Source organism: Pseudoalteromonas sp. SaAl2 (genome assembly GCF_052947895.1).
The window spans coordinates 519042-980414 of record NZ_CM129605.1 but is presented as its reverse complement, the minus strand read 5'-3'; the positions used below and the strand labels follow the sequence as shown (position 1 = coordinate 980414).

Genomic DNA, 461373 nt, shown 5'->3' with positions numbered 1-461373 from the left:
ATCAAGCATTTCATCAAGCGACAGCGCTTGAAGATCTGCAAGGTCACGTTTAAGCTGATTTTTCAGGTTTCTAGCCATTGCATCGTAGTTACGATGTGCACCACCTAAAGGCTCTTCGACTAGATTGTTGATCAAATCAAGCTCTTTAACGCGCGCAGCGGTAACACCCATAGCTTCTGCAGCTAGCGGGGCTTTATCAGCGCTTTTCCAAAGGATTGATGCGCACCCTTCTGGCGAAATTACTGAGTAAGTGCTGTATTGCAACATGTTAACACGATCGCCAACACCAATTGCCAGTGCACCACCTGAACCACCTTCACCAATAACTGTACAAATAGTTGGCACTTTGAGTGCTGCCATTACTTTTAAGTTACGTGCGATAGCTTCAGATTGGCCACGCTCTTCTGCGCCAACACCTGGGTATGCACCCGGTGTATCGATGAAGGTCATAATTGGCATTTTAAAACGTTCAGCCATTTCCATTAGGCGTAATGCTTTACGGTAACCTTCAGGCTTTGGCATACCAAAGTTGCGTTTAATTTTTTCAGCTGTATCACGTCCTTTTTGTTGACCGATCACCATTACTGGTTGACCTTCAAAACGTGCTACGCCACCTAAAATAGCCGGATCATTTGCAAAAGTACGATCACCAGCTAACTCGTCAAACTCCGTAAAAATGCGCTCGATATAATCTCGAGTATAAGGACGCAACGGATGACGGGCTAACTGAGAAACCTGCCAAGCGCCTAATTTCGAGAATATTTCCTCTTTTTGTTGGGCACTTTTTTCTTTTAATCGGCTGACTTCCTCTTCTAACTCAAGGTCTAATTCGCCAGCGCGGCTTATATTTTGTAACTCTTCAATTTTTGCTTCTAATTCTGCGATTGGAAGCTCAAAATCAAGATAATTGAGGCTCATGCTCTAAACTACCTAATTAGTTAAATTCTAGTTCTACATCTTGTGCAGCCATCAGTGAAAGCTTATGAATTAAGTCATCACTAGGCGTAACACACCATTCTGTACCTAAGGTTAACTCAGCCAACGCATCTGGACGTTGATAGAAAACCCTAATCGGACATGTACCGAACTTATAAGGTTCGAGTACTTTTTGTAAATTATCGAAGAAGTTCGCCTCGATTTGCACCATATTTAGCGTCATTTTAATCGCTTTTATGCGTTTTTCTCGCGCTTGCGCTATGGTGCATATGTCTCTGGCGGTCATTGTAATGCCACCGGAGAAGTTATCAAAGCTGACCTGTCCAGATATTACCAAGATATTGTTGATTTGCAGCATATCTTGGTACATTTCAAACTGTTCTGGGAATAAGCGTACATCAATACGGGCACTCTTGTCATCTAAAGTTATAAGCCCCCAACGATTTCCCTTCTTATTTATTAGTGTACGAGCTGCAATGACAAGCCCTGCAGCGGTAGATTGCACATCACGATTAGTTGGCTGTAAATCGACTAAACGTCCTGTAGTGTAATGCTTAAGCTCTCTACGGTATTGATTTATCGGGTGACCGGTTAAATAAAGACCTAGTGTTTCTTTTTCACCGTCTAACCACTGGTTATCTGTCAATGGTGTAGCTTTTATAAAGGCTTGCTCAACCTCATCAGGCTCTGTGGCAAGTAAACCAAATAAATCAGTCTGTCCTAATGACTCGGCTTTATTGTGTTGATCAGCGGCGCGCATCGCATCTTTCAGGCTCGCTAATAACGTGGCACGTCCTGGTTGAGTTTTATCAGGGCCAAGTTGGTCAAGTGCACCGGCGTAAATGAGTTTTTCTGTAACTCGCTTATTTAAACGCTTTAAATCCACCCGGGCGCAAAAATCAAATAAGTCTTTAAACGGGCCACCTTCATTGCGCGCTTCCAAAATTGCATCAACAGGCGCTTCACCCACTCCTTTGATAGCCCCAATACCATAAACAATCTCACCTTTGAGGTTTACTGTAAATTTATAGGCACCGGCGTTAACATCTGGCGGCAACAAGGTCAGTTTCATGTTTTCACATTCATCAACCAAGGTAACGATTTTATCGGTGTTATCCATATCGGCCGACATTACCGCAGCCATAAACTCGGCCGGAAAGTGCGTTTTCATCCACAAGGTTTGATACGAGACTAATGCGTAAGCTGCGGAGTGAGATTTGTTAAAACCGTAACCAGCGAATTTCTCTACCAAGTCGAAGATTTTAATTGCAAGTTCGCCGTCAATGCCGTTGTTTCTGGCACCATCTTCAAAGGTTGAACGCTGCTTTGCCATTTCTTCTGGCTTTTTCTTACCCATTGCACGACGCAGCATATCTGCACCACCTAGCGTGTAGCCCGCTAAAACCTGCGCGATTTGCATTACCTGCTCTTGATACAAGATGATGCCGTAAGTAGGCTCAAGAATAGGCTGTAAGCTTTCGTGCTGATATTGAGCGTCGGGGTAAGAGATTTCTTCTCGGCCCAATTTACGGTCGATAAAGTTATCTACCATGCCCGATTGCAGTGGGCCGGGTCTAAACAAGGCCACCAAGGCTATCATATCTTCAAAGCAGTCAGGTTTAAGACGCCTGATCAGATCTTTCATACCTCGTGACTCGAGCTGGAATACCGCGGTTGTTTCAGCGCGTAATAATAGCTCTATACTCTTTTTATCATCCAGTGGAATTGCGTTGATATCAACAGGCTTTTTGCCTTCACGCTCTAGGCGCTCGTTGGTCATATCAATTGCCCACTGCAAGATTGTCAGCGTGCGAAGACCCAAGAAGTCGAATTTAACCAGACCTGCTGTTTCAACGTCATTTTTGTCAAACTGAGTAACCGGGAATTTACCTTCATCATCACAATAAAGGGCTGCAAAGTCAGTGATAGTGGTGGGTGATATAACAACACCACCCGCGTGCTTACCGGCATTACGTGTACACCCCTCAAGGATGCGGCACATATCAATTAAGTCTTTAACTTCAGAGTCGCCATCGTAAGCTTCTTGCAAGCGCGGTTCAACGTCAAAAGCTTTTGCTAAAGTCATCCCCGGATCGCCAGGTATCAATTTTGAAATACGGTCAACAAAACCATAAGGGTGCCCAAGCACACGACCAACGTCACGAATAACTGCTTTAGCCGCCATGGTACCGAAGGTGATGATTTGCGATACCGCGTCACGCCCATACAGCGCTGATACATGGTCGATTACTTCATCACGCCTATCCATGCAGAAGTCGACGTCGAAATCCGGCATTGAGATACGTTCAGGGTTCAAGAAACGTTCGAAAAGTAAGTCAAACTCAAGCGGATCAAGATCGGTAATTTTAAGAGCATAAGCCACCAATGAGCCCGCACCAGAACCACGCCCAGGCCCCACTGGAATATTGTTATCTTTACTCCATTGGATGAATTCCATTACGATCAAGAAGTAACCAGGGAAACCCATTTGGTTGATTACACCAAGTTCTATTTTTAGTCGCTCGTCATATTCACCGCGTTTTTCTTTGCGCTCTTGTTCATCAGGGAATAAAAACTGCAACCGCTCTTCAAGGCCATCTTCTGAGACTTTAACTAGGAAGTCTTCAATTTTTAGCGAGCCAGTTGGGTAATCAGGCAAAAAGTAAGTGCCAAGCTGTACCGTTACATTACAACGCTTGGCTATTTCGACGCTGTTTTGTAGTGCTTCGGGAATATCGCTAAACAACTCAGCCATTTGCTCTGGCGTTTTTAAGTACTGCTCTTGTGAAAAACGTTTTGGACGGCGTTTGTCATCAAGCGTGTAACCATCAAAAATGGCAACGCGAATTTCATGCGCTTCAAAGTTCTCGGGTTTTAAAAACACCACTTCGTTGGTGGCAACCACGGGCAACTGCTCAACGCTTGCCAATTCAACCGCTAAATGTAGATACTCTTCTTCTTGGGCACGTGAACTGCGAATAAGCTCAATATAGTAATGGTCGCTAAAATGCTGTTTATAAAAGCTAACTACAGATTCAATAATACCCGCGTTACCTTTTAACAGTGCCTTACCTAAATCACCATCTTTTGCGCCAGAGAGTAAAATTAAGCCTTCTTTATGCTCCACCAGCCACTGTCGGTCAATCACCGGACGATGAAATAAATGCCCGCGTTGATATGCTTTTGAAATCAATAAGGTGAGGTTTTTATAGCCAGTATTGTCTTTGGCTAAAATAACCAGCCGACACGGCCCTTCAGGGAACTCTGGACTGTGTAGCCAAAAATCTGCGCCAACAATAGGCTTAATACCAGCATTATGGGCTGTATCGTAAAAGCGTACTAAACCACATAAGTTCATTTGATCGGTAATTGCTAAGGCAGGTAATTGTAGTTCTTGTGCTTTGGCAACTATCGGTTTGGTTTTAGCCAAACCATCAACCATCGAAAAGTCAGAGTGAACCCGTAAATGTACAAAATCAGGAGCTGCCATTATTGCTCCTGTATCGCCAGTACACGTTGTACTGGTTTAAAACTTTTACGGTGTTCAGCAATTGCGCCGTATTGCTCAAGGGCTGCAAAATGCGCTTTCGTCGGGTAACCTTTATGACCAGCAAAACCGTATTGCGGATAACGTTTATCTAGTTCAATCATTTCATCGTCACGAGCAACTTTCGCTAAAATAGAGGCTGCTGAAATTTCTGCCACTAAGCTATCACCTTTAACAACGGCTTGTGCTGGCATTGTTAAAGAAGGCACTCGATTACCGTCAACAAATACAAACTCTGGAGTCGTAGATAAGCCTTCTACAGCACGTGTCATTGCCAACATAGTGGCGTGTAAAATATTTAGCTTATCAATTTCTGTTGGACTACACCGGCCAATTGACCAACACAGTGCTTTTTCTTTAATCTCAATTGCCAATGCTTGACGTTTTTTATCAGTCAATTTTTTTGAATCTGCAAGACCTATAATCGGGTTTGTAGGGTCAAGTATGACCGCAGCAGTAACCACGTCACCAACAAGCGGCCCACGGCCGACTTCATCAACACCAGCAATAAAGGTTAGGTTTGGTCGTTCAATTTGCATTTAATAACTCCGCTACTGCTGCCGCTGCTTGCTCACTGGCATTTAAACGTATTTGCTGATGAATTGCTAAAAATCGGGCTTTTAATTCGCGGTTATCGCTATTAAGCATAGGCTCAAGGGCATTCGTAAGGTTGTCCACGTTACAGTCTTTTTGCATAAACTCAGGAACTAACTCTTCATCGGCTAATAAGTTAGGTAATGAAAAATACTTAATATTAAAAGTAAATAAGCTTTTGAAAATCCAGTAGCTCATTGCTTTTATTTTATAGCCCACAACCATTGGTTTTTTATACAGCATACCCTCTAAGGTGGCAGTACCTGATGCGATTAAAATAGCATCTGCTGCTTGCATGGCAATGTCAGATTGTCCATCCAACAGTTGTATTTTTAAATTGGGTGCTGTGGCTGCTAAAATTTCACTAAATTGTGCTTTACGCTTGTCATTAACGAGGGGCACCACTATTTTTAAATTCGGGTTTTTCGCCTGTAAGCCAGCGGCTGTTTTTATGTAAGTCTCACTTAATAACCCAACCTCCGAGCCACGACTGCCAGGTAACAGCGCTAATACTTTATCATCTTGGTTTAGGCCAAGCTGCGACCGCGCCGCACTATCATCATGTTCAAGGGCAATGTCATCCGCCAATGTATGCCCGACAAATGTACAAGGTACATTATGTTTATCGTAAAAGGCTTTTTCAAAGGGTAGTAAAGCAAGTACCAAGTTAGTAGCGGCACTTATTTTATAAATACGTTTTTCACGCCACGCCCAAACCGAGGGACTCACATATTGAATTGTTTTAATACCCGCATCTTTTAATGGCTTTTCGATACGTAAGTTAAAGTCAGGCGCATCTATGCCAATGTAAACATCGGGTGGGTTATCAATAAAGTGCTGCACTAGCTGCTTACGAATTTTTAATAATCGAGGTAAACGACCTAACACTTCAACCAGCCCCATCACAGCCAGCTCTTCCATATCAAAAGGCTACTACAGCCCTGGGCTTGCATTTTAGGCCCAGCTATGCCTTCAAATAAGGCATTAGGATAACGTTTTTTCAGCGCTTTTATTAAGCCCTCACCTAATATATCACCTGATAACTCACCCACCACTATGGCGATACGTAACGGTTTAGTTTGATTGTTCATTGATTATTTTATTCGCAATTAGCGTTGCATTTATTTCTGTCAGTTTAACGTGTTTTGCCAATAGGATAAATGTCATAGAGTTAATAAATACTTTAATTATAAAAATACCATCCACGTCGGTTCTGCTCAGCCTTCGACAAATATTAGGTACAAAAGTGGAGAAAACAATAAAAAAAATTAAACAATTGAATACTTTTGCTTTTATTACTAGTATTACATTAGAATTATCTAATATAAATAAAAAGGAACTACTCTTAGTGTTCTTTATACTATTTTTTAGTTGACTAAACTTAATATAAGATTAACATTAACGAACTTTCAGTAATTTCTGAAACATGCTGAAGCTAACCGTCAAACTTAAGGAGCTTAATAATGATAGATGAAGCCTTTGTGGATCTATCGCGATTGCAATTTGCAATCACCGCCCTGTTTCACTTTCTTTTCGTACCGTTAACCCTCGGCATGACTTGGATTTTGGTGATCATGGAATCTGTCTATGTAATGACAGGTCGCGAGATATACCGCGATATGACTAAGTTCTGGGGTAAGCTTTTCGGCATTAATTTTGCCGTAGGTGTTGCCACAGGTTTAACTATGGAATTTGAATTTGGTACCAACTGGTCTTATTACTCTCACTATGTCGGTGATGTGTTTGGTGCTCCTTTGGCGATTGAAGGCTTAATGGCTTTCTTTTTAGAATCAACCTTTGTTGGTATGTTCTTTTTAGGTTGGCAGCGCTTAAGCAAACGCCAGCATTTAGGTGCAACATTCCTGATGGCCATTGGTACTAACTTATCTGCACTGTGGATACTGATAGCAAATGGTTGGATGCAAAACCCTGTGGGCGCTGAATTTAACTATCAAACTATGCGCATGGAAATGACTAGTTTTGCTGAACTCGTTTTCAACCCTGTGGCACAAGTTAAGTTTATTCATACCGTATCTGCAGGTTATGTAGCTGCATCCATGTTTGTGTTGGGTATTAGTAGCTGGTACATCTTAAAAGGCCGTGATTTAGCCTTTGCAAAACGCTCATTTTCTGTTGCATCAGGCTTTGGCTTAGCCTCCATATTATGTGTTATTTTACTCGGCGATGAATCAGGCTACGAAGTAGGCGAAGTACAAAAAGTTAAACTCGCTACTATTGAAGCTGAGTGGCACACCGAAGAAGCTCCGGCTGCATTTACCGCTATCGGTATTCCTGACTCAGATGAGCAAGTTACTCATGCTGCGGTTAAAATTCCTTACGCATTAGGCTTAATAGCAACGCGCTCGCTTGATGAGGAAGTTACAGGGATTAGTGACTTAGAGAAAAAGCATGAAGTACGAATTCGTAACGGTATGATTGCATATGAATACCTCGAAAAGCTGAGAAACGGCGATAATACCCCAGCCAATATTGCAAAGTTTGATACTCTAAAAGATGACCTTGGTTATGGCTTATTATTAAAGCGTTATACCCCTAATGTAGTTGATGCAACCGAAGAACAAATTCAAAAAGCGGTTAAAGATTCTTTCCCACGGGTTGGGCCTATGTTTTGGTCGTTCAGGATCATGGTTGGTTGCGGCGTGATAATGCTGGTTGTATTCGCCCTATCATTTTACTACAACGCTCATCGTGTTATTGAACAAAAACGTTGGCTACTCAAAGCTGCATTATGGAGTATTCCACTGCCATGGGTAGCCATTGAGTTTGGTTGGATTGTTGCCGAATATGGCCGTCAGCCTTGGGCAATATCAGAGGTACTGCCAACATTCTTAGCGACCTCGTCACTGACCGTCAATGACTTATTATTGAGCATTACTGGCTTTGTTATTTTCTACATTATTCTAGCAGTTATAGAAGGCTGGTTGATGCTAAAATTTGTTAAGCAAGGTCCAAGCTCTCTGCATACAGGTAAATACCACTTTGAACTTGAAAAAGCCGATAAACAATTAAACCAAGGAGCACAATCATGATTTTTGATTACGAAACCTTAAAGTTCATTTGGTGGCTGTTAATTGGTGTGTTACTCATTGGCTTTGCTATCACTGATGGTATGGACATGGGGGTAGCAATTTTATTACGCTTGGTTGGTAAAACAGATATAGAACGTCGTACTGTGATCAATACCATTGGTGCTCACTGGGATGGTAATCAAGTGTGGTTTATTACCGCCGGCGGTGCTTTGTTTGCTGCTTGGCCGATGGTATACGCTGCGGCATTCTCTGGCTTTTACTTTGCGATGATGCTCGTACTCTTTGCACTGTTTTTACGCCCGCTCGCATTTGATTATCGCTCTAAACTTGAATCTGCAAAGTGGCGTAATAATTGGGATTGGGCACTCCTAGTTGGCAGCATTGTTCCGGCATTAGTATTTGGTGTTGCCTTTGGTAATGTACTACAAGGTGTACCTTTTAATATTGATAACTTTATGCGTATAACATACCAAGGCTCGTTCTTTGGCTTACTTAATCCCTTTGCTCTTGTTGCAGGTGTAATAAGTGTCGCCATGCTTGTGGGACATGCTGGTATGTGGCTACAACTTAGAACAGATGCTGAAGTTGCTCAGCGCTCTGCTCAGTTTGGCCGTTACGCACTAATATTATTTATTATATTATTTGCCGCTGCTGGCTTCTGGGTTGCAAATATGGATGGTTATCAAGTTGTATCAATGAGTGATACTCAAAGTTATGCCAACCCATTAGCTAAAGTTGTCACGACAAGTTCAGGTGCTTGGCTTGATAATTACTCGAAAGTGCCATTAACCATGATATTCCCAGCACTGGCATTTGTTATGGCAACTATGGCAGTTATTTTCTCAGTAATAAATAAACCTGCTTTAGGCTTAGCCTCAACTAGCTTGATGTTAGTTGGCGTTATTATGACTGCGGGGACTGCTATGTTCCCATTCGTAATGCCATCAAGTAATAACCCCAATATTAGTTTGACCATGTGGGATGCGGTATCAAGTCATATGACGCTTAATGTCATGTTCATTGCGGCAATAATTTTTGTGCCAATTATATTAATTTACACAACTTGGTGTTATGTGAAAATGTGGCGGAAAGTCACTAAAGATGAAATTGAAAATAACACTCATGGTAGCTACTAAGGAGATAAATTATGTGGTATTTCGCATGGATACTAGGCGTTCTACTTGCTTGCACTTTAGGCGTTATTAATGTTATGTGGTATGAGTTTCAGCAACACAAAGACAGTATTGCTGATGATGAACTTGAGTTGCATGAAAGACTAAAACGCCAAAATGACAACTAAATCCCGTCCTGATCGCGCGCAGCAAATTAAGCTGCGCGCTTTTTTTAAAGCAATATAGTCACAGCGGCTCACGCCTTTTAAAAATCAGTATTTTACTTGGAACATTAAACGCGTTGCTAATGATAGCCTCATGCTACTTAATCGCTAATGCTGTCCATTTAGTCATGTTTGCAGATAAACAACTAGATGATATCACCTACCTACTATGGCCTCTGGCCGGATTAATTTTACTACGTGCTCTCTTTTTAGCGCTCAGCGAGCGAATTAGTCATTATGCGGCACAGAAAATAAAAACCGCCATGCGTAAAACCTTACTGGCAAAGCTAAATCGTCTTGGGCCGATTTATAGTGAGCAGAAAGGGCACGGCGCTACGTTGAATACCTTACACAATGGTGTTGAGGCTCTACATCAATATTATGCTAATTACTTACCCAGCGTCGCTTACAGTGCATTAATACCCTTAGCTATTTTAGTTATTATATTTCCTACTGATTACAAAGCCGGGCTTATCTTTTTTATTTACAGCTCCACTGATCCCTTTTTTCATGATTTTAGTTGGCCATAAAGCTGAAGAGATCAATCAACAACGTTGGCAACAACTTTCTGTATTGGGCAATTACTTTTTCGATAGATTAAATGGCTTAACCCAATTAAAGCTCTTTAATGCCACCCAGCGTGAGCTATCCAATATAGCCAAAATTTCTGATGATTTTCGTACTTCAACCATGAGTGTGTTAAAAGTCGCGTTTTTATCAGCATTCGCCTTAGAATTTTTTGCCACCATAAGTGTCGCATTAGTCGCGGTGATCATCGGCTTTAGATTGTTTTTTGGCACCCTAGACTTTGCCACAGGCTTTGTTGTGTTACTACTAGCCCCTGAATTTTATTTACCTCTTCGCCAGATGGGCACTCATTATCATGCTCGCTTAGAGGGCATTAGCGCTGCCGCTGATATGATTGATATTATTAATGCAGATGAAGAATTACCGCCAGCGCAACAAACAAAGCTATCATTACCTATACAAAGTATAAGTACAAAACAGCTCAGCTTTTATTACCCGCAAAGCAAAGAAGGCTTAAGTAATATAAACCTAGCTTTTCCTGTCAAAGGCTTAGTGGCTTTTATAGGCGACAGCGGCGCGGGTAAAAGTACATTATTTGACTGTCTATTGGGTTTTCATCAGCAAGCTAATAGCCAAATAATCATTAATGATACTCCCTTATGTAAACTGGACAGCCAAAGCTGGCAACAACATATAGCTTGGATCCCCCAACAGCCTACCCTGTTTTATATGAGTGTTGCAGAAAACTTACGCCTTGGTAAAGCCGATGCTACCCAAGCACAATTAGAGCAAGCGGCTATAAAAGCCGGTGCGCTTGAGTTTATACAAACGCTACCTCAAGGGTTTGATACACTTCTGGGTGAACACGGTGAAGGATTATCGGGTGGGCAAAAGCAACGCATTGCGCTAGCACGCGCCTTTTTAAAAAACGCGCCTATCCTCATGCTAGACGAACCCAGTGCCCACCTCGATAGCCAAACTGAAAAACTGATCAACTCGGCAATTGTTGACTACGCTAAAGAGCATTTGGTGTTGGTTATTGCGCACCGCTTAAATACAATTACAAATGCAGATAACATTTATGTTTTAGAGCAAGGTAAAATAATTGAACAAGGTAATTACCAGCAACTTTATCAGCAACATGGAAAGCTGTGGCAGCTAGCCCGTGCAGGTGCGCAACATGACTAATTTTATTCGCTTACTAAAGTTATGTAAGCCTCACCTTGGAATGCTTCTACTCGGTGCGTTTCTATCTACTCTTACGGTACTTGCAAATGTGGGCTTACTGGCAATATCCGGCTGGTTTTTTAGCCGCTATGGCCGCAGCAGGCATTGCATCTGTGCATATGAATTACTTTACTCCAGCAGGCGTAATTCGGTTTTTAGCTATTGTTAGAACCGCATCGCGTTATGGCGAGCGATTAATTACTCATAATGCGACATTTTTGTTATTGAGTGAAATACGAGTGAGTGTATTTGCAACGTTAAGTAAACTCAGTAATGTAGACTTAGCCATGAGCCGCAGTGCTGATTTAGTAAGTCGAATGCAAGATGATGTAGATGCGTTGGATACATTTTACTTAAATGTGTTATTGCCAATCATCGTTGCCTTGATCAGTATTCCTGTGATCATGCTGTTTATGAGTGCCTATAATCCTAATGTGGCACTCTTATGCTTTACATCTTTAATGATTGTCGGCGTTGTTGTTCCTGCCTTTTTAGGGCATGAATTTAATAAAACAGCAGCACAAGAACGCGTGCAATCAGCATTATTGCGCGCACAATTATCTGACTCTTTAAAAGGCGCACGTGAACTTGCACTATATCAAGCATCAGCTCAACAACGCAATCAATGTGATAAAGCCAGTGAGCTCTATAATCGACATATTCAAAAGCGCCACGGCGCACTGGCCAATAGCGATGGTTTTACATTATTAATCACCCAACTGACTATGCTGGGCAGTATTATTATATTAGTGCCGCTAGTAAGCAGCAATGAGATAGCGAACGTAGAGTTAGCAATGATGAGCTTATTTGTATTAGCTAGCTTCGAAACTGTACTGAACCTGCCTAATGCCTTTATCCAATTACCCAACGCCCTCAGTGCTGCCGCACGTATTTTTGAGCTTGAAGATAAACTTAGTAATGACTCCGATAAACCGACTGTAAATGTAAAAAAACAGCCTCTTGGTATTAATTTTACTAACATTGATTATAGCTATAACACAACTAGGGTAGCGTTAAGTAAAGTAAATATAACCATTAAAGCAAAACAAAAGATTGCATTAGTTGGCCCAAGTGGCAGCGGTAAAAGTACGTTAATAAACCTACTAAGTGGTTTGTGGCCGATACAACGTGGTCAAATAGAACTACTTAGTGAACAAGGCCCAATCAATATTAACCAGCTATCAACTGACAATCGGTTCGAACTACTTACTATCGTTGCACAACAGCACCATATATTTGATGGAACATTAGCACAGAATCTAAGGTATGCAATGCCAACAGCGAGCGATGAAGCATTAATACGAGTCTGTGAACAAGCTCAACTGGGTTCATGGCTAGCACAATTACCTGATGGTTTGAAAACACGTTTAGGCACAGCTGGGCGTACAGTTTCGCAAGGCCAAGCACGACGAATAGCTATTGCACAAGCATTACTTCGAAACAGCGCAATTGTTGTTCTTGATGAACCAACCGAAAGCTTAGATAACCAAACTAAACATGCCGTGATAGATACTGTTATGAATGTTATGGCGGAAAAAACCATTATTACTATTACCCATGATCCGCAACTTTTGAGCACCATGGACCAAGTAATATGGCTTGAAAATGGCGAAGTCAGAGCCGTGAATTCTCACCAGTTATTACTAGAAACTGAACCAGATTATATATCCTTAGTAACCCGTTTTTAGTTTACTGGACGGGGGTTATTTTATTACCTCTAATCAGTCCATCGTTTAGGTTTGCTATTTGACTAAGTACGCCGAATAATTGTGGCTAAACTACCGCTAAAAAATAAATACAAAAAAGCCACCGATTATTGCTAAGCGGTGGCTTTTAAAAAACACTAAGATTATCGAATAATCCCGCGCTCTGAATTCTTTACAAAATCAACCATAAGCTGTACCGCAGGATATTTAGCAGCATCTTCACTCAGTGCTGCAATCGCGTCCTCAACACCTAGGCTCTTACGATAAAGTGTTTTATAAGCACGACGTGTCGCCATGACTTCATCACTTTCAAAACCACGGCGTTTCATGCCTTCGGTATTAATCGCAACAGGACCCGCCGGCGTGCCAATCGTTGTAACAAACGGCGGTACATCTTTGTTTACGCCTGAGTACATACCGACAAATGCATGTGCGCCTATTTTGCAAAACTGATGGATGCCTGAGTTACCTGCAAGGATAACCCAGTCACCAATATGTACATGGCCAGCAACAGAGGCATTATTAGCAAAAATAACGTTATCGCCTATCACAGCATCATGGGCAACATGAGTGTACGCCATAAACAAATTGTTGCTACCAATCTTAGTAACACCTTGGTCTTGTATCGTACCGCGATGAATGGTCGCGCACTCACGGATGACATTATTATCGCCAATAATCAGTGTGGTAGGTTCATCATTGTATTTTTTGTCTTGGCAGGCTTCGCCTACAGACGCAAATTGAAAAATATGATTGCCAGAGCCAATAGTAGATGGCCCTTTAACAACAACATGAGATTCAATAATACAGTTATCACCAATAACCACATCGTTACCAATATAGCTGTAAGGGCCAACGGAGACGTTATCGCCTAGTTTTGCACCTGATTCGATTATCGCTGTAGGATGGATCACAATTAAAGCTCTCTTCTCGCACACATGATTTCAGCAGTACATACTACCTTACCATCAACTTTCGCTTCTGCTGCAAATTTCCATATATTGCGGCGCTCTTTTAAAAACTGTACATGTAAATGCATAGTATCTCCAGGGACAACAGGCTGTTTAAAGCGTGCATTATCAATGGCTGCAAATAAGTATAGTTCATTCTCGCTGCGGTTTTCGACTGTTTTGAAACCAAGTAAGCCTGTAGCTTGTGCCATCGCCTCTAAAATAAGTACGCCCGGAAAAATAGGTTGATTAGGGAAATGACCAGTAAAAATCGGTTCATTAAAAGTCACATTTTTAATAGCATGAAGTGACTCGCCCGGCGTGTAATCTAATACACGATCAACCAACAGCATTGGGTAACGATGCGGAAGTAAGCTTAAAATTTCTTGTATATCTAGGCTATTTAATTCGTTTGCCAAAATAGCATCCTTATAAATTATCAACGTTTAATGACTTAGTCAGAGTCTCTAGCGCTTTAAGGCGGCCTTTCATCTCTGGCAAATTACGTAAATGAGCAATATTACGGCGCCACTCTTTATTGGTAGAGTGCGGCATACCTGATGAATAAATACCAGGCTCTGTAATTGCTTTGGTGATCATGCTCATACCCGTAAGTATAACACCATCACATATATCAATGTGACCATTTATGCCAACAAGTCCCGCAATCTGACAATTTTTACCGATTGTAGTACTACCTGCGATCACTGTACACCCAGCAATGGCTGTACCTGAACCTATTTCCACGTTGTGGGCAATGTGGACTTGATCATCTATAATAACGTTACTGTTAATAATTGTATCGTCTATTGCACCTCGGTCGATTGTAACACCCGCACCGATTTCTACTTTATCACCGATGATTACAGCGCCTAATTGCGGTATTTTAATCCATTGACCTTTATCATTCGCGTAACCAAAACCGTCACTACCAATGATTGCACTTGATTGAAATAAACAATTTTCACCTATTTCAACATTATGATACACAGACACATTTGACCAAAACTTAGTATTGCGCCCTACTTTCGCATTTTGGCCAATAAAACAATTGGCACCCACTTGCACTTTATCTGCAATGACCGCGCCCGCTTCAATCACAGCATTAGCCCCAATAGAGGCTGTTTTAGCGATATCCGCATCTGGGTGAACAACTGCACTGGGGTGGATCCCTGGCGCGGCAGAGGCTGGGGTAGTATCCATTATTTGCGCAAGCCGTGCATAGCTATTGTAAGGATTCGCAGCAATGAGCTTATTACCTTGATAATACTTAGCATCGGCGGCAGATAAAATAACAGCACTGGCGTTTGTTTCACCTAGTTGCGAGCGATATTTCTTATTCGCTAAAAATGCAATATGCCCTGAGCGGGCATTTGCGAGAGTAGCAATTTTTGATATTTCTAAAGCGCCGTCACCATCAAGTTCGGCGCCTAAAAGTTCCGCAATCTGCGAAAGCGTATAATTTTGCATCTTTGTATTCTATTGCTTACTTACTTTTTCAACAACTTTATCTGATAAATCAGAAACCGTTTTTGGGTTAAAGTAAATAGTGGTGTCTTTTACTTTAACTTCATCGTATTTACCAGCTTTAGCAACATCTTGAATTGCATCAATAATTAGCTTTTGTACTTTTGCTAGCTCTTGGTTTTGGCGTGCTTTTATTTCTTGCTCTAAAGGACGGCCTTTTTCTGCAAGACTTTTTTGCATGCCTTCAACTTTTTCACGTAGCGCATCTTTTTGTGCTTGGCTCATCGTGGTAGCTTCACGCTTAAACTTTTCAGCTTCAAAACGAATGTCGCCTTGTAGCTTTTCTAACTCTTGACGGCGCTCAGCAAATTCAGTCTGAAGCGTTTGTTCTACTTTCGCCATTTGAGGGATTTGTTTGTAGATTTCTTGCATGTCTACAATACCGACTTTGTGAGCAAATGCGCTCGCAGACGTACCCATCATAAGTGTTGCTAAAATAGCGATAGCTGATGATTTAAATGATTTTTTCACAAAAAACTCCTTTAGAAAGTGTTACTAATATTAAAGCTGATGGTCTTCGTATCGTCATCTTCTTCTTGTTGCAATGGATACGCAAAACTAATCAACATTGGACCCATCGGAGAGATCCACTGTAATGATAAACCGGTCGAAACCCTAAAACGTAGCGGATCAGAATAATCCTCTAGTTTTGCGCGTTCATCCGGTCCTAAACTTTGATAACGGTCAACGTTAAATTCTGTATCCCATACGTTAGCAGCATCAACAAAGAAGCTGGTACGCACAGAGCTTGTATTCTCTTCATCTAAGAATGGGGTAGGAACAATCAGTTCCATACCCGCAACGGCTTTAGCATTACCACCAATACGCCCCTGTGGTGTAAGTACATCAAACTCTGATGCGCCGCCTATACTGCCAGTCAAGGTACCATCTGGCAATGGTGTGCCAGGAATAAGTTGCGGCGTACGTGAAATGGCACGAGGTAATATGGTATTTCTATCAAAACCGCGTAGTTCCATTTCGGTGATACGGAAATATTCTTGGAACGGCAATGTTTGGTCATAGCCATTGGTGTTGCCATAACCATTACCGTAACCTAATGCGGCACGGGTTGAGAATACCCAACGATGATTATCACTGATTGGCCAATAAAAACGCGAATCATAGTTTAACTTAAAGTAGGTTAAGTCTGAGTTTGGTGTCGTTCCAGTCAAATTAAGCGTTTGACGTGAACCAGCCGTTGGGAATAAACCACGGTTTACTGTGACACGTGACCAACCGACACTGAGCTCGTACTTAGTAAAGTCAAAACCGGCATCTGGGTTTTCAGGATCTAAGAAGGTTTCACGCATAACACGTGTTTGTTCGTATTCAGCAATCTCTGAAAGCTCTTCTTGGATCCAACGAACACCAAAATTAACTCGGTTTACCGCATCAATAGGAAAACCAATATTTGTCCCGATGCCATAACTTTTTGATTTATAGTCAATCAAGCTAAATTTACTGGCGTCATAGTTGCTATAAAATATGCTACTACCTTGCGATACACCATCTGGCGTAAAGTACGGATCAGTATATGATAGACTTACACGCTCTGAACCACGCGAAGTATTGATATTAAAACCAATTTGATTACCCGTGCCTAAGAAGTTTGACTCAGTAACCCCAATATTAAATTGCAGACCCAGATAAGAACCATACGCAAGACCTGCATTGAAGCTACCCGCTGATTGCTCTTTTACCGTAAAATCAACATCAACCTGATCATCAACTCCTGGTACAGGCACAACATTAAAATCAACACTTTCCATGTAAGGCAAACGCTGAATTTGTAATTTTGAGCGCTCTAGGTTTTGGTTTGAAAGCCAAGCACCTTCTAGCTGCGTCATTTCACGGCGCAGTACTTCATCAGCCGTATTTTGGTTACCACCAACAATGATGCGACGAACGTAAACTCGCTTACCTGGATTAACTGATAAGGTTAGTTGTACTTCTTTATTTTCATCATCAATTTCAGGGATGGTGCGTACTTCAGCATTTGCATAGCCAAAACGGGCTAAATAACTTTTAATAAACTCTTCAGATGAAGTAACCACTGAGCCATTATAAAGCTCACCTGCTCGAAGTGGGATAACACTTTTTATGAGTTCTTCACGGCCAAGTAAGTCACCTATAAAGTCAAAACCTTTAACCTTATACTTAACACCTTCACTGATATTAGCCGTCACATACACTGACTCTCGCTCAGGGCTAACTGAAACCTGAGTTGAGTCAATATTAAAGCGTAAATAACCACGATCTAAATAATAACTACGAATATTTTCCAGATCCCCTTCGATGGTTTGCTTTTGGTAACGATCGCTACCCATAAACTGCCACCAAGGTAAATCTTGTTGTGATTCGGCCAGTGCTAATAACTCTTCATCCGAGAACAACTCATTACCGACTAGGTTAATTTGACGAATTGAAGCTGCGTCGCCTTCGTCAAATTCAAGTTTAAGTTTTACTCGGTTACGCGGTAATTTAATAATACTGATATCTATTTTAGCGTTGTACTTACCAATACTATGAAAGAACTCAATTAAGCCTTTTTCAATATTATCAACCACGGTTTTATCAAGTGGCTCACCTTGGCGAATATCTTGTTGCTCTAAAGACTGATTTAATTGCTCGTCTTTAATATCTTTATTGCCATCAAATTCTATTGCGCTGATAGTCGGGCGTTCTGTTACTCTAAAAATAACATTATTGCCATCACGTAATGCTTTTATATTGTCGAAGTGACCAGAGCTATACAATGACTTAATAGTTTTTGAAATTGTATAGTCATCTACACTATCACCGACATTGATAGGGATATGCGTCAACGCAGCACCAAGTGCTACACGCTGTAAACCTTCAACTTTTAAATCGTCAACAATAAAGGAGTCTTGGCCTAGGGCTACAAAGCTTGCCCCTAATAAACTTGTTACTGCCAAATGTTTTTTTATAGCCATTTTATTATCTTTATCCTTTACAACTGTATTACCGCTCAACACCATTAATACGGTGTTTTACAATCGTGTTTTAATTCGAAACCGTCGCTATTTTCTATAAACGGGATACATCATTGAACAAAGCGAAACATGTTAGAAAAATGAGTAGCAAGGCTCCCACTTTAAAACCAAATTCTTGTGTCTTTTCAGAGACCGGCTTTTTACGGAAAAGTTCAACTATGTAATACATTAAGTGACCACCATCAAGCACTGGTAAGGGTAATAAGTTAAATACACCCAAGTTAACACTAATTAATGCTAAAAAAGCTTAAAAAGGCAACAAAACCATAGCTTACGCTAGTTCCAGCCCCAACGGCAATACCAACTGGACCACTTAAATTTTTCACTGACACTTGACCTGTAATTAAGTTACCGATCATGTCAAAACTCACACTTATTAAGCGCCATGTCTCTGTTATGCCCAGCACAATACTATCGAGTGGGCCATAATGTCTACTCTCTATGTATCCCGGTGGCCACTGCTCAACAACAGGAGCGACACCTAAAAAGCCTTGTTGCTGTCCGTCTGTGTCATTACGCGCTTTAGGCGTAACGACCAACTGCTTTATACTATCTTGTCTTTTTACACTAAATTGTAATGATTTGTTAGCTGATTGCTGAATAAGATTAACTAATTGCTGCCAACTGCTTATTGTTTCATCACCTACCATAATAATTGTATCGCCAACTCTTAAATCTGCTTCAGCAGCTGCCGAGTTTGCAGTAATTGCGGCTACCTCTAAAGTTGCATTTGGTCTAAACGGCACAATACCCAATGACGCTAAAGGTGGCACGTCTTGTTGGTCTAACTTCCAGCCATCAATATTTATGGTTTTTACTTGTTCTTGATATTGTTCATCACGCACAGTTACAGCAACACGACTGTCCCCTAAACTTGCCATTAATGAAAATGTCGCATCTTGCCAAGTTGCAATTTCGTCATCACCAATTTTGATTATTTGCTGCTTTGCGGTAATACCCGCCAGTTCTGCTCGACTGCCTTCATTAACAGTACCAACCACCGGCTTGATTGATTGCACACCGACCATATACATGACGGCTAAAGCAAAAATAGCGAAAATAAAGTTTGCCACAGGCCCGGCTGCAACGATAGCAATACGTGCCTGAACAGACTTGGCATTAAATGAAAGGTGTCGCTCAGATTCAGCTACCTCATCAACACGCTCATCAAGCATTTTAACATAGCCGCCAAGTGGGATTGCTGCTATTACATACTCAGTCCCTTGTTTGTCGTGCCACTTTAACAATGGTTTACCAAAGCCAATGGAAAAACGCAGTACTTTTACGCCCGCTTTTCTCGCCACCCAAAAGTGACCATATTCATGCACGGTAACTAAAATACCGAGTGCTAGAATGAACGAACCTAGATTCCAGAAAAAATCGAACATATTAGCGTTGTACCTTACGTATTTGTTGTGCAGCTTGTTCGCGTGCTAGTTGATCACACGCTAAGATTTCATCGAGCGTATGCACATTTACATCGGTTGTTGCCTCAAGTGTTTGTGCATTAATGCGGTATATATCTGTAAAAGCGATATCACCATTTAGAAAAGCAGCAACTGCAATTTCGTTAGCCGCATTGACTGTAGTGGTTGCCCCTTGCCCTGCTTCGCACGCTGCAATTGCCAAGGCTAAATTAGGGTAACGGGTAAAATCAGGTTTGGTAAACGTAAAATCTGCAATTTGCGAGAAGTCTAATGGCTTAACACCAGCCTCAATACGCTGCGGATATGCCAGTGCGTGCGCAATTGGGGTGCGCATATCAGGATTACCCATTTGCGCCAGTACAGAGCCATCTTGGTACTGTACCATTGAGTGTATGATGCTTTGTGGGTGAATCACTACGTCAATATCTTGTGCCGAACAATTAAATAGCCATTTGGCTTCTATAAACTCAAGGCCTTTATTCATCATGGTGGCTGAATCAACAGAAATTTTTTGCCCCATAGACCAGTTTGGATGAGCAACAGCCTCTGCCACCGTCACAGAAGCCAAGCTGTCTATATCACGGGTGAGAAATGGACCACCAGAACCGGTGAGTAAAATTTTACTCACGCCATGCTGTGCTATTTTAGCGTTACTTTGTGAGCCTTGTAATGCACTAGGTAGGCATTGAAAAATTGCGTTATGCTCACTGTCTATTGGCAGTAAAGTAGCTTTATGCTGTTTTACTTGATCAATAAATAACTGCCCTGACATCACTAAAGATTCTTTGTTTGCAAGGAGTACTTTTTTACCTGCGGTCACCGCACTCAACGTGGGTATTAACCCAGCGGCACCAACGATGGCAGACATCACTGCATCAACATCTGGGTGAGCACTCATCTCACTCATTGCATCAAAGCCACTGCGGATAATCGTTTTGCAATTTGTGCTGACTAAGTGTTGAGTTAATTCTTCTGCGGCTTCATTTGTTGCCATCACAGCAAATTTAGGCTGATGTGTAACACATAACTGCGCCATTAATTTAGCATTAGCACCTGCGGTGAGGGCAAATACTTCAAACTTATCTTGATTGCGCTCAACAACATCTAATGTGCTAATACCAATAGAACCTGTTGCACCAAGTATAACTAGTTGCTGCTTACAACTCATAAACTAAGTGTCCACGCATAACACAAAACAAAAATAGGTGCGGCGGCGGTTAAGCTGTCGAGCCTATCTAAAATCCCACCGTGACCTGGCAAGCATGAACCACTGTCTTTTAAGCCAGCTTCGCGTTTAAACATGCTTTCTAATAAGTCACCAATCGCCGAAAATAATGCTATAAAAATAGTCATCACAGCGTAAATTGGCCATACAGCCATATCTACGTCAGTAAAATGGCAAAACGCCAAAACAAAGATGACCGCTGCGACAACACCACCTGCGAGCCCTTCGATTGTTTTATTGGGGCTGACCTTGGGCATTAATTTATGTTTACCAAAATTCTTTCCGGTAAAGTAAGCGCCAATGTCAGCACTCCATACAATTCCCAGTACTACAAGAATTAACATTGAGCCAAAGTGCGTGGACTCTAAGTAGTTAGCGCTTCGTAGTGTATTCAATGCAAGCCACAATGGTACTAAAGTTAATATACCGGCAATTGCACGCATCACTAAACCATCATTCCATGCTTTAGCCATAGCGGGATAACGCCATACTAAGTAGGTTGCGACAATCCACCATGAGAAAGACAAAGTAAATATATAATTTGCATCCCCCACTAACTGACCATCGACCCAGAGCGACTCTATTGGCCAATGCCAATTCAGCAGGGCTAAAAATACACCTATAAATACGACAAATGTCACTCGTTTGACTTTATTGCACAATCCCATAAATGAGGACCATTCCCACGCGCCTAATAAAACAATGGCACCGGCGATGTAACTAAATAAAGTTAATGGCGTATAAAAAACTAATAACAGCGCCAAAGGCGCTAGCACTAAAGAAGTTAAAATTCGTTGTTTTAGCAAAGTGTTACCCTTTTAATTAGGTTTCGGCGAGTAATTGTTTTATTTGTTCGCCGGTACAACCGAATCGTCGCTCTCTGGCAACGTAGCAGGCGATAGCGTCAGCAAAAGCAGCTTCATTGAAGTCTGGCCAAAGCGTATCTGTAAAATAAAGCTCAGCATAAGCTGCTTGCCATAATAAAAAGTTACTTATGCGCAAATCACCACCAGTGCGGATCAGCAAATCAGGTTCAGCCTGATCATGCATACTCATTTGCGAAGCCATAAGTTTCTCAGTAATGTCGTTAGGGTCTAATTGTCCAGCAGCAACCTGCTTTCCTAACTTTTTTGCTGCATTAGCAACATCCCAGCGGCCGCCGTAATTTGCAGCCACGTTTAATTTAAGCCCTGTGTTATCTGCAGTCAGTACATGCGCTGCATCAACTTTACTGCGTAGAGTGTCAGAAAAACGAGATAAGTCGCCAATAATCGTTAATTTTACATTATTTTTATGAAGCTTTTTCACTTCCTTGCTTAGGACAAATAAAAATAATTCCATTAATGTACTAACTTCGTCTTCAGGACGCTGCCAATTTTCACTACTAAAAGCGAATAACGTCAGCGACTCTACACCCAATTTAGTACAAAATTGAACAGACTGACGCACAGCATCTACACCTTTTTTGTGCCCGTAAACACGCGGTCTGTTTTTAGCCTGTGCCCAGCGCCCATTGCCGTCCATGATTATAGCGACATGCTTGGGTAAACATTGCTGTGAAATTTTGTCAGCGTTAAGAACCATAAATATCGAGTATTCCATAAAAAAACGCCGCCTAGTATACCCTAGACGACGTTTCAAAACTAATAAATTTCATAACCGAGGTTCAGGTTATTTAGCTACTTAGATTTCCATCAACTCAGCTTCTTTCGCTGTTAATTGAGTATCCATCTCTTTGATGAATTTATCTGTTAGCTTTTGAATAGCATCTTCAGCTTGGTGCGCTTCATCTTCTGAAATGTCTTTATCTTTCAATAAGCTTTTCACATCACCATTGGCGTCACGACGGATATTACGAATAGCCACACGGCCACTTTCTACTTCACCACGTACGATTTTAATTAAATCTTTACGACGTTCTTCTGTTAATGGTGGAAGTGGTACACGAATAACCGCGCCCGCTGACATTGGGTTTAAACCCAAATCAGAAGCCATAATTGCTTTTTCTACAGCTTGTGCTAGTGACTTATCAAATACACTTAGTGCAAGTGTACGTGAATCCTCAATCGTAACATTAGCTACTTGATTTAACGGTGTTGGTGCACCGTAATATGACACCATAATGCCATCTAAAAGTGCCGGATGAGCACGGCCAGTACGAATTTTAGATAATTGACTGCCAAGTGCCGTTACACTTTTCTGCATACGTTCTGCAGCATCTTTTTGAATATCGTTTATCACGGTTCAATCCTAATCTAGTTAGTTACTTCATCTGAGGCTTGTGAAGAGATAAGAGTGCCTTCTTCTTCGCCCATAATAACACGCTTTAACGCGCCTGATTTGTTCATATTAAATACGCTCAGTGGCATATTATGATCACGCGCCAGTGTGAATGCAGCGAGATCCATTACTTTTAGTTCTTTATCAATGATTTCATTGTAGCTTAAGTGGCGATAAAGTGTTGCGTCTGGATTTTTCACCGGATCATCACTAAATACACCATCAACTTTGGTTGCTTTTATCACTGTATCTGCTTCGATTTCGATACCGCGCAAGCACGCTGCTGAATCAGTAGTGAAGAATGGATTACCTGTGCCCGCAGCGAAAATTACAACACGTCCCGTTTTTAATAAACTAATTGCTTCAGCCCAGTTGTAAGCGTCACATACACCGTTTAATGGGATTGCTGACATCAAACGACAATTAACAAAAGCACGGTGCAGCGCGTCACGCATTGCCAAGCCATTCATTACAGTTGCTAGCATACCCATGTGGTCGCCTACTACGCGATTCATACCTGCTTCGGCAAGAGAACCACCACGTAAGAAGTTACCACCACCGATAACTAAACCCACTTCTACGTCGAGTTCTACTAGCTCTTTGATTTCTTGCGCCATACGATCAAGTACTTTGGGATCGATGCCAAAGCCTTCGTCTCCCATTAAGGCTTCACCACTTAATTTGAGAAGAACACGTCTAAAAATAGGTTTACGATTGATAGTCATAGTATTGGGGCCAACTTTTATTAAATTATGGATAAAAAATAACCGCGCTTATGATAAACATAAAAGCGCGGTTATTTTAAAGAATTTCTAAGCATGACGCAAAAGCAAATAGTACTTTAATTGCATGTATTTTCCTTTTGCATCACAAATAGTTAATCTTACTGACCTTTAGCTGCAGCAATTTGCGCAGCTACTTCAGCAGCAAAATCTTCTTCTTTCTTCTCGATACCTGCACCAACTTCCATACGTACGAAGCTAGTAACTGTTGCGTTTTTCTCTTTAAGAATTTCGCCAACAGACTTTTTCGGTTCCATGATGAAAGCTTGACCAGTAAGAGAAACCTCACCAGTGAACTTCTTCATACGACCAACAACCATTTTCTCAGCGATTTCAGCAGGCTTACCTTCGTTCATCGCGATGTCGATTTGTACTTGCTTTTCTTTTTCAACAACATCAGCAGGTACATCATCAGGTGTTAGGTAGTCTGGGTTTGAAGCAGCTACGTGCATAGCAACGTGCTTAAGTGTTTCTTCATCAGCAACACCCGCTACAACAACACCAATACGCTCACCGTGACGGTACTCAACTAGTTGCTCACCTGTGATGTACTGAAGGCGACGTACATTGATGTTTTCACCAATTTTAGTCACAAGTTCAACGCGATCTTCTTCGAACTTAGCTTGTAAGTCTTCGATAGCGATAGTGTCAGCAATAGCAGCGTCAGCAACTTTGTTAGCAAATGCTAGGAAGCTTTCGTCTTTAGCTACGAAGTCAGTTTGACAGTTAACTTCTACAAGTACTGCAACACCCGCGTTTTGCTTGATGATGATAGTACCTTCAGCAGCGATGTTACCTGCTTTTTTAGCAGCCTTTGCAGCACCGCTCTTACGCATGTTTTCAATCGCTAACTCGATGTCGCCATCAGTTTCAGTTAACGCTTTTTTACAATCCATCATGCCAGCGCCAGTACGCTCGCGTAATTCTTTAACTAGGGCAGTAGTTACAGCCATTAGTAAATCCTCAAATCTGAATTCAGGTTAGATAAGCGGGTTACCCGCTCTACAAGAATAGCAAGTCTTCATCTAAATTTAGATGAAGACTTGATGACAGCTAATTACTCAGCTTCAACGAAATCGTCTTTCTCAGCTTGAGCAACGATGTTGTTTTCACGACCTTCAGTGATTGCAGCAGCAACAGAGGTAGTGTAAAGGTTGATTGCACGGATAGCATCATCGTTACCAGGTACGATGTAATCAACACCGTCTGGGTTAGAGTTAGTATCAACGATTGCAACAACTGGAATACCTAGATTGTTAGCTTCACGGATTGCAATGTGCTCGTGGTCAGCATCGATAACGAAAAGCGCGTCTGGAAGACCGCCCATGTTTTTGATACCACCAAGGCTCTTTTCAAGCTTTTCCATTTCACGGTTAAGCATTAACGTTTCTTTCTTAGTTAACTTCTCGAAAGTACCGTCTTGGCTTTGGATTTCAAGGTCTTTAAGACGCTTGATTGATTGACGAACTGTTTTCCAGTTAGTCAACATACCACCTAACCAACGGTGGTTAACGTAAAACTGATCGCTTGCGATAGCTGCGTCTTTAACTGCTTCGCTTGCTGCGCGTTTTGTACCAACGAAAAGTACTTTACCTTTGTTTGCTGCAGCACCAGTTAAAAACTTAAGTGCGTCGTTGAACATTGGTACAGTTTGCTCAAGGTTGATGATATGAACACGGTTACGAGCACCGAAGATGAAAGGCTTCATCTTAGGATTCCAGTAACGTGCTTGGTGACCGAAGTGAACACCAGCTTGAAGCATATCGCGCATTGAAACGTTTGCCATTTTGTAAATCCTCTATGTAGTTTAGGGTTAGGCCTCCACATATCCCATAGCACCAACACCGAAGTTTTATTAACTTCAAATGCACCCAAGTGTATGTGACGATACGTGTGTGTGTTAAAATAAAATTGTGTTTGCCTTAAATACAAAAAATCATTTAAGAATTTATTTGTAAAAAGACGGCGCGCTTTATACCATATTAAAAACAAATATTCAACGTCGCGTGCAAAAATTGTGCGACGATAAATGTGTTAAAACTCGACTATGGAGCCTCTATGAGTGCTGTAATCAAGACCCCTGAAGAAATAGAGAAAATGCGTGTTGCTGGGCGCTTAGCGGCTGAAGTGCTAGAAATGATAGAGCCACACGTAGTGCCAGGTGTGACCACTGATGAACTAAATACAATTTGTCATAATTATATTGTCGATGTGCAAAAAGCGATTCCTGCGCCACTTAATTACCATGGCTTCCCTAAGTCAATTTGTACCTCTGTAAACCATGTTATTTGCCATGGCATTCCAAATGATAAACCATTAAAAGACGGCGACAGTGTTAATATTGATGTCACTGTCATTAAAGATGGTTACCATGGCGATACCTCAAAAATGTACCATGTTGGCACACCTAATATCCAAGGCAAGCGTCTTGCGCAAATTACACAAGAAAGCCTATATCTTGCGATAAAAATGGTAAAACCAGGCGTCCGTCTGGGAGATATCGGTGAAGCGATTCAAAAATATGCTGAAGGATTCAATTATTCTATTGTTCGTGAATATTGTGGCCACGGTATTGGTGCTGAGTTTCACGAAGAACCTCAAGTCATGCACTATGGCCGTGCGGGCACTGGAGAAGCTTTAAAAGCGGGCATGTGCCTAACTATTGAACCTATGGTCAATGCCGGTAAACGCCAATGTAAATTGCTAAAAGATGACTGGACAGTGGTCACAAAAGACCGTTCTTTGTCTGCGCAGTGGGAACACACGCTACTAGTAACTGAAAATGGTGTTGAAATTTTAACGCTCCGATCAGATGATACGATAGACAGGATCATCGAACATTAGGAGCCAGCCCACGTGGCATTACCCAATAAAGTAAAAAAGTTGCTTAGCGATGCTGAGCAACTAACCGATTACCGCGACTGTTCAGCTTACTTTTACAAATGGTTGCAAAACGAGTTTTCAAAACAACCCGTTGGTAATTTGATTAATGCCCGCGCTGAATTTATAGACCGCTTACTGATCAAACTTTTTCATGTTTATGATTTAGCTCATGAGCCTGATTTAGCACTCATTGCAGTAGGCGGCTATGGCCGTGGTGAATTACACCCTTACTCAGACATCGATTTTTTGTTACTGGTTACAGAGCAGCCTAGTGACGCTATTTGTGAAAAAATAGGCCAGTTTGTCACCATGCTATGGGACTTAGGTTTAGAGATAGGCCACAGCGTTCGTACCATAGACCAAGCGATTGAGCAAAAACGTGAAGACGTTACATTTGCCACCAGCTTACTAGAAAGCCGTTTATTATTTGGCAATCATATCGAATATGAAAAACTAAAAAATCATATTCTCGACACCCCAATTTGGCGCTCAGACGACTTCTTTTTGGCAAAAGTACAAGAACAAAATTTACGCCATAAGAAATGTCATGGTACTGCCTACAACTTAGAGCCAAATATTAAAGAAAACCCGGGGGGACTGCGTGATTTACAAACCATTATATGGGTTGCTAAAAAGCACTTTAGGGCTGAAACCTTACAAGAGCTAATCAGCCATGGTTACTTAACCCATGAAGAATACCAAGAGCTTTCTGAGTGTTTAGAGAACTTATGGAATATTCGCTTTGCCCTGCATCTCGCGGCAGGACGCTCAGAAAACCGCTTACTGTTTGATCATCAACCACTCGCAGCAGAAATCCTCGGTTTTGGTAGTGATGGTAAGGCCTCTGTTGAGCGAATGATGAAACGTTTGTTCAGAATAATGAGCCGCGTACGTGAGCTGAACCAAATGTTATTATCATACTTCGAGCAAAGCATTTTGCCCGAAACCAGCGAACAACCGGTTATCGAGCTCGATCGTAATTTTGAACGCGTTGGCCATCAAATTAGGGTAAAAAACCCATCCGTGTTTTTCCGTCGCGATCAACTGTTTGTGCTGTTTGAGCATATTGCTGATAACCCTGCAATCACGCATATATACCCAAGTACAATTCGCACTATTCGCCAAGTACGCCGTCGTTTACTGGGTGATTTGCAAGATTACGCCGCGTGTCGCGAAGCGTTTTTACGAATAATAAAACATCCCAACGGCATGGGCCGCGCATTTACTCTAATGCATAAGCACGGCATGCTTGCTGCTTACTTACCACAATGGCGGAATATTTTTGGTCAAATGCAGTTTGATTTATTCCATGCCTATACCGTAGATGAGCACACCCATAAGTTAATTAATAATATTTATCAGTACTTTGATAAATCTAACGCTAATGAGTTTCGATTATGTTGTGAAATAGTTACTCGCATGGACAAACCTGAGTTACTCTACTTAGCGGGTATATTTCATGATATTGCCAAGGGTCGTGGTGGCGATCACTCCGAGCTAGGCTCCGTCGATGCAATAGCCTTTGCTAAGTTGCACCGCTTTGCAAACTCAGATGGTAAGCTCATTTCGTGGTTAGTAGCTAATCACTTACTTATGTCGGTAACGGCACAACGTAAGGACATCAATGACCCTGACGTTATTAAAGAGTTTGCTTCAAAGGTCAAAACTGAGCGCCAACTTGATTACTTATACTGTTTAACCGTTGCCGATATACGCGCCACCAATGATAACTTATGGAATGACTGGAAAAATACCCTACTGCGCGAGTTATATTTACACACTCAACGGGCTCTTCGCTTAGGCCTTGAAAACCCGATGGATCAACGCGACCAAATCCGTGACAAGAAGCGCCAAGCGAAACAACGCTTACTTAATCACGGTTTTAGTGAAGAAAAAATAGACTTGATCTGGAGTCGCTTTAAAGCCAACTATTTCACAGCATTTAGTGAACAGCAGATATCTTGGCACAGCGAGCATTTGATTAATTCAGACCTCACACAACCAAGTGTGATAGTGTCTAATAAAGCTATGCACGGTGGAACCCAAGTCTTTGTTTACAGCCCCTATTCAGGTGCTATTTTTGCGCGTTTAGTAAATGTAATAGGCTCGAAAAAAGCACAAGTACAACATGCACAGGTTCTCACAACCCGTGATGGTTATGTGCTATTCAGCTTTGTAGTGTTAGAAGTTAATGGCGATCCAATTGCAAGTGGTCGCGCACAATCGATAAAACGCGGACTTGATCAAGCATTAGCAGATCCACGTAAAAAAATACGCTTTAAAAAGAATCGCTCACAACGCTTTAAAGACTTTAATATTAAACCTAAAATCATTTTACGCCCTCACCCACGTAAAGACCGCAGTTTAATAGAAATTCAAGCGGTGGATATTCCTGGCTTATTGACCAAAATAGCCGAGGTTTTTCAAGCTCATTTATTACATATACATGCAGCACGTATCACTACCGTAGGCGAACGTGCAGAAGATTTTTCGTGGTATCAAATAACGAATACCAAGCCCTTACAGACGAAGAACAAGCAAAAATTCATCAAGCATTGCGTAAAAAACTCAACGCAGAAACAGAATAAGAGGACCTTATGTCAGATTTAAAAACCATGATTGAAAACGCCTGGGATAACCGCGACAGCATCAGCCCAAGCACTGTATCAAGCGATGTAAAACAAGCGATTATTGACGCGCTTGAATTACTTGATAGCGGTGCTGCACGAGTTGCTGAGAAAATCAGTGGTGAGTGGGTCGTTCATCAATGGTTGAAAAAAGCGGTATTACTGTCATTTCGGATCCGTGATAACGAACCGATGAACGATGGTGTGAACCAGTTCTACGATAAAGTACCGCTTAAATTCAGTGATTACACGCCTGAACAATTTCAGCAAGGTGGTATGCGCGTAGTACCAAACGCTGTCGCTCGTAAAGGCAGCTTTGTCGGTAAAAACGTGGTACTAATGCCATCATACGTAAACATTGGTGCTTATGTTGATGACGGTACCATGGTTGATACATGGGCCACTGTAGGCTCATGCGCACAAATAGGCAAGAACGTTCACCTATCGGGTGGCGTGGGCATAGGTGGAGTTTTAGAGCCATTACAAGCTAATCCAACTATTATCGAAGATAACTGTTTTATTGGCGCTCGTTCTGAAATTGTAGAAGGTGTGGTTGTTGAAGAAGGTGCAGTGATCTCAATGGGCGTTTACATCAGCCAAAGCACGCGTATCTACGACCGTGAAACCGGCGAAATTCACTATGGCCGTGTTCCAGCAGGTGCTGTTGTTGTACCTGGTGCATTACCATCAAAAGATGGCACTCACAGCTTATACGCTGCAATCATCGTTAAGAAAGTAGACCAACAAACCCGAGAAAAAGTGGGTATTAACGCCCTACTTCGTTCAATAGACGAATAAGAGCCGTTAACTTTCAGCGATCAGCTGATTTGCTATATATAGCTGGGTTTGAGGATATCATTCCCAGTTATTTTATTTTCACTCAATACAAATGAATGAATTAAAGCCAAGTGCTTACTTTTTCCCAGTCATGTCAAAAATGACTAAACTGACGGCTAACGGCTAACGGCTAACGGCTAACGGCTAACGGCTAAAAATACTCTCCTTACCATTTCGCATAATGATCTTCGGTAAAGCCCCACTCTCCATTGAGTGTAATCACTTCATTTTCGAGGGTGATTTGGCCATAAAAACGACCGAAGTGTTGGGTAAAGTTACTGGCGATGATGAGTAAATTAGTTTTATCTTGTCGTTTACCTACAGGCTCAAAGGTTAGGTTTATGATGCCGTCGTTTGAGCGCAACTGCCATTGTCTGCAATCGTTTTTATCGCCATAACGCTGAAACCTAAAATCGACCATATCTATTTTTATTAAAGAGTCATCAAGCCACAGTGCGTTTTCTGTAAAACCAGTTTCAACAACACCAGCAGCAAGGTTTAAACCTAAACGTCTGCCATCGGCTAAGGTACAAGCTAAGCTCCCCCAGTTCCAAAATGTTTCTCGCCGCATAAAGCCTGCGCTCCAATCAACACTTGCCAGCGCTTTTACTTGCTCAAGGTTGATATGTTTGCCTCGCCATTCGATAGAGCCTGAGCAAGGTAGTGCTGCAACTTTTTGGGTAAAGTGAAAACCGGTAAAACCCGCTCTTGCACACACCGTAAGCGGGTTATAATTTACTGACTCATCAATGGCAGCCTTTATTTTTAGGCCTGCTTTTAAGCATACTGTGACTTTACGCTGACCTGAACCAGCACTGATCGTGACACTATTCGCGCCTTTATGAAAATGCGCCTTGCCTGAGTTTGGCTTAGGGTCAATGTAAGTGCCTATAGCAAATAAATTGGTAAAGCTACATTCCTCAAATTCACCAGTGCTTGGGTGATATACATAGACAAAGCAGTTACTGGCAATTTTTAAATCAACAATCGCCAAGCCAACAATAAGAGTTTCACAAGTAAAACTTATAAATTGAAACTGGTTAAACTTTAGTTTTTTCGCAAGCAGGCTTTTGCGCTTGCCCATGTTACCGCGCAAATCAAAATCCAGATAATTAATTTGCTCAATCCCTTGTTCAAACACCCCAAATTTAGCTTCACCATATTGATTAATTAATTTTTTCATTGCTATTAAATCCAGTTAACGTTGAGCATTTAGGCATCAATACTTATATAGAGTACTGTTATTTGAGGGTTGTTAAAAGACTAAGCCTTATCGTTTTATCTATTTTGGGTAAAGAAAACAAGCGACAAAATTAGCCAGTACTTAGCAGATGTAATAAGGTAAATAGGCATGCTTTAAAGTTAGCTCTCAATATTAAGGATTAATATATGACGAAAAAGACCTTACGCTCAACTATTTTGCTGCCTGTATTTTTACCTGCAGTGTTAATCATTTTGTGCTTAGTACTCGGTACTATTAGTAACCCTGAACTGGCTGGAGAAGCATTCAGCGTTACTTTATCTTGGATAACTGAAACCTTTGGTTGGTTTTATATGTTATCTGTCGCTATATTTTTAGTATTTATTGTCTCTGTTGCCGCATCAAGTTGGGGCAACATAAAACTCGGCCCCGATCATGCTCAGCCCCAGTACAGTTTTACCGAGTGGTTTGCCATGCTGTTTTCTGCAGGCTATGGTGTAGCATTACTTTATTTTGGTGTTGCTGAACCCGTTTTACATTATGCATCCCCACCAAGTGGCGCCGCAGAAACCGTGGATGCAGCTAAACAAGCAATGCAAATTGCCTTTTTTCATTGGGGCTTCCATATCTGGGCTATTTACGGCATTGTCGGTTTAGTACTTGCTTACTTTGCTTTTCGTCATGGCCTGCCACTATCGATTCGCTCTGCATTATACCCACTTATTGGTGACAAAATTCATGGCCCAATTGGCCATACGGTGGATGTATTTGCAATCTTAGGCACCCTATTTGGCATAGCAACCACATTAGGTTTGTCAGTTACACAAATCAATGCTGGGTTACATTACTTATGGCCAAGTATTCCTGTTAATACTACGGTACAAATTATTGCCATTGCCTTGATAACTACCGCGGCGACGATCTCTGTTGTCGCAGGTATGGATAAAGGCGTAAAGCGCCTCTCTATTTTAAACATGGTGTTAGCAATCACGTTAATGACTTTTGTCTTTTTTGTCGGTTCAAGCATCCATATTTTAGAATCATTTTTGCAAAATACCGGGAGTTACTTAAGCGGTATTGTTGAACGTACATTTAACTTACAAGCCTATAGTCGCAGTGACTGGATAGGCAATTGGACATTATTTATATTTGGCTGGACAATTGCTTGGGCACCTTTTGTAGGCATGTTCATTGCTAAAATTAGCCGCGGCCGCACTATTAGGCAATTTGTCGTGGGTGTTATGTTAGTACCAACTATTTTTACCTTTTTATGGTTCTCTGTGTTTGGCGATACAGCATTAAATCTTATAATGAATGAAGGATTTGACACCTTAATTGCTGATGTTCAAGCGAATCACGCTGTCGCGTTATTTCAATTATTTGAAGCCCTACCTTGGTCATTCTTTATCTCGTTGCTGACCGTAATTCTCATTATTACATTTTTCGTCACCTCATCTGATTCAGGATCATTAGTTATTGATTCACTTGCTTCTGGTGGCAGCCTCGATACGCCAGCTTGGCAGCGCGTTTTTTGGGCTGTATTAGAGGGCACCGTCGCATCTGTGCTATTGCTTGCCGGTGGTTTGAGTGCGCTACAAACAATGACGATAGCCAGTGCATTGCCCTTTGCTGTGATCATGTTACTTGCAACCCTTGGTCTATGGCGGGCCCTACGCATTGAAGGACACAGAGATTCCAGCTTACAAGCACATACGTTAACCAATAAAAATCCAGACCTCTCACACTGGAAGCGCCGGTTAGCTGCAATGGTAAGTTACCCTAACAAGAACGACGTGCATGTTTTTATCAGTCAAGTTGTTATTAGCGCAATGAAATCAGTACAAGCCGAGTTAAAAACGCGTCAATGGCAAGCTGTTGTCGAATTTGACGATGTCATGAGCCGTGCTTTTCTAACAGTGTTAAGGCATGAGCATGTAGACTTTGTGTATGATATTAGGCTGACAGAGCATGCAACACCAAGCTTCGCTTACGCTGAGTTAAAACACATTGAGGATGACCCTGAGCTTTATTATCGTGCCGAGGTATTTTTACGCCGTGGAGGTTTATCTTATGATATTTATGGCTTTAATGAAGATGATATTGTTAAGGATATACTTGATCAGTTTGAAAACTACCTGCACTTTTTAGATAACAGCCCTGGTGAACTGCCATGGGATATGACTAAGCATGATGACATGCTAGATACAGATAAGCACTGATCTACAAAACGCTACCTTATCATAATCACAGCAACTCGTTGATATACAAACCACGCTTTAAGTTAAGGCAGCTGCCTTAGCTCAAAGCGTGGCTTACCTCCTATTGATTAAAACTACTCAATCTTCACAACGGTAGTGGCTCAAATCAATCCGCTTAGTTTGCTCGCCTTGAGCGCTGTAGTCATTGTGCTCAATGACTAACGTACGCTCTTGTACACTAAAGCTAAAATGTCCAAGCCAATCTAGTGTTGCGATAGGTGTTAAGGTATAGAAACCGTTTTGATCAGTACACTGATATGAAAAGTAATGAGTCGCTTCGCCGAGCTTACCAACATCAGCGGTATAAACACTGATATTGCCCTGTTGCTGATAATCATCTGCTTGGCTCCCAACAATAATGTACATGGTACAAATAATTAGGAATAGTGCACACTGTATGATTGCAAGGCCAAATAAAACGAGCGTATACAATTTGCTATACCAATTACTTGATTTATCACTCTCTGCTTGGGCTTTAGCAAAACGTGCCAATAGTATACCTCCGGCAATAACTAGAATTAACTTTACCGGTATAAAATAGGCGCTTAATAAGTACATCGCCTTTTCACTATGGTATTGCAAGCCAAAGGCCGTTGGTACAAATAGGCTATCTATTAGCGGCAACAATATAAGTAAGCTAGCGAGCATCAGTTTTTTATTAATTATCATAGTTAATAGCGTTGTATTATTCAGTACGGATATTTAGCTATAGTAAGCAAAAAACCCGCTCAGATAAACTCAGCGGGTTTCGTAAAACAAAATGAATATAATCACTTAATCATCTTCAACGTTATCAAGTCCTTTAGTACCCTGTTTGGCTTTTAACTTATGATGTATCGCTGATTTTATTAACATATAACCACTGATTGGAGCAGTAATTAATAAAAAGATGGTGATCAATAGCTCTTTAACACTTATCCCATCTTGCGTATTGCTGAAAAAGACCATAGCTGCAATTAATACCCCTGCCATGCCTAGAGTCGTTGCTTTAGTTGGGCCGTGCAAGCGCATAAAAAAGTCTGGCATTTTAATTAAACCAATAGAGCCAATTAAGATAAATGCGCCACCGATCAGCAATAAAATAGACACTATCCATTCACTGTACATACAATTACCTTATTCAATTATATCGCCGCGTAGCAAATATTTACATACTGCGACTGTGCTGACAAAACCTAACATAGCAATGAGTAAAGCTGCTTCAAAATACAGCCCAGTTCCCATATTCATACCATACAGTATGATCAAAGCAATAGTATTTATATACATGGTGTCAAGCGCCAAAATTCTATCAGGGACTGAAGGACCAACAACAAGCCGCCATAAATTAAGTAATAGCGATAAACCAATCATTGCAAAGACGATTAAAAATACCGTTTCTAACATTGAAAAATCTCCTTAAGCGGTGCTTCATAACGCTTTTTGATTGTGTCAATCAACTCTTGCTCATCGGCTAAATCTAAAACATGGATCAATAAATAACGTTGTGTAGGCTCTTCCCCCTCAGGAAGTGACTCAGGGATAGGGTAAACCTCTGCACTTACAGTACCTGGGGTGAGCGAAACCGTACTTGCCAGTATAGTAATTGGCATTTCATGACTTAAGTCCAGTGGCACTTTGACAAAGGCTGGACGTAGGTTTTTAACTGGCCCGAGAATCAACAGTGCCACTTGCACGTTAGCAGTCACAATATCGTAAAGCACGAGTAATAACTGTTTAATCGCAAGTCCTGGTTTAATGATAAGCGGTTGCGGCTCGCGAAACGGAAACGTAATAATAGGAATAAAAAAAAGCAAATAATGTTGCCAGCACTAAGTGTCCAGGCGATACACTGTTGTTAAGCAACAACCAAACAACAAACAATAGGAGGCTGCGAAATGGTGTTGGCAACCAGCGAAAACGGGATTCTAAACGCATTATAAACCTCCCTTAAGCACGGTATTTATACTTGTACTAATATCATGTAATTGAGTAGCAGCAGCAATCATATATTCGCTGATTGGGCCGCCAAAAATAACCATTAATGGCGAACCTGCCAATAAGCCTATTACTGCAATTACTTGCACTGGTTTAGCATTACCATCGTTTGGGTGTTCACGGTCTTGGTGCTTACGTTCCCAAAATAAACTGGTTCCTGCTCGTGTTAATGCAACTAGCAAAGCAAAACTAGCAATCAAATACACCGGCCAAAATACTAAAGCTCGTTCGCTGTCTAAGGTTGTTTTCAAAATCCAAATTTTACCGACAAAACCAGATAAAGGCGGCATGCCCACTACCGCAAGTGCAGCAATAATAAAGCATGTTCCTAATAATACTGGTTGTGCTACACCTCGCCCTGGAGCCAATCTGTCAGCCACTTTTCCACGCTGATGGGATATTAAGTCAGCTAATAAAAACAGTGCCGCACATACCAATGTAGAGTGAACTAGGTAATAAAGGAGTGCAGCTGTTGCGCTAACATGCTGTATAGCCACTAAAGCAACCAAGGTGCCTACAGATACAATGACAAGGTTGGCTGTGAGCTTACGTAAGTCTTGTGCAGCAAGCACACCAATAGCACCAATAACAATGGTTGCTATTGCTAACCCCCAAAGCCAAGGCTGCGCCATATGATTTAAGAGTCCAGCGTTTTCACCAAATATAACTGTGTAAACACGTAACATAGCGTACACGCCTACCTTAGTCATAATCGCAAATAAAGCAGCAACTACCGGCATTGCGCTAGCATAGGTATTAGGTAACCACAAATGAAGAGGTAATAACGCCCCTTTTAAGGCAAACACGACCAGTAATAACAAACCACCAATCTTAGCAAGATATACGTCATCCCCTTGTAGTTGCGCAACTTTAAGTGACATATCGGCAATATTTAACGTACCCAATACACCATATAAAATCCCCAAAGCGATTAAAAAGACACTTGAACCGATTAAATTTAAAATAACGTATTGCAAAGCAGCACGGGTTTTATGTTTATCGCCCGCATGCATCAGTAAGGCATATGATGCAATTAGCAAAACTTCAAAGAAAACAAATAGATTAAATAGATCGCCTGTTAAGAACGCACCATTCACACCTAACACGAGAAAGTGTACTAGTGGATGAAAAAAGCTGCCTTTTTCATCATCACCTACACTGCTATATAGGGCCACTGCTAAAGCTAAAAATGAGGTTAAAGCTACCATTAACACTGATAATAAATCCGCTACCAGCACAATACCAAACGGGGCTTGCCAATCACCAATGGCATATACTATGGGGCCATTTTTATAAACACTAATTAATAGCGCGACACTTACACAGGCAGTGATGATTGACATGACAATCGAGACCACCCGACGAATTGGAATACTTTTACCACACGGAGGCATTAACAAAAGTATTGCTGCCAGCATAGGGAGCAATACAGGCCATGAAGCTATATGCTGAATCATCTGTGCTCCTTGTTATTACTTTTAACAAGGTGGCCATCGACATGGTCGTTACCTAAATCAGCACGGCCACGTATAGCTAAAATAACCACGAATGCGGTCATAGCAAACCCGATAACTATGGCGGTCAAAACCAAAGCTTGCGGTAAAGGATCTGCATAATCAGCACCAGTACCCAATACCACTGCTTTATTAATTGTTAAGCGTCCAGCTGAAAATAAAAACAAGTTTACAGCATAGGAAATCATGGTCAGCCCCAGTACAACAGGAAAAGTACGAGCTCGTAGGAGCAAGTAAATACCACAAGTCACTAATACACCTACACACGATGCGTATAACAGTTCCATTAAATATTTACCTCTTCTTTTGGTGCATCTGCTGTCAGCTTGCCAAGGCTAGCTAAAATCATCAGCGTAGCGCCAACAACCGTTAAATACACACCTAAATCAAATATAATGGCACTTGCCAGCTCAGTTTTACCAACAAATGGGATATCAAAGTAGTCGAACCATGTGGTTAAAAACGGTCGACCAAACGCCCAACTACCTAGCCCTGTAAACATAGCAATAGCAATACCTGATGCAATAATTTTGCGGTAATTTACATCAAAGCGCGAGGTGATCCACACCGAGCCGCGAGCCATATACTGCAAAATAAATGCAATAGACGTCACTAGCCCTGCAATAAAGCCTCCACCTGGTAAATTGTGACCTCGTAAAAAGATATAGGCCGATACTAATAAAGCCAAAGGTAATAAACTCTGCGAAATGCTCGATAATAGTATCGGGTAGCGCTCACGAGCCCACGGACGCCCTTCACTATCACTGGCAGGCATAAACAGCGGTAAATTAGCAAGTAACTTATAAATACCCAGAGCAGCAATACCCAATACCGTGATTTCACCTAGCGTATCAAAGCCCCTAAAATCGACTAAAATAACGTTTACAACGTTAGTCCCCCACCGCCTGTTTTAGCATTGGCAACAAAGAAATCCGAAATTGATTCAAGCGGACGAGTAAGTAACGCATAACAAATACTCGCGACCACGACCCCCACAGCCGAGGCAATACCTAAGTCACGTAAAATACGTAAAGAGCTTGACTCTTTTGGCGTACGTTGAGGTAAGAAAAACAATGCCAACATAAGCAGTATGACCGTCACTACTTCTACCGTTAATTGCGTTAATGCTAAGTCAGGCGCAGAGAAACGAGTGAAGGCAACAGATACCATTAAGCCCACTATTGATATCATTAATAATGATACCATGCGTGAGCGATGCCAAAGTACAGTGCTGATAGCACCTATAATTAATAAACCAGCACCTATTGCATTATGAAAATCAATTGGCGTACTTGGTGCTGTGCCTGCTAATGCACCCATTTCAAATAACGGCCAACCTGCACACAGCAATACAACTCCCAGCATTATTACTATATAGCGCTGTAATGAGCCATTTTCTGTGCTTTGGATTTTATCTTGACTCCACTTAATAACACTATAAAGAACTCTTTCAAATGTCTTTTTAGCATTAAATGCCGGTAGAGATGCCTGAAATTGAAATAAGTGTTTGCGTTGAATATAAATAAACACACCACATGCAGAAGCAATAAAACTCATTAATAAAGGCAAGTTAAAACCATGCCAAATAGACAATTTAAACTCAGGGGTTGCATCACCGAGCACAGCAAGTGACGCTGCTGATAGAATACCATCCACTACAAAGTTCGGAAACATACCCACTAATAAGCACAGCACTACTAATATTTCGATAGGTACTCGCATATAGCGTGGCGGCTCATGTGGTGTTTTTGGTAAATCAATTGGGTCGCCGTTAAAGAAAACGTCATGAATGAAACGAGCTGAATAGGCAACAGAAAACGCAGCGGCCAACGTAGCCAGCACTGGAATTAACCAAGACATAGAACCCAGCACCTGCTGGTGTAAAGTTTCAGCAAAAAACATTTCTTTTGACAAGAAACCGTTTAACAGTGGCACACCCGCCATCGCTGCAGCAGCAACCATCGCCAAAGTCGCAGTATATGGCATAAACCGCCACATACCATTGAGTTTACGCATATCACGAGTACCGGTTTCATGATCAATAATACCCGTTGCCATAAACAGTGATGCTTTAAACGTGGCGTGATTGATTATATGAAAGATAGCAGCAACTGTAGCAAGCTCTGTATCTAGGCCTAATAATAAAGTGATTAAGCCAAGGTGGCTAATTGTCGAGTACGCTAAGAGCCCCTTTAGATCATGTTTAAATAAAGCAATGTAAGCACCCACTAACAATGTTGCCAAACCGGTCATCGCTACTAGAATAAACCAGGTGTCGTTACCCGCAAGCGCTGGATGAAAACGCGCCATTAAGAAAATACCCGCTTTCACCATGGTTGCCGAGTGCAAATAAGCACTTACCGGTGTTGGTGCAGCCATGGCATGAGGTAACCAAAAATGGAATGGGAATTGAGCAGATTTAGTAAACGCACCTAATAATACTAATACTAAAGCAAGTTCATACAAATCATGTGATTGAATTAATACACGACTAGCTAAAATGGTATCAAGGTTATAACTACCAACGATATCACCCAGTAACAATAAACCACCCAGTAGCGCTAAGCCGCCAGCACCGGTAACCGCAAGCGCCATACGTGCACCTTTACGCGCTTCGGATTTATGCCACCAATAGCTGATCAATAAGAAAGAGCTTATACTGGTTAGCTCCCAAAACAGCCATAATTGAATAACATTATTAGACATAACAATACCGAGCATTGCAGTCATAAACAGCATTAAATAACTATACAGTTTTGGCATAGAGTCGTTACTACTTAAATAATAACGCGTATAGAAAATAACGAGTGAGCCTATGCCTAAAATCATAAAAATGAATAGCAGGCTTAAACCATCTAAACGAAATGCGATCTCCATGCCCAATGCCGGGATCCAATTAAGGGTATAACGGATTGTTTCTCCACTTAATACGGCTGGGGTATGGTAAATTGCAATCGCTAACGCACACAAAGGTGCCATTAAGGTCAGGCTCGTGGTTTGATTACGAGATAATTTGCCGGTGCATGAAGAAATAACACTGCCAATTAAGGATAACAAGGGTATCCAGAGCAAAGTCATAATGAGGAACCTTTTAAAGTCATAAGAATATCAATACGCTAATAGTTAATTTTAGTTGTGTACTGGTCATTGAAATGGTTTTTAATTCAGCTTAAATGAATATTATATATAGGTATAGTTATACTGACTGAGGGACATTTTGTCTATAGCAAGCCTCCCTACCTGCTGATATTTTAGACTAATTTAACGTCAATTTAATAATATAAACAACTTTACTCACTGATATGATTATTCGTCATTTTGTCAATAAAACTCACCGTTTCCGACAGTTTGCTAAAATAATCGACAAAACGTAATGGTTGATTGTCTTTACTCTTTATTTGCTTCGACCAGAGTGCTTTGTATTGCGCTGATAAAGTAACCTGCTGATATTGCATAATTGACCAATTTTTACTGGGTTTATACGCTTTTATTTTACCTTGGCAACTTTGGCTTAAATGCCAACCCTGCGGAGGTGAAATACCATTAGCAATAAATAAGTTTGGTGCTACATAGCCTGTTTGTTTGCATAACCATGCTTGTTTCGCTATTGGCAGAGCATATTCATCTTCAAAGCCATCAAAGTGCATTAGTTCATGCAAAAAAAGCCCATAGTGGCTTTGCGAACCCAATTGCATTATACCCGAGCGCACATTGCCTTTACCATTTCGCGGCATCATTACAATAAAATCAAAATCACGGGGCCACTCTACCTTGTTTATAAACTGTTCCCAGTTACAAGCGGCTGCTTTTATCGGGTTGGTTTGGCACTCTATTGAATCACCTAAGTACACTGGCGTAGAAAAACAAAAACTATTGCTAGCTGGTTGTGGTGAAAGCAGATGTTTTTGTTTAAAAGCGTTTAACTTAGTTAACCCTTCAAGATGATTGCTCAACATAAGTACATTGTAGCTACACCGCTGTTCTGCAACTTGGCTGTGTGTAAATAAAGCAATCCCCGTGCGTTTAGCAAACTCGCTAGAAATAGATTCCTTGGGGTAGCTTAGGTGTAACTTTAAAGTTTCAAGCGCATCAGAGATAGGTATTAAACCTTGCTTTGCAAGCAGTTCTAGCTCCGCCCAGCGCTTTTGTTTTACAAGTAATTGAGCTAGTTGTTCACGTTTATTAGCTGGTTGCTGAGTAACACTTAACTGCCAAAATAACTTGGCTTTATCCGCGTGCGATTGCCTTAATAATACAAGCGCCCAGTTAAATTGCGCATTAGCAAAACCATTCAGTGCAAGCGCTTTGACAATTGGCTGCGGAAAACTTGAAAGGGAATTATTAAAAACACGAGGGAATTGATTATAGCCCGCAATAGCAGATTTGGCATCCGAGAGGCCTAGCCACAGAGCTAACTTAGCGTTGTGGTTCACTGAGCCTGTTAGTAAGTAAAGGCTCAGTAATAAACCACAAAGAAGCCGAGTGTTAACTCTGGTTATCACCAGCCATTAACTCAAGCTCAAGGCGAGCATATTTATACTCTACAAATTCATGAACATTAGTCGCTAAAGCGAGGCGAAAAAAATCTGCTGCTTCATAATCCAAGCCACGCGCTTGATACATCTTCGCCAAATAAAAATAGGCTTCACATAATCGCTGGGCGTATTCTTCATTTGAGCTGACCCCTTCTCCAATACTCGATAAAAAGCTTTGCTCACTCATATCACCTAAATATAAAGATATAAGGCCATACGCCCATTGTGTCTCATCAAGCCCTTGCGCTTTGGCTTTTAAGTCAATCAGTGCCTGCTCAGAATTATCGTGAGATTGCGCTAAATAAAGCCATAACACGCGATATGGATCGCTAGGTGCTCGCTGTAAAAACTCAGTTAAATCAGCGGTTGCTAAAGTAGGTCTATCGCCGTAGTACAAAGCAATACCACGGTTTAAATACGCATATTCATGCTGTTCATTAAGTTCAAGCGCTGAGTCAAAAAATTCATACGCTTTTTTCATACTGCTGCATCAGTGTGTGGTGAATACCTAAAAAGTTATATACTTCAGCTAAATCAGGTTTCATTTGTACGGCACGGTTAAAATCGATACGCGCTAAGGTAGCCATACCTAAGCTATCAAATAACACGCCGCGGTCATAATAAAGCTTCGCTTGCTGCTCTTTAGATAAATCTGTGCGGTTTAATAATTCAGAATAACGCGCAATGGCAATTTCACTTCTAAAATCAGAAGCTAAAGGCGCAGTGAAAGGCACATTGATAATAGGAGTCGGCTTCGCTGGCGTGGTAGATTGACATGCACTTAAAGACAATAAAGCCACTGTTGCAAACGCTACATGTTTAAAAATCATTAAAATCCTTAATACCTCAAAAGTAAGCAATATAGACAAGCTGTAAATAAAGAGGTTTCATTAAAGCATAAAAAAAGGGGCTAAACAGCCCCTTTTTATGCAATCCAGTAATTAACTGGACTAAATATCAACAATTAAGCGTCAGATGGCGCATCAGCTGCAGGTGCTGCTGATTCCATAGCTTCTTTAATGCTTAAACGTACGCGACCTTGACGATCTACTTCTAGTACTTTTACTTTCACTTCTTGGCCTTCGCTAAGGTGATCAGATACATTGTTAACGCGCTCAGTGCTGATTTGAGAAATATGCACTAGACCATCTTTACCAGGTAAAATGTTAACGAACGCACCAAAATCAACGATACGTACAACTTTACCTTGGTAGATAGTACCCACTTCTAGTTCAGCTGTTAATTGCTCAATACGTGTGATTGCATCTTGTGCGCTCATGCCATCTGTTGCAGCAATTTTAATTGTACCGTCATCTTCGATTTCAATCGTTGTACCAGTCTCTTCAGTAAGTTGACGAATTGTAGCACCACCTTTACCGATAACTTCAGCGATTTTCTTCGCAGGAATTTTCATTGTATAGATACGCGGAGCAAACTGAGAAAGCTCTTCAGACGGTGCTGCAATCGCTTCGTCCATTACACCTAGAATGTGTAAACGTGCCGCTTTTGCTTGCTTAAGCGCAATCTGCATGATCTCTTGCGTGATACCTTCGATCTTGATATCCATTTGCAATGCAGTGATACCGTTTGATGTACCCGCAACTTTAAAGTCCATGTCACCTAAGTGATCTTCATCGCCTAAGATGTCAGAAAGAACAACAAACTTCTCGTCTTCTTTAACTAGGCCCATCGCGATACCCGCAACAGACGCTTTAATTGGTACACCTGCATTCATAAGTGCTAGTGACGTACCACATACAGATGCCATTGAAGATGAACCATTTGATTCTGTGATTTCAGATACAACACGGATTGAGTAAGGGAACTCAGTAAGTGTTGGCATTACAGCTGAAATACCACGCTTAGCAAGGTTACCATGGCCGATTTCACGACGCTTAGGAGAACCAACAAAACCAGTTTCACCTACGCAGAACGGAGGGAAGTTGTAGTTAAGCATGAAGTGGTTTTTATGCGTGCCAGTTAAATCGTCGATTAACTGTGAATCACGTTCTGTACCAAGTGTAGCAGTAACAAGTGCTTGAGTTTCACCACGGGTAAAGATAGCAGAACCGTGAGTACGCGGTAATACGCCAGTCATTACGTCAAGAGCACGGATCATATCTGGTTCACGACCATCGATACGTTTTTCACCAGCAGTGATGCGGCCACGTACGATTTTCTTCTCTAATGAACCGAATACTTTACCTACTTCTTGCTTATCAAGTGTTTCGTCTTCAGCAAGCTCGCTCGTAAGTGCTTCAATAACAGCGTCTTTTGCTGCAGTTAATGCTTCTTTACGTGCTACTTTATCAGTGATGCGGTAAGCTTCGCCTACTTTATCTGCCGCTAAAGAGGCTACTTTCTCTTCAAGAGATACGTTTTTCTCAGGTGCAGTCCAATCCCATGTAGGCTTGCCTGCTTCTGCTTTGAATTCGTTGATAGCGTTGATGATAGCTTGAGATTGCTCATGACCATAAACAACCGCACCTAGCATAACATCTTCAGCAAGAACGTCTGCTTCTGATTCAACCATAAGAACTGCGTTATCAGTACCTGCAACAACTAAGTCTAATTGGCTTTCTTCAAGCTCTTTTAGTGTTGGGTTAAGTACGTACTCATTGTTGATATAACCAACACGCGCTGCACCAATTGGGCCGCTGAATGGAATACCAGAGATAGCAAGTGCTGCTGAAGTACCAATCATCGCAACCATGTCTGGTTGGATTTCAGGATTAACAGAAACAACCGTTGCAATAACTTGTACTTCGTTTACGAAACCATTTGGGAAAAGAGGACGAATTGGACGGTCAATAAGACGTGCAATAAGTGTTTCGCCATCGTTAGGACGACCTTCACGCTTTAAGAAACCACCAGGGATACGACCCGCAGCGTACATACGCTCTTGGTAGTTAACTGTTAGTGGGAAAAAATCTTGACCTGGTTGTGCTTCACGCTTACCAACAACAGTCACTAATACTGACGTGTCGCCGATGCTTGCTAATACTGCGCCGTCAGCTTGACGAGCGATTGCACCTGTTTCTAGGGTAACTGTGTGTTGACCTAGTTGAAATTCTTTAATAATTGCTTGCACTTAAAATATCCTTTAAATCTAAATAAGTGTTCCATCAAAGTACCAATTACAGTACATAATTGTATTCAGTTGGAAATCAATTAAGTACTACAATTGGCAATGATGTTTAGTAACGACATTAAACCTTTTTAATGTCGTGCATAGTATATACCAAAGCAAGATAAAAATGCGAGTCCAGCAACCAGATAATAGTGCTCTAATTACTTGGGTACATTGCCATAAGTAACAATTGGGATTTAAGCTTGTTTTTCAAGGGTTTTAGGATAAAAGCAGCAAAATCTTTGACAAATTTCAGACACAAAAAAAGGAGCCAAAAGCTCCTTTTTAGGTAATCTAGTTCTTAGCGACGTAGGCCAAGCTCTTGGATTAACGCAGTATAACGTGCAATGTCTTTACCTTTAAGGTAATCAAGCAGTTTACGACGAGTGCTTACTTTGCGAAGCAGACCACGACGTGAGTGGAAGTCATGCTTGTGATCAGCGAAGTGACCTTGAAGCTTGTTGATATCAAAAGTTAAAAGTGCAACTTGTACTTCAGGTGAACCAGTGTCGCCTTCTGCACGTGCGAATTTTGCGATGATATCGATTTTTTCTTGATTGCTTAGTGACATAGTAACTCCAAAAATAAATGTAAAAGGTGTCTTAGCCGATCACTAATTCAGCCAAAACGATTAAGCGGGCGTATTCTACCAGCTTTAGTAATAACTACAAGATAAACTTAGTCTGTGTTCTGTTGCTGATTCGATAAACCGCGTTTAGACTTTAAGTGCCCATCTGGGTTTCGCTCACCTGTGCCAATAAACACGCCATCAGCCAGCACTTTTATAGGTCCTTCTGGTAACACTTTGCCCAGCACAACAGCTTGGCCATGACTAAACGACATGCCCTGCTCTTGAGTTATCTCAACAACCGGTAAATCAACCAGTGCTGTATCCATAGGCAATAGCAGCTCATCAAGATAACTCGAAGGCGCAAGCTCTTCAGTCTTCGCTTTTGCTAACAATGTTTCAAGCTGCTCAAGCGAGACCATTTTATCCGCAGGATAATGACCAACAGCAGAGCGGTGCAGCATAATAACATGCGCGCCACAGCCTAGGTTTTCACCTAAATCATCCACAATAGTACGTATATAAGTACCCTTGGATACATGAGCAGTCATTTGTACTTCGTTGTTCGCTTCATCAAACTCATCAAGTGTTAAACTAAACACATTGATTTTTCGACACTTGCGCGGGACTTCAATACCTTCACGTGCATATTTATATAAAGGTTTACCTTCATATTTAAGTGCTGAATACATTGACGGATATTGATCTGATTCGCCTAAAAATTTGGCAACTTCTTGCTCTAGCAATTCTTTTGTCACGTTAACATCACGTGTTTCTACCACTTCACCATCAGAATCTGACGTTGTAGTGCGCTCACCTAATTTTGCTCGTACCACATAGGTTTTATCTGTATCGAGTAGAAACTGGGTAAACTTGGTCGCTTCACCAAAGCAAATCGGCAACATTCCTGTAGCTAAAGGGTCAAGTGCCCCGGTATGCCCAGCTTTTTGCGCAAAATAAATACCTTTTGCCTGCTGTAAGGCTCTGTTCGATGAAATACCTTGTGGTTTGTTTAACAACAAAATGCCATCAATCGGACGGCCCTTACTGCGTCTTGCCATTAGTCTTTAGTGCCTTCTTCGCTGTCGTTTTCGTCATCTACGTGTTTAGCATTATCTTCACGAATAACGGAATCTACTAAGTTAGAGATACGCATCCCTTCCATTAGTGAGTTATCAACCACGAATTTAAGCTCAGGCATAATACGCGCACGAATACGCTTGCCCAATAAGGAACGAATATACCCTGTTGCTTCGTTTAGTACTTTTGCACTTTGCTTAGCGGCGTTTTCATCTTCAGTATTAAATACCGTGATAAATACTTTAGCGTAAGACAAGTCACGTGATACTTCAACGGCTGATACAGTCACCATGCCTAAACGTGGATCTTTAATTTCGCGTTGTAATATAACAGCAATTTCTTTTTGAATTTGCTGAGCAACACGATCTGTGCGAGAAAATTCTCTCATTGCTCTTCACTCTAATTTTATAACTTATTGAGAAATATAAATAAGTTAATTTAATAATGGATACACAAATGGGGGCTGAGCCCCCATTTATCATCTTAATATGCTAACAATTAAAGTGAACGTTGTACTTCAACTGTTTCGAATACTTCGATTTGGTCACCAACGCGAACGTCATTGTAGTTCTTAACGCCGATACCACATTCCATGCCATTACGAACATCTTGAACGTCATCTTTAAAGCGACGAAGTGACTCAAGTTCACCTTCGTAAATAACCACGTTTTCACGTAATACACGAATTGGTGCGCTACGCTTAATAGTACCTTCAGTAACCATGCAACCAGCGATAGCGCCAATTTTTGGAGACTTAAATACGTCACGTACTTCAGCAAGACCAATGATCTCCTGCTTAAACTCAGGAGCAAGCATACCAGACATGGCTTGCTTAACTTCTTCGATTAAGGCATAGATTACGCTGTAGTAACGAAGGTCTAAGTTTTCAGACTCAATTACTTTACGCGCTGATGCATCAGCACGAACGTTGAAACCAACTACGATTGCGTTTGATGCTGCAGCAAGTGTCGCATCAGTTTCTGTGATACCACCTACGCCAGAGCCTACAATCTTCACTTTTACTTCATCTGTAGAAAGCTTAGTTAGTGAATCTGAAATTGCTTCAATTGAACCTTGAACGTCAGCTTTAAGTACCACGTTAACTTCTGATACATCGCCTTCAGCCATGTTAGTAAACATGTTTTCAAGCTTCGCTTTTTGCTGACGAGCCAATTTAACATCACGGAATTTACCTTGACGATAAAGAGCAACTTCACGCGCTTTACGCTCATCTTTAACAACAGTCGCTTCATCACCTGCCGCAGGGATGCCAGAAAGACCTAAAATCTCTACTGGGATAGATGGACCCGCAGACTTAATGTCTTTACCGTTTTCATCTTTCATTGCACGTACACGGCCGTATTCTAGACCACATAGTACGATATCACCTTGGTTAAGCGTACCTGACTGAACAAGAATAGATGCAACTGGACCACGACCTTTATCAAGACGTGATTCGATTACAACACCTGCTGCCATACCTTCACTTGGTGCAGATAGTTCTAGCAGCTCTGATTGCATAAGCACAGCTTCTAACAAGTCATCAATACCTAAGCCAGTTTTAGCTGAGATATGAACGTACTGTGTATCGCCGCCCCAGTCTTCTGGGATAACGTCTAGCTGCGCTAGCTCGTTCTTAACGCGATCTGGATCTGCGCCTTCTTTATCCATTTTGTTTACAGCGATAATTAAAGGAACGCCAGCTGCACGAGCATGCTGTACCGCTTCTTTAGTTTGTGGCATCACACCATCATCTGCTGCAACCACTAGGATTACGATATCAGTCGCTTTAGCACCACGTGCACGCATTGATGTAAACGCGGCATGTCCCGGTGTATCTAAGAAGGTGATCATATTGCCGTTAGTTTCAACGTGGTAAGCACCAATGTGCTGCGTGATACCACCGGCTTCGCCTGATGCAACTTTCGCTGAACGAATGTAATCAAGTGTTGATGTTTTACCATGGTCAACATGACCCATTACAGTAACAACTGGTGCACGAGGCTCTGACTTACCATCTTCATGGCGATCATTTAGCACTGTTTGCTCTAATTCGTTTTCTTTAACGATGATAACTTTGTGACCCATTTCTTCAGCAACAAGTTGTGCTGTTTCTTGGTCAATCACTTGGTTAATGGTAACCATGTCACCCATTTTCATCATTGTTTTAACAACTTCAGCGCCTTTAACAGCCATGCGTGATGCAAGCTCAGCTACTGTAATTGTTTCGCTAATACGCACTTCATTTTTAACGTCAACAGTTGGTTTTTGGAAACCATGCTGTAGCGACGTTGGTGCTTTTAGCTTGCCTTTACGGCCTTTAGCTGCAGCAAACTTATCTTTTGCTGGCGCCTTTTTCTTTTTCTTCGCACGGCGTGAACCCTGCTCATCACGCGCATCAGCAACATCTTCTGCTTCACGTGCGTAGGTAGAAGTCGTAAGGTGGTGATCCGCGGTTTCTTCGCGTTTCTTACGTTCTTCTTCTTCTTTCTTCCAGCGTGCTGAATTCTCTTCAGCTAGCTTTCTTGCCTCTTCTGCTTGACGTTTCGCTTCTTCTTCAGCTTTCTTCAATGCGGCCTCTTCTGCTTCTTTTTGCAGACGCTCAGCTTCGATGCGATCTTTCTCAGACTTAGCACTTTGCTCAGGGGTCATCTGCTTCTGTTTTGCTACACGTTCAGCATCTGCTTTACGTTTAGCTTCCTCTTTTGCTTTACGATCAGCTTCTTCTTTAGCTTTACGTTCTGCATCTTGTTTCGCTTTAAGTTCAGCGGCTTCTTGAGCAGCTTTTTGCTCAGCTTCACGACGTGCAGCTTCTTCAGCGGCGATACGTGCTTGCTCTTGCTCCTGCTCAATTGCGCTCTTCTTAACATAAGTACGTGTTTTACGTACTTCTACTTGCACTGACTTTGCTTGACCTGTAGAGCCTGTCACACTTAATGTGCTTTTGCTCTTACGTTGCAACGTCATGCGAGCTGGGCCTTCAGAGCCCGTGCCACCATGTGACTTGCTTAAATGATCCAGTAACGTTGCTTTTTCTGCTTCAGTTACATTATCACCTGCTTTTTTGGTAATACCGGCTTGCGATAATTGTTGAAGTAATTTATCAACAGTTGTACCAATATCCCCGGCTAGTTTTTCAACATTTACTTCTGCCATAGTTTCTAATACCTCCGTTAATAAATTACTCGTCTGCGAACCAACAAATGTTACGCGCAGCCATAATCAGTTCACCTGCTTGTTCAGGTGACAGCTCAGTGATATCAACTAATTCGTCAATTCCCTGCTCTGCTAAATCTTCAAGCGTTACTACACCTTTACTTGCCATTACAAATGCAAGGTGACGCTCTAATCCTTCAAGTGCTAATAAGTCTTCAGCAGGCTCAGCACCTTCTAGGCTTTCTTCAGTTTTCAATGCTTTAGTTGTTAACGCATCTTTTGCACGAGAGCGTAACACATCAACAGTTTCTTCATCTAGACCGTCTATTTCTAAAAACTCTGACGCTGGTACGTAGGCTACTTCTTCAAGAGTTGAGAAGCCTTCGTTAATCAGTAGCGTTGCAAAGTCATCATCAATGTCTAGGCTTTCTGTGAATAAGTTAATTAACTTATCAGATTCAGCTTCATTCTTCTGACGCATGTCTTCCACGGTCATTACGTTCAATTCCCAACCAGTTAACTGGCTAGCAAGACGTACGTTTTGACCATTACGACCGATTGCTTGCGCTAGGTTATCTGCTTCAACAGCGATATCCATTGAATGCGTGTCTTCGTCCATTACAATAGACGCCACTTCTGCAGGTGACATTGCATTAATAACAAACTGTGCTGGGTTGTCATCGTAAAGTACGATATCAACACGCTCACCGCCAAGCTCTGTTGAAACAGCTTGCACACGTGCGCCACGCATACCAACACACGCACCAACAGGGTCAATACGTTTGTCGTTAGATTTAACAGCGATTTTAGCACGAGAACCTGGATCACGCGCCGCTGCACGTAATTCAATCATCTCTTCGCCAATTTCTGGCACCTCAATGCGGAACAATTCCATTAGCATTTCTGGCTTCGAGCGCGTTACAAATAACTGCGCACCACGTGCTTCTGGTTTTACTTCGTAAAGTAGACCACGGATACGGTCGCCTGGGCGGAAGTTTTCGCGTGGCAACATGTCGTCACGATAAATAACCGCTTCTGCGTTGTTCCCTAAATCAAGCACGATTGCATCACGTGTTGCTTTTTTAACAACACCTGTTACTAACTCACCTTGCTGATCTTTGTATGCATCAACAACTAAAGCACGCTCAGCTTCACGTACTTTTTGTACGATTACTTGCTTAGCCATTTGTGTTGTAATACGGTCAAACTTGATTGACTCGATTTGCTCTTCAACAAAATCACCAAGCTGCAAGCTTTCATCTTCAACTTGCGCAGCTTCTAATGTAATTTCGCTGTATGGATTTTCTAGTGAACCATCTTCAAGTACTTCTGCAATTTGCCAACGACGGAATGTGTCGTAGTCACCGGTTTTACGGTCAATTGCTACACGAACTTCGATTTCACCTGTGTGTTTTTTCTTGGTCGCAGTCGCTAATGCGAACTCTAACGCTTCGAAAATCTTTTCTTTTGGAACCGCTTTCTCATTGGAAACGGCTTCAGCAACCAATAATATCTCTTTTGCCATGGGTAATGCCTCGCTTGCCCTATTCCTTCGCACTCGAACTAAAACTTTGCGATGATGTTCGCACGTTCGATGTTACTAAGCATGATCATATGCTCAGCACCATCACTTGATAGTGTGATCATATCACTGCTAACTGATACTAAGTCGCCTTTAAAGTTACGACGACCATCTTGTGGAAGCTTAGTACGTACACGTACTTCCTCTCCTTGCGCCTTCTCGTAGTGATCTTGTTTGAATAATGGACGATCAACACCAGGAGACGATACTTCCAAATCATATTCATTTGTAATCGGATCTTCGACATCTAAGATTGCACTTATTTGACGACTTGCGTCAGCACAGTTATCAACCGAAATCCCCGCTTCATGGTCAATATAAACCCTAAGCGTAGAATGGCGACCTGCTTGTACAAACTCAAGACCATGTAGTTCAAAGCCTAACATTTCAACAGACGGTGAAAGCATGGTTAGTAAATCTTGCTCAAGTTTTGTCACGAAAATCCTCCATACAAACAAAAAAAGGGCTTATAGCCCTAAAATACTTAGCTTATTTCTTGGTGAAAAACCAAGTGGTGCAGATACAACAACGCCCCGAACCAAGCGGGGCGTCACACCTAAAGCATAAAACTGTGTGGCCATGGGCCAAGCTTGGTTGCGGGCAGCTAACGCCACCTAAATAAACCTAATAGCTTAAACGCAAAACGCGCATTACTTAGAATGCGCGACTTCAATTCAGTAACAATAAAATCGCTACTCAAAAGTTTGGTTTTAGAATATGACCTTATGCAGTAAAGCAACATAACAATCTTAAAACATTCTAATGCTAACCAAATGAAAATTGGTTGCGGGAGCCGGATTTGAACCGACGACCTTCGGGTTATGAGCCCGACGAGCTACCAGGCTGCTCCATCCCGCGCCAACTGATATCAACATTGCTTTAAAAAAGCTGTTTGATATCTGTTTAGCAATTACAAAGTAAGCTAAACAATGGCGGCTATTATAAAGACTATTGACATAATTAGCAACCAAAAACCTGTAAAGAATTAGCCTCTTTTAAGGCCCTCTCAATAGTACAAAATAACGTCAACCTAGTTCATAGTCACCCTATTTAACCCCCAACAGATAAAGATATTGAAAGACGAAACGAATGAAGTATTAACTAAAATGTAAAACTTTGTGAATATAAAATTAGTTTTTAAACAAGGCTATATTCCCCAATACCCTCTCTAAGGTGCGCTATTGCTGAAAAAAACCTCAGCACTTTAAGAGTTACAAGCTATAATTAGCGAGGTTGAGACAGCCTAACTGACGGGGGATTATGAAATTTAATACAGAAAATAAAAAACAGTTACTGAAAAGTATTAATATAATCAAACCAAACTTTCATTGTTTTACATTTACTTTTCAGATGCAGCTAAAACGACAACCGCTATTAATGCAATGTCCATCTAGTGAGGCATTGAATGAAAATAGTTATTTACTGTACTGTGCATTAGAGCGAACAATTATGCATATAGATAATTTGCGTTCAGTAACACCATTTATACACCACCATGCAAATAACTTAAGCAAACTCGGGCTGGGCTATCAAGATATTGCTCTATTATGTAATGCGTTCTTAGCAAGCTTGAAGATTCATTTAAAAGATTATATGTCGCCGTCACTAGAGCAAAGCTGGCGCCAAGCAATACGCATTTTTACTAATATTGTAACGAGTTACTTATTTAAAACCAGTAACGTAGTGTCTTTAACAGAATATTGTGAAAAGCAACTGAGTTCATAGTATCCTTATTGCAGCTGCACCATTTCGTCATGAAGTCTGTCGATTTGGCGCAACTCAATCTCGAGCAATGTATTATACTTCGACGTTAACGCCGTCATTTTTCTCGATAATGAATTATCATAGGTGGCATCAGTCAGGTTATCAGGTTGCTCATTTGCTTGCGCTTCTAAAGCTGCTATTTGCTTATTCATCTGAGCTTGATAAGTATCAATTTTTGACTCTCTTTCTGCTATTTCACGCTTAATCGCTTGTAAGCGAATAAACGAATCTATTTTTTTACTCTCGTTGCTTTGCTCAATATATGAGCCACCTTGAGCTTGGTCTTGTTGCAATCGTAACTTTTCTTTTTGCAGCCTATCAATATCGCGTTGCTCCCGTTCAATCTGTAAATCATACCTTTGTGTCACATTCACCATCTGGTTGGCGATAGCCGTTTCTTTTGCGCGCCTGTTAGGTTATTCAACTGAGCATCAGATTGATTTTTTAACCTACCTATTTCCTTATTCATTTTAGTCGTTAAAGTATCTATCTTGTTTTGGTGCCGGTTAATATCTACATCAATCTGCTTAATACGAATATAGCTATCAATCTGCGTGGTATCCATTTTGCCATTAGTAACAATTTCACTTGGCACGCCAGGGTTTTGTTCTTTCACGGTGATTTTTTTAGCGTCTTTACCGCACGGAAATTGACTGAACTCAACCACCCCTTCTTTTTCGCATTTATACACATTAGCATTGGCACCAGTAGCCCCCAAAAGTGTGAATGTAATGAGTGAATAAACAGTTAAATGGCGATCACAACGTAATAATTTTTTCACTGAAGCGCAGTCCTTTGTTTGTTACTTTTCTAGATATAGCACGATTAAAAATAATAACAAATCAGATCTAATCAACTAAGTAAGACGTATAACTTAAATTTGGTCAGTTTATATGGCGTACAAAACCTTACGATTTATTTTTGGCGATCAGCTAAATCCCAGCCATAGTTGGTACAAAGAGCCGAATCAAGAACACGTTTTATACGTTATTGCTGAGCTAAAACAAGAAACAGACTATGTAAAACATCATATCCAAAAAATTACAGCTTTTTTTGCGCCATGAAAAACTTTGCTGCGGCGTTACAGCAAGCTAATTTAAATGTACTGTATTTGACCTTAGATGACACACACAAATACGCATCTTTGTGTGATTTACTCACACGCTTAGCAACTCAATATCAATGCACACAAATTCATTACCAGTTCCCTGATGAATACCGCTTAAAACAGCAAATGAATCAACTCCAAGTCACCAGCAAGATAAAAATCATAGGGTTCGACAGTGAACATTTTTTACTGCCCTTTGATGAAATTAAAACGCACTTTAAAAAAGATAAGCATGTAAAAATGGAGTTTTTTTATCGCATGATGCGCAAGCGCTTTGATATATTAATGAATGGCGCCTTTCCCTTGGGTGAGCAATGGAATTTTGATCACGCTAATCGTAACAAACTCAAAAAAGCAGATTTAGCTCAAATACCAACAGCGAAAACATTCCGCAATCCAGTTGGTAAAACTATCAAACGAATTAAGACCCATAACATTAATACTTTTGGCCAATGCCCAAAAAACTTACTTTGGCCGACAAGCCGCAGCCAGGCCAAGCAATTATTGGCATATTTTTGCGAGCATTTGTTACCTTATTTTGGTCAGTTCCAAGACTCAATGACCTGCCAAAGTGAAGAACAATGGAGTTTGTATCATAGCCGAATATCATTTGCTCTTAACACAAAAATGCTGCACCCAAAGTACGTTATTCAGCAAGTTCTCACAGAATATAGTAATCGACCTGAGGCCATTAATTTAGCTCAAATAGAAGGGTTTATTAGACAAATACTCGGGTGGCGTGAATACGTACGTGGCATCTATTGGCAAAATATGCCCGAATACGCGACTAAAAATGAGTTGACAGCAAGTCGCTCACTGCCAGGCTACTTTTGGCATGGTAAGACTAAAATGAACTGTATGAAACATGCAATACAACAAAGTTTAAATACCGCATACGCCCATCATATTCAGCGCTTAATGATTACCGGCAACTTTTGCTTATTAACTGGCATTGCTCCGGACCAAGTTGATCAATGGTATTTAGGAATATATATCGATGCGATTGAATGGGTGGAAATGCCTAATGCTCGTGGTATGAGCCAGTTCGCGGATGGCGGTATTATAGCCACAAAGCCTTACTCAGCCAGTGGTAATTATATAAATAAAATGAGCGACTATTGCAAGGACTGTCATTACAACGTAAAGCAGAAAACTCAGGAAACAGCATGTCCATTCAATAGCCTATATTGGCACTTTATGAATAAGCATGAAGAACGATTATCTCGAAACCCTCGTATTGGTATGGTATATAAAAACTGGCAAAAACAAGACGAACAACAACGTCAAGCAATTTTAGATAGAGCACACTGGTGTTTAAATAACATTGAGAGCTTATAGCCAATATTTATTACTGAAACTGCAATAAAAAACCGCCTCAAATGAGGCGGTTACTAAAAATAACAAGTCAATTAGGGGAAATAATGTTTAAGGGTTGGTTATTTCCCTTCTAGCAAGTTACCACTGCCAATTTCAATTTTACGTGGTTTTAATGCTTCTGGTATTTCACGTTCAAGGTCAATACTCAGCAAGCCATTAGCTAAATCTGCGCCAAGTACTTTTACATGGTCGCCTAGCTGAAATTTCCGCTCAAAGTTACGCTCGGCAATACCTTGATGAATAAATTTACGCTCTTGCGTTTCACCTTTCTCAGCTTTTTTCGCCGATTACTTTTAAAGTGTTGTTTTCTGACTCAATGGTCAGCTCATTGTCACTAAAACCAGCTACAGCCATAGTGATACGGTATTTGTCTTTATCGAGCGCTTCGATATTGTATGGAGGAAAACTCGGCTGCTTGTCTGTGCGCGCTGCGGCATCCATCAAAGATGCTAAATGATCGAAACCAATGAATGAACGATAAAGTGGTGATAAGTCTACTGTACGCATAATAATATCCTCATATTTAAGCGATATATTGCATGTGCTTTTCTGTCGAACAAGCGCAGGCAATGTTAAATTAATAATATAAATTTCAATTACTTCAGTTTAATTTGGGACCCATCAGGCGTCCTCACTAAACTATATATGGACGGTAAAAATGTTTTCAAGTAAATAAATAAAAAAACTTTAAAATAATCATAAGGCATGCCTAAACATGCCTCATGCGCTAGTTATGACGCAAATGTGCCACGTATTGGATAATCGTTTTCGCGAATGAATTTAATACCAGAAAGCAGCGCACTCAAATCAGGACGTGAGAATGGCGCATTCGACTTATCAATGATCTGAATTTGATTGTCTTCATTCAGTACAAATATCGCAGGCTCTGAAAATGGGTGATTGGTTTCATTTTCATTACGCGGCTCACTAATATAAACACCTAAATCGGTCATTTGCTCAAGTGTTAAGCCAGAATAAAGCGGGAAATTAACCTCTAAGTCCTTCAAATGCTCATTCAGCTGCTCTTGGCTATCAGCACTGACAGCGGCAATCTCAATACCAGCCTGAGTGTAGTCATTTTTTATCTTTGCCAAAGCATTTAATTGCTTAGTGCATAACGGGCAATGCTTACCGCGGTAAATAACTATCATTTTCCAGGGTAGCTCAGTTTGTCGCTCGGTTAAATCAAATGAATTGCCATCAATATCATTTGCCGTCAATGTAGGCATTATGTTTGCTGGTGCTGTAGTCTTGTTCATAATCATGATCTCCTTTGTAAAGTATATATCTAAACATCTTCATGGTTTCCATTGAAATAACTTAGGGTTAAACTTCATAATTCAACCACGAAAATGTAACTCAGTTTGGAGATATGCTTGAAAGTCATTCGCAGTACACTGATAAACATAGTTTTAGCAGCAGTTATCTTTTTTCTGGTTAGCGCGTTTCAAGAGCGTAATTTACTAAAAACGGATAATAGCCCAGCCCCTTACTTTAGCTTGGCATTGCTTAATAATATCGATAAACGTTTGAGTATCGCTGAGCTTAAAGGAAAAACGACTGTTATTTACTTTTTCGCTCCTTGGTGCACAGTTTGCAAATACAGTATGCCAAATTTAGAAGCTGCCATTAGAGGACGTGATATTAATGCAATTGGTATTGCACTGGATTATAAAAGTACAATGCAAGTAGAAGAGTTTGTCAGTGATTTAGCGCTGACAATGCCAATACTGCTTGGCAATGAACAGACTCAAGCTAACTATAAAGTATCCGCTTTTCCTACCTATTATATTATCAATGAACAACTTCAGATTAGCGCCCGCTCTATGGGTTACTCAAGTCAATTAGGGATTACACTAAGGGCTTTGTAACAGTGTAATAATTTGCAACATTTGACCTACAAACACTTACAGTTTACTAAGTATTTTTACGTTGTTTCTCTTTATGATACGTGGCAATCACATTCGTTCACAACCATGGAAGAAACATGTTAGCTAATTCACTACACTGTATTTATCGTTTAACACCATTGGCGTTATGCATGCCATTTTTAACATACGCTGATACCCCCTCTAATAATGAAAACATTGAACATGTAGAAGTAATTTATAAACGCAGTAGTATTACAAGTGAAATTACTGAAAATACCGAAAAACTTATAACAATGCCAGGGGCTATGGGCGACCCATTACGAGCCGTATACGCATTACCAGGAGTGGTAGCGGCAGGAGGTTCAATGAGCGAACCTGCCGTAAGAGGCTCATCTCCTGATGACAACCTTTTTGAAGTAGACTTTATGCCTGCAGGGTATATTTTCCATGATTTCGGCAGTTCAATTTTCAATAAATACATCATTCAAGATTTTCAACTGTACTCGGCAGGTTATGGAACAAGCTACAGTGACGCAACTGGCGCTGTATTTGATGTAACTTTACGCAATCCAAAATATCAGCCTATCACCACTACATTAGACTTTACTATGTTCAATGCAGGAGTATTTGTTGAGGGCCAGTTAACGCAAAACACCGCGTTTTATTTATCAGCTAGAAAAAGTACCCTACCCTTGTTTTTCTCCAGTGGCGAAGAACTCAAAAATGATGATGGTGAACCCAGTGGAGTGACTGTAAATGATGCGCCAGATGATCACGACTATCAGGGAAAGTGGATTTGGGATATCAACAATAATAATGCGCTTACAGTGTCATTTACCGGCGCGAAAGACTCTGTAGCGGCTGGCTTTAATCAACGAGCGGAATTATCTCTTAAAAACCCTGAGTATCAAGGCGATGCTGACTTTATACGTGAGTTTTCAAGTCAAAGTATTTTATGGGATCATTTTAATAAAGACTTTAACTTACGTTTAGGTATTGGTTCACTCAATCATTCTGGCCGTCTAGAGTACGGTAAACAAGCAACATTAACACAAGGTTATTTTGATGAAGAACAGCAGAAACAAATCAGCTATAAAGCGCGTTTAAACTGGCGCCTTAATAAAGCACATCAACTCGTTTTTGACGCAGCCTATTACGATAACGACACCACTCTTAGCTATGATGGTTTTCTATATACATGCACTGAACTTGACCCTGATTGTGATTTAAATAAAGGCGAACGAATATCAGGTAGTGATTCACTCGCACTTGATAATTATTTTGCTGGCATGAGTCATATATGGGACATCAACGAGTCTTGGCAAACAGAAGTGGGAGTTCAATATCAAAGTAATGCATATACCGACGAGAACTTCGTCATGCCACGCTTAGCAGTGAGCTACTATATAAATGATCGTAATACAATAAACGCCAAATATGGCCATTACAATCGCATGCAAGACGTGCATTATATAATGCCCGGTCAAGGCAATCCCAATTTACTTTCACAAACCTCAAAACATAGTAGCTTAGGGTTTGCGCAACAATTAGCTGACGAATGGTCTTGGTCTGTAGAAGGTTACTACAAATCTATGAACGATCTGCCACTGGCATTAAATGATAGTTATACCGACGCAGCCCAACTATACAGTAATGATGTAACTGGGCGCGCATACGGTGTTGATTTATTGATAAATAAAAACAAAACAGACAAATGGTATGGCTGGTTGGCTCTAAGTTATGCCAAAAGCGAACGTACCGATGAGCGTCAAAACATCACGCGTGACTATTACGCAGATACACCTTTAGTATTCAATATGGTCTTCAACTATCAAATAAGCGAAAAGTGGCAAGGTGGTTTTAATTTTACAGCCCGAAGTGGACAAACATACACGCCTATCATCGGTGTTAAAGAAAACCCTGAATTTGAGGGACGGTTTCTACCTGAATACGGCGACCCGTTCTCCGAGCGCTTTGATATATACCATCGTCTTGATATTCGTTTCGAACGTGAAACAGATTTTTGGGGATTAGATGGCGTTTTAATATTAGAACTAATGAACGCATACGGCCAAGGTAATAGTAATACAAGCAGTATAGATTTAGACTATCAAAAAGTGTCCTCAACGAATGATTTAATTATCAAAGAAAGTGATGACGATTTTGAGATGCGCCCTTCAATTGGCTTCAGCCTCACCTTCTAAGGATGAAGTGAGTTCGCTATACATAAAAAGGGCGAGCTCATCATTTAAATAGAATCAACTAATCGTTTTTTTACACTGTATATTTTGCTCCAGTTAGATAAGATGGGTAAAACCAAATCGAGGAGAGCGATATGTTAACTGTAATTTTTGGCCGTGAAGGCTGTCCATTTTGTGTTCGTGCAAAAGATGTTGCACAGAAACTAGCTGATGAACGCGATGATTTTAAATTTCGCTACATTGATATCATCAAAGAAGGCATCAGCAAAGCGGATCTAGAACAGTCAGCTGGAAAGCCATGCCCGACTGTTCCGCAAATTTTTGTTGACCAAGCACACATCGGCGGATTCACAGAATTTGAAGCTTACGCAAAAGAAAATCTTGGCTTATACAAATAAGTATTGCGCTATCATTATTAACCAGCTTGATTTGAGCAAATATTGAGCTGGTTAAATTTCAATCAACATCAAGCACATACAAATTAGTTGTAATTTATACAAGCAATTGCCTCGTATTTCCTATACAATGCGCGCCTCTTTAAATTCGTTGAGGCGTATTAATGTCAGAACCAGTCACGTTTGAATCTCTAAATCTTTCTCCTGCAATTTTAAAAGCAGTTGAAGAGTTGGGTTACAAGACACCATCTGAAATCCAAGCTCAATGTATACCGTTATTGCTAGAAAGAAAGGACGTACTGGGACTAGCACAAACGGGTACAGGTAAAACAGCAGCATTTGCACTGCCATTACTAAATAATATTGACCCGTCTGTGAAACAGCCACAGATCCTTGTACTCACACCAACCCGTGAGCTTGCGATCCAAGTTGCTGAGGCATTTGAACAATATGCAAAACACACTCGTGGTGTAGAAGTATTGGCACTTTATGGTGGCCAAAGCTACAGCATCCAATTAAGTGCACTTCGTCGTGGCGCGCAAATTATTGTCGCAACCCCTGGTCGCTTAATCGATCACATTAACCGTGGCACAATCAAGTTTGATGCTTTACAAGCACTAGTACTTGATGAAGCCGATGAAATGTTACGCATGGGCTTTATCGATGATGTTGAAAACATCATGGAAAAAACGCCGCGTGAAAAGCAAACATGTCTTTTCTCTGCGACTATGCCTAAGCAAATTCAAAATATCAGCAGTAAATATATGAATAACCCTGAACAGGTTCATATTTCTGCGCGTAACTCGACTGTATCATCAGTTGAGCAAGTGTTTTGGAATGCTCACGTACATAAAAACAAAGCCATCGTTCGTTTCTTAGAAGCTGAACAATACGAAGGTGCTATTGTTTTCGTACGTACACGTAACGATACAGTTCAACTTGCTGAGTTATTAGAGCGCGAAGGTTTCTCTGCTGCTCCTCTTAACGGTGATATGAACCAGCAAGCTCGTGAACGTACTGTTGATCGCTTAAAAAGCGGCATGCTAAACGTTGTTATTGCAACAGACGTAGCAGCCCGTGGTCTAGATGTTGACCGCTTAAGCTTAGTTATCAACTACGATATTCCACAAGACTCTGAAGCCTACGTTCACCGTATCGGCCGTACAGGTCGTGCTGGTCGTACTGGTAAAGCAATTTTATTCGTTAAGCATAACGAGCGTTATTTACTTAAAAATATCATTCGTCATACTAAATCTGAAATTGCCCAAGTTGAACTACCAACAGCTAAAGTTGTTGAAGAAAAACGTATTAATGCATTACAAGAGAAGCTTACCCTTGCTCTTGAAAATAAAGATATCACTTTTTTCAATGAAGTTGCTGCTAACATGGCACAAAAACTTGACCTTGCTCCTGAAGACTTAGCCGGCGCATTACTGTGTTTAGCACAGCAACAATCGCCAATCAAAGTTGAAGAAGTTAAGATTCAACCACGTGAGCGCAATGAGCGTAATCCACGTAATGAACGTGGTGACCGTGGTCGTCGTAACGAACGTGGCGGTGAGCGCGCTGAGCGTAAACCTCGCGAGCGTAATAGCCGTGATGCAGGTCCTATGGATACTTACCGTATCGAAGTAGGTCGTGAACATGGTGTTCAAGTTAAGAACATTGTGGGTGCAATCGCTAACGAAGCTGATATCTCAAGCAAGTTTATTGGTGACATTCGTCTTCACGACAGTCACAGTACGGTACAATTACCGCAAAACATGCCTAAAGATGTACTTGATCACTTCCAAAAGGTGTTTATTTGTAAACGCCCAATGGGTATGACATTGACTCAAGATCAAGGTCCAGCTGAGCCACGTGGCGAACGTGCTGAACGCCCTAGTGGTGACAGAAAGCGTAACTTTAATAAAGACAACCAACGCGGTGATAAGCGTGGCGGTCCTCGTAAAGAACGTCGTCCAGTGAGCTTTACTTCTAACTAAACACTGCGTTTAGATAGAAAGTTAAAAACCTCGTCATGTAAATGCCGAGGTTTTTTTGTGTTTGGAGTAAAGAGCGAGTTGGCGAGAGTAAAGCCACTAGAGGCCAAGTTTGCAAGTATTACTTCGAGTCTAAGGGTTATAAATATAAAAAAGCCCGCAATTGCGGGCTCAGTTGTAACAACTTACGATTATAACTATTTAACCTGAGTTCAGGTTATTTACCAAACTCTGAAGGTGCAGCAGGCACTGTTAACGGCTTTTTCGGATTCGCTTTAAGCTCTTTTAGCAGCTCTTTCACGGCACGCTCTATCGATGGGTCTTGCCCTGCTTGAATAAGCTCAGGGCGGTCAATCACTTCGATATCAGGGCTTACGCCTTCATCTTCAATTATCCAGTTACCATCGTTATCAAGTATTCTGAAGGTCGCTGCAATCACAGAGCCACCATCAACAAGACCTGGGTTACCTGAAATACCGATTAACCCACCCCATGTGCGAGTGCCAATTAACTTACCTAAACCCGCTTGACGAAAGTAATACGGTAGCGCATCGCCACCAGAACTTGAGTAGCCATTAATTAACATGGCTTTAGGTCCATCATGGGCAAACTGGGGGTTTTGGTAGGTTCAACACCACGACGTTTCCAATAATTAAGTGGCTTACGCGCAAGCCAAGTGATCATATGCTCAGGAATAAAGCCACCGCCGTTATAACGGTCGTCGATTATCATGGCTTCTTTAGTGGTTTGCGGTAAGAAGTTTTGAATAACGAACGATTTCCCTCGTAATGAGTATTTGGTAAGTGTACGTAACCAATACGACCATTTGACAGTTTATCTACGTAATCAGCACGCGATTGCGCCCATTGTAAGTAACGCAAACCGGTTTCACTAGCGGTTGGTTTAACGGTTACTTTCCAGCTTTTTTTCAAACTAGGTGATTTACTCAGTAATAGTTCTACAGGCTTTCCTTGGGTGTTCTCAAGTAGCTCATAAAAGTTAACCACGTCTTTTACCGAGCGGCCATTCACTGCAATAATATAATCACCCACACTTGCATTAATACCGGTTTCGTTAAGTGGAGAGCGGAAGTTCTCATGCCAGTTCTCACCTTTAAAGATGTTCTCAATTTTCACGTAACCTGATTTATGAGCGCTAATTTCTGCACCAAGTAAGCCATGCTGTAAGCGTTCAGAGCGGGGCATATCACCTGAATTTACATAAATGTGGCCGGAGTTTATCTCCCCTGCTATTTCACTTAGTACATAATCAAGATCTGCTCGGTGTGCGACTGCATCAGCCATAGGTTGATAGCGTTTTAAAATAGCGTCCCAATCTTGTCCATGGTGGTTTTCATCATAAAACCAATCACGCAAAGTACGCCAGCCTTCGCGGTACATTTGTGCCCACTCAGTTTGTGGATCTATTTTTAATACCATGTCTTCGAGGTTTAGCTCTGAAGCTTTTAAATCTTGTTTAGCTGCGGGCTTAATAACACTAAACTTATTCCCTGCACGGGCAATAATATGCTCACCATTTGCTGACACTTTATAACTATTAACGCCAGCGGCCACCGTTGTAATCTCGCCATCAACTGCCTGCGGGATTAATTTAAGCTCCCCCCAGAGAGTGTTAATACGCCGTCTTTTACGCCTACTAAAGCGTTATAGTTTCCAGCTGGTGCATTAAGTGCTACAACGCGCTCCATAAAGCCTTTACTTTCAAACTGTGTATTGGCTTTTTTTGCTGACTCTTTGTCGTCTTTTTTCGCTTTAGCATCAACAATACTGGTTTCATCAGTCTGTGGCGTATTTAGTGGTTTAATTTTATTATTTACTGCAACCGAATATAAACGGGTTGCATTATTAAACATATAATCAAACTCATAGCTGCTAAAGGTTAAATTAAAATCACGCTCTGAGGTAAAATACAGGTGCTGACCATCCGGCGAAAACGCTGGATTTCTTTCGCTGCTCATATCATCGGTTAAACGTGTCACGTCTTTGTCGTTAATATTGTAATGCCACAATGATGCATAACGGTTTTCGTTATTCTTAACAAATACGATATCTTCACTATTTGGTGACCAGATATACGAAGTTAAACTGTCTTCATTAAATTTTGCAGTATCAATTTTACGCTGCTTGCCAGTTTTTATATCAAGCCACCAAAGCGTGTGATTTTGATCAGCAAACAATAGCTTCTTACTGTCTGGCGACCAGAGAGGATCAAAGCGCCAGATACTGCCATTACTGGTCAACTGTTTTATTTTATTGTTGTTTGCTCTATCTTGCAGATAAATCTCATATTCGCCGCTCTTATCACTCATATAAGCAATATAACGGCCATTAGGCGACCACGACGCAGCAATTTCCCGCCCTTTTGGTGTATGCGTTAAGTTACGAGTTGGTCCATGTTTAACGGGCACTGAAAAAACTTCACCTCGGGCACTAAATACCACGCGTTTACCGTCGTGTGATACGTCCATCGAATCAATAAAGTTACTCACGTTTTTAGTATAAGGCATGGTGTATTCTCGGTTGCCTTGCACATTGATTGTCAGCTTTTCATTGCGCCCTGTTGCATCATCAAAGCGATACAAATAGCCGCCATTTTCATACACGATAGCTTGTGGCCCTGCTGATGGCCAAAGTACGTCAAAGTCTTTATGGTTGGTGACTTTTTGTGGCGCTTTGCCTTCTTGATGCTTATAGAGGTTTAAGGTGTAATCTCTATCTGAGACATAATAAATATTATTATTCACCCAGGTTGGTTGCTGATCAGTCGCTCTATTGGTGGTTAGCCGCTGAGATTTATTGTTCTCTAAATCATACACCCAAACATCTTGAGCACGGCCACCACGGGTGCGCTTCCATGTACGAAACTCACGGTCTATTGGTGTATAAACGTATTTTTTACCATCTGGCGATAACATACCGCCGCCCGTTTCTGGAATTGCTAACGGTTGTTCTAGCCCACCATCAGCAGGCACCATATAAGGCCTACCAACACGCTTACCAAACGGTGTGCGGTTAGCTCTGAACACGATATGCTTACCGTCTGGCGTCCAATCAAGCACTCTGTAGTCAAACCCACCACGCGGTGGCATAACGCCTACATCATTATAATAAGTTAATTGTTTTAGCTGTGAACCGTCACGGTTCATCACATACACTTGGCGACTGCCGTTGTATTGCGCTGAAAACGCGATACGCTTACCGTCAGGCGAAAACTTCGGAAACGTTTCAAAGCCAACATGATCCGTTAAGCGTGTGCTTTTGCCCGTCTTTGTATTCGCGATGTAGATATCGCCCGCATAGACAAAAGTGACCGATTCTTTATGAATGTCGGGAAAGCGTAATAAACGCGTATCTTGCGTTTCATAAGCTTGCGCGACAGATGAGATTGCAGGCGTAACTGCAACAGCGATTGCCGTTAATAAAGTACGTAGTTTCAACGTGACCATCCTTCTATGCTCAACTAATGAGCTGTTGTTATTTTATATCATAATAACAACTTAAAGATGGATTGCAGCTTTGTTCGACGAATTACTGTAACAGAGTGTAAATATCGTTATGCTCGGTTTAAAAATTATACTCTTCGTTATCTCGCTGTTTCAGCTCAGTGATTATCATATCGATCATTTGTTGCTTTACTTGTGCTTGTTTAGATTGCAGTTCATTGAGCTGTTGCTGCAAAATATCTATTTGCTCTTGTTGTTGAGAATCACGATACCGTTTAACGCCTGCGTGCTCAGGCTGCATTGTTAGGCTTTGGCTTTTATTACTGCTTTGCGATACTTGGTTGTGACTTTTAAGCTGTAACTGGCGTTGGATAGGGTCTTGATTGAGTTTACTAATTTGCTCTTGCAGCACATTAATTTTATGTTCTAAATCATCGTAGACTTTTTCTAAGTTCTCATAGTGCCCTGAAAAGCTGGCATCTTCGTCGCTAAATTGTTGCGCTTTGGCATCTAAAAACTCAGATAAAACATACTCAGGCTGATCATCCTTGGATTGCTTTTGATCCAACCGCTTGTCGCTATTAGTTTGAAAGCCCTCGGCTTTAGGTAAGTTTATTACGGGTGATATCTTCATTATTTCATCCTGAAATGGTCCTAATAAAGGTATCGGCATGAAATAACAAAACTTTAAGATAACTACTTTGTCACTAAGCAATAAAATTAAAGGCAATGATTTAAATCATCGCCTTTAAAAATCCTGTTAAGATTCTATTTTCAGCAACTCTACCTCAAATATCAATAATGATGCAGGAGGAATAGTCCCTACTCGCTTTTCGCCATAGGCTAGCTGATGCGGGATATAAAAGGTGTATTTATCGCCTTCGCTCATCAATTGTAAGCCTTCGGTCCAGCCTTTAATAACTTGATTTAAGCCAAAACTAATGGGGCTGTTTCGCTCAACAGAGCTGTCAAAAACACTGCCATCAAGCAAAGTACCGTGATAGTGAACGTTCACCATGCTTGTAGGGCTTGGTTTTACATCAGAGTCACTGCTGTGCTCAATTTTATATTGTAGCCCTGAAGCTGTCTCTGTTATGCCTTCAACTTTACTGTTGGTAGCTAAAAAATCACTACTAAGCTGCGCATTGGCTAAGGCTTGCTGCTTAGCTTTTTTACTATTTTGAAAAATTAAATAGCAAAATATAGCGATAATTATCACTAAAATAATATTAATCATGATTCTTCACTTTCTTTTTCGTCTTCGTCATTATCGCCATTTACGATATCGGCGATATTATTTAATCGTGCTAAGGCAATGCCATTTACTGAATCTTCAGGGTAATGACCATCAACCAGCTCACCGGCGTCTATATCCATTAACGCGTTAAGAGCTTGATCGACCGTTTCAACGGCATAAATGTGGAACTTACCCAGCTCGACCGCTGCAAGTATTTCGTCATCGAGTACCAAGTTTACTTGGTTAGATTTCGGCACAATTACGCCTTGCTGACCCGTTAAGCCGCGCATTTTACACAGTTTAAAAAAGCCTTCTATTTTCTCATTTACGCCACCAATGGCTTGTACATCGCCATGTTGGTTTATTGAGCCTGTCAGCGCAATTGACTGGCTAATTGGTAAATTAGTAATAGCCGAAATCAGCGCACATAACTCAGCCAGTGACGCGCTATCACCATCTATGTAGCCATAACTTTGCTCGATAGCGATATTCGCACTGAGGGTTAAACTAAATTGCTGGGCGTATTTATTACCCAAATAACCCGTAAGTAACATTACACCTTTAGAGTGAATTGCTTTACCGAGCTCGGCTTCACGCTCTACGTCAATCACGCCATCAGCACCTGCGTACACTGTGGCAGTAATACGGGCAGGCGTACCAAATGATGTATCACCAATGTGTAACACGGTTAAGCCATTCACTTTACCAACGGCTTGACCGTCAGTGGCGATTAAGGTGTGCCCTTCTTTAATATCGCTGAGCATGTTTTCGCTAATTTGCCCGGTGCGGTACTGTTTGCCTTCAATCGCTTCATCAATATGGTGAGCGTCAATTAAGCTTAAATTATCTTGTTTGGTGTAAAAGCTGGCCTCTGCCACTAGCTCTAATACGTCAGCAAAGCGTGCTGATAACTTATTGTGGTGCTCTGCTTGACGATAACTAAACTTAAGTAGCCGTGCCATAGCTGATTCAGTCAAGCTGCATTTAAGCGTATTTTGGCAGTATTCAGTCACTTTAGTAATAAACTGATATTGCAGTTTGTCGCTACTAGGTAAGTAGTAATCAAAGTCCGCCAGTACTCTAAATAATTCAGCAAACTCTTCATCATACTCACCAATGGTGTAGTACAAATCACGTGAACCTAACAAAATAATTTTCACATCAAGGGGTATCAACTGCGGACGAAGTGTAAAACTACTGCCCACAGCACTGTCTTGATATGGTAAATCATTTTTAATTTGATGAGTTTTTAGTGACAGCTTTAAACCATCCCACACTTGTGGATTTGCCATCACTTTTTCGGCATCCATGATTAAATAACCGCCATTAGCACGGTGAAGTGCCCCGGGCTGGATAGACCGATAGCTAGTGATCAATGAGCCTTGCGACGCGGCATACTCTATTTTGCCAAAAATATTGCCAAACGTTGGGTTAGGTTCATAAACGACAGGCGCTGCATCGCCTTCTTTAAATTCAACTAAGATATTGGGCGCAAAAAAGTCGGTCAACATGCCTTTGCTATCAAAATCTTCTTTGTTTTCGTCGCTTACATCTTCGTCGTCAAGCCATTCAAGGACCGCATCAATAATTTCAACTCGAATGTCTTTTAAGTAACGTAGCACGCCAATATGGGCGGCGTACTTATGTTCTAAATCTTTTAACAGCGGTTTAGTCGCAAGCTCTGCGGTGGATTTTTTTAAATTACGTAGTTTTTCTGAGGACTCACGCTTCCAACGCGGTAATTCAATTAACGCTTCAATCAAAGCATCTTCGAGTTTTTCGATAACCTCATAAAATTGCTCGCGTAAGTCATCATCAAGGGCTGCAAATTCAGCATCACTTAATTGTTTACCATCCACTAATGGCGCAAAGCCAACAACGCTTTTTTCTTCAATTAGAGCAACACTTTGCTCAAGTGCAGCAATTTCAACTTCGGTGATTGCAGCGTCATAGGCGTCATTAAATTCTCGGTCTATTTTTTTCTTTTTGCGCTGATAAGCAGGGTTATCAAATGCTGCCGGAAAGGTGTCGAGTACTTCGTCGATAAACGAGTCGATATCATCGGCCAATTGCTTACTTTGTCCTGCTTGTAAAAACATCGCGATTGGCTCACGGTGATCGTCGTAATTATTAACATACAACCACTCGTTTGGCGTCGGCCGGCCTTTACTGTGTGCCTCTAATTTGTCTTTTACTAAAGTAAAACGACCATGCGCAGCTTCACCCATAACGTAAACATTATAACCAGGAAGTTCCATGCCTAAGGAAAAATCTAGCGCGCTTTGTGCGCGCTGCTGGCCAATAAAAGTCAGTGTTTCAGGGTAAGGATTACTCATGCAAGTTTGCACATGATTGAGTGAGATCGTCGGCGCAAGGGCAGACACAGGTAATGGCAGCAATTTTTTCGTCATTCTAACTTCTTTTTGTATCAGCTAATTGGCTGATTTATTTAAATGTGCTCAACATATCTGTTGCGCACTATTTTACGGTTGTAATGCCCTGCGAGTAAAATAGATGCCGTTACATTCTGAACAAGCTCTAATTTGCGCGGCATGATAAATATCATAACTATGGCTACAATTCTTACACACTAATGTGCCCATGGCTATCCATTCACCTTGGTGATAAACACCATTGTGTTTAAAATCTTGATTTAATGCGTGCCATTCTAACTGGGTTTTATCCTCTATATGTGACAATTCAAACCACAAAGACTCTTTAAGCTCTTGCCATGCAAGAGAATCGTAATGTTTATCGTGCTCTTGAATATGCTCAATATCACGTTTTAAATAGTTGCGATATAATTCCAGTTTTTCTTGGCCAAGGTTTTTCAGTGCTTGCTCAGATTCAACAAATTTGTCCATTGCATCTTTAAGCTCGTGATCTTTTACATCTTTAAGCCAATCAGTTAAATCGGTTAACCAAGTTTTATAATCAGCCATTTTATACTCCTTCAAAACTGCGTTAAATCAGTAATCAACATACTTGAGTATAGGTTAACCTGCCCTGAAAACTAATTTAGCAACGAATTTATAAAATCCGCTTATTTGCTGCTGTGATTAGCGTTTATTTTGGGTTATCCTATTGGACAATTTTTTATTAGTTTGCAAGAAGTCTGGAATCGTTGATGCAAGAGCAATATAACCCGCAAGACATAGAGTCAAAAGTCCAAGCCTACTGGGAAGAAAACCAAGTATTTAAAGCCACCGAAGACGAGAGCAAAGAAAAGTATTATTGCCTTTCTATGTTCCCATACCCAAGCGGCCGACTGCATATGGGTCATGTGCGTAATTACACTATTGGTGATGTTGTTTCTCGTTTCCAACGCTTGCAAGGCAAAAATGTAATGCAGCCTATGGGTTGGGATGCGTTTGGTTTACCTGCTGAAAATGCGGCCATTAAAAATAAAACAGCCCCTGCAAAATGGACCTACGAAAACATCGATTACATGCGTACCCAGCTTAAGCAATTAGGTTTTGGTTATGATTGGGATCGTGAAATCGCAACGTGCCACCCTGACTACTACAAGTGGGAACAATGGTTTTTCACCAAGCTTTACGAAAAAGGCTTAGTGTATAAAAAAATGTCGACGGTAAACTGGGATCCAGTTGACCAAACTGTACTTGCAAACGAACAAGTTATTGATGGTCGCGGTTGGCGTTCTGGTGCTGTAGTTGAACAAAAAGAAATCCCACAGTGGTTTATTAAAATTACCGACTACGCACAAGAGCTACTTGACGACTTAGACAAACTCGAAGATTGGCCTGAGCAAGTAAAAACCATGCAGCGCAATTGGATTGGCCGCTCTGAAGGTTTAGATATAGAGTTCACGCGCACTGATAACAACGAAAAATTTAGCGTATACACGACTCGCCCTGATACGTTTATGGGTGTCACTTATCTTGCAGTTGCAGGTGCGCACCCTATTGCTCAAGAAGCAGCTAAAAATAGCGACGCTGTGGCAATGTTTGTCGAAGAATGTAAAAACACCAAAGTTGCTGAAGCAGACATGGCAACCATGGAAAAGAAAGGCATCGCAACAGGCTTTTACGCAACACACCCACTAACGGGTGAGCAAGTACCTATTTGGGTTGCCAACTTTGTACTTATGCATTACGGCTCCGGTGCAGTGATGGCCGTGCCAGCACACGATCAACGTGATTATGAATTCGCGACAGCGTATGGCCTAGACATTAAACAAGTTATCGCACCTGTTGCAGGCTCTGAACTTGAAGTAAACCTTGAGCAAGAAGCGTACACTGAAAAAGGCATATTAGTGAACTCGGGTGAGTTTGATGGCCTTGACTTTGACGGTGCATTTAACGCTGTTGCAGATAAGCTTGAAGCACTGGGTGTAGGCGAGCGTAAAGTAAACTTCCGTTTACGTGACTGGGGTGTAAGCCGCCAGCGTTATTGGGGTTCGCCAATTCCAATGCTTAGCGACGAAGACGGTAAAGAACTTGCCGCTACTGAAGACATGCTACCAGTTCGTTTACCAGAAGACGTGGTAATGAACGGTGTAACATCGCCAATCAAAGCTGATCCACAGTGGGCTAAAACCACGGTTAATGGACAACCTGCGTTTCACGAAACAGATACCTTTGACACCTTTATGGAATCGTCTTGGTATTATGCGCGCTACTGTAGCCCGCGTCATGATGAAGGCATGTTAGACCCAGCGGCGGCTAATTACTGGCTACCAGTAAACCAATACATTGGTGGTATTGAACACGCCATTTTACATTTATTGTACTCGCGATTTTTCCATAAATTATTGCGTGACTTTGGCTTAGTAAACTCAGATGAACCGTTTGACCGCCTACTTTGCCAAGGCATGGTACTGGCTGAAACTTTCTACCGTAAAGATGAGAAAGGCGGTGATGTGTGGATTTCGCCAAGCGATGTTGAAACCGAAACAGACGACAAAGGCCGTGTAACAAAAGCATGGCATAAAGACGATGGCGAGCCGGTGTTCTCATCAGGCATGAGCAAAATGTCAAAGTCGAAAAACAACGGTATCGACCCACAACAAGTTATCGCTCAATATGGTGCTGATACTGTACGTTTATTTATGATGTTTACTGCACCACCAGAGCAAACCCTTGAATGGTCTGATTCGGGTGTTGAAGGCGCACATCGTTTCATTAAACGTGTGTGGAAGTACGCGGTTGATGTAAACACAGTTGGTTACCAAGCACTTGATAAATCTGCGCTAACAAACCCACAAAAAGTACTTCGTCGTGAGCTACACAAAGCGATTGCAAAAGTGACTGATGATGTTGAACGTCGTCAAACATTTAATACTGCGATTGCCGCTATCATGGAAATCTCAAATAAATTGTTAAAAGCCCCACTGGCTGATAAACAAGATGTGGCGATTGCTAACGAAGCACTTGAAGCGCTATTAATAATGCTTGCACCAATCACACCGCATTTGTCACATCAATTATGGCAAGAGCTTGGCAAAGAAGGTGACATTCTTGACGCCGCTTGGCCAACCGTTGACGAGTCTGCTTTGGTTGAAGATGAGAAGCTTATTATCGTGCAAGTAAACGGTAAGTTACGTGCAAAATTAACCGTACCGGCTGACGCAACCAAAGAGCAGGTTGAAGCCCTTGCTTTTGCTGAATCAAACGTAACTAAATTTACTGACGGTGTTACTATCCGCAAAGTTATTTACGTACCGGGTAAACTACTTAATGTGGTTGCTAACTAATATGGCATCATTCAATGCCTTTAAAAACGGACTAGCCTTGGTGCTAGTCTGTTTTTTACTTACCAGCTGTGGCTTTCACTTAAAAAAAGCATCGAGCTTGCCGGATGATCTAAAAATTATTACCCTCAGCGGTGATGATGAAAAATCCGCACTATTCGCTATGCTTGAAAAAGAACTTACCCTCAGTAAAGTCGAGTTACTCTCAGCGCCGGAAAAAAATGTCGCACAACTGTATTTATCAAAAGACCGTTTAGAGCGCCAAATTTTATCGCTATTTAAAAACGGACAAGTGGCCGAATACGAACTTGCATATAGTGTAGCTTATACATTAAAACGCCCAGGCCTTGATCCTATCAATCAAAGCTTTGAGCTGTACAGGAACTATCAAGACGATCCTGATAACGCTTTGGCAAAAGCAAAAGAGCTTGATTTGCTGCTAAATGAAATTCGTATGCAGGCAAGTCGTCGTATAGTACGAGAGCTTTCGCAACTATAATGCGCTGTTACGCTAATCAATTACCTAATGAGTTAAAAAAAGCGCTACAGCCTTTTTATCTAGTGTTTGGTGAAGAACCTTTTCAAATAGCACAATGTGCCCAGCAAATTCGCACATGTGCAAAACAGCACGGTTTTGACGAAGTAATAAAGTTTACTTTAATGCCCGGCTTCGATTGGCAAGAGCTGATAGCGCAATACCAAAGCATGTCACTGTTTAGTGCCCGTACTTTAATTGAGCTTGATCTCAATGGTCAAAAGCCAGGCACTGTTGGCAGCCAAACATTTAAAAAACTCGTCGAACTAACAAATCCAGATACCCTGTTAATTGTCACAGGCGCTAAAGCAAGCCAAGATATTCAACGCAGTGCATGGTTTAAAGCGCTAGATAAACACGGTGTATTTGTACCTTGCTACCCGCTTAGCGGTAATCATTTGCAGCGTTGGTTAGATGAACAATGTGCGCGACTCGCTATTAATATGCAACCTGATGCAAAGCGAACCTTAATTGAGGCCACTGAAGGTAACTTACTCGCATGTTTTCAAGAGCTCGAAAAACTGTCTTTACTGCATGGTAATGCGTTAATTGACCAACAACGAGTACTGCAAGGCTTACTTAATCAAGCTAAGTTCGATATTTTTGATTTAAGTGATGCCTTGCTTCAGGGTAATAGCCGCCAAGCGATTAAAGTTTTGACTAAATTAGCTGGTGATAACACCGAGGCGGTCAGCATTTTATGGACTATCAACAAAGAAGTTAACACCCTATTGAGTCTTCAATTAGGGTTGCAACAAGGCGAGAACCTAACGGCCTTGTTTAAACAAAAAGCAATTTGGAAAAACCAACAAGGGCCAATTAGCCAAGCGCTTAATCGTTTAACAGTACACACCCTTGAACATATTATGAGTTTATTAGCACAATTTGATGCAAGCTATAAGCAAGGTAATTTAATTAAACCCTATCAAGCCTTGGCTCATATATGTTTGGTTTTTTGCCAACCCGTTGCTGTTGCACTTCCTGCTCACCCGTTAGATTCATAACCAGGAGCTGAAGATGATTGCACTATTTGGTGGCACTTTTGATCCAGTGCATTTAGGCCACCTTAATATGGCGCAGCAATGTGTGGAGCATCTAAAGCTTTCACAATTGCGCTTTATGCCCTGCGCTATTCCCGCTCATAAAGCTCAACCGGGCATTAGCAATGCACATCGTATTGCCATGTTAGAAGCCGCCATAGCCCCTTTTCCTAGTTTCTCATTGGATTTACGCGAACTAAAGCGCAAAGGGCCTTCTTATTCATTGTTAAGTTTACAAGAGCTGCGCAGTGAATATCCTAACGAACCTATTCTATTTTTAATTGGTCTTGATTCATTTAACACCCTAGATAAGTGGTTTGAATGGCAAGCCATTACACAACTATGCCACATTGTGGTGTATCAACGGCCAAATCAAACAACCAATTTAAGTGCACAACTGCAACAGTACCAAACTAACGCACAAACCACCTCGTTAGATACCTTGCACACTGAACTGGCTGGCAGACTGTATTTTTTACCTGGTCAAGTTATGGATGTGGCATCGAGTGATATTCGTCAAAAAATAAAAAAAAGGCCAACTTTGCCGGGAACTTCTGCCAAGTACTGTGAGTCACTATATACTTAGCCATGAACTTTATCTAAGTGATGAATAAAACTCATCAGCGTGATAAAATAATAACTATTCCCTTTATTAATGAGATAACACTTTGGATTCGAAACAACTACTCGCCTTTGCCTTAGACAAAATTGACGATATGAAAGCCCGTGATGTGGTTCAGCTTGATGTACGAGGCAACTCTGACATTACTGACTATATGCTTGTGTGTTCTGGTAACTCTAAACGCCATGTGCAATCGATTGCTGACCATGTTGCTAAGGAAGCTCGCCACTCAGGTGAAGAGCCTCTGGGCTATGAAGGTCAAAACGAAGGCGAATGGGTACTGGTTGATTTAGGTGATGTAGTCGTGCATGTTATGCAAGATCAAGCACGTAGCTATTACGATCTAGAAAAGCTTTGGAGCTAACGGCAGCTATTTTAATCTGAGTTTGGAAGTACACGCGTGAAAATACAAATGATTGCCGTTGGTACCAAAATGCCAGCATGGGTTGAAACAGGTTTTGCTGAATATCAGCGCCGTTTTCCAAAAGATATGGCGTTGGAGTTAATTGAAATCCCAGCAGGTAAGCGTGGTAAAAATGCCGATATAAAGCGGATTCTACATATCGAAGGTGAAAAAACCCTTGCTGCGATACCGAAAGGCAATCGGATTGTTACTTTAGAGGTAACAGGTAAAGCACTTGATACCCATCAATTAGCAAAAAACATGGAAAAGTGGCAGTTAGATGGCCGCGATGTCAGTTTGCTTATTGGTGGCCCAGAAGGACTGGCACCAGAATGTATTGCTGCTTCTGAACAAAAGTGGTCGTTATCAAACTTAACCCTACCACACCCTTTAGTACGCATTATAGTGGCTGAAAGCTTGTATAGAGGATGGAGTGTAAACAACAACCATCCTTATCATCGCGAGTAATCATCTATGCTCAAAAGAAGACCCACAATTCGAGACCACTCAGCAGAAGCTAATCTGTTTGCTCGTCGCGCGTTTGTGGGTTTTGTTTTTGTTACTATTCTAGTCGCCGTATTGCTGTCTAATTTATACACTATACAGGTTGACGATCATCAAGATTATCAAACTCGTTCCAACGACAACCGTATAAAGGTCATTCCTATCGCCCCAAATCGTGGGCTTATTTATGACCGTAATGGTGTATTACTGGCAGAGAACAAACCGGTTTATAACCTTGAAGTAATACCTGAAGACGTTGATGATCTTGACACTTCTCTTAACGAAATTAGTAAGCTAATTGATATTTCTGAGCAACAACGTAATGACTTTATAAAAGATATAAAGCACAACCGTCGCTTTAAAAGCCAAGTATTAAAAGCTCGTTTAGATGAGCAAGAAGTTGCCAAATTTTCTGTGAATCAACATAAGTTTCCTGGTTTTAGTATTGAGGCACGGTTAGCTCGCTATTACCCTTATGCCGATACCCTCACCCATGCTTTAGGTTATGTGGCTAAACTAAATCGTAAAGAACTCACTAAGCTTGAATCGCAAGACCAAGCAACTAATTACCGTGCTACCCACGATATTGGTAAGCTAGGCATTGAAAAATACTATGAGCAATTGCTGCATGGACAAGTGGGTTCACAACGTGTTGAAGTAAATAACCGTGGTCGCGTAATTCGCACCTTAAGTATGACCCCGCCTGAGCCAGGCCATGATCTCGTGCTTACCCTAGATATTGGCTTACAGCAAATAGCCCAACACGCACTAAAAGATATGCGTGGTGCAATTGTGGTTATGGATGCAAAAGATGGCGGAGTACTCGCTTTGTACTCAAACCCAAGCTATGACCCAAATTTATTTGTGCACGGTATCAGTAGTAAAAATTATAAAGCCTTACTCAATCCAGATCGCCCATTAATAAACCGTACTACACAGGGGCGCTATGCACCCGCATCAACAGTTAAACCCCATATGGCCATTCTTGCTTTAGAAGAAGGCTTAGTCACTGAGCATACCAAAATGTGGGATCCTGGCTTTTTCCAAATCCCTAATGTTGAACATAAGTGGCGTGATTGGAAGCGATGGGGGCATGGCCATGTGGATGTTTACAAAGCGATTGAAGAGTCCTGCGATACTTACTTTTATGATGTCTCTTATCGATTGGGGATTACTAAAATCAGTGATTTTATGGCGCAATTTGGTTTTGGTGATTTAACTGGTATTGACATACACGAAGAAACAACAGCAATCTTACCCTCTAAAGAGTGGAAAGAAGGCCGCTTTCGCGAGTCTTGGTGGCGTGGCGATACAATATCTGTAGGTATAGGGCAAGGTTATTGGACAGCCACACCAATGCAAATAGCCAATGCAACCAACATTTTAGTAAATAAAGGACTCAATCATCCTCCTCATTTAGTCCAGGTTGCGAAAAAAGAAAACGAAGTAACGCAAATTAACAATGACGAAAAGCCCCCTGTTGTTTTAAAGAACCCAGATCACTGGCGTATTTCGCTAGACGCTATGCATAACACGGTAAAAAAAGTAACCGGTACTGCCCATAGAGCTTTTAAGGGCGCAAACTACGACCCTGCAGGAAAAACCGGCACAGCTCAAGTGGTGAGTATTGCCCAAGGTGAACGCTATGATGCTAAATCTCTCAAGGAACGCCAACGCGACAACGCCATTTATATTGGTTTTGCGCCATTTGACGACCCACAAATTGTGGTATCTGTGGTGGTAGAAAACACCGGTGGCGGTAGTTCTGTCGGTGCACCAATTGCACGCCAATTAATGGATTACTATTTTTCAGCGAACCCTGTAACCCTTGCTGGGAGTGCAAAACAATAATGCAATTAAACGATAAGCGCTCAATTTGGGACAAACTGCATTTAGATTTGCCATTGCTCATCGCCCTGCTTGCCATGATGGGGGCAAGCCTTGCCATTGTTTATAGCGCTAGTGGGCAAAACTCCGCGATGATGGTACGTCACGCAACACGAATGGCCGGCGCAATTATTGGCATGTTTATTTTAGCTCAATTTAGCCCCGCAACTCTTAAACGACTCGTCATTCCAATGTACTGTGCAGGCTTATTGATGCTCGTTGGCGTATTGTTATTTGGTGTTAGCTCAAAAGGAGCACAACGCTGGTTAGATTTGGGGGTGACGCGTTTTCAGCCATCTGAACTGATGAAAATCGCCGTACCAATGATGGTAGCTTGGTACATAGGGCGTAATCATTTGCCTCCAAGGGCGCTGCATTTAGTGGTTGGCTTTACCATAGTAATGTTGCCAACCTTACTCATTAAAGAACAACCTGACTTGGGCACATCGATATTAATTGCCAGCTCTGGCATATTTGTCCTGTTTTTATCTGGCTTGAGTTGGCGGCTAATCGGATTTTTAACTGGCTTAGTCGCTCTTGCAGCTTGGCCATTTTGGCACTACGGTATGCATGCCTATCAAAAACAACGTGTTCTCACTTTGTTCAACCCTGAAAGCGATCCACTAGGTTCTGGTTATCATATTATTCAATCTAAGATAGCCATAGGCTCTGGTGGTATTGAAGGTAAGGGCTGGTTGCAAGGTACGCAATCTCAATTAGAGTTTTTACCAGAGCGCCACACTGATTTTATTTTCTCCGTACTCAGTGAAGAGTTTGGATTATTTGGCGTATGCCTATTGCTGTGCATGTATTTATTTATTATTGGTCGTGGTTTATATATTGCTGTGAATGCCCAAGATGCATTTGGAAAATTACTCGCAGGTGCACTCACGCTGACATTTTTCGTTTACGTATTCGTAAATATTGGCATGGTATCAGGGCTTTTACCAGTTGTAGGTGTCCCTTTGCCGTTAATCAGTTATGGTGGTACGTCAATGGTTACGCTCATGGCTGGGTTTGGCATAATCATGTCAATTGCAACCGATAAAAGGATGCTTTTAAAATAATGAAGTGGATACTGAAACACATAAGTTTAGCGCTCTTTACCATTGTATTAAGTGGCTGTAGTAGTTCAGGCAATAAAACGGATCACAGTAGCCGCTACAGCATGAAGCATGACGCTGCACCTTTGCGTGCACCAACCGTCCTAGAGATGCAGGATGCTGTTGTAACTAAAGTGGTAAAAAGTGCCAGTGCTGGACGACCTTATACTGTACTTGGTAAAAACTATACGCCCATGCTGGATGAGACTGGCTACAAGGAAGAAGGCGTAGCCTCGTGGTATGGTCGCAAATTTCATGGTTACCACACATCAAATGGTGAGACCTATGATATGTTTGCTATGACTGCCGCACATAAGACACTGCCCCTACCGAGTTTTGTTCGGGTAACTAACACGGCCAATGGTAAATCTGCCATTGTACGAGTGAACGATCGTGGTCCATTTCATGATGACAGAATCATAGATTTATCATACGCAGCAGCTTATAAGCTTGGTTATTATAACCATGGTACAGCCAAGGTTAAGCTTGAAGCAATTACACTAGCTGATTCGCCCACACGTCCAAGTTATATCCAAGTTGCAGCGGGCAGTACATTAGCAAATATTGAAGCCCTCGCCTCAACCTTGCGTCAGCAGTACCATTTACCTACAAGTATTGTAGAAAAAGATGCCATTTATAGGTTGCGACTTGGACCAATTAAAGACGCTGAACAAGCTCAGCAAGTGCTCGAAAAATTAAAACAAAATCAATTTCAAAACGCGTTCTTGCTTTACGGTCATTAACACCTTTAGAATAGCTTAACGCGAATCTTTAACTTTAACCATTAATGAGTATGATGAAATCATTTAAATACAAAATTCTCAACGGTGTGTGCGGCTTAGTATGTTCTGCTGCCATTTTCTCCGCAACTGCACAAATCATCCCTGCGCCTCCACAAATTAATGCAAAAGGTTATTTCCTTGTTGATTTTACCACTGGTAAAATCATTGCTGAAGGTGAGCCAGATACTCGTCTAGCACCAGCTAGCTTAACAAAAATGATGACCAGCTACGTAATCGGTACCGAAATTGAAGCCGGCAACATTGCCCCTACTGACATGGTCACCGTGAGTGAAAAAGCATGGGCTAAAAACTTCCCTGATTCTTCGAAAATGTTTATCGAAGTAGGTAAACAAATTAGTGTTGAAGATTTAAACCGTGGCATTATCATTCAATCAGGTAATGATGCCTGTGTTGCTATGGCCGAGCACATTGCTGGTAGCGAAAGTGCTTTTTCTGATTTAATGAATGCCCACGCTGAAAAGTTAGGCATGAGTAACTCTCATTTTATTAATAGCCACGGCCTAGATACTAACGAGCACTTTACTACACCACGTGATATGGCGACCTTAGGTGCTGCACTAATTCGTGATGTGCCTGAAGAGTATGCACTTTACGCTGAAAAATCATTTACCTTCAATGGCATTAAGCAATACAACCGTAATTCACTGTTATGGGATGAAAGCTTAAATGTTGATGGTATTAAAACCGGCCATACATCAGAAGCAGGCTACAGTTTAGTTACCTCAGCAACCAAAGACGATATGCGTTTAATCGCCGTTGTTATGGGCACATCAAGTGAACGCGCACGTAAAGTTGAAAGTAAAAAATTACTAAATTATGGTTTCCGCTTTTTTGAGACAACCACTCCTTATAAAGCGGGTGATAGTTTTGCCGAGCAACGTATTTGGATGGGTAACAAAGAAAACGTGTCACTGGGTATTTTAGAAGATACACCCATTACCATCCCTCGTGGTCAACGTAAAAACCTAAAAGCGAATTTCGAATTAGACAAAACGCTAGAGGCACCACTGGCTAAAGGCACGAAAGTAGGTACTTTGTTCTTACAGCTAGAAGGCGAAGAAATTGCACAGTATCCGCTTGTAACGCTTGAAGAAGTTGAAGAAGGTAGTTTCTTTAGCAAAATTTATGATTACTTACGTTTACAAATAATGTAATACCCAAACAATCTAAGCGCCTTGCACTGCAAGGCGTTTTTTTTTGCCTGAAAAATGCTAGAATGCGCACCATATCTAACCTACAAGGTCGAGTGTAGGTTTATTAGTCAGTTATTAGAGCATTAAGTGAGGAGTCATCGTCGTGGCTACACCTGTAGAAAATACTAAATTTGATGAGTACTTAGAGTACCCTTGCCCATTTACATTTAAAATCATGGGCTTAGCAAACGTAAATTTAACTGACCAAATTCTTGAAAAGTTACAGCCGCTTGCGCCAGGTGATTATGCACCTAAAGTAAAGCCAAGCAGCAAAGGCAACTACGAATCAGTGACAGTTGTTGCAACCGTTACCAGTGGCAAACACATCGAAGAAATCTACAACGTGATCAGCAATATCGATGACGTCCGTCACATGCTTTAAGCCATAATTGGAGTTTGCAGTGAGCGAAAACACGCTAATCGTACGCCAATTAGGCCGCCAGCGTTACATGCCGATATGGCAAAAAATGCAAGAGTTTACCGACACTCGCGATGATGCCGTTGCCGATGAAATTTGGCTAGTTGAGCACGACCCAGTATTTACTCAAGGTCAAGCGGGTAAAGAAGAGCATTTGCTTGCCCCTGGTGATATTGAAGTTATTAAGGTTGACCGTGGTGGTCAAGTCACTTATCACGGTCCTGGCCAACAAATGATGTACGTATTATTTAATTTACGCCGCTTAAAAATTGGTGTGCGCGAATTAGTAACTTGGCTAGAAGAATGTATCATTGATACATTAAAAGAATATGACATCGATGCTTACGCAAAAGCTGACGCACCTGGGGTTTATGTTAACGATAGTAAAATAGCATCTCTGGGGCTTCGCGTTCGTCGCGGTTGCTCATTCCATGGCTTAGCTTTGAACGTTAACATGGATTTAAGCCCATTCTTACGTATTAACCCGTGCGGTTATGCAGGTATGAACATGGTGCAAACAACTGATTTAAACGGTCCACAAAGCCTAGAACAAGCAGGTAATGGATTAGTTAAACACATGATAAAAAAGCTTAACGCAACACAAGTTAAGCATACTGAAGGGTTTGAAAACGAATGAATAAACCAGTCAAGATGGAACCAGGGGTAAAACTACGCGACGCAGAAAAAATGGCGTTGATCCCAGTAAAAGTATTACCGACTGAAAAAACTGAAATGTTGCGCAAGCCAGAGTGGCTAAAAATACGTTTACCAAAATCAACTGAACGTATCGACGGCATTAAGCAGGCAATGCGTAAGCACGGCTTACACTCGGTCTGTGAAGAGGCGTCATGCCCCAACCTGTCTGAGTGTTTTAACCACGGCACCGCAACATTTATGATCTTAGGGGCAATATGTACCCGTCGTTGTCCGTTTTGTGATGTAGCTCATGGTCGCCCATTAAAACCGGATGCCGCAGAACCTGAAAAGCTCGCACTGACAATTAAAGACATGAAGCTTAGCTACGTGGTTATTACCTCGGTCGACCGTGATGATTTACGTGACGGTGGCGCACAACATTTTGCCGATTGTATTCGCGAAATTCGCAAGCACAACCCAACTATTACCATTGAGATTTTAGTACCTGATTTCCGTGGTCGTATGGACCGTGCGCTAGAGATATTAATCGAGACGCCACCTGATGTGTTTAATCACAACCTCGAAACTGCCCCGCGTTTATATAAACTTGCGCGCCCAGGTGCGGATTATAAATGGTCATTAGAATTACTGCGTCGCTTTAAAGAAGCACACCCAGAAGTGAAAACTAAATCAGGCTTAATGGTCGGCCTAGGTGAAGAAATTAGCGAAATCGAAGAAGTATTGCGTGATTTACGTGAACACAACGTCGACATGCTAACTGTAGGTCAATATCTACAGCCATCAAAACATCACTTACCAGTCAAACGTTACGTGCCACCTGCAGAGTTTGACGCGCTTAAAGAATACGCTGATGAGATTGGCTTTACCCATGCAGCCTCTGGCCCGTTTGTTCGTTCAAGCTATCACGCTGATCAACAAGCCGCTGGTAAAGAAGTAAAATAATTACTTTTTAAAACGCATTAAAAAAGCCCTTAGCAATTAAATTACTAAGGGCTTTTTTGTTTCGAACTAATTTCCAATGGCCACTAGAAAGCCCTTATTAGGATTTGTATTACCCAAGTTCTAAAACTTTGTAGCATTCCTTCTCAATTGTGCAGAAATACTATCGTTTAACTCAAGCCAACTAAAGTCCTTATTCCAAGCCTGTTTAAAGCTTTCTGTGCCTTGAGAATTATCCAATATTTCTTTTAAATCAAATGTTTTTGAGAAATTATCTTCGTTTACGTCGTAACTTGACCACCCCCTAACTCCCAAGCCAATGTGCTCTAGAAAGCTCGATTTAAACTCATTAGCGGCGGCCACAAAATCCCCGTTGTCATTTAATTTCTCAGATATAAGACTTTTCTCTTTATCACTAATGGCACCTGTAACTTCTAGCTCACCTGATTGACTGATTGATAACCCCCAATCTTTATTCGCTAATGATGGTTGTTCGGCCACTATTTCAGCCATAATATCGTCATACTGGGTAAACATCTTTTCCACAGACTGAGATACTTCACCGCCAGGCAGGTAGAGATTCACAGTAGCGATGCGAATATTATTTAACGCTTTTTCTTCTGCTTCTCTTGTTGATACAACATTATTTGTTGTTATATTCATTGGCTTATCATAGGTCGCTTCAGGCTCTTTAGGCTGATCTTTATGATATGCATCCTTCGCTAGGCGCTCCATTTCACTATTTAACTGCTCTTTACTATTGACAGGTTTATTGATTTTCACTTCTGAACTAGTCAATATAAACTGCGATGCTAAATTGGTATTATTTGAATTAACTTCCATATTATTTTCCTTGCTAATATCGCTATTAGTTTATATCGGCTGTCAGCACATTTTATTTAGCAAGCTATTACTACTGTGCCAAGGTACCTTTTTTAATAACGAAATCAGCAAATCGTACTTGCTCTTCTTCAGCGCGAAGGCTATCGGTTTCTACTATTGAACGATAGATGCCCCATTTAGGACGTGCAAAATCATCATCGTCAAAGCCTCGCCACATGTCGATGTGTTGCTCATTAATATTAAATATTTCTTCATTATCACTTAACCGAGTTAACGTCATTTCAAACTTGCCATCTTCATTAAAAGTTGCTTGTACAAACACTTTCACCCATTCGTCGGTGATCAGAGACCAGTCGGTTTCGATAAGGTTTTTATCAAGCCCTGTGCTGTTACCATTTTCATCAAATCCAGCACTGTAACGCACTTGTAGTTGATTACCGGTACTGTTTTTTTGCGCGCCAGAGAGAGTGGTTATCGGCTGGTCGTCATTGCCATTACTATTATCATTACTTGTATTACGGGCTTTTATTTGAAAAAAATGACTAAATTTACTGGTTAGTTCAAGCTCACTACTGACTTTAAACTTCCAACTATACTGAAAAGTATCCCTTTTATAAGCGAGGGTCTCTTGAGGTGATTTATCATACGCCTTTATTTCATTGCGTTGCCTGTCACTGGGGCCTTTGTCTTTATCTTGGTCTTCATCGCGATGAGCTAAAAATACAAAGTGATCACCTACGATTGAATCTGTATCTTCTATTATATGCTGAACACCTTGATGATTGCCTGCGTATATATCAGGGGCTTCTATCGCCCCTTGTGCAAACACATTCTCAATTAACGTATATGCATCAAGCCCTATATTAACACCGTCAGACTCTAAGCTGACTTCTGAAGAAGCGACAAAGTCACTACTGGCTACTTGTTGACTGCCATTGATTGTAATTTCAACCATCGCTACTGTGCCATCAAGTGAACTCACAGCAATACTGTCTTGTAATTGTTGCTGCTCAAGCAATTGCTTAACAGCAGTATTTTTTATATCTAAGCTATATGACCAATTTCCTATACTATTTAAGGTAAAAGCACCATACTCAGTGCTAAAATTAGCTAGCTCTATAAATGCGGCTTCGTCACTTTGTTCATCCGTAACATTTAATTTCCCACTAACAGACACCGTTAATGGCGAAGTAATGCTCGAGCTTAAATCTCCCGTAATAGTCGCTGGAGTTTGGGCCGACACTTCGGCTTCTGCGTTGGTTTTAGTCGATGAACCCGAACTACCACATGCCATTAAAGTACTTGCTATAAGCAATGTAACTGACGCAGTTTGTAATTTAGATTTATAGTTGTTCATAGATAACCTGCAACATTTTGGTAAGGACAAAACCGAAAATACAAATTACCAATTAGCACTTTAAATAACCACAAAAAATTAACCAATTTACAAAAAGTTTTTACAAAACCATATTCTCAGTAAAGTATTTTCTTGTATTTTAATTAATCACTAGGTCAATTGAGGTTTCCTTGAGACAATTAGGGCAATTATTTTAAAACATGGTTTATTATGAAACTATTAGTAAGAAATCTTGCCCGCACGACGACAGAGCAAGATATACGTACTTTATTCACCGCACATGGCAAAGTAGCAGAGTGTACGCTAGTGCTAGATAAAGAAACAGGTAAGTCAAAAGGCTTTGCTTTTGTTGAAATGCCCATTGAAGCAGATGCAGCTAGTGCCATTAAAGCACTTAACCAAAGTAATGTAGATAAAAATAAAATCCGCGTAAAGTTAGCAGACGCTTAGACACGATTCTGAGATTGATACAAAACCAGATTTTGTATCAATCACTACACCCCTATCTTCCCCCTATGACTCGGTTTTTTTAGCCCGCTGAGAGTTAAGCAGTAATGTTTCGGCCTTAGCACCAAGGTACACGTATACAGCTAATGCCACGAGTAAACCAACTACCGCAAGCATCATATAAATTGCCGGTAGTAAGTACTGCGATTGACCTAAAGCAGCTTTAAACATAGTTAATAACGCTTCTATTGAAACCGCGATTAAAATCGTTGATATAAACCGCGTGATCGTTCGCCGTGTAGAGCTATGCCTAAAAATATCTTTATGCATGAGTATTTCTTCTTCAAGTATGGTTTTACCTAAATCAAAAATAGCCAAAGCAAGTGTTATAAAAATAATGATACTAAATGGCTCTAATGGATCATCTGCTTGGGAGCTGGTAAATAGTAAATTGTATATATCACCAAAGACTTTATAGAGTAAGAACAGCACCAAACAAAACAGACAACTAACAATAACGCCGTAACCCGCTTTAAAAAATGGTGTCATATTTGCGCGTGTACGATCACCCATTATAAACTCAATCAATTGAGTCAAACATACATCAACAACTAAGTAACTTTCCTGTGTTTTAGCTGAGCGAAGTGGCTTTATAGCTGAAATACATAAGTGTTGCGTGGCAATCGAGATATAAGGCGCAGTAAAGCAGGTTTGCTGATGTGCGAGAATTTCTTGAAAGTAAGGACGATCACTTAAATCTTGCGCGTTCCCTTTGTTATTAAGCACTTTCATATACTCACGTTTAAAACAAACGTTATCACCTTGTTGTAAACCATCTTTATCTAAGCAATATTGTAATTCTAAAAACGGATATTGAGCTACCAGCAAACGGTTATCTTGCTGCTTTTTAATGCCATCTTCCAAGGTTGCGAGAATCGAGTTTAGTAAATCATGGATCACTGTTTGATATTCTTGATAACGCTCAACACTAGTTATGTAACTCATTCTTGCCATAGTTGCTTCTCCAAACCGCTGTATATGGGATCCAGCAATAACAGAACCAACTTTATCAAGTTCAAATAAATCAGGTGGTTAACTTTAAAAAAGTGAAAACAATGAGCCATGTTGCACCGTATCTGTGCGGCTATGACTCATTATCGCAGATAAGTTAAGGCCTAATACTGATATTTTTAACTGCAACTACCGCTTTGCCACCCACTGCATCCTTTAAATCTGGCACTAAATAAATTGCGCCAACATGCTCTTTTATTATACCTTTATCTACTGAGCTGGCAGGCGTCCAGCTCGGACGAGAAAAGTCGCTCAGATTAATACATTTAGTTTGCCAATGAGTTTGTGCCGGCAATGTATATTGATAATGAGCGTAACTTTTATCACCCTCACCACCATAATCTTGTTGCGATAGTTTAACGACGAGATCGGTACTACTTTTGTATTCAAGCATAATGCCTGATTGACCTGCGAGGGTTTTATTCGGTAAGTCGTAAATCAATTCAACCCAGGAGTTATTTTTAGCGTCGACTCGTCGCACCCTATTAAAAGCTACCCATACTTGCTCTTCGTGTAGTAATGCTTTTTTAATGGATGCTGTACTACCGTGAGGATCTGTCGCATAGCGCCAGTCACTCTCATTGAGGGGGTGGCTATTGTTTTTAGTAAAGCCACAGCTTTGTTTGGCCATTACTGAGAATGGAAGCAGCGAGCTCAAAACTAACACCGGTAAAATTCTAATGAGCATATCAATTCCTTTTTAATTTTTCACACGCTTACCCTAAACTCGGTTTTATTTCAGGCACAAAAAATGGGCACTCAAGCCCATTTATCTAGCAGTGAAAGCAAGTTATTGCTTAATCATCTGCTTCGTCATCAAAATCATGTGACTGGCGCTGTGCTGGCCTTGCAATGATTTCAACATAAAAAGACGATAAACCCTGCTTTTCAATTTCGCTGATACAATTATTAATCTCAGCAACATGCACAACCTGTGCATCTTCGGCTGTGTTGCCAAATTTACAATCAAATGCCCAATAATCAGCATCGAACGGTAACGTTTTGTTACGCTCTCTTTTCAAATATTTTTTCACTTCATGCTTTGCAGCGTCGACCATGCGAGGGTATTTGATTTTCTCGTGATTCAGCGTGAATGTTTTCTTCATTACTTTCCTAAATTACCTTGGTTTAATGATAATGGCATTTTTGAATCCCATTTAAGGGCATTATAGCAACTGCATATAAATTTGGGTGCTTTTTTTACACTTAACGAAATAAATTACTTTAACGACTAATTATTACAATACAGTGTCATGCTTGCGCTAAGTGAAGGGGCTGATGTAGGGCATCATTATTGAGGCTATCATAAAAGGCTGCTGCGTCCATCTGGGGGTTATCTAGTTGGGTTTCTTTATCAAAGTGGCGCTTACGAACGACTGGCTCACAGTTATCAATAATATGAAGTGGGATGTGATTTTTATCATCACGAATAGCAAGTGGCTCTGGTGATAAACAACTACGTAAGCGTATGTCACTCATGCCTGCTTGTTGCAAACGTTGCGCGTTATGTTCACCAATGAGCATATCAAACTCATCTGGGGCAAGTGGTTGTTTAGGTCCGGCCCCTAATTCAGCGCGTAGCTGGGATTCATCACATTCTTTTGCATCAGCACCAAATGGGGTTTTTGGTAAATGAAACTGACTAAAATCTAGGGCATCATGCGATAGCATTGCTAAAAGTAACGCAAACTCGCCACGACGCGATTCACTCACGCTTTTCGCGAGGCGATTGTCGAGCTGACTCTCTGTGATTAACAATCCATCGATTTGCATAGACTTTAGCCGATTATGTTCATGAATAGATATTTATCGGCATTATTTGATATTTCTTTAGCTTTTTTCTTTACTTAAATAATAAGTTTGCTATTATCGGCGCCGTTGCATTGGAGGGGTTCCCGAGCGGCCAAAGGGATCAGACTGTAAATCTGACGGCTCAGCCTTCGCTGGTTCGAATCCAGCTCCCTCCACCACTTTTCTTACCGCTAAGTTAAGTGGGGCCAAATGTAACAAAATAGTGTGGAGGGGTTCCCGAGCGGCCAAAGGGATCAGACTGTAAATCTGACGGCTCAGCCTTCGCTGGTTCGAATCCAGCTCCCTCCACCACTTTTCTACTCAGTACTACCAACTTTAATCTTCATCTTATATTTTACATCTCAAAATTAATTAACTATTTAGTACATCTCTCGCTCTATTTTTAGACTAATTACTTATTGATCCGCACTGCGATTAAATAATTAAAACACGTTTATTTTAGCGCCATCAAAACCACCCTAAGCCTTTCTATGCCTAGTTTGCTATATTCTATCTTACGATTATTTTAATCTGTAAATCTGCCTCACACGGCCTCTGAGGCTGAGTTTACATTTGAGACACTGGTTGGTTCTAATTTAAAAATGGACGGGGATAAAATACGACTTAAAAGCGTATTACATATTGAGTGGATATTAATTGACGGAATAGATGTGGTTTACTTGACTACTTTACTCTTGCTAACTCTCCCTTAAGCACCCCAAAAACCAAAACAGGTTGTAACCCGAGGGCTACAACCTGTTTTATCTGCGTTGATAAACAGCGCGTATTAGTTAAGTTTTTCTCTAATACGTGCAGATTTACCAGAACGCTCACGTAGATAGTAAAGCTTAGCACGGCGAACTGCACCGCGACGCTTAACTGCTACGCTATCGATAAGAGGGCTGTGCGTTTGGAATACACGCTCAACACCTTCACCGCTCGAGATTTTACGAACTGTGAATGCTGAGTGAAGACCACGATTACGCTTAGCGATTACAACACCTTCAAAGGCCTGTAGACGCTCTTTAGCACCTTCTTTTACACGTACCTGTACAACTACTGTATCACCAGGGCCGAATGCTGGTACGTCTGTTTTAAGCTGCTCATTTTCAAGCGCTTTAATAATATTTTGGTTTACTTTTGCCATTATGTTTCTCACTTTCCTAGGTGTAACTGTCTTCTAGCCACAAGCTTTTTGGTACTCTTGCTGAAATTTTGCGAGTAATACCGCTTGCTCCTCAGTCAGAGCTAGGTTATGCAACAAGTCAGGACGTCGTAACCAAGTTCTGCCTAGTGACTGCATTTGCCGCCATTTAGCTATCTCTTGGTGGTTTCCACTGAGTAATACAGCAGGAACCTGTTTGTCGTCCAATGTTTCTGGCCGTGTATAGTGAGGACAATCTAGCAAGCCATCCGAAAATGAATCTTGCTCTGCTGATTGGTTATGCCCCAACACACCTGGCACTAATCGCGCTACTGCGTCAATTAATGTCATGGCTGGTAGTTCACCACCACTCAAAATAAAATCACCAATTGACCATTCTTCGTCAACATATGACTCTATTATTCTCTCGTCTATACCTTCATAGCGACCGGCAATCAAAATCAGCTTTTCAGAGTTTGCGAGTTCGCTCGCCCCTTGCTGATCTAATTTGCGCCCTTGCGGGGACATATAAATTACTTTTGCACCATCACCTGCCGCTTTTTTTGCGTCAAGAATGGCTTGTTTCAATGGTTCAACCATCATTAACATACCTGGTCCGCCCCCGTAAGGACGGTCATCAACGGTTCTATGCTTATCAGTTGCATAGTCTCGCGGATTCCAGCAGTTAAAGTCGATTAAACCACTTTTTACTGCGCGACCTGTTACACCTTGCTGTGTAATGGCATCAAACATGTCCGGGAAAAGGCTGATAACCCCTACCCACAACGAACTTGTTTGACTCATTAAAAGCCAGGATCCCAGTCTACGGTAATTTCTCTCGCTTCGTGTTTAACTTCTTTAATAACTGAATCAGTTAAAAACGGAATTAAACGCTCAGCTTGGCCAAATGCATCTTTATTATTTGCTTTCACAACTAATACGTCATTTGAGCCTGTCTCCATCAGGTCATCAACAGTGCCTAAGTTATAACCTTTATCAGTTACAACCGACATGCCAATGAGATCTCGCCAATAGAACTCACCTTGCGGTAGTTCTGGTAGCTGCGCTGAATCCACAGAAATTTCAACATTGGTATAAGCCATTGCTTGGTCTCTGTCGTTTACTTGCGCAAACTTAGCGATAAAGCCTTTGTTGTGGCGACGCCAGTCGACCACTTCTAAGGTCTGCCATTTACCTTGCTGCCCTATCAACCACGGGCTGAAATCGAAGATCCCTTGGGGATCATCAGTAAATGAATGTACCTTAAGCCAGCCCTTTATACCATACGGGGCACCGAGCTTTCCTACGACAATTATTGATGAGGTGTTCTCTTGACTCATGGTTACACTTACGCCTATTAAGCCGCTTTACGAGCGTCTTTAACTAACTTAGCTACACGATCTGAAAGACCTGCGCCTTGACCTACCCAGTGATCAACACGAGATAAATCTAAACGAACTTTTTCTTCCTGACCTGAAGCTATTGGGTTAAAGAAACCTACTTTCTCGATGAAGCGACCGTCACGCGAGAAACGGCTATCCGCAACCACAATTTGATAGAAAGGGCGTTTTTTAGCGCCACCACGTTGCAAACGAATAGTTACCATACCGTCCTCTAAATAGATTGACTGTTTTCATTAATAAGATTTACTCCCCAGTATGGGGAGCTGGGGAATTGTACGAGTTTTTAGCAACAATGCAAGTAAGAAGTGATCTAAAATTCCAGTTTAGTAGATTAAACACTGATCTGTGCGTGAAATAAGGCGTTGTAAGCAATTGAATGCATAAATTATCCACAAAAAAAGAGGCGTTTCGCCTCTTTTTAAAATTAATTAGCCTGTTTATTATGCAAAATTAACTACTGTATTAAAATTTAGGTCCGCCGCCGCCCATCATACCCGGCGGCATCATGCCTTTCATACCGCGCATCATTTTTTGCATACCGCCTTTACCTTTCATCTTTTTCATCATTTTTTGCATTTGAGTAAACTGTTTAAGCAATTTATTGATTTCTTGTACTTGCGTACCTGAACCTGCTGCAATACGCTTTTTACGCGACCCTTTGATGATTTCTGGACGCGCACGCTCTTGTTTTGTCATTGAGCTGATGATTGCTTCCATTTGAATAAAGGTTTTATCACCCATTTGGCCTTTAACTGCATCAGGTAAATTAGCCATTCCTGGTAATTTATCAAGCATTGACATCATGCCACCCATATTTTTCATCTGCTTTAATTGCTCTGCAAAATCATCCAAAGTGAAACCGTTGCCTTTGAATACTTTTTCAGCAACCTTGGCTGCTTTTTCCTTATCGACTTTCATTTCGACTTCTTCGATTAATGAAAGTACGTCACCCATACCTAATATACGCGACGCGATACGGTCGGGATGGAAAGGTTCAAGTGCATCGGTGCGCTCACCTACACCCATAAACTTAATTGGCTTACCGGTAATGTGGCGAATAGATAAAGCAGCACCACCACGTGCATCACCGTCTGTTTTGGTTAGGATCACACCCGTCAGCGGGAGTGCTTCATCAAATGCTTTAGCTGTATTTGCCGCATCTTGACCTGTCATCGCATCGACAACGAACAAAGTCTCAATTGGGTTAATCGCACTGTGTAACGCTTTAATTTCATCCATCATGTCGCTATCAACATGTAAACGGCCTGCGGTATCAACTAAAACAACATCAATGAATTTCTTTTTCGCATGAGAAATTGCCGCATTGGCAATATCGACCGGTTTTTGTGAAATATCACTGGGGAAAAAATCAACATCAACTTCAGTCGCTAACGTTTCAAGCTGTTTAATCGCCGCAGGACGATATACATCGGCACTTACTACCAGCACTGACTTTTTCTTGCGTTCTTTTAAAAACTTCGCCAGTTTACCAACACTGGTTGTTTTACCCGCACCTTGAAGACCTGCCATCATTACGACTGCTGGAGGTTGGGCATTTAAGCTTAACTCTTCGTTTGCCTCACCCATGGCTTTTTCAAGTTCTTCGCGTACTATTTTTACGAAAACTTGGCCTGGGCTTAAACTTTTGGTGACTTCAACACCAACAGCACGTTCTTTTACTTGTTTTACAAACTCACGAACAACAGGTAACGCAACGTCAGCTTCTAAAAAAGCCATGCGTACTTCACGCAATGTATCTTTGATATTGTCTTCTGTTAGGCGTCCGCGGCCGCTAATATTTTTTAAGGTTTTACCTAATCGTTCTTGGAGATTCTCAAACATATAAAGGGTCCGATAAAACGTGATACTGATAACATACATACTCACCAGTTCTAAATAATGAGTCTAAAGTACGCTTATCAGTATTAATTTAAATTTTAATTAAAAACAGTATACCGTAAATCTAGGCGCACAATACAGTATTCAAGTACTCTGTTTGAGTTTCTTTTTACAAAGTCTAGGCTTTTGCCTTGCTATAAAATACAATGGGCTAACTTTAACAAGGATTATTTGACTCAAATTGAGTGGCCAAAGCACTATGCTGATTATTAGTTTAACTATTATTGCCAGTTTATTTTACGTATTAGCGACATCTCATGTGTTGTCTCGGCTGTTTCATCAACAAGGGCCGAGCCAAAAGCTCACTGTCATACTCAGTACAGTAGCAATCTTAGCGCATATGCTGTTGTTAGTTAATTCTGTGTTTCGTACTGATGGGCAAGATTTAAGTATTGTTAATGTTGCTCTACTTACCTGTTGGGTCATCGTGGTTTCAGTCACGACTGTTTCACTCAAATTTCCTGCAACACTTTTACTCCCTGTCGTTTATGGCTTCGCGGCAATACTGACCTTTGCCAGCTTATTTATTCCCCACCACATTTTACTGCAAAGCATTGAAGTAGAAGTCGCACTAGTCACCCATATATCACTGTCTTTATTAGCTTATTGTGTCCTGATTATCGCGACTTTATACGGTGTGCAATTTTATTTTATTGATAAACGTTTAAAACGCAAAGACCTAGCGATTGTTCACAGCCACTTACCGCCTTTAATGGTGGTTGAACGCCAGCTCTATCATTTGCTAACATTGGGCACTGTTTTATTAAGCGCAGCACTGCTTTCAGGCTTTTTATTTTTAGACGGCATGTTCGCAAGTCAGTTTATCCATAAGACTATTTTGTCATTAATTGCATGGGCAATATTTGCTATTGTAACGCTAGGGCATATAGTTAAAGGCTGGCGTGGAAAACCAGTTGTACTGGCTATTATGGTCGCGGCATTTGTCCTGACCCTCGCTTATTTTGGCAGCCGTTTTATACAAGAAGTTATTCTGAATAAGTTTTAACTTGACTCAGGCTGCTCACTACCGCTTAATACGCATTGATTTATAATAAAAGGATCCTTCTTTGGACAGCATATCTACGAGTGTTTTATTTATAATACTCGGTATTCTAATTTTATGTTCTGCATACTTTTCTGGCTCTGAAACGGGCATAATGTCAATCAACAGAATTCGTCTGCGCCACCTCGCTAAAGAAAACCATCGCGCTGCCAAACGCGTTAATAAGCTGCTGAGCCGTCCTGACCGACTCATCGGTTTGATCCTAATTGGTAATAACCTCGTTAATATCGCTGCCGCTCAGGTAGCTACTATCATTGGTATTCGCTTATACGGTGATTTAGGTATCGCTATTGCAACTGGTGTTCTGACACTTGTTGTACTTATTTTTGCTGAAGTTACGCCAAAAACCCTTGCTGCTCTCTACCCAGAAAAAGTCGCTTTCCCAAGCTCGGTAGTACTAAAAGGGTTACTTAAAATTTTGTTCCCGTTTGTTGTCGTAGTCAATTGGATGACCAACGGAATGTTGCGTTTATTTGGTATTAGCGCTGAACAAATAGACGAACACAGCATGAGTAAAGAAGAGTTAAAATCTGTATTAAATGAATCTGGTGCATTAATCCCCGCTCGCCATCAGAGCATGTTGACCTCTATTTTAGATTTAGAACAAGTTACTGTTGAAGATATCATGATCCCGCGCAATGAAATTATTGCTATCGATATCAATGACGACTGGAAACTAATTAGTAAACAGCTAACACACGCACAGCATACCCGCGTGCTTTTATACCGTGACCAAATTGATGATGCTGTTGGCTTTATTCACTCACGTGACGCCCTACGTCTATTAACAAAAGAACAGTTCGATAAACCCTCTTTACTACGGGCTGTTCGTGAAATTTACTTTATTCCAGAAGGTACATCGCTCAATACACAGCTGTTTAAGTTCCAACAATCAAAAGAACGCATTGGCTTAGTGGTTGATGAATATGGTGATATTCAAGGCCTCGTTACGCTTGAGGACATATTAGAAGAAGTGGTTGGTGATTTTACTACAACACAAACGCGAACCCCTAGCGAAGAAGTTGTGCCGCAAGAAGACGGTTCATTCTTAGTGGATGGCAGTGCCAATGTACGTGATCTGAATAAAGAAATGGATTGGGAATTCCCGCTTGATGGGCCTAAAACTCTCAGTGGTTTAATTATTGAATACTTAGAGGACATTCCAGATACTAACTTAAGTTTACGTATTTCAGGCTACCCTATTGAAGTCGTTGAAGTTAAAGAAAACATGATCAAGTTAGTACGTATTCAAGCCAATAAACGTAACGTATAAGTCTCTAAAGTAGAGTAGTGAAATACTACTCTACTCCTCTTCACTTTAAAATTTCTGAATTTTCCGACCCAATTACTCATTTAAGTCATAAATATTAGACTATTATAGACTCTGCTAATTTTATACTTAACGGAGAATCCTTAATGGACGAAATTTCTATCGAAGTCATTTACACCCAAGCTATCGAAATGCTGATGTTGTATGGCCCTAAATTTTTACTCGCAATATTTGTTTTAATTATTGGTTGGTGGTTTATTGGCCGCATTTCTAATATGGCTGAAAAATCAATGGCGCGAGTTAAATTTGAAGCAGGACTGACACACTTTTTAGTGTCGTTTATCTCTGTTATCTTAAAAGTATTATTGCTGATCTCAGTTGCCTCTATGATTGGCATAGAAACCACCTCATTTATAGCCATGCTCGGTGCTGCTGGGCTTGCGGTCGGTATGGCGTTACAAGGTAGCTTGGCTAACTTTGCCGGTGGTGTTCTTATATTGTTCTTTAAACCATTTAAAGTCGGCGATGTTATTGAAGCGCAAGGTCATATGGGTAAAGTGGTTGAAATACAAATATTTGTTACTGTGTTACTAACTTATGATAACGAAAAAATCATCATTCCAAATGGCGCATTATCAAATGGCTGTGTTAAAAACAAGTTTGCAGAGCCTACCCGCCGCGTTGATATTGAGTTCGGCATCAGTTATGGCGACGATATTATAAGAGCTCGTGAAGTGCTTATGAGCGTGTTAAACGATTATGATTTAGTACTAAAAGAAGAGAATAAACAACCTGTGGTACACGTCAGCCAACATGGCGACAGTCATATAGGTATGTTGGTGTGGGCTTGGGTTGATTCTGATAACTTTTGGCCAGTCTATTTTGGTTTATACGAGCGTGTTAAAATGGCCTTCGATAAAGAAAATATCACCATCCCATTCCCACAACGAGATGTCCATATTCACCAGTTTCCTGGTAAATAATTACATAATAGTAATCGCAAAAAAGCCCGCAACTGCGGGCTTATCGTTAACTTAAACTTGATAAATCAGCTAAATAAACGCTCTAACCAGCTTTTATCTAAATCATCTTCACATTTTTGTAATTGTGCACCATATCGGCTTGCACGGTTTTTGACTTTATTAGCGACGCTCATCAGCCACTTTTTCTTTTTATAAGTGCCACGCTTATAACCCCCCCAGCCTTCATGGTAGTTAAGGTATTGGGCGTAGGCGTCCCATTTTGATACCCCATTTACCTTATTGGTTTTATAAACAAACCATGCCATAAAGTCGATAGCGTCATCAAAGTCATCACGATCAGCCCCACTATTCCCCGTCTCACGAATATAATCAGACCACGTCGGTGTTTTTGCCTGTGAATAACCATAGGCAGAGCTCGCACGGCCAGTTGGAATTATCCACAAAAAGTATTCCATTGGTGGCGCAGCATTATGACGAAACGAACTTTCTTGGTACATCATGCTCATGAGTACATGTTTTGGCGATCCCCATTTATCTTGAGCATCGCGTGCATCATAATACCAATCGTTTTTTTCTTCAAAAATTTTACAGATATCATTAGGTTGCTTGGGGGAGCTGTGGCGCAACCAGTTAAAATAGCTCCCAGCGATAAAATAATTAATTTTTTTTTTCATTTTTTTGAGTACTCGCCGAACTTTTTATAAAAGTATGAGTCTTACTTTTTGAATGCGCAGTTTAGCATTGTTTCATCCCTGAATAATTTTTACGCAGCCAACTTAGGCTGCGTTTTTTTTCTGTTAATTAGCTTTAAAATAATCCGCTAAAAATGACTTAAACGACACACTATCAGCCGCGCTAATCGCTTTCTCATCGGCCATTGATTGTATAGCTTGTTGCTGTAAATAAGCATCGGAATAAACATGATAAGGCGTTACTTGATGGCTTAGTTTATACTTTTTGGCAAGCGCTAAAGCAAAGTGCCCATTATCAATGTTCGCGCCTTTTAGTTGCTCCACATACTGACCAGAGTAAGTCAGTGATGAATCATGCAACCATGTCTTCAAACGGTTTACTGTTGTTACATAATGTTCGGTGCCATATGCATTATCCATATATGCAGCAACGTCAGCTAACTGACTAAATATTTCTTCACCCCACTGCACTAAGCTAGTTGCCACACCTGATTTATTTAACTCTAATGAGCTATCGCGCCCATTGTTTACAACGGAATCAAGGTTTTCAGTACTTCTAGTTTGCGAATCCCAATCCATATCTGGGGAATCTTTTAATAAGCAGTAGGTTAAAAATACATCTAAAAAGTGAATTTGCTCTAATGAAATACCCGTTTCACTAAATGGGTTAACATCCAACGCTCGGATTTCAATATACTCTATACCTGCGCGCAGTAATGCATCAGTTGGGGTTTCACCACTTTTTGCATTTCGCTTAGGACGAATTGGCGAGTAAAATTCGTTTTCTATTTGCAGAATATTTTTATTTAATTGCTTTGGTAGCTCGCTTTTATAGTCATCAATATTATCGTAGATATCTGACGGTGTATTGATTGCACTTTTGAGCCCTGCGACATACTCATCTAAAGAGTTATACATAACCTTTAACGACGATTGGGCGCTATTGGTATAACCTAAGTCCCCCAGACGCAAAGCGGTGCCTGTTTCTAAGTATAAAGTACCTTTACCTAATTTCTTAAAAGGCAAATTGGTTTTACGCCCTTGTAAAAAGGAATTACATAGCGCTGGTGATGCGCCAAATAAATAACTTATCAGCCAAAGCTCTCGTTTGAAATTACGAATAAGGCCTAAGTAACCCGCTGATATAAAATCATCTAAAGAGCCTGAATCAGCTTTAATTGTTTGTAAACTTTGCCAGAAAGTAGTCGGAAATGAGATATTAAAATGCACTCCAGCAATCGCTTGCATCATACTGCCATAACGATTTTTTAAACCTTCACGATACAAGGTTTTCATTCGACCTATATTTGATTCACCAAATTGCGCCAGAACTATATCGTCTTGATGTTCAATAAAACATGGCATACTAATCGGCCAAAGTAATTCGTCACCCATTTGCGATAAGGTGAATTTTTGCAAGTCTTGCAACTGCGCTAATGTTTCTTGGGCAGACTCACTAACAGGGGTAATAAACTCTAATAACGCTTCTGAAAAATCTGTGGTTATATGGCCATTTGTTAATGCACACCCTACACCTTTGGGATGACCTTGTTGCGAAATAACTCCATTAGGCTTAATCCTTAGAGCTTCTCTTTCAATGCCACGTTGAATACCTTTAATTGCGTATTTATGTTGTTCTGGAGATAACGCTGTTAACGTTGAAGTTAGATCATGTGTTGTCAAAAAATATTTCCTCGAGCCACGTGGCTTAATCCTAAGTCTATGGGGGCAAAATGATAATACTCAAGGCTTAATAGTTAAGATCACACTCATTCCCACTATTTAGCATAATAACTATTATGCGCATTACAGCAAAAATACTGACATTGCCAACACAATACCCAAAACCATTCATAGCAGTTTGCTTTATTGTAGTAATCTTGCCATTGAAAAGGTGATTATACAATTGCTTTAATTGCACCACTGCTGTGCGTTAAAATAATGTAGATAAGACAGACCGGGTAATAACCTATTACTGTTCAAAGTATTACTACAAGAGCTAAATAAATTTAACTATTTATTGTTTCAGATCAGTAAAACTACAATTAGTTACTTGAAAGTATTATATTTAAGTATTTTTACTTTATAAACTAAGTATTAACTTTATAATTGGCGTTAATAAAAAAGTATGTTTAAGGAAAGCCCATGCGTCGGGGTCACGAATTAATAAATGAAGAAGTTTCTTTTTCACAACAGCAAGAGCTAGTTTCCACAACGGATTTGCGTGGTGTAATCACCTACGCTAATGAGGCTTTTTGTGACATTGCAGGTTACACATTAGAAGAGTTAGTAGGTAAAAACCATAACATTGTCCGTCACCCTGATATGCCCAAAGATGCATTTAAAGAAATGTGGGAAAAACTAAAAGCAGGTCATTCATGGCGTGGCATGGTGAAAAACCGCTGCAAAGATGGCCGTTATTATTGGGTTGATGCTTTTGTAACGCCTATTTTCGAAAACGGCCAACTTGTTGGCTACCAATCAGTACGAACAAAACCTTCAGAGCAACTAAAACAGCGAGCCATTGCGCTATACAAAAAAATAAATGAAGGTAAATCCGTCAGCTCATTCAGAGAGCAAGTTGGAGTCAGACAGCTACTTTGCGTTATTTTAGCCATCGTAGGTTTGCTAGCACTCGCTGTTTACACATCTATGGCTGTAGCACTTTTTGCGACAGTTTTTTTAGGTTTAATTATATTACTCAATTACGACGAGCTCATTGTGACGCCGTTGGCTTTAAAGCAACAAAAAGCAGAGTTTGACTCGGTCTCTCGCTATATTTACATTGGTGCTCACCCTTTTAGTATTAGTGAGTACAACCGTGAAATGCTCAACGCCAAATTACGTACCGTACTTGGTCGTGTCAAAGACGCTACGGTAACCTTTAATACGATAGCCCAAAATTTAGATAATCAATCATCGCTTACAGAGCAAGGTATCTCAGCACAAGGTCAACGTTTAAGCCAAATAGCTACCGCGATGTCACAGATGAGTGCCACCATTGGTGAAATATCTAATAGTACTCAAGACACCGCTGAGAAAGTAAATGTAACTTATCAAAGTTGCTCTGATATAAAAGCCCACATAGCTGATAATAGTTCAATGGTCTCAGATCTGGCTTCTCAAGTGGAGCAAGCAGCGAGTACTGCAAATGCGCTGGCCACGGAAGCGGATAAAATTGGTCAAGTAATGACTGAAATTGAAGGTATCGCTGAACAAACGAATTTATTAGCTCTCAATGCAGCCATTGAAGCCGCAAGAGCAGGTGAACATGGCCGAGGTTTTGCTGTTGTTGCTGATGAAGTTCGTGCATTATCGTCTCGTACCCAACGCGCTACTTCACAAATCCACAGTTCAATTAAAGAAATTCAAGATACCTTATTTAATTGGTCTACGGTGATGAAAAACACCAAGGCACAAGCTGATGAATGTGTTAATACCACTGGACACACTCAAGTTGAGTTAGATAGTATTTTTTGCGCAAATCAGTGAGATTTCACAACTAGCAACACAAATATCCACTGCCGCAGAGCAGCAACAAACAGTGAGTAGTGATATTGGTATTAATGTAGAGCAAATTAAAGGCTTTAGTGATGAAAACTTAAACTTGAGTTTTAATGTCGCTAAAGATGCAGCTCATTTGGTGGAAGGTTCACGTAAGGTGAAAGACATTTTACTTACTTTTAAAGTATAAAGTGTATTACTAATCAATTAGCTCAGTTGTAGTAGGCTGATAAAAAATCAGCCTACTCATCCTTTATATTAATCGAGTACTTTTGCGTCATTTGCTTTATTAAGTAAGCTGCGGCTTTGAGTTAAAAAGTGCGCCGTTGAATCTGAGAAATACGCTTTTGCTTGTGCAAATGCATTCATCAATGCTTCTTTATCTCCTGCTTTTAACTTCTCTAAAGTTTGTGCGAAGGTATCTTGGTATTGAGCTAATAACTCCTCCACATTATCAAACTGCGCCAGCATAATATCTGAATACAACTCTGGTGATTGAGCAAATAAACGCCCGACCATCATTAATTCCAATTGGTAAATAGGCGAAGAACAACTGCGAAGCTCCTCAAGTGTATGACCTTGTTTTGCTAAAAACTGTCCATAAACAAATGTAGTTAAGTGACGCATAACTTGAATTATCTGCATCGCTTCATCATGCTTCTTTGCGTTAAGTTCTACTAATTGACAGCCCCACACTTGTAACTGCTCGAGTAAGCCTTTCGCTATGTGATGCTCTCGCCCTTCACACACCACGACTGTTTGCTTCACCCAATGTGATATATCAGGACCAAACATTGGGTGTAATCCAACCACTGGACCATTATGGGCGGCTTTTAAAACAGCTAGCGGTGCCTGTTTCACTGACGTGATATCAACTAACAGACAATCTTCATCGAGCTTAGGTAATGCCTTTACTACGGTCTCTAATGCATTGATTGGCACACTGACCATAACCAATTTAGCACCACGCAAGAGCTCAGTAGCATTATGTTGCTGTGACTTATCCAGTATTTTCACTTCATAGCCAGAACGCTGAAATTGCTTAGCAAATAATTGCCCCATAGCGCCTTCGCCACCCACAATTACGATCGGTGATAAATTAGGTGCGGCGCAAGCAAGTTTAGCCTGTTGATTTTGATAAGCTTCGCGCATCATGCGCCTTAATATATCTTCGACCAATTCAGGGTTCACGCCTTGATTGATTGCTTCTTCGCGGCGTGCAGCAAGGAGTGCAGCTTCACGATCAGGCGCGTGTAAAGGCGCACCAGTTTGTTGCTTAATCGCGCCGATCTGCCCAGTTATACTGTTACGTTTCGCCAGTAATGCCACTAACTGCGCATCGCATTCATCAATCCCTGCTCTTAATTGATCTAAATCTCTTATATCTGCCACGAACTCTACCACCTATAAAACACTAAAACGCAAACTTAAGTTTACATAAAAGTAAACTAATCAATACGATAAATACTAACAGGATCGCTTACTTGATAAAAGTGAAAGAAGTAAAAATAACAACGGGTATGAAGAAGAGGTTTATAACTGCAAGGTTAACCAAATAAAGAGGAAGAAGTTAACCTCGGGCATGTTTACTCACGCAACAAGTGTCTGGGCTCAGTAAATGCCCAGATAAATCAATCTTGGAGTGCGATTGATGCCATAACCATAACACTGGCAAACGACTCGGCACCCGCAATAAATAAACCATTGTGACAAAAAGTTGCATCATCTAAGCCCGTCACAGCTTGCAATTCATCACCAGATAAACCAGCCCACTGCTGAGGTAACGGTTTTCTATCTTCGAAAGAACCAGGCTCCACAGGCACGGTTTGAATAATCCACTTACCCGAATGAGATGGATAAACCATATACAGGGCTTCATTTGATAAACTGTGAACTGTTTTTTTCCAAGGCGTATATTGTTCAAGCACAATGACACGAGGATCATCCGCATCAGCAATAGCCTTAGCAACTATTTTTTTAGCGTCCGCACTACCATTTGCAGAAGCGATAAACCGTTTAAGTAAACGCACTGCAAATTCTACAGCTTCATTAAAGCAACTATCAAAATCACTACTTTCTTGCCAAGTAGGATTAAACATTGAAATAGTTTGGCTTAAGCTGATCCCTTGCTCTACACCTTGAACATACCCACAATCTATAGCATCAATTGTAGACACCAACCCAGCATCAACTGAATCGGCGACTGCTTGATTTCCTTGGCATAGCTCTAAACCATACTTTTGCCAGATTAAGCCAAACGATGAAAAAGGAATACCATTTTCACGTGCCCCAGCTCCACCCCGTTGATGATGATCAAAACGCCCTTTATCCGGGTCATATTCATTACCCACATCAATGACAATATCAGCTTGGCTAATTACTTTGGCATCTCGAGTACGAGTTAAGTTAAAAGAAGGGAAAATAATTTTAAGTGCTGCAATGCTAAATACGTCATCAGCATGAAAATTACCATCGTGCGTAACTATTGTAATATCAGTCATTAATTCATCATTTTAGAAGAGGAAAGAGTTTTACTTGTTTAAGCAAGCGGACGCATACAGTATACCCAAGCTAAAAGATAAAAACAGCTTTGTGTATAGTTACTCAAACACCCACTGCAAACTAGCACCATGTCGCTTTAACCATTGGGTTGCATGTTTATAATCGGGATAAAACTCACTAACACGGTGCCAAAATTGCTCACTGTGATTCAAATACTTTAAATGTGCAAGTTCATGCACAACGACATAATCAATTACCCACTTTGGCGCACCTACCAGTAATAAATTAAAGGTTAATTCACGACGTTGGTTACAACTGCCCCATCGTCGCTTGTAAGTGGTTATTTTTAAATTACTCGGTAACACTTCGCCCATCTTCGAACAATAAAACTGTAAACGCATTTCAATATAGTTTTCTAACTGCTCGCGCATAAAGTCTTCAAACTGTGTTTGATACATTGCGGTATTATTTTTAACTCGTCCAGAGCAACTAACCTGCAACTGTGGTGGATTCATATTAGCAAAAAACTGCCAGCAGCTTGTTTTGTTTATTTCAAAGTGCAGCGTCAATGGCTCATCAAACAAACGAATTTGTAAACTTTCAAGTGGAAACTGACGGGTATCCTGGTGCTGACTTTGCTTATGTACTTGCTGATTAATCCACGCTTGTTTAGTCGCCAACCACTGCTCAATATATGCTATAGCAACGCCGTATGGTGCATAAACGGTTAATGATTGTTGGTGAACCTTGATAGCCACGGTTTTACGACGGCGACTGCGCTTTAATGTGTATTCGATCAATGCCAACTCTTAAACTGATTAATATAAGAAATTTACTACTTGTTATATTACCTTGCTCAATAACTGCTAATCTATAAATAAGTACAATTAAATAAAGCTGTATCAATTATGCCTGATAAGCCTTGTTGTCGTTATACCTCCCCCGATGGCCATCAGTGCCAAGAACCAGACATGGGCACTGGTTTTTGTTTTTGGCATGATAAAAAATTTGATAAGTCAGGCCTCGAACTCACACAAAAACTTGAGCGTTACGCTAAAAAAGGCGGGTTACTACAAGGGTTAGAATTAAAAAGAGCCAACTTAGCCGGGCTAAACTTAATAAAGCATGATGATGAAGAAGGCTTTAATCTTTCATACAGTAACTTTTACCGCACAAACTTAACTGGCGCACATTTATTTAATAATAAAATAGCGCATGCATCACTTATGAAGGCAAACCTCTATGAGGCTAGTCTTCACTGCTGCAATTTACAACATACCAACTTATTGGGTGTAAAGCTCAGTAACACCCGCATTGACAATATTGACTTAGGCGATCAGTTACTGCAAGAGCAGCAAGCAACTGCAGCCGAAAACCAACAAAACAATAAAGATGCACAGGATCTTTTCCAGCAGTGCGAAGAAATTTATCGTAATCTGCGTAAAGCCTCAGAACAGCAAGGTTTGTTTGAACTGGCTGGTAACTTTACCTTTAAAGAGTTACGAATGCGCCACCAGCAATACCCTAAACATTCACTAAAACGCTTAACGTCTAGCTTTATTAATATGCTTTGTGGTTATGGTGAAAAGCCACAAAACGTGATCCGTTTTAGCCTATCATTAATTGTTAGTTGCGCTCTGTGTTATTTTATTTTTGGTGTGAACCATAACGACACGCTGATGCGTTTTGATTTATCGGCAGCATTTGATGCCAATTTATCGGCCTTTTTAAATAGTTTTTATTTTAGTGTCGTGACTTTCACAACTCTTGGGTACGGTGATATCACTCCTACCGGATTTTCCCGAGTAGTTGCAGCGATTGAAGCTTTTTGTGGGAGCTTTTCACTGGCGCTGTTTGTGGTAGTTTTTGTTAAGCGGATGACACGATAATTATAAAAAAACAAACTGTAATTTTAGTTATTAATAGTGCTACAATTATAACCAATAATACTTAGTAACCTGATTCTATTGGTGTTTTACTTTTGTTAATTTAGGGTTATTTTAAAGATAACAAAAGCCCACATAAATATGTAATTAATTATTCCTATGAATACACTTCACAGTCATTACTTTCACTGATTGTAAAGTTTTGAGATTGAGCCACTATGCTGTCAGCTTTTTTTATCACCGACCACGATCCTAGCCTTATTATTAATGGCGTTTATGACCCATTACTGGTTATTTTATCACTATTCACGGCTATTTTTTCAGCTTATTTTGCAGCGTTATTAATAGACCTTGCAAAAGCGACTCGATTTCATAATTACCAAAAACTTGCTAATTCAACGGCAGCTTTAGTTCTTTCTGGCGGTATTTGGAGCATGCACTTTATTGGCATGCTAGCGTTCTCATTATGCACAAATATAAGCTATGATCCTGCATTGACTTTTTTATCTTTTATTCCTGCATTTTTAGCGTGTTGGACTGCAATATCAATGTTGGTCAGAAGTGATAAAGCAATGTTGCAACTTATTGTTCCATCTATTTTACTTGGAGCAGGAATTGGAACGATGCACTACAGTGGCATGGCAGCCATGGAGTTAAGTCCATTACTACGTTATGACCCTTTAACTTTTGCTCTATCGATCATTGTAGCTGTCGCTTTAGCTTATATATCCTTGTATATACGCTTTAATGTTAATAAGTTTTTCTCAGGGCTAAGTGAAGTACAAACTCGACTAATTAGTGCAATAATATTGGGTTTTGCAGTTGCTGGTATGCATTACATGGGCATGCTTGCGACGCGTTTTGTTGCCGTAACTCCGATTCTCAATGACAATCAAGAGTCTGAACTAACCTTGATTGCTATTAGCGTTGTATTTTCTACAATCATCCTCACCGCAATTGTGGCTATTATAAATGGCATAGTTCGTTATCGTATGTTACTTGAGGATAAAACAAGTAACGAGTCTCGCTTGCAGGCCATTCTTTCAACAGCCATCGACGGTATTATCACTATTGATCACAAAGGTCATATTTTAAGTTTCAACAACGCAGCCGAACTCATTTTTGGCTGGAATAAGCAAGATGTTATAGGTAACAATGTCAAAATGCTAATGGCCGATGATATTGCTGAACAACATGATGGTTATCTATCAAAAGCAGGACATATTGATTTTGGTACTGTCATTGGTGTTAACCGTGATGTATTGGCAAAGCACAAAGATGGCCACTTATTCCCTATCCGCCTTGGTGTTGGTGAAGTGGAACAACCTGGCCAAGAACCACTCTATGTTGGGTTTATCACCGACTTAACCGAGCAACGTAAACTACAACAAAACTTGATAAATAAAGAGCAACAATACCGTTCTTTAATGGACAACATGCCCGGGGTTGTTTTTCGTTGCCAAATAAACGAAAAATGGAGCATGATGTTTATCAGCCCTAATATCAATGAAATGACGGGTTATATGCCTAATGAGTTTATAAATAAAAATATCGAATACGGCGATTTACTATTCAAAGATGATATACCGCATATAAACAAAGCTGTTGAGCAAGCGATTGCTAAAAAGAGCACTACTCTATTGAATACAGAGTGCGTCACCGTAACGGCAAACTTGTGTGGATACTTGAAAAGGGCAGTTTTGAATTTAATAAACAAGGCCAAGCAATTTGGATTGATGGCTTTTTAGTTGATATAAGTGAACGACGCGAGTACGAAGACAAGCTAAAACTGGCCAAAGTTGCAGCAGAGGAAGCTGCACAAGCTAAACAATCATTTATGGCCAACATGAGTCATGAGATTCGCACTCCTATGAACTCAATTATTGGTTTTAGTGATCTGCTGATGGATACGCCTCTCGATCAAGAGCAACAAAAGCACTTAGTAACTGTTAATAATGCCGCGCGGTCACTGCTGAGGTTATTAAACGAGATACTTGACTCTGCCAAACTTGAAAAAGGAAAGTTAACCATAGAGCCTGTGCATTTTAACTTGCAACCTGTGCTCGACAGTATCATTTCAACCTTTTGGTTAGAGGCCAAGAAAAAAGACCTTGAAGTAACGTTAACAATTAAAGAGTCTGTCCATAAAGCTTATTATGGCGACCCCGATAGAATTCGCCAAGTACTAACAAACTTAATTGGCAATGCGATTAAATTTACCGAGCAAGGTTCTATCCACGTCACAATCAGCACAACACAAAATAATCATCTGTTTTTTGAAGTGCAGGACACGGGAATTGGTATTGCACCAGAGCGCACCAAAGCTATTTTTCAGCCATTTGAGCAAGCGGATGGCACCACAACACGTCGTTTTGGCGGTACCGGGCTTGGTACTACGATTAGTAAACAGCTAGTTGAACTTATGGGTGGTACTATCAGCCTAGTAAGTGAAGAAAACAAAGGTAGCTGTTTCTTTTTCTCGCTTCCTTTAGAGCCAGGTGATGAAAACCTAATTAACTACTTTGACGGTTTACATACGCAATTACCAGCGCTGCGTATATTAGTTGTTGATGATATTGAACAAAATGTAGAGCTGCTTCGTTTATTACTTTCTCGTGATGAGCATAAAGTCAGCACGGCGAGTAATGGTTTTGAAGCTTTAGAAATTTTTGAGCAGCAAGACTTTGATGTCATTTTGATGGACATTCATATGCCACAGTGCGATGGCATAACTGCAACCCAAAAAATACGTGAAATTGAACAACATAGACAGCTAAAGAACACCCCAATTATCGCCCTGACAGCGAGCGTTTTACAGCAAGATAAATTAACCGCTAAAAAAGCCGGCATGAATGGCTTTACTAACAAGCCCGTTGATATTAATCAGCTCAATCAAGAAATTGCTCAAGTGCTTGGCTATGGCCTAAAAAAAGAAGTACTTATAGAACAAAAAGACCCAAAAGCAAAACACATTGATTTTGAAAGAGGGCGTCAACTGTGGGGCACTAAGTGCAAGCAAATCACAGAAATTCAGCGCTTTCTTGACCAGCAAAAAACGCTTTGTGATGCCCTTTTTACAGGCGGGCTTAAGGCCTTAGATGATGCTCAAAGTAACCTGCACACATTAAAAGGGCTAGCAGGTAACTTAGGCTTACCAACTATGATGGCACTATTTTCAGAGCTTGAAAATGCACAATCATCACAATTACAAACTAAGCTAATCTCGCAACTCGAAGTTGAACTAACAGCGGTAAGCTTATTACTCGCCGAGAAAACCTTAGCCTGTAAACCAGCTATAATAGAAGGCAATTCTGAGCAAACAAGTGCACTTTCTATCAATGAATTCAAACTACTTTGCGAGCAACTGTATAAAGACGCTGAGAATGCAGAGCTCAATGATGAACTTTTAGATAAGATAAAAAGTCATACACCTGAAACTTACCAAACCGATATCGAAAATTTAGTTGAATACTTCGACCAATTTGATTTTGATGCGGCACAAGATAGCTTAGTATCTTTAATTGAGCTGTTGAATAAAACAGAGCAAATGGAGGGCCAATGATGGATATCAACGCCGAACGACCACGCATATTAATAGTTGATGATGAGCCTGCTAACCTTAAAGTAATGCGTGAGGTATTAAGTAACCAATACCGCTTATCGTTTGCAAAATCAGGGGAAGCCGCCCTTGCGCTTATCAATAAAGAGCCCCCAAAACTCATTTTGCTCGATATTATGATGCCCGATATGAATGGCTTTGAAGTATGTAAACGGTTAAAAGAAAACCCAACAACACAGCATATTCCGATTATTTTTGTTACAGCCCTTGCCGATGAAAGCGATGAATTTAAAGGCTTTGAAATAGGAGCTGTTGACTACATCACAAAACCAATTAGCCCCGCAATTGTTCGCTCTAGGGTTAAAACACACCTATCACTAGTACAAGCTGAGCAACTCAAGCTCGCTCATGTTGATTTGGTACATCGCCTTGGGCAGGCTGCTGAATATAAAGACACTGATACCGGTGAACATATTGTTCGAATGAGTAAGTACAGCAAAATTTTGGCGTTAGCCTATGGAATGAATGAGCACAATGCAGAGCTTCTCAAACAAGCCGCCCCAATGCATGATATAGGTAAGATTGGTATTCCGGATGCAATTTTATTAAAGCCAGGCAAGCTCACACCGGATGAATTCGATTACATGAAACAGCATGCTGAAATAGGTGCTAAGATCTTAGCAAACTCCTCGTCACCGTTATTGCAACTCGCTTATATTCTAGCCATGGAACATCATGAGAAATGGGACGGCACGGGTTACCCGAAAGGCTTACAAGCAGAAGAAATATCAATAGAAGGCCGGATTGTTGCTATAGCTGATGTATTTGATGCACTTACCTCTAAACGCCCTTACAAAAAAGCATGGAGTGTTGATGCAGCACTCTCGCACATGCGTGAACAAGCAGGTAAACACTTTGATCCACAGCTTATCGCTCTTTTTGAAGGCCAGTTTGATGCCATTATGAAAGTCTACTCAGCCTATCAAGATTGATTTATCGATAGATTGGCTAATATGGCTGTAATCATGAGAGGTTATCTCATGATTATTGCCGCTGTTATCTTTAAAATACATAGAAAACGTCACACCGTGATCAGCAACAATAGTTTTGATTTTATGTGATTCAAAATGACTCAGCCAAGTAATAAATTGCTCACCTGTTGCACCAAACGCAACCCCTTTACTGACACCTGCGCGTTCAAACAATGCTAACCGTGTTGTTGCAGCGTCGTCTTCGAGCGTGAGCGGGCCTTTGCCCTCATTCCAAAAGGCAAGCTCAGGCACAATATTAAAACCGAGCACCTCTTTGTACCATATAACAGCTTCGGCCAAGCTTTCTACATTAAGATGGCAATGATCTATACCCGATAATAAAGGCATGGCCATATTACTCACCTACTTCTGACTTTAATTGCTCGATAAATGCGAGCATATATTCAGTGCGACGCTGAGCTTCAGCTTTAGCTGACGGTGTATTCATACTTTTGGCGACATGAAGTAGCTTGATAAAAAAATGATCAAGCGTATAGAGTTTGTCGTCTGCATCGCGGCCTTGGCAAAAAGGGTCTTTTGGGTGATATAAATGGCGACTTATTGAGCCTCCTACCTTCATACAGCGGCTAATACCAATTGCGCCTAATGCATCCATTCTGTCTGCATCTTGAACAATTTGTGCTTCAACTGTTTGCACTTTTATATTGGCACTGAAGCTATGAGCTGCAATAGCATGATGAATTGCATCGAAGTAACTCTCGTCATAGCCAATAGAAGTTAAAAAAGGTAATCGCTTTATCTGCGGCCATGGTTGAAGCTTTTGCACGATCAGGATGATTTTTTGCCACTGCAACACAATCGTGTAACCATGCTGCAGGGAGTACCACGGCCATCTCGGCCTGCTCTGCAATACATAATTGTTTGGCTACTCTCACAACTCGTTCAATATGCGTTATATCATGCGCTACATCGGCACAAATAAGTGACGAAATAAAACCCCGACATTCATTTTCAAGTTCTTGTAGTGACGCTGATAACGCTATTTGCTGTTCCATAAATTTCGCTGTTTCAATGTAAAACAATATATTACGGCTACTTTACCGCGGTTATAGGTCGTTGTGCAAAACATTCATTGTATGTTCGACCCTGCTTTACTAAAATAGCCGCTAATTAATCTGTCATGAGTATGCCAATGTCATCTGCTATTTACCTGCAAGCTGGTCGCGAAAAGTCGTTAAAAAGAAAACATCCATGGTTATTTTCTAAAGCCATAAAAAAATGAAGGGTAAACCGGGTCTAGGTGACACTGTTACTATTCACGATAACGAAGGTAAGTTTTTAGCAACTGCGGCATATAGTCCACATTCACAAATTCGTGCACGTGTTTGGAGTTTTGATGAAAAAGAGGTTATCGACCAAAACTTTTTCGAACGTCGTTTACGTCGCGCTTTGCAAGCCCGAGCCCAAGTTATTGAAGAAGGTGGTTTAACAGGGTTTCGTTTATGTGCCGCTGAGTCTGACTTTTTTACCAGGCGTAACCATTGATAAGTTTGACAATGTACTAGTCTGTCAGCTATTAAGTGCCGGTGCCGAGCGCCACAAAGGTGAAATTGTTGCTGCACTTATTAGTATTTTCCCGGGTTGTGATGTATACGAACCGCTCTGACGTTGATGTACGAAACAAAGAAGGGCTAGAGCCAACAACTGGTGTGCTGTGGGGCAATAAACCTCAGCAGCCAGTATTAATAGAAGAAAACGGCTTAAAACTTGAGGTTGATATCATCGAAGGCCATAAGACAGGATTTTACCTTGATCAGCGTGATAGCCGCGCTGCGCTAGAGCGCTTTTCTAAAGATAAAAAAGTACTTAACTGCTTTAGTTATACCGGTACTTTTTCACTTTACGCATTACGTGGAGGCTGTGAGCATGTTACTAATGTTGATGTATCTCAGCCTGCTCTAGATACAGCTAAACGCAATGTTGAACATAACAACCTTGATTTAAATAAAGTCGACTTTGTAAAACAAGATGTTTTTAAATTATTACGTCAATACCGTGAAGAGGGTGTTTTATTCGACACTATCGTGATGGATCCACCAAAGTTTGCAGATAACAAAGCACAACTTACTGGCGCGTGCCGTGGTTACAAAGATATCAACATGATTGCCATGCAAATACTTAAACCCGGTGGCACATTACTTACATTCTCGTGCTCAGGCTTAATGGAACAAAACCTATTTCAGAAAGTGGTTGCCGATGCTGCCCTTGATGCAGGTAAAGATCTATTGATTATGGAACGTTTAAATCAAGCAGCAGATCACCCTATTGCAGGTAGTTATCCAGAAGGTTTTTACCTTAAAGGGTTAATTTGTAAAGTGTACTAAGGTTTAAAACCTAATTAAACTGCATAATCTCAAGCCCTGCGGTGATCGTGCCATCCTCTTCTTTAGAAGCACGTATCACCTTCGCTGTTGCATCTAACGGTGCAATCGCAGGGCTTGTTGAATCAATATTTACTTTTACTATTGTACCAACTTCTAATAAATCATCTAAATGCAAGGATAAACCTGTAGCACTTAAATCAACACACAGTGCTTCATATTGCTGGTTTGCTATTGGCTCGAGCGTAATTAACGTCGCCTTAGCATTAATTTGCATCCGTCTAAAATTGCGCTGGTCTTCATTAAACATAGTTGCTCCTAGACAACGGTATTTATTTTATCAAGTAACCCAACCACTGAAAACGGCTTGATAACATAGGCATCGCACCCTGCTTCAAATCCAGCTTGTTGTTCTTGTTCTGATTCTAAGCCTGACACCATAACAACAGGAATGTTATTCGTCTCTGGGGTGTTTTTTAGCATTCTACATGTATCGTAACCATCTAGCCCTGGCATACACACATCCAACAGAATAACATCCGGTGGGTTAGCAATGGCTGATGCTAAACAACTTTGCCCTGAATCGGCATAGCTTAACTCAAAGCTATTTGTTAGAGCTGCTTTGAGCATTTCAAAGTTAAAGTACTCATCATCGACAATAAGTAGACTTAACTGTTTATTTGCGGTTGTACGCATAGTAAGTGTCAGTTCCTTCTTTATTATTCCAATTTAGTCACATTCTTTTAATGCATTTAAAACCCGTTTAGCTGAAATAGGATAAGGCGTGCCTAGGGTTTGCGCAAAAAGCGATACGCGAAGCTCCTGTTGCATCCAAAAAATATCAATCAACGCCTGCGGTACTGGTAATCCCGGCGCTACTTTTTTAAGCTGTTTTTGATATTCTTGTGCGACCTTGTCTAATTCTAGTACACATAATCTGTCACGATTTGGGTCTACTGGCAACTTTTCTAAGCGTTTTTCTATGGCTTTTAGATAACGAATTAAGTCTCCTAGTTTTTCTGCGCCATGAGAAGAGACAAAACCTTTAAACACCAGCGACTCTAGTTGGCTTTTTATATCGCCATGTGCGGTGATCATGGTTAAGTCCACTCGCCCTTTCATTTTTTATGTAAAGCGTGCGCAATACTTAGCACTTGCTCAACTTGCGTTGCTATAACAACAACGGTATCACCTAGTTCACCACGTACTTGTTCTTTTACTTGCTCAAATGCTTGCTCGGTTCTCACATCACCTAAGCTTTTAAGTAAGCTGTCTACGCCTGCGGCAATACAATCATCGATTAAATCAGCCACTTTACCAAATGGGTTAAAGTAAAGGCCGAGCTTGGCTTTATTAGGCAAATTTTGTTGTAAATATTTTATTGGCGAAGGTACATTTAATAACACCAAACGGCGTAGCCCTTGCTGGTGTGCTGCGTGTGCTTTGATTTCATTGTCAAATAACTCAACTGCGGTAGATGATTTTTTATCCACCAGCGCGGGATACGCTTTAATTTCGTACTGGCCTTGTTTTTTCACATATGAAGCGGGAAGCTTACCAAAATCCCACTGCGTTAAATCTGCTTTTTCAATTCCTTTATCAGCTACTTTAGACAGTGTTTGCGTTACTTTACCTTGTAGCTGCGCTTTTAGCTTAGCTAAGTCCATACCACGCGCAAGCAGAGTATTTTTATCATCACGCACTTCAAACTGAAAGCGTAAATGAGTCGCGAGGGTTGATAAATCCCATGCATCAGGCTCAACGCGCACCCCCGTCATACGTAACAACTGATGACTGAGTGCCTCAATAAAGTTACCTTGCATTGGCGTAATGGCTGCAAGCACAGCGTCGGCGTAATTTGGAGCTGGAACAAAGTTACGACGTAACGACTTAGGCAATGACTTAATTAAACCCGTAATGAGTTCATGACGAAATGCCGGAATGTGCCAATCAAAACCTGTTTCTTCAACCTGATTTAGTAAAGCGACGGGTATTTGCACCGCAACACCATCGACGGCTTGGCCTGGATCAAAATGATAACTCAACGGCAGCATTAAATTGTTTTGCTGCCAAACATCTGGATAATCAAACTCGGTGACACTGTCAGCACCGTGTTGCATTAAATCATCACGGGTCATATGTAAAAAGCGCTTATCTTGCTGCTTTTTGGTTTTGTACCACTTAGTGAATGCCGCACGGTTATTTATATCTTGCGGGATTTTTTTATCGTAAAATTCATAAAGCGTTTGCTCATCAACGAGTATGTCGCGGCGGCGGCTTTTGTTCTCAAGCGTTTGAATATCTTCTATCAGCTCACGGTTAAACTGTAAAAACCCTTCATTTTGACCCAACTCTTGTTCGACCAAGGCACTGCGAATAAATAGCTCACGGCTCACTTTTGGGTCAATATTGCTATACACACAACGGCGTTTAGAGACAATAATCAGTCCATAAAGCACTTGTTGCTCAAACGCGATAACAGCGCCCGGCTTTTTCTCCCAATGGGGTTCACTGTAGCTACGTTTAACTAAATGTTGCGCAAACGGTTCAACCCAATCAAGATTAATTTTAGCGTTGATGCGCGCATAAAGCTTACTGGTTTCAACCAGCTCCGCCGACATAATCCATTTAGGGCTCTTTTTTAAATAACCCTGAACCTGGAAAAATATGAAACTGACTATTGCGTGCACCTTTATACAACTGCTTTTCGTCTTTAAAACCAATATGGCTTAGCATACCGCTCAATAACGCTTGGTGAATTTTATCGCCGTCAGCTACATTTGTAGTGGCTTTCATTCCCATTTCGTTACAAACCGTGCTTAATTGATAAACAATGTCTTGCCACTCACGGATGCGCATATACGCCAGCATGTCTTTTTGGCAAAGCTTTCTAAACTGACTGTTACTGAGCTCACTTTGCTGCTCTTCTAAATAATTCCACAAGTTTAAAAACGCAATAAAATCGGAATCTGGGTCGTCAAAACGCCCATGCTTTTCATTCGCTGCAGCGCGTTTTTCTTGCGGGCGCTCACGAGGGTCTTGAATAGACAGCGCTGCAACAATAATAATCACTTCGCGCAGTGCACCAAGCTTTTGCGCAGTCAGTACCATTTTTGCTAAACGCGGGTCTACTGGGAGTCTGCTTAAATCCATTCCCGATTTAGTTAATCGTGTTTCTTGATGGCGATTGCTAGGTTTAACCGCTTCGAGCTCTTCGAGTAGAGTTAAACCATCATTAATATTGCGACTATCCGGTGCTTGTACAAATGGGAAGTTAGCCATATCGCCCAAGCCTAAGCCAAGCATTTTTAAAATAACCGAGGCTAAGTTAGTACGCAGTATTTCAGGGTCAGTGAACTCAGGGCGCGAATTAAAATCGTCTTCGCTATATAAACGGATACAAATACCGGCTTCAACACGGCCACAACGCCCTTTACGCTGGTTCGCGCTAGCCTGTGAAATCGGTTCAATAGGCAAGCGCTGTACTTTGGTGCGGTAACTGTAGCGACTGATGCGCGCAGTACCCGGGTCAATAACATAGCGAATGCCCGGTACCGTTAAAGAGGTTTCAGCTACGTTGGTCGATAAAATAATATGGCGACGGCTGTGCGGGGCAAAAATACGGTTTTGCTCAGCATTTGATAGTCGAGAATACAGCGGCAGTACATCGGCTCCCTTAAGGTTACGTTTACTAAGTGCGTCGGCGGTATCACGAATTTCCCGTTCGCCATTTAAAAAGATCAAAATATCGCCTGGGCCCTCTTGGCATAACTCATCAACTGCATCAAAAATGCCTTGTAGTTGATCGCCCTCTGCTTCCATATCGTCTTTATCAATTTCAACTAACGGTCTGTAACGGACATCAACGGGGAAAGTGCGCCCTGATACTTCAATAATGGGTGCATCATTAAAATGTTTTGAAAAACGCTCAGGATCAATCGTCGCAGAGGTAATAATAACTTTTAAATCGGGTCGTTTTGGTAATAGGTTTTTTAAATAACCTAAAATAAAATCGATATTAAGGCTACGCTCGTGAGCTTCATCAATAATGATAGTGTCGTATTGATTTAAGAAACGGTCTTGTTGAATTTCGGCCAATAAAATACCGTCAGTCATCAGCTTGATATAACTGTTATTTGATACTTGGTCGCTAAAGCGAATTTTAAAACCCACCTGTTGACCAAGTTCGCATTGCATTTCACTGGCAATACGATCAGCAACGCTGCGCGCTGCTAAACGCCTAGGTTGGGTGTGACCAATATAGCCATCAACGCCACGACCAAGCTCTAAACACATTTTAGGTATTTGAGTTGTTTTACCTGAGCCTGTTTCGCCAGCGATGATAACCACTTGGTTGTTCGCAATAGCTTCTTTAATGTCGCCTTTTTTCTGACTAACCGGAAGTTGCTCTGGGTATGTTACCTTTGGTAACTGAGCTAAACGAACCTCACGCAACTGTTGGCTACGTGTTATATCTGCGGTTATTTTTTCAATAACAGCCGCTTGTTTTGATTCATCAGATATTTTTTTTATGCCATGAAGGCGCTTTTTAAAGATGAATTGATCTTTTCTTAAACACGTTTTGAGTTCACCAAACAATTGACCTAGGTTTACCACCCGCGACTTCCTTAATAATTTTGAATAAAGACACCCAATTGTATCAAACTTTGCAGCAATATAAATTTTATCTGTGAGTGCCTATTTTGGCTAAGACTGTGAACAAGCAATGCTATGTTTGACGCTTATTAGAGAGATATAGTTATTGATGAACAGATTGATTCAAACACTGTGCTTGGTGCATTGTGTGTTATAGGCGGTACTATGTTGGTTATAGGTGTTCTACCAAGGAAGTTAGCGCTATATTGGCCTAAGAAAACCCAATAACAAAAAGGCGCATTGAATAATGCGCCTTTGATGTTCATTGGGCAGAACAGTGTTATTTAAAGTGCAGTAAAGACTTCGTCAGTTTTGGCAGCACAAATAAAATCGTTTTTATGAAGGCCTTTAATAGAATGACTCCACCAAGTAACCGTCACTTTGCCCCATTCAGTTAATAGACCTGGGTGATGACCTTCGTCTTCAGCCATATCACCAACTTTATTGGTAAAGGCAATAGCTTGTTTAAAGTTTTTAAATTTATAAACACGCTCTAACTGCATAATGCCATCGCGTACTTCTGGCACCCAATCCGGGATCATTTTAATTAGTTCTGCTAGCTCTTCATCTGACACTTTTGGAGCATCTACATGACAGGCTTCACACTTTTGTGCGCTTAGTGATGACATTTTGAATCCTTAACTTGCTATTTTTTCTTTAGGAGGAAATTTTGGGTCATGTAACCCTAATTCTTTTGCTTGCTCAACTATCGCCATAATATCCAACTGTGAAATATCAAATAAATCATGGATAGAATTTATGGTGTAGTACAAAGGCTGCATTATATCAATGCGGTACGGTGTGCGTAATACATCAAGCACATTCATTGGGTTAATTTCTGGCGTGTCAGAGTAAACGTATTGTGTCTCGCCAGGGCTTGATAAAATCCCACCGCCGTAAATACGTAAGCCATCTTCAGTTTGCATTAACCCAAACTCAACAGTAAACCAATACATACGCGCCAGATAAACTCTGTCTTTCTTTTGCGCCGCATAACCTAATTGGCCATATTTATGAGTGAATTCAGCGAAGTCAGGGTTAGTGAGCATGGCACAATGGCCAAATATTTCATGGAAAATATCAGGCTCTTGTAAATAGTCAAACTCTTCGCGGGTACGAATAAAAGTAGCAACGGGAAATTGCTTATTCGCTAATAAACGGAAAAACTCATCAAAGTCAATCAAGGCAGGTACTGGGGCTACTTGCCAACCAGTGGTTGCTAACAACACTTCGTTTAACTCGCTTAACTGCGGGATGCGATCATGGGGAAGGTTTATTTTTTTTAGTCCTTCCATGTATTCATTACACGCTTTTCCTTCGATGCATTTTAATTGACGGGCAACGAGTTCTGACCATATTTTGTTTTCTTCATCGCTCCAATGAATCACCCCACTTTCATCAGGTGTTCTAGAGGTGTACTTACTTGCTTTAGCCATAATTACCTTCTTGGTGTTAAACCGAATATCGGTATCAACGTGTTACCCAGATACTAAGCAAATGTAAGGCAAAGTTTAATAGCTGGGTTCATATCAGCTAATGCCGCCAACACCAATATCGTAAAGATAAAATTACACACATAAACAATAATATTTACACCCTCGCAATTAAAGGCTTTAAAGCCAATAATTTCGTAAAAATATAATTACACCCTATGCGATTTGAGTGAATGCATGGTTAAGATCGTTAATTATATCGTTAACATCTTCAAGCCCAACAGATAACCTAATTAAACCATCGCTAATACCCGCAGCCGCTCTTTCCTCTGGCGTATAGGGCGAATGAGTCATTGACGCGGGGTGCTGTATCAATGTTTCAGCATCACCTAAGCTCACCGCCAATGTACAAAGCTTGGTACTATTAATAAATTGCTCACCATCTTTTAGGCTGCCTTTGACCTCAAATGCGATAACCCCACCAGCAGCTTTCATTTGCGTGCCAATAAACTTATTACCCGGGTGAGACTGCAAACCTGGGTAATAAACAGTATTAACATGAGGATGTTGCTCTAAAAATTCAGCTATAGTTTGCGCGCTTTCACAATGGCGCTGCATTCTTATTGCTAATGTTTTTAGACCACGGTTTATTAGCCAAGCATCATGGGGGCTAATCGTTGCACCAATGTCTTTAAGTACCGTCATTTTGATTAAGTTGATATGCTCATCGGAGCCACACACTAAACCTGCCACAACATCACCATGGCCGTTTAAGTATTTTGTTGCGCTGTGGACAATTAAATCAATGCCATAATCGGTTGGTTTTTGCAGCAGCGGGGTTAAAAAAGTATTGTCGATAACGCTAATAAGCTGGTGCTGTTTGGCAACATCACTGATCAAATCTAAATCCATCACTGCCATTGTTGGGTTAATCGGGGTTTCTGCAAAAATCATTTTTGAATTTGGTTTTATTGCCTCACGTAATGCTTGCTCATTGGTCATATCAACAAAGCTTACCTCAATTCCCCAGCGCGGTAGCATGTGAGCAAAAAAAGCAAATGTGCAGCCATACAAAGCACTCGATGCAACAAGGTGATCGCCTTGTGATAAAAAGCTCAACACCGATGCTGACACGGCCCCCATTCCGGTGGCTGTGGCCGCAGCGGCTTCACAGTTTTCAAGTTGAGCAACCTTTTGCTCAAGCTCAGTGGTCGTTGGGTTACCTAAACGGGTATAAATATAACCAGGCTCTTCCCCTGCAAATCGAGCTGCACCTTGGGCTGCATCGGTAAAGTGGAAAGTAGAGGTTTGGTATAAAGGCGATGTTAAAGCGCCATGTGGGTCGTTCGCTTTTTTTGGCCCATGAATACATTGACTGTCGATGTGGAGTTTGTTCATTGTTTGATCTTTTTTGATTATTATTAATATGATAATCAAAGCGTATCAGCTAGTAGATAACAAGCATGCCGGATGCACAGATGGCTATTCAGTGTTAAGCACCTAATAGCCACTGTACAGATATGTTGTCAGTCTGTTTTATCGTTTTGCTCTGGGCTGGCTTTTCTTCGTGACACTATTTTGCTGGCAATAAGCTGGGCGGTGCCTTTAAGCAAGCTGCGTTTATGCTCTAGGCGAGGTAGCGGACGGCTCAATTCCATGGCTTTATAACCAATACGTGCGGTAAATATGCCAGCACTTAAACCTTGCGCCGCACGACCAGACAGCTTACCCAGTAACTCAGCGCTAAGTGCGGTGGCCGCTAAATCAGAGACCAGCTCTGCACTACCGACAAACATCACCTGCTTTATCAACATTCTATAAAGCTTAATACGGCTTGCATATCCAAAGCCAATGCCATAAATGCGCCCTATTTGCTCTATTAATTTAGTGCCGCGCCAAAGCACGGCCATCATATCAACTAATGCAAGCGGGCTAAGTGCCACCAGCAAGCCTGACTCTGTCGCAAAACGGTTAATTAATTTTTTTTGCTTGAGTATCTTGTGCGACTAATAAGCTATCAGCGTACAAGGTCATGATTTCTTTATCGGTATGGTGCGTTGCAACACTTGCTTTAAATTCAGCAAACCCTGTTAACTGCTGATGCTTATTGAGTCTTTCAAGCCAAGGTAATGCACCACCCACTTGTTCTGAATTAAGTAACCTATCGGCTTCGTGACGGTGTAATTGATTGCGCTTTAAACTGCGCAACATACGGTATTCACGCCATAGCAAGCGGCCAATTAGCAAAAAGCCAGTAACAACGGCAATCGAATAAACAGTGCCTAAAATAATGGACTGTTGAAATGCAACCACTAATGAAAATGCAAATTCCATCAGCACTAACGTTAAAAAAGCTGACAACGAATAAGCCCTTTAGGGTTTGCCATTTAGATTTTTTATAAACCGGTGCTAAGTCAATATCGTCTTCTAACTCAGGCTCTTGCTCTGCTTGGTGATCAAATTCACCGTGCTCTACAACCTTTGCAGTAACCAAGTTTAATTCAGGATCGGCCATCGGCTGCTCTGACTCAATACGCCTTCCCGCTTGAAATGAAGTTGATTCACTCATGTAAGTTTATCTCCTAATAGGTACTGCATAACATGATCTAACCGAATATGCTTTAACTGTTTATCAGGGCAAGGCATAGGTGAGAATGACAAAAACTCAAACCCATTTGCAGGCCACTCTGCTTTAGTCAACATGCGTGATGGTGGCTGTGGTGGTAAGTAGGTCAACCATTGCTGCTCATTTAATGGTTTGCCATAAATACAATTTAGGGGTTTGCCTTGCTCAGTAATTTTTCGAGGTTGCGTCGCCGCGATAGAAGACATCGCGATGGTCTCTACTTTCACCCCATCAAACTTTAGATGATTTGCTTGCTCATGCACCAATGAATCAAGTAGTAAGGCTAAGTCTTTATGGTGTTCACCACTGATATGATCTGATTTATTAGCCGCAAACAATAATTTATCTATATTGGGTTTGAACAAACGCTTGATGAAGCTATTTTCACCATAATTAAAATGCGCTAGTAGTTGCCCAATAACAGCGCTTTGCTCATGCAGCGTCTCAGGCCCTTCATTTAATGCGCTCAGTACATCCACCAGCACAATCTGACGGTCAAAATGACGAAAATGCTGGGTATAAAATGGTTTTACCACTTCTTTTACATAGGCATTAAAACGCTTTTGTAGATGTGCCAAGTTTGAACCAGGTATTACTTCAGAGTCATATTCGGCCACAGGAAAAAACAACAAAAGTGGCGCCCCTTGCAATTCACCGGGCATCAACATGCGTCCAGGCTGGAGCATCGCAAGCTTAGTGTCTTTTTTTTAATCCCACTAGCAAGCTTTGATAGAGTTTGGCAAGTTCACTCAATGCGTGCTCATCGACAGGTGCATTCAAATCAAGGCTATTAAGTGCGGATAAAAAATCTTGTGCCTTATCAATACGAGGCGACTGCACTAGTAACGCGTATTGTTGCTCACACCACTGCTGGTAGCTTTGCTCAAGCATCGGTAAATCGAGCAACCATTCACCCGGGTAGTCAATAATATCAAGGTATAATGTTGATTGTGGTGCAATGTGCGAGCGTAAACCCGAGCCACTTTGGTATTTAATAGCCAAGCGTAAGGTATTTATGCGTTCAGTTGAGGCAGGCCACATAGGTTCGCCATCATGAGGCAGTAATGCCCCTAACGCATTTTGATAAGCAAACGTTGGAATAGTAAGCGCTTGCTGCGGCACTACCTTAGTGGCTATATGGCGTTTTTGCTGCATTACATCAAAAAAAGGTAAGTTTTTATCGTCGGCTTGGCTGGTCAAATGTTTAACAAGCGCAGTAATAAATGCTGTTTTACCGCTACCACTTAAGCCTGTTACGGCAAGCTTTACATGTTGATCTAAACTGCGGTGGACCGCTTTTTCAGCTTTCCCTTTGAGTTTATTTAACGCTTTTTTAGCAGATGAAGTGTTTATCATAATGAGTGAGCACTTTATCTACTTACTTTACGAGTCTGATAAAGTGCTATTAAATCCTTTACAGCTTATTGATTTCACGGCTAACCGTAAACTCTGTTGAAGTAACGTAACGTTCCATCTCTTGTAAGCGAGAATCTACACGGCCTAAACGATCTTTGAGATCTTGCAACGCGCGACGTGGTGGCTCACCTTTTTGCCATACTTTAAATTTTACTTCAAGTGGGTCTTCATGCTGTGTTGCATAAGAGCTTGCCGGTGAGTTTGCAGGCTTTTTATCTAAAATAAACCATGCTGCAATATAGGCAACTACAAATAAAGGACCGCCGGCTAATAAAACTGCGGTGACAAAAATAATTCTGACTAACCACAATTCCATATTAAAATAATCACTGAGTCCTGCACATACACCGGCAATTTTGCCTCGTACTGGGTCTCTTAACAGTTCGCGTTTAGTATTCATACCTTACGTCTCCACTGTGGGGCCTCTTGATCAAGTAGTGCTTCTAGTGTTTCTACTCGGTCTGCCATTTTATCTGCTTTTTGCGCAAGCTCTAATAACTGGCGGTGTTCATGTTCACTCAAGCCTTGGCTTACCTGCTTTTTGCTACGATAATGTAAAATTAACCAAAGTGGCGCCACCACAATCATGAAAATGATAATTGGGGCAACCAACACATCTGCGTCAATCATAACCTTCTCCTGCACAATCCGTTTATTTGTTTAAGCATAGGGGGAATGCTCCCCCTTAATTATTATGTTTTATTTATCTGCAAGCTTCTTTTTAAGCGCTGCTAATTCGTCATCAATCTTTTCATTTTGCTGTAAATCAGCAATTTCGTCAGATAATGACTTTTTACCTAAGTCGTACGATTCTACTTGAGATTCTAGACCATCAATTTTAGTTTCGTAACGCTCAAAGCGATTTAATGCATCTTCAACTTTAGAGCTATCTAATGCCTTTTTCACTTCAAGGCGCGACTCAGCCGAGCGTTGACGTAAGATAATTGCTTTTTGACGTGCTTTAGCGTCAGCTAGTTTATCTTGTAATGTGCTCACTTCTTGTTGCAGTTTCTCGATGTGAGACTCAACATGAGTCAGTTCATCTTCAACGGCGGCGACAGCGTCTGCTGATTTTTGCTTTTCAAGCAATGCGGCACGTGCTAGGTCGTCACGATCTTTACTCAGTGCCAACTCTGCTTTTTCTTGCCACTCTGAAACTTGTGCTTTTAATGTATCAACGCGACGTACTAACTCTTTTTTCTCAGCGAGTGTTTTAGCTGATGTTGAACGAACTTCAACTAACGTGTCTTCCATTTCTTGAATGATAAGACGAACCATTTTTTCAGGATCTTCTGCTTTATCCAAAATGGCATTGATATTAGAATTAACAATGTCTGCAAAACGTGAAAAAATTCCCATAACATTTACCTCTGTGATGTTTAACTTAATTGGTCTGCACTCACTGTTACAATATGCTTGCCAACTTTATAAAACATAAAATACAGTAATATTTTCATAAAGTTAAACTAAAAATACAAATTCCTTTAGTTCTCCCGAATTATGAAATACACTAACTGTTAGTAAAAATGACTAAGAGTTAGGGAATATGAGCCAATTTCGTCAACAGGATAACTTACTCGGCCAATCAGACAGCTTTTTAGCTGTACTGGATCAAGTATCACAGCTGGCAAGTTTAGATAAACCGGTACTAATTATTGGTGAGCGCGGTACGGGTAAAGAGTTAATTGCTGCTCGTTTACACTTTTTGTCAAAACGCTGGGAGCAAAACTATGTAAAGCTCAACTGCGCGGCATTAAACGAGAACCTCCTCGAAAGCGAATTATTTGGCCATGAAAGCGGCGCATTTACCGGTGCCAGTAAGCGCCATGAAGGCCGCTTTGAACGTGCAAATTCAGGTACTCTATTCTTAGATGAATTAGCAAATACCTCAGCTATGGTGCAAGAGAAACTGTTACGAGTTATTGAGTACGGCGAGTTTGAGCGTGTCGGGGGCAAACAAACGGTAAAAGTTGATACCCGCTTAGTCTGTGCTACCAATGAAGATCTGCCCTATTTGGCCGAGCAAGGCGAGTTTCGCAGTGATTTACTCGATCGCCTGGCGTTTGATGTGATCACCCTGCCACCGCTACGTGAACGCCAAGACGACATAATGCTATTGGCCGAACAGTTTGCCATTAATATGGCTCGCGATTTAGAATGGGAGCTGTTTAGCGGCTTTACCCGAAGCGCCGTTGAAATACTACAAAGCTATGATTGGCCAGGTAACATCCGAGAACTAAAAAATGTCGTAGAGCGTAGTTTGTATCGCCACGGCAATGAACATATCCCCGTTCACCAGATTATTTTAGACCCATTTGAGAGCAAGTTTAGACCCAAGCAGCGAATTAAAGCACCATTAAAATCAGAGCAAACGGTGATAGAGGCCCCAAGCACAGGCGAAGTTGCCCCTGTGAATGAGCCTGCGCAACACAGCTTTCCATGCAGTTTAAAAGATCTCTCTAACGAGTTTGAAATTGATTTAATAAAAAAAGCACTCGAATTCAGCCAATTTAATCAAAAGAAGACTGCAGAAGTACTTGGTTTGACGTATCATCAACTTAGAGGCTATTTGAAAAAATATAATTTACTAGATCAACAACAATAGTCAGAGGTTGAACCGGTGTATAAATTATTACTTGGGCTATTTTCGCTGAGCTTAACAGGCTGCTTAGATACGAAAGAACCAACACTAGAAGAAAAAAACCAAGGCTTAGTTTATTGTGCTGAGGCGAACCCTGTATCGTTTAATCCACAAGTAACGACCACAGGTTCAACAATCGATATCATTGCTAATCAGCTTTATGACCGTTTGATCAGTATTGACCCTATAACGGCAGAGTTTCAAAGCGAGCTGGCAACCGACTGGAAAATCAGCCCTGACGGAAAAGCCGTCACCTTTACTCTACGTAAAGGGGTTAAATTTCATAGCACCAACTACTTTACACCTACTCGCGATTTTAATGCCGACGACGTTATTTTTACCTTCAGTCGTTTATTTGATGTATACAACCCTTATCATTTTGTTGGTGATGCAAATTATCCTTATTTTCAAAGTGTGGGGATTGACCAACTTATTCGCCGCATAGTGCGTGTATCGGACTACCAAGTTCGGTTTGAGTTATTTAATGCTGAGAGCAGTTTTTTAGCCAATATGGCAACAGATTTTGCCGTGGTTTTGTCTCAAGAATATGCGATGAAATTAAAAGCCCAACAACAACTCGATTTATTTGATCAATACCCAATTGGCACTGGCCCTTATATTTATAAAGAATACCGTCGTGATCATTTAGTTCGTTATTATCGCAATAACGCCTACTGGAAACACAAAGTCGACCTTGAGCAATTGGTTTACGATATCACCCCTAATGGCACCACACGTATAGCGAAAATGCTAACCAAAGAATGTGATGTTACTGCACACCCAAGTAGTGCACAGTTGAGTATTTTAGCGAACCGAGCTGACATAAATGTACAAAAAGAGACTAATCTTAATGTAGGTTATTGGGCGTTTAATACTGAGCGCCCCCCATTTAACGACATCAAAGTCCGCCAAGCACTCGCTCACGCCATCGATATTGACAAAATAATGCAAGCTGTGTTTTACGGTAATGGTATCCGTGCACAATCAATTTTACCGCCTACCTCTTGGGCTTATCAATCTCAAGGTAACATGCCTGCGTTTGACCCCGAACTTGCCAAAAAACTGCTTAACGAAGCTGGTTTAGAAAATGGCTTTGATATGACAATCTGGGCTATGCCGGTCAGTCGTATCTATAACCCCAACGCCCGAAAAATGGCTGAGTTGATGCAAAGTGACTTACGTAAAATCGGGGTCAATGTCAGTATTGTTGAATATGAGTGGAATACCTTTATTCAACGTATTGGGGAGCACCGCCACGATAGTGTACTACTAGGATGGGCGGCCGATACACCTGATCCTGATAACTTTTTTAGCCCATTGTTAAGTTGCTCAGCCACGTTTAGCGGTAAAAACCCAGCTAACTGGTGCGACCCAGCATTTGACTTATTACTTACTCAAGCACTTGATACCACAGATTTAGAAATGAGGAAACGCTATTATCAACAAGCACAAGCTATGTTGATAAAAGAGCTCCCCTTATTACCATTGGCACATGGCATGCGCTTTCAAGCCAGTAGCAGTGATGTAGAAGGTATCCCGCTTGGCCCATTTGGCGCAATATCACTGGCTAATGCGAGGAAAAAATAATGGTATTAGATTATTTTTTACGCCGCCTAGGCTTGTTACTATTTATGATGCTCACCTTGAGTATTTTTACGTTTTCATTAAGTTATTTGTTCCCCGGTGATGCGCTCAGTAACTTAAGCGGCATTACTAATACCAGCTTTTCGCAAACCAGTGAACTACAAGAAAAATATCACTTTAATGATAATTACATTACCCAATATTTTGCATTTTTAGAACGCATTGTTTTGGGTGATTGGGGCCTATCTTTTGCCTCAGGTGATAACGTATTTAACCATATTATTGATTTATTCCCTGCAACACTCGAATTAAGCTTATACGCGCTCATTATTTCAGTGGTCATTGGTGTGCCCGCAGGTATTTTAGCCGCGGCTTACCATAAAAAATTGCCTGATAAACTCATCAACTCAATCACATTAGCAGGCTACTCAATACCTGTTTTTTGGTTGGCGTTATTATTAATCATGGTGTTCTCACTGCAATTAGGTTGGTTTCCTATGTCGGGCCGTATGGGGTTACTTTATGAAATCCCCCGCAAACGGGATTTATTTTAATTGATATTGCACTCGCTGGGTTTCCTTATTCGGGTATGGCAATGCTCGATGCCCTGCATCATCTGACTCTGCCAACCATCGTACTGGCAATGTACCCTACCACGGTATTAATTCGATTTACCCGTGAATCCATGCTACATGTACTTGACCAGAACTTTATTAAAACAGCCCGAGCCAAAGGTCTTAACCGCGCACAATTAATTGTGCACCATGCACTGCGCAATGCTTTATTACCAGTGATCAAACAAATCGGCTTACAGTTTAGTACTTTGATCACTCTTGCTATGATCACCGAAGTTATTTTTTCATGGCCGGGCATAGGTCGCTGGCTCATTGATAGTATTTATCAACGTGATTATCCTGCTATACAAGGTGGTTTATTAGCGGTCTCTATGTTTGTTATTTTAGCCACTATTATTGCTGAACTGACCTACACCCTGTTCGATCCGCTTTCTCGGAACCAAGCACATGGCAAAGTTTAATTTATTTTCTGAAGAATCAAATAAAGCGCCTCTGGCGCGGTTTTGGCGCAAGTTTAAATCAAATCATCCAGCTTTAGTCGGGCTGTGGGTGTTTATTGCATTTGCGATATTAGCTGCGGCTGCGCCTTTTATTGCCCCCTATGGTGTGAATCAGCAGCACAGCGATGCTCTTCTTATTCCCCCCTCATGGCATGAAATGGGCGATGTGCGATTTTTACTCGGAACAGATGATCTTGGACGTGATGTGTTATCACGGTTAATGAATGGTGCAACCTACACATTTGGTTTATCTGTTATAGCGGCCCTGATAACCACAATCATCGGTGTATTGGTTGGTACTTTTGCCGGTATTAGCCGCGGCTTACGTTCAAGCTTTTTGAATCACTTACTCGATATCACTTTATCCATCCCCTCTTTGCTGCTAGCAATAATAATAATCGCAATTTTAGGCCCCGGCCTAATGAATACAGTGTGGGCAATTATTTTAGCGCTACTGCCGCAATTTATTCATTCGGTACGTAATTTAATCGTAACTGAGCTGGGTAAGGATTATATAACTGCTTTTAAGCTGGATGGTGCCTCTAATTGGCATATCCTCTCACGGGGTATTTTTCCTAATATCTATGAACATATTGTGGTTATTTTTACCATGGCGCTTTCAACCGCTATATTAGACATATCAGCCCTTGGCTTTTTAAAACTCGGTGCGCAGCCTCCAACCACAGAATGGGGCGCTATTTTGGCAGAGAACTTAGAGCTTGATATACTTAGCACCGTGGACAGTAGGATTACCTGGGGTACTACTCTTTTTAGCCGTGTTATCAACTAATTTAGTTGGCGATGGTCTTCGCCAAGTGTTAAAAGCACGTAAGGCAGATTAAATGCAATTACTCGACATACGAAATTTAACTATAGAGCTGCAAACACCCGATACAGTGATACGTGCAGTAGATAGAGTAAGCTTGAGTTTAAAAGAAGGTGAAGTTCATGCGCTGGTGGGTGAATCAGGATCAGGCAAAAGCCTTATCGCTAAAGCCATTGTTGGGGTATTAAATAAACGCTGGCATATCACAGCCGACCGCATGCACTGGCGCGGTGTTGACCTTATGCGTTTATCAAACGAGCAACGCCGTAAGATTGTAGGCCAAGACATTGCCATGATTTATCAAGATCCTAGTCGCTGCTTAGACCCCACTGCGAAAATTTTTGATCAAATAGCCGAGACTCTTCCCGAAATTCAAGAAAAAGGGTTTTTCTTAAAACGTAACCGCCAACGCAAAGACCGGGTAAAAGCACTGATCCATAAGGTGGGAATTAAAGATCATGAAAAGGTCTTAACCAGCTACCCTCATGAACTTTCAGAAGGGGTGTGTCAAAAAGTAATGATTGCCATGGCCATTGCCCGTACACCAAAGCTATTAATTGCTGATGAGCCCACCACAGCTCTAGAAAGCACTACCCGCGCCCAGGTATTCAGGTTACTTAAAAGCTTAAACCAGCTAAAAAACATGTCGATATTAATGATCTCTCACGAACTAGAAGAAATTATTAATTGGTCCCATGGCATGCACGTATTATATTGCGGGCAAATGGTAGAAGCAGGCCCTACAGCTAAAATATTTAGCCAGCCACGTCACCCGTACACTCAAGCACTATTAAAAAGCTTACCCGATTATGAGCAAGGGCTTGCTCATAAAGAACCTTTTTACGCTCTCAAAGGGACGATCCCAACGTTGCAGCATTTACCAATAGGGTGTCGTCTTGGCCCTCGCTGCCCACAAGCACAAAGAGCTTGCGTGGTCACCCCAAAGTTAACTAAACAGCATGGTCACAGTTATGCGTGTCATTTCCCTTTAATTAAGGCGATGAAATAATGCAACCTCTATTGAAAGTACAAGCCTTATCAAAAAGCTTTAACCTTCGTGCAGGGATCTTTTCACGTAAACGCTTTGCAGTATTAAAAAATATTTCGTTTTGCTTAGAACAAGGAGAAACCCTGGCTATTATCGGCGAAACGGGCTCTGGAAAAAGTACCCTAGCAAAACTGCTTGCCGGTGCCGATCATGCAGATAGCGGGCAAATTCTACTCGATGGCAACATTATCGAAAACAATGGCATTCGCAATCAGCAATGCCGCCATATTCGAATGATTTTTCAAGACTCAGAAGCCTCGCTAAACCCAGGCTTGACTATTGGCGACATGCTCGACGACTGCCTGCAATATAATACCTCATTAGATAAACAAACCCGCGGCGAAAAAATAACCACAACTTTATCTAAGGTTGGTTTGCTCAACGACCATCAACATTATTACCCACACATGTTCAGCGGCGGTCAATTACAACGTATTGCCCTAGCCCGTGCATTAATTCTTGATCCAAAAGTAGTGGTACTCGACGAAGCGCTATCATCACTAGACCCATCAGTACGGGCGCAAACAGTCAACCTATTGCTAAAGCTGCAACAAGACACCGGTTTAAGTTATATCTTGATCACCCATCACCTAAGCCTAGTACGCCACATCAGCGACCAGTTAGTGGTACTCGATCACGGTGAAATAGTCGAGTACGGCAAAACCGAAGATATTTTCCAAGATCCACAATCTAACGTAACCCAGAAATTGTTGAGTTGTTGAATATAGTTACGAGGTGCTAGGTGAAAGGTTCTAGGAAAAGCCAGAGCAGCCCGGCGTTAGATTTATCACCGTAGGTTGTGGTTGAGAGCAACGAAACTCAACATTTAGTGTGAGCTCTGAGCGATGCTCTAGAACGAAAAACTGGCGGTCGGGTAAACTCGTTTTTGGACAAAAACGTTTTAGGTCGTCGGCTATATTAGGTGAATTTCGTATAAAAATTTTATGGGCTAACTCCTGATTAATCGGTAAAACAGTTTAGCTGTTTTATTGCTCCGTTTGCAATTAAAAATGACGAGCTAGTTTGAATAAGTAACTTGATCTGCCAGATTTGATTTCTAGAGTTGAATCAAATCTGGCAATGAATAGCCGATTTAAAACATATTTATCTGTTTCGTCCTAAAAGCTTTTCTAACTTTTTCTCCGCTACTTTATCATTTAATGATAGAGCCTTATATTCATCAATAAGCTTTGTTAAACCTGAATTTTTTTCACCACGAAAATATTCAATATTACGTTCGATTTTCTTCAAGATCTTAATTAGGCTAACATCATTGACTAGAGAAACATCTTCTTTGTCAGCAAATAGGTTTTTCTCTTGCGGGAAGTTCACAAAGTAACGTAAACCACGTTTACCTTCACCTGACGGGTAAAGTAAGCCATTATCAACTAATGACTTTAAATCCCTCGTTGCGGTTGCTGGTGGCGCCCCGGTAATAGCTCGATACTTTTCATTAGTTAAACCATCACGCACAAAGCCGTCAGAGCCTACTGTGAAGATTTTTTTCATCACCTTCTCTTGGCGTTGGTTGAGTTTGACCTCATCATATTCAGCCCAAAATTTTGATTTTTGCAAAACAAATTCAACAGACTCAAGCGACTTATCTTGCGAGGTTCTAACTAGCTCAACAAACCACGCTATCCACTCATTAATTTGTAAACCATAATTAGTATTTCTAAGCTTTTGATAATAATCCATTCGATTAGTATTAATCATGCTCGACATACTAAAAAGCGGAGGTCTCGAAAAGTCTTGAAATAACGCATGCTCGGCTATGGCTCTACCAACACGGCCATTACCATCTTGAAACGGATGAATAGCGACAAACCATAAATGAGCAACTGCTGCTTTTATAGGGCCTGAACAATTGGTGCTGTTATACCACTGTATAAAAGCATCCATTTCATGTTCAACCTCAGTGCGGTTATTACCTGGTGCTTTGTAGATGGTTTCACTTTCGCCGTATAAGTCTTCTCTTATTACATCAATAGGCGAGTCTCGATAATCGCCTTTAGTAATAGGGTTTACATAATAATCTTCACTACCGTGTAATAGCAGCGTGTGCCAATGACAAAGTAAGGTTTTAGACATAGCGCTTTTAATGCTTTTACGCACATCAACAAGCATCGCCGCAATGCCTTTTTCTTTAGGGAAGTAACCACCACGCTCTGGCTCTTTTAACCCAAGGAAACGAGCAACCGATGAGCGCACCTCTTCACGGTTAAGTTTTTCACCTTCAATGGCACTGGTGCTTAATGCTTCTTCCACCAGTAAGTGGACAAATGCATCGTTATGGTCATTCGACGGTATTTGCGATAATGCCCCTTCAATGCTGTAGGCTTTTTTTTGAATACTCGCTGACACTTGCTTCAAAGCGTGTCACATCATATTCAAATTTAGGCCAATTTTTCTGTTGCCAATGATACATGTGATTTAAACCTTTGATAGTTATAAATCATTTTATACCAAATTTTGATTTAAAAATCCATGCTTTATGAATCACATGGAGAGTAGTTTTGATTTATAAAGTGAAGATGTATGAATCAACTCAATCCTTTAGGCAGGATTGAGTTATTTAAACGTCCGCTTTGCTCAACACAGATCTTTAGAGTATTTGCGTTAACACATTTGGGGACGGAAAAAGGTTATCTCTAAATGATTAAAATCAGCACTATACGGTCTAATTTGCACCTCAATTATTGATGTTTTTTATGTTTCCTCTTAAGCGCAGCGTCTCTTAATCTCTTTGTGAATAAATCTATTAAAGGGCTTTGCCAACATTCAGAATACATCGAAGAAATAAAAACACTCGATAATGCAGTGCATTGGTGCAGACTAACTGGGTGTTTTTTTCGTTGGGTTTCGTTTCACTCTACCCAACCTACGCGTGTTACATAAAAGTACTTCAAAGTAAACTCAAACCTACAAGCCACACTCCCCCTGAAACCTAGTTACCTAGCACCTTTAACTTTTAACCTTTATCTCCCACCCACAAAAAAAGCGCCAATTGGCGCTTTTTAGTTTTGCTTAATTAAGCTTACTCAGCAGGTGTTGCTTGTGCTGGTAAGTTTAACTCTGCTTTGGCTTTTAATGCATCGATGAACACCATGTAGTTTTTATTTACTTGGGCCATAGTGATGTTTTGCTTTTGCTGTGCTTCAAGCTCACCTTCAACTGATGCGTTTGTAACAGACTTAAGTGCGACGATTGCTGCGTCACCATTGCTCAGCTCTACTTTATCAACCACAGGGGTGTCAGTAGGGTGAGCCATTTTAAACACTTGCTGTACGATTGCAGGTGATACTGCATACGCTTGACGTGTTAAAGCAGCTTCTTGACGTAGCTCTAAGCCTTGCTCAGTTGCAAGTTCAGTTAAGCTTTTACCTGCTGAGATTTCAGCAAATAATGTTGTTGCTTTTTCTTTTGCAAGTTCAGATGCTTTTTGGCTCACTAAACGTGTTTTAATTTGCTCAGATACATCCGCAAGTGGTTTCGTGCTCGCAGGCTTATGCTCGCTTACACGTACAATCACAACGTGCTCATCACCTACTTCAACAACTTCGGAGTTCATGCCATCTTCAAGTACATCTGGTGAGAAGATTGCGCTGATAACAGCTGGTGTATTTAAAGGTGCTGGTAATTCATTACGGGCAACAAGTGGCGTGGTCGTTACTTCAACGCCTACGGTTTCTGCTGCATCCACTAAGTTGTCAGACATTTCAAATGCGACTTCACTCATTTGTGTTTGCTTTTCATAGAAGGCATTCACTTTTTCAGTGCGCTCAAGCTCTGCACGTAAGTCAGCTTTAACATCATCGTATGGTTTTGTTTGCTGGCTTTGAATATCGGTTAGTTGAATGATGTGATAACCAAACTCAGATTCAACAACATCAGAAAAGTCACCTTTTGCATTAAGTGCGAATGCAGCTTCTTCAAAAGCTGGATCCATCATGTCGCGTTCAATCCAGTCTAGATCACCGCCCATTTCAGCACTGACGATATCATCTGATGATGATTCAGCTAATGCTGCAAAGTCACTACCTTGTTGCAATTGCGCTAACAAGTCTTCTGCTTTGCTTTTCGCTGCATCGTCGTCTTCACTATTATCTATTAAGATATGTGATACACGGCGTTTCTCAGGCTCTACGTATTGTGCACTGTTTTGCTCGTAGTAAGCTTTTACTTCTTCTTCGCTTACATTGCTCTGTAAGTCTAGGTCAACTGCATTTAAATCAATGTAGCTTACCGATACTTGTTCAGGCGCTAAAAACTGTGACGTGTTTAGGTCGTAATAATCTGCAATTTCTTGCTCGGTTACTTCAATCCCCTCTTGTAACGACTCTTTATTTACTACCACGTAATCAATGCTACGCGTTTGTTGTTGTAACGCCACTGCACTTGCTAATTCGTTATCAAGGGCAAAGTCAGTGCCTGCAACTGCTGAGATTAGCTGACTACGAGTCATTTCTTCACGTAAGTATTCACGAAATGCATCCGGTTGGAAGTTCATTTGACGAATAACTTGTAAGTAGCGGTCGTTATTAAATTGGCCACCGATTTGGAAGTATGGCAATTCTAAAATTGCTTTTTTAACACTTTCATCACTTACGCGTAAACCAAGTTCGTGTGCTAGTTGAGTTTGCAGTTCTTGTTGTACTAGACGGTCAACGACACCTTGGCGAATTTGTGCCATGTAATTTGGATCTGCAGTAATTTGTGCAAAGTATTCACCAAATTGTTGTTCTAAGCGGTTACGCTCATTTTGGTACGCGCGGTTAAATTCGGTTTGACTAATTTTAACTCCATTTACTTCAGCAACAGGCTGCTCTGTGGTTTGACCTAAGTAACCACCGATCCCTGCTAAAGCAAAAGATAAAATCACCGCGCCTAAAATAACTTTGGCTACCGGTCCTTGCGAACCTTCTCTGATTTTCTCAAGCATTTATATATCTCTATTCTATTCTGAGGCAGAAATCGCCTTGCTAATGTAAAAAAAGCGTATCTTACCAGATACGCTTTTTTTGTTGAAGCAATTGGCGATAAAGATAGCTATTTGTGCTAAAAAGCAACGAGCTTCTTACACTGCCAAAACTAATTCACATAAAACAGTGATTAGCTATTACATGCATCTTTAAGCGCTTTACCAGCTTTGAAAGCAGGGATGGTCGCTGCAGCGATTTGAATTGTTTCGCCAGTTTGTGGGTTACGGCCTGAACGTGCTGCACGCTCACGTACTGAGAAAGTACCGAAACCTACTAGTGCAACTGAATCGCCGTCTTTAAGAGCGCCCGATACAGACTCGATGAATGAATCTAGTGCACGACCTGCAGCCGCTTTAGAAATGTCAGCGTCAGCTGCGATTTGATCGATTAATTGAGATTTATTCACAATATCATCCTCTTTCATTGTTATTATCAAGAGCGATTGTTTTTTAAACTAACATCACTATTTTGAAAATTTTAGAGCAAACTATTTCATGCTCGTACGATTGTAATTTTTCTTCAGCCTAGGCCACATAAGGCCTAGGCTTGAAAAACCAGTGCTTAACTTATCATACCATCTAGATTTGAAAAGCCCTTTAAAGCACTTTTTTTCGGTTTTTTAGTGCTTTTTAGCCGTTTCGACTGAAAAACTCTCAACTGGGTGTACTAACGCCAGTTCTAAAACCTCATCAATCCAAGTAACTGGGTGAATATCAAGGCCTGCTAATACATTGTCAGGGATCTCTTTTAAGTCACGTTCGTTAATTTTTGGAATAATAACTGTTTTAATGCCACCACGATGCGCAGCTAATAGCTTTTCTTTTAAACCACCAATTGGCAGTACTTCTCCACGTAACGTAATTTCACCTGTCATGGCAACATCTGCGCGTACAGGGTTACCCGTTAAGCTAGAGACTAAACCTGTGACCATCGCCGCACCTGCACTTGGGCCATCTTTCGGCGTAGCACCTTCTGGTACGTGCACGTGAATATCACGTTTTTCGTAAAAATCGTTATTAATACGGAACGTGTCTGCACGGTTGCGTACTACCGTCATCGCCGCTTGAATCGACTCTTGCATTACATCACCTAGAGAACCTGTATAGCTTAACTTGCCTTTGCCTGGCACAGCTGCGCATTCGATTGTTAATAAATCGCCGCCCACTTCTGTCCACGCTAAACCGGTCACTTGACCAATGCGGTCACCATCTTCGGCTTTGCCGTAATCAAAACGTTGCACACCTAAGAACTCTTCTAGGTTTTGCTCATTAATAGTGACTACTTTTGTTTCTTTCTCAAGCAAGATGTTTTTCACCGCTTTACGGCATAACTTAGACACTTCACGCTCTAAGTTACGTACACCGGCTTCACGGGTGTAGTAACGAATAATACCGACAATGGCGCTGTCTTCGATAACCACTTCACCATCTTTTAAGCCATTACGCTTAACTTGCTTCGGAATTAAATGCTGTTTAGCAATATTGAGTTTTTCATCTTCGGTGTAACCCGATAAACGAATCACTTCCATCCGGTCTAATAATGGTCCTGGAATATTAAAGCTGTTTGATGTTGCAACAAACATAACATCAGATAAGTCATAATCAACTTCTAAGTAATGATCCGCAAAGTGGCTATTTTGCTCAGGATCGAGTACTTCAAGTAATGCTGATGCTGGATCGCCACGCATATCTGATGACATTTTGTCTATTTCATCTAACAAGAATAATGGGTTTTTAACGCCCACTTTACTCATGTTTTGAATCAGTTTACCTGGCATAGAGCCAATATATGTACGACGGTGACCACGAATTTCTGCTTCATCACGTACGCCACCCAGCGCCATACGAATATACTTACGACCCGTTGAGCGAGCAATCGATTGCCCTAATGAGGTTTTACCAACGCCAGGAGGACCGACTAAACATAAGATTGGGCCTTTTAGCTTATTAGTACGTTGTTGCACCGCGAGGTATTCAATAATGCGTTCTTTCACTTTATCTAAGCCGTGGTGATCGCTATCTAAAATCTTTTGCGCACCGGCTAGGTCTTTTTTCACTTTCGAGCGCTTTTTCCATGGTACATTGATCAGCGTATCTATGTATGAGCGTACAACGGTGGCTTCAGCCGACATGGGCGACATCATTTTTAATTTAGCTAATTCTGAATTGGCTTTTTTCTTGTGCATCGCTGCTCATGCCTGATTCTTCAATACGCTTTTTCAACGCTTCGAATTCGTCAGGTACGTCGTCAAGCTCGCCTAATTCTTTTTGAATGGCTTTCATTTGCTCGTTGAGATAATACTCACGCTGCGATTTTTCCATCTGCTTTTTAACGCGAGTACGAATCTTTTTCTCAACTTGCAGTAAATCGATTTCGCCTTCCATTAACGCCATTAAGTATTCAAGACGTTCGGTTACGTTTGCGATCTCAAGTACTTTTTGTTTTTCTGGCACTTTAAGCGGCATGTGAGCTGCCATAGTATCAGCAAGGCGCGGTGCTTCATCAATACCACTGACCGAGGTGAGTACCTCAGGTGGAATTTTTTATTAAGTTTTACATAGCCTTCAAACTGGCTAACAGCGCTGCGGATAAAGATATCTTGCTCTTGCTCATCAATTTCTTCAGAACTAATAAACTCGGCATTCGCAACAAAAAAGTCATCGTTATCAACAAAGCTTTCAAGTTTTGCGCGTTGAATACCTTCGACTAGCACTTTTACAGTGCCATCAGGAAGTTTTAATAGTTGCAGCACAGTTGCGATAGTACCTACGCGGTAAATATCGTCTTGCTCTGGCTCATCGACTGTCGCGTCTTTTTGCGCAACAAGAAAAATTTGTTTGTCTTTATCCATTGCCGCTTCGAGGCATTTAATAGATTTTTCGCGGCCTACAAAAAGCGGGATCACCATGTGCGGGTACACCACCACATCGCGCAATGCCAGCACGGGGATTTCGACTCGATCTGTTCTCTCAAGCGTCATTATATTTCTCTTCGCTCTTCATTTATTTTAAAGATTACTCAAGTATATGGGGATAACCTAAGTAAAGTTCAACAATTTATGTCATTTGTAAGAAATAAATTATAAAAAAAAGGAGCCATTGGCTCCTCTTTGTAATATCAGTGATTAAAATTTATTCTGATGCTGCTTTATCTTGGCTAGCACTTTGATAAATCAAAATTGGGTCTGATTCACCTTTGATCACGGTTTCATCGATAACCACTTTGCTGACTTCTTCCATTGAAGGAAGTTCATACATGGTATCAAGTAATACAGCTTCAACAATTGAGCGAAGACCACGTGCACCTGTTTTACGCTCCATTGCTTTATGGGCAATTGCACGTAATGCATCTTCACGGAATTCAAGCTCAACGTCTTCCATACCAAATAATGCGCTGTACTGCTTAGTCAGTGCGTTTTTAGGCTCATCTAAGATTTGCACTAGCGCAGCTTCGTCTAGCTCAGTTAACGTAGCAACAACGGGTAAACGACCAATAAACTCTGGGATCAGGCCGTATTTTACTAAATCTTCTGGCTCTACATCTTTAAATGTTTCACTTAAAGAGCGGCTCGATGCAGATTCTTTAACGCTAACACCAAAACCAATACCGGTATTTTTATGGCTGCGTTGCTCAATCACTTTATCTAGCCCTGCGAATGCACCACCACAGATAAATAAGATCTTAGAGGTATCAACTTGCAAAAACTCTTGTTGTGGGTGTTTACGACCACCTTGTGGTGGTACTGATGCAACAGTGCCTTCAATCAGTTTCAGTAAGGCTTGTTGTACGCCTTCGCCTGATACGTCACGGGTAATTGATGGATTGTCTGATTTACGTGAGATTTTGTCGATTTCATCAATATAAACAATACCACGTTGTGCTTTTTCTACGTCGTAGTCACACTTTTGCAGCAGCTTTTGAATGATGTTTTCAACATCTTCACCCACATAACCGGCTTCGGTTAGTGTGGTTGCATCGGCCATTGTAAATGGCACATCAAGTAAACGTGCAAGTGTCTCTGCAAGTAATGTTTTACCACTACCTGTTGGACCTATTAGCAAGATATTACTTTTACCGAGTTCAATATCAACTTTAGTACTTTGATTACGTAGGCGCTTATAGTGGTTATAAACCGCTACCGACAATACTTTTTTGGCGTGATCTTGGCCGATAACATAATCATCTAAATGGTTACGAATTTCTTTCGGTGCAGGCAGTTTATCAGACGTATTGTGCTTTGGCGCAATATCTTTGATCTCTTCCCTGATAATGTCGTTACACAGCTCAACACATTCATCACAAATGTATACTGAAGGCCCTGCAATGAGTTTACGAACTTCATGCTGGCTTTTGCCACAAAAAGAGCAGTATAACAATTTATTACTTTTGTCGCCGTCTGTAGGAGTGTCAGACATTCAGCTACCTCATCTTATACGTTGGCTGCCAAGCTTCTTAGCAGCTATTTCAATACGCTTAACTATACCAAAAATTATTGGCTTTCACAGTGTAAACAATTCAAGTGAGTACCGTTAGCACTCACTTTGCCTATTTACTTACTGTCGCGATTAGTAAATACCGAGTCAACTAAACCGTAATCAACGGCTTGACTTGCGCTCATAAAGTTGTCGCGGTCAGTATCGCGTGAAATCACATCTAACGGCTGGCCAGTGTGCTCTGCCATTAAACGGTTAAGCTTGTCTTTAATAGACAGGATTTCTTTAGCATGAATTTCAAAGTCAGATGCTTGACCTTGGAAACCACCTAAAGGTTGGTGAATCATCACGCGTGAATTAGGTAAACAATAACGCTTACCTTTTGCACCAGCTGTTAGTAAGAATGCACCCATGCTCGCTGCTTGGCCAACACAAATAGTACTTACATCTGGTTTAATAAAATTCATGGTATCGTAAATTGCCATACCCGCTGTCACAGAACCACCTGGTGAATTGATATATAAAAAGATATCTTTTTCTGGGTTCTCTGATTCTAAAAATAGCATTTGCGCTAAAATTAGATTCGCCATGTTGTCTTCAACTTGACCAGTTAAAAAAATGATTCTCTCTTTTAATAGTCTCGAATATATATCATACGAGCGCTCGCCTTTCGCTGTTTGTTCAACAACCATTGGGACTAATGCATTTAGAGGATCTGTCATACCAGTGTTGTTCATACTTATTTTATTCCTTATGCGCTTATACTTATCCTGAATATAAGAAAAGCATAGTTATCTTTTTGGCAAAATTGAAGGCCACAAACTAAAATGGCTCGGGCACACTGCAAAATACAGAGTAACACGAGCCATTTAATCGTTAGCGAGGGCTTAAGTCAATGACTTATTAAGCACCTTGCTGTGGATTCATGATGTCATCAAATGCTTTTTCAACATCAGAAACGTCTGCTTTAGCTAAAATAGCTTCTACAGCTTGCTCTTCCATTGCAACATTACGCATTTGCTGCATAAGTTGATCATTTGCTTTGTAGTATTCTACTACTTCAGTTGGATCTTCGTATGCAGAAGCAACTGTAGCAATTAATGCTTCAACTTTAGCATCATCAACTTTGATCTCGTTCGCTTTAATTACTTCACCTAGTAATAGGCCAGTTTTAACGCGAGTTACTGCTTGCTCGTGGAACAACTCAGCTGGAAGCTCAGGCATGTTTTTAGCGTCGCCACCAAAACGTTGTGCAGCTTGCTGACGTAGTGCATCAATTTCTTGATCTACTAGCGCTTTAGGCACTTCGATTTCGTTGTTAGCTAAAAGACCTTTGATTGCTTGGTCTTTCACGTTAGCTTTAACCGCTTGGTCAAGCTCGCGTGTCATGTTCTTTTTCACTTCTTCTTTAAGTGCGTCAACGCCGCCTTCAGTTACACCGAACTTAGTTGCGAACTCTTCGCTTAGTTCAGGTAGCTCTTGTGCTTCAACTTTCTTCACAGAGATAGTGAATTGAGCAGCTTTACCTTTAAGGTTTTCAGCGTGGTAATCGTCAGGGAAAGTTACATCAGCAACTACTTCTTCGCCTGCTTTTTTACCTACGATGTTATCTTCAAAACCTGGGATCATACGACCTTGGCCAAGTTCTAATGGGAAGTCTTCAGCTTTACCGCCTTCAAATACTTCGCCGTCGATAGTGCCTTCGAAGTCAACTGTTACGCGATCGTTCTCGCCAGCAGCTGCATCTACTTCAGCCCATGATGCATGTTGCTTACGTAGCGTTTCTAGCATGTTTGCTAAATCTTCGTCAGTAACTGTTACAGCAGGCTTTTCTACAGTGATTTTATCTAAACCTTGAACTTCAACTTCAGGGTAAACTTCAAACGTTGCAGAGAATTCTAAATCTTTACCAGCTTCAAGCGCTTTAGGTGCGAAAGTGGGTGTACCCGCTGGGTTGATTTTTTCAGCTACGATTGCTTCGTAGAAGTTACGTTGCATTAATTCGCCAGCAACTTCTTGACGAACTGCGCCACCGTAACGCTTGTTGATTACAGACGTTGGTACTTTACCAGGACGGAAACCATCAATACGCTGGGTTTTTGACAGTTGTTGTAAGCGTTTTTTTACTTCGGTCTCAACGTTCTCTGCAGGAACGGTGATAGTCAGACGGCGCTCAAGGCCTTGAGTCGTCTCAACAGAAACTTGCATGATATACCTCAATCTTCAATTTTGGCGACTGTTCGCCTTCCTTACAAACACGGTGATCACTATGCGCTTGATACGTTAAAAGCCATTTATAAGACTTTCAATCTCCATCTTCACTATAAGATACCAATGCTGCTCTGCCCTTCGGGCACTATGTTAAACAATAGACGCGGCATTATAACCTAATATTTATGATAGTCGAGTCTAGGGGGAAATTATTTGGTTAGATCACGGATTATAGCGGGTAAATGTGTGAAAAGTAGGCGGTTCAACTGCAAGTTAGCAAGTTAGCAAGTTAGCAAGTTAGCAAGTTAGCAAGTTAGCAAGTTAGCAAGTTAGCAAGTTAGCAAGTTAGCAAGTTAGCAAGTTAGCAAGTTAGCAAGTTAGCAAGTTAGCAAGTTAGCAAGTTAGCAAGTTAGCAATATTTTAGCTTTAGGATTTAGTTGTGCAATATGAATTTTGAATTGTTTTTATTGAGAAAGTGGTCGGCGATGCAGGATTTGAACCTGCGACCCCTTGGACCCAAACCAAGTGCGCTACCAAACTGCGCTAATCGCCGATATTGAAGTATGAAACTTCGAATTTATTTTGAATACTTAAACGGTGAGTTTAAGACCACTTTAAAGAAAGTGGTCGGCGATGCAGGATTTGAACCTGCGACCCCTTGGACCCAAACCAAGTGCGCTACCAAACTGCGCTAATCGCCGATATTCTTTTTTGTAAATTGGGGTGACTGATGGGGCTCGAACCCACGACAACCGGAATCACAATCCGGGGCTCTACCAACTGAGCTACAATCACCACGGCATTTACTTGTTTTCAAAATGGCGCACCCAGAAGGATTCGAACCTTCGACCGACGCCTTAGAAGGGCGTTGCTCTATCCAGCTGAGCTATGGGCGCATCGAAAACTTCATAGTTTACCAATAAGCCAATCTATTATAACAAAATTATAAATGAAAGTGGTCGGCGATGCAGGATTTGAACCTGCGACCCCTTGGACCCAAACCAAGTGCGCTACCAAACTGCGCTAATCGCCGATGCTTACTATTGTCTGCGAGTGACCTCGTTGACAACGGGGTGCATAATAGTGATTTGACTGGATTAGGTCAAACCTTTTTTAAGAAAATAAATCAATCGGTCATTTTTAGTTCACAATGACTAAATATTGTAAATATAAGCTAAAATTCGACCGTTTTTTATAATAGTGCGGTTTATATAAAAAAAGCAACTTGGCGCTTTAGCGCTTTTCTGCGAAAATAGTCTAACTACATTAGCAAGGAATAAAAAGACTGCGTAAAATCAGTCACGTTTACCCCTTTTAAAACGATAATCTCTTGCTAAGTATCAGTTTCAAGTTAACTAACCCCAATTAAAGGTCACCCATGACGGCAAACATCATCGATGGTAAGGCAATAGCTAAACAAGTACGAAGTGCAGTAGCAGAAAAAGTAAGTGAACGCGTAGCTAAAGGCTTACGTGCGCCAGGACTTGCAGTTGTGCTTGTAGGACAAGACCCTGCAAGCCAAGTTTATGTTGGTTCAAAACGTAAGGCTTGCGAGGAAGTTGGTTTTGTATCAAAGTCATTTGATTTACCAGCAGATACCTCAGAGCAGGCACTATTGGATTTAGTCGATGAACTGAATAACGACCAAACAGTCGATGGTATTTTAGTTCAATTACCATTACCTGAAGGCCTTGACGCAGAAAAAATTCTTGAGCGTATTACACCATTAAAAGATGTCGATGGTTTCCACCCTTATAATATCGGCCGTTTGGCACAACGCATGCCAGCTCTTCGCCCTTGCACACCAAAAGGTATTATCACACTACTGAACTCAACCGGCGTTAAATATAAAGGTATGCACGCGGTTGTGGTCGGTGCATCTAATATCGTTGGTCGCCCAATGGCACTCGAGTTACTCCTTGCAGGCTGTACTACAACTGTGTGCCACAAGTTTACCCAAGATTTAGAAACTCATGTACGCCGTGCTGACTTACTCGTTGTTGCAGTGGGTAAACCTGAATTTATTCCGGGTGACTGGGTAAAAGAAGGCGCGATGGTTATCGATGTGGGCATTAACCGTTTAGATACGGGGAAATTAGTGGGCGATGTACAGTATGACATTGCTGAACAAAAAGCACATTTCATTACACCAGTACCGGGCGGTGTTGGCCCAATGACGGTAGCAAGCTTAATTGAAAACACCCTAGAAGCCTGTGAGAAATACCACAGTTAATCACTGTATTCTCAAAAAGTATTTAAGTTACAAAAAAACCGCACAACTTACGTTAGTGCGGTTTTTTATTGTTTGCTTTTAACTGCCTAATTACTTACAAACGTCTGCAACAGCGTTTGAGAAGTATTCGATATTTGCTTGACTAATACCCGCTACGTTCACACGGCTAGAACCAACAATATAAATACCATACTCTTTTTGTAAGCGCGCTATTTGCTCTTTATTAATGCCAAGGAATGAGAACATGCCATTTTGGCGGTCAATAAATGAGAAGTCTTGTGCAATGTCTTTCGCTGCTAAGCTGTCTTTGATTAACGTACGAAGACCATTAATACGATTACGCATTTCATCAAGTTCACTGTGCCACTCTTGCGTAAGCTCTGCGCTGCCTAAAATAGTGTTTACAATATCGGCACCATGTGCTGGCGGCATAGAGTAAATACTACGTACTACACTTAACATTACTGAGTTAGAGATATCAGCAGTCGCGCTATCTTTGGCAATAATTGAACATGCACCAATACGCTCACGGTATAAACCAAAGTTTTTAGAACAAGAAGAACAGATGATTAGCTCTTCAACTGCGTTAGCTAAAATACGCAAGCCGTTAGCATCTTGCTCAAGGCTTGAACCAAAACCTTGGTAAGCAATATCAACAAGTGGTGTAAAACCAACTTCTTTTGCAAGCTCTGCTACTGTATTCCACTGTGTTTCGTTTAAGTCCATACCACTTGGGTTATGGCAACACGCATGAACAAGAACAACGTCACCTTTTGGTACTTGCTTAAGTGTATTGATCATGTCATCAAATAGCAGATCTTTGTTTTCATAATCGTAATACGGGTATTCTTTAACGGTAAGGCCTGCCGCCTCAAATAAGCTAATGTGATTTGCCCATGTTGGGTTTGTTACCCAAATAGTGGCGCTTGGGTTACAACGAGCAATAAACTCAGCCGCAACACGAAGTGCGCCTGTACCACCAGGTGCTTGCGCAGTACGAACACGGTTTGCAAGAAGTGCTTGGTGCTCACCTAATAACAGGTTTTCCATTTTTTGACAAAAATCTAAGTTACCTGCCAAACCAATGTATGATTTGCTGGTTTCATTTTCTAGGCGGAATGCTTCTGCCTTTTTAACGGCGCTTAATACCGGTGTATTACCTTGTTCGTCTTTATAAACACCAACCCCTAAGTCAATCTTATTTGGGTTGGTGTCTTGCTTATAGGCCGCCATAAGGCCAAGAATAGGATCTGTTGGTAATGGTTTTAATACTGAGAACATTGACTATCTCTTATCATTATTTAGGGGTTAGCTGTTACACTTAGCTTAACATAAAAGGTGACTAGCATGGCTAGTGTTATTTACACTAAAAAGTGAGGAATTTTAATACAGCATGCAATTAAGAGTGCTAATGTGTGTTGATCAAAAAAGTCGTTGTTAAACGCCTCTCCATCAACAATACCAATGCAATTATTTTGCTGATCGAACAACGGTAAACATGCCTCAGATTTTACTTTTGGATCGCAAGTGTAATATTCTCCACCAGCAGCAAGATACTGCTCAACATTATTAATCACTCGACCTTTAGCACTCAGTGCCACTTGTACATTATTACTTCCCGCGGCAAACTCTTGAGTTAATGGAAATAATGGTCTGCTAGGTGCGCCAAAATAAACCAATTTTAGTAGCTGCTCACCTTCATTGGTTGCCGTATTTTGATAGATGCCGTACCAATCCACTTCCGTCTTCTCAACCACATAGTCAACAATGCGCTGTAACTGTGCCAGCTTTTCTGTGGTGTGTGAGTCTTGCTTTAAATAATCAGTTAACTTAAATGGTGTTTCTTGAAGATAACCAAATAAACTGCAGGCGCCGCCTTCACCTAGTTCAGGTATCTGATATTCCCAATTTACTGCAGGGCGATCATTGTTTGATAAATAACTTTCAAGCTTGGTAAGCTCTGAAGACACTAATTGCTGCGGCACATCAAGTTGTGCAAGTGATAAATAAGAAGAAACCATCTAGCCGTCCAAACATCCAAATAAAGTAAGATAATAGCATGTCATTAATCTCTCTACTAGTGTTGAATCTAAGTTAGCTTATAACGCATTTCGATTTGATTACCTGAAGCGTTATAGCTTACATAATCGGCTATTTCCTCCAGTAACGAAAGCCCTCTTCCATGTTCACGCGCTAAACTTTGGTCGCGATTATTTGATGTAAAACCATTGCCTGAATCGCAAATAGTAAAGTATAAGCATAAAGTTTCTGGACAATAGCGAATATCAATAATGATCATCGCACCTTGTAATCTCACCAAGGCCGCCTCTCTTTGCTGATAAAACTCAAAAAAACCATCATCATGATTTTTTATTTCAGAATCAAGCCCGAGTAAGCCATGATCAACCGCATTATTGTATGCTTCTGATAAAAGTAAAAAGATATCCGAGCGATGCGCTTTTAAACCACTGACCCGCGTAATAACATCAACAACTTCGAGTACGGGATCTGTTTGTTTAATTTGCGGGGAGTTTAAGCTCAGTGAAAAATTAAAAGGTAACGGCGAATAAGCTTCAGCCTCAGCTTTACTTGATGGGACGGGTAAACAATTAAAAAGTACCAGACTTAAGTCATCTTGTTGTTTAGAGCCTTTAGCAAATTTAGTGACTTGTTCAATCACATCATTACACCCGACTAGTGCTTTGCTGCCTAATACATCAATAAATCGGTGCTCGCCAAAGAATTCATCTTCATCATTGGTGGTTTCAATTATGCCGTCTGTCGCTAAAACAATACGCGTCGAATTATCCACTTCAAAGTGAATTAACTCTCGCTCGAATTCATCAGCATCCAAAATTCCGAGCGCCATATGCTGTGATTCTAATGTTTTTAGTACCTTTCCTTGTTGATCAATGACATAAGCATCAGGTAGGCCACCGAGCCAAGCCGAAATACTTTTACCTGAGCTACTTAATTCTATAATAGTTGCCGCACAAAACATATGACCAGGCAAGAGTTGAGCTAATACCGTATTAACTTCATGAGCAATATCATTCACCGCCATGCCTTTATTAACCATGGTATAAAACACTTTAGAGGCAGGTAAGGCACCTACTGCTGCAGCCAAACCATGGCCGGTAAAATCACCAAGCATACAATACAAACTACCAATAGGACTTTGTGCAACAAGCAACATATCGCCATTAAACATAGAAGCAGGTGAGAGATGAAAGTCGATGTTGTTACTAAATTCATTTTGGTTTTCTAATGCATTATTAAAAATGTGCTCTACAATTTCGTGTTCACGCTCGGTTTGATTGTAATGGTATTCTAGCTGTGCATTTTGTTCGTGGGCTTTTAAGCTAAGTTGGCGGGTTCTGGCGTGTGCATTGATTTTGGCAGTAAGAATAACTTTATCGAAGGGTTTATGAATAAAATCATCGCCGCCAACGGCTAAGCAATGCTCTAAACTATCTTTGTCTTCTAACGAGGTGATAAAAATAATCGGTAAGTAAACACCTTCACTACGCTGTTTTATTTTTGGCGCCGTTTCATAGCCATCCATTTCTGGCATTAATACATCAAGTAGCACGATATCAATCGACTGGTTATCAATTACGGCTAATGCCTCAATACCATTGTTTGCTGTCGTTACTTGATATCCTTGTTGCTTTAGCATCACGCTAAGCAATGAGCGGTTTAGAGCCTGATCATCAACAACGAGTACATGCATCAGTCGATATCAAACTTTTTGTCAAACCGAGAGATTTGTAATATCTTTTTTAATTGCGGCTGGCAATTACTAATATGAATTGCATCCACTGAGGTACCTAATGTTTTTTTTCATATTTAGCAACATGCCCAAAGCAGAGCTATCCATGTAATCTGTTTCGCGAAGGTCGATAACAACTTTTGCCGTTTTATCGCCGATTTCAGCATAAGCTTGTCGAAATGACTGCACCAAATTAAAATCAAACTTGCCTTTAATTTGGATAGTTAATGTTGTGCCATCTGCTGAGGCTGTCTTACTTAAACTCATACTTAATTCCTGATTAGATTATCCATTCTACAGAGTTAATATAACCTTTTAAGACTAAATTCGCCAAAAATAAAAGCGTCTTGTTGTAAATTTGTTATTATAGAAGTCATTGTTTATATAACTTTTTCATTGCAGGTTTAGTATGAGTGACAATAATCTCGTTTATTCAACAGAAACTGGTCGTATTAGCCAACCAAAAGCAACAAAGGAAGTTGCTGGCAAAGTATTTAAAGATGGCGCTTTGCGAATTGAACGCCAAACTAAAGGCCGTAAAGGTAAAGGCGTGATGTTAGTAACCGGTATTGATAGCGAACAGCATGACCTAAAAAAACTCGCCAAAACCATAAAAAGTAAAATGGGCCAAGGCGGCGCAGTAAAAGACGGCATCATAGAAGTACAAGGCGACGACCGCGATAAACTCAAAGCCATACTTGAAGCACTTAAATTCAAAGTTAAAATTGCCGGGGGCTAAGCCCCTATTTTATGGCGTTTAATAGTATTTAATGAGTGACTCATAACAATCTGAGAGACGGGATTGAGCGAAAATCGGACATTGAAAAGTTAAATTAATTCCAGCTTTGTTGAGTTGGGGGCTAATTTTGTCCGATAACATTATTACACGCCGTTTTGGGGAAAAATAACACGCTTAATTCCTAGCTGTTTTAATTACTTGTTTACAAGGGTAATTATTGGTGAAATTATCAGGGTATGTAATATACGCCGTTTTGGTGTGTTATAAACCACCAAATTGGTGTTCAATAAACTGCTAGAAAGTCTATGAAGAATTTAAGTTACCTAGCTGTGTTGTTTTTATTTGGTTGTGGAAAGAAAGAGTCTGACCCTGTTTGGGATTGGGGGTATTTACCTTCGTCAGAAGTATCGAACTATCAAAGGGAACAATGTGCTCACGAGTATTACCAGTCTTTTCCAGTTTCGACAGACAGTGGAGAAAGCCTTAGGATTGGACAAAGTGCTATTTCCGGCCGTTCTCATAAACACTATATTGGTTCTGGCTGTATGGTTGCTACTGTAAGTACAAAGGTCTATTTGGATGCTGACAAGCAAGTTAATAATTTTTATTCGGTTTCTGTCTTAATGCCAACTTTAGATGCTAGGTGCAGGAGCAAATATGACATACCAGCATGTAAGGAAAGCTCAGTTAGTCACACTGTCTTATTTTCTAGAGATATTTCAGCTAATGAGATTGGTGACTATTTTAAAAGCAAGACTATGAATCAGATCGTAAGTTATGACGAATATAGTCGTGTTGTATCTTTTCAACTCAGAAATAAAAGCCTTGAGTATAGGTTGCAGGCTTTCTAACAAAACAAATTAAGAACGCGGACAACCATAATCCGCACAATCCGGGGAATTTATGCTAGAAGATGGAATTTTGAAATAAGGTTAGATTATAAACCTGCAACGGGAAGTGCTGATCGTGTCTTTTTGGTTATGGCGGAATACGTTAGTGCTTTTGAAGAATTAGTACACGTTGTTGGGCACAGCATTGACCCAGAGGCTGACTTTTCTTATCAATTATCGTCTGTTGAACAAGGCTCTATAAAAGGTGTTTTAAATTGTGCCTCAGCTATAAAATCCTTCAGTAAGGCATTATCTAAAATACCAGAACACATAGCTGGCTCAATGGTTGAATGTGATGAAATAAATTCTGAAGAAGACATTGAAGCATTAGCAATACAAGTCGAAGATAAAGTAAAAGATTCTATAGACGTAAAATTCCCGAACGAGTTAAATATTAACAGGTTACGTTTAGCTGAAGGCATTAAAAAGTTGGTGGATGCTTCAGAACGATTAATTGATGGAGAAACAATTGATCTAAAATCGGGTGGAAATAACGTTGTATTTTTAAACACCAAAGTTCGATTTGATAAAGAGCCGAGCTCATTATTCATTGAAATTCTTCGAGAAGTAAAAACAACTGAAACTTTATTAATCAAAAAGCCTGTTTTCTTCGGTGATGCAATGTGGGATTTCAAGAGTATAGAGAGACGTAAATCCTTTTCAGCTCCAATAATGGATGAGTTATGGCTAAAACGATTTCAAAATCGTGAATTAGCCCATATAGATCCGGGCGATGCAATTATAGCTCTAGTATCTTATGAAGCTCATAAAGCAAAAGGAGCAAAGCATTTCTCTTTTTCCAATCACAAAATATTACATGTAGAGCGTCCAATTAAAAGCGATGAATTACAAGCTATTTTAGATTTAGAGTGCAACAGTGAAGAAGCATAAACCTCAAGGTGCGGCTATGTCGTTAATGGCTTCATATTTATTTGTGTTGTTGCCATTTGTCATTCTTGTGATTGTTAAATTTGCACAAGATCAATCCAATGAACTGTTGTTACTTTCTGATTGGTCAATAGCTTCAAGTATTATTTATGGTCAACTTATCGTTAAATTAACGACTGCACTAGCGGCAACTAGTAAATCTAAAAAGATGCCAGGCATAACTTTTAATATCACTTTACTAGTATGTCTTGGACTGGCGATAAACATTGTTGTTTATGTTTTAATGCTAGTAATGCCAAGCCAAAATATTGGTATTATTCAATTAATACTTTTTGCAATCGCATCAGGATTTCATTTTATTTACGGAGCTGCTGTTTATCATATTAATAAAGAGCAACCAACGCGGTAAGTCGGGCTATTTCTGATAAATTCATCATTATTGACGGATGGCGTGGCTTCGCCACTTATCCGACCTACGTAAAAAGGTAGGTTGGTTTAGCCGAAGGCGCCACCCAACAGAGTTTCAGAGACACACCTTTAATGTCCGCAATTAGCACTTTGAAGACAATCGATAACTCTAATTCCTAGGTTACGCCAGGCATTGTTACTAGTTATTAGCTGTCAACAATTAGCATATATTTTTATATATGCCCAAAGCGCAAGATAAACTCGCGCTTACAAGATACTCCCCCTAGCCCCTAGTTACCTAGTGACCTAGCACCTAAAATCTAGTTACCTATCCCCTAAAACCTTTTGTAACTGGGCTTTGCTATGCTCAACCCAACTACAATCGCTTAATTGAACACCGCGCAAGCTTACAGCTAGAATCAAAACACCATGGCTTTGCCGCGGCCCGAGGCTTCTGATCCTGCATCAAGTTTACCATCACGCTCAATGATCACATGCATATCACCAAATCGGCGTTCATCTAATGTGTAACCCATTTTTTCAAGTGCGCTAATAACATCAGCAGCTAAACCGCTGTGATGGCGAATCACATTTTTAGGCCATAGTTGATGATGAAAACGCGGGCTATTCACCACTTCTTCGGCGCTCATATTAAATTCAACCGCGTTTAAAATCGATTCATACACGGAGCTGATAATCGTCGTGCCGCCCGGTGAGCCGGTGACCATTTTTACTTTATTATTTTTAAGTAAGATAGTTGGTGTCATTGAGCTCAGCATACGTTTATGTGGCTGTATTTCATTAGCTTTGCCACCAAGCGCGCCAAAAACGTTCATCACGCCTGGTTTTGCACTAAAGTCATCCATCTCGTCATTAAGTAAAAAACCTGCGCCTGCGACCACAACGCCACTGCCGTACCCTAAGTTAATCGTTGTGGTGTTCGAAACTGCGTTCCCCCACTTATCTACAATTGAAAAGTGAGTCGTTTGTTCGCTTTCATACAAACCTGGTTTAATGTCCTCAGTGGTTGATATTTTATCAAGGGTAATGGTGCTACTGCGCTTTTTAAGGTATTCACTGGCAATCAGCTCTGTTTGTGGCACGTCAAAAAAGTCAGGGTCGCCTAAGTACTCTGCTCTATCGGCAAAAACGCGCTTACCTATTTCAGATAGTAAATGAATATAAGCCGTTGAATTATGCTCAAAACCATCGCTAGGCTTAGTTAACTCATACATTCTTAGCCACTGTAAAATAGCAATGCCGCCTGAGCTTGGGGGAGGTGAGGTTAAAACTTCATAACCGTTCCAGCTGGCTTTAATAGGAGTGCGTGATTTTGCTTGATAGCCTTTTAAATCGGCTTGAGTGATTATGCCGCCATGTTGCGCCATAAAATCAGCGATGATTTTGGCAGTTTCCCCTTCATAGAACCCTGCTTTACCCTTATCACGAATGCGCTTAAGTGTCGCGGCAAGCTCTGGCTGCTTAAAGTTTTGTTTTGCTTTAGCGCTGGCAAAATACTCAGCAAAATTAATCGAAACGTCTTTTTTAGCCATACGAGCTATGTAACGCTCGATACTGCTGGCAAGCTTTGGATGCACAATAAAGCCATGTTCGGCAAGTTTTACTGCGGGTTCAACTAAGGTTTTCCAATCAAGTGTGCCGTGTTTTTTATGAGCAAGCCACATACCTGCAACACTGCCAGGTACACCGCTGGCATGAATACCATACACAGAGCGATGCTTAATAACATTGCCCTGCTGATCTAAATACATATCGCGATGTGCCGCACTCGGTGCTGTTTCACGATAATCAATAAAGTCACTTTCGCCGTCTTTTTGGATCAGCATAAAACCACCGCCACCAATATTCCCAGCTTCAGGCAGAGTTACAGCCAATACAAATTGTGCCGCGATAGCCGCATCAACGGCATTACCGCCTTGCTCTAGAATAGCCCTTGCGGTATCACTACTATAGCTGTCAGGCATGGCAACCGCAGCTTGACTCGTTTTTTCTGCAGCACTCAGCATTAGATTTAACTGAATTACCATTAAGCACAATAAAAGCAAAATTTTGCCACGAGAAAACATAGTTCATTCCTTTTTAATTTTATTTTTTAACTAAATTATTTCACCATTAATGCATATTGTACCGCGCTAGGTCAAACGACAATTAAACTAACTTTCGATATAGCACAGCAGGTAGCTCACCTTCGTCATCTATATGAGTGTAATTTTTAATAAATTTCATGGCTAATTTTTCCATGACTTTAATAGAAGCTAGATTGTCTTGTAATGCTGTCGCACTAATAGCATGCACTTGAGGCTGCTGGGCAATACAATCAGCTATTGCTGTAGCCGCTTCACTAGCAAACCCTTTGCCCCAGCTTGAGCGTTTAAAACGCCAACCAATTTCAATATCATTGTAGTTAGGCGATTTAGTAAAAAAGTCCATCGGCCTGATAAGCACCCAGCCTATAAACTCATTTGTTTGCGTAATATTCACCTGCCATAATCCCCAGCCCTTTTCAGTATTGCGATACGCTTGCATACGTGGGATAAACACCTCTTGAATTGTCTGCATGCTACTAACTTTGCCTCGTGTTAGGTACTGCATAACCTGCGGATCATTATCTAATTCATACAATAGCGGTGCATCTTGTTCATCCATTAACCGAAAACTAAGTCGAGCTGTTCTAGGTACGTTCATATTTTTACCTGTATATTGCATGTTTTTAAATTATTACTAAAATTACTTTACCTAAGAATGACGGTCTTAGGAACACTCCCCTTTTAATAGAGAACAAATATGAAAAAAATCGCGAGTTTAGTTTTGTTAGGTTGCGTTATTCTCAGCGGATGTGAAGACGCTAATGAAGTAAAAGAAGATGCCGCAGAAGCCAAAGCCGAAATGCAAAAAGCATTAGGTGATGCGTGGGATGAGGTAAAAGATACCACGAATGAATTCAAGGATGAATCACTTGACGAGCTATTAGATGAGAGTAAAAAGCTTGGCTTAGACATGTACGATGATGGTAAAGAAGTTGCCCTTGACGCATGGCTCGAAAGTAAAGAAGCTGCAGGTGAGTTAACTGAAAAAACCAAGCAAAAAGCGCAAGAACTCGCCCAAGAATTACGTGAAGCCCGCGAACAACGCGAGCAAGATAAAGACAATTAAAACCCAACTAAGGTAACCAGCCTGCTTTACAACCGCGCCTGTAAAGCTAACAAGTAAGCTTTGCGGGCGATCAATTCTTCCAGTGTGCCTTGGTATGAATACACTTTACTAATATCAGCAAATGATAGACGCCCTTTTATTATAGACATTGAACAGCTTATATTTACCCAGTTAAAATATAAAAGTAACGTCTGTAAGCCATCGGTTTGTATCTGGTTAAAGCCCACTTTTTGTGCTGTTTTAGGATTAATAATATAACTGGTCGCCTTAATGGTTATATTTTTATTTTGTTGCTGCTCATAGTGTTCAATTAGCTTAATTAACCCCGCAACATAGCCGCTTAAGACCTGTTTTTTTCGTTGCTGGGCGGTTTGGCTTGAATCTAGAACAAAGTAGTAATCGAATAAACTCCCACCATGTAAAGCCAAACTGTTATTTTTTACTTTTTCAGCAATTAGTAACGGTGAGTAATAAATTAAGTTCCCTGCTTTTATGCCACTTGGTACATCAATAAAAGGGGCTAATACAGACAAACTGACTGACAGTACAAATAAAGCAACAAAAGGGACTCCAAGAAAAGTAAACACACTTCCTAGCAGAATATTTAAAAGAAGATAGAAGCCTATTAACTTTAGTTGAAAGTGCCGTTGCTGCTTATCACTAAGCACATAAAACCTATTTTCCACTGTGGCTACCCTCAATTGTTATTTTTATACGGTATGGTACTGTTAAAACACCAATAAGTAACAACTGTATTACTGGCACTAGAACTGTGCAAGCTCTTATCTTTAACATACTACACCTTTAAAGTGTTTTTTGCGCAGTCACATAACCTAAAAGGAATTACAATGAAAAAAAACTCATAGTTTTATTCTTATTGATTCATTCACTCTCATCACACGCGGTGAATTTAATAGACAACGAGCACGTTAACGCTCAAAAAGATTGTTTCAGCTGGATTTTTACAAGCTATGACTCATGGCGTAGTGCAATGGAGAAAAAATATAAAAAGAACGTTAAGTCCGATCAGCTTCTGGCAAAAAGAATGTCTTGGTTTGATTCTAATTTTGGTGAAGAAAAGTTTAACAAGTATAAAGCAAACCTTTCATGCCAAACATTTAACTACGATGTAGATGGAATATTAGTTAAAGGTTATGTGATTAAACCCAAACACGCGGATAAAAAACTGCCAGTATTAGTTTATAACCGTGGCGGAAATGGCAATTTTGGAGGGGTTGTTTTTGGCGCAATGATGCACAATTTGTTTCCAATCGCCAATGAAGGCTTTGTGATCATTGGTAGCCAGTACCGAGGTACATTTACTAAAGACGATTCACTTGATGAATTTGGTGGTAAAGATATTGATGATGTATTGGCGCTGTTAACATTTGTACCAGATATAACTGGAGCAGATAACAAGCGTATCGGGATGTATGGCGCAAGCAGAGGTGGCATGCAAACACACCTAGCGTTAAAGCAAACCAAGCAAGTAAAAGCGATTGCAACAATTGCAGGCGCCACAGATTTACTTAAGGAACTTGAATTTCGCCCAGCAATGGAAAAAGTATACAAGCATAGGATCCCAAATTACAAAGTAAATAAAGTTGATGAATTATCAAAGCGCTCAGTATTAAATTGGGTAAATGGACTCTCACCTGAAGTACCTATTTTACTTATACATGGAGGAAATGATAAACGGGTTTCTGTGAATAACTCAATTGAGTTTGCAAAAGCGCTTGATAGCACCAAGATCCCTCATAAACTCGTTATATACCCTGATGATAATCACGGATTACAGAAAAACCAATCAGCCGCAAACCAAGAAATAATCAACTGGTTTAATAAATTCTTATAAATTGAAGCTACAGCATTGTTATGCAATGGGCCAGTCATGAAGCTGGCCTAACCTTACATAGCTAAAAATTAGAGTAAGATCCCATTTGACGATCAAACAGAAACCCTCTAAGTAAACACCCACAACAGAGTCTGTGTAATAACATGATATTGTAAGCGAAAAGTACAAATAAATACTGATGTATATGCAGCATTACCAGATCCATATAGAGGAATATTTAAGTTAGGAACATATTTACCACTATCTTCAAGGTTATCCATATTGGCTTTATCAATTAGATTTTCGCCATTAGATGCCAGTACTGTGAGTGACTCTAAAATACTTTCAGCACGTATACGCGCTTGTTACCTCTGCTTTTCATATGTCCTCTAGTTAGCAGTGATCTTTTCTTCTCGGCCAAGCTTGGTATTGCAAAGGCAGCAAGGGTTGCGGTGCTCAATATGAGAAGCCACCTCAGGAAGAAGGTTATAGTCATTTGGTTTAATTAGGTATAATTAAGCTGGATAAAATCAAAAATCTAATAAAATTATTATAAATAAGTCTAACATATGAAATAATCCACCTTATCTATTCTGAATTTTCACTTCTTAAAATTGGCCTTAACTACTTTATTTACCGATAGCGTCGCTAAGTCGCTCTTTTACTACTAGAATATCTTTGAAATCAACATTTCTTTAAATATTAGGATACACAATGAAAAAAACTTCCTATCGCAATTGCTCTTTGCGCTGTATGTGCGTCTGCAAGCTCATATGCAGAAGTGCGTATCAATGGTTTTGCCTCTATTGTTGGCGGTAAAACATTAGACGATGATACAACTTTATATGGGTATGATAACGATATCTCTTTTAAAAATGAAAGCGTGTTTGCGCTGCAATTATCTGCTGATTTGCAAGATAAATTAAGCGCAACAGCACAAATCGTAGCGCGTGGCGAAAATGACTTTGACGCTGAGTTTGAATGGGCGTACTTAACATACGAGTTTACCGATGAGCTGCAACTCAGTGCAGGTAAAATGCGCGTACCTTTTTATCGTTATTCAGACTTTTTAGATGTTGGCTATGCATACCGCTGGGTAAGGCCACCTCAATCAGTTTATAACCTTCCTTTTTCTACCTATGAAGGTTTAAGTTTATTATATTCATCACAAATTGGTGATTGGGACTCGACACTTCAAGGTATTTATGGAAGCTACGACGGTACAATTGCCGTTGTATCAGTTAATGGTGACACTGAGCTTAATGATATAGCAGGCGTTAACTGGACACTAAGCTACGACTGGTTTAGTGCTCGCGCAGCCTACTTTATAGCTGATACATCTATAGCAATTGAAAATGATAACGCAACAGCTGTCGCACTCAATGAGTTAGAAGCCACATTACGAAACGCAGGGTTTGTTGATCAGGCTGATAACATCGCTGTCGATGAAGATGACGGATCATTCTTAGCACTTGGCTTCTCTATTGATTATAACAACGTGTTATTCGATGCTGAATACACGGAGTTTGAAGTAGATAACAGTGCGTTAGCTAAGCAAACTCAATACTATACATCTGTAGGCTATCGTATAGATGAGTGGACTGTTCATTTGACTTATGAGAATAACGACGATAAGCATGAAAAAAGCCGTTATAATGCACTACCAGCCGTTCCTGATTTAAATCAAGGTATCAACTTGGTATTAGAGGGATCAAAAGCGAAAAGTAATGTATACACTATTGGCACTCGTTACGACTTCCACCCTTCTGCAGCTTTAAAGGTAGACTTTAGCCGCTTTAAAAACGATATCACAGATACAGAGACTGATGTTGTTGCTGTCGCTGTAGATTTAGTATTTTAATTGGAGTTTGTGATGAAAAAATTATTTTTAGCCACTGCACTGACTGTTTGCTCATTGAACACATTTGCAGAAGTTGCTGTAATCGTAAACCCTGCAAATGCGAATCAAATTGACGCTAATACCATTAAAAAAATCTACTTAGGAAAAAGTAAATCTTTTGCTGATGGTATGAAGGTGAACCCGGTTAACCAAGATAGTAATAGTGTAGCAGATGAGTTCAACGACAAAGTGGTTGGTAAGTCTGGCAGTCAACTCAATGCTTATTGGTCAAAATTGATATTTACAGGTAAAGGAACCCACCTGAAAAACTTAGTAATGATCAAGCTGTGATTGATTTCGTTAGTAGCAACAAGGATGGAATTGGCTACATTGATAGCGCAAAGGTGACTGATAGCGTAAAAGTTATTGGCAAATTTTAAAAATTATTCATTTCTCAATTAAATAACCACCTCAAACGAGGTGGTTTTTTATTATCTACTTAAATATTTTAACGTTTAGATTCGCCTTTATTCAACTTTAAACTTGGCAGTCGCATCTAATAAGTTATCTGATAAATAATGTAGATTTTTAGCAACATCCCTTACAGCCGCAAGTGATTGCATTGTATCTTCGAATGACGTATGCATGTTAGAGACATTCTCGACAACCATCGCAGCAACGGAAGTTTGCTCTTCAGTGGCCGCTGCTATTTGCGAGTTCATTCCATTAATCTCAAGCATTTGTTCGGCAATTTTTTCAATTGAAACACCGGTATTTTCTGCTGCAATGGCATTATTAGTCGCCATATCCCGTGCCGAAGTCATTGCATTTACCGACTCATTTGCAGCTGTTGTCAGTATATTTAATAGTTCTCGGATTTCATTTGTTGATTTAGCTGTACGTGATGCAAGCTCTCTAACTTCATCGGCTACTACCGCAAAGCCTCGGCCCTGCTCACCAGCTCGGGCTGCTTCAATAGCGGCATTGAGTGCTAACAAATTTGTTTGTTCAGCAATCGACGTTATAACATTTAAAATCTGTGTTACATTTTTAGTGTCATCAGCTAACTTATTGATTGTAGTTGCCGCATGATTTATTTCATTGCTCAGCGTTTTAGATTCTGAAACCGATGTTTGAATCTGGCTACGACTTTGTTCTACTTCTTGCTCCGCCGTTTGTGCAGCACGAGATGCGTTAGCAGCCGATTGAGAGATATCACCCACACTCTGCTTCATCTCTTCCATCGACTGTTTAACAATCTCTGCATCTGAAGTTTGTTTACTCGTTGCCCGCTCAGCTTGCTCCATACCTTGAACTAAGCGTGTTGAATTTTCCATTAATGGCTCACATACAGCCATTACATCTAAAACTGAACCTCGTAATAAAGCTATAAACGTATTGAAATTGATTGCTACTTGACCAATTTCATCTTCAGATCGTACTGTTAGCTGCGTACTTAGTGAGCCTTTACCTTCACCTAGTAAACGTAAATTTCCTGCCGCCTCACTCGCTGCAGAGCCAATACCTCTTGCAATCCAGACAGCCATAAATAAAAGTAAAACCAAGGACACTAAAGACACGACGAACATCAAAGTTAAAGCATTATCAGAACGAGATTTAGTATCTTTAACTAATTCAAAAAAACGGTCATCAGCACGTTGCTGCGCATTTTTAAAACTCTCTAAAACAGAGTTATACATCTGTGTTTTAGACTGAGCTTGCTGTTGGATCTTACTAAAATCAGCAGTACCTTTTATCATTCCAACCGCTATTTCAGAAGAAACCTTAGAATAACTATTGAGTTGGCTGCGTGTTTGAGAGTCGATGTAACTACTGTTAATCGCTGTGATTTTTTCAAGGTTAACGGTTAATTTTGTATATGTGTCACCGGCTTTGTCTACCAGTTCTTGTTCGCCAAACGTTACAGCTTGCGTATAGAGTTCGTCTAGTTTTTCTAATAGAACAACATTTGAAGATGTTAACTTAACCACCTGGTAAGAGGTTTTCTCTAGCTCATCCAATGAACCTCGGTTGTCATCCATAGCAATATAATTTATCAGCACTATCACTATAAAAGCGACCACTGCAATACTAGTAATTGCATGGATTTTTTAGTGATACTGATATTTTGAAAAGACATACTTGACGCCATTCGATGTACCTTAATTTTTATAACTATGTGTGTTATCGGCTAGATGGCCTAATATTTTAACTATATTTATAATTTATATAGCTTTTTCTATATATAATCATCTCATCAATACGTAATCAATCAGAGTTTTAACACTATTTGTTAGGATTTACTTACATCCTCTATTTATAGGCTATTATTAGTTAATTGCAATTCTCTTTTGTTGTAATTAATTGTTTTAGCATTAAATATAAAGAAAATTTTATTAAACTCACCAATTTAACTCAAACCTCACCTAAGTTTATTAAAAAAAGTGACATCTTTGCTATAAGATAACCTATTTGATACTAAATATTGTTTAATACAATGATGGTAAGTTTAGCAGCTTGCATTTGATTCAAACTGACTTACCCAAGAGCAGTTGCACAAAAGAATAGACCGCATTGATTGACACGGTCAAAAAACACCAGTTCTAGCTAAATATCAAGCCTTTTAAAATGCAGTATTTGTTCTGAAATTTCAATTAATCAACGACGATCATACATTTGCAATTAATAAAGAGTAAACAATCGAAGACTTTACTCAGCTAGATAACAACAAAAACAACAGCCAGGGGCTAGCTTTAGCCTCTATTAATTAATAACGGAGATAATTTCATTGAGCAAGCACGACAACCTAGTAGTGATGTGTTAGCTAATACCCGGTACTGACATTGATAATATCTGTAAATCACAGCTGACTAACTGAATGTATGAGTATAAAAAAACCGGTAACATCGCTGTTACCGGTTTCTTTGATATGGTGCGGTTGGGGGGACTTGAACCCCCACGCCCTAAAGCACTACCCCCCTCAAGGTAGCGTGTCTACCAATTCCACCACAACCGCATTTTTAAAGCTTTCACTTTTACCTGTTAAGCTTGTTAGTTTACTTGAGGAATGTAAACCGCTTAACAATATTCTATAAATTAATTTGGTACGTCAGATTTCTCTTTCGTAGATGTTACTGGAACATCGCTATCAGCCGGTGTTACAGTTTCAACTGCAGGAGCTGCTTCTAAGTTTTCCCACTCATCACTTTGCTTAATTTGATTCGCGGTTAAATTACCTAGCACAATACTTAGCACAAAAAAGATTGTCGCTAAAATTGTGGTTGTTTTTGTCATGAAGTTACCCGCACCTGATGAACCGAACACAGTCCCTGATGCGCCAGCGCCAAATGACGACCCCATGTCTGCGCCTTTACCTTGTTGGATTAAAACCATACCAACAAGTGCAAGCGCAACAACTAAATAAACTACTAATAAAATTTCGTACATCTTATACGGTCCTTTTTGCACTATTACAGATTGCAGTAAACGAATCTGCTTTTAGACTAGCGCCACCAATCAGGCCACCATCTATATCTGGCTGTGCAAATAATAATTCGCTATTTTTTTCATTAACGCTGCCACCATAAAGAATGGTCAGCCCTTGTGCTAAATCGCTGCTTAAAGTAGCAATTTTATCACGGATAAATTTGTGCACGCTTTGTGCTTGTTCAGGCGATGCAGTCTTACCTGTGCCAATGGCCCAAACGGGCTCGTATGCTATCACAGAATCTTTCAGTGCTGCTAGACCTAATTTATCAATTACTGCATCAATTTGTGCAGCAACCACTAATTCAGTTTGTTCTTGTTCACGTTGTTGCTCACTTTCACCTACACATAATATAGGGGTTAAGCCTACTTGCTGTGCACGTGCAAATTTATTAGCAACTGTGTCATTACTTTCACCATAAATACTACGGCGTTCTGAGTGACCAACCAATGTATACTTAGCACCTAAGTCTTTAATTAGTTGTGCGTCCACTTCACCGGTGAAAGCGCCTGGCTCATTTTCCGATACAGTTTGCGCACCTGTTGTTACACCTTGTTCAATTAACGAAGATAACAACGGGTAAGGAGGAAATACTACAACATCTAAATCAACTGATTTGACGTTATTTATTGCAACAGATAACTGATTAACAAGCTCTAAAGAGCCATTCATTTTCCAGTTCCCAGCTACCATTGGCTTGCGTGTTGCCATTTTTCCACTCCAGATTAGAAAGCGGGCGAGATAGTAACTCGACTCGCCCAAAGTTACAAGAGGTTATTGTTATCAATCAGTTTGTTTGCTCATAGATTCGACAACTGCAGCAATTTTTCTTGCGCTATCAAGTACTACTTTTTCTTCTTCAGCCTCAACCATTACTCGCACTACCGGCTCAGTGCCTGACTTACGTAGTAAAACTCGACCTTTGTCGGCCAGTTTAGTTTCAACTTCCGCAACTGCAGCAAGTACTTCTGGTGCTTGGGTTGGATCCGTGCCCGCTTTGTAACGCACGTTAATCATTTTCATTGGGTATTTAGTAAAACCGGCACCTAAATCTTTCAACGTGCGGTTTTGTGCAACCATTGCGGCTAATACTTGTAAGCTTGAGATAATACCATCGCCGGTGCTAATAAGGTCTAAATTCAATACATGCCCAGAGCTTTCGCCACCTATTTTCCAGCCTTTTTCTTGCAATAGTTCCATTACATAACGGTCGCCAACTTTACTACGTTCAAATGCGATACCTTTGGCTTTTAATGCGTTTTCAAGACCCATATTAGACATAACCGTACCGACAACACCACCACCTAAAATATCATCTTGGGCAGCCTGACAAGCTATAATGTAAACAATATCATCGCCATCAAATACACGGCCATTATGATCAACCATCATGACACGGTCACCATCACCATCATAGGCAATACCCACGTCAGCGTTATGCTCAAGTACTTTACGTTTGAGTGCATCTACATGAGTTGCACCACACTCTAAATTGATATTGACACCATTTGGTTCACATGCATGACAAATAATTTCAGCACCTAGCTCACGCATTACTGATGGTGCTATATGGTAAGTGGCTCCATTAGCGCAATCTAATACAATTTTTAGCCCTTCAAGTGATAAACCTTGCGGGAATTGGCTCTTACAAAACTCAATATAACGCCCATCAGCACTTTCTAGACGGCGTGCTTTACCTAGCTTATCAGAGGCTACACACGTCATAGGCTCGTCAAGCATAGCTTCGATTTGCAGCTCAACATCATCACCGAGTTTTAATCCTCGGCCACAGAAAAACTTAATACCATTATCGTGATAAGGATTATGTGAAGCGCTGATCACAATACCCGCTTCAGCACGAAATGTTTGAGCAAGGTAGGCAACAGCCGGTGTTGGCATTGGCCCTAGTAAAACCACATCAATACCAGCGGCAATTAAGCCAGCTTCGAGTGATGTTTCAAGCATATAGCCCGATATCCGCGTATCTTTACCAATAATAACTTTTTTAGTGCCATTTTGTGACAGTACACGACCAGCTGCCCAGCCAAGTTTAAGTGCAAATTCAGGGGTGATTGGAAACTCCCCAACCATGCCACGTACACCATCGGTGCCAAAATATTTTCTATTGCTCATTTGATATTCCTTGTTCGCAAGCTTGCCAAACAGCAAGCACATCTGCGGTTTCTTTTACATCATGTACTCGAATAATTTTTGCGCCACGTTGCGCTGCTATGAGTGCCCCAGCTAAACTGCCGGCAAGGCGCTCATCCGTTGTTCTATTTAGTAAATTACCAATCATTGATTTACGTGAAAGCCCTGCCAACACTGGTAAATTAAATCGATTAAATTCATCAAATCGTGCTAACAATTGATAATTGTGAGTCAAGCTTTTTCCAAAGCCAAAGCCTGGATCTAGAATAAGTTGCTCTGGCTTAATGCCCGCTGTTTTACAAGCATCAATACGTTGCTGAAAAAAATGATTGATATCTGCAAATAAATTATCGTACTGCGGATTGCTTTGCATGGTACGAGGCTGCCCCTGCATATGCATCAAGCAAATTGCAATATCTGTAAATTGGGCTGCTACGTTGAGCGCATCAGGCTCTTGAAGAGCACGCACATCATTTATAATATCAGCACCAGCGAGCACTGCTTGGCGCATAACCTCGCTTTTGCTGGTATCTATTGAAATGATACATTCACTTACAGTTATATCTGAATGAGCCCTTATTGCTTTTATTGTGGGTATTACACGACTTAACTCTTCTTCAAGCGTGACATCAGGGGCGCCTGGACGCGTCGACTCACCACCAATATCTATTATGGTGGCGCCATCGTTAAGAAGTTCTTGAGCCTGAATGACAGCGCTGTCCGTCTGATAGTATGAACCACCATCTGAAAAGGAATCAGGAGTAACATTTAAGATCCCCATAATAATTGGGGAGTTGAGGTGTAACTTACGACCTCGAGGTAAATTAACTGTGGTCATTTTTCACCTTCAATACATCCATTGCATTGATTATTCTTTTTGATACAAAAAACCCCGGTGGCCCGGGGTTTTTAGATAAGCTATTTTAACTATTATTCAGCTTTGTCATCAAGGTTTGTTTCATCTTTTTGCGATGATTCTTGATCTTTACTCTCAGGTTCAGCTTTAACCTGGGCTGGTTCCGATTTTTTATCGCCTGTGTCACGTCGGTCATGGGCATCGCGAGGCTCGCGTACAGGTTGACGTGCCATTAAGTCATCGATTTGTTTTGCATCAATGGTTTCATACTTCATTAATGCGTCTTTCATCGAATGCAAAATATCAATATTCTCTTTAAGAATATCCTCAGCACGTTGGTAGTTTCTATCAGAAAACAAGCGTACTTCAGTATCAATTACTTTTGCAGTTTCATCCGACATGCTCATAGCACGGCCTCCGCCGCCGCCCATGTACATTTCATTCTGATCTTCTGCATAAAGTAATGGCCCAAGCTTTTCACTCAAACCCCACTGAGTAACCATTTTACGCGCAATATCAGTTGCCCTTTCAATATCGTTACTCGCACCTGTGGTTACTTTATCTTCACCGTAGATAAGTGCTTCTGCAATACGTCCACCATAAAGGCTTGAAATCATTGACTCAAGCAACTCTTTTGAATGACTAACACGATCTTGCTCAGGTAAGTACATAGTTACACCAAGGGCACGGCCACGAGGAATAATAGATACTTTATAAACAGGGTCATGCTCAGGCACTAACCGACCAACAATTGCGTGGCCCGCTTCGTGGTAGGCTGTCATTTCTTTTTCTTGCTCGCTCATCACCATGGTTTTGCGCTCAGCACCCATCATGATTTTGTCTTTAGCAGCATCAAACTCAGCCATGCTAACTACACGCTTATTACCACGGGCAGCGTATAAAGCCGCTTCGTTTACAAGGTTTGCTAAATCAGCACCTGAGAAACCTGGCGTCCCACGGGCAATAACAGACGCTTCTACATTATCGCCTAGAGGCACTTTACGCATATGAACTTTTAATATTTGCTCACGGCCACGAATATCAGGTAAACCAACAACAACTTGACGGTCAAAACGACCTGGGCGAAGTAACGCTGGATCTAATACATCAGGACGGTTAGTTGCGGCGATAACGATAATACCTTCGTTGCCTTCAAAACCATCCATTTCCACTAGCATTTGGTTTAGGGTTTGCTCACGCTCATCGTGACCACCGCCCATTCCTGCACCACGCTTACGACCAACAGCATCAATTTCATCGATGAAGATGATACATGGCGCTGCTTTTTTGGCTTGTTCAAACATGTCGCGCACACGTGACGCACCAACACCCACAAACATTTCTACAAAATCAGAACCTGAAATAGTAAAAAACGGTACTTTTGCTTCACCGGCAACGGCTTTAGCAAGTAATGTTTTACCTGTTCCAGGAGGACCGACCATCAGTACCCCTTTAGGAATACTACCGCCTAACTTTTGGAACTTAGACGGATCCCGTAAGAAATCCACTAATTCAGTCACATCATCTTTCGCTTCGTCACACCCGGCAACATCCGCGAAAGTTGTTTTAACTTGGTCTTCGCTCATCAAGCGTGCTTTACTCTTACCGAATGACATAGCGCCTTTACCGCCACCGCCTTGCATTTGACGCATGAAGAAAATCCATACACCAATGAGGAGCAACATCGGGAACCATGAAATGAGTATGCTTGCTAAGAACGACTGTTCTTCAGGTTTAACACCTTTAACATTCACATCACTTTTTAATAAGTCATTTAAAATGTCTTTGTCATAAATAGGCATAATGGTTTGAAAGCGCTCACCATTACTTTTAGTCCCAGTGATTGTGCCACTGGTACTCTCAATTGCCACTTCTTGTATAGCGCCATTTCGGGCGTCTTTAACAAATTGACTGTAACTAGTTTGACGATCGACTTGATCGCCACCATTAAAGCTCTGAAAGACTGACATTAGCACAACTGCAATTACCAGCCAGAGTATTAGATTTTTCGCCATATCGCTCAAGGGGTTAACCTCTTGTATCCAATTAATTTAAATTCAACTACACGCCTGACAACTGTACTACAGTTTGTAGCCTGTCGCTACTATATATACTTCACGAGAACGAGCACGCGAGGCGTCGGGTTTGCGTATCTTCACTGTTTTAAAGCTATTACGTACATCTTGTAAATATTGATCAAAACCTTCACCTTGAAAAACTTTAACAATAAATGCACCATTTTTCTTCAACACTTGGTGACACATGTCCAGCGCTAGTTCCACCAGATACATACTGCCTGCTTGGTCAACAGAGCTATTGCCACTCATATTCGGTGCCATGTCGGAAAGCACCACATCTACGTTCTTACCCCCGATACGATTTAATAGCGCATCGAGTACAGCCTCTTCTCGAAAATCTCCTTGCAAAAAATCAACACCTGCCAGTGAATCCATAGGTAATATATCACATGCAACAACTTGGCCTTTAGCGCCAACTTTTTCTGCTAAATACTGGGACCAACTACCGGGTGCTGCACCTAAATCTACCACGGTCATTGCTGGGCGTAGTAATTTATCTTTATTTTGAATTTCATCAAGTTTAAAAATCGCACGAGAGCGCCAACCTTTCTTTTGGGCTTCGTGAACGTAAGGATCATCAAAATGTTCCTTCAACCAACGCTGTGAACTGGCTGAATGTTTTTTATTTGTCATAAATTAACACGCAACTAATTAGTAATATTCTTTAGATGGCGTTAGAATACCCTTAATTCAAGCCATATTCAGCAAAATTTGTAACAACATGAAATTATCGAACAAACAAAAGCAGTTTTTAAAAGGTCAAGCACACTCCTTAAAACCAGTTGTATTACTTGGTTCAAACGGTTTAACCGAAGGTGTTGTGGTTGAAATACAAAGTGCATTAGAAATTCACGAACTTATTAAAGTTAAAGTACCAACTGACGATCGTGAAACTAAAGCCTTGATATTTGAGGCAATTGTACGTGAAACTGGCGCAGAAAAACTGCAAACAATCGGTCACACGATTGTGCTTTATCGCCAAAGTGAAGAGAAAAAAATTCAGTTGCCGCGCAATTAATTTTTTTAGCTTCCTAAAAAAACCAGCGGAAGCTGGTTTTTTTATAATTAAATTTTACGGCGAAGAAAAATGTAAAAGAATGTGCAATCGACTAAAAATTCATTCGTAAATCACTTAGATGATAATTTTTCCCTCTGCGCTGTAGTAAGAAATAACGTGAAAATTCTGATTCAAGCATTTTACTAACCGTTAATTCAGAAATTAAAGCCGCTAGTTCAACACTCGTATTGCTATGACCAATGACTATCACTGTGCCCTGTTGTTGCAAAATATGCTCTTTAAACGCCACTAAATCTCGCGGATCATAAATATTAATCTCAACAGCAAAGTGCTTAGCTAACTCACTTGCACTCTCAACGGTACGATTATAATTAGTGCTGTATAACGTAACCGTTTCAGTTTGGTGAATTAAAGTAGGTAATTGCAGCGCCCTTTGCTTTCCAGCGGTTGTTAAATGCGGGTTTTGCCTTCGCTTTTTTCACTATGACGAAATAAGAAAATATTTTCAGGTGTCGCATAAACCGCGCCAGTATAAAAAATAATTAAAAAACTCAGTAAGTACTTCATTAATGATCCTAGCGTTATTTCTGCTGACGTTTATAAGCAAGGACTTGGTCAATAAACTCTGTGGTAAGTTCATTGATCAAACCTGTTTCCGCATTTAAAATCAAACTAAAACCAATGTTTAAATGCGGCATAATAACGATATCACTACGATAGCCTTGCACCCAGCCACTGTGGTAATAAAGGGTTTCATTATCATAATTATAAACCCGCCAACCTAAACCATAATAAGCCTCTTTGAGGTGTTTTTTCCACACCCTACGACGTAACTCTTTTTTAGTATGCGTATAAGGACGAGTTTGATCTGCAAGTACTTCAGGCGACAACACACTTGGGTAGTAACCCAATTGTGCTTTAAGCCATATAGCCATATCACTGGCACTGGCGTTAACACCCGCAGCGGGAAGCACTTTATAGTAGTTTTGTTTTAATCTTGCTGTATGCCAACGCTTACGCCCCCTAACATGTGGGTGGGCGTAGTTGTTATCAATTATCATTTGCTCATACCCTAAACTAGCATCGTTCATTTGCAAAGGTGCAAAAACGAATTCATTTAACCAGCGAGCATAGCCCATTTTAGTGCTTGCTTTAATTACTTCATCAACCAAACTAAACATCACGTTTTGATAGCCATAACACTGTCCGGGCTTACAAATGGGCTCTACACTTAAAAGCTTAGATACAATATCAGGGTAACTCATTCTCGACTCAATCAAGTTATCATATGCATTGGGCACTAAACCTCCTGAATGGCTCAATAAGTGATAAACCTTCAAGTTGTTTTTTATAACTCGTATTACTGAATTCAGGAATAAATTTGCTAACAGGATCTTCGAGAGAAAAGCGCCCTTCATTGGCGAGTTTTGCCGTCAGGGAGCCTGCAAATGTTTTCGATACTGAGGCTAAGCGAAAGCGAGTATGGGCATCGACCTTGCGCCCCTTAGAAAGCTTTGTAACACCAATCCCTTTTACAAAAAGATTATCAGGGCCGTTTACTATAGACAGCGCACCACCAGGGATCCCTTTACTTTTTAATTTTGCAGCTAGATGCTTTTCATAATCACTGACAAGTGATTGCCACTGTTTATCAGTTGCATGACTAAGCCCAGAAAAAAACAACAGAGTAAGGAGAAAAAACGGTATAAACCCAGGGCAAAAAATACTTCATTTTTTATTATTTTTATCTACATTGAGAATATTCTGAGTCCATAATACCATGAACTTTTATTAAGACTAACGTACAATGTCTAGATTCATGAATTTTTAAAGGGTTTATTGTGATTATTCGTATTCTTATTATTGCTGTTTTTATCTTAACAACCACAGCGTGTGTTACCGCCCCCACCGCCAATAGCAGCACCATTAGCAATGCCAGCAAAGCCATCTTTGAAAAGCCAAAGCTACCAAGTTGAATACGCAACTAAACATGCTTCCCCTAAAGTGAAGTCGGTGCAGCTACCAGCCCATAAAGTAAGCCGTAATCAAACTGTTAGAATCGTCGCAGATAAAGCCAGTGTCACAGACACATTATTCAAGCAAATAAGTGATGCAATAACTGCAATTAATTTGCGTGTTGTTGAACAAGGTGTTACTGATTACACTCTATCAATTCATCAACTGGAACTTAACTTTATTGACGACACCAAATATCAAATACAAGTTCCTAGCGAAACAACAACTACATTTGAAAAAGTCGCTATGCTTTACCCGACACAACAATGTGCGACCATCAACGCACAAGTAAGCATGCGCTTAACCCACAGAGCCTCAGGTGATGTTGTGTGGTTTGGAAAGTCATCTATTGATAGTGCCAGTTTTCACAGAGAGCCGTTGGTATTTAGCTTTGTACAAGAACAATTAATCAGTAATGAATTAGAAATTGCATCTTTTATTCACGACCAAAATACAGAGCAAGCGCGTATGGCACGTGCAAATCAGGACGTGAGTATTCCAGAGTATAAAACCATCAGCAAAATGAGTAACTTAACTAAGTTACAAGGGCCATGTAATCGCACTGAAATAAGCGCTTTGACTCCAATGATGCAGTATTATTTAACCAGTATTTTGATTGATAAAATTAAAGTGTTATAAAATTAAACACCATTTCGTACATTTTTTTACAGATAAAAGGTACTCTTTAACAATATAATACACATACTTACTCTATTTACGCTGCTGGAAAACAGATGCTGCACAATCAATTAACACCATATTTGAAACTTATCCTTCTCAGTATGTGTTTGTGGATCAACACCAGTGCAGCAAGCAATCGCTACTATGCAGATAACACTCTTGAACCCACCAGCGGGTTTGCGTGGGATTGGAGTGCAGGAGCGGGTTATTATATTGAAGACTCCTTTTTGGTTGGAATGGACTCATACAATGATGGCTTAGAGCTTGACCTAAATCTTGCGCTATCTTACGACCGTTTTTACCTCGATATAGATCACAGTCAGCTCAGTGGTGGCGTAATCGTTGGCTATAGTATAATTGAACAGTTTAATTGGGAGCTGGATCTAATTGGTACTAATGTTCAAGCTGGCTTTGATGATACTGGCCTCGATTTTTATAACACCGGCACCATAGAAGAACTTGCCGGTATTAATGCTCGAAAATATGACTTTAATACTGGGCTACGCTTAGCGCGTCGTTTTGAAAACTCACAAATATCATTTGAATATCTCCACGATATATCAAACGCCCATAATGGCTGGGTGATGAATTCGTTTTTTAGTCACATTTTACCTTGGCGAAATTGGGAATTTCGCACCGGTGTAGGTATCAGTGCATATTCGAGTAATTTTACAAATTATTATTTTGGTATCACTGCAGATGAAGCCACGTCAAACCGACCTATATATAAAACGAGTACATCTGGTAGCTTAATATTTGAATTTCACGCCGAGTACCCGCTTAACCAGCACTGGGTATTTTTAACTGGTTGGCTATCAACTTGGTTCTCTGATGGAATCACCAATAGTCCCATTGTCTCGCAAGGCTATCAGCATAAAGCCATGGTAGGCGTGCGATATGTATTCTAAAGCTTTCACTGTCATTTTTTGTTTGTTAGGAACCAAGTCTCTGCTCGTTCACGGCGAGCAAATAAAACAAACTGAATTTATAGCGGTACCAGATACTTGTGTCGCTCTTCGTGAAGGGCGTAATTGCTATGCCGAGATTGCATTGAACTGGCAGCAGCCTGAAGTTGGCAATTACTGTTTACGCGACGCGACTTCAAAGCACATAATGCAATGTTGGTTAAGACAACAATCGGGTCAATTCAATTACGCTTTTGATTCTGTTGAAACAATTGCTTTTGAGCTAATCAATAGTGATACCGGTAAAATAATCGCAACGACTCAAGTACAACTACAATGGGTTTATCAAAACCGCCAAAAGAAACGTCGCTGGCGACTTTTTTAAAGAGAATTTTATGGATAATTACGGCACCATTTTACTAGTAGAAGATGACAGTTCCCTTGCACAATGGGTAGCTGAGTATTTAACTGAGCAAGGTTATACCGCACAGATATGCGCTCGTGGCGATCAAGTTGTTACGCAAGTAAAACAATTAAACCCAGATTTAATTTTACTTGATGTAATGTTGCCTGGCCAAGATGGCATCAGTGTATGTAGAGAACTTCGCCAATTCTATCAACGCCCTATAATTATGCTTACCGCACGCGATGATGAAATGGATGAAGTGATCGGCTTAGAAGTAGGCGCAAGTGACTACATAATGAAACCAGTCAGACCCAGAGCATTACTTGCACGTATAAAAGCTGCGCTGCGTTTAAATAATGATACTTCAGATAACAGACAAGACGACACTATTATCGAAGTTGGCTCATTAAAAATTGATACTCAAGCTCGAAATGTGTTTATTAATAATGTAGAGCAACCCATTTCGAGTGCGGAATACTTGTTGCTTCAATATTTGGCAGCTAATGCAGGGCAAGTTGTTTCGCGCGATGCGGTATTTAAAGCAACCAAAGGACGCGAATATGATGGCCTAGACCGCAGCGTAGATGTGCTTATTTCTGCACTGCGTAAAAAGTTTAATGATGACTCACAACACCCAGAAAAAATAAAAACGATTTGGGGCCGAGGCTACCTACTTGTTGCCAGTGCATGGTAAATGTAAAAAACGAGCCGAGGTTATAGCAAGCAATGAAAAAGTTTTATATTTCATTACTAGGCAGCGCCCTACTTTCAATCGTGGTACTGGGTTGGCTTATCGATGCATTTAGCCAGCAAACTTACAGTAGTAAAGATGAGTTTGAATTACAAAGTAAGTTACTTATGGGGTTTAGCCAACAAGTAAGTGCAGTTGCGATGGAGCAAAGAGCCTCTTTTACCCAGCAACTGGCAACCCAGTTTTCTTTACCTTTAACATACAGAGCTACTCAAGCACTCGCTTTACCGACTTCATTAGTCAATGAAATGAATAAACAAGGTGGCCTTATCCTCGAAGATCAACAGGGGTTTTTACTTGCTCTACAGTAACAGTCAGCTTGCACCTTTTCATTTAAAGCTACGATTAGAAAAGCGCCAAGAACTTACCCAGCAAAATGATATGTTGCTCACTTTGCTCTTTTTATGCGGGTTTATGTGTCTTTATGGGCTTTATTATTGCGCCGCTTGCTAAACGCTTGAGTGTAGTGAATGAAGCTGCTAAACAGTTCGCCAGTGGTAATTTACAAGCACGGATAACGGTCTCCCATTTTACTTATATTAAAGACGTCGAGATGACATTTAATCGCATGGCTAGCCAGATTGAAAAGCTGCTTGATGAAAACAAACTCATGGCGTCTAGTTTATCACATGATATTCGTACACCAATTGCATGCTTACGCTTTGGCTTAGATGCAGCACTCGATTGTACTGACGAACAAAAAAAACAAAATTACTTATCAAGAATGGAGTCAGATTTAGATCAAATGGAGTCAATGCTTAAAAAGCTACTTAGCATTTGCCACTTTAGAGCAAAAAGCGACACAACTGACTTATACACGAACCCAGTTAAATGCATATTTAACCACTGTAGTACAACAGCTTGAGCCTAAGATTATTAAGCAGCAGCTCGACTTGGAACTAAATTGTAGCGATATTAGTATTTGTGCCGACTTACATTGGCTTGCGAGGGCAATCAGTAACTTACTCAGTAATGCATGTGATTTTGCTAACGAAAAATTATTCTATCTGCTTACAAGCAAAGCCAAATGGTTGTTTTCACCGTCGAGGATGATGGCCCGGGTATTGATGAAACTAATTGGCATAAGGTATTTAGCCCCTTTTTCCAAGAACAGAGTCACCGTAACCGTGGTGATCAGAGCTATGGTTTAGGTTTAGCAATTGTTGCCAAAGTTGCTGATTGGCATCATGGTTCAGTTATTGTAGGGCGAAGTAAACGACTACCTGGCGCCTGTTTTACCTTAAAAATACACGACACCACTTAAATGTAACCATTATGTTACAGTTTACATCAAGTGTTTCATTGAAATGTTAAACTATACAATCACTTAGCAACCACCGAAATGTAAACGTACGCTAGCAATGATTCAAAATCAAGCAAACACGCTTATATGAAAAAATAAGTGCTTTTTATTTTTTAGCATTTACAGTAGATTGTCACCGCCGTCACACAATAGAGAAGTAATAATAATGAGCGCAATTAGAGGGGAGTTCAGCTCCCGATTTGGATTCATCATGGCCGCAGCTGGCTCAGCGGTGGGTCTGGGAAATATTTGGGGATTCCCCACCCAAACAGCTAGTAATGGCGGTGCAGCATTTTTGGTTGCCTATCTTATCCTCGCTTTTTGTTTAGCTTATCCTGCATTAATGGCTGAGCTGACAATTGGCCGTCATGGGCAAGCAAATGCAGTTTCCTCTTTACGTAAAATCTCGAATTCTGACGCACAAAAGCGTTTTGCCTTTGTTGTTGGCTTTGGTGGGATAATTTGTGCAGGACTGATTTTAAGTTTTTATGCCATAGTGGCTGGTTGGATGATAAGTGCAACTTTTGCTCCAATAGCAACACTTAGTGGTAGCGACAGTACCGCCAGTTGGTTAAGTGAACAATCACTATCAAGAAACCTACTATTTACTGCAGGCTTCATAGTTTTAACCGTTGCAATCATTAGTCGTGGCGTTGAGAATGGCATTGAAAAATGGTCAAAACGCTTAATGCCTGCACTACTATCTATTTTATTTGCGCTGATTATTTATGTAATGATGCAAGAAGGTGCAATGACAGGGCTTAAAGCATACTTAGTGCCTGATTTTAGCTCAATTCTAAACCCAGAATTATTAGTTAATGCTTTGGGCCAAGCATTCTTTTCATTGTCACTTGGCACCAGTGTGATGATCATTTATGGCTCTTATATCAGTAAAAAAGAAAATCTTGTGTCACTGGGTGCTTATGTAACCCTTATTGATGTATTCATCGCCTTTGTTGCGGGATTACTGATTATCCCGGCCATGTATGTAGCGCAAGCACAAGGCGTTGAGATTTTCAGTGACACTGGTAAATTGCTATCAGAGGACACTCTAGTGTTTCAGGTATTACCGGCGCTATTTGATGGTATGGGCACAATAGGTCTATTTGTAGGTTTTGCTTTTTTTGCTTTAATGAGTATAGCTGCACTCACCTCTTCAATTTCTATGCTTGAAGCTCCTGTATCATATGCTGTTGAGCGCTTTGCACTAGAAAGGGTAAAAGCAACCTGGCTAATCGGTGCAATAATTACCTTGGTAAGTTCAATCATTGTAATTAACTTTGGCGCTTTATTTGGTTTAGTAATCACCATAACCACCAAATTTGGCCAGCCGCTACTGGGCTTGATGTGTTGCCTGTTTGTTGGTTGGATTTGGTATAGAAACTCACTACTGAACGAAATAAAACAAGGCTGCCCAGATGTAGCTAACAGTTTATTTTGGAAAGTATGGCCTTGGTACATAAAGTTTATTTGCCCAATTGCAATCGGACTTGTATTCATTAACTCTATATTTGGTTAATAATTAAATCCATCAGCTAAGCTGATGGATTTTTTAAAATCATATCTTGATGTTCAATACCGTCTTCTAAATAGGGTTGTGCAATGGCTGTAAATCCAAAACCCCGGTAAAAATCGAGTAAGTAGGTTTGCGCACCTATATACACATCTTTGCTAGGCCATTGCTCAACACATACAGCGATAGCCTGCTTCACTAGCTTTTTTGCAAACCCACTACCACGCTGTGATTCATTGATAAGTACCCGTCCAATAGCACTGTACTGTTCATTTTTAACATAGCAACGGGCATAAGCACCCAGTCGCTCTACATCAAACCAATACAGGTGCCGTGTTGCACTGTGACAATCTACTTCATCTAACTCTGGGTATGCACATGCTTGTTCAACTACGAATACATCAACTCGACCTTTTGCAATAATAAATAACTCATTGGTTGTAAGAGCTGAAAATGGCTTCACCGTTAAATTCATAAAAAACCCTGATAAAAAAGCCCAGACGATACTGGGCTGTAATTAATGTGTTCATTTTAACGTTAAGCAAATAAGCGCTCAAGTTGGTCGCACAATTGCGAAAGGTTGACATGATCATGCTCTATAGTAAGGTCAACATAACCGTCACCACGAAATGCCCTGTCTAACTCAATTAAAACATGAGTTTTATGCGCTTCAGGCACAAAAGATAGCTCTACTTCTTGCAGACCAAACAAGCTACGACTATTAGGCTTATATTCTAGCTCTTGATAACAACCTGACACTGAGCTAAATGTTGAAGCACGTAAGAAACCTTTTTCAACATCCGCTTTAACCAAACTAAAACCCAGTTTATCCATTGCTTGCATAAATGTATTAACAGCGTCGTTTGGATAAATATGTAGGTGATCTTTATCACTTGGGTCAAGCGCTAAATCAATATCCAACCCCGTCTCAAGCCAAACATGGGATTGATTATAGCCAGCGTTAATTTCAGTAATAGGTGTTTCTGAATGCAAGCGTGCTTCAAATGGAATATGCTTCTCTTGACCTGGCTCTATTATACCAATGTCTGTAATACGCCATTTGTCGATAACGTGATTAGTAAAATAGCTGCCATCCTCACCTTCAACTTTAACTCGAGTCATAAGCGCAAGATCGAGACCTGAAATCTCTTGGCTAACATCTCCTGCAGTAATAACGATTTGAGCATTAAACTTTTGCCCTGGCTGCAAGTGTTCAGTTTCTAAAATGGTATCAACTTTTGCTGCACCAATACCGACTGATGCAAGAATCTTTTTAAACATCTATCTCTCCTTAAGTACAACTTATCCACTACTAAAATTGCACTTAAAATCCTTTGTTAATGCATCTTAACCACATTTAAAAGCTGATGTCAGTGAAAAAATAGTGATTTCTTTAGATTTTCAGCTAAAACATGTGCGAGAGAGTGTTTTTTATACAAACCGAACCTGATTTATGTGGTTTTCATCATCACTTTACATACTATTTAATTTCAAAAATACGGATCTTTCGATACACTGTTATAACAAATGAAGTCACGTTAAGTATTATGGAACTATTATATTTTGCAGCAGCTTTTGTCTGCGGTTTTGTCGTTTATCAACTTAAGCTCCCGCCATTAATTGGCTTTTTAGTTGCAGGTTTTACGCTAAATTTAGCTGGATTTAAAAGCACTGAGTTGCTCAATACTATTGCTGATCTCGGTGTAACCTTATTACTTTTTAGCATTGGCTTAAAGCTGAGAGTTGCAAACTTAATTAAGCCGCAAGTGTGGGCTCCAGCTTCATTACACATTATTTTTAGTAGCTTGCTTTTTTGTGGCTTGATGCTTGTACTTGGATCACTTGCTCTGCCTTTATTTAAAGAACTGAGCTGGCAAAGCGCCTTACTAGTAGGATTTGCCTTTAGCTTTTCTAGTACCGTATTTGCTGTAAAAGTGCTTGAAGAGCGCGGTGAAATGGCCAGTCTACATGGTAAAATTGCTATTGGTATTTTAGTTATGCAAGATATCTTTGCTGTGATTTTTTTAGCCATTAGTACTGGTAAAATACCTAACGGTTGGGCAATTGCATTGTTTGTATTATTGCCTTTGCTACGTCCTGTGATGTTTTGGATATTGAATCGCTCTAAACATGGTGAGCTCTTACCCTTGTTTGGCTTCTTTTTTGCTCTAGTAATTGGCTATCATGCTTTTGAGTTTGCGGGCCTAAAAGGTGACTTAGGAGCGCTCATTATCGGCATGATTTTCGCGCCACACAGAAAAGCCAGTGAGCTTGCTAAATCACTCCTCAACTTAAAAGAAATTCTCTTAGTTGGGTTTTTCTTAACCATTGGCTTAGGCGCTGAGCTGACAATTAACTCACTATTTATCGCTTTAGTTATCGTATGTGTACTGCCATTAAAAGTAGTTGTTTATTACATGCTAACCAATGTATTTAAATTACGTGCCCGTACATCTTTATTAAGTGCGTTTACGTTAACAAATTACAGTGAATTTGGTTTAATTGTATGCATGGTCGCAACAACGAGTGGTATGATCACTCCAGAATGGTTGGCAGTTATGGCCATTGCAGTATCGCTTACATTTGTTATTGCCTCACCGCTTAATAAACGCTCCAATGAAATTTACGTTAAAATTGAAAAATGGCTACTACGGTTTGAAAGCCCAACCCGTTTAGCAGAAGAGTTACCTGTTAACCTAAACAATACAAAAATCGTTATTTTTGGGATGGGTCGTATTGGGACCGGTGCATATGAAACAATCAATGTAACTCATCCAGGTGTTGTTGCTGGCGTTGATATTAAACCTGAAGTAGTCGATAAGCACATTAGTCGTGGGCGTAAAGCCCTACTCGCGGATGCGACCGATCCTGACTTTTGGCAACGAGTTAATCACTCCCATGTCGAAATGATAATGTTGGCTATGCCAAAGCATATGCAAAATATTTTTGCCCTTGAACAACTCAAAGCTTCTGGCTATCAAGGACAGGTGACTGCTATTGCAAACTACCCCGATCAGCAAAAAGAGCTAGAAGAAATGGGTGTTGATTCGACCTACAACTTCTACCTAGAAGCAGGTAGTGGATTTGCTGAACACGTTAAACAGAAATTATTTTCTTAATGGCAAACACTAAGAAAAAATAGTTATCAGTACCAAGTAGGGAACTGATAACTATTTTTATTTAATATTCATTGAGTTATATCTAGACAGCTAAAGCGGCTTATTTTAAGTACCCATTATAAAGTCAAGCACATTTACAAAGCTTTACATCCAAATTGGCTTTCCCCCCGTAAAACAGAGTAAACTGCAGTTATTGATAATTCGTAAGTATCTATTTTTAACATAGAAATTAATTTTTATGTGCATATAAACATAGTCAATTATTTTTTTGATTTTTGCAATGTAAAGGTTTTCAATGAAAGACAAGTTTAGTATACAGTTTCAAGCAGTGGCTGATGATTCCAAAAAGCTCTAAACTAGTCGAGCTGCAAAATCGCCTAGACGAAATGCATAATAATGGAATGACAGCGATGACTATGCGTGATGTGCTTTTCCAAAAAATGCTGGATTTTTATCAGGTACCAAGTGATCATTTTTTACGAGAAAGTGAAACACCGCAGCGTATTGACGATCCATCTATCATTAATCGCTTAAAGCAATTAGGCTTTGTAAAAAAACCAAGTTATCAAATTCATTAAGTAAACAGCGAGGCCTACTCCCTCGCTTTAAATAGGCTGTTTCTTGCCCGTCACAGCCTATTTTCTTTCCTCTTTATATTATATGCTTGCCATTAAATTCCTGATTTAAGATAAAAATGGATACTGAGCTACTCAAAAGCGCAATCAACACAAAAATGCCATTTGGTAAATACGCTGGCCGTCCTTTGTTGTTATTACCTGAACCTTACTTAGTTTGGTTTAAACAACAAGGCTTTCCGGCAGGGCAACTTGGTAGCCAATTAGCCATGATGTATGAAGTCAAACTTAATGGCTTGGAAGAAATGTTAATGCCACTTTTAAAAAATAAAAAATATTAATTTTAAAATGAACTTATCAATAAGATCTTAGTCTACTACTTTGCTACTTGTTGATTTTGGTTTAAACCATGAAAAAGCGCCTAATCGGCGCTTTTTTTATAGACGCGATGTTTATTGTTGCTTATTCAACCGGACTGTTAGCTTCGCGCCACCAAAAGAAGAGTTGCTAACTTCACAGCTCCCTTGGTGCCAAGAAACAATTTTAGCCACAATTGCTAGACCTAAACCAAAGCCACCAGTTTTTTTATCTCGACTTTTATCTAACCGTGCAAAGGGTTTAAATACTTCTTCCCATTGCGATTTTTCTATACCTGGGCCATCGTCTTCTACAATAAGTAAAATACTCTGAGGCTCTTCTACCAGACTAATTTTAACTTGCTGCTGTGCGTACTTAAGCGCATTGCCTATCAAATTTTGAATGCAACGTGCGATAAAGTGACTATCACACAAATAAACATAATGTTGCGGTAAGTTTGTCACTAATTGTACTTCGGTGGCAAAATTAAGTTTAGTGATCACGCTATGCACTAATTGCACTAAGTCACATTGCTGCATAGTCATGTTTGGCTGTTGACTATCAAGGCGAGCATAATCCAACATCTCTTTTACTAAAGACTCCAATTCAATAATGTCTAACTGCATAGTATCAATATAATCGAACGATTTTTCATCGGTTACGCGTTCTTCTAGCATGGCCAGAGCAAACTTTAATCGCGCTAAAGGCGTTCGAAATTCGTGTGAAACTGATGACGTAAGCTCTTGATGAGCATTTAACAAATGCTGAATTCGAAGCTGCATCGCACTCAATGTGTCGGTAATCGGTAGAAAAAAGGATTTTGAAGATTCACTTAGCTCAAAATCTTGTGAACCATCGACTGCTTCACACGCTTGTCGCAGTTTGGAAAAATCCCGCCACAACAAAAAAGCTCCACAAACCAACTGGGATACCGACGACACACAACAATAATAAATATGGCCAAACGGAAGAAAACGCAGGTGCTGAGACGTCGATAGGCCCAATTTGCAATAACCGCTCACTATCGAGTGCGACATACCAAATAGCGCGCTGTTGCTGATCAAATAGATAGATATATTGTTTATTTTGTAATGTCTGTTGTTGAACTTTTGGCAGGACTAAATCTTGCTTTGGTACTATATTGCTGCCGAAATTTGCCGATATATGAGCAACACCTTGTTCTGTTTGAGCCAGTAACCAAAGGGATTGACCAAATTCATCGTCGAGAGATAATTGTTGCTGAGAGTCTTCATAGGGCCAAAGCTGTTCAATAACCCCACTAACTAGAAACAGGGAAACTATAATATACAAATATAAACTTGCAAACAGTTTCCCCATTAACGATTACATCCCCCACGCATCTGAGACAAATAAGTAACCTTGCCCCCAAACTGTTTTGATACGATAAGGCTTATCGCTATTATCACCTAGCTTTTTGCGAATACGAGATACTCGTACGTCTACGGTGCGGTCTAAACCATCGTACTGGCGCCCTATCATGTGCTGATGCACATGCTCACGACTTAACACTTCACCTGCATTTGATGCTAATAACCAAAGTAACTCAAATTCATGAGAGGTCAATGTAATTTCATTATTTTTCAAGCGCACAATGCGGCTCGTTTTATCAATATTCAAATCACCAAATTGAAGCTCTTCAGGCACTTTAATTGTTGCTTGACCACGTCTAAGTAAAGCACTAATACGGGCTAACAAAACACGGGGCTCAACTGGCTTAATTACGTAATCATCCGCGCCTAACTCTAACCCTATTACTTGGTCAAAATCCTCACCCTTTGCAGTAAGCATTAAAATAGGCAAACTAAATTTATCTCGCACTTGGCGACACACGCTAAAACCATCTTTTCCCGGTAACATAACGTCTAGAATCATTAAATCAACTTGGTTGTTTTCAAGGTAGTCAAATACCTCATCACCACGGTCAAGCACCGCAACTTCAAGGCCATTACTTACTAGGTAATCTCGCGTTAATTGCTGTAATCCTAAATCATCTTCAACGAGTAAAATTTTTGCCATTTGCAGCTCCAGAATTAAAAAAGCTCCACGGAGAACGTAACCTGCGCCGAGTAGTTTTAGCATGAGTGCTTTGTACTTCAATGCTTGCGGTCGCTATAGGTTTTTCCGTGTGAGAATTGATCAAGGAGTATATGGTTTCAACCTGAACATGCGCTTTATATTCAAAGTGTGTAAATTGCATTTTTTGCCAGCATTTTAATTGTTGCTTTTGCTGATACAAACACACGTCCATTGCCTGCGGCAATGTAATTGTAAACTTTAAATCAAGATCACAAAAATCTTGTTGTTCTGAAACCACACAGACTTTGGGTGATACGCTAAGCTTACTTTTTTTTGCAACTGCATTACTTGGCCAAAAAACCAAAAATACAGTGTACGCAGCACAATGTAGATACTTCATATTAAAAAATATGATCAATTCCTATAAAAGCAGTCATTGAATACGTTTGCTCGAACAGCGGACTGTCATCTAAGGCAGAATAATCATAATATGCCAAATGAAAACGCACTGAATTGACCTCACTTAATGGCCAGCGGGCGTCTATTTTAGCATAAGGCTGCCAGCTACTACCAACAGCAATTGCACCATATGGGCTTTCTTTTTCTGCTAAACCATAAAAATAGTCATTCAGTTCGGCTGATTTATACCAAACGCCTAAACTTGGCTTTATTTGTAATTCACCTAATTTACGGTGCATCTGCCATTGAAACGCTGTGCGCCACCCTTCATACACACCAGACACATCAGCCAAAGTCTGTATAGAAAACACATGTTGTTGGTAAATATAATGGTAGCTTAACCCCGCATCCAATGCCCACTTCCGTTTATTTAATTCATTTATCGCTATTTTTGGCTGTTGTTCTGATTGCTCATTTTGCGCAAAATTTAATGAGTTCGATGTCGATAAAGCGAATATGTTGCTTGGGTGCCAATCAACAAAAAAGCGTGTTTCGGGGTTTAATTCAGCAACTAGGTTAAATACATGGGGTGAGTCAGGTTTTAAGCTGTAACCAACACGACCGTTATCGAAAAAGAACTGCTCAGCGTAAAAAGCAACTTCAGGGATCAATACTAAAGGTAAATCATCACCGCCTTGTAACGGATTTGTCATAACACCTAACCCAGTGTTTAAACTGAGGTGCCACTGCCCTGTGATAATATTTTGGCTAGGATCAACTTCAGATTGTTGCGCAAAAGAGGCTGCAACAATACCAAATGAGATACTAACTACCCCCAAAATATAAGTTATCAACTTCATTGTTTTTCTTATATGAATTAGAACTACTGATAACGACATAATAGCAAGGTATTAATCACTTATCCCTAGCTGATTACAATCATTCACACTTTTGATACATATGTACCTATATCATATTTAACGAAATGCTATTTATTTCCTTCAACTCTTTAGCAATATCCCACAATGCTGTGAGGGCTGGATCACTAAGCTCTTTTCTTAGCACAGCAAGTCCTATTTCGAAGCCTACTGGTGCTTCACGTTGATCGTTAATTATTTGAACTTTATCTTTAAGTGGAGAGTTATCTAATACGATCTTTGGCACCATGGCAATGCCCAAGCCCAGGCTCACCATGGAGACCATGGCTTCATGACCAGCCACCTGAGCATAGATTTTTGCGTTAATATTATTTTTACTCCACCAATGTTCTAATCGCTGTCGAGTAAAGCCTTGCTCAGGAACAATAAACTCTAACTGTGACCAGTTAATAGTATCGCTAAAATTGGCCAGTTTTTCAGTAATGCTACATGGACTTCTAGGCGCTATAAAAACCAATGAAGAATAACCAATACTGGCAAAAGCGATTTGTGCGGGTAGCCTATCTGGTTTGGCAGCTATGGCCATCTCTTCGTGAGAATCTAAGACGCGATTAATAGCTAAAGCAGGGTCACCTGTGTTGAGCTTTATTTCAATATGTTGATGCTTCAGGCGAAGTTGCTCCAATATTTGATGCAAAAAAGCTATAAGAAGCTGTTACTGAACAATAGATACTCACCTTACCATAAACTGGTTGCTCAGGATCTTGCATAGTAGTACGAAAACGTTGCCAATTAGCTAGAGTCGCATTGGCATAATCAATAAACGACTCCCCCTCCCGTGTTAACTTAACACTACGATTATCTCTACTAAATAAGGCAACACCTACCTCCTCTTCGAGCTGTTTAATATTGCGGCTTAATGTCGGCGCACTAATATGACAAAGCTCACTAGCACGAGCAAAATGCAGCGTTTTAGCCAACACCAAAAAGTAATCTAAACGTTTATGATCCATTATATTAAGCCCTGCAATGACATTTCATTTTATGAAACACTTTAATTCAAATATATCATTTTACGCAAGGATGAATTTTACATAAGGTAGTTACAAGCAAGACAAAATGAGCTTGCATCTAACAAATATGAATATATAGGATACTAACAATGGCGAATTATTTTAATACTCTACCTTTACGCGAGCAATTAGCTCAATTAGCGCAGTGTGAATTTATGGACCCTGCTGAGTTTGCCGATGGTGTACAAGCACTAAAAGGTAAAAAAGCTGGTTATTGTTGGTTGTGGTGCACAAGGTTTAAATCAAGGCCTTAACTTACGTGACTCAGGCCTTGATGTTTCTTATACATTACGTGATTCAGCAATCAGTGAACGCCGCCAATCATTTTTAAATGCCTCTGAAAATGGTTTTACTGTTGGTACTTATGAAGAATTAATTCCTAGCGCTGATGTTGTTCTTAATTTAACGCCAGACAAACAACACACAGCAGTTGTCAATGCTATCATGCCAATGATGAAACAAGGCTCTACGCTTGCTTACTCTCATGGCTTCAATATTGTTGAAGAAGGCATGCAAGTACGTGACGATATTACCGTTATCATGGTTGCCCCAAAATGCCCAGGCTCTGAAGTACGTGAAGAATATAAGCGTGGTTTTGGTGTTCCAACACTTATTGCCGTGCACCCAGAAAACGATCCGCAAGGTCATGGCTTAGCACAAGCAAAGGCCTATGCTGCTGGCACTGGTGGACACAGAGCCGGTGTACTTAAGTCATCATTCATTGCTGAAGTAAAATCTGACTTGATGGGCGAGCAAACCATCCTTTGCGGTATGTTGCAAACCGGTTCAATTTTATGTTTCGATAAAATGATCGAAAACGATATTGATCCAGGCTACGCATCTAAGCTAATTCAATATGGTTGGGAAGTGATCACAGAAGCACTTAAGTACGGTGGCGTAACAAATATGCTTGACCGTCTATCAAACCCCGCAAAAGTGAAAGCGTTTGAATTAAGTGAGCAACTCAAAGAGATTATGCGCCCACTATACAATAAACATCAAGATGACATTATCGATGGAACTTTCTCTCGCGTTATGATGGAAGATTGGGCAAATGATGATGCAAACCTATTAAAATGGCGCGCAGAAACAGCTGAAACTAACTTTGAAAAAACACCTGCTGGTGATGTTGAAATTACAGAGCAAGAATTTTTTGATAACGGTATCTTGATGGTTGCTATGGTTAAAGCAGGCGTTGAGCTTGCCTTTGAAACCATGACTGCTGCGGGCATTATTGAAGAGTCAGCGTATTATGAGTCTCTTCATGAAACGCCATTGATTGCAAATACCATTGCACGTAAAAAACTATTTGAAATGAACCGTACTATTTCTGATACAGCAGAATACGGTTGTTACTTATATAACCATGCCTGCTTACCATTGTTAGCTGATTTTATGAAAGGAATCTCTACAGATGTAATTGGTAAAGGCCTTGGTGAGCAAAGCAACCACGTAGATAACCAAACATTAATCGAGATAAACAAAGTATTACGTGAGCATCCGGTAGAAATCGTGGGTGCAAAACTACGCGGCTATATGTCTGCGATGAAAAAGATTGTTTAATATCCCTGGACAATAAAAGTTTCGCTTGTTAGAAACCAAGCCCACACGCTTATGCTGTGGGCTTTTTCGTTTCTTGATACCCAAACCACCTCAAGGTCCGAGTTTCATTTACATTTAGTTTTAACTAATTAACCTAACATAAGTTAAAATTATCATTTCATCCCCTTTAAAAACAATCAACATCGCGGTGCAATAGTATTGTGCTAAAATAACTATCCAAAGTAGTAAATAAACACAAAATTATGTTCTTACAACGCACCCCTATTCCGCAAAAGATTACACTTTTAGGTATCTGCATTGCCCTGCTCGTCGCAGCTTTAATTGGACTTACATCCATTTATAGTGCAAAAAAAATCATTGAACAACGTATGATTGGCTCAGAATTGCCCAGCAAAGTACAAGCTATCAACAACTATATCAGCATAGAAATAAATCAATTAAAAAATGCTGCTCAGCAAATTTCTAGCAATCGATTCATTCTCAATTGGGCCGCTAGCAATGACACTAATGATGAAGTTTTAATCGAAGAATTAAAACGCGTCCAACGTCAATACAACTTAGCCACAGCATCTTGGGCAAACCGTGAAAGTGCCCAATATTGGAATCAAGATGGCTTCTTACGAATATTGAATAATCAACAAGATGCATGGTTTTATAACTTTAAGCAGAGTAAACAAGCATTTTCTATCAGCATTTTTCAAGAAAGCGAAAATGACGTAAAAATGTTTATTAACCACCAACAACCTAACGGTATCGGCTTAGCAGGACTTGCAAAAAGTATTTCAGCAATGCAAGCGCTACTAAATCAGTTTAAAATAGAGCAAACTGGGTTTGTATTTATTACCGATAATGAAGGGTTAGTAAAACTTCATGCCGATGCCGATAAGGTAGCTAAAGCCCGTTTAGATAACCTATACGGCGAAGGTGTCTCAAGAAAATTATTACAAAGCGCTGAGTTTAATTTATTAGAAGTTACTCTAAACGATGAAGCTTATTTTCTTGCAGCTAGCCCAATCAAAGGAACCCAATTATTTGTAGTTGCACAAGTTGCTAAAGATGAAGTGTTTGCAGGGATCAGTGATTTGCAATGGCAAATTATCAGCTTCGCTATGTTAATTGCATTACTAGCTTCGGTAGTTAGCTTCTTACTTGCACGTTCACTGTCGTCTCCTCTTTCAAACATGGCTGAACTTTTTACTCGCTTAGGCTCAGGCGATGCTAATTTAGGCTACCGCTTGCCTGAATCAACACAGCCTGAATTAGCCAAGCTAAGTGATGGTTTTAATTTATTTATTACTAAAATTGAAACAGCCATAGCAAAAGTTGCCAGTGAAAGTCATGAAATACGCCAAAGTTCACAACTCGTTTTTGATCAAGCGCAGCGTAATTCACAAGCAATGGATGCGCAAAAAAGATCAAACGATCTCGGTCGCAGCTGCGATAAATGAAATGGGTGCAACAGTTCAAGAAATTGCCAGTAGCGCAGCAACCGCGGCAAAATTAACCGAAGATAGCAAAGCAAACACCGAGCAAAGTCATCAACAGGTCACTCAAAGCCAAATGACCATTTCAGCGCTAGCTGATGATATCGATGTGATCACGCAGCAGGTTGAGCAACTCGCACAGAAAACCATCGCAATTGCCACCATAGTTGATTCTATACGTGGGATTTCAGAGCAAACAAATTTATTGGCCTTGAATGCAGCTATTGAATCGGCTCGTGCGGGTGAACACGGTAGAGGTTTTGCCGTGGTCGCTGACGAAGTGCGTGCGCTTGCGAGTCGAACATCACAATCAACCACCGAAATACAAACGATGATAGAGGAATTAACAGCAACCTCAAGCCACGTTGTTAGTAACATTAGTTTATCGAAAAACAAAGCGCAAGATAGTGTATCTGCGATGCAAAATTCAGTGCAATTACTAACAACAATCACCAATACCGCTAATGAAATTAACGATATGGCGACTTTAATTGCTACCGCAACTGAAGAGCAAAGCACTGTGGTCGCTGATGTAGGCCGAACTATAGAACAAATAAGTGAAATCAGCGATAAAGCAATGCAAGAACAAATCAGTACAGAGCAAGCTATTAGTGATTTAGCTAACAGCGCTCAAACACTTGATAAACTGGTCGCAACCTTTGACAAGCGCTGAGTAAACACGCTTTGTAACAATTGAATTCTGCTCCGAGCAAAAAACAAACTATACTTGTAAAGTGTAAGATTGATTGGGGCAGAATTATGACAACATCAAACAGATTTACATACCTAGTAATAACGCTATTTATAAGCTTTATTACGGCTTGCCAAAGTACACCGAATCAAGCATTGGGCGCCCCACCAAACATTAGCCAAAATCAACCATTTACTTTATTGCCTGTGGAAACTGAAGCTGAGATTTTGAACTCAATGACGACATAAAACAACAATTAACTACCGCCTTTCCAGCTAAGAAACGAAACTTGCGTTCAACTCGCAAGCTACTGCAATTTTACTCGATAATGGTGACGCGTCACTTTCATATCAATCTGGTGCAACGCTTATTGCGAATCAGGCTTATCAAAATTTAAATGCCAATTGCCTATCCCTGTCTATTTTAGCTTACAGCATGGCCGACTTTTTAGGCATGCATAGTCAATTTCAGCAAGTACACATCCCAGAGTATTGGGCACTTAATAAAGGTTATAACCTACTCACTGGACACATCAACCTGCGGGTATCTTCACCTCGCAATAGTGGATCAAATATTACTTATGTATATACCGCTGAAAATTCATTAGTCGTCGACTTTGACCCTAACTCTCGCTCAGAGACGTTTAAAACGACTCCGATTTCAAAAGCACGAATTACAGCTATGTTTTATAACAATAAAGGGGTAGCCGCTATGCTAAAACAACAACATAATAGCGCATATAGTTACTTCTTAGCAGCAACTAAAGTTGACCCCTTATACTCAGGAGTATGGGGGAACCTGGCTGTTTTTTAAGAATAAACAACCAATTGAAGACTGCAGAACTTGCATATAATCATGCGTTGGCAATTGATGAAGATAATAATACTGCACTAGGGAATTTAGCGTTACTGTACCAGCTCACTGGTCGAGACACGCAAGCCAAGGAAATATTGACCCAATTACACAATAAAAGACAAAGTAACCCGTATTATCATATATCGCTGGGTAATTTCGCCTACCAAGCAAACGCTTACCGAGATGCAATCAAGCATTTCAACAAAGCAAGGCGGCTCGACAGCTCGCTTCACAATAGTTATTTTGGTTTAGCCCGGACCTATTATCAGCTAGGTGACTTTAAACAAGTTAACAAACACCTACGATTAGCAAATAAATATGCCTATTTTACACACGATAAAAAGCGTTACAGCTCCAAACTAAGCGCTTTGAGTACGATGACAGCAAAAAATGATTGATAGAAAAATCATATACGCACTCTTTTATTGTTGTGCTTTTATTACTCATTTTACTTATGCATCCACCCTGCGGTTGATGAATGACTTAAAACACCTAAGCTCTTTAGAGTTTGCAGGTAGAAAAACTAATACACCCGGTGCGCTTGCCACATCGGATTTTATATACTCTCGATTTGAAGAATTAGGTTATAAGGCTCAATTACAAAAATTTACTTACCGTCATGGTTTTTTCTCCACGGCAACGGGCATAAATGTCATTGCTAGACTCACAACTGATACCGCGCAAGCTCCGTTGCTAATAATAACCGCACATTATGACCATCTCGGTCTGAAAGGGAATAAGTTGTATGCTGGCGCTAATGATAATGCTAGTGGAGTAAGTGCATTATTATACTTAGCTGACACGCTAAGAAACTCCCCCGTGATTTCAATATCGTTTTTGTCGCAACCGACGCCGAAGAAAATGGTCTCCATGGGAGTAAGTCTTTTGTTAGCCAGTTAGAAGCGCCCAATAAAAAGCTTAATATTAATCTTGATATGTTAGCAGTAAAACCCAGCGATCCAACTTTATATATATTTACGTCTTATAAACTAAAACAACCCATAAGCAAACTTACTGGGGAGATCAAAAACACTAAGCTAAACATACGTATTAGTAGCTCGACAAGGCAAATGAACCATTGGCTCAAAGAAAATAGGATTGATTGGCGAAAAGCAAGCGACCACTATTCATTTACAAAAGTAGGCATAAATACACTCTACTTTGGTATGGGTGAAGATCAGCATCATCACAAAGTAACTGATACCTATGAGAATATAGATAAGCCCCTTTATTTAGCAACCGTTAGCTTCATTGAGCAGTTTATTCGGCGGGCAGATTGTTCTGTATTTTAAGCGGATGATGCTCAGTTGCAACATATTCACGCTTTTGCGCTTTAGAAAGGCGCTTAATTTTCATTTCTAACTTAGTTGCGTCACTGCGACTGCCAACTTGCTGTTGATAAACTAATGTAAGCGGCCCTTTACCACGTAGATTTTTTGCGCCTTTACCCGATTGATGTGCAGTAAAACGCCGTGCTACATCAGTAGAAATTCCTGTATACCAGTGCCCTAGCCTAGTTTGTACAATATAAATCCACCAGTTATTTTCCATCGTTTTTTTCGACTTTGTTTTTTTTAGTACAGTTAAACTTTTCGCGGACTTTATGGTCAAACTATCACTCCAAACATAGATAGTAAAAATTAACTGCCAAACAATTGTGCAAAAAGGTTTTACCTTAGGTGACTAATCGGTATCATGCAGTTTATAAAAAATAAGGATCCAAACTAACAATGCAGTCGTTAAAATCTCTTTCTCTTTGGTTTATTGTCGCACTTACTTTAAGCGCAACCGCAGGTTGTTCTAGCTGGGTTTACCGTATCAACATTCCTCAAGGTAACTTTTTAGAGCAAACCGATGTTGATAAACTTCGTATAAATATGACACGAGAGCAAGTAGTTTATGTATTAGGTAAACCTGTCGCTGAAGACGCTTTTGATAAAAATACATGGCACTATTTGTATTCATTCAATCTAGGCCGTGACAATGAACAGCGTAAATCACTCACACTTAATTTTGAAAATGAAAAGCTAGTATCTTTATCTGGCGATTACAAACAACCCGAAGAGTTTAATACACCTCTAGAACAATAAACTAATTTTATTAATTCAGACAAAAGGTTAGCAACAGCTAACCTTTTTTGTTTAAAGCTATTTAGCTTTATCTATTGGGCGCCCACCAGTAATTTTGTTAGCTCGACCTTCATCTTTGGCTTTTTCTGCACGTTTACGCCTTGCGTCTTTTGGATCTGCAATTAAAGGTCGGTATATTTCAACTCTATCGCCTTGCTCTAACACTTGAGTTAATTTGCACGTTCGATTCCAGATACCAAGGGTTAATTTTGATGCATCAATTTCAGGGCACTTTTCTAGTATACCTGACTTAATAACAGCTTCTTCTGCGGTACTGCCAACAGGCACTGATACTTGTAAACTCGTTGCTGTGGTTGGTAGTGCAAAAACGACTTCTACATTAATCATATTCGTGGTCCATAAACATCTTTTTGCTCTTTGCGTAAACGCATTGACCATATTTTTGGCAACATCATTAAAAATTTTACCAAAGGCTAACTCTATTAGTTTACTTGAAAATTCAAACTCTAAACGCAATTCTACTTTGCATGCGCTCTCATCTAATGTCCGAAAATGCCACTGCCCCTGAAGTGATTTAAATGGGCCATCAACTAACTGGAGCTTTACAGTGTTCTCATCAACAAACGTATTTTGAGTAGTGAACCATTTTTTTATTCCTGCTTTTGAAATTTCTAAGCTGGCGGTCATGGTATTAGCTTGCTGGGTAACTATTTTTGCATCAGAACAATGTGGTAAAAATTCAGGATAAGCATCCACATCATTTACTAAGTTAAACATCTCTTTGCTGCTATACATTACTAGCGCACTTTTTTCTATTTGTGGCATACTCACTCCCAACTGTGTGGGCGAATTTTAGCAAGCTTTGCGTTTTTCCCCAAACTTTCCAGACGCTTTATTTACATCAAATTTTATCTGCAAATTTAAAAAATCGATGTAAAAAGCAGAGCTTTACGTATAATATGGGCACTATGGCTAAGAAAAAATCATCTAAATCGACAACGAATACCATCGCGTTGAATAAAAAGGCGCGTCATGAGTATTTTTTACACGACAAGTTTGAAGCAGGTGTCGAACTGCAGGGCTGGGAAGTAAAAAGCATCCGAGCTGGCAAAGTAAATATCTCTGAAACTTATATTCACCTTAAAAATGGCGAAGCATTTTTACTTGGCAGTCAAATACAGCCACTTAACAGTGCCTCTACCCATGTTATTTGTGACCCCATGCGTTATCGTAAGCTACTTCTAAGCAGGCGAGAGCTAGATCGATTGGTAGGTGCTACCGAGCGAGATGGGTATTCATTAATTGCCACTGCCATGTATTGGAAGAAATGCTGGGTTAAACTTGAATTTCACCTAGGTAAAGGTAAAAAAATGCATGACAAACGAGAAGACGGTAAAAATAAAGACTGGTCTCGTGAAAAAGAACGATTAATGAAACACAAAGTTTAATTCCAAAAACGCCTAACTCAGTTAGGCGTTTTTGTTTACCTATTCAAATTCCACTCACTGCTCAAAAACCGCACTCAAAACAAACAATTTGATAACACCTAGGTTACATGGTATTAATATTACCGGTTATAGAACCAAATATATTTATCATGACAACAAGGACTTAAAGGATGAAGCAATTACTACCATTTAAACCTACCCTACTGGCAAGCATAACACTTGCTCTCTCTACTGGTTATTCTGCACATGTAAACGCAGCAGACGAAGCAAAGAAAGTCGAACGCATTGAAGTTACTGGCTCTAGAATTAAACGCACTGATATAGAAGGCCCTTCGCCGGTCCAATCAATTAGCCGTGCAGATATTGATAACATGGGTTATGACAATCTTCAGCAACTACTTGAGCGAATGCCCGTTGCTGGTAATGGTACTTTTTCTACCCGAGGTAATAACCAAGACTCGACAGCGAATGGAGCTGCGGCAGTCTCTCTGCGCGGCCTTGGTGCAGATGCCACACTTGTTTTGATCAACGGGCGCCGAGTAGCAATTAGTGCTTTTGCCGAGAGTATCACTAACTCATTCGTTGACATCAACAGCATTCCAGTCTCAGCTATTGAACGCATCGATATTTTAAAAGATGGTGCATCTGCGATTTATGGTTCAGATGCTGTTGCTGGTGTAGTTAATATTATTTTGAAAAAAGATATCAATGGTCTTGAAGTAAACCTTGGTTATGGTGGTACTGATGGCCCTAATTATGAAGAAACCTCAGCGAGTATTGTTTGGGGTACTTCAAATGAGAAAAGCAGCGCTTCAGTCATCGTTGATTATTTTAAAAATACCTCTTTATCATCAAACGAAATGGGCAGTTTAGGTACCGCAAATCAAGCTCCATACGGCGGCATGGATTTTCGATCATCTCGAGGTTTCCCTGGAACATTTGATGTAAATGGCACCCAAACCCCCGACCCGAGTTGTCCTACAGATCAATTAAGTAGCAGCAATAGCTGTGTATTTGATTATGGTCCTTTTGGGTATATTTCTCCAGCTTCAGAGCGTGTTGGTGCTATCTCACAGTTTGAATATAACTTTGATAATGGCATAACAGCTTTTATGGAACTGGCAGTACAACACAACAACTCTATCGCAATGGGTGCACCAACGCCACTGGATAAGGATGCAGGCTTAACTGTGCCAGCTAATCACCCTAATAACCCATTCGGTCAACAAGTGGGGATCAACTTCTATAGAACTGTAGATGCTGGTGCACGCCAATGGGATATTGAGTCTGATACCTTACGCTTTGTGGCTGGTTTAAAAGGCGAAATAAATGACTGGGGTTGGGAAGCCGCTGTACAAAAAGGCCGCAGTAAATCATTGCAAACGGGTGACCGTACTCAAGGCTGGGTAAGAACAGATTTTTTACAACAAGAAATTGACGCAGGAACTTATAACCCTTTTGGTGGCACTTATAATAATCCGGCTGTAATCGATCGTATTACAACCAGCTTAGTTCGTCGTGGCGAATCACATATGACGTCATTTGATGCCAATATAACAGGTGAAGCGTTTAGCTTCGGTGATAGCGCCGTAATGATGGCCGCGGGGATTGAGTATCGTGAAGAAGATGTCAGTGATATCCCCGATGACCAATTTCAACGTGGTTTGATTTTTGGCACCGAATCCGTTTCTGCAGCGGCTGAGCGCGACCAGTACGCAGCTTATGTTGAGTTCTCACTTCCTTTAGCTGATAGCTTAGAATTACAACTAGCTGGGCGTTATGATGATTACAGCGATTTTGGCACCACAACAAACCCTAAAGTAGCATTGCGCTGGGCACCTACGGACGAAATAACGATTCGTGGCTCTTGGGCGCAAGGATTCAGGGCCCCATCATTAGCGCAAATAGGGTTAGGGCCATCAGAGAAAAGTCAATTCTTTGTTGATACCTATCGCTGTCAGGCTACTGGTCTTGACTGTGATGCCCTGGATTACAATATTCAATTTGCAGGTAATCCTGATTTACAAGCCGAAGAGTCTGAGTCATGGAACGTTGGCTTTATTTGGGCTCCTACAGCAGAGCTTGGTTTAAGTATCGATGTGTGGAGTATAACTCAAGACAATAAAATTGATGAGCAAGGATTTGGCCCTATCTATGATGCAGAATGTGATAATCAAAACAGTACTATCTGTGTTCGTTTGGCCCCATCTGGAAGCGAAACCCTCGGAGTGATACAAAAAATTCACAGTACTTTTGAGAATGTCTCTTCACAAGAAGTATCTGGTATCGACTTCTCGGCAAACTATAATCATTCATTGAATGATTTAGGGTTACTTAAATTCAATTTAGAATGGGCATACCAAAATAAATTTGAAAAAGACGGCCGTGATTATACAGGTGAATATGGTTACCCAGAGCACCGTGGGATTTTTTCAACTAACTGGGAGCTCGGTGAATTTAACACCAATGTAAATATCAGTTATGTTGGGGAGTTTGAAGATACGCCAGATATCAACTTTGATGGCACCCTTGACTTTGATAGCAACACATCGAGAATGGTTGACTCACAAGTTTTAGTTGATTTGCAAACAGCTTATCGCATTACCGAATCAACTAAAATCTCAATAGGCGTCAATAATTTATTTGATGAAGAACCACCATTTGCCATTGGCGATGGTGATAACGACTTGTATGGCTACGCATCAGCAGTGCACAATCCTCGAGGACGTTACATTTACACCAAAGTGTCGTTCTCATTCTAAAACTAAAGATAACAAAAAAACCCGCCATTTGGCGGGTTTTTTATAGTCTAAAACAAAGGCCTAAATTATAGGTCGCCTTCGTTTTCAGATAGGAACTTAGCAACGCCTGCAGGGCTTGCGTCCATACCTTTTTTACCTTCAGTCCAACCAGCAGGACATACTTCGCCGTGCTCGCTATGGAACGCTAGTGCGTCAACCATACGTAGCATTTCATCGATATTACGGCCAAGCGGTAAATCATTAACTACTTGGTGACGTACATTACCTTCTTCGTCGATTAAGAATGAACCACGAAATGCAACGCCAGCTTCTGGGTGCTCAACGTCATACGCTTTACAGATTTCGTGTTTAACGTCTGCAACTAATGCATATTTAACTTCACCGATACCGCCGTCTGCCACAGCAGTTTTACGCCATGCGTTGTGCGAGAATTGTGAATCGATTGAAACACCGATTACTTCAACGCCACGCTTTTGGAATTCTTCATAACGCTTGTCAAAAGCAATTAGTTCAGAAGGACATACGAAAGTGAAATCGAGTGGGTAAAAGAAGATAACTGCTTTTTTACCTTTGATTGTTTCGTGAAGATTGTAGCTATCTACGATCTCGCCGTTACCTAGTACTGCTGCAGCGGTAAAGTCTGGTGCCTGGCGGCCTACTAATACACCCATTTTATTCTCCAAATATTTGAGTTTATTTCTAATTGCTTACGCAATGCTTGCTTTATTATGGGATCTAAAAATTAAATACCAAGGGCTAGCACGCATAATTGTTGAAATATTTTAGGGGTAATCAGACCAAATAGATAATCGGATTTTCAAATCACTGCAATCGAAAATATAGAATACTTAAATACACAACAATAACGCACAAAAAAACCTGTAAAAACAGGCTTTTTATTTTAATGCTATGATCGTTAATCCATAATATTTTCTGGCATATCACCGCGAATTTCTTGCCAGATTTCACCTGTCTGGTGACCATATTTACGCATCATAGAAATAGCGCCATCATGCTCTCGGTTTTCAGCTAATGTCGTCAAGTCTTTGTAAAATTGACGTGCCAACTGACGAGTGCCTGGATCTGAAAAGTAATGGCAACCAATTTTTGAATAGAAACCTTTAAAGCCATTTAAAATTAGCACATATATTCGATTGTTACCTGCAACCGCTAATTCGTGATGAACTTTATAATCATAATCGGCAAATGCTTGCGCGCTGTCTTCTAACTCGTCACTTTGTGAAAGGATTTCAATTACACGCTCTGGCGCTAGCTTGATTGCAGCACGCGTATAGATTGCACTGATATTAGTACGTGCAGAAAGTAACTGGTCGGTAAGCTCTGGCATTTTGTCTTCATCAAGACGAGCAAGTGTTTCAAGAATATTTAAGCCAGATGTTTCCCAAAAATTATTTACTCGTGTGGGTTTACCATGTTGAATGGTTAACCAACCATCACGCGCTAAACGCTGCAGAACTTCACGTAATGTAGTACGGGTAACACCGATTAGCTCTGATAACTCGCGCTCAGCAGGAAGTATAGAGCCTGGAGGGAAATCACCATTCCAGATTGATTCAACTATATACTCTTCTGCAAATCCAGCTGGACTTTTCGCTTTAAAAATTCTCATTCAATTCCCACTTGAGTTATCAATATTACTTCACTTAAATGCTATTAACTGACTGATTGTACCAGACGAAGCAAAACTAACAAGTAAAGTAACTCAGAACTGGGCTATTTTTCAGGTTAGTGCAATTTAGATAATAACTACTTAATGAAACAGAGCACGATAAAACTTAGCAAACGCATCTTATAAAGCAATTTAACAAGCATTTGCATGATTTTAATAACTCAGAGAGGTTTATCCTTGCACCTTGATTAATGACTAAGCCATAATCTCACTATAAAATAGATAAACGGAAATCTTATGAATTGGTTAGCAAGTTTAGCGCACAGACGTACGCCTTGGGTTTTATTAGCATTGACTGCTTTTACATTTGAAGTTATTGCTTTATTTTTCCAATATCAAATGGGCTTAGAGCCTTGTATCATGTGTATATATCAACGAACAGCGATGCTCGGTCTATTAATCGCAGGGATTATTGGGGCGATTAATCCAAGTAACATAATAATACGCATTACTGCACTTTCTAGCTGGGCTGTTGCGAGTATATGGGGCTTTTTATTGGCCCGTGAACATATTGATATGCAAACGACAACCGACCCATTCGCATTTAGCTGTGAGTTTGAACCTAATTTTCCCGTGCCGTTACATGAGTGGATGCCGCAATTTTTTGCTGCTACAGGCGACTGCGGTAATATTGATTGGCAATTTTTAGGCTTAAGTATGCCTGCATGGATGGAAATTATCTTTGGCTTGTTCAGCTTAGTTTTAATCGTGGTTGTTTTTTCACGCCTAATGATTAAGAAGAGCGTATAATGTTTGCGTTTTTTTCAAGCCAAGTTAAGCAATTGCAGCACCTTAAAGTACGTCAACGCCAACACATAATTGCAGTTGCCTTATCAATGCTTTCACCACTGCAAAAGATCAGCTTACGTATTGTCAAATTGCTGTTACTAACGCCTGTATTCGCCTCTCTTATTTATATTGAAGGTTGGTTAATGTTAGCAGCTTTATTAGTAGCAGGTTTAAGCTACCCGTTATTAACCACACCCGTTGAAATTGCGTTTGCAAGGCCTTTTATAGCCGATGCATTAAAGCAACAAGAAGGAAAGCAAGGCGAAAACTAATTCGCCTTGTAAATCTTTGCTTATATTATCAAGTAATTAATCTATAACTTAGCTATAAGCTTAGGTTTTTATTTTGCCATCTAACTTTGCCAGCAATTTATCTCCAATGCCCTTCACGTTCGTTAAATCAGCAACTGATTTAAATTTTCCTTGCTTTGTTCGATAGTCAATAATAGCGCGCGCCTTTGACTTACCAATACCAGGTAACTGCATCAGTTGCTCTACACTGGCTTTATTTATATTGATACTCTCAAGCTTTTTTACTGCCTGACTTACTGGTGCAGACTTAGTATCGCTCGCATAACTTGGGCTTATAAAGCCTAAACTGACTAGTACAACTACTAAACTTAGTAACTTCATGTTTTCCTCCGTGATATCCATACATGGACTCAATTAATAGTAAATGTTTACGACACCCTTTTAACTAACATAAAAACCATTAGGTACTAAAAAAGTGTGACTCTATAAATAAAGTAAAGAGCAATTACTTTGTCAACTGTACCTATAATAAAAAATAAAAAAGTTCACTTGCAAATACGCCCGCAAACAATTACTGTATATAAAAACAGTAATCAATATCAGTGCGTTAATTCACACTAAGCTAATTGGCAGGAGAGATCATGGCTGTTGTTGTTAAATATGTTGTAGAAAGAAACGGAGTCGAGCGAATGACGTTTACTACTAAAAAAGAAGCTGATGCGTATGACAAAATGCTCGATATTGCAGAATCACTTGAAGTAATGCTCGAAAAAGTGGATGTCCCCTTAAGCGAGCAACAAATTGAATCTTTAGCGCTTGAAATCGCAAAAAGCAAAGATGATTTCATTAATGTATTAAAAGGCGCAAAAGAACCTGTAAGCAAACCAGCTGCAAAAACAAAGAAAGACACGGCAACCACTGAAACAAAAAATCCTGAAGATAAAGCCGCAAGTTAATAAAGCTTAATTCAAGAAAAAAGGAGCTCTTAGGCTCCTTTTTTATGCGTGTTTTAAAACTTCACCTGAATTTTAGTTACTTACAGTGACTTTTCTACATCATCAAATAAAGTAGTAATTTCATTACTTGGAGCAGGTGTCGCTAAGCTTACGACTAAAATGGCAATACTTGAAAGAATAAAGCCAGGTACAATCTCGTAAATAAGGCTACTGAGTTTTTCACCATCAATTGTTATAGGCGCATAAATCCAGACCAATACGGTTATAGCACCCACTAGCATACCAGCAAGTGCGCCAGCAAAGTTCATTCGTTTCCAATACAGGCTAAATAATACCAGTGGACCAAATGCGGCACCAAAACCAGCCCATGCATTACTGACTAAATCTAATATTGAACTATCGCGATCATACGCTAAGTAGATTGCACATAGCGCGACAATGGCAACGCTAATACGCCCTACTGTTACCAGTTCAGTGTCACTTGCCTCTTTACGTAAGAAGGTTTTATAAAAATCTTCAGTCAATGAACTTGAGCTGACAAGTAGCTGTGACGAAATGGTACTCATTATAGCAGCCAAAATTGCTGCTAATAAAAAGCCTGCAATTAAGGGATGGAATAACAGCTCTGACAAAATCAAGAAAATAGTCTCAGGATCATCTACTACAATATTATTTTCGTAGGTATAAGCTGCACCAAATAAACCAGTGCCTACAGCACCAATAGCAGCTATTATCATCCAGCTCATACCAATGCGACGAGCAGTCGGCATATCTTTTACACTACGTACAGACATAAAACGTACAATAATATGTGGTTGACCAAAATAGCCTAAGCCCCACGCCATCGCCGAAATTATACCTAATATAGAGCCTGCACCAATCCAGTTAAGCATATCTGGATTAACACTATGCAATGTAGATTCTAATGGTTGCTCCAATAATGAATACGCGACTGTCGGTACCAATATTAATGCAACAAACATAATACAGCCTTGTACAAAGTCGGTTAAGCTTACTGCTAAGAAACCACCAAACAAGGTGTATAAAACAACCACGCCTGTTGTTATGTAAAGACCCATTTCATAGCTCAAGCCAAACGAGCTTTCGAATAACTTACCGCCAGCAACCACGCCCGAAGAAGTGTAGAGTGTAAAGAACACAATAATCACAACCGCTGATACCACACGGAGTAAGTTTGATTTATCGGTGAAACGATTTGAGAAATAGTCTGGAATGGTGATTGAGTCATTTGCTTTCTCAGTGTAAACCCTAAGCCGTGGTGCCACTAAGAAGTAGTTTGCCCAAGCCCCGAGTACTAACCCAATTGCAATCCAAGTGCTACTAAAGCCGGTTACAAACATAGCACCAGGTAAACCCATTAATATCCAGCCGCTCATATCTGACGCGCCTGCTGAAAGTGCAGCTACTGAAGGTGACAAACTACGCCCACCCAGCATATAACCAGATACATCACTGGTTGACTGTTTATACGCATATAGGCCAATCCCTAACATAACGATAAAATACGCAGCTAAAGAAATAATCATTCCTGTTTCCAAATTTGCCTCCGCTTAAGAAGTTTAAATCTGGCTTTTAATCCTAATAATGACTCATTAATCAATGTAATACAAAAGACATTATTGGTGTAAAAACCAACTTAGGACCTGACTATATCATGGCTGGGGCAAATAACTCCACTCTCTGCGTTAATCAAATAAGTAACTGAGGTTAATAGGTTTTTAACTATTTTTTTTATTTAAGAGGATATAAATGGAAATTTAATATTAATTGCCTTACGATTAAAACAATATATTTATAAAAAATCAGTACTTTAGCAGTAGGTCTGTAAAATATAATTAATGCTATTTTCTATGTTTTGTCTTATATTGCCTCTGTTAATGTTTAAATCAATCGGATCTGTTGTTTATGTATTTTTACGCTGCGCGTCAGCCCATTTTAGATCGTGAAAAAAAACTCGTCGGCTATGAGTTACTCTTTCGAGATGGCGTTGATAATGTTTTTCCTGATATTGATGGTGATGAAGCAACTTCTCGTTTAATTGAAGGCAGTCAGTTTAATTTTGGTTTAGAAGATTTAACAGACAATAAACCCGCCTATATTAATTTTACTTTAAAAACACTGCAAAAAGGCTACCCGACTTTACTGGGTAAAGAGCAGATAGTTGTTGAAATTTTAGAAACTATACAACCAGGTAAGCGCCTTCTCGCACTGGTTAAAGATCTTAAAGAAAAAGGCTATACTCTAGCACTTGATGATTACATACATCAGCCTGTATGGCGTCACTTCTTCCCGTATATTGATATTATAAAAATTGATTTTTTAAGCTGCGACACTCAAGCCATCAAACAAGTAATTGAAGAAGTAAAACAGTTCAGTCATATTAAATTACTCGCAGAAAAAGTAGAAACCTACGAAAACTATCAGTTAGCGTTAGATTTAGGGTTTAGTTATTTTCAAGGTTTCTTTTTTCTAGACCTGAAATGGTGCAAAGTAAATCGCTACCACCTTCACAAATGGCGCTCGCAGAGTTACTCTATGAAACGTCTTCGGTAGAGCTTAACTTAAAAAAGATTACAAGTGTCTTTGAACGAGATGTAACTCTTTCATATAAACTACTACGCTATAGTAATTCAGCTGCGTTCAAACGCCGAGCAGAGATAAGCACCATAAAACAGGCACTTATAGTACTAGGCGCAGAAGAAATTAAAAAGTTTTTATCGTTATTATTTGCATCCCAAGTCGCTGCCGACAAACCCGCAGAGTTGATCCGTTTATCGTTAACCCGTGCCCGCTTTACCGAACTTTTAGCTATTAATCACAATCAACTGAAAGATACTGGCATGGCTTTTTTAACCGGCATGATGTCATTAATGGATGCAATTTTAGATGAGACGATGGAAGGTGTGATGAATAAATTACCACTTTCTAATGATATCAAGGTAGCCCTTGTTGATGAGCAAGGTATTCTCGCCCAGTATTTGCGTTTAGTTAAATTATACGAGCAAGCGAATTGGGAAGGAGCAAACGCCATAAAAAATGAATTGGGTTTAGCGGCAGAAAAGGTACCTGACTCCTATCATGAAGCGCTTAGCTGGGCAAATGAACAAATGAAAGTATTAGGCGAATAGGCCTATCTTAACTTACAAGCAAAAATAAAAAAGCCAGCAGTTTTGCTGGCTTTTTTCTAACTTCGCGTCAGGTAAATTATAGACTTTCTAAAAAGTCTTCATCGAAGTCATCAGGCTCTTCTTCGATTGGTGGGTTTCCATCGTATAACTCATAGAGCTGACGCTGAAAGTAAATATCTTTCATAAAGATATACGGATCCAACGACTCATTAAGTAGGCTCTCTTGCGGGATTAACGACGCCCTTGCCTCTACAGCTTTAAGTGCAAATACAACTACCGTTTGCGGTGTGGTTAAGGTGATCTCTGGCAATACAAAGTTATCAACAACATCACCAGTCAGGTTACGTGCAGTAGAAGGCCCCATACCTGGCAGCATTAAGTAAGCACCGTCACCAATGCCCCAAACCCCCATCGTTTGGCCAAAGTCTTCATCTATAATTTCAAGGCCTAATGAACTTGCAACATCAAATAGCCCTAGCAAACCTACCGTTGAGTTAACTAAAAACCGTGCAACACTGATGCTTGCATTACCCGCTTTACCTTGTAAAGTTGCATTGATCACATCAGTTGGCGCACTAATATTATCAGTGAAATTCACTAAGCTTCGACGCACTGGGGTTGGAGTAATAGCCACATAGCCGACAGCTGCTGGGCGCAAAATATAAGCGTCCAACACATCCATATTAAAATCATACATAGGACGGTTAAATGACTGTAGCGGATCTCGCTCATCCACTTTTTCATCAGGGACCTGTGCACAACCGGCACTAATCAATAACCCTAAAATTAGTAAAGTTTGTTTAAACATATTTTATCCTTAAGGGATCATCTCATCAATGAGTAGCGTATGTTGCGTGACATTTTCACGCTCTAATATTGGCGAACGACCTTCTAACTCACCTGTTGAAGGCATCACAGAGGCATCTTTCGAAATTCGTGCCGTGATAACAACTTCTTTAGATGATGATAAAGTAAGCCCATCTACCATTGAGTTACTATCACTTAATTGCACTTCAAGAGGAAAACTAAACTGGGTCAATTTTACCACAGCAAGCGGCATAGGTGGGCCATTAGCAGCTTTGGCAAATACAAATAAAATGCCATTTTCTGGCAAGTTACCGACTAATGTTGGTGCTAAATCCACTGTGACTATAATAGCACTTGAATCTGTAGCTACATCTGTATTTGATAGCATTGCAGCATTTGCCACAGGTGTTATAGTGCTTTTTTGCTCTGCAATTTTTTGTTCAATATCAACAATTCGCTGCTCAACCATTGCGTAACGACTATCGTTCCCCTCCATTGAACTGAGTAAAACTTCGAACGCTGCTTTTGCTTGCGTCCAGTCATGTCGTTCATAAGCAATAAGAGCAAGTAATGAAATGGCATCAATATTGGTTGGCTCGTTTTTTAATACCCGTGATAACATGCCTGCTGCACGGGTCATATTGGCTTCGCTTCCTTCCAGTAATAAAACTTGACTGTAGCTGACTAATACGCCTAAATGCTCTGGGTTAATTTGCAATACTTTATCAAACGATTGCTGCGCCATATCAAACTCATTCAATGACATAGCTACACGTCCAAGTAACATCCAAGCAACCTCATCGTCACCACTTTCTGCCAGCTTTGTACGCAAACCTAATGCAAAGGCTTGTAACTCATTTTGGGTTAGCGGTTCACCTTGTTGCATCACCGCACGCTCACCGTACTCAGGCAAGTTGTCCATCGCAGCATACCAGTTTTCAAGCTGCTTTTGTGATCCAGTGGCAGAATAAAAAATCACTGTTAGTACTATTAGAAATACACTTCCCGTCAAAGCAAAAATGACATTATTACCACGACTGTACAATGACTTTTCTGGCGAAAGCTCATTTAATAGTCGACGCTTTAACTCAATAACAGATTCATTATAACTTTGCTGCTCAATACGTTGTTCTTGCAAATCGTTTGCAAGTTCTTCCGAGCGCTGCTGATAAATTGCGATCAGATCTGAATTAGCATTATGCGTCACACTTTGCACACGCTCTTTTTTTAAAAAAGGTAAAGCCACAAACCCCACAGCTACTAAAGTTAGTAACGCAAAAGAAGTCCACATTAAAATCATTTAGCTTTGCTCCTGACGTTTATTCTGAGCAATTAATTTTGCTAATAACGCTTCGTCTTGTTCGTTCCAGGTTTGCTTAACAGCAGCCTTACGTTGACGAATGACAATAAAGCCTAAACCGAACACTACAATCAGTACCGGCAAGACCCAGAGGACTAATGTAGCCGGCGTTACAGGCGGATCGTAATGAACAAAGTAGCCATAACGATCTATCATGTAATCAATGACTTCATCTTTTGAGTTACCTTCTTTAACCAAAACCAACACCTTGTCACGCAAGTCTTTTGCAACCACTGCATCTGAATCTGCAATATTTTGATTCTGACATTTAGGGCAACGTAGCTCTTTTGTTAACTCTGCAAAACGCTGTGCTTGTTCATCATTAGCAAATTCGTACCTGTCTTGCTCAGCTGATACAGCAAAGCTAATAAGTAAAACCAAGCTGATTAAAAAATACTTCATGGCTGTAACTCCTGCATGATTGGTGCAAATTTCGAACGCCAAACTCGTGGGTTAATATCACCGGTATGATGCAATAAGATAGTGCCTTTGCGGTCGACCAAAAATGTCTCTGGTGCACCAGATACGCCTAAATCGAGCGCTAATGTTCGCTCTAAATCAAGAATATTAAATTGATACGGGTCGCCAGCTCGACTTAGCATACTACTTACTTCTTCTCGCAGTGCAGCCATATCAAATGCGCCATCAAAATCGGCATCGTAACTTTGCACGTAATACAAGCCTACTATTTTTACACCTTGCTCGCGTAATTTAGTTAAGTAACCAAGCTCTGCCAGACAAGTTGGACACCACGTGCCCCACACGTTGAGTAAGTAAACTTCACCTTGAAGATCTGTTTGTTGCCAGCGTTTGTTATCTTGCATTAAATCTGGCAAATTAAATGCGGGCATCGTATGGCCAATTCTTCCTGTTTGTAACTCGCGAGGGTTGGCGAATAACCCTTGATATAAAAATACACAAACTAAAATGAATGCCAGCAATGGCAATATAGCTAATAGTTTACGGTTCATATTGCCTCCTGCGCTGCAGTTTGCTCACGTTTTTTATTACTACGATAACGTTTATCACCTAAAATCAGAAAGCCCGCAAGCGAAACCAAGATACCACCAATCCACATCCAGCGAACAAATGGCTTGTGATAGATACGTAATGACCAACCACCATTACTAAGTTGCTCACCCAATGCCAAATATAAGTCTCGGGTAAAGCCTGCATCGATTGCAGCTTCGGTCATAAACTGCATACCAATATCATAACGACGTTTTTCAGCATGTAATATGGTTTCGAGTTTATCATTTTTCAAAACACTTACTTCTCCCGCGTGGCCACTATAATTAGCCCCACGAATGGTATTAACCCCTTCAAAACGATACTGGTATTGGTTTAACTGAACAACTTCACCTGGCTTCATAGATACATCACGTTCAACAGAATAGGCTGAGGTTAAAGTGACGCCAGCGATGATAAAAGCAATACCTACATGCCCTAATACCATTGCCCAATAGCTTAGGTCTAAACGTTTCACGCCTTGGCTAAAACTAGTTTGTATGGTTGCTTTAACATACAAGTCAACACCAGTAGTCACCACAATCCATACTGCGAGAGTGGTTGCCAATAACGTCAAAGGTGCTACAACGTCATAGCATGAAAACAACCACGCTGACGTAACAGCTATGCTGACGATAGCGCAAAACAACATTTTATTTTGTAAAAATCCCCACTTATTTTGTTTCCAACGTAGTAAGGGACCAATGCCCATTAAGATGGCAAACGGCACTAAAATAATGGCAAACATTTTATTAAAAAATGGTTCACCAATTGAAATACTGCCTAAGCCCATCTCTTTATGAACCATAGGCAATAAAGTACCCAATAAGACAATAAACGTGGCAACAACCAAAAATATGTTATTGAGCCATAATGCAACTTCTCTAGACACGAGTTTATAACGTCCTTCACTGCGTACCTGAGCGACTCTAAATGCATATAGAGTAAGTGCACCACCTACCACGACAGCCAAAAACGCCAAGATAAATAAACCACGGTCCGGATCAGTTGCAAACGCATGTACTGATACAATAATGCCAGAACGAACAATAAATGTACCAAGTAAGCTTAATGAGAATCCCGCTATGGCCAAGAGTACGGTCCAAGATTTAAATACACCGCGCTTTTCGGTGACGGACAGTGAGTGTAATAATGCGGTGGCCACTAACCAAGGCATAAGAGCTGCATTTTCAACTGGATCCCAAAACCACCAGCCCCCCCAGCCAAGCTCAGAATATGCCCACCAACTACCAATAGTAAGGCCAAGAGTTAAAAAGCCCCAAGCGGTCATTGTCCACGGACGCGACCATTTTGCCCATGAGTTGTCGAGCTTACCTGTCAATAAAGCTGCAATAGCGAATGAAAACGATACAGAAAGCCCAACATAACCCATATACAATAATGGCGGGTGGATAATCATTCCAGGGTCTTGTAATAAGGGGTTTAAATCTCGCCCTTCTACAGGGTAGTAAGGTAACAACAGCTCAAATGGGCTCGACATCAACAAAGTGTAGAGCATAAAGCCAACACCTAAAAAGCCTAAAACACCAAGTACACGTGCTCGTAAAATCCACGGCAGTAAGCGTGATCGCATAGCCACTACCGCAGTCCAACCCGCTTGCATCACTAACCATAGTAAAATGGCCCCTTCGTGGCCCCCCATGTAGAGGTTATTTTATAATACCAAGGTAATGTACTGCTTGAATGGTACGCGACATACGCGACGGTAAAGTCATCGGTTAAACTGGCATAGATTAGGGCTGCAAATGAGATTAAAACAAACATAAATTGCCCGACGGCTAACGAAGGCGCTGCGCGCATTAATCGCAAATTACCGGTGTGCGCGCCCCATAACGGAAAAATACATAATAAAACACTCAGCACTAAGGCCAGTGTTAGGGAGAAATAACCAATTTCAGGGATCATATTAATTGCCACTATCTAAGTTATATTTAGGTTTTTCGTGCTTAATCCCTTTAACTGCTTCGGCGACTTCTGCTGGCATGTACTCTTCATCATGCTTTGCTAATACCTCAAATGCTTCTATCACATCAGGTTCAATCAACACGCCTTGTGCAACAATACCTTGTCCTTCGCGAAATAAATCAGGCAAAATCCCCTGATAACGAATCGTCACTAAAGGGCCTGTATCAATTAATTTAAAGCTTACTTGTAAACTGCTCTCGTCACGAATAACTGATCCTGGCACAACCATGCCACCAATACGCAACTTTTGGCCTATATGAGGCTTTTCAAGATTTGGCCCCTTACCGTCAATTAACTCACTTGGGGTATAAAAAAGGTTTATATTTTCTTGCAATGCATATAAAACCAAACCAATCACTGCTCCAATACCAAACACGATCGCAGTAACTGCTAATAGCCGTTTTTTACGTCTTGGATTCATACTTGCTGCTCCTTTTTAGCTTGCTTAATACGCTGTTTCGCGAGCTGCTTGCTGCTGAACAGAAGTTAAAATACGCTTGGTATCATTCAAAGAACTAAATAGAATACCTAATAAAATCAGCGCACATGTGCCAAAAGATAACCATACGTAAAAGCCATACCCACCCATGGCTATAAAATCAGAAAAAGAATCAAACTGCATAATTAGCCCCTATTTAACAACTGACGCACCCAAGGGCGATGCTTTTCGCGTTGTAAAATCTCATTTTTAAGACGTATTAATGTTACCGTGCCTACAAATGCAGCAAACGCCACAATGTTAACTATCAGCGGCCAAAACATACTTGGATCAATCGCCTTAGTATCGAACTTAGTAATGGTTGCCCCTTGATGAAGGGTGTTCCACCACTCAACAGAAAAGTGAATAATTGGTAAGTTAATCACTCCTACAATGGCAAGGATAGAAGCAGCTCGACCCGCTGCTTTTTTATCCTCAAAGGCGTGATATAAAGACAACACACCTAAATACAAAAATAATAAAATAAGCTCAGAAGTCAGGCGTGCATCCCACACCCACCATGCGCCCCACATGGGCTTACCCCATGCAGCACCGGTGATCAACGCAATGGCAGTAACACATGCCCCAACTGGGGCTATAGCAATAACCGCAAGCTCTGCATTGCGTAATTGCCAAACTAGTGCGACCACTGCCGCGATAGCCATTGATGAATAAGCGCCCATAGATAAAATAGCTGAAGGAACATGAATAAAAATAATGCGATAGCTGTCTTTTTGCTGGTAGTCTGCAGGCGCATAAGCCAGCCCCCAAACCCAACCAACAACCATGCATACAACCGTTATTACGGCAAAATATGGCAGTAACGTGTTACATAATTGATATGCACGATCTGCTTTAGCGTAGGGATGTAACCACTTCCACATATTAACTTACACTCACTTTTAATGCTGACGATATGGCAATTGGTGCGCTTATAATAGCGACGACAAGCATTGCACCAAGGATGGCAAGCTGCCCACTATAATCCAGTGACATAGTACTGGTATCAATAGCAGACGTTGCAAAAATTAACACAGGGATATACAAAGGCAGAACTAGCAGACTCATCAATATTCCGCCTTTTTGTAACCCCACAGTGAGACCCGCGCCAATCGCGCCGATAAAACTCAGTAACGGAGTCCCTAATAATAAAGTAATAACTGTTGCGACTAGGGCTTGGCTATCTAAATTTAGCAGTAGCGCAAAAACCGGTGTCATTAACACCAAAGGCAACCCAGTAACTACCCAATGAGCAAGCACTTTCGCCAGTACAGTTAATGGCAATGGATACGATGATGCAATTAATTGCTCTAAGCTACCGTCATGAAAATCATCACGAAATATTTTATCAAGCCCCAGCATGGTCGATAAAAGCGCTGCGACCCAAATAATACCAGGGGCCATTCGTGCAAGTAGACCGGGCTCAGGGCCAATAGCTAACGGAAATAAGGTAATAACAATCAAGAAAAATAATAACGGATTAACAATTTCTGCTCGCTGGCGAAACGCTAACTGTAAATCTTTTTTACATACGGCACTAAAGAGCTGTAAATAAGAGTGTTGTCGTTGCATCAGTGACGGTACTCCAAGGTAACTGTTTGCAAATCATTAAAGTGCGTTGTTAAATCTTGGTGAGTCGTTAATAAAATAGCACCACCGGTTGCTAAATGGCTAACAAAGCGCGCCTGTAAAAATGCCACTCCCGCTTTATCCAAAGCAGTAAATGGTTCATCGAGGATCCAAAGCTTGGCATCATTAAGCCATAATCGCAGTAATGCAACACGTCGTTGTTGACCCGCTGATAAAGTGCGTACGGGTACATCTTCAAGACCAACTAAGCCGATTTTAGCCAATAAAGCATACAAGTCTTGATTATCATTATATCCTTGGATCTGTAACCAAAAGCGTACATTTTCCAGCGCAGTAAGCTGAGCATTTACACCGGTTTTATGGCCAATAAATAATAGCTCACGGGCAAACTCGTCATAGTTTTTGGCTATTGATGTATCGTGCCAAAAAACATCACCTTCATCAGGAGCGGCAAAACCTGCAATAATGCGCAATAATGATGTCTTACCAGCCCCATTAGGGCCTGCTAATTGCATAATCTGTCCAGATTTCAAACTGAAATTAAGATCCTCAAACAAACAGCGCTCTTGTTTGATGCAAGTGACGGACTTAATGTGTAGCAAGATGACGATTCTCTATACCCAAAATTAGGCGTTAGTCTACCATAATGATAGGGTAATACGAATAACACAATGAAACCGATTAGTGAAAACTTGATTTAAAATAATGAATGAACCTACGCAGATTTCTTTAGCTAACTCATTGACTGTTAAACAGTCAATGAGTAATGCTGGGCAGCAAAGTGTGAACCTAGATGGAGAAACACTTAACGCTAAAAACATCACATTTGCCAAAGGCTCTGTGCAAATGGATATTTTAGTAAATAACCATTGGCAAACATTGCGTTTAGCGACCAGCCATTCACCAAGCAATATGCAAAAAATTCCTGCCGCTGAACTACAGTTAAGTCCTGATGGCAAACAACTTACTATTTTGCCAACACAAACATCATTAGCACTTAATCAAGCAAAGCAATTACAGAATTTACTTAATTTCATTCATTCCGGCAGCCAATTGGAGAACCAACCTTTCGCTGTTACTGTCGTTACTAAGCCGATACCTAAATTACAAATAGCACAGCTGAATGCGAGCTTACCGATAAATAAAGAAGTAGCACAACTACTACAGAGTGAGCAACCATTAAAAGCAATCATCAACGTAGATCAAAAAGGACTATTAAAGCTTGTGGTTATTAATCGCTTCGCTGATAACCTGCACCAACAGCCCATTACAAAAACTAAATTGGCGACCTGGCTAGCAAAGCTCGCCCCACAAGGTCAGCTACAAAGGACGAATAACGCAGCGCTATTAACAATCCCGCAGCAAAAAAGCGCTTTTAATATTCCTATTAAACATACACAGGCGCAACAGCTAAGTGCAGAGCCTCAAGCAGTCAAAATAATCGCAACGAAAGACCAACTTACATTGGAATCCCTCACCAATGAGGTTGCTGTTGTACTTAAAAATTCGTTGACTCAAACCTTTCATAGTTTAGTGAAAGCACAATATAATGCTGCAATAACAAAAATAACAACCGACGCCCCCCCTGTTCAAAGCCCCTTAATAAACACCAGCAGCCCAATAAAATCGTGGTTACAGGCCAGTTTTGCCGATTTAAAAACTCGGGTAAACGATGCTGTACGTTACTTTGAAAATAAACCATTTAGTCAATTAACTGACAAAAATGATAGTCCACTTAAAGTACCTATTACCTCAACGAGTAATGAAAAAGCGCCGCAACAATTAAGTTTGATTCCAAAATCAGTGTCGCAAATAAACTTAGCAGCTTTAGCTAGTGAGAATGTAGCCCCACTTTTGGCAGATATCAGTAAAGGTACAGCGTTACCCAAGCACTTTCATAGCACTCCACCGCTGATACAACTATTTCAACAAGTTAAAGCGACATTGGCTAGTATCACTACACCAACAGCCAACCCTGTTGTAAGTAATAACAAGCTATCAATCAATAGCGACAAAGCATCAATAACTCAGGATGAAATAGCGGCTAAAGCTGATACAGCTAAAACGCCCGCTGTCGACAAACAAATATCTTTTTCAACCACAGAGAAAGAGACTGCAAAAACACACAGTACAATAAACAAAGACATAACAAACACAAATACAGCAAAAGTGGATAGCCAATTCAGCAACCAAAAAAACAGCTCAACTATTAACTCCCCTCTAATTGCTAAAAATAGCAATGCGCCATTAATTGAAGTTAAAAATCCTAATACGGCGAGTCAGTCAGTTAGTGAAACAGCAAACAAGTTAAAACAAGCATCAATAATTAATAAAGAGTTAGCAAGCAACCCTAATTTTACAAAGACCACAGACAAAGCAAGCACTCACTTTAGCAGTGTAAATGAAACGAGTAAAACTCAAAAACCAGCTCCAATATCACCTACAATTATGGTGCAAACTCAAAAGGCATACATCAAAGCACCTTTAACTGCTACACCAGTGCGAAGCCAAGTTACCCTCCCGATAGAGGCAAAGCTGACGGCTCCATTACTAAACATAGAAAAGCCTCAATTGCAGTCCTCACCAAATGCAGCTACTGGCAGTGAAAGTAATTCAACAAAAGTAGATTTAAGCCAAAAAATAGAACAGCTAGCGCAGGGGAAACTAAGCGATAATGTGGATCTAAATCGACTTGTTAACCAAGCTTTTAATCGGATGATAAGTAGCCAATCAGCTCACCCTTCAATTGTACAGCGAGAAATATTGAGTCTTATTTCACCGAATAGCCTCTCAACAAGCGCGATGCAAAATAGCTTTAGCCAAGCAATCGAAAATTTGACTGTGGCAATTTTGGCAGCCCCGACACTGAATAATATTAGTGCATTGAACTTTAATGGCCAAAGCTCAGTAGATGCTTTACTGCAAGTGTTAGTGCCGAATTTTAAAGCTGTGAACAGCGAAAAGCTCCAAGAGCAATTGCAACAAGCCAGCAGCCAAACTCTGGCAGCAGAGCTTGGGCAAATTAAAGGCAGTATTAGCCAAATTGCGACCACAGCAGTTAATCAACAAACGGATAGTAATGCGCTTGTGCAGTTCTTTTTACCTATGCGGCTTCCGCCTGACACTGCGCAAACTGAAATATCACTTGGCCAATATAAAAAACCAAGTAAAGATAAACCCGAGGGAAAAGACGTTTGGTTTGTGCGTTTAAATTTTGATTATGCAGCTCTTGGCCAGCTACAAATCACCGCCGAGCTGATGGACAAAGCCCTAGATTGTAAACTGCTCGCTTCAAGCCAAGAGGTTACAGCAATAGCCCATCCACATTTAGAAAGCTTGCGTCATAAATTGTCAGCACATGGCTTGCAAGTGGGCGAATTAAATTTAAACCAAGGTGCACCACAACACCACGCTTTTTATCAGTCCCATGCAATTATCAATATTAAGGTTTGATCATGAGTGATCCACAACATAAGACAGCCATTGGTTTATTATATGAAGCAGGCAAAGCTCCCACAGTTAGCAATAAAGGGTTTGGTGAGTTAGCGCAACAGATAATTAAAACAGCTAAAGAAAAAGGTATATTAATTCATCAGGATGAAGCTCTTGCTAAAACGCTTTCCCATTTAGAACTTGGCGAAGAGATACCTAAAGAACTCTACTACGTAATTGCTGAACTTATTGCATTTTCATATGTACTTCGGGGTAAGTTTCCACCTGGCTGGGAAGATTTTCAGGGTAAGTTAAATATTAAGGCTTAAACGCAGTAAGTAAAAATTGAATTAAAAAAGGCGCTATTTAGCGCCCTTTCTGATTATGTAACGACATAAGTAATTCAGCCTCTGCACGAGGTAGTTCGCATTCACGAATTATCTCTTCAATATCAGCGCCTAACTCCACCATTTTCACAGCCCGTGAATAAATTTTAGCATCAGGATCATCGTATTTTTGTGCATCTTGCTGTTGCGCTAGCTCTTGATTTCGCTGTTCAACAGCAACTAACCTTTTACCAATACTCAGCATGCCCGCACGCATTTCAGCAACTTCGCTGCGTAAAATGCTATTCTGCTGTAGCGCCTTATCAAGGTGCTGCTGTGTTTTATCCGCAGCATAGGCTATTTTTTTCTTCAAACCATATAAAATAACAAAGCACACCAGTATTAAACCAAGTGCGCTTATAACTAAAGAGAGTAGCAACATAGTTTATCCGTCAGCATTAAATATTGCTTAACTCATCCCACTCTTCATCGTTTAATAGCTTATTTAAATCAACCAAGATCAATAGTTCACCATCACGGTTACTCACACCTTGGATAAACTTAGCACTTTCTTCAGTGCCAATATTCGGTGCGCTATCAATTTCTGAGCTACGTAAATAAACAACTTCAGCCACACTATCAGCTAAAATACCGATTACCTGCTCTTCAGCTTCGATAATTAATACCCGTGAGTTATCTGTAGTTTCAGCAGACATTAAACCGAAACGAGCACGAGTATCGATCACGGTAACCACATTACCACGTAAGTTGATAATACCAAGTACATAGCTTGGCGCACCTGGTACGGGGGCTATTTCGGTATAACGCAAAATCTCTTGAACTTGCATCACATTGACGCCGTATGTTTCTGATTCCAGTTTAAATGTTACCCATTGCAATACTTCATCATTGCTATCGGCATTTTTACTGTTTGATACTAGTCTTTCTTCACTCATGCTATTACTCCGAATATCGTTACTGCTCACGGCTATCTAAGCCCTGCTCCAGTAATTGATTTAAATTTTCTACATCAATTAAGGCACACATTTTCTCTTTAATGACGCCAGCCAGCCAAGGGCGCTTACCGGTTTTAGCTCGCCATTTAACATCTTCTGTACGTAGGGTTATATTATTAACAAGCTTCTCAGCTAATAATCCCCACTGACTATCACCAAGCGTTATTAAATATTGATAGTTTAGCTTCTCTTCTAATTCTTGAGTGTATTTCTCTGGCATTACCCAACGAGCAGTATCAACCACATTGAGGTTTTCATCACGGTTAAGCATAACCCCTTTGAACCACTTGGGCTTACCAAACAGTTGATTCACATCGCCCAATTGATGAATGCCACCCAATGCCTTAAGGGGCACAGCTAATGTAAGCCCTGCCACTTCGAAAAATAACGCCTGGAATTCACCGTCAAAATAATCCTGCTGTCGCTCAATCGGTGTTTTAGCATGTGTAGCTAGAGCATCACTGGCAATATTATCTATATCTTTGATTTTAGCTTGAATTTGCGGTTTCTCAAGCGCTGTTTTAGTATCTTGAGGTATTTCTTGGGGTTCTTTAAGGGCGTGCTCTTGAACAATAACCTGCTTAGCAGCTTTTACTGGCATCTGAGTCTGCTTTTGAACTGGCCCTACTTGTTCAAGTAATTTTGCGACAGGTTCTAAGTCTGTACTATCATCTTCCTCGCACAGCAAAGCCCCCAAGTACTGGGTCATGACTTTTTCATTAGCAAACAGCTGTTTACTCATTAATTAACCTTGCTCAATCAAATAATCTAATAACGCACGATAGGCAAATACACCTCGTGAACGAGGGCAAAACTGAATCGGCACTTGTTGCGCTAAGCTTGCGTCTCGAAATTTAGTGTCGACAGGTATAACACCTGGCCAAACTTTATCATTATACGTTTTTTGCAACGTTTTATATGCTTCTAATGACGCATTTGTGCGCTTATCGTACATTGTTGGAATGATGGTATATTGATACTGCTTTGATTGCGAGCTTTGCATCAATTCCATTGTACGCATCATGCGGTCTAGGCCTTTTAAGGCTAAAAACTCAGTTTGTACTGGCACTAAAATGCGTTCACTCGCTGCAAGTGCATTGACCATTAATACCCCTAAAACGGGTGGGCAATCCAAGATTGCATAGTCATAATGCTCACTGATTTTGGCTAACGCTTTTTTTAAAATAAGCCCCATACCAGTTTTATTGCCCATACTGCGATCAAGGGTAGCAATGGCCATTGTCGCAGGCATTATATCTAAATTAGCAATATTTGACGGACACAGTGATTGCAGTATTTCTTCGCTTTGCATGGTATTACCGCGAGCAAATATATCATAAACACTGACTTCTAAATCTTCAGAATCTATACCAAAATAGTAAGTCAAAGAGGCATGCGGATCAGTGTCTATCAATAACACACGCTTTCCCTGCAATGCTAATGTACCAGCAAGGCTTACCGCAGTTGTTGTTTTACCTACGCCACCTTTTTGATTCGCCACCGTCCAAATTTTCACATCACACCTTATTATTGTTCATTGCGCGTTGTAATTCGTATACCGCCATGTGGTAATTGAATCACTTTAATCGTGTTATCGTCCGAAGGCAATTCAATTACTTCAGGTTCAACTTTTTCTTCTTCAAGCTCCCCTTCTCGAGGCGCTTCTTGCTCTGGTAAGCCATACTTGGATAATGCAACAACTACTTTTCTATTCTCAGCGCGACCTTGCTCTGTACTATTATCTGCAAATGGTGAATATTGTCCATAGCCTTCAATAGCCATTCTAGCTGGGTTAATTCCCAGAGATTCAAGTTCAACTAAAATTGAGGTTGCTCGCGCAACAGAAAGCTCCCAATTAGAGCGAAATATTTCGTTTCGAATTGTTTCGTTATCTGTGTACCCTCGCACTCTGACATAATTATCAACCGGTGCGATAATATCGTTAACCATACCAATCACGGTTTTAGCGCGACTATGCGCAACCGCACTGCCGCTTGAAAATAACATGCCTGAGCTCAGCTCTATGATCAGCCAGTCTTGGTGCAGCTCTAGGCTCGCTTCACCATCGCGTATTTCGTCAATCAGTGCTGATTGTAATTTGGTTAATAAGCTATCTAAAGGCTTGCCTAAATGCTTTTGTTTAATGTTGCTGGTATCACTTTGCCCATCTAGTAACTCTGGCCCAGCTTCTTGTTTTTGGATACTTTCGCCATATAACAACTCTTTTTCTGGGCTAACTCTATCAGTTAATAAATCTGTCCCCGTCACACCGCTGCCTTCTTGTCTATGCTGACGCGCAGATTGATCGAATACTTGCTCTAATGAGTCTGATAAAATTTGAAAGCTTTCTTCTTTATTAATAGCAATTGCATACATCACCACAAAAAACGCAAACATGATAGTCATGTAATCTGCATAGGAGACTAACCAACGCTCTGTGTGCTGATTACTACTAGTTTGATGACGAAGCCGGCGACGGATCATAAGTTAATTAGCTAATAGATTAGGTCGTTCAACTCGGTAAGCTTCTAGTTTTAGCTCAATATTAGCAGGGCTATCGCCTTGGCTGATGGCTATAATTCCTTCCGCGAGTAGCTCATGAAACAACATTTTTTGCTCAACTTGTTGCTTTAATTTATTTGCCATAGGTAAAAACAATAAGTTTGCTAAACCAACACCATAAATTGTCGCTATAAACGCAGTGGCCACCCCGGCGCCTAGCTTTTGCGGCTCGGTAATAAATGACATAGCCTGAATAAGTCCAAGTACTGCACCTAAAATACCAATTGTTGGGCTATAACCGCCTAAAGCTTCATAAACACGACTTGCTTCGAGTAAACGTTCACGTTCTAACAATAAATCAATTTCAAGCGTATCACGCAGCTTTTTCTCACTCACTCCATCGATAAGTAAACTAAGGCCTTTTGCTGCATAACTATCTGCGTGAGTAAGCGCCGTATCTTCAAGTGATAAATACCCTTCTTGGCGCGCTTTGTGGGACCAGCTTTTAACCTCTTCAATGGCTGCGTCAATATCATGACGAGGGGGGAAGAAAACCCAGTAACTAATTTTTTAGGGCTTTTAAAAAAGTGCTTAAGGGCGATTGCAGCATGACAGCCCCTAGCGTACCACCTAATACAATAATGAGAGCGGGGGCGTTGAATAACGCTGTAACAGCACCACCTTCAAGTGAATAGCCCAATGCTATTGCACCTAGTGCAATTATTAGCCCTAAGATTGATAGCTTATCCACAACCAATCTCACGTACTAATCGAGTTGCCACATCATTCAATGCAATACTAGCACTAGCAAGCCCTGCAGCAGCAACAGCTTGTGGCATGCCATAAACCACACTGGTGCTCTCATCTTGTGCCCAAATCGTTGCACCTACTTGTTTGAGCATCCGCGCACCATCGCGGCCATCAGCACCCATTCCAGTAAGAACAACAGCCAAAACATCTCCTTGAAAAGCTTTTGCAGTACTAGCAAATGTCACATCAACACTGGGTTTATATGTAATACGCGCACTGTCATCTTCAAATACTCTTAACGTCCGATTACCACCACGTCCTTCAATTAGCATTTGTTGGCCACCTGGAGCTAAGTAAGCCGTACCTGGCATTAGCTTATCACCTTGTTGCGCTTCTTTAACTTGAATTTTACACAGGCCATTTAATCGTGCTGCGAATGCTGGGGTAAACGCGGCTGGCATATGTTGAATAAGTAAGATGGGATGCGGAAAATTCGCTGGTAATCGAGTCAAAATAGTTTGCAATGCGACAGGCCCACCGGTTGACGTACCTATTGCTACAATTTGATATTTTTTACCCGAGGCACGTACTGATGCAGTGCTCGTATCAACAGGTATAGCTGGTCGACTAAAACTGCGATCTGGCTGCGCAATACTCGCTCTTGGAGCTGTTTCTTTATTTACTAAGGGCTTATTAATACTCGTAGTTGGCCGGCTAAATCTCGATAAACGTCTACGCCCGATTTCTTTTACTTTATTTTGTAAAAGCTTAATCGCATCTTCGTTATTACGCGCAATATCTTCAAATTTCTTCGGTAAGAAATCTAACGCGCCAGCATCAAGCGCGTCCAGCGTCGCGGTTGCTCCATCACGAGTCAACGACGAAAACATTAGAATAGGAGTCGGGTTTGCAGCCATGATTTCTTTCACGGCACTGATCCCATCAAGCACCGGCATCTCGACATCCATCGTGATGACATCTGGGCGAAGTTGGCGCACTTTATCGACTGCTTCACGGCCATTAACCGCAAAACCAATTACATCAATGTCCTTATCTTGTTCTAGAATTTCGCTCACCCTGCGGCGAAAAAAACTCGAATCATCAACAACTAATACTTTAACTGCCATTGGCGTACTCTTGTTAAATTTTATCTACAGGAGCCAGTGGCTCCCATAAAAAGATAAAGATTACTCTAACCTGCGTAGTATTTTAGCAAGCTTGGGACATCCAAAATCAAGGCGATACCACCATCTGAAGTAATTGTCGCACCTGCCATACCAGGCGTCCCTTGTAAAAGAGCATCAAGTGGTTTTATAACAACTTCTTCTTGGCCGATTAATGAATCCACAACAAAGCCAACCTGCTGAGTACCGATTTGTACGATAACAACATGCCCTTGAGCTTTTCGCTGCGAAGTATCGGCGCCTTTTACAAGCCAATGTTCTAAATAGAATAATGGAATTGCTTTTTTACGCACTATGATAGTTAATTGCCCATCAACTACATTTGTACGAGTCAGATCTAGATGGAAAATTTCATTTACCCCGGCCAACGGTAGAGCAAACGTTTGCTGACCAACCACAACCATCAAGGTTGGTAGTATAGCTAATGTCAGTGGTACTTTGATTTCTAATATAGTGCCAACACCTAACTCAGATTGAATACTTACTGAGCCATTCAATTGGGTTATTTTAGTTTTTACTACATCCATGCCAACGCCACGGCCGGAAATATCTGAAATTTCTTCTTTGGTTGAAAAGCCTGGCGCAAAAATTAGATTATATGCTTCAGTATCTGACAAACGACTCGCTTGGTCATGATCAAGCACACCTTTGCTAATGGCTATTTTTTTCAGCTTTTCAGCATCCATACCTGCACCATCATCTCGAATAGTCAGCAAAATATGGTCGCCTTCTTGCGAAGCCGATAAAGTAACCGTACCTGTTCTTGGTTTACCTGCGGCCTCACGTACGTCAGGCATTTCAATTCCGTGGTCAACCGAGTTTCGCACTAAGTGAACCAGAGGATCCGCAAGCGCTTCAACTAAGTTTTTATCTAAATCTGTTTCTTCACCCACTAACAATAAGTTAATGTCTTTTTTCAAGCTACGCGCTAAATCACGGACTACGCGTGGAAAACGACCAAACACTTTTTTGATTGGTTGCATGCGGGTTTTCATTACCGCGCCTTGTAAATCGGCAGTCACAACATCTAAATTAGAGATTGCTTTGCCCATCACTTCATTATTTGTGTTAGTCGCTAAACTTACTAATCGATTACGAACTAATACAAGTTCACCAACCATATTCATGATTTGATCTAAGCGCTTCGTATCAACCCTCACGGTTGTTTCAGCTTGAGGTGGAGCAGGTTTTTTAGCTGTACTTGCTGCTGCAGCTGGTGCTTTATTCTCAACGGACTTTGATGCTGCAGGTTGAGGCTTGTTTACTTGTGCAGGTTTTTCAACCTTCACTTCAGGTTTTGGCGCATCTGTAGCAGGTTTAGGTGCATCAGCTTCTACATTATCGGTAGCAAGAGCTTTAGGTGCAGTACCTTTGCCATGCAACTCATCAAGTAACGCTTCGAATTCGTCATCACTGATTTCATCGTCTGATGCAGAGCTCACCGTAACATTTTTCACTTCAGCAGTTTTAGGTGCTTCTTGAGTTGGAGCAGGGTTTACTGCACCAAAGTTACCTACCCCGTGCAATTCATCAAGTAAGCTATCAAATTCATCATCGGTGATATCACTGCTATTGGTACTCTCTTGAGCTGCAGCACTGGTATCTGTTACCGGACTTTGCCCTTTGCCGTGTAATTCATCTAATAAGCTTTCAAACTCATCTTCTGTGATTTCATCAATATGCGCGTCTTCTGGCTTGTCGTCGACTTGACCATTGAACAGCATATCAAAAGCAAAAGGATCATCTTCATCGATTGCTGAGCTTGGTTCTTCTACGACTGTCACAGGCTCTTGCGTTGGCGTGTTTAGAGCGGGCTCTTCATCGGCACTGGGCGGCTGACTTAATTTGTGTAAGATAGCGAGTAATTCAGGATCGGCAGGCTCTGGTTGTTCGCGATTTTGTATCGTCGCAAACATTTCATTTATTGTATCGAGCGCTTGTAATATAACATCCATGAGCTCTGAGTTAACTGTACGAACGCCCTGGCGCAGTAAATCAAATACGTTCTCTGCACCATGACAAGCATCTACCAGCTCTGTCATACTTAAGAAACCCGCACCACCTTTTACGGTATGAAAACCACGGAAAATAGCATTTAGTAACTCGGTATCATCTGGATTATTTTCAAGTTCTACTAGCTGTTCTGATAAAAGCTCAAGAATTTCTCCAGCTTCAACTAGGAAATCTTGTAAAATATCTTCATCGACTTCAAAGCTCATGCAGTGCTCTCCTCTTAGAAGCCCAAACTTGACAGTAAATCGTCAACATCATCTTGCCCATTGACAACATCATCTCGCGACTCTTTATCAATAATTGGCCCTTCAGGACCTGCTAATGTCGTTTTTGCAGGCGGTATTTCTTCTATAGCTGCTATTCTAGTCTTAGCTTCGCCAATTTCATGACTACCAAATGCAGTCAATAAATGTATTAAACTATCTTCAACTTCTCTAACTAAGTCAATTACGCGGCGGATCACTTGCCCTGTTAAGTCTTGATAATCTTGCGCCATTAACACATTAGTCATTAGACCTTGCGGTTCGTCAGTCTTGGTGTGGGAGTGGTTCATGAATTTATCTAAACTATGACACAGTGCTTTAAATTCACCGAGCTCAATCTCACGACTCATTAAACGGTCCCAAGTCGGCTTTATCTGCGCGATTTCATCGGCTAACCCTTGTGCTAATGGCAAACTGGCTTCAACTGCATCCATGGTTTTATTAGCAGCATTTTCTGTCATTTCCATAACATAATTTAAACGCTGCTTTGCGTCAGGAATTGCATCAGTTGTTAAGTCTGAGAGTCGCGTATCGAGTTCAAAATTCTTCAACGCGTCATGAAGTTGGCGGGTTAATTTACCAACTTCAGCAAAAAGTTCTGATTGCTCTTTTGTCGCCGCATCAAGGATGAGCTGATCAGCTTTATCTTGCTCACCGTTTTCAAGATGAACAACAAGCTGACGGGCTTGTTCTAAAGTGATCTGAGGCGCAGCAGGTGCTGACATAAGCCTCTCCTATTAATTAGCCTAGGCGCTCAAACACTTTTTCCAATTTGGTTTTAAGTGTTGCAGCAGTAAAAGGTTTTACGATGTAGCCATTAACGCCGGCTTGAGCAGCAGCAACAATTTGTTCTTTTTTAGCTTCTGCTGTTACCATCAGCACAGGGATATGTTTAAGCGTGTCATCAGCTCTGATCGCACGTAATAAATCAATACCTTGCATACCTGGCATATTCCAATCAGTCACTACGAAATCAAATTCTTGATTTTGTAGCATTGGTAAAGCTGTTGAACCATCATCAGCTTCTTGCACATTAGTAAAACCTAAATCTCTTAACAGATTTTTGATAATACGTCTCATCGTCGAAAAATCATCAACAACAAGAATTTTCATGTTTTTATCCAAAACATCCTCCGGTGAGGTCTGAACCTATATTTACTTACTACTAATTTATCCAGTCATTGATTTTTGCTTTTAGCTTAATCATCGCCTGACCATGTATCTGGCTCACACGCGACTCGCTAACATCGAGTATGTGCCCAATTTCTTTTAAATTCATTTCATCGTTGTAATAGAGCGAAAGAACAAGTCCATCACGCTCTGGTAGCGACTTAATTGCTGCTAACAAGGATTCATTAAAACGTTCATTCTTAACGTTATTAAAGGGCTTGTCCAGTGCTAAGTCTTGCCCAACTGGGGTTATAACATCTTCATCAACCCCTAAGTCTTCGATACCCAGAACTTTGCTTGAGTTTACATCACTTAGAATATGATGGTACTCATCTAGCGTAATATCAAGTTTTTCAGCAACTTCACTATCCTTAGGCTCACGATTATATTGACTTTCTAATTCTGTAATTGCTTCTGCAACCATACGGCTATTGCGGTGAACTGAACGAGGGGCCCAATCACCACGGCGCATTTCATCAAGCATTGCACCACGAATGCGAATACCTGCAAAGGTCTCAAAACTGGCACCTTTTGCAGCATCAAAGTTTTTCGACGCTTCGATCAAGCCTATCATGCCTGATTGAATTAAATCATCTAGCTGTACACTCGGTGGTAAACGTGCAATTAGGTGACACGCCACTTTCTTCACCAGCGACGCGTGCTTTTCAACTATTGCATTTAAATTTGCTGTGGATTGATAGCCCATCGCTTTGCTCACCGACGCTGTCATAGTTAGCCGTTTACTAATTTTTCTATGAAAAACTCTAAATGGCCTGAAGGTTGATTAGGTATTGGCCATTTAACTGCTTTTGTCGCCAAAGTTTTAAAGGCAACTGCCGCTGGAGAATTTGGAAATAATTCAACAATTACTTTTTGGCGGCGGGTAGATTTACGCATGTTTTCATCGTAAGGAACGGTAGCAACCAACTCCATAGAGACATCTAAAAATCGATCAGTTACTTTAGATAATTTAGCAAATAGTTCATGGCCTTCACGCATGCTACGAACCATATTGGCAACTATTTTAAATTTATAAACACCATGCTCACGACTAAGGACCTTTATGAGGGCATAAGCATCGGTGATTGAGGTAGGTTCGTCGCATACAACAACCATAACATCTTGTGCTGCACGAGAAAAACTCAACACCATGTCAGAAATACCGGCAGCGGTATCAACAATTAAAATATCAAATTCAGTGTTTAATTCACTGAAAGCACGGATAAGACCAGCATGCTCAGACGGGGATAATTCCACCATGCTTTGTGAACCGGACGTCGCGGGAACTATTTTTATGCCTGCGGGGCCTTCTACTAAAATTTCATCTAACTCGCATTCACCCGATAAAACATGGGATAAGTTACGCTCTACACGTAAACCAAGCATCACATCACAATTTGCTAAACCTAAGTCGGCATCCAGTACTAAAACTCTATTGCCTAGCTGGCCAAGCGCGATTGCAGTGTTTAATGACACGTTGGTTTTACCAACACCGCCCTTACCACCAGTTACAGCGATAACTTTTACACCGTTATTATTGTTTTGACTCATTTTTCGCAGGCCACTTGCTTGATCTAATACTGTGTTAATCATACATCCCTACTGTGCTTGACGCCACTGCTTGACGTCGTGAATGTTGTGCTTTTGTTCTTTTTAAATACAATTGTTCCGCTTTTTTTACTAATTTCTCTGCATTAGCGACACGAATGTCCTCTGGAACACGTTGACCATTAGTAAGATACCCTATTGGAAGACGATTTTGAATCGCTACGCTAATAATCTCACCTAAACTTAGTGATTCATCCAATTTGGTGAAAATACAGCCACTTAATTGCACTTTCTTAAAGTGCCTAACGGTTTCTTGCAATACGTTAATTTGTGCTGTTGCGCTTAATACTAAATAATTACGAATATCTACGCGTTGATTACGCATTAATGTATTTAACTGCTCTGTTAAACGTAAATCACGTTGGCTCATACCCGCAGTATCAATTAATACTAGTCGTTTATTTCGTAAATGGTATAACACTTCTGCTAATTCGTTAGCATCTTTTACTTGCTTGACCCCACAACCAATAATTCTGCCATACGTCGCAAGTTGCTCATAAGCACCTATACGGTAGGTATCAGTTGTGATCAGCGCAACTTTATCTGCGCCATATTTTTGCGCACCAAGTGCGGCTAACTTAGCAACCGTGGTAGTTTTTCCAACCCCTGTAGGGCCCACTAGTGCGTATACACCACCTTGACGAAGTATTTCGTTATTCGTTGTATGCATTTGGTTTTCAACCATTTGCAGTAGCGCCTGCCATGCTTGTTGGCGAGAAACATCATCAGGAATAAAACACGCCATTTGCTCGGCTACGTCATGTTCTATGCCCATACCAACTAAACGGTCAATCATACAAGCTCGTGTTGGATCACGCCGTGCCATATCTTGTTGCATTAAACCTGACACTTGGTGTTCAAGCAGTTGACGAATCGCATTCATTTCATCACGCATTGACGAAATTTCGTCACTTTTGCCATTGCTTGTAGCTGCTTGAGAGTGTAAAGATGTGTCTAAATCATCAAAGCCACTTTCTAACTCATCATCAAAACCTAAGCTATGTGCTTGTGTATGAGCTTTGCTAGACGCTTCACGGCGAGCAAAATCTGGATGTGCTTGCGGTTCACTTGTTCTATATTGTGCTTGAGCTGGTTGTGACTGTTGCTGTGATTTACCCTGGTATTGAGTTGAAGTATCAATACCCGATTGGCTAAACATAGACGCAAGCTCTGGTGATTTAGGTTGTGGTGACTGACGTTCCAATAAAGCTTGTAGGCTATCAGCAATCGCTGCTTGAGGCTCTTGCTGAGCACGTTGCGGTGCAGGTTTTACAAAGTTCGGATTCCTTTGCGCTTGAGCAACAGCAGGTTGTGGTGCTGATTCTTTTGATGCAGACTTGTCATAATCAACAGCAGCAACAATTTCAACGCCATTAGCTAGCTTTTTATTTGACATAATAACTGCATCTACACCGAGTTCATCTTTAACTTCTTTTAGTGCGGTACGCATATCTTTAGCAAAAAAACGTTTTATTTTCATGGTTCACAACCCTTTTAAAATCCGATTATTGGCCTACTGAGCTAACAATCTTGATCTGTCTTTCATCTGGTACCTCTTGATAAGACATCACTCTCAAACCTGGAATGGTGTACTTAACAAATCGAGATAACACAGTGCGTAACATTCCTGATGTTAGTAATATCGAAGGTTCACCGGCCATTTCTTGATTCTGATGCGCTTCGTTTAATGATTGTTGAAGTCGCTCTGCAAGTCCTGGCTCTATTCCGGCACCTTCGTCGCCTGCATTCTGAAGTGACTGATGCAACATCTGTTCCAACTCAGGCGCCAAGGTTATGACAGGTATTTCTGATGACATACCAACCGCATCTTGAACGATTAATCTACGCAATGAAATTCGCACTGCAGCCGTTAATACATCAGGGTCTTGGCTACGAGGACCATACTCAACTAGTGTCTGTACAATGGAGCGCATATCGCGAATTGCTACGCCTTCATTTAATAAATTTTGCAAAACTTTAACCACGGTTGTGAGTGGTAATACATCTGGCACTAATCCTTCAACTAAACGAGGATGGCTTTTAGCTAACATATCTAATAGATTTTGTACTTCTTCGTGGCCAAGTAGTAATGCTGCACTGTTAGTAAGTAATTGACTGATATGAGTAGCCACGACAGTTGCTGAATCGACCACTGTGTAGCCTAATGATTGGGCTTCATCTTTTTGGTTTGGCTTGATCCAAACTGCATCTAAACCAAACGCCGGATCTTTAGTTTCAATGCCTTTAATTGGGCCGAACACTTGGCCTGGATTAATCGCCAGCTCATCCCCGTGTTTAAGTTCACCTTCACCACTGGATACACCCATCATGGTGATTCTGTAAGCATTTGGGTCTAATTCGAGGTTATCGCGAATATGCACCGGTGGTACTAAAAAGCCCAGCTCTTGTGATAACTTTTTACGTACCCCTTTAATTCGGTTTAGTAACTCGCCACCTTGAGATTGATCAACAAGCGGGATCAACCTGTAACCGACCTCTAAACCAATTACATCAACTTGCTGTACGTCATCCCAACCAAGTTCTTTTTGTTCTTGTTTATTTGCAACACCGGTACCAGCAGCCCCACCATTTGCCGCCTCTTCTTCTTTAGCCGCAGCCTCTTTGATTTTGTTCTGTTGTGTGTAATACGCAAGGTAACCAAGCAGCGCTCCCAAGCTTAGAAATGCAAAATGGGGCATGCCAGGCACTAAGCCCATCACAATGAGAATGCCCGAAGCGATAAACAGAGATTTTTCGTTACCAAGTTGGCTTTTAAATTGATCGCCCATGTTCAGCGATTCATTTTGGCGTGTTACAACTATTGCTGTACCAATTGATAACAGTAATGATGGTAATTGCGCTACCAAGCCATCACCAATCGTCAGCAATGTATACACCTCCATCGCTCGGCCGAAACTCAGGTCATGTTGGATCATACCTACGAATAAACCACCAATGATATTAATGATCAAAATCACGATACCCGCAATGGCATCCCCTTTTACAAACTTACTGGCACCATCCATTGAGCCATAAAAATCCGCTTCACGGGTGACTTCTTCACGACGGTCTCGTGCTTGCTCTGCGCTGATAAAACCGGCGTTTAAATCGGCATCGATGGCCATTTGCTTCCCCGGCATAGCGTCTAAGGTGAAACGTGCTGATACTTCTGAAATACGCCCAGCACCTTTGGTAATTACAACAAAGTTAATGATGATTAGAATTAAAAATACCACTAAACCAACAGCATAATTACCACCGATAACTACAGAACCAAAGGCTTCAATAACTTTACCAGCAGCATCCCCCCCCATTGTGCCCCTCGAGTAATACTACCCGGGTACTAGCAACATTGAGTGCTAAACGCATTATCGTCGCAATAAGCAGCACTGCTGGGAACATACCAAATTCAACTGGTTTCATGGTGTAAACAGTCACCAGTAAAACCACTAAAGCAAGGGCTATATTAAACGAAAAAAGAATATCGAGTAAAAATGGCGGCAACGGTAGAATAACCATACCCAATGCAGCGAGTACAAGTAAAGGCGTTCCAACTCCTTTGGCATACTCTTTTTATCTTTATTAAGTTGTTGTAATACAGCTTTAAATTCCATAACTCACAATTTCAAAAAATTGACACTACACGGAATTTGCAATAACTATTCCAAGTTATTACAAAGCTAGTATTTATACGCGTCGGGAATAGGCAGTTTTTTATTAAGCGCTGTTGGGCGTTTACCACGACCTTTTTGAAAACGCTTTAATTGAAAGACATAAGCCAATACTTGTGCCACGGCGGTAAATAATTGATCTGGAATTTGTTCCCCAACTTCTGCGGTATGATACAGTGCTCGAGTTAACATAGGTGATTCAACCAATGGTACTTCGTTTCCTTTGGCTATTTTACGAATTTGCATCGCCATTTCATCAACGCCTTTGGCAAGTACAATTGGCGCACCTGCTCGTTCAGTATCATATTTAAGTGCGACAGAATAATGGGTTGGGTTAGTTACAACTACATCGGCATCAGGCACGTCTTGCATCATTCTGCGCTGGGACATCTGTCGCTGTGTTTGCCTAATACGGGCTTTTATTTGCGGGTCACCTTCGGAGTTTTTATATTCGTCCTTGACTTCTTGCAAGGTCATTTTTAGTTCTTTGTGATGTTTATGGCTCTGGTACGGCGCATCAATCGCGGCAATAATCGTTAAAGTGCAGGTTAAGCCTAAAAACATCCACGCTAGAATCTCTAAGGCATGAATAATATTACCCGGAGCACTTTCAATGCTCAGATGAAGAATCTCATCAAAAAAAGTATTAATTAAAAATATGGCAAACCCTGCTACCACTGCAAACTTTAAAATCGACTTAACTAGCTCCACTCCTGCTTGCGGGCCAAACATACGCTTGATACCTTTAGCAGGTGACATTTTACTCGCCTTAGGTGCAGCAGCCTTCCAGCTAAAGTTAAACCCACCTAATAAGGTATTGCCTATAATAGCCGCTAAAACAATAATGAGTACAAACATCGCCATAGGGAACAATAAAGCATCAGCTACGGTCCCCCATACAGAAAACATCTTAGTTGTGTCATAGGTTTCGTTGCGATTCAAGCTCAGCATTCGGCCCATAATATTGTACAGGCCTTTACCAATTTCTGGCCCATACAATAATAATGAAATGGCAGAGAAAATAAGCACAAACATAGTACCAAGCTCTTTAGAGCGTGCTATTTGGCCCTTTTTCTTAGACTCTTCAATTTTTTTCCCCGTGGGCTCTTCGGTTTTTTCTTGACCTGAATCTTCAGCCATATTGTGCTCCTAAGGTGAACAACCCACTAAAGTACACATCAACTCAACCATTTTTAGCCACTGAAATTCAAACTGAGTGACAAAATTACCTAGTGTCGCCCAAATAATTATTAACCCGGCAACAAGGGTAAATGGAAAACCGATAGAAAATATATTTAACTGTGGTGCTGCACGAGTCATTACCCCAAACGACATATTAATAACCAGCATTGCGGTTAACGGTGCTAAAGATAGCACCAATGCAGTTGTAAACATCCAACCGCCCCATGTCACAATATCCCAATAGTGATCAACTGCCCACCAGCTACCATCAATAGGCAGAACATTAAAACTATGCACCACCATTTGGATCATCATTAGATGGCCGTTAAAAACAAAGAATAATAACGTCGCTAAAATTAAATAGAACTGACCAACCGCAGGTACGCTCATACCATTTGATGGGTCAACAACGGAGGCAAAACCTAAGCCGGTTTGCATTGCTAGAATTTGCCCCGCTAACACAAAGGTATTGAGCATGAGTAATGATGCAAATCCAATAGCGACCCCTATCAGCATTTGCTGAATCACCACTAACACCATTTGAAAGGAAAACAGATTATTAAAACTTGCAGGAGGAAGTACTGGCACCACTAAAAATGTAATAACCACCGCCAAGCCCATTTTTATTCGGGTAGGGACATTTTTAGCACCAATACCTGCCATAATCATGATCATCGAGCTAATACGTACTAATGGCAGTAAAAAATCACTGAGCCATTGAATAATAACCGAAAACGGAAATTCCATATTAGCCTGCGATTTCAGGGATGATCATGATTAAACGGGTAAAAAAGTCCATTAACTCCTGAGTTAGCCAATGACCACCAAAAATAAGTGCACTAATGGTAATTAATAAACGTGGTAAAAAGCTTAATGTTTGCTCATTGATAGACGTTGCTGCCTGAAATACCGCAACAACTAAACCAACGAGTAGACCTGGAACAACAATAGCTGAAACCAACTTAATTACTAAAAATAATGCATCGCTGAGTATATCAACAAAAATTTCCGGTTCCATGGCTCCCTCCTAGTTTTGCTTCAACGTCGATAAAAACAACATAGCCTAAGCCCCGAGTCCGAAACTTTTTGCTAAGGTGCCCATTACAAGACCCCAGCCATCAACCAAAACAAACAACATAATCTTAAAAGGTAAAGATACGATCATCGGCGATAGCATCATCATACCCATTGCCATTAATACAGAGGCCACCACTAAATCCACGATTAAAAACGGAATGAAAAACATAAAACCGATTATAAAAGCGGTTTGCAACTCACTAGTTACAAAAGCAGGAATGAGGACAATCATTGGCGTATCTTCAGGTGAATTAAGCTGCTCATACCCTGCTATTTTGGCGAATGTTTCTAAATCTTTAATACGCACTTGTGACAGCATAAATGCTTTCATCGGCTCTTTAGCAAGTTCTAACGCTTGTACCGATGTAACCTGTTCATTCATATAAGGCTCTATAGCTTGCTCATTCACTTTTTGATACACAGGCGCCATAATGAAAATACTTAAGAATAAAGACATACCCAATAATATTTGATTTGATGGGGTTTGTTGTAAACCTATTGCTTGGCGTAAAATAGCCAGTACCACAATAATTCGCGTAAAAGAAGTCATCATGATCACGGCCGCAGGAATAAAGCTCAGCGCGGTCATGATAGCAAGTACTTGTAGTGTTACAGAGTAGTCTTGTGAACCATCAGGATTGGTGGTGATATTAAGCGCTTCAATCCCTTCAGCATTAACTTGGGGAATAAACACTAGGGTAAAAAGTATCAGCAGCCACTTCATCATATTATGTATTCTTTTTATTGTGGTTGGTATTTGGGTTTAATAGCTTACCAAAACGCTGTGCCAAAGCGGGTAATTCTTTTTCGGTTAATGGCGTTTCTAATTTATGTAAGTAATTAATACTATGAGGTGTCACGCCAAGTAAATGTTGGCAATTATCAATTTCAACAACCATTAAACGTTCACGGGTACTTAAAGGAAGGCTTCGCACCACTTTAAACTCTTCACTATTCGCCAAATTGGGGTTTAGTTTTTTAACCAGAAATGCCAGTACCACAATCAGTACCAGTACCATGATTAACGACATCGCCATTGAGACAACGTCTCCCATCGGCGTAGCCGAGGGAGTTACTGTGCTTGTAGCTGCGGAAAGTAAAAACCAGCCACTCATCGTAATTTTTTGATCCGCTCTACTTGGCTAATTACATCCGTTAAGCGAATACCAAACTTGTCATTGACTACAACCACTTCCCCATGAGCGATAAGGGTACCATTAACCAATACATCTAGCGGTTCACCTGCGACACGGTCAAGCTCAACCACTGAACCTTGGTTTAACTGCAATAAGTTACGAATATTTATTTTAGAACGCCCTACTTCCATCGAAATAGTAACTGGTATGTCTAAAATAGTATCGAGCTTACGCTTTTCTTCATTGCTCATTTCGTGCTTAGCGTCACTTAACTCATCCAGTTCAGCAACCTTTGCATCGCCACCTTCGTCTGCACCTTCAGCTTCGGCTAAGGCTGCAGCCCATTCATCCATCGTATCTTGGTCATCACTCATACTTAAAAACCTTAATCTTTACCAGTCTAAATCCACACCTTCAGAAAGGTGTAAATCGTCTTCTAATTCTGCTAATTCTGCATCTGAATCGAGTTTTTTACCACCTTTTGTAAAGACGTGTAATTCTGATTTGACAGATTCAGGGCGTTTAATTTTTTCACTAATTTGCAGTGCGACATTATCCCGTGAGCGGCCCATTTTAGCTCTAAATGTAGGCAGTTCTTCTACAAAAACAGTTATATGCTCTGGCATCTCAACTGGAATGATATCACCGGCTTTAAGCTCCATAATTTGTTCTAAGCTTAAGTCCACTTCTAATAATTGCGTTGAAAGCTCAACCTCTACATCCATGATTTCATCACGTAATGCTTTACTCCAACGTAAATCAGTATCTTCGGTGTCAGATTGCACACCAGCATCAAGCAACTCGCGAATAGGTTCCAACATAGAGTAAGGTAAGGCAATATGAAAATCGCCACCACCGCCATCAAGTTCAATATGAAATGAACTGATCACCACAACTTCTGTTGGGCTAACGATGTTTGCCATTGCAGGGTTTACCTCTGAATCGAGGTATTCAAAAGACACATCCATCACCGGTGCCCATGCTTCTTTATAATCTTCAAAGATTATTTTCAACAGCATTTGCACTATACGGCGCTCTGTAGGGGTAAACTCACGCCCTTCAATTTTGGCATGATAACGACCATCTCCACCAAAGAAGTTATCAACCAAAATAAACACTAAGCGTGCTTCCATGGTGATTAAGCCTGTGCCTTTTAATGGGCGAAAACGCACCATGTTTAAACTTGTTGGTACAAAGAGTGTGTGAATATACTCGCCGAACTTAATCATTTGCACGCCGTTGATGGATACTTCGGCGGTACGGCGCATCATGTTAAATAAACTAATCCGCATATGGCGAGCAAATCGCTCATTAACGATTTCCAGCGTCGGCATTCTACCGCGCACAATACGATCTTGTGATGAGAAGTCATATTGTAGCGTATTGCCACCATCCCCTTCATCACCGTCTTGTATATCTTCCTCTTCGACTTCATCAACACCGTGTAATAGCGCATCAATTTCGTCTTGGGATAATAAATCGCTCACGCAGACCCCTTATTGCATTACAAAGCCGGTAAATAGTACCCGCTCAATTACTTTGCTGCCTTCAACATCATTCAATGCTGTTTGTACTTTCTCAAGCGCGGCCACTCGTAATGTTTCTTTGCCTTCACTGGTACCCAGTTCATCGGCTGTTGTGGTAGAAAATACACTTAATATTGTACCTTCAATAAGTGGTATATGCTTTTTAGCTATTTCTTCATTTACGTCACCACGGACCAATAATTGTACTTTAATCTGCACCACACGGTCTCTGCTGGCACCGGGTACATTAAAAACAAACGGCCTAGGCATAGCCACATATAAAGCACTACCTATTTGTGCTGAATCAGAATTGTCCACCTCTTCACTAGTAACAGTTTCATCAGCCAAAGTTTCAGCAGGTTCATCTGAGCCTGATAGGAAGAAATAACCAGCGCCGCCCGCAATAACAAGCAATACCACCGCGATTATGATAATAAGCTTTTTTTTACTTTTTCCACCATCTTCGATTTCTAAATTTGCTTCTTCAGCCATGATAATTCCTTTGCGTCTTAATGACCCAGCAAGTTATTTATTTTTATATCATTATAATAGCAGGTGTTAGGCATAGTAATCTATTGATGATGAAGATTGTTGCTTGATATTGTTAGTAGATGCTTGAGTATCTGTCGATTCATCATCATTTTCAGCATTATTTGCAAGTTGACCTTGAGCACTTTGCTGCTGTTGTTCAGCCATGTTTTCTTGGCTATCACCTTGCTGAATACTACTTTCTCCGAGTTCTATGCCTTGCTCCGCAAGCATTTCACGTAATTTAGGCATTGATTGCTCAAGCGCCTCTTTTGCTTGTTGGTTTTGAACCACAAAGTTTATTTGTGCTTGTTCCGCATCACTGCGAATACGAATTTGCATGCTGCCCATTTCTGGCGGATCTAAACGAATTTCAGCTTCCTTATTATTAATATTTAATAAGGCACTAACGCGCTCTTGCAATAATTTAGCTGCATCACTCTTAACAATATTTAGTGCCTGTAGCAAAGTAGGGTCAACATTTATTTGTTTGCTCTGAGATGTAGCGGTTGTTTGCTGCGCATTAAGCACTTGCATATCAGTAAATTCTTGCTGATAACGCTGCTCAATAACCTCATTCATCCCCGTAACTACTGAGCTTGTAATTTGATTCGTTGCAGTCGTTATTTGAGCGAACAACTGATTTGTTCGCGTTACTGCTGTATCGCGAGAACTTAATGCCTCTGCGTTATCTTTATCAACGATTACTTGCTCTTTGGCAATATTTTGCACAATAGTCTGCTTATTGGCTTGTTCTTGGCTCAATGCACTGCCCGCACCACTTTGGATTGGCATCGCTTTACTTGATTCAACGGGTGAATTATTTACAGCTTGCATGGGCGCTTGTGCATCTAGTTGTGGCTCTTTAACCCTTGTTACTGGCTTGCTTTCAAGTTCAGCCAAAGCAGCATTAACTTGATTTAATACGGCACCTTGTGGTTTTTCAGTCGCGATAAATTGATTTAACTGTTTAGCTAACACTTGCTTTTCTGGCACTGAAAGGCTCGCTATTTCATCACTTAATTGCATAGTATCCATTGTTGGATTTACAGTTACATTTTTTATTGCTGGGTCAGCATCATTGTTACTCACTATAAATTGAGCAATGGTCTGCTTTAATGCTGAGATACTTTTGCGGTGTAGCCCCTTGGGCTGGCAAGCTTTCTACTTGCTTTTGTAATTGTGTACGCTGCTCAGTGCTTAAACTTGCAAGTAGTTTATCATCCGTCAGTGACGTACTTTCATCTGCTTTTAGTAATGTTTGAACAGCTTGAGTAACGTCTGGACTTTTTAGCAACCACTGATGTCACTACTGAGGGTTTATCCGCTGCTGAGTTAACCTGCGTTTGCGCTGCAGTAACGGCCTCTTTTAATACTTTTACTACATCAGGCGTTTGCGTCAGAGTTTTGTCAACCACTGGGCTTTCAGTTGTATTCGCCACACTACTTGCTTTTGTTGGATTGCTAACATCGTCAAATTCAGCCAATTTACTTTGACCTGTTGATGATGGCAATGTAACGTCAGCTAAAACTTTGGCTTCACCATTATGCGATGATTTTGCCATCTCAGTCTTAACAGATTCATTCTCACTATTAGTTGCAGTACCAACGAACTTCCCTTCAAGCGATTTAGAAGCCTCTTGACCTGAGTGAATTTCATCAACAATGGGGGTCACAGCATCACCGGGGTCAACTTTAACATTGACCTCTTTGCCAATCGCTTCTGCAATAACCGTTTTATCACTCACTACAGCTAGTTTTTTCTCACTGCTATCATCTTCAAGTGGTGAATCAATAATTGGGGTGACCGTATCAATTGGGCGTGGTGCATTTACTTTTACCAACTCAGGATCTAGCTTCTCTTTTGAGTACTTGTCCAATAAATCGCTGACAGAGTTACTCTCAGCATCTTGACTGTCATCTTCAAGTGGCGGGTCAATGATAGGGGTTACAGCATCAATAGGGCGTGGTGCATTTACTTTAACCAAACCTGGATCTAGTTTTTCTTGAGCATATTTATCTAATAGGTCAATTACAGAAGTTGCCGGTTTATCAGTTGATGTGGTCTTTACACTGGTATCTAAATTATTTGCAGCATTAATTTGTGCAAGCATATCGTCACCTGATATTTCAGGTTTATCTTGCTCTTTTTTTATTTCATCTTGATCTAACTTGACCTCTTCGGGGTCTTGCTGCTCGGCTGATTTTTTATTTGGTGTTTCAACAGCATTATTAGCACTTTGCAATTGGGTAAAAAAATCACTACCAGAGATCTGACCATCTTTGGTGTTGTTTTGCTGCACCTGATCTTTGTTAGCTAATTTAACATCTGGCTCTGCTGATATGAGTACTGATAATTCGCTAATCGACATAATTCACCTACATTAAACGTGGCAATTTGCCGCCGCAGTTTGCCAATATAAAGACTTCATAAATGAATAAGCAATTTATATGCCTAAATGGTTATTAGATCACAAAGCTTGGCGTTTTTGAAAAAATTGATTAGACGAAAACTCATCAAGCATTTTTTGCTCATTTTTTAAAATCAGTGCATTCGCTTTTTGTTGTTGTTTTTCGATAAGCTTAGCAACTGCTTTGGCCTTTATTTGCTGCTTTAACCACAAACTTTGTCGTTGGCTTACCACTTGTCTTGCTGTATTAACTGTGCTCGCTTGTTGACGAATAGCTTCTTCTATTTTTGCGATAAAAGCATGATATTGACTAAACCCAGCGCTGCTCAAACCAGACTGACCTTTTAAATGAAGTTGCTGCGTATATTCCATGCGAAAATCATTTAATCCTTGGAGCTTTTGCTGATTAGCTTGAAAATGTTGTTGCGCTTGCAAATAATTCATTCGCAACGACTCTTCTTTGTCTTTTTCTAATTTCAGCAATAGATCGAGTTTATTCTTTGCCATTATGCTTGTCCTAATAATTGGGCAAGCCCTTGTAAGCCGTCATCATAACTGATCACATCTTTCATACCTTGCTGCAAAAATGCGTTTACTCTTGGCATCATGTTTATAGCCTGATCAAGCATTTGATCAGTGCCCTTTTGGTAGGCACCTAAGGTGATCATATCTTTATTTTGTTGATACATAGAATACACTTGTTTTAATACTCTCGCTTGCTGCATATGGGGCTCAGAAACAACTTGCGGCATAACCCTCGAGATAGATTTTTCAATATCAATTGCAGGATAATGACCACTATCGGCTAAATCTCGTGATAGCACAATGTGACCATCTAAAATTGCACGAGCAGCATCGGCTATAGGGTCTTGCATATCATCCCCTTCACTTAGCACAGTAAAAAACGCGGTTATTGAGCCTTGCCCTTCACCACCATTACCTGCACGCTCCACTAATGCAGGCAGTTTAGCAAACACTGAAGGCGGATAACCTTTGGTTGCTGGCGGTTCACCCACTGCTAACGCAATTTCACGTTGCGCCATGGCATAACGCGTCACTGAGTCCAGTAACAATAGAACGTTTAAACCTTGATCACGAAAATACTCCGCAATAGTCACTGCACTTTCGCACCCTTTAAGGCGCATCAGCGGCGAGGCATCAGCTGGGGCTGCAACCACGACGGATCGTTTACGTCCTTCTACACCTAAAATCTCTTCGATAAACTCTTTAACTTCACGGCCACGCTCCCCCACTAAACCAACAACAATAACATCGGCTTCTGAACCTCGGGTCATCATACCAAGTAAAACAGATTTACCCACACCAGAGCCGGCAAACAAGCCCATTCGCTGTCCTTGACCTACGGTAATAACTGAATTAATCGCACGTACGCCAACGTCCATAGGTTGACTTATTGGTCTACGAGAAAGAGGGTTTATAGTATTTTGGGCAAATTTTAAATGGTGCTCTGCGTTTATTGGTCCTAAGCCATCTAATGGGCGCCCTAAACCATCAACGACGCGCCCCAGCAAACACATACCAACCGGCAAACCGGTTTCATTCACTTGCGGTATAACCCGTGCACCTGGCAACACCCCTGATATATGATCATTAGGCATTAAGTAGAGGGTTTGGTCGTTAAATCCAACAATTTCAGCATCAACAAATCCATGCATAGTTTCAATTTTACATTGGCTGCCCACCGGTGCTCTAAGCCCTTTAGCTTCCAGAGTAAGGCCCACAACACGTGTGAGAATACCCGCTACAGCGGGTGTTGGGCTATGAATATGTTTTTGGTAGTCTTGTAAGCGTTCGCTTAATGGCCGAAGTTGAGAACTCATTGCAAACCAATTATTGGGTTAGATACCACTACTATGCAAAAAAACTATCCAACGTTTCTTTGACGCGGGTTTTCATGGTCATATCAATGGATGATTGAGAGGTTTTAACTTGGCAACCACCACGCTCTAAGGTTGGCTCAGGCACAAGTTGCCAATTGCTTTGCGATAGTGCTTCTTCACCATAGCTACTTTTAACTAATTCGATATCGTCAGGGTTTAGATGAATACGCACACTGTGTTGTTGCTCCCCTAGTGCATCAATAGCGTGTTTTAAGCTATGCAATAAAATCTCAGGAGAGGTTTTAACTTCTTGGTAGATCAACGCCTCAGCCAGCATAACAGCAAGTTGAATTAATTGTTTTTCCGCATCTTCGTCAACTTTATCAAGGGGCGCTGTTAAGCTATCAAACAGTGTTTTTAAGCCCGTTAACTGCTCTTCAATTAATGGCTTAACCTCTTCATGACCTTGTGTTTTACCCAGCTCTACACCTTCTTTGTAGCCTGCTTCTTTGCCCTCTGATACACCTTTTTCAAAGCCATCGATATAACCTTGCTCATGACCTTGCTTTAAGCCTTCTTCATAAGCATCTTGGCGAATTCGCTCAAGCTCAGCCATGGTTAAGTTTGGCAGTTCTTCTTCGGCTTCAGGTTCATCAACTGTCTCTTCAACTTCTTTTTTATAAAGCTCCGCAAGTGGTGTTCCAAATGCTGTCGAACGACCATCGTACTGTCGGGTATCTTGAGTAACATCGGGAATAGGCCAGTTTTCTAATAACTCATCAACCGCTTCATTTGCATGCAGTGGCCTACCTTGAGTTGAGCGAGGTTTATTCATGGTTTACAAGAACTCCTCACCGCCGCCGCCGCCAAGCATAATTTCGCCTGAGTCAGCTAAACGTCGCGCTGTTGATAATATTTCTTTTTGTGCCGCCTCTACTTCACTGATTCGAACTGGCGCCATGGCCTCTAAGTCATCTGCAAGCATGTCTGCAGCACGTTTTGACATATTACCCAATATTTTATCTTTTAATGCTTCGTCCGTACCTTTAATCGCTTTCATCAGTACATCTTGCTGCACTTCACGTAAGATAGCTTGAATACCTCTGTCTTCAACGTCCATTAGGTTTTCAAATACAAACATCAAGTCTTGAATTTGTTGCGACATCTCTTCATCATGCTCACGGATAGAGTCCATTAGCTGACCTTCAATATTAGTATCTAGGTAATTCATTATGTCTGCAGCAGCTTTTAGGCCGCCCATTTTAGCAGCTTGTGCACCCGCTTGACCTGCGAATTGTTTTTCCATGATCTCATTAAGCTCTTGCAATGCCGCTGGTTGAACTTCTTCAAGGTTGGCTATCCGCATGGTTAAATCTAAACGTACCTTTTCAGGGAACTGCGCTAATATTTCAGCTGATTGCTCTGGCTCTAAATACGATAAAACAATGGTTTGTATTTGTGGATGCTCGTTACGAATAATATTGGCAACTTGTTTTGAGTCCATCCATTTTAATGAATCCAAACCTTTCGCGCCTGATCCCATAACTATTTGATCAATTAGGCTGGCAGCTTTATCTTCACCCAGCGCTGCGGTAAGCGCCTTTTTAATAAAGTCTTCAGATTGGAAACCAATAGTACTAAAGCTTTGTATTTGTTCAATAAACAAGTTGTGAACTGCACTTATTTTGGCTTGTGATAAATCATCTATTGCCGCCATCGCCATGCCCACTTTTTGCACCTGCTTAGGTTCAAGGTGTTTTAAAATTTGCGCTGCGTCTTCTTCCGACAAGCTCAACAATAAAATTGCTGCTTTATCTACGCCGTCTAATTTATCAACATCGAATGCTGCTGGCAGTTGTTTTTGTTCTAAGTCTTGATCAGTCATCTTCGGTTAACCACGCTTTCACAACCTGTGAGGATAGTTCTGGTTCATTCGCAACTAAGGCACGAACGGCTTTAAGTAAGTCTTCGTCGCCATGTAAGTCTGGTAGTTGCAGTGTACCATCACTTGAGAAGCCAACCGAAGCAGAATCAAAATCTTTATTTAGCATATCTAGCGTGTTATCGCCAATATCAACGCCTGAGCTTAGTGCATCATCATCATATTCTTCAAGTGTGTCGTCTGGGTAAATTAAACGTTTCAGCATAGGTTTAACCACAGCCATAATCAATACGATAATAACTAATGCGCCGAGTACTAAACGAACAACCTTCATGAACCAGCTTTGCTCCCAAAGTGGTACTTCTTCTAACACGTCTAATTGCTCACGAACAAAAGGAACCGTAACGACTTCTAATGCATCACCACGCTGTAAATCAAAGCCAACCCCACCTTGTAATAAGCGACGGATATTTGACAGTGCTTCAACTGAGCGCGGTACCATAGTGGTTTCACCATTTTCACCCACAGTGGGCAAGTAATCCACCGCAACTGACACACTGATACGGCGAATAACACCTGTTTGCTGACGCTTATGTGAAATTGTAGTATCTAGCTCATAGTTACGGGTAGCTTCTTTATGACTTCTGCTCGGAGATGTACCTGTACCCGTTCCTCCTTGCCCCGCAATTTCAGGAATATCAGAGTTGACTGGTGGTTGGTTTGTCAATGCACCAGGAATACCAACCGCAAGACCACCAATGTTATTCTCTTCAAATGTTGTTTCACTACGAACCGCAGGTAAATCTGGGTTATAACGCTTTTGCGTTTCTTCAACTGCACTAAAGTCCATGCTTAAATCAACTTGCGCAGTATAATTGCCCATACCAACTACTGGCATTAAGATGCTGTCAATTTTTTGTAGATACTCTTGCTCACGCTTACGTTCAATATCATATTCTTTACGAGAACGTGCCGCTAATGAGCTTTGCGAACCTGAATTAAGTAAACGGCCATTTTGGTCAGTCACTGTGACTCGTGCTGGTGATAGGCCCTGCACCGCGGAGGCAATAATATCAACAATTGAGTCAACTTCTTCACTATCAAGCATTCTGCCGCGCTTGAGTGTTAAAACCACTGTAGCAGAAGGTTCTTTTTTCACGACGAGCAAATACATTTTCTTTTGGAATAGCGAGTAATACTTTAGCACGGGTGACGTTTTTTAATTCTTCAATAGTACGCGCTAACTGCTGCTCACGGCCATGCTTTAAGCGTTCACGCTCTAAACGCTGACTTACACCAAAGCCCATATCTTGCATTATAATATCAGTGCCAGAGCTCGGCGCTTGATCTAACCCTTCACGGGTCATAAGCAGTTTAATATTCTGATATTCACCCTCTGCAACTGAAATGACATTGCCATCCAGCTCATATTCAATCTTTTGCGCATCTAAAAAATCAAGGGTTTGAATTAACTCTTCTGTCGGCATTTTACCCAGCGGGCGCATATCTGGCTGACGAGCCCAAATAATCACAAAAATTGCGATAGCTAGACAGATAGCTAGGGCGATGATCAAAGTCACTTGGCGCAATACATCAACACCATTTAATGCGCTTAAGTAGCCTGATTTTTGCTCTTGTTGATCGTCATTATCAGCTTGGTCGATACCGCCACCAGCTAATGCTAAGTCGGTTGATTGATTAGATTGCGCCACAATAATTCTCCACTACCTAATTAAACAGGCATGTTCATGATTTCTTTATAAGACTCAACAAGCTTATTACGAACTTGAACTGTCGCCTCAAAAGCAACTGATGATTTTTGCGATGCAATCATCACTTCAGCAAGCGATACACTGCGATCTCCCATTTCTAAAGCCGTTACTTTTTGTTTTGCTTCTTGTTGATGATTATTAACGGTGTCGAGAGCGTTAGTTAATAAGTCACCAAATTGTGCAGACGAAGTAGGTTGAGCTTGCGTTGGGATCACATTACTTGTGTTACTACGGCCAGCTTCTAAAGCCATTGACTGCATTTCTTGGAATAACGCACTATTTTGAATTTTCATAATTATCTCTGACGATGCACTTTACTAATAACCTAATAAAGCACAAACCATGCCATAAAATACAACATTTAAATTCAACAACTTAGACAGCATTGGACGTGTCAGGGTTTTGACATAGTAACGCTCAGCAGTGCTGAGCGTTACTATATAATGGAGCTCATTGAGGGGTTAAGCTGGTAATGCAATTCCTAAGTCGCGCATTTGTGCTAGCTTATATCGTAGAGTTCGAGGACTGATCCCCAAAGTTTCGGCTACGTCTTTACGCTTACCTTGGCAGCGAGTGAGTGTTTCAAGAATAATGCGATGCTCTTTATCTTTTAGCTCATCTTTATATGTGCCAGAGTCTAAACTTGGTAATTCAGTCATCGGTTCTGTCGGCTCTGTTTTTGCTGCAATAGTTGGCGTGACTGCATCATAATAAGCTTGACTGGTAGTAGCGGTTTTACCTGCGAAAGCAGTCGCTGTTAGATTTTCAATAAAAATGGCGCTTTCATCTATTACATCACCTTGGCGTAAAATTAACGCTCGTTGGATCACATTATCGAGGTTCTCGAACATTACCCGGCCATGCATGAGAGAGTAACTTTTGTTGTGCTTGCTCACTAAGGCGGGCAATTGACTCTTTGCTCTTAGCTAAATGTCGCTCAATTAAGTGATTGGCGAGTACTACAATATCACCTGGGCGCTCACATAAAGGCCGCCACATTAAGGGGAATACATTGAGTCTATAATATAAGTCTTCTCTAAACTGGTGCTCACTTACAGCCTCTTTTAAGTCTCGGTTACTGGTTGCAAGTACGCGTACATCAAGCTTAATTGTTTTACGTCCACCTAAGCGCTCAACTTCACGCTCTTGCAGTACACGTAGTAATTTAGCTTGTAAGCTCAAATCCATCTCGGTAATTTCATCCAATAATATAGTACCGCCTTGGGCTTGCTCAAACTTACCAGGGCAAGCCTGAATAGCCCCGGTAAACGCACCTTTTTCATAACCGAATAAAGTGGCTTCAAGCATGTTTTCTGGTATTGCCGCACAATTAATTGCTACAAACGGTTCACTTGAGCGCTCTGACTTATCATGAATATAACGAGCCAGCACCTCTTTACCTGAGCCACTTGGGCCTAACACCATTACGCTGGCATCAGATTTTGCCACTTTGCTGGCAAGCTCTAATAATTGGATACTTGATGGATCGGCGACAATTGGGCCATCAGTTTCTTTTTTCCGGCTCTGGCAAATAGCGACTGACCATATTTAATAGCACTTCAGGTGCAAATGGTTTTGCCATGTAATCAATAGCCCCCAAACGCATGGCTTCAACTGCATCATCGATAGTGGCGTATGCCGTCATCATGAGTACAGGTAAATCAGGGTAGTTTAAATTAATGCTGCGTAATAAATCGAGCCCGCTCATCACCCCCATTTGAACATCACTAACCACTAGCGAGAAATTATCTTTTTTTAGTAGCAACATTGCTTGCTCAGCACTGTCGGCTGCAACACATGCAATACCCGACATTTCTAATGTATCAATCAGCGCTTCGCGAAGACCTGCGTCATCTTCAACAACTAAAATAGTGTTATTACTCATAATGCCTCCACCGGTTTAGGTTCAGTACATATAGGCAGTAAAATGCTAAAGCATGCGCCGCCTTGTGTATTGTTAGCCACTTCAACTCGCCCTTGGTGAGCACTCGCTACGGAGCTAACAACGGCTAAGCCAAGGCCTGTACCCTGGCTTTTAGTGGTAAAGAAAGGTTCAAAAAGTTTTTCAGCTTGACTCATATCAACCCCAGGCCCGTTATCGCATACACTGATACGCACATGACTTTCAGATTGGGTATCTCTCACTGCATTTACTTTCACTAACGCACCTGAGCCAATTACCTGAATGCTGTTATGAATTAAATTTTGAATCGCACTGGCTAAGGCCGTTTTATTACCCATAATAGCAATATCAGGCTCCGGTAAATTAACCTCAGGTTCACTATTATTAAGTGCAACCATGGCATCTGAGCCAGCTTTGACTTCACTTAGCAATTGCTGCATAGAGACTTGCTCTACAACTTGCTGGTCACCGCTTTTTGCAAACAGCAGCATATCGTTTACTTGTGTTTCAAGATCTTTCAAGCGCGACATGAGCTTAGTATGAAAATTACCACGAGAAGTTTCAGGTAAACGTTTAGAGCCCAAATTAGCCGCGTATAACATAGCAGCAGATAACGGTGTTCTAACTTGATGTGCTAATGACGCTACCATTTTACCCAATGCACTCAAACGCTGCATGTGGGCAACACGCGTTTGTAAGCGCCGCGTTTCAGTTAAGTCCGTCATCAATATTAACTGGCCAGGCTCTGGCGCTAACGCTGTAATATCTAACTTGATTAATCGACCATCTTTTAAAGAGACTTCATGACCATCATCTTGCTGAGGACGAAATGATCGCTGAATAATGCTGAACCACTTTTCACCTTCTAACGGCTCACCTAACATATCAATGGCAATTTGATTAGCCTTAGCAATCATGCCACGGCCGTCAAGTACAATAACGCCAGCAGGCATAGTGTCGACCAAATGACTTAACCAACTCGCTTGTTGACGAAGCTCACTCAACTCCCCTACATACTCTTCTTGTTGCAGGCATGGGTTATATTGATTAGCTGTGATAAATTGTGGTTTTAAGACATTTGCAAGTGCCATAGTTAACTCTCTAAAAGGTTCTCTATGGTGATAAATGCACGATCTATACCAAAATTATATTCACCAAATTCATTAACTTAGCGTAAAAATAGCGCGACAATAAACTGACACAAGGAAAACACACAATGACTAAAAAAAAGCTGTGCCGCTGTCCATGGCTAGATACATCAAAGCCAGATTATGTCGCCTATCACGATGAAGAATGGGGCGTACCTTTATATGACGATCAAAAATTATTTGAGTTTATAACGCTCGAATCCGCCCAAGCTGGATTAAGCTGGTACACCATTTTAAAAAAGCGTGAAGGCTATCGTCGTGCGTTTGCAAATTTTGATGTTAAAACCGTAGCCTCATTTAGTGAAGCCGATATAGAGCGCTTAATGCTCGATGAGGGTATTGTGCGTAACCGGCTAAAAATCAGTGCAACAATCAACAATGCAAAGCGCTTTTTTAGAAATTCAACAAGAGTTTGGTAGTTTTAGCAATTACCAATGGCAATTTGTCGACAACCAGCCACAAGTCAGTAATTTAAATGAATTAAGTGACTACCCCGCCATTACTGAAGCATCAACGGCTTTCGCTAAGGATTTAAAAAAACGCGACTTTAAATTTTTAGGCCCAACCACTGTTTACGCGCACATGCAGGCATGCGGTATGGTTAACGACCACAGTAATAATTGTTTTCGTAAAGCAGAGATTATTGAAAAATACTCGGTTTAGGAGCTAGGCTTATGAGGTAAAAATAAAGGTATTAGATTTTAGGGTATTTGAAGCTCGTCGCTCGAAGCCCGTGGCATTTTTTCTTCTCATTTACCCTCATTGTCTTCTCATTGTGTAATAAATCTTTAAACGATTGATCCACCACACATAGCTCCGAGTTCAAATTAATCTCGTGATAGGTTATATTTTTTCATTTTTTCAACAAGGGTTGTACGTCTTACCCCTAGTATCTCAGCGGCGCGAGCAACCACGTAATCATAACGCTCTAGTGCTTGGGTAATAAGGCTTATTTCAAGCTCAGCTAAGTAGTCTTTTAATTCAATACCTTCGTCAGGTAATAACCCAGAATCAGACGCAGCTATCTCAACCTCAGGCTCTTCATCATAATCACTAAAGCCCGTACTAAAAATATCATTAAACGCGTCACGTTCCATCAGCTCTTCAGGGTATTGAGGCTCATAGGCATCAACTTCAATATAACGATATTTTGCAGGAAGATCTGGCACATCAACGACCTTCTCAGGAAACATAATAACCATACGTTCGACTAGATTTGCAAGCTCACGAATATTACCCGGCCATGCGTGTTCTTTTAGGCTTTCAATTGCTCGTTCGGTAAACTTGGCTGTAGTACCACTTTGCTCATTTACACGGCGCATTAATTCTTTTAGCAAAAGCGGTATATCATCAGCACGCTGTGAAAGAGATGGGTTTTCGATAGGGAAAACATTTAAACGATAATATAAATCTTCGCGAAATGAGCCTTGCTCAATCATATCTTCAAGGTTTCGGTGAGTCGCAGCAATAATACGTACATCAGCTTGTATCGCTTTCGTACCACCAACACGTTCGTAGCTGCGCTCTTGTAACACGCGTAGAAGTTTTACCTGCATTTGCAGGGGCATATCGCCGATTTCATCTAAAAACAGCGTACCACTTTGAGCAAGTTCGAAACGGCCTTTACGGGCTGAAATAGCTCCTGTAAAAGCGCCTTTTTCATGCCCAAACAATTCACTTTCTAATAACTCACCGGGGATTGCACCGCAGTTTACTGGTACAAATGGCCCTGAATTACGTTTAGATAATAAATGTACATTGCGAGCAACCACTTCTTTCCCCGTGCCAGATTCACCTAAAATAAGCACATTTGCATCAGTTTTAGCTACTTGCTCAATTAAAAAGCGTACATCTTTAACTGCTTCTGTTTCACCAACTAACCCGTCAAACGACTTATGTGGCTTCTGGTGTTTGTGATCGCTTGGCAACATGCGTTGATATTGCTGGCAATCATGCAAAAGTTGAGTGGTGACATCATGATTAAATGGCTCAGAAATCAACCCCACTACATTAGCAATGCTCAGCAGTGATTTTAAGGTCTCGCCAATCAATAAAAAAGGAACAGCAGGATAGCGCTTAATTAAGCTTTCATGATCAAACTCTTGTAACGCTCCTAAGATAACCATGCATTCTTGCTGTTGGTACTTATTGCACTCTTGTTCGAAGTTTTCCTCTTCTAGGCTTAAAACAGCTTCACCAATAAATGTCAGTGAAGCATGTAAACCAATCGCACGATTATTATTATTATCTAGAATCAAGATCATTTGTCAGCGAACCACAGTTACAACAAGCTATTAGTATTTAAATTGTAAGCGAGTTTGAGAGGGATGCAAGCACTAAGCGACAGTTTTTTGACATCATTGCCAAAAAACTGCCACGGGGTAACTATAAGTAATACTTATGAATTACTTATAAAACGCAAAGTTTATAATAAACCCAGTATTGACTCAGCAGATTGATTTGCTTGACCGCGCAGTGCAATGGATGCTTGGGACAAAATATCATTAGATATCTGTTGAGATATAGCCTGAGCATAATCAGTATCGTCAATACGACTTTGGCTTGCTGCAATATTTTCTTGCTGCGTCCCTAGCCCCTTAATAGTACTCGCTAAGGTATTTTGAAAAGCCCCAAGCTCTGCACGTTGGGCGTTAATTTCGTCCGCTGCTTGGTCGCTAATATCAATTGCGGCTTGTGCCCCAGCTTGTGTAGAGATATCGATGGTTGAGATTACTGTTGCAAAGCTACCATCCGAAGGCATGGTTGTTTGTGTGGTATTGGCATCAGGCCCTACTTGAAACGACACAGATTGACTATCAAATAAAGGTTTACCTGCAAAGTTTGCGTTTTCAAACGTCTCGGTAATTTGACTTTGTAACTGCACTACTTCTTCTTGCAATGCTGCACGGTCACTATCACTGAGAGCTCCGTTGCCTGCTTGAATTGAAAGCTCACGAATACGCGATACCGCATCATTAACACCGGATAAACTTGACTCAGTGACTTGAGCGTATGAAATACCATCGTAAGCATTTCGCACAGCTTGGCCATAACCATCTTGTTGTGAGGTTAAACGGTCAATAATCTGTAATGCCGCCGCATCGTCTGCTGCAGAATTAACTTTTTTACCTGTAGCAAGTTGCTCAGCAAGCTTATTGGACGTTTGTTGAGTTTGACTAAGTAAACTAGTGTTTGGTGATTGAATTTTCATAACAGACTCCGACACTCTGATTGGTTAAATTATAGCTTAATTTGCCAATTTTTACACTTTGTACCATGTTTAAACTAAATTAACTTGGCATCACACTTGCTAACTTACTCAGTTACTATGTAAAGTACTGAGAATTGTGTCAAAATTCTCACAATGCGTACTGCACTTTTATAAATAGCTACGCCAATGATAAACAACTTGGATAACACTATGTTCGATAATAAAACGATTTTAATTACCGGTGGTACCGGTTCATTTGGTAAGAAGTATGTAAAAACCTTGCTCGAGCGCTATAACCCAAAAAAAATTATTATTTTTTCCCGCGATGAGCTAAAACAATTTGAAATGCAACAAGACTTTGATCAACCTTGTATGCGTTATTTTATCGGCGATGTACGCGATAAAGACAGATTACGCAGAGCAATGCGTGGTGTTAATTATGTAATTCATGCTGCAGCTCTTAAGCAAGTCCCTGCGGCTGAATATAACCCTATGGAATGTATAAAAACTAATATTAATGGTGCAGAAAACGTGATTGATGCCGCCCTTGATAATAACGTAGAAAAAGTAATTGCACTCTCTACAGATAAAGCTGCCAACCCAATCAACTTATATGGCGCAACAAAACTTGCTTCTGATAAGCTATTTGTTGCTGCTAATAATATTGCGGGAGGACATAAGACGACGTTTTCTGTAGTTCGATACGGTAATGTTGTGTGTTCACGGGGTTCTGTTGTACCTATTTTTCAAAAGTTTATTGACCAAAGACGCGACCACATTCCAATCACTCATGAAGAGATGACTCGTTTTTGGATTAGTCTGCAGCAAGGTGTAGATTTTGTTTTGACTAACTTTGAACGAATGTTAGGTGGTGAGATTTTCGTTCCTAAAATACCTTCTATTCGCATTATTGATCTTGCCAAAGCCATGGCGCCTGACTTACCTATTAAAGTTATCGGTATTCGTCCTGGTGAGAAGCTTCATGAAGTAATGTGTCCGCAAGATTTATGTTTTGAAACTTATGAATATAAGGATCATTATGTAATTGCCCCAGGCATCAAATTCAGTAGCCGTAGCAATGACTTTACCGTGAATGCAATTGGCGAAAAAGGTAAAAAAGTAAAACAAGGCTTTGAGTATAACTCTTTAAGTAACCCACACTATATGACCCTTGAAGAAATCAAAAACTTCAATGTCCAAGCGTTGCTGTAATACTTATGATGATGAACAAGGTAATTCCTTACGGCAAGCAAAGTATTTCACAAGACGATATTAATGCCGTTATTGATGTCTTAAAATCTGATTGGTTAACACAAGGGCCTGCTGTTCCGGCATTTGAAAGTGCCATTGCTGAGTATTGTAGTGTTAACTACGCCTGTGCCACTAACAGTGCCACTTCAGCTTTGCATATCGCATGTCTTGCTTTAGGTGTAGGTGTTGGCGACATCGTTTGGACGTCGCCAATTTCGTTTGTGGCATCAAGTAACTGCGCGCTGTATTGTGGCGCAAAAATTGACTTTGTTGATATAGACCTTAAAACAGGCAATATGTCGGTTACAGCCCTTAAAGAAAAATTAATAGTTGCCAAGCATAACAAGCGACTTCCCAAAGTGGTTATCCCTGTTCATTTAGCAGGTCAATCATGCGATATGGCCGAGATAAATAAACTTGCCAAAGAGTATGGCTTTAAGATCATTGAAGATGCCTCACATGCTATTGGGGGGACGTATAAAAACAAGCCTGTTGGCAGCTGTGAGTACTCAGACATTACTGTTTTTAGCTTTCATCCTGTAAAGATCATCACTTCAGCTGAAGGTGGTATGGCGGTTACTAACTGCGAAAAGCTCAATAAGAAAATGAAGCGCTTACGCAGTCATGGCATCACTAACAATCCAGATGAAATGACTGAACCATGTCATGGTCCTTGGTATTATCAACAAATTGAGCTTGGCTTTAATTATAGAATGACTGACATACAAGCAGCATTGGGGCTAAGCCAATTAAAACAACTAGATAACTTTGTAAGTGTACGTAACGACATTGCAAAAACATATGACCATGCATTTGCAAATCCAGCTGTAGCTCATTTAACACAATCGAATGATTGTTACTCTAGCTACCATTTATATATTGTTCGTTTAACGCAGTGTGGCGTAGAAAAACACAAATCAGTCATTACAGGCATGCGCGAGCAAGGAATTATTGCTCACTTGCATTATATACCCATTCATTTACAACCCTATTATCAAGCATTGGGCTTTTCTGAAGGCGATTTCCCAAACGCTGAAACATATTACAAACAGGCTGTTACAATTCCTGTGCATCCAACAATGACAGCGCAAGAGCAGCAATTCGTTATCAATACATTGATTGGTTTAGTATGAAGCTTGCTCTAGGTACAGTGCAATTTGGCTTGGACTACGGTGTTAGTAATCACGCTGGAAAAACCCAAACAGATGAAATTGAGCGTATTTTAGCCCTAGCCAAAAATTCTTCTTTAGATACCATTGATACCGCAGCAGCCTATGGAGATGCGGAGTCTATATTAGGTAAGTGCGCTATTAACGATTTTAATTTTGTGAGTAAAATAAAGCCCTTACCTGATTCATGCATTGAAACTGATTGGGTTCAGTCTAACCTTGAAAATACACTTGCAGATTTAGGGAAAAATACTATATACGGGCTTCTATTGCACAATGCAGACGATTTAAAAAAATATCCAAACCTTTTAGAAATCTTAAATAGCCTTAAAACTAAAAATAAAGTAACCAAAATAGGTTTATCGGTTTACTCTACAAATCAAATAACTCAGAGCATTTTAGAACAGATTGATTTAATCCAGTTACCCGCTAACATATTCGATCAGCGCTTTTTAACTACAGATCTTCTAAGTAAATTCCAACAAAGCGGAGTTGAAGTTCACACACGCTCCGCTTTTTTTACAAGGCTTATTACTGATGTCTGAAGGTGAGTGGCCTGAATATTTTAACCCTATAAGGCCTTCCCTTGAGCAGTTTCATAAGCTTGCTAAACGCTTAAATGTAACTCCTTTAGCATTGGCTATTAACTACGTTGTTGGGATTGAAAAAATTGATAAAGTTGTTGTAGGTGTTAATAGTGAAGCCCAGCTCGAAGAAATTTTTCAGGCAATAGAAAGCAAGTTAGAACCCAATATATTTTATAACGAGCTTTCTATCAAAGACGAGAAATTTATAAACCCTGCCAAGTGGCAGCTCAGTTAGTAAAAATCACTATAGTGAAGCGCTTGCTTTGTAGAGTTTTTTATTAGCTCTGCTGTCTTATTGGGGCCGACATTAAATAAACAATCAATCACGCTTAGATGCGACATAAAATCGCCGTTCCTTTGCAGATACTCAGGATGTTCAAAGTTTTGATAGTAAACATCTATTTTGTTTTTTTACTAACTGTCCCCCAGGGGTGAATTCTTCAATATAATCTTTCGCTCCTATCGGCGATAGGTAAACATCACAATCTAATATTTTGCTTAGGGAAACCAGCCGACTATCTTTTACGCCTTCAACATTAGATAACGCAGAAGATATAAAAGTTGGCGTGCTAATACCGATATAACCCATCAATGCCTTAATAAGTGCAATATTAAACTGAGCTACAGTATTTAAGTTATCTTGTTCAAATACCGATGAAAGGACTGGGAACAGCTCTTCAAAATGTTCGGTTTTATTATAGTTTTCATAAATACTTCTTAGGTGCTTTTTTTTTCCACACTGCTTCTTTTACAAATGAGGTATTTTCAATTGTGGCAGCTAACCTCCCATTCGGTGTTGATACATGGCAACTAAGCATCAGTGACTGATTCTTAGCTTTTATTCTATTTCTGATATGCCAGTCACTTTTCTCTAGTTTTACATCATCAAGAAATACAAACTTATCCGCGCTTTGTATTAATGCAAAGTAACCTAGCCAAGGTAAATAAGTTGGCTGCATCACACTTAAAATCATATAGGGGAGCCCTCTTTGTGCAGACTCAAAGTAAACTCATAAGGGAATCCATCTCTTTTTGTGAGATAGTCGTGCTTTAAATTCACGAAGGGAGTCATTTCTCGCTTACAGTGAGCAAAAATAATCATCGGATCTATATAGAATAAGGTAGGCTCCTCAAACTCTACATAACTTGTTAAAGCATTAAATATGACCGACTTTTCACATGCAGCAAAACTTTTTGAAAGTACACTTTTCATGAACGAAAAATTATCACTTGTTCTATTATTAAAAACACCACTGATTAAAACGTGATCATAGCTAAGTGGTATAGCATCACTATAGATATCAAACAATTCAAAACTAGATTTTTTATCATCTGAAAACTTTTTTTTCGGCAGAATTAATAAACTCTGGGACAAAGTCTAAGCCTAGATACTCCCCTGTAAATCCATTATCACGGAAGAATGCCAACATATCTCCTAATCCACAACCTAAATCAATAACCCGACTTGTTTTCGATATTTGCTCAAGGAAGATCTTAAATCGAACATTTTGAGCTTCTTTTGATACATGTTGAACAGATTGATGACTATCACCAAACTGAGCATACAAGCCTTGATAATAACTTTTTAGGCTATTAGCCCTGTCTGTAGTCATTGATAAATTTTACCATGTTAGTTAGTTGAGCTTTAGACGTAGCCGGCTGCACAAATAAATTTATAATTTTATTTCCGATTTCTTCTGCATTTGGGTAATTACCTTGAGTCTGCAAAAGGCCTAAAGAACGATAGTGACTAGTGAACAATATGTTTTTTTGCTTTGCTTCATTTAAAAAATGCTTTCTGTTTTCAAGGAATAATGGGTATCGCCAATAGGTTAATTCAGGATTGTATGAAAGCTTTTTAAATGTTTGATTAGAAACCCTTTGCTCTATAAAAGCAATATTAGACTTTCTTATAGCAGTTAACCTATCTAACTCGTTTAGACTTTCTAATACATGGGTCGCTTGTATTGAGTCTGAGAATTGTGCCATTTCATTACTAACTAAAAAACGCCTTATCTTATCAGCATAAATTTCGCAATTTGTCATTAATGCGCCACCATAGTTATTGCTAATAGGCTTATCATAGCCAAAGCTAATAACAGAGAAATCTCCAAAGCTTCCTATTGGTCGGCCTTTAAATTTTCCGCCATATGCAAGGCAAGCGTCTTCAATTAAAATGACGCCGTTTCGCTTAGCATAATCAGTAATTTCATCAATTGCGCAAAAGTGACCATACCCATGCACAGCAAGAATTGCTGAAACATCATCATCCATTACTGATTCAATTTGCTCAACTTCCATAGAAAGTGAGCTGAGTGAAACATCTGCGAGCACAACAGAGTAACCAGCCATTTGGATAGAGAATAAAACGATAGGACAACAACTCGCAGGCATAATTATCTTACTACCTCGCTTTAAACCTGCGCATTGAAGAGCAGTGATAATTGCAAAGCCACCTGAACGGGTAAGAATGACATTCTCCCGCTCAAAGTAAAGTGCTAATTCTTTTTCTAACTCGGCTAAACCCAAATTCTAATATCCTTTCGGTATGTAGCAAGCACAAAGGTTTCAGGCTGAGTTAATACTTCTACCTTTTTTGCATGTGCTGATAAATCATCGATTAATCTTTCAAAGTTATAAAAGCGCCACTGCGAATAACGATGTATCAGTGGTATCGTCTTCTCATATTCTAAGTCGCTATTCCCTTTAATTTCTGACTCAAAGTGCGCATCAAGAATATCTCCTAATAAAATCAAGCCCCCAGGTTTTGTGACACGAATCATTTCTAAAATCACTTCTAATGCATAGTCATATGAAGGAAAGTAGTGAAAAATGCTGTAGCAAAGTACTCTATCAAAATAATTATTCTTGAATCTTAATCTATTTGCTTCTGACTGAGTGAATGCTCCATCTGGCAACAACATTTTGGCCTTGTCTACCATAGACTCAGAGTAGTCAACACCCACTAATTCGTTAAAATTATTAGCTATCTTTGAAAGTAGCAAGCCATTGCCACAACCGACATCCAATACATTACCTTTAGAGGCTGGGTTTAATTCTAGCTTACTTAGTACATCTGCACTTAGTGCTAGCCATGCACTATCATCAAATGGGCGTCCAACCTGCTCTTTAAAGTCGGCACTTGCTCTTGCTATTTTTTCCCATTCAGCTTGTTTCGATTCAAACTCGTTCATTTTAGGCCTTCATGATTTTAAGTGCTAAGTTTCGTGTTGAATAAGTATTATAAGTCTCTATAAATGCATTTAACTGCTTTGCTTTTTGCTTAAGAAAAATGGCTATGCCATAAGTCAATCTATCAACATTTGCATCCTCTGCAAGGCCTAAATCGTAAGTTAAATTATTTTTAGCTAATTCTATCGTATCTTGGTGTTGTGCATGTGTTTGTGAGATTGAACAATTGGGAATTAAACAAAAGCCTGCTTCATATTTAGTTAACCCACCACCACTAATAATTAAATCACTATCTGCAAAGTAACTCGAAATATCTTCAGTAAATCCAACTATTTCTACCCTATTATTTTCAACATTGAGTTGCGGTTTTTGTTTATCTATTAGAATAAAGTCGACACCAGTAAAAACTTGGTCCAAAGCCGCAATAACTTTTACACCCACATTAAAAGTGTCATGACCTCCGATAAAAACCAGCACTTTTTTAATTTTATTTTTATGTAGTAGTGCTAATCTCTTTTCCCTTAAAGCAACGAACTCAGCTGGAAATGAAAAATAATTAACCCCTAAACAGCTTGCATTGCATGTTTGATAAAATGCTTCTGCGTTCAAACGAAAATTTATTATAAGCTCAATAAAATCAAAATTATATTGTTGAAAATCATCAAGAACACACAATTTAAAACCAGCACAGCTTAAATTAAGCAGTTGATGCTGAGAAAACTCGTAGCTATCACAAATTATGGTTGTGTTTTCAGGATTATTGAGCTCTTTTAGTACATTGAAAGAGTAAAAATTAATTTTCTGCTCAGCAAATAAATCATAGTCACCATAGAAGTAAACACTAGAGCATTTCGATAATAAATTGATTTCTCTGGCAATATTTAAACATCTTGATAAATGCCCAAGGCCAGCACTTTTCGTTGCATGGCAATAGAAAATAAATTGAGCGTTAGTTTGCATAGTTATTGATATCTTCATATGCAAACCTAAGAACGTCATGTAAAAGCCAACAACGTCCGCTAAATCTACCAGAAACAAGTATATTACTATATGCAGATATCAGAGTCTGATAATTAATTTCAGTCGCTTCTGCAAATCCCTTTGTAGGTACAGGGAAAGTATTTTCAATTTGCTGAACAAAGCCACTTTGTATAGCTGCATCTTCAGTAATCAACCCCATATTCCTTAGATCTTCTACACCTTCACTTAAAGTAAACTCAGCCTCACTTTTATCCCTAAGTACCTCTGCAGATACAGAGTGAGTTTTCTCAGTGCGTAAATTATCATAAAGAGTGATTCTAAAAATCTCAGAGCTTGGATCCCAGTTCCATAAATAGTGAGATTTATTATTATTGAGGGGTTTATCAAATGTTGCGTGCAAAATATAAGCAGTTCGGAACGTAGGCCGATAACTATGAATAGGTAATCCTCCCGCATGTAATGCAAAAACAGGAGGTGCACTCCAAAAAACAAGTTCAGTGTTAATTACTTCACTGTTACTTAGCTCTACCGAGTCAATTTTACCATTTGATTCAAATAATTTTTTTACCTGAGTATTAGTGATAATTTCAACGCCTACAGCCTGAGCTTTACTTACGAGCTCTGATACCCATAACTGTACTCCATCAGTATTTGGATAAAAGTAATATGGCATAGGAAAGTTATTCTCTTTCAAATATGAGTCATATTCGCTGCTTTTATGAAAGCCTAATTTTTTATCTATTTCAGGGTGCTGTTTTAGTATTCTCGTTAAGTTTTCATCAAATGCTTTTATCCTATTAGCACCAAAGTAGTTGATGCTAGTGCTCGTGGATAAACGCTTTTTATCGACATCCTTTCCGTACAATTTATTGATAACTGGCATCGCCAAGTTTTCATAAAACGTTGGCCCTAGAGTTTCATTTAAATATGCTTCGATGTTGGTTGCTGAACTTGGCTGGATTGAGGATAAAAACTCACCAACTCCTTTGTGATAAATACCTTCATTTAACTTTCTAGCGTCGATCGTTTGTGTTTCTAAGTCCCAAGAACCGGCAAAGTAATTTCCGGTTTCTAGCCGTTGAAATTGATGCCAGTGTATTTCCTTATTCTCGAAATTAAAGATAATATCATCCACTTCCTCGATGCCGGTTGTAACTGGAATATGAGTACCTTGGTCGTAAATATTACCTTGTTCATCTTTAACTGAGCTAAGTAACCCACCAACAACACTCCCTTGTTCAACCAGCAAAACTCGATCATATCTTTTTTTTAGTAATATACTCGCTGTAAGACCACATACTCCACCACCAACAACAACACATGTTTTCATAGCTAATCACCGATATTATCTAATACGTCAAAGCTTACACGATCACCAATTTCGACTTTGCTACTAACTTGTTTACCAATAACTTGATCGTAATATTTAGTATGAAGTCCAAAACCAGGTCTTACTGATTTAATGACATCAGCAGTAATTACATCACCTTCATTAAGTGCTTTAGCAAAGTATAAAGAGCGCCGAGCTAAAATATTTTTTTGTGCTGACACCGTTATTGAATAGTCAACATGTCCTAGTGCCTTCTCTGCATCTCTTACAGCACATACCAATTGACTAAATTCGTTTTTATCTAAAGAGAAAAAGGCATCCACTGAGTCATCACTTTTGTCTAAAATGAAATGTTTTTCGATGATTTTAGCCCCAAGAGTGACACTCACAACTGGAGAAATTACACCTTGTGTATGATCTGAAAGACCTGCAATGCAATTAAAGCGATTCTTGATATCTGCAATCGTCGCTAAGTTGCACTCTTCTAATGGGGTAGGATAAGCTGTTGTACACTTTAAGATTGCAAGCTCTTTACAGCCACTCTTCCTCAATACTTCAACTGCAAGCTCAATATCTTCAAGGTCCGCTATCCCAGTTGACAAAATCACAGGCTTTCCAGTTTTTGCAACATATTGTAAAAGGGGGATATCTGTTATTTCTGGAGAAGCGATTTTGTAAACAGGTGCACCAAGTTCTTCTAGAAGATCAACTGCAGAAAAATCAAAGGGTGAAGAAAAAATATCAATATCACAACGCTGTGCTTCAGCAAATAACTCTTTATGCCACTCCCAAGGCGTATATGCTTTTTGATATAAAGAATGCAATGAAACATGCGATTGCCATGGATTATCGCTAGGTAAGCAAAAATCAGGTTTATCGCAATCAAGCGTGATTGTATCTGCAGTATAGGTCTGCAGCTTAATAGCATCTGCACCTGCTTGTTTAGCTGCTCTAATTATTTCTTTGGCTTTTTCTAAACTACCACCATGATTAGCTGACATTTCAGCAATGATGTAACAAGGACTAGTAGAATCTATTTTTTTTCCATTAATTTTCATATTATTCTCTATCTTGTTGTTCGTTTTTAAGAGAAATTAAAAGCCCTTCATTACGAATTATTTGAGCATTAATCGCTTTTATATCAGGATGGCTGTCTAGGAATGCTTTTATCTGTTGATAAGTTACATTTAGAGTATCATCATTCGCATCAGCAATCGCTTTTATAACTTGCCAATCTTCTGGTGTGTCTAAAGTAAACCGATAATGACTATCATCAGTGTCATTATTCATTTCAATAACTCGATATTGTTGTGCTGTATTTTCATAGAAATGCAAGGTGACATGTTCTAATTCAGATGGCCTCAGTGTTTCTAAAACAAGCCCATTTAACGCCTTAGTTTCTATAACTTCACAGTCAACGCCTTCTGCAAACTTCTCACTTAAAAAGCCATACTGAGCATTTTCATCTATTACCTTAGTACACAACCGCTCACAAATATCAGCATCAACAAAAGGTGTATCACCTGTAATACGAATTACGAATTCACAGGGGTACAACTCTGTCGCGAGCTGGAACCTTTGTAATACGTTCTCTTCAGGCCCTCGAAAGAATTTAATACCATGCTCTTTAGCAACAAGGCATAATTCATCGTTTTCTTGATTAGTCGATGTAAGTAAAACAATATCATCAATACGAGAGGCCTTTTTTAGTCGCTCAACAACTTGAACGATCACAGGCCTACCATTTATACCCTTAATAACTTTGTTAGGTAGTCTTGAAGAACCCATACGAGCTTGTATAAATGCAATTACTTTAGCCATCTAATTTAACCTTTGAAAACCACTATGACACACAGGCCCATCAATTAAACTTGCAATATTTTGGTTACTATCAAGCGCACCTTGCAATAGGTTAAAAACTTCAGTGATAGCAGAAATATACTTTTCACATGCCTCTTCACTATGGGCAATGGAAAGATAAATTACATTACTGGCTAAAAAACCTCTTTTTAGCATCTCTTGGGTGAACAACGTTTTAAGTGCTAATGCTTGATCTGTAGGAAAAATAAAAATAGGTACACTATCAATACCAATTATTTTTAAATCAAAGCCAGCTTTAGCTGATGCATTTAATATTTGTTTTTTGAGCTTTTTGCCAATTTCATTAAGCTTAAGAGGTACATCGTCACGTTTAAAAATTTCCAATGTTTTAAGCGCAGCAACAAAACCAACTCTTTCAGTCCAGTAAGAACTACTGATAAAAGATTGCTGTGCAGCATCCATTACTTCTGAGCGACCTATAATTGCACCGATTGGATGTCCGTTACCTAACGCTTTACCAAGTACACAAATATCAGGTTCCACCTCAGTTAACAGGTGGGATGCACCTGTATTTAATCTAAAGCCAGAAGAGATCTCGTCAAAGACTACGACGATATTGTTTTCATGTGCAATCGCTTTTACTTGTTTTAAAAATTCAACATTAGGTTGGCCATGTCTGAACACTTCCATCATTACGACGCCTAATCTATCACGGTGCTTTTCAACAATAGTTTTGAAACCTTCAATATCACCTTCTTTGAAGGGAATAGCAGTATTAAGCAGCTGTTTTGGCACACCCGCAGGTTTTAGTCCTGGTAATAGTTGCTCATCTAAATTTTCACTATCACTAATATTTGTCGCTAAATACCAATCATGCCAACCATGATAACCACAAAATGCCACTGTTTCTTTCTTACTAAAAGCACGAGCAATTCGAATTGCTAAAGTACACGATTCTCCACCAGTACGAGTGAAGCGAACAGCCCCTGACCAAGGGTGAATAGCTATTAATTGCTGAGCAAGCTCAACTTCTTCATAGCAGTTTAAACTACTCATTGACCCATCTTGTACGGCTGATATTACTGCTTCATTAATCTCATCGTTGGCATAGCCAAGAGAGCTAGTTCCAATTCCCATAATAGAAAAATCGTAATAGTGATTATTATCTAAATCCCAAACTTCACAACCTTTTGACTTCTTATAGTAAGCGGGCCATTGTTCCGGTAGAAACATTTCAGCACGCTTCGATAGTAGCTGATTACCTCCAGGGATTATTTTTTTTGCTTGTTGCCATAACTTAGCACCAGAATTATTTTTTAAGGTCATGAAATACCCCTAGAAGATTATGATTTGAAAAATATTGATTTATGTAGGAATATTATAGAGATAATAGATTCCCATATATAGGTTATCGGCAAGATAGCTATAAAATAAAGTGGTAATTTATGAAAGTGACCAACGCATGTAAATACCTTGACCTTTTTTATTAAAAGTACGAAAACCTAATTTCTCATAACTCTTGATAGCTGGGATATTGTTGGCATCAACACCTAAAATTATTTCACTAATAGAAAGCTGCTCCTTCAGACAATTTGCTGTGGCAGTAATTACTTCAGCTGCAACTCCCTTTCCACGCCAAGTCGGTTCACCTATTAATATTCCCATTGTGGCTTGACCACTTTGCAGGTCAATTGGTTCGTACTTGATGTTACCAATATGCTCGCCCTCAAAAAATATCCCCCAGAGAATACAATCAGAAGCTGTATTTTTAGAGTTAATATAATCTTTTAGTGAGTTAATTGAGGAGGATGAGTAAGCAATATATTGCTTACTCATCGTGTCTTCAAACCAACTGAGGTAGCGTTCAGACGCATCGAAATCATTTAACAACCTCAAAGTGAAGCGGTTGGTAGAGATTGAGGTGTTCATTAAACTGAAGGCTTTGAGTAGTCGAAACTATAATCACTCAATACATTCCATCTTGTTCTATATTGATTAGGCGCATCAAGAATAAAATCCTTCCACAACTCCTTTGCTTGTTGATAATAAGGAATGATTTCTTTGTCATCTCCAAAATTATAAAGTAAAGAAATTAACACAGAAGTGACATATAGTGATTCACCTTCTAGAAGAAGGTAAAGGTGGGTATAGCGCGGGTGGTTTTTGAATGAGAACAAATAACGCAGACTCTTTAATAATTGTTGTAATGCATCTGCTCGATTATCAATCTTAGAGTCTAAAATTTCAGCCATAATATTACACAATTGCTCAAATTCATCGAAATCTAAATACTGCTCTAACTCACTCCCTTCGCTTGAACTGGAAAAAGTGTTGTACTTAATTTTATCTATGACCTCATTCTTACTGAGACCACTTTTTTCAAGAATAATATCTTCAGATTTTAGAGGTAAGGCTCCTTTCAAGAAAGTGCCATCACTACAATTATAGCAATTAAGTCCTGAGCTTTTTTTTAAACTTAAAAATCTTTCCATTTGAACTTTACCAGTATGCATGAAATGATCTGTGATCACTTCACCACCAAAGTTTCCGGGAACTGCTAACTCCCCCCATTTTTAATGGGGCGTGAACTGTTTTTCCATCACCTGAATAGTAATAACTTCCTTTTGAGTGGTGATGATTAGGGTCTTTATAGCCGTTATCAACACCAAAAAGGTAAAGGTTTTTGAAGTTCATACTACCAAAAAAGCTCAAAGCTGTATTGCCAACAAGGGGGTTACTAAATGCGATAGTTGAAGTAACCTTACCTCTGTTAAAATATTCATATAACTGAGCAATTGATGTCCCTGCCTCATTTCCTTTTAAGGCAACCCCGCACCAATCAAACAGGTCCAGTACACCTGGATACATCACATTTAAAACTAACAAGTTAATTTTTTTTCTTTCATTTGAAGGTATAAATGCTTTTAGAAAATCTTCAGTTGCCTTTGTTCTCTCTAAGGCAACATGAAAGTCAGGAGAAATATCATATTTTAGAAGTGCTGTTGTAGCTGAATTACAAGCAACTATAATTGCGTTATTTTGAAACTTTTTTATAGTTTCTATATCTTTGTCAAGTGAAGGCCCATTTGCAACGATGAAAACTGGGTAATCTTGATAATCTGTATTCTCAACCTGCACAGGATCTAGGATGCTGATGTCCCGAGTGTAATTTGACAAAGTATGAGAAATACTTAATAAAGCATCGTCAAAAAACCCCCACCCCATAAAAAACTGATGGTAGTTCTTCTTAAACTCCGCAATTAACTTATTTACTTCTTTCGAAGGGTAATGTTGAAAGAAAACAGCCGAAGCAACACTGAAAGCCCCAACTTTACCTGTTCTTTCATAAAGAGCCTCATACATTTCATCCTCAGAAATGCCAATAGAGAAGTATAAAAAACTGCCTTCATCATCTACTTTTTTCAGAAATGGTGCCCAATCAAAAGTAAATAAACTTGCAAAAAAGTAATCCTCATTAGGTTCAAAAATACTAATATACGCTGCATTAACACTTTCAAAGAATTCAGATAAGTAATAACCTAGACCAACACCAAAAATAATTGCACTTGGGACATATTTATCAACACAATTATTACTTAATAAATCCCTAGCTGCACTGTTATAAATAGTACCTATACTTTTCATCAAATCTATGTGAATGAAATTAGTTTCATTCTTCATAAATTCTAACGTGCTATGATCAACTTTCCCTAGTATTGGGTTACTCAACATTTGTTCAATTTGAACCTTAGATTGAGAAATTGGATCTTTGCCATATAATGGTACGCCTGTACCATAGTCAACAAAATTTGCAGTTCCATTCTCGTTCAAAAATAAATTAAACTTATCGGATGGCTGGTGAGATAAAAACTTTTCAGCTATCTCAGGAAAATACTTTTGAAACGCTTTAATATTGTTTTCAAACCGCTCATTCGCCTCTTCAGCAAACAAAGCTTCTTTTTTTTCTTGTTCGGAAATACTTTTTAGCTGCGCTTCGATTTCTGCAAGTTGTTGCTGTTGAGATGGTTCAGACATTTTGATACTTCTTCAAGTTTTTTTGATTTTTTTGAAACTGAGCTAACTGCTCGAAGGTTGATTTTTCTAACTCTGAGACCTGAACTGTCAGAGCATGATGCTTATCTGCTATTAATTGTAATTGCTCTGAACCTCCTAAATGCCCATTTTCAATAGATTCTTTAAACAATACTTTAATTTCTTCATCTATCTTTAGTAGCTTTTCAAAGTCACCCATTTCTAGTCCAGTAGAAAACTCAGAAAACAACTTTTCGAAATTAGCCAACATTGGCATCTACACCATTATTATTTAAAGTTTGCTCTCTTACATCATGAGGTATAGCGTCCCATGCTGACTTAATTTCTTTGAGTAAATTAGATACTTCAATAACTATATCCGAATCATTATTTATACTTGCATCAATTAGCCTATCAATCATGTAGCTATATAAAGAATATAAGTTCTCTGTCACTTCTCCACCAGCATTAAAATCTAAACACCCACGTAATGCTTCAATAATTGCTGAAGCTTTAGAGATATGTTCACTTTTTGCTTCTAAATGTTTTTTATCAATAGCAACCTTTGCCATGACCATTTTCTCGATAGCACCCGCCATCAGCATTTGAATTATTTCATAGCGGTCAGCACCCGCTACTCGTGTTTTAAGCGCTTCTTTTTGATAATTTCTTACTTTGGCGTTATACATAATTCCACCTATTTAATACATGATATTCAGAAAAATTACACTACGAACTAGATTTAGTAAAGCCAGGTAAACTTGCTAATTGCGCACTTAAATAGCTTTGTGTCGACTGCATCTGCGCTAATAATACATCTAATCCAGAGTATTGTTTACGTAATCGAGTTTCTAGTTCAGCCATACGATATTCATGATTTGCCACATCGTCTTCCAAATCAGACCTTTGTGCGGTAAGGCTCTCTTCACGCTGCGCCATAATACCGTCAGAATCAATATAATTACCTAGAAACTCTTCAAACTTAGTTGCGATACCATTTTCACCTGCAAAAGCCTTGCCAATATCATCAAAGTTATCATCCATAGCTTCATTTAGGCTTCTCACTAAACTTGACTTTTCAAGGTAACCGTCTTTATCAATTCCTAAGCCTATATCAAAAATACTTTCGAAAGGGCCAGCATCAGTTATTACTGTTGAGAGATTGTTTACTAATTGGCTACTCAATGAACGAATCGTTGCATCACTATTTAATGGATTACCAACACGAGATTGATAACCTAGTTGACCAACAACATTGTTATAGGTTGTTATGAGTTCATCTATTAATGTTGTTGCACTTTCACGGTCATATTCAACAGCTAACTTAGCCGTTTCACCATCTACACTTTGGCGTTTAGCAACTATAGTCATGTCTTGAACAGCATCTTTAAATGTATTGGTGTCATTAGTAATGGTTAAACCATCCACCTTTATAACAGCACTTTTCGCCTCATCACCCACAGCAATGGCAATTCCACCAGCTCCACCGCCATTTGCAACCGTCGATACATTATCTAACTCTGCATTATCATTTGTAATTATCAGATCATTTCCAGCACCGCTAATTGTAGAAGTAAGAACCAATTTGGACTCTGAGCCTGTGTTGATAATGTTAGCAGTAACACCAAAGTTATCATCCGAGTCATTAATTGCATCTCGTAAATCAGCAAGCGTAGCACCAGCATCAAGTGTCAAGTCAAACGTTTTATCACCCGCAGCAAAGACAGCGTGCCTCCAGAGGCACTGACAACATCATCGGTAGAAGCAAATAATGGAGGTACGGAATCATTAGATACTGCTCGACTCCCTTGAGCAAGCTTCTACAACTTCAATATTAAAGTTACCTGGTGTTATGTCTGATGTAGGAGTAACAGATATTAGATCGCCATCATCGCTGGTCGGTTGAGTAATATTAGCAATCCGTTTATTGAAGTTATCTGGATCAGCCAGTTTTTCAATTGTGTCTTGTAATTGTGATAAAGCAGATTTAACTTCTCCAATAGCAGACAGCTCCACCTGAAGAGCTGTATCTTTCGTGCTAAAAGCATTCATTTTAGGAACATTTTCAGCATCTATTGAAGCTGTAATAATACTTTCGAGATCTAAGCCCGAACCGATACCCGCGGATGTAATTAGAGGCATAACCATACTCCAAAAAACTGATGATTAACTAAGCCGTTTTATTAAATAAAAGACCTTTGTTAGTTAATTTGTCGGCAAACTCATCTAAAGCTTTAGCAACTTCACGAAACTCTTTTGTTGGTATTTCTCGAATAACTTCGTCATTTTCTTTATCGAGCACCTTAATGATTGGAGGATCACCCAATTCATCGAACTCAAAAACCAAGTTAGTAGATGTTACTGGAAGATATTCATTTAATTTTTCTAAATTTGCTTTAACTTCAGATATTAAATCCTTCTTATCTTGTTGATCTTTATTCGTAGTTATATTCTCAATATCTACAGCTTCCCTTCCAGCTAGTTCAGTACCTTTATCTTTTTTAATACCTTCTTGCTCGTACTTAACTTGGTCAGAACTTGTTGGAGCAAGGCCATCTACTGCACGTTGTGTTGACGTTATATCAATCATCACACTCTCCTTTTCAATGATTCTTTTTTAATTATAAGCCACTTTGAAAATAATTTATTACAAAGTGACTTATACATAAAATTAGCCTAAAAGTGATAGTGCCACTTGTGGCCGTTGATTGGCTTGGCTCAAAATAGATTGGCTTGCTTGTTGTAAAATTTGCGTTTTGGTTAAGTTAGCCGTCTCTTGTGCAAAGTCAGTATCTTGAATTCGAGATCGTGCTGCAGAAAGGTTTTCTGATATATTCGATTGGTTACGAATAGTCGATTGAAAACGGTTTTGTACGGCACCCAGTTCTGCACGTTTTTTATCAACTACAGCAATCATTGCATCCATACCTGCAAGGATCTGTTGTGCATTTGCTTGTGAAGATACACTTATCTCATCAAAAACCATACTAGTAAAACTAGCTGACGCTGCTGTGATACCACCACTTCCAACATTGCTGATCCCAGCTGCATAAGTAGACATACTTTTACCTGTTACAGCTGTAGCAACTCCTGCAATACCTGACATGGTAAAACCACCATTAGCTGATAGGCTATTAATCGTAGCTGTACCACCTACATTTTGCATGCTAAAGCCAATTGTCTGAATTGCATCAGCACCTACTTGGAAATCAGCATCATATGTACCATTTAGTAAATTTTGTCCACCAAACGTAGTGTCTTCAGCAACACGGTTAACTTCTTCAGACAGCAGACGTATTTCTTCTTGAACCGCTAGTCGATCTTCATCAGTATTTGAACCATTAGCTGCTTGTTGTGCAAGAGTACGAATACGCTGGAACATTGACGTTACTTCGTCTAGTGCACCTTCAGCTGTTTGCGCTAAAGAGATACCGTCGTTCGCATTTCGATTCCCCTGGTTTAAACCATTTACCTGGCCTGTCAATCGGTTGGAAATTTGCATGCCAGCCGCGTCATCTTTTGCGCTATTGATACGCAAACCTGAAGATAACCTTTGAAAAGAAGTATCAAGTGAATTACCTGATTTACTTAACTGCCTCTGTGCATTCAATGAACTCACATTAGTATTTACATAGATAGCCATAATAGCCTCCGCTTTATCTTTATTTAAGAGCCACAGCGGGATACCCCTACCCTGCTGCAACTCCAGACTTAGAGTCCTAGATTGATAGTTCTCTAACTCTTATATCGTCAGATAAAATGAAAGCTTTAGCTTTATTTGTAAATATTTTCTACCTAGAGACCTGCATTAACCTTGAAGTAGGCTTAATGCTGCTTGAGGCCTTTGATTTGCTTGACCTAAAATAGTCTGACTGGCCTGTTGTAAAATTTGATTTTTAGTTAAATTTGCAGTCTCTGCTGCAAAGTCAGCATCTTTAATTCGTGACTTAGCTGCAGCTAAATTTTCAGAAATATTTGCTTGGTTACGAATCGTTGATTGAAAACGGTTTTGAACCGCACCTAACTCTGCGCGTTTTTTATCAACTACAGCAATCATTGCATCCATTGCGGCAAAAACTTGTTGAGCATTCGCTTGAGAAGAAACACTTATCTCATCAAATACCATACTGGTAAAACTAGCTGTAGCAGCTGTAATCCCTCCGCTACCAACATTACTAATACCAGCAGCAAAGGTAGACATAGACTGGCCAGTTACAGCTGTTGCAATTCCTGCAATACCAGACATTGTAAACCCGCCATTTGCAGATAAACTATTGATCGCAGCTGTTCCACCAACACTTTGCATACTAAAACCTATCGTTTGAACGGCATCAGCTCCCACCTGGAAACTTGCTGCATATGTACCATCCAATAAATTTTGTCCACCAAATGTAGTATCTGTTGCGATACGATTAACTTCATCTGCAAGTTGTCGAATCTCTTCTTGAATAGCTAAACGATCTTCATCAGTATTTGAACCATTTGCAGCTTGTTGTGATAACGTTCGCATTCGCTGAAAAGTTGATGTGATTTCATCCATTGCCCCTTCCGCAGTTTGCGCTAATGAAATGCCATCATTCGCGTTACGGTTACCTTGACTTAAACCTAATATTTGCGATTGTAAACGGTCAGTAATTTGTAAACCGGCAGCATCATCTTTGGCACTGTTAATCCGCAATCCAGATGACAACCGTTGAAATGAAGTATCTAAATCATTACCAGAATTTGTTAACTGGCGCTGTGCATTTAACGCACTTACGTTTGTATTTACATATAAAGCCATAATAAACTCTCTTCTTATCTGTCAAAGTTCTGTCACCTTTAATAAGGTGATATTTGATTAAAGTGACTCATTACAACGGCAAACTTTAATTGCCTGGGGCAAAAAAATGCCACTTTGCAGGTTAGTTAATAAACTTAATCAGATACTGCAATGTTCAGGCCAGTATTAAAAAAATAGAAAAAGGCCCCATATAGGAGCCTTTGTGAGATAAGTTTAAGAGTGGGTTGATAAAGCATAAACTATGGCATAATTTATGCTTTGATAGTTACGTTCTTACAAATGTTAGAACACTACAAATGGATTTTTTAGCGCCTCCGCTTTATAATCCTTCAATAGCGCCTTTGTTAATACCCCATCAAACAAAGGCGCTTTTCTTTAAGTCAATTTCTTGACTGCTCAAGCTAACGATTACCCTAGAAGACTTAGTGCCGCCTGTGGACGCTGATTAGCCTGGCTAAGAATTGTTTGGCTTGCTTGTTGTAAGATCTGCATCTTAGTTAGATTAGCCGTTTCTTGAGCAAAGTCAGTATCTTTAATACGTGATTGCGCAGCGCTTAAGTTTTCAGATATATTCGATTGGTTACGAATAGTCGATTGAAAACGGTTTTGTACGGCACCCAGTTCTGCACGTTTTTTATCAACTACAGCAATCATTGCATCCATACCTGCAAGGATCTGTTGGGCATTTGCTTGTGAAGATACACTTATCTCATCAAAAACCATACTAGTAAAACTAGCAGACGCTGCTGTGATACCACCACTTCCAACATTGCTGATCCCAGCAGCATAAGTAGACATACTTTTACCTGTTACAGCTGTAGCAACCCCTGCAATGCCAGACATTGTGAAACCACCATTAGCTGATAGGCTATTAATCGTAGCTGTACCACCTACATTTTGCATGCTAAAGCCAATTGTCTGAACTGCATCAGCACCTACTTGAAAGTCAGCATCATATGTACCGTTTAGTAAATTTTGTCCACCAAACGTAGTGTCTTCAGCAACACGGTTAACTTCTTCAGACAGTGAACGTATCTCTTCTTGAATAGCTAAACGATCTTCATCCGTATTTGAACCATTTGATGCTTGTTGCGCAAGGGTACGAATACGTTGGAACATTGATGTTACTTCGTCAAGTGCACCTTCAGCTGTTTGTGCTAAAGAGATACCGTCATTTGCGTTACGGTTACCTTGATTTAAACCATTAATTTGTGACGTTAAACGGTCAGTAATTTGTAGACCTGCAGCATCATCTTTCGCACTATTGATACGTAAACCAGACGATAAGCGTTGGAATGATGTATCTAGTGCATTACCAGAATTCATTAATTGTCTTTGTGCGTTCAATGAACTAACATTTGTATTTACATATAAAGCCATGATTATCTCTCCCGAAGTAAACTTATCATTTACTCTCAAACTTACTTAAATTAAGCAGTGGTTGTTGTTTACAACGCTTTGCTTGGTTAATTAAGTTATCGGTCTGCTCAAAAATTCCTTTAGTTTTTTTTTGATTTTTTTTGAATTAAATAATTAAGCCAATGTTTTTATATATCTTTTATACTATCAATTTAATCTTTTTAAGTTGGCATTGGATATTTTTCAACATTAAACATTAATGCTGAAAAACTATTTCAAATGAAGCTAACTAATTAATTTTTAAAGGGGAGGAATTAAAATTGAGTGTTTTAAAAGAGTAAGGCAAGACTTTGCCTTACTCTGGGGTTATTTATAAGTAATCAAATAAGGAAAGATTAGCCAGTCGGCCAAAAGTTGCCTGTGATGCCTGTAAGGCCGTTTCTTGCTTTGTTAGCTCTGTAATCGCTTCGGCCATATCTAGTTCAACTAAATCTGCGCGAGACGCTTTATTGTTTATATCTAAATCGGCGTTTGATTGTGTTACTTTTTCTGTGGTATTTAAACGTCCGCCTAGGCCAGCTTGAGTTAATGATACTTGATTCTTACTGTTATCAATTTGTGTCATAGCATCTGCGAGGACTTGGTCGTAATCATCTTGGCTTATTGTCGAATCGGTTAGACCAGCTATTAAATCATTTAAGGTGTTTAGCACATTCTCCTTTTGCGGTGCCTCTAGGGTAAAGTCTACTTGCCCTGTTGCAACTGGATTGATATCTATTTCCATCCCTGCAAATTTGATTTGTGTCCCCTCGAAACTTCCTGACTCAATTACCGTACCGCCTTGCTCTACTTGGTAAGTATTTGGCGTACCGGCTGTTGTAATTATATTAAAAGTATTAGCCCCAGCAGCGGCAGTGGGATCGGCGTTATAATTTGCTTTATGGAACTCATCAAATTGACCTTGTTCACGCACGTAAACTTTAGCACTAGTGATTCCACCTGAAACTGTGGCATCATTTGACTCAACATTTAATCGGGCATCAACTTTTTCAAAAATCTCAAAGCCATTGTCGCTCGATTTAACATCAACTCCTGCTGCAATTTTTATTTTATGCTGCCCTTGATCGCCATTATAAGTATATTTTCCTGTTGACGAATCAAATGAGTAGGTTTGAGTATTATCTTGATAACCAGAGAATATGTATTTCCCATCTTCAGTTTTGGCATTCATTAAATCAAGAACACTACTTTGAATTGCTTTTATTTCTTCTGCGATACCCTCACGGTCAATATCAGAATACGCACCATTACCCGCTTGAATAGCAAGAGTATGCGCTTTTTCTAAAGAGCCTTTAATATTATCAAGTACACTATCTTGAGTCGTAAGCCTACTAGTTAGCATAGTGATATTCTTGCTATATTGTTCATTTGATTCAATACGATCAGTATAAAGCATGGCTCTAGCTGTGGCTGCGGGATCGTCAGATGCAGTGAGCACTTTTTTTTGCGTATTAACTTGCTCTTGTGCTTTATTGACATTTTGCTGGCCATTTAAGATTGAATTCAATCCATTTTGGTACATTAAATTATTTGATAAACGCATAATTACCTCGCAGCACTCAGAAGTGTGTCAAAAATTGTTCGGGCTGTTGAAAGCACTTGTGCAGATGCAGCATATGATTGTTGAAAGCGCAGTAAATTAGCCGCTTCTTCATCTAAATTAACCCCAGATAAAGACTCGTACCAGGCCTCTGACTGCTGTGCAAGTGCATCAAATGCTGCACCGTTAGTCATAGCTTGGTTGGTAATAACACCAATATCAGTTACTAAACCCGCGTATGATTCGTTAAAGGTTTTATGATTATCAGCTGTCGATGAGCTAACCACATTTTGACGTACTAACTCACCACTTTGTAATTCCGCCAATTTGAGGCCATTGCGATTGTCATCAAAACCGCCTTCGTTAAATTCAAGAGTGAAAGTATCCCCGACAGCAGGAGTGCCCTCTATATTAAAATCGAAGCCATAAGTGTCATAAGGTGCGCCAGCTTGCGAAAGTATATTCTCAGCGGGAGGTGTTATAGTAAAAGTTGTTGTACCACTGGCATCCGTTATAGAGTACTCATTAGCATTAGCGGTTTTAACTAAACTAACATCACCATTTGCAAGGCTTGGTGGTGATGTAATAAAGCCACCAGAAGTAACACTTGTTACTGTGCCAGCAGAAATGTTTGCACTCCCCGTATTATTAATATCATCGGCAGTTCTAATGGGTGATGCGAGAGCTAATGCGTCTGGGCGATCGGTTGCAAGCTCGAGAGTTGACGCCGCCTGTGAATTTAGTTTAAGTTGAAACTTGTCACCAACATTACTTGTACCTGAAACATTTATTTGTAATCCATAAAGCTCAACCCCAGGGTTATTTGTGGAATCAATAACACCACCGGTAATAGTCGCTGTTGAAGCACTACCTAGTGGCTCGCCTTTATTATCTATTGGCTGAATCTCAACCGTATTCGCCGCCGTATAAGTAATAATGAAATCACTGGCCGGTAATTCGCTGCCCATACCTGGTTCGACGGTTCCGGTCATGACTGAGCCACCTGTATTAGCTTGATATGCAAATGCATCGACTGTTGGTATAGTGAATATATCACCTCCCAAGTCACCATTCCCATCCATCCCTAGCTTATTTTGTTCATTAAAGGCATCAGCTAAAGCTAAGCCCATCTGCCCTAATTGGTTTTGTGCTGGGACTAAAATATCATCACGAAAGGCGAGCAAGCCGCCTATTTTACCCTTTAATGAGCTTGTATCCACTTCAAGTGGTATAGCTGCGCCACCGTTAACATCTAGGTGAAGCTCTTTAAAATCAGGATCCGGGTCACCTGTCATCGAAAACAGATTAAATGTACCATCTTGCATAACTAATGATTCACCAGTTCCCATAAACAATAGCTTTTCCCCATTAGGACCGTCTAGAGTTTCAATATCGACTAACTCAGATAGCTCTCGGATTGCTAAATCGCGCTGATTATATAAAGTGCTAGACTCCCCTTCGCTACGAGTACCGTGCACTGCGGCAATTTGTTTATTCAATGAACTAATATTCTGCACTAAAGTGTTTGCCTCATCAGCAAATATTTCTAACTGCTCATTCACGACATTTTTTTGATCAAACACAATTCCTGACAAACGATCCATTTGTTCGATTAAGTTTTCTGCATCTGTCATAACTAGTGAACGTGCAACAGAAGATGAGGGTTGATTAAGGCTTTCCTGTACATTATTAAATAATGAATTAATACTGGAAGATAAGCTATTCGACTCTTCTGAGAATAATGTATCAACACGACTAGCTTCTGTTACAAATTGATCAAAAAAGGCTTTGTTTGAGGTATCACGATTCAATTGCTTTTGTGCAAATTCATTGATCAATCGATACGTTTCACCACGACCAACTTGATTGTCGATCATAGTCAAATGCTCTGTACGCTCTCGTACGTAGCCTTCTGTATTTACATTGGCGATGTTTTTACTGGTCGTTTGCAACAATTCAGAGTTAGCACGAACTCCTGAGCTTGCAATGTCAAATAAATTAAACGACATCTTAGTTTACTCCTTGGCGAACCAATGTTGCTGCCAATGTTTTAAGCTCAGTACGATTAAGCACTTGCTTTATTTTATCAGCATAATTGGGATCGGTTGCATAACCTGCTTTTTGTAATGAATCTAAAAATGCGGCAGGTTTTGCTGTATTTTCGAGGGCTTCTTGATAGCGTGGGTTTTCATTTAAAAAATCAACGAAATCGTTCACACTATCTTTAATGGATTCGTACGCTCTAAAGCTTGCTTGCTTTTTAACAGGCATACCTTGTTCAAATTCTAGTGTCACTTTACTGGCTTTATCGCCTTGCCAACTGCGGTCAGATTTAATATTAAAAAGATTATTACTACTACTGCCATCAGCTTTGTTAATAATATGTTTGCCCCAGCCGGTTTCAAGTGCAGCTTGTGCGACCATAACCGCTGGATTCAAGCCAATCTTTTCTGCAGCCGTTTTAGCGTGTTCCCATACGGTTGTAATAAATGATTCAACGTCATCAAAGTTATTACTTTGTTTAGCTGTATTGTCTATATTTGTTGTCGGTTTAACCTCTGCTGACTCTGCATTTTTGATAGTGCCGTTAGCACGTTTATCACTGGTAAAGTCATCCACCGAGCGCAGTACAGAGCCTGGCATAAACTCTTTACCATCTGGTGATAATTGCTGCACAATAAGATCAGCAAGCCCTAACGAGCCATTAGATGACAGCTCAACAGACAGTTGTTGATCGTGCATTTCTTCAAAAAACTTTACCCCGCTTGAATTAAACGGGCTGTCTTTATCTTCAAATGCTTCATTAGCTTTACGCATACTTTTTAACAGCATCTGGGTAAAGATAGATTCAAATTGTGCCGCGGCTTTTTTTAAGGCTTCTTTTGACGCGTCACTTGAGGCATCACTTTTTAAAGCACTTTGACGTAGAGAGTCTAAGTTGCCTAAATCAAAAAAGTTTTGCTTATCGAGGTGATTAGTATCCATCAGCTTTTTGACACAATAATTAATAATAAAATTAACAATGCAATAATTGAGCCAAACAAACCATAACAAGGAAGTTGTAATGAGAGGGGCTAGACTCCAGTTACCTAGAGCCTAGTAAATTAGAAAACTAAATGACCACTAACTGGCCGTTAATTGCACCCGCTTCTTTAAGCGCCTCAAGAATCGCCATTAAGTCACCAGGGGCTGCGCCTACTTCATTAATTGCACGTACTAAATCATCTAAGCTGACACCTGGGTTAAACACAAAAGCCCGTGAATCATCTTCATCAACATCGATAATGCTTTGATTGGTGACTACAGTTTCGCCTTCGCTAAAGGCATTTGGCTGCGATACGTTTTGCTGTTCGGCAATCGTCACTGTAAGACCGCCATGGGTAATTGCCGCGGGTTGCAGCTTGACATTTTTACCTATTACAATAGTACCTGTTCGAGAATTAACGATAATTTTTGCAGCAGTATCTGCCGGCTTAAATTCTAGATTCTCAAGGGTCGACAAATAAGCCACCCGCTGTGAAGCATCCCGTGGGGCTATTACACGAATCGATGCTGCATCAATTGCTTGGGCGCTATCCGGGCCAACTAAGTTATTAATTGTTTGCTCTAAACGTTTTGCAGTTGTGAAATCAGGGCGATTTAAATTAAAGGTAATGTAATCCCCTTGCATAAATGGGCTTTTAATCGCTCGCTCAATTATCGCGCCATTTGGAATACGTCCAACCGTGGGTGTGTTGATAACGACTCGGCTACCATCTGCGCCTTCTGCACCTAAGCCCCCAACAATCAAGCTACCTTGTGCAATTGCATAGGTATTACCATCAACCCCCTTAAGGAAAGTTTGCAGTAACGTACCGCCACGTAAACTACCCGCACTACCGATTGATGAAACCGTGATATCAATTGTTTGCCCTGGTTTTCTAAAAGGCGGTAATTCAGCGTGAACAGCAACAGCGGCCACATTTTTAATTTTCGGTTTTAAACTACTGTCCATTGTGATGCCAAAACTATTGAGCATCGCTTTAAAGCTTTGTTCTGTGTATCGGCTCTGTTCGCCAGTACCAGGTAAACCAACAACCAAGCCATAACCAACAAGTTGATTTGAACGAACACCTTCTACCATAGAAACATCTTTAATGCGTTCAGCAGCGGCAGTTAAGTGCCACCCAAGCAGACAAATACCAATAAATACCTTAAAACCATTCATATTCAATGTCCTTTAAAAAGGGAATAACGCGCTACTAAAGAATCGTGTTAGCCAACCAGCACTTTGCGACTCTTGCATTTGCCCTTTACCTGAATATTGAATACGCGCATTCGCAATCCGGTTTGACGTTACTGTATTATCGGCCGTCACATCTTGTGGCCGTACAAGTCCTTCTAGGCGAATAAACTCTTCACCTGTATTAAGGGTTAGCCACTTTTCACCACGTATCACTAAGTTACCATTTGGTAGAACACGCATTACATTAACTGAAATATCACCGAACAAGCTATTCGATTGATTAGATTTGGAATCACCTGTAAAAGAGGAATCAGAGCCGATACCAAACTGAATGCTATCTCCACCAATATTAACGGGTAAACCACCTAAACCAACAACTGGATCAAGACTGGCATTACTTTCTTTATCGGTTTCTGTTTTTGCGGCTTTTGAGGCCTGAGTCGACTCTTGTAGTTTTACCGTAATAATGTCGCCAGTTCGAAGCGCTTTTTTATCTGAGTACAAGTCGTTAGCTGAGTAACTATCAAATAATGAACCTGTAGCCACAACTTGCTCTGCCACAGGATCTGGGTACATTGGCGCATAATATGGGTCATCCTGAACCACGTGGGTATTTTGAGTGGTCATACAGCCACTTAATATACATGCCCCGCTAAAGACAATGATTAAATTACGCATAATGCTGCCCTTACTCATTAAAGTTGCTGATTAATGTAACTAAGCATTTCATCAACAGCTGAAATTACCTTTGAATTCATTTCATAAATACGTTGTGTTTCAATTAGATTCACAAGCTCTTCAGTCACATTCACATTCGATGTTTCAAGTGAGCCTTGCACAATCGAGCCTAAGCCATCAATACCCGGGTTACCTTGAACCGGCGCGCCACTTACTGCTGTTTCGGTGTAAAGGTTTTGCCCAATAGGCTCAAGACCCGATGGGTTAATAAAATCACTAATGGTTAACTGCCCGATCACCACGTTATCAGCCTCACCGGCAATACGTACCGACACTTCACCATCTTGCGATACAGTAATTGATTGTGCGTCATCAGGTACATTCATCTCTGGTTGAATAGGAAAACCTGCACCTGCTGTAACAATACGGCCGTCTTCATCGGTGGTAAATTGTCCGTTACGTGAGTACGCAATATTACCGTCGGGTTGTAGTACTTCAAAAAAGCCTGAACCAGATATCATCCAATCCAATGAGTTTTCAGTGGTAAGCATATTACCTTGAGAAAAGTTCTTTTGGTTAGCAACCACTTTAGCACCGGCACCTAACATCAAGCCCGATGGCATTTCAGTGTCTTGTGAAGAGCGCCCACCTGGTTGATTGATATTTTGATAGAGTAAATCTTCAAAGACAGCACGGCTTTTTTTATACCCAACGGTACTGGCATTGGCTAAGTTATTTGAGATAACCGATATATCGGTTTGTTGGGCATCTAAGCCTGTTTTACTGATCCATAATGCAGGATTCATATTAATGTCCTCTCAATTAGGTTAAACAATGCGCAGCAATTGGGTATGACGTTCGTCAATTTCTTCTGCTGTTTTCATTAACTTAACTTGTAATTCAAATTGGCGTTGATGGCTTATCATATCCACCATTTCATGTACTGGATTCACGTTTGACATTTCAAGCGTGCCGCTCATAACTTTTACGTTTTGCGAGATATCACAAAAGCCACATAAATCATCTTCTAGTTTATCGGCTTTAGGACGAAACAAGCCGTCGTTGCCTTTTTCAAGCTGAGTGTTATCCGCTTCGATAACCTTTAAACGATCAACCACTTCTAAAAAGTTAGCCGGCGCACCTTGGGGGCGTACTTGAATTGATCCGTCTTCACTAAACTCCACCTTTTCAATCGGTAGCGGTAAAATGATAGGACCACCCGCGCCAACTACTTGACGCCCATGGCTCGTTATTAACGCACCATCTGGAGTGATATTTAAAGTACCGACCTTGGTATAAGCTTCGTTTCCCTGGGCATCTTGAACGGTTAGCCAACCTTTATCGCTCATCGCAATATCTAAATCACGGCCGGTTTCAACAATACCCCCCGGAGGTCATATTTGAACCTGGACGCTCTTGCATGGAAAAGACGCGCGTAGGTAAGCCTTCACCAAATGCTTGCATAGACCTTGCTTGTGCAAAATCAGCTTTAAAGCCAGTGGTGTTAGCATTGGCTAAGTTATTTGCTTTGAGCGCAAGGCCCCGCATACTTTGCTTAGCCCCTGACGCTGCAATGTAAACCATCTTATCCATAACATCGACTCACGTTAAAAAATCTATATTAGAGATAAATGCAAAATAAGTGCCACAATAATTTGACAGTAAAAATACACTGATAAGAAATAAAAAAGGCTGCCTGAATTGGCAGCCTTGGTGTCGGATTATAATAATATTCGCTATTAACGAATTTGCAGGATACTTTGCTGAATTGTTGAGTTCACTTCAAGCGCACGCGAATTAGCCTGGAAGTTACGCTGCGCACTAATCAAATCGACCAGCTCATTCGTTAAGTTCACATTTGATTGCTCAAGGGCTGAAGAATTAATAGAACCTAAAGTACCTGAACCAGGCTCTCCGGCAATTGGTTCACCAGAGGTTAAACTTTTTTTCCATGACGTGTCACCAGCTTGTTGTAAACCTTGAGAGTTTGAAAAACGCACCATGGCAACTTGCCCTAAGAACGAGGTATCACCATTACTGTAAGAGGCAACCACCTTGCCATCCGTGCCAATATCAATACCCGCTAAACGACCTACTGTGGCACCATCTTGATCAAGCGCTTTAACTTCAAAATTACTCGCATATTGTGTAGGAATTTTATTCGCTGTACCTGCTTCATCGCGCCAGTTCACTTGAACATCATCAGGAAAGCTTGCACCATTGGTTAGTAAGTCAGAAAGACCAGCAACACCAGCACCACCACCAGGTATGGCAATAGGATTAAAAGTGGTATCTGTATTGGCAGTGCCATCGGTGTTTAAAGGTAAACCACTTGCATCAAATTGAAATGTAGAAAGCGGTGTATATGGCGTAGCCGTCTCTTCAGCACCTGCAGGACTAAATGGCTTTTCGTCCAGTGTTGCAAATACTTGCCATTCATTTTCATTACCAGTAACCGTTGAATCAGTTTTCACAAAGAAAAACTGTAAAACATGCGGCTCACCTAAAGAATCGTACATAGTTGTCGATGTAGAGCTGTTATAAGAAGCACTGACTGTTGGGTCAAATGTAGTAATAGATGGCGAAATTGAGCGAGAATCTAAGTTAAATGAACTATATACATTAGTCGTCGCACGTGGAGAACCCGATGAGTCAGGAATTTGTAATGCCGATGATGTACTTAAACTTACTGAAGTAGTATCGCCTGTCGATTCGTTAACAGGAAAGCCTTGTAAAAAATTGCCTTTTGCATCAACAATAAAGTTATCCTGGTTTAGTTTAAATGCACCAGCTCGTGTATAAGTGAAATCTTGAGCACCTAAGTCTTCACTCATCGCAAAGTAACCTTCACCCGTAATAGCTAGATCTAAAGAGTTCTGCGTAAATTGCAATGAGCCTTGATGAAATTGCTGGGCAACCATCGTGGTTTGCACCCCATCGCCATTTTTAGTTTTACCTGAACTAAATACCGATGATGCATATACATCGGCAAATTCAGCACGAGACTCTTTAAAACCCGTGGTATTTACGTTAGCAATATTATTTGCTGTTACGTCTAAATCTTTTTGTGCGGCGGCAAGGCCTGTTAATGCAATATTGAAGCTCATAATTCACCTCTAATCTTTGAATTTTAGCCGAAGGCTAACTTAAATTTAAAATTGTTTACGCGATTTCTGCTATATCAGTTAGCCTAACCGCACCTTCTTTTGTGTTAATAATGATCCCACTAGAACCATTAACATTGACGCTCTCAATATTCTTAAAGGTTGCAATAGGTAAGCTTGTAAACTCGCCCCCATTTGACCTTCAGCCTTAACACTGTATTCCCCTTCGGGTAAATCATCACCGTCAGAGTTTTTACCATCCCATTCAAAACGGATTGCACCGGCTGATTGGGCTCCAAAATCAATTGTACGTACCAGTTGCCCTGATGAATCTTCAATACGTAAGGTCAAATTCTCAACAGGTTCTTGCGCAACGATAGTCCCTTTTGCATCACTACCTGCATTCAAATCTAATGTATCTGATTCCAATAAGGCTTGTTTACCCACTAAAGTTGAAGCCTGTAATGCAGAGTTTGAAGTCATTGATGAAGCAAGTGACTCAAAGTTACTATTGAGGTTTGAAATACCTTCCGCCATAGTAAAACTGGTCATTTGTGCAATCATTTGATCATTATCTGCAGGATTACTAGGGTCTTGAAAAGAAAGCTGTTGTGTTAGCAAGGAAAAGAAATCTTCTTGCGTTAACGCATCACTTTTCTCTTCCGTCGATACTTGGTTTTCTTGCCACTTAAGCGAATCTAAATAAGTCGACGATGTTGTAGTTATATCGTTACTCATAACTTTTCCTCAATTACCGCTGCCCAAGCAACAGTGTTTTACTTAGCATTTGCTTCGCTGCATCAGCAACTTGCACATTTGTTTGATAAGAGCGTGAGGCAGAAATCATATTAGCCATTTCTTCTACAACATTAACGTTAGGTTTGTAGATATACCCATTTTCATCCGCACTGGGGTGATTAGGGTTATATTCTATTTGCAGTGGCTTATCGCTCTCTACAATACCTAGTACTTTAACGCCTACAGACGACCCCTGTTGATTACTTTGCGACGCTGATGCCTTTGTCAGCTCAGCAGCAAAAACAGGGTGGCGCGCTCGATAGGTTTGATCCTGACTTGAGCTAATAGTATTAGCATTAGATATATTACTGGCCGTGGTATTCAAACGCACATTTTGCGCGCTCATACCGGTACCTGAAATATCAAAAACGTTATATAAACTCATGCTTAGGCTCCTTGACTACCGAGGGCTTTTTTAAGGCCTTTAATTTTACTACTCATAAATTGCAGGCTTGCCTGATACTCTAATGAGTTCTGTGTATACAAGTTTCGTTCCACCTGTATGTCCACTGAGTTACCATCACCTGTATCTGCTTGATTTGGCGAGCGAAACATTTCACTATTACCGACATAACGGCTACCACCAGAAATGTGTTTAGCATCGGTTGTTACCATGTTATTGCCGCCCTGTTGGTGGCTTTTTGCCGCTTTTAAAGCGGAGGCAAAATCAACATCTTTCGCCTTATAGCCAGGCGTATCAGCATTGGCAATATTGGTTGCTAATAATTCGGCTCGTTGAGAACGGATCAACATTGCGTGAGGGTGAACCCCAAAAGCTTTATCAAAACTGATAGCCATAACCATCTCCAAAAAATTGACTTAAGCTTATTAATGCAAAAGGTGAGCCAATATAAAATCTCAAAAAAGGGATGGTTAAGTCATTAAATAACAAGAAAAAACGATGGCTTTTGGCCATCGTTTTTATATTTTTATTAATTAGAAATAGCTGAGGATACTATTTCTTTTGATAAATAATACCTGGATTACAACGTACCATATCAAACTCTGTACTGAGTCCCGACATCGACTCTGAGGCACCTAAAAACAAATATCCTTTAGGGTTTAGTGCCTGTGCAAATTGCGCAATAATTTTAGCTTTTACTTCAGGTGAGAAGTAAATCAACACATTACGACAAAATATAATATCGAACTTTCCCATCAAGGCGTAAGAGTCAAGTAAATTCAAGTGCCTAAAACTAGTTAATTTTTTAATCGGGTCGATCACTTGGGCCATGCCGTTGCCACTGTCTTTGAAAAACTTTTTCCGTCGCTCAGCAGATAAACCGCGCGCTAGTGCTAACGAGTCATATTCTGCATGTTTACACATATCAAGCATTGTATTTGAAATATCAGTGCCGACAATTTGCGCCCCCATTTTTAAAACACCAGGGGATTTAGCCTGAAATTCAGCAACAGACATAGCAATAGAGTAAGGCTCTTGACCAGAAGAGCTTGCCGCAGACCAAATTTTTAGTGGCCTGCGTAGTTCTTTATGCTCTGGAAATAGCTTAGTTTGTAATAATTCAAACGGGTATTGATCTCTAAACCACAATGTTTCGTTGGTGGTCATTGCATCAACTACGGCGGCGCGAAGTTGCCGCTCGTGGGGGCTGAGTGTTTTACTCACTAATTGTGATAACGATTCAACATTGAAACGAGTCATTAAAGGCGCAAGTCTACTCTTTACTAAATAAAGCTTGTTATCGCCTAACACAATACCGCACTGCTGCTCTAAAAACGTACGGAATTGATCGTACTCGCCTTGCTGTAAATGTTTATTTTCCAACGTAACACCACCTATCAAAATTAGTCACAATGAACCCATTTTTTTACTGCTGTAGCTAATTCATCCGGGTTGAATTTTGCGATAAAGTCGTCTGCGCCTACTTTTTCAATCATAGCCTGATTAAACACACCACTCAAAGAAGTGTGTAAAATCACATGTAAAGGTGCAAGCTTAGGATCTGCTTTTATCTCTGCAGTTAAAGTGTAGCCATCCATTTCAGGCATCTCAACATCCGAAATCAATAAACCGACTCTTTCAGTAATATCGTTTTTACAATCAAGCTCTGCGATTTCTCGAAGGCGAATTAGCGCCTCTTTACCATTTTTTGCAAGTTCCGTTTGTACGCCGAGTGGTTCAAGTGCACGTTTCACTTGATTGCGAGCAACAGCTGAGTCATCTGCTATAAATACGATACGCTCTCCCAAGTCTTTCTGAATTTCGCCATCACTTGCAATTTCCGCACTAACCTCGGTGTTTACTGGGCAAATTTCATTTAAGATTTTTTCTACATCGAGAATTTCAACTAACTCATTTTCAATCTCGGTGACTGCGGTTAAATATGAGTATCGGCCAGCACCAGATGGAGGCGGCATGATCTTTTCCCAGTTCATGTTGACGATGCGCTCAACACCTCCAACTAAAAAGCCCTGAACTGAGCGATTATATTCAGCAATAATAATAAAGCTGTCTTGAATGTTCTCGATAGCAGGACCACCAACGGCCATAGACAAATCGATAACAGAAATAGTTTGCCCGCGTATATGAGCAACACCCCGTATATACGCATTTGATTTTGGCATATTCGTTAAAGGAGGGCATTGCAGTACTTCTCTCACTTTAAACACATTAATACCAAAGCGCTGCCGCCCTCTTAATTTGAATAATAATAATTCAAGGCGGTTTTGCCCAACCAACTGAGTACGCTGGTTCACTGAGTCTAAAATGCCTGCCATTTCAATCTCCTAAGAAAGCTAAAAAAACGGAACAATTATTGCTTTCTCTATTTAAAGCTACATTACATCGTGGGAGCGTCTAAAAATTGACGCTAAATATTTATACCCTGTTTTCAACCATAAGCATAGTCGAAACATTATGAGTTTGTTAAAAAAAAGCCGAAGATACAGTGTTTTTTTATTTTCTTGCTAGCCTATGCCTAGTTTCACCTGTCTATGGACAAATATACAGCAAAGAAAAGTTGCAAACACTTGCTATCTCGTACATAAGAGATCAATTAAAGCCAATCAATAATGAGCAAACGCAAATTAATGCGCTTGCTTTAGATAGCAGAATACCCGATCGCAGCTGTACAACGTCACCGTCTTTAAGCGTACCAACAGCCCCTCCTTTTAATCGACAAGTAACAGTACAAATTAACTGTGGAGATATACAAGGTTGGAGTCAATACGTACACGTCCGTATTACTGAGCTTGAACCAATTGTAGTTGCCACTGAACACTTAACACGAGGTGAAGTTATAGAAGCTCATCACCTGAGTGTTGAAATGAGACCAAAACACTTTGTTCGAGTACAACATTTACAAGATGAGTCGGTTCTTATTGGAAGCCGTAGTAAGCGTAATATTCGCAGCGGTTTGCCTGTTGTATTGAGCCAAATTTGCATGGTTTGTAAAGGCGACAACGTCACTATATTTGCAACGATCCGAGGATTAAAAATAAAAACTTCCGGTTTAGCCCTAGAAGATGGTACTTTAGGAGAACAGGTAAAAGTAAAAAATGCAAAATCTGGGAAAGTTTTAAATGCCCGTGTAGACGGTGTTGAGTCTGTACAGGTAAATATTTAAATTTTCAAATTTATGCTAAAGTATCTATCATGCATGCCGATAAATAGGCATATGTTGGATTATGTATAGGTTAATATCATGGTAAGCCAAGTAAATAAGGGTCAGCAACAGCCTAATGTGTTGGCCAATGCTAAGCAACAAAAAGTTGATTTGCAAAACAATAATACACAGTCGGCGCAAACAGCTGCACCAAAAGCGGCTACCGACTCTGTAAGCTTAACACCACAAGCACAACAACTTAAATCATTACAAGATAAGGCTCAACAGTCTTCTGGGTTTGATAGTAATAAAGTTGCAGAGCTTAAAAAAGCAATCAGCGAAGGTAAATATCAAATCGACGCTGAAAAGTTGGCTAAGAATATAGCTGCCTTTGAGTTTGACGTATATGGCTGATCACAATAGTTTAATTGCGTCAAAACTCACTATGCAGTTAAATTGCTTAACTTCATTAGTTGAAATTTTAGACGATGAGCTTACAGCGATAGCTTCGCGCCGAGGCGAAGGGCTAAAAGAGATAGCACAACAAAAGTTGTCTTTTCTTAGCAAGATCCAAATTCTTGATAAAGAGCTGAGTACTCTACTTGCAAGTAATGATTCAAGATCCGAAGAAGTGTCTGATTTGATTTCTGCTGTTCGTAAGCATTTAGAAACTTGTAAAAAGAAAAACGACGTTAACGCACACGCAGCGCACCAAGCGCAATTAAGCGTAAAACAACTCAAAGATATTTTAATTGGCGCCCCCACTTCTATGACCTATGACCAAGGTGGTAGCGTAGTGCATGGTAATAGCAAATTAGTTCATAACTTAAAAGCATAATTCTAACGTCTAGGAAATATCCCTTATTAGCTTTCTTTTCTCTATTACCAATACTATTTAGTGCTCATTTACTAGATAGTACATACTCAGCTATTATTCAAAATTACTTTTCCGTGCTTCACTGTGATTTTATAAAATCAATCCTGCGTAATAACTAAATTGCTCACGAAATTAATATAATAAAGCGCGGGAAGTGTGAAACTACCCGCGCTTTATATTTGTATTAGTTAACTCATTAACTATCTATTTGGTTATTTCCACTCTCAATTAACTTTTTAATCATCTCTTCTGATTGATTTTGTGCATCAAGAGCGGGCTCAGCAGATTTCGATGTATCTCCACTGAAAGCAATACTACTAGCTTCACTGTCTAAGTCTAAGGCTAGCAAATCCGTTTGTTCAGCATCGCTCAGTACATCACTGATTGTTAAATCCAATGGCTCTGACTCACTACTAACGGTATTGTCAGCAGCTAAGATACGACTTAAATCAATGCTTTCATTTTGTGATACTTCATTACTGAAGGTAACACTTGATTCTGGTATCTCTGTTTGAGCTATGCTCTGATCTGCCTCTACACTGAGTGATGCTGGATCATCATTAATATTGCCAGAGGCAAAATCCTGATTATCTGTATCTTTAACAAGGTAATTTCCAGCTTGATCAATTGTTAAGAAATAATAATCTTCACCACTTAACAGGTCCAAGTCCAATAAGGATAATGTATAACTCCACTCACCGTTGGCGTCAGTTGTCGTACTTGGGTAACCTTCTAATACATCAAGATCAATTCCCAATAAGCCTACGCCAATTAAGCTAGCTCCGATGATATATATTTCAGTTCCTGATGGTGCTTCTCCTTCTACAGATGGAAGTAGCAGACCCAATATACCAGGATTATAGTCCGTCACATTAAACTCAATAGGAGTGGTATCAACTATTAAGCCATTGCCTGATGCAGTACCCATGTTACCCGCAGCATCTTCGATACTAGCACTTACCGTATATGCGCCATCCAATAGCCCTGCAGGGAAATCACTGATACTATCTCCTAATGAAACTGACCAGTTACCGTCATTATCAGTTGTAACTGTTTGCTGATAGCCGCTGCCAAAGCTTATTATCACCTCTGAATTCGCTTCACTTGACGTTCCTGTGATCAGTGGGCTCGTATCATAAGTTAAAACTAAGCCACTGGTAATTGCGACTTCTGGCGCTACCGTATCTATGATGCCTGTACTTTGCGCTGACGATTCATTTCCTAACTCATCAGCAGCACTGACACTAACAGTGTAAGTGCCATCTGCTAAACCATTAATTACTTCAACATCCCAGCTACCATCGGCATTAGATGTTGTGGTCATCTCTTGAGTATTACCCGCACGGTCAGTGACCAACACTGTCACTAAAGTGCCTGCCGGTGCACCACTGATAGAACCATTTATGGTCGGTGTCAAATCATTGGTAATCGCTGGTGCTGTTACTGAAATTACAGGTCCAGTGTAATCCATATTGAGTGTAATTGTATCATTGCTGCTGTTACCTGCGGTGTCGGTGATCACAGCGGTAACTTGAGCATCACCTTCAGCAAGCGCCGTGCTTGCAACAACACTCCAATTACCATTTGCAAGTACCTGGGTAGACACAGTTTGGCTAACACCATTGCTATCGAGTATCGTTACTTCAACTATAGAGCCCAGCTCTGCATCAAGGCTTGTGCCTGATATTAACGGAGTTGAATCAGCAGAAGACAATGCCGATGTTATTTCAAGTGTTGGCGCGGTTAAGTCAATTACAAGTGATGTTGAAGCTGACGACGTTAATCCTACTTCGGTAACACTCGCTGAAACCGTGTAGCTGCCCTCTAACAGCGCTTGCGGAACTTCTACACTCCATACACCACTATTCAAAGTAGCGGTAAAGGTTTGCACATCACCACTTGCATTGCTGATCACTAAATTTATAGCACTACTATTTGACGCGTCACTCGTACCACTTATAACTGGGGTAGTATCATTTGTGGCCGCTAAAGGCGTAATGCCTATACTTGGGGCGCTCGTATTGAGTGCACCAATTACACTATCTGATGTACTTGTATTGCCAGCTAAATCGGTAACCGAAGCAACAACACTGATACTACCATCCTCTAAGTTATCTGGAACATCTATAGACCAACTACCATCAGCTTGTACTTCGGTTGTATAACTATAGGTTTGTGTACTGTCAGTTACATCAACACTAATCACTGTACCCGCGGGCTCATCGCTGCTACCTGTTATTGTTGGAGTTGCAAGATTTATTGTGCCTACAGCATCCACAGCCACAACTGGCGCAACGGTATCTATTTCACCACCAGTTGTAACACTTGAAGTGAGCCCTGCTGCATCGGTAATTGATGCTGTAACATTGTACTCCCCCTCAGGAAGGGTATCGGATTCAACTTGCCAATCGCCATTAATATCAACTACTGCCGTCAAATTATGCGTATCGCCATTACCATCAACAATTACCACCGAAACCGTACTACCTTGTGCTTCATCACTCGTTCCTGAGATTATTGGTGTCGCATCATTGCCTAAGCCTTGACTGACCACTGTAATGTTTGGAGCGACTGTATCTACGGTGATATTACCTGTACGAGTTGTACTATTTCCTGCTTGATCGGTAACCGTTGCAGTGACGGTATAGGTCCCATCGGTGAGCGTACTAGCCGACACTTGCCACTGGCCAGTTTGTGCCACCGTCGCTGTTAAGCTTTGCCCATCAATAGTGACGGTAACCTCGCCACCAGTTAAATTACTGGTGCCACTGATAAGCGGCGTATCATCACTGGTGAACGCAGTTGTATTAAGAACTAAGCTTGGTGCGGTAGTATCAATTACACCACTGGCCGTCTGCTCTGTTAGATTACCAACGCCATCGCGCACACTCGCTTTAACCGTATATTGTCCATCTCCTAAATTTTGTGGCACATTGACTGACCAACTGCCATTCGCTTGCACTGTCGCATTAAAGGTCTGTGTTGCAACCCCTTGCCCTGTGACCACAAGTGTTACTTGCGCACCTTCACCTAAATCAGTGGTTCCGCTAATAGTTGGCGTACTATCCATAGTCAGTGCTGGGGTAGATAACGTAAGTTCAGGCGCCGTATTATCAAAATCTAAGGTACTGATGGTGGTGGTATTACCCGCCGCATCGGTTGCAGATGCTTCAACATACGCAAGTGTTAGCAATGATACTGAGAGGTTCAATACACTCCAGTCACCGTTTGCATCAACAGTAGCTGTATAAGGTAAACCTACTGCGCCTCCCACTAAGTGATTTGTAATAGTGACTACGCTGCCCTCAGGTAAATCAGAGGTTCCTGACAAGGACACCAAATTACCCAATAAGAATGATGGGACAATTGCCAGTTCTGGCGGCGTAATATCAACCTCACCACCCGTTTTACTGTCTTCTCCTTGATTCCCTGCTATATCTGTGATTGTTGCTTTCACAGAGTAGACGCCTTCAGCTAATGCGGTGTTTGCTGCTGCTTGCCAATCACCTTGCGCATCAGTAGTAACGGTTACAATATGCTCAGTACCATTTGCATCAGTAAAGGTAACCTCTACAGTGGCATTCGCTTCATCTGATGTACCACTAATAAGTGGTGTTGTATCTTGGGTTAATACCAAGCTACTTTGGTCAATAGTGATCTCAGGGTTAATACTGTCTATAACGGCATTAGCAATTTGTTGCCCAGCATTACCTGCAGTATCAGTGACCACAGCAGTAACAGTGTAGGCACCTTCTGCAAGAGTTTGGGATGCTTCGACTTGCCATGTTAAATCCGTTGCGAGTGTTGTATTGACTATATGACTTACCCCTTGTGCATCTGTAAAAGTAACAGCAACGGTGTTCCCCGCAACAGCATCTAATGCAGCTCCTGAAACAACCGGTGTTTTATCTGCTGTGCTGCTTAATAAATCGATCAACACTGTAGGTGGGGTTAGATCTATTTCACCTGTTGTTTGAGCCGAATTGCTATTTCCGGCAATGTCCGCAATGGTTGCAGCAACGCTATAACTTCCTTCAGCAAGCTCACTTGCAAGCGCAACAGACCATGTACCATTTGCTTTGACCGTTGCCTGCGCCGATTGCTCAGTGCCAGCACTGTCTGTGACCAACAATGTAACGATAGTGCCTTGTGCTGCATCTGATGTGCCACTAATTACTGGCGTGGTATCATTGGTAATAGTCGGTGTATTAACAGCTAATGTTGGGGCTGTTAAATCTATTGCTAAGCTAGTATTTGAAGATCCAGTTAAACCGTCTTCAGTGACACTAGCTTTCACCGTGTAGCTGCCTTCATCCAAGGCGTCGATAACATCAAGACTCCACTGACCTGCCGAAGCTTGTGTAGTCAATGTTTGCACTACAATGCCCAAGACAATAATTTCAATAGTCACATCAGTACCATCTCTGGCATCTGTAATACCTGAAATAGTCGGTGTGGTATCCAATGTTGGTTGCAAACTCGTAATAGAGATAGTTGGCGCATTGGTATCCAGTGTTGCGTTACCTGATACCGATGCTTGATTGCCTGCAGCATCACTTACATTAGCCGTAATAGTAATTGCGCCATCGTTCAATACATTAATAACTTGCACTGACCAGCTGCCATCGGCTTGTACAACTGCACTTAGTTGATAACTGTTTAAGCCATCATTGACATTGACCATCACCGTTGCGCCTATTTCATCACTGCTACCTGAAATAACCGGTGTATCATCATTAAATGTACCCAATCCATCTAATGTTAAAGTGGGATCTAAAGTATCAACGATACCTGTGCCTTGTGCTGTGCCAATATTGTTAGCTGCATCTGTAATTGTGGCCGTGACAGTGTAAGCACCATCAGCGATATCAGCCGTTGGACTTGTTGAATAACTGCCATCGCCTTGCACTTGGGTTGTAAATTGCTGACTGTCACCATTAGCGTCAACCAAAACAATGACCACTTCAGTCCCTTGCGGCTCTGTTGAAGTTCCTGAAATGGTCGGCGTTGCATCATTAGTAATACCAGGATCCGCTAGCGTCAATACAGGCGTGATAGTATCTATCGACAGCATAGCCGCTGCTGTTTGTAAGTTACCCGCATCATCGCTAATACTCACTTCAACTGAGTAATCGCCATCATTTAATGCCGTTGGGATTGTGACCTGCCAAGTACCGTCATTTGCGATCGTCGCTTGCAGCGTTTGTCCGTTAACCACTACAGATACTTCTCCACCAATCTCGTTGCTACTGCCTGTAATCGTTGGTGTTGCATTAGCGGTTGGTTGTAAGTTATCTATCACTAAACTTGGCGCGACACTATCAACCACACCAGTCGTCTGTTCTGTAGTTAAATTACCAACGCCATCGCGCACAGATGCAGTAACAGTATAAGTTCCCTCCGCGAGTGCTTGTGGCACAGACACCGACCAAGTTTGATCTGCTTGAACCACGGCGGTAAATGTTTGGCTAACATTATCACTATCGACCACGGTCAAATTAATCACAGTGCCTTGGCCCATATCTGTGTCGCCTGAAATGACAGGTGTTGTGTCATTACTCAATGCTGCAACACTGACATTCAAATCAGGAGCTGTATTATCAAAATCAAGCGTGCTCACCGTGCTTGTGTTACCTGCTGCATCTGTCGCACTGGCAGTCACATAAGCCAAATTTAGCAAGGGCACTGTTAAATTAAGAACTTGCCAATTACCATCCTCATCCGTCGTAGCAGTGTAACTAGCGCCAAGTAATCCCCCAACTAAGTGTTCGGTAATTGTCACCGTGCTACCGGCAGGTAAATCAGAATCCCCAGACAACGACACTAGATTACCGAGTAGAAATGCTGGAATAATTCTCAATTCTGGGCCTGTAGTATCCACCACGCCACTGTCTGTGGCGGTACCGGTATTGCCTGCGGCATCACTGAGACTGACACTGACACTGTAGTTGCCATCCGCCAATGCTTGGCTGGCTTCTGCCTGCCATTGACCATTATCATCTGTTTGCACCGTGACACTGTGGCTGCCATTGCTGTCAGTGAAGGTCACGATAATATCGCTGTTAGCTAAGTCTGATGTGCCCGTTACCAACGGTGTGTTGTCGTTCGTTAATTCTGGTGCGCTGATACTCACACTCGGTGCGGTGGTATCAATCTCACCGGTGGTTGTATTGCTGCCGGTGTTCCCCGCTGCATCGGTGATACTGGCGGTTACACTGTAGTCGCCTTCGCCAATGGCATTCGCCACTTCGATTGACCAGCTACCATCACTGCCTGTGGTGGTAGTGATACTTTGTATCGCCCCATTCGCTGCCGTGACCTCGATAGTCACCTGGGTACCCGCTGGTACACCGCTGCTTTGCCCGCTGATTAATGGCGTGACATCACTGCCTGCAGCGAGCGCGTCAATACTGACACTCGGTGGCGTTAAATCAATCAGCCCGGTCATGCTAGTGCTTGCTGGGTTGCCTGCTTGATCAGATACACTCGCGGTCACCGTGTATTCCCCTTCAGCTAGGCTATCGCTAGCCGGAACCGACCAGGTGCCCGATGGCGTCATTTGTGTGGTGACCGTGTGTGAATTCCCTTCTGCATCATTAAATACGACAGTCACGATGCTGCCTTGTGGAGCACTGGCTGTGCCGCTGATTGTTGGCGTAGTGTCGTTACTGTCCGCTATCGAATCGATACTGATGTCTGGCATCGTGGTATCAATAATCCCTGTGCGCGTCGCTTCACTGGTTAAGCCCCCTTCAGTGACCGAGGCGGTCACCGTGAAGTCGCCCTCGGCTAATAAGTCTGCCACTGTGATTGACCAACTTCCGCCACTCACCGTGGTATCAATTGATTGCGCGGGGTTAATACCATCATCAATCACCACCGTCACCGTGGTGCCATCGGCTGCATCACTGGTGCCGTTAATGGTCGGTGTCGTGTCGTTGGTTTCGCCAATTGCGTTGATGGTGATGCTCGGCGCATTCGTATTGAGAATAAAGTCATCGGTTTGTTGACTGCTATTACCTGCCTCATCTGTCACGCTAGCACTGACGCTGTAATCGCCATCTGTTAACACTGGGCTGGTCACAGACCAATCACCGTTGTCATCCACACTTGCGCTCAGCTCAGTCTCAACACCGCTGCTGTCAGTCAATATGACGGTGATAACGGTGCCAACCGGCTCTGATGACGTGCCTGAAATAGTCGGCGTGTCATTATTGATGGTGCCTAAATTATCAAGCGTGAGCACCGGTGCAAGGGTATCGATTTCCCCTGCCCCCGCTGCACTGCCAGTGTTGCCTGCTGCATCAGTGATACTCGCGCTGTAGCTGTAATCCCCATCCGGTAAGTTGGCCGCAGCCACTTGCCAGCCACCGCCCGCTTGGACTTGGCTCGTCAGCGTATGCGTATCGCCATTGGCATCCACAATCGTGATGCTCACTTGGGTGCCAACAGGCTCCGTTGATGTTCCACTAATAACCGGATTGGCGTCATTGCCTAAGCCATTATTATTCACCGTGACCACGGGCACACTGGTATCTATATTACCTGTTAAGATCACCTGTGTTTCATTCCCTGCGCCATCACTGATCATAACGTCCGTCGTGTAATCCCCTTGCGCTAAGCCGTTTGGTACTTCCACTGACCAACTGCCGTCGCTTTGTACGCTCGCTGTGAGGGTTTGCTCTGCGCCGTTGGCATCAGTCACTGTCACCGTCACTGTGCCACCGATTTCATTACTGGTGCCGCTGAATTCTGGGGTCACATCACGCCCATCCCCCACGCCATTGACGGTGAGGCTCGGTGCGTCTGTATCAATCACGCCTGCCACTGTCTCTGTGGTTTCGTTGCCCACGCCATCACGCACACTCACATCCACTGTAAACTCACCATCGGGTAAGGCTGTGCTTGGGCTCACCGCCCAATTACCTGCATTATCAACAACAGCTATCACGGTTTGAGTATCGCCATTATTATCCGTGAAGATTACATTCACTTGCGCACCTTCACCTGCATCGGTGCTACCACTAACGTCTGGGGTGTTATCATTACCTAAAGTATCAACCATCACTGTAAGGCTCGGTGGTGTGCCATCAAAATCGGTTGAGTTAATGACCCGTGTATTCCCCGCTTCATCGGTTGCACTGGCGGTGATTGATACCAATGTTAATAATGGGATACTTAATCCTGCAAGTGACCAATTACCTGCCGCATCCGTTGTCGCTGTGTAACTTATCACCCCGCCACCCAGTAAGTTTTGAGTGACCGTGACCGTGCTGCCTGCAGGTAAATCAGAGGTGCCCGATAATGTCACAACTTGACCTAATAAGAAGGTGGGAGTAAACGCAAGCGCCGGTGGAATAGTATCAACAACCCCACTATCACTGGCGGTGCCAGTATTGCCTGCGGCATCACTGAGACTGACACTGACACTGTAGTTGCCATCCGCTAATGCTTGGCTGGCTTCTGCCTGCCATTGACCATTATCATCTGTTTGCACCGTGACACTGTGGCTGCCATTGCTGTCAGTGAAGGTCACTATTATATCGCTGTTAGCTAAGTCTGATGTGCCCGTTACCAGCGGTGTGTTGTCGTTCGTTAATTCTGGTGCGCTGATACTCACACTCGGTGCGGTGGTATCAATTACCCCACCCGTTTCTGTATCACTTGCGATATTACCAGCTGCATCCGTCACACTGGCATCTACCGTAAACGCACCTTCCGCTAAATCAGTGGGCACATCTACTGACCAGGTACCATCGGCTTGTACTGTGGCAGTTAGGTTTTGCTCAGTACCCGCTGCATCTGTCACGGTTAAAGTCACCGTTGCGCCAATTTCATCACTGGAGCCAGTAATAGTTGGAGTGGCATTATTGGTTGCAGTAATTGGATCAATATCAAACGTGGGCGCTTGCGTATCAATTACCCCGCCGGTTTCTGTATCGCTGGCAGTATTACCTGCCGCATCCGTCACACTAGCTTCAACCGTAAAGCTTCCTTCAGCTAATTCAGCTGGAACATCTACTGACCAGGTGCCATCAGCTTGTACTATCGCTGTCAGATTTTGCTCTGTGCCATCGGCATCTGTCACGGTTAAAGTCACTGTCGCGCCAATTTCATCACTAGAACCCGTTATCGTTGGCGTTGTATCATTGGTGGCATTAATTGGATCAATATCAAACGTGGGCGCTTGTGTATCAATCACCCCGCCGGTTTCTGTATCGCTGGCAGTATTACCCGCCGCATCCGTTACACTGGCATCTACCGTAAAGCTTCCTTCAGCTAATTCAGCTGGAACATCTACTGACCAGGTGCCATCAGCTTGTACTATCGCTGTCAGATTTTGCTCTGTGCCATCGGCATCTGTCACGGTTAAAGTCACTGTCGCGCCAATTTCATCACTAGAACCCGTTATCGTTGGCGTTGTATCATTGGTGGCATTAATTGGATCAATATCAAACGTGGGCGCTTGTGTATCAATCACCCCGCCGGTTTCTGTATCGCTGGCAGTATTACCCGCCGCATCCGTTACACTGGCATCTACCGTAAAGCTTCCTTCAGCTAATTCAGCTGGCACATCTACTGACCACGTACCATCGGCTTGTACTGTCGCTGTCAGATTTTGCTCCACACCGGCTGCATCTGTCACAGTTAAAGTCACTGTCGCGCCAATTTCATCACTAGAGCCAGTAATAGTTGGAGTGGCATTATTGGTTGCAGTAATTGGATCAATATCAAACGTGGGCGCTTGTGTATCAATTACCCCGCCGGTTTCTGTATCGCTGGCGGTATTACCCGCGGCATCTGTCACGCTGGCATCAACGGTAAACGCACCTTCAGCAAGCTCTGTCGGTACATCCACAGACCACGTACCATCAGCTTGTACTGTGGCAGTTAAGTTTTGTTCATCACCCGCCGCATCTGTCACAGTTAAAATCACTGTCGCGCCAATTTCATCACTAGAGCCAGTAATAGTTGGAGTGGCATTATTGGTTGCAGTAATTGGATCAATATCAAACGTGGGCGCTTGTGTATCAATTACCCCGCCGGTTTCTGTATCGCTGGCGGTATTACCCGCGGCATCTGTCACGCTGGCATCAACGGTAAACGCACCTTCAGCAAGCTCTGTCGGTACATCCACAGACCACGTACCATCAGCTTGTACTGTGGCAGTTAAGTTTTGTTCATCACCCGCCGCATCTGTCACAGTTAAAATCACTGTCGCGCCAATTTCATCACTGGAGCCTGTAATAGTTGGCGTAGTGTCATTGGTTGGGTTTAATTCATTAATATTTAAACTTGGAAGTTCACTATTTATTAGCCCTCCCGTTTCAGTATCTGTTGCTGTATTACCCGCCTCGTCACTGATGATACCAATGACTTGATATTCACCTTCAGCAAGCGCATCCACCACTACAACAGACCAGATACCATTGGCTTGCACCACAGCAAAAAGAGTCTGCTCTGTGCCACCACCATCTGTAACAGTTAGTGTAACTGTCGCGCCAATTTCATCACTGGAGCCTGTAATGGTTGGCGTAGTGTCATTCGTCGCACTTAATGGATCAATATCAAATGTGGGTGCTTGTGTATCAATTATCCCACCCGTTTCTGTATCGCTGGCAGTATTACCGGCTGCATCCGTCACGCTGGCATCTACCGTAAACGCACCTTCCGCTAAATCAGTGGGCACATCTACTGACCAGGTACCATCGGCTTGTACTGTGGCAGTTAGGTTTTGCTCAGTACCCGCTGCATCTGTCACGGTTAAAGTCACCGTTGCGCCAATTTCATCACTGGAGCCAGTAATAGTTGGAGTGGCATTATTGGTTGCAGTAATTGGATCAATATCAAACGTGGGCGCTTGCGTATCAATTACCCCGCCGGTTTCTGTATCGCTGGCAGTATTACCTGCCGCATCCGTCACACTAGCTTCAACCGTAAAGCTTCCTTCTGCTAATTCAGCTGGAACATCTACTGACCACGTACCATCGGCTTGTACTGTCGCTGTCAGATTTTGATCTGTGCCATCGGCATCTGTCACGGTTAAAGTCACTGTCGCGCCAATTTCATCACTGGAGCCAGTAATAGTTGGAGTGGCATTATTGGTTGCAGTAATTGGATCAATATCAAACGTGGGCGCTTGCGTATCAATTACCCCGCCGGTTTCTGTATCGCTGGCAGTATTACCTGCCGCATCCGTCACACTAGCTTCAACCGTAAAGCTTCCTTCTGCTAATTCAGCTGGAACATCTACTGACCACGTACCATCGGCTTGTACTGTCGCTGTCAGATTTTGATCTGTGCCATCGGCATCTGTCACGGTTAAAGTCACTGTCGCGCCAATTTCATCACTGGATCCAGTAATGGTTGGTGTTGTATCATTGGTGGCATTAATTGGATCAATATCAAACGTGGGCGCTTGAGTATCAATCACCCCACCTGTTTCACTGTCACTGGCCGTGTTACCCGCCGCATCAGTTACACTGGCATCTACCGTAAAGCTTCCTTCAGCTAATTCAGCTGGAACATCTACTGACCAGGTGCCATCAGCTTGTACTATCGCTGTCAGATTTTGCTCTGTGCCATCGGCATCTGTCACGGTTAAAGTCACTGTCGCGCCAATTTCATCACTAGAACCCGTTATCGTTGGCGTTGTATCATTGGTGGCATTAATTGGATCAATATCAAACGTGGGCGCTTGTGTATCAATCACCCCGCCGGTTTCTGTATCGCTGGCAGTATTACCCGCCGCATCCGTTACACTGGCATCTACCGTAAAGCTTCCTTCAGCTAATTCAGCTGGCACATCTACTGACCACGTACCATCGGCTTGTACTGTCGCTGTCAGATTTTGCTCCACACCGGCTGCATCTGTCACAGTTAAAGTCACTGTCGCGCCAATTTCATCACTAGAGCCAGTAATAGTTGGAGTGGCATTATTGGTTGCAGTAATTGGATCAATATCAAACGTGGGCGCTTGTGTATCAATTACCCCGCCGGTTTCTGTATCGCTGGCGGTATTACCCGCGGCATCTGTCACGCTGGCATCAACGGTAAACGCACCTTCAGCAAGCTCTGTCGGTACATCCACAGACCACGTACCATCAGCTTGTACTGTGGCAGTTAAGTTTTGTTCATCACCCGCCGCATCTGTCACAGTTAAAATCACTGTCGCGCCAATTTCATCACTGGAGCCTGTAATAGTTGGCGTAGTGTCATTGGTTGGGTTTAATTCATTAATATTTAAACTTGGAAGTTCACTATTTATTAGCCCTCCCGTTTCAGTATCTGTTGCTGTATTACCCGCCTCGTCACTGATGATACCAATGACTTGATATTCACCTTCAGCAAGCGCATCCACCACTACAACAGACCAGATACCATTGGCTTGCACCACAGCAAAAAGAGTCTGCTCTGTGCCACCACCATCTGTAACAGTTAGTGTAACTGTCGCGCCAATTTCATCACTGGAGCCTGTAATGGTTGGCGTAGTGTCATTCGTCGCACTTAATGGATCAATATCAAATGTGGGTGCTTGTGTATCAATTATCCCACCCGTTTCTGTATCGCTGGCAGTATTACCGGCTGCATCCGTCACGCTGGCATCTACCGTAAACGCACCTTCAGCAAGCTCTGTCGGTACATCCACAGACCACGTACCATCAGCTTGTACTGTGGCAGTTAAGTTTTGCTCAGTACCCGCTGCGTCTGTCACGGTTAAAGTCACCGTTGCGCCAATTTCATCACTGGAGCCTGTAATGGTTGGCATTGTATCGTTGGTGGCATTAATTGGATCAATATCAAACGTAGGCGCTTGAGTATCAATCACCCCACCCGTTTCTGTATCGCTGGCGGTATTACCGGCTGCATCCGTCACACTAGCATCAACGGTAAACGCACCTTCAGCAAGCTCTGTCGGTACATCCACTGACCAGGTACCATCGGCTTGTACTGTCGCTGTCAGATTTTGCTCTGTGCCATCGGCATCTGTCACGGTTAAAGTCACCGTTGCGCCAATTTCGTCACTGGAGCCAGTAATAGTTGGAGTGGCATTATTGGTTGCAGTGATTGGATCAATATCAAATGTGGGGGCTTGCGTATCAATTACCCCACCCGTTTCTGTATCACTGGCAGTATTACCTGCCGCATCAGTCACGCTGGCATCTACCGTAAACGCACCTTCAGCAAGCTCTGTCGGTACATCCACTGACCAGGTACCATCAGCTTGTACTGTGGCAGTTAAGTTTTGTTCATCACCCGCCGCATCTGTCACAGTTAAAATCACTGTCGCGCCAATTTCATCACTGGAGCCAGTAATAGTTGGAGTGGCATTATTGGTTGCAGTAATTGGATCAATATCAAACGTGGGTGCTTGCGTATCAATTACCCCGCCGGTTTCTGTATCGCTGGCGGTATTACCCGCGGCATCTGTCACGCTGGCATCAACGGTAAAGTTACCTTCAGCAAGCTCTGTAGGAACATCCACAGACCACGTACCATCAGCTTGTACTGTGGCAGTTAAGTTTTGTTCATCACCCACCGCATCTGTCACGGTTAAAGTCACCGTTGCGCCAATTTCATCACTGGAGCCTGTAATAGTTGGCGTAGTGTCATTGGTTGGGTTTAATTCATTAATATTTAAACTTGGAAGTTCACTATTTATTAGCCCTCCCGTTTCAGTATCTGTTGCTGTATTACCCGCCTCGTCACTGATGATACCAATGACTTGATATTCACCTTCAGCAAGCGCATCCACCACTACAACAGACCAGATACCATTGGCTTGCACCACAGCAAAAAGAGTCTGCTCTGTGCCACCACCATCTGTAACAGTTAGTGTAACTGTCGCGCCAATTTCATCACTGGAGCCTGTAATGGTTGGCGTAGTGTCATTCGTCGCACTTAATGGATCAATATCAAATGTGGGTGCTTGTGTATCAATTATCCCACCCGTTTCTGTATCGCTGGCAGTATTACCGGCTGCATCCGTCACGCTGGCATCTACCGTAAACGCACCTTCAGCAAGCTCTGTCGGTACATCCACTGACCAGGTACCATCGGCTTGTACTGTTGCTGTCAGGTTTTGCCCTGTGCCATCGGCATCTGTCACGGTTAAAGTCACCGTCGCGCCAATTTCATCACTGGAGCCTGTAATGGTTGGTGTAGTGTCATTCGTCGCACTTAATGGATCAATATCAAATGTGGGTGCTTGCGTATCAATTATCCCACCCGTTTCTGTATCGCTGGCGGTATTACCGGCTGCATCCGTCACACTAGCATCAACGGTAAACGCACCTTCAGCAAGCTCTGTCGGTACATCCACTGACCAGGTACCATCAGCTTGTACTGTCGCTGTCAGATTTTGCTCCACACCGGCTGCATCTGTCACAGTTAAAGTCACTGTCGCGCCAATTTCATCACTAGAGCCAGTAATGGTTGGCGTAGTGTCATTCGTCGCACTTAATGGATCAATATCAAATGTGGGTGCTTGTGTATCAATTATCCCACCCGTTTCTGTATCGCTGGCAGTATTACCGGCTGCATCAGTCACGCTGGCATCAACGGTAAACGCACCTTCAGCAAGCTCTGTAGGTACATCCACTGACCATGTGCCATCAGCTTGTACTGTGGCAGTTAGGTTTTGCTCATCACCTGCAGCATCAGTAACAAGCACATTTACCGTCGCACCAATTTCATCACTGGAACCTGTAATAGTTGGCGTGGTGTCATTAGCGCTTATTAGAGAATCTATTGAAATAGCTGGTTCAGTGGTATCAATTACACCTGTAGCATTTGCTGTTGCCGAGTTGCCTGAACTATCTGTGAGCGTCGCAATGATCCTAAACTCACCTTCGGTTAACGGCTGGCTAGCATCAATCGACCAATTACCGCTACCGTCTGTTTGAGTAAATAATGTTTCTGTTTGACCATCAAGTCCTATGATTATAACGGTTACCGTGTCCCCTAACTGAGCATTCAAACTACCACCCGAAATTGTCGGGGTCGTATCATTAGTTTCACCAACATCTGCGATGCTAATAGTAAGTGCACTAAGATCAATATTCCCTGAAATCGTGTCAGAACCTTCATTACCAACACTATCGAGCACTGAAGCTGTAACTGTAAATTCGCCCTGAGAAACACTCTGGGGCACCTCTACAGAAAAACTGCCATCAGCTAATACTGTAGCCGTAAAAACTTGCTCAAAGCCGCTGGCATCAAGCAATAGAATACTAACATTTACCCCAGGCTCTACACCTGTCACCATGCCTGTAATTATAGGTGTATCATCTGCGGTATCTGGAATATCATTTAAATTAATATCTGGAGCCGTCAAATCTATACTTGCAGTTGCTGAGTCCTGCGCTGAATTACCAGCGAGGTCTGTTACTTCTGCAATAACCGTAAACTCACCCTCAGCCATTGCCTCAGGGATTACAGACCAAGTCCCATCAGCTTGGGTTATTACGGTTAATACTTGCTCAAGACCAGCATTATCAGTGATAGTTATTGTTATGGTGGTTCCGCTAACTACGCCTTGCGTAGTACCTGATATAATTGGCGATTGCTGATTCGAGTCGACTAAATCATCAATATTAATAATTGGCGCACTAACATCAATAACCCCCAGTGCAGATGTGCTATCCGAATTACCTGCTACATCAGTAACAGTGGCGCTTACACTATACTCACCTTCAGCTAACGGCTGTTGTACCTCTATTGACCAAGAGCCATCGGCATTACTTTGCGTAGTAACAGTTTGCACTAGACCAGCTGCATCTGTCACATTAATGGTAACAAGCGTTCCAGCTAATACTCCTTGAACTATCCCTGAAATAACTGGGGTTGTGTCATTTGTATGAACTAAATCATTAATAGTTATTATTGGTGCCGTTAAATCTATTACAGCTGATGCGCTATCAACGCCTTGATTTCCTGCATCGTCAGTTGCAACAGCATCTACGGTATAAGCACCTTCAGATAAGGCTTGTGTTGTTAACGACCAATTGCCTTGTTCGTCTATAACAGCAGTTAAAGTTTGGATTTGCCCTGTACTATCTGTCACCGTCACGATCACATTATTACCTGCTGTCACACCTGATACAGAGCCGCTAATTGTAACAATTTCAGAAGATGAGTCAGCTAATGCATTAATACTTACAACAGGTGCCGTAGTATCAACTTCAGCGGTAATCGTCTCGGTAATCGGATTTCCATCTGAATCTGTAACTGTCACATCTATCACAATAGGGCCATCTATTAGTGGCTCTTCTACAGCAGCTGAAAATGTACCATCCTCTTCTATGACGACAACTAAAGTTTGCGTCTCCCCTGCAGAATCCGTAATTATCATAGTAACAGCTTGGCCAGCCAGATTTTCACTTGTACCGGTTATCACAGGCTGCGCATTGTTTATCAAACCTAGCTCATTAATAGCTAATGATGCCAACAAATTTTCCTCTGGTAGCACGCCATCTGTGGTATCTCTTAAATTAAAAACCCCATCATTAAAACTTTCGTAACTATCATCAAACGATAAACCGTTATTACTCAAAGATTCAGCAATTCGAGTCAATGTGACAAAGGATGTACCACCACCAGATCCTCCCTGAGTATTGCCACCAGCAGCAGTTGCATCTAAAGCGTCAAGAATATCTCCATCACCTTCTAACGCTTGCAAAAAATCTGTTACATCTGGATTTTGTGTATCTGTGGGGTCTTGTGCTTCGGGTGAGTTCAAACTAGCAATAGCATCATCAATTGATTCATCAAACAAGGTGGTTTCTGAGTCATCTCGAGCGGCTTGTGCCATTAAATCAGGCGTAATTTTAACTCTTTGATTTGCAGGTATCGCGAGTGACAAACCTTTGACATCGATTATTAACGAAGAGTTTGCTGCAGTTACAACAATCTCGCCAACAGTCACTGTGTCGCCTAATGTTAGTGTGCGAAAAGAGCCATCGTCTAAAGCAACCTGTACTGTGCCTTGTACGTCAATAACTAATAATTGATTTGCATCCATGATTTCACCTACTCAGTCAAAAAAAATTTGCTATATAGATAAAATTTAGACAAACCGTACTAAAGAGCTACTGGACTAAAGTACAGGACTACAAAAAAAGAATTAAAAAAATACGACCAAAAGAGGTGGTATAAATTAATTTTTATGCTACTTCATAATTAGATTTGCAGAAACTAATTTCTTTAGCTAAAACTTAATCAACGGTGCTTCTAACTGATCTAAGAGGATGCAATGATTAGAAAAAATAGCATTAAGCAAAGTAAAACCATCTTGGCTATTGGCCTAACTTTAGCCATAAATGGAGTTATACCTAAAGTGCATGCGGAGCAAACTTCCTTAATGCCTTTAACCTATGTTGCTGACAAAGCAATTTCTAATAACCCTGAAGTACAACAAGCATGGCATGCATTTAAGGCATCAGTGTATGGTGTAGATGCTGCGCATTCGGGCTATTTGCCCACTGTAGATGCCACTGTTAGCGCTGGTTATGAAAAACGCAATTACGGCGTCGAAGACGAATACAATCGTAACACCGCAGAGCTAACTTTAGGGCAAATGTTATACGATGGCTTTAGAACATCAAATACAGTAGAACGCTTTGAGCGCATTCAACTAATTCGTTATTTTGAAATGATGTCGCAAGCAGAACAAATCGCGTTAGAGGCCAGCGCAGCTTACATCGATGTACAAAAATTTACTCGCCTAGTTGAACTAGCTCAACAAAACCTAAAAGAGCATGAGTCTGTGTATCAACAAATCGAACAAAGTGTTGGTGCAGGCGTAGCCCGTGCTGCTGATTTAGAGCAGATAAGTGGACGTCTTTCATTAGCCCAATCAAACGTAATGACCGAATATGCAAACCTACATGATGTGAGCGCCCGCTATTTAAGAGTTGTTGGTGAACTACCTCAACAAGGCACAGTTGAGGCAAAGCTGAGCGAAGACAGTATACCGATTTCAATAAACCAGGCTCTTGATATTGCGTATAAAAACAGTCACGATTTTTATGCATCGTTATATAATATTGCCGCACAAGAAGCCAATGCCCAAGCACAAAAATCGGCATTTCACCCAAATGTTGATTTATCAGCTCGTTATGGCACACAAGACCGTGACGAACTTGGGTTTAATGAAACCCGTACAGAGGCACGTGTCGGTATAGATGTTAGCTATAACTTGTACAAAGGGGGCCTTGATAGAGCAAATTTAGAGCAAGCATATCAAGAGGTCAATGTTGCAAAATACCAGCGCGATCAATCGTGCATCGAGATAAGACAAAGCCTACAAATAGCTTACAATAATGTGAAGGTACTTGAAAGCAAGCTCCCAGCATTAGAGCAACACAAGCGTTCATCTAATAAAGTGAAATTTGCCTACAAAGATCAGTTTGATATTGGCCAACGTACACTGCTTGACGTCCTTGATGCAGAGAACGAATCTTTTCAATCTACCCGCTCATATATCTCGGCACTTTATGAGCGCCAAGAAGCGATTCTAACTATGCTAGCACAAATGGGTAAACTTTTACCTACACTTAATGTTACATCAGATAAATTTCCTAAAATAAGTGATTTAACTGACGATCCGCTTGCGCACAACCCTGAAACAATTTGTCCTAAATATGACGTTGGAGCAACTATAAACCGCCAAGCTTTTTTACAAAAAAAGAAAATGCAAGATAACGCCTATATGTCAGTGACCGCCATGCCAAGGTACTTAGAGGCACCAGCATTAAATACGACATTAAACAGTATGAGCGACTTTCAAGATGATGATGGTGATGGTGTTGCTAACGAAAATGACGGTTGTCCAGCAACCCCTGCTTTTACTGACGTTGACGAAACAGGCTGCACAAAATACAAAGCTGATTCTGCTAATGTAGAAATTGGTATCCCATTTTCTGCCGACTCCAGTGAGGTACGCCCGCAATACATGCAAGAAATACAAAGGCTGGCTGACTTTTTAACTCAACATCCAAGCAAAACAGTTGAAATTCAAGGCCATGCTTCATTAGAGGGACCCGCACTATACAACCGTAAACTATCAGAAAGACGAGCCTTTTCGGTCGCACAAATACTCACTCAGCAATACGGTATTAGCCCAAGTAGAGTTAAATCTTTGGGGTATGGGACTGATCTACCAAAAATACAGGAAATATCTGTACGTGCAAATGCTGCTAACCGGCGTATAGAAGCCATCATAACAGATACTAGCGGCAGTTTAGCTGCAAGCAATGGATTCTAATTAAATTAATTAGTTCTGCAAACTGAATTACAACGTTGGTCATTACATGGAAATAGATGATGTAACAAGCCATGGTGGCGTGTTGGTAGATTGCCTTGCCATTTTATGCCATTGCCATGGTCGCGAGTTTTCGCGCGAAACTTTATTAAGCGGCTTACCGCTTGAGCAAGGCAACCTCACTCCGTCAGGCTTTTCGAGGGCTGCAAAGCGAATCGGATTTAAAACAAAGGTGGTTAATAAACCACTTGTTAAAATAAACGCTGCTTTATTACCAGCTATATTATTGCTTAACAATAATCAAGCTTGCGTTGTGACCTCTGTAGACACAGATACAGCAATGGTAGAGGTAATTTACCCTGAATTAAGTGACTCAGTAGTGCATTTAACCATTGAAGAGTTAAGTCGCAACACCACCGATATTATTATCTATGCACAACCAGAGTTTGCCTTCGACGCTCGTTCGCCAGTCTTACAAAAACTATCTAAAGATGGTTGGTTTTGGGGTGTCATAAAAGAGTGTCGTTCACTTTATAAAGACGTGATTATATCAGCTGTTGCCCTCGGGTTGTTGTCTGTTGCTATGCCATTATTTGTAATGAACGTATACGATCGGGTTGTGCCAAATCAAGCAGTTGAAACATTATGGGTATTAGCAATTGGTGTTTTAATCGCCCTCACAGCTGACTTTGCTCTGCGTCTAGTACGAAGCTATTTTGTCGAGCTTGCTGCCAGCAGGATTGATGTCAAAGTATCGGCGGTGATCATGGAACGTGTACTCGGCATGAAGTTAAAAAACAGGCCGAACTCAGCGGGCTCATTTGCAAGTAACATTCAATCGTTTGAAGCTGTAAGAAGCTTTTTTAGCTCAGTTACGCTAATCGCCTTGGTGGACCTTCCATTTGTACTTTTATACATCACCGTCATTGCGATAATCGGCGTACCTCTGAGTATTCCTATTATCGTTGGTGCTTTGCTACTACTTTTTTACGCGTTAGCAGCACACAGAAAATTAGAAGCACTTTCAGAGCAAACCATGAAAGCAAGCTCAATGCGAAATGCAACCTTGGTTGAAAGCCTCACCAATATTGAAGACGTGAAAAGCTTTCATAGCGAATGTAAAACCCAAGCTGTTTGGGAGAAATCGACCATTTTTATTGCCCGTGTAAATGCACATAGCAGACTCATATCAGGCTCAATTTCAACAACCGCAGTATGGGCCCAGCAATCAGTGGGAGTGATCATTATGATCATCGGTGTTCATTTAGTAATTAACGGTGATCTCACCCAAGGCGGCTTAATTGCAGCCTACCTACTATCTTCAAGAGCTATGGGACCCATAGGACAATCTGCCGCCGTTTTAGCTCAGTTTCATCATGCGGCAATCGCAATGCACTCACTCAATGAAATTATGGAGCATGAAGTAGAACGTCCACCAGGAAAGCATTGGTTGAGCCACCCTGTTTTAAGAGGCGATATTCAATTTAAAGATGTACGCTTTAAATATTCTGATGAAAGTAATGATGCACTATCTGGAATAAACCTTCGTATAAAAGCAGGTGAAAAAGTAGCTATTTTAGGACGTAACGGCTCGGGTAAAAGTACCTTAGAAAAGCTCATTTTAGGATTATACGAACCAACCGCCGGATCGATAGCTGTGGATAATACCGACATCCACCAAATAGACCCTGCTGAACTGCGCCACAATATTGGCTACGTACCGCAAACCGTTTCTTTGTTTTATGGCACCTTAAAAGACAATATAACTTTAAGTGCTTGGCATGCTAGAGACGAGCAAATTATCTCTGCATGTGAACAAAGCCAGCTATTTGATTTAATTAACTCCCACCCTGACGGCTTTGATTTACAGGTCGGTGAACAAGGCCGGTTATTATCTGGTGGCCAACGCCAAGCCGTAGGTATCGCAAGAGCGCTTATAAATGATCCACCAATACTTATTTTAGATGAACCAACCTCTGCGTTGGATCATGCCAGCGAAGCAAGAATTATCGCAAACCTGAAACAACACAGTGCGGAAAAAACCCTTATTGTTGTTACACATAGAACCTCCCTACTGGAGCTTGTTGATCGGGTGATTGTATTAGACAACGGTAAAATAGTTGCAGATGGCCCTAAAGACAAAGTTATCGCATCATTAAATAATAGACCTGTGGAGCGTGCTTCATGAGTGACAAAAAACCACCTCTAGAACAACGTTCATTTGAATCGATGGGACGTGCTATTGAAGCAGTAAAGGGTAGCAAACCCTCCGTGTTTAATGGTTTATTTAAAAACTGGTTATCACCACCTAACAGCCAAGATTGGGTGGTCGATGCGCAATGGGAAAAAATGCAACAACAACCCGCGCGAGCACGGTTACTGTTATACTTAATTTGTTTAAGTATATTGCTATTGATTGTTTGGTCTGCATTTGCAAGTTTAGATGAAGTAGCTCGTGGTGAGGGCCGAGTTATCCCTTCGAATAAGTTACAGCTGATTCAATCTTATGATGGCGGTATGGTTGAACAAATTAATGTACGCGAAGGGCAAATAGTAAACGTTGGCGATGTATTAATTAAAATAGACCCAACCCGATATATATCAAGTTTTCGTGAAAACCAGTCTAAAGTACAATCTCTTAGTGCCAAAGTAGCAAGATTAAAAGCGCTAACCCAAAAGCAGCCTTTGACTTTCGACGAACAATTAAAAGCGGACTCTCCCAACGCTGTGCTCCATGAGGAAGCGCTATATCTCAGTAACAAAGAAGAACTAGACCAACAAGTCACTATTCATAAGCGCCAGTTAGAACAACGTCGCCAAGATCATATTGAAGCGCAAGCCGCACTTAAGCAACATACTGATGCCCTAAGGTTAATCTATCGTGAGTTACAAGTGACCCGCCCACTATTAAAATCTGGTGCTGTATCTGATATAGACATCATTCGTTTAGAGCGACAAGCCGTTGAGCTAAAAGGTGAAATAAGTAGAACGAAAGCAGTAATAAATCGCAGTTTGTCTGCAATTAATGAAGCTAAAAATAAAGTAACTGAGGTTGAGCTGGTCATGATAAATCGTTGGAATAACGAATTATCAGAAGCACTACTGCGCCTTGAGTCGATAAAAGAGACTGAGTCAGGGCTCGCCGATAAAGTAACTCAGACTGAAATAAAATCCCCAGTAAATGGCACTGTACAACGCTTAATGGTCAACACTGTTGGCGGGATTTTACAGCCTGGCAGTGAAGTACTAGAAATAGTCCCCCTTGACGACCAATTAATTGTAGAAGCTAAAATCCCCCCTAAAGACATCGCATTTTTGCGCCCTGGCCAAGCAGCAATGATAAAATTTAGTGCATATGATTTTGCCATTTACGGTGGTCTCAATGCCCAAGTTATGCAGATCAGCGCTGATACAATCACAGATGAACGTGACAACACCTTTTACTTGGTGCAATTAAAAACCAATAAAAACCAATTTGCCGACGACCTAACCATTATTCCTGGTATGACTACTCAGGTTGACATCATTACGGGCAAAAAAACCGTTTTAGAATACTTACTCAAACCTGTTTTACGGGCTACTTCATTAGCTATGACTGAACGCTAAGTCAGCCTGACATTCTAAATCTGGAGTAAAAATGCGATTACACTTATTTATTAGCGAGAAGGAACTGACTTCTCCTCATTGGAAAAATGCTTACCCTGATTGTGCTATAAAACATATAGCGCCAAAGTATATCACTGCTGATAGTGTGATCTGGATATTAGCTGGTATACCTCAATGGTTAGAGTTAGTTAAAAAATACAGCCAAAACCGTATTCCGGTAATCGTCATGGCCAGAGAGTTAGATATTAATGAGCTCGGGGCCGCTTTGCAGATGGGTGCTAGGGGCTATGTTGAAGCCTTTGCCAGTCAAATAATCATTGAGCAAGTTGCCGATACCATTCTCAGTGGTGGTATATGGCTACCTGGTCAGTTACTGTCTAATTTAGTTGGCGCACTATCAAATCAGCCTGTTCATTATAAACATGATTGCGACCTAGACAGCCTAACAAAAAGAGAGCGTCAGGTTGTAGACATTGTGGTAACTGGTGCCACTAATAAACAAGTGGCCAATCAACTAAATATAACTGAACGCACAGTCAAAGAGCATATGAGTTCTGTGTTTAATAAGCTAAAGGTACGCGACAGAATGCACCTTATGCTTGCGGTTAAAGGGAGTTGACAGGCAACCTGTGATTAGGTTTACTTTTTACGTTCCATACCCGCCGCATCAACAGGTTGCGAAACCACACCGTCAAAACCAAGAGACTGAAGCATAGCTAAATCATCAGGGTTACTCACACCTTCTGCAATCACTTTAATACCAAGCGAATGAGCCATCGCACACATCCCTCTTAAGAAGGTTTGGTTATCTTGGCTATAACTAATATTGTGACCATAGATACTATCTATTTTTATCATCTCAAGGCCGAGTTCTTGTAATTTATCAAGTTTAGTGAACGCAGAACCAACTCGTTTTAGTGAGACTTTAGCCCCCATACTGTTCACCTGCCCGCAAAAGTCTCTAAATACAGCCAGTTCAGCAACCGCAATACTCTCTTTTACATCAAAACAAATATGTTTAGCTAAATTAGGAAATGCTAACAAGTAAGTCAGAATAGCGGCGAGCGCGCTATCATCTAATAACGTTTCTTCGGATATTTCCACTGATATAAGCTTTAAATCTTCACGCTCATCAAACACCCTCACTAAATATTTAATGATCCCCCAATCTAATCGCGCCAGTAATTTTAATCGCTTAGCCCACTGGTAATAAAAGCCCGAGCGATAAAGTTCACCGTTTAACAATAAGTTCAAGGTTAGTTGGTTGTGTAATAACTTACCGCTAAAACTGGTAACAGGATAAAGCATAACATCGAGATCATCGTTATCTAATGCTTTTTCAATAGCTTGACGCCAACTATCAGCACTATCAAATAGCTCATTTTGGTTTTTATTATCGGTAAATTTAGCTTGCGTTGATTTTTCACTTGATGCGATTTTGAGTAAGTCATCAACGCGTTTTAATAAAGTGAATCGAGTATCTTTACTCTCAATAAATGTGCAACTGTGAGGTAGGGCTAAATCAACACTCTGATATTCAGATACTAATGTTTTGTGCAGCCGTAAAACCCGATCACTAAGCAACTGTAAATCTTCAACATCGGTAAATAACACAGTAAAATCTGTATGGGACATGCGGGCAATATGGTTTTCAGAGAAACGATCTTCATTTTCTTCTAAAAACAAGATCAAGGTCTTAGTAAAACGCCTTACAAAATTAACCATTTCAACACGGCCAAGCTGCTCACTTATCTGATCTAGATTCATTACTCGAAATAAAAATAAAGCGCCATGAGCATGATCTTCAGACTGTTTTAATTGAGCTTCTAAAGTGGCAGAAAAATACTCCCGATTGGCCAAGCCAGTTAATTCATCATGTTGGCTTTTAAATCTAAACTCTTCAAGACGCTTATTATCTTCTTTTATAATTTTACTAAAACGAGCAGATAGCAGGTTCATTGAGCTAACAAGACGAGCAAACTCATAAGTATTTGGCACTTTTGATTTTATAAAACGCTTATTACCCAGTTCATTTGCTTGATACACCACATCATCAAGTGGCCGTAATATTTTTGACAGGAAATAGCTACTTGCAATACATGCGACAATCGCGACAATTAAAAAACTAAAGAACAACCTTACCGCACTTTGCCATAGTGCCTGTTCAGTATATTGACTATGACTTTCTAAATACACAGTACCAAACTGGCTCCAACCATCATTAATCTGAGACACCCCCGGCGCTACATTTAAGTGATAAAGATGATGAAACCAATCTGGTGTTGAAGTATCAAAATCACCAGAAAACTCGCGTTTTACAATCACCTCACCGGCAGGGTTTTGTAATTCAATGCGCTGGTAATGACCCGTATCAAAAGTTGCCGAAATAAGTAATTCTAAGCTCACAGGATCTTTATCTAACTGACTCATCATTAAGGCTAAACTATTCGCGTTATCCACGTTTTTTAAATACAGTTGAGACGAAAAATAGTCCTTTGCCGAGTAAGTACTTATTAATAAGCTGCTAACAAACCCTACCAATATCACCATAAGAATGGCAAACCAGAGCTCTTGACGAAGCGTGATACTACTTTTTTTATTACGCTTAAATAAGGAAAATAATGCCATTACCACATAACTCCTTCTCTTTGTGTTTGCTCTAATATCCGACGCCAGCGCGACAATCTCGCCGTAGGATTTGCAACACTTTTAGTTGAATTGTTCGCCCACAATCCTTGGCTATTAAAGCTAAATACAGGACTTAAATCTGTGCGTTTTGCCGCAGGTAATACTTTGGTAATTAAACTATCTAATATCATCGGCTGAGCATTAGGCGTCACAAAGTAACCTAATACCATGTGAGCCTGCGTCCTGTTTGAACGTGGGCCACCTATTTGTGCTTTTACATAAATAAGCCGCAATTTATGATCCTCAACGCCCAAAGCTCTAAGACTAATATATTTGGCGATTGCATAATCTTCACAATCACCAAAACCTTTACCTAGCGTTTCAAGTGGAGTCGCCCAGTAATCTTTTTGTTGCCAGAGTTGAATGTCGGTGCGGTAACGCAGGTTGCGAGCAAAAAAATCGTTCACAATTAAAATTTTTTGTTGTTCTGATTTGTTTTGAGTTTGCACCAGCATGGTTTGCCAGCTCCGTGCTACTGGCAGTCTTGTAGGACCAAACTGTTGATTCATTTGTTGAAAAAAAACATTGAATTGAATAGGTAAGCGAGCAGCAAAAACCACGCTACTAACAAGTACGACTGAGAGTAACCAGTGCCATATATAGTGTTTGTAGCTTGCCGACCAAACACAAGCTCGCTTTATAAGCGCGTACATAGGCTTGGCCATAGAATGAATAAAAAGTAATTGCTACCTTGTCTTGTCACAGCTTTCGATCAAAAAGAATTGTTAAATCAAGCATAGCACTCACAGATAAATATGAGATATTTTGCTTAGTAGTAAGTAACCTTTTTCACTTCTCTTGGTTTTATCTCGCCTATGTATAAGTCGTGTACGCGTTTCATATCAAGCCTAAGCTCCGTTGCGTAACTGTCGCCAACTGGGTAACTCTTTACTACTTGCGCGCCTTTAATTACGCCTTGTACTTGGCTTTGTAATTGATCGTTTTGCGCAACACTGCCTTGCACCGTTGTGCCAGCGGTAATTTTTTGCCCATATACTTGCTCTGCAAGCTCACGGTACGCTTCAAGCTTTGACGCTTTTAACGCCATTAACGAACGCTGTGACTCGTTATCGCCCGGTTGTGCACTGATAGGCGCATAACCTATCGCCTTGAGTACAGGGTAACTATCTGGCTCTATATATTTATATTCAACATGTTTATCAAAAATGCTACTGCAACCAGATAAACTTAAAGTTGCTAAAATAAAAAGGACTATACGCATAGGAGCTCACGTTAAAGTAAATGGTTTAATAGTCGCAATGAATGCATGATCAATGCCATGTTCTTGCTTTACTCTCGTATTTAAAACAATTGGTATAGTCCTTGCGTAATACATGCATATAAAAGGTAATTAACCAATATATTGGCGTGGGATCTTATGATGAAAAAACTATTAACGTGTGTTGTGACAGCTGTGGCTTGGCTTGCTTTGAGCGTAAGTCCCAGTGTAAATGCACAATGGTTTGAATCTACCGGCCATGCCAGCATTAAAAATAACGATATAGCCAAAGCTAAATCTGTCGCTATAAAAGATGCCATAACTCAAGCACTGGTGTTTTCAGGGGCCCGTGTTAGTTCAATGCAAACCCTTGTAGATGGCGTACTTACCCAAGATCAGTTAAAAATAAACAGCCATGGTGAAATACAAAAAATTGAAATGATCAGCGAAGACAGACACGGCGATCAATTTGCAATCACCCTACGTTTAGATATTTTTCCAGAGCAAGAGCAGTGCTCGGCCAGTAGCTTCAACAAGTTTGTTGCAATTACACAAACCCAACTTAAACACCGTGAACAAGCTAGAATGGGTCAAATTTTTGACATCAATAAAGCCACCAGCGAAAACCTGTATAACACGTTAAACGAATCACCAATAAGTACGCGCCCTACCGCTTATTTTAACTACCCTATTCGTGTGAGTGAATTTTTTACCCAGCAGTACGATTACAGCAACGCTCTACTTGAAGAGATTGCCTCTCGCAGTAATTCACAATATGTATTACTGAGTCAAATAGTTGATATATCAAATAGTGATAAACTCAATAATAGCTACGCTTTTTGGCAAGATGAAACCTATAAGCGGGCATACAATGTTGATTTTGTATTATTTGATGGCATCACCTACGAACGACTTTGGCAAAAGAGCTATCGTGGTCAAGGTATTTGGCCATTTGAAAAAACTGATTTAATTGATGTATATAGCGAAAAGTTTTGGGGCTCAGACTACGGGCAAACCATTGTTGATATAAACCAAACCCTCAGCTATGACCTACAAGCAGCCATGGCATGCCTTGAAACCCAAGGTAAGATATTACATATTGAAAACGACAAACTAATCATTAACCTTGGTAAAGCACACGGCCTTGAAAAAGGGCAAATATTAAATATTGCCCATCATAATTACCTAACCGATGCTGCGGGTAATAAAATGCCTAATTTCATTACCACACTTAACCAAGTGCAAGTTGAACAGGTGTATCAACAAAGCGCTGTAACCATGAGTGTTGATAAACAACCTTTACCAAATATTCAGATTAACGACATTGTAGAGCTTGCTAAACAATCGCTTTAGTTAATTGTTTACGTAAACTAGGGTGCTCACCTAGCCAATTTGCCAACAACTCAACACCAGCTAAATGCGGATAATGCTTACGACACGCTAACACTACGCTGCGTTGCTGAGTTGGAAATATAGGCAAATATTTAATTCCCTCGCGCTCAGCAGCCGCAAGCTTAGGCACAAAAGTAACACCATCGTCCATGGCAACCAAGGCTAATAACGTTTCTAAACTATTACCCCGATACTCATTTGATACATCTACACCTGCCGCAAAACAAAAACGCTGAGCCTGATCTTTAAAACAATGCCCATCGCTAAGCATTAATAAGCTACACGTTTTTAACTCATCTAACGCTATCTTGCTGCGCTGAGCGAGTTTATTTTGCGCAGACAAGGCCACTAAAAAATCTTCTTTATATATATTAACTGTATGATAAAGCTTAAGTTCAGACACATCTGCTAGTATTGCAATGTCTAACTCACCATTATCGAGTGCAGCTAAAATAGCGCTGGTTTGCATTTCTACAAAAGCAAACTGACTATCAGCAAAGGCTTCTTTCATTGAAGTGAGTAAGGTTGGTAACAAATACGGCGCAATGGTTGGGATAATACCTATTTTTACTCTACCCTGTAATGGGGCGCTCGACGTTGCCGCTAGCTCTTTTAATATTTGGGTTTGCTCTAACACTAACTTTATTTGTGTCAACAAACGTTCACCTTGCGTCGTTAAAGTAACTTGCTTAGTAGAACGGTCAAATAATGTAACGCCCAATTCTTGCTCTAGCTTTTTAATTTGGCCACTCAAGGTTGGCTGACTAACATAACAGGCGTCTGCCGCTTTGCGGAAATGTTTGTAATGAGCAACCGCTTTTACATATTCAAGATCTTTTAGATTCATAGTAAACTCAAATTAATAGGTTATATCTATCATATTAATACAAACAAACGATTGGAGCTATTGTAATTTTCACGACATAATGGCTATCAACAAATCAAGAGGAACTAAAAAACATGTTAAACAATATTGAAGGTCAAACAATTCCACAAGTTACATTCGCAACTCGCGTAAATGATGAGTGGAAGTCAGTAACATCAGACGACATTTTTAAAGGCAAAACTGTTGTTGTATTTTCACTACCAGGCGCATTCACACCAACGTGTTCATCAACTCACTTACCACGTTATAACGAACTTGCAGCGGTACTTAAACAAAATGGTGTAGATGATATCGTATGTGTATCAGTAAACGATACCTTTGTAATGAATGCTTGGGCTCAAAACCAAGAAGCACAGAACATTACTTTATTACCAGATGGTAACGGCGAATTTACTGACGGCATGGGCATGTTAGTAGACAAAAATGATCTAGGCTTTGGCAAACGCAGCTGGCGCTATTCAATGCTGGTTAAAGACGGCGTGATTGACAAAATGTTCATCGAGCCAGATTTACCAGGCGACCCGTTTGAAGTATCTGACGCTGACACCATGCTTGATTACATCAACCCTAAACAAGTAAAACCAGAAGCCATAAGCATTTTTACTAAACCAGGCTGCCCGTTCTGTACTAAAGCAAAAGCACTACTTGAAGAAAAAGGCTTGGTGTTTGAAGAAATCACCATGGGTGCAGGTGCATCTTTAACAAGCCTTAAAGCCATCTCAGGCCGTGAGACCGTACCACAAGTATTTATTGGCGGAAAACACATTGGTGGCTCTGACGATTTAGAAAAATACTTTGCTTAATTAAGTTATTCTTTAAGTAAACAATTAGGGGCAATAATGCCCCTACTTCCACCTTTTTACATACCCATTTTATTAACTTATTTTAAAAACCAGTTTTTTAATAAAATTGGTATTGAGGACATCACCATGAAAGAACTAAATACAGATGTTGTTGTAATTGGTGCAGGCACTGCCGGCCTAAGCGCATACCGCAACGCAAAACAACACACGCCAAACGTACTAATGATTGAAGCTGGCCCGTACGGCACGACCTGTGCACGTGTTGGGTGTATGCCAAGTAAATTATTGATTGCCGCCGCTGAAGCTGCCCACTCAATCGAAACCGCACCGGCATTTGGTGTCCATAGTTCAAAACCCACAATTAATGGTGTTGAAGTAATGGCACGAGTGCGCAATGAACGTGACCGCTTTGTCGGCTTTGTGGTTGAAGCCGTAGATGAAATTCCAAGTGAAGATAAAATTCGTGGCTACGCAAAGTTTTTAGATGCTAATAGAGTACAAATTGACGACCACACTGTTATTAACGCCAAGCGTTTTGTGATCGCAACAGGCTCTCGCCCTGCTTACCCTGGCGTTTTTAATAACTTTGGCGATAAATTAATAATTAATGACGACGTATTTAACTGGCAAGACTTGCCCGAATCAGTCGCCGTATTTGGCCCCGGCGTTATCGGCCTTGAAATTGGCCAAGCTCTGCATCGGTTAGGTGTTAAGGTAAAACTATTTGGTGTCGGTGGTGCAATCGGCCCTATTACAGACCCTGTTATTAAAGATTACGCAAATACCGTATTTGCTGAAGAGTTTTTTGTAGATACCGACTCAAACGTCTCAGATATGCAAAAAGTAGGCGACAAAGCGCAGCTTACTTATGTTGATAAAAACGGTGATAAACAAACCGAACAATTCGATTTTGTACTCGCCGCCACTGGCCGCATACCCAATACTGATAAGCTGGGCCTTGAGAATACCGGTATTGAACTTGATGAACGTGGCGTACCAATTGCCGATAAACACACTATGCAATGTGGCGATTCAAATATATTTATCGCGGGGGATGCCAGTAATATGATCCCACTATTACATGAAGCAAGCGACCAAGGCACCATTGCAGGGCAAAATGCAGGACGTTTCCCTGATGTACGAAACGGCTTACGTCGTGCTTCTATTGCTGCGGTTTTTAGTGACCCACAAATAGCGATGGTGGGCGAAAGCTACAAACAAATAACAGAACGTTTAGGTGAATGCGGTTGTTTTGAAGTCGGCGAAGTCAGCTTTGAAAACCAAGGCCGCAGCCGTGTAATGCTAAAAAACAAAGGCCATATGCGAGTATACGCAGAGCAAGGTACAGGCTTATTTATTGGCGCTGAGTTTATCGGCCCACAAGCCGAGCATATAGCCCATTTACTGGCCTGGGCAGTACAAAACAAAATGACCGTACCGCAAATGCTTGATATGCCATTTTATCACCCAGTGATTGAAGAAGGCCTGCGTACCGCCCTTCGTGATTTAAATGCCAAACTTAAATTTGGCCCAGATATCATAAACCACTGTATGGAATGTGGCCCAGGCGCTTAGGGTTTAAATCATTAAAATAGAATACGCACACCAAAAAGGAAGCCTCAGCTTCCTTTTTTATTTAACAATACCGTACTTGCCATAGTATGTTAAACAAGCACCTTATCACCATGACTTGGCGGGGTTGAGGTAACAATAAACTCAAGATCAACATCGCCATAATTACATAGCTGATGAACAACTCCCGCGGGCACATGCAACCCCTGCTGAGCGTTTAATACATGAGTCACTGAGTCGACTATTAAAGTAGCCTGCCCACTGAGCACAAAAAAGAATTGCTCTGCTATATTGTGCTTATGTACTTGTTCACACGCCGCACTCGGCACCCGCTCCTGAATAACACTCAACTGCTCACTTTTAACCAAATGCCAGCCATCGCAATTATCGCCCCAGTTATAATGTTCAGCGTTATCTACTGAAATAGGCATTGCCATATCTTAGTCATCCCTTAAAGAATATTGTGCAACACGATAAAACATCGCAGTTGAAAATAGTAGTAAATTTAGCTCATACAACACAACCACAGCTATTGCGCATAGAAATGTAAAACAAAGGATGTGAAGATAAAGAACACAACTAAAATTAAACGAATTAGTTTCGTTTAATCAATGATTGTAGGTCAACTAAAGTTATGATGTCTGAAGTCAAGATTTGATCCCTTAGGTTCATGGAAGGTAGAAAAGGCATAATCTAAAAAGCTAAACCTTGTTAACTAAAGCTCCGTATTATCTAAAAAGAGCTAAAGCTATCACTTTTAAATAAAATTGCAGTTAAATATAATATTTCAAATAGCTAAAGCTCTACACTAAGCTTTAGCTCATATCAAACACCAGTACAAAGCCAAAAATTACCTTTAACTTACCATTTGCCAGAATGGCAAAAAGGCTCTTACTTGGAGTTCTGTAAATAACTGTACCTCACATTATTAACTTCTGACAAATAAGTACCAACTTAGCTACACACGATACCTAATAAGTGTTAATTTTATTTAATAAAATAAAAATAATTACAGTCTATAAGGATGTTATATGTATTTACAGTCTCTACAAATCACTAATTTTAGAAAATTTGGCACTAAGAACAATATAATCGAATTTGTCCAGTCAGATTATAAAAAAACCACTGAAAACAAGCCTGATGAATCTACCTCTAAAAGCTTTGTTGCTTGTGCCACAACCCTAATTATTGGTAAAAATAACGCAGGAAAAACAACGGTAACCAAAGCCTTAAAGCAGGTTATCGATAATGACAATATATTAGGCGCTTCTTTTAATCTGAGTTATCTAAATGGGTTATTCGACCAATACAAGAAAGTACTTTTTGGTCTGAATAAAGACAATTTTCTCGATTTCCGAAAAGACGAATTCAATAAAGTAGAGCTGCCAAACATGAAATTTAGGTTGAAAGTTGGTTTAGATACAGATCCTAAATCTACATCGACTCAAAACTTAAGCAACCTTATTTCGATCGAAGACAATACGATCAATAAGCTTATAACTCTAGAGGTTAAGTTTATTATCGCTGAGTCTGAGCAGTATAAGGAAAGGGTATACAAGACCTTTTGTAGCGCAGCAAAAAGAGAACATGAAGTTAAATTTAGTGAGTTTCTAAGAATAATAGATAATACTAATTTTTCTAGGCAGATCTACGATATCAAAGGAAGATTAATAAAAAACTCTCTATTTAACATAAACAATCTATTCGAACTTACAACTATAAAAGCTAATTTGGATGATGGTGAGACATCACTATCATCTGTTTTCAATAAAATAGTTCAGTATAGATTAAAGGATGAAGAAGGTGATAGTCGTGTTCGACTAGAAAATGAAATATTAAATATTAACGATTTCATGGATAGACATATAGGGGAATCTCACAATGATATTGTTAATAATGTCGTTAGCCAGATAACAGACCAACAAAATATGCTAGTTCATTTAAGATCCAGTTTAGATTTTAAATCTTTATTTAATAAGCTTATTAGATATGAGTTTGAAGAAAACAATAACTATATACCCGAAAATCAATTCGGGCTTGGTTATTCAAACCTTATGAAAATACTTGGCCAAATAATTGATTATGTAGAACAGTATGAAGAAAGCGAAGCTCACGATAAAGTAAATATTATATGTATAGAAGAACCAGAAAATTTTATGCATCCTCAAATGCAGGAATTATTCATAAAAAACATTGACGATGCTCTTAATTTATTATTAGGAAATCACAACAGTAAAAATATTAATAGCCAATTAATAATAACAACTCACTCATCACATATCGTAAACAGCAAAATCCATAGCAGTAACACATTCAACAATATAAACTATATAACTACAGATGAAGATAATTTCAGTAATGTAGTTACATTAAATGTAAGCGTCTAGCAAAATGCACCTGCAAGTAACTCACCAAAACAATTAAGCTATTTCTGAATTTCAATGAGGAGATAGTCATGAGAAAAACACGCTACCTTGAACAATGGCGCAGTATTATTGAAGAACAACAAGCCAGCGATTTAACTATCACTGACTATTGCCTGCAACATGCTTTATCAAAAACAAGCTTTTATGCCGCACGAAGTAAGCTTAATGGATCATCAGGCAGCTTTGTTCGTGCTAAAGTAGCTAAACACGTTGACGTCACCGAACAGCAACTGTCGATTACCCTCGAAGTCGGAAAAGTAAACGTCAGTTTGCCTCCCACAACGCCTGCATCTTATCTAAGCCAATTACTACGCGAGCTTAACTGATGAAAATGTTTGTTGAACCTAAGTGTATTTACTTACACCGCGATGCTGTGGATTTTCGAAAATCCATTGATGGTCTGGTCGCAATCGTTGAGGGTGAGCTTGAACGTGACGCCTATACTGGCGCTTTATTTTTATTTTGCAACAAAGCGAAGGATAAACTCAAGCTGGTTTACTGGGATAAAACGGGGTTTGCTTTGTGGTACAAGCGGTTAGAAAAGCAAAAGTTTAAATGGCCAAACAAAGCCAGTCTGCAAGAATTTGAGCTCAGTCCAGAGCAACTGGATTGGTTGTTGTCGGGATATGATGTGCTTGGTCATGAAGAATTGCAGTATCAATCGATGATCTAATCGATCATATTGACAGTAAATGATCGTTGCCACACCGTCTGCTTTATCTTTGCGTCAAGCAAGAAAACAACGTCAAATTCTGTTAAATTGCGAACATGAAAATTGATGCACACTCACTTCCTGACGACCTGGAACAACTCAAGCGTATGGTGCTTGAGTTGCAACAAGTCGTTGCTGAAAAAGATGAGCAAATTCACGAATTACTGCAAGCTTATAACGCAAAACTTGCCAAAGAGTACGCCAAGAAATCTGAAAAGATGCCGGGTGCAGGCGAAGTATTCAATGAAGCAGAAGACACTCTCGATGAACATGATAAAGCGCTATTGGCTACATCGCCCTCAGTAAAGAAAGAAAAAGCCAAACCGAAACGCCGCCCACTGCCGGCGCAGTTGCCGCGAATTGAGGTGGTTGTTGACCTCGAAGAGGATGACAAAATATGTGATTGCTGTCAAAGCCCCCTTCATAAAATGGGTGAAAGCAGCAGTGAAGCACTGGAATTTGTACCAGCGCATATCAAAGTAATCAAAACCATTCGCCCAAAATATACGTGTCGTCACTGTGAGCGAGAAGGGATTGAAAGTGTAGTAAAAACCGCCCTAATGCCTGCAACCCCTATTCCAAAAAGCATCGCAACCCCCAGCCTGCTGAGCCAAATAATCATGTGTAAATACCAGTTTGGTTTACCACTTTATCGCCAAGAAACAATGTTAGCCGATATTGGTATTGAGTTGAGCAGACAAACGATGTCGAGCTGGATGTTGCGCTGCGCAGACCTGTTGTCCCCTCTGTATAAACGCTTAAAAGACGTGTTGTTATCTCAACCGGTTATTCACGGCGATGAAACCCCGTTAAACGTCATTAATGCAGATAAAGCAACCAGCTATATGTGGCTGTATTGCTGCGGCGATGATAAACCGGGTAAAGGCACTAATATTGTCCTGTTTGATTACCATAATAGTCGTGCAGGCCAATGTGCGGTTGATTTCCTTGATGGTTACCAAGGCTACATGCACGTTGACGGCTACAAGGCTTACGAGCAAACGAATGCAACACTGGTTGCGTGCTTAGCCCATATACGCCGTAAGTTCATCGAGGCCAAAGGCAATAATAAAAAAACCGTTAAAGCGGATGTAGCACTTAACCTTATTCGCAAACTCTATGGTATTGAGCAAGCCATCAAAGGTAAGCTGGCCGATGAAAAATTCACCGTTAGGCAGCAAAAAGCCAAACCAATCGTTGATGAATTGTATCAATGGTTACTCAAACACAAAGATAAAATCCCTCCCCAAATGGCGCTAGGTAAAGCAATTACCTATGCGATAAATCAGTTTGAGAAATTTCGGCGTTACCTCGATGATGGCAGGCTCAGTATTGATAATAACCGTGCAGAGCGAGCCATAAAACCGTTCGTAATAGGGCGAAAAAACTGTTTATTCTCAAATACCTGCAATGGTGCACATGCCAGCGCTATACTTTATAGTCTTGTTGAAACTGCAAAGGCAAATGATCTTGTAGTGCATGACTACATCTCAACGTGCTTGCAACATATTGCAGAGCAGCCAGATAACCTTGAGCCACTTCTGCCTTGGAACTTTAGCAAAGCTAGGTGTCGTTAGCTATACGCTTACCATTAAATGATAAAAAAAATCACTGATAAAATAGCACCGGAAAGCACTGACGAAGCCACTGCAAGAGATGAATTAAAGTTTTTAAAGAAGCACATTAAATATAAAGTATCAGAACTTTTCTTTTCTGATGCGATAGTTTTAGTCGAAGGAATTACTGAAGAGCATTTAATTCAGCATTACCTTAGTGAATCAAAAGATTTACAAAAATATGGAATTTCAATATTTAATATTAATGGTGCTTTTGCACACATATATAAACCACTTATAGATCTATTGAAAACCCCAGGGCGGGAGCATACTTTGATTAATTTATAATCCAAAAAATATTCTCGCCCGATAATCATCACTCCAGCTTGCCTTTTTGATTTTGCTACGTTGACTTGGGGCCCCGCATTCGCATTGCCTCAAAATGTTCATTACAAAGCGCCTAAATAAAGCGATGTTTTCAACTGCACCCTCTAACGCTATTCTTGAATCATCTTCTTTGAAAACAACATCTAAAACATAATGCTGGCTATTTTCAATACGCCAATGTTGCCGTATATAATGCCCTAGCATTTTGTGTTTAGGTGACATTGAACTTATGTAATACGACGTGTCTATACTGCACTTATTCTTTACTGTTCTGTGGCGTTCAACTGCGATTATACTTATTATTGTTGGCCACTTCTGTGCAAGCTCTGTCGGCAGGTTCGCTTTTAATTGATAGACGTAGCGCTCTTCTTTGCGACCATGGATCTCTTGCTTAATGTGTGTGACGACTTTTTCTTTATTTGCATCAAATACTGCTTGAAATGAATTCGATACAGCATCAAACAATTTGGGTTGATTTTTCTTAACCTGAACAACTACATGTGCCTTTTTATCTGAAATTATTTCGAGTGTTTCACGTTGGCAATGAAGTGCATCCATCGTGATGACACTTCCTTTTACATCAAGTATATCAAGCATTTGACGAACAACACTTATTTCGCCGTTTTTTGTTTTTGTCGGTTTTTGACTCAATACTAACCCTCGCTCAGTATCGTACGCCGTTACTAATTGCAGTGCTGTTTTTCTATCATTTCGATAAGAGCCGCGTAGCACCTTGCCATCAAAGGCAATAATGGGTTTATTTAATGACTGGCGCTGTTCATTTAACCACAAGGCTAAAGCTTCTAATAAGGATTCCGCAACAACACTGCGTAGTATACGTGCTATCGTATGCCGCCGAGGGATACCATGTCTGAAAGCTCGGTACTGTCTGAGCCATGATAGCTTTTCATCACCATAAATTTCAATATCTTGCCATCCTTCACATCCTGAGGATATGGCTGTAATTATCAAGAACATAACATCAATTAGATTATGTTTTTGGTTGATATCAGAACGTGTTTCTTCAATAACAGTAAGGTGGTCTAAGATGCTCAAAATTGAATGCTATAAGTGAATTTTCTCTATTAGATCATATTTTTATTTAAAGTGCGATCCCGCCCTGTTGAAAACCCCATGTTTAGTAATCACTGATCTCGATATAAAAAGAACTAAAGCCGATAAAGAAAATTTCAAGCAAATTGATAAGCTAGATAGTCACGAAACAACTAATGCAGTTTTGCAAAAATATGTCTGTAAAGATGAGTTACCAGATGAAGAACCATCAGATGAAAATGAATCAAAAAGCATAATACTTCCAAGTAATTTGACTTATTACTGTATTAACAATTTCATGATCGTTTTCCAAAAGGATGCAATCAATGGCTTTGTCGCTTCAAGCTTTGAAGAAGCCTATATTCTCACAAACTATGATCATAAAACTCTTAATAAAACACTAAAAGAGTTAAAGCCAAGAATATATAAAAGAATTGTTGGAGCCTCAGGTCAAGAAAACACTAACCAATCCAAGGAAAAGTCTTTTGAGTGGCAATGTAAGCTAGCTTCAAGTAAAAGTGATTTTGCAAATACACTCCTTTACGAAATAATCACATCAAATATTGATGCTCCTCAACTACCTAAATATATTGAAGATGGTTTAGCTTGGTTAACTAAAAAACTGAATAATGATAAATCTCTCCAAAATAAAGGAATTTAGGATGTTGAAACTTAAAGAAAATCCTGAAAAATTAATTGAGGAAATGAAAGTACAAGAGTTGCTTAACAATGCTATAGATAATAACAAAAGCTTTGTTTTTAATGCTGGAGCTGGCTCAGGAAAAACTTACGCATTAATTGAAAGCTTAAAATATATAGTCAAACATTATGGAGAGAACCTATCAAACCAAAATAAACATGTTTTATGCATCACCTTTACTAACGCAGCTGCGGATAATATCAAATCAAAATTTGGAAACAGTGACATAGTAAAAGTATCAACTATTCACGAGCGAGTTTGGGAGCTAATTCATTTACAGCAGGATGCATTACTCATTGAACATGAGATAAAAATAAATAAAAAGTTAGTTACATTAAAGGAATCTTTTGAAAATAGCCCAGATGAAGAGTGGCTAAACAGTGCTGATAAAGAAAAATTTAATGGTCACTTTCTTTTAGATGAAGCAAAAAATACCTTCTACAACTCTACTAATCATACTTCTGATTTTGGAACCATCCTTGAAGATTTTGGTTATACGCTAAAAAATAACTTAGGCAAATTTAGGAAAGCCGTAAAATATTTACATGAAACCAATAAACTTCAAAAATGCCTTAATAGAATTAAATCAGGTGAAAATAAAGAAGTAAGATATAACCCTAATTTTAACAGTGATAGACTTCACTACATGCTGATTAGCCATAATACTCTATTAGAATATCAGGGCGGGAGCATACTTTGATTAATTTATAATCCAAAAAATATTCTCGCCCGATAATCATCACTCCAGCTTGCCTTTTTGATTTTGCTACGTTGACTTGGGGCCCCGCATTCGCATTGCCTCAAAATGTTCATTACAAAGCGCCTAAATAAAGCGATGTTTTCAACTGCACCCTCTAACGCTATTCTTGAATCATCTTCTTTGAAAACAACATCTAAAACATAATGCTGGCTATTTTCAATACGCCAATGTTGCCGTATATAATGCCCTAGCATTTTGTGTTTAGGTGACATTGAACTTATGTAATACGACGTGTCTATACTGCACTTATTCTTTACTGTTCTGTGGCGTTCAACTGCGATTATACTTATTATTGTTGGCCACTTCTGTGCAAGCTCTGTCGGCAGGTTCGCTTTTAATTGATAGACGTAGCGCTCTTCTTTGCGACCATGGATCTCTTGCTTAATGTGTGTGACGACTTTTTCTTTATTTGCATCAAATACTGCTTGAAATGAATTCGATACAGCATCAAACAATTTGGGTTGATTTTTCTTAACCTGAACAACTACATGTGCCTTTTTATCTGAAATTATTTCGAGTGTTTCACGTTGGCAATGAAGTGCATCCATCGTGATGACACTTCCTTTTACATCAAGTATATCAAGCATTTGACGAACAACACTTATTTCGCCGTTTTTTGTTTTTGTCGGTTTTTGACTCAATACTAACCCTCGCTCAGTATCGTACGCCGTTACTAATTGCAGTGCTGTTTTTCTATCATTTCGATAAGAGCCGCGTAGCACCTTGCCATCAAAGGCAATAATGGGTTTATTTAATGACTGGCGCTGTTCATTTAACCACAAGGCTAAAGCTTCTAATAAGGATTCCGCAACAACACTGCGTAGTATACGTGCTATCGTATGCCGCCGAGGGATACCATGTCTGAAAGCTCGGTACTGTCTGAGCCATGATAGCTTTTCATCACCATAAATTTCAATATCTTGCCATCCTTCACATCCTGAGGATATGGCTGTAATTATCAAGAACATAACATCAATTAGATTATGTTTTTGGTTGATATCAGAACGTGTTTCTTCAATAACAGTAAGGTGGTCTAAGATGCTCAAAATTGAATGCTATAAGTGAATTTTCTCTATTAGATCATATTTTTATTTAAAGTGCGATCCCGCCCTGATTAGAATATGGGCTTGAATTATGCAAAAAATATCCAACACTTCGCCGAATAATTGTTGATTCATACCCATATGTATTAATTGATGAATATCAAGATACTCATAAACATGTTATTCAATTTATGTATGAATTAATTAAAGATACAGAATTATCTCATAAATTTTTGCTTGGCTATTACGGAGATGTAATGCAAAGCATTTATTCGGAGGGAATTTCAAATTCCCTAAATGAATATCACCCTAATTTATTAAAAATAGAAAAAAAGTATAACCGTAGATCGCGAAATGAAATCATAAATATATCTAACAAGCTCCGTAATGATGAGATATCTCAAGAAAGTATTTACGAAAAAAATGACGGCGGGTCTTTTTCTTTTCATAAATTAATAAGCGAAAGACCAAACGACTCCTCTACTCTAGTAAGAAGATTCATAGAAAGTGAACTTTCAAGTTTAAATGAGGATGTCGTCCACTGCTTAGTGCTTAAAAATGAAATGCTTGCTGAGTTAAGTGGTTTTAAGGATCTTTTCAATTGCTTTAAAGCTTTTTTCTTTTTTAATGAACAAGCACAAAAAGTATTAAGTAGAGATTTAACTAAGCTAGATACTTCAATTCGTATAATTCTAGCACTCATTGAATTTAGAGAATTGATAGCAAAACCTCAAAAGACACTTGAAGATATACTCCCAAAAGAAAAAAATCCTGTATCGATGTTTGATGCTCATAACTATCTAAACGAGTTGAACATATTAATAGACGAGAAAATTAATACTTTCGAAGATTATTTAGTTGCGCTATTCCAACTTTATGACTCTGGTTCTTATCTTTTCAAATGCAAATTGAAAGACTTTTTTCCATCTGATGATTTTGGATATTCACTTGAGGGGTTTAAACAGTTGCTAAATAATGACCTACCAAAAAGCGACTCAATTAAAGAAGAAAACCGTATTAACCAAATTAATATAGCAATAAGTATTTCTCTTAACGAATTCACTAAATGGTACGAATTCATTACTGAATCTAGCAGCGAACCAGTTAGATTTAACACTTATCATAGTACTAAAGGGTTGGAGTATAGCAACGTAGTCATTATTATGGAGAATTCATTTAGTAGAGACAGATCGTATTTTCCTAACTTTTTTAAAGATCCTCAGAACATAGACTTTCAAGAACGCCGAAATTTGCTATATGTAGCTTGCTCGAGAGCCATTGATAACATGAGGATATTATATATTGATCCTATTGACTCGTTTCGAGAAGAAGCTTCGTTATTGTTTGGGGAAGCAAAGAGATTTGTCTTATAGTTTACAGTGTTAAATAGTAGCAACTAATAAGAGTATTTTTAATTGAGATAAACTTTCCACTATTAATAAAAGATACTAAGCGGCGTTAAATAAAATCAGTTACCTTGCTACATATGTGCTACATAGAAAATAAAAAGAATGGAAATAAAATCGTAACCCATTGATTTAATTGGTAGCCCCTGCAAGAATCGAACTTGCAACTGCCCCTTAGGAGGGGGCCGTTATATCCATTTAACTAAGAGGCCAGTGCTAGGTGCTAGGCGCTAGGCGCTAGGCGCTAGGAAATTATAACGGTTTATCCTATTTATAATCAAGCTGTTAAATGGACTTAATACAAGGCTAGTTAATACTCGCGCGTTTGAGGTTTATATCGTCGTTTTTTAACACATAATACGGCAATACTTTTTGGCTGCTGGCGATCACTCGCTTGCTTTGTACATCTATCACGCGGGTGTTTACCTCTACTCCGCTGCTGCGATAGATTAACGTGCCTGATAAAACATGGCTGGCGATACGTTTGTTGGCTAGGTTTTCAATATCACGAGAAAACACAAAATCGCCACGTTGGTTAACTAAGATTTGATCTGTGGTTTTAAAATCAACCACCCCGTAACCAAACTGCTGGAGTTGATGAATAAACGACTCCGATAATTGGTTACCTAATTGGCTACTGTTATTCAAGCTTGCATCTAAATCTACAAACGAGGTAACAGCAATCGCAATGTCTTGCTCTGACTGCATAGTATCAACCAAATCCAGCGCCATTTGTTCAACATAATTGACCAATGTTTTATGGTGCTTTAGCGGAGTAAACTGGGTTGAATCTTGATATTGCTGTTCGTCATTTAGTTGTGCTTGGCGAATTAGCTGATTTAAATCATAGCTGGGAGCTGTAGCTTGTACGTTATCAACCTTTACCTGCTCTTGGGTCGTGTTATTTGCATTACAGCCCACTAACAGCGAAGCCGTTAGGCTTAAGCTAACAATTGCAGCATGTTTAGTTAAAAATGCCATACTCGTCTCACTCATTCGCTTGTTTAAGCATTACGCCATCGGTGCGATAACTGCTGTCTAGCGCATCAACCACTGACTGTGGAATAAAACCTTGCGCAGAGCCCACCACTGCTTTACTGGTTAAACCTACGATACGGGCATTCACTAATACGCCACCTTGGTGGTTTACCATAGTACCGGCCAACACATAGTTAAAGTTTTGTTTCTTGGCTTAGCTCTAAATAGTCACGGCTAAATACAAAGTCACCGCTTGGTGTTACCCGCATATAGTCTGTGGTTTTAAAGTCAATCACGGGTACACCAAAGCTGTGTAATTCGTGCATAAAGCTTTCAGCTAGTTGATTACCTAATAAAGTGCCATCGTTATATTCATCATCAAGATAAATAAAACTCGATACCGCTAAAGGCGTTTTAGTGTTTACGTATTGCAGATTCTCGGCCATATCTTGCATTATACCCCGCACATAATGGTTGATATTTTTACGTGTTGGGGTCGTTATTTGGCTGCTGTCGTTCATTACTGCAGTATTTTGATAAAGCGAAGTTGTTTGTCCAGGTTCAGCAACTGTGCGCTGTTTTGCTAACTGAGGCGAATTATCTTCAACAACGGTGCTGTTGTCGTCCATCATTTGCGAACAACCAAAGCCCAGTGGCAAACATAAAGTAAGTAATAAGCGTTTCATAAGGGCTCCTAATTAGTATTCACTGCGATAGATATAACCATCGCGTTGCTGAATTTTTTCATCACCCCACATTACATTGATAGGGATCTCAGTATTTGCCGCAGACGTAATTACGTTATCTTGCGTATTCACCATGCGGGCGTTAACAATATAGGCATGTTGTTGCCGCGTAAGTGTGCCGGTGATCACATAGTCAATATTCTGGCGTTGACGTAATTTTGAAATATCTCTGCTAAGCATACTATCGGCAGAAGCTGATAAATTTATAGTGTTTTCTAGGCGGTATTCAATAATGTTATACCCCAGCTGGGTGAGCTGTGTAATAAGGCTTTCTTGAATTTGCTGACTAAGGCCAGCACCTTGCCCTTGAGCTAGGCCTGTTTCTAGAGAATCCGCTAGATAAAAGCTAGTAACAGCAATGCGTGCCGAGCTTTTAAAAGGCCCTTTAATGTGGCTTAACTGGGTGCTTAAGTCACTAACGTACTGATGCACAGTAAACGGAGCCATCGCTGGATTTTCAATAGGGCTTTGGCTTGTATCTGGCTCATCACCGGTCAAACTACAGGCTGTGAGGCTGATTGAAAGTAAAAGTATTAAAAGGCGCATATTTGCCATCCTCGTGAAGCATGGCAAATATAAAGCAATTATTATGCCTATTTATGGCTGGTATGGGTTATCGGTGTAGTGCGTTACTAAACAAGCCACATTATGCTTTTTCAAATTCGTACACGCTTTTTTTGCATTTTGCTGAAATTGATAAGCACCTAGTTTAAGGCGGTAATAAGTAACGCCACTGACATCGACAGGCTCTACATTTGCTACAAACTTACCTTCGAATAATTGTGGTGCTTTGCTTTGGAGAGCTGCAACACTTTTAGTTAACCGCATCTTTTGTGTTACTGAAGCAACTTGTAGAGCATAAATTGGTTGTGTCGTAACCTTTGGCTTTACTACCGTTGCTGGAGCAGCAGGCTTAACCTCGGGCGAAGTAGCTTCTGGTTGTTTAGCTGAAGAAGACTCTTGTGCTACAACGGCATTAAGTTGATTTATTAACAATTTTAGATCTTGTTCTATGACCAGCAATCGTTCAACTCCAGGTTTTGCTTGTTGCCACTGAGCTGCTGATTCTTTTAATTGCGCAAGCTCGGTTGCTGAAATACTTACCACTTCTTCATTGGTGACTTGGCTTTGTTTATTTCCAGCATCTGTACTGTTGCAGCCAACAAAGGTAGTGCATACCAATAAAGTTAATATACTTTTAAAAATATGTCGTAACGCCATCAAAAGCTCCCTATTTTATTAATGTGTTATTTGTTGGGCCTTAACTGTGCAATTTAAGCCTTTATTTTTTAGGTTATTACATGTGCTTTCAAGCTTTGCAGAAGCATCTACGGCATAGCCAATAGCTAATACATAACGCTCATTTTCTTGCAAATAGAACGCTTCATTTAATGATTCAGGCTTTAAATGCTGTTTTATTAGCTGAAAATACGCTTTCAAAAACGCTAATGAAGAAAAGCTACCCGCGTTAGCAATGTAGCCTGACGCCTTTACTTTTTCAGTTAAAACAAAATCAACCCCCATCACAACGTCGCCCTGTGGGGATAAATTAACAGTTATATTCTGCGTTTCTTTTAAGCCTTTATTATCTTTGTAATTATCTTCAATAACAGCTTGGTATTCGCCAGGTCTTAAATCAGTGAAAAGATAATAACCGTCGTATGCAGCTTGTGTTTGCGCCACTTTGTTACCTTGTATGTCGAGTAATGCAATTTTAGCATAGGGCTTAACTTCATTTGTTTCTCCCTTATGTAAATACACTACACCTTCCACTTCACTTGAGTTATTAATTGGGTAATCCATATATTCAATAAACCCAGCCCGCGGAGTAATTGAAAACCCTTCATGAGCTGGTACTAAAAAGGGATCTGGAAAGCTGTCTTTATCTAGCACGATATCTGTAGTGCGATTGGCCGGCATTGAAGTAAGTAACGCAATACCTTGTTCATCGGTAATTGCTTGGCGGTAGTTTTGTAAACCTTTAACCTTAACACCAGCAACGCCCTGCTCACCTTCGTCCATGGTGCCATTGTTATTTTGATCTAAGAAAACTCGAACCATTAAGCTACCAGTACTCGTTAAACTGCGATTTGTCATAAAAGTACGGTTATTTTGTGCATCAAACCCAAAGCTAAAGCGGCTATATAAGCTAACAAGCCAATTATCATTACTATCGTAGTTAACAGTGCTGCTTAAATTAAAGTTATCATTTTGCCAATTCAAACCTAGATCAGCAGATTGAATATTCTGATTTAACGTGTTTCTAAGCGTCAATTCAGCTTGCAATTTCGCCGTAATACTGCGGCTGAATTCGGCTTGGTAACTTAAAATATCACTCTGTGGTGATATTAAATAATCAACACCAAAACGACTATATACCCGACCTATTCGTCCTTGTATACGAGTTGCGCCATACACTTGACTATGTTCATTTACTTTTTGCCATTGCAAAAGATTGTTTACCGAAAATCCTGAATAGCTATAATTAAATCGGTTATAAGCTTGCTGTAAATCACGTCCTAAACTTGATTGCTGTAATAAAAAGTTATTTTGATAATGAAGCCGGCCATAATTATTTTCCATCAATTCGCCTGTCATATCGAATTGATAGCTTTGAAAATCTTGCTGTTGATCCGAACGATCACTTACAGTAAAAAGGAGTGATTGCTCTGCCAATTGCGTTCTCGCGGTGAGCTCAAATTCATTTTGTTGTTGATTGTTTTGCTCATAGTCTAGATTCAACAACAGTCTTTCAAACAGGTTAATATTGCTGCCAAAGGCAAATTGATAAAAGTCGTCGTCTTCACGCTTTTGCGCCATAGCGCCGGTATAAATAGCAATATTATCCGTTAAGCCTCGTTCGTAACGCCCCGCGGCCAACCAGCCACTTTGTTGTGAGTTACTTTCATTTCCTAGTAATTGTTTACCTTGCTCTGACACTGACACTTCGTATGTCGCTTCACCTTGGCCTAATTGGTTGCCGTCAATAAAATAATATTCTGTTTTACGTTCAACTTGCCCTTGCGGGCCGTAAAAGATCAATTCAAAGTTATTTTCACCATACAATAAATCAATATTATCAAATAGGTAGCGACCATCTGCGAGACTTAACTGTTGCTCAATTAACAAACCATTGCGATAAAGCTCAACATCCCAACCCGGCTGAATAGCACCGGTGAGGTTAATTCGATTATTATCTATATTGCGGTCTAACTGGTAATTAGAAAACTTAACACCACGCCCGTATTGACTATTATAGCGACTCCCGACTTGTGTCGCTGTGATATCACCAAACCGTATTTCGCTTGCAGCAAAGGCACCGAGTAGACTACTATCTAGCGCTTGTTTAGAGAATGTTAGTCGCGAGTCTGTTAATAGGTCTTGCTCTCGACCGGCTAAAAAGTATTCTGCTGAAAGGTATGCAAAATCTTGCGCACCTAATAATGAATAACTAGTGCGGCTACTGTCATTATCTCGGCGGTAATTAAGTTGTAAATCAGCCACTGGGGCAGAAATCACTTGATAAGGGCTGGCTTTCCAAGGTTGGGTAGGTTGATTATTTCCGTGCTGTTGGTAACTAAACTGTTGGTTTCTCCTTTGCTGTTGAGCGACAACAGGAAACAACTCATCGCTGGTTACTTCGAGCGCTAAATTCGCATAATCAGGAGAGACCTTAACCATAAAAGCAGACTCTAAAACTGCTGCATCAATATAAATATCATCACTAATCAATAGTTGTTGTGAAGAAAGTACCACCGCTTGATTATTTACAAGGAGTCTGGCTGGTTTAGTGGCACTGAGTGAAAATAAATTACTTTGCTCAATAAACCACCCCGCTGCAGAGCCACTTGCCGTATCAACATTTATAGCAAGTTGTAATATTTCGACTAACCCAGATAAGCCAAGCAGGACTCCTTGCTCACTTTTTATTGCAAACACTTCACCAAGGTACATATCGTTGAGAGATAAAGAAAAAAGTAAAAATTCACCTGTCGCAATACGGTGCGTAGCAGGCTGGCTAGGTTCAACTGTAGCGGGCTGCAATGCAATGCCCTTCGAGTGAGGTTGATTTAATTTAGCTTGAATCGCTTTCAGCGTGCGCAGCACGTCATTTGGCTGCACAGTGCTTGCAAAGCAGTGTGAGCTTAACAGCATGAGGCCAATGGCCAATATACGAGTCACTTTAATAACTTAATATCGCTTAAAGCTATTCCCCTATAGCCAGAGTGTAAGAGGCAAAATCAACCGCCTTATATTCCTCAGCCCCTTCGTAATCGATTAGCACAACGCCATTTTCAGGTAACCGTTTATCTTTAAATAAACTGAGCGTTGCTATAGCTTTATCAACTTCAGGGTAAATACTTAAATTGCTAATTTCAGCAATTTTCTCTTGCCCACCCGATGCATTTTTAACATAAGCACTGAGCTTGCCATAGCTACTAAAGTTAGTATGTCGTTGCAATTGAACTTGAATTTTTGGCTTGGCTTGATCAGCACTTTTTACAATACTTGCCTGCGTAATAGTCACCTTAGGCTGCTCTGCTTGCTCACGATAAACAACGGGAATACTAAAGCTCATAATCATATTTATCTGTATTCCCGACTTCTGCTCTTTATTCTCATTAGGCAAAGCTTGAAACAATAAATGAGAACGATATTCGCCTGCCTGCAAACCTTTGGGTTTTCGGATAGCAATTTTAACGGTTTGTTTTTCACCCGGTGCTAAGGTCACTTGTTTTGGTGAAAGGCGTGTCATTGGCGATAAACTGTTTGCTGTTACTTGCGCTAAATTATTATAGCCGCCAGCTGGTAAAGCTTGTTTTTCACTCCAAACTACACGATACGTACGTTGTTCATCAGAGTTATTGATCACCGTGACTTTAGCACTGCGCTGACGATCGTCAAAAGTAACACGGGTAGGTGAAATCAATAAGTTTGCCAAGGCCATTTGGCTAAAAAATGCTGTTAGTAGCACACACATCACTGTTAATTTATTGAACATGTCAGTCCTTAGTAGTCAATCGAAATTTCTAAGTTGGTGGTTGAGGAGTAATCGCCATCAGAATAACTTTTACTGCTAGGCTTTGTTATTAAAGTGCCACCAATAAACACTTTAGCTTCACCAAAGTCATCAGTTGTGACTGACTTATTAGATAAACCATTTAGGCGTACTTCAAACTCGGCACTACTGCTGCCTTGTGTATTGTGCTGAACTGTTGCAGTGTTAACCAAGTTCATAGTCAAGCTTGTATTGGCTGGGAAATCAGTCAGTAATAGCTCAGCAGGGCGCCCCTTTTCAAGCACATAAATATTACCTAATGTATTTATGTCGCCGTCAGCTTTGATGATCACAGAGCTCGTGTTTGTATTGCTTGGTATAACCAAAGTACCAAAGTCAAGCGACTGCTGTTCTATACTCTTAGCAAGATAATTAGGGCTGTAAATTAAAGCACTTACAGCCACTGCATACGAAAGTAGGCGCATTAAATATGATTAATACGCAACTTCGATTTGAAAAGTACCAGCATACACACCATCAGCATACGGTTTAGTGGTTACCTTGCTAGATGTTTTTAATGTTGCACCAATATTAAACGATACGGTTCCATCCTGCCCCACTTGTAGGTTAGGTGTACCAGGCGTATAGGGAGCGTTATTATTATCCCCACTGGTGATCACATAATTCCAATCATCAATACTAAAATCAGGGCGGTCGGTATCTTGCCCATTTTCAAATTCTAAATTTGTTTTAGTTGGGTCAACAATTGTTAATACCGCACTTGGTACTGCGTCTGATACGGTGAAAGAGGCTGGCTCACCATCTTCAATAATCGCAAACAACGCATTAGCTGTATTCTTTTTACTCTCTGAAATAGGACTTGCGTCAGGAGTAGCGCTTACAATCAGCTCTGCAATCTCAACACCTGCGGGGTCGGCAACTGCACGTACCTTACCAAAGTTCAGGTCTGCATCTTTTGTTAATACAACTGCATTCTGTACCGTTACTTCTGCTCGAAAGGTCTCAGTTGCAGATATAGCACTAAAAGGCACAGCTAAAATACTTACAGCAAGAATTGAAAAAGATAATTTCATACTAAATCCTTATAAAAGATGGGACATTACCCTATGTTGCCCCTACCTTAGTTATTATCGACACTTAGAACAATTACTTTAAGCTTAATTACTGAAAAATAAGATAAGTCGGCTAAAAATTTTAAAGTGGCTGACCAATAAAAGGGGCACTTAAACATTTTTGCCCCATTTTTTGTGCTATTAAGCAAAAAGCATTAGCTTGCGTATAGTCTTCAAAAGGCCCTACCCGTAGACCATACAAAGTGACACCTTTATTTTGTCGCTCCGTCATTACAAACCCTAATTGACTAAATGCCTGAGGGTATTCACGATAAAGGCGAGCGATTTGCGATTTTACCAGTTGCGGTTTTAAATAAAGCCCTAATTGTGCGCCAGGTAATGCGTCGTTTAAAAGATTAGGCGGTTGATTAGTCGTTGTTGGGATTGTATTGCCTTGAGGTTGTACAGCCATATTATTTGTTTGATGCACCACATCAATGCTATCTGAGCGAAGCTCTACTGGGGTTTGCGCTAATTGAGAGTTTGACGATAGCGCCATAATTAACAGCTTTAGGTCGCCTTCCATTTCAGCCAAACGGCTTATACTATCTTGTTGCTGCTGCCATTGTTCAACGTATTCTTTAACTTGAGAGTCAGAAATAAGCGAAGATTTATTGTCAATTTGGTTATTATTGTTATTAGCGCAGCCACTTAAAGCGGTTGTTACTAAGATTAGAGCTGGCAAAACACGCTGTTTTATCTGCATTTTCAATTAGCTTTTAGAGAACAATATAGTTTATTTTAAGCAAAAAAAGTGCCACTTGGGCACTTTTTTTAAAACATTATATAAATGAACTTATTTTACTAAGTCTTTAATAAATTTACTTAAATCATCTTTAAACTCATCACGACGAAGGGCAAACTCGATTGTCGCTTTTAAATAACCCAATTTACTACCGCAATCATGGCTACGGCCTTTAATCGCGTAAGCAGCAACAGCTTCTTTATCCATCAGCATAGCAATAGCGTCAGTTAATTGAATTTCATCGCCTGCGCCTGCGGGGGTTTTAGCGAGTAGTGGCCAAATATTTTTACTTAAAACATAACGGCCAACAACAGCAAGATTTGACGGGGCTTTATTTACAGGAGGCTTTTCAACCATATTTAAAATACGCGCGTTTTGACCTTGGGTGATTTTTTCATCGCCTAAGTCAACTACACCAAACTTGTTTACGTCTTGCATTGGTACTGGTTCAACCATTATTTGGCTTTCACCGGTTTGCTCAAAGTGAGTGATCATCTCAGCAAGGTTATCTTTTTCAAGATTACTTTCATAATCATCAATGATCACGTCTGGTAATATCACCACAAAAGGTTCATCACCAATAATCGGTGCCGCACAGTTAATTGCATGACCAAGACCTTTTGCTTCACCTTGACGTACATGAATAATCGTTACATCTTTAGGGCAGATAGCTTGCACTTCGGCCAATAATTGCCGCTTTACACGCTTTTCAAGCGTGGCTTCTAACTCAAAGCTGGTATCAAAATGGTTTTCAATTGAATTTTTACTTGAGTGCGTAACCAAAACAATTTCTTTAACGCCAGCAGCAATCGCTTCGCTAACTACATATTGAATTAGCGGACGGTCAACAACGGGTAGCATTTCTTTTGGTATAGCCTTTGTTGCTGGCAACATACGGGTTCCTAGGCCTGCAACAGGGATAACAGCTTTCATTCGTCTCTCCTTAAGTGGGTATGGTTCTGGCAGATTAAAACCAACGTCATTTTAGCAGGCTAATTTGACCACTGGCTTAACACAATCAGAGTTACCTAATTATACTGAAAATGGGTATTTAATAGCATCATGGCATTGATAGCCAATCACTTCAAAATCATCTCTGGTTACCCATGTTTCTATGTCTTCTAATGTTTTTATTTTTGGGTTGATCTGTAACTGTGGTGACTCAAACGGCTCACGCTTTAATTGCACATCACGCATTAATTCTAGCTGATTCTCATAAATATGCGCGTTTACAATTTTATGATAGGCCTTACCTGCTTTATGGCCAGTTATTTGCGCAACTAAGGCAAGTAAAACAAAACACTGAATTTGATTAAAGTTCAACCCGAGTGGTACATCACAGCTACGTTGATACGAGGTTAAATAAAGCGTATCACCCAAAAGTGAGAATGTATGAGTGTGCATACAAGGGCGAAGGCAACCTAAGTCAAACTCACCTGGGTTATAAAAGGTGATTATCTCGCCTCTGTCATCAACACCGTCTTTAAGGTTATCAATCACTTTTTTCAATTGATCCAGAGGCGTACCATCTGGGCGTTGCCAGTCACGCGCTTGCACGCCATAAACGCGGCCCATGTCGTCTTCACCTTTACGATTAGGATTATTAAGCCATGCTTGGTTTTCATTGGCATTAGCATCCCAAGTCATGCAGCCTATTTCACGAAACTGTTCAGCACTACTGTAGCCCCGTAAATAACCTAAAAGTTCTGCAATGGCAGCTTTGTAATAGCTTTTACGTGTGGTGATCATTGGGAACTTGTTATTCGCTACATCGTATTCTAGCTCAGCGTTAATAACGGTTAAGCAACGTGTTCCGGTACGTTTATTTTCAACCCAAATGCCTTCATCAACTATACGCTGACATAATTCTAAATATTGTTTCATGGTTTTCTTCTTAGGCCTTTTTTGCAGTCACTGATTGTGACTTGTTATAAGCCCATAATATCAAACCAAGACCGCCAATGATCATCGGTAACGATAAAATTTGCCCCATAGAAATAAACCCACCAAATAAACCTAAATGTGCATCAGGTTCACGGAAATACTCAATGGCAAAGCGAAACACGCCATACCCTAATAAGAATAATCCACCTACACTGCCTGCCGGGCGTGACTTTTTAGTAAACAAGTAAAGAATAATAAATAGAACAAGGCCTTCAAAGAACGCTTCATAAAGTTGCGATGGATGGCGCGCAAGCGGCCCTCCGGTTGGAAATACCATAGCCCAAGGCACATCTGTTGTGCGCCCCCAAAGCTCGCCATTAATAAAATTACCAATACGCCCTGCTAATAAGCCTACCGGCACTAATGGAGCAACAAAGTCGCCAACGGCTAACAACTGCTTTTTGCGTGTCCAAGCAAACACGCAAATAGCGGTGATCACACCCAGCGTGCCACCATGAAACGACATGCCGCCTTGATCGATTCTGAATAAGTACAGTGGATTTTCTAAAAAATAGCTAAATTGATAAAACAGTACATAACCAATTCGACCGCCTAATATAACCCCGAGCATGCCGTAAAAAAGTAAATCGCTTACTTCTTCTTTTGTCCATCCTGAATTAGGTTTTTGTGCCTGACGATTTGCCCACCACATGGCAAAAGCAAAACCAATTAAATACATTAAGCCGTACCAGCGTACGCTCAATGGGCCAACCGTAAAAATAATCGGGTCGATTTGTGGAAACTCAAGAGCCATAAAAATTAAACCTTAACTAAACACCATTTGAAGTGCGATGATAACCAATAATACTGCGAACGCTTTTTTAATCGTCGCAACGGGTAAATAATGAGTCGCTTTTGCGCCAATAGGTGCCATAAACCACGAAGTGATTACTATACCTAATAACGCGGGTAAATAAACAAACCCCGCAAAGCCATGTGATAAATCTGTCACTTGCCAGCCGGCTGAAACATAACCAACAGAGCCAAATAGCGCGATAACAATACCGCACGCAGCCGCACAGCCAATCGCTTTTTTTAATATCCACTGAAAAGTGGTTAAGCAGCGGCACTATAAGTGCGCCTCCACCTATGCCTATCAAACCTGACAACCCACCCATTATTGCACTGAACGCACCAATAATAGGACCACTGGGCATTGCATGATTACTTTGTTCCACTTTACGTGTTGAAAGCACCATACGAGCGGCAATAAATACGACACTCGTTGCAAACACACCGCGTAGTAGTTGCTCTGGAATATAACTGGCGGCAAAACCACTTATCAGAGCACCTAAACCAACACCACCCATGACCCAAGGAGCAATTTCCCAAGGAACATTATTATTTTTATGATGAGCGAGCACTGAAGAAGTAGAGGTAAACAATATAGAGGCTAGCGATGTAGCAATGGCAACCACAAGTACATGATCTGCGGAGGCAACTTCAAATTTTACTAGCAATACACTTAATACAGGCACTATGATCAAGCCACCGCCAATACCAAGTAACCCTGCTAAAAAACCTACTATGCTTCCCTAGTACTGCACAGCTGGCGATCAGTAAAACTAAATCATGCATAGCACACTCTTATAAATAAAATGTTATATGCATATACTAATGTATTATAAAGTATGTTCACAGCTAAAATTGCAGCCCTAGCTAACTATGGTTTGGTGTATAAAATAATTCGCCAAGATCATGCTCAATCATAAAGTTTCGGGTTAAGCGCAGTACTTGTTTAGCCGTTGATTGTGCTAAACATTCTGTAAGTAGCGCTTCCATATCAGTGACTTTTAAACGCCTGAGCACCCATTTTACCTTGCTCAATGAAGAGTTATTCATACTTAAACGACGATAACCCATAGCAATCAATAGTATAGCGCCTTCAGGGTCGCCCCCAAGCTCACCACACAAGCTTAAAGATAAATTATATTGTTCACACTCATGCGCTACTTTTTGTAACACTCGCAATACGCCAGGGTGATAAGGGTTAAATAAATCTGCAACGCGGGCATTTGAGCGATCTACTGCTAATAGATATTGGGTTAAATCGTTACTACCTACAGAACAAAAATCTACTTTTTTCGACCATTCAGGCATCATAAAAACACTTGAAGGTACCTCAAGCATCACACCTACTTCAGGTCGATCGATCACTTGATCTGGATATTGTTCTTCTAGCTCAAAATAAGCTTGCTCTAACAATGCCAAAGAATCATCAACCTCTTCTGTGCCACTGATCATAGGGAGCATTATTTTTAAATTACCTAAGCCAATATTTGCTTTAACCATAGCCTTTAATTGATCTAAAAATAGCTCGGGATGATCAAGTGTGACACGAATACCTCGCCAACCTAAAAATGGGTTTTCTTCGCTTATATCAAAGTAATCTAATACCTTATCACCACCAATATCTAACGTACGCATGACTACCGGTTCAGGGTGGTAACTTGTAAGTACTTGACGATACCAGTCCTCTTGTTCTGCTTGTGAAGGGAATTTACCCTTTTGCATAAACCACGCTTCAGTACGATACAAACCAACGCCATCACAGACCTTAGTATTGGCTGTTTCAGTATTCAAATCTAAACCTGCATTTAAAAGTAAGGTGATTTGTTTGCCATCTAAGGTAACGGCTTCACACTCTTCTTCTGCGATGAATTTATCGTTTAGTAGTGTTTCTTGATATTGTAATTGACGATATTCGTCCTGCAGTATTTGAGAGGGTGAAATATACAAACGCCCAGCATAGGCGTCTAGAATCATTAATTTAGCATCTAATTGTAATAAAGGGACGTCTTCGATACCCCAAATTGCCGGAATTCCCATTGCTCGCGTTAAAATAGACGCATGACTATTAGCGGCACCATTAACACTCACCACACCCGCGAGGTGCCCTTTGGGTACCTCTGCTAACATAGCAGGAGTTAAAGTATTGGCTATTAATATTGTATCTTGAGGATAACTCTTTGCTGCGTGCTCAGTATTTACTAAGTGATGTAATACCCGTAAACCAATGTCTTTCACATCGACAGCACGCTCTTTAATGTATGGGTCTTGCATGGCATTAAATTGTGCGATTAGCTTTTCAATCACAATTTTTAACGCACTTTTTGCACACCAACCTTGCTGTAGCTGCGCCTCTACATTTTGCCCTAAACTTTTCGCATCTAACAATTGCTGGTATACATCGAACACAGCGAGTGCTTCTTTAGGAATAGAATCACTGAGGGTCATTGATAGAGTATTAAATTCTTTGCGCGTAGCAGAAACAGCTTGGCTAAATAAGCGCTGTTGTAACACTGTGTTATCGTCTTTTTTAAGCTCTATTGACTTAAAATCAAGCTTAGGAATAACCACGTAAGCGTGACCGATTGCAATGCCAGGAGCGCTTGAAACCCCTTTTAAGACCGAAGTTTGGTGAGACGACTCATCTTGGCGCAAAACTTCTTTGATTTCAGCATGAGCCAGTTGTGAGGCCAACTGAGCTGAGAGAGTAATTAAAAAAGACTCTTCGTCTTGACTAAATACCCGGGCAATTTTTTGTTGTACAACAATAACGCCTAAAACTTTCTTTTGATGAACCACTGGTACTGATAAAAAAGCGTTATAGCCTTCTTCATTTACCTCGGGGGAGAGTTTAAAACGCGGATGCGATTTAGCAAATGCGATATTGATTGGCTCTTCACGTTGCGCAACTAAACCAACAAGACCTTCAGTAAAGCCAATTCTAAATTTACCTACAGCAGCCGGGTTTAAACCTTGGGTTGCCATCAAAACAAAGTCATCTTGGCTGTAGTCGGCAAAGTAAATAGAGCAACACTCGGTTTGCATGGCCTCTTTCACCATTTTAACAAAGCATGCTAAAGCACTGTCCAAATTCGCCTGCTGCGATACGGATTCTGCAATAGCTCTGAGTGTTGCTAGCATAGCTGTCCTTATCTACCTTTATGTCGCCATGAATCTTTTGACTGCTCACGCTTATTAAACGGCATTGCGAACGGTGCAAACTCTTTCATAACACGTCGATATACATCGCGTTTAAATGACACCACCTGACGTACAGGATACCAATAACTCACCCAACGCCAATCATCAAACTCTGGATGGTGCGTTTTCAGTAAGTCTACATCTTCGTCTTTACAACGAAGTTTCAGTAAAAACCATTTTTGCTTTTGCCCAATACACACCGGACTCGAGTCGCGGCGGATTAATCGTTTGGGTAATTTATAACGTAACCAATGTTTTGAACTCGCGACAATTTCTACATCTTCCGGGCGCAAGCCGACTTCTTCGTGTAATTCACGGTACATTGTTTGCTCTGGCGTTTCACCACTGTCGACACCCCCTTGCGGAAACTGCCAAGAATGTTGACCATAACGCCTAGCCCAAAAAACTTGTCCCTGATTATTGCAAATTACAATTCCGACATTGGCACGAAAACCTTCGGCATCAATCACCTTAGTGCCTCATTTGTAAGTCGATTTTTAACGATTGTTCCACATTAGCCGCGTTACGGCAAACACTATTATAATCTACCAAGGTTCACTAACAAATTTGCCTGCCAATTCAGTGCAATATTTAATCACTCATGAGTTATAACAACCAGTTACTATAATTATAAGTAATACTACAAGGGTTTTACTCACTTTACTCACAGCTTGTGCATAACTTTAGTTTATAGCGGTTATTTTGCAAACAAATCCACAATAAGCGATCATCTAAAACGCCTTTTCCACAGAATCTGTGGATAACGTTGTTCATATATCTGTATTTATCCCCGCAAACAATTTATTCTCAACCTCGAGTTGCAATTGCGAGAACACAAAAAAACATTAAAATCATTAAGTTACAAAAAAACAAACGCAGTTAAGCATTGCCCTAACGTTGACTTTAAAATAGCGGACAAAAAACAAGCAAAGACAAGGATATCCACGCTTACACGCTTTTGCTATCATGATGAATGAATTTATACAATAGAATAAAGTGCAATGCGAGTTAATAAACCAAAGTCAATCAATGAATTAATGCAACGTGTGAGCAACATAGCAGGCATGACATTGGGGCAGCTAGCTCAGCAGTATCAATTTAAAACACCTGACGATCTACTACGTAAAAAAGGCTGGGCTGGGCAGTTAATTGAGTATGTATTAGGGGCTACTGCGGGCTCAAAACCCACACCTGATTTTGAAGAACTAGGCGTTGAGCTAAAAACACTGCCAATCTCCTATAAAGGCAAACCACTTGAAACCACGTTCGTATCAGTTACGCCTTTGCTAAATGTAACAGGCATGACATGGCAACACAGTCATGTGCGTAACAAACTAAATCATGTTTTATGGCTGCCTATTTTAGGTGAACGCGATGTAATTCCCTTTGAACGAACCATTGGCAGTGGCTTTTTATGGCAGCCAAGCGCTGAACAAGATGCGCAATTACAACGGGATTGGGAAGAGCAAATGGAATTAATTGCCCTTGGGCGCATTGATGAGATCTCAGGTCATTTGGGTGATGTAATGCAAATACGGCCAAAAGCAGCAAATAGTAGAATCGTCACCGATGCTATCGGACCAAATGGTAAGCTCATCAAAACCCTCCCCCGCGGGTTTTATTTAAAGACCAACTTTACTGGGGAGATTTTAAAACAACAGTTTCAGCTTTAAAATACCTTTAAATAATGCGACTCGGGTTAGCAATCACGGCTAAAACCGTTTCCTACGGGCCTCAGAATAATTTATATTGGTGGGCTTTATGTTACGAAAATTAAGATTTAACAAAAAATCCCCGCCTAAGCGAGGATTTTTAAACGTTTTATCAGATGCTAAAGAATTACTGACCTTTAACTTCTTTTAGACCATTAAATGGTGCTTTAGCACCTAGCGCCTCTTCAATACGAAGAAGTTGGTTGTACTTAGCAACACGATCAGAACGGCTTAATGAACCTGTTTTGATTTGACCTGCAGCAGTACCAACAGCTAGATCTGCAATTGTTGCGTCTTCTGTTTCACCAGAGCGGTGAGAGATAACAGCTGTAAAACCTGCATCTTTTGCCATTTTGATTGCTGCTAACGTTTCAGTTAGTGAGCCAATCTGGTTAAATTTAATTAAGATAGAGTTAGCAATGCCGTTGTCGATACCGCGTTTTAAAATCTTAGTATTTGTAACGAACAAGTCATCACCCACTAACTGAACTTTATCGCCCATTAGTTTTGTTTGATGTGCGAAGCCATCCCAGTCAGACTCATCAAGACCATCTTCGATAGATACAATTGGGTATTGCTCAGTAAGTTGTTGTAAGAATAAATTAAACTCTTCAGACGTGAACTTTTTACCTTCACCTTTAAGGTCGTAGATATTTGCTTCTTTGTCATAAAACTCAGAGGCAGCACAATCTAGCGCTAAAGTGATATCTTTACCAAGCTCGTAACCTGCATTAGCAACAGCTACTTTAATTGCAGCAAGTGCAGCTTCGTTAGACTCAAGGTTTGGAGCAAAACCACCTTCATCACCTACCGCTGTAGAATGACCGTCGGCTTTAAGTACTTTTGCAAGGCTGTGGAATACTTCAGCACCCATGCGTAGTGCTTCACGGAAGTTAGCAGCGCCAACAGGTTGAATCATGAATTCTTGAATATCAACTGAGTTATCAGCATGCTCACCACCATTGATGATGTTCATCATTGGTAATGGCATAGAGTAAACACCTGGTGTACCGTTTAGATCAGCAATATGCTCATATAACTCTACTTTTTTCGATTGTGCAGCAGCTTTTGCAGTTGCAAGTGAAACAGCTAAGATTGCATTGGCACCTAGTTTTTCTTTATTTTCAGTACCATCTAAATCTAGCATTACTTGGTCAACAGTGCTTTGCTCTAAAGCGTTTTGGCCTTCTAATGCGCTATTAATTTCGTTATTAATATAACCAACTGCAGTTAAAACACCTTTACCTAAATAACGTGCTTTATCACCATCACGTAATTCTAGTGCTTCGCGAGTACCTGTTGATGCACCAGATGGTGCAGCAGCGCGACCCCAAGAACCGTCAGCTAAATGTACATCAGCTTCAACTGTAGGGTTACCACGCGAATCCATAATTTCGCGACCAATCACTTTTACGATATTTGACATCTCGATTCCTCTTTTCCCAAAATGGTGAGTTTGTCGGCTTTATTAATTTTCCTTAATACCGCCGCTTTAAAAACAAATAAGCCGTGCATAGAGCACGGCTTATTCACATTACGATGACGCTTTTTGATGAGTGTGCGCAGCTGCAACAAACCCTTCAAATAGCGGGTGACCATCACGTGGTGTTGACGTGAATTCCGGATGGAATTGCGCGGCAATAAACCAAGGGTGATCTTTATTCTCAATAATTTCGACTAGTTTCTTGTCTTCAGATAAACCAGTAAAGCTTAAACCAGCTTGCTCAAGCTGTGCAACAAAGTTGTTGTTTACTTCGTAACGGTGACGATGACGTTCAACGATTTCATCACTACCATATACTTCATGCACTTTTGAGCCAGGAGTTAAATGACATTTTTGAGCGCCTAAACGCATAGTGCCACCTAAATCAGAACCTTCATCACGTACTTCAATATTACCTTCGGCATCTTGCCATTCAGTAATTAAACCAACAACAGCATTAGTCGATTTTAAGTTAAACTCAGTCGAATTAGCATCTTCAAGACCTGCAACATTACGTGCATACTCAATAAGAGCTACTTGCATACCTAAGCAAATACCAAGGTAAGGTACTTTATTTTCACGAGCATATTTAGCCGCTAAAATTTTACCTTCAACACCACGACTACCAAAACCACCTGGTACTAAAATAGCATCAAGGTGAGCCAGTAACTCAGTGCCTTTGCTCTCAAGATCTTGAGAATCAACGTATTCAATGTTAACTGTTAAACGGTTTTTAAGGCCTGCATGTTTAAGTGCTTCATTTACTGATTTATATGCATCTGGTAGTTCAATGTATTTACCAACCATACCAATTGTCACTTCACCCGTAGGGTTAGACTCTTGGTATAACACTTGTTCCCATTCAACTAAGTCAGCCTCTGGCGCTTCTAAATGGAAACGACGGCACACAAAGTGATCAAGCTCTTGAGATTTTAATAGAGCTGGAATTTTATAAATGCTGTCTACATCTGGTAACGAAATAACAGCTTTCTCTTCAACGTTAGTGAAAAGTGCTATTTTTGCGCGTTCGTTATTTGGTAGTTTACGATCAGAACGACAAATAAGAATGTCTGGTTGAATACCAATCGAACGTAACTCTTTAACCGAGTGTTGCGTTGGTTTTGTTTTCACTTCGCCCGCAGGGCCTAAGAATGGCACTAACGTTAAGTGAATAAACAATGCGCGCTCACGGCCAATTTCTGTACCTAGCTGACGAATTGCTTCTAAGAACGGTTGTGACTCGATATCACCTACCGTTCCACCAATTTCAACGATTGCCACATCATGACCTTCAGCACCGTCATAAACACGTTGCTTAATATCGTTAGTAATATGTGGAATTACCTGAATAGTCGCACCAAGGTACTCACCACGACGCTCACGACGCAGTACATCTTCATATACACGGCCTTGTGTGAAGTTGTTACGGCTTGTCATTTTGGTACGAATGAAACGCTCATAGTGACCTAAATCAAGGTCTGTTTCTGCACCGTCTTCGGTGACAAATACTTCACCGTGTTGAATTGGGCTCATTGTGCCTGGGTCAACGTTGATGTAAGGATCCAGCTTTAAAATGGTAACATTTAAACCACGGGCCTCTAAAATAGCTGCCAACGATGCTGCTGCAATACCTTTACCCAACGAAGAAACAACCCCGCCGGTAACGAAGATAAATTTTGTACTCATGCGAACCCTAGAATATCAGGAATTAAAAGGAATATAATACCCAAACAAGTGATTTTGGAATATGTTCAAGACGGGGCGAAATTATAGCAAAAGGCTCACTATCAATCCAGCAGAAATTAGCTATTGAGCGCACAAAAAACAACCGCGATAATTTACTTATTTAAGCCTGCTTTTTAATTGCCTCCCACGCAGCGTCCATTTCATCGAGTGTTGCCGTTTCGAGCGATTGACCTCTGGCTTGCAAATACGCCTGAACTTTTTCAAACCGCGCCGAAAACTTATCATTTGCACTACGAAGTAATTGTTCTGGGTCTCGTTTTATATGTCGAGCCACATTAACAGTAGCAAATAACAGGTCACCGACCTCTTCTGCACTATGTTCAGAAAAGGGATCAACTCCTAATGCTTCTTTAACTTCATCAACTTCTTCAGCCACTTTTTCAAGTGCGCCGTGATAACTTGGCCAATCAAAACCGAGCCCTGATACCCGTTGTTGAATCTTTTTTGCTTTACTAAGCCCTGGCAGGTTTGCAGGTATGTCTTGCCATAAAGCGGGAGGATTACCCAAATTTTTCGTTGCCCGCTCTTGGGCTTTTATCGCTTGCCATTGCTGTGCAACCTGCTGCTCGGACAACTCACTATTGCTTGCAAAAACATGAGGGTGGCGCCTCACTAATTTATCATTTAATGCGCTTATTACGTCTTCAAAGTCAAAGAGTTTTTGCTCCGCGGCCAACTGGGCATAAAAAATCACTTGAAACAGTAAATCACCGAGCTCAGTTTTAAGCTCAGTAAAATCGCCACGCTCAATACAATCAGCGACTTCGTAAGCCTCTTCGAGTGTATGCGGCACGATGGATTTAAAGTCTTGCTTCAAATCCCATGGGCAACCGTTTTGCGGATCGCGAAGTTTAGCCATAATGGCTAATAACTCTGGTAATGCACTGACCGACTTACTCATACAACCCTCTACTGACCTCGTTTAGCTTGGTGAACGCCTTCAATTTGATCCAGCTTTGATAACAAGCGATTAGTGCCTGATAAATCATGCACTTCAACTTGCATCGTGAATTTAGCTAATTGCCTGTCTTCAAGGGTTTCCATATTCATATTCAACACATTTACTTTTTCATTCGCAAGCACTGAGCTGATATCACGAATAAGGCCTGCCCTATCGCTTGCCTCTATTTTAATACTTAGTGCATATGAGCCATTTATTTCATCTGACCAACTTACCGCTATGACACGTTCTGGGTGTTTATTTTTTAAATTATTAAATGAATCACAGTCATCGCGGTGAACAGCGATACCCCGACCTTGGAGTGATATAGCCGATAATCTGCTCACCCGGTACTGGGCGACAGCACTTAGCAACGTGACTCATTAAACTGCCTACGCCATCAACCACAATCCCGTTTTTATCCCCGCTCATTTTAGTTGGGTTTTTAAAGCGAATTACCGGTTCATCATCTGTACGGTCAGTTATAAAGTTAAGTAACTGGTTTAAACGCACATCCCCCGCACCAATAGCAACGAGTAAGTCATCAAGCTCTTTAAAGTTATAGCGCGCGATAGCAGGTTCAAGATCTTTATATGTCAGCTCAAGTTTTTGCAATTCATTATCTAAAATCTCTTTACCAGCACTTAAGTTTTTATCGCGATCAAGTTGTTTAAACCAATGATGGATTTTCGCTCGCGCTCGTGATGATTTAATATAACCTAAAGATGGGTTTAACCAATCACGGCTCGGATTTGGCTGTTTTTGCGTAAGAATTTCAACCTGATCCCCCGTGCTCAACTGGTGAGTAAACGGCACTATTTTACCAAACACCTTTGCACCAATGCAGCGATGCCCAACATTTGAATGAATGTAATAGGCAAAATCTAGAGGCGTTGCCCCTAGCGGCAGGTCAAAAATATCGCCACGTGGGGTAAATACATACACGCGGTCTTCGACCACTTGGTTTTTAAGTTCGTCAGCTAAATCACTGCCATCAACCACTTCTTCTTGCCACTGAAGTAACTTACGCAACCAGCTGATCTTTTGTTCATATCCTGAGCCACGTCCAGGTAATGCGCCTTCTTTATACATCCAGTGTGCAGCTACACCCAGCTCTGCATCTTGGTGCATGGCGTGGGTACGAATTTGTATTTCAACTGTTTTACCCTCAGGGCCAAACACCACAGTATGAATAGATTGATAGCCATTTTGTTTTGGCGTTGCCACGTAATCATCAAATTCTTTATTAAGATGACGCCAATTAGTATGCACAATACCTAGTGCACCGTAGCAGTCCTGCAATTCATCAACCACAATACGCATCGCACGAATATCAAAAAAGTTGATCAAATTCGTAGTTCTTTTGCGCCATTTTTTTGTAAATGCTGTAAATATGCTTTGGTCTGCCATAAACCTCGGCTTGAATACCCACTTGTTCAAGCTTGGTTTTTACTTGCTCAACCATATCGGCCATATACGCTTCACGACCAAGGCGTTTATCATCTAATTGTTTGGCAATACTTTTATATAAATCCGGGTGAAGGTAACGAAAAGAAAGGTCTTCAAGCTCCCACTTTAATTGCCCTATACCTAAACGGTTTGCAAGCGGCGCAAAAATATCAGCCGTCTCTTTAGCGGCAATAACACGCTCTTCTTCGCTGGCATTTTTTAGTTCACGTAAATGGCATACTTGCTCTGCAAGCTTGATAACCACAGCTCTAACATCTTCAACCATGGCTAATAACATCCGACGAATGTTATCAACTTGCACAGTGCCATTACCTTGATGAGCTAATGTACTAATGGTAGCCATTTGCGCTACACCGGTTAGTAATGTTGCAACATGCTCGCCCATCACCTCAGTTACGGTATCAATAGAGACTAAATCAGCTAAAAAATAAGGCGTAATATAAGCCGTTGCCAAAGTATCGGCATCAAGATTCATCTCCACCAAAATTTCAACCATCTCCATGGCCATAATTTGGTGCTGTTGATCAGGTAATGCGGCACATAAACTATTTGCTTTAATTAATAGCTCACGTTTTTCTTGTGCGACTGCTAACAAATCTAGTCGGGTGCTAAAATCTACCGGCTTTTCTTGCTGGTGTGACTGTCTCGTAGCTACCATGTTGCGCTCTACCTCCGTTGAAATAACGCCATTGTTTCAATATGCCCAGTATGCGGAAACATATTCATTAGCCCTATCTTTTGCAGTGAAAATCCTGCCTGCGAAATAATTGCACTGTCACGGGCTAAAGTAACAGGATCGCAAGATACATATAAAATCGTCTTAAATTGCTTAAGCGGCAGTTGCTCTAAAATTGCTAATGCACCGGTACGAGAAGGATCTAGCAACAAAACATCTAGCTCTTTACTAAACCACGGTGCCTGCTCAATTGTTTGAGTTAAATCAAAACAATGAAATTGGGCATTCGCTATTTGGTTAGTTTGCGCATTTTGCCGTGCCATTGCAACCGCTGATGATACTCCTTCGACACCAATCACATTTTTTGCACATTTAGCCACCACTAAAGAGAAGTTACCGATACCGCAAAACAGATCAAGCACCTGTTCGTCCCCATTTAAGCTAAGCCAGTCAACAGCTTGGGTTAACATTGTTTGATTAACTTTGGCGTTAACTTGAATAAAATTTTCTAAGCCAAATTCAAACTTTAACTGTTGTGTTGGTAAGCGATAAAACGGTGTTGGTAAATGGTCATGTTCAATAAGCTGACTTTCACCTTGGAAAATAACTTGCCATTGTTGTGCTAAACCAATTTCAATAAGGGTTTGCTTGAGCGATTCACTTATGGTTTTGGTATGACGCAAGATAACAAAGTTTTGCTCATCTGCTTGGCATAATTGAATGTGGCTAACACTGCGTAATTCATGATGGGTATTTAAAAGCGTATCAAATTGATTAAAAACATCATCAAAAACGCTGCTCAACACCGGGCATTTATTAATGCTGATTATGTGCTTTGAACCTTGTGCCCTATAACCTACACGCATTTTTTTAGCGCTTTTGTCATACATTACGGCCAATCGAGCACTACGGCGGTAATGCTTAGACTCACTTAATAAGGGTGATTGCCACGCCATATCGTCTAATTTTGCAAATTTAGCAAACAACTGACTCACAGCAATTTGTTTTTCAACCAACTGTTGTTCCAATCGTAAGTGCTGTAACTGACAACCTCCACATTGATGATAATGCTCACAAAAAGGCTCAACTCTGGCATCACTCGCTTGTACTACTTTGAGTGTTTTTGCCACGCTATAACGCGCTTTATCTTCTGTTAACTGAGCTTTGACAACTTCGTTACTTAATGCACCACTGACAAAACACACTTTATTTTTGTGTTTGGCTATTCCTCGCCCTTGGTGATCCATGCCTGTGATGGTCAATGGCACTGTTTGCCCTGATAGGGTCTTTTTTTTAGCTTGAAAAAACTGCGCCATCAGGCAACACCTTACATATTGATTTAGCGGGCAAGATTGATTACTCGCTTATAAGTATATACTCTTAGATAACTAAAAATGATAACAACGTTTACTCTATGACTAAACTCGGTTTGCGCGACTCAGTTTTAACACTCACATTGATCCCCACCGTATTGATCGGATTATTACTCGGCGGTTATTTTACAATAAATCGTTACTTTGAGCTTGATGAAATATTATATCAGCAAGGGACAACTATTTCCGAGCCTTTATCCATCGCAATTGAGCAGCCTTTACTCGTTAAAAATAAGCAACAGCTCAATCGACTGATCAGCCATACTCATAACAAGCACTCTCCTGCCATAAAAACTATCGCTATTTTTGATGTAAATGCACAGCTCGTTCTGACCAGCAATTATCATCGTGATTTTGACGACCTTATGCTCAGCGAACATCTGAGCACTAATAAAACAACTAAAGTGGTGCAAAGTAGTGACTTTATTACTTTTTACACGCCAATCATAAATCACTCAACACCAGAAGCACACTGGAATGATACTGCATTTCAAACATCCATAGGCACAGTGATTGTTCAATTGAATAAAGACCAAGCGATTATTGGCCAGCAACAAGCGCTATTAGTCAGCGGCATAGTGATTATTTTTGCATTATTGTTAGCGGTTATTTTGGCAATACGTTTGAGTAGAATGTTCATGACTCCACTCAATAAGTTAGTACTTGCAACCGATAAGCTTACTGAAGGTAAAAGAGATACTGGGCTGAATACTCCAATGATGGGAGAGTTTGAACTACTACGCCAAGGTTTAAATACCATTTCAGATACCATGGTGATGCAAAAAGACGAAATGCAAAAGCACATCGACCAAGCCACCAGCGACTTACGTGAATCGCTAGAAATGTACGAAACACAAAATATCCAGCTCAATATTGCAAAAACAGACGCGCAAGATGCGAACCGAGTGAAATCTGACTTTTTAGCCAAAATGAGTCATGAATTACGTACTCCGCTCAATGGTGTTATTGGTTTTACTCGTCAACTACATAAAACGCCACTGAATAAGCACCAAAAAGGATTACCTAGATACCATTGAGCTTTCAGCCAATAGTTTGATGACCATTATCAGTGATATTTTAGATTTTTCTAAACTTGAAGCCGGTGCTATGGAGCTTGAATCTATCCAGTTTCAGTTGCGAGATAACATCAATGAAGTGCTCACACTTCTAGCTCCAAGCGCTGATGAAAAACAGTTAGAGCTGTCGATCTATATAAACCCGCAGGTGCCTGACAACATTACTGGTGATCCTACTCGTTTTAAACAAGTACTTATTAACCTCATCAGTAACGCGATTAAGTTTACTGAGAAAGGCGCTATTAAAGTCGACGTAGGGCATCGCTTATTAGATGAAGAGCGCACCTCTATTTTAGTATCTATAACAGATACGGGTGTAGGAATTCCTATGGATAAACAAGACGCCTTGTTTACACCATTCGGCCAAGCAGACTCCAGTATCACCCGTAAGTTTGGTGGCACCGGACTGGGCCTAATTATTACCAAACACATCGTTGAAGCGATGGGTGGGCGTATCACGTTAAACTCTGCACCGGGCCATGGCACATGCTTTACCTTTAACGGTGTATTTAATTTACCGAGTCATGGTTATAACAGTGACTTGCCAAGTAAATCGCTTGCCAATAAGCGTATCTTATATCTTGAACCACACGAGCACACCCACCATGCCGTATTATCATTATTAAACGAATGGGATACCCAAGTTACAGGTTGTTTTAGTGAAGAGTGCTTTTTAGAAGAAATTAATAAAGACTTTAACTACGACATTTGTATTATTGGCCATGTGGCTTCAGTTGATGAAATGCAGCGACTAAAAAGCTACATAAAAGCTGCACGCAACTCCACTGATTATCTTTATTTAATGCTCAACACCGTCTCGCATAGTATGCGTGAAGCATATATTGGCAGTGGCGCTGATGCGTGTTTAAGTAAACCGTTAAACCACCGTAAATTATGTGAAGTATTGGCCGCGCCATATCGCCTTGATCACCCGGTGCACAACCTTGAAGAAAATGATGAGAAGCTACTGCCACTGAAGGTATTAGTGGTTGATGATAACGACGCCAATTTAAAACTCATTTGTACTTTACTTGAAGAACAAATCGAAATGATTGATACCGCTCATAATGGTTCTCAAGCATATAGCCTAAGTAAAAGCCATAAATACGATATTATTTTTTATGGACATTCAAATGCCGATTATGGATGGTATTACTGCATGTAAACTCATTCGTGAATCATCTTTAAACGAAGATACACCTATTATAGCCGTAACCGCACATGCTCTAGCAGGTGAAAAAGAGCAGTTAATAAAAGATGGCTTTAAAGGTTATTTAACCAAGCCGATTGATGAAGACATGCTAAAACAGATCATTAGTGATCACAGCCCTAAGTCACCACTTAAACGCGATAAAAGCCGCCAAGAACAATCCCACTATGAACCACCGTTCAACAGCAGTTCGCTTGACTGGTCATTAGCACTGCAACGTGCTGGTGGCAAACATGAGCTTGCGCTTGAAATGCTAAATATGTTGCTATTAAGCGTACCAGAGACTTTACGTTTACTAGACGAGGCGATACAAAGTCAAGATTGTGAACATGTGCTAAGTATTATTCATAAATTCCATGGTGCATGTTGTTACACAGGTGTTCCTAAACTGAAAAATTTAGCTGAAGCTTTAGAAACAGCTTTGAAAAGTGATTGCGAACTAAGCCATATCGAACCTGAATTATTTGAGCTACAAGATGAACTTGAAAACTTGATAAAAGATGCAGGAATGGCGGATGATTAAATATACCCAATCAACCTTAGTTTAACGGCATTCCCGCGTTAATGGTTTGCCGGTTTTTAAGCTGCTTATTTGCCAGCGAAGCTGTCCATCATTAGGTGTTATGCGTACTCGGGTTATATCACTTACCATATAATCACCGGGTGCGTTTAAGCGTGTTAAGTGCTCACTGATCGATTGCTGGCAATAAGGCCCTGTATCACCATGAATAACCAGCACCGGCTTTTTAACCGACTCCGCAAAGTCGGCTATTGCTTCACGGTATACTTTAAAACCATCACAATTATCAACTACTGACTCACTGCAAGCGGGTTGCTCAGTGCCATGCGTATAAATATCTGCCTGAAAACCAATAACGTACCCTCTAGCATCAGGGTTGGCAGCGGATAACCATTCAAGGTTTAATTTATCTCGTTGCGCTGCTGCCTCATTAGCCTTGTGCCTATCTGTCATCAATATTTGCCTACGACCATTGTGAGTGCCAGCTATATGCAAGGTTTTAAATTCAACCCCAGCAAACTGCCAACGTGCGTTTTCCAGCATATTTTTTTGTGTTTTATAATCAGTTAATTTCCCTGCCTGTTGTTGATACTCTTGTGTGTACATTAAGGTTTTAATAAATGCTAACCTTTCGAGTTCATCATAACGCGGGCTTAGAGTAGCACGGTCGCAATCTGTCCACTCATTATCCCCAGGGGTATAAATAAAGGGTTGCTCAGTAAGGTTTCGAAGTAGTTGCTTATTACGCTCAAGTAGCTCATCTGTACACGGCTGCGAGCCAGCTTTGATATCGCCTAAATGCATTAAAAATCCATGGCGGGTGCGTTTTAATTTTTGACCTAATACTCCATCTTCACGTAAATTAGCAGTATCTATTGGAGTATATGGCATATCGGCAATAACTAAAAAGTCAGTATTAATTGCAGGGGTTGTCATTAACTCATTATTCGATAAAGCCCCAATAGATAAAACTAAGGTCATACTTACAGTTATGAACATACATACTCCTTTAAATAAGCAATGCTATTAAACCATCTCATAATGACAGCTAAAAGAAACGGCTTTTTATATTTAGTCTTGTTAAAATACGGCAACTGATAAAATAAATAGCCAAATTATGCAATTTACCACCAGCTACACGCTTGATAAGCCCTACTTCTACGAATGTTTCGACGAGTCACTGCCTTACAGTGCGCAGGCCAAACCTAAATATGCTTTTTTAGTACTTTTAATTAGCTTAGGGTTAATTTCGATTTATGCGCTAGAGCAACACTACCTAGGCAACTTTATGATTATGGCTGCTGTTCTTGAATGCGTTGCTTTTTATTACCGTAGACCTTGGTGGGTCACAAGGCAAATGTTCAGTCGTGCATCTGGGTCAAAGGCAAAGTTAATAATTGATGAGCAAGGTTTTACGAGTGAAAACCCACATAAAAGCTATCAAATAAAATGGCAACAAATCGATGAGGTCATTTTTACACCTCGTGGTATTTTGCTTAAGAGTAAGCAAGGGATGCAATACATATCTAATAGTGTGTTGAGTGATGAGGCAATAAACTACATACAAAAAAGAGCCGCTAAATAGCGGCTCTTTTATATCAATTCAATTGATTCGTTGATTAAGCATTGCCCGGGTTAGGGTTAGACTTTTCAGCTTGAATACGCATGTAAATCTCTTCACGATGAACCGAAACGTCTTTAGGTGCATTTACACCAATACGTACTTGATTTCCTTTAACACCTAGTACAGTGACTGTTACTTCGTCACCAATCATTAGGGTTTCACCTACTCGACGAGTTAGTATTAGCATTCTCTTGCTCCCATATTCCAATAAATTAAAAGATTCCGCGTTCGTATCTTAAAGAAAATAAATCTTAAAAGTAAGTAAAAACTCTATTTCTATTCATTTTCTGTTAAAAAAACTCTGTGTAATGCACGAACAGCTAGCTCTAAATATTTTTCGTCGATCAAAACTGATATTTTTATCTCAGATGTTGATACCAACAACACTTTAATATTTTCTTGAGCAAGTGCATCAAAAAATAAACTTGCCACACCAGAGTGTGATTTCATACCTGCACCAACAGCTGAAACTTTTGCCACTGCCTGACAACCAGAAACTTCGGTACTATTTAATATATGGTGGTTGTTTTGTAATACTTCAAGCGCTTGTTCAAAATCATTGCTGTGCACAGTAAAAGCATAGTCTATTTTTTCAAATTTATGATTAACTTGATTAATCATATCTATTTCGATGCCATTATCTGCAAAAAGTTTCAAAATAGTAGCTAAATATTGTGTGCCAGCAGGCACGTTTTTGACCTGAATTAAACTTTCATCACGATTAAATGCGATTCCGGAGACTACGTTATTTTTCATGTCGGTTTGCTCAAAGCTTATCAAGGTACCTTGATCGGGGTTAAAACTAGATAATACGCGAAGCGGTAGATTATATTTTCCCGCCGCTTCAACACAGCGAATATGCAATACTTTAGCACCCAAACTGGCCATTTCGAGCATTTCTTCAAAGGTTACATGACTCATGCGCCGAGCTTTAGGCTCAATACGCGGATCAGTAGTGTATACGCCATCTACATCGGTATAAATTTGGCACTCGTCTGCACCAATGGCACCGGCAATTTCAACTGCTGAGGTATCAGTACCGCCACGACCCAATGTAGTGATATTACCTTCAATATCACGCCCCTGAAAGCCAGCAATAATTGCAATCCGGTTATGCTCTAGTTCCTGCTTTAAACGAGTAGCGGCAACATCTGTAATTCGGGCTTTACCAAACATGTTGTCTGTTTGAATATTTACTTGGTCGGCCAGTAAACTCACCGCAGAATGGCCACGCTTAATAATCGCCATCGCAAGCAAAGCAACTGAAACTTGCTCACCGGTGGTTAATAATACATCGAGTTCACGACTGCTCGGGCGAGCATCAATTTGTTTGGCAAGGTTAATAAGGCGGTTGGTCTCCCCTGACATTGCAGAGAGTACAACTACCACTTGGTGTCCCTGTTGCTTATTTTTAACAACAAGGTCGGCGACAGCTTCAATACGCTCGATAGAGCCTACCGAAGTGCCGCCAAACTTTTGAACTATAAGTGCCACTTAAGCTTATACGCGCTCAGTTAACCATGGCGTTACACTATCAAGTGCAGTGCTTAAGTTCTCAGGTTGCGAACCACCGGCTTGCGCCATATCAGGACGACCGCCGCCTTTACCACCGACTTGTGAAGCCATGTGATTTACCAGCTCACCAGCTTTAACTTTACCCGTTAAGTCTTTAGTAACACCTGCAATAAGGCTTACTTTAACACCATCTGCAACACCTAACGCAATAACGCCTGAGCCAATCTTGTTTTTCAGATCATCAACCATACCACGTAAGGCTTTTGATTCAGTCCCTTCAACATTAGCAACAAGTAATTTAACGCCGTTAATCTCAACCACAGAGTCTAGTAGTGATGCGCCAGCTGCACTGGCTAGTTTATCGTTAAGCTGTGCAATTTGCTTTTCAAGACCTTTTGACTTTTCAAGTAAAGCCGTTACTTTTTCAAGTACTGAGGCGCTGTCACCTTTCACAAGCGCGGCAACATCATTTAAATGTTGTTCTTGCTCGCTCACATAAGCAATTGCATCGGCGCCTGTTACGGCTTCAATTCGGCGAACACCTGCAGCAATACCACTCTCTGATACAATTTTAAATAAACCGATATCGCCAGCGCGCTTAACATGAGTACCGCCACATAGTTCAATTGAGTAATCACCAATGGTTACTACCCGAACTTCGTCATCGTATTTTTCACCAAACAAGGCCATTGCACCTTTTGCTTTAGCATCTTCAATGGCCATAAGCTCAGTATTTAGGGCAAAGTTACGACGAATTTCATCATTCACTACGCGCTCTATCTCGCGAAGCTCGTCTTTTGTTACGGCTTCAAAATGCGAGAAATCAAAACGCAAACGCTCAGGGTCAACTAAAGAGCCTTTTTGCGATACATGATCACCCAGTAATTGACGCAGTGCTTCATGCAAGATATGCGTAGCTGTGTGGTTCTTTTTAACGCGCTCACGACGTGCGTCATCAATTGTTGCTTCAACCTTATCGTTCACACCAATACGGCCCATTACAGTACCGTGGTGAGCAAATGCATTACCTAATTTTGTGGTATTGGTAACGCTAAACTCGCCACCAGCAACCACAAGTTTACCGGTATCGCCAATTTGGCCACCTGATTCTGCATAAAATGGCGTGCGGTCAAGTACTACAATGCCCTGCTCGCCATCTTCAAGTACAGAAACAGACTCACCTTGAGCAAACATTTCAATCACAGTGCCACTATAATGAGTCGCATCGTAGCCTTTAAAGTCAGTGTGTTTATCAGATTTTAATTGCTGGTTGTAATCGGCACCAAACTTACCTGCTTGCTGCGCAGTTTTACGCTGTACGTCCATGCACTCTTGAAAGCCTTGCTCATCAATCGTCATAAAACGTTCGCGGGCAACATCAGCGGTTAAATCAGCTGGGAAACCATAGGTATCGTACAGTTTAAATACTAATTCACCAGGGATCACATCACCGCTCAAGTTAGTTAAGCTATCTTCTAAAATAGCTAAGCCTCGCTCAAGCGTTTTACCAAACTGCTCTTCTTCGATACGTAATACTTTTTCGATAATTTCTTGCTGCTTAGCAAGCTCAGGATATGCTTGACCCATTTGCTCAATTAGCGCGGCAACTAATTTATAGAAAAATGCGCCTTGTGCGCCTAGCTTATTACCATGACGAACAGCACGACGAATAATACGGCGCAGTACATAACCACGACCTTCATTTGAAGGCATAACACCATCAGAAATTAAAAAGGCACATGAACGAATATGATCCGCCACTACACGTAATGACTTGTCACCCATATCTTGCGCATTAGTTACTACCGCAGCGGCTTTAATTAAACCTTGGAATAAATCGATTTCGTAGTTTGAATGCACGCCTTGTAAGATAGCAGCAATACGCTCAAGTCCCATGCCGGTATCAACAGACTGCTTTGGTAATGGTTCCATAGTGCCGTCGCTTTGACGGTTATATTGCATAAATACCAAATTCCAAATCTCGATGAAACGGTCACCATCTTCTTCAGATGAGCCTGGAGGTCCCCCCCAGATTTCTTCACCATGATCGTAGAATATTTCAGAGCATGGACCACACGGACCAGTATCACCCATTGACCAAAAGTTATCCGCGGTATCAATTCGGATAATACGTTCGCTTGGTAAGCCGATATCTTTTGACCAGTAATCAAACGCTTCTTCGTCAGTGTGGTAAATAGTCACGAGTAGCTTTTCTTGTGGAAGCTTCACAACTTCAGTTAAGAACTGCCACGCAAACTTTATTGCGTCTTGTTTGAAGTAATCACCAAAGCTAAAGTTACCTAACATTTCAAAAAATGTATGGTGACGCGCGGTATAACCTACGTTTTCTAAATCATTATGCTTACCACCGGCACGCACACAACGCTGTGAGCTGGTTGCACGGTTGTAAGGGCGGCTTTCTGCGCCTAAGAAAACATCTTTAAATTGCACCATACCGGCATTATTAAATAATAACGTCGCATCGTTGCCCGGAATTAGCGAGCTTGATGGAACAATTTGGTGTTGTTTAGAGGCAAAAAAGTCTAAAAACTGTTGCCTGATCTGTGCGGTAGTCATGTGCTGCATTTGAAAGTCTCACCCATTTTTTACTGTGCTTGCATTGCAAAATCTATTTGTTCGTAACTGAACCCTCGATACATTAAATAGCGCGTACGTTTGGCTTTTTCTTTGTAGTCGAAATCGTTCTGTGCATTTGAATACTTTTTTAAATACGCATCCTGCGCCAGTTGAAACCAGTCTATTTCCATTGTTTCAACAATTGTACTGAGCAAGGCTCTATCAATTCCCTTTGCCATGGCTTCGCTTTGTATACGCTTTAGGCCATGCTTTTTAGCAACTTGACGGCGAACAAACCCTTCAACATACCGCTGTTCATTGATAAAATTGTGCTCTTCACACCAATTCAGTAAATCATCGATAAATTCAGGTGTTGCCTCTTTTTGCTGTAATTTTTTAGTTAACTCACGGCGCGAATATTCTTGCCGACCAAGTAACCACAGTACATAATTTTTTAGCTTTTTTTTAAGTGCTTCGTCCATTTGCGTCATTAAGCGTCAAAACGCCCAGTGTCGTTATTTTGCGGCTCAGCAGGCGCGTTCTCGGCCGGTGGCACAACAGGCATAAAAATAGCCTGATATGAAACAAAAAAACTAATGTAGCAAATTGGCATTAAAACCAACAGCGGTAAGAAGGTTAAAAACGCAGATATAATCATAAATACAGCACAAATAGCGCCATACACACTCAATGGTGCCATATTATGATAAAACACCAGTAATGAGCTTTTAGTACTTCAAAAATACGTTTTTGTTGATTAAAGTATACCAGTGGAACTGCATAAGCGAACGCCGTTAGGTAAAACGAAACAGCTAATAAAAACAATACTAAATTGGCCATCGAGATACTCTCAATCACTTGTTGTAATGCAATATTGGGATCAACATTCGGGTCACTCATAATAGCCATCGCCTCACCAAACAAGCCATTTGCTAACAACGCCATTAAAACGCCCGCTGCCATTTGATAAAGCGCTAAACGCAGCAAGCCCATACGGTTACCTTTCGCTGAGAAAGGCTTAAGGATATCTGCCAGCATAATTTTTCCGCCTTGCTGTTTAGTTAGCACGGCTTGATAAAATCCAGCGGTTAAAAACGGAGTTGCTAAGGCTGCTATAATTTGTAGGAATGGCAAAAATAACGACAGTAAACCCACCACACCAATAAATAAATGCATAAAAATGAATGTGAGTGGCTGGGTTTTAAATATAAGCCAACCGGCTTTAAACCACTTAACCCCTGCTTCGGCTTTAAATACTCGTAACTCGATTGACATAGATGCTCTTAAATTAACAACAAAACACGCCGAGTATAACTCGGCGCTTAATGGGATTACAGGGGCGAGACTGTAAAACTACGGTTTTTTAACCTTCTTTATATCTAACATATGCGCACCGTGTTTAATTTTAGTTTCGAGGTAAGACTTATTACCAGCAACACCCGCCTTAATATGAGCGTGAGTGCCAATTACCGAATCAACTTCAATGCCGGCATCTTTTAAAGCGTTTAGCTTTTTCGGATTATTAGTCATCAATTTAACGTGAGTTAAGCCCATTGCCTCTAGCATTAAAACAGCATCAGAAAAGTCACGTAAATCATCAGCAAAACCTAAATGGTTATTTGCTTCATAGGTGTTCATACCTTGCGACTGCAGCACGTAAGCATCAATTTTATTATACAAACCAATACCACGCCCCTCTTGGCGAAGGTAGAGTAATATTCCGCCTTGTTCATGCATCATTTCGATGCACTCATTAAGTTGCTCACCACAATCACAGCGCGATGAATGAAATACATCACCGGTTAAACACTCTGAGTGCATGCGAATAAGCGGCACAGTCTGTTTACTATCGGCACTGTTAAATACCAAAGCAACATGCTCCTGACCATCATTTAAGCCGCTAAAGGAAATAATTTCTGCGGGTATATCACTGTTTTTGCCAACGTTTAGTTGGACTCTAGCTCTTACTTGCGCCACGACAAATCCAAATTTATAAAGTAAATGCGATACTGCAAATGTGATACTGTAAATCTAAGACCATCACAAAATAGCATTAATGAAGTTCATCGCAATAAGTGGTAACTATATTGAGGCTGTTACCTGCAATTCAAGTATTATACCCGAACCACCTCAAGATACGAGTTTCAAAAGACATTTCCTCCAATTTTGCTTTTATAACATATTACTCAATGACAATATCGTACCCATTTGATAGTCTTAGATTTCTAACAATAATAAGGATTATTATGAAAGCACCTGCATTAATACTGTGCTTAAGCCTCGCTTATAGCGGTTACGTATCAGCTGATGACAATTTAAATGAGCAATTTAAATCAGCCTACCAAGGTTATTTAGCGGCACAACAAGCCACGGACGATGCTTTACCTTTCGCTGAGCAAGCCTATAAATTGGGTAAAAAAGTTTACGGCCTGCAATCAGACAACACAGCAAATCTAGCTGTTAATTACGCTAACGAAATAGCCAATACCAATAAAGAATTAAAAGCTAAGCGTTACCAACTCTTCAACAGCGCTTATGAAATTTTACTAAACAATCATAGTGTAGAAAGTTTAGAACTTGTTGACTCTTTATCAGGCATGGCCAATAGCGCTCCTTCAGCAAATAGCGCTGCTGATTTATACGAGCAAACTATAGAGTTACTAGATAAGCAAGAGTTACCTAAACTTGCAGCGGACTTAAAACTTAGCGCCGCAAAAGACTTAGCTTATAACTACCGAGGTAGTAAATACCTAACAGCACGCAAGTATTTAGAGCAAGCAGATGAATACTATAGCAAAAATTTACCCGAAAACTCAGTTGAACGCATAAAAGCAGACTTCTTAGTGGCGGCATTTGCACAAGGGAAAAAGCGCTACAGCACAGCAATAGAGCGACTAAACCGTGTAGTCAGTGTATTTGATAAAGAGCTCAGCTTTGATCACCAAGCAGAGCTTTCTGCGCACTCAAAACTTGTCTACCTTTATGAGAAAGAAGGCCAAAGTGACGAAGCCACTAAACACTGTATCGCCATTGCTAAAATGGTGCCTTGGAAAGAGGATCAAGAACAAACTCCTTTATACCGAGAAAACCCTAAATACCCTGAAAATAAAGCAAAACAAAGAAGAGGTGGCTACGTTCAGATGCAGTTTAATGTGAGTGAGGCAGGCTTTGTTGAAAATATTGAAGTAATTAAATCTAAAGGCGGAACAGCCTTTGAAAGAGAAGCAATAAAGGCCATGGAAAAGTGGCGTTACGCACCTAAGTTTGAAAATGGCCAAGCCGTGGTTGCCACCACTAAAGTTCAACTTGATTTTAGGATCGGGAGCTAAGCAGCCAAGCCATACTATATGTAGCCCTTTATAGGGCTACGCTTTTAAGCTCGCAAGTAACGCATCGCTCGCATCTTCGATTAAGTCAAGCACCTGTTCAAAGCCATTATCGCCACCGTAATAAGGATCTGGGATCTGGTCAACATCACTGGCACCATAACTCAAGAACAGGGTTAATTTATACTGCAAATGTGCAGGACAAAGTGCTTTTAGATCAGCTAGATTCTGCTTATCTGCAGCCAAGATTAAATCAAAATATTCAAAGTCGCCCTGCTCTACTTGTCGTGCACGGATCCCTTTAAATGAATAACCTCGCTTTAAAGCCGCCGCTTGAGAGCGTTCATCAGGAGGGTTACCACTGTGATAAGCTGCCGTACCTGCTGAGTCGACCTCAAGTTCAACATTCTTTTGCAATGCCTTAGCACGTAAAATTGCCTCTCCTGTTGGAGAGCGGCAAATATTACCTAAACATACCACCAGTACTTTTTTTCACGCTTTAGATCCTTGTTTCTTAACTTTTAAATCAGCTAACAATTCATCAATTTCGGCTTTTAGCTCTTTATCCGAAATTTTATTTGCACTGACTTTGGCACTTTCCAGTGCAGTAATTGCCGCTTCTGCTTGCCCTAACTCAAGGTGCATAGTGGCTAATGAATAGCTTATTGATGACATGTAATCTTTCGCATTGATTGCAGTTGCTTTTGCTAACGCCTTTTCATAAAGCGTGATTGCATCAGCAAATTCATCGGTAAAGTCAGCGAGAGTTTCCCACTGTACAGGGTGATCTTTAGGCGTATTTTCATTCTCAGTACACAATGTAGATAGCTGCTCGTAAAGCATATCAAATCGCTTTTGATCTTTTCTTTGCGCTGCTTCTACCAGTTCACCAGCTAAATTAAGCACCACTTTGTACAGCTTAGTATTCATCATAATTAAAGACCCACGTGTTAAAAAACAATAATAGCATAGCTATATAGGCAATCTAAACGACCGCCTATATAATTTGGTATGTCTCACTAAAACTGGTAACTAAAGGTTATACCGGCATCAGGACGCTTTTCATTGCTATCTCTGCCTTCACCATAACCTAAGTCTAAGCGCATACGCCAACCAGGTTCATTTAAACCTCGAAACAAATAGCTATAGCTGACACCAATACCATTCGTGGTTTCTTCGTCAAATACTTCAGATAGCGCACACCCAAAAATAGAGCCAATAGAGCCAGATAAACTCTCATCGTCGGTTCTACATTCATCTTCATTGTCTTGAATCCCTAGCGCGCCAACAACTAAGCCTACTGCATGCTTTTTATTATCAGAAATCGCATGTTCAACCCCTATTGAAAAGCCATCATCTAAACCAATTTTATAATTAGCATACCAACGCTGATTGCCTTCGTTAGTCGAGAGTGACACTTCTGGCACTACAAAATAAGGGTAACCGCCACCGATAGAAAAGCTAACGTCATTTGCATAAGAATTTGTAACGGTAAGTAATAAGGTTGTCGCAATTAATAGCTTCATACTGCACTCTAATGAATTGAATTTTTAATGGGTAATAGCTTGAATTATAATACAACCAATTGTTGATTACCTATTTAAGGAGCAAAATATAAAAAACTATTTTTTATAACCATTCTCTATCACAGTTGCGATTTTAAAATGCTTTCAGAATGTCTTCATGGTAGTCGTTTTCATCAAGCTTAAGGTTAAATTTTTCTGCAACACTATCAAGCTCAGTTTGCTTAATCGCCAACTCGTCCATAGTAATCGTGTTATCGTCAAGCTGCCATAACAGCCGCGAGCCGGCGTAGCTATAATGAATAGCAAGTAAGGCATTCGCATCGCCTTCACGCCCTGCAGCCTTTAATTTAGCCATTTTACGGGTAATTTTATTGAGCGCTTGTTTAAGCTCCCACACGTACACCACTTCAGTCATGTAGTCATGTTTACGGTATTTGTTAAGTAAAAAAGCAATGGCAATACTGGTCACCACAACACCCAATAAATTCCAATGAAAGTGGCTGCCACTTTCATCCGGAAACAACGCAATCAAAATTTGCGAAATAGCTAAACTGCCGCCCGCCAACGCTAAACCGCAGCCAATAATAACGCGGTTTAAGTGCTTACGGTAACGAGCTTTATCAATTTGAATAAGTTGCATAACTGCCTAGTAAAATAAGAATAAAAATAACGAACCATTGTAACTAATAGCGCAAGCTTTTAGTACCAACATACAACAGCCTATTTAGCTGTAATTTCTTTACTCTTATCATTTATATACTTTAAGCCAATAGTCACAATGCGCGTATTAACCATAGTGATCACGCGTAATTGCACATTATTTATCACCAACGTAGCCCCTTTACGCAGGGGTTGATCTAGTTTCTCGTTTATTAACTCTTCTAAACTCAGCTTTTCCGGCGCATCAATTTTCATGTTATACGAATAATAAATATCACCGACTAAAGTAACGCCTTTCACTCTAAGTTCGTTTTTAGAAAGATGATTATCTTGTTGGTGTGTTTCATCAGTAGCTGCAAAAACTAAATCTACAAACGCCCTATTTTTAGGCTTTAAAACCACAAAGAGATGATCTTGCGACTTTAATGTCGTTGAGCCTCTTGGTGGAATTGTTGATGTACCTCGGGTAATCATCGCAACTACAACACTCTCAGGTAGTGCAGCTCTTGATAAGCGCCGTCCTACAACTCGCGACTCATCACTGAGGGTATATTCTACAATCTCAATATCTATTTCATTAAGAGCGGTAATTTCAAGCTTTGCTGCGGCATGTAATGGCGGCGGTTCAACCAAACCTAGTTTCTTAGCAATCCATGGCATCGTTGCACCTTGCAATGTCGCCGATATAAGCACCACGAAAAACACCACATTAAAGATAAGCTCAGCACCCGGTAAACCAAATAGTAAAGGGAAAATAGCCAAAATAATTGGCACTGAACCACGCAGCCCCACCCACGAAACAAAAACGGTTTCTTTATTACTGAAGCCAAATAACTTTAAAATCGGCGCTACAGCAAGAGGGCGAGCGATAAAAATAAGCGCTAATGCAATGAGTAATCCTTCTAACCATACATCAACTAAGGACGAAGGGTTAATCAGTAAACCTAACACCACAAACATGGTAATTTGGCCAAGCCACGCTAAACCATCATGAAACAGAAAAATACCACGCTTATATACAAATTCGCTATTACCTATGATGACACCGGTTATAAATACAGCTAAAAAGCCACTTCCACCCAATGATGCAGATAAACCAAATGACAACAAACCAAATGCAGTCACCATCACTAAATACAAACCCGATGTATTGAGCTTAATTGTGTTTATCAGCCACATAGCCAACTTGCCAATGAGCACACCACACAATGCACCTATGCCCATTTGTTGAACAAATAATAGCAATAATCCTGCGCCAAATTTCATTTCATTGACTAAAACTTCAAGCAAACCAATGGTTAAAAAAGATAGCCATAGGATCATTGGATGCACTTTCGATTTCCAGTGTCGATTTAAGCTTTTTATTTAAATGGATACCCGCACTTCGTAGCAGCGCAAAAACGGCTGCGGCATCGGTTGAGCCAACAATCGCCCCTAATAAAACGCCTTGTAATACAGGTAATTGAAGGATATATGTAGCCACTAGGCCGGTAATCACCGCAGTAAAAAAAACCCCAACGGTTGCCAGCGCTGATGCAGGTTTCCAAACTTGTTTGATAGAACCTATCGGTGTTTGCAGCCCCCATCAAACAAAATAATCGCCAGAGCTAACGTACCGAGTGCATGAGCGGCCTCGGCATTATCAAATGAAATACCAGCAATGCCATCTTCCCCTGCGAGCATGCCAACAAGTAAAAATAAAACAAGTACAGGTAGGCCAACTCGAGCAGATAACTTACTCGAAATAACCCCCAATAAAATTAATACGGCACTGACAAGAATTATATTATCGATTACAAACATATTTGGAATTTATACCTTGTATAAACATAAATGAAAGACGACTAAAGCCCTATAACTTTAACATAAAATACAACAACCTAATAAAACAGCTATATGAAAATTTAAATAAATAAGCAAAAGCTATAAAAAAATATCACCCCTTTTTAATTTATCACACGTTTTACTAATCACTATGTTCTTAATTACAAAGGCTCGCTTATGCAAACATTAGATTTTCCATATACTAACCCAACCTTAAAAACATCAATCGCAATTGTCGGTGGTGCGGCCATGACGTTTGCCGCATTCGCTTTTATGCAATACTTAATCAGTGGTGAGCAACGCGCCACAAATTTAAACACTAAAGATATTGTAGTAGAAATATTTCAAGTACCTGAAGATACCAAAGTGCAACAAAAGCAAACGCTACCGCCACCACCAAAAATGCAAACACCGCCAAAGGTACCGCCCCGTAACCCACCTAGCACTGATACCAATGTAATCACAACAGCAATTACACCCAATATTAGTATTGATAAAATAGGTGCAGATATTAAAACACATCTACAACAACCCACAGGTGAAGCAACACCCATTGTGCGAATTAACCCTAAATACCCGACAATTGCAGCACGTGAAGGCATTGAAGGTTGGGTACAATTAAGCTTTAATGTATCACCAAGTGGTGAAGTTATTGATGCGCAAGTAACTGACTCTGAACCAAAACGTATTTTTGACCGCGAAGCACTGCGAGCAATCAAGCGTTGGAAATACCGCCCTAAAGTGATTGATGGCGTAGCACAACTACAAACTGGTCAAAGTGTGCAGCTTGACTTTAAGTTAGATCAAAACCAGTAGCGCGAATACATACTAGGGTGCCTATGCTTACAAGTTTAAAATCATGGTTTATTAGTCAGCCAAGTGATGATTACTTAGCTGACTATGCAAAAAGTGGCGACACACGTCACTTAACTAAGCTCGTCACCTTGTTCGGTAACGACTTATATCATTATTTAGTGACGCAAAGTAATGAGCAACTCGCCTTAGATATTAGCCAGCAAACGTGGTTAAAAGTGATGGAAAAACGCCATCACTATCAAGGTCAAAACAATCCTAAAGCCTGGCTATTTCGCTTAGCTCGCAATGCGTTAATTGATGAATACCGTAAGCAACAGCGCTTTGTTGAACTTGAAGAGAATACAGCAATGCCAGCCGCTCAAACAGAGCCAAATTTTGACTATGACAGCTTTAATCGCGCCTTGATGCAACTAAGCTTTGTGCAACGTGAAGCCCTCACTTTACAGCAAGAAGGCTTTTCGCTTGAAGACATACAGCAGATCACGCAAAGCAATCATGAAACCGTAAAAACACGGCTACGTTATGCAAAACAAAATTTAAAAATCATATTAGGAGCTGACAATGACCAAGCATAACGAGCAGTTTGAACACCTACTCGATAAGCATTTTAGCGAGCGAAAAAAACGCCATTCACTCAGTGCAGAGCAACGTGCCACATTAACGCAGCTCTCAGATAGCGCTCCAAACAAAAAACCCACCCGCTTTTCACTCCCGCTACAAATGACCGGCCTTGCCTGCGCATTAGTCGTGCTAGGCTTTACCATGTTTACCACAACAGATAACACCACAGAACAACAAGTCACACTTAACAGCACCTTTGCTCTACAGCAAAGCAGTTATCATTTTATTGAAGTACACCAAGTAGATAATGCGGGCAGTTATTCAAGTGAGATCACCCGCCAAAAACAACAACTCGACGATAAACTCGCCGCCGACCTGCGATTGCACCAACAGCGCTACATTGAATACGGCCAATTAGTTAGCGTAGATGACGACTGGTACATCGCCAGCTGCCACAGCGAAGTACTCATTCAAATAAAAAACTCGTTATTAAATAATTTAAAAACCAAACACGCCGTAGCGAGTGATATTGTAAAAGGCGACATGCTCGCCATGGCCCACAACAGCCAAGGCCAGATTATTGCGCTTAAACATGCTGGGGGTGGGGTTAAGGTGTGTAGGGGGTGATTTTTTACCACCGAGGGCACAGAGGCGCTGCGCGCTACACAGAGATAATTAAAGTTATGAAGTTTATTTTAGTTATCTCCCATATAATCCAGTGGGGATGACAGTTCTACAAACTCACGATAGATTTCTTTAGTGAGTTTGTCATATCCGTCTTTTTTATATATATAGTCGAGCCATAACAAAGTAACTTCTGGAGATAATTCAATTTTATGTTGGGCTAGATTACTCTCTGCTTCTTGCAGCTCACTCACCTTATCTCCGTCATATGAATCATAAAAAGCTTCCCACATGTCTGTTTTTGAAAAGTAAACATTGCAAAAAATATCCTCTATAAATTTAGATAGTGGGATAAAATAATCCCCCTTAGCATAGCTATTTATTTTTGGACCGAAACTATCATTATCAAGTTGATTAATATATGACTGTGGATCAATAAAATAGGCCAACTCAGCTGATAAATTCTCCTCAGATTTATCCCTTTTTAAAAAGTCAGCTAGGCTAATATTTACAATCTTATTTTCACTACCTTGTTCTGTCTTTTTAAATCTACCACTAACTATTTCCTCATAAAGTGGATGATCTTTTTCATAGATACAAAACAAAGTAGCCAGCACAAGAATATCTACTTTTTTACCGCCGGGTAAGTTTGCGATAATGGCTGTGATTCGCTCAGTGATTTGAATTGCTGTCCTTGCTGCTACTTGAAAGGCATCTAATACAACAGAAATATTAGCTAAAGCGATTTCAGGTGTCTCTGTCCGCGGGAGTAGCTCAATATTTTTACTTTCTAAATACGCAGATTCAAATTTAGTCATATCGCTATGTACTGATAAAAAATCCTTTAAAACAGGTCGTTTTAAGCTATAGCGGCTATTAAAAAATCGTCCGAGGTAAACTTTAGCATCAAACCCCTCACCATAAACTGACTTAATTGTATGTTGCAATTGCTCTGTATCAGTAGCCACAACAAATACGATGCCTTTAACATCAAATATATGCTTTATAGTTTCGAGCATTTCAACAGCATAACTTGGGCGACAACGATCTAACTCATCGATAAACACAAAAATAGGTAATTCTTTATCTTTCTGCTGCTCAAATTTGCTGACCCAGTCAGCTAACTTAGACTTTATGACCTCAATGCTTTTATTTTTTGCTTCATGCTCTTTAATAAGGTTCTGCGCAAGAGCTTTGACTGCGGGTGAGAATTCAGAGTTATTTTGTTTGCTGGATTCTACCTTCTCAGTCTCTTCACCTTCGTCATCTGAAAAGAGTAATGCATTTAATTCATCTAAATCTATACCCGTTATTTTTTTCGTTAAGCCTTGTGCAATAGCGGGTGCAACAGCTTTAAACATTGACGCTGCTTTATTAGGAATAGTAATAGCGAAATTAGCCTGCGCACTAAGCTGCTTAATAATGCCAGCAATAACAGTTAAAAATGGATCGTCTGAGTAATCTTGCTGCCAAGCATCGATATAAACAACTGGAAAGTTTTTGAGTTCCTGCGACCAACGCTTGAGAAAGTATGTTTTACCTGCGCCCCACTCGGCATTTAAGTTTAATACATAGTTTCTTTTTTGCTCTTTTTGCGGCCTATTCTCGTCAAAACCTTCTTGAGTTAATAATCTTGTGAGAAATGTTGCGTATCGAGCTCTATCTAACTTATCAGCAGGAAAGTACTCATCTATTTTAGGATTTGGCGGTGTGCTCCAATCAAAATCTTTTATATCAGCCATCAAATTCCCTCTTAAATATCTCTTTTTTATATAGTGCCATACAAAGTCAGGTAAATATAATTCTTCAATAGTTCTCATAAAAAGACACTGAGTAAGACCTTTTGTCTTGCCAAGCTCAAACTCCAATCTCACGTTTAACACCCTTCCCCCGTCATTACACTTTGAGGGATTAAGCGTGATACTCGAGGGGAAAATATTCGTGGCTAAAGCCATCTCCTACAACCAATATTTAATCCCTGTGCAGCGAAGCGCCTCTGTGCCCTCAGTGGTAAAATTCACTTTTTTCGCCCTAAAGGACGATCTACAATTTAAGCTCGTTGGGTTTCGTTTCACTCTACCCAACCTACAAATTACACGCGCCAGTAAGCTTGCACCTACAGTGCTTAACACTATCACAGGTGTTAAACCATTCGTGGCTAAAGCCATCTCCTACAATCACTATTTAACCTCGGTGCAGCGCGAAGCGCCTCTGTGCCCTCAGTGGTGAAATTCTCTTTTTTCGTCCTAAAGGGCGACCTACAATTCAAACCCGTTGGGTTTCGTTGCACTCTACCCAACCTACAAATTACACGCGCCAGCAAGCTTAGCATCTAAGGTGGTTAACACTATCACTGGTGTTAAACCATTCGTGGCTAAAGCCATCTCCTATAACCAATATTTAATCCCTGTGCAGCGAAGCGCCTCTGTGCCCTCAGTGGTAAAATTCACTTTTTCGCCCTAAAGAGCGACTTACAATATAAACCAAGCCGTTGGGTTTCGTTTCACTCTACCCAACCTACAAATTACACGCGCCAGCAAGCTGAGCATCTACGGTGGTTAACACTATCACTGGTGTTAAACCTTTCGTGGCTAAAGCCATCTCCCACATCAAATATTTAACCTCTGTGCAGCGAAGCGCCTCTTTTGCCCTCTGTGGTGAAATTCTCTTTTTTCGCCCTAAAGGACGACCTACAATTTAAGCTCGTTGGGTTTCGTTGCACTCTACCCAACCTACAACACCCGCGCGGCAACTCCGTCATTTATCTGATATTTACGTAAATAGTAGCACTTTAGTGAAAGTTAATAACAATTTTACTTAGAACACGCTAGGCTAATAGCATCATGCTTAATAAATTGGAGTCATTATGAAAAAGTCTTTTTGTACTAGCCTAATCATCAGCCTCATTGGTTTAACCAGCTTGCAAGCGTGTGCGCAGCAAACCGAACAAACAATCCCAGTCGCTGCAAGTGCTGATAACTATGAACTTGAATTAATCGCCAATGGGATTCAAATCCCTTGGGGAATGGCTTGGCTTAACGAACAAGATTTATTAGTAACTGACCGCGTTGGCGAACTCAGGCTTATTCGTGATGGCAAATTGCTAGATCAAAAAATCACTGGCGTGCCTAAAGTACATGCTCAAGGACAAGGTGGCTTATTAGATATTGAACTTGATCCTAATTTTAACGGCAACGGTTGGATTTACTTTTCATACTCGGGCTATGAAGGTGATGACGAAGGCTATAATACGTCAATCATGCGCGCACAACTAAAAGACATGGCGCTGGTTAATACTCAACTGCTGTTTGATGGTGCACCAAATACCACGGCAACCAAACATTATGGTTCGCGTATTGAGTTTGATAACGACGGTTATTTATATTTTTCTATCGGTGATCGTGGTAAGCGTGATGTTCACCCTCAAAGCCTTGAGTACGATGCAGGTAAAATTCACCGCATTAACAGCGATGGCTCAATTCCTGAGTCAAACCCATTTGTAAATCAATCAAACGCTCGTAAAAGCATATATTCATACGGCCATAGAAACCCTCAAGGCATGGCAAAACACCCAGAAACAGGCGCAATTTGGAGCCATGAACACGGCCCCCGCGGTGGTGATGAAATCAATATTATTAAGGCTGGTGCCAATTACGGCTGGCCAGAAGTAACCCACGGCATTAATTACATTGGCACTAAAATTACTGATGAAACAAGCCGCGAAGGAATGGAGCAGCCTGACTGGGTATGGGTGCCGTCTATCGCGCCTTCTGGTATGGAATTTGTTACTAGTAGCAAATACCCGCAGTGGCAAGGTCATGTGCTTGTAGGTGCAATGAAGTTTGCCCACTTAGTGCTCGTTGAGCTTGATGGCGATAAAGTAACGGGCCACAGTAAGCTGTTTGAAGGAGCTGGCCGCGTACGCAGTATTTCAACTCACCCAAATGGTGATTTATATCTGGGCATTGATGGTATGGGAATTTACCGCATCGTGCCAAAAGCCTAACCTGTGATTACCACTAAACATTCACGCCCTGATATTTTCAGGGCTTTTTTGTTGTTCTCAGGTTACGAAAGTCGCTTTTTTGCAATTATTTTTATTTACTCGTCACTAAACTAGATAGCTGTTATTTATCTATTAGGAACGATTATGCAAAGAGCTAATTACTATAAAGTTGAACCCGAGTTAATGACCTACTTGATTGATCAAGAAGCATTGATTAAACAAAAAGTCGAGGCGACCTTTGGAGTGACAATTTGGGAACTGCTGAAATTAAGAGCATCACAGTTAAACCAATGTGCGTATTGCTTGGCAATGCATAGTAAACAAGCGCTGGAGTATGGCGAAAGTATTAACCGTATTATTGCCCTTAGTGCTTGGCAAGACGCGCCTCTTTATAGCGATAAAGAGCGTGCTGCATTAGCGCTTTGCGAGAAGTTAACCTTTGTCACAGCACATTGATGATGACTTTTATCTTGTTCTTGCCGAGTTATTTGATCAACCAAGTTTAGTTACCCTCACCGTAGCAATTAATGCTATAAATAGTTGGAATCGTATAGTCAAAATGTTTAAACCGACAGTCGAGTTTAATGAACGATAAACTATTACTTGAGCTTTACAGCCCAACGGGCGAAATAGCTAATTATGTACAAGCACTTTGGTTTGCTCGCGCCCAATTTTCAGGGGAGAGCTGGCTCCCCTGCGATGGTGCGAAAGGAGTGATATTTTTAATTTCTGGGCAGCTTAACTTAGCTGGCAAACCATTAAATCAGCCCTATTCTATGCAAACCATCTCTACGCAATCAGAAAAAGTGACATTTACTGCAGGCTCCATTTTTTGTGGGATCAGGTTTAAGCCCGCAGGGCATGCTCACCTACAGAAGGTTAATCACTCCCTTGTTGCACCAACCACTTTAGCAGGTATTGCACAAGCGCTTGACCAAGGTGCGAATTTAGATTCATTTATAGATTTGTTATCAGCACACTTCAATGCACCAAAAATACACCTCCAGACGATTGAGCACACACAAAAACTGATCCATAAAATAATTAACCTCACTCCGCTCAATACCGCTTATGAGCATACCCCTAAAGGTAAGCGGCAATTAGAGCGTTACGTTAAAAAAACCTGCGGCATTACCGCCAAGCACTTAGCACGTATTTACAGAGTCAGGCAGGCCAAAAAATTGATGAAAGAATACCCACAGCTAAGCTTGGCACAACTCGCCCTTGAGTGCGGGTTCTCAGATCAATCTCACCTAAACAATGAGTTCAACGCTATTTTACAAATAACTCCCGCCAAATATAAAAAGTTAATCCATCAATAAATGCTGTTCTAAAAACAAAAAAGCCTGCAAATTTGCAGGCTTTTAATTCACTAACTTTGTTGGGTTTCGCTACGCTCTACCCAACCTACAGCACAATTATGCTAGTAATGAGGTAGGCTATAAATGTTAAGCCACCAGCGAATAGCGCATACGGCATTTGGGTTTTAACGTGAGTGAGTAAGTCACAACCTGATGCAATTGCCGACACCGCGCTGGTGTCTGATATTGGCGAACAATGATCACCAAATACGCCACCACCTAAGATTGCCGCAATCACTAACGATGGCGGTAAACCTAGTGCTTGGATCAGTGGCACACCAATGGGGATAAGAATTGCAAACGTGCCCCACGAGGTACCCGTAGTGAATGAGATAACCGCACCGGTTACAAACAACACTGGTACTACTAGGTAGATAGGTAAGTAATCACCCACTAGCCCTGCCACAAATACGCCCGTGCCTAAGTCTTTTAAGCTGGCACCTAAAGTAAGTGATAGCAAAACAATTGCAACTAAAGGAAGAAGCTCGCCCATGCCTTTAAAGCCAATATCCACCAATTTATGGTGAGTAAATTCACGCGATGACACCATTAAAAAGTAAGCAACTACACAGGCTAAAATAGTGGCATACAGCACTGATTTAGAACCACTACCGCTGGCAATATCACCATTACCTGACCAATACATAAAGCCAACCATACTACCAATTAAAGTAATTAGCGGCACTAGCATGTAACGTGCTTTTGTACCTTTAACTTCTTCTTGTAGCTCTGTTTGTTGATGTTCTAATTGTTCTTCTGCTTTTTTAAGTGGGCCGTGAACCTTATCAAATGAAATAGTGTAAAACACTATCAACAAGGTAATGATTGCGTAGAAGTTATAGCCTATGCTGCCCCATAAAACCGATACGGCCGATTCGTCCATATCATAGTTACCCAATAAACCCAGTACGTATGCGCCCCAGCCATTGAGTAATATTAAAATACACACCGGCGCGCTGGTGCTGTCGATAACATAAGCTAAACGGGCACGGCTCATTTTAAATTTATCGAATAAACCTCGCGACAAAATGCCCGCGGTAAGTACACTTAGGTTAGATTCAATAAATACTGCAATCCCTGAGAACATAGTTAAAAAACCAACTTGGCGCTTACTTTTTGCCACACCTTTATTCATCAACATATTTACAGTGGCAGCCACACCGCCAGACTCACGAATATAAGCAAGCAATGCACCTATTAAAATACTAAATATGAGTATGCGACTATTACCTGGTGAGCTTGCCACGCTTACGACACGTTCAATGGTGTTGATAAAAGTATTAAACAGCGTGTTACCGTCGCCTTGTAAGGCTAATAAAAACTCTGATGAAGCAACGGCAACAAGCAGTGCCATAATCACTTCTTTGCGCCAAAATACGATTAGTATCGCTATCAACGGCGGTAAAATGGAATACCAAGACATACAAAAACCTTTTTAAGTTGCGACTACGCCGCTGTTATAATTATTATCAGCCAGAGGCCAAAATAAGCCCACTAGCTTAATATGTTGCGTAATAAACTCAACATAATTCGTCTAATGATTTAAAAGAGCTTCATAAACAAGCGAAATCACTGAGCCATACTTGCCTGTTTCAAACTTTTTACCGATAAACTCATAATGAGTGTCACTGCCTTCAATGGGTGTATGGCGAGCATTTGTTAATAATACGATTGCGAGGTCATACACAGGGTCAATCACCGTTACTGTGCCAGTCCACCCTGTATGGCCATATGCTTGCGCGCTGGCATAAGGGCCAAAATGCCACTTCTGTGCCCCATGACCTGCTCTGCGCCAGCCTAAACCATAGGTTTCGTTGCTCGCTTGTGCGCTAGTAAATTGCTCAATCACTTGCGCAGTAAAAAATTGTTTATTGCCATAGCCACCGCCATTTAATAGCAGCTGCATCATTATGCTCATATCATGCCCGGTGCTAAACAAACCGGCATGGCCTGCAACACCACCGAGTGCATAAAATGCTTTTTCATCGTGTACTTGGCCTTGTAAAACCATTGTACGTACATTTTCAAATTCTAAACGTCCACCTCGGGTATTACCTTGTAGCTCAGTCGCGGCGATTTGATTTTTGCTAAAGCCTTTTTGCAGTGGATTATAAACAGTCTGCGTTAAGCCCAAGGGTTGGTAAATTTGTCCTTCTACGTAGCTATCGAGTGATTGTCCTGTAATACGCTCAACCAATACGCCAAGTAACATGTAGTCGATATCTGAATAGAGGTGCCTTACATTCCGCCCAGCCACAAAGGGGATGCCTGTCAGTAACAAGTTTTTAGTGCGCAGGCTATTTTGCGAGAAAAATCGCTCGCCAAATTTATTATCTTTACGGTGAAAGTCCACCACCGCAGGGTAACCTGCGCTATGGGTTAATAAATCTTTCACCAAGCGCTGGGTCGCGCCCTGCACCTCTAAATTCTGGTAAGTAATAAAATAGTGGCTTTTCAACATCAAGTTGACCTTCACTAGCCAGCTTCATTAACGCAAAGTTAGTGGCAAACATTTTTGTGTTGGATGCAATATCAAATAGGGTATCAGCATGCATTTTTTGCGGATGGGCTAATAAACTTCCATCTGTAGAGTATTTTTTTGCATCCCCATAGTGGCTTAACTTAATCAGCTGACCATCTTTTACCACGGCTAAAACAGCACCGGGGAAACCTTGACTTACTTCTTCGTTGATCAATGCATCAACTTCTTTAAAACTCACTTTTTTTGCGGTTTTATTGGCAAGTGTTGGGTAGGAAAATCGTAAAGTTAAACTTGCACCTTCAGGCATGACGTTATCTACTTTGAAGGTATTAGTGCCATTATGAGTGCGCTTAGCAAGGCTATATTTATAATGTTGTTGAGGGGTTAATGGATTTGCAATGTTGATTTTTTCACCATTAATAAAAATATCCGCACTGGTTGCATTGGTGTTTTCAATAATAAGCTCGCCACGGCCTTTATATGCTTTAAAAGTCCCTCTGTCATTAACTAATAATCGGCTACTTGGGTTGTTATCAGGGATCCGCGCAACAACTTGTGCATTACTTAAGGTGATTGGTTTGGCAACATCTACTGTTTGTTCTTTTTCATATTGCGCCATTAACTTAGTTAGTTTTTTAGGAAAGTACTTTTCCATCAAAGCAAACAGTACAGATGCACTACGGGCATCGGCATTACCACTAACATGCCAAGGTAAAAAGTGCATTTGAAATGCGCTTAAGGTATCAAGTGTTTGTGGGTCAAGTTGGTTTGTTGCTTGTACGTCATAACCATAGCCACGTAATGCTTTTTGCATTAACGCTATTGACGGTTTAACTAAGCTAAATTGCTGCCAATATTTATCAACGGTTTCACTTTCGTACCACGCGCCAATGCCTGCTTTATAAAGCTGATACCAAGGAAATCTTGGGCCTGGATCATTTTTACGACTCGGTGCAATATCTGAATGACCGACCACTTGAGTAGGGCCAATATCTGGGTTGCGCGCTAAAATACCTTTGCTTAATTCAATCAATAATTCCATTTGTTTGGCATCGTAATCGGGAAAGATACACAGTTTTGATGCATCATTTTCCATGTGTACATCAGCGGTTACCTCAGGGTAATGGCAGGTGGGTACATTAACTATTTCAATGCCAATGGACTGGTCGTTTAAATCTTCTCGTCCTTGCCAAAAACTACGCCCGGCGTGCCATGCTCTATCATGTTCATCCACTAACTGAATAATTTTAAGTTCGTCTTCGGGGTAGCTCGGATCGTTTGATTCTGGTAATAAATAATGAGCACTTAGGCCACCTTCTTCGACCAATACGCGCATAGATTTTTCATAATCAATGGCTGTGTAATGCATAACTAAAAACTTAACGCGGTGGCTATAATTAGCTGACTGAGTAAATTCATAAGGCGTAGAAGCACAACTTACAAGTAAGGTTGCCGTCGTCAATAAGCCAAGCTTTTTAAACCAAGATACAAACGTCATAGTTCTCTCATTACTGAAAAATCATAATAAACATAAATAGTGAGGCTTAAACTATCAAGTACCAACCTCACCTTTCCCTATGCTAAACACTACCACAGATGAATAAGTTGTAAATAATTTATTTATAAAAAATAAAATTCAAAAGATATTTTATATCTACAAATAGTTCTAACGATTGCTTTAATTAGAGTTTTTCTTAATTAGGTTGTCAAACCAGTAAATTCAAACTATATTATTCCTATTATTCTTAAGTATTATTCCAAATAAAAACTTATAACTAATTGGAATATTATATTTACTTATAAATTTAATATATAAATTATAGCAATAATCGAACCCAAAATAAGTACAAGCTAATTTCATTTAATGCTATAAATACACTAAACACTTTAATAAGCGAGCACTATGTCTACATTTGTTAAAATCAAAGCATTGCGTCAGTCCTTATCAAGCAGTGAAGCAAAACTAGCAGACTTCACATTAAACTCAGCTAATGCTATACGTAACCTTTCTTCTGTTGAGCTAGCCAAGGTTGTTGGTGTTAGCCAATCAAGTGTCGTAAAATTTTCACAAAAACTGGGCTATAAAGGGTTCCCTGCCTTTAAGTTAGCGGTTATAGATGCATTAAATGATGAAACCAGCGAGCCCAAATTACACGGCAAAATCACATTAAATGATTCATTAGAACAAATTGCCGAAAAATTATTAAGTAGCAAGCTAGCCGTACTAAGTGAAACTAAAAACCTTAATGATGCCCCCTCTTTTGAACAAGCTGTTAGTTTACTTAAATCCGCTAAACGTATTTTAATTTGTGGCTTAGGCGGTTCAGCGCTCGTAGCCAAAGATTTCTCTTATAAACTACAGAAGCTTGGTATGCCCGCTATTGCAGAACCCGATGGTCATGCACAACTTTCTTACGTATCAACGTTTGGCAAGGGTGACTTAGTTATCGCGATTAGTGAATCAGGGGTAACCCGTGAAATTGCTGAAGTGGTAAAACAAGCAAAGCATAACAATAGCCATGTCATTTCTGTTACTAAATTTGGCAACAGTCCCGTTGCCGATGCTGCAAATGTGAAACTATATTCGGTGGCAGAAGAAGAATCCGTGCGCTTATCGTCTATTCTTGCTCGCACCGCACAAGATTTTGTAATCGACATTCTATTTATTGCATTAACCCAGTCTAGCCGACAAGGCCGAAAGCTATTAGAGCACTCTAATGATGTAGTTGGTGAGTTTAGAAACCACTAAATACATATCACTCTAGAACAGGCCGCATTCGCGGCCTTTTTATCTGCAATTAAATCCAACAACATCCTTTTTCTCTATAAAATATTTCAACGTTATCCCCATAAAAAATTATTTAATTTTAAAATACACTATAAAATTACAAATCAATCCCGTTTGCTACTTACTTAAAAAACCTTTCCCCAAAATAAAACACGATATAACAAATTGTTTTAAAGCAACTTTATTTGAAATTACTTCTAGTCATATTGTAAAAAATTATAACCATCACACTTTTAATATATATTATTTCTATTGAATAGCAGTTTAGGAAGAAATTATTCTTGACCAATACTGGCAACACATGTTTAATAGAATGGCAACAAATAATAAAAGTTTATGACTCTATTCGGGGAATCAACATAGTTCAGAGCAATAAACATACTTATAATAAGGACGGGGAAACGATGAAAAAACATGCACCAACCTTCAATATAAGCTCTTTAGCGCAAGCAACACACCGCGCTCTGCGAGTACCAAAAACTGCAATAACAAGTGCGCTGATAGCCGCAGCTCTGAGTAGTGCCCCAGCACTCGCCAACTTAAACGGTGCTATTAAAGGTAAAGTAGTAACAGAACAAGCAAACCAATCACTCGCAGGAATAACGATTACAGCACGTAGTAACGTCATGCCAAAAGCACGTACAGTTGTAACGCGTGAAGATGGTAGCTACGACTTACCGCAATTAAAACCAGGTACTTATGAGCTAACGTTTGAAGACAGCAACGGTATTACTCAAACCATGACTGTTGATGTACTGCTTGAGCAAACTTCGAGTGCAAATGTGGTACTCAGTGCTAATAAAGAAAACGTCGAAGTTATTACTGTGACAGGTAGTAAATTATTCCGCCAAGGTAATTCATCACTTAGTAATTCGTTAGGTAAAAAAGCCATCGAAAGTGTGCCTGTTGGTCAAGACTATCGTGATTTACTAAAGCTTGTGCCAGGTGTTGAGCTTTCACAAAACTCTACACTGGGCCCTTCTGCTGGTGGCTCCGGTGTTGATAACTCTTATGGTTTTGATGGTGTAAATGTATCATTGCCTATGTATGGTAACTTAGCGTCTGAACCGTCTACTCACGATGTTGAGTTTGTTACTATGGACAGAGGTGGCGCTAAAGCAGTTGGCTTTAACCGCTCTGGTGGTTTCTCAATTAATACAGTATCAAAATCAGGTACTGATGAGTTTCACGGTAATGTTGAATATAAAGTGCAACCTAAAAGCTTTGTAGCGACACCTGTTGGTTCAGAAAGCTATGAACTTGATAAAAGCTGGTTAACAGCTAGTTTAGGCGGCCCTCTTATTGAAGATGAATTGTATTTTTATACCTCTTACTACCGCCCAGAAGAAACACGTTCTAATAAAGATACCGCATACGGTGAAGTAAAAGACTACGAAAGCGTACGTGATGAGTACTTTGGTAAATTAACGTGGGCTCCAACTGATGATATCCTGTTAAATATTTCACAACGTACTTCAGATAAAGAGATCAATGGTCGTTCAGTTGGTGCTTATGAAACTGACTCGGTATCTGTTGGTGATAACGCATCGCAAGACATCTTCACCTTAGATGGCTCATGGATTTTAGGTTCGACGACTACACTCTCATTTCAATATAGTAAATTTGAGCTAGATACAGGTTCACAGCCAGATACTGTTTTATCAGTTACACCTTCTCTTTCAAGCCAGCTGGATATTAATAATTTAGATCAAATGGGTTACTTCTCAGTACCTAGCATTCGTGACTTCGATCCTGATGGCAACTATACCCAAGCACAGATTGACGCTTTTAATAGCGGTGCAACGCCACTTATTAATCAGTATGGTTATACTGAAGATGGTCAAATGCTTGGTGGCGGTGGCGTAGGTGCTTACTATCAATATGATAACCAAGACTTTTCTCGCGATAGCTTTGAAGTGAACCTTGAACACGAATTTGATTGGGGTGATACATATCACACAGTTCACTTTGGTGCTAAGTGGGAGAAAGGCGTTGAAGAGCTTACTCGTTTATCAAATGGATGGGGTAGAGTCTCTTATGTAGGTGGCCTTGATGAAAGCTTAGAAGAAGGCAGTACTGCGCCAGTTGTTTATCGTGCATATGTTCAACAAATGAGCCTTGCAACGGACGGTAGTACGCCAGTATCAGGAATAAAGTCAGAGACTCGTAGCCTTAACTTTGAAATTAATGACACAATAGAAGTCGGTGATTGGACTTATAATGTTGGTTTACTTGTAAGCCAAGATACGTGGTATGGCCAAGGTTTAAAAGAAGCCTCTGGAACGCTTTCAGGCTACGAGCTTGCCCCAGGCAACAAGTATGAAATGTACCAAACGGATTGGACAGACATGCTGCAACCTAGATTAGGTGCCACTTGGACCTACTCTGAGGAAGATTCAGTATTTGCTAACTTCTCAATGTATAACCCTGAAGCAAGCTCGCTCGCACGCGCAGCCTCATGGGATCGTAATACTCGCGCAGAAGTGGAAGTAGAGTTTGATAGTGCTGGTAATGTTATCTATGCAGAACCACGCCAAGGTTCTTCAGGTAAAGTGTTTGCTGATGATATGAAACCACGTCGAGTGACCGAATTCACGATTGGTACGACCAAGTACGTCGGTTCTGATTTAGTGCTTCGTGCTCACGTACGTCATCGTAAAGGAAACCACTTTTGGGAAGATATGCCAAATACAGGACGCTTAACTGATTATTCAGAAGTTGAAGCATCTGGCGTACCAGCTGATATTGCTGCCCAAGGGTTATATGTCGATAATCTAGATGCGATTCGTGATGAGATTGGCGGTTCTTCTTATGTTATTGCTGAAGTTGATGGCGGCGAAACCAAATACTGGGAAGCAAGCATTGAAGCTGAATATATGGGTGAAAACAGCTATGTAAATGCATCATACGTATGGAGTCATTACTACGGTAACTTTGACCAAGATAATACAACTGCAACCAACGATGCGAACAACTTTATAGGTTCATCGTACTATGGTGATGGCCGTGGTCGCTACCCATGGGATAACCGCTACGGAACTCTCTCAGGTGATAAACCACACCTTTTAAAAGTTTATGGTTACTATACGGTTCCTTGGGAAGCGAATGTGGGTGCGTACTTTGTATTTCAATCAGGTAAGCCATGGGAAGCATGGGATGGTTCAATCTATGGTTATTCAAGCGATACAAGCCGCTATGGGGAGCCCGCTGGTAGCCGCCGTAGTGCGAGCCATTGGCAACTTGATTTAAATTACACGCAAGACTTTAAAGTTGCTGGTGATTTCGAGATGCAATTTAGAGCTGACTTGTTTAACGTATTTAATCGCCAAACAGGTTACAACAATAACCCATACATGAGCTCAGAAACATTTGGTGAATACCGTAACTACTACAACCCTCGTACGTTACAACTTTCATTCAACTTTGAATTTTAATTAAAACTAAGCGCTTGAATAAGCGCTTCTATATCCATCCAGGGTAAGGCCACATCAGTGGCCTTTTTTATATCTTAAATACAGAACTTATTGCACAAAGCGCTGAGCATTAGCAATCTCACATTGAGCAACCTCTTTCGGTTGGTTGTTGCTTTCGATTAGCCAGCATTGTTCATAGATAGAGCAATAACAAAGCTCAATTAGGACTTGTCCATCCATTTCAAGCGCTAATCTTTATCTTTTAATGTAACTGCATGCACATTTGCTTGGCTTGGTAAAATACGAGTACTCATGTGGATTGAACAAGGCTCGAATTAACTAAAAAATCAGACCATTTTTTAACAGGTTCATTATTATAGGTAACTTTGGCATATTTTATTATTGCAGGACCAGTACCGCTATTCATTAAGCCATAGCTAAAGCTTTCTTGTTCTGGCTTCATCAAAAAGCTTCGATATAGTTCAACCCTAGGCCAAACTTATGCCCTTGCGTACGAGCGCTCAATCATGGTTGAGTAAATCCCTATGATCGTTGTCACTACACTGATAAGTAAAGCTGATAAGGCCACTATCATTTCTGTTTTTTATACCATGTACTTTTTTCATTATTCTTATTCCATTAAGTTTAGCTACACCATACCGTTAGCCTTTTTTAAGCGCAATAAAAAAACGCAGCCAGGGCTGCGTTTATCAAGTTTATAATGTCCTGCTTTATGCGCTTACTGATACAGCAAATACGGGTTTCTCTGTTGCTTGAAACGCTCTAAACCTTGCTGCCAGCTTTGTTTAATTTGGTGTTCGGTTTGCCCTGCTTCAATTGCTAAGCGCAGTTTATCAGTGCCTGCGAGCTTATCCATAAAACTTGCACGTTCAAAAAAACACCTGATTATTAGCGGTGAGTTTTTTTTAAGCACTAATAAATAAGCTTAAATCGAGCCCCTTAATCGCACTCTCCCGTAAGTCTAAACCTAGCACCGTCATACCTTTAAATTTAGGGTTCATAGACGCGCCTTTAATCGCACGAGGTGTGAAGCCAAACTCACCTAGAGCTACGGGCGAATAACCAACCACCTGAAATGGAAAATCAGTACCACGACCAATAGTAATTGGTGTTGCTTCAAAAAAACATAATGACGGATACAAGGTAATTGATTGTGCATTAGGTAAATTAGGGCTTGGCTTTACGGGCACTTGGTATGAGGTATTGCGAGTATAATTGGCTACAGGAAATACGCTCAAATCAAGTTCGTTAGCGCTATCTATCCAATTCTCACCTTTGATCATTTTGGCTAGTTCACCCACAGTCATACCATGTAACACTGGAATGGGGTGCACCCCCACAAATGAGCGAAATTCAGGCTCTAAAATTGGCCCGTCAACATAAGCAATGTTTGGGTTTGGTCTATCAAGTACCATAAACTTTACGTTGTTTTGCGCCGCAGCTTCCATCATATAATGCATCGAGCTGATATAAGTGTAAAAGCGCACACCCACATCTTGAATGTCAAAAATGATTACATCAAGTTCACTCAGCACTTTGGCATCGGGTTTTTTATTACTTCCATAAATAGAGACGACATCAATGCCTGTTTTAGCATCTACTGCACTTTTAACATGAGCACCAGCATCATGATCGCCACGAAAACCATGCTCAGGTGCAAAAATTTTAACTATGTTCACGCCTTTCGCACGCAACAAATCAACAAGGTGTACACCATCGACTTGCGATGTTTGATTAACAACCAAGCCAACTCGCTTACCTTGTAGCTCAGGTAAATATTGTTCAAATTGCGCTGCTGCTACCTGTAGTTTTTGACTTACAGGTTGAGTGATTTTAGCATGTGGCGAATTATTACAAGCTACTAGCACTAAGCAAGCTAATAACACAAGCGCTCTTAAAAACATCTATAACTCCACCGCTTTACGTAAAAAGCCATCAGCTTGAGTGAGCATTTGCTCTGCTTGAGCGGCATCTTTACCTGTTAGCACGATTAAAATAGCCAGCTTCGCGCTTTGTTTTGCCTGTGCGAGTGCATCAACGGCTTGCTGATGTGAGCAGTCGGTTGCTTGCATAACAATACGAATAGCACGGGCATGAAGCTTTTCATTGCTAGCATTAACATCCACCATAAGATTTTTATATACCTTGCCTGTGCGGATCATACTGGCAGTACTAAGCATATTTAAAACGAGTTTTTGCGCTGTGCCAGACTTCATTCGGGTTGACCCTGTTACTGCCTCTGCACCAACAACTGGGCAAATACCAATATCAGGCAACTGCATCACTAACGAATTAGGATTACAGGTAACACCAACCGTTTTACAACCCACAGATTTAGCGTATTCAATTGCAGCACGTACATACGGAGTACGGCCACTGGCGGCAATTCCCACTACAACATCTTTGGCTTGCAGGTTAATCGCTTTTAAATCCTCAACGCCTAAAGTAAGGCTATCTTCAGCTCCTTCAACGGCTTTTTTAAACGCCGTTTCGCCGCCGGCAATAATCCCCATAACTTGTTGATCATTAACGCTATATGTTGGTGCGCATTCTACGGCATCTAAAATCCCTAAGCGCCCGCTTGTGCCTGCACCTATATAGATCAGTCGGCCACCTTGTTTAAACGCTGTTTCAATATAGTCAACCGCTTCACTTATTTGTGGAATAACCAATTTAACAGCTTGGGCAACCTTCTGATCTTCTTGATTTATTTTGGTCAAGATTTGCGTGCTATCAAGCAAGTCTATATCTAGAGTATCTGGGTTCTGCCCTTCTGAGACGATACCATTTAGTTCCTCTAAAAGTGTACGTTGTTGTTCAAATGCGTGTTCAGAACTCATCGGTTTATCCTATATAGTCATTTTGCAAATGCTGATGTGCCAAGAAGGTGGCACCGCGCAATGAGTCGCCCAACCTAGGGATAATCAATTGCTGCATTTGCTGATTTAATAGCGCTATCGTAACATCAGCTAGACCACCTGTTAACATAACAGGTAAATCGCTGTTTGCGCGTGTTTTTTCAATTAAATACTCAACTTGTCGAGCATGGTTTTTTAGTAATGTGTGTGCGACTTCGCAGTCGTCTTGCAGTTCAAAAATAAGGTACGTAAAACGAGCATAGTCAATGGCTTTAGCTGTATACAACCAGGCACTAAGCTGAGCCCGCTGACAACCAATGAGATTAGCTATTTGTTTAGTTACCTTACTGTGTGGCGCACCAAAACAATCTATATCGTTAAGAAGCGCTTGAACTGCGCTCAAACCTAAATGTGCGCCGCCACCAAAATCATCAGCCATAAAGCCCCAGCCACCAACAAGGTGAGTGTTACCATCTTCGGTTAGTCTTGCTCCAACCGCGCCTGTACCTAGGGCTACCATGGCAACGGGCTTGCCTTCATTTGCACCATACAAAGAGCTTATTGCATCACTGTATATATATAATTGAGCAAACTTAATGTCACAACCAAGCTCAAGGGCTGCAGTTAACCGTTCCGACAGCTCTTTTGAGCCACCTCCGGCCACGCCCATGACCGCAATAACTTCGTCTAATTTTGCGTTACTTTGCTCAAGTAAGTTGTGGATCACAGCTTCAATGTTGTTTAAAGCCATTTGAAAGTTATTACTTAACGATGCTTCGCCGCCATGCACCACATAGGTGGTGTCACTGTTTAAGTGAATAATATGTGCTGTAATTTTAGTACCACCGCCATCAAGCGCGAGTAAATAATTTATTTTACTCATCCGCCGATTTCCTTAATACAGGTTTACCTAAACAACACACTATTGTGGCTAATGCAGTGCCGATACACAGCTGCCAAGTGAAGCCTAAGTAAAAACGTTGCTCCTGCGGTAATAACCAGTCAATCATGTAAGGCTGCATTAATAAAGTGACTAAAAAACCTATAATCAAAGCTGCTAACACTGAACTTTCACTGCCTCGTTTGGTGAACAAAGTAGTAAAATACACACCTAACAAACCACTATACGAAAATACCATGACACTTAGCGCAAACTTTAACAGTGGCATATCAGAGTACTGCTGCCAAAAATAACAAAGGATGGCCATAACGGCTAAAGAAAGGCTCACAAACGCCATTCCCACGCGTCCTGCCTTAACAAAATGGCTGTCAGCGACCTGCTTGTTTTTAGCTTCTAAATATGGGCGATACAAATCTTGTACTATAACCGAAGACATTGAACTTAAACCGGAATTTAGTGTAGAGATTGCCGCCGCTATAATACCTACGCTGACAAGTCCTTTTACCCCTGCAGGCGCTTCGTTAAGTACGTAGTACATGAAAATAGTAATCTTCTCACCATTAAACTCTTGCACTACTTGAGCACCATCACTGTTCATTAATAAGGGTTGTTGATAAACCACATAAAGTAATAGGCCGATAAAGATAAAAACCAACATGACTGGAATAACCATCACAATCGAAAGCACTAAGGCTTTACTGCCTTCTTTCTCGCTTTTGCAGGTTAATAACCGTTGTGTCATGTCTTGATCTAAGCCAAACGCTGCAATATTTAACAGTACAAATCCTGTTAATACCGAGGCCATATTGAACACACCACTGGGGCCAAAATCGAGATCAAACTTAAAAATGGCTAATTTAGAGTCAGCACCAGGAGCTGGTTCATTTAAAGTTGCCATAATGGTCGAAAAATCCGCCGGAATTAACAATAACAAACACCAAATAACGGCAATTGCGGCACTTACATAAACAATGCTTTGCAGCACATCTGAATAAATTACACTTCGAATGCCACCAAACACGGTGTATAACAAACCAGCTAAAGCCAACAATAAAGTGGCTATGATCACACTTTGCGCTTCTATATTGCCATACAAAATCATAGCTACTGCTATAGCCGCCATATATAAACGCGCACCACTGGCAAACACGCGACCAAATAAATACATTAATCCACTACGACGCTTAGCTTTTTGGGCCAATGCGTTTTTCAAGCAGCTCATATACGGTATAAACTTTTTGCTGGTAAAACTTAGGGATCAAAAATACCGATACTATAAAGGCAGCTATGAAAGCACCAATATTGGTTGCTAAATAAGACAAATCTCCTTGATAGCCTTGATCTGGCCCACCAATAAACGTAGCGGCTGATTGTGATGTTGCCAATACCGAAATTGCCACCATCCATGTTGGCATACTATTGCCGCCTAAAAAGAAATCTTGGCTTGAATTGGCACGCTTACGATTAAACCACCAGCCACTAAGCAATAAAATTGCACCGTAGCTTGCAAACACGAGCCAATCTAACAAGGTATATTGTGCACTCATTTATTATCCCAACAAAAAACCACTTTAAGGAATATATTATTCCATCAAATAAATTAAAAGCAAATGATTTTATTATTTCATTTGCTCAACGCTGTATTAAAACCTGCTATTTAATACTAGGCAGGTTCCACACTGCTTGCTTTTGTGCATATTGCTGCTTTGGTAAGCTCACCATTAATGGGGCATTTTTTTTATCTAGCCATGCTAATAAACTATCCATATTTTGCTCAGTCATAGCTGTACAGCCAGCGGTTGGTTTATCTTGGGCTCGCCATAAATGCATAAAAATACAACTACCAGCACCATCGATATTTTCACTATTATGCTTTACAACAATGCCTTTTTTATACAGGTTGTCTTGACTATAGATATCACGGCGCATCCATTCTGACGACCCTTTAACCGCCGAATCACCCACAACTGACTTATCAACTAACTGATTATAAAATGGTGAGCCTTTTACATCTATGCAGTAATCGTTAGCCGTCATACCTTGATAGGTCATATTGGTTTGTAATGAGTCTAAATAGCCAAATGCGGTACCTAGCTCAAAAACCCCCGCAGGCGCTTTACCATCACCTTCTTGCTTTTGCAGGCCCCCTTGCTCTGGGTGTATACCAATTCCCCATGCTAAACCCGTACGGCCTAATACCACAGAGTAATCATCACCGACTTGTTGCCACCCACTCTCACTTTGTTCAAAGCGATACAATTGCGCTTGTGTTGCTTGCCAATCATCAGCAATAACGACTATCAACTGTTTTGTTTGATCTGGTATAACCGTATTTTGAGCACTAACATGTTGCTGCGCACACCCCACAGAGCTGCTCAATATAAATGCCGCAGTGGTTATTTTTATATATTTTTTCATATTGGCCAGACTCCATCGGTTATATCTTGTAACCCATCTATTTTAGTTATTCCTAAACCTGGCGCATCACCTAACGTGATTGCAGGCCCTTTGAACTCAACCCCTCCTTGTACTGGGTCGTATTGGCCTAGTGCAGGGCCGTCTAAATCAATTTTAGTGATTTGCTGCGCTTTTGCTGATGCCAAATGAGCCGCGCCTGCTACTGCGATACTTCCTTCAAGCATGCAACCAATCATACATTGCGCTTGATATTGCGCTGTAATATTAGCTATTTCTATTGCGCGACTAAGGCCGCCAGTTTTCATTACTTTAATATTGATAATATCGACTGCGTTTTGTTCTAGTAACTGAATAACCTGCTGCGGCGAAAACGCACTTTCATCAGCCATTATGGGTGTATTAACACGCTCTGTTATGTATTTTAATCCTTTAAAATCATCACTTTTAACAGGTTGCTCAACAAGCTCTAATTGTACATTGTTATTTTCAAGCTGCTGTAACGCAAACACCGTTTGCTTAGCTGACCAACCTTGGTTTACATCTAAGCGTATTTGCGCTTGCTGGCTAAAATCTTGGTAGATAGCATTAATGCGAGCAATATCTTGCTGCAAATCGTTGCCTATTTTTACTTTTAAAATATCAAAGCCTTGTTGCACCGCAAGTTGGCAATCAGCAAGCATTTTATCAATCGCATCAACACTAATGGTTATGTCGGTTCTAAGATCTTTGCTGCCACCACCAAGTAACTTATACAGCGGCGCTTGATACAACTTACCCCACAGGTCATAAACAGCCAGTTCTAAAGCTGCTTTTGCACTGTAATTGCCTACCACTGTTGATTGAATAATATGGCAAATCTGATTAAGGTTTTCTATCTCTCTATCAATCAATTTTGGGGCAATAAGTTGACTAATTACACCCATCATACCTTGATGGGTATCACCCGTAATAACAGGTGTTGATGCTGCACTACCGTAACCTAGTTGGCCGCCGTTTGTCTCAATAATAATCACTAAGTCTTCAATAAAACTGACTTCTCGTAATGCTGTTTTAAAAGGGGTAACTAGCGGCACTTTAAGTTTGGCAAAACGTATTGTTTTTATTTTCATATTGGCTCCTAACGAATACGCTTAATATTATAAACTCGGTCTAAATAGCTCACCTTTTGGGATAAGCGTAAAGGCAGCAACGGTGTTACCGATACACCGTTAAGTGACCCCGAGTAAAAACTGCCATCAGCATTGTTGTAACCTAACCCTTTTACGTCGTGGATCACGTATGGCTGGCCGTCTTGTTCACCCAAATACATCATTACATGACCAGGGATATAAATAAGATCACCTATTTTCATTTGCTGGGTTACACCAAGCTTTTGTTGCTCGGTGCTTTGTTTATCAAAACGGTTATTAGTGCCGTAATCACTACTACCTTGTTGCCCTGAATTACGAGGCATTAATAAACCAAAACTTTTATAAATTTCACCCACAAAACCGGTGCAATCACGGCCATTGTAGTCATGGCCCCAGCCATAACGTTCACCTAAAAATTTAAAACCTTGTTTGATCAAATTAGCTTCGGTGTAAGGTAAATACCCCATATTTACATCCGCAGATTTACTGATCATTGCGGGCTTTATTTCTAATTGCCCTTGCTCGTTTCGTGTCGGTAACTGCACAACATGACTTGCATAGGTATTTTGACCATTTAATAAATGCGGAACATCTTTTGCCGCCATTAAAGGTAAGCGCACTCCCATATCGAGCTGAACTTCTGAGCGAGAGTTATCATCTGGCACATATGCAGTGCTCACTTTAGCACCCGTCACTAATAAAAAGTCATCTTGTTTTTTGTACTCTCGAATCGTATTCGCATCACCAAAAGCAATATCTTCAGCTGGCGTCCAAGCCAAATAATTATAAGCGCGAACTAAAAGCCATTTTTTATCTGTACTTTGATGCAGCACAGCCACACTTTCACCAGGGAACATGCCACTTTCTTGAAAACGGTCGAGATCTTTATCTAAACCACTATTTAAAACACGATCCCATGTTGGAAAAGTACGTAATGCGGTGCGCTTTACCACCATACCAAAACGCACTTTATTCGTATTTTTTACTGCGTTTAGATTTAGGTTATCGGTATATTTAGCAAAATGCTTGGCACTCAGCTGACGACCATCGGTATAAAAACGCGGACTTTTAGGCACTGAACTCGCTTTTAAAATAGCCGCCTCTAAATCGTCTTTACTGAGTGTTTTTTGATAATCAAGCGGGTCTACAATGTAATCGTTATCGCTAATTAGCTTTTGGTTAAATGCTTGTATTTGCTCTGGTTGCATTAACACTTTGGCTGATATGTTTTGTTTAAGCCAATGCTGCGCACTCAGCTGTGACTGAGTAACGCCAATCACATCAGACTGCCAACCTTGGGCCTGTACAGGACTACAAAGAGCACAACTTAGAGCTATAGAAATGGCGATGATTGAACGACGCATATGTCCCCCTAGAATTTGTTGAATCACTAACAAATGAATTGACCTGTTAGTTTCGTTTTTACCATTGTTGTTATTTTTTATTCGCTAGTCTATTTATCTCCTATCTACCTGGCAACAAGCTGCGGTTTAAACAATGCAGATAGCTTGAACAAGTAATGAAAATTAAATTCTAAACCAAACGACATTAAAGGAATATTTTATTAAATCTAACACAAATTTACGGCTAAGCAAATTCATCTACTTAGCTGATTTTAACTATTTAGGATTTAGCTCCCCTAAATTACCCATGTAATCGTTTATGAAGTAGGTTTATATTGGATTGGCAAAATAAAAATATAAAGAGTCATTTTTAATCTCTGCTGCATTTATAGCAATGCTAGCCCACGCCAGATTTTATTCTTATACCAATTAAAAACTTTCCTCCTAGCTCTTAAAGTGAAACGCCTCTTAAGCTTATTGTTAATGATTAACTTAAATAGTAATAGAAAGTGGTGGGCGCAGGACATATCTTGTAAGAGTGAACCTGAGGCCGCTCGGTTGCTGGTTTAATCTTTAAAAAAGCGCAGGATAAACCAGAGCTTACTGCAAATTTCAGGCATAAAAAAACCGACTATCGTCGGCTGTTTTCTATTAACTTAAATAGTAATAGAAAGTGGTGGGCGCAGGACGTATCTTGTAAGAGTGAACCTGAGGTCGCTCGGTTGCTGGTTTAATCTTTAAAAAAGCGCAGGATAAACCAGAGCTTACTGCAAATTTCAGGCATAAAAAAACCGACTATCGTCGGCTGTTTTCTATTAACTTAAATAGTAATAGAAAGTGGTGGGCGCAGGAGGATTCGAACCTCCGACCGCCTGGTTCGTAGCCAGGTACTCTATCCAGCTGAGCTATGCGCCCACATTCTATTTTTTGATTTTAAGGTCTTATCTGACTTTTTACACCTATTTTATGGCATAAAAAAACCGACTTATGTCGGTTCTATTCTATTAACTTGACTAGTTAATAGAAAGTGGTGGGCGCAGGAGGATTCGAACCTCCGACCGCCTGGTTCGTAGCCAGGTACTCTATCCAGCTGAGCTATGCGCCCACATTCTATTTCGATTTTAAGGTCTTATCTGACCTGTTTGACTGCTAAATCAAATATTACTTATTTATACTTAAAATAAGAGCAAAAAGTGGTGGGCGCAGGAGGATTCGAACCTCCGACCGCCTGGTTCGTAGCCAGGTACTCTATCCAGCTGAGCTATGCGCCCACTTTTTGATTTCTTATTTATCCTCTAAGTAGAGTGTGCTTTTAAAAAGCAAGTAAAGGATGGTGGGCGCAGGAGGATTCGAACCTCCGACCGCCTGGTTCGTAGCCAGGTACTCTATCCAGCTGAGCTATGCGCCCATTCTTTACATTACAAGATACCATTTATAAAAATAAATGGCGGAGAAGGAGGGATTCGAACCCTCGATAGAGCTACAAACCCTATACTCCCTTAGCAGGGGAGCGCCTTCGGCCACTCGGCCACCTCTCCGTCTTGTGGGGCGTATAATAAAGATTTCAGAAAATATGTCAAACACTTTTCTTGTTAAAAGTAGCTGTTCGGTTAGAGAATACACATTAGTGTAAAAAAAAAGCGTTTTAAGCTTGATGATTAAGCAATTTAAGATTTTTTAATATCAGCCTCAACACCCAACAATGGAACAAGCTCATCACCTAGCTGTTCTAAATACTGATCTTGATAACCTAACTGTTGAAATTCGGCGATACACGCACGATAGTAGTTTTGTCTTTGCTGTTCATCAGTGAAGCTATCCAAAGAGCTTAGCTTTGGCTGTTTCTTATCTTTCATATCTAAATCCATTTATCTATAAAACACTTTAGGGTTAACTTATAAATCAAAGTACATACTTTACGCTGTATTTACACTTAATAACCTACCCGATATTTATATCTTTGTACTTTTTAATAAGATTACATCTAAATAATTATCTAATTTAATAAAAATCAGTTAATTACATCAGTAAAAAACTGATTATCAACTATGTTAGATTTAATACTACGAAATAGCGTACACACCTTGCAGATATGTCGCACAAAAAACGCCGCATTTAAGCGGCGTTTTCTACTATTTAATAAAAAGTAGTGTTAGTCAGCTTGTGGGCGCATATGCGGGAACAAGATAACATCTTTAATTGTTGATGAGTCAGTAAACAACATAACTAAGCGATCGATACCTATTCCCTCACCTGCTGTTGGTGGTAAACCATATTCTAGTGCGCGAATATAATCTTCATCGTAATGCATTGCTTCGTCATCACCGGCGTCTTTCTCTTCAACTTGGCGAGTAAAACGCTCTGCTTGATCTTGTGCATCATTAAGCTCAGAGAAACCATTAGCAAGCTCACGACCACCAACAAAGAATTCAAAGCGATCGGTAACAAATGGGTTTTCATCGTTACGACGTGCAAGTGGCGATACTTCCCACGGGTAGCCAGTGATAAATGTAGGTTGGATAAGCATGTGCTCAGCCGTCTCTTCAAATATCTCACATAAGAACTTACCAGGGCCCCACACACAGTTTTCAGGAATTTTAACGTGCACTTGTTTAGCGTAAGCTTTTAATTCTTCAAAATGATTTTCTGGGTCGTTAAATACAGCTGCATCAAAGTCTGGGTTATATTTTAAGATTGCATCCGCCATGCTTAAACGGGTGAACGGTTGACCAAAATCATACTCTACTGAGTCAATCACTTCACCGTTTTCATCTTTTGTTGTATTAACAACAATTGGGCTACCAAGTACGTTTGTTGCCACTGTACGTAACATGTCTTCGGTGATGTTCATCAAATCGATGTAATCAGCATATGCTTGATAGAACTCAATCATTGTGAATTCTGGGTTATGACGTGTTGATAACCCTTCGTTACGGAAGTTACGGTTAATTTCAAATACGCGGTCAAAACCACCGACCACTAAACGTTTTAAATAAAGCTCTGGGGCGATACGTAAATACATATCGATATCAAGGGCATTGTGGTGAGTCACAAATGGACGCGCCGTTGCGCCACCAGGAATAACCTGTAACATCGGCGTTTCTACTTCCATAAAATCACGATCAGCTAAGAAACGACGAATGCCTTCGACCACTTGTGAGCGAATGCGAAACGTTTCACGGGTCGCTTCGTTAGTGATCAAATCAACGTAACGTTGACGATACTTAGTTTCTTGATCCGATAGACCATGGAACTTTTCAGGAAGTGGGCGCAATGACTTAGTAAGCAATTGATACTCTGTCATTTCTACGTATAAATCGCCTTTACCTGATTTATTAAGTGCACCTTTAACACCGATGATGTCACCGATATCTAGTTGACCATATTTTGCTTTTAAGTCTTTTTGTACATCTTTAGATGCATACGCTTGTACGCGACCTTTCATGTCTTGAATAGCAAGGAAAGGACCGCGCTTAGCAAGAATACGTCCAGCAATAGATACAACATGCTGAAGCTCTACTAACTCTTCTTTCGATTTATCACCAAACTCAGCCTGCAAATCTGCCGTGTAATGCTCACGACGGAATTGGTTTGGATGACCGTTGGCTGGGCAATTTTCGCGAATAGCGTCTAATTTGCCACGACGCTCAGCGATTAACTTATTTTCGTCTTGGATTTGATCAGTCATTTTTTAGCTCTTTTTTAGCTTGGTGGTTATAAACCAGATTTTAGGCTGGCTTCAATAAATTTGTCTAAGTTACCGTCAAGTACCGATTGGGTATTACGGTTTTCAACGCCGGTACGCAAATCTTTAATACGCGCGTCATCAAGTACGTAGGAACGAATTTGACTCCCCCAACCAATATCAGATTTTGCATCTTCTTGGCTTTGTTTTTCAGCGTTTTGTTGTTGCAGTTCAAGCTCAAATAATTTTGCTTTTAGCTGCTTCATCGCTTGCGCTTTATTTTTATGCTGAGAACGCTCATTTTGACACTGCACTACCGTATTTGTTGGCACGTGGGTAATACGTACTGCAGATTCGGTGGTATTTACGTGCTGACCACCCGCGCCTGATGCACGGTATACGTCAATTCGTAAATCAGACGGGTTAATATCAATTTCAATATTATCGTCTATCTCTGGGTATACGAATGCTGAAGCAAAAGATGTGTGACGACGACCACTTGAATCAAAGGGGCTCTTACGTACTAGGCGATGCACGCCAGTTTCTGTGCGCAACCAACCATAAGCGTATTCACCAACGAAGCGTACAGTGGCGCCTTTAATACCAGCAACATCACCGTCAGTGGCTTCAACTAACTCAACTTTAAAGCCTTTCGCTTCGCCCCAGCGTAAATACATACGTAGTAGCATGTTACACCAGTCTTGTGCTTCGGTGCCGCCTGAGCCAGATTGTAAATCTAAGTAAGCATCGTTTGAATCGTGGGGGCCTGAGAACATACGACGGAACTCTAAACCTTCGAGCTGCTCGTTTAAGTCATCTAGCTCGCTTTGCGCCTCGTTAAAAGTCTCTTCGTCTTCAGCTTCTATAGCAAGTTCAAGTAAACCTTCAACATCGTCAGCACCGGCAACAAGATTATCAATTGTTTCAACAACGGCCTCTAATGCTGATTTTTCACGGCCAAGTGCTTGCGCACGTTCAGGCTCATTCCATACCGCTGAATCTTCAAGTTCGGCGTTAACTTCTTCTAGGCGCTCTTGTTTATGAGCGTAGTCAAAGGTACCCCCGAAGCAGCTCGGTACGTTCGCGAATTTCCTTGATTTGATTAATCACAGGATTCACTTCAAACATCTACGTTACTCCAAAATGGCTGATTTACACGGCAATTTGCCCTATAAATTTCTTTAAATAATAAAAACGCCCGATTTTAACAAAAAACCGCGCGTTTTATTAGTATTTTATACGCCCTAGTGTAATATTTTTTAAGGGCTCTTTTGCAGCTCACGGACAATTAATTGCAGACTAAATTTACCTCTAAATTCATTTATATCGAGCTGGTAAGCAACATCAACAAAACGTACTTCAGTGTCAGGCCAGGCTTTAACGTCAACGCCAAATGCAATCGCGTCTACCAAACGGCCAGATTGATGTTTAAGCACTAGTTTTAAATGCTTTTCACCAACAATACGCTGCTGCACAACTTCAAAGGTGTGCTCAAACACAGGCTCAGGAAATTGCTGCCCCCACGGCCCTGCTTGTTTAATTAACTGCGCAAAATCCATATTAAAACAATCACTGGGTAATTCGCCGTCGGTCAGAATAATGCACTGTTTATGCTCTTCGCTTAATTGTGCAGTAACCGCTTGCTCAAAAGCCTGTTTAAACTCACTAAAGTGTTGTTCATTAATACTCAACCCCGCAGCCATAGCATGACCGCCAAATTTACTAATTAAATGCGGGTGTAAGGTATTTAAACGCTCGAGTAGGTCACGCATGTGCAGCCCTTCAATCGAGCGACAAGAGCCCTTGACTTCTCCATTATCACCACCAGCGAATATAACGGTGGGCCTGTGATACTTTTCTTTTAAGCGCCCCGCTAAAATACCAATCACACCTTGATGCCAATCTTGCTGATATAAACAAATCGCATCTGGTACGGTATCGCTACTAAATGCTAGGCGGTCGAGTACTGCTTGTGCCTCAGCTTGCATACCCTGCTCTATCTCACGGCGTTCGTGATTTAAGCTATCGAGCTCGCCAGCGATGCGTCTTGCTTGATTTAAATCAGCTGATAACAAACAGGCTATGCCTAAACTCATATCGTCTAAGCGCCCTGCTGCGTTTAAACGTGGTGCTAATGAAAAACCAAAGTCACTGGCACTTAAGCGTGCAGCATTGCGATTTGCAACTTCAATTAATGCGATAATCCCTGGGCGAGTATTTCCACTGCGAATTCGTGCTAAGCCCTGATGAACCAAAAGTACGGTTATTCGCATCCAGCGCGACCACATCCGCCACTGTACCAAGCGCAACGATATCAAGCAATTCAGCTAAATTAGGTGGTTGTTGCTGTTCAAAGAGGCCTAAATCACGTAAGGCACTTCTCAGTGCAATCAGTAAATAAAACGCGACCCCAACACCTGCAATTGATTTAGATGGAAATTCACAGTCGTGGCGGTTTGGGTTAACGATAGCGTCAGCATTGGGTAGTTGCTCACCTTGCAAGTGGTGGTCAGTTACCAGCACTTTAATTCCTGCGGCTTTAACAATCTCAATACCTGCAATACATGAAATACCATTATCAACGGTGATCACTAAATCGGGCGCTATCGTGACTATTTGCTCAGCAAGCGCAGGGCTTAGTCCATACCCGAGGCTAAATCGATCAGGAATAAGGTAATCTAAATGAGCAAAGCCAAACATAGTCAAGCCATGCATTAATGTTGCGGTACTGGTTGCACCATCAGCATCAAAGTCGCCCACAATGAGTATTTTACTTTGCTTTTGCAGTGCATCTATCAATAACTCAGTGGCTTTATCAATATCTTTAAACAACCTAAAATCATGCAATGTGGCTGCGCTATTATTTAATTCATCGGCATGGCTTACTTGGCGAGTGGCGTAAATTTGCTTAATAACTGGGTGTAAATTATTGGGTAGGTGTGAGTCATCAACACATTGTCGAGCTTGAATTATTTTTTTCATGCAGCAGGCAATACTTTTAAGCTAGGAGTGCTAACAAAAAAAGGCCTAAAACGGCCTTTTTTAGACGTTTTATTCAATTATGAAGACTTATTCGCTTCAAGAGCAGCACTAAGTGCTGCCGCAGGTTGGTAACCTGGGATCATAGTACCATCTTCTAAAATAATGGCTGGTGTGCCACTAATACCAAAACTCTGACCTAACTGATAATGTTCAGCAACAGGTGCAGCACAACCTTGTATTACTTTAGTGTCAGCGCCTGCTTTGGCTTCAGTGAGTGCTTCTTGTTGATCTTTGGCGCACCATACATTCATTAAATCAGCGTAACCAGAGCCTTGTAAACCGCCACGTGGGAATGCTAAATACTTAACTGTAATACCCGCCTCGAGTAAATCGTCAAGCTCACGGTGTAATTTACGGCAATAACCACAGCTGATATCCGTAAAAACAGTAATACTGTGTTTTTCATTTGGCGCTTTGTAAACAATCATTGAGTTTTCGTATTCAGATAACCCCTCTTTACGAACACCGTTAAGAGCCTGTTCGGTTAAATTACTACGATTGTTTAAGTCAATTAAGGTGCCCTGCATTAAATATTGGCCATCTGCACTTGCGTACAATACACCTTTATCGGTAATTAACTCTTTCAATCCAGCCACAGGGCTTGGATTAATATGCTTTACAGTAACGCCTAGCTCAGCAAACTTAGTCACAATTGGGTCATTGGCATCAGGTACGGCTAATACACCATTTGCAAACGCACTTAAACTGGTGCCTAACATTGCACCGGCTAATACTAACTTTTTCATATTGTTCTCTTATATCCTGATAATTCATCTTTACTATGACCGCTAGTGTACTAAAAAAATTTCACTAAGCACGCGGATGATGTTGTTGATGTACCGATTTTAATCGTTCATTCGCAACATGGGTATAAATTTGTGTAGTCGATAAGTCGCTATGCCCTAACATCATTTGCACAACTCTAAGGTCTGCACCATGATTAAGTAAATGCGTTGCAAAAGCATGACGCAGCGTATGTGGTGATAAAGGCGACTCAACCGATGCCAAAATAGCATAGTGTTTGATCCGATGCCAAAAAGTTTGTCTCGTCATACCTACTCCGCGTTTAGAGGGAAACACAAAATCGGTGGCATGCTTGATCATTTGCCCGCGCCCTAATTTTAAAAACTGCTCAAGCCAATACATGGCTTCTTCGCCAAGTGGCACCAAACGCTCTTTATTGCCTTTGCCTTTAACAAACACAACAGACTGGCGCATGTTTATTTGCTCCATGCGTAAACCAACAAGCTCACTGACCCGCAAGCCCGTAGCATATAAGAGCTCTAACATGGCTTTATCGCGCAGCCCCATGGGTTCATCAACATTGGGGGCTGCAAGTAATGCTTCAACTTCATTTTCAGAAAGCGTTTTAGGTAGTGTTTGGCCCGCTTTTGGCTGAGCGATATTCACCATCGGCGATTCACTCATGTACTTCTCGCGTACTAAATATTGATAAAAGCGTTTTAACGCACTAATGCTACGCGCTGTGCTGCGTGGCTTTAAACCTAAATCAACCCGATGCGCTAAATAACTTTCAATGTCTAAGGCCGATACCGTGAGTAAATCTTGCCCCTCTAAAAATAAACAGAACTTATCTAGGTCACTTCGATATGCAGATAACGTGTTATCACTAACATGCTGCTCAAGATAAAGATTATCTAAAAACGACTCAAGATAGTCGCTATTGTTAATAAGCTCATCTTGGTGCTCTGTAAGTGGGCTTAATGATTCATTTTTTGCAAACTTAGTCACAGTTGTTCCATTTTAATCAAGGTATCAATTAGTAATACCTTACGGTAAACTTGAGCCTATCATATCAGGCAAACACACAGTGATAAATACGATGCAAATTGGTTTATTTTACGGCTCTACAACATGCTATACCGAAATAGCAGCAGAAAAAATCCGCGATATTATTGGGCAAGACATTGTCAGTTTACATAACATCAAAGATGAGCCTCTAAAAAATGCAGAGAATTACGACTTTATCATCTTTGGTATTTCAACGTGGGACTTTGGTGAGTTACAAGAGGATTGGGAATCAATCTGGGATGACATTAAAGACGTTAACCTAACCGGAAAAACCATCGCCTTATTTGGCATGGGCGACCAGCAAGGTTACGGCCAATGGTTTCAAGATGCGCTAGGTATGCTACATGATGAAATTAGCAGTCAAGAGTTTACTCAATTAGGCTTATGGCCTAACGATGCTAGCTACGAATTTGAAGCATCAAAAGCACTCACCACCGATGGTAAACATTTTGTCGGCCTTGCTCTTGACGAAGACAGTCAATATGAGCAAAGCGATGAGCGTATAGCCAATTGGGTTGAGCAAATTATGAACGAGTACAGTGAAAGCCTTTAATTAACAAAAGCTTATTCTTTCGTTGTTCACCGAAATTAAAAGCGATTTAAGTTGGTTATCAAACAACTCTCTTTTGTTTAGGGTCTAATGACCTTTACGGATTAAAATTTATTCAAACTAGGGGCGGTTTAATCACGGCGCGAGGTTTGTAACCTCGAGGGCTAAGTATAAATCGCTTCTAACGCCTTGATATTAACCCTCTGTGAAGCGCTGAATTCTGCATCTTGAGGTGGTTTGTGTAGACATATTCCCATCAACTCCTTTTACCTTGTTTAATACAAAAAATTACATTTTTATACACATTAATACTAAGTGATGAATTATGATTTATGCGTTCAAATAAATTAAAAGGATTTACCTATGTTCAAAAAAACAATTAGCTTGTTATTATTTCCTATAGCTTTTACTGGCTGTAATTCTGAAGACTTAGAAACCGCAAATTTTGGTTCTAGCTTTTACAAAAATGACTACACATTAGTAAATGCTACAGATCTAGAGATTGATTATCATATAGCTAATACACAGCTAGATGGAGATCCCCGTGATGTAGAGAAAAGCAAGTATTATATAGAAACACTTTCAACTGACTCAGAGCCCAAATCAGTCACTCATGAACACAACACAAATCGGGAAATCACCTTTTATATTCAAGATCATACTCACAAGACTAAACGAGTAAGAAAAACATACAAAGTGAAAAACGAACAAGATTATCACTTTATTGCTTGGCAAAATAATGAACGACTCAACTTAAGCATCATTCAAAATCAAAGTAAAAATAAAAGTAGCTTTTTCGCTATCCGATTTTTAGCGTCAACAGATATGCCAATTACAATTAATAGTAAAACCTTTAATCTCGAGCAAGGTGAAATAAGTAATTGGTATTATGTTGATGACTGTAATTCAGATATTGAATTTAATAATGAACCTTTGTCTATTTGTCATACATCATACGATAATTCATATACTCTTGTTCTAGACAAATCAGGGATTAAAGCAACGATCACAGAGTGAACGAGTAATTTTAATTTTCTATTTCATTTGTGACTTTAAATACTGCATCACCGACTCTTAAGTGGTTATATTGAGGCTGCTCTACGCTTATATCATTGGCGTTTATTAGACTTTTTAACCACTTAATTTGGTCTGGGTTATCCGTAGTCATGTAATACTGCTGCCATTTACTACCATTATGAGACCATAATTTAGCATTGGTGAAATCATTTGTTTCATCAATGAAAACATAATCTAACTGCTCATCGTTATTTAAATCAATAGCGACAAAATAAAATGAATGACTATGCAAAGGCGCCCAGTTACTAAAATGCATGCTATTGAATACAGCCTCAATCAATTCATCAGAAAACACCTCTTGTTCTGGCCAAAATACACTGTGGGCAATAAATTCAGAGAGGGTTGTAGACTTTTCTGCGGTTTTAAAATCAGTGTTTACATACATTCGATCGATAATAGCAGCTTGTTCCGGATGCGACTCTTGTATTTGCGCTTTCAAATCTTGCATTGCAAGATAACCTTGGCGCCCCAAGTTTGATGCAAAGTAATCATAATTAAACTCTTTAAGCGTGACTTTACCATCATTTAGACGCGCAATCTGACTATCACTCGCGATACTTTGAAAATTCAACAAAGGTGAATTTACCAGCAGCATACTTACCAGCACAATGAGCCCCATACCAATATTGACCTTGTTTTGAACCTCAAGCCACGCATCACGCTTTTTAATAATCCCAACTAAATAGCCAAACGAAAAACTCGCCAGTAAAAAGCATATTAAAATGGCCCAGCATCTAGCAACACTTAAGCCATATTGGTCAACACGTAACCACAGCCCATAAGCCGCAATTAAGCTATAAATAGGTAATAAACCAACACCTATAATAATCAACCTATGTAATACAACATTGTAAGGGCGCTGTAATGATGCCTGTTGATAAACCGTATTTATAAAAAGAGTGTTAATAGTTGCAGCCACAAAACTAACGAAGTACCACTGCCTGTTTGCCATAATTTTTCAAGCCCAGCAAAGGGTAAAGTCGCTAAAAAGCCCAAAGAAACAATGGTTAAAACAGGCAGTAAAAACTTAATTAGAACTTGCAGTAATGTTGCTATGCTTTGCTCTACATTTAACAGGCTTCTAAATACAATACTCGCAAAAGCAAACGCTAAGGTAATTGTAGGGATCCAAAACCATTCTTTTCTTAATAGCGTTATGAAAAATTCAATGTCCAACGCGTCAAATAAGGCTGCGCCTAAATTTAAAATGCCCCAGAAAATTAATACAAATAACCAACACTCTATAAATAAAAGAAAATTACGCCATGAAAGTTTAAACAACTGAGCATAATGAATCGCCTCTTTATCTATAAATTGCTGGATATACATTAAAGCTTTAAAGCTTGCTACCAAAGAGGTCATTACAAACGTAGCAGTTAGCCAATCATTATCAATAAACGCTAACGGGTAATGCTCAGATCCAATGTATGCGCCTAATAGTGACAGCAATAAGCAAAAAGGAAGCAAATAAATAAGCAGTTTTTTTATATTACCTTGCTCCACAGCGAGTAACGTCAGTAAAGGAAAACTGATTACAAATGTAGCTAAAGAGGTAAACCAAATAGGGTCTGAGGCGGGCCATGTTGCCCCTTCAAGACTGCGATATAACAGTGTTAAAGCAATCCCTTGTAACACTGCTAACAGTATCATGAGTGATTTAGGTAATTGATTATCCATATCTATTTACTCCGTGTCATTTTGGTCAGTGTGCGTTATTTGTACCTATTATTCAATAAAGCTTACATCTTTAAGTAAAAGTCCTTGCATAGGTTAACGAAATCATCACTGTATTGACCGCCTTCATTATGAATAATTAAGTGCTGAGGATTGCAATCAACCTCTTGATAGCCAAAGCACATTAAGCTGCGCGTTGCAGGCTTAGTTTTTTTAGTTTGCACTAAACAAAGATGTTGTAAATAAAGCCCTTGCGCAGTAGCTTCTGCTATAAATAATTGAGCTTCGCTGCTTGGTAAAATTAAGTTAAACAGTGCAGCATGATGCGTTAATCGTTTAAATGCACTAATTAACTGCGCAAAACTCAATCCATCAGTATGGCGTGCCGCGTTTCGTGCGGCATCATCCCCTTTTAAGCTATTATTAAAATAAGGCGGATTACTGATCGCCACATCAAATAGTGTATCGGCTTCAAATTCCTGAATACGTTGATGGTAAAGTGCAATATCGGGCCATGGGCTTTGGGTAATATTCTGCTTCGCTTGCTGATAAGCGGCCTCATCAATTTCGACGGCTGTTATGGCTAAGTCCACTGCTCGCTGTTTACACATCAAAGCCAACAACCCTGTGCCTGTGCCTATATCGAGCGCTCGTTGGCCGTTAGTTAATTTAGCCCACGCCCCCAATAAAATGCCATCAGTCGATACCTTCATAGCACATTGGTCATGCTCAACTTTAAATTGTTTAAACACAAAACCTGACATTTTTTCACCTTTTCGTTCACCAACCGCAGTATAGCGCGTATAATTAACGCTAATTGTCCTCTATTTTTGACACTCTATGCAATTTTCTGATTTTGATATCGATAACAAGTTACTAAACGCCGTCGCTAAAATGGGTTATGAGACCCCAACTAGTATTCAGCAACAAGCTATTCCTGAAGCACTGCAAGGGCGGGATATTTTAGCATCAGCACCTACAGGCACAGGTAAAACCGCTGCATTTTTAATTCCAGCAATTCAATATTTACTGGATTTCCCGCGCCGCGAACCGGGTTTTGCGCGAGTGTTAATTATGACCCCGACCCGTGAACTTGCGTATCAAATTCATGAACAATGTGAGTTACTTGCCAAACAAACCCATTTAAAAATAGGTGTGGTTACAGGTGGTATTAATTACGGCACGCATAAAGAAATTTTTGAAAAAAATAACGATATCTTAATCGCTACCCCTGGGCGATTAATGGAATACTTAGAAACTGAAAACTTTCATGCTGAAAATGTTGAGATGCTTATTTTAGACGAAGCAGACCGTATGTTAGATATGGGCTTTCGTAAAGAAATGCTGCGCATTTGTGATGAAGCTAAAAACCGTCGTCAGTGTTTTCTATTTTCAGCAACACTTGAAGGCGACAGCGTAGAGCAATTCGCAGAGCGTATTTTAAATGATCCGGCACTGCTTGAAGCAGAGTCGTCACGTAAAGAAAAAGCCAAAATTCATCAGTGGGTTCATTTAGCTGATGACTACCATCACAAGCTTGAGCTATTAGTTAATACCTTAAATGGCCCAGATGTCAGCAAAGCAATTGTGTTTGTTAAGACCCGTGAACGTCTCGAAACCCTCATTGGCGAATTGACTAACAATGGCGTAAAAGCGGCCTGGTTACGTGGCGAAATGCCACAAGACAAACGCATGAAAGCAATGGAAAACTTCCACAGTGGCCGTACCAAAATTTTGGTTGCAACAGATGTGGCTGCCCGCGGCATTGATGTAGCTGACATTAGCCATGTTATTAACTTTGATATGCCACGTACCGCCGATGTATATGTACATCGTATTGGTCGTACTGGTCGAGCGGGTAAAAAAGGCATCGCGATTTCATTAGTTGAAGCGCACGATGTGGCTGTTTTAGCTAAGGTGGAACGTTACACTGAACAAAAACTTAAACGCCGCGTAATAAAAGGCATTGAGCCACAGCATAAAGAAGCCAAAATGCCAGTCAAAAAACTAAAAGATCCAGCAAAAATTAAAGCCCGTAAAAAGGCGAAGGCAAAAGTTAAAAAGAAAAAATAACCACAATTAAAAAAGCCGAGCACTTACAAGCTCGGCTTTTTACTTTTATGGCTGTTATTGGCATGCACCTAAATCTTTCCATACCGCCCATGCTGATGAATTATCTGCTGGATTAGCACCTTGCGTCCACCATTTAGCTTGGTAACGAATACCGTTATATGCGACCTCATTACCTGCGGTATAAGCTGTGGTTGCATTCCACATAGGCAACCCACTACAAGCTGGAGGTGTGCTATCATCCGTTACTGTAACCGTTTTAACCAAACTATGGCTAAGCCCCTGCGCATCACTCACCGTTAAGGTTACATCATATGAACCTGAAACTTGATAAGTATGGCTCGGTGTTTTTGTATTAGCAGTCACACCATCACCAAAGTTCCAATTAGAAGCAGTTACCACCACATCATCCGTTGATAAATTACTAAAGCTAACAGTCAACCCATTTACACTATAATCAAAATTAGCCTTAGGTGCTTGATTGTCGTCTCCAGAATTATGACAATCACCTTGATATGACCATACATTCGAGAAAATTGCCGGATTTGCTCCAGTAGACCACCATGTGGCTTTATATTTCGCTTGTTCAAATTCAACTTGATCTGCAATCCGGTATGCTGTTGTCGCATCCCAACTTGCAAGACCATCACAACCATCTTCTGATGATGTAATTGTCACAGTTTGACTTCGTCGGCTTGTTTGTCCAATGGTATCTGTTACTTCTAAAATAACGCTGTAGTTACCATCAACAGCATATGTGTGCGTTGGATTTTCAACGGTTGATGAATTACCATCGCCAAAGCTCCAGCTATAACTGCTGATCCCTTTATCATCCGTAGAGGTATTATTAAAAGTAACCTGTTTATCATTTACGGTTGCACTAAAGCTTGCAACAGGCGCATTATCAACATCACTGCCACCACCACATTCTGATTGTGCTAAATAATCGTAAGCTGCTTTTGCTTTAACAATACCAAAGCCATATGACGTATCTCGTCCTGGCGTACCTCTATCTTCTGCGCTCGCATTTAACGCATCTCGAATTTGCTGGTTACTACAATTAGGGAAATGACTCCATACTAGCGCAGCCACACCCGATACGTGCGGTGTCGCCATTGAAGTACCACTAATGCTTTTATAGCCACCATTGTTCCAAGTCGAATTTGTACCGACGCCTGGGGCTGCTAGTTCAACTTGAGCATTATATTGAGAGAACGATGCTTTATTACCCGATTGATCAACCGCCGCCACCGATACTACCGAATCATAAGATGCCGGGTAGCTTAACGCACTATTGGCATCATTACCCGCCGCTGCAATATGCAACATACCTTGCGCATAGCTATTAGCAAAAGCTTGACGTTCAGCATTTGATGATTGCGAACCACCTAAACTCATACTGGTAACGCTTGCACCAGCCGATTGACATTGGCCAATTGCAGCAACGAGATCTGAGCCATATGCCCAATTACCTTGGTCATTAAATACTTTTACAATATGTAGCCCTAATTGACCTGAAGAATTAACACCAACAACACCTAAGCCATTACCACCAAGTGCTGCAATTGTTCCAGCTACATGTGTTCCGTGCCCATTACCATCATTGTACCAATTCCCTGTATTATTAGCTCCGTAACCATCACTTCCTGTTATGCCTGTATTAGGCAAGTCTGGGTGGCTAAGGGTGTAGCCTGTATCCATAATACATACTTTTTGGTTACCAGTGAGATCATCAGAGAGCTGTTGAGCCTGAACCATAGTAATGCCATAAGGTGTACTTTCAGCCATTAAGTAACGTTTAGGATCCACTTCAATAGTCGCCACTTCAGAGTTTTGTAATAACCGTTGTTTTTGTTCTGCTGTTAGCATAACGGCCATAGCATTTACGTCAGGCAAAGGTTGAATAACATCAATATTCACCTGTGTGGCAATGTTATTCATTAAACTACGTTTCATATCATTAACCTGTGCTTGACTACGGGCGAACGTAGTATGCATCGCAGTTGTTTGCTCAGATAAATGCACTATAAAACGCTCCGCTTCAACCTGCTCGGCCATCGCAGAGCCTGCAGCTGATAATAAAATAGCACTTGTTAATGCGGTTATTTTGAATCTTGGGGTCTTTGACACGCTCATTTTATATTCCTTGGATGTAAAAAATTCACGCTGTAAATTAACATTTAATTCACAACCCTTTTATAGAAACACGCAAAGACAACGCTGTCAACTTCATTGATACAAAAATATTACTATCCTATTAAACTTAGTTATTAGGCTGGTACAGGTTTAAGACTCAGGAAATACGCTTGTGTATGTTATGGAACAAATTCGCGGTGTTACTCAATTAAAGTGTCAATAAATGTTTTAACTTTTAGCCGCCGAACTCATCGTTCTATTGGACAAAGAGTTTTTTACTTATTCGAATGTAAAAAATACCCAAGTCATATTTAATTTTCACATGATAAAATTAAATATCTAATATTTTCATAAGGTTAATTATTGGAATGGTATTTGTAATTAGGAATATATCTTTAATTAAGCAAGCTTGAGGGAAATCATGAACCGCTTCAAATTAACCGTATCACTTATATCGCTTTGTTGTGTGTTTTTACTTGCCTGTGCAACGCAAGTCAGTGCAGCGCCAAGCAGTATTATGGTAAGTAGCGCTTCAACTCAACCTACTTTACAGCAGCTTACAGTTAACAAGTTGCTTAACAACCCAAATTTAAACCTCTCACAGTTAAACTTAACTGTAATAGGTAACAAAATTGAATTAAATGGTATTGCAAGCAACGGCTTTGAGCGTGCTCTTGCGCAAAAATTTATCGAGAACACCCAAGGTATAGAAATTATAGAAAATAAAATGTTCGTTGAGCTAGAAGAGTAAATACAGATTTAAAGCATTACACTCCCCTTGTTGAGCGCCATTGGCGCTCTTTTTTATACACGCCACTGCTTTTATTTGCCCAAGGCTTGTTTTGCAAAAAGTTGCTTTATCGGCCCTAAGTTATCAACCATGCTCAAACCAACACCGCGTATCAACTTTTTAACTGGGTGAGTGCCAGCAAATAACTCTTTTAAACCTTGCATCATAGCAATATGCTTTTGCGCATCGAGCTTGCGGGTGCGTTCGTAATCACGCAAGGTGCGATCACAGGCAAACTCTTTGTGCTGCTCACTCAGTAATTTAATCAAATAGCTCGCATCTTTAAGACCTAGATTCATACCTAATCCCGCGAGGGGATGAATAGTATGTGCAGCGTCGCCAATGAGCACCACTTTACCTGCAACCCATTGCTGAGCGTAGCGCATTTTAAGTGGAAATGCAGCACGCTGACTTTGTATCTCGCATAAACCATATTGACCATCAAGGGCCGCCATAACCGCTTTATTAAAATCAGCATCATCAATCGCTAGTAACGACTGACAGTGCTCAGGACTCGTTGACCAAACTATAGAATGTGTGTGCTTATCTACCAATGGTAAAAACGCTAATGGCCCGGTAGGCAGAAACACTTGGCGAGCAGTATTATTATGTGGCTCGGCAGTTTTTACCGTCGCAACAATCGCATTATGATCGTAATCTTTAAACGTAATAGGTAAATTAAACTGCTTTCGAACAGAAGAATTTGCGCCATCAGCGGCAACCAAAAGTTTGGCAATCACAGGCTCACCAGACTCAAGGGTAATAAATACATCGTTTTCACTTTGGTGGATTTGTTGATAACGCGTTTCAAACATCAGGGTCGCTTGACTGTGCTTTTCAAGCTCATTTATTAATGCATAACGAATAATGTCGTTTTCAACAATATGGCCTAATTGGGGTAAATCTAGTTCATCACTGTTAAACGCTATTTTACCAAAACTATCTTGATCGCGTACATCCATGTGAGTATAAGCACATGCTCGTTGTGCCATAATTTCGGGCCACACATTAAGCGACTCAAATAATGCTTGGCTAGCAAGGCTCAAGGCACTCACTCGTAAACCGTAGTCATCACCAGGTAATGCCTGTTTGGCTGCAGCGTCAATAACCACTACGCTGATATTTGCTTTTACTAAACCAAGAGCAAGTGTGAGCCCCACACAACCGCCACCAACTACACATACTTGTGCTTGTTTCATAGTCGTTTACCTTGCTTTACTTGCCCCATCAATTGTTTTGCTAACGGAGCTTTTAATGAAGAACATAAGTCCATTGTGAACAAACCGCAACTGCGGCTAAATGCTAATATGCGAGATGAATTAGAAAAGAGCCTAACCAAGCTATCAGTTAGGGTCATTACGGTATTAATATCTTGACTACGCTGCTGCGCATATTGGCGCAAAAATGCATAACTCCCAATCTCATGCTCTCCTTTTATTAAGTCACATAGTACTTGTACATCACGCAAACCTAAATTAAAGCCCTGCCCTGCGATAGGGTGAATGGCATGCCCTGCGTTGCCTATTAATAGGGTGCGATGACTATGCAGCGAATCTGCACGGCCATAAACGAGTGGGTAACTGGCGCGTACACCTGCTTTAACAAATTGCCCGGCGCGATAACCAAACTCACTTTGTAGCGCCATAATAAATGCATCATCATCAAGCGCCATATGCTGCTTAATTTGCTCAGGCTCCATACACCATACTAATGAGTAACGGTTCTTGCTCATAGGTAGTAGTGCTATAGGTCCGTGCTCTGTGAAACGTTCAAATGCATGGTGATGATGACCACCCGCCACTTCAATGTTCGCAATAATCGCACCTTGTGAATAAGGCTCGGTTGTAAAGTTAATATTGACTAACTGTCGCGTTGGGGACTTTGCGCCATCAGCAATGATCACAAGTTTTGCGTTTAGCTCAGCCCCCGACTCAAGTGTTAGCTGTGCAGAATCTACTTGGTAATCCAAACTTGTAATGGTGTCAGGACAAAATACTTTAACCGCGGTATTCATTAATTGATTATGTAAAGACCGGCCAAATGGATTAACTTCAACAACATAACCTAACGCATTTTGGCCAAACTCATCACAATCAATATGTGTTTTGCCAAAATGGCCACGATCAGACACACTCACATGTTTTATCGCAGCGGTAAAATCCCCCTGTGGATCAAATATTTTGTTTGCTTGTAAAAACTGTACAGATTGCTGTGCAAGAGCAATACTGCGATCATCAAAACTAGGATGATAATCATCACTGGGTTGATTTGCTTCAACAACCGCGATAGATAAATCTGGTGCGCCACTGGCAAGACTTAACGCACAACTCGCCCCCGCTAAGCCGCCACCGATTATTACAACATCAAACGGTTCTGCCACGCTTTACTCCTAGGGTTTAGTTAGCCTTTAGGCTCATAAGCGCTTCAATTTCACTGATACTTTTAGGCACACTTTGAGTCAAGTTTTCATAACCTTGCTCTGTAACTAACAGGTTATCTTCAATACGAATACCAATACCTTTAAATTGCTCTGGTGCTTTAGCGTCAAGGCTAATGTAGAGCCCAGGTTCAATGGTAAGTACCATGCCAGGTTCAAATGAGCGTTCTTTTTCATCTTGCTTGTAGTCACCAACATCGTGCACATCTAAACCAAGCCAATGACCAAGGCCGTGCATATAAAATGCCTTGCACGCTTGGCTAGCCAAAAGCTCGTGTAATTCACCTTGCAGGATACCTAAATCAATTAAGCCTTGAGTAAGTACGGTCATTGCGCGTTTATTTGCTTTTTGAAAGGCAACCACCTGGTTTAACTTCAATGAATGCAGCTTCTTGGGCAGCTAATACGATATTATAGAGTTGAGCCTGAGGCTCACTGAATTGACCATTTACAGGAAAGGTACGCGTTATATCCGCAGCATAGCCTTGTAGCTCACAACCCGAATCAATAAGCACTAAATCACCATCGTTTAACGCATCACAATTATCGGTATAGTGTAAAATATTAGCATTATCGCCTCCACCAACAATGGTGCCATAAGCAGGATGACGCGCACCGTGCATTGCATAGTGATGATGAAGCTCAGCTTCAAGTTGATATTCAGTAGCACCTGGTTTAGCAAATTGCATCGCTCGAATATGCCCTTGGGCACTAATTTCACATGCTTTGCGCATAATATTCACCTCTGCAGGTGATTTAAATAAACGCATTTCATGGATCAAAGCGCTGATATCTTTAATCGTTGTGGGTGCTTTTAATGTACGGTTACTTCGCAGTGTGCCTAATAATGACCACACTTTATCATCAAACTTTGGATAACTACCTTGTGCATAAAATAAAATCTGCTGGCCGTTCACCAAATTCAATAATTGTTCAGTTAGCTCACTGAGCGCACAGGTTTGGTCGAATAAGTAATCTTTTTTCGCTTTTTCAAAACCAATTCGACGACCATGCCAAATCTCAGCAAGTTTATCCTTGTTCAAACAAAACAGTGTGCTTGGCTTCTCACTGTGGGTAGACAACACTAATACCGCGTCTGGTTCATTGAACCCTGTTAAGTAATAAAAGTCGCTATCTTGGCGAAAAGCATAATCTGTATCGCGACTGCGAGTGACTTCGCTAGCAGCTGGGATAATTGCGACACTATTTGGCCCCATAAGCGAAAGCAAGTGTTCTCGACGCGCTTTAAATTCGGCTTTATCAATACACACTGTTGGCATGTTCAACTCTATCTTTGTTATTTAATGAAGTGTTTTTTAGTTTCACTAACTTGCTCTTTGCCAAGCTCAGCGAAACATAACAATGCTGAAACTCGAACGTACTCAACCACTTCATGAAACGCTTGAGCGTCCTCTTCGGTTTCATCAAACATGGTGTCTAGACGCGTGATCTCACTAAAGTCACTAATCACTTCTTTCACGTCTGCTGACAATTTACCGTAATCTTTCTGCTTTAATCCAAAACCTAGCATAAAGCCGGCTACCCAAGACACTAAACCATTCGCTTGATCTATTAAGGTTTCATCATCGCTTGGTAAAAATAAGTCAAACTGAAACTCTTCACCACTAAAGCTTTCAACAACCTGCTTATAAATAGTGGCAAAAAAGGTTTTTAGATCATTGCTGAATGCTTGACCATCATTAAACACATCGCTTAATAACGCTAAATAATCTTTGGCTTCAATGTTCAAACCACACGCAAGTAAACCGCTGATCACGCCGTGGGCTTCTGCTGGGGAAACAAAAATTTGGTTTTTTTCCAATAGGAGTTGGGCTTGTTGGTAATCTGGTAATTCGCTCATGATTTTTTCTTCACAGTGGTATTTAACTCAATGCTACCACTCGATAAATAGCAACTCCAATTAATTGTATGATTGAGGTCAAAAAGCAAGCCAAAAAGTAAATAGCCAGTTACCAACGTTGAAAAACCAAGCAAGTGATATAAGTTTTTTCATTTTGGGGGTGTAAGGTTTGGTTTATGTCTTATATACTGGACGTGTTCCCTAGGTTGTTGGAGCTTGGTTAAGTCCCTGAGCCGATAAATTTTATGTTAGGGTTTCTGTTCGTCTACTATTGTGCAAGCTCGGCATGTACCGAGAAGCCTACGGTAAACCGCAGATCCCCGCCCTGAGACCTTATGGTTTCAGGACTAATACCGAGTACCGCATACTTGGGGAACACTTTCTTTACTCTAGCTAGTTATAATCACATTCGGGATTTTTAACGCTTTTTATTTAATTATAAAATCATTACATTAATTTATAATTTTTCCGTATACACCTGCATCACAAAATGTACCTTGTTTATAAATAGCTTTTTTAAGCAGACCTTCATGCTCAAAGCCTGATTTTTCAAGTACCTTGATTGATTGCGTATTCCCAGCAAACACAACAGCATGTAACCTAACTATATCAGTATTTAGCTGCACCTCATTAAACAGTGCCCTTAGTGCCTTAACGGCTATCCCTTTCCCCCAAAATTCTTTTGCTAGCCAATAACCAATCTCTGCTGATTTAGCGTATTCAAACTGTCCAGGTAGAGCGCCAATAGAGCCAGCTAATTGGCCATTCACCTCAATAGCACGGGTTATACCTACTTTACTACCCTCTTCAACCCACCAGCGGGCATCGTCAATAGTGTAAGGGGACGGTATTTTAGGGGATAAAAACCGTTTTACATCGGGGTTATTTAAGTAGTTGACGAGTAAAGCTTTATCTTCTTGTTTGAAATTTCTTAAACGTAACATTGTATTCTTTATATTGGGTGAAAAACTTAAAGCTGGGCTTTATTACAATAGGTTGCTTTTTCAAAGTCATTTATGTTCATGGCGATATTTGCAACCTCTGGGAACTTATCATTAAGCATGGTAACCACGGCTTTGGACAATGCCGCTTTTTGCTCTGTAGTTCGCCCTTGCATTATATGGGTGAATACATGAATAAATGGCTCTTGTTTATTTCCGACTAGGTAGCTATCAAAGGGGTTAACTCTTACTTTTATATCACTTTCAACAAATAAGTCGGTGCTATGAGCAACCTTGTGTATCGCTTTGTTAATAGTCATTTCATCATGTTCGTCTAAAACGGAGCTAGCACAATCAATTACAAAGTGCGGCATTAAAAACTCCTTTTGATTGTTTAAAATAAAGCTACTGGTGGTATTTTCGTATCATTACTATTTTTCCGTTTTCTACTTCTATAACATCCATAATAGTCTGGCTATATTCTATAGGTTGCTGGTTTTGCGGGTGAATACCTTTAGCGTGATGACTATAACGAATTGCAAAGCCTGAGTTATTAAAAATAAATGTGTCGAGCAGTTTGGCTTCATACTCGGTGTGGGCAGCTAAATAAAATGTCATGCCTTTACGCATATTTTCTTTACCGTCAGGGGCGCGGGTGTCATCGGGTTGGAATGGAATATGTTGGTTACCTACATCCTCACTTAATAATGCCAAAAATGCTTCTAACTCTTTATGCGTCGCACTCGGTGCTTGAGTCGCGACCATAGTAGAAAAGTATTGTTGAGCGAGCGTTTCGAGTTCTTTATTTGCAGCCGTAACACTGACTGATATACACATTAAAGCCACTGAAAATATAGCCGTTATTTTTTTCATCAGGCACTCCATTGTTTAAATTACATACGCCATATAAACAACAAACAAATGAAATGTATAGCTTTCTTTTTTATGCTGCATTTAAAAAAGTAGTTCAGTGAGGTAAAAACTACCGCTAATATAAAAAAAAATTAATGAAGGCTCTAACAGACATTGGAAAGTGCGAAAACAATAAGTTTAGCTTGATACTTAGCACCGCACACACTGCCATTAAACTAAACCAAGGAGTAAAGAAGCACAGTAGCTTCCATTTTATAAGCATAACGGCCAGATCATGTAATGCCCCACTGACCGCAAACGTGATGATCACTGCACACCAATGAGGCACGAATGACGATACTGGTTTCATCACATAGCGCGATAAATAGTAGCTCCAGATTGGGTTCCAATAGCGCCAAAATAAATAAAATGATGGCGCACCAAAAGAGCGTTTAAGCATGTTACCCATTGAACCGCTAGCGCCTAAAGACACGCCAGTACGCTTTTTCACATATTGAGCAAGCGTAATATGATTAGACACATTGACCCCTAAGCTGATTAAGTAACAAATTGACTATTGAATAAAGTAACCGATCACTAACCATTGTTGATCCGACTTTTTTAAAGTCACTGTTTCAGTCGACTTTGGTCTGTTAGCAAAGTCAGTATTAAATTGCAGTAAAACATACTCACCTTTTGGTAACTGTGGCAGTGAGTCAAACGTTTTGCGATTTACTTGCTCACGGGATTTTACATCACCTAGCGGTGTGCGGACTTCACCGAGTTTTGATACCCAAAGCTCTTGGCTTACATTTTCTTTAAAGAATGCATCACTTTGCTGCCAACTCAATGCGTAATCACCACTATCGACAACAGCTAACCACTGTTTAGCAACAGGTTGCTCTTCGTTGGCATTCAGGTTAAACGTTGCAACAACCATAAGAAAAAACATAATACAGTGCTTTCTCATCATAACTCCTTGTTAAAAATTAGCAGCTCCAGCCTACTAAAGAGCAGTTAATTATAAAAGCATAATTTATGAACTTTACCCTCGCTAGCTTTACTCACATCCTACTTTTTACTTTATTCGTTGCAACGCTATTAGCGGGATCATCAGGCCAGAAGTGCTTTGGGTATCTACCTTTCATCTCTTTTTGCACTTCGCGGTAACTGGTTGCCCAAAAGTGAGCTAAATCTTGGGTCAACTGCAACGAGCGTTTACCCGGCGATAATAATTCCATCAGTAACGGGAGCTTACCTTGAGCAAGTACTGGAGAGCTTGTCATGCCGTATACTTCTTGCATACGCACGCTGAGTTTTGCAGGGCCATCGAGTTGATATTCAATACGAATATTTGAACCGCTTGGTACGGTTAATCTAAGTGGTAATAGTGACTTCAAAGCCGTTTGTTGTTGCCAATCAAAGCAATTTTGTAACGCCTCAAAGTAGTTAAACTTTTTTAGCTGTTCAAGCGTTTTGATATCTTGTAAATATACGCCAAGCCAAGTATCGGCTTGTTCAATAAGCGATTGCTCTGTTATGAACGGGAATTGCTCAGGTAACAGTTTATAAGCCAAACTCATGCGAATAAGTAACTGCTGGGCATCGGGTTGCTCGTTAAATAGTGCAAAGCCCTGTTTTTTAAATAGGCTAATCCATGCTTTGGCACGCTCATTTTTATCAAGCTTATGCTTACTTGGTTGACTACTGAGCGTAATTGCACCGAGTTTTACTTCATCTTGATGGATAAAGCGCGCTGCTTTTTCGTCAAACTCACAACGAGTTTGCTCACTAAATAAATGCGGTAAATACTCTTTAAGCTCAAACGGATTCAAAGCTGTTGCTGCAAATATCCGTCCACCTTTATGCCCCCCCATAGTTGCAATAGCAAGATATTCATCATTGTGCCAATAATCGCTATTGAGTTCAGCGCCTGCGCCATTTGCAAGTAAGTAACCGTTCCCTCGTTTTTTTGCAATACGATCGGGGTAAGCAAGTGCCACCAGCACGCCTAAATATTCGGTCTTTAGTTCACCTTTATCATCACTTAGCTTTAAGCGGCTTTGCCAGTATTTAAGCTGTTGTTTAAATACTGGATGGGGCCGCTGCTGCATACTATGCAAAGCGACATTAAGATCGGCAGCACTATTAATACGACTTTCTAATAAAGCGACTAAATATATAGCCAAATGGTAAATACCTGTATTTTCCTGCTCTAACTGCTGGGCTTTTAACAGCATATGCGCCAAACGAATATCAGCACCAAATGCCAGCATTTTACTGCCTAAAGCACTCAGCTTTCCCTTATCATCAACCGCTTCTAGCATTTCCAGTAAACTTAGCGCTTGGCTGCATTGCTGCTCAGTTGGTTTATCAAGCAAGGTTAACTCGCTGATATCAGCGCCCCAGAGCTTTGCCTCGAGCATGAGCTGACTTATATCTGAGGTGAGAATTTCAGGGTTATCGTGGCTATTACGCCGCTCAAAGGTTTGTTTTGAACCCAACCTGTAAACCACGCCGGGCTCAATACGCCCAGCACGCCCTGCCCGCTGCACTGCAGATGAGCGAGAAATATTTTGTGTGGTGAGCTCTGTTACCCCGGTTTTTAAATTAAAGCTGGCAGCGCGGCGTTTACCACTATCGACAACAATACGAATGCCTTCAATGGTTAAACTGGTTTCAGCAACATTAGTAGTGAGTACTACTTTACGAGTGCCCTGAAGCGCAGGCGCAATCGCAGCTTGCTGCTGGTTTTTATCTTGCTCGCCAAACAGGGTAAATACTTCACAATCTGTGGGTAAATCATTCAGCGCTTGTTGCACGCGCACTATTTCACGTTGCCCTGGTAAAAACACCAGCGCGCTACCTGTTTGCTCATTGAGTGCCTGTTTTATAATTTGCGGGATGTCATCAAGCCAGCGGCTTTCATCTTTTATCGGAATATATACTTCGTCAATTGGAAAGCTGCGCCCTTGTGATTGAACTACTGGGCAGTCAAAAAAATCCACATAACGCTGCGTATCAAGTGTTGCCGACATAAGTAAAATAATTAAGTCTTCACGCAGTGCAGCTTGTGTTTCAAGTGCAAAAGCTAAGGATGTATCGGCGGCTATGGAGCGCTCATGAAATTCATCAAAGATCAGTAAATCAACATCACTTAGCTCTGGGTCATTTTGTAACATGCGCGTGAGCATACCCTCAGTGACAATTTCAAGTTGTGTATTTTTGCTTACTTTACTTTCACCACGAACGCGTAAACCTACACTCTGGCCGACTGGCTCACCTTGGCAACTAGCTAAGTAGTTAGCAATATTTCGGGCAGCTAAACGGCGAGGCTCAAGCATAATAATGCGTTTAAAGTGACCGTCACGCATTAAGTTTAGTGGTAACCAAGTTGACTTACCCGCGCCTGGAGGTGCTTGTAGTAAGGTAATTGGATTGGCTTTTATTGTTGCAGTGAGTTGTTGATATATATCTTGAACCGGCAGCACGACAATTTACTCTAAATGACTTTGCGCCATTGTAGCAAAAACTACAGCAAACGGTTTCTGCTGTGAATTACAAGTCAGAAAAAATTACAAAAAAGAGGTATATTTTTTAAAAGCTCTATAACTCCTAAACCTACTCAGTTGCAACCAAAACCATAACCAACTGATAATTAATAATAAAAACTTTTAATTTAGGGTTGGTATAAGCCTTGCTCCCTTAACAGTGAAAGTAAATTCATTAACCAATATAAGGAGCTAATTATGAACAGTGATCGTATCGAAGGTAATTGGAAAGAACTTAAAGGTAAAGCGCAACAAAAATGGGGCGACTTAACTAATGACGATTTAGACAAAATCGAAGGTAGCCGTACTGAACTGGTTGGTAAAATCCAACAGAAATACGGTAAATCTAAAGAAGAAGCCGAGCGCGAAGTTAACGACTTTGAAAAAAGTCATTAAGTCATAAATGCTTAGCAGCAAAAAACCGCCGTTTGGCGGTTTTTTATTGTTACATATAACTTTTATTTAGTGTTCACAACGTCTTCAAGTAATAACTGCTTACCATCTTTATATACTTCAAGCCAACCTGAAGCTGAGGTATCACAGCCAATTACTGTTACTTGCAGTACATAGCTGTATCGGCCATTTTTAAATGTATAACTATGATTACCACCGCTACCATCAAACTTTTTCTCGCCATGAGTTAAAACCAGATCAGGCTTAGCATTTGGCTTTTTATCAATACTCCACGATACATAGCGATAATTATAATTACCTAAATCATCGACACGAACACGATATTTAGCCGTTTGCCAATCTAATATTGGCTCTGCAAATGTATTAACACTTGGGTGTAGTGCTTGTTTATCAGCTGCTATTAAATTCTCTGCTAGCGACTGCTCTTTCGCTGTTTGATAATTTATCCCGATAATTTTACCGTCGGTATCAACCCAAACGACACCGCTATTTAGCATAATGCCCCGCCAACCTACTTTATCCCAGTCAGTATCGATATTTGAACTGGCAATAACTGTGGCGAGTTCATCATCAAACACTTCATCAAAACGGTTAATAAACTCAGCTTCATTTTTAATAGCAGGCAGTGGATATCGTCTTTTTAATGGGTAACGAATAAGTGCAGCAATAGCCGCTCTATCACCACCTTTAAACGCTGTAATAATGGGTGAAATATTTTTCTGATATTGCTGCTCAAGCGCAAAACTATTCGCACTGAATAAAAAAACTAAGCTCAAGATAATATAATTAGGGAACTTCATCTGTAGTACTTTAATTAAAGTCATTAAGTGGAATACCAATAAAGAACAAAAAATGTTAGCTGATAGTTTAAAAGTTAAGTAACTATTCACCTCCATCGCCACAACTTCCGTCACCTCCAAAAAAACCACCCTCACTCCAAGTTTTTTGAGCGTTTAGAATAATCTAGGAGTGAATCGAAATTAAAATGAAGCCAACCGCCAAAGCACTTTTTAGAAACAATAGCACGTAAGTCATCATAAGTTGATTGAAACTCTAGATCTTCAAATTCAGATAACAGGCAAAACATAGCAAAGGCATACTCTATATTATGATTAGTCTTTAACGCGCCTGTAAAAACACTTTTTACCTCTTCAATAGAATAATAACTTTTCTTTTCAAACGCTTTGACTAAAGCAGGTGGTAGAACCCTTGCAATTTTTTTACTGAGTTTTTCTGGAAAATATCAAGCATCTAATTTAACTCCTTTTACATGCAAAACTTTCATATTTAAGGCGTGAAGATTTACTTTTTATGACTTTTATAATTAAACCCGATCAAATCCATTAGGTTAACTAATCTGTGACAAACACTTTTAAGCAATAGCCTTTGTTCCTATTAAACCGAATTTATCGCATTGAAACAACAGCCTTACCCTACCCCCCTTAATTTAACTCAATAATAAAATAGCCTTGATCATAAAAAACGAGCCTAATTTGACTCGTTTTTTGTTTTAAACTGACGGCTGATAACTGACCGCTTACAGCTACTCTTTTATTCCGGCTCATACCCCAAATTAGGCGATAACCAACGCTCGGCTTCTTCTAAAGTCATATTGGTACGCTTGGCGTAATCTTCAACCTGATCTTTTTGAATTGCGGCCACCGCGTAATACTTAGCTTCAGGGTGTGAGAAGTACCAACCTGAAACTGCTGCGCCTGGCCACATGGCGTATGAGCTGGTGAGCTGCATGCCAATGCGCTTTTCGGTATCAAGTAGCTGCCAGATTTTCTTTTTCTCAGTATGCTCAGGGCAAGCCGGGTAACCAGGTGCTGGGCGAATGCCTTGATAGTTTTCTCGAATAAGCTCATCGTTTGATAAGTTTCATCCGGTGCAAAACCCCAGTACTCTTTGCGCACTTGCTCGTGTAAGTACTCGGCAAATGCTTCTGCGAGTCTATCGGCCACCGCTTTGACCATAATTTTATTATAGTCATCTTGTTTAGCGTCAAAGGCATCGGCTAAGTCGTCTTCTTCAAGGCCACCAGTTACTGCAAATGCACCAAAGTAATCAGGTGTACCTTTTGGCGCGATATAATCGGCTAAACAGTAGTTAGCAAAGTCGGTTTTTTCGGTTTGCTGCCGTAAATGGCACGACGTGGTTAATACCTCAGAGCGGCTTTCGTCTGTGTATATTTCAATGTCGTCGCCAACGCGGTTTGCTGGGAATAAACCAATCACCCCAAGCGGCTGCAAACTGCCTGATTGCTCAAGCTCGTCTAACATGTCGTTAGCGTCTTTAAACAAGCTTTGCGCCTGCTCGCCCACCACTTCATCAGTCATTATGCGTGGGTATTTCCCCGCGATTGACCAAGTCATGAAATAAGGCGTCCAGTCGATGTATTTGCGTAATGTCGCGATTGATACATCTTTAAACTCAGTCACACCGAGTTTTTTCGGCACCGGTGGCGTGTAGTTATCCCAATCAAGTTGGGCTGCGTTATCTCGAGCACGTTGAATAGTCACCGGTTTTGAGCGCGGCTTTTTACGCGCTTGTTGCTCGCGCACTTTGACATATTCAGCTTTGGTTTTTTCTAAAAAGGCAGGTTTTAGCTCTTTTGATAACAAGTTTGAAACCACGCCCACCGCACGGCTGGCGTTATTTACATACACCACGCCTTTATCATATTGCGGCTCAATTTTAACCGCAGTATGTGCTTTAGATGTGGTTGCACCACCAATCAATAACGGCAATTCAAAGCCGCGGCGTGTCATTTCTTTGGCAACGTGTACCATTTCATCAAGCGATGGGGTAATAAGGCCAGATAGACCAATAATATCGGCTTTTTCATCTATCGCTGTTTGCAGAATTTTTTCTGCAGGTACCATTACGCCTAAATCAATCACTTCGTAGTTGTTACATTGCAGTACGACGCCAACAATGTTTTTACCAATGTCGTGTACATCACCTTTAACAGTCGCCATCACTACTTTGCCGTTAGTGGCGCCTTCTTCTTTTTCAGCTTCAATGAATGGGTCTAGGTAGGCCACGGCACGCTTCATTACCCGGGCTGATTTTACCACTTGTGGTAAAAACATTTTACCCGCGCCAAATAAGTCACCTACCACGTTCATGCCATCCATTAATGGCCCTTCGATGACGTGAATGGGTTTATCGGCACCCGCGCGGCATTCTTCGGTGTCTTCGTCGATGTATTCGGTAATACCTTTAACAAGCGCATGTTCAAGACGCTTTTCAACAGGCCACGTACGCCACTCTAAATCTTCAACACGCTCGGCTTGAGCCATACCTGAAAACTTAGGTGCAAGCTCTACTAAGCGCTCACCTGCGCCTGAGTCGGTATTTAAAATAACGTCTTCAACGGCTTTACGTAGCTCTTCTGGAATATCGTCATAAACGGCAAGTTGCCCTGCGTTGACTATGCCCATATCCATGCCTGCTTTTATGGCATGGTATAAAAATACCGAGTGAATCGCTTCACGTACTGGGTTATTACCACGGAACGAAAACGATACGTTCGATACCCCACCCGACACTTTACAATGGGGTAAGTTTTGCTTGATGCGACGCGTGCCTTCAATAAACTCGACCGCGTAGTTATCATGCTCTTCAATACCTGTGGCAACCGCAAAGATATTTGGGTCGAAAATAATATCTTCTGGCGGGAAGCCTATTTCATCAACTAAAATACGGTAACTGCGCTCACATATTTCAAACTTACGATCTGCGGTGTCGGCTTGGCCATCGGTATCAAACGCCATAACAACGGCAGCAGCACCAAAGCGTTTAATAATTTTGGCTTGGCGTTTAAATGGCTCTTCACCTTCTTTTAGTGAGATTGAGTTAACAATCGCCTTACCTTGAATACACTTTAAGCCCGCTTCAATCACTTCCCATTTAGAGGAATCAACCATAATGGGGACTTTAGAAATGTCAGGCTCTGAGGCAATTAAGTTTAAAAACTTCACCATGGCGGCTTTTGAATCCAGCATGGCTTCGTCCATGTTGATATCAATTACCTGTGCGCCGTTTTCTACTTGTTCACGGGCAACATTAAGAGCGGTTTCATAATCTTCTTCCATGATCAAACGCTTGAACATGGCTGAGCCGGTTACATTGGTACGCTCACCGACGTTTGTAAATACTGCTATTTGTTGTGTCATGTCGGTTTCCTAATTTAAGTTACACGCTTCAAGGCCAGATAAGCGCATGCGCACTTCAAGCTCAGGTAATTGGCGAGGTTTAACCGCTTCAAGGCCCTTGGCAAATGCTCTAATATGAGCAGGTGTGGTGCCGCAGCAACCGCCAACAATATTTATAAAACCCGATTTGCCCCAATCAATGATCTCAACAGCCATTTCAGGCGCTTCTAAATCGTATTCACCAAATTCATTAGGTAAGCCAGCATTAGGGTGAACAGAGACAAAGGTTTCGCACACCCGTGATAACTCTTCTACATATTGGCGTAATAAATCTGGGCCTAGTGCGCAGTTAAGGCCAATAGAAATAGGCTTAATATGACGGATTGAATTATAAAACGCTTCGGTAGTTTGCCCTGAAAGCGTGCGCCCTGATGCATCAGTAATGGTACCTGAGATCATCACCGGTAATGTACGCCCTGCTTGCTCAAACGCTTCTTCAACAGCGAATGAGGCTGCTTTGGCGTTTAAGGTATCAAAAATAGTCTCTATCAAAATTAAATCAACGCCGCCTTCCATTAAAGCAAGGGTAGACTCAACATACGCCGTGACTAATTTATCAAAGGTGATATTACGATAACCTGGGTCATTTACATCAGGCGAGATTGAGCAAGTTTTTGACGTTGGCCCAAGTACACCTGCCACATAACGTGGTTTATCAGGATTTTTAGCGGTGAACTCGTCACAAATACTACGTGCTAACTTGGCTGACTCGAGGTTTACCTCACGGCTGATACTTGCCATGTCGTAATCTTCCATTGAGACAGTGGTCGAGTTAAAAGTATTGGTTTCGATAATATCGGCACCGGCATTTAAAAACCACGGTGAATATCAGCAATTATTTTAGGCTGAGTAAGGCTTAACAAGTCGTTATTGCCTTTAATTAATACATGCCAGTCTTTAAAACGCTCACCACGGTAATCTTCTTCTTCTAATTTATGCTCTTGGATCATGGTGCCCATAGCGCCGTCGAGGATTAAAATTCGCTGTTTGAGCGCCTCGGTTAGTTCTGCATGTTTATTCACTGTATTACTCGGCATAGTTGTTAGTCCTTACTGCTTGGCTAACGAGATTAATATCATAAGGTGTGGTTTGATACACATAGTAATTTAACCAATTCGAAAATAACAAGAAAGCATGGCTTTGCCAGGTTTTCGACGGCTCGTTATCTGGGTTGTTATCAGGAAAGTAATTTTCAGGCATAGCGGCGTTGGGCTCTTTTGCAAGGTCGCGTTGGTATTCGCCCTTTAATGTGTCGGCATCGTATTCTGGATGACCTGTAATATACACCTGACTCCCCGACTTGTTCTTAAGTAAGTAAGCACCCACTCGCTCTGAGCCTGCCAATACAACTAAATCTTCGCAGGCATTAATTTTCTCAATATCGATATGGCCAAAACGAGAATGTGGCACCACAAAGGTATCATCAAAAACCACGTGTAAGCGCGGCGTGTTCAAAGTAGCAATGATGAGTAAATACACCACTGAGCTTCTTCGGTTTTAATTCGCGCTTTAAACCATAATGGTGGAATAAACCTGCATGTGCCGCCCAACACGAAAACAAGGTTGATGTTACATGTTGCTCAGCCCAATCGAGTATCACTTTGAGCTCATCCCAATAAGCGACATCGTCGTATTCTAAATGCGCAAGCGGTGCGCCGGTAACTAACATAGCATCGTAGTTGTTGTCTTTTACTTCTGAGAAATAACGGTAAAAGGTGTCTAAATGCGCTTCTGAATTACTGCTACTGCGGTGAGTATCTAAGCGTAAAAGCTCAACATTTACTTGCAGCGGTGAGTTTGCCAGTAAGCGAATAAACTGTACTTCGGTTTCTACTTTATTCGGCATTAAGTTTAAGATGGCCAGTCGCATCGGGCGAATTTCTTGTGTTTTCGCACGGGTTTTTGGCATTACAAAGACATTTTCTTGACGTAACTTTGCAATTGCAGGCAATTCATCTTTCACTGTAATAGGCATTCATTCACTCCAAGCATTATTTTAACCAATGGCTAATTATGACCTGTTAGCAGTAAATTTCAACCTCTAGATGTATAGATGTCTAGATGAATTTGGTATATCGCCTAATTCCTTAAAAACACAGGGCTCACGTTGCTGATTCGTTGACTGTTTAGGCTATGAGACTCTACAATAAGCCATCATAATTTTATTTATAATTCGAAGGCTTTTTCCATGGTTTTACCAGATAAGTTTATTTTCTCGATGAGTCGAGTATCGAAAGTAGTGCCACCTAAGCGCACTATTTTAAAAGATATCTCATTGCATTTTTTCCCTGGCGCAAAAATTGGTGTACTTGGCTTAAACGGCTCGGGTAAATCAAGCTTACTACGTATTATGGCTGGCGTTGATCAAGAGTTTGAAGGTGAGGCACACCCTCAACCGGGTATTAAAATTGGTTACTTACCGCAAGAGCCGGTACTTGATGAAAGCAAAACCGTGCGCGAAACAGTAGAAGAAGCGGTCAGTGAAGTTAAAAACGCACTAAACCGACTTGATGAAGTTTATAACGAATACGCTATGGAAGACGCTGACTTTGACGCGCTAGCCAAAGAGCAAGGTCAACTTGAAGCGATCATTCAAGCCCATGACGGCCACAACATTGATAACGTATTAGAACCGTGCTGCTGATGCGCTTCGCCTGCCACCTTGGGATGCTAAAGTTGAGGTTTTATCCGGTGGTGAGCGTCGTCGTATCGCGATTTGTCGTTTATTATTAGAAAAACCAGACATGCTTATTCTTGATGAGCCAACAAACCATTTAGATGCTGAATCTGTAGCATGGCTTGAGCGATTCTTACATGATTACGAAGGCACCGTTGTGGCGGTAACGCATGACCGTTACTTCCTTGATAACGTAGCGGGTTGGATTCTAGAGCTTGACCGTGGTGAAGGTATCCCATGGGAAGGTAACTACTCTTCTTGGCTTGAACAAAAGACGCGCGTTTGCAGCAAGAGCAAAAATCTGAAAAAGCCCGTCAAAAATCAATTGCCCAAGAACTTGAATGGGTACGTTCAAACCCGAAAGGTCGTCAAGCTAAGTCTAAAGCGCGTATGGCGCAGTTTTCTGAGTTGCAACACTCTGATTACCAAAAACGTAACGAAACCAACGAGCTATTTATTCCACCTGGCCCGCGTTTAGGCGACCAAGTGATTGAAGTTAAAAACTTGAAGAAGAGCTTTGGTGATCGCGTACTCATTGATGACTTAAACTTCACCATGCCTAGGGCGCTATTGTGGGCATTATCGGTGCCAATGGTGCGGGTAAATCGACCCTATTTAAAATGCTAAGCGGTGAAGAAAAGCCAGATAGCGGCGATATCACGATTGGTGAAACAGTTGAGCTTGCTACAGTTGATCAATTCCGTGGCAACATGGACGACAGTAATACAGTTTTCCAAGAAATCGCTGACGGCCAAGATATGCTTAAAATTGGCAACTTTGAATTCCCAAGCCGTGCTTACGTAGGCCGCTTTAACTTTAAAGGCAATGACCAACAAAAAGTTTGTTAAAGACCTATCTGGTGGTGAGCGTAACCGTTTACATTTAGCTAAATTATTAAAGGCTGGCGGCAACGTTATCCTGCTGGATGAGCCAACCAATGACTTGGACGTTGAAACTTTACGTGCCCTTGAGAATGCAATTTTAGAGTTCCCGGGTAATGTAATGTGTATTTCGCATGACCGTTGGTTCTTAGACCGTATTGCTACGCACATTCTTGATTACCGTGATGAAGGCCAAATTAACTTCTTCGATGGTAACTACACCGAATATGAAGAATGGTTAAAGAAAACCCTCGGTGCAGCTGCAGCGCAGCCTAAGCGTATTAAATACAAAAAAATAGGTTAGGTTCTAAACATATTTTAAGCCCTGCATTTATGCGGGGCTTTTTATTTTTTGAAAGAAATATACCCGCCCCCTTTCTAGTTAAGTATCTTCATACTAAAAATTAACCGCTATGAAATACTTATTCGCACTTTTTTTTATTAAGCATAAGCTTATTTGGCTACGCAGCTGAGCTTGAGCAAAAACAGCTTCCTAGACTACCCGCGCTCACCTTACAAATGGCAGACGGGAGTTCACTTAACACAAAAAGATCTTTTTAGGAAAGCCATATATTTTACACTTTTGGGCAACCTGGTGCCCATACTCGCAAAAGCTACAACCAGCGCTCGATCAAATCCACCAACAATATCAACAGTATGGCTTACAAGTTATAGGCGTGAGTTTTCGTGAAGATGAGGGAGCAGATCCTCAGCAATCTCTCATCAGTCGCGGTCATCATTTTAAAACCGCAATAAAAGCTGACTTAATCGCTCAACGGTTAGGAATTCGCGGCACCCCTATAACGCTATTTATTAATATGCATGGTCAAGTTGTGTGGCTAACCACAACATCAAACCCTAACAACGAAAAACTTAAAGCGAATGCCGCCAAACTTGTAAAATCGTGACTATAATTTACATAAATATAATCACTGAGGTTAATTATGGTTAATCGTCGTCAATATACCCGCGTGTTGTTTTCTACTCCCGCAACACTTTTAATAAACGAGCAAAGCTTTAGCTGTGAATTGCTTGATGTATCACTCAACGGTGTATTGATTAGCCACCCCAATGGCTTAAAAGCTGACAAACATCAATCGGCTGAACTTGCCTTTACCTTGCCTGATAGCCAAGTAAGCATTGCTATGGCGGTTGAAATTAGCCATATTGAGCCCCTGCACTTTGGTTTGCATTGTACTCATATCGATATTGAAAGTATTACGTATTTAAAACGTTTGGTGGAGCTTAATTTAGGTGATGACGGGCTATTACACCGTGAACTCGCAATGCTTATTCACGCACCACAAGAATAGACTATCTGCTGCAACTTGATTACCATGGCGTAAATTATTAAAAATGCGCTGTTATGACTTTAAACCCACGTTTGCCTCTGGTTTATCATCCAAATTACTCATTTAACTTTGATCCTAAACATCGCTTTGTCATGAGTAAATTTGCTAATTTATATCAGCACGTAAAACAGCTAGGGCTAGTTAATAACAATTTAACTCAACCAAGACTCGGTAACTCAGATGATCTTGAGCTCGTCCACTGCGCAAATTATTTAGCTGACTTATGGCATAATAACCTCGAAGAAAAAGCCCTGAGACGCATTGGCCTACCTTGGTCAGAACCACTTATAGCCCGTACTTTCACAGCACCACTCGGTACTCTTGAAACAGCACGTCTTGCGCTTAAAAATGGTATCGCCTGCCATTTAGCGGGCGGGACTCATCATGCTCACACCGATTTTGGCTCAGGCTATTGTATGGTCAACGATCTCGCCTTTACTGCACAAACCCTGATTCAATCAGGCGAAGTAACCAATGTATTAATTTTTGACTTAGACGTGCATCAAGGCGATGGCACCGCCGCCATGTTGCAACACCAACCTTATGCGTATACCTGCTCAATTCACTGTGAAAAGAACTTCCCATTTCGTAAATCGGCCAGCGATCTCGATATTGGTTTAGCCAACAATATGCAAGACGATGAATACTTAGGCATTGTTGATGATACCTTGAGTTTTTTACTCAAAGAGCTCAACCCTGATTTAGTACTTTATGATGCGGGTGTCGATATTTGGCAACAAGATGGTCTAGGCAAGCTTGATATAACCTGGCAAGGCATTGAAAAGCGAGATAACTTGGTTCTAAAACGCTGTATTGAGCATAATACACCTGTCGCAACCGTGATAGGTGGCGGTTACGACCGAGACCATTTACGTCTAGCGAAGCGCCATGCCATTGTTGTAGAGCAAGCAGCACATTTTTAATAGTGTTAGTGCAAATTTAAGCTACACTTTAAGCCTATAAATTAATTGAGGTTATTATGCGATTTTTCTTTTTTATGTTGCTGCTAGGACAAACGACTGTAGCGTATTGCGAGGCAGAGGCAAAAGAGTTACCGCCTATAAACCCCGCTTATAATGCAGAGCATGCAATGGCATTGGTGAATCAGGGTTCGCGCATATTTGCCGTCAATCTTCCCACATACAAACAACCTCACGATGTGCAAATCGTATACAAAATAGAAAACCCCGATGTCGCTTTTTTAAATGTTGTAAGAGGTGCAGAACTGATAACAATTAAGCCTAAGCCATTTAATATTCAACGTTTAAGGCGTGGTGAAGAAATAACAATAACCGCTGATATCTATAACGGCGATTACCGCCGCGATGGCACCTTAGTATATGAAAATCGCACCATAGAAATGAGTGAACTACTCTATACCCGTGAACTGGATGATTTAGCTGAGTCATCGCAATGGCAAGAATATGATTTAATTACCTTAAAAGAAAGTGAACGCATTTATATCCATAAAATCACCCAATCACCGAGTTTTAACCACCTTATTTATGTTGATCTAACCAGTGCCTGTTTGCAAAAATTCCGTACTTCTAAACGTGTGCCAAAAGAAAGGGAGTTAACCTATAAATTCATTAACTGCGGTACTTTAAAGCCACTTTATTTTGATAGTGAAGACTTGCAGTTAGAAAACTAACACATAAAGAAAAAAGGCTCCTCGGAGAACTCAGAGCCTTTGTTAACTTTGGAATAAAATTGGTTTTAATTAAGTATAAATAATTGGGATGGCACACTTTGGTAATCAACTGCCATAGCAATGCTCAAAGCAGTAATATTAAGGATTGAAAACGCAAACACTTGGCGCGCCCATCCACTAATATCAATATTACGGCGATAACCTCTTAGTGCCATTAATAACCACCAAAAGCTAGTGGTGCAAGCAACGGCTAAAAACGCCATACCGGTATAACCGCCAATTGTTAAGAGCATCACCACTAACGCATATACGGCGATATATAACACAATATGGTGCTTTGCTTTATCAATACCGTGCGCTACTGGCAGCACTGGAATGCGTGCAGCTTGGTAGTCTTTATAGCGAAAAATAGCAATCGCGTAAGAATGTGGCATTTGCCATAAACTAAACATCACCAATAAAATCAATGCACCAATATCAAACTGTGCAGTCACGGCGCAATAGCCCACAACAGGTGGTACAGCGCCAGATAAACTCCCTACAAATGTGCCATACACTGAGCGGCGCTTCATATATAAGCTATAAACAGCCACATAAATAACATAACCAAACACAGCAAAAAACACTGTAATCCAGTTAGTAAAAATCACTAGTAGAGCAAAACCTAATATGCCAAGTGCTGTACCATGCAGCAAAGCAGTCTTGGCAGACATTTCGCCCGTTACAGTCACCCGTGTTTTAGTACGTGCCATACACCTATCAATATCACGGTCAATCACATTATTAATCGCACAACCTGAAGCTACGACCAAAGATAAACCCACTAATGTAGCAAGCATTAACCAGCCATCAATACTCCCTTGCGAAGCAAGTAAAAACCACCCGCAACCGAGATTACATTACCCATAATAATACCGGGTTTAGTGACCTTTAAATAACGACGAAACATCTGCTGTCCTCTATTCTTTGCTGTTAACAATGTACTAGCTGGGGCTAGTACATCATCATGGCGTTCGATTCGTAGATGATCCACACCGATAGCCCAACCACCATCACGATGATCAGCGCACTGAAAATGAATGATAACGAACTGGCTTTGCCATCTTCGGTTTTAAAGTTCAGGTGTAAGAAGTACTTTAAGTGCACCCAAATTTGCACAATGGCCATTACGACGATGCAGGCAAAGGTCGTTGGCTTTGACAACGTACCGCTCAGCACCGCCCAAAATGGAATCGCCGTCAGTACAATCGATAAAACAAAACCAGTTAAATAGTCTTTAACACTGCCGTGTGAAGCATCACTTTGGTTTTGTACGTGCAGCTCATCTAATGCATGTGATTCACTATGACTCATTACATCATCCCCATTAGGTAAACAACGGTAAATACACAAATCCACACCACATCTAAAAAGTGCCAAAACAAGCTTAGGCAACTTAAACGGGTAACGGTGGCAGGCTTTAGACCCCGACGTGATACTTCAATCATCATCGTTGCCATCCAAATTAAACCTGCTGTTACATGTAAGCCATGTAGGCCAACTAATGAGAAGAACGCAGATAAAAAAGCACTCTGTTGTGGACCATTACCATGAGCAATCAAATGATTAAACTCATAAATTTCCATACCAATAAATACAGCACCAAGAACAAATGTGACCGCTAACCACATTAAAGTGATAGCCTTTTTCTGTGCATGTGCAGAGATCATAGCAAAGCCAAAGGTGATACTACTTAAAAGTAATGCTGCAGTTTCAACCGCTACAAAATCCAGTTCAAAAATATCTTTGCCAGATACGCCACCGGCAGTGTTCATATAAAGCACCGCATAAGTGGCAAAAAATGAGGCAAATAATAAGCAGTCTGTCATTAGATAGAGCCAAAAACCAAATACCGTGTCGCCACCGGTATCATGATGCTCGTGAGTATGGGCATCATGATTGATGATATTCATATCAGCAGGGATCGAACTCATGCGCTGAACTCCTTACCTTGGTTAAATGTTGTTGCACTGGCATTATGTGCACTTTCAATTTCAAGAATTTCTTCTGGTTGCACGTAGTAATCAACATCGCTGGTGTAACAGCGTTTAAAGAATACCGCGGCTCCAGCAATAACGCCGACAATAGCCAACCACCAAATGTGCCAAATCATGGCAAAGCAAAAAGTTGTAAAACAGGCACTCATCATCACCCCTGCCGAGGTGTTTTTTGGCATGTGGATTGGCGCGTAGCTCGACTTTTGCTGATACGCTTGGCCTTTTTCTTTCATATCTGTCCACGTATCTATGTCGTGAACATGTGGGATCGTTGCAAAGTTATAGTACTGTGGTGGTGATGAGGTAGACCACTCAAGCGTATGACCATTCCACGGATCGCCTGTTGTATCTTTTAATACTTCGCGGTTTTTAAAACTAACAAACAGCTGCACCACTTGAAATACGATACCGAACATAATGATCACCGCCCCAACAAAGGCGATATACAACCAGATATTCCAATCAGGGTTGTTAGAGTGATTTAAACGTCGTGTCATTCCTAAAAAGCCAAGTACATATAAAGGCATAAATGCAACAAAGAAGCCTACTAGCCAGCACCAGAATGACGCTCTCCCCCACCCTTCATGAAGTTTAAAGCCCATAGCTTTAGGAAACCAAAATGCAAAACCAGCTAAGTAACCAAATACCGCACCACCGATGATGGTGTTATGAAAATGTGCAATCAAAAATAAGCTATTGTGCAATACATAATCAGCACCAGGGATAGCCAATAATACGCCAGTCATACCACCAACAGTAAAGGTGACCATAAAACCCAATGTCCAAAGTACTGGCACGCTAAACCGTAATCGGCCACGATAAATAGTAAATAGCCAATTAAATAACTTCACACCGGTGGGCACCGCAATCACCATGGTCATTACCCCAAAGAAGGCATTGACATTAGCGCTCGATCCCATAGTGAAAAAGTGATGTAACCATACGATAAAGCCCAAGATTGAAATAGCACCACTGGCATAAACCATAGATTTATACCCAAATAAACGCTTACCAGTAAAGGTAGAGATGACTTCGGAAAAAAATACCAAAAGCAGGTAAAATCAATATATACACCTCAGGGTGACCCCAAGCCCAGAACAGGTTGATGTACATCATGGCGTTACCGCCCGCTTCATTAGTAAAAAAGTGAAAATCTAAATAGCGATCCAGTGTTAGCATAGTCAACACCGCCGTTAATATTGGGAATGACGCAGCGATTAATATATTTGCCCAAGTGCATGTCCAAGTAAAAATTGGCATTTGCATTAAACGCATTCCAGGTGCACGCATTTTAAATACAGTGACTAAGAAATTTACTGCTGTTAACAACGTACCAATACCCGATATTTGTAATGCCCAAATATAATAATCGACCCCGACCCCAGGGCTAAAGGACATCTCCGATAATGGCGGGTAAGCCACCCAACCAGTTCTTGCAAACTCTCCGCAAAATAGAGAAATATTAATTAATATTGCCCCACCTGCGGTTAACCAAAAACTTAAATTATTTAAAAATGGAAAGGCCACATCACGAGCACCAATTTGCAAGGGCAAAATAATATTCATTAAACCAATCATAAATGGCATCGCCATAAAGATGATCATGATCACGCCGTGAGCTGTAAATATTTGATCGTAATGCTCTGGTGGTAAATAACCCGGTGCACCACTCGTCGCGAGCGCTAACTGTGCTCGCATCATAATGGCATCAGAAAAGCCACGAAAAAGCATAATAAGCGCAAGAATGATATACATTACACCTAAGCGTTTATGATCAATCGAGGTGATCCAATCGTGCCATAGCACACCCCATTTGTTATATTTTGTAACCAATGCAGCAATTAAAGCTGCTGAAATCACTACTACCGCCATTGTCACCATTAAAATGGGTTCATGGAACGGAATAGCATCTAATGTTAACTTTCCAAATAACGACATAATTATTCCTCGCCTTCACTATGCATTGTGTGACCACTGTGTTCAGGCATTGCTTTATGCTTCTTGTTCATATCACCATGCGCCTGCATATATTTCATAACAATGGTATGAAACAAGCCCGCTTCAACATCACTAAAATAGCTAACAGGATTATTTTCGCTAGGCTGTGCCAATGCATCGTAATCCGCTTTATAAAGGGTATTTTTTTGACTTTTAACCTTGTTTACCCAAGTATCAAAGTCAGCTTGCGTTGGTGTCGCAATGGCATTGAATTTCATACCAGTAAAACCTGCGCCACTATAGTTAGCAGAAAAACCTTTAAACGTGCCTGGTTCATTAGCGATTAAATGCAGTTTGGTTTCCATACCAGCCATAGAGTAAATTTGGCTACCCAGTTGGGGAATGAAAAAAGAATTCATGGTGCTTTGCGAAGTTATTTTATATTCCACAGGAACATTGGCAGGAAACACGAGTTCATTAACAGAGGCGATACCTTGATCTGGGTAAATGAACAACCATTTCCAATTGAGCGAAACCACTTCTACCGTTAAGTGCTCACCTTTACCTTCTAACGGTTTATATGGATCCAGCTCCTGAGTCGACTGCCAAGTAATAACGGCTAATATAATTACTATCACAATAGGAATAGCCCATACCGCCGCTTCAATTTTTGTAGAATGTGCCCATTTAGGAGCATATACTTCATGATCTTGCCCATCACGATATTTCCACGCAAAGTACAACGTCATAACTATGACTGGAATTACCACTATGAGCATTAATACAGTGGCAATGATAATTAGATTTTTTTCGTCTATTCCGATTTGCCCTTTGGGATCAAGCACTCCACCTTTACAGCCGGTCAGTGCCAGCAAAAGTGTGCCTAGAGCAATATTACATAGGTTTCGATTTAACAAATGACTACCCTACAACTTACAGCCAAAATACGTTGCGATGCGTTCAAGCAATAAAGTTCGACGTAAAATGGTTATATAATTTGATGCGAGTTGCTTAGCTTTTACATAAACAACACTTTATATTTCTCAAACAGCTTTACAGCAAACCCAAAAGCTTGAATGAGTTATTTAGGGATGGTTGAATAACAGACACACTGCTGCAATCTATTTTGAGAATAAAGCTTGCTATTCACTCAGCTAAATTAGATAGCATTCAACCGTTAAAGCGAGGGGGGAGCTCGACAGCCATGGGCATGACTTGTAATTTGAGACTTTAGTGTTTGGGCAAGTGAAAAGGTCGTTTTACGTAAAATAATACCTGCACGACGTGATGGAATATAATGAAATAGTAACCAACATAACCCGATAAGTAACTGACACGATATTACAGGGTAAGCCAAAAAACTAAATACATTAACTAAAGATGACTCATAAACAGCCCCTTCGGTTAATAAGCTTTTAAGCTCTATAGCATCTTCAATTGCACCGCTGGCAATCATAGACAAATTAAGCAGTAAGATTAAAAATACTGATAAAAGTTCTCGTCCAGCAAGTGTTGCACGCACAGCCAGTTGCCAACGACCTAACGTTGTTAACATGCAGGATGGCGAACACGTATTTAAACTCAAACGAATAAAACCTTACTAAAAATGTTGTTCACATACTATATTTTTAACTATGTATAGATGATCTAAATCAATAAACTTTCAGTAAGTACTGAAAATTCGTTCAAAAGTATAACAAAATAAACATACGCTACAAGGAAAAAATAATAAGAAAAATATTTAGGGGAGAAATATATACAGCAGATATAAAAACAGCCCAAGCTTTAAAAAAACTTGAGCCGCCTTTGACAACATCTTCACACACAATTATAAAGATTCGGTTTTAAGTGCAATCTGTACACTCTAAATTCATTGATGAAAACTAGTTCATCTAACTGCGCGGCGGTTAAAATAAAAAGCAACTCAAGCCAAGTTAATCCTTAACTTGAGTCGTCTTTTTGACAACATCTTCACACACAATTATAAAGATTCGGTTTTAAGTGCAATCTGTACACTCTAAATTCATTGATGAAAACTTCATTCATCTAACTGCGTGGCGGTTAAAATAAAAAGCAACTCAAGCCAAGTTAATCCCTAACTTGAGTCGTCTTTTTGACAACATCTTCACACACAATTATAAAGATTCGGTTTTAAGTGCAATCTGTACACTCTAAATTCATTGATGAAAACTAGTTCATCTAACTGCGCGGCGGTTAAAATAAAAAGCAACTCAAGCCAAGTTAATCCTTAACTTGAGTCGTCTTTTTGACAACATCTTCACACACAATTATAAAGATTCGGTTTTAAGTGCAATCTGTACACTCTAAATTCATTGATGAAAACTAGTTCATCTAACTGCGCGGCGGTTAAAATAAAAAAGCAACTCAAGCCAAGTTAATCCCTAACTTGAGTCGTCTTTTTGACAACATCTTCACACACAATTATAAAGATTCTTTTCATTGCAAACTGCTCGCATTTATAACTTGGCTTAGTAGCCTAAACACGCTGTAACCTTATTTGGTTTGCTCCGCTGTTTGCTTGAATCTAAATTTAGAGTAATAGCTCTGCGGTGACAACTGATAAAAATAAACTCAATAGGTGAAAAAAATTAATCTATCCATTTTCACATCATTTAATCGTTAAAAGTGCTAATCGAAAAGTTAATAAAAAGCAGCATAAATCACTAAAAACAATAAATATCAGTTAGTTAAATATTTACCTTGGCTTATACATAAATTTCATTAATGTTTAGTTTGGAAAAGTTAGTTTCATTCTCAGCAGTTTTTATAAACTGCCGAGAATAAAATATTTACAACTATGAAAGGGGAAGGAATTTACAAGATTAACATTTCATTATCAATGCCAATGTTTACACTTACTAGTTTTACCTATTCCAGGGTTAAAGGAGTTTGTTGGATCAAGCTCTTTGTAGAATGCTTTCAAAGTATCTTTAGCGAAATATTCATGACCCACATTATGCTCAGCAGGGTATTCTGCACCACGCTCATCAAATGTTTGTAAAATTTTATTTTTAACGGCTTTCGCATCGACACCTTTTTTCATAATGTAGTTTTGATGCATCACATGACAAAATAAATGGCCATAATAGAGCTTTACTTCTATTTGATCATCTAGCTCTTTGGGTAATTGTTCGAACCATTCTTTTTCATTACGTGGAAATGCAACATCTATGGTCATCACATCACCGAGCTCTTTAGCGCGCATCGCATGCATACGCCCAATAGCGCCGCCGGCTACAAAGCGATGTAAAATTGCTTTTTCACCTTCATCTTTAGTGCATTCGAAGTAACTGCCTTCGTTCTCTTTAAAAAACTTATCAAAGTAAGCTTTCGCTTCATCTACACCATCTCCACTCATTTCAACGATCCAGTGGTGTTCATATTTATCACGAAAATCTTCCATTCTCCTTGGTAAGTGATTTGGCCATAAATAACTTAAATACTGCATCACCCGCTCTGAAAACTTAGCTGGTAAGAATGAGAGCTTATCAGCAATACGATCAACGCTTCTCTTCATAGCAAACATCTTAGGGATAAACTTAGAACCAAGTTTATCAATAACTAAGAATGTATCTTTGCCGTACTTTTTACATGCGTCATAGCATTCCCTATGAATGTACTCGCCTGAAACAGGCAGAGTCTTAAAAGATGACAACATATCTCGGCGAATTTGCGCAAGCACGTTAGCGTCATTAGTACCAAGGTAAAAGACTTGATATTTATCAGGAATAGGAAATGTATCCATGCGTACAGCAAAAACAGCTAACTTGCCTGCACAGCCAGAGGCTTGATATAAGCGACGCCCATCATTATTGAATCGTGATGGCGTATCTGCATCAACATCTCTAATACGCTCATGATATTCATTATCAGATGCTCTGTGTTCCCCGTATTCTACATCCACCTCATTGTAGTTTTTATTTTGTAAGTTAGTGAGAATTTCTTCAGGGTTATCACCTAAGTGTATACCTAAGTTATTAACTAACGACAAATTACCTTGTTCATCGATTTGAGCAAATAAAGACAGTTCAGTATAAGCGGGACCACGCTGCACTAAAGCACCACCAGAATTATTACAAACACCTCCAACTATAGATGCACCAATGCACGACGAACCAATGACTGAATGCGGTTCACGACCATACTGTTTTAATACATCTTCTAAACCAAATAAAGTCGCCCCAGCCAGTCCAACTATTTGCTTTGCATTATCAATTAGTTGGATATCACTTATACGCATTGTATTAATAACAACAATAGGACGATCATAGTCATTGCCATCAGGTGTAGAGCCACCGGTTAGTCCCGTATTAGCCGCTTGCATTATCACTATCACATCGCTTGCAACACACGCCTTTAACGCCTGCCAAACTTGCACTAATGTTGCAGGTTTGATCACTGCTAAAGCGTTACCAGAGCCAAAGCGAAACCCTTTGCAGTAAGGTTGCATTTTCGAATCATCAGTTAGCGTAAATTTACTACCTACAATTGTGTTTAATTCTTGGATTAATGAAGTATGTGCTGAGCTGCTAGTCATTATTATTCCTAGTGTAGTGATATTTAGTATATGCCGACAATATACTATCAAAAGTTAAGTTGTTATCTATATAGAAACTAAAATAATCGTTCGACTCCTATTTTATTTCAATTATTTTGCAATATAAGAACAAATTATTCCAGTGAATGCAGATTAGATTTTTTCACTTAAAGATATAGTAAGTCATTAATGACCGACTTATAAAGCAGCTAAGTTAGCTACTTGGTTAGTTTTTAAAGTGATATAGCTATTTACGCGAGCACTTCCAGCATTATGTACAAAGGCACTAAATTAGCTCTATTAAGCAATCCTCACTCAATAACTATTGTAATAAGTTTCAACCTATATAGTTTACGAATAAAGCAGTGAAAACAAAAAAGCCGCGTTATGAAACTTCATAACGCGGCTTTTTTGTTTTATATCGAAAGCGAATCGCCTCGCTTAGCCGAAAAGGTTAAAACGTGTAGTTATATTGAGCACCAATTAACACGGCATGGCCCTTAGACTCAAAGCCCCAATAAACCTCTTGCCCAAGCTTTTCTGCTAAGCTGTCTTTTTCAGTAAAGTTTTGCGTTTTACCACGTAAAATACTCGCGCCTAAGTCAATATTAGAGTTCTTACTAAAGGCATAGTTAGCACCAAACGATAACCAAAAACGGTCTGTATCAGGGATCGAAATAGACATATGGTTTTTGTCTGCCGGCGACTCATCATACGCTAAGCCTGCGCGAAGGAGTAAGGCATCAGTATACTGGTAATCACCACCGATAGAGTAACGCATTGAGTTAGAAAAGTTTTCTTTTTTAGAAAAGACAGGACTTTCTTGGCTCGGCGTATACGCTTCTAGTTTTTCAAAACTATTCCAACCGGTCCATAAAACACTATAATGAAGTCCTGTTTTTTCATCTAATTGATGTGAACCAGAAAACTCAGCGATTGCAGGTAGTGTAAGCTCTAATTGACCAGGAGCAATCTCACCATTAAAACCTCCTGCTTGTGTAGGTACTTGGTTTGAGTATTCCCCGAAAAATCCACCGTTGATTCACTGCGATAGTTAAAACCAAAACGGCTATTCTCATCTAGCTGATACATAGCACCCACATTCCAGCCAAACGCATAATCATCACCTTCAAGGTGTGCAGTTTGAGTTTGTGCAGGTAAACCGTATGGGTTTTCACCAGCATTACGTATAACTTTTGCATCAGCATAAATATAGTTTAGACCAAAACCTAAACTTACTTGCTCAGAAATTTTGTAAGCCACACTGGCATTCATATTAACAGTTACAATTTCAGTTTCACCTGCTACCGAACCTGCTTCATAGGCTTGATCAAACTCAGTCGCTAAACCAAAGTTCGAAAAAGCACCAAAACCAATTGATACACGCTCATGTACAGGCATGGTAAAATATCCAGCTGGTACAAACGCACTTGGCGCAATACTATCGTCATCGAGCGTACTTGAGTCTGAACCATACGCCGTGCTCTCACCTTTTAAACTCACATCAGGAATTACTGCAATACCAGCCACAGAGATTTGCTTATCTTTAAATAAAGTCATAAGCGCAGGGTTTCGAGCAACGACAGAAGCATCATCAGCAACAGCAGCTTCACCAGCATATGCACGCCCAAGGCCAGAGGCACTATGCTCTGCTAGTTGGAAAGCGGCAGCAAAGCTATCAGTAGATAAAACAGCAAGTGATGCTGCAATTAGAGTTTTAGTAAATTTCATTGTGTTTCCTTAACCAAAGCAAAGCTTGGATACCCATTTAGTTGTTCTTAACCTGTGCACAGGTTGTTTAGGATCAAGTAATTATTTTCAAAACTTCGCTACACTACCTTAATTTTTTGTAAAAAACTTCATGAATATGGTAAAAAATGGCAAAAAACAGGGTTTTTAACTGCACTTTAACATTTTTTTAAAACTCATCGGATGAGAAATATGGTATTAGAGTTAAAGCTCTAATTGTAATTAATTATCATTTACATTGACTTGATTAATCTGCACAATTAGACTATTTGCAAACACCAGTTAAGGGGATAGCTGTGGAAATAGTATTAATTATTATGGCTCTTGTTTTTTGTGGGGCCAGCGTATTTAGTTTTTGTAAAGCAAACTTTTGCGCATGTACCAGAGCCGGTGAATGCGATAACCCTGTTAATCATTATTGGTTAGGAGCGATAGTGGCTGCTTTTATAGCTTTACTATGTTGCTGTGGTGCACTTCATTCAGAGAAAGGCACACTACTATGGCTAGTATTAATGGTGAGTTGTTTTAGTGGTGCCTTGTTATCTGCAAGACAGTCAACCAAAAAGCGCTGTGATAAATCAATTACAAAAGATACTAAACCAACAAGTGCTCTTTTAACAAACGAGCCAAATTAAGCTGATAATCAAGGGGCTTTATGCTAGCGAGGATTTTTAAATCATGCTCAGGCGACGTTAAGTCAATATCTTTTGCCGTAACATGGTGGTTATGCTTAGCATTGTAAAATATTTTAACTTTAGGCTTAATTGGATTTTGATGGTTTCCTTCAGTGACTAACGCTAAACGCTCATTGGTTAGCTTAACAATTGTGCCAACTGGGTGTACGCCTAAACATTTAATAAACCGCTGTACTAACTCACTATCAAATAAGTGCTTACTACCCAATAAATAACGTAAAACATTGATAGGTTCATCTCCTAATTGATGTGGCCTGTCAGAGCTCATCGCATCATATACATCGACAATAGCCATGATCCTAGCCGGGCGACTTAACTTCTCACCTGCTATTCCTCGCGGATAACCGCTGCCATCTAAACGTTCATGATGGTTGACTATCATATCAAGCATTAACGGAGTGATCCCCTTTTCACCTTTTACAAGCCCTAAACTCTGAGCAACGTGCTTTTTTATCGCCTGCATCTCTAGCTCGTTCACTTCTTCAGGCTTAGAGAATATCCCCTGTGGTAATTTAGCTTGACCTAAATCATGTAGCAATGCCCCCATTGCCAGCTCTTGTACTATTTCTTCTTTATAACCGAGATACTTAGCAAAAACCGTCACTAAAATCGCGCAATTGGTCATATGACGCCAATTATACATATTCTTATCTTTGAGCCGAGTCAGAATTGTCATGGCATTATGATTACGAAATACTGAAGCAACGATATCTTTGGCGATATCGTCTAATAAGGAGATATTCATTTTCAAACCCGATGTTACATCGCCATATAAACTTTGTAACTTTCGGTTATGCTGCTCATAGCTAACGCTCGCTTTGGCAAACTCTTGCTCAACAGAAACTACTTTTTTTACTTTTTTCTTTGCTTTACCTGGTTGCGCTTTTTCTGCGGTGGTATCAGGTTTTTCCTGGTATTTAGCAGGGATCCCTACGTCACTTTGGGTAAAGTCTATCAGTAACTCTTGCACACCTTCAGAGATAAGGCGTTGAATAATCGATTTATCGCGGACTAATCCACGAGTTTTAATTTTTATACTGTCAACGCCCTCATACTGTTTGCTAACACTGTCAACAAACATACCTGGCACAAGCTCGGAAATAGGAAGGGTAATGAGCATAAATAGCAATAAGTTACTTTTTTGAATAATGGCTTTTTATTATCAACTATCCAGTATAAATGTCTATAACTAAAAGCAGGAACAATAAATAAGTATGAGAAAACTGGCGGGTTGGTAAACTGCTCTAGGCCCTAGTGGCTAGGACCTAGTGGCTATCACTTATTCTTGAAAATAAGTACCCCAGCCGTCGTACTCAACACCTGTATCAACAGCAAGTTGAGCGAGCTTATCAACGTCTTCCATAATTACATCTACGTCTAACTCAGCTTCAACAACAATATCAAACCCCCAAATTTTAGCGCCATCTTCAAGCTCTAATTCAGCAGGTTCTTCAACATCATAGCCTAGCTTAAACGCAGCAAGTGCGGCTTGCTCAAGTTTTACGAAGTCTTCACAAACAAAATGGTGTTCTACTTCATATAGGATTTCAGGGTCAGAGCCATCTTCTAATAAAGAAGTTACGATGTCTTCACTAATTTCACGCCAATTTTCCATTATTTTTCTCTCACTTGCGCATCTAATTCGGTAATTCTAGCTGCCATTATAGCGTGAACGCGGCTTGCGTGCTCACGCGCACTTATCTCTTTATCAAGGTGCTGTGGTGCTAACATGTCAATGCAGATTGTACCATTGTCCCAACGATTTAGTTTAATGGTTTTATCCGTTGTGCTCATACACACGGGTATGACAGGAACCTGTGCATTCAAAGCCGTATGAAATGCCCCTGTTTTAAACGGTAATAGGCCTCGGCCATAGCTACGCGTTCCTTCAGGAAACATCCACACAGATAAACCGTTTTGTTTGATTTTTTCAGCTGCTTTTGAAATCGTACCAGCAGCCTTTGAACGGTTCGTTCTATCTATAAGAATATTACCAGACAGCCAATAAAGCTGACCAAAAAAAGGGATCCACTTCAAACTTTTTTTACCTAAACTTACACAGTTTTCTGGCACTGCAGCTGGTAATGTAAATAAATCATAATTATTCTGATGGTTTGCTAAATACACGGCAGGGCCTGCATTTAGTACCTCGCTGTGGCGTGTGATAACGAGTTTAACACCGAGCATTTTAGCCATAGAGCCAAACCAACTTGCAATAATATGTACATTATTTTTATGGAAAGGTTTGATTAAACACAATATTAAACCGCAAAAGCAGCTCAACAAAATAAACAAAGCCATGATTAAGATACGAATAAAAGCTAGCAAAAAAATACTCTCCAATAATTAAAGCGCGGGCATTATAGCGTTATTTTAGTCGCTAAACGAGAGTTTAGCGCACACTTGTAAGCTTAAATTAATTTATCCTTTAAAAACAAACGGCCTGCATTAGCAGGCCGTATGATTATCAAGTATAGCTGTATTTATTCTGGCTGAGGTGATTCGTTTATCTCATCATTTGGCATGAACTCAACTTCAGCCTCATCAACACGTTGCAAGCCTCGTGGTAGCTTATTTCCGCGACGTCCCCGTTCTCCGTGATAATGCTCAAGATCACTCGGTTTGAGTGTTAACTTTCGCTTACCTGCATGCAGTGTCACGCTAGAGCCTTGTGGCACGACGGTGAGCACTTTGACAAACTCTTCACGCGCTTGTACTTTTGCACTTGGGATGGAAATTATTTTATTTCCTTTACCTTTACCTAGTTTTGGTAAGTCACGTAATGGGAAAAGCAACATGCGCCCCTCATTTGAAATCGCCATACAGTAATCTGTCGCCACATCATTGACGCGGATCGGCGCGAGTAGCTGCCCCCTTTAGGCACACTCACAAGTGCTTTACCATTTTTGTTTTTACTAACTAAATCTATAAAGTCAGTAATAAAACCATAACCCGCATCAGAGGCCATCAGTAATACTTGTTTATCTTCGCCCATGACAACATGTTCAAAGTTAGCCCCAGCACTGAGGTTGAAGCGCCCCGTCATTGGTTCGCCTTGGCTTCTCGCTGATGGTAGGCCATGTGCATCGGTGGCGAATGCCCGTCCTGCTGAATCTAAGAAAACAGCAGGTTGATTGCTCTTACCACGTGCAGACGCTTTATATTCATCGCCTGCTCTGTAATTTAAGCCCTCAACATCTAAATCATGGCCTTTACCGACTCGTGCCCACCCTTTTTCAGATAACACAACCGTCACGGATTCTGATGGGATTAAATCTTTTTCGCTCAATGCTTTTGCTTCAATACGCTCAACAACAGATGAGCGACGGTCATCACCATATAATTCAGCGGCTTCTTGAATTTCTTTTTTCAGTAATGTCGACATACGACGGTCTGAACCTAAAGTAAGCTCAAGCTTGTCACGCTCTTTTTGCTAACTCATCTTGCTCACCGCGGATCTTAAATTCTTCAAGTTTAGCTAAATGACGTAATTTTAACTCTAAAATTGCTTCAGCCTGAATTTCAGAAATATCAAAACGCTCCATCAAGACTGGCTTTGGCTTATCTTCAGTTCTAATTATTTCAATCACTTCGTCGATATTTAAAAAGGCAGCTAATAAACCTTCTAAAATATGCAATCTGGCGAGAACTTTATCCAAACGGTACTGCAAACGTCGACGCACTGTTTCGCGTCTAAATACCAGCCACTCAGTCAAAATACTACGTAAGTCTTTCACCTGCGGACGGCCGTCAAGGCCAAGCATATTTAAATTCACACGGTAGTTTTTTTCAAGATCTGTGGTAGCAAATAAGTGAGCCATTAACGGCTCTGCTTTAATACGGTTAGACCTTGGAATAATTACAATGCGCGTCGGATTTTCGTGATCAGACTCATCCCGTAAATCTGCCACCATTGGCAGTTTTTTTCGCATTCATTTGCGCGGCTATTTGCTCAAGGACCTTACTACCAGAGCACTGATGTGGCAATGCAGTGATAACAATATCACCTTGCTCCTGCGTATAAACTGCACGCATTTTTATTGAGCCTCGCCCTGTCTGATATATTTTTTGAATATCCGCTTTTGGAGTGATTATTTCCGCATCTGTCGGATAATCTGGAGCGTGAACAAGCTCTAATAACTCATTAAGCTCAGTTTTTGGTTTATCAAGCAGTAAACAACATGCGCTGGCCACTTCTCGTACATTATGCGGTGGAATATCTGTCGCCATACCAACTGCAATGCCGGTAATACCGTTTAATAAAATATGTGGCAGTCGAGCAGGTAGAACCTGTGGTTCATCCATGGTGCCATCAAAGTTAGGAGTCCAATCAACGGTACCTTGGCCTAGCTCTTTGAGCAGCACTTCCGAGAATTTGGATAAACGAGCTTCAGTATAACGCATTGCAGCAAATGACTTAGGATCATCCGCAGCACCCCAGTTACCTTGGCCATCCACTAATGGGTAACGATAAGAGAAAGGTTGTGCCATCAACACCATGGCTTCGTAGCAAGCACTATCACCGTGCGGGTGATATTTACCCAGTACATCACCAACAGTACGTGCTGATTTTTTATATTTAGCCGCAGCCGATAGCCCCAGCTCACTCATCGCATAAATAATACGGCGCTGGACCGGTTTTAAGCCATCGCCAATGTGTGGCAATGCCCTGTCCATGATCACATACATGGAATAATTCAAATAGGCGTCTTCTGTAAAACGCCCCATTGTTTGTTGCTCAACTCCTTGCATCAGCAAGGTATCTGTATCACTCATCAAAGCCTACCTAATTTTTTTTATAGCTTACACGGTAGATCACATTGGCGTAATCATCGGAGATCAATAAGCTGCCATCGGCAAGTTCTGCAAAAGCAACCGGACGACCCAATGTTTCTTCGTTTTTCATAAAGCCCGTTATAAACGGCGTGTATTTTATCACACGTCCTTGCTCAATAGTGGCAACAGCCACTTTATATCCTGACTTTTTACTGCGATTCCATGAACCATGCTCAGCAACAAATAACTGTTGTTTGTAATCGCTCGGAAATTGCTTGCCGTTATAAAAGTGAATACCCAGTGGGGCCACATGAGCACCTAAGGCTAATGCGGGTGCCGTATAATCGCTGGTACTTTTACCTTTACCAAACTCAGGATCTAAAATAGCCCCCGCATGCACGTAAGGAAAGCCAAAATGTTCACCTTCATTAGTTAAGCGATTTAATTCATCAGGCGGTATGTCATCACCCATCATGTCGCGTCCATTATCGCTAAACCACATAGCTTGTGTGCTTGGATGAAAATCAAAGCCAACCGAATTGCGCACACCTTTAGCAAGTGTGGTAATTTGCTTGGTATTCACATCAAGCGCAAATATTCGACCAAATCGCTCATCTTCAGCGCAAATATTACAAGGTACGCCTACTGGGATTATCAATTCGCCGGTAGGTGCGAAACGTAAGAATTTCCAACCGTGATGACGCTCTGTCGGTAATGCATCATAAACGACCTCATATTTTGGTGCTTTGAGTTGTTTATCTATATTTTTGAAGCGAATAATACGGTGTACTTCACCTACATATAAATCATCACCTTTAATGGCAAGCCCTGATGGCATTGATAAGTCACTGGCGACTAAAATCTGTTTATCTGCAACACCATCACTGTTGTGATCTATCAGTGCATATACCTTGCCTGCTTTACGAGAGCCAACATAAACAATGCCTTTTTTAGATACCGCAATTTGGCGAGCATTTTCGACCCCATCAGCAAAAATACTCACTTTAAAGCCCTGAGCCACACTCAGCTCTTGGAGTATGTCGTTCGCAAAGGTCGGAACACTTAGCAATCCAAGCGTAATAATCGATACTAGTACTTTAATCATAAACCTCTACCCTGTTTCGGCCATTTTCTTTAGCAGCATATAAGGCCTTATCTGCTTGCTTTAGTAAATCTTTGAATGTGCTTGTTTGCTCATTCTTTTGAGTCACGCCTAAACTTGCTGTGACTCTAATTATTCCTTTATCGCTCTGGATTTGTGCTTTTTCGATGGCACTTTTTATTCTGTAAGCAATTTCAGTGGCTTCAACTTGATCCGTGCCTGTCAAAACAACTAAAAACTCTTCGCCACCAATCCGTCCTAAGAAATCATTTTCACGAATTGCTTGCTGGGCAACGTTAACAATGGTTTTTAATACTAAATCCCCAGCTGGATGACCATAGTTATCGTTCACTTTTTTAAAGTGATCTAAGTCAAAGCTAATTAGCGAAAATTTATTACAGCCTTGTTTTAACTCCAGCCATTGCTGTTCTGCAAAATCCATAACTTTTCGTCTATTTGCCACGCCTGTTAAATAATCTGTATTAGCGAGTCCATTAAACTTACGTTTTAATCGATACTGGCGCCATGCAAAAATAAGTAACACCAGAGCCAACATTAATACGCTAAACATTATACTATGCTGTAGTGCTTGTTCTTGTTTTATTTCTAGCAAAGCAAACTCATTGAGCTCTTTATCTTTTTCTAGTAGTTGATTCTCTAGTTCCAATTTTTTAATGTCAAATTGGGCTTTATTCTGAGAGCGAAACAGTTCACGTATATAGTTATAATGCTGCTCATTAAGCGAAATATATGATTGATATTCCTCAGTTGCTCGTTCAAAGTCACCTTCTTTTATAGACAATTTCGCTTGCAATTTTTTTAACCGAAGTAAAAAAGTTATCGCACTTTCAACTGGAACATCACTTAGGATTTCGCTAGTTTTAGTAATTGTTCGGCTAGCTTGTTCAAGTTTTGATTGTGTTATTTCAATTTCAGTTTGAATCAAGAAGTGATCTACCTTCTTATAGACGTCTTCAATACCGGCCACAAACTGATTACTTAAATCTAAAAACTTAACGCTTTGTTCAATATCACCTAATTGTAAGTATGCTTGCGTAAGAGTGATATATGCATAGTAGTTAAATTTAGGGCTGGATGATTGTGACTCTGCGTTAATCCTTAAAATTTGCTCAGCATTCAAAATTACGTCTGAATTACGTGAAAGCTTGAGATAAATCTTAGCTAGATGATAATAAGAAACCATCATATCAAACGATAAATTTTTACGACTAAAATAAGACAGAGCTTTTTTTTGCAGCTCAATAGCTTTATCAAAATCATATAAAGCTTCATAAGATTGTGACATCGTAGATTCAATGTAAGCGAGCTGTAAGTCATCGCCACTTTTAAGAAAGACTTCGTAGGCTTTATAATAATAATCTTTTGCTTTACTCTCGTTATGATTACTTACGTGGTAGTTAGCAAAAGCAGCATACAGGTTACCTTTGGCTTTATCATCTAACAGCGTTATTTTTTCCTTAGCTTTATCTAATTCAGCCAACGCTAACTTTGAATCCCCTTGCAGCAAGTATATATCCGATTTAACAATAAAGTAGCTAACCGCTGAAGTCGCATCGAGTAACTCTTGGTAACGTTGTATCTGTTTGACTAATTCAACTGCTTTATTCATATCACTATTAAGTAGGTAGTTTTCAGCAAGCGTGATTTGTAGTTTTATGCGTTGAATTTCAGTTAACGTAGATGCTTTATCTTTTAGGATATTATTAAGATATATAACAGCAAGTGTTGGGTTTTCAATGCTTTTTTCTTCAGCAATGGCCAGCTTTTCCTCTAACCATTGCTGCTCAACTGAAGTATTCGCATTAGCAGTGCTAAAAAACACTGCTAATGCGAAGCTTAACAAATAGCGATTTAAAACAGCCATTAACAAAGCCTACCAAGTTGAGGGTGCATAAGCTGCTTCCTTTGAAGTTATACTTGAGCGCGATTTCCGTGATCTTCTAACCATTGACGCCTGTCTGAAGAGCGCTTTTTAGCAAGCAACATATCCATCATTTCGAGAGTGTGTTGCTCTTCGTCTAATGTTAGCTGCACTAAGCGACGGGTATTTGGATCCATAGTTGTTTCACGCAATTGCAGCGGGTTCATTTCGCCCAGGCCTTTAAAGCGTTGAACGTTAACTTTACCGCGTTTTTTCTCCGCCTCTATACGCGCTAAGATACCCGATTTTTCATCTTCATCTAGCGCATAGTAAACCTCTTTACCTATATCGATGCGAAATAGAGGCGGCATAGCCACATATACATGACCTTGCTTAACTAATTCAGGAAAGTGACGAACAAAGAGTGCGCAGAGTAAAGTTGCAATATGTAACCCATCAGAGTCAGCATCCGCTAAAATACATATTTTGTTATATCGCAGCGCTGATAAGTCTTTTGAATCTGGGTCCATTCCTAATGCAACCGATATATCATGTACTTCTTGTGAAGCTAATATTTGGCCTGATTCTACTTCCCACGTATTTAAAATCTTACCTCTGAGCGGCATAATTGCTTGAAACTCTCGGTCTCGAGCTTGCTTGGCAGAGCCACCAGCAGAATCACCCTCAACTAAAAACAATTCAGTGCGATCATTATCGGCCGCACTACAGTCCGTCAACTTACCTGGTAATGCAGGGCCTGCTGTCACACGTTTACGAACAACTTTTTTAGCAGCGCGAAGACGCCGCTGAGCATTTGAAATACATAACTCTGATAAAAGCTCGGCAATATCAGTGTGCTCGTTGAGCCATAAACTAAATGCATCTTTCACCACACCTGATACAAACGCTGAGCAAGAGCGCGATGAAAGCTTTTCTTTTGTTTGGCCTGCAAATTGAGGATCTTGCATTTTAACCGACAAGACATAGCTACAACGCTCCCATATATCGTCAGGAGTCAGTTTAACGCCTCGTGGAAGCAGGTTTCGAAATTCACAAAACTCACGCATTGCTTCTAATAAGCCTTGGCGCAAACCATTTACATGCGTACCACCTTGCGCAGTCGGAATTAAGTTTACATAACTTTCTGCAATTGACTCTCCGCCTTCAGGTAGCCATACAACAGCCCAATCAGCCCCTTCTGTGGAACTGGAAAATTCCCCTGTAAACGGTTCTTTTGGTAATACTTCATAGCCCTTAACAGCTTCATTTAAGTAATCACGTAAGCCCGTTTCGTAATACCACTCTTGAGTTTCTTTGGTTTGCTTGTTGATAAACTTAATGCGTAAACCGGGGCATAATACTGCTTTGGCTTTAAGTAAATGATGTAACTTAGTCAGTGAAAAGTTAGCAGAATCAAAATAGCTGGCATCAGGCCAAAAACGCACCGTCGTACCGGTATTACGCTTACCCACAGTGCCAATAACATTTAAGTCTTCAACTTTGTCGCCATTTTCAAACGCCATCATAAATTGCTGTGCATCACGGCGCACAATAACTTCAACACGAGTAGATAGTGCATTTACAACCGAAATACCTACGCCGTGTAGACCACCTGAAAATTGATAGTTTTTATTTGAAAATTTACCGCCGGCATGCAATTTAGTAAAAATCAACTCGACTCCGGGAATGCCTTCTTCAGGGTGAATATCGATTGGCATACCACGACCGTCATCACTCACCTCTAACGAGTTATCCTCGTGAAGAATAACGTCAATTTTACTTGCGTGCCCAGCCATTGCTTCATCGACACTGTTATCAATCACTTCTTGACCTAAGTGATTAGGGCGCGTGGTATCTGTGTACATACCAGGACGGCGTTTTACGGGTTCTAAACCATTTAATACTTCAATGGCTTCGGCGTTATAATTTTGCTGACTCATAGTTTTTATCTTTTTATGCGCTTAGCTATGTTTTACGTGATTTTAAGAAAATCCACAATACTTGCAAAGGTGCTCTCAATGTTTTGAAAACTGTGATCGCCACCAAACTCAATATGTTGTTTACACTGTGAATAATAATTAACTGCCTGTTCAAAGCCGAGTACTTCATCGCCCGTTTGCTGTAATAAATACAATAATGATGGGGAAGTTAGCGGTGTTATGAACAGTGATTTTAACGCACTAATATGGCTTTTATTTAGCTCGTAGTGGGTATCCTGATAAGGGTTATAATTAGGCCCTAAAAATGAACTCAATAATAAAAAAGGCTCAACCGCAGGATTAATGACTACTGCACGAAGCTGATATTTTTGCGATAAATACGTGGCATAAAAACCACCTAAAGAACTACCAACTAAAACTGTATCTGGCGTTAGTAGTTGCTCTAATTGAATAATGGCATGTAAAGGCTCATGATTTAAGCGCGGCACAAAATATTCAACGTCATAGTTTGCCATATACTCGCCAAAGCGCACAGCTTTATATGATTTTTCGCTACTATTAAAGCCATGAATATAAATTACACGTTTAGCCATACCAATTCCGTGTCGCAGGTCAAATTTTCACTCTCTGCACTCTTAGATAGAGTAATAAGCCTATAAGCTGCACCTAGATTTTGTTGTTGCCAATCAGGTGTGTTTTTTAAAAATTGTACAGAACTTGCAGGGGTTGCAACCACTTTTATATCTCTGTAATCAAACTCATAATTGTTATGTACATGACCATGAAACAACCAGTTTACATAACTGCTGTTATTGAGCCTATTTAGCAATTGTGGGCCATTTTCTAGCATGTGCTTATCCAAATAACCATTTATTGGTAATGGGTTATGGTGGCAAAAAACAACACTCGGCAACTTTGCTTGTTCTAAACTGTCAGTCAGCTCTGTTAAATGAGCGTCAGCTACCCATCCGGCAGGTGTTGCTCCTTTTGAATTAAGTAGAAGTACAGCAAAGCTATTAGTGATTAGTCGCTTCGCATTTGAGATTTGCTTATTAGCAAGGGATGTTAATAAATTTAGCTCATCATGATTACCCGGCAACCAAAAAACAGGACAAGTTAATGGTGATTCCGCTATTAATTGAGCAAATAATGAATATGATTCTACGCTGTGATCTTGGGTCAAGTCGCCACCAAAAATCACCCCATCTAAGTTTTGTGTCGCCATGTCTGTTAAACAAGCGAGGAAGTGCTCTGCAGTGTTGACTCTAAAGTATTCGCCGCTACGACTGGCAAACAAATGACTATCAGTAACATGAGCCAGTTTTAATACTTCACTATTAAACTTAGCTTCTTGTTCAAACCAAGCCATTATTAACATCCCAATTAAGTACTGCACGACCACTGTCAATACAGGCTATTAACCAATCGTATAAAAAGGCATTGAGTTGATACTTTTCATCTTTTTGATGCATTAAAGGATTTGGATAACCATATGAAGGCTTAATTCTTTGATGGTAATCATGATGAACAATCTCAGCAACTTTCGCATCATGGTACAAACGCACAGTTAAAAATAACGGCGTCATGCCTTTAATAACACCAGATAACTGAGTTATTGAAATATCCATGGTGTACTTGGCACAGCCATCAACGTTAATTTCAAACTGATGCTCACCTAATTGAACGCGGCGTGTTTGACCAACCTCTTTACTTAGCGGTAACAGCTTTAAAGCGCGCAAGTAATTATGCTCACATAACGTAAGGTATTTAGGTAAGCTTTGGATATATCGTTGTTTCACTGCTGTTGCTGTCAAGTTACCGCCATAAAGTTAAGAGTTAAAAGTAGTCTATTTACTTATTATACGCTCACGATTGAGCGCTAACCACTGCAAAGATATCACCGTTGCCGCATTATCTATTTCACCACTGCTTAGACGCGCTAAGGCCTCGTCAAAATCTATCACATGCGTCTTAATATCTTCCCCTTCTGTCTCAAGACCAAAAACACCACTAGTATGTTGGCTTAAATCTACGATGGCTAAATAAAGATAAAGACGCTCAGTGGTGCCACCAGGGCTTGATAAGTACGATAACATATACTCAAGTTGCTGCAATTGAAGGCCAGCTTCTTCAAAGGCTTCGCGTTTAACAACGGCTTCATAATCAATGTTGCCATCAGTCATACCAGCTATACACTCTAAAAGCCAAGGCGACTCTTTGCTACGCATAGCACCAATGCGTATCTGCTCTATAAGCAATATTTTATTAGTAAGGGGATCATAAGGAAGCACAGCAACAGCATCACCACGCTCAAGAATTTCACGCTTAATGGTTTGTGACTTACCTCCGGCAAATAAAGCATGTTCAAATTGATAAAGGTTAATTTTAAAAAAGCCACTGTATAAGTTTTCGATTGGCGCAACGTCAACATCATTATTGGTAAATTGAGTAATCGCTTTATTAGTCATTTATTTCCTTAATCGGTTTCTTAACTCAAAAATTTTGCGGTTTATTATATTCTGTTACACTTGTTTGCGCTGTTTTACACAAATTTTTTTTTGTTATTTGACAAAACAGGTTACCATGCTTTTAGTACGCAAACTGTCTAAGGACTGAACAACTAATGAAAAAGAACATTCTTGCTGCGCTGATCGGCTTATCATGCGCATTGACTGCTACAGCTTCAAATGCTGAAGATTTATTACAAGTATACGAAATTGCCACTGCAAATGATCCAACGGTTTTAAAAGCTAAAGCACAAGCCGATGCACAATCTTATAACAGTGATAAAGCTTTAAGCGCCTTACTACCGCAAATTGGCTTTTCAATGGGCTATGATAAGACAGATAGCACAACATATGAAGGTACTGACCCATTAGGCTATGCAAGAATAGACGGTGATACTGATACATTCAGCCGTGGCCTGAGTTTAAGCCAAACACTTTTTGACCTAGGTGCGTGGAATTCTTTAGATATCGCCGACAAACAAGCTTTACAAGCTTCTGCACAATATGATTTTGCACAGCAAGATTTAATAGTTCGTGTTGCGGATGGCTATTTTAATGTATTAAGTGCCATCGACAATCTTGAATTTGTACAGTCAGAAAAACGTGCAATCGAGCGTCAACTTGAGCAAACTAAACAACGCTATGCTGTTGGCCTTACGGCCATCACTGATGTTCACGAAGCACAAGCACAATATGATAACTCAGTTGCACAAGAGATTGTGGCTAAAAACGGCGTTGAAACTGCTCGAGAGCAACTTCGTGAAATCACTGGTAAATATCATGCCAAGTTAGACACGCTAGATACCCAAACATTTTCGACAGTAAAGCCAAACAAACAATCAACTGACTATGTAAAATTGGCTGAGCAAAATAACTTAAATTTACAAGTTGCAAAAGTAACGGTCGATATTGCTAAAGATCAAATTGATTTAGCACAATCTGGGCACTATCCAAAACTAACCCTTAATGCAACTTATGGGGATTCATTAACCGATTATAATAGCAACACCATGAGACCTCGTGGTGATAGCGCAACGGTTGGTCTTGATTTTACTGTGCCTATTTATTCTGGTGGTGCAACAACTGCGGCAACAGAGCAAGCACGTGCATTTTACGTTGCTGCCAGTGAAGATTTAGAAGCATCATTACGTGGTGTAACTCGCTCTGTTATTACATCTTATAATCAAGTTGTGTCTGACATTGCTACCTTTAAAGCACTTGAGCAAGCTGTTGTTTCAGCAGAAAGTGCATTAAAAGCCACTGAAGCTGGGTTTGAGGTGGGTACTCGTACTATTGTTGACGTACTCATTAGCACGCAAAATCTGTACAATGCAAAAAGTAACCTAGCCAATGTACGTTATCGCTATGTGGTTTCTACATTACGCTTAAAGCAAGCCGCTGGTACCCTTACCAGTGAAGACTTAATTGCTATTAATCAGGGATTAAAAGCTATTTAAGCAATTAATTCCATCGGTTTTAAACTATCAAGCCAGCTTAATGCTGGCTTTTTTGTGTTTTTAAACACATACAGTTAAACTACTTCTTTTATTTTCTGAGATGTTTTTTGTGGTTAATTCCTCTGCTTTCAAGCTGTCTTTTTTAGGTCCTCGCTATTGGTTAACTTGGGTTGGCGTATTTTTTCTTTACCTGATCTCATGGCTTCCTCATAAACTACAATTACTAATGGGTAAATATTTAGGGCGTTTAGTACACCGCTTTATGAAGAAGCGCCGACACATTGCTGAAGTAAATATTAAACTGTGTTTTCCAGGTATGCCTGAACACGAACAACAGCAACTAGTGCTAGAAAATATGGAGAATACTGGCATCGCCATGATGGAAACAGGTATGGCATGGTGGTGGCCACAATGGCGAGTAAATAAAGTATTCGGCTCGATTAAAGGGCTAGAACACCTAGAAAAAATTAATCAATCAGGCAAAGGGGCTTTGTTGTTAGTCCCCCACATTCTACACTTAGAAATGGCCAGCCGAGTTATGGGAATAAACTGTCAAGGTGTTGGCTTTTATCGCCCGCACAATAATCCGTTAATGGAATATTTTACAACTAATGGTCGTTTACGCTCTAATGAGTTTTTAATTGGCAAACGAGACGTTAAAGGGCTATTACAAGCGCTTAAAAACAAAAAAGTGTGTTACTACTTACCAGATCAAGACTATGGCCGAAAGCGCTGTGAGTTTGCTCCTTTTTTCGCAGTAGCTGAGGCGGCAACAACAACAGGAACGCTATTATTCGCGGCGAGTAAACATTGCGAGGTCGTCAGTTTTGCTAGCCACCGTGACAAAGACGGTAAGTATCACCTAGAAGTATTCCCTATGTTAGAAAATTTCCCTAGTGGCAATGACAAGCAAGACGTGACACGGGTGAATCAACGCATGGAACAGGCAGTAGCAATAGCACCCGAGCAATACATGTGGTTACACAGACGTTTTAAAACTCGCCCTGACGAAAACGCGCCTTCTTACTATAAGTAGAAGATGACTTTCGTGGTTTAATATGATTTTATGAACAAACACAAAAACAAGAGTATGAGTTATGTGGTTTTGGGTTAAGCATTTATCACTAGCAGTTATATTAATTATAGCCGCCATTTATTTTTTATTTGGTCATGGCCCAGTTATGGACATGAAAGAAACAAAAAATGCTGCTGCGCAAGGGTTATCGCGGTTTTATTCGGCGTTGCGTAATCAAGTAAATAAAAATAATGAACGAGATAAATATGTTTTAAAACTACCTAAACCTGAGTTAAATATTGATGCAGCGTTAATTGAACGCGCGCGAGTTGTCGAACCATCATCCCCAAATTGGACTGGGGAGTTCATAGCAAGACGTTTCGAAAATGGCTCGACTCTTAAAAAGGTAATGTCTGAATATGCCCGAAATGAAGATATTGTGCTTTATTGGTATTTAAACAAAGACTACGTAGTCAAAGATCATTTTCGAGTCGATAGCAATTTCAACTCGACTTTATATCAGGTTGGTCGCGCCATAAATGATGACTTTGAAAACGAGGTATACACCTTCTTTTGCTTTAAACAAAGAGCAGCTGTCATTACTGAGCTGCCCTCCGAATATGTTCGCGAAAACTGCCGCCGTTTAAAGAGTTAGTATTTATTTGAGCTTGAGAAAATACATATTTTATCAAGCTCTAGTTCGTCAGAATAAACCTAGTTATTCAGCCCAAAAATATCCTGCCAAGCTTTTACTACTAAGTTAATATGTTCTTCAAGCTCTTCTCGGCTAACACAACGTCCCTGCTGATCCAGACTCAACACATGGTAACGCGAACGGTATTCAATATATGCGGCAATCAGCCCTTGTTTCAAAGAGTTATTAATACAGCCTAATCGAGCTGCGTCGGTAAGAATTCTCACATTGTCTGAAAAAGTCGTTAATTGAGAGAAAGTATGGGCATTTTTAAGTACTAAATACTGAGTTATAAATTCAATATCAGCCATACCACCAGCATCTTGTTTTAAATCAAACTCCTTGTCGTTGCCTTTAGCTAAATGACTACGCATCTTCTCACGCATCTTGATGACATCATCTTTTAACACGGCATTATCACGCTGCTGCGACAGTATTTCTAAGCGGATTTGCTCAAACCTTTGTTGCGGTTCTACTTGCCCTAAAATCATTCTTGAGCGTACTAGCGCTTGGTGCTCCCAAGTCCAAGCTTGAGTTAATTGATAATGATGGAAACTTTCCAAGTTAATAGCCATCAACCCTGAGGCTCCTTCAGGCCTTAGACGTGTATCGAGCTCATATAAAATACCTGAAGCCGTACGCGTATTAAATAAATGCATTAAGCGCTGCGCGAGTTTTAAATAAAACTGCCTAGAGGATATACTTTTTTCGCCATTTGTTTGGCTTGTACCATCGTGATTATGTACAAATACTAAATCCAAATCCGAATCATAACCGACTTCAAAACCTCCTGTTTTACCATATGCTATAACGCCAAACCCTTTGTTTTCATCATCTGTATTGGGCGGAATACCAAAACGCGTGGCCATTTGCTGCCAAGCTATGTTTACGGCTTGGTCAACAATCGCTTCAGCAAGCGCTGTTAAGTGATCGCTAACCTTCATCACATCTAACACGCCTGTCGCATCAGCTGCGGCTATGCGTAACTGATGAGTTTGCTTAAATTGGCGTAACGCCTCCATTTGCTGCTCTAAATCTTCACTATCTATACGTAAAAAATATTGTCTGACTTCATCTTTATAAGCCGTTAATGGTGTGGGTTTATAAAGCACAGCAGGGTCTATCAGCTCATCAAGCAAAATTGGGTAACGAGAAATATGTTCGCCGATCCACTTACTGTGGCAACACAAAGTTACAAGCTGTTTCAGCGCACCAGGATTCTCATATAACAGCTCAAGGTATGCAGTACGCGAAATGACTTTATTCAGCACTTGACTAATCATACTAAACACCGCGCCTGATGCATTGCACTGAGTTAACTGCTTTAGCAGCAATGGCATTAATTTATCGAGAATATCACGACCTCGTAAACCTATCTTTGCTTTAGCTGATCGCTCCCTAAAGTCACTCAAAGGCTGTTGCCAACTGTCATCTGCCTCTGATAGTAAACTTACATCATTATGCTCCCATGCACTTACAAAGGCACTTTCACAAGGATCATCAGGCTCACTGTCATAACCAATGACCAATTCAAACTCACTATGTACCGCAGCCATAATGTTATTTATTTCATCAAGTGTGTGACTAAAATCAATGTGCCCTAGTAAAAAATTTAGACGCTGCTGATTAAGTTCATCATCTGGTAATGTTTGTGTTTGTTGATCATCAAAGATTTGTAGGTACTGCTCTACTTTACGCAAAAATAAATAATTACTTTGCAACAATTGCGCTTCCTCTGCAGCGATTACATTGGTGGTACTAAGCTCTGCAAGGGCTTTAAGTAATGACTGCGTTTGCAGATTAGCTTCACGTCCGCCGCGCACCATTTGCAATGCTTGTACGACAAACTCAACCTCGCGTATACCACCCGCACCAAGCTTGATATTATTTGTTAGACGCTTTCGCCTAACTTCTTGAGCAATCATTTGCTTCATTTTACGAAGCGATTCTATCACTGAAAAGTCAATATAACGCCTATACACAAAAGGCTTTAATAACTGGTAAAATTCATCGCTGTATTGAGTTTTCTCACCAATTAAACGACCTTTTAGCATGGCATAGCGTTCCACTCACGGCCTTGCTCTTGATAATAATCTTCTATGGCGTTAAAACTCATTACTAGCGGACCGCTTTCGCCAAACGGCCTAAGTCGCATGTCGACTCTAAATACCTGCCCATCAGCTGTATTTTGGTTCAATGACGCAATCAATTTTTGTGCAACTTTAGTATAAAAAACTTGCGCTTCGAGTGAGCGTCGACCGCCTTGTGTTTTTACACTTTGCGGATAAGCAAATATTAAATCGATATCAGAGGAATAATTAAGCTCTTTTCCCCCTAGCTTGCCCATCCCTAAAACCAACATTTGCATAGTGTTGCCTTGCTCATCCACAGGCTCACCATTAACTTTAGCCACTTGTGCAAATGCCCAACGATTTGCACCATCGATTAAACTGTCTGCCAACATAGAAATATAGCGAATACTATCGGCTATGTCGTTATCACAACACAGATCCAAGAATGCCACTTTGAGCCAATAACGCTCTCTGTACTTACGTAATATTTTATAGCCTGAAACTTCATCTATATTGCTAAGCTCATAACCTAAAAAAGGACAAGGGCAGTCCCGTAATACCATGTCATGCTCTGATAGCAACATATCAATAAGCTCAGGTTGAGATTCCAAACAACGCCAAGCAAATTCACTTAAGCCAAGTAATCTTATAATTTTGTCGTTCACTAAGCGCTCAGGAAATAACTCGCGAAAGCGCTCCATTCCAAGTGTATGTATTTGTATGGGAAGTGGTTGGAGTTGGCTCATAAAATACTCTCTTTTATATCAGCAGTAATCATACTAGAATGAAATTATTAATTATTATCTAGGTTCAACATGTCATATTTGTCTTTATCTAACACTAGTTTACTCGCGATTGCCATTTGTTTTGCGGTTATTTGTTTAACCGTAGTAGGCTTACGAGGACTAAACCATTTCAAGGCAAAGCAAGCTTTGAAAGAAGAACTTGCCCAACATGACAATTTTGCTATGGGTATTAGTTTTGCTTCAGAGATAAGTGTAGTCGTTGCAACCATTGCCTATTTGTTTGAAGAAATTAGCATCAGCGCAGCACAATCAAACCCCTTGAAGGTTATTACGTTAATTGTGCTTTTATTTAGCTTCATTAAAATCGGTCATTTAATTCATCGTAAATGGATTTTGCATCGATTTAATGAAGAAGCAGCTATTTTAAAACAAAACGTATGTGCAGCTTTGGTTGATTCAGGCATGTTAATCGCAAACTGTATTATTACCTTAGGCCTTTATAACTGGTCACATACTCAAGGGTTTAGTAGCTTATTAATCGCATTTGTTAGCTTCTTTTTATTGCAGGGAATTTTTGCTTTAGATAGTAAATTGCGCGAATATCGATTTGCTAGAGCAAATCAAGGTGCCTCACTACAAAGTAACTTCAATCTAGAAAACACTTCCATAGGCATACGTTATGCGGGAAAATCTATCGGTTTAGCGTTAGCAATTTATGCTGGACTGGCAAGCGCAATTTTCCATAACGGAAAAATGGTAGAGAATATCTTCACATTAGCTTTACATTGCGGCACGATGTGGTTATTACTGTATATACTAACGGCCATTATTAAGTTCATTTCTTTACCCAATATTGATACTGCACTTGAAATTGACCATCAAGATAACATTGGTATTGCCTGTATCGAATTTGCTGTTTTCAGCGTTATAGGCTATTTACTTATTAGTATGTTTTCAATTTAGCGATTGAAAATACCAACATGTGGGGCCCCATGCCGTTTAAAGTAGATAATTACTTGTTGATCGATAATGACAGTGAATTTAGTCGACAATTCACTGAACACTATTTTGGCCAAGCTAACACCAATACCCCAAGCACTTTAGTAGTTGCTGGTATAAATACACGCCAGCTCGTAAAATTAATGTTTGATGAGCTTATCAAAGATTATTGTTACTGTGATTTTAATAATGAAATTAGCGTGTCAGAGCTGGCAAGCTACTTACATGAACATCACGATATTGTAGGCGTTTTATTTAATCAAACCGATTATTTACTTGCAGATGACAAGCAACGTTTTATCTTCAACTCACTGCACAATGTACGATTTTTAGTGAGTGAGGTTGAACACGGCTATCATTTTGAACCGGTCACCGAACAAGCACACAGTAACCACTTATCCTGTCAAGATGATATTGCAGAAACACCTCACGATTTAGACGCCTTAAATGAAAAAATAAACAGTTAAAGTTTAGTTCTGCTAATAATATTTGCACCAAAGAGCAGCGTTACATACCATAAGCTATATTAGCTATTTATCTTAAGGTCATCATGCGCGTTCCTCATATTTATCAAGCAAGCGATATCGTACTTTCAACCCCAGTTCATTTAAACGATGATGCCGCAGGGCATATTGGTCGGGTCTTACGCATGAAGGTTGGTGAACAAATATCTTTGTTTAACGGTCAGGGCGGAGAGTACTTGTGTGAACTCATCGAAGTTGGCAAAAAGTCTGTCGTTGCTATGCCACTTGAATTTAACGACATAGACGTTGAATCACCATTGAGTATTCATTTAGGTCAAGGTATATCTCGCGGAGATAAAATGGACTTTACCATTCAAAAGTCTGTTGAATTAGGTATTACAGAGATCACCCCTATTTTTAGTAAACGTTGTGGTGTGAAACTCAGTGCTGAGCGTTTAGCAAAGAAACACCAACAATGGCAAAAAATAGCTATTTCTGCCGCTGAGCAATCTGGGCGTAATCGTATTACCACCATTCATCCTCCTATTGATATAAGTGAATGGCTAAAACAAAGCAGTGATGAAATAAAACTGACTCTGCACCCACGTGCCGAACATTCGATTAAGACAATTACAGTACCAAAAAGTGGTGTCCGCTTTTTAGTTGGCCCTGAAGGCGGCTTTACTGATGAAGAAATAGCACAAACCAAACAGCAAGATTTTACTGATATTCGCATTGGCCCACGAGTTCTACGAACCGAAACGGCCGCTTTAACGGTCTTAAGTGCATTACAGCTTCAATTTGGTGATTTAGCTAATTGAAATTACTAAAAGCACCCTCATATCTATTGCAACATATTAAGTAAGGCAACGACATGGCGATTAAGTTAGGTATAATTTCAGATCCAATCAGCGGGTTCAACATCAAAAAAGACACAGGCTTTGCAATGATGATGCAAGCTCAAAGTCGTGGTTATGAAATTTATTACATGGAAATGGATGATTTATCTCTACGCAAAGGTAAATCCTTTGCAACGGCAGCTAAAGCAAAAGTCTTTGATGATGAAAACCACTGGTATGAGCTAGAAGAAAAGGCCACCATCGCCCTTGCCGATTTAGACGTTATTTTAATGCGTAAAGATCCGCCGTTTGACACTGAATATATTTACGCCACTTATATTTTAGAACGCGCCGAACTTGAAGGCACATTAATCGTTAATAAACCACAAAGCTTACGTGATGCTAACGAAAAGCTCTTTACTGCGTGGTTTAGTGAGTACACACCTGACACCTTGGTAACCCGAGATAAAAACCAAATTAAAGCGTTTCTTGCCCAGCACCAGGATATTATTCTCAAACCATTAGATGGTATGGGTGGCGCATCTATTTTTAGAGTGACAGAAAATGATGCCAATATAGGCGTAATTTGCGAAACGCTTACTGAACATGGTAGCCGCTTTGCGATGGCGCAAAATTACATCCCTGAAATCAAACAAGGCGACAAGCGCGTACTAGTTGTTGATGGTGAGGTGATTCCATATTGTTTAGCGCGTATTCCACAAAATGGTGAAACCCGTGGCAATCTAGCTGCTGGCGGTCGGGGTGAAGCACGTCCAATTAGTGAGTCAGACCTTAAAATAGCCCAAGCAGTGGCACCAACATTAAAAGCAAAAGGCTTGGTTTTTGTTGGGCTTGATATTATTGGCGATAAGCTAACCGAGATAAACGTAACAGCCCCTACTTGCGTCAAAGAGATTGAGGCTGCCTATGATATTTCAATTACCGGCATCTTATTTGATGCGATAGAGAGAAAACTAAGCCATACTTAATTTTCAATATAATAAAGGGGTAACGTTATGCAATCATTAGAAAATCACTTTTTAATCGCAATGCCTTCAATGCAAGACCCTTTGTTTAAACGTGCAGTAACGTATATCTGTGAGCACAATGAAGATGGGGCTATGGGGCTGGTTATTAACCAGCCTATCAACATCACTGTAGGTGATTTACTTGATAAAATTGAAATCGATAACGATAAATCAAATCAAGCATCACAAGTCGCTGTGTTTGCTGGGGGCCGGTAAAAACCGATCGTGGTTTTGTGTTGCACTCACCAAAGCCGGGCTATGCTGCAAGCCAAGAGCTTAGTAGTGAAATAATGATTACGACTTCAAAAGATGTATTAGCAAGCCTAACGACCACGCAAGCACCGGAGCAATTTATTATAACTTTAGGTTATGCTGGTTGGGAGCAAGGCCAGCTTGAACAAGAGCTACTGGAAAATTCATGGCTAATTATAAAAGCCGATCCTGAGATTATTTTTAACACGCCAATAGAGCAACGCTGGGAAAAAGCAGTCGCGACGCTTGGGTTTGATATTAGCCAATTAAGTTCAGAAGCGGGCCACGCATAAGCGTGGTCAACCACAATTTTAAAGTACAGAGCTAGCATGACTAAGAAACAACTAAAGCCCAAAGGTGAACGCACCGTTATGGGCTTTGATTTTGGTACCACCAGTATAGGTGTTGCTATCGGGCAAGAGTTAACGGAACCGCATCAAGCTTAACTGCAATTAAAGCAAAAGATGGTATTCCAAATTGGGATTTCATTAAAAAGCATATCGATGAGTGGCAACCTGATTTACTCGTTGTTGGTTTACCTTTAAATATGGATGGCACAAACCAAGACGTAACTTTTAAAGCTAAAAAGTTTGCCAACCGTTTACATAACCATTCAGGGCTACCTGTAGAGACTCAGGATGAACGTTTAACTACAGCAGATGCCAAATCTCGATTATTCGAACAAGGCGGTTACCGTAGCTTAGGTAAAGGAAATGTGGATAATATGTCGGCTGTTATTATTTTGGAAAGCTTCTTTGAACAGGCTTACGGGTAAGCGGTAGGTTAATAATAAGCTGCTCACTCAGATCCGGAATAAACCCAGCCTGACGGTAGGCTTTTGCTATCGCGCCTTGAGCACGCAGTACTTTTAAGCCAGCTTGCAAGGCTTTAAACGCGCGCTCACCTTCAGGATGCTGTTTTGCAATCACAAAGTGACGACTATCGTCTAATAATACCAATACATTAGGCACGGCTTGTAACACGATGTCTTCAAGCACATAACGATTATTTGTCTGTGGCATTAACGGCATCAACATAAAGTCAATCCACTGCATAGATACCATACGTACTTGGCTGAGCCATTCATCTTCAGCCACTAAATCTTTTAATGGTAACTGTGATAAAGTTTGCCAATCGGTGCGCCATCTTGGCGTAGAAACACTGGTTAATTGATTGAAATCAGATAAGTGTTGCAGCTTAAATACTTTGTTATTATTTGGTGAAGTAAAAACCCCTGCAAAATACTCCCCCTTACGGATCACGGCATCGCTAATATACACTTTATCAGTTAGTGATTTAGCATCTTCATACCAGTAACTATCAAAACTCAGTAGTAATTCGCCTTGCTCTAGCAACTTAGTATTACGAAAATTAATTTTACCGATTTGATAAGTAAATTTTTTATTAAAACCTCCTAGATACAAAGCTTGCTGCGCGATGATCATATCAACAACATCACGCCGTACATATCGGCCACTGAAGTCAGTAATTTCTTGTGGTGATCTTCCAGCTAAAAAATGCACATAGTCATCATATACGTCATCACGGATAAAAATTGCAATCGATTGCTCCGTTGCAATCGCATAAAATGGTGTACTAACAACATAAAAACCAACGGTGATAAGTAACCATTTTATACATCTTTTCATCCTACTGACCCTTAGATTCTAAGCCGTCAATGGTAACTCCCTGTAAAAAACCAGCACCTTGCTGCTCGTTATTACGAAGCTTAATCATAAGTCGCAAATCATTTGGTGAATCAGCATGATGTAAAGCGTCTGCATAATTGATGCGCTGTTGTTTATAAAGCTCAAATAACGCTTGATCAAAGGTTTGCATCCCCATATCTTTTGCCTTTGCCATCGCTTCTTTAATACCGCCGATATCACCTTTTTTAATTAGTTCACCAATGATTGGCGTATTAAGTAGAATCTCAATTGCAGCAACACGACTATTTCCATCAGCAGTAGGCACTAATTGTTGAGCTATTATTGCCCGTAAATTTAAGGATAAATCATACTTTAGCTTATCGTGCTTTTCTTTTGGCACAAGGTGCATAATTCGGTCGATTGCTTGGTTGGCGTTGTTCGCGTGTAAAGTAGCAACACACAAATGCCCAGTTTCGGCAAAGCTTAGTGCATACTCCATGGTTTCTTGCGAGCGAATTTCACCAATCAATATAACATCTGGCGCTTGGCGTAAGGAGCTTTTAAGAGCTGATTCAAAGCTCTCTGTATCAAGCCCTACTTCACGCTGAGTAATAATACTCTTGCGGTGTTCATGCACAAATTCGATCGGATCTTCAATGGTTAATATATGGCCTCGTTGATTACGATTGCGATAACCAAGCAATGCAGCTAGTGACGTTGACTTACCCGTGCCAGTGCCACCTACAAACAGCACTAACCCACGTTTAGCCATTATTACATCGGTCAGAGTTGAAGGAAGGCCTAATTCATTCACATCAGGTATTGTAGTCACAATGCGACGAATAACCATTCCAGCACAATCACGTTGCCAAAATGCAGAAACCCTAAAGCGGCCTTCATCGGTCGCAATGGCAAAATTACACTCTTTAGAGCTATGAAATTCTGCTTTTTGCTTTTCACTCATTGCCGATTCAACTAACGCCAAGGATTCCTCATCCGAAATTTTATCGTCTCCCAATGCAATCAATTCGCCATTAATTTTTGCGCTGACCGGTAGCTGACTCGAAACAAACAAATCAGAACCTTGCTTGTTTATCATCAGTTGTAAAAAATAGTTAAGAGAATGAGTCATTATATTTCTTATCCTTCGGCCTAGCCGCCAAAATTAGTTTTATCTTGCGCTTTAGCACGTGCTTCTGTGTTAGAAACCACACCGTGATTCACTAAATTAATCAAACATTGATCCATCGTTTGCATGCCATGAGACGAACCTGTTTGAATAGATGAATACATTTGCGCAATTTTATCTTCACGAATTAAGTTACGAATAGCAGGGACGCCAATCATAATTTCGTGGGCTGCAACTCGCCCACCGCCAACTTTTTTCAACAATGTTTGCGAAATAACTGCACGCAATGATTCAGAAAGCATTGAACGTACCATGTCTTTTTCTTCACCTGGAAACACATCAATAATACGGTCAATGGTTTTAGGTGCTGAGGTGGTGTGCAGTGTACCAAAAACTAAGTGGCCTGTTTCAGCCGCCGTCATAGCAAGACGAATGGTTTCCAAATCACGAAGCTCACCGACCAAAATAACATCGGGGTCTTCGCGTAATGCACTACGTAACGCGTTGGAGAAACTGTGGGTATCGCGATGAACTTCACGCTGGTTAATGAGTGACAGTTTATTGTCATGAACAAATTCGATAGGGTCTTCGATGGTTAAAATATGGTGATGTTTATTTTGGTTAATATAATCGACCATCGCCGCCAAAGTCGTTGATTTACCCGAGCCTGTCGGTCCTGTCACTAACACTAAGCCACGAGGATTATCAGAAATCGTTTTGAAAATATCAGGTGCGCCTAAATCATCCAATGTAAGCACTTCACTTGGGATAGTACGAAACACAGCTGCAGGACCACGGTTAGAGTTAAATGCATTCACACGAAAACGAGCAAGATTAGGAACTTCAAAGGAAAAATCCACTTCTAGGTTTTGCTCGTAGTCCTTACGTTGATTATCGTTCATAATATCGTAGACTAAGCTGTTTACATCTTTGTCTTCCAGAGCTGGAATATTAATTCGACGCACATCGCCATCAACTCGGATCATCGGAGCAACCCCTGATGATAAGTGTAAATCGGATGCTTTATGCTGCACACTAAAGGCTAATAATTCGGTAATATCCATTTATGACTCCACAACTAACTGATAATTATATGGTTACAATAGCAGAACGACTTAAATCCGCCTACGCTAGAATTGCATTAGCGGCAAAAAAAAATAACCGCAACGAGCAAGATATTTGCTTACTTGCAGTCTCTAAAACAAAACCTGCTGACTTTATTTTAGCGGCTTATCAACAAGGTCACCGAGAATTTGGTGAATCCTACGTTCAAGAAGCTGTAGATAAAGTAACCCAACTTGCAAATTATAGCGATATTGTTTGGCATTTTATTGGCCCAATTCAATCAAACAAAACCGCTTTAGTGGCAAGTCACTTTGACTGGGTGCAAAGTATCAATCGTGAAAAAATAGCCAAGCGCTTAAATGATCAGCGTCCAAGTAATAAAGACCCGCTTAATGTGTTGATTCAAGTTAATATCAGCCTAGAAGAAGCTAAGTCAGGCTGCCACCCGGATGCACTCCTTGCACTGGCGCAATTTGTCGATGATTGTCCTAACTTGATCTTACGTGGGCTGATGACTATCCCAGCGAAAACCGACGATACGCAGCAACAAATGCAATATTTTGAGCAATTACGTGCTTGCTTTGATAGACTTAAGTCCCAATATCCTCAAATAGACACCCTGTCGATGGGGATGAGTGGTGATGTAGAAGCAGCCATTGCTGCAGGCTCCACCATGGTACGCATCGGCACGGATATTTTTGGCCAACGAAGCTAAGGTGATAACTAAGATATGTCAGATAAAACAATTGCATTCATAGGCACAGGTAATATGAGCTACGCCATCATTGGTGGCATGGTAAAAAATGGGTTTAAGGCATCAAATATTATTGCCACTAACCGCAATCAAGAAAAACTTGCTAAGGTAGCAGCGGATTTCGGGGTCAATACCACCTCAGACAATAACGCAGCACTGCGTGATGCCGATGTGATTGTGTTATCTGTTAAACCACAAATGATGGGTGATTTATGTCAATCATTCCAAGATTCAGGCATCGATTTTAGTGATAAGCTATTTATTTCTGTGGCTGCGGGCCTAACCGTTAGCCGCCTTCGTGAAATGCTCGGCCAAAACGTAAAAATGGTCCGTTGTATGCCGAACACCCCATCGTTACTTGGTCGTGGTGTATCGGGTTTATTTGGCGACGGTGAGACCGCTGATGAACATACCTTTGTACAACAAGTATTTGAATCAACTGGTATTGCGGTATGGGTTGAGCAAGAGTCTCAAATCAATGACGTGATTGCTGTTACGGGTTCATCACCCGCTTATTTCTTCTTATTTATGGAAGCCATCGAAGAGAAAGCCAAAGCCCTAGGTTTTAATGATGAAGATGCCCGCCGCTTAGTCCAACAAACCGCATTAGGCGCTGCAGAAATGGCACTCTCACAGCCTGATATAAGTATTTCTCAATTACGTGCCAATGTAACATCTAAGGGTGGTACAACTCATGCTGCGGTCGAACATTT

Annotated in this window: 357 protein-coding genes, 15 tRNA genes, 1 other RNA gene and 68 pseudogenes (2 of these 441 running past the window's edge); 140 read left to right on the top strand and 301 right to left on the bottom strand. The window is 40.6% G+C overall.

The features are described 5' to 3' along the window. From accA to lpxB, 4 genes and pseudogenes are all read right to left on the bottom strand, one after another. On the bottom strand, positions 1 to 918 hold the 5' portion of the coding sequence (accA, locus tag ACU8V8_RS04660; protein ID WP_087530680.1) for an acetyl-CoA carboxylase carboxyl transferase subunit alpha. 39 nt of this gene lie to the left of the window's left edge; 918 of the gene's 957 nt are visible here — the first part of the coding sequence; the start codon lies at positions 916 to 918; its stop codon lies off the left edge, out of view. Positions 919 to 934: 16 nt separating this feature from the next. Continuing rightward, entirely contained in the window at positions 935 to 4426 is a 3492-nt protein-coding gene (gene dnaE / locus ACU8V8_RS04655; RefSeq protein ID WP_446888978.1) for a DNA polymerase III subunit alpha, read from the bottom strand. Beyond that, on the bottom strand, positions 4426 to 5022 hold the full coding sequence (gene rnhB, locus ACU8V8_RS04650; RefSeq protein WP_446888977.1) for a ribonuclease HII: 597 nt from the start codon (positions 5020 to 5022) through the stop codon (positions 4426 to 4428). The genes dnaE and rnhB overlap by 1 nt, the downstream gene beginning before the upstream one ends. Beyond that, positions 5012 to 6168, bottom strand: a pseudogene (gene lpxB, locus ACU8V8_RS04645) (lipid-A-disaccharide synthase). Before lpxB ends, rnhB begins: the two are co-directional and overlap by 11 nt. Before the next feature lie 372 nt (positions 6169 to 6540). Between lpxB and ACU8V8_RS04640 the strand changes: the two are divergent. From ACU8V8_RS04640 to cydC, 5 genes and pseudogenes are all read left to right on the top strand, one after another. Then, complete coding sequence (locus ACU8V8_RS04640; protein ID WP_290209547.1) at positions 6541 to 8127, top strand: cytochrome ubiquinol oxidase subunit I; 1587 nt, start codon at positions 6541 to 6543, stop codon at positions 8125 to 8127. Then, on the top strand, positions 8124 to 9263 hold the full coding sequence (gene cydB, locus ACU8V8_RS04635) for a cytochrome d ubiquinol oxidase subunit II (protein ID WP_290209548.1): 1140 nt from the start codon (positions 8124 to 8126) through the stop codon (positions 9261 to 9263). Before ACU8V8_RS04640 ends, cydB begins: the two co-directional genes overlap by 4 nt. An 11-nt stretch (positions 9264 to 9274) precedes the next feature. Further along, complete coding sequence (gene cydX, locus ACU8V8_RS04630) at positions 9275 to 9427, top strand: cytochrome bd-I oxidase subunit CydX (protein WP_290209549.1); 153 nt, start codon at positions 9275 to 9277, stop codon at positions 9425 to 9427. Continuing rightward, positions 9417 to 11179, top strand: a pseudogene (gene cydD / locus ACU8V8_RS04625) (thiol reductant ABC exporter subunit CydD). The gene cydX and the pseudogene cydD overlap by 11 nt, the downstream one beginning before the upstream one ends. Further along, positions 11172 to 12906, top strand: a pseudogene (gene cydC / locus ACU8V8_RS04620) (thiol reductant ABC exporter subunit CydC). The pseudogenes cydD and cydC overlap by 8 nt, the downstream one beginning before the upstream one ends. A gap of 161 nt (positions 12907 to 13067) precedes the next feature. On the opposite strand, the gene lpxA reads toward cydC, so the two are convergent. The 13 genes and pseudogenes from lpxA to rpsB form a co-directional block, all read right to left on the bottom strand. Beyond that, positions 13068 to 13838 (bottom strand): acyl-ACP--UDP-N-acetylglucosamine O-acyltransferase, encoded by a 771-nt coding sequence (lpxA, locus tag ACU8V8_RS04615; protein ID WP_290209555.1) that lies wholly within the window; start codon positions 13836 to 13838, stop codon positions 13068 to 13070. Between the two features lie 2 nt (positions 13839 to 13840). Next, positions 13841 to 14293 carry a 3-hydroxyacyl-ACP dehydratase FabZ gene (gene fabZ / locus ACU8V8_RS04610; protein WP_421959821.1) on the bottom strand — a complete coding sequence of 151 codons (453 nt, stop codon included), beginning with the start codon at positions 14291 to 14293 and terminating at the stop codon, positions 13841 to 13843. A gap of 10 nt (positions 14294 to 14303) precedes the next feature. Further along, positions 14304 to 15344, bottom strand: a complete 1041-nt coding sequence (lpxD, locus tag ACU8V8_RS04605; RefSeq protein ID WP_290209557.1) for a UDP-3-O-(3-hydroxymyristoyl)glucosamine N-acyltransferase — start codon at positions 15342 to 15344, stop codon at positions 14304 to 14306. A 9-nt stretch (positions 15345 to 15353) separates the two neighbouring features. Further along, positions 15354 to 15872, bottom strand: a complete 519-nt coding sequence (locus ACU8V8_RS04600) for an OmpH family outer membrane protein (protein WP_290209558.1) — start codon at positions 15870 to 15872, stop codon at positions 15354 to 15356. Positions 15873 to 15883: 11 nt separating this feature from the next. Continuing rightward, entirely contained in the window at positions 15884 to 18355 is a 2472-nt protein-coding gene (bamA, locus tag ACU8V8_RS04595; protein WP_290209560.1) for an outer membrane protein assembly factor BamA, read from the bottom strand. 94 nt (positions 18356 to 18449) lie between these two features. After that, positions 18450 to 19803, bottom strand: a pseudogene (gene rseP, locus ACU8V8_RS04590) (sigma E protease regulator RseP). A gap of 1 nt (position 19804) precedes the next feature. Next, complete coding sequence (ispC, locus tag ACU8V8_RS04585; RefSeq protein ID WP_446888976.1) at positions 19805 to 21010, bottom strand: 1-deoxy-D-xylulose-5-phosphate reductoisomerase; 1206 nt, start codon at positions 21008 to 21010, stop codon at positions 19805 to 19807. After that, positions 21007 to 21873, bottom strand: coding sequence for a phosphatidate cytidylyltransferase (locus tag ACU8V8_RS04580; RefSeq protein WP_446888975.1), 867 nt, complete (start codon positions 21871 to 21873; stop codon positions 21007 to 21009). The genes ispC and ACU8V8_RS04580 overlap by 4 nt, the downstream gene beginning before the upstream one ends. Positions 21874 to 21889: 16 nt before the next feature. Further along, the gene (locus tag ACU8V8_RS04575; RefSeq protein WP_290209564.1) at positions 21890 to 22669 is read right to left on the bottom strand and encodes an isoprenyl transferase; all 780 of its coding nucleotides are present in this window, start codon (positions 22667 to 22669) and stop codon (positions 21890 to 21892) included. An 81-nt stretch (positions 22670 to 22750) separates the two neighbouring features. Next, positions 22751 to 23272, bottom strand: coding sequence for a ribosome recycling factor (gene frr / locus ACU8V8_RS04570; RefSeq protein WP_446889584.1), 522 nt, complete (start codon positions 23270 to 23272; stop codon positions 22751 to 22753). A gap of 50 nt (positions 23273 to 23322) precedes the next feature. Further along, positions 23323 to 24072 (bottom strand): UMP kinase, encoded by a 750-nt coding sequence (gene pyrH / locus ACU8V8_RS04565; protein ID WP_087530699.1) that lies wholly within the window; start codon positions 24070 to 24072, stop codon positions 23323 to 23325. 158 nt (positions 24073 to 24230) lie between these two features. After that, a complete protein-coding gene (tsf, locus tag ACU8V8_RS04560; protein ID WP_290209567.1) occupies positions 24231 to 25082 on the bottom strand; it encodes a translation elongation factor Ts in 852 nt (283 codons plus the stop codon). Between the two features lie 104 nt (positions 25083 to 25186). Then, on the bottom strand, positions 25187 to 25915 hold the full coding sequence (gene rpsB, locus ACU8V8_RS04555; protein ID WP_256826412.1) for a 30S ribosomal protein S2: 729 nt from the start codon (positions 25913 to 25915) through the stop codon (positions 25187 to 25189). 245 nt (positions 25916 to 26160) lie between these two features. Here rpsB and map point away from each other — a divergent pair, with 245 nt between their 5' ends. The 3 genes from map to dapD are packed head-to-tail and all read left to right on the top strand — an operon-like array spanning position 26161 to position 30437. Then, positions 26161 to 26973, top strand: a complete 813-nt coding sequence (map, locus tag ACU8V8_RS04550; protein ID WP_290209571.1) for a type I methionyl aminopeptidase — start codon at positions 26161 to 26163, stop codon at positions 26971 to 26973. 12 nt (positions 26974 to 26985) lie between these two features. Further along, positions 26986 to 29622, top strand: a complete 2637-nt coding sequence (gene glnD / locus ACU8V8_RS04545; protein WP_446888974.1) for a [protein-PII] uridylyltransferase — start codon at positions 26986 to 26988, stop codon at positions 29620 to 29622. After that, positions 29610 to 30437 carry a 2,3,4,5-tetrahydropyridine-2,6-dicarboxylate N-succinyltransferase gene (dapD, locus tag ACU8V8_RS04540; RefSeq protein WP_290209574.1) on the top strand — a complete coding sequence of 276 codons (828 nt, stop codon included), beginning with the start codon at positions 29610 to 29612 and terminating at the stop codon, positions 30435 to 30437. The genes glnD and dapD overlap by 13 nt, the downstream gene beginning before the upstream one ends. A 205-nt stretch (positions 30438 to 30642) precedes the next feature. Here the strand turns inward: dapD and ACU8V8_RS04535 are convergent, their stop codons facing one another. Continuing rightward, positions 30643 to 31659, bottom strand: coding sequence for a DUF2804 domain-containing protein (locus ACU8V8_RS04535; RefSeq protein ID WP_446888973.1), 1017 nt, complete (start codon positions 31657 to 31659; stop codon positions 30643 to 30645). A gap of 206 nt (positions 31660 to 31865) precedes the next feature. On the opposite strand from ACU8V8_RS04535, the gene ACU8V8_RS04530 reads away from it, so the two are divergent. Beyond that, positions 31866 to 33896 (top strand): BCCT family transporter, encoded by a 2031-nt coding sequence (locus ACU8V8_RS04530; RefSeq protein WP_446888972.1) that lies wholly within the window; start codon positions 31866 to 31868, stop codon positions 33894 to 33896. A 117-nt stretch (positions 33897 to 34013) separates the two neighbouring features. Here ACU8V8_RS04530 and ACU8V8_RS04525 read toward each other — a convergent pair whose 3' ends face one another. The 18 genes and pseudogenes from ACU8V8_RS04525 to ACU8V8_RS04440 all read right to left on the bottom strand — a co-directional run bounded on the left by ACU8V8_RS04525 (position 34014) and on the right by ACU8V8_RS04440 (position 52335). Further along, a complete protein-coding gene (locus ACU8V8_RS04525; RefSeq protein WP_446888971.1) occupies positions 34014 to 34604 on the bottom strand; it encodes a hypothetical protein in 591 nt (196 codons plus the stop codon). Positions 34605 to 34709: 105 nt separating this feature from the next. Next, positions 34710 to 35042, bottom strand: a complete 333-nt coding sequence (locus ACU8V8_RS04520; protein ID WP_290209578.1) for a Na+/H+ antiporter subunit G — start codon at positions 35040 to 35042, stop codon at positions 34710 to 34712. Between the two features lie 9 nt (positions 35043 to 35051). Then, the gene (locus ACU8V8_RS04515; RefSeq protein WP_087530710.1) at positions 35052 to 35321 is read right to left on the bottom strand and encodes a K+/H+ antiporter subunit F; all 270 of its coding nucleotides are present in this window, start codon (positions 35319 to 35321) and stop codon (positions 35052 to 35054) included. Continuing rightward, a pseudogene (locus ACU8V8_RS04510) lies at positions 35315 to 35852 on the bottom strand (Na+/H+ antiporter subunit E). The gene ACU8V8_RS04515 and the pseudogene ACU8V8_RS04510 overlap by 7 nt, the downstream one beginning before the upstream one ends. After that, positions 35852 to 37369, bottom strand: a complete 1518-nt coding sequence (locus ACU8V8_RS04505; protein WP_290209580.1) for a monovalent cation/H+ antiporter subunit D — start codon at positions 37367 to 37369, stop codon at positions 35852 to 35854. Before ACU8V8_RS04505 ends, ACU8V8_RS04510 begins: the two are co-directional and overlap by 1 nt. Beyond that, positions 37366 to 37713 (bottom strand): Na+/H+ antiporter subunit C, encoded by a 348-nt coding sequence (locus ACU8V8_RS04500; RefSeq protein WP_064667620.1) that lies wholly within the window; start codon positions 37711 to 37713, stop codon positions 37366 to 37368. The genes ACU8V8_RS04505 and ACU8V8_RS04500 overlap by 4 nt, the downstream gene beginning before the upstream one ends. Continuing rightward, positions 37713 to 40504, bottom strand: a pseudogene (locus tag ACU8V8_RS04495) (monovalent cation/H+ antiporter subunit A). Before ACU8V8_RS04495 ends, ACU8V8_RS04500 begins: the two are co-directional and overlap by 1 nt. 212 nt (positions 40505 to 40716) lie before the next feature. Next, the gene (locus ACU8V8_RS04490) at positions 40717 to 41859 is read right to left on the bottom strand and encodes a tetratricopeptide repeat protein (RefSeq protein ID WP_446888970.1); all 1143 of its coding nucleotides are present in this window, start codon (positions 41857 to 41859) and stop codon (positions 40717 to 40719) included. A gap of 52 nt (positions 41860 to 41911) precedes the next feature. Then, positions 41912 to 42791, bottom strand: a pseudogene (gene nlpI, locus ACU8V8_RS04485) (lipoprotein NlpI). Between the two features lie 134 nt (positions 42792 to 42925). Beyond that, entirely contained in the window at positions 42926 to 45052 is a 2127-nt protein-coding gene (gene pnp / locus ACU8V8_RS04480; RefSeq protein WP_446888969.1) for a polyribonucleotide nucleotidyltransferase, read from the bottom strand. A 340-nt stretch (positions 45053 to 45392) separates the two neighbouring features. Beyond that, the gene (gene rpsO / locus ACU8V8_RS04475; RefSeq protein ID WP_016707659.1) at positions 45393 to 45662 is read right to left on the bottom strand and encodes a 30S ribosomal protein S15; all 270 of its coding nucleotides are present in this window, start codon (positions 45660 to 45662) and stop codon (positions 45393 to 45395) included. Between the two features lie 107 nt (positions 45663 to 45769). Further along, positions 45770 to 46720 (bottom strand): tRNA pseudouridine(55) synthase TruB, encoded by a 951-nt coding sequence (gene truB, locus ACU8V8_RS04470; RefSeq protein ID WP_446888968.1) that lies wholly within the window; start codon positions 46718 to 46720, stop codon positions 45770 to 45772. Then, entirely contained in the window at positions 46720 to 47127 is a 408-nt protein-coding gene (gene rbfA, locus ACU8V8_RS04465; protein WP_087530718.1) for a 30S ribosome-binding factor RbfA, read from the bottom strand. Before rbfA ends, truB begins: the two co-directional genes overlap by 1 nt. Positions 47128 to 47237: 110 nt before the next feature. Next, positions 47238 to 49895, bottom strand: coding sequence for a translation initiation factor IF-2 (gene infB, locus ACU8V8_RS04460; RefSeq protein ID WP_446888967.1), 2658 nt, complete (start codon positions 49893 to 49895; stop codon positions 47238 to 47240). Positions 49896 to 49920: 25 nt separating this feature from the next. After that, on the bottom strand, positions 49921 to 51420 hold the full coding sequence (gene nusA / locus ACU8V8_RS04455) for a transcription termination factor NusA (protein ID WP_446888966.1): 1500 nt from the start codon (positions 51418 to 51420) through the stop codon (positions 49921 to 49923). Positions 51421 to 51458: 38 nt separating this feature from the next. Then, entirely contained in the window at positions 51459 to 51914 is a 456-nt protein-coding gene (gene rimP / locus ACU8V8_RS04450; RefSeq protein ID WP_058561276.1) for a ribosome maturation factor RimP, read from the bottom strand. A 30-nt stretch (positions 51915 to 51944) separates the two neighbouring features. After that, on the bottom strand, positions 51945 to 52091 hold the full coding sequence (locus tag ACU8V8_RS04445; protein WP_446888965.1) for a hypothetical protein: 147 nt from the start codon (positions 52089 to 52091) through the stop codon (positions 51945 to 51947). 167 nt (positions 52092 to 52258) lie between these two features. Next, positions 52259 to 52335: transfer RNA gene (locus ACU8V8_RS04440), tRNA-Met, on the bottom strand. A 402-nt stretch (positions 52336 to 52737) separates the two neighbouring features. Here ACU8V8_RS04440 and ACU8V8_RS04435 point away from each other — a divergent pair. Further along, a complete protein-coding gene (locus tag ACU8V8_RS04435; protein WP_446888964.1) occupies positions 52738 to 53202 on the top strand; it encodes a globin in 465 nt (154 codons plus the stop codon). A gap of 5 nt (positions 53203 to 53207) precedes the next feature. Here ACU8V8_RS04435 and ACU8V8_RS04430 read toward each other — a convergent pair whose 3' ends face one another. Both ACU8V8_RS04430 and ACU8V8_RS04425 read right to left on the bottom strand, forming a co-directional pair. Further along, positions 53208 to 53609, bottom strand: a complete 402-nt coding sequence (locus ACU8V8_RS04430; RefSeq protein WP_446888963.1) for a hypothetical protein — start codon at positions 53607 to 53609, stop codon at positions 53208 to 53210. A gap of 2 nt (positions 53610 to 53611) precedes the next feature. Further along, positions 53612 to 54022 (bottom strand): DUF4124 domain-containing protein, encoded by a 411-nt coding sequence (locus ACU8V8_RS04425; protein ID WP_446888962.1) that lies wholly within the window; start codon positions 54020 to 54022, stop codon positions 53612 to 53614. Positions 54023 to 54134: 112 nt separating this feature from the next. On the opposite strand from ACU8V8_RS04425, the pseudogene ACU8V8_RS04420 reads away from it, so the two are divergent. Continuing rightward, positions 54135 to 55687: pseudogene (locus ACU8V8_RS04420) on the top strand (cryptochrome/photolyase family protein). 98 nt (positions 55688 to 55785) lie between these two features. Here the strand turns inward: ACU8V8_RS04420 and ACU8V8_RS04415 are convergent. Next, a pseudogene (locus ACU8V8_RS04415) lies at positions 55786 to 56233 on the bottom strand (Hsp20 family protein). A 224-nt stretch (positions 56234 to 56457) separates the two neighbouring features. Further along, positions 56458 to 56991: a peroxiredoxin-like family protein gene (locus ACU8V8_RS04410; RefSeq protein WP_446888961.1), complete on the bottom strand. Its 534-nt coding sequence runs from the start codon at positions 56989 to 56991 to the stop codon at positions 56458 to 56460. Positions 56992 to 57102: 111 nt separating this feature from the next. Between ACU8V8_RS04410 and ACU8V8_RS04405 the strand changes: the two genes are divergently transcribed. The 4 genes from ACU8V8_RS04405 to ACU8V8_RS04390 all read left to right on the top strand — a co-directional run bounded on the left by ACU8V8_RS04405 (position 57103) and on the right by ACU8V8_RS04390 (position 62178). Beyond that, positions 57103 to 57597, top strand: a complete 495-nt coding sequence (locus ACU8V8_RS04405; RefSeq protein ID WP_446888960.1) for a TlpA family protein disulfide reductase — start codon at positions 57103 to 57105, stop codon at positions 57595 to 57597. 116 nt (positions 57598 to 57713) lie between these two features. After that, positions 57714 to 59801, top strand: a complete 2088-nt coding sequence (locus ACU8V8_RS04400; protein WP_446888959.1) for a TonB-dependent receptor plug domain-containing protein — start codon at positions 57714 to 57716, stop codon at positions 59799 to 59801. Between the two features lie 131 nt (positions 59802 to 59932). After that, entirely contained in the window at positions 59933 to 60196 is a 264-nt protein-coding gene (locus ACU8V8_RS04395; RefSeq protein ID WP_446888958.1) for a GrxA family glutaredoxin, read from the top strand. A gap of 161 nt (positions 60197 to 60357) precedes the next feature. Beyond that, complete coding sequence (locus tag ACU8V8_RS04390) at positions 60358 to 62178, top strand: DEAD/DEAH box helicase (RefSeq protein ID WP_421959780.1); 1821 nt, start codon at positions 60358 to 60360, stop codon at positions 62176 to 62178. 214 nt (positions 62179 to 62392) lie between these two features. Here ACU8V8_RS04390 and ACU8V8_RS04385 read toward each other — a convergent pair. The 5 genes and pseudogenes from ACU8V8_RS04385 to ACU8V8_RS04365 all read right to left on the bottom strand — a co-directional run bounded on the left by ACU8V8_RS04385 (position 62393) and on the right by ACU8V8_RS04365 (position 69817). Further along, positions 62393 to 65641, bottom strand: a pseudogene (locus ACU8V8_RS04385) (S41 family peptidase). A 118-nt stretch (positions 65642 to 65759) separates the two neighbouring features. Beyond that, the gene (locus ACU8V8_RS04380) at positions 65760 to 66272 is read right to left on the bottom strand and encodes a hypothetical protein (protein WP_446888957.1); all 513 of its coding nucleotides are present in this window, start codon (positions 66270 to 66272) and stop codon (positions 65760 to 65762) included. Positions 66273 to 66398: 126 nt separating this feature from the next. Next, complete coding sequence (locus tag ACU8V8_RS04375; protein WP_446888956.1) at positions 66399 to 66875, bottom strand: FKBP-type peptidyl-prolyl cis-trans isomerase; 477 nt, start codon at positions 66873 to 66875, stop codon at positions 66399 to 66401. Continuing rightward, positions 66872 to 69286, bottom strand: a complete 2415-nt coding sequence (locus ACU8V8_RS04370) for a Lon protease family protein (RefSeq protein ID WP_446888955.1) — start codon at positions 69284 to 69286, stop codon at positions 66872 to 66874. Before ACU8V8_RS04370 ends, ACU8V8_RS04375 begins: the two co-directional genes overlap by 4 nt. 72 nt (positions 69287 to 69358) lie before the next feature. Then, on the bottom strand, positions 69359 to 69817 hold the full coding sequence (locus tag ACU8V8_RS04365; protein ID WP_446888954.1) for a zinc ribbon-containing protein: 459 nt from the start codon (positions 69815 to 69817) through the stop codon (positions 69359 to 69361). A 185-nt stretch (positions 69818 to 70002) separates the two neighbouring features. Here ACU8V8_RS04365 and leuS point away from each other — a divergent pair, with 185 nt between their 5' ends. From leuS to lipA, 13 genes are all read left to right on the top strand, one after another. Next, entirely contained in the window at positions 70003 to 72591 is a 2589-nt protein-coding gene (gene leuS / locus ACU8V8_RS04360) for a leucine--tRNA ligase (RefSeq protein WP_446888953.1), read from the top strand. A 1-nt stretch (position 72592) separates the two neighbouring features. Further along, positions 72593 to 73087, top strand: a complete 495-nt coding sequence (locus ACU8V8_RS04355) for an LPS-assembly lipoprotein LptE (RefSeq protein WP_421959772.1) — start codon at positions 72593 to 72595, stop codon at positions 73085 to 73087. Beyond that, complete coding sequence (holA, locus tag ACU8V8_RS04350) at positions 73087 to 74127, top strand: DNA polymerase III subunit delta (protein ID WP_446888952.1); 1041 nt, start codon at positions 73087 to 73089, stop codon at positions 74125 to 74127. The genes ACU8V8_RS04355 and holA overlap by 1 nt, the downstream gene beginning before the upstream one ends. Positions 74128 to 74140: 13 nt before the next feature. After that, positions 74141 to 74749, top strand: coding sequence for a nicotinate-nucleotide adenylyltransferase (gene nadD / locus ACU8V8_RS04345; RefSeq protein WP_446888951.1), 609 nt, complete (start codon positions 74141 to 74143; stop codon positions 74747 to 74749). 82 nt (positions 74750 to 74831) lie between these two features. Next, entirely contained in the window at positions 74832 to 75149 is a 318-nt protein-coding gene (rsfS, locus tag ACU8V8_RS04340; RefSeq protein ID WP_087530738.1) for a ribosome silencing factor, read from the top strand. Between the two features lie 36 nt (positions 75150 to 75185). After that, on the top strand, positions 75186 to 75656 hold the full coding sequence (gene rlmH, locus ACU8V8_RS04335) for a 23S rRNA (pseudouridine(1915)-N(3))-methyltransferase RlmH (protein ID WP_087530739.1): 471 nt from the start codon (positions 75186 to 75188) through the stop codon (positions 75654 to 75656). Between the two features lie 6 nt (positions 75657 to 75662). Continuing rightward, the gene (mrdA, locus tag ACU8V8_RS04330; protein WP_446888950.1) at positions 75663 to 77543 is read left to right on the top strand and encodes a penicillin-binding protein 2; all 1881 of its coding nucleotides are present in this window, start codon (positions 75663 to 75665) and stop codon (positions 77541 to 77543) included. Beyond that, on the top strand, positions 77540 to 78646 hold the full coding sequence (rodA, locus tag ACU8V8_RS04325) for a rod shape-determining protein RodA (RefSeq protein ID WP_446889583.1): 1107 nt from the start codon (positions 77540 to 77542) through the stop codon (positions 78644 to 78646). Before mrdA ends, rodA begins: the two co-directional genes overlap by 4 nt. Further along, positions 78646 to 79425, top strand: a complete 780-nt coding sequence (locus tag ACU8V8_RS04320; RefSeq protein WP_446888949.1) for a septal ring lytic transglycosylase RlpA family protein — start codon at positions 78646 to 78648, stop codon at positions 79423 to 79425. Before rodA ends, ACU8V8_RS04320 begins: the two co-directional genes overlap by 1 nt. 53 nt (positions 79426 to 79478) lie before the next feature. After that, positions 79479 to 80639, top strand: coding sequence for a serine hydrolase (locus ACU8V8_RS04315; protein WP_446889582.1), 1161 nt, complete (start codon positions 79479 to 79481; stop codon positions 80637 to 80639). Positions 80640 to 80781: 142 nt separating this feature from the next. Next, complete coding sequence (gene ybeD / locus ACU8V8_RS04310; RefSeq protein WP_446888948.1) at positions 80782 to 81060, top strand: DUF493 family protein YbeD; 279 nt, start codon at positions 80782 to 80784, stop codon at positions 81058 to 81060. 19 nt (positions 81061 to 81079) lie between these two features. Next, the gene (gene lipB, locus ACU8V8_RS04305; RefSeq protein ID WP_446888947.1) at positions 81080 to 81733 is read left to right on the top strand and encodes a lipoyl(octanoyl) transferase LipB; all 654 of its coding nucleotides are present in this window, start codon (positions 81080 to 81082) and stop codon (positions 81731 to 81733) included. Further along, positions 81730 to 82695, top strand: a complete 966-nt coding sequence (gene lipA, locus ACU8V8_RS04300; RefSeq protein ID WP_256826986.1) for a lipoyl synthase — start codon at positions 81730 to 81732, stop codon at positions 82693 to 82695. Before lipB ends, lipA begins: the two co-directional genes overlap by 4 nt. Positions 82696 to 82815: 120 nt before the next feature. Here the strand turns inward: lipA and ACU8V8_RS04295 are convergent, their stop codons facing one another. Further along, positions 82816 to 83535 (bottom strand): hypothetical protein, encoded by a 720-nt coding sequence (locus ACU8V8_RS04295; protein WP_446888946.1) that lies wholly within the window; start codon positions 83533 to 83535, stop codon positions 82816 to 82818. 70 nt (positions 83536 to 83605) lie between these two features. Further along, positions 83606 to 84892 carry a VCBS domain-containing protein gene (locus ACU8V8_RS04290; protein WP_446888945.1) on the bottom strand — a complete coding sequence of 429 codons (1287 nt, stop codon included), beginning with the start codon at positions 84890 to 84892 and terminating at the stop codon, positions 83606 to 83608. A gap of 210 nt (positions 84893 to 85102) precedes the next feature. Between ACU8V8_RS04290 and ACU8V8_RS04285 the strand changes: the two genes are divergently transcribed. Beyond that, positions 85103 to 85342 carry an RNA recognition motif domain-containing protein gene (locus ACU8V8_RS04285; protein WP_256826989.1) on the top strand — a complete coding sequence of 80 codons (240 nt, stop codon included), beginning with the start codon at positions 85103 to 85105 and terminating at the stop codon, positions 85340 to 85342. A gap of 63 nt (positions 85343 to 85405) precedes the next feature. Here ACU8V8_RS04285 and ACU8V8_RS04280 read toward each other — a convergent pair whose 3' ends face one another. From ACU8V8_RS04280 to ACU8V8_RS04265, 4 genes are all read right to left on the bottom strand, one after another. After that, positions 85406 to 86353 (bottom strand): general glycosylation pathway protein, encoded by a 948-nt coding sequence (locus tag ACU8V8_RS04280; RefSeq protein WP_446888944.1) that lies wholly within the window; start codon positions 86351 to 86353, stop codon positions 85406 to 85408. A 154-nt stretch (positions 86354 to 86507) separates the two neighbouring features. Then, positions 86508 to 87098 carry a hypothetical protein gene (locus tag ACU8V8_RS04275; RefSeq protein WP_446888943.1) on the bottom strand — a complete coding sequence of 197 codons (591 nt, stop codon included), beginning with the start codon at positions 87096 to 87098 and terminating at the stop codon, positions 86508 to 86510. Positions 87099 to 87207: 109 nt separating this feature from the next. Beyond that, positions 87208 to 87516: a DUF6172 family protein gene (locus ACU8V8_RS04270; protein WP_256826992.1), complete on the bottom strand. Its 309-nt coding sequence runs from the start codon at positions 87514 to 87516 to the stop codon at positions 87208 to 87210. A 145-nt stretch (positions 87517 to 87661) separates the two neighbouring features. Further along, the gene (locus tag ACU8V8_RS04265) at positions 87662 to 88183 is read right to left on the bottom strand and encodes a VC2046/SO_2500 family protein (RefSeq protein WP_446888942.1); all 522 of its coding nucleotides are present in this window, start codon (positions 88181 to 88183) and stop codon (positions 87662 to 87664) included. 112 nt (positions 88184 to 88295) lie between these two features. Here ACU8V8_RS04265 and ACU8V8_RS04260 point away from each other — a divergent pair. Beyond that, a tRNA-Tyr gene (locus tag ACU8V8_RS04260) sits at positions 88296 to 88380 on the top strand. Between the two features lie 48 nt (positions 88381 to 88428). Next, positions 88429 to 88513, top strand: a tRNA-Tyr gene (locus ACU8V8_RS04255). A gap of 475 nt (positions 88514 to 88988) precedes the next feature. Here the strand turns inward: ACU8V8_RS04255 and rplS are convergent. The 5 genes from rplS to ffh all read right to left on the bottom strand — a co-directional run bounded on the left by rplS (position 88989) and on the right by ffh (position 92590). Then, positions 88989 to 89348, bottom strand: a complete 360-nt coding sequence (rplS, locus tag ACU8V8_RS04250) for a 50S ribosomal protein L19 (RefSeq protein ID WP_087530754.1) — start codon at positions 89346 to 89348, stop codon at positions 88989 to 88991. A gap of 33 nt (positions 89349 to 89381) precedes the next feature. Next, positions 89382 to 90149 (bottom strand): tRNA (guanosine(37)-N1)-methyltransferase TrmD, encoded by a 768-nt coding sequence (gene trmD / locus ACU8V8_RS04245; RefSeq protein WP_087530755.1) that lies wholly within the window; start codon positions 90147 to 90149, stop codon positions 89382 to 89384. Next, positions 90149 to 90685, bottom strand: a complete 537-nt coding sequence (rimM, locus tag ACU8V8_RS04240; protein WP_290209618.1) for a ribosome maturation factor RimM — start codon at positions 90683 to 90685, stop codon at positions 90149 to 90151. The genes trmD and rimM overlap by 1 nt, the downstream gene beginning before the upstream one ends. Positions 90686 to 90702: 17 nt before the next feature. Beyond that, positions 90703 to 90951 (bottom strand): 30S ribosomal protein S16, encoded by a 249-nt coding sequence (gene rpsP / locus ACU8V8_RS04235; protein WP_058561214.1) that lies wholly within the window; start codon positions 90949 to 90951, stop codon positions 90703 to 90705. Between the two features lie 259 nt (positions 90952 to 91210). Beyond that, positions 91211 to 92590, bottom strand: a complete 1380-nt coding sequence (ffh, locus tag ACU8V8_RS04230) for a signal recognition particle protein (RefSeq protein WP_446888941.1) — start codon at positions 92588 to 92590, stop codon at positions 91211 to 91213. Between the two features lie 256 nt (positions 92591 to 92846). Between ffh and ACU8V8_RS04225 the strand changes: the two genes are divergently transcribed. The 3 genes from ACU8V8_RS04225 to ACU8V8_RS04215 all read left to right on the top strand — a co-directional run bounded on the left by ACU8V8_RS04225 (position 92847) and on the right by ACU8V8_RS04215 (position 95963). Further along, positions 92847 to 93653 (top strand): cytochrome C assembly family protein, encoded by an 807-nt coding sequence (locus ACU8V8_RS04225; protein WP_446888940.1) that lies wholly within the window; start codon positions 92847 to 92849, stop codon positions 93651 to 93653. 61 nt (positions 93654 to 93714) lie between these two features. After that, positions 93715 to 94983, top strand: a complete 1269-nt coding sequence (locus tag ACU8V8_RS04220; protein ID WP_446888939.1) for an HlyC/CorC family transporter — start codon at positions 93715 to 93717, stop codon at positions 94981 to 94983. Between the two features lie 143 nt (positions 94984 to 95126). After that, a complete protein-coding gene (locus ACU8V8_RS04215) occupies positions 95127 to 95963 on the top strand; it encodes a mechanosensitive ion channel family protein (RefSeq protein ID WP_446888938.1) in 837 nt (278 codons plus the stop codon). Between the two features lie 65 nt (positions 95964 to 96028). Here ACU8V8_RS04215 and ACU8V8_RS04210 read toward each other — a convergent pair. Together ACU8V8_RS04210 and gshA are read right to left on the bottom strand one after the other, a co-directional pair. Further along, positions 96029 to 96621 (bottom strand): annotated as a pseudogene (locus tag ACU8V8_RS04210) (transglycosylase SLT domain-containing protein). A gap of 139 nt (positions 96622 to 96760) precedes the next feature. Further along, positions 96761 to 98338, bottom strand: a complete 1578-nt coding sequence (gene gshA, locus ACU8V8_RS04205) for a glutamate--cysteine ligase (protein WP_446888937.1) — start codon at positions 98336 to 98338, stop codon at positions 96761 to 96763. A gap of 462 nt (positions 98339 to 98800) precedes the next feature. Here gshA and ACU8V8_RS04200 point away from each other — a divergent pair, with 462 nt between their 5' ends. Beyond that, positions 98801 to 100147, top strand: coding sequence for a methyl-accepting chemotaxis protein (locus ACU8V8_RS04200; RefSeq protein ID WP_446888936.1), 1347 nt, complete (start codon positions 98801 to 98803; stop codon positions 100145 to 100147). Between the two features lie 52 nt (positions 100148 to 100199). Beyond that, the gene (locus ACU8V8_RS04195; RefSeq protein ID WP_446888935.1) at positions 100200 to 100349 is read left to right on the top strand and encodes a hypothetical protein; all 150 of its coding nucleotides are present in this window, start codon (positions 100200 to 100202) and stop codon (positions 100347 to 100349) included. Between the two features lie 68 nt (positions 100350 to 100417). Here ACU8V8_RS04195 and tyrA read toward each other — a convergent pair whose 3' ends face one another. The 3 genes from tyrA to ACU8V8_RS04180 all read right to left on the bottom strand — a co-directional run bounded on the left by tyrA (position 100418) and on the right by ACU8V8_RS04180 (position 103458). Beyond that, the gene (tyrA, locus tag ACU8V8_RS04190; protein WP_446888934.1) at positions 100418 to 101551 is read right to left on the bottom strand and encodes a bifunctional chorismate mutase/prephenate dehydrogenase; all 1134 of its coding nucleotides are present in this window, start codon (positions 101549 to 101551) and stop codon (positions 100418 to 100420) included. Between the two features lie 239 nt (positions 101552 to 101790). Further along, a complete protein-coding gene (locus tag ACU8V8_RS04185) occupies positions 101791 to 102660 on the bottom strand; it encodes an MYG1 family protein (protein ID WP_446888933.1) in 870 nt (289 codons plus the stop codon). Between the two features lie 99 nt (positions 102661 to 102759). After that, complete coding sequence (locus tag ACU8V8_RS04180) at positions 102760 to 103458, bottom strand: M48 family metallopeptidase (protein WP_446889581.1); 699 nt, start codon at positions 103456 to 103458, stop codon at positions 102760 to 102762. A gap of 111 nt (positions 103459 to 103569) precedes the next feature. Between ACU8V8_RS04180 and ACU8V8_RS04175 the strand changes: the two genes are divergently transcribed. The 3 genes and pseudogenes from ACU8V8_RS04175 to ACU8V8_RS04165 all read left to right on the top strand — a co-directional run bounded on the left by ACU8V8_RS04175 (position 103570) and on the right by ACU8V8_RS04165 (position 109098). Beyond that, complete coding sequence (locus tag ACU8V8_RS04175; RefSeq protein WP_446888932.1) at positions 103570 to 104550, top strand: ion channel; 981 nt, start codon at positions 103570 to 103572, stop codon at positions 104548 to 104550. Positions 104551 to 104765: 215 nt separating this feature from the next. Further along, positions 104766 to 108109 (top strand): annotated as a pseudogene (locus tag ACU8V8_RS04170) (MHYT domain-containing protein). Continuing rightward, on the top strand, positions 108109 to 109098 hold the full coding sequence (locus tag ACU8V8_RS04165; protein ID WP_446889580.1) for a response regulator: 990 nt from the start codon (positions 108109 to 108111) through the stop codon (positions 109096 to 109098). The pseudogene ACU8V8_RS04170 and the gene ACU8V8_RS04165 overlap by 1 nt, the downstream one beginning before the upstream one ends. On the opposite strand, the gene ACU8V8_RS04160 is transcribed toward ACU8V8_RS04165, so the two are convergent. Both ACU8V8_RS04160 and ACU8V8_RS04155 read right to left on the bottom strand, forming a co-directional pair. Beyond that, positions 109081 to 109500, bottom strand: a complete 420-nt coding sequence (locus ACU8V8_RS04160) for a VOC family protein (protein WP_446888931.1) — start codon at positions 109498 to 109500, stop codon at positions 109081 to 109083. The genes ACU8V8_RS04165 and ACU8V8_RS04160 overlap by 18 nt on opposite strands. Beyond that, positions 109493 to 110153, bottom strand: a pseudogene (locus ACU8V8_RS04155) (HD domain-containing protein). Before ACU8V8_RS04155 ends, ACU8V8_RS04160 begins: the two are co-directional and overlap by 8 nt. 137 nt (positions 110154 to 110290) lie before the next feature. Here ACU8V8_RS04155 and ACU8V8_RS04150 point away from each other — a divergent pair. Further along, positions 110291 to 111482: pseudogene (locus tag ACU8V8_RS04150) on the top strand (class I SAM-dependent methyltransferase). 10 nt (positions 111483 to 111492) lie between these two features. On the opposite strand, the gene ACU8V8_RS04145 reads toward ACU8V8_RS04150, so the two are convergent. The 11 genes and pseudogenes from ACU8V8_RS04145 to pspA form a co-directional block, all read right to left on the bottom strand. Then, complete coding sequence (locus ACU8V8_RS04145) at positions 111493 to 111789, bottom strand: PilZ domain-containing protein (protein WP_446888930.1); 297 nt, start codon at positions 111787 to 111789, stop codon at positions 111493 to 111495. Positions 111790 to 111797: 8 nt separating this feature from the next. After that, positions 111798 to 112175 carry a response regulator gene (locus ACU8V8_RS04140; protein WP_290209627.1) on the bottom strand — a complete coding sequence of 126 codons (378 nt, stop codon included), beginning with the start codon at positions 112173 to 112175 and terminating at the stop codon, positions 111798 to 111800. Positions 112176 to 112208: 33 nt separating this feature from the next. Continuing rightward, positions 112209 to 116096 (bottom strand): annotated as a pseudogene (gene hrpA, locus ACU8V8_RS04135) (ATP-dependent RNA helicase HrpA). A 323-nt stretch (positions 116097 to 116419) separates the two neighbouring features. Then, positions 116420 to 116764 (bottom strand): 4a-hydroxytetrahydrobiopterin dehydratase, encoded by a 345-nt coding sequence (locus ACU8V8_RS04130; RefSeq protein WP_446888929.1) that lies wholly within the window; start codon positions 116762 to 116764, stop codon positions 116420 to 116422. Between the two features lie 9 nt (positions 116765 to 116773). Then, entirely contained in the window at positions 116774 to 117571 is a 798-nt protein-coding gene (gene phhA, locus ACU8V8_RS04125; protein WP_446888928.1) for a phenylalanine 4-monooxygenase, read from the bottom strand. A gap of 213 nt (positions 117572 to 117784) precedes the next feature. After that, positions 117785 to 118966, bottom strand: a complete 1182-nt coding sequence (gene megL, locus ACU8V8_RS04120) for a methionine gamma-lyase (RefSeq protein ID WP_446888927.1) — start codon at positions 118964 to 118966, stop codon at positions 117785 to 117787. Positions 118967 to 119094: 128 nt separating this feature from the next. Further along, positions 119095 to 120137 (bottom strand): annotated as a pseudogene (locus tag ACU8V8_RS04115) (TIGR01620 family protein). Beyond that, positions 120134 to 121550: pseudogene (locus tag ACU8V8_RS04110) on the bottom strand (YcjX family protein). Before ACU8V8_RS04110 ends, ACU8V8_RS04115 begins: the two co-directional pseudogenes overlap by 4 nt. A 58-nt stretch (positions 121551 to 121608) precedes the next feature. Next, complete coding sequence (gene pspC / locus ACU8V8_RS04105) at positions 121609 to 122010, bottom strand: envelope stress response membrane protein PspC (RefSeq protein ID WP_087530777.1); 402 nt, start codon at positions 122008 to 122010, stop codon at positions 121609 to 121611. Beyond that, positions 122007 to 122240 (bottom strand): envelope stress response membrane protein PspB, encoded by a 234-nt coding sequence (gene pspB / locus ACU8V8_RS04100; RefSeq protein WP_099296101.1) that lies wholly within the window; start codon positions 122238 to 122240, stop codon positions 122007 to 122009. The genes pspC and pspB overlap by 4 nt, the downstream gene beginning before the upstream one ends. Positions 122241 to 122309: 69 nt before the next feature. Beyond that, positions 122310 to 122969: a phage shock protein PspA gene (gene pspA / locus ACU8V8_RS04095; RefSeq protein ID WP_446888926.1), complete on the bottom strand. Its 660-nt coding sequence runs from the start codon at positions 122967 to 122969 to the stop codon at positions 122310 to 122312. A gap of 187 nt (positions 122970 to 123156) precedes the next feature. Between pspA and pspF the strand changes: the two genes are divergently transcribed. The 6 genes and pseudogenes from pspF to ACU8V8_RS04065 all read left to right on the top strand — a co-directional run bounded on the left by pspF (position 123157) and on the right by ACU8V8_RS04065 (position 129506). Then, positions 123157 to 124215, top strand: coding sequence for a phage shock protein operon transcriptional activator (pspF, locus tag ACU8V8_RS04090; RefSeq protein WP_446888925.1), 1059 nt, complete (start codon positions 123157 to 123159; stop codon positions 124213 to 124215). 15 nt (positions 124216 to 124230) lie between these two features. Then, positions 124231 to 125838 carry an ABC transporter substrate-binding protein gene (locus tag ACU8V8_RS04085; RefSeq protein WP_446888924.1) on the top strand — a complete coding sequence of 536 codons (1608 nt, stop codon included), beginning with the start codon at positions 124231 to 124233 and terminating at the stop codon, positions 125836 to 125838. Then, positions 125838 to 126871, top strand: a pseudogene (locus ACU8V8_RS04080) (ABC transporter permease). The gene ACU8V8_RS04085 and the pseudogene ACU8V8_RS04080 overlap by 1 nt, the downstream one beginning before the upstream one ends. Next, positions 126858 to 127752: pseudogene (locus ACU8V8_RS04075) on the top strand (ABC transporter permease subunit). The pseudogenes ACU8V8_RS04080 and ACU8V8_RS04075 overlap by 14 nt, the downstream one beginning before the upstream one ends. Beyond that, positions 127753 to 128745: a peptide ABC transporter ATP-binding protein gene (locus ACU8V8_RS04070; protein ID WP_087530784.1), complete on the top strand. Its 993-nt coding sequence runs from the start codon at positions 127753 to 127755 to the stop codon at positions 128743 to 128745. It begins immediately after the preceding pseudogene. Further along, positions 128745 to 129506, top strand: a complete 762-nt coding sequence (locus tag ACU8V8_RS04065; RefSeq protein WP_087530785.1) for an ATP-binding cassette domain-containing protein — start codon at positions 128745 to 128747, stop codon at positions 129504 to 129506. The genes ACU8V8_RS04070 and ACU8V8_RS04065 overlap by 1 nt, the downstream gene beginning before the upstream one ends. Positions 129507 to 129888: 382 nt before the next feature. Here ACU8V8_RS04065 and ACU8V8_RS04060 read toward each other — a convergent pair whose 3' ends face one another. From ACU8V8_RS04060 to ACU8V8_RS04000, 13 genes and pseudogenes are all read right to left on the bottom strand, one after another. Then, positions 129889 to 131148, bottom strand: a complete 1260-nt coding sequence (locus ACU8V8_RS04060) for a Fic family protein (protein ID WP_446888923.1) — start codon at positions 131146 to 131148, stop codon at positions 129889 to 129891. Beyond that, positions 131111 to 131212: a DUF4172 domain-containing protein gene (locus ACU8V8_RS04055; protein WP_446888922.1), complete on the bottom strand. Its 102-nt coding sequence runs from the start codon at positions 131210 to 131212 to the stop codon at positions 131111 to 131113. Before ACU8V8_RS04055 ends, ACU8V8_RS04060 begins: the two co-directional genes overlap by 38 nt. A 609-nt stretch (positions 131213 to 131821) precedes the next feature. Beyond that, on the bottom strand, positions 131822 to 133726 hold the full coding sequence (ppiD, locus tag ACU8V8_RS04050; protein WP_446888921.1) for a peptidylprolyl isomerase: 1905 nt from the start codon (positions 133724 to 133726) through the stop codon (positions 131822 to 131824). Between the two features lie 170 nt (positions 133727 to 133896). After that, the gene (locus ACU8V8_RS04045; protein ID WP_290209683.1) at positions 133897 to 134199 is read right to left on the bottom strand and encodes an HU family DNA-binding protein; all 303 of its coding nucleotides are present in this window, start codon (positions 134197 to 134199) and stop codon (positions 133897 to 133899) included. A gap of 186 nt (positions 134200 to 134385) precedes the next feature. Continuing rightward, positions 134386 to 136746, bottom strand: a pseudogene (lon, locus tag ACU8V8_RS04040) (endopeptidase La). A gap of 151 nt (positions 136747 to 136897) precedes the next feature. Next, a complete protein-coding gene (clpX, locus tag ACU8V8_RS04035; RefSeq protein ID WP_087530792.1) occupies positions 136898 to 138181 on the bottom strand; it encodes an ATP-dependent protease ATP-binding subunit ClpX in 1284 nt (427 codons plus the stop codon). A 134-nt stretch (positions 138182 to 138315) separates the two neighbouring features. Then, positions 138316 to 138936, bottom strand: coding sequence for an ATP-dependent Clp endopeptidase proteolytic subunit ClpP (gene clpP, locus ACU8V8_RS04030; protein WP_087530793.1), 621 nt, complete (start codon positions 138934 to 138936; stop codon positions 138316 to 138318). Positions 138937 to 139102: 166 nt separating this feature from the next. Continuing rightward, the gene (gene tig / locus ACU8V8_RS04025; protein ID WP_421959722.1) at positions 139103 to 140407 is read right to left on the bottom strand and encodes a trigger factor; all 1305 of its coding nucleotides are present in this window, start codon (positions 140405 to 140407) and stop codon (positions 139103 to 139105) included. Between the two features lie 479 nt (positions 140408 to 140886). Beyond that, a tRNA-Pro gene (locus ACU8V8_RS04020) sits at positions 140887 to 140963 on the bottom strand. Positions 140964 to 141034: 71 nt separating this feature from the next. Next, positions 141035 to 141111 (bottom strand) — tRNA-Pro (locus ACU8V8_RS04015). Between the two features lie 18 nt (positions 141112 to 141129). Continuing rightward, a tRNA-His gene (locus ACU8V8_RS04010) sits at positions 141130 to 141205 on the bottom strand. A gap of 24 nt (positions 141206 to 141229) precedes the next feature. Then, a tRNA-Arg gene (locus tag ACU8V8_RS04005) sits at positions 141230 to 141306 on the bottom strand. Positions 141307 to 141366: 60 nt separating this feature from the next. Next, positions 141367 to 141443 (bottom strand) — tRNA-Pro (locus tag ACU8V8_RS04000). A gap of 345 nt (positions 141444 to 141788) precedes the next feature. Between ACU8V8_RS04000 and folD the strand changes: the two genes are divergently transcribed. Beyond that, on the top strand, positions 141789 to 142643 hold the full coding sequence (folD, locus tag ACU8V8_RS03995) for a bifunctional methylenetetrahydrofolate dehydrogenase/methenyltetrahydrofolate cyclohydrolase FolD (protein ID WP_087530795.1): 855 nt from the start codon (positions 141789 to 141791) through the stop codon (positions 142641 to 142643). A 90-nt stretch (positions 142644 to 142733) separates the two neighbouring features. Here folD and ACU8V8_RS03990 read toward each other — a convergent pair whose 3' ends face one another. The 4 genes and pseudogenes from ACU8V8_RS03990 to ACU8V8_RS03975 form a co-directional block, all read right to left on the bottom strand. Continuing rightward, entirely contained in the window at positions 142734 to 143924 is a 1191-nt protein-coding gene (locus ACU8V8_RS03990) for an amino acid aminotransferase (protein ID WP_087530796.1), read from the bottom strand. A gap of 80 nt (positions 143925 to 144004) precedes the next feature. Then, positions 144005 to 144664, bottom strand: coding sequence for a GAF domain-containing protein (locus tag ACU8V8_RS03985; RefSeq protein WP_446888920.1), 660 nt, complete (start codon positions 144662 to 144664; stop codon positions 144005 to 144007). A gap of 68 nt (positions 144665 to 144732) precedes the next feature. After that, entirely contained in the window at positions 144733 to 146376 is a 1644-nt protein-coding gene (locus ACU8V8_RS03980) for a SpoIIE family protein phosphatase (protein ID WP_446888919.1), read from the bottom strand. After that, positions 146376 to 146682, bottom strand: a pseudogene (locus ACU8V8_RS03975) (STAS domain-containing protein). The gene ACU8V8_RS03980 and the pseudogene ACU8V8_RS03975 overlap by 1 nt, the downstream one beginning before the upstream one ends. 142 nt (positions 146683 to 146824) lie before the next feature. Between ACU8V8_RS03975 and ACU8V8_RS03970 the strand changes: the two are divergent. The 4 genes from ACU8V8_RS03970 (at position 146825) to ACU8V8_RS03955 (ending at position 149341) form a co-directional block, all read left to right on the top strand. Next, positions 146825 to 147154, top strand: coding sequence for a stress response translation initiation inhibitor YciH (locus ACU8V8_RS03970; protein WP_087530800.1), 330 nt, complete (start codon positions 146825 to 146827; stop codon positions 147152 to 147154). A gap of 305 nt (positions 147155 to 147459) precedes the next feature. Beyond that, positions 147460 to 148005, top strand: a complete 546-nt coding sequence (locus ACU8V8_RS03965) for a hypothetical protein (protein ID WP_446888918.1) — start codon at positions 147460 to 147462, stop codon at positions 148003 to 148005. A 129-nt stretch (positions 148006 to 148134) separates the two neighbouring features. Beyond that, positions 148135 to 148935, top strand: coding sequence for a hypothetical protein (locus tag ACU8V8_RS03960; RefSeq protein ID WP_446888917.1), 801 nt, complete (start codon positions 148135 to 148137; stop codon positions 148933 to 148935). Next, a complete protein-coding gene (locus ACU8V8_RS03955) occupies positions 148922 to 149341 on the top strand; it encodes a hypothetical protein (RefSeq protein ID WP_446888916.1) in 420 nt (139 codons plus the stop codon). The genes ACU8V8_RS03960 and ACU8V8_RS03955 overlap by 14 nt, the downstream gene beginning before the upstream one ends. Positions 149342 to 149759: 418 nt before the next feature. Here ACU8V8_RS03955 and ggt read toward each other — a convergent pair whose 3' ends face one another. After that, entirely contained in the window at positions 149760 to 151388 is a 1629-nt protein-coding gene (gene ggt, locus ACU8V8_RS03950; RefSeq protein WP_446889579.1) for a gamma-glutamyltransferase, read from the bottom strand. A 121-nt stretch (positions 151389 to 151509) separates the two neighbouring features. Then, positions 151510 to 152046 carry a GNAT family N-acetyltransferase gene (locus tag ACU8V8_RS03945; protein ID WP_446888915.1) on the bottom strand — a complete coding sequence of 179 codons (537 nt, stop codon included), beginning with the start codon at positions 152044 to 152046 and terminating at the stop codon, positions 151510 to 151512. A gap of 99 nt (positions 152047 to 152145) precedes the next feature. On the opposite strand from ACU8V8_RS03945, the gene ACU8V8_RS03940 reads away from it, so the two are divergent. Then, on the top strand, positions 152146 to 152514 hold the full coding sequence (locus tag ACU8V8_RS03940) for a hypothetical protein (RefSeq protein ID WP_446888914.1): 369 nt from the start codon (positions 152146 to 152148) through the stop codon (positions 152512 to 152514). 26 nt (positions 152515 to 152540) lie between these two features. Here the strand turns inward: ACU8V8_RS03940 and ACU8V8_RS03935 are convergent, their stop codons facing one another. After that, complete coding sequence (locus ACU8V8_RS03935; protein WP_446888913.1) at positions 152541 to 153101, bottom strand: hypothetical protein; 561 nt, start codon at positions 153099 to 153101, stop codon at positions 152541 to 152543. 458 nt (positions 153102 to 153559) lie between these two features. Here ACU8V8_RS03935 and ACU8V8_RS03930 point away from each other — a divergent pair, with 458 nt between their 5' ends. The 3 genes and pseudogenes from ACU8V8_RS03930 (at position 153560) to ACU8V8_RS03920 (ending at position 156628) form a co-directional block, all read left to right on the top strand. Further along, entirely contained in the window at positions 153560 to 154369 is an 810-nt protein-coding gene (locus tag ACU8V8_RS03930; RefSeq protein WP_446888912.1) for an alpha/beta hydrolase family protein, read from the top strand. Positions 154370 to 155084: 715 nt separating this feature from the next. Beyond that, on the top strand, positions 155085 to 156209 hold the full coding sequence (locus ACU8V8_RS03925; protein ID WP_446889578.1) for a porin: 1125 nt from the start codon (positions 155085 to 155087) through the stop codon (positions 156207 to 156209). A 12-nt stretch (positions 156210 to 156221) separates the two neighbouring features. Continuing rightward, positions 156222 to 156628 (top strand): annotated as a pseudogene (locus tag ACU8V8_RS03920) (phosphate ABC transporter substrate-binding protein). Between the two features lie 87 nt (positions 156629 to 156715). On the opposite strand, the pseudogene ACU8V8_RS03915 reads toward ACU8V8_RS03920, so the two are convergent. From ACU8V8_RS03915 to rlmE, 8 genes and pseudogenes are all read right to left on the bottom strand, one after another. After that, a pseudogene (locus ACU8V8_RS03915) lies at positions 156716 to 158340 on the bottom strand (methyl-accepting chemotaxis protein). 778 nt (positions 158341 to 159118) lie between these two features. Beyond that, positions 159119 to 159204: transfer RNA gene (locus ACU8V8_RS03910), tRNA-Leu, on the bottom strand. Positions 159205 to 159284: 80 nt separating this feature from the next. Beyond that, positions 159285 to 159635 carry a preprotein translocase subunit SecG gene (gene secG, locus ACU8V8_RS03905; RefSeq protein ID WP_087530809.1) on the bottom strand — a complete coding sequence of 117 codons (351 nt, stop codon included), beginning with the start codon at positions 159633 to 159635 and terminating at the stop codon, positions 159285 to 159287. A 1-nt stretch (position 159636) separates the two neighbouring features. After that, positions 159637 to 160386, bottom strand: coding sequence for a triose-phosphate isomerase (gene tpiA / locus ACU8V8_RS03900; RefSeq protein WP_446888911.1), 750 nt, complete (start codon positions 160384 to 160386; stop codon positions 159637 to 159639). A 72-nt stretch (positions 160387 to 160458) separates the two neighbouring features. Continuing rightward, a complete protein-coding gene (gene glmM, locus ACU8V8_RS03895) occupies positions 160459 to 161808 on the bottom strand; it encodes a phosphoglucosamine mutase (RefSeq protein ID WP_446888910.1) in 1350 nt (449 codons plus the stop codon). Next, positions 161798 to 162664, bottom strand: coding sequence for a dihydropteroate synthase (gene folP / locus ACU8V8_RS03890; protein WP_446888909.1), 867 nt, complete (start codon positions 162662 to 162664; stop codon positions 161798 to 161800). Before folP ends, glmM begins: the two co-directional genes overlap by 11 nt. Positions 162665 to 162756: 92 nt before the next feature. After that, complete coding sequence (gene ftsH, locus ACU8V8_RS03885) at positions 162757 to 164697, bottom strand: ATP-dependent zinc metalloprotease FtsH (RefSeq protein ID WP_446888908.1); 1941 nt, start codon at positions 164695 to 164697, stop codon at positions 162757 to 162759. Between the two features lie 66 nt (positions 164698 to 164763). Then, positions 164764 to 165393, bottom strand: a complete 630-nt coding sequence (gene rlmE / locus ACU8V8_RS03880) for a 23S rRNA (uridine(2552)-2'-O)-methyltransferase RlmE (protein ID WP_087530813.1) — start codon at positions 165391 to 165393, stop codon at positions 164764 to 164766. An 88-nt stretch (positions 165394 to 165481) separates the two neighbouring features. Here rlmE and yhbY point away from each other — a divergent pair, with 88 nt between their 5' ends. Further along, complete coding sequence (gene yhbY / locus ACU8V8_RS03875; RefSeq protein ID WP_058559834.1) at positions 165482 to 165778, top strand: ribosome assembly RNA-binding protein YhbY; 297 nt, start codon at positions 165482 to 165484, stop codon at positions 165776 to 165778. A 91-nt stretch (positions 165779 to 165869) separates the two neighbouring features. Here yhbY and ACU8V8_RS03870 read toward each other — a convergent pair whose 3' ends face one another. Together ACU8V8_RS03870 and ACU8V8_RS03865 are read right to left on the bottom strand one after the other, a co-directional pair. Further along, on the bottom strand, positions 165870 to 166067 hold the full coding sequence (locus tag ACU8V8_RS03870) for a hypothetical protein (protein WP_446888907.1): 198 nt from the start codon (positions 166065 to 166067) through the stop codon (positions 165870 to 165872). A gap of 292 nt (positions 166068 to 166359) precedes the next feature. After that, positions 166360 to 167485: pseudogene (locus tag ACU8V8_RS03865) on the bottom strand (serine hydrolase domain-containing protein). Between the two features lie 140 nt (positions 167486 to 167625). Between ACU8V8_RS03865 and ACU8V8_RS03860 the strand changes: the two are divergent. The 6 genes and pseudogenes from ACU8V8_RS03860 (at position 167626) to ACU8V8_RS03835 (ending at position 173359) form a co-directional block, all read left to right on the top strand. Beyond that, positions 167626 to 168433, top strand: a pseudogene (locus ACU8V8_RS03860) (hypothetical protein). 143 nt (positions 168434 to 168576) lie between these two features. Further along, positions 168577 to 169383 carry a MipA/OmpV family protein gene (locus ACU8V8_RS03855; RefSeq protein WP_446889577.1) on the top strand — a complete coding sequence of 269 codons (807 nt, stop codon included), beginning with the start codon at positions 168577 to 168579 and terminating at the stop codon, positions 169381 to 169383. Beyond that, entirely contained in the window at positions 169373 to 169765 is a 393-nt protein-coding gene (locus tag ACU8V8_RS03850; RefSeq protein ID WP_446888906.1) for a DUF3019 domain-containing protein, read from the top strand. The genes ACU8V8_RS03855 and ACU8V8_RS03850 overlap by 11 nt, the downstream gene beginning before the upstream one ends. Before the next feature lie 10 nt (positions 169766 to 169775). Then, entirely contained in the window at positions 169776 to 170480 is a 705-nt protein-coding gene (locus tag ACU8V8_RS03845) for a response regulator transcription factor (protein WP_087530818.1), read from the top strand. Positions 170481 to 170512: 32 nt separating this feature from the next. Further along, positions 170513 to 171801: pseudogene (locus tag ACU8V8_RS03840) on the top strand (sensor histidine kinase). A gap of 205 nt (positions 171802 to 172006) precedes the next feature. Further along, entirely contained in the window at positions 172007 to 173359 is a 1353-nt protein-coding gene (locus tag ACU8V8_RS03835; protein WP_446888905.1) for a sodium-dependent transporter, read from the top strand. Positions 173360 to 173375: 16 nt separating this feature from the next. Here ACU8V8_RS03835 and ACU8V8_RS03830 read toward each other — a convergent pair whose 3' ends face one another. Together ACU8V8_RS03830 and ACU8V8_RS03825 are read right to left on the bottom strand one after the other, a co-directional pair. Then, positions 173376 to 173828, bottom strand: coding sequence for a GNAT family N-acetyltransferase (locus tag ACU8V8_RS03830; protein WP_446888904.1), 453 nt, complete (start codon positions 173826 to 173828; stop codon positions 173376 to 173378). Between the two features lie 62 nt (positions 173829 to 173890). Beyond that, complete coding sequence (locus ACU8V8_RS03825; RefSeq protein WP_446888903.1) at positions 173891 to 174634, bottom strand: sporulation protein; 744 nt, start codon at positions 174632 to 174634, stop codon at positions 173891 to 173893. A gap of 266 nt (positions 174635 to 174900) precedes the next feature. On the opposite strand from ACU8V8_RS03825, the gene ACU8V8_RS03820 reads away from it, so the two are divergent. The 3 genes from ACU8V8_RS03820 to ACU8V8_RS03810 all read left to right on the top strand — a co-directional run bounded on the left by ACU8V8_RS03820 (position 174901) and on the right by ACU8V8_RS03810 (position 177388). Then, on the top strand, positions 174901 to 176472 hold the full coding sequence (locus tag ACU8V8_RS03820) for a cation:proton antiporter domain-containing protein (RefSeq protein ID WP_446888902.1): 1572 nt from the start codon (positions 174901 to 174903) through the stop codon (positions 176470 to 176472). Between the two features lie 335 nt (positions 176473 to 176807). Next, positions 176808 to 177050, top strand: coding sequence for a hypothetical protein (locus tag ACU8V8_RS03815; RefSeq protein ID WP_446888901.1), 243 nt, complete (start codon positions 176808 to 176810; stop codon positions 177048 to 177050). Positions 177051 to 177166: 116 nt separating this feature from the next. Then, positions 177167 to 177388, top strand: a complete 222-nt coding sequence (locus ACU8V8_RS03810; RefSeq protein ID WP_446888900.1) for a DUF3820 family protein — start codon at positions 177167 to 177169, stop codon at positions 177386 to 177388. 111 nt (positions 177389 to 177499) lie between these two features. On the opposite strand, the pseudogene ACU8V8_RS03805 reads toward ACU8V8_RS03810, so the two are convergent. The 5 genes and pseudogenes from ACU8V8_RS03805 to ilvY all read right to left on the bottom strand — a co-directional run bounded on the left by ACU8V8_RS03805 (position 177500) and on the right by ilvY (position 181731). Then, positions 177500 to 178742 (bottom strand): annotated as a pseudogene (locus ACU8V8_RS03805) (ATP-binding protein). Between the two features lie 6 nt (positions 178743 to 178748). Beyond that, positions 178749 to 179441, bottom strand: a complete 693-nt coding sequence (locus tag ACU8V8_RS03800; RefSeq protein ID WP_446888899.1) for a response regulator — start codon at positions 179439 to 179441, stop codon at positions 178749 to 178751. After that, on the bottom strand, positions 179419 to 179841 hold the full coding sequence (locus ACU8V8_RS03795) for a DUF3019 domain-containing protein (RefSeq protein WP_446888898.1): 423 nt from the start codon (positions 179839 to 179841) through the stop codon (positions 179419 to 179421). Before ACU8V8_RS03795 ends, ACU8V8_RS03800 begins: the two co-directional genes overlap by 23 nt. A 1-nt stretch (position 179842) precedes the next feature. After that, positions 179843 to 180700: a MipA/OmpV family protein gene (locus ACU8V8_RS03790; RefSeq protein WP_446888897.1), complete on the bottom strand. Its 858-nt coding sequence runs from the start codon at positions 180698 to 180700 to the stop codon at positions 179843 to 179845. A gap of 106 nt (positions 180701 to 180806) precedes the next feature. Beyond that, positions 180807 to 181731: pseudogene (ilvY, locus tag ACU8V8_RS03785) on the bottom strand (HTH-type transcriptional activator IlvY). A gap of 149 nt (positions 181732 to 181880) precedes the next feature. Here ilvY and ilvC point away from each other — a divergent pair. The 6 genes and pseudogenes from ilvC (at position 181881) to ACU8V8_RS03755 (ending at position 187676) form a co-directional block, all read left to right on the top strand. Further along, positions 181881 to 183354, top strand: a pseudogene (gene ilvC, locus ACU8V8_RS03780) (ketol-acid reductoisomerase). 242 nt (positions 183355 to 183596) lie between these two features. Beyond that, a pseudogene (locus ACU8V8_RS03775) lies at positions 183597 to 185511 on the top strand (methyl-accepting chemotaxis protein). An 86-nt stretch (positions 185512 to 185597) separates the two neighbouring features. Then, the gene (locus tag ACU8V8_RS03770; protein WP_446888896.1) at positions 185598 to 185777 is read left to right on the top strand and encodes a hypothetical protein; all 180 of its coding nucleotides are present in this window, start codon (positions 185598 to 185600) and stop codon (positions 185775 to 185777) included. 187 nt (positions 185778 to 185964) lie between these two features. Then, complete coding sequence (locus tag ACU8V8_RS03765) at positions 185965 to 186342, top strand: tetratricopeptide repeat protein (protein ID WP_446888895.1); 378 nt, start codon at positions 185965 to 185967, stop codon at positions 186340 to 186342. Positions 186343 to 186356: 14 nt separating this feature from the next. Continuing rightward, positions 186357 to 186782: a tetratricopeptide repeat protein gene (locus ACU8V8_RS03760; protein WP_446888894.1), complete on the top strand. Its 426-nt coding sequence runs from the start codon at positions 186357 to 186359 to the stop codon at positions 186780 to 186782. After that, positions 186775 to 187676 (top strand): annotated as a pseudogene (locus tag ACU8V8_RS03755) (M28 family peptidase). Before ACU8V8_RS03760 ends, ACU8V8_RS03755 begins: the two are co-directional and overlap by 8 nt. Here the strand turns inward: ACU8V8_RS03755 and ACU8V8_RS03750 are convergent. Continuing rightward, complete coding sequence (locus ACU8V8_RS03750; RefSeq protein ID WP_446888893.1) at positions 187645 to 187995, bottom strand: GIY-YIG nuclease family protein; 351 nt, start codon at positions 187993 to 187995, stop codon at positions 187645 to 187647. The pseudogene ACU8V8_RS03755 and the gene ACU8V8_RS03750 sit on opposite strands and share 32 nt — an antisense overlap. Positions 187996 to 188114: 119 nt before the next feature. On the opposite strand from ACU8V8_RS03750, the gene ACU8V8_RS03745 reads away from it, so the two are divergent. Beyond that, a complete protein-coding gene (locus ACU8V8_RS03745; protein WP_446888892.1) occupies positions 188115 to 188474 on the top strand; it encodes an outer membrane protein assembly factor BamE in 360 nt (119 codons plus the stop codon). 57 nt (positions 188475 to 188531) lie between these two features. Here ACU8V8_RS03745 and ACU8V8_RS03740 read toward each other — a convergent pair whose 3' ends face one another. Together ACU8V8_RS03740 and ACU8V8_RS03735 are read right to left on the bottom strand one after the other, a co-directional pair. After that, positions 188532 to 188861: an RnfH family protein gene (locus ACU8V8_RS03740; protein ID WP_087530834.1), complete on the bottom strand. Its 330-nt coding sequence runs from the start codon at positions 188859 to 188861 to the stop codon at positions 188532 to 188534. Beyond that, a pseudogene (locus tag ACU8V8_RS03735) lies at positions 188858 to 189299 on the bottom strand (type II toxin-antitoxin system RatA family toxin). Before ACU8V8_RS03735 ends, ACU8V8_RS03740 begins: the two are co-directional and overlap by 4 nt. A gap of 143 nt (positions 189300 to 189442) precedes the next feature. On the opposite strand from ACU8V8_RS03735, the gene smpB reads away from it, so the two are divergent. After that, a complete protein-coding gene (smpB, locus tag ACU8V8_RS03730) occupies positions 189443 to 189922 on the top strand; it encodes an SsrA-binding protein SmpB (protein ID WP_087530942.1) in 480 nt (159 codons plus the stop codon). A 170-nt stretch (positions 189923 to 190092) separates the two neighbouring features. After that, positions 190093 to 192684 (top strand): TonB-dependent receptor, encoded by a 2592-nt coding sequence (locus tag ACU8V8_RS03725; RefSeq protein ID WP_446888891.1) that lies wholly within the window; start codon positions 190093 to 190095, stop codon positions 192682 to 192684. A 65-nt stretch (positions 192685 to 192749) separates the two neighbouring features. Here the strand turns inward: ACU8V8_RS03725 and ACU8V8_RS03720 are convergent, their stop codons facing one another. Both ACU8V8_RS03720 and fadR read right to left on the bottom strand, forming a co-directional pair. Further along, positions 192750 to 193355, bottom strand: coding sequence for a peroxiredoxin (locus ACU8V8_RS03720; RefSeq protein WP_058559809.1), 606 nt, complete (start codon positions 193353 to 193355; stop codon positions 192750 to 192752). A 245-nt stretch (positions 193356 to 193600) separates the two neighbouring features. Further along, positions 193601 to 194314 carry a fatty acid metabolism transcriptional regulator FadR gene (fadR, locus tag ACU8V8_RS03715; protein ID WP_446888890.1) on the bottom strand — a complete coding sequence of 238 codons (714 nt, stop codon included), beginning with the start codon at positions 194312 to 194314 and terminating at the stop codon, positions 193601 to 193603. A 297-nt stretch (positions 194315 to 194611) separates the two neighbouring features. Between fadR and dsbB the strand changes: the two genes are divergently transcribed. Both dsbB and ACU8V8_RS03705 read left to right on the top strand, forming a co-directional pair. Beyond that, a complete protein-coding gene (gene dsbB / locus ACU8V8_RS03710) occupies positions 194612 to 195124 on the top strand; it encodes a disulfide bond formation protein DsbB (RefSeq protein WP_446888889.1) in 513 nt (170 codons plus the stop codon). Continuing rightward, positions 195124 to 195435, top strand: coding sequence for a hypothetical protein (locus tag ACU8V8_RS03705; RefSeq protein ID WP_446888888.1), 312 nt, complete (start codon positions 195124 to 195126; stop codon positions 195433 to 195435). The genes dsbB and ACU8V8_RS03705 overlap by 1 nt, the downstream gene beginning before the upstream one ends. 60 nt (positions 195436 to 195495) lie before the next feature. Here the strand turns inward: ACU8V8_RS03705 and ACU8V8_RS03700 are convergent, their stop codons facing one another. Next, the gene (locus ACU8V8_RS03700; protein WP_446888887.1) at positions 195496 to 195795 is read right to left on the bottom strand and encodes a ComEA family DNA-binding protein; all 300 of its coding nucleotides are present in this window, start codon (positions 195793 to 195795) and stop codon (positions 195496 to 195498) included. 260 nt (positions 195796 to 196055) lie between these two features. Here ACU8V8_RS03700 and ACU8V8_RS03695 point away from each other — a divergent pair, with 260 nt between their 5' ends. Further along, positions 196056 to 196370, top strand: a complete 315-nt coding sequence (locus tag ACU8V8_RS03695; RefSeq protein WP_446888886.1) for a YebG family protein — start codon at positions 196056 to 196058, stop codon at positions 196368 to 196370. Between the two features lie 80 nt (positions 196371 to 196450). Here the strand turns inward: ACU8V8_RS03695 and putP are convergent, their stop codons facing one another. Beyond that, entirely contained in the window at positions 196451 to 197929 is a 1479-nt protein-coding gene (putP, locus tag ACU8V8_RS03690) for a sodium/proline symporter PutP (RefSeq protein WP_446888885.1), read from the bottom strand. A gap of 367 nt (positions 197930 to 198296) precedes the next feature. Between putP and ACU8V8_RS03685 the strand changes: the two are divergent. Next, positions 198297 to 199519 (top strand): annotated as a pseudogene (locus tag ACU8V8_RS03685) (EAL and HDOD domain-containing protein). 76 nt (positions 199520 to 199595) lie between these two features. On the opposite strand, the gene ACU8V8_RS03680 reads toward ACU8V8_RS03685, so the two are convergent. The 10 genes and pseudogenes from ACU8V8_RS03680 to ccmA form a co-directional block, all read right to left on the bottom strand. After that, complete coding sequence (locus ACU8V8_RS03680) at positions 199596 to 200327, bottom strand: MlaA family lipoprotein (protein WP_446888884.1); 732 nt, start codon at positions 200325 to 200327, stop codon at positions 199596 to 199598. A 9-nt stretch (positions 200328 to 200336) separates the two neighbouring features. Beyond that, positions 200337 to 201626: a c-type cytochrome biogenesis protein CcmI gene (gene ccmI, locus ACU8V8_RS03675; protein WP_446888883.1), complete on the bottom strand. Its 1290-nt coding sequence runs from the start codon at positions 201624 to 201626 to the stop codon at positions 200337 to 200339. Further along, complete coding sequence (locus ACU8V8_RS03670; protein ID WP_446888882.1) at positions 201627 to 202088, bottom strand: cytochrome c-type biogenesis protein; 462 nt, start codon at positions 202086 to 202088, stop codon at positions 201627 to 201629. Then, positions 202085 to 202657 (bottom strand): redoxin family protein, encoded by a 573-nt coding sequence (locus tag ACU8V8_RS03665; protein WP_446888881.1) that lies wholly within the window; start codon positions 202655 to 202657, stop codon positions 202085 to 202087. Before ACU8V8_RS03665 ends, ACU8V8_RS03670 begins: the two co-directional genes overlap by 4 nt. After that, positions 202654 to 204620 (bottom strand): annotated as a pseudogene (locus ACU8V8_RS03660) (heme lyase CcmF/NrfE family subunit). Before ACU8V8_RS03660 ends, ACU8V8_RS03665 begins: the two are co-directional and overlap by 4 nt. Position 204621: 1 nt before the next feature. Continuing rightward, complete coding sequence (gene ccmE, locus ACU8V8_RS03655; protein ID WP_446888880.1) at positions 204622 to 205101, bottom strand: cytochrome c maturation protein CcmE; 480 nt, start codon at positions 205099 to 205101, stop codon at positions 204622 to 204624. Then, a pseudogene (gene ccmD, locus ACU8V8_RS03650) lies at positions 205098 to 205302 on the bottom strand (heme exporter protein CcmD). The gene ccmE and the pseudogene ccmD overlap by 4 nt, the downstream one beginning before the upstream one ends. A 2-nt stretch (positions 205303 to 205304) precedes the next feature. Further along, the gene (locus ACU8V8_RS03645) at positions 205305 to 206042 is read right to left on the bottom strand and encodes a heme ABC transporter permease (RefSeq protein WP_446888879.1); all 738 of its coding nucleotides are present in this window, start codon (positions 206040 to 206042) and stop codon (positions 205305 to 205307) included. Position 206043: 1 nt separating this feature from the next. Then, a complete protein-coding gene (ccmB, locus tag ACU8V8_RS03640) occupies positions 206044 to 206730 on the bottom strand; it encodes a heme exporter protein CcmB (protein WP_446888878.1) in 687 nt (228 codons plus the stop codon). Further along, positions 206730 to 207350 (bottom strand): cytochrome c biogenesis heme-transporting ATPase CcmA, encoded by a 621-nt coding sequence (gene ccmA, locus ACU8V8_RS03635; RefSeq protein WP_446888877.1) that lies wholly within the window; start codon positions 207348 to 207350, stop codon positions 206730 to 206732. Before ccmA ends, ccmB begins: the two co-directional genes overlap by 1 nt. 103 nt (positions 207351 to 207453) lie before the next feature. Between ccmA and fliK the strand changes: the two genes are divergently transcribed. Next, positions 207454 to 210201: a flagellar hook-length control protein FliK gene (gene fliK, locus ACU8V8_RS03630; RefSeq protein WP_446888876.1), complete on the top strand. Its 2748-nt coding sequence runs from the start codon at positions 207454 to 207456 to the stop codon at positions 210199 to 210201. Positions 210202 to 210203: 2 nt separating this feature from the next. After that, positions 210204 to 210509 carry an EscU/YscU/HrcU family type III secretion system export apparatus switch protein gene (locus tag ACU8V8_RS03625; protein WP_446888875.1) on the top strand — a complete coding sequence of 102 codons (306 nt, stop codon included), beginning with the start codon at positions 210204 to 210206 and terminating at the stop codon, positions 210507 to 210509. Positions 210510 to 210546: 37 nt separating this feature from the next. On the opposite strand, the gene ACU8V8_RS03620 is transcribed toward ACU8V8_RS03625, so the two are convergent. The 32 genes and pseudogenes from ACU8V8_RS03620 to ACU8V8_RS03465 all read right to left on the bottom strand — a co-directional run bounded on the left by ACU8V8_RS03620 (position 210547) and on the right by ACU8V8_RS03465 (position 241032). Beyond that, entirely contained in the window at positions 210547 to 210948 is a 402-nt protein-coding gene (locus tag ACU8V8_RS03620) for a DUF2802 domain-containing protein (RefSeq protein ID WP_446888874.1), read from the bottom strand. Between the two features lie 16 nt (positions 210949 to 210964). Then, complete coding sequence (locus tag ACU8V8_RS03615) at positions 210965 to 211462, bottom strand: chemotaxis protein CheW (RefSeq protein ID WP_290209672.1); 498 nt, start codon at positions 211460 to 211462, stop codon at positions 210965 to 210967. Between the two features lie 19 nt (positions 211463 to 211481). Further along, positions 211482 to 212264, bottom strand: coding sequence for a chemotaxis protein CheW (locus ACU8V8_RS03610; protein WP_446888873.1), 783 nt, complete (start codon positions 212262 to 212264; stop codon positions 211482 to 211484). A gap of 3 nt (positions 212265 to 212267) precedes the next feature. After that, positions 212268 to 213038 (bottom strand): ParA family protein, encoded by a 771-nt coding sequence (locus ACU8V8_RS03605; RefSeq protein WP_087530860.1) that lies wholly within the window; start codon positions 213036 to 213038, stop codon positions 212268 to 212270. 11 nt (positions 213039 to 213049) lie between these two features. Continuing rightward, complete coding sequence (locus ACU8V8_RS03600; RefSeq protein WP_446888872.1) at positions 213050 to 214006, bottom strand: flagellar motor protein MotB; 957 nt, start codon at positions 214004 to 214006, stop codon at positions 213050 to 213052. A 3-nt stretch (positions 214007 to 214009) separates the two neighbouring features. Continuing rightward, positions 214010 to 214775: pseudogene (locus ACU8V8_RS03595) on the bottom strand (flagellar motor protein). Continuing rightward, the gene (locus tag ACU8V8_RS03590; RefSeq protein WP_446888871.1) at positions 214768 to 215901 is read right to left on the bottom strand and encodes a protein-glutamate methylesterase/protein-glutamine glutaminase; all 1134 of its coding nucleotides are present in this window, start codon (positions 215899 to 215901) and stop codon (positions 214768 to 214770) included. Before ACU8V8_RS03590 ends, ACU8V8_RS03595 begins: the two are co-directional and overlap by 8 nt. Positions 215902 to 215966: 65 nt before the next feature. After that, complete coding sequence (locus tag ACU8V8_RS03585) at positions 215967 to 218177, bottom strand: chemotaxis protein CheA (RefSeq protein WP_446888870.1); 2211 nt, start codon at positions 218175 to 218177, stop codon at positions 215967 to 215969. A gap of 14 nt (positions 218178 to 218191) precedes the next feature. Continuing rightward, positions 218192 to 218959, bottom strand: a complete 768-nt coding sequence (locus ACU8V8_RS03580; protein WP_446888869.1) for a protein phosphatase CheZ — start codon at positions 218957 to 218959, stop codon at positions 218192 to 218194. Positions 218960 to 218975: 16 nt separating this feature from the next. Then, positions 218976 to 219359, bottom strand: a complete 384-nt coding sequence (gene cheY / locus ACU8V8_RS03575) for a chemotaxis response regulator CheY (protein WP_054203298.1) — start codon at positions 219357 to 219359, stop codon at positions 218976 to 218978. Between the two features lie 40 nt (positions 219360 to 219399). Continuing rightward, positions 219400 to 220110, bottom strand: coding sequence for an RNA polymerase sigma factor FliA (locus ACU8V8_RS03570; RefSeq protein WP_446889576.1), 711 nt, complete (start codon positions 220108 to 220110; stop codon positions 219400 to 219402). Positions 220111 to 220136: 26 nt separating this feature from the next. Beyond that, positions 220137 to 220997 (bottom strand): MinD/ParA family ATP-binding protein, encoded by an 861-nt coding sequence (locus ACU8V8_RS03565; RefSeq protein ID WP_087530867.1) that lies wholly within the window; start codon positions 220995 to 220997, stop codon positions 220137 to 220139. Further along, the gene (gene flhF, locus ACU8V8_RS03560; protein WP_446888868.1) at positions 220990 to 222492 is read right to left on the bottom strand and encodes a flagellar biosynthesis protein FlhF; all 1503 of its coding nucleotides are present in this window, start codon (positions 222490 to 222492) and stop codon (positions 220990 to 220992) included. Before flhF ends, ACU8V8_RS03565 begins: the two co-directional genes overlap by 8 nt. A 25-nt stretch (positions 222493 to 222517) precedes the next feature. After that, positions 222518 to 224626, bottom strand: a pseudogene (flhA, locus tag ACU8V8_RS03555) (flagellar biosynthesis protein FlhA). A 66-nt stretch (positions 224627 to 224692) separates the two neighbouring features. After that, positions 224693 to 225823, bottom strand: a complete 1131-nt coding sequence (gene flhB, locus ACU8V8_RS03550) for a flagellar biosynthesis protein FlhB (RefSeq protein ID WP_446888867.1) — start codon at positions 225821 to 225823, stop codon at positions 224693 to 224695. Between the two features lie 9 nt (positions 225824 to 225832). Further along, entirely contained in the window at positions 225833 to 226612 is a 780-nt protein-coding gene (gene fliR / locus ACU8V8_RS03545) for a flagellar biosynthetic protein FliR (RefSeq protein ID WP_290210851.1), read from the bottom strand. 1 nt (position 226613) lies between these two features. After that, positions 226614 to 226883 carry a flagellar biosynthesis protein FliQ gene (gene fliQ / locus ACU8V8_RS03540; RefSeq protein ID WP_087530872.1) on the bottom strand — a complete coding sequence of 90 codons (270 nt, stop codon included), beginning with the start codon at positions 226881 to 226883 and terminating at the stop codon, positions 226614 to 226616. Between the two features lie 45 nt (positions 226884 to 226928). Next, complete coding sequence (gene fliP / locus ACU8V8_RS03535; RefSeq protein ID WP_290210853.1) at positions 226929 to 227669, bottom strand: flagellar type III secretion system pore protein FliP; 741 nt, start codon at positions 227667 to 227669, stop codon at positions 226929 to 226931. 1 nt (position 227670) lies between these two features. Then, entirely contained in the window at positions 227671 to 228057 is a 387-nt protein-coding gene (fliO, locus tag ACU8V8_RS03530; protein WP_290210855.1) for a flagellar biosynthetic protein FliO, read from the bottom strand. Beyond that, positions 228054 to 228452, bottom strand: a complete 399-nt coding sequence (gene fliN / locus ACU8V8_RS03525; RefSeq protein ID WP_087530875.1) for a flagellar motor switch protein FliN — start codon at positions 228450 to 228452, stop codon at positions 228054 to 228056. Before fliN ends, fliO begins: the two co-directional genes overlap by 4 nt. Before the next feature lie 18 nt (positions 228453 to 228470). Continuing rightward, positions 228471 to 229565: a flagellar motor switch protein FliM gene (fliM, locus tag ACU8V8_RS03520; RefSeq protein WP_087530876.1), complete on the bottom strand. Its 1095-nt coding sequence runs from the start codon at positions 229563 to 229565 to the stop codon at positions 228471 to 228473. A 9-nt stretch (positions 229566 to 229574) separates the two neighbouring features. Beyond that, positions 229575 to 230096, bottom strand: coding sequence for a flagellar basal body-associated protein FliL (fliL, locus tag ACU8V8_RS03515; protein ID WP_446888866.1), 522 nt, complete (start codon positions 230094 to 230096; stop codon positions 229575 to 229577). A 66-nt stretch (positions 230097 to 230162) separates the two neighbouring features. Continuing rightward, positions 230163 to 231224 (bottom strand): flagellar hook-length control protein FliK, encoded by a 1062-nt coding sequence (locus ACU8V8_RS03510; protein WP_446888865.1) that lies wholly within the window; start codon positions 231222 to 231224, stop codon positions 230163 to 230165. Positions 231225 to 231373: 149 nt separating this feature from the next. After that, complete coding sequence (locus ACU8V8_RS03505) at positions 231374 to 232504, bottom strand: hypothetical protein (protein ID WP_446888864.1); 1131 nt, start codon at positions 232502 to 232504, stop codon at positions 231374 to 231376. Between the two features lie 99 nt (positions 232505 to 232603). Then, a complete protein-coding gene (gene fliJ / locus ACU8V8_RS03500) occupies positions 232604 to 233050 on the bottom strand; it encodes a flagellar export protein FliJ (protein ID WP_446888863.1) in 447 nt (148 codons plus the stop codon). After that, positions 233050 to 234384, bottom strand: coding sequence for a flagellar protein export ATPase FliI (fliI, locus tag ACU8V8_RS03495; protein WP_446888862.1), 1335 nt, complete (start codon positions 234382 to 234384; stop codon positions 233050 to 233052). The genes fliJ and fliI overlap by 1 nt, the downstream gene beginning before the upstream one ends. An 18-nt stretch (positions 234385 to 234402) precedes the next feature. Beyond that, positions 234403 to 235219: pseudogene (gene fliH / locus ACU8V8_RS03490) on the bottom strand (flagellar assembly protein FliH). A gap of 3 nt (positions 235220 to 235222) precedes the next feature. Continuing rightward, the gene (gene fliG, locus ACU8V8_RS03485; protein WP_446888861.1) at positions 235223 to 236269 is read right to left on the bottom strand and encodes a flagellar motor switch protein FliG; all 1047 of its coding nucleotides are present in this window, start codon (positions 236267 to 236269) and stop codon (positions 235223 to 235225) included. Beyond that, positions 236262 to 237978 (bottom strand): annotated as a pseudogene (gene fliF / locus ACU8V8_RS03480) (flagellar basal-body MS-ring/collar protein FliF). Before fliF ends, fliG begins: the two are co-directional and overlap by 8 nt. A 20-nt stretch (positions 237979 to 237998) precedes the next feature. Beyond that, positions 237999 to 238331, bottom strand: coding sequence for a flagellar hook-basal body complex protein FliE (gene fliE / locus ACU8V8_RS03475; RefSeq protein WP_256827082.1), 333 nt, complete (start codon positions 238329 to 238331; stop codon positions 237999 to 238001). Between the two features lie 168 nt (positions 238332 to 238499). Continuing rightward, a pseudogene (locus ACU8V8_RS03470) lies at positions 238500 to 239923 on the bottom strand (sigma-54-dependent transcriptional regulator). Next, the gene (locus ACU8V8_RS03465; protein WP_446888860.1) at positions 239920 to 241032 is read right to left on the bottom strand and encodes a sensor histidine kinase; all 1113 of its coding nucleotides are present in this window, start codon (positions 241030 to 241032) and stop codon (positions 239920 to 239922) included. Before ACU8V8_RS03465 ends, ACU8V8_RS03470 begins: the two are co-directional and overlap by 4 nt. A 125-nt stretch (positions 241033 to 241157) precedes the next feature. Between ACU8V8_RS03465 and ACU8V8_RS03460 the strand changes: the two are divergent. Further along, positions 241158 to 241752: pseudogene (locus tag ACU8V8_RS03460) on the top strand (DNA-3-methyladenine glycosylase I). Between the two features lie 164 nt (positions 241753 to 241916). On the opposite strand, the gene ACU8V8_RS03455 reads toward ACU8V8_RS03460, so the two are convergent. Together ACU8V8_RS03455 and ACU8V8_RS03450 are read right to left on the bottom strand one after the other, a co-directional pair. Then, complete coding sequence (locus tag ACU8V8_RS03455) at positions 241917 to 243353, bottom strand: sigma-54 dependent transcriptional regulator (RefSeq protein WP_446888859.1); 1437 nt, start codon at positions 243351 to 243353, stop codon at positions 241917 to 241919. A 161-nt stretch (positions 243354 to 243514) separates the two neighbouring features. Beyond that, entirely contained in the window at positions 243515 to 244300 is a 786-nt protein-coding gene (locus ACU8V8_RS03450; protein ID WP_446888858.1) for a flagellin N-terminal helical domain-containing protein, read from the bottom strand. Positions 244301 to 244510: 210 nt separating this feature from the next. Here ACU8V8_RS03450 and pseB point away from each other — a divergent pair, with 210 nt between their 5' ends. The 4 genes from pseB to ACU8V8_RS03430 are packed head-to-tail and all read left to right on the top strand — an operon-like array spanning position 244511 to position 247542. Beyond that, positions 244511 to 245512 (top strand): UDP-N-acetylglucosamine 4,6-dehydratase (inverting), encoded by a 1002-nt coding sequence (pseB, locus tag ACU8V8_RS03445; protein WP_446888857.1) that lies wholly within the window; start codon positions 244511 to 244513, stop codon positions 245510 to 245512. Positions 245513 to 245520: 8 nt separating this feature from the next. Continuing rightward, a complete protein-coding gene (gene pseC / locus ACU8V8_RS03440) occupies positions 245521 to 246684 on the top strand; it encodes a UDP-4-amino-4,6-dideoxy-N-acetyl-beta-L-altrosamine transaminase (protein WP_446889575.1) in 1164 nt (387 codons plus the stop codon). After that, entirely contained in the window at positions 246681 to 247265 is a 585-nt protein-coding gene (locus ACU8V8_RS03435; protein WP_446888856.1) for an aldo/keto reductase, read from the top strand. Before pseC ends, ACU8V8_RS03435 begins: the two co-directional genes overlap by 4 nt. Continuing rightward, positions 247258 to 247542, top strand: a complete 285-nt coding sequence (locus ACU8V8_RS03430) for an aldo/keto reductase (protein WP_446888855.1) — start codon at positions 247258 to 247260, stop codon at positions 247540 to 247542. The genes ACU8V8_RS03435 and ACU8V8_RS03430 overlap by 8 nt, the downstream gene beginning before the upstream one ends. Here ACU8V8_RS03430 and ACU8V8_RS03425 read toward each other — a convergent pair. The 34 genes and pseudogenes from ACU8V8_RS03425 to ACU8V8_RS03260 form a co-directional block, all read right to left on the bottom strand. Then, a complete protein-coding gene (locus ACU8V8_RS03425; protein WP_446889574.1) occupies positions 247539 to 247670 on the bottom strand; it encodes a WbqC family protein in 132 nt (43 codons plus the stop codon). The two genes, ACU8V8_RS03430 and ACU8V8_RS03425, sit on opposite strands and share 4 nt — an antisense overlap. 13 nt (positions 247671 to 247683) lie before the next feature. Continuing rightward, positions 247684 to 247980: a WbqC family protein gene (locus tag ACU8V8_RS03420; RefSeq protein ID WP_446889573.1), complete on the bottom strand. Its 297-nt coding sequence runs from the start codon at positions 247978 to 247980 to the stop codon at positions 247684 to 247686. A 31-nt stretch (positions 247981 to 248011) separates the two neighbouring features. Further along, positions 248012 to 248281: a WbqC family protein gene (locus ACU8V8_RS03415; RefSeq protein ID WP_446888854.1), complete on the bottom strand. Its 270-nt coding sequence runs from the start codon at positions 248279 to 248281 to the stop codon at positions 248012 to 248014. A 354-nt stretch (positions 248282 to 248635) separates the two neighbouring features. Continuing rightward, on the bottom strand, positions 248636 to 248920 hold the full coding sequence (locus tag ACU8V8_RS03410) for a methyltransferase domain-containing protein (RefSeq protein ID WP_446888853.1): 285 nt from the start codon (positions 248918 to 248920) through the stop codon (positions 248636 to 248638). Beyond that, entirely contained in the window at positions 248901 to 249836 is a 936-nt protein-coding gene (locus tag ACU8V8_RS03405) for a DegT/DnrJ/EryC1/StrS family aminotransferase (RefSeq protein ID WP_446888852.1), read from the bottom strand. Before ACU8V8_RS03405 ends, ACU8V8_RS03410 begins: the two co-directional genes overlap by 20 nt. Then, complete coding sequence (locus ACU8V8_RS03400; protein WP_446888851.1) at positions 249827 to 250501, bottom strand: class I SAM-dependent methyltransferase; 675 nt, start codon at positions 250499 to 250501, stop codon at positions 249827 to 249829. The genes ACU8V8_RS03405 and ACU8V8_RS03400 overlap by 10 nt, the downstream gene beginning before the upstream one ends. A 1-nt stretch (position 250502) precedes the next feature. Continuing rightward, the gene (locus tag ACU8V8_RS03395; protein ID WP_446888850.1) at positions 250503 to 251477 is read right to left on the bottom strand and encodes a glycosyl transferase; all 975 of its coding nucleotides are present in this window, start codon (positions 251475 to 251477) and stop codon (positions 250503 to 250505) included. Continuing rightward, positions 251449 to 252810, bottom strand: coding sequence for an NAD(P)-binding protein (locus tag ACU8V8_RS03390; RefSeq protein ID WP_446888849.1), 1362 nt, complete (start codon positions 252808 to 252810; stop codon positions 251449 to 251451). Before ACU8V8_RS03390 ends, ACU8V8_RS03395 begins: the two co-directional genes overlap by 29 nt. 2 nt (positions 252811 to 252812) lie before the next feature. Then, positions 252813 to 253868, bottom strand: a complete 1056-nt coding sequence (gene pseI / locus ACU8V8_RS03385) for a pseudaminic acid synthase (protein ID WP_446888848.1) — start codon at positions 253866 to 253868, stop codon at positions 252813 to 252815. A 1-nt stretch (position 253869) separates the two neighbouring features. Further along, a complete protein-coding gene (locus ACU8V8_RS03380) occupies positions 253870 to 254631 on the bottom strand; it encodes a cytidylyltransferase domain-containing protein (RefSeq protein ID WP_446888847.1) in 762 nt (253 codons plus the stop codon). Next, a complete protein-coding gene (locus ACU8V8_RS03375; RefSeq protein WP_446888846.1) occupies positions 254632 to 255957 on the bottom strand; it encodes an aminotransferase class III-fold pyridoxal phosphate-dependent enzyme in 1326 nt (441 codons plus the stop codon). 117 nt (positions 255958 to 256074) lie between these two features. Next, positions 256075 to 256560 (bottom strand): GNAT family N-acetyltransferase, encoded by a 486-nt coding sequence (locus ACU8V8_RS03370; protein WP_446888845.1) that lies wholly within the window; start codon positions 256558 to 256560, stop codon positions 256075 to 256077. Continuing rightward, complete coding sequence (locus ACU8V8_RS03365) at positions 256560 to 257162, bottom strand: hypothetical protein (RefSeq protein WP_446888844.1); 603 nt, start codon at positions 257160 to 257162, stop codon at positions 256560 to 256562. Before ACU8V8_RS03365 ends, ACU8V8_RS03370 begins: the two co-directional genes overlap by 1 nt. 1 nt (position 257163) lies before the next feature. Beyond that, on the bottom strand, positions 257164 to 258666 hold the full coding sequence (locus ACU8V8_RS03360; protein ID WP_446888843.1) for a motility associated factor glycosyltransferase family protein: 1503 nt from the start codon (positions 258664 to 258666) through the stop codon (positions 257164 to 257166). Beyond that, entirely contained in the window at positions 258659 to 258934 is a 276-nt protein-coding gene (locus ACU8V8_RS03355; protein WP_446888842.1) for a hypothetical protein, read from the bottom strand. Before ACU8V8_RS03355 ends, ACU8V8_RS03360 begins: the two co-directional genes overlap by 8 nt. Further along, on the bottom strand, positions 258924 to 259352 hold the full coding sequence (gene fliS / locus ACU8V8_RS03350; protein ID WP_446888841.1) for a flagellar export chaperone FliS: 429 nt from the start codon (positions 259350 to 259352) through the stop codon (positions 258924 to 258926). Before fliS ends, ACU8V8_RS03355 begins: the two co-directional genes overlap by 11 nt. A gap of 40 nt (positions 259353 to 259392) precedes the next feature. Further along, positions 259393 to 260805, bottom strand: a pseudogene (gene fliD, locus ACU8V8_RS03345) (flagellar filament capping protein FliD). Between the two features lie 28 nt (positions 260806 to 260833). Continuing rightward, on the bottom strand, positions 260834 to 261253 hold the full coding sequence (locus ACU8V8_RS03340) for a flagellar protein FlaG (RefSeq protein WP_446888840.1): 420 nt from the start codon (positions 261251 to 261253) through the stop codon (positions 260834 to 260836). An 81-nt stretch (positions 261254 to 261334) separates the two neighbouring features. Next, positions 261335 to 262306 carry a flagellin N-terminal helical domain-containing protein gene (locus tag ACU8V8_RS03335; protein ID WP_446888839.1) on the bottom strand — a complete coding sequence of 324 codons (972 nt, stop codon included), beginning with the start codon at positions 262304 to 262306 and terminating at the stop codon, positions 261335 to 261337. 165 nt (positions 262307 to 262471) lie between these two features. Further along, positions 262472 to 263446, bottom strand: coding sequence for a flagellin N-terminal helical domain-containing protein (locus tag ACU8V8_RS03330; protein WP_446888838.1), 975 nt, complete (start codon positions 263444 to 263446; stop codon positions 262472 to 262474). A gap of 408 nt (positions 263447 to 263854) precedes the next feature. Next, a complete protein-coding gene (locus ACU8V8_RS03325; protein WP_446888837.1) occupies positions 263855 to 264826 on the bottom strand; it encodes a flagellin N-terminal helical domain-containing protein in 972 nt (323 codons plus the stop codon). Between the two features lie 349 nt (positions 264827 to 265175). After that, positions 265176 to 266408 carry a flagellar hook-associated protein FlgL gene (gene flgL, locus ACU8V8_RS03320; protein ID WP_394191894.1) on the bottom strand — a complete coding sequence of 411 codons (1233 nt, stop codon included), beginning with the start codon at positions 266406 to 266408 and terminating at the stop codon, positions 265176 to 265178. 2 nt (positions 266409 to 266410) lie between these two features. Then, on the bottom strand, positions 266411 to 268414 hold the full coding sequence (flgK, locus tag ACU8V8_RS03315) for a flagellar hook-associated protein FlgK (RefSeq protein WP_446888836.1): 2004 nt from the start codon (positions 268412 to 268414) through the stop codon (positions 266411 to 266413). A 1-nt stretch (position 268415) separates the two neighbouring features. After that, a complete protein-coding gene (flgJ, locus tag ACU8V8_RS03310) occupies positions 268416 to 269390 on the bottom strand; it encodes a flagellar assembly peptidoglycan hydrolase FlgJ (RefSeq protein WP_446888835.1) in 975 nt (324 codons plus the stop codon). A gap of 127 nt (positions 269391 to 269517) precedes the next feature. Next, a complete protein-coding gene (locus tag ACU8V8_RS03305; protein WP_087530918.1) occupies positions 269518 to 270612 on the bottom strand; it encodes a flagellar basal body P-ring protein FlgI in 1095 nt (364 codons plus the stop codon). Between the two features lie 12 nt (positions 270613 to 270624). Next, entirely contained in the window at positions 270625 to 271308 is a 684-nt protein-coding gene (gene flgH, locus ACU8V8_RS03300; protein ID WP_446888834.1) for a flagellar basal body L-ring protein FlgH, read from the bottom strand. Positions 271309 to 271325: 17 nt separating this feature from the next. Continuing rightward, a complete protein-coding gene (gene flgG / locus ACU8V8_RS03295; RefSeq protein ID WP_256826572.1) occupies positions 271326 to 272114 on the bottom strand; it encodes a flagellar basal-body rod protein FlgG in 789 nt (262 codons plus the stop codon). 21 nt (positions 272115 to 272135) lie between these two features. Further along, positions 272136 to 272901 (bottom strand): annotated as a pseudogene (locus ACU8V8_RS03290) (flagellar basal body rod protein FlgF). A gap of 146 nt (positions 272902 to 273047) precedes the next feature. Next, positions 273048 to 274415: a flagellar hook protein FlgE gene (flgE, locus tag ACU8V8_RS03285; RefSeq protein ID WP_446888833.1), complete on the bottom strand. Its 1368-nt coding sequence runs from the start codon at positions 274413 to 274415 to the stop codon at positions 273048 to 273050. Between the two features lie 55 nt (positions 274416 to 274470). Next, positions 274471 to 275150: pseudogene (locus tag ACU8V8_RS03280) on the bottom strand (flagellar hook assembly protein FlgD). A gap of 13 nt (positions 275151 to 275163) precedes the next feature. Then, entirely contained in the window at positions 275164 to 275595 is a 432-nt protein-coding gene (gene flgC / locus ACU8V8_RS03275) for a flagellar basal body rod protein FlgC (RefSeq protein WP_087530923.1), read from the bottom strand. Positions 275596 to 275597: 2 nt separating this feature from the next. Further along, a complete protein-coding gene (gene flgB, locus ACU8V8_RS03270) occupies positions 275598 to 276008 on the bottom strand; it encodes a flagellar basal body rod protein FlgB (protein ID WP_087530924.1) in 411 nt (136 codons plus the stop codon). A 157-nt stretch (positions 276009 to 276165) separates the two neighbouring features. Continuing rightward, on the bottom strand, positions 276166 to 276996 hold the full coding sequence (locus tag ACU8V8_RS03265) for a CheR family methyltransferase (protein ID WP_087530925.1): 831 nt from the start codon (positions 276994 to 276996) through the stop codon (positions 276166 to 276168). 20 nt (positions 276997 to 277016) lie between these two features. Further along, entirely contained in the window at positions 277017 to 277949 is a 933-nt protein-coding gene (locus ACU8V8_RS03260; protein WP_087530926.1) for a chemotaxis protein, read from the bottom strand. Between the two features lie 170 nt (positions 277950 to 278119). Between ACU8V8_RS03260 and flgA the strand changes: the two genes are divergently transcribed. The 3 genes from flgA to flgN all read left to right on the top strand — a co-directional run bounded on the left by flgA (position 278120) and on the right by flgN (position 279614). After that, on the top strand, positions 278120 to 278797 hold the full coding sequence (gene flgA / locus ACU8V8_RS03255; protein ID WP_446888832.1) for a flagellar basal body P-ring formation chaperone FlgA: 678 nt from the start codon (positions 278120 to 278122) through the stop codon (positions 278795 to 278797). Positions 278798 to 278875: 78 nt separating this feature from the next. Continuing rightward, a complete protein-coding gene (gene flgM / locus ACU8V8_RS03250) occupies positions 278876 to 279190 on the top strand; it encodes a flagellar biosynthesis anti-sigma factor FlgM (RefSeq protein ID WP_087530928.1) in 315 nt (104 codons plus the stop codon). Then, positions 279183 to 279614 carry a flagellar export chaperone FlgN gene (flgN, locus tag ACU8V8_RS03245; protein WP_446888831.1) on the top strand — a complete coding sequence of 144 codons (432 nt, stop codon included), beginning with the start codon at positions 279183 to 279185 and terminating at the stop codon, positions 279612 to 279614. The genes flgM and flgN overlap by 8 nt, the downstream gene beginning before the upstream one ends. A 235-nt stretch (positions 279615 to 279849) precedes the next feature. Here the strand turns inward: flgN and ACU8V8_RS03240 are convergent, their stop codons facing one another. Next, positions 279850 to 296676, bottom strand: a complete 16827-nt coding sequence (locus ACU8V8_RS03240; protein ID WP_446888830.1) for an Ig-like domain-containing protein — start codon at positions 296674 to 296676, stop codon at positions 279850 to 279852. Positions 296677 to 296907: 231 nt separating this feature from the next. On the opposite strand from ACU8V8_RS03240, the gene ACU8V8_RS03235 reads away from it, so the two are divergent. Genes ACU8V8_RS03235 through ACU8V8_RS03220 form a run of 4 tightly spaced genes read left to right on the top strand, consistent with a single transcriptional unit; the run spans position 296908 to position 303142 of the window. Further along, positions 296908 to 298920 (top strand): TolC family outer membrane protein, encoded by a 2013-nt coding sequence (locus ACU8V8_RS03235; RefSeq protein ID WP_446888829.1) that lies wholly within the window; start codon positions 296908 to 296910, stop codon positions 298918 to 298920. A 46-nt stretch (positions 298921 to 298966) separates the two neighbouring features. Continuing rightward, positions 298967 to 301105, top strand: a complete 2139-nt coding sequence (locus tag ACU8V8_RS03230) for a type I secretion system permease/ATPase (protein WP_446888828.1) — start codon at positions 298967 to 298969, stop codon at positions 301103 to 301105. After that, positions 301102 to 302523 carry an HlyD family type I secretion periplasmic adaptor subunit gene (locus ACU8V8_RS03225; protein WP_446888827.1) on the top strand — a complete coding sequence of 474 codons (1422 nt, stop codon included), beginning with the start codon at positions 301102 to 301104 and terminating at the stop codon, positions 302521 to 302523. Before ACU8V8_RS03230 ends, ACU8V8_RS03225 begins: the two co-directional genes overlap by 4 nt. A 31-nt stretch (positions 302524 to 302554) precedes the next feature. Then, the gene (locus ACU8V8_RS03220) at positions 302555 to 303142 is read left to right on the top strand and encodes a LuxR C-terminal-related transcriptional regulator (RefSeq protein WP_446888826.1); all 588 of its coding nucleotides are present in this window, start codon (positions 302555 to 302557) and stop codon (positions 303140 to 303142) included. Between the two features lie 20 nt (positions 303143 to 303162). Here ACU8V8_RS03220 and ACU8V8_RS03215 read toward each other — a convergent pair whose 3' ends face one another. The 3 genes from ACU8V8_RS03215 to ACU8V8_RS03205 form a co-directional block, all read right to left on the bottom strand. Further along, complete coding sequence (locus ACU8V8_RS03215) at positions 303163 to 305151, bottom strand: bifunctional diguanylate cyclase/phosphodiesterase (RefSeq protein ID WP_446888825.1); 1989 nt, start codon at positions 305149 to 305151, stop codon at positions 303163 to 303165. Beyond that, the gene (locus ACU8V8_RS03210; RefSeq protein ID WP_446888824.1) at positions 305151 to 305864 is read right to left on the bottom strand and encodes a transglutaminase-like cysteine peptidase; all 714 of its coding nucleotides are present in this window, start codon (positions 305862 to 305864) and stop codon (positions 305151 to 305153) included. Before ACU8V8_RS03210 ends, ACU8V8_RS03215 begins: the two co-directional genes overlap by 1 nt. A 116-nt stretch (positions 305865 to 305980) precedes the next feature. Beyond that, on the bottom strand, positions 305981 to 306433 hold the full coding sequence (locus ACU8V8_RS03205) for an LPP20 family lipoprotein (RefSeq protein WP_446888823.1): 453 nt from the start codon (positions 306431 to 306433) through the stop codon (positions 305981 to 305983). A gap of 159 nt (positions 306434 to 306592) precedes the next feature. On the opposite strand from ACU8V8_RS03205, the gene ACU8V8_RS03200 reads away from it, so the two are divergent. Beyond that, positions 306593 to 307783: a flagellar assembly protein T N-terminal domain-containing protein gene (locus ACU8V8_RS03200; protein WP_446889572.1), complete on the top strand. Its 1191-nt coding sequence runs from the start codon at positions 306593 to 306595 to the stop codon at positions 307781 to 307783. Here the strand turns inward: ACU8V8_RS03200 and ACU8V8_RS03195 are convergent. Further along, positions 307767 to 308669 carry a LysR substrate-binding domain-containing protein gene (locus ACU8V8_RS03195; protein WP_446888822.1) on the bottom strand — a complete coding sequence of 301 codons (903 nt, stop codon included), beginning with the start codon at positions 308667 to 308669 and terminating at the stop codon, positions 307767 to 307769. The two genes, ACU8V8_RS03200 and ACU8V8_RS03195, sit on opposite strands and share 17 nt — an antisense overlap. Before the next feature lie 113 nt (positions 308670 to 308782). Here ACU8V8_RS03195 and ACU8V8_RS03190 point away from each other — a divergent pair, with 113 nt between their 5' ends. Together ACU8V8_RS03190 and ACU8V8_RS03185 are read left to right on the top strand one after the other, a co-directional pair. Then, positions 308783 to 309511, top strand: coding sequence for a glutathione peroxidase (locus ACU8V8_RS03190; RefSeq protein WP_446888821.1), 729 nt, complete (start codon positions 308783 to 308785; stop codon positions 309509 to 309511). Between the two features lie 126 nt (positions 309512 to 309637). Then, on the top strand, positions 309638 to 311086 hold the full coding sequence (locus ACU8V8_RS03185) for a dihydrolipoyl dehydrogenase (RefSeq protein WP_446888820.1): 1449 nt from the start codon (positions 309638 to 309640) through the stop codon (positions 311084 to 311086). 89 nt (positions 311087 to 311175) lie between these two features. Here ACU8V8_RS03185 and ACU8V8_RS03180 read toward each other — a convergent pair whose 3' ends face one another. Continuing rightward, positions 311176 to 311520 carry a cupin domain-containing protein gene (locus ACU8V8_RS03180; RefSeq protein ID WP_446888819.1) on the bottom strand — a complete coding sequence of 115 codons (345 nt, stop codon included), beginning with the start codon at positions 311518 to 311520 and terminating at the stop codon, positions 311176 to 311178. Positions 311521 to 312114: 594 nt separating this feature from the next. Between ACU8V8_RS03180 and ACU8V8_RS03175 the strand changes: the two genes are divergently transcribed. The 5 genes from ACU8V8_RS03175 to ACU8V8_RS03155 all read left to right on the top strand — a co-directional run bounded on the left by ACU8V8_RS03175 (position 312115) and on the right by ACU8V8_RS03155 (position 316125). After that, positions 312115 to 313470 carry an AAA family ATPase gene (locus tag ACU8V8_RS03175; RefSeq protein WP_446888818.1) on the top strand — a complete coding sequence of 452 codons (1356 nt, stop codon included), beginning with the start codon at positions 312115 to 312117 and terminating at the stop codon, positions 313468 to 313470. A gap of 68 nt (positions 313471 to 313538) precedes the next feature. After that, positions 313539 to 313835 (top strand): IS66 family insertion sequence element accessory protein TnpA, encoded by a 297-nt coding sequence (gene tnpA, locus ACU8V8_RS03170; protein ID WP_446887527.1) that lies wholly within the window; start codon positions 313539 to 313541, stop codon positions 313833 to 313835. Beyond that, positions 313835 to 314182, top strand: a complete 348-nt coding sequence (gene tnpB / locus ACU8V8_RS03165) for an IS66 family insertion sequence element accessory protein TnpB (protein WP_087534705.1) — start codon at positions 313835 to 313837, stop codon at positions 314180 to 314182. The genes tnpA and tnpB overlap by 1 nt, the downstream gene beginning before the upstream one ends. Before the next feature lie 95 nt (positions 314183 to 314277). After that, positions 314278 to 315798, top strand: a complete 1521-nt coding sequence (gene tnpC / locus ACU8V8_RS03160) for an IS66 family transposase (protein WP_446888817.1) — start codon at positions 314278 to 314280, stop codon at positions 315796 to 315798. 18 nt (positions 315799 to 315816) lie between these two features. Continuing rightward, positions 315817 to 316125, top strand: coding sequence for a TOPRIM nucleotidyl transferase/hydrolase domain-containing protein (locus ACU8V8_RS03155; protein WP_446888816.1), 309 nt, complete (start codon positions 315817 to 315819; stop codon positions 316123 to 316125). Here the strand turns inward: ACU8V8_RS03155 and ACU8V8_RS03150 are convergent. Next, entirely contained in the window at positions 316120 to 317220 is a 1101-nt protein-coding gene (locus ACU8V8_RS03150) for an ISAs1 family transposase (protein WP_446887329.1), read from the bottom strand. The two genes, ACU8V8_RS03155 and ACU8V8_RS03150, sit on opposite strands and share 6 nt — an antisense overlap. A 67-nt stretch (positions 317221 to 317287) precedes the next feature. On the opposite strand from ACU8V8_RS03150, the gene ACU8V8_RS03145 reads away from it, so the two are divergent. Together ACU8V8_RS03145 and ACU8V8_RS03140 are read left to right on the top strand one after the other, a co-directional pair. Beyond that, entirely contained in the window at positions 317288 to 317878 is a 591-nt protein-coding gene (locus ACU8V8_RS03145; RefSeq protein WP_446888815.1) for a hypothetical protein, read from the top strand. A 1-nt stretch (position 317879) separates the two neighbouring features. Next, positions 317880 to 318617 carry a UvrD-helicase domain-containing protein gene (locus tag ACU8V8_RS03140; protein WP_446888814.1) on the top strand — a complete coding sequence of 246 codons (738 nt, stop codon included), beginning with the start codon at positions 317880 to 317882 and terminating at the stop codon, positions 318615 to 318617. A gap of 5 nt (positions 318618 to 318622) precedes the next feature. On the opposite strand, the gene ACU8V8_RS03135 is transcribed toward ACU8V8_RS03140, so the two are convergent. Continuing rightward, the gene (locus tag ACU8V8_RS03135; protein ID WP_446887329.1) at positions 318623 to 319723 is read right to left on the bottom strand and encodes an ISAs1 family transposase; all 1101 of its coding nucleotides are present in this window, start codon (positions 319721 to 319723) and stop codon (positions 318623 to 318625) included. 92 nt (positions 319724 to 319815) lie between these two features. Between ACU8V8_RS03135 and ACU8V8_RS03130 the strand changes: the two are divergent. Both ACU8V8_RS03130 and ACU8V8_RS03125 read left to right on the top strand, forming a co-directional pair. After that, a pseudogene (locus ACU8V8_RS03130) lies at positions 319816 to 319983 on the top strand (UvrD-helicase domain-containing protein); the annotation flags it as partial. After that, the gene (locus ACU8V8_RS03125) at positions 319978 to 321093 is read left to right on the top strand and encodes a 3'-5' exonuclease (protein ID WP_446889571.1); all 1116 of its coding nucleotides are present in this window, start codon (positions 319978 to 319980) and stop codon (positions 321091 to 321093) included. The pseudogene ACU8V8_RS03130 and the gene ACU8V8_RS03125, both read left to right, overlap by 6 nt. 170 nt (positions 321094 to 321263) lie before the next feature. Here the strand turns inward: ACU8V8_RS03125 and ACU8V8_RS03120 are convergent. The 16 genes and pseudogenes from ACU8V8_RS03120 to rppH form a co-directional block, all read right to left on the bottom strand. Continuing rightward, a tRNA-Arg gene (locus ACU8V8_RS03120) sits at positions 321264 to 321338 on the bottom strand. Between the two features lie 94 nt (positions 321339 to 321432). Then, complete coding sequence (locus ACU8V8_RS03115) at positions 321433 to 322107, bottom strand: FlgO family outer membrane protein (RefSeq protein ID WP_446888813.1); 675 nt, start codon at positions 322105 to 322107, stop codon at positions 321433 to 321435. A gap of 7 nt (positions 322108 to 322114) precedes the next feature. After that, positions 322115 to 322790: pseudogene (locus ACU8V8_RS03110) on the bottom strand (FlgO family outer membrane protein). A 12-nt stretch (positions 322791 to 322802) separates the two neighbouring features. Further along, positions 322803 to 323396, bottom strand: a complete 594-nt coding sequence (locus ACU8V8_RS03105) for a FlgO family outer membrane protein (RefSeq protein ID WP_446888812.1) — start codon at positions 323394 to 323396, stop codon at positions 322803 to 322805. A gap of 51 nt (positions 323397 to 323447) precedes the next feature. Then, complete coding sequence (locus tag ACU8V8_RS03100) at positions 323448 to 324071, bottom strand: SPOR domain-containing protein (RefSeq protein ID WP_446888811.1); 624 nt, start codon at positions 324069 to 324071, stop codon at positions 323448 to 323450. Positions 324072 to 324089: 18 nt separating this feature from the next. After that, entirely contained in the window at positions 324090 to 327032 is a 2943-nt protein-coding gene (locus tag ACU8V8_RS03095) for an MSCRAMM family protein (RefSeq protein ID WP_446888810.1), read from the bottom strand. A 25-nt stretch (positions 327033 to 327057) separates the two neighbouring features. After that, positions 327058 to 327852 (bottom strand): fimbrial biogenesis chaperone, encoded by a 795-nt coding sequence (locus tag ACU8V8_RS03090; protein WP_446888809.1) that lies wholly within the window; start codon positions 327850 to 327852, stop codon positions 327058 to 327060. An 8-nt stretch (positions 327853 to 327860) separates the two neighbouring features. Next, positions 327861 to 328334 (bottom strand): DUF4402 domain-containing protein, encoded by a 474-nt coding sequence (locus ACU8V8_RS03085; RefSeq protein ID WP_446888808.1) that lies wholly within the window; start codon positions 328332 to 328334, stop codon positions 327861 to 327863. 9 nt (positions 328335 to 328343) lie between these two features. After that, entirely contained in the window at positions 328344 to 328943 is a 600-nt protein-coding gene (locus ACU8V8_RS03080) for a DUF4402 domain-containing protein (RefSeq protein ID WP_446888807.1), read from the bottom strand. A gap of 121 nt (positions 328944 to 329064) precedes the next feature. Further along, positions 329065 to 329688: an SPOR domain-containing protein gene (locus ACU8V8_RS03075; RefSeq protein ID WP_446888806.1), complete on the bottom strand. Its 624-nt coding sequence runs from the start codon at positions 329686 to 329688 to the stop codon at positions 329065 to 329067. 90 nt (positions 329689 to 329778) lie between these two features. Further along, positions 329779 to 330660 carry a UTP--glucose-1-phosphate uridylyltransferase GalU gene (gene galU / locus ACU8V8_RS03070; protein ID WP_446888805.1) on the bottom strand — a complete coding sequence of 294 codons (882 nt, stop codon included), beginning with the start codon at positions 330658 to 330660 and terminating at the stop codon, positions 329779 to 329781. 99 nt (positions 330661 to 330759) lie between these two features. Continuing rightward, on the bottom strand, positions 330760 to 331611 hold the full coding sequence (locus ACU8V8_RS03065; RefSeq protein ID WP_446888804.1) for a thymidylate synthase: 852 nt from the start codon (positions 331609 to 331611) through the stop codon (positions 330760 to 330762). A gap of 10 nt (positions 331612 to 331621) precedes the next feature. Continuing rightward, positions 331622 to 332425 carry a prolipoprotein diacylglyceryl transferase gene (gene lgt / locus ACU8V8_RS03060; protein WP_446888803.1) on the bottom strand — a complete coding sequence of 268 codons (804 nt, stop codon included), beginning with the start codon at positions 332423 to 332425 and terminating at the stop codon, positions 331622 to 331624. 12 nt (positions 332426 to 332437) lie between these two features. Beyond that, positions 332438 to 333249 (bottom strand): annotated as a pseudogene (locus ACU8V8_RS03055) (sulfite exporter TauE/SafE family protein). A gap of 81 nt (positions 333250 to 333330) precedes the next feature. Beyond that, the gene (ptsP, locus tag ACU8V8_RS03050; protein WP_446888802.1) at positions 333331 to 335601 is read right to left on the bottom strand and encodes a phosphoenolpyruvate--protein phosphotransferase; all 2271 of its coding nucleotides are present in this window, start codon (positions 335599 to 335601) and stop codon (positions 333331 to 333333) included. An 8-nt stretch (positions 335602 to 335609) separates the two neighbouring features. Then, positions 335610 to 336131, bottom strand: a complete 522-nt coding sequence (gene rppH / locus ACU8V8_RS03045) for an RNA pyrophosphohydrolase (RefSeq protein ID WP_256826601.1) — start codon at positions 336129 to 336131, stop codon at positions 335610 to 335612. 531 nt (positions 336132 to 336662) lie between these two features. On the opposite strand from rppH, the gene mutH reads away from it, so the two are divergent. Next, complete coding sequence (gene mutH / locus ACU8V8_RS03040; RefSeq protein ID WP_446888801.1) at positions 336663 to 337334, top strand: DNA mismatch repair endonuclease MutH; 672 nt, start codon at positions 336663 to 336665, stop codon at positions 337332 to 337334. A gap of 166 nt (positions 337335 to 337500) precedes the next feature. On the opposite strand, the gene eno is transcribed toward mutH, so the two are convergent. The 5 genes and pseudogenes from eno to rlmD form a co-directional block, all read right to left on the bottom strand. Beyond that, entirely contained in the window at positions 337501 to 338799 is a 1299-nt protein-coding gene (eno, locus tag ACU8V8_RS03035; RefSeq protein ID WP_087533781.1) for a phosphopyruvate hydratase, read from the bottom strand. Between the two features lie 108 nt (positions 338800 to 338907). Beyond that, positions 338908 to 340542: a CTP synthase gene (locus tag ACU8V8_RS03030; RefSeq protein ID WP_446888800.1), complete on the bottom strand. Its 1635-nt coding sequence runs from the start codon at positions 340540 to 340542 to the stop codon at positions 338908 to 338910. A gap of 160 nt (positions 340543 to 340702) precedes the next feature. Continuing rightward, a complete protein-coding gene (mazG, locus tag ACU8V8_RS03025; protein ID WP_446888799.1) occupies positions 340703 to 341503 on the bottom strand; it encodes a nucleoside triphosphate pyrophosphohydrolase in 801 nt (266 codons plus the stop codon). A gap of 8 nt (positions 341504 to 341511) precedes the next feature. Continuing rightward, a pseudogene (relA, locus tag ACU8V8_RS03020) lies at positions 341512 to 343670 on the bottom strand (GTP diphosphokinase). A gap of 8 nt (positions 343671 to 343678) precedes the next feature. Then, positions 343679 to 345004, bottom strand: coding sequence for a 23S rRNA (uracil(1939)-C(5))-methyltransferase RlmD (gene rlmD, locus ACU8V8_RS03015; RefSeq protein ID WP_446888798.1), 1326 nt, complete (start codon positions 345002 to 345004; stop codon positions 343679 to 343681). 98 nt (positions 345005 to 345102) lie between these two features. Between rlmD and barA the strand changes: the two are divergent. Then, positions 345103 to 347870, top strand: a pseudogene (barA, locus tag ACU8V8_RS03010) (two-component sensor histidine kinase BarA). A 21-nt stretch (positions 347871 to 347891) separates the two neighbouring features. On the opposite strand, the gene ACU8V8_RS03005 reads toward barA, so the two are convergent. Further along, positions 347892 to 348866 carry a hypothetical protein gene (locus ACU8V8_RS03005; RefSeq protein WP_446888797.1) on the bottom strand — a complete coding sequence of 325 codons (975 nt, stop codon included), beginning with the start codon at positions 348864 to 348866 and terminating at the stop codon, positions 347892 to 347894. Positions 348867 to 348984: 118 nt separating this feature from the next. Between ACU8V8_RS03005 and ACU8V8_RS03000 the strand changes: the two genes are divergently transcribed. Further along, positions 348985 to 349452 (top strand): YcxB family protein, encoded by a 468-nt coding sequence (locus ACU8V8_RS03000; protein WP_446888796.1) that lies wholly within the window; start codon positions 348985 to 348987, stop codon positions 349450 to 349452. A 34-nt stretch (positions 349453 to 349486) separates the two neighbouring features. On the opposite strand, the gene csrA is transcribed toward ACU8V8_RS03000, so the two are convergent. The 6 genes and pseudogenes from csrA to ACU8V8_RS02970 all read right to left on the bottom strand — a co-directional run bounded on the left by csrA (position 349487) and on the right by ACU8V8_RS02970 (position 355560). Continuing rightward, positions 349487 to 349678 (bottom strand): carbon storage regulator CsrA, encoded by a 192-nt coding sequence (gene csrA / locus ACU8V8_RS02995; RefSeq protein WP_004587515.1) that lies wholly within the window; start codon positions 349676 to 349678, stop codon positions 349487 to 349489. A gap of 89 nt (positions 349679 to 349767) precedes the next feature. Beyond that, complete coding sequence (locus tag ACU8V8_RS02990) at positions 349768 to 350985, bottom strand: aspartate kinase (protein ID WP_446888795.1); 1218 nt, start codon at positions 350983 to 350985, stop codon at positions 349768 to 349770. A 6-nt stretch (positions 350986 to 350991) separates the two neighbouring features. Next, on the bottom strand, positions 350992 to 353592 hold the full coding sequence (alaS, locus tag ACU8V8_RS02985; RefSeq protein WP_446888794.1) for an alanine--tRNA ligase: 2601 nt from the start codon (positions 353590 to 353592) through the stop codon (positions 350992 to 350994). A 20-nt stretch (positions 353593 to 353612) separates the two neighbouring features. Further along, positions 353613 to 354065: a regulatory protein RecX gene (locus tag ACU8V8_RS02980; protein ID WP_446889570.1), complete on the bottom strand. Its 453-nt coding sequence runs from the start codon at positions 354063 to 354065 to the stop codon at positions 353613 to 353615. 8 nt (positions 354066 to 354073) lie between these two features. Then, positions 354074 to 354858, bottom strand: a pseudogene (locus tag ACU8V8_RS02975) (BPSS1780 family membrane protein). A gap of 78 nt (positions 354859 to 354936) precedes the next feature. Continuing rightward, positions 354937 to 355560: a GTP cyclohydrolase II gene (locus ACU8V8_RS02970; RefSeq protein WP_446888793.1), complete on the bottom strand. Its 624-nt coding sequence runs from the start codon at positions 355558 to 355560 to the stop codon at positions 354937 to 354939. A gap of 269 nt (positions 355561 to 355829) precedes the next feature. On the opposite strand from ACU8V8_RS02970, the gene ACU8V8_RS02965 reads away from it, so the two are divergent. Continuing rightward, on the top strand, positions 355830 to 356912 hold the full coding sequence (locus tag ACU8V8_RS02965) for an energy transducer TonB (protein ID WP_446888792.1): 1083 nt from the start codon (positions 355830 to 355832) through the stop codon (positions 356910 to 356912). Positions 356913 to 356948: 36 nt separating this feature from the next. Here ACU8V8_RS02965 and ACU8V8_RS02960 read toward each other — a convergent pair whose 3' ends face one another. The 5 genes and pseudogenes from ACU8V8_RS02960 to ACU8V8_RS02940 form a co-directional block, all read right to left on the bottom strand. Beyond that, positions 356949 to 357392: a low molecular weight protein-tyrosine-phosphatase gene (locus tag ACU8V8_RS02960; RefSeq protein ID WP_446889569.1), complete on the bottom strand. Its 444-nt coding sequence runs from the start codon at positions 357390 to 357392 to the stop codon at positions 356949 to 356951. A 9-nt stretch (positions 357393 to 357401) separates the two neighbouring features. Further along, positions 357402 to 357842 carry a tetratricopeptide repeat protein gene (locus ACU8V8_RS02955; RefSeq protein ID WP_446888791.1) on the bottom strand — a complete coding sequence of 147 codons (441 nt, stop codon included), beginning with the start codon at positions 357840 to 357842 and terminating at the stop codon, positions 357402 to 357404. Positions 357843 to 357928: 86 nt separating this feature from the next. Beyond that, complete coding sequence (locus ACU8V8_RS02950) at positions 357929 to 358435, bottom strand: hypothetical protein (protein WP_446888790.1); 507 nt, start codon at positions 358433 to 358435, stop codon at positions 357929 to 357931. 133 nt (positions 358436 to 358568) lie between these two features. Then, positions 358569 to 359075 (bottom strand): DUF3087 domain-containing protein, encoded by a 507-nt coding sequence (locus ACU8V8_RS02945; RefSeq protein WP_446888789.1) that lies wholly within the window; start codon positions 359073 to 359075, stop codon positions 358569 to 358571. A gap of 80 nt (positions 359076 to 359155) precedes the next feature. Beyond that, a pseudogene (locus ACU8V8_RS02940) lies at positions 359156 to 360898 on the bottom strand (potassium/proton antiporter). Positions 360899 to 361096: 198 nt separating this feature from the next. Here ACU8V8_RS02940 and ACU8V8_RS02935 point away from each other — a divergent pair. Genes ACU8V8_RS02935 through ACU8V8_RS02925 form a run of 3 tightly spaced genes read left to right on the top strand, consistent with a single transcriptional unit; the run spans position 361097 to position 362923 of the window. After that, positions 361097 to 361735: an energy transducer TonB gene (locus ACU8V8_RS02935; protein WP_446888788.1), complete on the top strand. Its 639-nt coding sequence runs from the start codon at positions 361097 to 361099 to the stop codon at positions 361733 to 361735. Positions 361736 to 361758: 23 nt separating this feature from the next. Beyond that, positions 361759 to 362310: an RNA polymerase sigma factor gene (locus tag ACU8V8_RS02930; RefSeq protein ID WP_446888787.1), complete on the top strand. Its 552-nt coding sequence runs from the start codon at positions 361759 to 361761 to the stop codon at positions 362308 to 362310. After that, complete coding sequence (locus tag ACU8V8_RS02925; protein WP_446888786.1) at positions 362297 to 362923, top strand: hypothetical protein; 627 nt, start codon at positions 362297 to 362299, stop codon at positions 362921 to 362923. Before ACU8V8_RS02930 ends, ACU8V8_RS02925 begins: the two co-directional genes overlap by 14 nt. Positions 362924 to 362991: 68 nt before the next feature. Here the strand turns inward: ACU8V8_RS02925 and ACU8V8_RS02920 are convergent, their stop codons facing one another. Continuing rightward, complete coding sequence (locus tag ACU8V8_RS02920) at positions 362992 to 364794, bottom strand: KAP family P-loop NTPase fold protein (RefSeq protein WP_446888785.1); 1803 nt, start codon at positions 364792 to 364794, stop codon at positions 362992 to 362994. A gap of 992 nt (positions 364795 to 365786) precedes the next feature. On the opposite strand from ACU8V8_RS02920, the gene ACU8V8_RS02915 reads away from it, so the two are divergent. The 4 genes from ACU8V8_RS02915 (at position 365787) to ACU8V8_RS02900 (ending at position 368248) form a co-directional block, all read left to right on the top strand. Beyond that, positions 365787 to 366926: a PQQ-dependent sugar dehydrogenase gene (locus tag ACU8V8_RS02915; RefSeq protein WP_446888784.1), complete on the top strand. Its 1140-nt coding sequence runs from the start codon at positions 365787 to 365789 to the stop codon at positions 366924 to 366926. Positions 366927 to 367070: 144 nt separating this feature from the next. Further along, positions 367071 to 367382 carry a carboxymuconolactone decarboxylase family protein gene (locus tag ACU8V8_RS02910; protein ID WP_446888783.1) on the top strand — a complete coding sequence of 104 codons (312 nt, stop codon included), beginning with the start codon at positions 367071 to 367073 and terminating at the stop codon, positions 367380 to 367382. After that, positions 367366 to 367521 (top strand): hypothetical protein, encoded by a 156-nt coding sequence (locus tag ACU8V8_RS02905; RefSeq protein ID WP_446888782.1) that lies wholly within the window; start codon positions 367366 to 367368, stop codon positions 367519 to 367521. The genes ACU8V8_RS02910 and ACU8V8_RS02905 overlap by 17 nt, the downstream gene beginning before the upstream one ends. Next, positions 367511 to 368248, top strand: coding sequence for a helix-turn-helix domain-containing protein (locus tag ACU8V8_RS02900; protein WP_446888781.1), 738 nt, complete (start codon positions 367511 to 367513; stop codon positions 368246 to 368248). Before ACU8V8_RS02905 ends, ACU8V8_RS02900 begins: the two co-directional genes overlap by 11 nt. Positions 368249 to 368333: 85 nt before the next feature. On the opposite strand, the gene ACU8V8_RS02895 is transcribed toward ACU8V8_RS02900, so the two are convergent. Further along, positions 368334 to 369710: a Na+/H+ antiporter NhaC family protein gene (locus tag ACU8V8_RS02895; RefSeq protein WP_446888780.1), complete on the bottom strand. Its 1377-nt coding sequence runs from the start codon at positions 369708 to 369710 to the stop codon at positions 368334 to 368336. 111 nt (positions 369711 to 369821) lie between these two features. After that, positions 369822 to 372267: pseudogene (pbp4b, locus tag ACU8V8_RS02890) on the bottom strand (penicillin binding protein PBP4B). A 405-nt stretch (positions 372268 to 372672) separates the two neighbouring features. On the opposite strand from pbp4b, the gene ACU8V8_RS02885 reads away from it, so the two are divergent. Further along, on the top strand, positions 372673 to 373518 hold the full coding sequence (locus tag ACU8V8_RS02885; protein WP_446888779.1) for a MurR/RpiR family transcriptional regulator: 846 nt from the start codon (positions 372673 to 372675) through the stop codon (positions 373516 to 373518). A gap of 443 nt (positions 373519 to 373961) precedes the next feature. Further along, entirely contained in the window at positions 373962 to 376991 is a 3030-nt protein-coding gene (locus ACU8V8_RS02880; RefSeq protein ID WP_446888778.1) for a carboxypeptidase regulatory-like domain-containing protein, read from the top strand. Between the two features lie 289 nt (positions 376992 to 377280). On the opposite strand, the gene ACU8V8_RS02875 is transcribed toward ACU8V8_RS02880, so the two are convergent. From ACU8V8_RS02875 to xerD, 19 genes and pseudogenes are all read right to left on the bottom strand, one after another. Then, complete coding sequence (locus tag ACU8V8_RS02875) at positions 377281 to 377433, bottom strand: hypothetical protein (protein ID WP_446888777.1); 153 nt, start codon at positions 377431 to 377433, stop codon at positions 377281 to 377283. A 276-nt stretch (positions 377434 to 377709) separates the two neighbouring features. Beyond that, positions 377710 to 378895: pseudogene (locus ACU8V8_RS02870) on the bottom strand (exo-beta-N-acetylmuramidase NamZ family protein). Beyond that, positions 378896 to 379831 carry an N-acetylmuramic acid 6-phosphate etherase gene (gene murQ / locus ACU8V8_RS02865; protein ID WP_446888776.1) on the bottom strand — a complete coding sequence of 312 codons (936 nt, stop codon included), beginning with the start codon at positions 379829 to 379831 and terminating at the stop codon, positions 378896 to 378898. A 4-nt stretch (positions 379832 to 379835) separates the two neighbouring features. Continuing rightward, positions 379836 to 380732 carry a BadF/BadG/BcrA/BcrD ATPase family protein gene (locus tag ACU8V8_RS02860; protein ID WP_446888775.1) on the bottom strand — a complete coding sequence of 299 codons (897 nt, stop codon included), beginning with the start codon at positions 380730 to 380732 and terminating at the stop codon, positions 379836 to 379838. Then, positions 380725 to 382297: pseudogene (locus tag ACU8V8_RS02855) on the bottom strand (sodium:solute symporter). The gene ACU8V8_RS02860 and the pseudogene ACU8V8_RS02855 overlap by 8 nt, the downstream one beginning before the upstream one ends. A 106-nt stretch (positions 382298 to 382403) precedes the next feature. Continuing rightward, positions 382404 to 383168 carry a L,D-transpeptidase family protein gene (locus tag ACU8V8_RS02850; protein WP_446888774.1) on the bottom strand — a complete coding sequence of 255 codons (765 nt, stop codon included), beginning with the start codon at positions 383166 to 383168 and terminating at the stop codon, positions 382404 to 382406. Beyond that, entirely contained in the window at positions 383165 to 384277 is a 1113-nt protein-coding gene (locus tag ACU8V8_RS02845; protein ID WP_446888773.1) for a dipeptide epimerase, read from the bottom strand. Before ACU8V8_RS02845 ends, ACU8V8_RS02850 begins: the two co-directional genes overlap by 4 nt. Before the next feature lie 8 nt (positions 384278 to 384285). Then, positions 384286 to 385662: an NlpC/P60 family protein gene (locus tag ACU8V8_RS02840; RefSeq protein ID WP_446888772.1), complete on the bottom strand. Its 1377-nt coding sequence runs from the start codon at positions 385660 to 385662 to the stop codon at positions 384286 to 384288. A gap of 817 nt (positions 385663 to 386479) precedes the next feature. Continuing rightward, positions 386480 to 386556, bottom strand: a tRNA-Arg gene (locus ACU8V8_RS02835). A gap of 113 nt (positions 386557 to 386669) precedes the next feature. Further along, positions 386670 to 386746 (bottom strand) — tRNA-Arg (locus tag ACU8V8_RS02830). A gap of 89 nt (positions 386747 to 386835) precedes the next feature. Beyond that, positions 386836 to 386912, bottom strand: a tRNA-Arg gene (locus ACU8V8_RS02825). Positions 386913 to 386972: 60 nt separating this feature from the next. Continuing rightward, positions 386973 to 387049, bottom strand: a tRNA-Arg gene (locus ACU8V8_RS02820). Positions 387050 to 387086: 37 nt separating this feature from the next. After that, positions 387087 to 387179: transfer RNA gene (locus ACU8V8_RS02815), tRNA-Ser, on the bottom strand. Between the two features lie 129 nt (positions 387180 to 387308). After that, positions 387309 to 387497, bottom strand: coding sequence for a hypothetical protein (locus tag ACU8V8_RS02810; protein ID WP_087532944.1), 189 nt, complete (start codon positions 387495 to 387497; stop codon positions 387309 to 387311). 296 nt (positions 387498 to 387793) lie between these two features. After that, entirely contained in the window at positions 387794 to 389329 is a 1536-nt protein-coding gene (gene lysS, locus ACU8V8_RS02805; protein ID WP_446888771.1) for a lysine--tRNA ligase, read from the bottom strand. 26 nt (positions 389330 to 389355) lie between these two features. Continuing rightward, positions 389356 to 390454 (bottom strand): peptide chain release factor 2 gene (gene prfB / locus ACU8V8_RS02800; protein ID WP_135473160.1). Its coding sequence is split into 2 segments (ribosomal slippage): positions 389356 to 390378 and positions 390380 to 390454, totalling 1098 coding nucleotides; the frame shifts between segments, so codons are not numbered across the junction. A 131-nt stretch (positions 390455 to 390585) separates the two neighbouring features. Continuing rightward, a pseudogene (gene recJ / locus ACU8V8_RS02795) lies at positions 390586 to 392308 on the bottom strand (single-stranded-DNA-specific exonuclease RecJ). A 77-nt stretch (positions 392309 to 392385) separates the two neighbouring features. Further along, positions 392386 to 393114, bottom strand: coding sequence for a bifunctional protein-disulfide isomerase/oxidoreductase DsbC (dsbC, locus tag ACU8V8_RS02790; RefSeq protein ID WP_087532919.1), 729 nt, complete (start codon positions 393112 to 393114; stop codon positions 392386 to 392388). A gap of 64 nt (positions 393115 to 393178) precedes the next feature. Continuing rightward, entirely contained in the window at positions 393179 to 394060 is an 882-nt protein-coding gene (gene xerD, locus ACU8V8_RS02785) for a site-specific tyrosine recombinase XerD (protein ID WP_087532943.1), read from the bottom strand. Positions 394061 to 394211: 151 nt separating this feature from the next. Here xerD and fldB point away from each other — a divergent pair, with 151 nt between their 5' ends. After that, entirely contained in the window at positions 394212 to 394733 is a 522-nt protein-coding gene (gene fldB, locus ACU8V8_RS02780) for a flavodoxin FldB (RefSeq protein ID WP_446889568.1), read from the top strand. A gap of 360 nt (positions 394734 to 395093) precedes the next feature. Further along, positions 395094 to 395747, top strand: coding sequence for a hypothetical protein (locus tag ACU8V8_RS02775; RefSeq protein WP_446888770.1), 654 nt, complete (start codon positions 395094 to 395096; stop codon positions 395745 to 395747). Positions 395748 to 395757: 10 nt separating this feature from the next. Here ACU8V8_RS02775 and ACU8V8_RS02770 read toward each other — a convergent pair whose 3' ends face one another. The 3 genes from ACU8V8_RS02770 to ACU8V8_RS02760 all read right to left on the bottom strand — a co-directional run bounded on the left by ACU8V8_RS02770 (position 395758) and on the right by ACU8V8_RS02760 (position 398245). Continuing rightward, positions 395758 to 396759 (bottom strand): DUF4153 domain-containing protein, encoded by a 1002-nt coding sequence (locus ACU8V8_RS02770; protein WP_446888769.1) that lies wholly within the window; start codon positions 396757 to 396759, stop codon positions 395758 to 395760. Then, complete coding sequence (locus ACU8V8_RS02765) at positions 396696 to 397484, bottom strand: hypothetical protein (RefSeq protein ID WP_446888768.1); 789 nt, start codon at positions 397482 to 397484, stop codon at positions 396696 to 396698. The genes ACU8V8_RS02770 and ACU8V8_RS02765 overlap by 64 nt, the downstream gene beginning before the upstream one ends. 62 nt (positions 397485 to 397546) lie before the next feature. Continuing rightward, positions 397547 to 398245 (bottom strand): tRNA1(Val) (adenine(37)-N6)-methyltransferase, encoded by a 699-nt coding sequence (locus ACU8V8_RS02760; protein WP_446888767.1) that lies wholly within the window; start codon positions 398243 to 398245, stop codon positions 397547 to 397549. A 76-nt stretch (positions 398246 to 398321) separates the two neighbouring features. Between ACU8V8_RS02760 and srmB the strand changes: the two genes are divergently transcribed. Continuing rightward, positions 398322 to 399554: an ATP-dependent RNA helicase SrmB gene (gene srmB / locus ACU8V8_RS02755; RefSeq protein WP_087532914.1), complete on the top strand. Its 1233-nt coding sequence runs from the start codon at positions 398322 to 398324 to the stop codon at positions 399552 to 399554. Between the two features lie 54 nt (positions 399555 to 399608). Here srmB and ACU8V8_RS02750 read toward each other — a convergent pair whose 3' ends face one another. Continuing rightward, on the bottom strand, positions 399609 to 401687 hold the full coding sequence (locus tag ACU8V8_RS02750) for a S8 family serine peptidase (RefSeq protein ID WP_446888766.1): 2079 nt from the start codon (positions 401685 to 401687) through the stop codon (positions 399609 to 399611). A 421-nt stretch (positions 401688 to 402108) separates the two neighbouring features. Between ACU8V8_RS02750 and ACU8V8_RS02745 the strand changes: the two genes are divergently transcribed. Beyond that, positions 402109 to 402438 carry a BON domain-containing protein gene (locus ACU8V8_RS02745; protein WP_446888765.1) on the top strand — a complete coding sequence of 110 codons (330 nt, stop codon included), beginning with the start codon at positions 402109 to 402111 and terminating at the stop codon, positions 402436 to 402438. A gap of 71 nt (positions 402439 to 402509) precedes the next feature. On the opposite strand, the gene ACU8V8_RS02740 is transcribed toward ACU8V8_RS02745, so the two are convergent. The 4 genes and pseudogenes from ACU8V8_RS02740 to ACU8V8_RS02725 all read right to left on the bottom strand — a co-directional run bounded on the left by ACU8V8_RS02740 (position 402510) and on the right by ACU8V8_RS02725 (position 406775). Further along, positions 402510 to 403676, bottom strand: a complete 1167-nt coding sequence (locus ACU8V8_RS02740) for an FAD-dependent monooxygenase (protein WP_446888764.1) — start codon at positions 403674 to 403676, stop codon at positions 402510 to 402512. After that, positions 403673 to 404857, bottom strand: coding sequence for a 2-octaprenyl-6-methoxyphenyl hydroxylase (ubiH, locus tag ACU8V8_RS02735; protein WP_446888763.1), 1185 nt, complete (start codon positions 404855 to 404857; stop codon positions 403673 to 403675). Before ubiH ends, ACU8V8_RS02740 begins: the two co-directional genes overlap by 4 nt. Before the next feature lie 16 nt (positions 404858 to 404873). Further along, a pseudogene (pepP, locus tag ACU8V8_RS02730) lies at positions 404874 to 406194 on the bottom strand (Xaa-Pro aminopeptidase). A 17-nt stretch (positions 406195 to 406211) separates the two neighbouring features. Next, a complete protein-coding gene (locus ACU8V8_RS02725; protein WP_446888762.1) occupies positions 406212 to 406775 on the bottom strand; it encodes a UPF0149 family protein in 564 nt (187 codons plus the stop codon). A gap of 195 nt (positions 406776 to 406970) precedes the next feature. On the opposite strand from ACU8V8_RS02725, the gene ssrS reads away from it, so the two are divergent. After that, positions 406971 to 407154: non-coding RNA, 6S RNA (gene ssrS, locus ACU8V8_RS02720), on the top strand. A 73-nt stretch (positions 407155 to 407227) separates the two neighbouring features. Here ssrS and ACU8V8_RS02715 read toward each other — a convergent pair. From ACU8V8_RS02715 to hrpB, 6 genes are all read right to left on the bottom strand, one after another. Further along, entirely contained in the window at positions 407228 to 407719 is a 492-nt protein-coding gene (locus tag ACU8V8_RS02715) for a GNAT family N-acetyltransferase (RefSeq protein WP_446888761.1), read from the bottom strand. 26 nt (positions 407720 to 407745) lie between these two features. Beyond that, positions 407746 to 408090 (bottom strand): 5-carboxymethyl-2-hydroxymuconate Delta-isomerase, encoded by a 345-nt coding sequence (locus ACU8V8_RS02710; protein ID WP_446888760.1) that lies wholly within the window; start codon positions 408088 to 408090, stop codon positions 407746 to 407748. 31 nt (positions 408091 to 408121) lie between these two features. Then, complete coding sequence (locus tag ACU8V8_RS02705) at positions 408122 to 408553, bottom strand: nuclear transport factor 2 family protein (RefSeq protein WP_446889567.1); 432 nt, start codon at positions 408551 to 408553, stop codon at positions 408122 to 408124. Between the two features lie 151 nt (positions 408554 to 408704). Continuing rightward, on the bottom strand, positions 408705 to 409109 hold the full coding sequence (locus tag ACU8V8_RS02700) for an acyltransferase (protein ID WP_446888759.1): 405 nt from the start codon (positions 409107 to 409109) through the stop codon (positions 408705 to 408707). A 33-nt stretch (positions 409110 to 409142) separates the two neighbouring features. Then, on the bottom strand, positions 409143 to 409541 hold the full coding sequence (locus ACU8V8_RS02695) for a DUF4019 domain-containing protein (RefSeq protein WP_446888758.1): 399 nt from the start codon (positions 409539 to 409541) through the stop codon (positions 409143 to 409145). A 91-nt stretch (positions 409542 to 409632) separates the two neighbouring features. Beyond that, positions 409633 to 412059 carry an ATP-dependent helicase HrpB gene (gene hrpB / locus ACU8V8_RS02690; RefSeq protein ID WP_446888757.1) on the bottom strand — a complete coding sequence of 809 codons (2427 nt, stop codon included), beginning with the start codon at positions 412057 to 412059 and terminating at the stop codon, positions 409633 to 409635. Positions 412060 to 412317: 258 nt separating this feature from the next. Here hrpB and ACU8V8_RS02685 point away from each other — a divergent pair, with 258 nt between their 5' ends. Then, positions 412318 to 412515, top strand: coding sequence for a CsbD family protein (locus tag ACU8V8_RS02685; RefSeq protein WP_099296450.1), 198 nt, complete (start codon positions 412318 to 412320; stop codon positions 412513 to 412515). A gap of 62 nt (positions 412516 to 412577) precedes the next feature. On the opposite strand, the gene ACU8V8_RS02680 is transcribed toward ACU8V8_RS02685, so the two are convergent. The 5 genes and pseudogenes from ACU8V8_RS02680 to ACU8V8_RS02660 all read right to left on the bottom strand — a co-directional run bounded on the left by ACU8V8_RS02680 (position 412578) and on the right by ACU8V8_RS02660 (position 418728). After that, complete coding sequence (locus ACU8V8_RS02680; protein WP_446889566.1) at positions 412578 to 413333, bottom strand: hypothetical protein; 756 nt, start codon at positions 413331 to 413333, stop codon at positions 412578 to 412580. A 131-nt stretch (positions 413334 to 413464) separates the two neighbouring features. Continuing rightward, positions 413465 to 413764, bottom strand: a pseudogene (locus ACU8V8_RS02675) (DUF6559 family protein); the annotation flags it as partial. Positions 413765 to 414084: 320 nt separating this feature from the next. Next, positions 414085 to 416714: pseudogene (gene metH, locus ACU8V8_RS02670) on the bottom strand (methionine synthase). Between the two features lie 9 nt (positions 416715 to 416723). Continuing rightward, a pseudogene (locus ACU8V8_RS02665) lies at positions 416724 to 417790 on the bottom strand (homocysteine S-methyltransferase family protein). Beyond that, positions 417780 to 418728, bottom strand: a pseudogene (locus ACU8V8_RS02660) (homoserine O-succinyltransferase). Before ACU8V8_RS02660 ends, ACU8V8_RS02665 begins: the two co-directional pseudogenes overlap by 11 nt. Positions 418729 to 418941: 213 nt before the next feature. Here ACU8V8_RS02660 and ettA point away from each other — a divergent pair. The 5 genes and pseudogenes from ettA to ACU8V8_RS02635 all read left to right on the top strand — a co-directional run bounded on the left by ettA (position 418942) and on the right by ACU8V8_RS02635 (position 423314). After that, positions 418942 to 420615, top strand: a pseudogene (gene ettA, locus ACU8V8_RS02655) (energy-dependent translational throttle protein EttA). A 247-nt stretch (positions 420616 to 420862) separates the two neighbouring features. Further along, positions 420863 to 421219: a TlpA disulfide reductase family protein gene (locus ACU8V8_RS02650; protein WP_446889565.1), complete on the top strand. Its 357-nt coding sequence runs from the start codon at positions 420863 to 420865 to the stop codon at positions 421217 to 421219. Between the two features lie 36 nt (positions 421220 to 421255). After that, the gene (locus ACU8V8_RS02645; RefSeq protein WP_446888756.1) at positions 421256 to 421624 is read left to right on the top strand and encodes a PilZ domain-containing protein; all 369 of its coding nucleotides are present in this window, start codon (positions 421256 to 421258) and stop codon (positions 421622 to 421624) included. 53 nt (positions 421625 to 421677) lie between these two features. Then, positions 421678 to 422586: a histone deacetylase family protein gene (locus ACU8V8_RS02640; RefSeq protein ID WP_446888755.1), complete on the top strand. Its 909-nt coding sequence runs from the start codon at positions 421678 to 421680 to the stop codon at positions 422584 to 422586. A 56-nt stretch (positions 422587 to 422642) separates the two neighbouring features. Then, the gene (locus ACU8V8_RS02635) at positions 422643 to 423314 is read left to right on the top strand and encodes a hypothetical protein (protein ID WP_446888754.1); all 672 of its coding nucleotides are present in this window, start codon (positions 422643 to 422645) and stop codon (positions 423312 to 423314) included. Between the two features lie 65 nt (positions 423315 to 423379). Here ACU8V8_RS02635 and cyoE read toward each other — a convergent pair. The 8 genes and pseudogenes from cyoE to ACU8V8_RS02595 all read right to left on the bottom strand — a co-directional run bounded on the left by cyoE (position 423380) and on the right by ACU8V8_RS02595 (position 433577). Beyond that, positions 423380 to 424263: pseudogene (gene cyoE, locus ACU8V8_RS02630) on the bottom strand (heme o synthase). A 44-nt stretch (positions 424264 to 424307) separates the two neighbouring features. Next, positions 424308 to 424667, bottom strand: a complete 360-nt coding sequence (gene cyoD, locus ACU8V8_RS02625; protein WP_446888753.1) for a cytochrome o ubiquinol oxidase subunit IV — start codon at positions 424665 to 424667, stop codon at positions 424308 to 424310. Further along, entirely contained in the window at positions 424667 to 425287 is a 621-nt protein-coding gene (gene cyoC / locus ACU8V8_RS02620) for a cytochrome o ubiquinol oxidase subunit III (RefSeq protein WP_446888752.1), read from the bottom strand. Before cyoC ends, cyoD begins: the two co-directional genes overlap by 1 nt. Then, positions 425284 to 427288: pseudogene (cyoB, locus tag ACU8V8_RS02615) on the bottom strand (cytochrome o ubiquinol oxidase subunit I). The gene cyoC and the pseudogene cyoB overlap by 4 nt, the downstream one beginning before the upstream one ends. 2 nt (positions 427289 to 427290) lie before the next feature. After that, complete coding sequence (cyoA, locus tag ACU8V8_RS02610; protein WP_446888751.1) at positions 427291 to 428205, bottom strand: ubiquinol oxidase subunit II; 915 nt, start codon at positions 428203 to 428205, stop codon at positions 427291 to 427293. A 260-nt stretch (positions 428206 to 428465) separates the two neighbouring features. Continuing rightward, complete coding sequence (locus ACU8V8_RS02605) at positions 428466 to 428843, bottom strand: hypothetical protein (RefSeq protein ID WP_446888750.1); 378 nt, start codon at positions 428841 to 428843, stop codon at positions 428466 to 428468. A gap of 1302 nt (positions 428844 to 430145) precedes the next feature. Then, positions 430146 to 431846, bottom strand: coding sequence for a D-lactate dehydrogenase (gene dld, locus ACU8V8_RS02600; protein ID WP_446888749.1), 1701 nt, complete (start codon positions 431844 to 431846; stop codon positions 430146 to 430148). 454 nt (positions 431847 to 432300) lie between these two features. Further along, positions 432301 to 433577 (bottom strand): annotated as a pseudogene (locus tag ACU8V8_RS02595) (outer membrane protein transport protein). 314 nt (positions 433578 to 433891) lie between these two features. Between ACU8V8_RS02595 and ACU8V8_RS02590 the strand changes: the two are divergent. Next, on the top strand, positions 433892 to 434230 hold the full coding sequence (locus ACU8V8_RS02590) for a hypothetical protein (RefSeq protein ID WP_446888748.1): 339 nt from the start codon (positions 433892 to 433894) through the stop codon (positions 434228 to 434230). Here the strand turns inward: ACU8V8_RS02590 and ACU8V8_RS02585 are convergent. The 11 genes and pseudogenes from ACU8V8_RS02585 to ACU8V8_RS02535 all read right to left on the bottom strand — a co-directional run bounded on the left by ACU8V8_RS02585 (position 434190) and on the right by ACU8V8_RS02535 (position 446458). Next, positions 434190 to 435410: an HD-GYP domain-containing protein gene (locus tag ACU8V8_RS02585; protein ID WP_446889564.1), complete on the bottom strand. Its 1221-nt coding sequence runs from the start codon at positions 435408 to 435410 to the stop codon at positions 434190 to 434192. The genes ACU8V8_RS02590 and ACU8V8_RS02585 overlap by 41 nt on opposite strands. A 159-nt stretch (positions 435411 to 435569) precedes the next feature. Further along, on the bottom strand, positions 435570 to 435905 hold the full coding sequence (gene rraB, locus ACU8V8_RS02580) for a ribonuclease E inhibitor RraB (protein WP_087532880.1): 336 nt from the start codon (positions 435903 to 435905) through the stop codon (positions 435570 to 435572). Beyond that, positions 435905 to 436618, bottom strand: coding sequence for a 1-acylglycerol-3-phosphate O-acyltransferase (locus tag ACU8V8_RS02575; protein ID WP_446888747.1), 714 nt, complete (start codon positions 436616 to 436618; stop codon positions 435905 to 435907). Before ACU8V8_RS02575 ends, rraB begins: the two co-directional genes overlap by 1 nt. A gap of 155 nt (positions 436619 to 436773) precedes the next feature. Further along, positions 436774 to 439066: pseudogene (gene parC / locus ACU8V8_RS02570) on the bottom strand (DNA topoisomerase IV subunit A). Positions 439067 to 439076: 10 nt separating this feature from the next. Continuing rightward, the gene (locus tag ACU8V8_RS02565; protein WP_446888746.1) at positions 439077 to 440171 is read right to left on the bottom strand and encodes a PQQ-dependent sugar dehydrogenase; all 1095 of its coding nucleotides are present in this window, start codon (positions 440169 to 440171) and stop codon (positions 439077 to 439079) included. Beyond that, a complete protein-coding gene (locus ACU8V8_RS02560) occupies positions 440164 to 442053 on the bottom strand; it encodes a tetratricopeptide repeat-containing diguanylate cyclase (protein ID WP_446888745.1) in 1890 nt (629 codons plus the stop codon). The genes ACU8V8_RS02565 and ACU8V8_RS02560 overlap by 8 nt, the downstream gene beginning before the upstream one ends. A gap of 47 nt (positions 442054 to 442100) precedes the next feature. Beyond that, on the bottom strand, positions 442101 to 443990 hold the full coding sequence (gene parE / locus ACU8V8_RS02555; protein WP_087532875.1) for a DNA topoisomerase IV subunit B: 1890 nt from the start codon (positions 443988 to 443990) through the stop codon (positions 442101 to 442103). 32 nt (positions 443991 to 444022) lie between these two features. Then, the gene (locus tag ACU8V8_RS02550; RefSeq protein WP_446888744.1) at positions 444023 to 444583 is read right to left on the bottom strand and encodes a YqiA/YcfP family alpha/beta fold hydrolase; all 561 of its coding nucleotides are present in this window, start codon (positions 444581 to 444583) and stop codon (positions 444023 to 444025) included. Further along, positions 444568 to 445359 carry a metallophosphoesterase gene (locus ACU8V8_RS02545; RefSeq protein ID WP_446888743.1) on the bottom strand — a complete coding sequence of 264 codons (792 nt, stop codon included), beginning with the start codon at positions 445357 to 445359 and terminating at the stop codon, positions 444568 to 444570. The genes ACU8V8_RS02550 and ACU8V8_RS02545 overlap by 16 nt, the downstream gene beginning before the upstream one ends. After that, positions 445346 to 445804, bottom strand: a complete 459-nt coding sequence (locus tag ACU8V8_RS02540; RefSeq protein ID WP_446888742.1) for a DUF1249 domain-containing protein — start codon at positions 445802 to 445804, stop codon at positions 445346 to 445348. The genes ACU8V8_RS02545 and ACU8V8_RS02540 overlap by 14 nt, the downstream gene beginning before the upstream one ends. Before the next feature lie 33 nt (positions 445805 to 445837). Next, positions 445838 to 446458 carry an NUDIX domain-containing protein gene (locus ACU8V8_RS02535; RefSeq protein WP_087532871.1) on the bottom strand — a complete coding sequence of 207 codons (621 nt, stop codon included), beginning with the start codon at positions 446456 to 446458 and terminating at the stop codon, positions 445838 to 445840. A gap of 155 nt (positions 446459 to 446613) precedes the next feature. On the opposite strand from ACU8V8_RS02535, the gene tolC reads away from it, so the two are divergent. From tolC to ACU8V8_RS02520, 3 genes are all read left to right on the top strand, one after another. Continuing rightward, positions 446614 to 447954, top strand: a complete 1341-nt coding sequence (gene tolC, locus ACU8V8_RS02530) for an outer membrane channel protein TolC (RefSeq protein WP_446888741.1) — start codon at positions 446614 to 446616, stop codon at positions 447952 to 447954. 109 nt (positions 447955 to 448063) lie between these two features. Next, positions 448064 to 448990 carry an LpxL/LpxP family Kdo(2)-lipid IV(A) lauroyl/palmitoleoyl acyltransferase gene (gene lpxL, locus ACU8V8_RS02525; protein WP_446888740.1) on the top strand — a complete coding sequence of 309 codons (927 nt, stop codon included), beginning with the start codon at positions 448064 to 448066 and terminating at the stop codon, positions 448988 to 448990. Positions 448991 to 449051: 61 nt separating this feature from the next. Beyond that, positions 449052 to 449624 carry a TcpQ domain-containing protein gene (locus ACU8V8_RS02520; RefSeq protein WP_446888739.1) on the top strand — a complete coding sequence of 191 codons (573 nt, stop codon included), beginning with the start codon at positions 449052 to 449054 and terminating at the stop codon, positions 449622 to 449624. Positions 449625 to 449683: 59 nt separating this feature from the next. Here ACU8V8_RS02520 and glnE read toward each other — a convergent pair. Next, a pseudogene (glnE, locus tag ACU8V8_RS02515) lies at positions 449684 to 452481 on the bottom strand (bifunctional [glutamate--ammonia ligase]-adenylyl-L-tyrosine phosphorylase/[glutamate--ammonia-ligase] adenylyltransferase). 69 nt (positions 452482 to 452550) lie between these two features. On the opposite strand from glnE, the gene ACU8V8_RS02510 reads away from it, so the two are divergent. The 6 genes and pseudogenes from ACU8V8_RS02510 (at position 452551) to ruvX (ending at position 456838) form a co-directional block, all read left to right on the top strand. Next, on the top strand, positions 452551 to 453444 hold the full coding sequence (locus tag ACU8V8_RS02510; protein WP_446888738.1) for a DUF350 domain-containing protein: 894 nt from the start codon (positions 452551 to 452553) through the stop codon (positions 453442 to 453444). Positions 453445 to 453473: 29 nt separating this feature from the next. Further along, positions 453474 to 453947 carry a hypothetical protein gene (locus tag ACU8V8_RS02505; RefSeq protein ID WP_446888737.1) on the top strand — a complete coding sequence of 158 codons (474 nt, stop codon included), beginning with the start codon at positions 453474 to 453476 and terminating at the stop codon, positions 453945 to 453947. An 83-nt stretch (positions 453948 to 454030) separates the two neighbouring features. Then, a complete protein-coding gene (rsmE, locus tag ACU8V8_RS02500; protein ID WP_446888736.1) occupies positions 454031 to 454765 on the top strand; it encodes a 16S rRNA (uracil(1498)-N(3))-methyltransferase in 735 nt (244 codons plus the stop codon). Positions 454766 to 454818: 53 nt separating this feature from the next. Next, positions 454819 to 455772, top strand: a complete 954-nt coding sequence (gene gshB / locus ACU8V8_RS02495; RefSeq protein WP_446888735.1) for a glutathione synthase — start codon at positions 454819 to 454821, stop codon at positions 455770 to 455772. A 27-nt stretch (positions 455773 to 455799) separates the two neighbouring features. Further along, positions 455800 to 456356 (top strand): annotated as a pseudogene (locus ACU8V8_RS02490) (YqgE/AlgH family protein). Between the two features lie 36 nt (positions 456357 to 456392). After that, positions 456393 to 456838: pseudogene (gene ruvX / locus ACU8V8_RS02485) on the top strand (Holliday junction resolvase RuvX). On the opposite strand, the gene ACU8V8_RS02480 reads toward ruvX, so the two are convergent. Genes ACU8V8_RS02480 through ACU8V8_RS02470 form a run of 3 tightly spaced genes read right to left on the bottom strand, consistent with a single transcriptional unit; the run spans position 456801 to position 459905 of the window. Next, entirely contained in the window at positions 456801 to 457712 is a 912-nt protein-coding gene (locus tag ACU8V8_RS02480) for a hypothetical protein (protein WP_446888734.1), read from the bottom strand. The pseudogene ruvX and the gene ACU8V8_RS02480 overlap by 38 nt on opposite strands. 1 nt (position 457713) lies before the next feature. Continuing rightward, positions 457714 to 458844, bottom strand: a complete 1131-nt coding sequence (locus ACU8V8_RS02475) for a PilT/PilU family type 4a pilus ATPase (RefSeq protein WP_446888733.1) — start codon at positions 458842 to 458844, stop codon at positions 457714 to 457716. Between the two features lie 20 nt (positions 458845 to 458864). Beyond that, positions 458865 to 459905, bottom strand: a complete 1041-nt coding sequence (locus ACU8V8_RS02470) for a type IV pilus twitching motility protein PilT (protein WP_446888732.1) — start codon at positions 459903 to 459905, stop codon at positions 458865 to 458867. Between the two features lie 2 nt (positions 459906 to 459907). Between ACU8V8_RS02470 and ACU8V8_RS02465 the strand changes: the two genes are divergently transcribed. Continuing rightward, positions 459908 to 460621, top strand: a complete 714-nt coding sequence (locus ACU8V8_RS02465; protein ID WP_446888731.1) for a YggS family pyridoxal phosphate-dependent enzyme — start codon at positions 459908 to 459910, stop codon at positions 460619 to 460621. A gap of 15 nt (positions 460622 to 460636) precedes the next feature. After that, positions 460637 to 461373, top strand: partial view of a pyrroline-5-carboxylate reductase gene (gene proC, locus ACU8V8_RS02460; protein ID WP_446888730.1) — the 5' portion only. Its footprint extends 85 nt past the window's final position; only the first 737 of its 822 coding nucleotides appear in the window; its start codon is at positions 460637 to 460639; its stop codon lies beyond the right edge, outside the window.

Coding starts and splice junctions, on each gene's coding strand:
- ACU8V8_RS03825 (WP_446888903.1), bottom strand. CDS start 174,634: ATGTTTAAAAAGATTCTTGCATCAGTCGGTATTGGTGCAGCAAAAGTT.
- ACU8V8_RS04275 (WP_446888943.1), bottom strand. CDS start 87,098: ATGCTCATTAGAATTTTACCGGTGTTAGTTTTGAGCTCGCTGCTTCCA.
- fliI (WP_446888862.1), bottom strand. CDS start 234,384: ATGAGTTCTCAACTTCGGCCATTAAGCGAACGCTTACAAGACTACCAA.
- ACU8V8_RS03000 (WP_446888796.1), top strand. CDS start 348,985: ATGCAATTTACCACCAGCTACACGCTTGATAAGCCCTACTTCTACGAA.
- fliE (WP_256827082.1), bottom strand. CDS start 238,331: ATGAAAATTCAAAATAGTGCGTTATTCCAAGAAATGCAGTCAATGGCT.
- eno (WP_087533781.1), bottom strand. CDS start 338,799: ATGTCAAATATCGTAAAAGTGATTGGTCGCGAAATTATGGATTCGCGT.
- ACU8V8_RS02710 (WP_446888760.1), bottom strand. CDS start 408,090: ATGCCGCACTTTGTAATTGATTGTGCTAGCTCCGTTTTAGACGAACAT.
- ACU8V8_RS02535 (WP_087532871.1), bottom strand. CDS start 446,458: ATGACTAATAAAGCGATTACTCAATTTACCAATAATGATGTTGACGTT.
- ppiD (WP_446888921.1), bottom strand. CDS start 133,726: ATGCTTGAGAAAATCAGAGAAGGTTCGCAAGGACCGGTAGCCAAAGTT.
- ACU8V8_RS04215 (WP_446888938.1), top strand. CDS start 95,127: ATGGACGAAATTTCTATCGAAGTCATTTACACCCAAGCTATCGAAATG.
- ACU8V8_RS02775 (WP_446888770.1), top strand. CDS start 395,094: ATGTTCAAAAAAACAATTAGCTTGTTATTATTTCCTATAGCTTTTACT.
- ACU8V8_RS02695 (WP_446888758.1), bottom strand. CDS start 409,541: ATGATGAGAAAGCACTGTATTATGTTTTTTCTTATGGTTGTTGCAACG.
- ACU8V8_RS04130 (WP_446888929.1), bottom strand. CDS start 116,764: ATGTCATCACTAAGCGCACAAAAGTGTGAAGCCTGTCATGTAGATGCT.
- dsbC (WP_087532919.1), bottom strand. CDS start 393,114: ATGAAAAAGTTAGTATTAGCCGGTGCAATGTTAGGCACCAGTTTAAGT.
- ccmB (WP_446888878.1), bottom strand. CDS start 206,730: ATGCAACGACAACACTCTTATTTACAGCTCTTTAGTGCCGTATGTAAA.
- parE (WP_087532875.1), bottom strand. CDS start 443,990: ATGAGTCAGCAAAATTATAACGCCGAAGCCATTGAAGTATTAAATGGT.
- ACU8V8_RS02810 (WP_087532944.1), bottom strand. CDS start 387,497: ATGAAAGATAAGAAACAGCCAAAGCTAAGCTCTTTGGATAGCTTCACT.
- ACU8V8_RS03415 (WP_446888854.1), bottom strand. CDS start 248,281: ATGATTTTAAGTGTGATGCAGCCAACTTATTTACCTTGGCTAGGTTAC.
- ACU8V8_RS03945 (WP_446888915.1), bottom strand. CDS start 152,046: ATGAACGTACCTAGAACAGCTCGACTTAGTTTTCGGTTAATGGATGAA.
- ACU8V8_RS03125 (WP_446889571.1), top strand. CDS start 319,978: ATGCAAAGCATTTATTCGGAGGGAATTTCAAATTCCCTAAATGAATAT.
- flgN (WP_446888831.1), top strand. CDS start 279,183: ATGGCTGATCACAATAGTTTAATTGCGTCAAAACTCACTATGCAGTTA.
- ACU8V8_RS03375 (WP_446888846.1), bottom strand. CDS start 255,957: ATGACCTTAAAAAATAATTCTGGTGCTAAGTTATGGCAACAAGCAAAA.
- ACU8V8_RS02925 (WP_446888786.1), top strand. CDS start 362,297: ATGACCAAGCATAACGAGCAGTTTGAACACCTACTCGATAAGCATTTT.
- ACU8V8_RS03075 (WP_446888806.1), bottom strand. CDS start 329,688: ATGCAGATAAAACAGCGTGTTTTGCCAGCTCTAATCTTAGTAACAACC.
- ACU8V8_RS03625 (WP_446888875.1), top strand. CDS start 210,204: ATGAGTGATCCACAACATAAGACAGCCATTGGTTTATTATATGAAGCA.
- ACU8V8_RS02930 (WP_446888787.1), top strand. CDS start 361,759: ATGCTTACAAGTTTAAAATCATGGTTTATTAGTCAGCCAAGTGATGAT.
- pspC (WP_087530777.1), bottom strand. CDS start 122,010: ATGAATACTAAACGCGAACTGTTAAGAGACCCAGTACGAGGCAAAATT.
- ACU8V8_RS02750 (WP_446888766.1), bottom strand. CDS start 401,687: ATGAGCGTGTCAAAGACCCCAAGATTCAAAATAACCGCATTAACAAGT.
- ACU8V8_RS02745 (WP_446888765.1), top strand. CDS start 402,109: ATGAACCGCTTCAAATTAACCGTATCACTTATATCGCTTTGTTGTGTG.
- ACU8V8_RS03610 (WP_446888873.1), bottom strand. CDS start 212,264: ATGAGTAAACAGCTGTTTGCTAATGAAAAAGTCATGACCCAGTACTTG.
- tpiA (WP_446888911.1), bottom strand. CDS start 160,386: ATGGCAACACGCAAGCCAATGGTAGCTGGGAACTGGAAAATGAATGGC.
- ACU8V8_RS03380 (WP_446888847.1), bottom strand. CDS start 254,631: ATGGCTAAAGTAATTGCATTTATACAAGCTCGTATGGGTTCTTCAAGA.
- ACU8V8_RS04295 (WP_446888946.1), bottom strand. CDS start 83,535: ATGGAAGTTAATTCAAATAATACCAATTTAGCATCGCAGTTTATATTG.
- ACU8V8_RS04535 (WP_446888973.1), bottom strand. CDS start 31,659: ATGAAAAAATTAATTAATCAATATGGTGAAGCTAAATTTGGGGTGTTT.
- ACU8V8_RS02910 (WP_446888783.1), top strand. CDS start 367,071: ATGCAAAGAGCTAATTACTATAAAGTTGAACCCGAGTTAATGACCTAC.
- ACU8V8_RS03105 (WP_446888812.1), bottom strand. CDS start 323,396: ATGCGCCTTTTAATACTTTTACTTTCAATCAGCCTCACAGCCTGTAGT.
- rpsP (WP_058561214.1), bottom strand. CDS start 90,951: ATGGTAACTATTCGTTTGCAACGTGGTGGCGCTAAAAAACGCCCTTTC.
- ACU8V8_RS02900 (WP_446888781.1), top strand. CDS start 367,511: ATGAACGATAAACTATTACTTGAGCTTTACAGCCCAACGGGCGAAATA.
- ACU8V8_RS04315 (WP_446889582.1), top strand. CDS start 79,479: ATGAAATCATTTAAATACAAAATTCTCAACGGTGTGTGCGGCTTAGTA.
- flgL (WP_394191894.1), bottom strand. CDS start 266,408: ATGCGTTTATCAAATAATTTAATGTACCAAAATGGATTGAATTCAATC.
- pseI (WP_446888848.1), bottom strand. CDS start 253,868: ATGAAAATTAATGGAAAAAAAATAGATTCTACTAGTCCTTGTTACATC.
- ffh (WP_446888941.1), bottom strand. CDS start 92,590: ATGTTTGAGAATCTCCAAGAACGATTAGGTAAAACCTTAAAAAATATT.
- flgC (WP_087530923.1), bottom strand. CDS start 275,595: ATGAGTTTATATAACGTTTTTGATATTTCAGGTACCGGTATGAGCGCG.
- ACU8V8_RS03180 (WP_446888819.1), bottom strand. CDS start 311,520: ATGGCAATGCCTATTTCAGTAGATAACGCTGAACATTATAACTGGGGC.
- ACU8V8_RS03765 (WP_446888895.1), top strand. CDS start 185,965: ATGGCCGACTTTTTAGGCATGCATAGTCAATTTCAGCAAGTACACATC.
- ACU8V8_RS03210 (WP_446888824.1), bottom strand. CDS start 305,864: ATGTACGCGCTTATAAAGCGAGCTTGTGTTTGGTCGGCAAGCTACAAA.
- clpX (WP_087530792.1), bottom strand. CDS start 138,181: ATGTCTGACACTCCTACAGACGGCGACAAAAGTAATAAATTGTTATAC.
- ACU8V8_RS02895 (WP_446888780.1), bottom strand. CDS start 369,710: ATGTCTTGGTATTCCATTTTACCGCCGTTGATAGCGATACTAATCGTA.
- ACU8V8_RS02565 (WP_446888746.1), bottom strand. CDS start 440,171: ATGATTAAAGTACTAGTATCGATTATTACGCTTGGATTGCTAAGTGTT.
- ACU8V8_RS04500 (WP_064667620.1), bottom strand. CDS start 37,713: ATGGAACTGTTATACGCATCGTGTGTAGGTGTATTAGTGACTTGTGGT.
- ACU8V8_RS02955 (WP_446888791.1), bottom strand. CDS start 357,842: ATGATGAATACTAAGCTGTACAAAGTGGTGCTTAATTTAGCTGGTGAA.
- ACU8V8_RS03585 (WP_446888870.1), bottom strand. CDS start 218,177: ATGAGCTTTGAAGTCGATGAAGATATTTTACAAGATTTCCTAGTTGAA.
- ACU8V8_RS02770 (WP_446888769.1), bottom strand. CDS start 396,759: ATGGCAAACAGGCAGTGGTACTTCGTTAGTTTTGTGGCTGCAACTATT.
- dld (WP_446888749.1), bottom strand. CDS start 431,846: ATGACTAGCAGCTCAGCACATACTTCATTAATCCAAGAATTAAACACA.
- ACU8V8_RS02585 (WP_446889564.1), bottom strand. CDS start 435,410: ATGCTCATTACCCTTCCTATTTCCGAGCTTGTGCCAGGTATGTTTGTT.
- nusA (WP_446888966.1), bottom strand. CDS start 51,420: ATGGCAAAAGAGATATTATTGGTTGCTGAAGCCGTTTCCAATGAGAAA.
- ACU8V8_RS03450 (WP_446888858.1), bottom strand. CDS start 244,300: ATGAAAATTCAATCACCAAACACTAGTTTACTTAGTCAAACTCAACAA.
- ACU8V8_RS02715 (WP_446888761.1), bottom strand. CDS start 407,719: ATGTTACGTTTAAGAAATTTCAAACAAGAAGATAAAGCTTTACTCGTC.
- ACU8V8_RS02475 (WP_446888733.1), bottom strand. CDS start 458,844: ATGACTCATTCTCTTAACTATTTTTTACAACTGATGATAAACAAGCAA.
- ACU8V8_RS03085 (WP_446888808.1), bottom strand. CDS start 328,334: ATGCGCCTACTTTCGTATGCAGTGGCTGTAAGTGCTTTAATTTACAGC.
- fliP (WP_290210853.1), bottom strand. CDS start 227,669: ATGATGAAGTGGCTGCTGATACTTTTTACCCTAGTGTTTATTCCCCAA.
- ACU8V8_RS03100 (WP_446888811.1), bottom strand. CDS start 324,071: ATGGCGTTACGACATATTTTTAAAAGTATATTAACTTTATTGGTATGC.
- rplS (WP_087530754.1), bottom strand. CDS start 89,348: ATGGCAAAAGTAAACCAAAATATTATTAAAGCGCTTGAAAATGAGCAG.
- cyoC (WP_446888752.1), bottom strand. CDS start 425,287: ATGAGTTCGATCCCTGCTGATATGAATATCATCAATCATGATGCCCAT.
- lgt (WP_446888803.1), bottom strand. CDS start 332,425: ATGGCTCTTGAGTTTCCACAAATCGACCCGATTATTTTTACGGTTGGC.
- ACU8V8_RS03200 (WP_446889572.1), top strand. CDS start 306,593: ATGAAAAAACTATTAACGTGTGTTGTGACAGCTGTGGCTTGGCTTGCT.
- ACU8V8_RS02840 (WP_446888772.1), bottom strand. CDS start 385,662: ATGCGTCGTTCAATCATCGCCATTTCTATAGCTCTAAGTTGTGCTCTT.
- ACU8V8_RS03195 (WP_446888822.1), bottom strand. CDS start 308,669: ATGAATCTAAAAGATCTTGAATATGTAAAAGCGGTTGCTCATTACAAA.
- trmD (WP_087530755.1), bottom strand. CDS start 90,149: ATGAGTCAAACAAGTTCGTTGTGGGTAGGGGTTATCAGCCTTTTCCCG.
- ACU8V8_RS04575 (WP_290209564.1), bottom strand. CDS start 22,669: ATGGAATACTCGATATTTATGGTTCTTAACGCTGACAAAATTTCACAG.
- ACU8V8_RS03230 (WP_446888828.1), top strand. CDS start 298,967: ATGGAAATAGATGATGTAACAAGCCATGGTGGCGTGTTGGTAGATTGC.
- ACU8V8_RS02480 (WP_446888734.1), bottom strand. CDS start 457,712: ATGAAAAGATGTATAAAATGGTTACTTATCACCGTTGGTTTTTATGTT.
- ACU8V8_RS03360 (WP_446888843.1), bottom strand. CDS start 258,666: ATGTCTGAACCATCTCAACAGCAACAACTTGCAGAAATCGAAGCGCAG.
- ACU8V8_RS03845 (WP_087530818.1), top strand. CDS start 169,776: ATGGATAATTACGGCACCATTTTACTAGTAGAAGATGACAGTTCCCTT.
- ACU8V8_RS03940 (WP_446888914.1), top strand. CDS start 152,146: ATGAAAAAAATCGCGAGTTTAGTTTTGTTAGGTTGCGTTATTCTCAGC.
- fliG (WP_446888861.1), bottom strand. CDS start 236,269: ATGACTGATCAAGACTTAGAACAAAAACAACTGCCAGCAGCATTCGAT.
- ACU8V8_RS03325 (WP_446888837.1), bottom strand. CDS start 264,826: ATGGCTTTATATGTAAATACAAATGTTAGTTCATTGAACGCACAAAGA.
- ACU8V8_RS03855 (WP_446889577.1), top strand. CDS start 168,577: ATGTGTTTGTGGATCAACACCAGTGCAGCAAGCAATCGCTACTATGCA.
- ACU8V8_RS03695 (WP_446888886.1), top strand. CDS start 196,056: ATGGCTGTTGTTGTTAAATATGTTGTAGAAAGAAACGGAGTCGAGCGA.
- ACU8V8_RS04395 (WP_446888958.1), top strand. CDS start 59,933: ATGTTAACTGTAATTTTTGGCCGTGAAGGCTGTCCATTTTGTGTTCGT.
- mutH (WP_446888801.1), top strand. CDS start 336,663: ATGCGAGTTAATAAACCAAAGTCAATCAATGAATTAATGCAACGTGTG.
- mazG (WP_446888799.1), bottom strand. CDS start 341,503: ATGAGTAAGTCGGTCAGTGCATTACCAGAGTTATTAGCCATTATGGCT.
- ACU8V8_RS03140 (WP_446888814.1), top strand. CDS start 317,880: ATGTTGAAACTTAAAGAAAATCCTGAAAAATTAATTGAGGAAATGAAA.
- holA (WP_446888952.1), top strand. CDS start 73,087: ATGCGCTGTTACGCTAATCAATTACCTAATGAGTTAAAAAAAGCGCTA.
- alaS (WP_446888794.1), bottom strand. CDS start 353,592: ATGCAGCACATGACTACCGCACAGATCAGGCAACAGTTTTTAGACTTT.
- ACU8V8_RS02845 (WP_446888773.1), bottom strand. CDS start 384,277: ATGAAAATAAAAACAATACGTTTTGCCAAACTTAAAGTGCCGCTAGTT.
- ACU8V8_RS02685 (WP_099296450.1), top strand. CDS start 412,318: ATGAACAGTGATCGTATCGAAGGTAATTGGAAAGAACTTAAAGGTAAA.
- ACU8V8_RS03220 (WP_446888826.1), top strand. CDS start 302,555: ATGCGATTACACTTATTTATTAGCGAGAAGGAACTGACTTCTCCTCAT.
- ACU8V8_RS04145 (WP_446888930.1), bottom strand. CDS start 111,789: ATGTTTAATGAAGACCAGCGCAATTTTAGACGGATGCAAATTAATGCT.
- ACU8V8_RS04140 (WP_290209627.1), bottom strand. CDS start 112,175: ATGCGTACAACCGCAAATAAACAGTTAAGTCTACTTATTGTCGATGAT.
- ACU8V8_RS03790 (WP_446888897.1), bottom strand. CDS start 180,700: ATGAAGTTGATAACTTATATTTTGGGGGTAGTTAGTATCTCATTTGGT.
- ACU8V8_RS04375 (WP_446888956.1), bottom strand. CDS start 66,875: ATGATTAATATTATTTTAGTGATAATTATCGCTATATTTTGCTATTTA.
- tolC (WP_446888741.1), top strand. CDS start 446,614: ATGAAAAAGAACATTCTTGCTGCGCTGATCGGCTTATCATGCGCATTG.
- ACU8V8_RS03720 (WP_058559809.1), bottom strand. CDS start 193,355: ATGGGTGTATTAGTAGGCCGCCAGGCACCAGACTTTACCGCTGCAGCA.
- ACU8V8_RS02860 (WP_446888775.1), bottom strand. CDS start 380,732: ATGAGTAAAATAAATTATTTACTCGCGCTTGATGGCGGTGGTACTAAA.
- ACU8V8_RS03030 (WP_446888800.1), bottom strand. CDS start 340,542: ATGAGTACAAAATTTATCTTCGTTACCGGCGGGGTTGTTTCTTCGTTG.
- ACU8V8_RS03225 (WP_446888827.1), top strand. CDS start 301,102: ATGAGTGACAAAAAACCACCTCTAGAACAACGTTCATTTGAATCGATG.
- fliR (WP_290210851.1), bottom strand. CDS start 226,612: ATGGAATTTCCGTTTTCGGTTATTATTCAATGGCTCAGTGATTTTTTA.
- fliS (WP_446888841.1), bottom strand. CDS start 259,352: ATGTATAACGCCAAAGTAAGAAATTATCAAAAAGAAGCGCTTAAAACA.
- glmM (WP_446888910.1), bottom strand. CDS start 161,808: ATGAGCAATAGAAAATATTTTGGCACCGATGGTGTACGTGGCATGGTT.
- ACU8V8_RS02725 (WP_446888762.1), bottom strand. CDS start 406,775: ATGAGCGAATTACCAGATTACCAACAAGCCCAACTCCTATTGGAAAAA.
- dnaE (WP_446888978.1), bottom strand. CDS start 4,426: ATGGCAGCTCCTGATTTTGTACATTTACGGGTTCACTCTGACTTTTCG.
- flhB (WP_446888867.1), bottom strand. CDS start 225,823: ATGGCTGAAGATTCAGGTCAAGAAAAAACCGAAGAGCCCACGGGGAAA.
- flhF (WP_446888868.1), bottom strand. CDS start 222,492: ATGAAAATAAAACGTTTTTTTGCTAAAGATATGCGTACCGCACTAAAA.
- ACU8V8_RS04225 (WP_446888940.1), top strand. CDS start 92,847: ATGCTGATTATTAGTTTAACTATTATTGCCAGTTTATTTTACGTATTA.
- ftsH (WP_446888908.1), bottom strand. CDS start 164,697: ATGGCGAAAAATCTAATACTCTGGCTGGTAATTGCAGTTGTGCTAATG.
- ccmI (WP_446888883.1), bottom strand. CDS start 201,626: ATGATTTTAATGTGGACTTCTTTTGCGTTACTAACTTTAGTAGCTGTG.
- nadD (WP_446888951.1), top strand. CDS start 74,141: ATGATTGCACTATTTGGTGGCACTTTTGATCCAGTGCATTTAGGCCAC.
- ACU8V8_RS03090 (WP_446888809.1), bottom strand. CDS start 327,852: ATGTTCAATAAATTAACAGTGATGTGTGTGCTACTAACAGCATTTTTT.
- fliO (WP_290210855.1), bottom strand. CDS start 228,057: ATGAGTGGCTGGTTTTTACTTTCCGCAGCTACAAGCACAGTAACTCCC.
- ACU8V8_RS03930 (WP_446888912.1), top strand. CDS start 153,560: ATGTCTTGGTTTGATTCTAATTTTGGTGAAGAAAAGTTTAACAAGTAT.
- truB (WP_446888968.1), bottom strand. CDS start 46,720: ATGGCAAGACGCAGTAAGGGCCGTCCGATTGATGGCATTTTGTTGTTA.
- ACU8V8_RS03355 (WP_446888842.1), bottom strand. CDS start 258,934: ATGTTGGCTAATTTCGAAAAGTTGTTTTCTGAGTTTTCTACTGGACTA.
- ccmE (WP_446888880.1), bottom strand. CDS start 205,101: ATGAATCCAAGACGTAAAAAACGGCTATTAGCAGTTACTGCGATCGTG.
- ACU8V8_RS03390 (WP_446888849.1), bottom strand. CDS start 252,810: ATGAAAACATGTGTTGTTGTTGGTGGTGGAGTATGTGGTCTTACAGCG.
- ACU8V8_RS02945 (WP_446888789.1), bottom strand. CDS start 359,075: ATGCAACTTATTCAAATTGATAAAGCTCGTTACCGTAAGCACTTAAAC.
- flgK (WP_446888836.1), bottom strand. CDS start 268,414: ATGTCGTTTAATTTATTTGACATTGCAAGCTCAGGAGTTCGTGCTAAC.
- ACU8V8_RS02760 (WP_446888767.1), bottom strand. CDS start 398,245: ATGTCAGGTTTTGTGTTTAAACAATTTAAAGTTGAGCATGACCAATGT.
- ACU8V8_RS04355 (WP_421959772.1), top strand. CDS start 72,593: ATGGCATCATTCAATGCCTTTAAAAACGGACTAGCCTTGGTGCTAGTC.
- ACU8V8_RS04165 (WP_446889580.1), top strand. CDS start 108,109: ATGGATATCAACGCCGAACGACCACGCATATTAATAGTTGATGATGAG.
- pspA (WP_446888926.1), bottom strand. CDS start 122,969: ATGGGAATTTTTTCACGTTTTGCAGACATTGTTAATTCTAATATCAAT.
- ACU8V8_RS02510 (WP_446888738.1), top strand. CDS start 452,551: ATGTCATATTTGTCTTTATCTAACACTAGTTTACTCGCGATTGCCATT.
- murQ (WP_446888776.1), bottom strand. CDS start 379,831: ATGAGTTCTGAACACGCATTTGAACAACAACGTACACTTTTAGAGGAA.
- cydX (WP_290209549.1), top strand. CDS start 9,275: ATGTGGTATTTCGCATGGATACTAGGCGTTCTACTTGCTTGCACTTTA.
- folP (WP_446888909.1), bottom strand. CDS start 162,664: ATGACCACAGTTAATTTACCTCGAGGTCGTAAGTTACACCTCAACTCC.
- rimM (WP_290209618.1), bottom strand. CDS start 90,685: ATGAGTCAAGAGAACACCTCATCAATAATTGTCGTAGGAAAGCTCGGT.
- pyrH (WP_087530699.1), bottom strand. CDS start 24,072: ATGACTATCAATCGTAAACCTATTTTTAGACGTGTTCTTCTCAAATTA.
- ACU8V8_RS02605 (WP_446888750.1), bottom strand. CDS start 428,843: ATGTTAACAACGTTAGGTCGTTGGCAACTGGCTGTGCGTGCAACACTT.
- ACU8V8_RS04175 (WP_446888932.1), top strand. CDS start 103,570: ATGCCTGATAAGCCTTGTTGTCGTTATACCTCCCCCGATGGCCATCAG.
- ACU8V8_RS03370 (WP_446888845.1), bottom strand. CDS start 256,560: ATGAACACCTCAATCTCTACCAACCGCTTCACTTTGAGGTTGTTAAAT.
- cydB (WP_290209548.1), top strand. CDS start 8,124: ATGATTTTTGATTACGAAACCTTAAAGTTCATTTGGTGGCTGTTAATT.
- ACU8V8_RS02635 (WP_446888754.1), top strand. CDS start 422,643: ATGCGATTTTTCTTTTTTATGTTGCTGCTAGGACAAACGACTGTAGCG.
- ACU8V8_RS02740 (WP_446888764.1), bottom strand. CDS start 403,676: ATGAAACAAGCACAAGTATGTGTAGTTGGTGGCGGTTGTGTGGGGCTC.
- ACU8V8_RS03820 (WP_446888902.1), top strand. CDS start 174,901: ATGGAACTATTATATTTTGCAGCAGCTTTTGTCTGCGGTTTTGTCGTT.
- rbfA (WP_087530718.1), bottom strand. CDS start 47,127: ATGAGAGAATTTTCTCGCACAGATCGTGTTGCTCAGCAAATTCAAAAA.
- ACU8V8_RS04515 (WP_087530710.1), bottom strand. CDS start 35,321: ATGTTAGAAACGGTATTTTTAATCGTCTTTGCAATGATTGGTTTATCG.
- ACU8V8_RS03435 (WP_446888856.1), top strand. CDS start 246,681: ATGAAGCTTGCTCTAGGTACAGTGCAATTTGGCTTGGACTACGGTGTT.
- ACU8V8_RS03810 (WP_446888900.1), top strand. CDS start 177,167: ATGGATACTGAGCTACTCAAAAGCGCAATCAACACAAAAATGCCATTT.
- ACU8V8_RS02885 (WP_446888779.1), top strand. CDS start 372,673: ATGTCTACATTTGTTAAAATCAAAGCATTGCGTCAGTCCTTATCAAGC.
- rsmE (WP_446888736.1), top strand. CDS start 454,031: ATGCGCGTTCCTCATATTTATCAAGCAAGCGATATCGTACTTTCAACC.
- frr (WP_446889584.1), bottom strand. CDS start 23,272: ATGCAGAAAAGTGTAACGGCACTTGGCAGTCAATTATCTAAAATTCGT.
- ACU8V8_RS03620 (WP_446888874.1), bottom strand. CDS start 210,948: ATGTTGCTACTCTCTTTAGTTATAAGCGCACTTGGTTTAATACTGGTG.
- pseC (WP_446889575.1), top strand. CDS start 245,521: ATGATGAACAAGGTAATTCCTTACGGCAAGCAAAGTATTTCACAAGAC.
- ACU8V8_RS03705 (WP_446888888.1), top strand. CDS start 195,124: ATGTTTGCGTTTTTTTCAAGCCAAGTTAAGCAATTGCAGCACCTTAAA.
- ACU8V8_RS02875 (WP_446888777.1), bottom strand. CDS start 377,433: ATGAAGCCAGAACAAGAAAGCTTTAGCTATGGCTTAATGAATAGCGGT.
- rpsB (WP_256826412.1), bottom strand. CDS start 25,915: ATGGCAAACGTTTCAATGCGCGATATGCTTCAAGCTGGTGTTCACTTC.
- tig (WP_421959722.1), bottom strand. CDS start 140,407: ATGCAAGTTTCTGTTGAGACGACTCAAGGCCTTGAGCGCCGTCTGACT.
- ACU8V8_RS03985 (WP_446888920.1), bottom strand. CDS start 144,664: ATGGTTTCTTCTTATTTATCACTTGCACAACTTGATGTGCCGCAGCAA.
- bamA (WP_290209560.1), bottom strand. CDS start 18,355: ATGGCTATAAAAAAACATTTGGCAGTAACAAGTTTATTAGGGGCAAGC.
- folD (WP_087530795.1), top strand. CDS start 141,789: ATGACGGCAAACATCATCGATGGTAAGGCAATAGCTAAACAAGTACGA.
- rlmD (WP_446888798.1), bottom strand. CDS start 345,004: ATGGCGCAGTTTTTTCAAGCTAAAAAAAAGACCCTATCAGGGCAAACA.
- cyoD (WP_446888753.1), bottom strand. CDS start 424,667: ATGAGTCATAGTGAATCACATGCATTAGATGAGCTGCACGTACAAAAC.
- ACU8V8_RS03665 (WP_446888881.1), bottom strand. CDS start 202,657: ATGAACCGTAAACTATTAGCTATATTGCCATTGCTGGCATTCATTTTA.
- ACU8V8_RS03615 (WP_290209672.1), bottom strand. CDS start 211,462: ATGAGTGAAGAAAGACTAGTATCAAACAGTAAAAATGCCGATAGCAAT.
- ACU8V8_RS04370 (WP_446888955.1), bottom strand. CDS start 69,286: ATGACGAAAAAATTGCTGCCATTACCTGTGTCTGCCCTTGCGCCGACG.
- ACU8V8_RS04320 (WP_446888949.1), top strand. CDS start 78,646: ATGAAGTGGATACTGAAACACATAAGTTTAGCGCTCTTTACCATTGTA.
- ACU8V8_RS03455 (WP_446888859.1), bottom strand. CDS start 243,353: ATGATCTTGATTCTAGATAATAATAATAATCGTGCGATTGGTTTACAT.
- fliL (WP_446888866.1), bottom strand. CDS start 230,096: ATGGCTGAAGAAGCAAATTTAGAAATCGAAGATGGTGGAAAAAGTAAA.
- flgG (WP_256826572.1), bottom strand. CDS start 272,114: ATGAATCCTGCATTATGGATCAGTAAAACAGGCTTAGATGCCCAACAA.
- ACU8V8_RS04530 (WP_446888972.1), top strand. CDS start 31,866: ATGACGAAAAAGACCTTACGCTCAACTATTTTGCTGCCTGTATTTTTA.
- yhbY (WP_058559834.1), top strand. CDS start 165,482: ATGAAATTATCGAACAAACAAAAGCAGTTTTTAAAAGGTCAAGCACAC.
- lipA (WP_256826986.1), top strand. CDS start 81,730: ATGAATAAACCAGTCAAGATGGAACCAGGGGTAAAACTACGCGACGCA.
- ACU8V8_RS03430 (WP_446888855.1), top strand. CDS start 247,258: ATGTCTGAAGGTGAGTGGCCTGAATATTTTAACCCTATAAGGCCTTCC.
- ACU8V8_RS04410 (WP_446888961.1), bottom strand. CDS start 56,991: ATGATTATGAACAAGACTACAGCACCAGCAAACATAATGCCTACATTG.
- rpsO (WP_016707659.1), bottom strand. CDS start 45,662: ATGTCACTAAGCAATCAAGAAAAAATCGATATCATCGCAAAATTCGCA.
- ACU8V8_RS04380 (WP_446888957.1), bottom strand. CDS start 66,272: ATGAAGATATCACCCGTAATAAACTTACCTAAAGCCGAGGGCTTTCAA.
- tnpB (WP_087534705.1), top strand. CDS start 313,835: ATGAAAATGTTTGTTGAACCTAAGTGTATTTACTTACACCGCGATGCT.
- ACU8V8_RS03670 (WP_446888882.1), bottom strand. CDS start 202,088: ATGAAGTATTTTTTAATCAGCTTGGTTTTACTTATTAGCTTTGCTGTA.
- ACU8V8_RS02980 (WP_446889570.1), bottom strand. CDS start 354,065: ATGGACGAAGCACTTAAAAAAAAGCTAAAAAATTATGTACTGTGGTTA.
- ACU8V8_RS02680 (WP_446889566.1), bottom strand. CDS start 413,333: ATGAAGTTCCCTAATTATATTATCTTGAGCTTAGTTTTTTTATTCAGT.
- ACU8V8_RS03330 (WP_446888838.1), bottom strand. CDS start 263,446: ATGGCTTTATATGTAAATACAAACGTAAGTGCGTTAAATGCACAGCGC.
- fliJ (WP_446888863.1), bottom strand. CDS start 233,050: ATGGCAAAGAATAAACTCGATCTATTGCTGAAATTAGAAAAAGACAAA.
- ACU8V8_RS04400 (WP_446888959.1), top strand. CDS start 57,714: ATGTTAGCTAATTCACTACACTGTATTTATCGTTTAACACCATTGGCG.
- ACU8V8_RS03155 (WP_446888816.1), top strand. CDS start 315,817: ATGATAAAAAAAATCACTGATAAAATAGCACCGGAAAGCACTGACGAA.
- fliQ (WP_087530872.1), bottom strand. CDS start 226,883: ATGGAACCGGAAATTTTTGTTGATATACTCAGCGATGCATTATTTTTA.
- ACU8V8_RS02935 (WP_446888788.1), top strand. CDS start 361,097: ATGCAAACATTAGATTTTCCATATACTAACCCAACCTTAAAAACATCA.
- csrA (WP_004587515.1), bottom strand. CDS start 349,678: ATGCTAATACTAACTCGTCGAGTAGGTGAAACCCTAATGATTGGTGAC.
- ACU8V8_RS03570 (WP_446889576.1), bottom strand. CDS start 220,110: ATGGGCTATCAATCCACAGCAAATTTAAATGCAATAGTTGAAAAGCAC.
- smpB (WP_087530942.1), top strand. CDS start 189,443: ATGGCTAAGAAAAAATCATCTAAATCGACAACGAATACCATCGCGTTG.
- ACU8V8_RS03850 (WP_446888906.1), top strand. CDS start 169,373: ATGTATTCTAAAGCTTTCACTGTCATTTTTTGTTTGTTAGGAACCAAG.
- gshB (WP_446888735.1), top strand. CDS start 454,819: ATGGCGATTAAGTTAGGTATAATTTCAGATCCAATCAGCGGGTTCAAC.
- ACU8V8_RS03800 (WP_446888899.1), bottom strand. CDS start 179,441: ATGGCAAAAATTTTACTCGTTGAAGATGATTTAGGATTACAGCAATTA.
- secG (WP_087530809.1), bottom strand. CDS start 159,635: ATGTACGAAATTTTATTAGTAGTTTATTTAGTTGTTGCGCTTGCACTT.
- ACU8V8_RS04265 (WP_446888942.1), bottom strand. CDS start 88,183: ATGCAAATCGATGGATTGTTAATCACAGAGAGTCAGCTCGACAATCGC.
- lysS (WP_446888771.1), bottom strand. CDS start 389,329: ATGACTGATCAAATCCAAGACGAAAATAAGTTAATCGCTGAGCGTCGT.
- ACU8V8_RS03410 (WP_446888853.1), bottom strand. CDS start 248,920: ATGACTACAGACAGGGCTAATAGCCTAAAAAGTTATTATCAAGGCTTG.
- ACU8V8_RS03795 (WP_446888898.1), bottom strand. CDS start 179,841: ATGAAGTATCTACATTGTGCTGCGTACACTGTATTTTTGGTTTTTTGG.
- ACU8V8_RS04285 (WP_256826989.1), top strand. CDS start 85,103: ATGAAACTATTAGTAAGAAATCTTGCCCGCACGACGACAGAGCAAGAT.
- ACU8V8_RS02880 (WP_446888778.1), top strand. CDS start 373,962: ATGAAAAAACATGCACCAACCTTCAATATAAGCTCTTTAGCGCAAGCA.
- ACU8V8_RS02950 (WP_446888790.1), bottom strand. CDS start 358,435: ATGAAGCTATTAATTGCGACAACCTTATTACTTACCGTTACAAATTCT.
- ACU8V8_RS02705 (WP_446889567.1), bottom strand. CDS start 408,553: ATGTGTATATCAGTCAGTGTTACGGCTGCAAATAAAGAACTCGAAACG.
- leuS (WP_446888953.1), top strand. CDS start 70,003: ATGCAAGAGCAATATAACCCGCAAGACATAGAGTCAAAAGTCCAAGCC.
- ACU8V8_RS03215 (WP_446888825.1), bottom strand. CDS start 305,151: ATGGCATTATTTTCCTTATTTAAGCGTAATAAAAAAAGTAGTATCACG.
- ACU8V8_RS03335 (WP_446888839.1), bottom strand. CDS start 262,306: ATGGCTATCTATGTAAATACTAATGTGAGTTCATTGAATGCACAGAGG.
- ACU8V8_RS04290 (WP_446888945.1), bottom strand. CDS start 84,892: ATGAACAACTATAAATCTAAATTACAAACTGCGTCAGTTACATTGCTT.
- phhA (WP_446888928.1), bottom strand. CDS start 117,571: ATGGCTAAAGCAAGTAAGTACACCTCTAGAACACCTGATGAAAGTGGG.
- tnpA (WP_446887527.1), top strand. CDS start 313,539: ATGAGAAAAACACGCTACCTTGAACAATGGCGCAGTATTATTGAAGAA.
- ACU8V8_RS03580 (WP_446888869.1), bottom strand. CDS start 218,959: ATGTCAGCACCTGCTGCGCCTCAGATCACTTTAGAACAAGCCCGTCAG.
- mrdA (WP_446888950.1), top strand. CDS start 75,663: ATGCTCAAAAGAAGACCCACAATTCGAGACCACTCAGCAGAAGCTAAT.
- lpxD (WP_290209557.1), bottom strand. CDS start 15,344: ATGCAAAATTATACGCTTTCGCAGATTGCGGAACTTTTAGGCGCCGAA.
- ACU8V8_RS03590 (WP_446888871.1), bottom strand. CDS start 215,901: ATGGCAGTTAAAGTATTAGTTGTTGATGATTCGAGTTTTTTTCGCCGC.
- flgJ (WP_446888835.1), bottom strand. CDS start 269,390: ATGGATACTAATCACCTCGATAAGCAAAACTTTTTTGATTTAGGCAAC.
- ACU8V8_RS04280 (WP_446888944.1), bottom strand. CDS start 86,353: ATGGCAAGAATGAGTTACATAACTAGTGTTGAGCGTTATCAAGAATAT.
- ACU8V8_RS04505 (WP_290209580.1), bottom strand. CDS start 37,369: ATGATTCAGCATATAGCTTCATGGCCTGTATTGCTCCCTATGCTGGCA.
- rnhB (WP_446888977.1), bottom strand. CDS start 5,022: ATGCAAATTGAACGACCAAACCTAACCTTTATTGCTGGTGTTGATGAA.
- ACU8V8_RS03970 (WP_087530800.1), top strand. CDS start 146,825: ATGAGTGACAATAATCTCGTTTATTCAACAGAAACTGGTCGTATTAGC.
- ACU8V8_RS04640 (WP_290209547.1), top strand. CDS start 6,541: ATGATAGATGAAGCCTTTGTGGATCTATCGCGATTGCAATTTGCAATC.
- ACU8V8_RS03700 (WP_446888887.1), bottom strand. CDS start 195,795: ATGAAGTTACTAAGTTTAGTAGTTGTACTAGTCAGTTTAGGCTTTATA.
- flgE (WP_446888833.1), bottom strand. CDS start 274,415: ATGAGCTTCAATATTGCATTAACAGGCCTTGCCGCCGCACAAAAAGAT.
- ACU8V8_RS04270 (WP_256826992.1), bottom strand. CDS start 87,516: ATGAAGAAAACATTCACGCTGAATCACGAGAAAATCAAATACCCTCGC.
- flgB (WP_087530924.1), bottom strand. CDS start 276,008: ATGGCTATCAGTTTTGATAAAGCTTTTGGGGTTCACCCTCACGCAATG.
- ACU8V8_RS04520 (WP_290209578.1), bottom strand. CDS start 35,042: ATGTACAGTGAATGGATAGTGTCTATTTTATTGCTGATCGGTGGCGCA.
- ACU8V8_RS04070 (WP_087530784.1), top strand. CDS start 127,753: ATGCAATTACTCGACATACGAAATTTAACTATAGAGCTGCAAACACCC.
- ACU8V8_RS04055 (WP_446888922.1), bottom strand. CDS start 131,212: ATGTATCATTGGCAACAGAAAAATTGGCCTAAATTTGAATATGATGTG.
- ACU8V8_RS04185 (WP_446888933.1), bottom strand. CDS start 102,660: ATGACTGATATTACAATAGTTACGCACGATGGTAATTTTCATGCTGAT.
- ACU8V8_RS02560 (WP_446888745.1), bottom strand. CDS start 442,053: ATGGCTGTTTTAAATCGCTATTTGTTAAGCTTCGCATTAGCAGTGTTT.
- ACU8V8_RS03505 (WP_446888864.1), bottom strand. CDS start 232,504: ATGTCGATTAGCGAATTATCAGTACTCATATCAGCAGAGCCAGATGTT.
- megL (WP_446888927.1), bottom strand. CDS start 118,966: ATGAACAAACTCCACATCGACAGTCAATGTATTCATGGGCCAAAAAAA.
- ACU8V8_RS03835 (WP_446888905.1), top strand. CDS start 172,007: ATGAGCGCAATTAGAGGGGAGTTCAGCTCCCGATTTGGATTCATCATG.
- ACU8V8_RS03815 (WP_446888901.1), top strand. CDS start 176,808: ATGATTCCAAAAAGCTCTAAACTAGTCGAGCTGCAAAATCGCCTAGAC.
- ACU8V8_RS04390 (WP_421959780.1), top strand. CDS start 60,358: ATGTCAGAACCAGTCACGTTTGAATCTCTAAATCTTTCTCCTGCAATT.
- ACU8V8_RS04065 (WP_087530785.1), top strand. CDS start 128,745: ATGCAACCTCTATTGAAAGTACAAGCCTTATCAAAAAGCTTTAACCTT.
- ACU8V8_RS03190 (WP_446888821.1), top strand. CDS start 308,783: ATGTTAAACAATATTGAAGGTCAAACAATTCCACAAGTTACATTCGCA.
- ACU8V8_RS02505 (WP_446888737.1), top strand. CDS start 453,474: ATGCCGTTTAAAGTAGATAATTACTTGTTGATCGATAATGACAGTGAA.
- ACU8V8_RS03770 (WP_446888896.1), top strand. CDS start 185,598: ATGACAACATCAAACAGATTTACATACCTAGTAATAACGCTATTTATA.
- flgM (WP_087530928.1), top strand. CDS start 278,876: ATGGTAAGCCAAGTAAATAAGGGTCAGCAACAGCCTAATGTGTTGGCC.
- ACU8V8_RS03205 (WP_446888823.1), bottom strand. CDS start 306,433: ATGCGTATAGTCCTTTTTATTTTAGCAACTTTAAGTTTATCTGGTTGC.
- ACU8V8_RS03600 (WP_446888872.1), bottom strand. CDS start 214,006: ATGATCCGTCGCCGGCTTCGTCATCAAACTAGTAGTAATCAGCACACA.
- ACU8V8_RS03960 (WP_446888917.1), top strand. CDS start 148,135: ATGGCGGAATACGTTAGTGCTTTTGAAGAATTAGTACACGTTGTTGGG.
- ACU8V8_RS03185 (WP_446888820.1), top strand. CDS start 309,638: ATGAAAGAACTAAATACAGATGTTGTTGTAATTGGTGCAGGCACTGCC.
- ACU8V8_RS02965 (WP_446888792.1), top strand. CDS start 355,830: ATGAAAGCACCTGCATTAATACTGTGCTTAAGCCTCGCTTATAGCGGT.
- flgH (WP_446888834.1), bottom strand. CDS start 271,308: ATGCGTAATTTAATCATTGTCTTTAGCGGGGCATGTATATTAAGTGGC.
- ACU8V8_RS03115 (WP_446888813.1), bottom strand. CDS start 322,107: ATGGCATTTTTAACTAAACATGCTGCAATTGTTAGCTTAAGCCTAACG.
- ACU8V8_RS03305 (WP_087530918.1), bottom strand. CDS start 270,612: ATGAATGGTTTTAAGGTATTTATTGGTATTTGTCTGCTTGGGTGGCAC.
- tsf (WP_290209567.1), bottom strand. CDS start 25,082: ATGGCTGTAACTACTGCCCTAGTTAAAGAATTACGCGAGCGTACTGGC.
- infB (WP_446888967.1), bottom strand. CDS start 49,895: ATGGCAGAAGTAAATGTTGAAAAACTAGCCGGGGATATTGGTACAACT.
- fliN (WP_087530875.1), bottom strand. CDS start 228,452: ATGAGTGATGACCAAGATACGATGGATGAATGGGCTGCAGCCTTAGCC.
- ACU8V8_RS02550 (WP_446888744.1), bottom strand. CDS start 444,583: ATGGCTAAACGTGTAATTTATATTCATGGCTTTAATAGTAGCGAAAAA.
- ACU8V8_RS03980 (WP_446888919.1), bottom strand. CDS start 146,376: ATGCATGTACTCGTTGTTGATGATCAGGCTCTAAACCGCTCATTGCTT.
- ACU8V8_RS04365 (WP_446888954.1), bottom strand. CDS start 69,817: ATGGCTGATTATAAAACTTGGTTAACCGATTTAACTGATTGGCTTAAA.
- fadR (WP_446888890.1), bottom strand. CDS start 194,314: ATGAGAATTTTTAAAGCGAAAAGTCCAGCTGGATTTGCAGAAGAGTAT.
- clpP (WP_087530793.1), bottom strand. CDS start 138,936: ATGAACAACACTGGTATGACAGATCCTCTAAATGCATTAGTCCCAATG.
- ACU8V8_RS03680 (WP_446888884.1), bottom strand. CDS start 200,327: ATGTTTAAACAAACTTTACTAATTTTAGGGTTATTGATTAGTGCCGGT.
- galU (WP_446888805.1), bottom strand. CDS start 330,660: ATGAAAGCTGTTATCCCTGTTGCAGGCCTAGGAACCCGTATGTTGCCA.
- ACU8V8_RS02545 (WP_446888743.1), bottom strand. CDS start 445,359: ATGGCTTGGTTTGAACAAGAAGCTAAGTTTAATAGTGAAGTATTAAAA.
- fldB (WP_446889568.1), top strand. CDS start 394,212: ATGCAAATTGGTTTATTTTACGGCTCTACAACATGCTATACCGAAATA.
- ACU8V8_RS03260 (WP_087530926.1), bottom strand. CDS start 277,949: ATGGCAGGCATTTTAGACTCAGTGAACCAGCGTACTCAGTTGGTTGGG.
- ACU8V8_RS02765 (WP_446888768.1), bottom strand. CDS start 397,484: ATGGATAATCAATTACCTAAATCACTCATGATACTGTTAGCAGTGTTA.
- ACU8V8_RS04525 (WP_446888971.1), bottom strand. CDS start 34,604: ATGATAATTAATAAAAAACTGATGCTCGCTAGCTTACTTATATTGTTG.
- ACU8V8_RS03565 (WP_087530867.1), bottom strand. CDS start 220,997: ATGATTAACACAGTATTAGATCAAGCAAGTGGCCTGCGAAAAATGAGT.
- ACU8V8_RS03725 (WP_446888891.1), top strand. CDS start 190,093: ATGAAGCAATTACTACCATTTAAACCTACCCTACTGGCAAGCATAACA.
- ACU8V8_RS03340 (WP_446888840.1), bottom strand. CDS start 261,253: ATGATTGATATAACGTCAACACAACGTGCAGTAGATGGCCTTGCTCCA.
- ACU8V8_RS02465 (WP_446888731.1), top strand. CDS start 459,908: ATGACTCCACAACTAACTGATAATTATATGGTTACAATAGCAGAACGA.
- ACU8V8_RS03745 (WP_446888892.1), top strand. CDS start 188,115: ATGCAGTCGTTAAAATCTCTTTCTCTTTGGTTTATTGTCGCACTTACT.
- ACU8V8_RS03400 (WP_446888851.1), bottom strand. CDS start 250,501: ATGAACGAGTTTGAATCGAAACAAGCTGAATGGGAAAAAATAGCAAGA.
- ACU8V8_RS02645 (WP_446888756.1), top strand. CDS start 421,256: ATGGTTAATCGTCGTCAATATACCCGCGTGTTGTTTTCTACTCCCGCA.
- ACU8V8_RS03065 (WP_446888804.1), bottom strand. CDS start 331,611: ATGAAACAATATTTAGAATTATGTCAGCGTATAGTTGATGAAGGCATT.
- ACU8V8_RS02850 (WP_446888774.1), bottom strand. CDS start 383,168: ATGAAAAAATATATAAAAATAACCACTGCGGCATTTATATTGAGCAGC.
- ACU8V8_RS02520 (WP_446888739.1), top strand. CDS start 449,052: ATGTGGTTTTGGGTTAAGCATTTATCACTAGCAGTTATATTAATTATA.
- ACU8V8_RS03395 (WP_446888850.1), bottom strand. CDS start 251,477: ATGAAGATATCAATAACTATGCAAACTAACGCTCAATTTATTTTCTAT.
- ptsP (WP_446888802.1), bottom strand. CDS start 335,601: ATGCTAGCAACACTCAGAGCTATTGCAGAATCCGTATCGCAGCAGGCG.
- ACU8V8_RS03175 (WP_446888818.1), top strand. CDS start 312,115: ATGTATTTACAGTCTCTACAAATCACTAATTTTAGAAAATTTGGCACT.
- ACU8V8_RS03830 (WP_446888904.1), bottom strand. CDS start 173,828: ATGAATTTAACGGTGAAGCCATTTTCAGCTCTTACAACCAATGAGTTA.
- rlmE (WP_087530813.1), bottom strand. CDS start 165,393: ATGACAAATAAAAAACATTCAGCCAGTTCACAGCGTTGGTTGAAGGAA.
- pseB (WP_446888857.1), top strand. CDS start 244,511: ATGTTCGATAATAAAACGATTTTAATTACCGGTGGTACCGGTTCATTT.
- ACU8V8_RS03005 (WP_446888797.1), bottom strand. CDS start 348,866: ATGTTCATAACTGTAAGTATGACCTTAGTTTTATCTATTGGGGCTTTA.
- ACU8V8_RS02470 (WP_446888732.1), bottom strand. CDS start 459,905: ATGGATATTACCGAATTATTAGCCTTTAGTGTGCAGCATAAAGCATCC.
- pspB (WP_099296101.1), bottom strand. CDS start 122,240: ATGATTGACGCAGATGTGTTGGTTGCCCCAATTATCATTTTCATGATT.
- dsbB (WP_446888889.1), top strand. CDS start 194,612: ATGAATTGGTTAGCAAGTTTAGCGCACAGACGTACGCCTTGGGTTTTA.
- rraB (WP_087532880.1), bottom strand. CDS start 435,905: ATGGAAAATTGGCGTGAAATTAGTGAAGACATCGTAACTTCTTTATTA.
- ACU8V8_RS04435 (WP_446888964.1), top strand. CDS start 52,738: ATGAAATTTAATACAGAAAATAAAAAACAGTTACTGAAAAGTATTAAT.
- ACU8V8_RS02640 (WP_446888755.1), top strand. CDS start 421,678: ATGACTTTAAACCCACGTTTGCCTCTGGTTTATCATCCAAATTACTCA.
- ACU8V8_RS03240 (WP_446888830.1), bottom strand. CDS start 296,676: ATGGATGCAAATCAATTATTAGTTATTGACGTACAAGGCACAGTACAG.
- pspF (WP_446888925.1), top strand. CDS start 123,157: ATGAGCCAATTTCGTCAACAGGATAACTTACTCGGCCAATCAGACAGC.
- srmB (WP_087532914.1), top strand. CDS start 398,322: ATGCAATTTTCTGATTTTGATATCGATAACAAGTTACTAAACGCCGTC.
- ACU8V8_RS03990 (WP_087530796.1), bottom strand. CDS start 143,924: ATGTTCTCAGTATTAAAACCATTACCAACAGATCCTATTCTTGGCCTT.
- ACU8V8_RS03465 (WP_446888860.1), bottom strand. CDS start 241,032: ATGGCACTTGCAAATGTCTTAAAACCACAATTTATCACAGCTAATCAA.
- ACU8V8_RS03740 (WP_087530834.1), bottom strand. CDS start 188,861: ATGATTAATGTAGAAGTCGTTTTTGCACTACCAACCACAGCAACGAGT.
- tnpC (WP_446888817.1), top strand. CDS start 314,278: ATGAAAATTGATGCACACTCACTTCCTGACGACCTGGAACAACTCAAG.
- ACU8V8_RS04200 (WP_446888936.1), top strand. CDS start 98,801: ATGCGTCGGGGTCACGAATTAATAAATGAAGAAGTTTCTTTTTCACAA.
- ispC (WP_446888976.1), bottom strand. CDS start 21,010: ATGAGTTGTAAGCAGCAACTAGTTATACTTGGTGCAACAGGTTCTATT.
- ACU8V8_RS02915 (WP_446888784.1), top strand. CDS start 365,787: ATGAAAAAGTCTTTTTGTACTAGCCTAATCATCAGCCTCATTGGTTTA.
- ggt (WP_446889579.1), bottom strand. CDS start 151,388: ATGGTAATTCAGTTAAATCTAATGCTGAGTGCTGCAGAAAAAACGAGT.
- ACU8V8_RS03235 (WP_446888829.1), top strand. CDS start 296,908: ATGATTAGAAAAAATAGCATTAAGCAAAGTAAAACCATCTTGGCTATT.
- ACU8V8_RS03080 (WP_446888807.1), bottom strand. CDS start 328,943: ATGAAATTATCTTTTTCAATTCTTGCTGTAAGTATTTTAGCTGTGCCT.
- ACU8V8_RS03965 (WP_446888918.1), top strand. CDS start 147,460: ATGAAGAATTTAAGTTACCTAGCTGTGTTGTTTTTATTTGGTTGTGGA.
- dapD (WP_290209574.1), top strand. CDS start 29,610: ATGTCAGATTTAAAAACCATGATTGAAAACGCCTGGGATAACCGCGAC.
- fliK (WP_446888876.1), top strand. CDS start 207,454: ATGAATGAACCTACGCAGATTTCTTTAGCTAACTCATTGACTGTTAAA.
- ACU8V8_RS03645 (WP_446888879.1), bottom strand. CDS start 206,042: ATGTGGAAGTGGTTACATCCCTACGCTAAAGCAGATCGTGCATATCAA.